This window comes from Methylobacterium oryzae (assembly GCF_021398735.1).
GTDB lineage: Bacteria > Pseudomonadota > Alphaproteobacteria > Rhizobiales > Beijerinckiaceae > Methylobacterium.
The window spans coordinates 3,361,241-3,807,310 of record NZ_CP090349.1; the positions used below are offsets into that span (position 1 = coordinate 3,361,241).

Here is a 446,070-nt window from a genome sequence, read left to right on the forward strand (position 1 = left end):
CGTCCGGCCCACCTTCGCGAGCGCCTTGTCCACCACCCCCGGGCCGACGCCGGTCAGGTACGTCAGGATGTGCGGGAAGCGGACGAAGTCGTCGAGCGAGAGCGGACCGCTCACGCCGAGCAGCCGGGGATTGAACAGGCTCAGGAAGCCGAAGCGATAGAGGGGCCGCACCTTGTGGTGGACCTGGCCCTCGGAGATCATGCCGACGGCCATGTCGATCCTGTCGGCGTCGAGGTCCCCCAGCACGCTCCCGTAATCGAGGCCGACCAGGTGCAGGCGGATGCCGGGCGCCTCGCAGGCGAGGAACGCGAGCAGGCGCGGGATGAGACGGACCTCGACGCTGCCGGGGATGGCGAGCGTGAAGGACCGCTCGACCTGCGAGGGGGCAAAGTCGTCCTCCCGGAGGACGATGCCCTGGAATTGGCGCAGGGCGGCGCGGACCGGCTCGAGGAGGGCGAGCGACCGCGGTGTCGGGCGCATGCCGTCCGGCGTGCGCGTCAGGAGCTCGTCGCCGAGGAGCCTGCGCAGGCGGGCAAGGCTGCTGCTCATGGCGGATTGCGTGATGCCGACCTTCGCGGCAGCGCGCGTGACGCTGCTCTCGGTCAGGAGTGCGTCCAGCGCCACGACCAAGTTCAGGTCGATGCCCGCGAGGTCACGGTGCTTGATCGTCATGGTCAGGTCCGCCGGTGGCTCGCGACCAGGGTCTCGGCGACCGGACAATGCGGCATCCGACCGAGCGAGACCATCAGGCTTCCGAGCCGCATCGGCCGCGCCATCGCGGCCGTCGAAAACCGAACCATCATTTACGGCGTAGATACTGGGTATCAACCGCATCTGTTTGATGAATACGCCTCCCGGCAGCATCTCCTCCTCATCGAAAGACGGGCCACCCCGTCACACCGAGAGGATCGAGAGATGACCCATCGTACCATCACCCTCACCGCCGCCCTGACGATGACCGTGGCGTCCCTCCTGCCGGCCGCCGCGTCGGAGGTGACCCTCGACACCGCCGCGCACGGCGCCTTCTCCGTCCCCGCCGTCATCGGCGCGGCCCACCATACGCCGGGTCTCGCGCTGAGCGCCGCCGACGTCCGTGCGCAGGGTGGTCACCTCGTACCGGCCCTCACGCGCTGGCAGGAGGCTCGGCCGGCCATCGCCTCCGTCGAGCCCTTCAAGGCGCCCGCCACCATCACCGTGGCCTATCGGAGCCGAGACGTCGCGACGCATGCCGCGCAGGTCCTCAAGCAGGGGGGCTTCGCGACCGCGGGCGTCGTCCGGTGGCTGCCCGACGCGCCTGTTGCGGTCGAGGCCAACACGAACACGGTCAAGCTCGGGTCGCTTGAGGCCATGAACTGAGCGAGCACTCGGACAGGCCGAGGACGAGCAGTCGAGGCCCGCCCGGCGAGCCGCCCGCTGCATGAAGTCAGGAGATCAGATCATGTCCGACCACTTCGCGTCGACCGAAATCGCGGTCGAGCACGTCACCCTTTCCTCGGCCAAGACTTTCGAGGCGGTCCGATCCGCCTTGGAGGCTTCGGTGCCCGTCATCGACCTCGATTACGCCACGCTCCTGAAGGCTGGACGAGTGGACGAGGCGCGCGACCTCCTCGAACGGCAGGCGCCGCTCTCGATCTTCGGCTCCCGAGACCATGGCGACGTGCTGCGCACCGCCGGGTTGAGCCGCAAGGCCGTCCAGTACGACATCGGCAACCCGCTGACGGCCGCGTCGATGACCCGGCACGCCGTTTCTGCCGCCTTGTACGCGCCGATCCGGGTGCTTCTGCGTGAGGATTCCGAGGGTGGCGTCGCCTTCGAGTACGACCGCCCGGTCAGCACCTTCGGCCAGTTCGAGAATCCGCAGGTCGACCGCGTCGCTGGCGAACTCGATGAACTGCTTCGGAGCACGCTCGCCGCGGCCGCCGCGTGAGGTGAGGCGCTCGAGAACGCCGCGGATCGGGGCCGAGTGTCTCCGTTCCGCGGGGCGCGCCGTGACGCGGCAGCTCTGTTCCACGCGCAGTTCCGACGCTTGTTCGGCTTCACGGCAGCTTCGGCCGCGACCAGACCGTCTCAAAGCCACCCCTCCGAGACGTTCGAGCGGTCGTTCGGTGGTGACAGAGGCTGGCTGATCGAAGGCAACCCGCTCACGGCCGAGCAGAGCAGGAGCGGACGCGCGTTTGGTAGGTCTCAGAACCGGAGGAGTCGCCGGAAGCGGGCGATGTTCACGAGCGACACGAGGGACGAGGCCACGTAGGTGAGGGCTGCGGCGCGCAAAACGGTGCGGGCGCCACGCATGTCGTCAGCGTCGAGGAAGCGGCCCGTTTCCAGGATGGGCAGAGCCCGCCGGTAGCTCGCATCGAGCTCGACGGGCAGCGTCAAGAGGTGAAACACGAGGCGAACGCTGAGGAGCGCGATGCCGAACCCGACCTGCAGGGTGAGCAGGGCGGGGGATTTGATGACGGCGAGCATGATGGGCGCGGTCATCATCACCAAGCCTGCGGCAAGCTCGAAGCCCTGCACGACCGGCGCGAAGGTCACCCGCGCCGCGAGCAGCCGGTCTCCCGCCGCGTGCTGGAGCGCGTGGGAGACCTCATGTGCCGCCACCGCGACCGCCGTGATGGAGCGGCCCTCATGGTTCTCCGGCGACAGGCGCACGACGTTCGCGACCGGATCGTAGTGGTCGGCCTGCGCGATCTCGACGGGAACATGCTCGAGCCGTGCCAGGTCGAGCAGATGGCGGGCAAGCTCGCCGCCGGTCCCGGGCAGGTCCGGCCGCTCGGTGGCGTGTTGCCGCATCACCCGGCGCACCCACCACTGGGGGCCGAACACGAGACCGAACAGCAGGGCGGCGCCGAGCGCCAGGAGGATCGGCATACCGGGTATGTAGGCGCGGGGCCGAATCCGTGGAAGCGCGGCGCTGGCTCGACCGCTGGAGCCACAGTCGTGGATCGACTGGTGGCTGAGGCGTTCGCGCTTCGGCCGTCCGGCGGGTCACCGCGGCGGTCGACGAGGTGCGCGCGGCGTCGAACGGTGGCCAGTCCGAGCTCGATCAGGGGCGCACGGCCGGCGTCTCCAGCGGCAGCGGCGCGGCGCGCGTCGCGAGGTAGAGTTCGAGCGCAACATAGTCCGGCGCGCCGTACCCGAAGGGCTCGGCGCGCATGCCGGTGAGGCAGTTGCGCAGGCGCCGTTGCAGCGAGCCGAGACCTTGCCATTCGAGGCGGTAGAGCGGGTAGCCGGTCGGGTGTCCCTGCGGGATCATCGCTGCGCCGAGGCGGTGACCCCGATGGTCGTCGTGGCAGATGGCGCAGGACAGGCCGAGCTGGCCCTGGCGCGTCTCGAACAGCGCGCGACCCGCCGCCCGCGCGGGCTCGAGCCGGGGATCGTCCGGCGGAGCGATCGGCAGCCCGCGGGACTGCACGGCGACGAAGGCCGTGAGCGCCAGCAGGTCGGGACTCTCGTAGGCGAGGGCCTCGGAGCCCTGATGCTCGCGGCGGCACGCGTTGACGCGAGACTGGAGGTCGATGGGCCTGCCCGTCCGCGCGTCCCAAGCGGGATAGCGTGCCGCGACGCCCCGCATCGTGGACGAGGCCTCGCCGTGGCAGCCGGCGCAGGCGAGTCCCCCGGAGATGGGCGCCTTCGCCCAGAGGTCCTCCCCGTCCGCGACCGCGAGCATGCCGGGATTGGCCCCGTCGTCCCGCTGCATCGCCTGGATCTCGGGGCTCATCTGGTCGAAGCCCGAGCGTCGCTCGGCCGGCGGGACTGGCTCCGACCGCGCGAGAGGGCTGGAGAGGAGCAGCGCCACGAGCGCCGTCTGCAGCGGGGAGCTCGAGCGGCGCGGCACGGCGGAGACTCAGGCCACGGTGATCGCCGCGGATTCGGTCTGATCGAAGCCGCCATCGCCGCGCCACGTGAAGCTGAAGCGGCCGCTGCGCGTCGCGACCCAGGTGAAGGTCAGGTAGGGGTTGGCCGCCGAAGCGGGAAACAGCTCGGCCCGGAAGATCTCCTCGTCCTCGAAGCGGCAGACGAAGTCCGTCACGATGTTGCGCGGCAGGATCCGGCCGTCGGCACCGGGGCGGAAGCCCGTCTCCATCGGGTGCGAGATCAGGGTCCTGATCGTGATCGTGTCGCCGGGCTCGGCGGTCTTCGGCAGGTTGATCAGCGTGCGGGCCATCGGGGTCAGCCCTCCAGGCAGGCGGCGAGGGTCACGATGGCATCGGCGCTCGCCGACCAGTAGGTCCCGTCGCTCATCTCGGCGATGGCGGTGATGCGCTGCGTGTCGGCGAGCCGGATGCGTGTCGAGACCTGCGCGCGGCCGGCGCCCGGCCGCAGGTGGACCGTCACGACGTTCGGCTGCGGGTTCCTCTCGTTGAACACCCCGATCCGGCGCACGTGCTCCTCGGGCGTCATCGCGCTCTCGACGGCGACGGTGAGCGGCACCGTGTTGCCGTTCTCCACGAGCGGCGGCAGGTCGAGGGTCACCCGGCCCGGTCGGATCGGGTTGTCACCCGCGAAGCGTCGGATGGCGGATTCCGTCGTTTCCGTGCGCGGGAGCGTCGCCGCGGCGGCGGGGCGCAGCGCGACGGCGAGCGCGGTGCCGACAGCCCCGGCGAGCACACCGCGCCGGTCCATCGAACGCGCGCTCCGACTCCTGTGCCTGCTCATCGACCTTCCTCGGGACCCGCCTCGCGCAGCGTCGCCAGGAAGGCGACGACATCCTCGATCTCGGCCGCGCTCAGGATCGGCCGCCCCTGCCACGGCCGCCCCACGCGGGTGAGCCCGGTCAGGCTATAGTACGGTGGCATGATCGTCTCCGGGTTCAAGACCCGTCCGTCCACCAGCCGCAGGCGCAGCTGACCCGAGCCCAGCCGCCCGCCGACGCCCGCGAGATCCGGGGCGAGGTTGCCCTGGAACCGCTCCTCCGGGAAGGGCCCGGTATGGCAGAGAAGGCAGAGCCCGCGGGTCCGGTCCACGACGATGGCCCGGCCGCGCGCGGCATCGCCCGGCGCGCCGGTCAGGCTCTCGGGGATGGCGTCGCCGACGATCGCGGTGGGGACCAGGCCCTCCCCGGCCTGCGCCGGCGGGGCGGCGACTGCCAGCACGAGCATGGCGGCCACGCGGCCTTCCCTCATCCGAACACGTCCCGGGTGATCGTCCGGTACCAGCTCTCGCCGTAGGCCGCCTCCTGCGCGCGCACCGCGTCGGGCGCGTCGAGGGGGCTGATACCGCCGGCTCCCGGAACGTCCGCCAGGAGTCCGTCGGTCGGGCGGAAGACGCCCGCGATCGAGATGCCGTTGCCCGGTGCGACGAGGCTCCAGCAGGTGTTGATGAGCCTCGGGCTCTCGGGCTCCCGTCCGGCCATCAGGTCGATCACCGCCTGCGCGCAGACTTTGGCCTGCGCGTTCGCCGAGAAGGCGGATTTCGGCATCGCCCCTGCGATCGCCGCGTCGCCGATGACATGGATGCCCGGCACGAGGCGCGATTCGAAGGTCACCGGATCGATCGGGCACCAGCCGCTGCGGTCGGCGCAGCCGGCCTGCGCCGCGATGGGGCCGGCGCGCTGGGGCGGGATGATGCACGCCACATCGGCCTTGTACTCGGCGAAGTCCGTGCGAACGACCATCGCGGCGGCGTCGACTTCCGTGACCGCACCGCCCGAGGCGAGCGGCACGTATTCGAGCACGTCCGGGTACAGCTTCGCCCAGGCCGCCTCGAACAGTTTCTGCTTCGAGAACGTGTCCTTGGCGTCGAGCAGGACGAGCTTCGCCTTCGGCTTCCGGGTCTTCAGGAAATGCGCGATCAGGCTCGCGCGCTCGTAGGGGCCGGGCGGGCAGCGATACGGGTTGGCGGGTGCCGAGAGGACCACCGTGCCGCCCTCCGGCATGGCCTCGAGCTGGCGGGCGAGGAGCACCGTCTGCGCCCCGGCCTTCCAGGCATGCGGCATCGCCTCGGCGGCCTTCGCGTCGTAGCCCGGCACGGCGTCGAAGCGCAGCGCGATGCCCGGCGAGAGCACCAGGCGGTCGTAGGGCAGGACTGTGCCGTCGCCGAGCGTCACCCGGCGCGCCACAGGGTCGACCGCATCCGCCGTTCCGCGCACGAAGCGGAGCCGAGCCCGGCCGAGGGCCTCGTAGCTGAAGGTCTGGGCCTCGATCCCGCGCAGGCCAACGACGACCGCGTTGCTGCCCGTGCAGGCGACATAGCGCTCGGCCGCCTCGACCAGGGTCACGTCGACGCCGCCCGCGGCGAGGCAGCGCGCCGCCGTGGCACCCCCGAACCCGGCGCCCACGACCACGACGCGCGGCGCTGTGCCACCGAGGGCCGGGCGCGCCAGCGCGGCGGCCGCGGCTCCGCCGATCAGGGCGCGGCGGGTCGGAGAAGGAGCGCGCATCACCGCGATCCCTGCGCCGCGAACCAGGCGGCGATGGCCTGGCTCTCCTGCGCGCCGAACCCCTTGGCGATGCGGTTCATGAGCGTCGCCGGGCGCGCGCCGGTCCGGAAGGCCTCGAGGGCGCCGACGATCTCGGCTTCCGGCCGCCCCGCGAGCACGCCCATCGCGGAGCCCTCGGCGTGGCATCCGGTGCAGGACGAGGCGCCGGGCGGCGGCCGCATCTCGGCGGCGCCCGCGCCCGTTCCCCCGGCGAGGGCGGCGAGCAGCGCGAGCGCCGGCGTCATCGCCCTCATGCCCGGCGGAGATCCGTGTCCTTCAGCGGAAGCTGGCGGACGCGCTTGCCGGTCGCAGCGAAGATCGCGTTGAGCACGGCCGGCGCGGCGACCGCGATCGTCGGCTCGCCGACACCGCCCCAGAAACCGCCGGACGGCATCAGGATGGCCTCGACCGCCGGCATCGCGTCCATCCGCATCACGGGATAGCTGTCGAAGTTCGTCTGCTCGATGCGCCCGTCCTTCACCGTGCAGGCGCCGTACAGCGCGGCCGAGAGACCGTAGACGAAGGAGCCCGCCACCTGCGCGTCGATCTGCTGCGGGTTGACCGCGTGGCCGGGGTCGGTCGCCGCCACGATACGGTGGATCTTCAGCTCGCCCCGGTCGGAGACCGAGACCTCGGCCGCGCCCGCGACGTAGCTCCCGAACCCCATCGTCTGGCAGATGCCGCGGTAGACCCCCTCGGGCGGCTTGCTGGCCCATCCGATCCGCTCGGCCACCGCCTGCAGCACGGCCCGGTGCTTCGGGTGGTTGTCCATCAGCTTCAGCCGGAAGGCGAGCGGGTCCTGGCCGGCGGCGTGGGCCAGCTCGTCCATGAAGCATTCGAGATAGATGGCGTTCGGGTTCAGGTTCACGCCCCGCCAGAAGCCCGGCAGGATGTGCGGGTTGCGCATCGCGTGGTCGACCAGGATGTTGGGGATCGTGTAGCCGATCGCGGCCTCCGGACCTCCGGGGTTGAGACCCTGGAAGGTGACCGGGTCGCGGCCCTCGACCATGCGCTGGGGGGCGACCGAGGCCAGGATCGACTGGCCGGAGATGCGCATGTGCAGGCCGGTCAGGTTGCCGTCCCCGTCGAGGGCGGCGCGCATCCGGCACTGCGTGACCGGGTGGTACCGGCCATGCGTCATGTCCTCCTCGCGGGTCCAGATCAGCTTGACCGGCGTGCCCGGCATCTCCCTAGCGATGAGCACCGCCTGACGCACCCAGTCGTGCGTGGCGCCGCGCCGGCCGAAGCCGCCGCCGAGATGGATCTTGTAGACCTCGCACGACGTGGCCGGCAGCCCGGCGGCGTCGGCGGTCGCGGCCAGAGCCGCCTCGCCGTTCTGCGTCGGCGTCCAGACCTCGCAGCGCTCCGGCGTCCAGAGCGCGGTGGCATTCATCGGCTCCATCGTGGCGTGATTCTGGAACGGTACGCCGTAGACGGCCTCCACCACCTTGGCGGCGCCCTTGAGGGCGCCGGCCACATCGCCGGCCTTGTTGCCGACGAAGGCCTGCTCGGCGTCGAGTCCCTCGCGCAGGGTCGCCGCGATGGTCTCGCTGGAAACCATCGCGTTCGGTCCCTCGTCCCAGGCGACCGGCAGGGCGTCGAGGGCGGTCTTGGCGCGCCAGAACGTGTCGGCCACCACCGCGACCGCGCTGTCGCCGACCTGGAGCACTCTTCGGACACCGGGCATGCCCGACACAGCCGCGGCGTCGAAGCTCCTCACGCTGCCGCCGGTCACCGGACAGTCGCGGATCGCGGCGTTGAGCAGGCCGGGCAGCTTGAGATCGATCCCGTAGACCTGGCTGCCGTCGAGCTTGGGCAGGGTGTCGAGCCGCTTCAGCGGCTTGCCGGCGATGGTCCAGTCCTTCGGATCCTTGAGCACCACGTCCTTCGGCGGCTCGATCCTGGCCGCCTCCGCGGCGACGGCGCCGTAAGTGATGCTGCGGCCGGAGGAGCCGTGGGTGATCACGCCCCGCTCGACACGGCACTCGGCGGCGGGTACGCCCCAGCCCTTCGCGGCGGCGGCAACGAGCATCGTGCGGGCGGCGGCGCCGCCTCTTCGCACGTACTCGTGAGAATCGCGCACGCCGCGGCTGCCGCCAGTCGAGTAATCACCCCAGACGCGCTTGCGGGCGAGGTTCTGGCCCGGGCTCGGATACTCGGTGGTGACCCTGGCCCAGTCGCAGTCGAGCTCCTCGGCGACGAGTTGCGCGAGGCCGGTGAGCGTGCCCTGGCCCATCTCCGAACGGGCGATGCGAATGACCACGGTCTCGTCCGGCTTCACCACGACCCAGGCATTGACCTCCGGCGCGGTGGGCGCCGCGTCGAGGGTTGCAGCCCGTGCGGGGAACGGGATGTGGAAGCCGAGGGTGAAGAGACCAGCGCCGGCGAGCAGCGTGCGGCGGCTGGGGCGGGCAGCCTTCGGGGAGGCCTTGGATTCGAGGCTCATCTGCTCGTCCCCCGTCAGCCGGACTGGCCGCGCTCGGCGGCGATCTTGATGCCGGCGAGCACACGGTTGTAGGTGCCGCAGCGGCAGATGTTGGTGATCTCCTGGCGGATCTGCTCCTCGCTCGGACGCGCGTTCTGCGCCAGCAGCGCCGCCGAAGCCATGATCATCCCGGGCTGGCAGAAGCCGCATTGCGGCACGTCGAGCTCGGCCCAGGCTTGCTGGACCGGATGGCGGGCATCCGGCGCTAGCCCCTCGATCGTGACGATCTTCTGCCCCGCCTCGATCGCCGAGAGCGGCACGGAGCAGGAGCGGACGGCCGCCCCGTCGATATGCACGGTGCAGGCGCCGCATTGGGCGATGCCGCAACCGTACTTGGTGCCGGTCAAACCGATCTGCTCGCGGATGACCCAGAGGAGCGGGGTGTCGGCCTCGGCATCGACCTCACGCACGACGCCGTTGACGTTCAGTCGTGCCATCTGACCCCTCTCCCGAACGAGATTATGTATCCAGTATCCTCAAAGCGGGGGAGGCCTCAAGGGAGGGCGTGAGCGACCGTCGGCAGCAGCCATCCGGCGCTCGGACAGGTCGACGTCTGCGACCCGAAGGCGCCAAGGCTCTTGAGGCCCAAGGCGTGACCTCTCCTGCCATCGAACCGACTTCCCGCAGATCCCGGCCGCCGTCAGCTGGATCGGAACCGAGCACCATGCTGTGCCCGCTGGCCTGACGCTGCTCTCCGAGCGGATCGACGCGCATCCTCCCAGCCACACGCCTCTGCTCGACACCTTCAACGATGCTTCGCGTACATCTGAAGACCATCATCCACCGCGAGACGATGTCCGCTTCCGGGATACCGGCGCTGATCGCCGAATGGCCGTGACGAGCGCGAAGCCGAATGCCCGTGTGTGGACGCCCCATCGGATTCAAGGGGGTGTTGGAGAGATTTGTGCGCGCAGGATCAGGTGCTGCCGTGTGTCCGGCCTGTTGATGCAGCCTTCATCACGGCTGCTGGCCTGTATGGAGAGCGCGGATCGGGTCCAAGTCGCTTTGGCGCGCTCGAGGCGCTTGGCCATTCACTGGTTTTCCCGACCCCGTCTTCTGACCGTTGCGCCATACCTCTCGACTGACCTTCCCTGCCTCCCTGACGCCTCAGGCCGTGGCGATCACGCCGTGGCCGGAGCTCTGTAGGAGCCGCCATGGGCCATCAAGGCCCAGACGATCCTCGCCATCTTGTTCGCAAGGGCGACGGTGATCAGCATGCGCGGCTTGCGCGACAGCATGCCGGCCAACCATGCCCCAGCTTTATCGGGATCACGCGCCGCGACCTTGGTCGCAGAACTCGCGCCCAGGATCAGCAACCGTCGCAGGCTGCGCTCGCCCATCTTGGTCGTTCGCCCCAGCCGCTCCTTGCCGCCGCTGGAGTGTTGCCGCGGGACGAGACCGAGCCAAGCCGCAAAGTCGCGCCCGCGGCGGAAGGTACTGGCGGCCGGTGCCAGAGCCACGAGTGCGGTCGCGATCACCGGGCCGACACCCGGTATCGTCATCAGCCGCTTGGCCACGGCATCGTCCTTCGCGCGTTGGGCGATCTCGCGGTCGAGAAGTGCGATCTGCGCCTGGAGCGCCTCCAGGCTGCCCGCAATGATGGCCAAGGCCGGCCTTGCCTCGGCCGGCACGTCAGATGTGGGGTCGCGGACGATCGCCACGAGCTGGCCTACGTGCCCGACACCTTGGCGAACGACGTACCCGAACTCCGTGAGGTGCCCGCGCAGTGCATTGATCAATTGGGTCCGCTGACGCACGAGCAGGTCGCGCGTACGGAACACCACTGCGGAGGCCTGGGCCTGCGCGCTCTTTCCCTGAACGAACCGCATTGTCGGCCGCTGCGCCGCCTCGCAGATCGCCTCAGCATCGGCCATGTCGTTCTTCTGCCGCTTCACGAACGGCTTCACGTAGGCTGGCGGGATGAGCCGCGTTTCGTGGCCTGCCAAAGCTATCTCACGGGCCCAGTAATGAGCGCTGGCGCATGCTTCCATAGCAACCACGCAACGCGGAAGTGTCGAGAAGAACGTCAGCACCTGATCACGCCGCAGCTTCTTGCGGAAAACGACGACACCGCTCGTATCCGCGCCGTGAACCTGGAAAACTGATTTCGCCAGATCGATCCCGACTGTGCTAACCTCACCCATGGACGCCTCCTGCAGTGGTGTTGCAACACCTCCACTCTGGCACATCGATGCCGTCAGGGGGCGTCCACCCCTACGGTTTTGCGAGTGACAGTTATCGGTTGAGGCGAAATCTGGCCGAAAGCCGCCGGTCCGCTTCCGGGAAGGAACGCCAGAAAAGGCGGACGGCCTTCTATCTACCCCGATCAGACACAACAGTTTACCATCCGGTGAGCCGAGAGCGGGCAACCTCTCACCGCTTCGCTCTGGTGCCGTCGTGCACGTCTCCGCAGGGCATCAGCGTGGACGTGGCCGCCCCCGTTCCACCTACCTGTTCTGCAAGTCGGATGGATCGCGGGTGGATGACCTGAAGAAGGCGTTCGGAGGAGCCTGCTGCCGGGTGGGATCGAGTACTTCCGCTTCCATGACCTGCGGCACAGCTTCGCCAGTTGGTTCGTGCAGGACGGTGGGGATCTCTACGGCCTCAGCCGGATCCTAGGCCATGCCAAGCATCAGATGACGGCGCGATGTGGTCATCTGTGGACCGAGGATTTGCACGAGGAGCTTGAGCGTGTGGCCGAACGGCTGTCACGCAAAGGGTAACAGGAACTCCGAACGGAAGCTGACGGATCGTCGGTGATAGTAGTGTAAGACTATCCGGGATGATGGGCCAAGCCGTTGATCTACAAAGGTCTAAAATAATCCGAGATAATCGGTAGGAATGGCGCGCCATTCCTCGTCACTCCGAGCTGTTCCGGACGAACAGATCCTTCTCCTTGGGTCCGTACGGTCGCCGCGCTTAACCGCTCGGGTCAACATCGGTTCCGTTCTATCTGCGCCGGCGTAACGGCCGAGGGCTCCGTCATCAGCGGGGCGCACCAGTCGTTCACCCTCCGGCTGTCAGCCCATTCCGAACTCGCGCTCAGGGCAGCGCGATCGAGGGCGCTCTGCACATATGCCGGCGATGCACCGAGCAGGATGAGACGGCATCGGCCGGGCGCAGATCGTCGGCAGAAACCTCGAAATTTGATCTGATGCGCGGTTCTATGGCGGAAAGCAGCAGTTCGGAACTGGTTGATCGAGCCATTGTTCTGTTAGGTGTCAATGAATGTGGGTTCGGGCCGGTGTGGCGCCTCGCCTGCACGCCCGCGAGGTTCGTCATGCCGGGATCGAGATTGAGGGTGGTCGTGCTCGGCGTCGCATCCTTCTGGTGCGCCACGGGCGTCCTGGCACAAGGTGCCCCCGTCCCGAACGTCAACGACTGTACCTTCATCCGCGACCCGACGGCGCTCCGCGATTGCATCGAGCTCTACGAAGGCCAGCGCCTCGCGCCCGGCCCGCGGCCGGCGGCCTTCCAGCAGTCGCCCGTGATCGACCAATCCCTGCTCGACGCGGCGGGCCCGATCCCGGCGACCGGCGTGTCCCGGCGCGGGAAGCGGCGCAAGCTTCGGCAGAGTCGCCGGCCGGCCACACCGGCCCAGGCCGTCCAGGTCGAGCAGCTGGCGCCGCCTCAGTAGACCGCCTGGACCAGACAGGTGCGTCCCTGCCCGTTCAGGACCGCACAGAGGGCCTGCTCGGATCGCGGTTGCTGCGACTGAGCCGACAGGCGCCTAGCCCCCCGCTTGGCTGACCGGTCGCTCGCAGCCGCCATGCTGCGCGTGACCGGTCGCGCCTCGAACACGGGCGAAGGGCGCGCCGTGGGATCGGCGGCCCAGCCCGCGACCGGGCCGAAACCGCGAGGGTTCGAGAAGAGCGACGGGGCGCTCAGGAAGGACCGGCCGCTCTCCGCCGCCCATTCCTCGACGGTGCGGCCGGTGATCCGGACCACGTAGTCGCGCGTCTCGGTGGGCATGCCCGAGCGACCCTCGAGCCAACTGCGCACCCGCTGCGGCCCGGCATTGTAGGCCGCCGCGGCCAATCCGAGATTGCCGAAGCGCACCCTGTGTTCCCGCAGCAGCTCGGCTGATTTCGGGATTGCCTCCAGCGGATCGAACGGGTTGCGCAGGCCGCGCTCCGCGGCGGTTCCCGGCATGAACTGGGCGATGCCGAGCGCCCCCACTGGGCTCACGGCGTTGGGATTGAGGCCGCTCTCCTGGCGCAGCAGGCGCAGGAAGAAGTCGCCGGGCAGGCCGTTGGCGGCGGCCGCGGCGATGATCAGGGCGTGCATCCCGTCCCCGGCCTGCGGGAACAGCAGGGCGGTCGCCTCGATCGGCCGGAACGCGCCGCGGCCCAGAATCATCAGGTCGGCGTTCACCGGCGCGATGATCGGTGACGCCGGTCCGTCCGCGTGCCCGTCCGGCAGTCCGAGCGGCGGCGGCGCCGCGATCGGCGCGAAGGGCGTGAGGGCGGCGACCTCCGGGACCGCCGGGCTCCGGGCCGTGCTGGAGGCTCGCGAGGCGATCACCGGCGTCAGGGCGCCGGACACGACGAGGCAGAGGGCCAGCGTGCCTCGCACGCCCCTCCGGCGGCGGCCGAACATGTGCGTCGGTGCGACGGGCAGGCTCATGGCCGATCAGGACTTCACCACCAGCGGGCCCGCCGCCACCGTCGGTCCCGGAACCTCAAGGGGCGTCGGCCGATCGCGAGCGAGATACTCGCCGACGAGACGGGTGCCGAGCACCGGGTCGCGGAAGCGCCACAGCTTCTTGCGGCTGCCCTCAATGATCGTCGCGTAGACGGCGAGGTCGATCGCCTCGCGCACTGCCATCTGGGTCGGCTCGTTCCGGGTCACGCCCGCCTCGACCTGGAGCAGCTTGGCCACCGCGACGTAGCGGTAGGCGTTGGCGTTGAGGGCGACCGAGTAGATCGTCTTCGTCACCGTGACGCTGTTGAGCACCTCGCCGCTCTGCACGGAGACGATGCGCATCGCCACCGTCACCTCGTCGCGCCGGTACTTGGTGTCGCCGCCGATACCCAGGAGGTTGGCGCCGGCGCCGCCCGTGACCGTGTTGGCGTCGTAGCCGATGATGCCGCCCTCGACGATCAGGCCCGCGAAGCGGATCGGCGGCAGCGGCTTCGCGTCCGTGCCCTCGAATTCCTGGCGGGTCGCCCGGATCAGCTGCCGCTCCTGCAGCAGGTTGGCGAGGCCGGTGCGCTCGACCACCGAGAACCATTGGCCCCGCCCGGCGCGCCGCAGCGCGTCGACCACGAAGGCGCCGCCGCCCTGGGTGACGGCGCGGGAATACTCGGCGATGTTGTCGTTCGGCTTATTCTGGCCGGTCAGGTCCGGGAAATTGTAGATCGCGATGTCGATCTTGCGGGTCGGCGGCGGCAGCGTCTCGAGATTGAGATCGGTGGGGGAAGGCGGCGTGACCACGGGCGCCTGCGCGAGCAGCTCGCGCTCCCACGGGGCGCAGGCGGCCAAGCCCGCGCAGAGCAGCGCGGCGGCGGCCAAGCTCTTCAGAATGCTACGCACGGGCCACCCCGTCTCCGTTCCGCTTCGGCGCTCCGGCCTCCCGCGCGCCCGCCGGGGCGGGCGACGAGAGGCCGGAGCCGGCTCCGCCTTCGATGCTCGACAATCATCGCTGCGCGCCGCGCTCAGGGCGCGCCCAAGAGCGGTGTCGCGCCACTCGAGCCGCCCACGGCCGCGGTCGCAGGGACGACGATGGTGGTGGTCGACTGGCCGTCGAAGATCTGGAGCTGGATATTGCCGCCCAGGCGCTGGAAGGTCACCTGCGATCCGCCGAAGCTGTAGCTACCGCTCTGCTGGGCGTTCTCGCCGAAGAGCGCCTGGGTGATCTGGTTGGCCAGCGAGCTGTAGATCTGCGTCTGCAATTGCTGGGCGAAGATCTGGCCCGGAGTCTTGGTGTTGGCGGCGCTCTGATTGGCCGAGAACAGCTGCTGGTCGCGCTGGGCCGACCGCTGCGCGTCGTTCTGGGCCGCAGCCTGGGCCTGCAGCCAGGAGCCGTTCAGCGGACTTCCTCCGAAGGACGGGTTGACCGGCTGGTAGACAAGGCTGCCCGCCTGGGCGCCCACGACGGCGAGGAGAGCGCAGCCGCAGACGAGCGGCCCGAGGAGACCGGACTGGCGCATGGGACTACCTCTGGGTGACCGAGACGCTGGGGCCGTTGCCGACCCGCGTGATGCTGATCGGCGTGGGGTTGGTCCCCTGCTGCTGCGCCGAGATGGCGTTGTTGTCGCCGCGGACCGTGATGGTCGCCGCCGCGCCGCTGCCGTCTTGCTGGGTCCCGATCGTGTTGGACTGGCCGAAGACCGATACGGCCGACTGGTTGTAGGATCCGGCCTGCTGCTGTGTCACCGTGTTGCGCGAGCCGATCACGTTCTGGACCGCCACGTTCGCGTAGCCCGACATGTCGATCGTGCCCGTATTGCCCGAACCGATCTGCAGGGCGCGGGCCTGGTTGGCCTGCGCCGACTGGGGCGGGCCGCTCGGGTTAAGCAGCAGGATGCCAGACTGATTGCCGAGGATGTAGTCGCTCTCCTGGATCGCCCGCCCGGGAGGGCCAGCGGGGCGCTGAGCGGCCGCCTGGATCTGCTCGATCGCGACGCGCTCCTGCGCCGCAGCTGAGCCGGCCGCACTCGCGACGGCGAGCGGGACGGCAACGAACAACGCTCGACCTGCAGCGCGGCTGCGACGCGTACGGCGCATTATCTGCCTCCCTAGCCCCTTTTGGGCGACCTTAAATCAATGTCCCGCACAGATGTACAGTAACAAGGCTTATCCACACGTGACTACTACTGATATGTGGTGAATTAGACACACCGCTCGAGGATGGAGACTCCATGCGGCTGTCTTCCGTATGAGGCGATGTCAATGGAGCCGCGGTCGCTCGTCCCATCAGGAAGTGACGTAGCCCGACCGACCGCTCTTCAGGGCTCGAACGGCGTGTTACAGATCCTGCGTGCTGTCGTAGGCGCAATCGATTCTGCGGCCGTCCACGTGTACGGAGGCCTCGACACTCAACTGGCCGTCCGGCCGGACGCTGATGGTCAGCTTTCCGACCTCGCGGGTGTCGCCATCGGCGAGGTCAAAGCCGCCGCCCTGCTGCATGGTGGCGGTGCCGGCTGGGTCGATCTTGCGCACGATTAGGTTGTATCGACCTGCGGTCCGGCGCGGCGTTTCGATGCGGAGGCCCAGGCGAGCCACGTCGGCGGAGCGATTCTCGACAACGCGGCAGATAACGGGGGGATCGACGGTGAAGCTGGGCATGATCGGCATCACAGCCGCGGCTGGATTTGTGTCGGTATCGAGCAGGGGGAGGGGCGCTCCTGGTAAGAGCGCCCCTCCCATGGCTCTCAGGCCGAGAGCAGGTTTGAGACCTGAGTCTTACCGTTGCGTAATGCGCGCCGTGTTGCCGTTGCCGATCTGAGCAAAGCCAGCGTTGGAATAATAGCTGCCGTACTGGGTGATTGCGCCAGTGTTGCCGTTGCCGTTCTGGTAGCCAAACGCGCCCACACCGGCCGTTCCGGCCTGGCCGATAGTCGCGTAGTTGCCGTTGCCCACCTGAAGAAGGGCAGCATAATTCGTCTGTCCGTACTGATCGATATAGCCTTCGTTACCGCTGCCGACCTGGCGAACGACCGCGTAGGCATCCTTGCTTCCATCGTGCTGATAGATGCCCGCCTTGTTGTCATTTCCGTCCTGGAAAATGCCGGCGTACGTATTCTGGACGTTGCTGTCCACGGTGATGGTGGCTTGGTTTCTATTGCCCCGCTGCTGGAACTGTGCCTGGCCATTCGTGCCGTTCTGGGTCACCGACGCGGAATTTCCATCTCCGGCGCTGAACGAGCCATTGTTCGGATTGAATGAGAAATCGTACCGATCGAGGTTGCCATTCGTGGTTACGACTTGGTTGTTCGTTCCGGCCTGTGTGATGGTAAGGCCGTTGCCGGATCCGTTCTGGAGAACAGTGCTGGCATATTGAAATTGATAATTTGCGTCGCCTTCAGTAATTTTGGAGGCCGTCAAATCGACCTGATTTGTGAGAGATCCGGCCTTAACATTCGTGCCCGTCTGGTTAACGGTCGCATTGTTGTTGTTGCCCCGCTGGAGCACGAAAGACTCGTTCGCCGTCGTGCCGTTGCCGAGAATCGGCGAGGTGCTCGACTGCGCCGAGGCACCGGTCGCGAAGGCGGTCAGGCTGGCGACAGCCACGGAAGCCAGAACAACTGATTTCAACATAGATACACTCCCTCTTGTATTTTATGTGCTCTTCTGAACACAATCTATGCCATCGCAGTCGCTCTGTCGTCGCGGCGCTTTAACGGCTTGTTAAGCGTATCCATAAGCCGAAGACGAGTGTCAAGCGCCGGCTGAGACAAAAAATACAATTGTCGGAATTTCTCATCAGATCTCGGACGACAAAGTCGCGATGTCGTCTGTTAAACGACGCGGAGAAAACTGAAATCTCTCAATGATTTAAGACGGCGCGTTAACGATCTCAGGAGTCGGTGTCCAGAACCGGATTAGGCAGTTTTCGCCGCCGAAGGACCGGGCCGCTATATGCGTGTTAAATTGGACACATCAGTCATCGCCAAAAGTGGTATTCTATTGAACAAGCAAGACCGTTCTGAATGGTCGTATGCGGCGCGATTCCTCGGGGGTGAGCCCTGCCGCTACCGAACGGCCGTCGCCCTTGCGTGAGCCGGAGGGTTCACCTGGTCGACGGAGCGGTCGATGTCCTCGCGAGGCGGAAACCGTCCGCGCCGTGTGTTGATTGGGAGGCTATGATGAGGCAGCGCGGCCCATCGCGCGTGCAGATCCTGCTCGCCGCCGCGACCGTATGGTCGGCCGGGATCCTGTCGGCGGGCGCACAATCCGCGGCGCCACCCGGGCCGCCGCAACCGGCGCCCGCACAGCCCGCACCGATGCAGGCCAACACTGCCAATCCCGGGACGGGGCAGCCCGCCCCCGCCGCTCCGGGCTGCGACGCCACCTGCGTGCGCGCCAACAACGAGCTCGCCTCGCAGATCTGCGCGCCGCGGATCGAGGCGCAGGCGCCGACGGATTTCGAGTGGGTCTCCCGGCCCTTCGCCAAGATCTTCCAGCAGGCTGAGGCGCCCGAGGGCGGCGCCACCGTGGTCCGCTACCGCGGCGACTCGATCCGCTTCCTCAGTCCCGCCAAGGAGTGGGTGCGGGTGACCTACGAGTGCGGGTTCGACGCGGCCAAGCGGTCGGTCGAGTACGTGCGGGTGCGGCTCGGCCGGCTCGACAAGGCGGACGCGCCCGCGCAGCCGGCGCAGCAGGGCCGGGCCAGCGCGCTGGCGCCGCAGCCGGTGTCGCCCCAGGCGCAGCAGCAGGCCGCCCGCACCGGGACAGCCGCCCCGCGCAAGCTGCTGCCGTCGGAGCCAAGCGAGATCGAGGTCCGACAGGTCAATCCGCGGATCCGGCAGGCGCAGCCATGAGCCCCGGGCCGCTAACGCGGGGACGCGCGGTGCGAACCGCCTTCGGCGCGCTCGCGCTCCTCGCGGCGGGCGCGACGGCGGCCCCCGCCCAGCCAAGCCCGCTCTCGGTGAACGACTGCACGCTGTTACCCGATCCCGGCGCCCTGCGGCGCTGCCTCGATCAGGCGGAGGGGCGCGTCGTCACGCCGCTGCAGCCGGTCGCGAACCCGGCCTTGATCGACCGCCCCGAACAGCCGGCGCAGTCCGTGCGCGGCGCGCCCGCCGCGAAGCCCGCGACCGCGCCGCCGGGCGATTTCCTCAGCAACCGCGGGCCATCCCTGCGCAGTGCCCAGCCGTCCTCCCGGAACGTCATCGAGCTCGAGTGAGGCGCGCTGGAGCGGTTGAGCCACATCGTCTTGCGAGCTGTTCCGGGACGACCTCGCCCGTGCCGTGCCGCGCTCGGACGAGTCGAAGGGCGGTCGCCCACCGTTCGACCTCGTGTTCATGTTCAAGGTGCTGGTCTTTCAGGCCAGCCACTCGCTGTCGGACGAGCGTGACCCAAGATCCTGATCAAGGGTCGGTTCTCGTTCATGCGCTTCCTAGGGCCTGGGCTGTCCGATCCGGTGCCGGACGCCAACACGATCTGGACCTTCCGGGAGGCGCTTACCCGGGCCGAGATCGCGGGTCGGCCTGCGATCGAGGTGCTGTTCGCGGTCTACGATACGGCCCTGCGGCAAGCCGGTGTCCTGGCGTTGGGCGGGCAGATTGTCGACGCCACGGTGGTGGCCGCTTCCAAGCAGCGCAACACTGAAGCCGAGGAGGCGGAGCTAGAGCGTTTTCGGTCTGAGCTGCATCGGGTGTGTGGGGTTCACGCGGCGGTGTGACGCTGATTCATGACGAGCTCCAGACAAGGAGCGAGACATGGGCCGACCCTCCAGCCAGGACCTCGGCGAACGCATCGTCGACGCGGCCGGGACGACGTAGCGTCGACAGGCGGCCGCGCTTCGGGGTCGGCGTGGCCACGGCGATCCGCTGGATGGCTGCACTGACGACGACCGGGACGGTGGCTCCCCGTCCCCGGGGCGGGCGCGCCGCTCCAAGCTCGACCCGCACGAGGCCTACCTGCGAGGTCTGATCCCCGAGAGGACCGACATCACCCTGGAGGAGATGCGCGCTCGCCTGAAGGACGAGCGCGACCTCACGGTCGGGCTCGGCACTCTGTGGGCCTTCCTCGATGCGCGCGGCTTGACCTACAAAAATGACAGCCCACGCCGCGGGGCAGGACAGCCTGGACGTGAAGGCGGCCCGCGAGGCGTGGGTTCGAGGGCCAGCCCGACCTCGACCCCACCCGCGTCGTGTTCCTCGACGAGACCTCGACCTCAACCAACATGGCGGGAACCCGCGGACGCTGCCCGCGCGGCGAGCGGCTGCGCTCTCCGGTGCCGCACGACCATTGGAAGACCACGACCTTCGTCGCGGGCCTGCGCCTGTCCGGGATCGCCGCGCCGTTCGTGCTGGACGGACCGATCAACCGCGACGCCTTCCAGACTTACGTCGCGCGTGTGCTCGTGCCCGAACTCGCCCTCGGAGACGTCGTCGTCATGGACAACCTCGGCAGCCACAAGAGGCCGGCCGGCCGCGAAGCGATCGAAGCGGCGGGCGTACGGCTGCTGTTCCTGCCGCCCTACTGCCGGACTTCAACCCGATCGAGATGGCCTTCTCCAAGCTCAAGGCGTTCCTGCGCAAGGCGGCTGAGCGCACGGTCGAAGGACTATGGGTCGCCATCGGCTGGCTCATCGACACCATCACGCCCGATGAATGCGCCAATTTCTTCGCTGCTATGGGATATAATTCAGATTAAATCGAAACGCTCTAGATGATACTAGGCCTTATCATCAAAATATTTGGGTCATTTGCCTTGCTTCTCCTAAATGGAGCCGAATGTCCGCTCTCACTTTTCCCAAGCCTCGAAGCGGACGACCTGTTTACGGCCAGCTTTTGCTCGACCCCGTACGTCCGCTCTTTTATTCTCTGCACCCGAAAGCGGAAGGACAGGAAACCACCCACCCTGGTCATCCGAGGTACAGACCAGTGGGGCTGGACTTGGCCGTAAGCGGAACGGCCGCTTCTGAACTCATTCGCTGGGAAATCGGACGGGCTCCTGGCGATCCAAGCCAGTCAACCTGATCGCCGAAAGCTCTTTCCTGATACGTCGATGTGGATGCCACCTGCCGGCATCGATCAGCCGGAGTGAAGATTTTGCAAGACCATTGCCGGAGGCATCCACCCCGACGCTTCCGCATGAGCAGACCGGACGAATGGCTGAGGCCTCCACGACATGCTAGCGGTGCTGCAACCGACAGCGTAGCAAGGCCATCTCTCCGGGATCGAACGGGAGTGCGATAGCGACAGCTGCATGGATACGCGGGAAGGCAGAGCCGTTCGCTACATCTTCGACGATTTCGTATTGAGCCCGTCCGAGCAGCGGCTTTGGCGAGCCGAAAAAGTCGTAAGGCTCGGGGGACGACCTTTGGAAATTCTGACCGCGCTCGTCGAACGCGCAGGTCAGGTCGTAAGCAAGGCGGATCTCCACAAGCGCGCATGGCCGCGAACGACGGTTGATGAGTCCAATTTGAAGGTCAACATCGCGGCGATCCGGCGCGCACTCGAAGGAGCGGAACCGGAGAAGCGCTTCATCGCGACGGTGAGCGGACAAGGGTACCGCTTCGTCGCGCCCGTCGACGTCATGTCCTGGCCGATTTCGGCAGCAGCGCGGCGCCATAACCTTCCGAAACCGACGGACCTGCTCGGCCGATCCGAGGATCTCGCGGTGATCGCGACGAAGGTGCTGCAGCGACCGCTGGTCACGATCACGGGTCTCGGCGGCGTCGGCAAAACCAGCCTGGCCGTGACGGTGGGGCACGCTCTCGTCGGGCAGTTCCCGGACGGGGTCTGGATGGTCGATCTGTGCGTCATCGACAGCGACCGCTATCTCGCGAGCGCGTTCGCTCAGGAAATGCGCATCGCAATCCATGCAGACGATCCACAGGCTGCACTGGCGACTGCCCTGGCGGATCGGCAGTGCCTGCTCGTCCTCGATTGTTGTGAGAACGCCCTCGATCAGGCGGCCCGGCTGGCCACCATGCTCGCGACCGCCGCGCCCGGAACTCACGTATTGGCCACGAGCCGGGAGCCGCTCCGGATGGCGCACGAGACCGTGCATCGCCTCCAACCCCTGCCGGCTCCGACAGCGTTCGGGACGCTCAACGCGAAGGATGTTCTGACTTTCCCGGCCGTGGCGCTGTTCGTCGCGCGCGCCTCGGCCGCTGCTCCAGACTTCAGCCTCGAGGACGACGATGCGTGGGCCGTCGTCGAGATCTGTCGCCGCCTCGACGGGTTGCCGCTGGCGCTGGAACTTGCCGCGACGCGGGTCGGGGCGTTTGGACTTCGCGGCCTCCTCCGTCTGCTGAACGAGCGCCTGGACCTTCTGGACGACGGCCGACGGGCAGGTCATCCCCGGCACCGTGGCCTGACCGCGACCTTGGACTGGAGCTACGGACTGCTGTCGCAGGGAGAGCAGACCCTGTTTCGACGGCTGTCCGTCTTTCACGGCGTCTTCCCGCTCGACGCCGCGCTCGCGATCGGCCGTTCTGCTGGGGAGGCCGAGCATGCGTGCATCGGCCACTTGGCCGATCTCGTCGCCAAGTCGCTGATTGTCGCTATTCCTGGGTGGTCGGCCCGGTACCAGCTTCTCGACACGACGCGGGCCTACGGATTGCAGCGCCTCGCCGAGAGTGGCGAGGATGATGCGGTCCGTCGGCGGCACGCGGAGTTTTGTGTCGCGCAATGTCGCGACGTCTCGGCGCGCAGGAGCGCGAAGGCGGCATCCGACCCGCGCGAGGAGTTGGTCGCGCTCGTCCAAAACGTCCGCGCCGCACTCGACTGGTGCCTAACCGACCGGCGCGATCCCGTCCTCGGTCGAACGCTGGCAGCCGAGGCGCTCGTGGTGTGGGACACGCTCGCGCTGCTCCAGGAACGGATCGAGGCGAGCGAGTGGGCGCTCGCGTCGGCCGCCCCCGCCGACGGTCCGGAAGACCGGTACGAGATCACGCTGCGGGCGTCGCTCGCTGCGGCCCTGCTGCAGGTCGAGGGTCCGACGGCGCGGATTGCGGAGTTGTGGAGCGGGGCGCTCGCCCGCGCCGAACGGCTGTCCGACCGCGATGGCCAGTTGCGGGCGCTCTGGGGCTTGTGCGACTTCCAGACCTGGGTTGGGGACCACGGCGCCTCGTTCGCCCTGACGGAGCGCATCAGGACGCTGGCGGCCGCCAGCGGCGATCGCGCGGCCGGCGCGGCCGTCGACAGGCCCGCCGCCACCGCGCTCCGCTATCTCGGCCGTCTCGACGAGGCTCGCGAGGCAGCGGAGCGCCTGCTGGCCCGTGCGGCCCGCCGTGACAGTCCCGGCCGGCGGCTGGAGGATCACGGCTTGATCGCGGCACGCGGCACCCTCGCGAACGTCCTGTGGCTCCAGGGACGGCCGGATCACGCCGTCGCGGCGGCGCGGCGCGCGCTCGTCGAGGCCGAAGCCAACGGCCAGGCCTTCGCCCTTACGAATGCCTTGGCGCACACGGTGATCCCGATTGCGCTCCATGGCGGCGATCTCGACGAAGCCGAGCGCGGCCTCGCCCGCCTCGGGGACCACGTCGCGCGTCACGCCATGCGCATCTGGCAGGTCATCGCCGATTGCCTCGAAGCGATCGTGAGCCTCAGCCGGGGCGATGCGGGCGGGCTGCACCGCCTCGAGGATGCCCTCGTCGAGATGGGGGAGATCGGCTTCCGGATGCGGCGTCCGGCCTATCTCGGCTCGCTGGCGTCCGGCCTCGCGGCGCATGGCCACCTTCCGGACGCGCTCGCTCGCATCGACGACGCGCTCGCCGCCTCCGAGCACGGCGGCGAACTCTGGTGCCAGCCGGAACTGCTGCGCATCAAGGGCGAGATCCTCCTCGCCTCCACCGGCGTCGCCGGCGAGGCGGACGCGGCGCGGCACTTCCTGCAAGCGATCGATCTGGCCGGCAGCCAGGGAGCGGCGATATGGCGCCTACGGGCCGCGACGAGCCTCGCCGCGCTGGATGACCGGTATGGTGGCCCGGCAGCCCTCGCCGCCGTCCTCGGCGGCTTCGACGAAGGGCTCAACACGCCCGATCTCAGGGCTGCGCGGGCGCGCCGTGCTGGTCGGGGGGGACTTGGCAGCGATGCGGGCCGGCCGGTCTCCCTGGCCTGACGCCGCCGCCCATGAGCCGATGTGCGGCGAGGGCAGCGGATCGGCGCTCAACAGGCTCTCTCCTTTATGCGTTCCCTGAAACGTCCAAGGTCGGATAATCGGTATAACCCTCGGCTCCCCCGCCATAGAACGTCGCCTGATCGGCCTCCGCGAGAGGGGCGTTGCGGCGCAGCCGCTCGACCAAATCGGGATTCCCGATGAAGGAGCGACCGAAGGCGATCATGTCGGCGTAGCCGGAGGCGATCGCCTCGATGGCGAGCTGCCGGTCGTAGCCGTTATTGGCGATGTAGGCCCCACCGAAAGCGGCGTGCAGCGCCTTGTAGTCGAACGCGGACGACCCGTTCGGCCCGCGCGTCTGCCCCTCGACGCAGTGGAGATAGGCCAGTCCCAGCTCCCCAAGCCTCCGAGCGAGATAGCCGTAGGTTGCCTGCGGGTCGCTGTCGAGCGGGGTATCACCGACAGCCCGCGTCATCGGCGAGAGCCTCAGGCCGACGCGGTCGGCACCCCACACCTCCGCGACCGCCTCTACGACCTCAACGGCAAGCCGCGTGCGGTTCTCGACCGAGCCGCCGTAGCGATCTGTCCTCCGGTTCGTGCTGTCGCGGATGAATTGATCGAGCAGGTAGCAGTTCGCGGAATGCACCTCGATCCCGTCGAAGCCCGCCTGCATGGCGAGGAACGCGGCGCGCCGATAGTCGCCGATCAGATCGGGAATCTCGTCAGTTCGGAGCGCGCGCGGCATGGATGGAGGTGCCTGCGTGCGGCTCTCGAGGAAGACGAGCTCACCGGCCTGGATGGCCGAAGCCGACACGGGCGCCTCGCCATTCTCCTGGAGGCTGACATGCGACATGCGCCCGACATGCCAGAGCTGGCAGACGATCCGGCCGCCTGCCTCGTGCACGGCCGAGGTCACACGCGACCATGCCTCGGCCTGCACCTCCGTGTAGATGCCCGGCGTGAAGGCATAGCCCCGGCCCTGCCGTGAGATGTTGGTCGCCTCGGTGATGATGAGGCCGGCCGATGCGCGCTGCCGATAGTACGCGACGGCGAGATCCGAATGGACGCCGTCCATGCCGGCACGCGAGCGCGTGAGCGGTGCCATGGCGACGCGGTTGGCGACGTCGATGGCACCGATCTTCGTTGGAGAAAACAGATCACGATCTGCGGTCGTCGGCATGTGCGGGATCTCTCCTTGCCTCACAGGTTGCAGACGCGCGCGTTGCCCGGCATTGGGAATCCGACCGCTGCGTTTGCAAGTCTCGCCTCTCACTCCGCCCGGGCGGCCGTCGCGCTCCGGTTGGCGTACATGAGCTCCGTCGAGTGCGAGTAGATCTCGATCAGGTTGCCCCAGGGATCCTCGCAGTAGACCGCCTTGAACGGCTCTCCCTCGAACAGTGTCCAGACCTTCGAGCGCTGCTTGCCGCCCATCTCGGCGATCCGCCGCGCGAGGCCCTCGACGTCGGGGTCGACCAAGCAGAAGTGGAACACGCCGGTCTTCCAGTAGCGGAAGTTGTCGTCGACGGCTTCCGACTTCGGTGTGACGAACTCGAAGAGTTCGATCCCCACCCCGTTCGCGGTGGCGAGGTGGGACACGTATCCCTCCTCGAACCGATCACCGAAGATCCCCTTGAACACCTCGCCGATATGCGAGCCGTCGTGCCTGACGTGCAGGGGCCCGATGATGTGCCGGCAGCTGAAGGCCTTGGTGTACCACTCGGTCGCTGCGCGGATGTCGGTGACGGTCAGGCCGACATGCGTCACGGGAACGGGATGATAGGCCATCTCTCTCTCCGCAGGTGAAGAATCAGGCCGCGCGCGGCAGCCGGTCGAGCAGCTTGTCGAGGGTGATGGGATAGTCGCGGACGCGGATGCCGGTGGCGTTGTAGACGGCGTTCGCCACCGCCGCGGCCGCCCCGCACAAGCCGATCTCGCCGATGCCCTTGGCCTTCATCGGGGACGAGACCGGGTCCGGATGGTCGAGGAAGACGACGTCGAGGTGCGGGATGTCGGCATGGACCGGCACCTCGTAGCCGCCGAGGTCGTGGTTGATGAAGAAGCCGTGGCGCGTGTCGACGACGAGCGCCTCCATGAGCGCCGACCCTACCCCCATCGTCATGGCGCCGATCACCTGGCTTCGCGCCGTGAGCGGATTGAGCACCCGGCCGGCATCGATGACCGCGAGCATGCGGCGGACGCGCATCTCCCCGGTGAACCGGTTCACGGCGACTTCGGCGAACTGCGCCCCGAAGGTGGCCTGGACGAACTCCTTGTCGAGGTCGCCGTAGGTGATCCGGTCCTCGGCGGTCAGTGGTCCGGTCTCAACGGCGTCGCGGAGAGGTACGCTCCGACTGCCAGCCGTGACCCTCCCGTCCGCGAACGCCACATCCTCGGCATTGAAGCCGAGCCGCGCCGCGACGCTCGCCCGCAGCGCCACGCAAGCGGCGTAGAGCCCGGACGTGGCGTTGTTCGCGCCGAACTGTCCGCCGGACCCGGCGGCTTCGGGGTAGTCCGAGTCGCCGAGCCGCACCGTCACGGCCTCGATCGGCACACCCATCATCTCGGCAGCCGTCTGGGCGAGGATGGTGTAGCTGCCGGTCCCGATATCGGTCATGTCGGTCTCGACCGACAGCCGGCCATCCTGCTCGAGCCGGACGCGGGCACCGGACGGCATCAGGAGGTTCTGGCGAAAGCCCGCCGCCATGCCCATGCCGACGAGCCAGCACCCATCGCCCACAGCGCCGGGCACCGGGTTGCGGCGCGCCCAGCCGAAGCGGTCCGCGCCGAGTTGGAGGCACTCGATCAGGTGCCGCTCCGAGAACTGCCGGTGCGGCTTGCGCGGATCGACCTGCGTGTCGTTCCGAATCCGGAAGGCGACGGGATCGATGCCTAGCTTCTCGGCCATCTCGTCCATCGCGATCTCGAGCGCCATCAGGCCCGGGGCCTCACCCGGAGCCCGCATGTCGTTGCCCTCGGCGAGATCGAGGGTCGCGAGCCTCATGGACAGCTCGCGGTTCGGGGCCGCGTAGATGAGCCGTGTCGGCGCGATCGCCGCCTCCGCGTAGGCGCCGGACAGATTTCCGTTGAGGCTGTGGTGGCCGATCGCTGTGAGCCGCCCGTCATGAGTCGCACCGAGACGGATGCGCTGGATCGTGCCGGCGCGGCGCGTGCCGTTATTCGCGATCAGCGGACGCTGCAGCGCGACCTTGCACGGGCGTCCGACGGCTCTGGCGCCGAGGGCCGAGAGGAGCGCGTCGCTCCGCATTATGAGCTTCGATCCGAACCCGCCGCCGATGAACGGCGCGTCCAGCCGCAGATCCTCCTTCGCGATGCCAAGCGCCTGCGCGAGGCTGTTGCGGTGCCAGGAAACGACCTGCGCCGAAGTCCAGATCGTCAGCTTGCCGTCGCGCCACGCGGCCGTGGTGGCGTGCGGCTCCATCATCGCATGAGTCTGGTCGGGGGTGGTGTAGATCTCGTCCAGGATCACGGGAGCGGCGGCGAGCGCTTCCTCGAACGCCCCGATCCGATCGACCACGGGGTAGTCCGGATTGTCGCGATCCGCGATCGGCTCGGCCTTGCCAGCCTCCGCCGCCAAATCGCAGCGCGCCGGCTCGGCTTCGTAGTCGACGCGGACGAGGTGGGCGGCCGCGCGCGCCTCCTCGAAGGTCTCTGCCACGACGAGCGCGACGGCTTGATGATAGTGGCGTACCTCGGCACCGCCGAACAGGTGGAGGGTCGTCCGGAACCCCGGCGGGGCGGAGTCGTGCTCGAGCGTCGTCAGGATCGCGAGGACGCCCGAAGCCCTTCGTGCGGCCGCGGCGTCGATCCGCGTCACCCGACCGCGGGCGATCGTGGCGCCGACGATCCAGCCATAGGCAGGATCGGTCGCCGCATCGTGCCGCTCGTAGGCGTAAGGCGCCGTCCCGGTGACCTTCAGGGCGCCGTCGACGCGCCGATGGGGCTGCCCGACGATGGTCTGACCGTCGATGGAGTTCTGCCCGGCAGGCGTGTCGAACCGCATGTCACACCCTCCCTTCGCTCAGCACCAGTGCGAGCGCGCGCTCGGCGAGCGGGATCTTGAAGGCGTTCCCGGCCGTGGGCGTCGCGCCCTGGAAGGCCGCCGTGACGACGGCTGCCGGTCCACCCGGCAGGAGCGCCTCCGCATCCTCCACCCGCCACGGTCGCGGTGCGACGCCGCCGAATGCGACCCGCCCCGTCCCGTCCTTGTGCAGGACGACTGCGACTGACACGATCGCGAAGGCGTAGGAGGCCCGGTCGCGGACCTTGTGATAGTGGTGCGTCCCGCCCGGCGGTCGCGGGAGCGTCACGGCGGTGACGAGCTCGCCCGGTTCGAGCGGGTGCTCGATCTCCGGCCGGTCGCCCGGCAGCAGATGAAAATCGCCGATCGCGATCCGGCGCTGCGACCCGTCGGGCCTGACGGTCTCGACGGTTGCGTCGAGGACACGCAGCGCCACGGCCATGTCGCCCGGGTTCTGAGCGATGCAATGCGGGCTCGTGCCCACGACGGCGAGCGAGCGGGTGACGCCCCCGAGGGCCGAGCAGCCCGAGCCCGGCTGGCGCTTGTTGCACGGCAGGGACGTCTCGTAGAAGTACGGGCAGCGATTGCGCTGCAGCAGGTTGCCGGCGGTCGTCGCCTTGTTGCGCAGCTGCCCCGTGGCGCCGGCCACGATCGCCCGCGCGAGGACGCCGTAATCGCGCTTCACGCGCGGGTGGGCGGCAACCTCGGTGTTGGTGGCGAGCGCACCGATGCGCAGACCGCCGTCCGGCAGATCCTCGATGGCCTTCAGGGGCAAATGCCGGATGTCGACGAGATGGGCCGGCGCCTCGATCTGGAACTTCATCAGGTCGAGCAGGTTCGTACCGCCCGCGATGAACCGAGCGCCTGGCCGGGCGGCGACGGCCGCCACGGCCGCTTCGGCGCTCGCGACGCGCTCGTAGCTGAAGGGCCGCATCAGGGCCTCCCCGCGACGTCCGCCACGGCATCGGCGATGTTGGAGTAGGCGCCGCATCGGCAGATGTTGCCGCTCATGCGCTCGCGCAGTTCGCCATTGTCCAGCGTCATCGGTGCCATGAGGTCGCCGGTGGCGTAGCTCGGCACGCCCGCCCTGATCTCGGCGAGGACAGCCACCGCGGAGCAGATCTGGCCCGGCGTGCAGTAGCCGCACTGGAAGGCGTCGTGCGCGATGAACGCCGCCTGCATGGGATGAAGCCGGTCCGGCCGGCCCAATCCCTCGATCGTCGTCACCGCGTCCCCGTCGTGCATGGCCGCGAGGCTGAGGCATGCGTTGATGCGAATCCCATTCACCAGCACCGTGCAGGCACCGCAATGGCCGTGGTCGCACCCCTTCTTGGTGCCCGTGAGGTGCAGGTGCTCGCGCAGGGCGTCGAGCAGCGTCACGCGGCTGTCGAGATCGAGACGCCGCCGTTCGCCGTTGACCGTGAGCGAGAGGGAAAGCGAACCGGATGCCTCCGGAGCGTGCTGATCGACCGCCCTTTGATCGACCTCATGTGGCCTGGGAGGACTCATCGGGTATCCCTTCCTCGTCGATCCAAACTGGCGCGATGGCCGTTCCGCACGGCCGAAGCGCCGAAATCAGGCTCTCGTCTCCCCTCTTCGGCCACCTCACCTCAGCCCCGGTTCGTCGCCGCCCGGCGCGCCTCGGCGGCGTCAGCAAACGTCTTTTTTACGGGACCGAGCACTTGGACGAATTCGAGCTGCTCGCCCTCGGGCCCCTTGCAGTAGATGATCGACCAGCCGTTCGACGGACCCTCGTGGATCTTGATCGTATTGGTATCCCTCGGCGCCGCGCGGCGCTGCTCCTCGGAGTGCACGGGTACGGTGCGGTTCGCCCTGACCTGCGTCATGCCGCGGCGGGCGCACTCGGCCTCGAGATCAGCGATGTACTTGTCGAAGTTCACGTCATCGCGGACGTAGAAGCAGATGTGCATCGAGCGCGGGTAGGCCGGGCTCATGTGGTCGCGCGGCTCGGCCCAGCTGTCGCCGCCGCCCATCGGCTGCGTGGCGTCGCGATACTGCAGGAGTTCGATGACGACGTTCTCGAACTGGACGAAGCGGACATCGAGCCGCTGGGAGCCACCCTTCAGGTCCGGGACGCCGATGGTGCGAGGATCGACGCGGCGCTCGCGGGCAACGATCTCTTGATCGGCCATCAGCGTGAAATGGACCGGCTCCCCCTTGAAATCGCCATCACGCATGACCTCGGTGCCGCCGAGTACCTCGGTGTAGAAGGCGAAAGCCCGGTCCATGTTCTGGACCGTGACGCCGAAATGCTGCACGCCTTGCAGGCGCGCGCCGAGTGGACCATCGTCACGTCCGCCCAGTCGCCCAGTCTGCGCGGAGGCAGTAGTTGCTCCGAGAAGGCCCACGGCTGCAGCGGCACCGGCAACCTGAAGGACTTCACGGCGAATGTGTCCGCCATGCCCGTCGTTGCTTTGATGGTTCATAACGATACACCGGCTCGAGGTTCTCAGCCCAGAGCTATACTAATGTCGCGAGCGATGTGCAGGTAAAAAAAGGTTAAATTCGACAAGGCGCCGGCTCTCTGATGGGGCGGCGCGCAGCACCGAAGGTCTGCTTCTTGGCTAATGACCGAGTGCAGGTTGTGGTGAAACTGGAATGCGCAAGTTGAGCTGCTATAAAGTCCGCTTCGAAGAAGCGGGCCCGGAAACGCGGACGGGCTAATACCGGCCCAGCCCGGCTGCCTGGCAACGTTCACGTCGGCCTCGAGAGCGGTCATCAGCAGCCGCGCGCTCGTATTCGGGTTTGCCCGGTGTCGTCTGGACGCGGTGATAGATCCCGGCGACGCCCTCGATATTCGTCGAGATCGGGACGCGCATCGCTCAGACTCCGAGGATATCGGCCCAGCCGGGCAGGAGATCGGTCAGGGCGTCCCGCCGGTGGCCGTCGCGGCCCGTGACCGCCTCGGCCCGCCAAAGGGCGTGGACGATCGCTTGCTCGATCCCGTCCGCGGCGGCCTCGAACAGCGGGTCGAGCTCCGCGTCGTGCAGCAGGGCGGGCGCCGGCATCGGGCGGCCGGGATCCTGCGGCACCGTGTAGGCGGTCGAGAAGGCGAGCGCGATATCGCCGCTGCCGTGGCCGAACACCGAGCCGGTCCGGGCGAGGCCTGCCCCGGCCCGCAGGGCGAGGCGGCGGAGCTGACGCGCGTCGAGGGGCGCGTCGGTGGCGACGATCATGATGATCGAGCCCTTCTCCGGCGGTTCGGTGCCGGATTCCGGCTCCCCGGCGGCCGCCCGGAGCTGAGCGGCGAGCGGCACGCCGCGGACCCGAATCTGGGACGGCTTGCCGAAATTCGACAGGACGAGCGAGCCCAGCGTGAACCGGCCCCGCGCGCGCGCGCGGACGCGCCGGGAGGCGGTGCCGATGCCGCCCTTGAGCCCGAAGCTCGACATCCCGCGCCCGGCCCCGACCGACCCTTCCGCGACGGCGGCGCCCGCCGCGTCCAGGGCGTCGCGATAATGGGACGCCTCAACCGCCATCCGCTGAAGGTCGTTGAGGTAGCCGTCGTTGCACTCGAAGACGAGCGGGTTGAGCGTCGGCAGCGCGCGCCCGATTTCCGGATTGTCGGCGATCGCGGCGCGGATCTGGGCGGCGACCACCGCCGGCACCGCGAAGGTGTTGGTCAGGGCGATCGGCGTCTCCAGCACACCGAGTTCCTCGACCTGCATCAGGCCGACGGACTTGCCGAAGCCGTTCAGCACGACGCCGGCCGCCGGAACGCGGTCCCGGTATGTATCGCCGCCGTGCGGCCGCACGACTGTAACGCCAGTCTGAACGTCGCCCTCGGCCAGCGTGCAATGGCCGACCGTCACGCCCGGGACGTCGGTGATGGCGTCGCGCGGACCCCGCGGCAGGCGGCCGACGCGGGGCGCGGGGCGCGGGGGGGCGGCCGGCGTCACAGGCGGTCGATCTTCGGGTCGAGGGCGTCCCGGAGGCCGTCCCCGAGGAGATTGAAGGCCAGCACCGTGAAGAAGATCGCGAGGCTCGGGAACAGCGCGACGTGCGGCGCCGAGACCATGTCGGCGCGGGCCTCGTTCAGCATGGCGCCCCATTCGGGCGTCGGCGGCTGCGCGCCCATGCCGAGGAAGGACAGGCTCGCGGCCGTGATGATCGAGGTGCCCAGCCGCATGGTGAAGTAGACCACGATGCCCGAGATCGTGCCCGGCAGGATGTGGCGCAGGATGATCGTCCGGTCCGGAGCGCCGATGCTCCGCGCGGCCTCGATGTAGGTGCTGTTCTTCAGGACCAGGGTCGTGCCGCGAACGAGGCGCGCGAAGGCCGGGACGCTGAAGACCGACACCGCCACCACGACGTTGACGAGCCCCGAGCCCAGGATGGCGACGACGCCGAGCGCCAGCAGGATGCCCGGGAAGGCGAACAGCACGTCGGACATGCGCATGACGATCCGGTCCCACCAGCCGCCGTAGTAGCCCGCCAGGAGACCGAGCACGGTCCCGACGAGCCCGCCGACGGCGACCGAGAGGAAGCCGGTCGCCAGGGAGATCCGCGCGCCCTCGACGATGCGGCTCAGGATGTCGCGCCCGAGGGGATCGACGCCGAGCCAGTGCGCGAGCGACGGGCCCTCGTTGATCCGGTCGTAGTCGAAGTCGTTGACCGGGTCGTAGGGCACGATCCACGGCGCCAGCACGGCGACCACGACCAGCAGGCCGATGAAGCCCAGGGCGAGGACGGCGACGCGCTGGCGCCGGAACTTGCGCCAGAATTCCGACCACGGCGTCCGGATGCCGGTGGGGACGGGCGCGACGGTGGGAGCGGCGGGGACGAGGATATCGGTCACGGCCGGCTCACCTGTAGCGGATGGTCGGGTTGATGAGGCCGTAGAGCACGTCCACGATCAGGTTGATCAGGATGAACTCCAGCGAGAACAGCAGGACCAGGGCCTGGATCACCGGGTAGTCGCGCTGGTTCACGGCATCGACGAGCAGACGGCCCATGCCGGGCCAGTTGAACACCGCCTCGACGACGATCGAGCCGCCGAGCAGGAAGCCGAACTGCAGGCCCATCATGGTCACGACCGGGATCAGAGCGTTGCGCAGGCAGTGCTTGGCGATCACGACGCGCTCCTTGAGCCCCTTGGCGCGGGCGGTGCGCACGAAATCCTCGCCGATGACCTCCACGAAGGCCGCGCGGGTGAAGCGGGCCATCACGGCGGCCACGGCCGCGCCGAGCGTCAGCGACGGCAGCACGTAGTGCCGCCACGTGTCGGCGCCGACGGTCGGCAGCCAGCCGAGCTCGACCGAGAAGATCTGCATCAGGAGGATGCCGAGTGCGAAGGCGGGGAACGAGATGCCGGACACGGCGAGCGTCATCCCGAACCGGTCGGGCCATTCGTTGCGGTAGACCGCCGAGACTATGCCGATGATCAGCCCGAAGGCGACCGCCCAGGCCATGCTGGTGAGGGTGAGCAGGAGGGTCGGCAGGAAGCGCTCGCCGATCTCGGTCGAGACCGGGCGGCGGGTGCGGATCGAGACGCCGAGATCGCCGCGGGCGAGGTTGGCGAAGTAGCGCACGAACTGTTCCGGCAGGGGCCGGTCGAGGCCGAGCTCTGTGCGTACCAGGGCCACCGTCTGGGCGTCGGCATCCTGCCCGGCCGCCAGCCGCGCCGGATCGCCGGGAAGCAGGTGGACGAACAGGAAGACGAGGACCGAGACGATCAGCAGCGTCGGCAGCAGCCCGAGGAGCCGCTTGAGCAGGAAGGTCAGCATAGGCTCGCGCCCGCGATCCGAGGTTTGCGTGAAGCGATCGCGCGGGACGTCCGCGCCGGGCCGGCCATCGTCCGGGCCGCTCGGCGCGGGGTCCGCTGGCGGCGGCTAGGGAGCGACGGCGATCTCGCCGGAATCGATGTTGCCGTCGGGCATGACGTAGACGCCGGAGAGCCGCGCGGAGGTCGCGTAGAGGTTCTGCTCGGTGACGAGCGGCGCCCAGGGGGCGTCCTTCATCACGATCTCCTGCGCCTTGGCGTAGAGCTCGGCGCGCTCCGCGTCGTTCGTCGAGACCAGCGCCTTGGCGAGAAGGGCGTCGAACTCGGCGTTGCTGTAGTAGGCGGTGTTGTTGAGCTTGGGCGGCCACGCCTCCGTCGCGAGCAGCGGCCGCAGGCCCCAGTCTGCCTCACCGGTCGAGGACGACCAGCCGGCATAGTAGAGGCGGACGCGGGCGGTCTTCGGATCGGGGGCGGTCTGCACCCACTCGGTGCGCTGGCCGGGCTCCAGCGCCAGGGTCTGCACCTTGATGCCGACCTGGCCGAGCTGCTGTTGGAGGAACTGGATCGCCTTCTGGGCGGTGGTGGTGGTGTAGGCGCTCCAGAGGGTCGCCTCGAAGCCGTTGGCGTAGCCGGCCTCCTTGAGGAGCTGGCGCGCCTTGGCCGGGTCGTAGGGCCAGGGATCCATCTTGTGGGCGTAGCGCACGCCCTGCGGGACGATGCCCTGCGCCGGGAAGGCGTAGCCCGAGAAGGCGACCTTGGCCAACGCCTCCTTGTTGATCGCGTAGTTGATCGCTTGGCGGACGCGCAGGTCGTCGAACGGCTTCTGAAGCACGTTCATGCTGAGATACCGCTCGATGATCGAGGCGTGCACCTCGATCTTCAGCTTCTTGCTGGCTTCGAGCATCTTGGCCTGCTCGTAGGGCAGCGGGAAGGCGAAATCGGCCTCGCCGGTCTGCAGCATGGCGGCGCGGGTGCCGTTCTCGGGCACCGGCTTCCACGTGATGGTGTCGACCTTCGGGAAGCCGGCCTGCCAGTAATCGGCGAACTTGGCGCCCTTGACGTAGTCGGTCTGCTTCCAGTCGACGAAGGTGAACGGCCCGGTTCCGACCGGGTGGAAGGCGATGTCCTTGCCGTACTTCTTCAGGGCCGTGGGCGAGATGATCGCCGCCGAGGCGTGGGCCAGCGAGTTGATGAACGGCCCGAAGGGCTCCTTCAGGGTGATGCGCAGGCTCGTGGGCGAGAGCACCTCGATCGTCTTGATGCGGTTGAACTGGTTGTACCGCGCGAGGTGGTTCTCAGGGTCGAGGACGCGGTCGAGGTTGGCCTTCACCGCGGCGGCGTCGAACGTCGTGCCGTCGTGGAATTTGACGCCCTCGCGCAGCTTGAACGTGTAGACGAGGCCGTCGGGCGAGGTCTCGTAGCTCTCGGCCAGGACGTTGCGGACCTTGAGATCCTTGTCGAAGCCGAAGAGGCCCTCGTAGAACGACTTGGTGACGGCGGTCGTGAGCGTCGTGTTGGTGTTGTACGGGTCGAGGGTCTCGGGTTGGCCGCTGATCGCCAGGATCGGGTCGCCCGCGGCGGCGGCGGGCGCGGCCGCCACGGCGAGCAGGCCGGCGGCGAGGAGGAAGCGCTCGAACATGGTCAGACCTCGGGGCATGGGACGATCCTGCTGGCGGGGATAGGCGGTGTCAGGCGGCAAGGCCGCCGACCGTGTGGCGGGCGACGAGGTGGCCGGGGCCGATCTCGACGAGGGGCGCGACCTGCGGCTCGTCGCCAAGCGCCCGGACCGGGCTCGGGATCTCGTCGGTCAGGAGCCGGCGGGCGCGCAGGTGCCGGCGGGCCGGGTCGGCGACCGGAACCGCCGCCATCAGCTTGCGGGTGTAGGGGTGCTGCGGGTTCTCGAAGATCGCCCGGCGCGGGCCGATCTCGACGATCTGGCCGAGATACATCACCGCGACGCGGTGGCTGATCCGCTCGACCACCGCCATGTCGTGGCTGATGAAAAGGTAGGCGAGGCCGAACTCCCGCTGGAGGTCGAGCATCAGGTTCACGATCTGCGCCTGGATCGACACGTCGAGGGCCGACACCGCCTCGTCCGCGACGATGACCTTCGGGTTCAGGGCGAGGGCCCGGGCGATGGCGATGCGCTGCCGTTGGCCGCCCGAGAACTCGTGCGGGTAGCGCTGGGCCTGGTCGGGGGTCAGCCCGACGCGCTCGAGCAGCCACGCCACCCGCGCCTCGGCCTCCCGGCGCGTCGCGATCCCGTGGACCAGCAGCGGCTCCATGATCGAGAAGCCGACGGTCAGGCGGGGATCGAGGGAGGCGTAGGGGTCCTGGAAGATGAACTGGATGTTGCGCCGCAGGCCGCGCAACTGCCTGGGGGGCAGGTCGCGGATGTTGCCGCCGTCGAACTCGATCAGGCCGCTCTGGCTCTCCACGAGGCGCAGGAGCGAGCGGCCGGTCGTCGACTTGCCGCAGCCGGATTCGCCGACGAGGGCCAGGGTCTCGCCGGGATGGAGATCGAAGCTGACGCGCTCCACCGCGTGGACGCGGCGGCGCACGCGGTTGAGCAGGCCGCCGCGGATGTCGAACCGGGTGACGAGGTCGCGCACCCGCAGGATCGGCCCGGCGCCGGTGCGCACGGTGTCGTGGGATTCGTCGACCGGGGCGGACGCACCCTGCCCCGCCGGGTGTTCCCGGGCCTCGGCCCGCAGCAGGTCGAACTTCCGCGGCAGGTCGCTGCCCGCCATGGCGCCGAGACGGGGAACGGCGGCGAGCAGCGCCCGGGTGTAGGCGTGGCGCGGCGCGGTGAAGAGCGCGGGCGCCGCCCCCTCCTCCACCTTGTCGCCGCGGTACATGACCAGCACGCGGTCGGCGATCTCGGCCACGACGCCCATGTCGTGAGTGATGAAGACGACGCCCATCTTCATCTCGGCCTGGAGGCTGCGGATCAGTTCGAGGATCTGCGCCTGGATCGTGACGTCGAGGGCCGTGGTCGGCTCATCGGCGATGAGCAACTGCGGCTTGCAGGACAGGGCCATGGCGATCATCACGCGCTGGCGCATGCCGCCGGAGAGCTGGTGCGGGTAGCGCGTGAGGACGTTGCGCGCCTCGGGGATGCGCACGAGGTCGAGCATCCGCAGGGCCTCGGCCCGGGAGGCTGAGGCGCTCTTCCCCTGGTGGACGCGGATCGATTCCGCGATCTGGTCCCCGGCGGTGAAGACCGGGTTCAGGGAGGTCATCGGCTCCTGGAAGATCATCGCGATCTCGGCGCCACGGATCGCCCGCATCTTGGCGTTCGGGGCGGCGGCGAGATCGAGCACCTCGCCCGAGCCGCGCCGGAACAGCATCTGCCCGGCCGCGATCCGGCCGCCGCCGTGCTCCACGAGGCGCATCAGGCTGAGCGAGGTCACGGACTTGCCGGACCCGGACTCGCCGACGATCGCCATGGTCTCGCCGGCGTCGACGTGGAACGCGAGGTCGCGGACCGCCTCCACGACCCGCTCGGAGTTCGCAAAGCAGATGGGGTGGATGGCTCCCGCTCCGACTGACGGCATCTCGGTGCCAAGATGTGGTCGCTGTCGAAGCAGCAGCCACGCTCATGCAGGAGCCATCCCCATGGAGATCACCACCGTCGGCATCGATCTGGCCAAAAGCATCTTTCAGGTTCACGCCGTCGATGCAGCTGGGCACGTCGTCGTTCGGAAGGCGCTGCGGCGGGCGCAGGTCACGCCGTTCTTCGCCAAGCTGCCGCGGTGCCTGATCGGCATGGAGGCGTGCGGCACAGCGCACCACTGGGCCCGGGAACTCATAAAGCTCGGCCATGACGTGCGGCTGATGCCGCCGGCTTACGTGAAGCCGTACGTCAAGCGCGGCAAGACCGATGCGAACGATGCCGCTGCCATCTGTGAGGCGGTGACGCGCCCGAGCATGCGCTTCGTGCCCGTGAAGGCGACCGAGCAGCAGGCGGCGCTGGCGCTGCACCGGACGCGCGACCTGCTGGTCAAGCAACGCACGCAGCTGGTGAACATGATCCGAGGCCTGCTCGCCGAGTTTGGGATCGAGATGGCGCGGGGCCTGCGGCACGCGCTCGAACTGGCGGCCCGGCTCTCGGCCGGAGACGCGGCCGAGGTGCCGCCGTTAGCCCAGCGCGTGGTGACCGGGTTGGCCGATCAGATCGGTGCCTTGCAGATTCAGCTCACCCGACTGGAGAAGGAGTTGCTCACCTGGCATCGAGACAGCGACCTGTCGCAGCGGCTTGCGACGATCCCGGGTGTCGGCATCGTGTCGGCAACCGCGCTGGCCGCCTCGGTGAGCGAGCCCGAGCGCTTCCGTTCCGGTCGGCAGTTCGCTGCCTCGTTGGGCCTGACACCGCTGCAGAACTGCAGTGGCGGCAAGGAGCGCCTGGGCCGGATCTCACGCATGGGCGACCGCTACCTGCGCCGGCTGCTCGTGGTCGGCATGACGTCTCTGATCCGGCGCGCGAAGACGACACCGACCTCGGTCGACCCGCGGCTGCCGGCGCTGCTGCAGCGTAAGCCAGTGCGCGTGGTGACTGTGGCGGCGGCCAATCGCACGGCGCGGGTCGCCTGGGCGATCATGACCCGCGGCGGCACCTACCGCGCACCGGCGGCCACGGCCGCCTGACAGCACGTAGAGGAGACGTTTCCAGGTTGCGAGGACGATGAGAGTTGATGGCGAACCGGTCAGACCGGGAGCCGGGACACCCCGCCGGCTGTCCAGGGCGTCATAGCCCGCAAAGCAGAGTGGGACCCAGCTCACGGATACCATCAGGGCCAGCAGTCAACATGAACGACTGCATCAACAGGCCGGACACAAGACTGCACCCGACCAACGCGTCAGAAGCTCAATTCGCCACTTGCAATGCGGGAGCCATCCACACAGGACGGTAAGGCCGGTGACGGAGACGACCCGTCCGTCGGGCAGAGCGGCAGGAGAGGCGGTCCCGGCTGCGATGGTCGGCATGGCGGATCTCAGCGCGCTGGTGCGGGGACGCGGCGGGTCTCGCCGAAGATCGCGGTGGCCGGCGCCTCGCCGGAGCGGACGAGGCCGCGATACATGCCCTCGGTGTTGAACGGCATTGCGACCCGGCCGCGCGCATCGACGGCGATCAGCCCGCCGCGGCCGCCGACAGTCGGCAGGTGCTCCTCGACAACCGCCCGGGCTGCCACCTCGAGGTCCTGGCCCCCGTAGGCCATGCGCGCGCAGACATCGTGCGCCGCCGCGACGCGGATGAAGGCCTCCCCCGTGCCGGTGCAGGAGACCGCGGCGGTCCTGTCGTCCGCGTAGGTGCCCGCGCCGATCAGCGGCGAGTCGCCGATCCGGCCGGGACGCTTGTTGGTCATGCCGCCGGTCGAGGTCAGGGCGGCGAGGTGGCCGTCCCGGTCGAGGGCGACGGCGCCCACCGTGCCGAACTTGCGGGTCTCGTCGAGGGGCCCCGACGCCGTGTCGTGGTCGAGGGCGACTTGCCCGGCGGCCAACGCCCGGCGAAGCTGGTCGCGGCGGGCCTCTGTCGAGAAAAAATCGGGCTCGACCATCTCAAGGCCGTGCCGGCGCGCGAAGGTCTCGGCGCCGGCACCAGCCATAAGGACGTGCTCGCCGGCCTCCATCAGCGCGCGGGCGGCGCGGCCAGGCCGGCGCACCCGCGAGACGCCCGCGACAGCGCCGGCCCGCAGGGTGGCGCCGTCCATGATCGCGGCGTCGAGTTCGTGGGTCTCGGCGCTGGTGAAGACGGCGCCGTGGCCGGCATTGAAGAGCGGGCACTCCTCCAGGAGGTCGACGGCGACACTCACGGCGTCGAGGGCGCTCCCGCCGTCGGCGAGGCAGGCCGCTCCGGCCGCCAGGATTCCGGCGAGGGCCGCGTGGTAGCGCGCCTCGCCGGGATCGGCCTGGCCCGACGCGATTGTCCCGGCACCGCCGTGGATCACGAGTACGGGGCGGTGGTCGCTCATGGAACGGCTCCCGGAGGCGGGGTGTCGGGCAGGTCGTCGGCTCCGCCCTGCGGCGGCCAGGCGGCGTAGTCGCGGTCGAGCCAGGGCAGCACCGCTTCCGTCACGCGCGTCGCGGCCGGGACGAGATCCTCGGTGGCGTGGGCGAAGGCGCTCGCCAGGGCCTCCACGAGGGCCGTCAGGCTGGCATCCGAGGCGGCGAAGTAGTGGCAGTCGGTCTGCGCGTAGAGCGCGACCGTAGCGGTGGCGACGAGGGGTGAGTGCGGTCCGTCAGTCAGCGCCAGGACCGCGGCGCCGTGCTTCCGTGCGATCTCGGCCAGCCGCACCGTGTCGGCGAAGTACCGCGGGGTTGCGAGCGCGATGACGAGGTCGTCGGTCGTCAGCCGGCGCAGGCTCCGGGCGGCGAAGCCGGGCCCCTCCAGTGTCGCCAGCAGATGGACGTCCTCGCGGTTGACGTCGAGGTTGCGCGCCAGGATGCCGGCCGGCCAGCTGCTGCTGCCCAGGCCCACGACGTAGACCCGTCGGGCCCGGCGGATCGCCTCGACGGCCTGCGCACAGGTCTGGCCGTCGAGCCCACGCCGCGTCGCCTCGATGTTGCGGACGATGTCGGCCAAGGCTCCGTCGAGGATGCCGGACGCGGTCGCGGGCTGATCTCGGCTGCCGCGCAGCTTCTCGACCGGTGCGAGCGCCTTCTCATAGCCGAGGACGAGGGCCGCGCGGAACTTTGCGTAGCCCTCGTAGCCCACGGCGCGGGCAAACCGATTAGCGGTGGCGACGGAGACGCCAACCAAGTCTGCAAGCTCATTCACGGGCAGAGTCGCGGCGCGCAACGGATGATCAAGGACGAAGCGGGCGACCTCTCGGTGAGCGGAGCTGAGCGCCGGAAACGCGTGCGCGATCCGTTGCGCGACAGAAAGTTCCTTGGGTTCCAACGCCACGACGCTCGAGCCGATCAAAAATTCTCACTGCCGGACAGTCTGAGAATTTTTTCGATCACCCGCAAGCGCTTCGACGCTTATTTTCGCGGCACCAGTTGCACAAATCGCTGAACTTCCCAGACAAATTGGGTGACCTCGCTCCTAGTCAGATGCGCCTCCCCGTTCACGGCAACTGCGTTGGCCGATGGCTGCAGTTGCGCTCTGCTGTGGGGGGCTCACTGCAGGTGCAATGGCGACCGGTGAGCCGATCTATGCTGATGTCTGCTTCGGAGATGCCGGCTGACGCCACCGAATGGCCGTGACGGGCGCGAAATCGTCGATCAACTTCCTAGCTCAAGGCCAAGGTCCGGCAGCAGCGCGTCCCAAACCCAGGTGACAGAACGGCGCTTTGACGCACGGCTGCGCATGTCGAGCGCGTGTCTCACCGGTCGCCATTGCACCCAACCCCACTCGACCCACGCCCGGACCTCGGACAGGGCCGCCGCCGCTCCCACGGCACCCCCGCCGCCGCCGAGCCTCGCTTGCCGTGCAGCCGGTGCCGCTCCCCCGCTTATGCCCATTCTGCGGCACTGCCGGTGCCGCGTGGTGGCGGCTGTTCATCCATCAACCCATCCCGGGAACTCCGTCTCGGCCGCGGCGACCCGCGCTTCACTGCCGATCGCACCGCCTTCGTCGTCATCCGTGGCACCGCCCCAACCGGCGCCCGTGCCATCTTCTGCATCGAAACGAAGAACAGTGGAGCCGGCCACGACCCCGCGCTGCCGCCTCATCCGCGGCACCAAGAAATCGGACGCACGACGACCGGCCTATTCATCGCCCCCGAGGGTCCCGCGCTGACCGGCCCGGCCTGCCGGCAGCTCGGCCTCGCCAGCGCAAGGATTTGAAAGTAGAGCGCCCTCGCCTCTTCGATTCCACGCACAAACGGCCTCATCCACGACCGGCGAGCTCTAGCTAAGCCCGGCCCCGACAACCGCCCCTTGCGCACCGGTGCGTTCGCCCTGCGGCATCGGGAGACGGCACCGACCCTTCGCCACTGGATCAGAAAGACAGGATCTCGGCGCGTCGCAGCTCGTCCTCCTGAGAGCTGCGCGCGGAACGCGGTCTGACAGGATCGCCCAGGCTCGTTGCATTTAATAATCAACCGGTCTATTTCTAATTCATGCAGTCCGATTCGGTCTCGGTTGTCACCGCGCGCAAGAGGGGTCGGCCACCTAGGCCTGAGCCGGCCTACGGCACGTCGCGGGCGGCCTTGATCCGGGTGGGCGTCGCGCTGCTATCGGAGAAGGGCTACTCGGCAACCGGCCTCGAAGAGGTCCTGCGCACCGCGGGTGTGCCGAAAGGTTCGTTCTATCACTATTTCGCGAGCAAGGACGTCTTCGGCGCCGAACTGATCGAGGCGTACGCAGCCTACTTCGCGCGCAAGCTCGACCGCTGGTTGCTCGATGAGAGTACGACCCCGATCGAGCGCATCAGGAACTTCGTCGCCGACGCGAAGGCCGGCATGGCACGCTACGAGTTCCGTCGCGGCTGTGTCGTCGGCAATCTCGGGCAGGAGATGAGCGCCCTGCCCGAGCTCTTTCGGGACCGTCTGCATGGCGTCCTCCTCGACTGGCAGGCGCGGACGGAGCGCTGTCTCCGGGACGCCCAGGCAGCCGGCCAGATCGCCGCGGATGCCGATTGCGCTGCGCTGGCGGCGTTTTTCTGGATCGGCTGGGAAGGCGCGGTCCTGCGCGCCAAGCTCGAGCGCAGCCCCGAGCCTCTCGACCTCTTCGCCACCCTATTCCTGACCTGTCTTACGCGCTGAGCGCCCCATGGAGTGCCCCGAATGTTCAAGGCAATCCTGATCGAGAAGGATGAGGCGGTCTACCGCGCCGGCCTACGTGAGATCGACGAGGCGCAGCTCCCCGAGGGCGACGTCACCGTGGATGTCGCCTACTCGACGTTGAACTACAAGGACGGGCTCGCGATCACCGGGAAAGGCCCGGTCGTGCGCAAATTTCCGATGGTGCCGGGCATCGACATCGCCGGCACCGTCCGCGAATCCCGGCATCACGACTACAAGGCCGGCGACCGCGTCGTCCTCAACGGCTGGGGCGTCGGCGAGACCCATTGGGGTGGGCTGGCGCAAGTCGCACGGCTCAAGGGCGACTGGCTGGTGCCATTGCCGGAGGCGCTCACGCCACGGCAGGCGATGGCGATCGGCACTGCCGGTTACACGGCGATGCTGTGCGTGATCGCCCTCGAGCGCCACGGCGTCACCCCCGACAAGGGCGAGGTCGTCGTCACCGGCGCGGCCGGTGGCGTCGGCAGCACGGCGGTCGCTCTCCTGTCGCGCCTCGGCTACACGGTCGTGGCGGTGAGCGGCCGTCCCGAGGAGGCCGATTACCTGCGCCGCCTCGGCGCAGCGGAGGTGCTGGATCGGGCGACATTCTCGGATCCGGGCAGGCCGCTCGCCCGGGAGCGCTGGGCCGGGGCCGTCGATGTGGTCGGTAGCCACACGCTGGCGAACGTCTGCGCCGCCATGAAGTACCGGGGCGTCGTAACGGCTTGCGGTCTGGCTCAGGGGATGGACCTGCCTGCGAGCGTGGCCCCCTTCATCCTGCGCGGCGTCAGCCTGCTCGGGATCGACAGCGTGATGTGCCCGCGGCCTGAGCGGATCGAGGCCTGGAACAGGCTGGTCCACGACCTCGATCCGGTCAAGCTCGAGGCGATCACGGAGGAGATCGGCCTGACAGAGGCTGTGGCCACCGCGGAACGCCTGATGTCGGGCCGGGTGCGCGGCCGCGTCGTCGTTGACGTGCATCGCTAGGCGTTCTCGCCGCCTCTCGCCGCCGTTCAACTGCGGAACAGACGGAAATCATACAGGGAAGACTTGGGTGTGATGGCTTAATACTGAACGCGGCACTGCCGCCGGACTGACAAAAACAAACACAGTCCGTTCATACCGATGGAGGAAAGACCATGAAGGGTGTATTCGCGCTGGCGATCCTGTTTGGCGGCCTGTCCGCCGTGCAGGCCGACCCGCTGCCGACCTTCCGTATCGGCGTGCTGAATGATCAGTCCGGGCTCTACGCCGACATCGCGGGGCCGGGCTCCGTCGAGGCCGCGCGCATGGCCGTCGAGGACTTCAAGCCGGACGTGAGAGGCTTCCGCGTCGAGGTTCTCTCGGCCGACCATCAGAACAAGCCCGATATCGGCGCGGCCATCGTGCGACGCTGGTTCGACGTCGACCAGGTCGACGCGATCGTCGACGTACCGACCTCTTCGGTCGCCCTGGCCGTGTCGAACATCGCGAGCGAGAAGGACAAGGCATTCCTGATCGCGAGCGCCGGGTCCTCGGATCTGACCGGGAAGAACTGCACCCGGACCAACGTCCATTGGACCTACGACACCTGGGCTCTCGGCAACAGCACGGCGCGCGCCGTGATCAAGCAGGGCGGAAAGTCCTGGTACTTCCTCACGACGGATTACGCGTTCGGTCACGCTCTGGAGCGCGACGCCACCGAGGCCGTGACGAAGGCGGGCGGCAAGTCCCTCGGACACGTCCTGGCTCCGTTCCAGAGCACCGACTTCTCCTCCTACCTGCTCCAGGCCCAGGGCAGCGGTGCGCAGGTGGTCGCGCTCGCCAATTCCGGCGGCGACACGATCAACGCCATCAAGCAGGCCTCGGAGTTCGGCCTCACCGACGGCGGCCAGAAGCTCGTCGCGCTCCTCGCCTTCATCTCGGACATCCACTCAGTCGGCCTGAAGGTCGCCCACGGCCTGACTCTGACCGAGGCGTTCTACTGGGACCTCAATGACGGCACCCGGACCTGGGCGAAGCGGTTCGCGGCACGCAACGGTGGCCGTTACCCGACGATGAACCAGGCCGGCACCTACGCGGCGATGCTCCACTGGATGAAGGCGATCGCCGCCCTCGACAAGGACAAGGCGCATCGCGGCACCGACATCGTCGCGCAGATGAAGGCGATGCCGACAAACGATCCGCTGTTCGGCCACGGCTCGATCCGCGCGGACGGGCGCACCATCCACGACCTCTACCTGTTCCAGGTCAAGGACCCGTCCGAGTCGAAGGGGCCGTACGACTACTACAAGCTCGTCGACACCATCCCCGGCGACCAGGCGTTCCGGCCCATGGCCGACGGCGGCTGCCCCCTCGTAGCCCATACGGCCGCGAAGTGAGGCAGCCTAGCCATGGCACGTCCTGACGCGGCCGACAGCGCGACCATCAGCGCAAAGCGGATGGCGATCGGGCTGCTGCTCCTGAGCGAGGTGGCGGCTATGGCGACGTGGTTCGCCACCACCGCCTCGATCGGCGCGATCCGCACGCAGTGGACGCTGAGCCCGTTCCAGGAGGCCCTGCTCACCAACAGCGTGCAGGCCGGGTTCGTCGCCGGCACCCTGGTCAGCGCGCTGCTGGGGCTGGCCGACCGGTTCGACCTGCGCCGGCTGTTCTGCGGCTGCGCCGTCGCGGCCGGTCTCGCCAACCTCCTGATGCTGGCCTTCGCGCCGACCTCGCCGATGGTGCCGCTGCTGCGCTTCGTGACGGGGGCCTGCATGGCCGGCGTCTACCCGGTCGGCATGAAGATCGCCGCGACCTGGGCGGTGGGTGACCTGGGGCTGCTGATCGGCCTTCTGGTGGGCGCGCTCACCCTCGGCTCGGCGCTGCCCCACCTCGTCGCGGCCCTCGGCCAGCTCGACTGGCATCTGCCGGTGCTCGGTGCGGCGTTGGGCGCCCTCCTCTCGGCGGCCCTGATCCGCTTCGTGCAACTCGGGCCGATCCGGTCGGAGGCCCCGCCCCTGCGCTTGGAGAACGCCCTGGAGGCGTGGCGCAATCGCGGCGTGCGCTTGGCCAATCTCGGCTATCTCGGCCACATGTGGGAGCTCTACGCGATGTGGGCCTGGATCGGTGCCTTCATGGCGGCGAGCTTCCGTGAGCGTTACGGCAACGCGCCGCCGTTCCCGCCGGAACTGGCCGCCTTCGCGGTGGTGGCGGCCGGGGCGTTCGGCGCGATGCTGGGCGGCTGGGCGGCCGATCGACTCGGGCGCACTCTGGTCACCGGCGCCTCGATGCTGGCCAGCGGCTGCTGTGCCATCGCGGTGGGTTTCCTGTTCGGCGGCCCTGCCTGGGCGGTGCTGGCGGTGGGCGTGCTCTGGGGCGTCGCGGTGATCGCCGATTCGGCGCAGTTCTCGGCGGCGGTGAGCGAGCTGAGCGACCGCAGGCTGATCGGCACGATGCTCACCGTGCAGACCTGCCTCGGCTTTCTCCTGACGCTCGTCAGTATCCAGCTCATCGCCTTCGCCGGGACATTCCTCGGCTGGCGCTTCGCCTTCGCGCTGCTGGCCGTGGGGCCGTTCCTGGGTCTCGCTTCGATGCTGCGGCTGCGGCGCCTACCCGAGGCCAAGCGGCTGGCGGGAGGACGCAAGTGACAGCGAGGAGAAAGCCACCCGTGGCCTTCAAGACGATCACCTACGAGACGCTCGCGCCGGTGGCACGCATCACCCTGAACCGCCCGGAGCGCACCAACGCGATCAGCGCGACCATGCTCGACGAACTCGCGCAGGCGATGGACGCGGCCGAGGCCGACGATGCGGTGCGCGCCGTGATCGTGCGCGGGGCCGGCACGGCCTTCTCGTCGGGCTTCGATCTCAAGGATCAGATGGCGCTGCGCCCTGAAGGCGTGAGCCAGTGGCGCCCGATCCTGCGCAAGGATTTCGATGTGCCGATGCGCTTCTGGCACTGCCCGAAGCCGACCATCGCGGCGGTGCGTGGTCCCTGCCTCGCGGGCGCCTGCGAGTTGGCGTTGGCCTGCGACGTGACCGTGGCGGCCGAGGATGCCTTCTTCGGCGAGCCGGAGCTGAAGTTCGGGGCCGGTATCGTGGTGATGATCCTGCCCTGGATCGTCGGCCCGAAGATCGCCAAGGAGATCATCCTCACGGGCGAGGACCGCATTCCGGCGCGGCGCGCCTACGAGATCGGAATGGTCAACCGAGTCGTGCCGATTGCCGAGCTCGACGCGAGCGCGCTGCGCCTTGCCCGGCACATCGCGGCGATCGACCCGAACCTCGTCAAGGAGACGAAACGGGCCCTCAACCGGTCGATCGAGGCGCGCGGCATGCTGGAGGCCCTGGAGACGGCCCTCGACATCGACCTGCTGATCGAGGGCGAAGGCTCGCCGGACAAGCGGGCCTTCATGGACATCGCCCGGTCGCAAGGCCTCAAGGCGGCACTGGCCTGGCGCGACAGCCGCTTCCCGGGAGCCGGATCGTGACCGGGGCGCTGGCGGAACTCCTGGGCGCTGGGCTCGGCCGCCCAGGCAGCCGGGTGGACGAGAGTTCCGGCCCCGGGATGACGGGGCGCGACCTCGGTGCACACGCGGATCTGGTCGCCGGTCGGCTGCGTGCGGCAGGCATGCGCCCGCACGAGCCGGTGCACCTCACCATCGGCAACCGGGCGCTCGATCTCGGGACGCTGCTCGGCCTCTGGCGGGCGGGCGCGGTCGCGGTGCCCGTTCACCGAGCCGCTGCACCGCTCACCCGCGCGGCGGTCGAGCGGGCGACGCGTGCCCGCTTCCGGGCCGACGGGCTCAGCTTGGAGAAGATCGCGGAGGATGCGCCGCCGGTGCGGCCGCTCCTGGACGGGGCCGCCCTCGTGGTCTTCACCTCGGGCAGCACCGGCGTGCCGAAGGGCGTGGTTCTCGGACACGATGCCCTGGCGCGCAAGCTCGCGATCCTCGACCGACTGCTGGGCTTTCGCCCGGACGACGTCGTCGCGGTGCCGCTCCAGCTGACCTTCATCTTCGGGATCTGGGCGAGCCTCCTGGCGATCCGCTCTGAGGCGAGACTCGTCCTCGTCCCGAAGTTCACGCCCGCGACGCTCGAGGGCCTGCTCGCCGCGGAGGGGACGGTGTTGGCCGCTGTGCCGACCATGCTGCGAGCCCTGCTGGCCGACGGTGTCCCGCCGGCCCCCCGTCTGCGGGCGGTGCTGACCGGCGGCGAGGCGCTCAGCCCGTCGCTGACGCAAGCAGTCCGCGGCGGATGGCCGAAGGCCGAGCTCGTCGACCTCTATGGCTCGACCGAGACTGGCTCCTGCGACTTCTGTCACCGACCGCGGGACGTCTCGGAGGCTGGGTCGATCGGCATGCCAACCGAGGGCGTGTCGTTCCGCATCGTCCGCGACGACGGCGCGCTCGCCGCTCTGGGCGAGACCGGCGAGCTGCGGATCCGAACTGCCTGCGGCATGCTCGGCTATCTCGACGGCGCCGAGCTCACGCGCTCCGCGCTGGAGGCGGACCACTTCCGCACAGGCGATCTCGCGCGCCTGCGCCAGGACGGTCACGTCGAGCTCGTCGGGCGCTCGAAGGAGATCATCGCGCGGGGCGGCAACAAGATCGCGCCCCTGGAGATCGAGAACGCCCTGTGCGCGCATCCGGACATCGCGGCGGCCCTGTGCGCCGGCGTGCCCGACCCGCGCCTCGGCGAGGCGGTCCACGCGGTCGTCGTGCTGAAGCCTGACCGCGCGCTGTCGGCGGACGAACTCAGGCGCTGGGCATCGGCCCATCTCGAACGTTACAAGGTGCCGGACGTGATCGTCTTCAGCGACACGCTGCCGTCGGGCGCGACCGGAAAGGCGAGCCGGGCGATGGTCAGTACGCTCACGCTGATCCACGCGGAGACGACGTCGGCCGACCTGCAGGGCGCGCCAGTGAGCTCCTAGGCTGGGACGGGGGGCCGTCCGCACGATCGTCTTGTCCGCGCTCTCAGCACCGCGGGGAGCCTATTCGCGCGAGCGCCCTTCCGGCTCGAGAGCCGGTCCGCCCTGTCCTGATCGACGTGGACCTGCCGGCGCCGGTGCGCATGCCGCCGAAGCGGATCCGGGTTCGTCGCAAAAACGCGTGGTACAACAAGGATCCAGAGCTGCCGGCTTGATGCAATCAGGTCGGAGCCGGTTCTGGCCTGGGTCGGCCGCGAACGTGCGCCACACCGAGGCGGGGCGGTGAGACGCGCTGCCGTTCGCGTAGACATGTGTCCTAGGAAGCGGCCAACAAGCTACGCAGCGCCTTGCGGTCGGTCTTGCCGACGCCGTTGACCGGCAGCACGTCAAGCCTGCGAATCTGCGCCGGCACGTAGATCCGCGCGAGGGAACCCCGTACGAAATCCTTGAGCCCCGGCTCGTCGAGGCCCTCGCCCTCCCGCAGCACCACGAAGGCCACCGGTACCTCGCCGAGATCCGCGTCGGGGGCGCCGACCACGCAACAGTCGCAGATGGCCGGATGGGCAGCGAGTTGCCGCTCGATCAACGCGGGCGAGATATTCTCGCCGCCGCGAATGATCACGTCCTTGATGCGCCCCGTGATGGCGAGGAAGCCGTCGGCGTCGAAGCGGCCGAGATCACCGGTGCGCAGCCAGCCGTCCACGATCGGCTGGTCCGCGCTGCCGAGATAGCCGGCCATCAGGGCCGGGCCGGAGATGCGGATCTCCCCTTCCCGGCCGGCCTCGACCGGGCGATCCGTGGCCGGATCGAACAGGTCCACATTCTGGCCCGCGAGCACGGTCCCGATCGTGCCGATGCGACGCCGGCCCGGCGGGTTCATGGTCGAGGTGCAGGTCGCCTCCGACAGGCCGTAGGAGACGAGGAGCGGCACGCCGAAGGCCTCCTCGATCTGCCGATGCAGGGTCGGGGTGATCGGCGCCGAGCCGCAGCGCAGGAAGCGCAGGCCCGGGAAGCGCTCCCCGGGGCGCAGCAGGGGCAGCATCCGCGCGTAGATCGTCGGCACGCCGGTCATGTAGGTGATGCCGCCAGATCGCAGGCGGTCGAGGGCGGCCTCGGCCTGGAAGCGCTCCATCAACACGATCTCGGCTCCGGCCAGGAGAGGCACGATCAACTGGTTGTTGATGCCGTTCGTGTGATGAAGTGGCATGACGTGGAGAAGCCGGTCCGCAGGCCCCGTACCGGTGTGACGGAGCACGCCCGCGGCGTTGCAGATCAGGCCTTCGTGGCGCAGCAGCACGCCCTTCGGCCGGCCGGTGCTCCCCGAGGTGAAAAGCAGCATGGCCTCATCCCGCGGGCTGACCTCGGCCGCGAAGGCCGCGCCGTCGGCGAGGCTGTCCAGTGCGCGGACGTCCAGGCCGGTCAGAGCGACGGGCGAGGCGTCGACCTGGGCGACGATGAGATGCCGCATGCCGACGAGCGCAGCCTGCTCGGCCACCACCTCCGGCGCGAGCCCCGGCTCCAGGAAGCAGACGCAGGCGCCGGCCTGCATGGCCCCGAAGTAGGCCACGATGGCCGCCGCACTCTTGGGCGCGATCAGTCCGACCCGGTCACCCTTGGCGGCACCCCAGTCCCGGACTGCGCCCGCGGCGGCGTCGATCCGCGCGCCGAGGTCGGCATAGGATACGACGTCGGAGCCCGAGAGCGCCGTGCGGCCCGTCCCCGCATGATCCGCGATGGCCGCGCGCAGCCGCGCGCTGATCGAGTCCGGCATGGCAGCGCTCATGGCGGCGATCTCCTGTCCCGTCTGTCTGCCCCGCGCCTCAGCGCAGGCGGATGCCCGCATCGGCCTCGAACCGGCCCTCCGGGTCGAGGACCGCCAGCGCCGCCCGCTCCGCCGGGGTCGGCGGAGGCGTCGAGGCGGCACCGTCCGCCGAGAACGCGAAGCCGGTGCGGTCCCGGACCTCGTCGAGGCTCGCCTCCGGATGCCAGGAGGCCAGCACGAGCCGGCCCTCGCGCTTCGTGAAGACGGCGATCGGCGTGACCACGCCGTGCATGCCGCCGGCCGCGGTGACGAAGTCGAGGGTCTCGACGAGGGTGCGGCGGGAATGTTCCGTACGCCACGTGACCGCCCGGCGGGCGGTGGGCAGCATCACGGCGCCGCCGCCGCCGCCCGGCAGCCGCACCCGCGGCGCGTGCCAGTCGCCGATGCAGGAGACGTTCGTGCGGCCCAGCCCGTCGACCTGCGCGGCGCCCAGGAAGCACAGGTCCATCAGGCCGCGGGTGCAGAGATCGTAGAAATCCTCATTGGCGAAGATCGCCCGCGAGCCCTCGGCGAGGACCGGGTCGGAGGACGAGATCGGCACCTTCGACGGGTTCGGGTCGACGCCGCCGGCGACGTTGATGTAGGTGAACGCGAAGGGATAGGCCTGCTTGGCCAGGAGGCAGGCCAGCATCGGCAGGGCCGAGTTCACGCCGCTGAAGGTGATCTCGTTCGGCCGCACGAACCGGGCGAGATTGGTGACGATGTAGGAAAAGCCCGACCAGGCCTCGATCGCGTTGGACGGCGCCTCAGACATGGGCAGCCTCCCGGGCCTCGGGGCCGGCGGCGAGGTGATCGGCGAGCACGCCCGGGGCGTCGGCCATGTAGGCCTCCACGGCCGGGTAATCGATCTCGTAATCCGGCCAGAGCGAGCCGGGCCAAGCCCCGTTCGGCACGATGCTCAACGCCTCGACGAGGAAGTGGGGCACCAGCGTCAGTTCGGGCTGGTCGCGGAAGGAGGCGTCCGGGGCGACCCGCTCGGCCACCACGAGCACGCGCTTGGCCGAGCGGCTCATGATCCGGTCCCAGTGCGAGGTCCCGAAGACGCGCACGTCCCCCGACGCGCTGACCTCGTTGGCCTGGATCACCGCGAAGTCCGGCTGGATGCGCGGGATGGCGTAGACCGCCTCGCCGCTGCCGTAGGGGTCCTCGATCGTCTTCCAGCCGTTGAGCGCCGGCAGGTCCGAGCCGTGGATGCCGCCGCAGGGCATGAACGGCACGCCGAAGGCAGCCGCCCGCAGGCCCGCCGTCAGGCTGGCGCAGGCGTGCTCCTCCAGGCGGACCTCGCCGGACTCGATCGCCCGGCGGTACCAGGGCGCGAGGCCGAAATTGCCTTCCATGGCCACGATCCCCGCCTTCGCCCGCGACAGGGCGCCGGCGCGGCAGAGAATGTCGATGTCATAGCCGGGCGACTGCTTGACGACTTCGAGGTCGCGGCGGCCCTGGCGGATCAGCTCGCGCACGAACGCGAAGGGGCCGCGGTGCAGGAAGCTGCCGCCGAGCGCCAGGGAGCTGCCGTCCGGCACGCGGGCTGCGAGGTCTGCGAGGGGGACGATCTTCTGGGTTCCGGCGCTCACGGGGCGTCCTCCGATCGGGCGTGTGTCAGGCCGCGCGGTAGGCGCGGATCCGGTCCTTCAGCCCCGGGCGCGCGGCCGAGGCGACGAGGTCGGCGAGGTCGTCCGCGCGGGTGTCGCGGGCGGCGGCGCGGTTCAGGGCCGCCCCGGCCCAGGAAGACAGCCGCGTCGCCGCTTCCGAGGCGGCCGCGACGGTGTCGAACCACGAGTCGGTCGCCGCGACGGCGGTGAGGAACCCGTCGGACAGGGCCTCCGGGGCGTCGAAGACCCGCCCCTCCTGGAGGACGAGCCGGGCCTTGGAGCCGCCGACCCGCTCGGCGTAGCGCCGCGTGCCGAGCACCAGCCCGAAGGACAGGCCCGGCATGCGGAAGGTGGCGGCCGGATCGCCGACCCGCCGGCCGCAGGCGCAGATCACGTCGACCCCGGCGCCGAAGTTCCGCCCGTGCGCGAGCGCCAGCGTGTCGAACGGCGCGTGGGCCAGCGCCTGGAGGAGCTGCTCGATCCGCACGAACCGGAGCAGCAGGTCGCCCTCCGACAGGTCCGCGTAGCCGCCGAAGTCGAACCCGGCGCTGAAGTTGCGCCCCGCGCCCTTCAGCACGAGGAGCCGTGTCCCGTCGCCGGCCGCAGCCGCGACGGCGTCGAGCAGCGCGTCGACCAGGGTGGCCGACAGGGCGTTCATCTTGTCGGGGCGGTTGAGCGTCAGGGTCAGCGTGTCGCCGCTGCGCTCTTTCAGGAGTTCGTCCATGGCGCCGCCCTCAAGCCGTGCGCGCGCGAGCCGGCGCGGCCTCGCCGAACAGTTCGGCGTTGTGCTGCCCGAGGGCGGGCGGCTCCCGGTAGATCGGGAAGCCCTCCCCTGAGAACTTCAGCGGCGACACGAAGGTGCGCGTCTCAGCGCCGGACGGCAGGGTCACCGGCTGGACCCAGCCCATATGCGCGACCTGCGGGTCGGCCAGGGCGTCGGCGTAGCCGTTGATCGGTGCGCAGGGCACGCCCGCGGCGCGGAACCGGGCCAGCAGGTCGGCGCAGGTGAGGTCGGCGAAGTCGCGCTCCAGAATCGCCAGGAGTTCGCCCTGGTTCTGCGCCCGCAGGGCGGTCGAGGCGAAGCGCGGATCCTCGGCGAGGTCGTCGCGCCCGATCGCCGCGCAGGCGGCGCGGTAGAGGGCGTCGTTGCCCGCCGCCATGGCGAAGTACCCGTCCTGGGCGCGGAAGGCCTGATAGGGGGCGTTGCGCGGATGGGCCGAGCCCAGGCGCTTCGGGTCGCGGCCGCTGCCGAAATACTCGCTGGTCTGGAGCGCCCCCATCGCCAGGGAGGCGCCGAACATCGAGGCGTCGATGTGTGCGCCGGGTCCGCCCGCCCGCACCTGGAGCAGCGCCGCCGCGATGGCGTAGGCCGCGTAGAGGCCGGTGCCGAAATCCGAGATCGGTACGCCGCACTTGACCGGGGGCGCGCCGGGCTCGCCCGTGACGCTCATCACGCCGCTCATCGCCTGGAGCGTCAGGTCGAACCCGGCCTCGGCGGAGCGCGGCCCCTCCTGGCCGAAGGCTGAGATCGAGCAATAGACCAAGCCGGGCCGCCCGGCGCTGACGCGCACGTAGTCGAGGCCGAGCCGCTTCATCACGCCGGGGCGGTTGTTCTCCAGCACCACGTCGGCAGAGCCGATCAGGTCCAGGGCGCGCGCCTTGTCGGCCGGATCCTTCAGGTCCAGCGTCACAGAGCGCTTGTTGCGGTTGAGCGAGGCGAAGTTCTCGCTGAAGCCCGCGTTGAGGGGCGGCCAGGCCCGCATCGAGTCGCCGCCCTCCGGATTCTCGACCTTGATGACGTCGGCTCCCATGTCGGCGAGCAGCATGGCGCAGAATGGCCCGGCCGCGACACTGCAGAACTCGATCACGCGGATACCGGACAGCGGTCGCATGGGCCTACTCCTCGATCAGGCAAGCGCCGCCGGCGCGCGCGGGGGCGCTGAGCCTCGGGCATGCCGCGGCGCGGCAGGGGATGAGACGGTGATGGGGTTGTAGCCGAGGGCCCGCGACAGGCTGCGCGCCGCGTCGACGACCACGTCGCTGAAGCGGCGGAGCGCCGTGGGATTCAGGCGATCGGCCGGCCCGGAGATACCGATCGCCGCGACGGGACGGCCCATGGCATCGTGGACGATCGCGGCGAGCCCGCACACGCCCTCCCGCCACTCCCCGCGATTGATCGCGAAACCCTGAATCCGGACCTGCTCGAGTTCCCGCCGCAGGAGGTCGAGGGTCGCGATCGTGCGCGGCGTGTGGACCTGGAGCGTCTCCGGCAGGTGGGCCAGCGCCTCCTCCTGATAAGCGAGCAGCGCCTTGCCGGACGCCACGCAATAGGCCGGAGCGCGGCCACCGATCGACGAATAGGCGCGAACCGGCTGGGGGCTCTCGATCTTGTGCAGGTAGATGACGTCCGCCCGGTCGAGCAGCGACAGGTGGATGGTCTCCTGGGTTTGATCGGCCAGGGTCCGCATGAAGGGCTCGGCGACCTGCCGGACGTCGATCCGCGCCACAACGGGACTGGCGAGCTCGAAGAGCTTCAAGGTGCAGGCGTAGGTGCCACCCGTCTGGGCGCGCACGTAGCCGGCGGCCACCAGTGTCTGGAGCGTGCGATGCACATTGCTCTTCGTGAGGTTGAGCGCGCGTGCCAGTTCGCTGACGCCCCGGGGCGTCTCGCTGCCGGCCAAGTGCTCGATAAGCATCAATCCCTTGAGGAGGGTGCTGTCCATCGTTCCAACATTCGAAACGCCGTTCTGGTAAAAGCTAGCGTTGCCCGTGGCGCCTCGTCAAGTGCAGTCCTCTGAACGAGTTGCAACAACAATGGCGGTTTCTCGAATACCGGCCGCGCGGTCGCGAATTCTGCAGGTTCTCCATTGACTGCAGGCCAGGGCGTTCATAGCCTATCAATTCCTGATACGTCGTTCCAAATAATAGAACAACTTGCGTCGTTCTCAGGCCGGCACAGCCTTCCGAAGAGGAGGCCGATTCATTGACGGGAGAGAAACCATGGACGCTTCGGTGCAGCGACCGCCCTCGAAGAAGGACGTCTTCCGCGTCGTGAGCGGAAACTTCCTCGAAATGTTCGATTTTATGGTCTACGGCTTCTACGCCGCTGCGGTGGCAAAGGCCGTCTTTCCCAACGACAACGAGTACGTCTCGTTGATGCTGTCGTTGGCCACCTTCGGGATCGGCTTCCTGATGCGTCCGCTCGGCGCCATCGTGCTTGGCGCCTATATCGACCGCCACGGCCGACGAGCCGGGTTGGTCATGAGCCTCGCCATCATGTCGGTGGGCGTCGCGCTCATCACGTTCACGCCGACCTACGCATCGATTGGCATCGCCGCTCCCATTCTCGTCCTGATCGGCCGACTGCTGCAGGGGTTCTCCGCCGGCGCCGAATCCGGCGGCGTCTCGGTCTATCTGTCGGAGATCGCGACGCCGGGGAATCGCGGCTTCTACGTGAGCTGGCAATCGGCGAGCCAGCAGGTCGCCGTGGTCTTCGCCGCCGTTATCGGCGTGACCCTGCGCGGCTTCCTGACGGAGGAGCAGATGCTCGCCTGGGGATGGCGCATTCCGTTCCTGATCGGCTGCCTGATCATCCCCGTCCTGTTCTGGATCCGGCGCTCGATGCAGGAGAGCGAGGATTTTGCGCAGCGGGCGAAGCATCGCCGCGTAACCCTCGGCGAGATCTACCGGTCACTTCTCCAGAACTGGGCGATCGTGCTCAAGGCGGTGCTGCTCGTCACACTGACGAGCGTCTTCTTCTACATGATCACGGCCTATACCCCGACCTACGCGCGTCAGGTTCTTGGCCTAAGTGCGCATGACAGCTTCGTGGTCACCGTCTGCGTCGGCGTGGCGAACTTCGTCTGGGTGCCCGTTATGGGGGCGGTGTCGGACCGGGTCGGGCGGCTTCCGGTGCTCCTGACCTTCTCGGTGTTGATCGGTCTCACGGCTTACCCGGTCATGGCGTGGCTCGTGACAGACCCGTCCTTCGGCCGCTTGCTGGCCGCCCTCATGTGGATGTCGTTCCTGTATGGCGGCTACCAGGGGGTGATGGTCGTCACGCTGACCGAGATCATGCCGGCCGAGGTTCGCGCCACAGGCTTCTCCCTGGCCTACAGTCTCGCACAGGCAATTTTCGGCGGCTTCACCCCGGCGATCTGTACCTATCTGATCCACGCAACGGGGAATCGAGCCATGCCAGGCCTCTGGCTCGCTTGTGCGGCCCTGTTCTCGATCGTGGGCGCTCTGACCCTCTACCGCAACGTGCACATCTCCCGACGTGGGACGACGGCTGTCACGCCGGCCTGAGCGCGGACCGGCACAAGCGCGTTGGCCGACTCGTTCAATGGCCGCCTGCGCGACGAGTGCCTGAACGCGAACTGGTTCTCGTCGTCGGCCGCCGCGAGGAGCGAGATCGATGCGTGGCGGCCGCAGGCCAGCCCGGCTGGACCACAGCCTCCGTCTCTGGGCGCCTCAAGGCGTTTCAGCTCTTCCGACGACGGACACGCGGCGCGGCCCCGTCATCGGCGTCGTCGACCCGCAGGCGGCGATCAAACGCGACATCGCCGGCCACAACCGACACGCCGAGCCCGTCATCTGGACCCGGCCGGCCACCGATATCCTCGCAGCCGTCAGCCTGGCCTACTGGTACCCTTTCGGGAACGGATCGGGCTTGATCAGCTCGGGGCTGGTGTAGACGATCTCGAACTGGCCGTCGGGCTTCGCCCGGCCGACACGGGTCTTCGACCAGAGATGGTGGTTCTCGTCGATCTTCACGTAACCTTCCGGCGCCCCCTTGAATTCCAGGCCGGGCGAGGCCGCCACGACCTTGTCGACGTCGAAGGTGCCGGCCTTCTCGCAGGCCATCTTCCACAGGAACGGGCCGAGATAGGCCGCCTGCGTCACGTCGCCGATGACCGTCTTCTCGCCCCACATCTTCTTGAACGCGGCCACGAACGCCTTATTGTTCTCGTTCTGGATCGACTCGAAGTACTTCATGCACGAGTAGGCCCCGGCGATGTTCTCGCCGCCGATGCCGTCAACCTCGTCCTCGGTCACCGACAGCGTCATCAGCACCTGCTTCGACAGGTCGATGCCCGCCGCCTTCAGCTGCTTGTAGAACGCCACGTTCGAGCCGCCCACGATCGTGGCGAAGATCACCTTCGGCTTGGTGAGCTTGATCTTGTTGATGACCGAGTTGAACTGCGTGTGGCCGAGGGGGAAGTACTCCTCGCCGACGACCTTGCCCTTGAGCACGGTCTCCACGTGCTTGCGGGCGATCTTGTTGGAGGTGCGCGGCCAGATGTAGTCGGAGCCGATGAAGTAGAAGCTGTCGCCGCCCTTCTCCTTGTGGACCCAGTCGAGGCCGGCGAGGATCTGCTGCGTGGCCTCCTGGCCGGTGTAGAAGACGTTCTTCGACTGCTCCAGGCCCTCGTAGAAGGTCGGATAGTACAGCAGGCCGTTGTACTGCTCGAAGACCGGCAGCACCGCCTTGCGCGAGGCCGAGGTGAAGCAGCCGAACACGGCGGCGCAGTGGTCGTTGACGAGGAGCTTCTTGGCCTTCTCGGCGAAGGTCGGCCAGTCGGAGGCGCCGTCCTCCTGGATGATCTTGATCTTGCGTCCGAGCACGCCGCCGGCGTCGTTGATCTGCTGGATCGCCAGCTTCTCGCCCTGGCTCGGCCCGGTCTCCGAGATCGCCATGGTGCCGGTGATCGAGTGCAGGATGCCGACCGTCACCTCGCTGTCGGTCACCGCCAGAGCGCCGGCCTCGGCGGCCGCCGCGACGCGCGGCAGCGATGCCGCGAGCGGGGCCGCCGCCAGCCCGAGCAGCAGGCGCCGGCGGAGGGTGAAGTGCGCGGGATCGTCTGTCGCCATGGGGGGCAAATCCTTCAGATCGTTCGAGAAGGTGGGCCGCCCCGTCCGCACCGGATCAGCCGTCGCGCACGGATCGTCTCCTTCGGCATATTTCTTCAAAAGAAAATAAATTTCGCAAGATGAAAACATCGGCAGCCTGCCCATATCGGCGGCGGCGATCCCGGGCGCCGGCTTCCTATTTGCGGCGGCGCGCCGGGGCGAGCCCGGTCAGCGCCGCGAAGGCGCGACCAGCGGCCGCCTCCAGCCCCGCCGCCAGGGTGCCGCCGTCGGGCGCGAGGAGCCGGAGGCCGAGCCCGGCCGCGTTCGGCAGCGGGCTGAGCCCGGCCCGGCAGCCGGTGCGGTCGGCCGCGGCCTGGACGTCCCCGGGATCCGGCAGGCACGGGGCCGGACCGAGGATGACGAGGGCGCCGTAGGCCCGCCACGGGCCGAGCGGCGAGGCCGGATCGCGGAACTCGGCGCCGGCGATGCGCGCCCGCTCGCGGACCAGGACGGCCCCCGCCGCCGTCTCGATGCCGAGGGCGAGCTCGACGTGCTCGAACGGCCTGCCGCGGCCCTCCGGGTCGTGACACGCAATGCTCTCGGAGACGACGGCACGGGCCCCGGGCTCGAGCGTGACCCGGGTCGAGGCCGAGAGGGCGGCGCCGGGGAACAGGATCAGGGGATCGGGCACGCAGTGGAGGAAGGCATCGGCGCCGACGCGGATCCGCGTGTCCTGGCGGGCCGGCTGGTCGGCGCTGCGATGGACGACCGTGGCGGCCTGGGTGGTGACGTGCGCCGCCGAGCCCGGACCCATCGTGATGTCGAGGCCGAGACGGTCGCCGCGGTAGAGGCCGCCGGAGGCCGATTGCAGGTACAGCGTGATCAGCTCCGGCCGCTGCGGATACAGGCGGAACGGCTTCGTGATGTGGAACGGGTACGGCACGTGCTGGTCGGCGAGCACGCTGGTCCCGCCGCCGCGCACGAAGCCGAGGCGGGCCGTCGCGCGGCGGCCGGTCTGGACGTCGTCGGGCACGGCTAGGGCGCGAACAGGACGGCCCGGCCGATGGCATCCGCCACCGCGTCGATGCCGAGGCCCGCGCGCGCGTTCGTGGCGAGGACCGGCCTGCCGCTCCGGACCCGCGCGGCCTCCGCGAGCATCCCGTCGAGGTCGACGCCGACATGCGGCGCGAGGTCGACCTTGTTGATCACGAGGAGGTCGCAGCGCAGCACGCCCGGGCCGCGCTTGCGCGGGATGTCGTCGCCGCCGGCCACGTCGATCACGAAGATCCACCAGTCCACGAGGTCGAGGGAGAAGGTCGAGGCGAGGTTGTCGCCGCCGGATTCGAAGACGAGCAGCTGCAGGCCCGGGAAGCGCGCCTCCAGCGCGTCGCCCGCGGCGATGTTGAGGGTCGGGTCCTCCCGGATCACCGTGTGCGGGCAGGCCCCGGCCTCCACCGCCTCGACGCGGCTCGGATCGATCAGCCCGGAGCGGCGCAGCCGCTCGGCATCCTCCTTGGTGACGAGATCGTTCGTGATCACCGCGAGATCGACGCCCCGCGCCCGCAGCACGGGGATCAGCCGCTCGATCAGCGCGGTCTTGCCGGATCCGACCGGGCCGCCGATCCCGATCCGGGCGGCGTTCGCGGGAGTCACGTCGGTCATGGGGAGCGGGGCCGTGAGAGGGGTGGCGGGGTTCGGCGCCGCTCAGCGCAGCATGTAGCGCTGGGCGAGCGGCAGAGTCCGGGCCGGCTCGCAGGTGGCGAGCACGCCGTCGACGAAGACGTCGAAGGTCTGCGGGTCGACGCGGATCTCCGGGCAGGCGTCGTTCCAGAGCATGTCGGCCTTCGTCAGCGTGCGGGTCCCGCGGGCGGGCAGGAGCGCCTTGCGCAGGCCGAGCCGGCCGCCGAGATCGGCCTCGATCGCCAGGGGGTGGACGAAGCAGGCCGAGAGCGCCTGCTTGGCGCGCCCGAAGGCGCCCCATTGCGGGCGCATCAGCACCGGCTCGCAGGTCATCAGCGAGGCGGCGGAATCGCCCATCGCGCCCCAGGCGATGAAGCCGCCCTTGATCACGAGCTCCGGCTTGATCCCGAAGAAGGCCGGCCGCCAGACCACGATGTCGGCCATCTTGCCGGGCTCCAGCGAGCCGACATGCTCCTGGATGCCGAAGGTGCGCGCCGCGTTGATCGTGTACTTGGCGATGTAGCGCCTGATCCGGGCATTGTCGCCGAAGCCCGGCCTCTCCTCGGGGAGCGGGCCGCGCTGGTCCTTCATCTTCGAGGCGAGCTGCCACGTCCGGCAGACGACCTCGTGGATCCGGCCCATGCCCTGGCTGTCGGAGCCGAGCATCGCGATCGCCCCGATGTCGTGGAGCACGTCCTCGGCGGCGATGGTCTGGGCGCGGATGCGGCTCTCCGCGAAGGCCACGTCCTCCGGCAGGGCCGGGTTGAGGTGGTGGCACACCATCGTCATGTCGAGGTGCTCGTCGAAGGTGTTGACCGTGTAGGGGTTGGTCGGGTTCGTCGACGAGGGCAGGCAGTGCGGCAGCCCGGCGACCCGGATGATGTCCGGCGCGTGGCCGCCCCCGGCCCCCTCGGTGTGGTACATGTGGATGGTGCGGCCGCCGATCGCCGCCAGCGTGTCCTCCACGAAGCCCGACTCGTTCAGCGTGTCGGTGTGGAGCTGGACCTGGAAGTCGTACGCGTCGGCGAAGCCCAGGCAGGCGTCGATCGCGGCCGGCATCGCGCCCCAGTCCTCGTGGATCTTGAGGCCGAGGACGCCGGTCTCCAGCTGCTCCTTCAGGGCGGCCGGCCGGTGGGTGTTGCCGCGCCCGAGGAAGCCGAAATTGACCGGCCAGGCCTCGGCGGCCTGGAGCATGCGGCCGGTGTTGAACGGGCCGCCGGAATCGATGCCGACGGTGATCGGCCCGAGCGAGCCGCCGAGCAGGGTCGTGACGCCGGAGGCGATCGCGTGGTCCGGCAGGCCGGCGGAATCGAAGTGCACGTGCACGTCGATGGCCCCGGGCGTCGCGATCAGACCCTCGCAGTCGCGCACCGTCGTCCCGGCCGACACGATCAGGCGCGGGTCGACGCCGTCCATGATCGCCGGGTTGCCGGCCTTGCCGAGCGCCACGATCCGCCCGTCCTTGATGCCGAGATCGCCCTTCTGGATGCCGAGGACGGGGTCGATCACCACGACGTTGCAGAGGAGGAAGTCGAGCGCGCCCTGCGCGGCGGTCACCCCGGGCGCCATCCCGATCCCGTCGCGCAGGGTCTTGCCGCCGCCGTGCAGGCACTCGTCCCCGTAGACGGCGTGGTCGTGCTCGACGACCGCCACCAGGGAGGTGTCGGCGAGCCGCACCCCGTCCCCGGTGGTCGGCCCGTAGAGGGCGGCGTAGTCGCGGCGCGGGATCGTCACCATGGCACTCTCCCTAGGCGCCCTTGAAGCCGCGGGCCTTGGCGCGGGCGAGGGCCGCCGCCCGCGCCGCGTCGTCGGGCAGGGTCCCCTGCGTCAGGTCGTTGAGCCCGGTCAGCTCCCGGGCGCCGCCGAAGCCGACCAGCGTCACGGTCTTGCGCTGCCCCGGCTCGAAGCGGATCGCCGTCCCGGCCGGGATGTCGAGGCGGTAGCCCAGGGCCGCCGCCCGGTCGAAATCGAGCGCCCGGTTCACCTCGAAGAAGTGGTAGTGCGAGCCGATCTGGACCGGGCGGTCGCCGGTGTTGACGACGTCGAGGGTGACCCGCGGGCGGCCCGCGGCCAGCTCGATCGCGCCGTCGGCCGGCAGGATCGCCCCGGGCTCCAGGGTGTCGGCGGGGGCGCCCGCCCGGGCGCGGACCGGCTCGTGGACCGTGACGAGCTTGGTGCCGTCCGGGAAGACGCCCTCGACCTGCAGGATCGGCAGCATGGCGGCGATGCCCGGCATCACGTCCTCGGTCGACAGGATCGTGGAGCCCCAGCCGATGAGGTCGGCGACGCTGCGCCCGTCGCGCGCGCCCTCCAGGATCTCGTCGGTGATGAGCGCCACCGCCTCCGGGTAGTTGAGCCTGAGGCCGCGGGCCCGGCGCTTGCGGGCGAGCTCGGCCGCGGTGAAGATCGTGAGACGTTCCAGCTCGGTGGGCGTGAGCAGCATCACCCGCTCCCTAGTTGGCGAACAGGCGCAGGTCGGCGCGCGCGTGCCGCATCGCGGCGACCTCGATCAGCGGCGTGAAGCCCGTGAGGACGATCGCGCCGTCGGGGTCCTCGGTCACGGGCCGCTCGGCGATCTCCGCGACGAGCGACAGCACCGTCTGGAGGGCCTGCTGGCCCTGGATGGCGCCCACCTGACCGAGCCGGACCGTGGCCGAGACCAGGCCGGAGACGAGCTGGTAGCCGGCGACGGCCGCCGCCTCCGCTTCTGACAGGCCCAGCCCCCGCCACAGGGCGCCCTGCACGGTGGCGAGGTGCCCCAGCATGAGCCCGGACCGGATCGCGGCGCGAATGTCCCCGGCACCGGGCGTGGCGAGCCGCGCGTGGGTGGTCAGCAGGGAGGCGCCGTTGCGCCGGCTGCCGGTGCGCATCGCCTCGACGAGGGTGGCCGCCTCCACGGCGGCGTCGATGCGGCCGAGCCGGGCCGGATCGGGGCCGGCGCGGTGGGCGAGGATCAGGGCGACGCGGTCGCTCTCCGCCCACCGGAAGCGCACGAGGGCCGTGAGCGTCCGCGTCAGGCTCACCGTGTCGAAGGCCGGGTCGCCCGCGACGAGCCCCTCGATCCCGTTGGAGAAGGCGAAGCTCCCGCTCGGGAAGGCGGCGTCGGCCTGCTGGAACGCCAGGAGCCGGCTCAGCACGGCGCCGCCTCGTCGAGGATGGTGTGGGTCACCTGCCGGTCGGTGACGAGGGCGCCGAGGCGGACGAGGTACGCGTCGGCCGGTCCGTCCAGGGCCACCAGGAGGGCGCCGTCGGCGAAGCGAACCCGCCAGTGGAGGTTGCCGGCGTGGTAGCCGAGCTCGAGGGCGGCGGCCTGGCTGTCCGGGACGAGGCGGAGCCAGCGCTCGGAGCCGACCCGGGCGACGAGGGCGCGGTCCGCCTCCAGCGCCAGCACGGCCCCGTCGAAGAGCGGCTCGTCCCGCGGCAGGGCGAGGGCGATCTCCTCGCCGGACTGGGTGGTCGCGCGGATCCGCCGCCGGGCGACGTCGGTGCTCGACACGACGAGCACGTCCACCGCGCCGTGATGCGCGAGATGGTGCAGGCGCTCGGCCATCCCGGATTCGTGCCGGCTGCCCAGGATACGATGGATCACACGCATGTCGGTCCGCGTCCCGCTCCCCGTCGCCAGGATCGAACTGGGCCTTGCAAGAGCCGGTCCGCCGTTCGGCGCGTCACCGGCAGCACCGGCTCAGACATCGAGCGTGGTCTCGCGCTCCCAGGCGGTGAAATGGGCGCAGTAGCTGTCCCACTCATTTTGCTTCAACTTGAGGTAGGCGACGGAGAACGCGCCGCCCAGATTGTCCCGCAGGGCCTCGTCGGCCTCGAAGGCCCGCAGCGCGTCCAGCAGGTTGAGCGGCAGGCGCGGCGCGCCGGTGACGGCGTGGCCGTCGCGGTACATGTCGACGTCGCTGTGCGGCCCGGGATCGGCCGCCGACGCCACACCGTCCAGGCCCGCGGCCAGGATCGCCGCCTGGAGCAGGTACGGATTGGCCGCCCCGTCGGGCAGGCGCAGCTCGAACCGGCCCGGCCCGGGCACGCGCACCATGTGGGTGCGGTTGTTGCCGGTCCAGGTCACGGCGTTCGGCGCCCAGGTCGCGCCCGAGATCGTGCGGGGCGCGTTGATGCGCTTGTAGGAATTGACCGTCGGGTTGGTGATCGCGGCGAGCGCGGGCGCGTGCCGCATGATCCCGCCGAGGAAGTGCCGGCCCCGGGTCGAGAGGCCGAACGGCATCTCGGGATCCGCGAAGGCGTTCACGGTGCCGGCCGTGTTCCACACCGAGACGTGGCAGTGGCAGCCGTTGCCGGTGAGGCCGGGGAACGGCTTCGGCATGAAGGTCGCCCGCAGGCCGTGCCGCTCGGCGACCGAGCGGACCATGAACTTGAAGAAGGCGTGCTTGTCGGCGGTGGCCAGCGCGTCGTCGTACTCCCAGTTCATCTCGAACTGGCCGTTCGCGTCCTCGTGGTCGTTCTGGTAGGGCTTCCAGCCCAGAGCCAGCATGTGGTCGCAGATCTCGGCGATCACGTCGTAGCGGCGCATCAGCGCCTGCTGGTCGTAGCAGGATTTCTCCGCCCGATCGTGGTGATCCGAGATCGCCGATCCGTCCGCGCTCAGCAGGAAGAACTCGGCCTCGACGCCGGTCTTGACCCGCAGGCCCTCGTCGGCGGCCCGCGCCACGAGCTGCTTCAGCACCACCCGGGGCGCCTGGCCGACGGGGGCGTCCGCCATGGTGCAGTCGGCCGCCACCCAGGCGACGTCTGGCTTCCAGGGCAGGCGGATCACCGAGGCGGCGTCCGGCATTGCGAACAGGTCGGGATGGGCCGGGGTCAGGTCGAGCCAGGTGGCGAAGCCCGCGAAGCCCGCGCCGTCGCGCTGCATGGCGCCGATCGCCTGCGCGGGCACCAGCTTGGCGCGCTGGCAGCCGAACAGGTCCGTGTAGGAGATCATGAAGTACTTCACGCCGTGCTCGGCGGCGTAGGCGGAAAGGTCGGTCGTCACGGCAGCCCCCTGAGCGCGGATCGGGTGGGGGCCGGCCGCGCCCCGTTCCGGCGCGACCGGCGGGGTTGAAGGGCCCTAGAAGCCCGCTTTGCCCGGGTACCAGTCGGTGCCGGCCAGCGGCACGCGGGCCATGGCGGCGGCCTCGAGCGTCAGCGCCACGAGGTCCTCGGGCTCCAGATTGTGCAGGTGGTTGTGGCCGCAGGCGCGGGCGATGGTCTGCGCCTCCAGGGTCATCACCTTCAGGTAATTGGCGAGCTTCCGGCCGGCGCGGACCGGGTCGAGGCGGGCCGCCAGCTCGGGATCCTGCGTGGTGATGCCCGCCGGGTCGCGGCCCTCGTGCCAGTCGTCGTAGGCACCCGCGGTCGAGCCGAGCTCGCGGTACTCCTCCTCGTAGGCCGGGTCGTTGTCGCCGATGGCGACGAGCGCCGCGGTGCCGATCGAGACCGCGTCCGCCCCGAGCGCGATGGCCTTGGCGACGTCCGCGCCCGAGCGGATGCCGCCCGAGATCACGAGCTGCACGCTCCGGTGCAGGCCGAGATCCTGCAGCGCCTGCACGGCGGGGCGGATGCAGGCGAGCGTCGGCTGGCCGACATGCTCGATGAACACGTCCTGAGTCGCCGCCGTGCCGCCCTGCATGCCGTCGAGGACGACGACGTCGGCCCCGGCCTTCGCGGCGAGCGCGGTGTCGTAATAGGGCCGGGCGCCGCCGACCTTCACGTAGATCGGCTTCTCCCAGTCGGTGATCTCGCGCAACTCGCCGATCTTGATCTCGAGATCGTCCGGGCCGGTCCAGTCCGGGTGCCGGCAGGCGGAGCGCTGGTCGATGCTCTTGGGCAGGTCGCGCATGGCGGCGACCCGGTCGGAGATCTTCTGGCCGAGCAGCATGCCGCCGCCACCGGGCTTCGCGCCCTGGCCGACCACCACCTCGATGGCGTCGGCGCGCCGGAGGTCGCGCGGGTTCATGCCGTAGCGGGAGGGCAGGTACTGGTAGACGAGGATGTCGGAATGGCCGCGCTCCTCGTCGGTCATGCCGCCGTCCCCCGTGGTGGTCGAGGTGCCGGCCAGCGTAGCGCCGCGGCCGAGGGCCTCCTTGGCGTTGGCGGACAGGGATCCGAAGCTCATGCCGGCGATGGTGATCGGGATCTTCAACGCGATCGGTTTCTTGGCAAATCGCGTGCCGAGGGTGACGCCGGTCCCGCAGGCCTCCCGGTAGCCCTCCAGGGGATAGCGGGACATCGAGGCGCCGAGGAACAGCAGGTCGTCGAGATGCGGGAGCTTGCGCTTCGTGCCGCCGCCGCGGATGTCGTAGATGCCGGTGGCCGCGGCCCGGCGGATCTCCGCCAGGGTGTGGTCGTCGAAGGTCGCCGACTTGCGCGGCGGCATCGGCGGGTTCTGATAGGTCATGCCCGGTCTCCCGCTTGAGCCGCTCCCGATCGGGAGCGGCTTTAAGTCCTTGATTCGACGCGCTCGCTCGCGCCGAACCGGTATCCACTCCGGCGGCGCGCTCTCAGTAGGCGTCGGCGTTGTCGATGTTGAAGCTGTAGAGTTTGCGGGCCGAGCCGTAGCGCCGGAACTCTTCCGGCCGGACGTCCGCGACCCCGGCGCGGTCCAGCAGGGCCGCGAGGTGCGCGCGGTGCTCGGGGCGCATCGGTTTCTCGATGCAGTCGGCCCCGAGGCTCTTCACGCTGCCGCGGACGAACAGCTTCGCCTCATAGAGCGAGTCGCCTAACGCCTCGCCGGCATCGCCCAGGACCACGAGGGATCCGGACTGGCCCATGAAGGCCGACATGTGCCCGATCGAGCCGTGCACGACGATGTCGATCCCCTTCATGGAGATGCCGCAGCGCGAGGCCGCGTTGCCCTTGATGACGAGGAGGCCGCCGCGCCCGGTGGCGCCGGCATATTGCGAGGCGTCGCCCTCGATCACGACCGTGCCGGACATCATGTTCTCGGCGACGCCCGGGCCCGCCGAGCCCTGCACCGTGACGGTGCCGCCGTCGTTCATGCCGGCGCAGTAGTAGCCGACCGGGCCGCGCACCGTGACGGTGACGGGCCCGTCGATCCCGACCGCGACCGCGTGCTGGCCCCGCGGGTTCAGCACCTCGAATTCGGTGTCGTTGGCGCCCGGCGCGACGCCGTGGAGGGCCTGGTTCAGGGCGCGCAGGGGCGTCGCCGCCAGATCGAAGACGGGCATGGGCGAGATCCGTGAAGGCTGCGGGGGGAGCGGCTCAGGCGGCCTGCCGCTGATCCCAGAAGTAGACGGTCGCCGGCTCGGGCTCCCAGACGCGGGCGGATTCGATCCCCGGCAGGCCGACGAGCGCCCGGTATTCCGAGCCGAAGGCGACGTAGCGCTCGGTCTCCGCCATGATCGCCGGCTTGCAGGCGATCGGGTCGCGCAGCACGCCGAAGCCGGACTTGGTGCCGACCACGAAGGTGAAGAACCCGTCGAGATCCGTGAGCGCCCCCGCGAGCGCCGCGCCGAGGTCCCGGCCACGCGCCATCGCGGTGGTGAGATAGGCCGCCGCGACCTCGGAATCGTTCTCCGTCTCGAAGGCCATGCCGGCCCGGGCGAGGCTCCGGCGCAGGTTGTTGTGGTTCGACAGCGAGCCGTTATGGACGAGGCACTGGTCGGCGCCCGTCGAGAACGGGTGCGCGCCCATCGTGGTCACGGCCGATTCCGTCGCCATCCGGGTGTGGCCGATGCCGTGGGTGCCCGACATTCCTGCGATGCCGAAGCGCGCCACCACGTCCTTCGGCAGGCCGACCTCCTTGTAGATCTCGACGCTCTCGCCCGCGCCCATCACGCGCAGATCGGGCGCGAGGCCCTTCAGGGCATCGCGCGTCGCGGCGAGGCAGTCGGACGCCACGGTGATGACCGCGTGCGAGCTCTTCACCGCCACCCGCGCCGAGCCGCCGGAGGCCTCCGCGAGGCGCTGCTCCAGGGCGGGGAAATCCGCCTCCGGGCGTGCCGACTGCACGGTGATCTTCGACAGGCCGGGGGCCGGCGGCCGGTAGATCGCGAGGCCGGCCGAGTCCGGCCCCCGATCCGTCATGGTGACGAGCATGTCGGCGAGCAGCGCGCCGAGCTGCGGCTCCAGGGCGGGGTCCTTCAGGAACAATCCGACGATGCCGCACATGGCACCACCTCCGTCGCGGGTTCGCCCGGAGCATAGGCGGCCTGCGCGGCGGAAATCAACCCTCAAGAAATAAGATTTCTTCTTGAGAACAACGCGGCCCGTCAGCCGGTGCGGCCCGACTGCGGATACGCGATCACCGAGAGGTAGCGGGCCGGCAGCACGAGCAGCTCCGCCGGCCCGTGCGGGGCATCGGCGTCGAAGAACAGGCTGTCGCCGGGCTGCATGTGGAAGTGCCGGTCCCCGTGCCGGTACAGCACCTCGCCCTCCAGCATGTAGAGGAACTCCAGGCCGGGGTGCTGGAAGGTCGGGAACACGTCCGAATCGGTCGTGAGCGTGATCAGATACGGCTCGACCGTCACGCCGCTGGTGTTCTCGTGGATGTGCCCGAGCAGGTTGTACTGGTGCCCGGCCCGCGTGCCGCGCCGCTCCAGCTCGATCCCCTCCCCGGCCTTGACGAAGACCGCGTTGCGGACCTCCTCGTAGCCGCGGAAGAAGCCGGTGATCGGCATGCCGAGCGCCTGGGCGAGCAGCTGCAGCGTCGTCAGGGACGGCGAGATGTTGCCGTTCTCGATCTTCGACAGCATGCCGGGCGACAGGCCGGTCGTCGCGGCGAGGTCCGCCGAGGTGATGCCGAGCCGCTTCCGGCGCTCGCGCACCGCGTGGCCGATCGCGCGCTCGAGGTTGTTCTCGCGCGGCTCGCGGACGGCGTGCGGATCCTGCAGCAGGACCGGCTCCCGCTCCGGCCGCGGGGCCTCCCCTGCCGTCCGGTTCGAAGCGCCTGACGGCATGGCGGATCTCCCTCCTCGGCGATCGTGGGCTCCGGCCAAGCGGGTCCTCCGCCGCCGTGCCGTGGCCCCGGACGCCTGTCAACGTCGCGATCCGCGACCCGTCGAAGAATCGCGGTTGAGGACGGATCGGCGCGCGGCGCCGACGGCCGGAGCGCGGGCGCTCGACCGCGCCGGGGGCGGCGTGGCATCGTCCCGGCCGGCGGCGCACCGCGCTCCGTGCGTGATCTCACGCCGCCGGATCCGAACCCGTCGCAGGGTTGGCCGGCGGGGCGAGCCGGTCGCCCCGCCGGCGCGAATCGAGGGTGGGCATGGCCGGGACAGGACCGAGCAGGCGCGGGATCCTCGCGGGCGGCGGCGCCGCGGCGGCCGCCGCGCTGCTGCCGCGGACGGCCCGGGCCGCGCCGCGGATCATCCTCAACGACGCGAGCGGCCTCAACCCGACCCCGGTGACGCGCCACGCCGTGCTCCCGACGGGCTCGACCGACGCCCTGATCGAGGCCGTGCGCGCCGAGATCCGGGACGCCGCCGCCGCCGGCCGGCCTGTCGCCGTCGGCGTCGCCCGCCATTCCATGGGCGCCCAGAGCCTCGCCCGCGACGGGACGGCCGTGACCCTGGAGGGCGGCCCGATCGAGCCCGACACAGCCGCCGGCCTCTACCGGGTCGGGGCCGGCGCGCGCTGGTCGCAGGTCATCCGGCAGCTCGACCGGATCGGCTACTCGCCGACGGTCATGCAGTCGAACAGCGATTTCGGGGTCGGCTCGACCTTCTGCGTCAACGCCCACGGCTGGCCCGCGCCGCACGGCCCGTTCGGCTCCACCGTCCGCGCCCTCCGCCTCGTCCTGGCCGACGGCAGCCTCGTGACCTGCTCCCGCGAGGAGAACGCCGAGCTGTTCGGGCTGGCGATGGGCGGCTACGGCCTGTTCGGCATCGTGGTCGACCTCGTGGTCGAGATGGTGCCGAACCGCCTCCTGACGCCGACCTTCGCGGTGATGCCGGCCGCGGATTTCGCGCCGGCCTTCGCGGCGGCGGTGGCGCGCGACGCCCGCCTGCGGATGGCCTACGGCCGGCTCTCGGTTGCGCAGGCCGGATTCTTCGACGAGGCGATCCTCGTCACCTACGCGGAGACCGAGCACCCGCCGCAGGTCCTGCCCGCGGCGGCCGCGCAGGGGGCGTTCTCGGCGGTCTCGCGGGAGATCTACCGGGCCCAGGTCGGCAGCGAGTTCGGCAAGCGCGCCCGCTGGATCGCCGAGACCCGGCTCAACCCGACCCTGGATCCCGGCCTCGCCACCCGCAACAGCCTGATGAACGAGCCGGTCGCCAACCTCGCCTCGCGCGACCGCAGCCGCACCGACATCCTGCACGAGTACTTCGTACCGCCCGAGCGCTTCGACGCGTTCCTCGCCGCCTGCCGCGAGACCATCCCGCGCTCGGGCTGCGACTGCCTCAACGTCACCCTGCGCTACGTGGCGGCGGACCCGGACTCGACGCTGGCCTACGCGCCGGGCCCGCGGATCGGCGCGGTGATGTCGTTCTCGCAGGGGCTCACCCCAGGCGACGAGGCCGCGATGATGCGCATGACCGAGGCCCTGATCGAGCGCGTCGTGGCGATCGGCGGGGCCTATTACCTGCCCTACCGCCTGCACGCCCGGCGCGACCAGATGGCCCGGGCCTATTCGAAGCTCGACGCCTTCGTGGCGGCCAAGCGCCGCTACGATCCGGGGCTGCTGTTCCGGAACGCCCTGTGGTCGACCTACATGGCCTGACCGCGCCCCGGCACGGATCCGCCTCGCGCGGGCCGCGCGTGCCGACTCAGGAGACGCCCATGAGACCCACGCCCCCACAGGTGGCCGCCCTCGCCTTCGCGGCCATCCTGCTGTTCGCCGCCGCCACCGACTACGTCCCGGCCTTCCGGGACGCGGAGGGCCGCGTCTTCGGCCTGTTCCGGCTCGACGTCTACAAGGACGCGCTCCACCTCGCCTCCGGCCTGTGGGCGCTCGCCGCCGGCCTGTGGTCGCGCTCCGCCGCCGTGACCTTCCTGCGGGCCTTCGGGGCGATCTACCTGCTCGACGGCGTCGTCGGCGTGCTCACCGGGTCGAGCTTCCTCGACCTGTCGCTGTTCCTGAAGGGCTTCCAGGACAGCCCGCTCCTCTCCAACGGCCCGCACCTGAGCCTCGGCCTCGCCGGCGTCGTGCTCGGCTGGTGGCCGTGGCGCGCCCGGACCGCGGCCGGGGTCGCCGCGTGAGCCCCCGGCCCCCCCGCCGCCGGCGACGGGTCGTCCGCTGGGCGGTCGCCGGCCTCGCCGTTCTGGCCCTCGCCTGCGCCCTGCCCGTCGCGGCGATCGAGGGGGGCTGCACTGTCAGGCCCGATCCCGCCGGGCCGGGGCGTTCGGCGGGCGGCTCGCGCTTCGGGATCGCCCCCGAGGGCTACAAGCGCGCGGCCGGCGACAGCTACCTCACCTTCCCCGAATGGGACATCGTCCACGCCTACGCGGACCTCGCCGGGGTGACGCGTTCCGCCTCGGAATCGGCCTTCGACTACTGGGCGGCGACGACGGGCTTCTGGACGAGCCTGTGCGGAGCGACCCGGGCGGCCGGGCGCACCGGCGACGTCACCGCGGGCCAGAAAGTCACCAACTACGTGATCGGCCTGAGCTTCACGGCCGAGATGTTGATCCAGGGCGCCTACGAGCGCACCCTCGGGGCGCTGACCGCGTGGTGGCGGGGGCCGGAGCCGACGGACGAGGACCGGTTCAACGCCCGGCTGCTCGGGGATTACGCCGCGTTCCTGCGCCAGACCCCCTGGTACCGCTACCCGTTCGACGCGGAGCTGTCGCGGCTCTGGCACGAGGTCCCGTTCACGCCGTCCCTGCGGGCGGTCGAGCGGCGCGGCGCGCTCACGCTGCAATACGGGGTGAAATGGGCCTACGCCCAGGGGATCGCGTGGCTCGCCGGGATGGACCCGGCCGGCCTGACGATCCGCAGCGTCGTGGCGGGGCTCGATGCCGGCGACGCGGCCGCCGACCCGCGCATCACCCTCCTCGGCCCCGTCCCGGCCGGCGACGGCGGCCCGGCCGCCCTGATGGAGACGCCGCGCTACCGGGCCTTCACGGAGATCGTCCGGGGCCTCGGCGCGCGGGGCCGGAACGTCCTGGAGATCGCCGGCAACCACCGGATCCTCACCACCGTCCTCCTGCCGCCGGGCCGGACGGTCACCCTCGGCGGGGCCGAGCCGCTGTTCGCGATGCCGATCCAGTCCGAGCCGGGCTGGCAGCGCGTCGGCTACGACACCGCGGTAGAGCAGCTCGTCGCGCAGATCCGCGACGTGGAGGCCGCGGGGGGCCGGTTCGAGCATGCCTACGATTACTGATCGGCGCCCCCGGCGCGGCCTGCCGGTCGGCGCCGTCGCGGCGGCGCTCGCCGGGGGGCTCGGCGTGACCGCGCTGACCGCCCTCGCGGTCCAGCCGGAGACCGTGGTGGCGCTCGGGAACCCCGCCGCCCTGGCGGCCGCCGACGACGGGGCCCTGGTCTCGGCCGGCCGCGCGTATCTGGTGCTCCGGCCCGCCGCGCCGGGCGCGGTCCGGCGCCTCTACGCGGGCGGCGCCTGGCTGGTCCTGCCGGCGCCCGGGACCGGCTGCCTCGGCGTGCGCTGAGGACAGCGCCCGCGGGGCGGCCGGAGGGCCGGCCGCGGGCCGGTGCTCAGTAGGGATCGGATCGCTCGAGGATCTCCTGCCCCATCAGCACGCAGCTCCCGGGCATCGGCGCGTAGATCAGCCGGATCCGATACGCGCCCTTGTAGATGCTGCCCTCCACCTCGATCACCTGGAAGCGCCGCGTCCCGACCAGGGACGCGACGGTGCCGACGGACCGGACGGACGCGGGATCGACCGTGGCCCGCGCGTCGCCGTCGCTGTGGAAGCGCAGCAGCTTGAGGGCCTGCCGCTCGGCGTCGGCCGCGCAGGGGGGAATGGGGGCCGCGACCGCGGCGGTCGCGGCCAGGCCCGTCACGGCGATCAGCGGCAGCGCCCGCAGGATCCGTCTCATCGGCACGCGACCCCGTACTCGTGGACCTCGGGCAGTTCGCCGTCGCCCGTCGTGGTCACCGAGAGCGTGCCGGCGGCCCCGGGCCGGCGCAGGGCCCGGATCAGGCGCGGGGGCGTGCGGTCCCATCGTCACCGGCTGCTCGGGGCGCCCGCCGGCGCGGGCGGGCTCGATCCCGGGGCCGTCCGGGCCGCCGAAACCGGGTCGGGCGGCGGATAGGCGGGGTCGGTCAGGCACGCCGAGAGCCAGGTCTCGGCATCGGCGTCCGGGGCCAGCTCGACGTCGAGGACGGGCCGAGGTCCCGCGGGTGCCGCCGCGCCGGCGACGGCCGGGGCGGCAGGCCGCGCCCAGCGGCCGTCGGCGCTGTCGGGACCCGGGCATTCCGCGTCGTCGCCCCCGCCGATCGTGCAGGTCGCGACCGTGCGCGCGGCGCCGTCGACGACCCGCGCGACCGTGCGCGTCTCGGAGGTGTGGCCGCTCGCCCAGTCGTCGGACAGCGTGCAGACCCGGTCGCCGTTCTGGTAGCGCCGGCTGCCGAAGCACCCGTAGACCCGGTCCTGCCCGACGGGCAGGAAGTCGCACGCCGTGTCGAACCCCGCGAAGGGGCCGCCGGTGAACCGCGCCGCGAAGGCCCGCTGCCGCTGCGCCGCCGCGATCCAGTGCGGTCGGGCGGGATCGCTCTTCGAGCGGCCGGACAGGTCCTCGGTCCGTGCCCGGATCGCCTTCAGCACGACGGCGCGCGCGTCGGCCGCGTCCAGGTCGCCGAGCCACGTGTCCCGGGCCGCCACCCAGCGTTTCTGGCTGGCGACCAGCATCGCGCGGATCTCGGCGTCGTCCGTGCTGTGCAGGAGGCCGGAATAGGCCGCACCCAGGGCGGCGTCCGCCTTCCGGAGCGCCGGGTCGGCGCAGATCACGCGCTCGAGTGGGCTGGCCGCCTTGCGGCAGTCGATCGCGCGGGCCGACGACGGCGCCAGGAGGGTTGCGGCGAGGAAAGCGGCGAGGGCTGCCGCGAGGGTGGCCGCCGGGAGGCGCGTCACGGCCGGCCCCGCGCTGAGCATCGCCCCGAACCTTGCCCCGAAGCTCGCACCGGACTGCGCATCGGAACCTCGCCTCTGGGCCGCGTGCCTGGAGCCGGTCGGCATCGGGGGCCTAATGCGCCGCGGCATCGACGATGCGGCACAGGTTCTGGTCGACGTCCTGGCCGATCTGGCCGGCCTGCACCATGAACAGGGCGTCGACCCGGCTGCCCGCCCCGGCCTTGCGCACGACGACCCGCAGCGTCTGCGGTCGCCCCGAACCGGATGTCTCCTGCTGGGCCGTCAGGGTGCCGAGCGCCTTCTCCACGTGCACGCCCACGAACCCCTCGGCCAGGACCGCCCGCGTCACCCGGTCGAACGCGGCCCTGGGGCTGACCGAGGGGAAGATCATCCACGTCTTGTAGGTGATGGCCTGGAGCATCGGCGTCCCCTCGCTCCGGTAATGGTCGCGGCACGTCTCCGCCGCGGCCGCCGGGAGCGGGAGCGTCGATAGGATGGCCGCGTAGATGGACGCGTTCCGCATCGATCCCATGGGGCGCCTCTCACTTCGCTCTGCTGGTGGTTCTACTGGTGGCTCTGTCGGTGACCTGCCGGACCTGTGCAGCGGGGGCCCGGTCAGGCGTGGATTCGCCGGATGAGCGAGGCCGGGCCGCACCGGCCGGCCCCGCGGGTCTCAGAGCTGCGGCGTGGCCGCTGGCCGGGGGCGCGGCGCCGGCGCCATCGCGCGTGGCGGCGGAGGCTCGGTCCGAGGCGGCGCGCCGGGCGCGTCCGCCGCGGCCGCCTCGGACTTCGGAGGCTCCGCGACCGGTGCCGGCCGCGGGGCCGCGACCGAGCCGCGGACCGTGTCGCGCAGGAAGTCGCCGGTGCTGGTGCCGGCCTCCCGGGGGGCCGGAGCCGGCGTCGCCCGGGCCGCCGGCGCGGCCTGCCCGGCGCCGCCCGCGCGCGGGACGGGCGCCTGCGACACCGCCGGGGCCCGGCGGGGCTCGCCCGGCGGCACGGTGATCCGGAACGTGTACGGCACCGTGGACCCATCCCCGAAGGTGACGTCGATCGACAGGGTGTCGAGTCCGGAGAAGTCGGGCCGTGCCGTGTAGTAGAGCGACATCGAGTCCTTCTTGGCGTCCTCGCAGCCGTCCGGCTGCCGGATCTGCGCCCCCGTCTCGTCGACCTTGCCGCTGAGGATCCGGAACTCGCGCCGCTGCTCGATGCGCCCGCCGCGCGGCGGCCTGACGAGCTCGATCGTGGCCGCGCGCGAGCGGCACCCCTGCGTGGCGAAGTAGTAGGTGAAGCCCTGGAGGAAGATCCGCTGGCCGGCGCGCGCGGTCTTGTTCTCCACCTCCGCCCGGGCCGGCAGGGCGAGGCAGAGCGGCAGGCAGAGCGGCAGGCAGAGCGCCGATCCGAGGGCGAGGACGCCGGCGCCGGCGCGCCGACGCGGTCGGGTCGGTGCCGCGGATCGGGGGGCGTTCGGGAGGCGCTGATGCACGGGACTCGTCCTCGGCTTGGCGGTGGGGGTGCGGGCGGCCGGTCCGGCCGTCCGCGCCGGAGCTGCGTCAGAGCTGCGGCGCGGCGGGCGGGCGCGGTGGTGCCAGCTGCTGCTGCGGCGGCGGTGCGGGCGTGCCGGGCACGGGCGCCGCGGCCTCGGCGGCTTTCGGGGGCGGCGCGGCCGGCGCCGGCCGGGTGGCCGAGACCGCGCCCCGGACCGCGTCGCGCAGGAAGTCGCCGGTGCTCGCCTCCCGGGGCGCCGGAGCCGGAGTCGCAGCCGGAGTCGCGGCCGGAGTCGCCCGCTCGGCGGGAGCGGCGCGCGCCGCCGGGGCCGGCCGCGCGAGGCCCGCGTCGCGGGGGGCAGGTGCCTGGGACACCGCCGGCGCCCGCCGACCCTCGCCCTCGGGCACCGTGATCCTGTAGGTGTAGGTGGCCTCCTCGCCGGTGACGAAGGTGACGATCACCGACACCGTGTCGTGGCCGGCGAAGTCGGGCCGGGCCGTGTAGTAGAGCGTCCGCGCGTCCCGCTCGACGTCCTGGCAGCCGTCCCGCGACGGGGTGCCGTCGATGTTCTGGCCGAGGACCAGGAACTCGCGCCGCTGCTCGATGCGGCCGCCGCGCGGGGGCGTGACCAGCTCGATCGCGGCCGCCGGAACGGACGGGCAGCCCGGTCGGGTCTCGTGGGTGGCGTAGCCGTCGAGGCGGACCCGCTCCCCGGGCCGCGCGGTCACGCTCGTGGATCCCGCGAGCGCCGGTCCCGCGAGGCAGAGCCCCAGGAGGCCGACGAGGATCCCGGTGCCGCCGGCCCCTCCCGTCGTCGCAACGCGTCGTGCCATGGGATCCTCCTCGGGTTCGCGGGTCGGGCGATTCCGGTCCGCGGCGAGAGCCTCACTTCGCGTCGCCGCGCGTCAGGACCGGCTTGCCGCCGTCGGTGCGGAACCGGACCGCGTAGGTGCTGTTCGCCGACTGGGCGTTGCAGGTGATGACCACCGGGCCGCCCATCGGGTTGGGCATCTCGCAGGTGCCCTTGACCTTGAAGGTCGACTGGTCGCGCTCGGCGTACATCAGCTCGTCGACGGGCTGGTGCAGGGTGCCGCCCTCGACGAAGCCCTTGGCCGAGGCCATGAACGCCATGGCCTTGCCGTCGGTGGTGCCGAAGATGAACCCGGCCTTCGGGCTGCCGACGACGGAGGTGTTCACCGCCTCCGGGGCGCAGGTCGCGGTGAGGTCCTCCCCGTCCATCATCAGGGACTCGCAGCGGCCCTTGAAGGACAGCTTCAGGAACGTGCCCGGCGGCGGATCGCGCCCCTCCGCGCCGTCGCGCGGCGGAGGCGGCGCCTGTGACGGTGGCGGCGACGGCGGCGTCTCGGGCGGGGCCGGAGCCCGGGCCTCGGCCCGCCGGTCCCAGCCGCCGCGGGGCTGGCCGGGCTGCCAGACGCAGAGACGGGCGCCGTCATTGTCCCAGCAGGGGCCGCTCGGCGACAGGGCGCCGAGGGCCTCGGCGGCGCGCAGGCCCCCGGACGACCCGTTCCAGAAGGCCGTGGCCTTCAGCGGGTTCTGCGGGTCGCGGACGAGCTGCGCCACGACGTCGAGCTTGCCCGCGGCGTAGGAGCGGATCTCGAAGCCGCGGGCACCGGTCTGCCCGGTCTCCGACCGGAACTGGCAGGCCCCGTCGAGGCGGACATCGCCCGCGACCTCGAGGTAGCAGTCGGCGGCCCGCGGGGCGCCGGCCTCGGGCGCCGCCGCGGGGGCGCCGCCGAAGCCGGGGCGGCCCTCGCCGACCTTCCAGGCGCAGATCCGGCTCCGGGACCCGGTCCAGCAGGCGCCCTCCGCGGTGACGCTGTCGGCGGGGCCGTCCTCGGGCTTGCCGCCGGGCTCCCGGTTCCAGGTCGCCGTGCCCTGGCCGGGCGCCGTCACCGACACGACCACGCCGTCGCGCAGGTAGCCGTTGGTGTAGGTGGCGAGGCGGAACCCGCCCACGCCGTAGCTGCGCGCGTCGGTCAGGAACTCGCAGACCCCGTCGATGACGGTCCTGCCGTCGGCCGCGAAGAAGCAGTCGGCCTTGCGGACCTTGATCTGCGCCTGCGCGGCGGCGGGCAGGAGGAGGCCGGCCAGCAGGCCCGCCATCAGGGCGGCGGTGCGGTGGCCGATGCGGCTTCCGGCCCTGGGGGCCGGGAACCGCGCGGGATCCTTGCGGCGGGGACCCATGATGGCCGTCTCCTATGGATTGCCGAGGAGGCGGCGCGCCGCCTGGATGGTCCGGTCGTTGCGCTGGTCGACGACGCGGCCCTGGTAGAGATTCCGGTCGGCGAGGCGCTGCTGGAGGGCGGCCCAGAAGCCGGCGCCCCACTGGTCCTGCTCGAGATTCTGCAGGATCTCGGTGGACTTGAGCTCGAGGGCGCGGATCGTCAGGTCGGCCGCCTTCGCGGGATCCCGCTGCAGGCCGGCGCCGCCGAGGTCGTACAGGAAGGCCGCCGAGGCCGCCGCGGGGGCGAAGGAGCGCTCGACCGCGAGGCGCTCGAGATAGCGGCTCGCGAGGGGGCCGTCCGGCGCGGTGACCCGCTGCTCCTTGTTGGCCGGGGACAGGTGCATCGCGGCGTAGAGGTACTGCGCCACCGGGACGCCGCTCTCCGCCAGGCCCCGGAGCTTCGCCGCGTCGGCGGCGTTGGAGACCGCGCTCTTCGACAGCGCGATGAGGTCCTCGACGCTCGGCGTCGCCGCGGGCGGTGCCGGAGGCGGCGGGCCGGCGGGCTTTCCGGCTCCGCTGTTGCCGGCTCCGGGGTTGCCCGCCCCCGCACTGCCAGCTCCCGCGTTGCCCTGCGGGCCGGCACCCCGGCCGGCCAGGGCCTGCACGGCCGCGCGCGTCTGCGGCGTCGCCGTCCCGTCGGCCGGCCCGGTGTAGAAGCCGCGCTTGGCGAGGTCGCGCTGGATCGCCGCCACGAGGTCGGGGGGCTGGCGGCCGAGCTCGTCCGTGAAGGTGGTGACCGCCCGCGGCAGCTTGGCCGCCACCGTGTTCATGTAGAGGTCGGCGGCCTTCTGCGGATCCCGCGGGACGCCGCTCCCGGCATCGGTGTAGCAGCCGGCGATCCAGTAGAGCGTCGACCAGGAATCGAGGTAGTTGTTCCGGACCGCGACCGGGTTCGCCTGGAAGGCCAGCCCGTAGCGGCAGCCCCGCTTGAGATCGTGCTGGCCGCGGGCGGGGTCGAGCAGGAGCTCGGTCATGCCGCGCTGGGCCCCGGGGAAGCCGAGGTCGGCGGGCTTCTGGTAGTAGGTCAGCGCCTTGGCGGCGTCGGGCTTGACCGGGTTCTTGGCGTAGACCGCGGCCCATTCGGGATTGTAGAGGGCGCCCATGAACGAGCGGGCGCTGACGTCGCCGGCCTCGGCGGCCGTCCGCAGCTTCTCGAAGGCGGCCCGGTCGCCGTCCTTGCCGGCCTTGTCGAGCAGGTCGAGATAGAGCTTCTCGTTCTCCTTGCTGTCGGCGGGCTTGCCCCACTCGCCCGCGGGCTTCAGCAGCGCCAGGGCGAGGCCGGCCAGGAGGGCGACCGCGGCCTGGGGCAGGACCAGCCAGGCGAGGCGGTAGCGCGCGTCCGCGTACCAGAGCGTCGCGTGCGCCCGGAGCCGGTCGGTCCCGATCGTGACGCCGCTCATGACTTGGCTTTCATGTAGGCGCGCAGGGCCGTGATGACCGCGGAATTGCGCTTGTTCTCGACCGGGAGCGTGTAGAAGCCGCGGGCGGTCAGCGCGGCCTGGATCGCGCCCCAGAACCCGTCGCTCCAGTTGCCCGCCTCCGGGAACAGCAGCCAGAAGGTGATCTGGTCGTCCTTGAGGTCGACGCCCCGCAGGGCGAGGGCGGCGGCCTTCCGGGGATCCTTGGCGACGTTGCCGTAGCCGGAATCGTACAGCACCGCCGCCTCGCCGGCCGCCATGCCGTTGCCGGCGGCCGCGGCGCGCTCGTAGGCGGCGACGGCGACCTGCGCGTCCGGCGCGAAGACGTCGCCCTTGTTCATCACCGGGTTGAACAGGCGCGCGTAGGCGGTGAGCGCGTCCGCGTCCCCGGCCTCGGCGCGGCTCTTCAGGTCGGCCATCTTCCGCCGGTCGCCGGTCCGGGCGGCGGCCTGGAGGGCCAGCACCTCCGGATCCGGGCCCTTGGGCGTCACCCGCCGCGGCTCGGGCCGCGGGGTCGCGACCGTGTTGGTGATCCCCGCCTCCACCTGGAGGGCCGTGATGATCCCGGGATTGGGCCGCCCGTCCACCGGGCCGATGTACCGGCGCTGCTCGGCCAGGTGCCGCTGGATGCCCGACACCAGGGCGGGGTTCTGCTGCCCGAGATTGTTGATGAAGGCGTCCATCGTCGGCCGGTGGCGGCGCCACAGCACCGCGGTCACCAGCCCCCCGGCCCGCACCGGGTCCTGCGGCAGGCCGCTCTCAGGCTCGACGTAGCAGGTGGCGAGCTTGACGGTCAGCCGCTCCTCGCCGGTGATCGTGCGCTCGAGCGTCTCGGGGGCGTCGATCCAAGTCTGGGCCAGGCGGCAGCCGCGCCGGAGGTCGCGGTTGGGGTTGGCCGGGTCGAGCAGCACGTCCGCGAGGCGCGTGACCGCCAGGAGATCGCCGATCGCGGCGCCCGGTCCGTAGAGGGCGGCCGCCCGGTCGAAATCGTTCGGCGCGGGCTTGTTCGGGAAGTAGGCGGCGGTCAGGGGGTCGTAGAGCGTCCCGAGCTTGGTCGCGGCGTCGATCTGGCCCTGGGTGGCCGCGGCGGTCAGCGCGTCGAACGCCTTGCGGTCGCCGTCCTTGCCGGCCCGGTCGCGCAGGGCGCTCAGCTCGGCGAGCCGCGCCTTCGAGGCGGTGGCCGGCTGACCCCAGACACCCTGCGCGGCCAGCGCCATGCACAGGCCCGCCACCGCGCAGGTCACGGCCTGCGGCAGGGCGAGCCAGGCCAGGCGGTATCGGCGATCGTCGTACCAGAGGGCCGCGTGCGCGCGCAGCCAGTCCTCGCGGGCGATGCTCATGGCTGCGACGGCTCCCGGGCCGTCACGACAGGGCGGCGGCGCGCGGGGCCCCGCCGCCGAGCGCCCGCTCGACATCCACGAGCTCGAACTGGCCGTAATCGCCCAGGGGATCGCTGGCGAGGCGCATCGCCTGGGCCTCGCGCAGGCGCTCCAGGAGCGTGCGCATCTCGCGGGCATTCGCCCAGTCGTGCCGCTGCGCGCGCTGCTCGACCCACGGGATCAGCAGGGTCTCGAAGCGCGGCGGCAGCCGGAACGATTGCCGCGACGCCATCAGGCGCAGGATCTCGACGAGGTCGTACGGGTCGTAGGCCGGGAACGCGACGGTCTTGGTGAAACGGCCGGCGAGGCCGGGATTCGTGTCGATGAACCGGGCCATGTCGCCGGTGTAGCCGGCGACGATCACGATGATCCGGTCGCGGTTGTCCTCCATGAACTTGAGGAGGGTGTCGATCGCCTCCTTGCCGAAGTCGCTGCCGCCCCCGCCGCCCTCGGCCAGCGTGTAGGCCTCGTCGATGAACAGGATGCCGTCGAGGGCCTCGCGGCAGCGCTCCAGGGTCTTGGCCGCGGTCTGGCCGACGTAGCCTGCCACCAGCCCGGCCCGGTCGACCTCGACCACGTGCCCCTTCCGCAGGACGCCGAGCGTCCGGAAGATGTCGCCCATGATGCGCGCCACCTCGGTCTTGCCGACGCCGGGGGGCCCGGTGAAGACCATGTGCTGGCTCACCGCGCCGACCTCGATGCCCTCGGCGCGGCGCCGGGCATCGACCAGCACCCGCGCCGCCACGGTCTTCACCTGCTCCTTGACCGGCGCGAGCCCGATCATCGCGTCGAGGCGGGCCATGACCTTCCGGGCCGCGTCCATGTCGACCGCGCCGCCGGCTTGGCGGCCGAGGGCCGCGGCGATGTCGGCGGGTTCGAGCCGGTTGATGTCGCCGCCGGGGCTGGCGGCGAGGCGCAGCGCCTGCGCCTGGCGGGCCTTCTCCAGGACCGTGCGCATCTCGCGGGCGTTGGCCCAGTCCTCGGCCTTCGACCGGGCCCCGACATAGGCGGCGAGGTCCTTCTCGAACCCCTCCGGCATGACGAAGCCCTGGCCCGCGGCCATGCGCTTCAGGATCTCGGCGAGCTCCGGCGGGCTGTAGGGCGGGAACTCGACGGTCTTGGTGAACCGGCTGGCGAGACCGGGATTCGCGTCGATGAACCGGCGCATGTCGTTGGTGTAGCCGGCGACGATCACGATGATCCGGTCGCGATTGTCCTCCATGAACTTGAGGAGGGTGTCGATCGCCTCCTTGCCGAACTCGCCGCCGCTCCCGCCGCCGGGAGCCAGCGCGTAGGCCTCGTCGATGAACAGGATGCCGTCGAGGGCCTCCTTGCAGCGCTCCAGGGTCTTGATCGCGGTCTGGCCGGCGTAGCCCGCCACCAGCCCGGCCCGGTCGACCTCCACGAGGTGGCCCTTGCGCAGCACTTTCAGCGCCTTGAAGACGCTGCCGAGGACCCGCGCCACCTCGGTCTTGCCGACGCCGGGGGGGCCGGTGAACACCATGTGCTGGCTCATGGCCGCCACCGGCAGGTTCTGGGCGCGGCGCTGCTGCTCCACCTGCATCCGGGCGATGACGCCCTTCACCTCCAGCTTCACGGGGTCGAGCCCGACCATGCCGTCGAGGGTCGCGAGCGCGGTGGCCAGGAGGTCCTTCTTCTCCGCGGCCGCGCCGTCGTCGACGAAGCGGATCGGGCGGATCTTGCGGCTCGCCCGGGCCCGGTCCAGGGCGCGCCGCGTCGCCTCGATCCGCGCCGGGATGTAGCTCGCCGCGAGCAGGCCGCCGACGAGGCCGCCGAGGATCAGGCCGTTGCGCAGCAGCGCCGACGGCGTCGCGGCGAGCGACCCGAGCACGTCCGGCCGCAGGGCGACCAGCAGGCCGGTGGCACCCAGCACGATGACCGCGAAGAGCGCGACCGGATGCTTGTCGAGGCGTTCCATGGACGTGGTGAACCTTGGTGCTGGCCCTGGTGATGGCCTGGGTGCTGGCCTGGGTGCTGGGCGCGCGTGGCCCCTCGGGCCGCCCTCAGGCGTCCTCGCCGGTGGCGCGGAGCAGATCGACGATCTCCAGGCGGCGCAGGTCGCCGCCCTGGAGGGCGACCCGGGCGGCCTGGGCCTCGCGGGCCTTCTCGAGGAGGGTGCGCATCTCGCGGGCGTTCGACCAGTCGTCGGCGCGGGACCGCTGCGCGAGCCAGGGGGTCAGCGCCGCCTCGAACCCCTCGGGGAGCGCGAATTGCTGCCGGGCCGCCATGCGCTTCAGGATCTCGCAGAGATCCTTCGGGCTGTAGGGCGGGAACTCGATAATCTTGGTGAACCGGCCGGCGAGGCCGGGATTCGTGTCGATGAACCGGCGCATGTCGTTGGTGTAGCCGGCGACGATCACGATGATCCGGTCGCGGTTGTCCTCCATGAACTTGAGGAGGGTGTCGATCGCCTCCTTGCCGAAGTCGCCGCCGCCCCCGCCGCCGGCGGCCAGGGTGTAGGCCTCGTCGATGAACAGGATGCCGTCGAGGGCCTCGTGGCACTTCTCGAGGGTCCTGGCCGCGGTCTGGCCGACATAACCAGCCACCAGGGCCGCGCGGTCGACCTCCACGAGATGCCCGCGGCGCAGCACCTCGAGGGACCGGTAGATCTCGCCGATCGCCCGCGCCACCTCGGTCTTGCCGACGCCGGGGGGGCCGGTGAACACCATGTGCTGGCTGATCGCCGCCACCGGCAGGCCCTCGGCGCGCCGCCGCTGCTCCAGCTCCAGCCGCGCGATCAGGGCGTTGACCTCGCGCTTGACCGGCGCGAGCCCGACCATGGCCTCGAGATTCGCGATCACGGCCTCGGGGGACCGGGCCTCCACGACCCGGCGCGGCGCCACGATCAGGCGCGGCAGGGCCAGCAGGCCGCCGGCCGGCTGCCCGAGGCCGGCCTCCGCCTTCCGCGCGGCCGTCGCGGTCGCGGCGAGGCCCAGAGCCGCCAGCAGGGCGACGGCGATCCCGATCGCCGCCTTCCAGCGCAGCTCCGGCCCGGCGGCGTTCCACCAGGCGATCGGGCCGTAATCGGTGCTCAGCAGGAGCGGGGTGAGGACCGCGACCACCAGCCCGGAGACGACGAAGGGGAGGATGGCGGATTTCGACATCCGTCAGCCTCCGCAGGGCTTGCTGGTATTCCAGATCACGGGGATCCGCTGGACGCCGCCGGTCGTGTCGATCTTCAGGCCCGGCGTCAGCTCGACGAAGACGTCCTTGGCGGCGCCCTCGATGGTGATCTCGCCCTTGCCGGTCTCGTAGGGCGCCGGGAACGGGACCGCGATGTTGATCGGGCCGTCGGCGACGTTGAAGGCGGGGGACAGGTAGTTCCCGGCCCGGATGCGCACCACGCCGCCGGCATCGGCCGCCATCTTCGACAGGCGCATCTGGCCCAGCGGGGCTCGGCAGGCCTTGGCCTCCGCGACGATCTTGTCCTTCTCGTCGGAGGGCAGGGTCTCGGCGGCCTTGTCGATCTCGCCCGCCTTGACCAGCGTCAGGGCCGGCCGCGCGGCCGTCCCGGCGGTCTCGCCGCCGCCCGAGAGCAGCACGCCCGCGACGGCGCCCGCCGCCACCAGGCCGCCCACGATCGCGATGAGGCTCGGCGAGAGGCCCGCCTTGGCGGCGGGCGGGGCGCTCGGGGCCGCGCGGGGCTCGGAAAGCCTATCCTGAGCCTGCCGCTCAGCATTCTGGTGTTCGACTTCCGACATCCAGCGGGCCCCCGAACATGGAACGACGTAATTCGTGCGTCGCGTCGGCGCGCACGACATGACCTGCAGCCTCGCTCTTTTTGGAAAGATTCGAAGAAATTAGCGGGTCGATGCCTGTCACCATGACCGGCCGACTTCTAGGCAGGCGGAAAAAACCGGTCTACTAGTGTATATGACCTATCGTCGCAGCCTTGACACGCCGGGGATTTTCCTCGGCATGGCTCCGCGCCGCGACGTCATGGGGATAGATTCCGATGCTGCGACCGGGAGTGGCATGAACGGCTCCGCGCGAGAGACCCTGATCGTTGCCGACGATCACCCGCTGTTCCGCGAGGGCATGCGGCGCATCGCGGAGCGGCTCTACCCGCAGGCCCTGGTCCGGGAGGCCGCCACCATGGAGCAGGTCCTGGCGATGGCCCGCGCCGGAGCGCCCCCGCGGGCGTTCCTCCTCGACCTCCTGTTCCCCGGCCTCGATCCCCGCCACTCCATCGGCGCGCTGCGCGTCGAGTTCGAGCGGGCCTCGATCATCGTCGTGTCGATGATCGAGGACGAGAGCCTGATCCGGACCGTCATGGCCGAGGGTGCCGACGGCTTCATCGGCAAGGCGCTGCCCGCCGCGGAGATCGCCCAGGCGATCGCGGCGATCCGCGACGGCGAGTTCGTGATCCGGCGCAGCCCGGTCTCGGGTCTCGCCGCGCCGCGCGGCCCGCTCCCGCCCCTGACGCAGCGCCAGCGCGACGTGCTGCGCCTCGTCGCCCTGGGACGCACCAACAAGGAGATCGCCCGGGAACTCGAGATCTCCCCCTTCACCGTCCGCATCCACGTCTCGGCGCTCCTGCGCGCCCTCGACGTCACCTCCCGGTCCGCCGCGGCCGCGAAGGCCGCCACGGCCGGCGTCGGGGATTGAGGAGGCGGACCGTGCTGCGGGGCCGATCGTACACCTGTCCGAATGGCCCGGTGCCGGGCTCCGTGGCAGAGCCCGGCGCATGAGACGGGCGGGACGGGGAGACGGGCGCGCGGCCCGCGGGCGTTTTCTGACGGGCCCGGCCCTGGCGGTGCTGCCGGTGCTGGCGGCCGGACTGGCGGTCGGACTGGCTGCCGGGCTCGCTGCCGCGCCCGCCGCGGCCGATCCCGACCTCGCCATGCTGCCGCGCGCCACGGTGCTGGCGGCGATCTGCGGGCGGCCCGCCGACAAGGAGGCCGAGACCTGCCGGATGAAGGACGGCCGCACGGCGGAATTCTGGACCGCCGCGATGTTCTCCACCGAGACCGGGAGCCGGTTCACCGGCTTCGTCACGATGCCGGCCCCGGGCGCGGACGCCGCGGCGCCCGACCGGCTGAGCGTCGCGGCCGCCACCTACGTCCTCAAGGATATGCGCTGGCGCCTCGAAGACGTGCAGGTCCTGTCCGGCCGGATCGGGACCGGGAACCGCAACGGCGGCGCCCCGGAGGTGGACGAGCGGCTCGGCGCCGTGTTCAGGCCGCTGAGCCGGGGCCGCCTCCTGATGGGCCTGCGCCTCACGGTCTACGGGACGGCCGGATCGCAGGGCTTCTCGTACCTCCTCCTCCAGTTCCGCGACGCGCCGGCGCACTGGACGCTCGCGGGCGAGGTCGCGGCGGGCGCCGACGAGACGGCCGGCTGCTCGGAGGATCCCTGCCGGCTGGGATCGAGCACGGGACGGCTGGAGATCCTGCCGGAGGATCCGCGCGACCCCGCCGCGTGGCCCCCGGTCCGAGTCGCCCTGAGCGGCACCGTGCTGGGCGCGGACGGGGTGCTGCGTCCGGCCACGGACCGGGATGCCCGGGTCTATCGATTCGATCCGGGCGCCGGCACCTACCGCTGACGGCGCCCGCGACCGTGCGTGCGGCCGGTCGACGAGATCAGACCTGCAGTGAAGTAAAAAATAATCTGCCGCATATTTTCCGCAGGAACGTCTCGCTGCAGCACGGGGACCATTGTAGCGGAGACTGAATAAGCGGTTCTAGCACCGAAGACTCGTCCGCGCCGCCACATCGCGGGCTCCCGCCGCGTCTGGTGGCGTCGATCACCTTCAGGTAGACTTGTCAGATCTGTCCGCGATCGGCGACGGCGGCGCGCCGTTGCCCGGATCCCGGGCGGCGACGCGGCAGGGCGACTGCACGATGAAGCGACAGCGGGAGACCGGGGCCGGCACGGCGCGATTCAGGGCGGACGCCGCGGGGTCCGCTCCGGCGGAGCGGGTGCCCGGCCTCGGTCTCGGTCTCGGCGTCGCTGCCGAGCGGGCCTGAGCCGACGATGTTCGGGTCGCGGCGCCGGCGGGACGAGACGTACGACAACGAGAAGGCGCAGGCGCTGATCCGGGCCGTCGTCATCGGCCTCGCCTGCCTGTATCTCCTGCCCCAGATCTACGGCGGGATCGCCCCGCCGGAGGCCCGGTTCGTCGCCTATCTGGTGACGTGCCACTGGGTCTTCGCCGTGGCGCTGTACGGCTGGATCAGCCGCAACCCCGGCAGCAACACGCCGCGCCGCGTCGTCACCTTCCTCCTCGACCTCGGCGGGATGACCTACACGATGGCGGTGGGCGGCGCGCCGTTCCTGCCGCTCTACGCGATCGTCATCCGGCTGATCGTCGGCAACGGCCTGCGCTACGGCGTCACCGCCCTGAAGGCGTCCACGGCGGCGGCCCTGGTCTCGATCGCGGTCACCACGTACTTCAACGCGTACTGGCGCGCGAACCCGTTCCTCGTCCTGACGCTGACGGCCATCACCGTCCTCGTGCCGACCTACATCTACAGCCTGCTGGAGCGCCTGCGCGGCGCCTACGAGCGCGAGCAGGAGGCGAGCCTGTCCAAGTCGCGCTTCCTGGCGCAGGCGAGCCACGATCTGCGCCAGCCGATCCACGCCATCAGCCTGTTCACCGCCTGCCTGCGCGGCGCCCGGCTGGGGCCGGAGGAGCTGCAGATGGTCGAGAACATCGACCGGTCGCTGCAGAGCGTCTCGCGCCTGTTCAAGTCGCTCCTGGACATCTCGACCCTCGACAGCGGACGGGTGGAGCCCCGGCCCGAGCCCGTCGCGATCAACGACATCCTCGAGGATGTCCGGCGCCAGAACTCCGAGGCCGCCCAGATCGCCGGGACGGCCCTGCGCAGCCGCGCCTGCGCGGTCGTGGTGCGCACCGACCGGGCCCTGCTCACGACCATGGTCCAGAACATCGTCAACAACGCGATCAAGTACGCGCCCGGCCGGCCGATCCTGATCGCCTGCCGCCGGCGGGGCGACCGGCTCGCCATCCAGGTCTACGATCGCGGCCCCGGGATCCCGGTCGCGCATCAGGAGCGGGTCTTCGACGAGTTCTACCAAGTCCGCCGCCGCGGCGACCGGGACGTCGAGGGGGTGGGCCTCGGCCTGCCGATCGTCCGGCGGCTCGGCGCGCTCCTGGACCTGACGGTGACGCTGCGCTCGGTGCCGGGGCGCGGGACCTGCGTGACGATCGGTGACCTGCCCCTCGCCCGGGCCCCGCAGCCCGTGGCCCTCCCCGCCCGGCTCGACCCGCCGGCGACGATCGGCGGCCTGCGCGTGCTGCTGGTGGAGGACGACGCTGCCGTGCTGCGGGCGACCGCCAGCCTGCTGGAGAAATGGGGCTGCCGCGTCCGGCCCGAGACCGGGATCCCCGACGCCGTGCCGGAGATCGACCTCCTCATCACCGATTTCGAGCTCGGGAACGGCGTCACGGGGACGGACTGCATCGCGGCGGTCCGGAGGCTCGCCGGCCGCCCGCTGCCGGCGGTGGTGATGAGCGGCCACGACGAGGCGCGCGTGCGCGAGGATCTGGGGGCGCCGGACATCCCGATCCTCTCGAAACCGGTCCGGCCGGCCGAGCTGCGCTCCGTGCTCACCGCCGCGAGCCTCCGGCTGCGCCCCCGGCCGGCGCCGGCCGCGTGAGGCGCGCGGTCGGCGCCCTACCGGGCCGGTTCGCCCGGGGCCCTGCCCGGCCCCCTGCCCGGCTCCTCGCCGGGACGCGCGGTCCCCGTCCGGCCGCCCTGCTGGTCGAGCATCGCCCGGAGCAGCGCGTCCCGCGCGAGGCCGTGCTCGGTCGCGATGCGGTCCACGATCCGGAGCGCCTGCGCGGCGGGGGAGCGGTCCGTCACCGGCAATTGCGCGAAGGCTTGGCTGAGTCGCGTTCCCGCGACGTATCCGATGACGATCCCGACGAGGACGCCGCAGGCGCCGGCCAGGATCAGGACGCCGAACTTCATCACTCACCCGCCGGCTGCCGCGAGACTGCCGGCCTTCTGACCATCCCGCGCGGGTGATCTCAAGAGGCGGGCCGCCGGCTCGGCGGCCCCGGTCGCCGCGTCAGCCCTGCTCCGCGCGGTCCGCGCCGTCGCGGGCCTCGGCCTCCCGCCGGGCCGCGCGGGCCTGGGCGATCAGGTCGACGGCCGTCAGCGGGGCATTCGCCCCCACGCCGCCGGCCAGCAGCAGGCCCGGCGGCACCGTCCGGACCTGGGCACGGCCGCCGCGGACGCCGCGGCGGCCGGCCCTTCGATCGGTCGCGTTCGTCATGACAGCGCGCCGCCCGTCAGCGCGGGCCGGCCTGCGGCCGCGGCCGCGGAACGGCGATGGTGACCAGCTCGCCGGTGATCGGATCCAGGATCGTCATGGGCCCCCCGTGGTTGTGCCCCATGGCGGACCTGAATTGTGTTTTAACATTGGCCAACCGGGGCCGTGTGCACAGATTTGGCGGTCGATGTCGGCCCCGGCCGCGCTCCGATTGTTGATTATCCGTCCCGATATCCGGATCGAAGTGCGGTATTCCCGGGCCCGGCGCCGGCGGGACGTGCGGCGGGACGTGCGGCGGGCGCGCTAGACGGACATCCAGCGGAGCACGTCGGCCTCGACCATCCCGGCCCGGGGGCCGGCCAGCACCACCTGCCCGCGATCCATCACCGCGTAGGAGTCGCAGAGGTCCCGGGCCCACTCGAAATACTGCTCGACCAGCACGATCCCCATCTCGCCCTTGCCGCGCAGGTAGGTGATCGCCCGGCCGATATCCTTGATGATCGAGGGCTGGATCCCCTCGGTGGGCTCGTCGAGCACGAGGAGCTTCGGCCGCGTCACCAGCGCCCGGCCGATGGCGAGCTGCTGCTGCTGGCCGCCCGAGAGGTCGCCGCCGCGCCGGTGCAGCATGTCCTTGAGCACCGGGAACAGGTCGTAGATCTCCCCCGGGATATGGCGGTCGCGGCGCCTGAGCGGCGCGAAGCCGGTCTCCAGGTTCTCCTTGACGGTGAGCAGCGGGAAGATCTCGCGGCCCTGGGGCACGAAGGCGATCCCGGCCCGGGCCCGGTCGTAGGGCGCGAGGCCCTGGATCGGGCGGCCGTCGAGACGGATCGCGCCGGAGCGCACCGGCTGCTGGCCGACGATCGCCCGCAGCAGCGAGGTCTTGCCGACGCCGTTGCGGCCCAGGACCGTGGTGACCCGCCCGGCCTCGGCCGTCAGCGAGACGCCGCGGAGCGCCTGCGCGGCGCCGTAATAGAGGTCGATGCCGTCGACGGAGAGCATGGTCATCGTCCCAGATACACCTCGACGACCCGCGGGTCGGCCGAGACGGCGTCGATCGAGCCCTCGGCCAGCACCGCGCCCTCGTGCAGGCAGGTGACCCGGCAGCCGAGGTCCCGGACGAAGTGCATGTCGTGCTCGACCACCAGCACGGCGTGCTCGCCGGCGATGCGGCGCAGCAGGCGGGCGGTCTCGGCGGTCTCGGCGTCGGTCATGCCGGCCACTGGCTCGTCGACCAGCAGGAGCTTGGGGTCCTGCGCGAGCAGCATGCCGATCTCCAGCCACTGCTTCTGGCCGTGGCTGAGATCGGCCGCCGGGCGGCCCCGGTGGGCCAGCAGGCCGACGGTCTCCAGCAGCGAATCGATCCGCGCGGCCTCCACCCGGTTGCGCCAGCCGAACAGGGACGCGAAGGCGGCGCGCGGACCTTTGAGGGCGAGCAGGATGTTGTCGGCGACCGTGTGGCTCTCGAACACGGTGGGCTTCTGGAACTTGCGGCCGATGCCGAGGTCGGCGATCGCCGGCTCGTCGCTCCTGAGCAGGTCGTGGGTGCCGTCGAACAGCGCGATGCCGCTGTCCGGCCGCGTCTTGCCGGTGATGCAGTCCATCATGGTGGTCTTGCCGGCGCCGTTCGGGCCGATGATCGCCCGCAACTCGCCGCGGGCCAGCGTCAGCGACAGGCCGCGCAGGGCCTTGTAGCCGTCGAAGGTCACCCGCAGGTCGTCGAGGTAGAGGAGCGCGTCCGTCTCGCGCTTCCGGTTGGCGGGGCCGCGGGCAGCGGCATCCGGCGGTTCGAGGAGGTCGGTGCTCACGAGCCCTGCCCTTCTTCGGCGAGTTTCGGGGCGATGGCGGGCTCCGGCGGCAGCTTGGCGGCGGCGCGCCGGGAGCCGAACCGCTCGATCGCGGTGCCGACGAGGCCGCGCGGCAGGAACAGCGTCACGAACACGAACAGGCCGCCGAGCGCGAACAGCCACGCGTCCGGCATCGCGCCGGTGAGCACGGTCTTGGCGTAGTTGACCAGCACGGCGCCGAGCGCCGCGCCGACCAGCGTGCCGCGACCGCCCACCGCCACCCAGATGACCGTCTCGATGGAGTTGGTGGGCGCGAACTCCCCCGGGTTGATGATGCCGACCTGCGGCACGTAGAGGGCGCCGGCGACGCCCGCCATCATGGCCGAGACCGTGAAGGCCAGCGTCTTGAAGTGCTCCGGCCGGTAGCCGAGGAAGCGCGTGCGGCTCTCGGCGTCGCGCACGGCGATCAGGATCTTGCCGTAGGCCGAGACCGTCATGACCCGGGCGATCAGGTAGCCCAGCGCCAGCGCGATTCCGGTGGCCACGAAGATGCCGACGCGGAAATTCTGTGCCTGAACCGAGAGTCCCAGGAGATCCTTGAAGTCGGTCAGCCCGTTGTTGCCGCCGAGCCCCATGTCGTTGCGGAAGAAGGCGAGCATCAGCGCGTAGGTCAGCGCCTGGGTGATGATCGACAGGTAGACGCCGGTCACCCGCGACCGGAAGGCGAGCCAGCCGAACACGAAGGCCAGCAGGCCCGGCACCAGCAGCACCATCAGGGCCGCGAAGGCGAAGTGGTCGAAGCCGTACCAGTACCAGGGCAGCGCCTTGTAGTTCAGGAACACCATGAAGTCGGGCAGGACTGGGTTGCCGTAGACGCCCCGGGCGCCGATCTGGCGCATCAGGTACATGCCCATCGCGTAGCCGCCGAGGGCGAAGAACGCCCCGTGGCCGAGCGAGAGGATGCCGCAATAGCCCCAGACGAGGTCGAGGCTGACCGCGAGCAGCGCGTAGGCGAGGTATTTTCCGAAGAGCGAGACGAGGTAGGTCGGCAGGTGCAGGCCGGAGCCCTCCGGCACCGCGAGATTCAGCACCGGCACGGCGAGGCAGAAGGCGGCCAGGACGGCGAGGAAGATCCAGCCCTTCAGGTCGATGAGGGGGGTGCGAGGCGGTATGGGGCTCACGATTCCACCGCCCGGCCCTTGAGCGCGAACAGGCCGCGCGGGCGCTTCTGGATGAACAGGATGATGAAGATCAGGAGGCCGATCTTGGCGAGCACCGCGCCGATATACGGCTCGGCGAGCTTGTTCACGACGCCGAGCGTCAGCGCCGCCACCAGCGTCCCCCAGAGGTTGCCGACGCCGCCGAACACCACCACGAGGAACGAGTCGATGATGTAGCCCTGGCCGAGATTGGGCGACACGTTGTCGATCTGCGAGAGGGCGACGCCCGCGATCCCCGCGATGCCGGAGCCGAGCCCGAAGGTCAGGGCGTCGACGTAGGGGGTGCGGATGCCCATCGCGGCGGCCATGCGGCGGTTCTGGGTGACCGCCCGGGTCTTCAGGCCGAAGGACGTCTTCCGCAGCACGAACAGGAGGCCAAGGAACACGGCGAACGCGAACACGATGATCCACATCCGGCCCCAGGTGATCGACAGGCCGTAGAAGTCGAAGGCGCCGCTCATGAAGGCGGGGGCGCCGACCTCGCGGTTGGTTGGGCCGAAGATCGAGCGCACGCCCTGCTGCAGCGCGAGGCTGACCCCGAAGGTGGCGAGCAGCGTCTCCAGCGGGCGCCCGTACAGGAAGCGGATGATGAACCGCTCGATCAGCACCCCGACGAGGCCGGCGACCAGGAACGCGCAGGGGATGCTGATCGCCAGCGACCAGCCGAACAGGACGGGCGCCTTGGTGCGGATCAGCTCCTGCACGAGGTAGGTCGTGTAGGCGCCGAGCATCACCATCTCGCCGTGGGCCATGTTGATCACGCCCATCACCCCGAAGGTGATGGCGAGCCCGATGGCGGCGAGCAGCAGGACCGAGCCGAGCGAGATGCCGTACCAGACGTTCTGGAGGGCGCCGATTATCGCGAGCCGCGTCTCGATCGCCGCGATGCCGCGGGCGGCGGCGGCGCGCACGGCCTCGCTCGGATCCGCCGCGAGACCGCGCAGGATGCCCATCGCGTCGCCATCGCCCCGGGCCTGGATGGCTGGAATCGCGGCAATCCGGTCGGGTTCCGCGGTGCCCGGCCTCGCGAGCAGCACGGCGGCGCGGGCCTCGGTGAGCGCCTGCCGGACGCCCGGACTGGTCTCGCGGGCGAGCGCCGCGTCGAGGGCCGGCAGCGCGGCCACGTCCCGCGCCTTGAACACCGCGTCGGCGGCGGCCCGGCGCCGGGCCGGGTCGGGGCTCGCGAGGTCGAGCTGCCCGCGGGCGGCCTCGATCGCCCGGCGGACGCGGTTGTTGGCCCGCACCGGCTTGAGGTCGGGGCTGTCGGCGGCCGGGGCGCCGGTCCTCGCATCCACGACGGCGCCGCCCTGCCGGATGAGCAGGGTCTTGTCCGGGCCCACCAGCAGGCGGCCGTCCGACAGGGCCGAGAGGATCGCGTCGGCGCGCGGGTCGCCAGAGGCGGCGAGGCCGGAGACGCCGGCCTCGATCTCGGCGTAGCCGTCGCCGGCGAGCTGCGCGTAGGGATCGGGCGCCTGCGCGAGCGCCGGGGCGCAGAGCAGCAGGACGAGGAGAGTCAGGAGACGAAGCATCGGGGCCGTTCTGCGAGCCGGGAGCGGTGCGCCCCACACGGGTGAGGCGCGTGTCCCCTCTCCCCGCTCGCGGGGAGAGGAGGTGCAGGGCTTACGCGCCGCCGCAGGACTTGGTCTTGGTGTTGTAGTTGCCGCACTTGAGCTTGACCCAGTCGGCCTCGAGGTCCTTCGAGCCCTCGAGCTGCTTCGACCACGCCTCGCCGGGGATCAGGCCCTCGGTCTTCCAGACCACGTCGAACTGGCCGTTCGACTCGATCTCGCCGATGAAGACCGGCTTGGTGATGTGGTGGTTCGGCAGCATCTTCGCGGTGCCGCCGGTGAGGTTCTTCTGCTCGATGCCCGGCAGCGCGTCGATCACCTTGTCGGGGTCCGTGGTGCCGGCCTTCTCGACCGCCTTCACCCACATGCTGAAGCCGATATAGTGGGCCTCCATCGGGTCGTTGGTGACGGCCTTGGGGTTCTTCTTGAACGCCTGCCACTTCTTGATGAAGGCCTCGTTCTCCGGCGTCTTGATCGACTCGAAGTAGTTCCAGGCGGCGAGGTGGCCGACCAGCGGCTTGGCGTCGATGCCGGCGAGCTCCTCCTCGCCCACCGAGAAGGCGACGACCGGGATGTCGGTGGCCTTGATACCCTGGTTGCCGAGCTCCTTGTAGAACGGCACGTTGGCGTCGCCGTTGATGGTCGAGACCACGGCGGTCTTCTTGCCGGCCGAGCCGAACGCCTTGATCTTCGACACCTCCGTCTGCCAGTCCGAGAAGCCGAACGGCGTGTAGTTGATCATGATGTCCTCGTCCTTGACCCCCTTGGACTTGAGGTAGGCTTCGAGGATCTTGTTGGTGGTGCGCGGGTAGACGTAGTCGGTCCCCTCCAGCACCCAGCGCTTCGCGCCGCCGCCATCCTCCGACATCAGGTAGTCGACCGCCGGGATCGCCTGCTGGTTCGGGGCGGCGCCGGTGTAGAACACGTTCCGCTCGCTCTCCTCGCCCTCGTACTGGACGGGGTAGAACAGGATGTTGTCGAGCTCCTTGAAGACCGGCAGCACGGACTTGCGCGACACGCTGGTCCAGCAGCCGAACACGGCCGCGACCTTGTCCTTGCTGATCAGCTCGCGAGCCTTCTCGGCGAAGAGCGGCCAGTTCGAGGCCGGGTCGACCACCACCGGCTCCAGCTTCTTGCCCAGCACGCCGCCCTTGGCGTTCTGCTCGGCGATGAGCATCAGCATCGCGTCCTTGAGGGTGGTCTCCGAGATCGCCATCGTGCCCGACAGCGAGTGCAGGATCCCGACCTTGATGGTCTCCTGCGCCCGGGCGGCGCCCGCTCCCAGCGTGCCCATCGCCAGCCCGGCGGCCAGCGCGGCGGCCGAGGCCCAAGTTCCAAATGCCTTCATGGCGGTCCCCTGCGTCGTCTTCCTCGCGACGGGCCGGGCTTCGCAAATCGTGTGCCAATTATTTAGGCATGGCGCGCCGGGAGGCTGCTCGGGGCGCGCCGGCGCCCAGAAGGACGGCGTTTCGCCCGCCGGAGCGGCAGCGCCGTGCCGCGTCCTGCGGCGTCGGGGGGCACGTCGGGGGGCGGGCGGACCAAGCGGTGGGCACCGGCGACCGCAATCTCGCCAGCACGTTGAACGGATGCGGATCGATGCCACTTACCTCAGCCCGCGGGGCGGGCGGCACCCGTCCGCCGGGGCGGGAGGGGGTCCTGGGCTGAAGGCTGTCATGGCAGAGCGCTACTATTTCCGCCTGAGGAGCGACGGCGAGACGATCGAGGACGAGACCGGCGTCCTCGCCGCGTCGGTCGCGCACGCGGAGGCGGAGGCGCTGGTGCTGATCGAGGAGTTCCGGAAGGCCGGCGAGCTGCCGGACGCTGCGGCGGGCTGGCGGATGGAGATCCACGACGCGAACGGCACAGTCCTGCGCACGCTGCCGCTCTCCTGATACGCCGACCCGGCCCCATGCCCCGACGGGCACGGCGCGGCGCGACCCCAGCGCGATCCGGTACGACCTTCGCGGCCGATGCCGGGAGGCGGCCCCGGTCCGATCGCGCCGAGAGCCGCATCCGGGCGTGGCGATCATTTGATGCGTTCGCGGAGTAAGGATAAGCCGTCACGCGTTTACGCAGAGGCGGCTCCGCGCGCGTGGCAGGATGTCCGGGAGATCCCTTGAACCCCTTCCTTCGGAAGCTGGCCCTGCGCGCGAACCTGGACGAGGGCGACGTGGCCGCCCTGGCAGCGGCCACCAGCGATGTCGCGCAGGTCGAGGCGGGCCGCGACCTGGTCTCGGAAGGCGTGCGGCCCGACGCCGCCTACGTGATCCTCGACGGGTTCGCCTGCCGCTACAAGCTGGTGCCCGACGGGGGGCGCTCGATCCTCGCCTACCTCGTGCCCGGCGACGGCTGCGACCTGCACGCGTCCCTGCTCAACCGGGCGATCCACTCCGTGGCGACGCTGACGCCCTGCACCGTCGCCTCGGTCCCCTACCGGACGATCAAGGAACTCGCCGCCCTCCGGCCCAACATCTACCGCGCCCTCTGGTGGTCGATCCTGGTCGACGAGGCCGTCCTGCAGGAATGGCTCGTCGGGGTGGGGCGCCGGTCCGCCGACAGGCAGGTCGCCCACATCATCTGCGAGCTCTTCGCGCGCCTGAACGCCGTCGGCCTCGGCCTGGAGCCCGATTACCGCCTGCCGCTGGCGCAGTCCGAACTGGCCGACACGGCGGGGCTCTCGAACGTCCACCTCTCGCGCGTCCTCTCCGATCTGCGCAGGGCCGGCCTGATCGAGAGCGGGCGCAAGAGCGTGCGCGTGCCGAATCTCGAGCGTCTGCGGGAGTTTTCCGGGTTCACGCCCGACTACCTGCTCCTGCCCGGCCCGAACCCGCCCGTGGAGGCGCTCGGCGCGCTGCCGCAGATGACCGGGCAGGTGCGGGCGGCGTCCGGCTCGTGAGGCTCACCGGCCGTCGCCGTCCCAGTCCGTCTCGGGATCCTCGGCCACGCGGCGCCCGATCTGGGCCGTGAGCGGCACGCGGATCGCGCAGCGCAGCCCGTCCGGCTCGTAGCGCTGGTCGACCGCCGCGCCGAGATCGTAGGCCAGCATCTCCGTCAGCACGTCCGTGCCGAAGCCGCGCCGTCCGGAGGCCTGCACACCGCGGCCGCCGGTCTCGGCCCAGTCGAGGCTGAGGACGGGCGGTCCGGCCTCCGCGTCCGTCACCCGCCACGCGGCGCGGATCCGGCCCTGGGGGAGCGCCAGGGATCCGTGCTCCACCGCGTTGCTGGCCAGTTCGTGCAGGGCCAGCGCGACGACCTGGGCGGCCTTGGGGCGGAGGCGCACCCGCGGGCCCGCGAGGCTGGCCTGCTCGCCCTCGCGGGCGAGGTGGAACATCAGCTCGTCCGAGATCAGCGTGTGCAGGTCCGCGTCGCCGAACGCGTCCGTGGCGGCCTGCACGCGCATGATCGCCCCGAACCGGCCGTCGAGATGCGCCACGTAGCTCTCGACATCCGCGGCGCTCTCGGCGGAGCGGTGCATGACGGTGCGCATCATCGCCATCGTGTTGCGCATGCCGTGGCGCAGGCCGTCCGGGAGCCCCGCCGCGTCGAGCAGCCGGCGCAAGCGCGCGTTGTTGGCCTCGAGGGCCGCGAGTCGCTCCGCCGGATCGCGAGGGTCTGTCATGCCGGGCCACTCCGGATGTCGTTCAACCTGGCTCAATCACCGCGGGGCGGCCAGGGTTCAGCGCGCGGCGGCGTGGCCGGCCTCGGTGAGATGGAGGTACGCGGTGTCGAAATGCGCGAGCCGGGCGAGCGCGGCCGGATCGTGGATCGTCAGGCGCCGGCTGCGCAGGGTGATCAGCCCCATGCCGCGCAGTTCCTGGAGCGTGCGGTTGATGTGCACGCTGGTCTGCCCCATCGCGTCGCCGAGATCGTTCTGCGTCATCGGCATCGCGCAGGTATTCCCGTCGTTCAGGCCGATGGCTGCCAAGCGCGCGTGCACCTCGCAGAACAGGTGGGCGAGGCGCTCGATCCCGGTGCGGCTGCCGAGGCTGACCGTCCACTCGCGCTGGATCGCCGCGGTGGCCAGGGCCTCGCGATGGAAGGCCATGTCGAGCCGCGGGCTGCGGGCGATCACGTCCCGCATCGCGGGGCCGGAGATCTGGCCGAGGAGCACGGGCGTGATCGCGCCGATCGCGTGATCCATCTCGTCGAGGAGGAAGATGTGCGGGTCGCACGGGTCGCCCGGGAGCAGGAGCGAGACGATCTGGCGGCGCCCGTTGGCGAACTGCCGGTACCGGCAGGCCCAGCCCTCGAGGATCACGTTGATCGCGCGCGGATCGTCGCCCTCGTGGATGATGTCGGTGCGCGCGGCGACCATGCGGCTCGGGCTCATGGCGTCGGCCAAGCACATCCGGTCGTCTTCGGAGAGCCCGACATAGCAATTTAGCTTGTGCACGAGCGGGTTTGGCATGGCGGCGTCTCCACGACGGCGTGGGGGCGCGAACCTACATTTTGTTTCAAGCCATGAATACTTACGCAGATTAGTTTATGCTACCGTAAGGTGTCTTTCCGCCCGCCGCACCTGGCCGAATCGCCCGGATCCGGGCCCGTCACCGTCGCGAGGCGGCAATATCTCGGCGGTTCGGGCGGCCCATCGCGAGGACTAGGGCAGTGATCCCGCGCCGGACTCTCCCGGAGGGAGAATGTTCGCGCGTCGTGTCGAAATTGAAAAGACTGTGCTTTTGACTTCGTGGGCCCGGCGGAGCCCGATTTGACGGGCGGGAGTGCCGGAATATCGGCTCGGGACACGTCGTCGTCCTGTTCCTCGCCTTCTCTCAACGGGTTCCGCCGGTTCGCGCCGCAGCGGACGGCCTATCGTGGACGGATTCCTGCCCATGCAGCCTGCGCTGCGCCTCGTCCGCCCGGTCCGGGACGGGCGACCCCCCCTCCCCCGGCCCGCCGCCCGCCCGGCGGCAGGCCCCGGCGGCGGCCCGCACCGGGACCGGGCGGACGCGGTCCTGTCGGTCGAGGGGCTGTCCCTCGCCTTCGGCGGCACCGTCGCCTTCGCGGAGATCGACCTCGCGGTCGGGGCCGGCGAGATCCACGCCGTGATCGGGCCGAACGGCGCCGGCAAATCCTCGCTGATCAACGCGATCACCGGCCTCTACGCGCCGCGGGCCGGGCGGGTGCGGCTCGGCGCGGAGAGCTTCGCCCGGGTGCCGGCCGGGCGGCTCGCCGCGCTGGGCGTCGCCCGAACCTTCCAGAACCTCGCCCTGTTCGCGGGCCTGAGCGTGCGCGACAACGTCCTCGCGGGGCTCTCAGCCGCGCGGCGCGCTGGGCCCGCGGCCCAGATCCTGGGCCTGCCCTCCGCCCGGCGGGAGGCGCGCGCCCACCGCGCCGCCGCCGAGGCGGTGATCGGACGCCTCGGCCTCGCGGCGGTGGCCGACCGCCTCGCCGGCAGCCTCCCCTACGGGCTCCAGAAGCGGGTCGAGCTCGGCCGGGCCCTGGTGGCCGGGCCGCGGCTCCTGCTCCTCGACGAGCCGATGGCCGGCATGACGGCGACCGAGAAGGCCGAGATGACCGGCTTCATCCGGGCGGCGCGGGATCGGTCCGGGGCCGCGATCGTCCTGATCGAGCACGATATCGGCGTCGTCATGCGCCTCTCCGACCGGGTGACCGTGCTCGATCACGGCCGCCGCATCGCCACCGGCACGCCCGCGGAGGTGCGGGCGGACCCGGCGGTCATCGCGGCCTATCTGGGGCTCGCGGACGGGGAGGCGGATGCCGCCGCGGATGGAGACGCGGATGGAGACGCGGCCGAAGACGGGGACGCGGCCGCCGCATGAGCCCGGATCTCGCCTTCCTGATCGAGGTTGTCGTCGGCGGCCTCCTGTCGGGCGTCATGTACGCCCTCGTGGCGATCGGCTTCGTGCTGATCTACAAGACCTCGGGCGTGCTCAACTTCGCCCAGGGCGCGATGGTGCTGTTCGCCGCCCTCACCTTCGTGAGCCTGACCGAGCGCGGCCTGCCCGTCCCGGCGGCCCTGGCCGCGACGCTCGCCGCGATGGTGGTGGTCGGTCTCGGCGTGGAGCGCCTGGTGCTGCGGCCGCTCGTCAACCAGCCGCCCATCACCCTGTTCATGGCGACGCTGGGCGTCGCCTACGTGATCGAGGGCGCGGCCCAGCTCGCCTGGGGCACCCAGGTCCACGGCCTCGACCTCGGCATCGACGAGACGCCGATCGATCTCGGCGGCGTGCTGGTCAGCCGGTTCGACCTGTTCGCCGCCGCGGTGGCGGGCCTGATGGTGGCGGTCCTCGCCGCCTTCTTCCGCTACACCCGCACCGGCCTCGCCTTCCGGGCGGTGGCGGACGATCCGCTCGCCGCCCTCAACACCGGCCTGCGCCTGCCCCGGATCTGGTCGGCGGTCTGGATCGCCGCCGGGATCGTCGCGCTGGTGGCGGGGCTGCTCTGGGGGGCGCGGCTCGGCGTGCAGTTCTCCCTGTCGCTGGTGGTGCTGAAGGCGCTGCCGGTGCTCGTGCTCGGCGGCTTCGACTCCGTCGCCGGGGCGATCGTGGCCGGGCTGCTCGTCGGCGCGGCGGAGAAGCTGTCCGAGGTCTATCTCGGGCCGGTCATCGGCGGCGGCATCGAGGGCTGGATCGCCTACGTGGCGGCCCTGGGCTTCCTGCTGGTCCGGCCGTCGGGCCTGCTCGGCCTGCGCGCCGTCGAGCGGGTCTGAGCCGCCGTGGTGGCCCTCCCCCGCGCCGTGCCGCGCCCGCACCTGCCCGCCGGGACCCTCGGCCTCGGCGCCCTGCTGGTCCTGGCCTACGGGATCCTTCCGCTCACCGGCACGAGCTACCTGTTCGAGGCGCTGCTGACGCCGTTCCTGGCCCTGGCGCTGGCCGGCCTCGGGCTCAATCTGCTCACCGGCTATGCCGGGCTGCTCTCCCTGGGCTCGGCCGCCTTCATGGCGGTCGGGGCCTACGCGGCCTTCAACCTGTCGCTGCGCCTGCCCGGCCTGCCGCTCCCGGCGTCGCTCCTGCTCGCCGGCCTCGTGGCGGCGCTCGCCGGGCTGGTGGCGGGGCTGCCGGCCCTGCGCCTGCGGGGCTTCTACCTCGCGGTCTCGACGCTCGCCGTGCAGTTCTTCGTGGCCTGGGCGCTGAACCGGATCGGCTGGATCTCCGACGACAGCCCCTCGGGCATCGTCACCGCCCCCCGGCTGGCGGTGGCCGGCCTGTCCTTCGACGACCCGCGCGGCCGCTACCTGGTCACGCTCACGGTGGTCACGCTGCTGACCTTCGTCGCGTGGAGGCTCGTGACCTCGCCCACGGGGCGGAACCTCGTGGCGATCCGCGACAACGAGACCGCCGCCCGCCTCGTCGGCGTGCGGGTCGCCCGGACCAAGCTCCTGGCCTTCGCGGCCTCGTCCTTCGTGATCGGGATCGCCGGGGCGCTCTGGGCCTTCGCGTATCTGCGCACCGTCGAGCCGGCGGGGTTCAACCTCGACCGCTCCTTCCAGATCCTGTTCATCGTGATCATCGGCGGCCTCGGCACCCTGCGCGGCGCCTTCCTGGGCGCGGGCTTCATCGTGGTGCTGCCCCTGCTCCTGTCGCGCCTCGGCGCGGCGCTGCTCGGCGACGGGTTCGATTCCGGCACCCTGGAGATGGTCCAGCGCGTCGTGCTCGGCGCCCTGATCGTCGCCGTGCTGATCCGCGAGCCCGCCGGCCTCGCCGCCCTCCTCGACCGGGCGGGCCGCCGCCTCGGCCGCCGCGCGGCCTGATCCCCTCCCCGCCCGACCAACCCCAGGACGACCATGCCCCTGACGACCCGTCTCCGCGCCGCGCTCCTCGCCGGCACCGTCGCGCTCGCCGGCGCGGCCCCCCGGGCCGCTTGGGCCGACGAGCAGTATTTCCCGCTCCAGAGCTACCGGGTCGGCCCCTACGCGGCCGGCGGGACCGGCTTCTTCGGCGGCTTCATCGACTATCTCAACCTGATCAACGCCCGCGACGGCGGGGTGAACGGCGTCAAGCTCACCTGGAGCGAGGGCGAGACCCAGTACGAGGTCGAGCGCGGCGTCGAGGTCTACGAGCGGCTGAAGTCCCGGCCCGGCATCGCCGCCTGGAACCCGCTCTCGGTGGGCATCGCCTACGCGATGATCGACCGCATCACCGCCGACAAGGTGCCGCTGATCACGATCAACCACGGCCGCACCGACTCCACCGACGGGCGCGTCTTCCCCTACGTGTTCCCGCTGCTGCTCAACCCCTACAGCGAGACGAGCGGCATCATCCAGTATCTCGGCACCCGCGCGGGCGGCCTCGACAAGCTGAAGGGCAAGACCGTCGCGGTGCTCTACCACGGCTCGCCCTACGGTAAGGAGACGATCCCGATCTACGCGCGGCTCGCCGAGCGCTACGGCTTCACCGTCGCGCAGATCGAGGTGCCCCATCCCGGCAACGAGCAGCAGTCGCAGTGGCTCACGATCCGGCGCCTGAGGCCCGACTTCGTGGTGCTGCGCGGCTGGGGCGTGATGAATCCGGTGGCCCTGAAGACCGCCCAGAAGACCGGCTTCCCGGCCGACCGCATCGTCGGCAATGTCTGGTCGAACTCGGAGGAGGACGTGATCCCGGCCGGTGACGCCGCCAAGGGCTACGTCGCCATCACGACCCAGGCCTCGGGCACCGCCTACCCGGTGATCCAGGAGGTCGTCGGCAGGGTCTACGGGGCCGGCAACGGCAACCTCGCCGACCGGAAGCGGATCGGCAGCGTCTACCACAATCTCGGGGTGCTGAACGGCATCCTCAACGTCGAGGCGGTGCGCATCGCGCAAGCGCGGTTCGGCCAGCGGACGCTCACCGGCGACGAGGTGCGCTGGGGCTTCGAGCACCTGCGCCTCGACGAGGCCCGGGTGGCGGCGCTCGGCGCCAAGGGCCTGTTCCACTCGATCAACGTCACCTGCGCCAACCACGAGGGCGAGGGCCGCGTCACCTTCCAGCAATGGGACGGGGCGAAGTGGACCGTGGTGTCCGACTGGATCGCCCCCGACTGGGCGAGCCTGCGCCCGATCATCGAGGCGTCCGCGACCGCCTACGCCAAGGAGCGCGGCATCACCCCGCGCGACTGCGCCGCCGAGGAGGCCGCGGACGCGGCCGGCAAGCAGGCCGCCGCGGCGGCCCGGTGAGCGCCCGGTGAGCACCGCGCTGCCCCTCCTGCAGGTCGAGGCCCTGGAGGTCGTCTACGGCGGGGCGGTGCACGCCCTGCACGGCGTCGACCTCGCGGTCCGGGCGGGGGAGATCGTCGCCCTGGTCGGCGCCAACGGCGCCGGCAAGACGACCCTGCTGCGGGCGGTGTCGAACCTGCTGCCGGCCCTGCGCGGCCGGGTCACGGCCGGGCGCCTCGCCTATGACGGGCGCGACGTGACGCGGACCCGGACCGACGTCCTCGTCCGCGCCGGGCTCGTCGGCGTGCTGGAGGGGCGCCACTGCTTCCGGAGCCTGAGCGTCCAGGAAAACCTCGTGGCGGGCGGGCTCGGGCGCGGTACGGGCCGCGGCGGCGTGCGCGCCGATCTGGACCGGGTCTACGGCCTGTTCCCGCGGCTCGCCGCGAAGCGGGGCGTCGCCGCCGGCCTGCTCTCGGGCGGCGAGCAGCAGATGGCGGCGATCGGCCGGGCGCTGATGGGGCGGCCCCGGCTGCTCGTCCTCGACGAGCCGTCCATGGGGCTCGCTCCCCGCGTGGTCGAGGAGATCTACCGGGTGCTCGCCGGCCTGAACCGCGCCGAGGGTCTGACCCTGCTGGTGGCCGAGCAGAACGTCCACCTCGCCCTGCGCCACGCCCACCATGCCGTGGTGCTGGAGAACGGGCGCAGCGCGCTGGCCGGCACCGCCGCGTCCCTGCGGGCGCGGGACGACGTCCGGTCCCTGTATCTCGGGGGCGCCGACGATGCCGGGGCCGCCGCGCTGCCGGAGACGGGCCGCCGCGCATCGGGCTGACGGTGCCGGCCCGCGTCAGACCTCGCATCAGGCCTCGCGTCAGGATTCCCGGTCGGCCCGGCGCAGGGACCAGAGCAGGGTACCGTGGGCGTCGACCAGCCACAGGGCGTTCACCGCGTCGTCCTCGATCGTCAGCGAGCGGCTGTTGGCGAGGCGCACCGCCTCCTTCGCGTCCGCGGCCGTGAGCACCTCGTCGACGCGCGGCGCGCCGATCTCACCATCCTCGCCACGGACCGCCCCGCGCAGGCGATAATCCGGCATCCGTCGAACCCCCATCTCCCCGCGGCCGGCGCCCGTCCGGGGCGTGCCGCGGGTGCGAAGATAGGCGCCGGCGCGGCGTGTCGAGGGTCGGCGGGCCGCTACGGCCCGTCGCGGCTCGCCAGGATCCGCTGCGGCTCCGTGAGGAACACGGCCCGCAGCGCGGCGGCCGATTCGCGGGCCGCAAGGTCGAGGGCCCGCCGCGTCGCGGCGATCCGGGCGGCGCAGTCGCCCGAGGGGGCCGCCGCTGCGGCCATCGACCGCGCGGTGCCCGGATCCGCGGCGGGCGCGGCCGCCCCGTCCGGCCGCGCGGCCCGTGTCCGGGCGAGGAGCGGGGCGAGCCCGTGCGACGCGGGCCGCTCGGCCCGCAGCCGCGCGTCGAGCGCCACGAGGTCGCCGGCCGCGAGGAGGCCGCAGGCCGCCGCGTCCCCCGCGCCGGCCCGCTCCAGCGTCGCCAGGATCCGCTGGCCCAGGGCGCGGACGACGGCGTCGTCGGCCGACCGGAAGCGCCGCTGCAGGTAGCCGGCGGCCATCCACCTCAACCCCGCGGCGGCCTCCGCCTCCGGCCGGCCGGCGGCGTAGCCGTCCCGGTACCACCGGGCGATCGGGTCGAGCCCCGCCGCCTCGGCTTGGCGCAGGATCGGCAGGTTCCGCAGGATCGCGGCCCGCGCCCCGGCCGCGCTCGGATCCGCGTCCAGGGTGGAATCGGGGAAGCGGTCCGGTCCGACGACCTCGGTGACGATGCCGGCCGCGCGCAGGTCCCCGTCCGTCGGGATCCAGATCCCGGCCGGGGGCACCGCCAGCGCCCGCGTCACGAAGGCCGCCGGCAGGCCGGCGGCCCGGTAGGCCGCCCGCTCCGGCGCGGAATCCACCGGGTGCATCCGGCCCCGCGCCCCGATCTCGTAGGGGGCGTGGAAGCCGAGCCGGCCGCCGGTCGCGAGGTAGCGCGTCCGGCCGCGGATGAAGATCAGCGTGCAGGCCGAGGCGCAGGCGTCGGGGACGTAGGTGGCGAGGCCGCGGGCCGCCACGAGCGCCCCGATCGCCGCCCCCTCCTCTACGAGGCCGCCGTCGCTCGTGAGATGGATCCGGGCGATCCGCGGGTGCGCGGCGAGGATGGCCCGGACCCGCGCGGCGACCCCGGCCGCGAGATCGCCCGCGAGCCTCAGGTCCCGTCCGCCCGGCCCGACCGTGAGCCGGGCCGGGACGTCCGGCACGCCGGCCGCGCCGCGGCCCTTCGGCGGGTTTCCGGCCGCGGCCGGGCCGGCGGCACCGAGCGCCAGGGCGGGCGCCAGGGCGAGCGCGCAGGCGGCCGTCCCCGTCCAGCGCCTCCACCCGCGGGGGAAGACCGACATGGCAGGTTTCCATCGTTCGTGGTCGGAGAGGCCGGCGCGGCCGGCAGCGACGCGCCTACTGGAGGTAGGCGACGAACATCTCGGACACGGCCCGGGACGCGTAGGCTTCCGGGCTCTCGCCCCAGCGGATCGGGAAGGCCTCGGCCACCGGGCGGCCGGCGAGGATCTGCGCGACCTCGTCGGGCATCAGGCCGTCGTCGAGGGCGCTCGCGAGGGCGGCGCGTTCGTGGGAGGGATGGGAGCGGACGCTCCGGGACAGGGCCCGGCCGAGGGCGGCGGCCGGTTCGGGGCTCAGGTCGGGACGGGTGTTCCGGGTCGTGTCATAGGTCAGCATCGGTGGTCGCCTCGCGTGTCTGATGTCGTGCGCTCTCCTCCTCTTGGACGCGGCAACACGGCAGACACGGCGCAGTCATCCGGGCGAACCGTTCCTTGCTGGTGATCACGGCAAACCTCCGTTGGGCTCCGCATCAACTGTATGTCGACGCCGTCAATGTAGACGCCAGGCCCGAGAATGTGCTGCCAAATTGGCGAGGACTTGCAGCGCAGGTTGTTCGTCGAAGCCGCGAGCCGGAGCAGAAGCACGGGGTCGGCGGAGATATGCCCGGATCGCGGCCGCGATCGATCGCCGGTGCCGGTCGGCGACGGCCGGCTCCCGGGACTTGCCAAAGCCGGCGCGATGCCTGAATATCATTTTGTAACAACAACTTAGCGAAACAATGCTCCGGCAACGCGCTCGTGCGGTCGAAACCTTCTCCGCCGGGCCGGGGCATCCGGAAGAGACTTCTCGCCGGCGCCGCCGGCGGCGGAATCGGGCCGCTACCGCGACCGGTTCGAGGGAGACGACACCATGGCCCCGGGGACGATGATGCGGGGCGACGCCCCGGCCAATGTGGGCGTGACGGTCCAGGGGCACGACGCCCTGGAGCGCGGCCGGCCCGGCCCGTTCCGCCCCCTGCCGTGATCGGCGACGACCGATGCATCACGCTGCCCTGCCCGCCGCGGGCGCCACGATGGCCGTGGTCCAGCCGCCCCTGCGCATCACGAGCCGCAGCACCGCGGAGGCCGAAGTCTGGGCCGCCCTGCGCGCCGAGGCCGAGGCGGCCCTGATCGAGGAGCCCCTCTATGCGGGGATCATCCAGGCGACGATCCTCGACCAGCGCTCGCTGGCCCAGGCCCTCGCCTACCGCCTCGCCCACCGGCTCGGGGACGGCGACCTCGCTCGCCTGTCGATGCGCGACCTGTGCCTCTCGGCCTTCGAGGCCGACCCGCAGGCCGGCGCCCACGCGGTGCGCGACCTCGTGGCGATCCGTGAGCGCGACCCGACCTGCCGCCGCTACCTCGACCCGTTCCTGTTCTACAAGGGACTCGCCGCGCTCGAGGCGTACCGGGTCGGCCACTGGCTCTGGCACCGGGGCCGGGCGACCCTGGCGCTGCACGTCCAGAGCCGGATCTCCGAGGTGTTCGGCTGCGACATCCACCCGGCGGCCCGGATCGGTTCGGGGGTGTTCATCGACCACGCCACCGGCGTGGTGATCGGCGAGACCACGGTGATCGCCGACGACGTCTCGATCCTCCAGTCGGTGACGCTCGGGGGCAACGGCAAGGAGAGCGGCGACCGGCATCCCAAGATCGAGCGCGGGGTGCTGCTCAGCGTCGGCGCCAAGGTGCTGGGCAACATCCGCGTCGGGGCGGGCGCCAAGGTCGCGGCCGCCGCGGTGGTGCTGCAGGACGTGCCGCCCCACACGACTGTGGCGGGCGTGCCGGCCCGGGTCGTCTCGCGCCTGCCCGTCGACGAGGAGCCGGCGCTCAGCATGGACCAGTCCTTCGGCTACGGGGACGGCATCTGAGACGCGCGAAAGATTTTTCCTGACAACAAAGTCGTCCGGGCGCCGCCGCCGGGCGCGACTCCGTAGAATTAAGTTCTCTGACATGCCTGTCTGAGGACGGTCGTGTCCTGTTCGTCGTGCATACCACGGGATCCATTTCTACGAATCGATGAAAAATAGGGACATCATTCCGTTGACCCTTGGGCGAATCAGACTTTATCCAGACATCGCCGGAACAACGATGAAGTCGGCCCGGCCGAGCGTTCGACGATGGCTGTCGGACTGCTAGAGAATACATGATTTGATTGACGGTGCGGCCGCTCAAGTAGCGATCGTCGTCGCGTTCTGATCGGAACGACTTGCGTCCGCCCCGCACAGGCTGCGGGGCGCACCGCCGCCGCGCGGATCGGCGCGGCGCGCCTGAAATCCTGGATGGAGTGAGGACGAACGATGAGTGGACCGGGTCTGAGCGTGAGCGCCACGGCGGCACGCAATCTTGCGACGGCGACCGTCACCTCGGTCCAGAACGCGGCCAACACGCCGCGCTGGCTGCTCCGGCTCCTGCCCTTCGTGGACGTGGCGGGCGGGGTCTACCGCGTCAACCGCCGCGCCGTCGTGCTGGCCCGCCCCGGCCGGATCGATCTCGTCGCCGAGGACAAGGGGGACGGCAAGGTGATCCGTCCCGCCTCCCTGCGGGCCGTGCCGCTGTTCAGCCGGCTGGGCGATGCCGAGCTGGCGGCGCTGGCGGCCAAGTTCACCGAGAGCCGGCACAAGGCCGGAACGGTGATCCACGAGGAGGGCTCCGCCGGCCGCAGCCTCACGGTGGTGGCCGACGGCACCGTCGAGCTGACCCTGTCGGGCCCCTACAAGGGTCGCCTGCGCCAGGGGCTCGCCACGAAGGGCGACTATTTCGGCGATGCGGGCCTCGCCGGTGAGCGCGCGCCCGCCCCGGCCGTGAAGGCCCTGTCGGCCGTGACCCTCCTGACCCTCGACGCCGCCGCGGTGGAGAGCGAGGAGATCCGCGCCAAGATCGCGCAGTACCGCGAGGAGCGCGACCGCCTCAAAGGTCACACCAACTCCTACGGCGAGCAGGGGATCGAGCTGCTGGCGGTCCATACCGGCGAGCCGCGCCTGCCGACGACCTTCGTGGACTACGAGGTCGATCCGCGCGAGTACCACCTCTCGACCATCCAGACGATCCTCAACACCCATACCCGCGTCACCGATCTCTACTCCAACGAGATCGACCAGCTCCGCGAGCAGATCCGCCTCACGGTCGACGCCGTGAAGGAGCGCGAGGAGTGGGAGCTCCTGAACAACGCGCAGTTCGGCCTTCTCGGCGAGGTCGGCCCGCGCCAGCGCATCCCCACCCGCGGCGGCCCGCCCACCCCGGACGACCTCGACGAGCTGCTGACCCTGGTCTGGAAGAAGCCCGCCTTCTTCGTGGCCCATCCCCGCGCCATCGCGGCCTTCGGCCGGGAGGCGACCCGCCGCGGCGTGCCGCCGGTCGTCGTCCACCTGTTCGGCGCGCCGTTCATCACGTGGCGCGGCGTGCCGCTGGTGCCGAGCGACAAGCTGCCGATCGACCTCGACCCGGTGACCGGGGCCGAGACCACCTCGATCCTGCTGCTGCGCGTCGGCGAGGGCGAGCAGGGCGTGGTCGGCCTGCAGAAATCGGGCGTGACCGGCGAGATCGAGCCCGGCCTGTCGGTGCGCTACATGGGCACCAACGACCACTCGATCGCCTCGCACCTCGTGACCCGCTACTTCTCGGCCGCCGTGCTGGTCGAGGACGCGATCGCCCGCCTCGATAACGTGCTGCTGGGCAACTACCATGACTACGCCTGAGGCTGTCGCCCTCGGGCTGCCCGGGGCGAGCCCGGGCGAGCTGGCCCACGCGGATCTCGTCGGACGCCTCGCCCGGGAGATCTACGGGCAGGGTCAGGCCGCGAGCCGGCCCTTCGCGCCGGCGCTCCCCGCCGGCCCCCAGGTCCCGCAGGCCCTCGAGAGCCTGCCCCAGGGCCCGGGCGGCGCGCCGCTGCCGAGTGCGCCCCTGGGCGTCCCTTCCGCCCCAGCGGGCGGCCAGCCCGCCGGCCTGCCGCCCGACGCCTCCGCGCTGGCGGCGCGCTCCTTCGGGGCGCCGCCGGTCGGCCTGCCGGGCCTCTCCGGCCCGACCGTGCCGAACCTCGCACCCGCGAGCCCGGCCCTCGCCGATGTCGGGGCGATCCCGCCGGTCCACCCGGCGAGCCCGCGCCCCGTGCTGCCCGATTTCTCCTTCGCCAGCGCCCCGGCGCTGGCGGCCGCCCTGCCCGGCGGTCCGGAGCTGCACCGGCAGATCGCCGCGGACCATCCCCGCGCCAACGCCTTCGCGCACGCCCTCGCGCCGACTCTCGTGCCGGCCGACCCGTCGAAGGCCGGCCGCGATGCGGCGCAGGAGCGCTTCGCCCGGACCGGCCATCTGTCCCGGGTGCCCGAGGCGTCGGCCGGCGACTACTACTTCCTGAACCTCGGCCCCGGCCCGGCCCGCAGGGCGCCGGCGAGCCCCCGGGTGGAACCGGCCCGCGACCCGGGCCCGGCGCCGCGCCTGGCCGCGCAGGGGGCGAGCCCGGTGGCGGCGCCCTTCGACGTGGAGCATGTCCGCCGGGACTTCCCGGCCCTGCACCAGAGCGTCAACGGCCACCCGCTGGTCTGGCTCGACAACGCCGCCACCACCCACAAGCCGCAAGGGGTGATCGACGCGACCTCGGAGTTCTACGCTCGGCACAACTCGAACATCCACCGGGCCGCCCACACTCTGGCGGCGCGCGCCACCGACCTGTTCGAGGGCGGCCGCGCGGCGGTGCGCCGCTTCCTCAACGCGCCCACGAAGGACGACATCGTCTTCCTGCGGGGCACCACGGAGGCGATCAACCTCGTGGCGAACTCGTACGGCCGGGCCAATGTCGGCCCGGGCGACGAGATCATCGTCTCGACCATCGAGCACCACGCCAACATCGTGCCCTGGCAGCTGCTGGCGCAGCAGACCGGGGCGACGCTCCGGGTGATCCCGGTCAACGATCGGGGCGAGATCATCTTCGAGCAATACGCGGCGTTGCTCTCCGGCCGGACCAAGATCGTCTCGGTGACGCAGGTGGCCAACGCGCTCGGCACCGTGAACCCGGTGCGGGAGATCATCCAGCTCGCCCACGCCTACGGGGTGCCGGTGCTGGTCGACGCGGCGCAATCCGCGCCGCACATGCCGCTGGACGTGCAGTCCCTCGACGCGGACTTCCTGGTCTTTTCCGGCCACAAGGTGTTCGGGCCGACGGGCATCGGCGCGCTCTACGGCAAGACCCACCTGCTGGAGGCGATGCCGCCCTGGCAGGGCGGCGGCCACATGATCGAGGACGTCACCTTCGCGAAGACCGTCTACAAGGGCGCGCCCGAGAAGTTCGAGGCGGGCACACCCGACATCGCCGGGGCGGTCGGTCTCGGAGCGGCGCTCGACTACCTCGCGGCTATCGGCATGCCGGCGATCGCCGCCTACGAGCACGACCTCCTGGGCTACGCGCAGGGCGGGCTCGCCGACGTGAAGGGCCTGCGCCTGATCGGCACGGCCTGGGAGAAGGCGAGCGTGATGTCCTTCGTGATCGAGGGGCAGACGAACGAGGCGGTGGCCCACCACCTCGACGGTCACGGCATCGCGGTGCGCTCGGGCCACCACTGCGCCCTGCCGGCCCTGCGCCGGTTCGGAGTCGACCAGTCGGTGCGGGCCTCGCTCGCCTTCTACAACACCCGCGCGGAGGTCGACGCCTTCCTGCGAGCGCTGCACACCCTGCCGCGACCGTGACCGGCGCGTCGCCGGCCGGCGGGCGCGGGGGCGTCGTGTCCGCGCCGAACCCTGCCCTGCGGGCGTGAGGATCCGCGCGACCCGTCGCCGACGTCCGGCGCGGCGCGCGGATCCTCACGCCGCCGGCCGGAGATGCCGCGTCCGCACCGTGCCGTCGATGGCCCGCAGCGCGCGGAGCACCGCGTCCGCCTCGCCCGGCGGCACGGACGCGTCCACCACGACGTAGCCGAACTCGCCGTCCGTCTGCAGGTACTGCGCGTCGATGTTGAGCGACCGGCCCGAGAAGATCGCGTTGATCTGCCCGAGCACGCCGGGCACGTTCCGGTGCACGTGGAGGAACCGCGCACCCGACAGGCGCGGCGGCAGCTGGACCTGCGGGAAGTTCACGGCGCCGAGCGTCGAGCCGGTCTGGACGTAGTCGACCAGCTTGCGGGCCACCTCCGCGCCGATGCGGTCCTGGGCCTCCTCGGTCGAGCCGCCGACATGGGGGGTGAGGATCACGTTCGGCAGCCCCTGCAGGGGCGAGACGAAGCGCTCGGCGTTGGAGGTCGGCTCCACCGGGAAGACGTCGATCGCGGCCCCGGCGAGGTGACCGTCGCGCAGAGCCACCGCCAGGGCGTCCAGGTCCACGACCGTGCCGCGGCTGTTGTTAATCAGGTAGGCGCCCGGCTTCATCGCGCGGATCCGCTCCGCGCCCATCAGCCCGTGAGTCAGCGGCGTCTCCGGGACGTGCAGGCTGACCACGTCGCTCACGGCGAGCAGGGCCTCGAAGCTCTCGGCCGGCTCGGTGTTCCCGTGGCGCAGCTTGTCGGTGAGGTCGTAGAAGATGACGCGCATGCCCATCGCCTCGGCGAGGTTCGAGAGCTGCGCGCCGATATTGCCGTAACCGACGATGCCGAGCGTCTTGCCGCGCACCTCGAAGGCGCCGGTGGCCGACTTGTCCCAGCCGCCTTCATGGGCCGCGACCGAGCGCGGCACGATGCGCCGGAGCAGCATCACGATCTCGCCGATCGTCAGTTCGGCGACGCTGCGCGTGTTCGAGAACGGCGCGTTGAACACGGGCAGGCCGCGGGCGCGCGCCGTCTCGAGGTCGACCTGGTTGGTCCCGACGCTGAAGCAGCCGATGGCGGCGAGGTCGGGCAGGGCGTCGAGAAGCGCGGCGGTGACCTGCGTGCGCGAGCGGATGCCGAGGACGGTGACGTCGGCCAGTTCGCCGGCGTCCCCGGGGCTGACCGCGCGCGACAGCTGCCGGATGGCGCCGATCCCGGCCTGGGTGAAGATCCTGGACGCTGTCGGCGCTATGCTTTCGGTCAGAACGACGCGCTCGGTCGACACGGTCTGTCCTCCCTCTACGGACGGGATGGGATCCGCGACCTTGGCGCCGGCGCGGCGCAGCGGCAAGGGCGGCGCGGGCGGGACGGGGTTGCGGGCGCGCGGCGCGGGCCGCCCTCCCCGCCCCGCGGCGGACGGCCCGGCCCCGTCGTCTCGACGGCGCGCGCCGGGCCTGCCAGTGTCCGCCTCCCGGCGGCCGAGGCCGCGGAGCGACAGGTGCACCATGACCGGATCGACAGCCCGGGCCGTGATCGTCCAGCCCGGCGGCGGCTTCGACGCGGTGACCTTCGGCGAGCGGCCCGTGCCGGAGCCCGGGCCCGGCGCGATCACCGTCCGCCTGCGGGCGAGCTCCCTCAACTACCACGACTACGCGGTGGTCAGCGGGATGTGGGGCCCGAGCGAGCCGCGCATCCCGATGTCCGACGGGGCCGGAGAGGTCGAGGCCGTGGGGCCGGGCGTGACCGAGTTCGCCGTGGGCGACCGGGTGGTCAGCACGTTCTTCCCGACCTGGCTGGAGGGCACGCCGCGCGTCGAGGGCTTCGCCACCGTGCCGGGCGACGGGGTCGACGGCTACGCCCGCGGGGGCGTAACCGCGCCCGCCACCGCCTTCACCCGCGCCCCGCGGGGCTGGGACCACGCCGAGGCGGCGACGCTGACCACCGCCGCGCTCACCGCGTGGCGGGCGCTGCACGCCGATGCCGGCCTGAAGAGCGGCGACGTGGTGCTGGTGCAGGGCACCGGCGGCGTGTCGCTGTTCGGCCTGCAATTCGCCAAGGCGGCGGGGGCCACGGTGATCGCCACCTCCTCCAGCGACGCCAAGCTGGAGCGCCTGCGCGGTCTCGGCGCCGACCACGTCATCAACTACCGCACCGACCCGGCCTGGGGCGAGACCGCCCGGCGCCTGACCGACGGGCGCGGCGTCGACCACGTCCTCGACGTCGGCGGCCCGGCGACGCTGGAGCAGTCCATGGCCGCCGCGCGGGTCGCCGGCCACGTCTCGGTGATCGGAATCCTCTCGGGGGTCGCGGGCGAGCTGCCGCTGGTGCCGGCGCTCCTGAAGCAGATCCGGCTGCAGGGCGTGCTGGTCGGCAGCCGGCGCCACCAGATCGAGATGATCCGCGGCATCGACGCCTGCGGGCTGCGGCCGGTCATCGACCGCCGCTTCCCCCTCGACGACCTCGTCGCGGCGTTCCGCCACCAGGAGAGCAACCGTCACTTCGGCAAGATCTGCGTCGAGATCTGAGCGGTCCGGCCGGACCCGAGGCGGTGCAGCGGGCGGTGCGGCGGGCGTTCAGCGGAAGGCGATCCCGAGCCCACCGGGTATCATCAGGGCCCGGGGCGTCTCGGCCTGGCTCGGCGGCGGCGGCACGTGCGCGCAGCCGTTCTCGCAGAACGTGCGGAGTGCGCGCCGGTCGAGGCCGATGTCGCTCAGCATCTCGTCGTCGAGGGCCGAGAGAATGCGAAGATTTCGCGCCGCGATGCGGCTCTTCCGGGCAGATTTCAGGAACGAGAGGATCATGATCCAGCCTCCGTTGCGCCGAAAGATCCGTGGTTTGTCCACGATCGGCCGGATCAGCGTCGCTTTAATGCGGACTATGCGCATCCTCCGTTCGGATTAAGGGTGGCGCGCGGCGCGAATATTTTTGCCGGAGTGCGCTAGGCGTCCGCGATCGGCTGCGGGCAGAGCAGGAGCAGGCGCACCAGCTCGGCCTGGCGGCGCGTCCCCGTCTTCTCGAACAGGTGGCGCAGGTGCACGCGCGCCGTGTTCCGGGTGATCCGGCGGCGCGTCGCGCTCGCCGCGAGGTCGTTCCCGGCCAGGATGTCGACGGCCAGGGCCGCCTCCGCGGGCGTGAAGCCGAACTGGTCCTGGAGAATGCCGGGATCCGGCAGGCGCGGGGTCCCGGGGTCGGTGAGACGCAGGAGAACCGCGCCCTCGCCGATCGGGCCGAGCGTCCCAGGAATCGCCGAGGCGGCGACCAGGAGCGTCCCGCCCGCGCCCTCCAATCGCACCGAGCCGCCGCGATGGCCCGCGGCGCAGCGGGCGATGACCCGGCGCAGCGCCGCGCTGTCCTCGGGCGTCGCGCCGCGCAGGCCGCCGTGCTCCAGGCACAGGAGGCCGCGCGTGACGAAGGCCTGCGCCGCGCGGTTCAGGAAATGGGCCCGCCCGTACCGGTCGGTCACCGCCAGCCCCTGCTCGAGATGCTCCGCCAGGAGATGGAGCGCCGCCTCCACGAGGGTCGGGTCCGGGAAGGCCGGGGTGCCGCCGGCCTGAACCCGCCGCTCCTGGGCGGAGCCGATCCCGGATATCGTTTCGGCTCTGCGGGTGTGCAGGTGGGATTGACTGATCACGCTGGGATCCTCGCCGGATCGACATCACGATATCAGTAATAACCCGAAACTGGCGTCCCTTATTCCCGCCTTATCCCGGCGGGCCCCCGGTCCGGGACTGAAACAGGTCGGCGAAGGCGCGCAGGTCGCGCCGGTTGAGGTCCGAGACCGCCCAGTAGGTGAGGTCGCCGAGGTGCCAGCGCTCGATCGTGGACCCGTCGCGCCGCTCCTCGCCGGCGCCGGGGCCGTCGGCGGCGGGGACCACCGTGACGCTGATGACGTGCCTGTCGCGGCGATAGACCAGGGTCGGCACGGGGGTTCCGCCGACGATGTCGACCCGGCCGCCGACCAGCGGGAAGCCCTTGTCGGACAGGTCGGGGGCCTCGGGCGCGAGGGTGGTCCGGCCGTTGAACCAGGGCTTCACCACGTGCCGGTCCGAGGAGGCGACGTCGAAGGGCTGGGGCGCCGCGAGGCCGCGGAGATGGCCGGCGAGCACGGCCGCGCCGGTATCCGGGGCGCCGTCGGGGCGGTCGAGATAGACGATCCCGCTGCCGAGCGCGGCCCCGCCGACGAGGCCGACGAGCAGCGTCGCGGCCAGCGCCTGCCGGGATCTGCGCCAGGATTCGAGCCAGGCCTCGACCCAGGTCCCGACCCAGGACCCGAGCCGGGTCCCGAGCGGGCCTCCGAGGCGGCCGCGCGACGGGGGCGGGTCGGTGAAGCCGATCTGCTCGATCACGCGCGCCCGCAGGGATTCCGGGGCGGGCGGCCCCGCGAGGGGCCCGCGCAGGGTGGCCGAGAGGTCGCGGAGGCGTTCCGCCAGGGCCCACGCGTCGGGATCCGCCGCGAGACGGCGCTCCATGGCCAGGACTTCGCCGGGCGACAGCTCGCCGTCCGCGTAGGCGCTGAGGAGCAGGAGGGTCTCGTCGTCGGTCATCGCCCGTCCTTCGCGAGCCGTGCAAGCAGGTGCTGCCGCGCGCGGCCGAGGCGCGACATCACGGTCCCGATCGGGACCCCCGTCACCGTGGCGATCTCCCGGTAGCTGAGGCCGTGGTACTCGCGCAGGACCAGCGCCTCGCGGAAGGCCACCGGCAGGGCCTCGACCGCCCGGGCGAGCTGCCCCGCGTCGTCGCGGGCGATGAGGGTCGCCTCGGGCGTCTCCGGGACCTCGGTCAGGGCGCCCCCGATCTCCAGCTCGGCGCGGGCCTCGGGGGCGAGGTCGTCGGCGAAGACCACCGCCCGCGGCCGGTGCCGCTGCAGCCAGGAATAGCCGGTGTTGCGGACAATGGTCAGGAACCACGCCCGGGCATTGCCCTCGGCGAACCCCTCGATCGCCCGGTAGGCGCGCAGACACGCCTCCTGCATCACGTCCTCGGCGTCGGTGGCGTTGCCGGTGAGCCAGTGCGCGAGCCGGTAGCCCTCGTCCAAGCGCGGGAGAACGAGCTGGCTGAAGCGCGCGCGCGCCAGGGTCGTCATGTCGGCGGCTGGGCCGGGCCCGCCCCGTCGAGAGCCTGCGAAGCCATGGGGTCCCTGCCCTCGCGCTCCTGCCTGCAGCCTTGTGCCACACAATCGGGAACCGGGCGGCGGCGGGCTTTATTCCCGCGTCCGGGCACGCGAATGTTCGGGGCGCTACTCGGGGCGCTACTCGGGAAGCCTCTCGGGCCGGTGGCGCGTCGCGACCGGCCGCCCCGGAGGCGCCCGGCGGTCCGGCGCCGCGGCCTCGCTCCGGCGGGCCTGTCCGGACGGCGATCACCGGTCGGGTGCCGGTTCCGGGCAGCCGTCCGGACCGAGGCGCTTGCGGGCGACGCGCTCGGCCGCCGCCCGTTCCGCCGCCGAGGGGTTCGCGCCGCCGCTCTGATCCTGGGCCATGGCCATGTCCAACCGGAGCGGGACCGTCCGCGGTCCCGGTCGTGGCATCCCCGGCGCTGCCGGCCCGCATCACCGCCAACGGGAAGGGGCAGGCCCCGCCTCCTCGGAGACGGGACCTGCCCCTGGATCAACCCGCGGGTCGGGTCACGGTTCGGCGCCGGACCCGCGCGTCGGGATGCGTGCCTGCGCGACCTTAGCGGCAGACGCGCCGCGGTCCCCACGGGGTCGGACGGAAGAAGCAGCGCGGGCCGTAGAAGCGCGGCCGCCGGTAGATCGGCCGGCAGCGCCCGTACGGGCCGGGCGCCCAGCCGGGGCCGCAGCCGAAGGCGACGGTGCTGACCGCGGCGGGGCCGGTGAGCGTATCGGCGCCGGCGGGCGCCAGGGGCGCCGCGCCGGCGGAGGCCAGGCCGAGGCCGCCGACGACAGCCGCGGCGGCCGCGATCATCTTCACGTGCATCATCATCAGACCTTCTGTTCGGCTCCGCGCCAGTTCGGCCCGGCGCAAGACCCGGTCAGAATGGTCATCGGGCCTGAATGTCGGCTGACCTCCGCCATCATCGTCTAGAAACAAACATTCCGGCCGGCGCCCGCGCGGGGGCGGGCGCCGCGGCGGGGCTCTAGCGGCGGTCGGCGCGGCCCAGCAGCGAGGCCGCGGCCGCGGTGGCCCCCGCCAGCAGGATCCCGGTCAGGACCGGGTTGATCGAGGCCCGGGTGTAGGCGCTGCGCATGACGTGATGGGGCGAGCCGCCCCGCACGGCCCCGTCGCGGCCGGCCGCGTGGAGGGCGCCGTCCCGCCGCTTGCCGGCCGCGCCCGCCGTCTGGCTCCGCGACATCACCTGGGCGCCCATCCAGTCGGTCGCCGCGGGGACCCGCTTGCGCAGCGCGCTCATCAGCTTGCCGCCGCCGCCGACGTAGAGGTCGCGGGGCCCGTGCTCCGCGGCGTACAGGATCGCGTCGGCGACGTCGGCAGGGTCGTAGACCGGCGGCGGCAGCTTGGGCGCCTGCGCCATGTAGTTCCGGGCATGCTCCGGGAACGGCGTGTCGATCGAGGCCGGCTTGATGAGCGTCACCGAGACCGGGGCGCCCTCCTCTTGGAGCTCCATCCGGAGCGCGTCCGTGAAGCCTTTGATCGCGTGCTTGGAGGCGGAGTACATGCCCTGGATCGGCAAGGCGAGGTCGGAGGCGACGGAGCCCAGGTTGATCAGCGCGCCGCCGGTCCGCTTCAGGTGCTGCAGCGCCACCGTCGAGCCGTAGACGATCCCCCAGAAATTGACGTCGAACAGCCGGCGATGGTCTTCGTCCGAAACCTCCTCGAGGCGGCCGAAGATCGAGAGACCGGCATTGTTGACCCAGGTGTCGAAGCCGCCGTAGGCGCGCACGGTCTCTGCGGCCAGCGCCTCGACATCCTCGCGGCGGGACACGTCGGTCACGACGGCCCGGGCCTCGCCGCCGCGCTCCTGGATGTCGCGGACGATGTCGTCGAGGGCGGCGCCGTTCCGGGCCGCCAGCACGACGCGGGCGCCGCAGCGGGCGGCCGCCCGGGCCGTGGCGAGGCCGATCCCGCTGGAGGCGCCGGTGATGACGATCATCTGCTCGCGCAGGGGCTTGTGCCGGATCTGCATGCTGCGTCTTCCTCTCTCGCGTGCTGTCTCGATGGCGGTGCTCAGCCCCGGCCTCCGCCCGGCCGGTCGCGCTCCGCGCCGAGGCTGGTCCCGCCCTGGCGCGCCTCCTCCTTCTCGGTGCCGGCCCGCTCCATCGGGCCGTCCTGCGGCCTGACCGTGCCGGTTGCGGTGTCGCGGGGGCTGTCGGCCAGGCCCGCGCGCTCCGGCTCGCCGTGCGGCATCCGCTCGGCCTGGGTGTCGTCCGGCGTGTCCGCCATGCTGCATCCCTCGCGATGGGCCTGATCCCCTGAGGGCCAACCCGTCAGGCGGCCGGCGTATCCGGCGGCCCCGGCCACGACGGCGGACGCTGCGCGGGTGGAGATGCGGGAGGGTGCGGGTCGGGCGAACGCGCCGCAGGAACACGGCCGCAGGGCCCGTGTTGTCTGCCAAATCTTTTTCACGAGGCGCCGATGTCAGGAACCGCCAAGAAGACCGACCCGAAACTGTGGGACAAGGTCAAGACGCAGGTCACGAAGTCCGAGAAGGGCGGGAAGCCCGGCCAGTGGTCGGCGCGCAAGGCGCAGGTCGCGACCGCCGAATACAAGAAGGAAGGCGGCGGCTACGCCGGCAAGAAGTCGGCCGACAACCATCTCCAGCAATGGACCGACGAGGAGTGGGGCACGAAGTCTGGCAAAGAGAGCGGCAAGACCGGCGAGCGCTACCTGCCCAAGAAGGCCCGCGAGAGCCTGACCGACACGGAATACGCCGCCAGCACGGCCAAGAAGCGCGCCGATACCCGGAAGGGCAAGCAGTTCTCGAAGCAGCCGAAGGCCGCCGCCGAGAAGGCCGCCGCGGCGCGCGAGGACGGCAAGTCCACCAAGGCGTCCGGAGAAGGCAAGACGTCCGGCAAGACGACCGGCAAGTCTGCCGCCAAGGCGTCCGGCAAGGTGGAAACGACCAAGGCCGCGCTGATGCGCAAGGCCCGGGCGCAGAACGTGCCCGGCCGGTCGCGGATGTCGAAGGCGCAGCTGGAGCACGCGGTCCACGCCTGAGGCGCGCCGCGGCGGGCCCTCGCCCCCGACGCAAGACGTCCCGGGAATGGCTCCCGGGACGCTCCTCGGCTCAAGCGGCCAGTTTGATCGGGCTGGGGATGCTCAGGTCGAGAGGGGATGCGGCCTGTCCAGAGGCCCGCGCGCCGTGCCGGTGGTCGGGACGGCGCGCGGGTGGATCTTAGTACGAGCCGAACTTGTAGTTCAGGCCGGCGCGGATGACGGCGAACTCGTCGTCGCGGCGGCCGATGTTGTTGTACACCACCGGGAAGTTGTTGGCGGCGTTGATGACGAACGCACCCTGGTTGCGGGTGTTGCGGTCGAGGTTGACGTACAGGCCTTCGACCTTGAGCGTCACGGCGTTCGAGCGGAAGAAGTTCAGGAACGAGTCGGTGGGCAGGGCGTACTCGATGCCGCCGCCGACCGCGTAGCCGGTGCGGAAGCTGTCGTTGCCGGCATAGCCGCCGAAGGAGCGGTCGGCGCTGCCCGAGCCGTAGGCGAAGCCGCCGGTGCCGTACACGAGGACGCGGTCGAAGGCGTAGCCGATGCGGCCGCGGACGGTGCCGAAGAAGTCGAGGCTGGAGAGGCCGCGCGGGTCGGTGACGTAGTAGCCGGGGGCCAGCGGACCGACGAGGAAGGCGTTGTTCCGGCTGCGGCCGAAGTCGAGGTACTGGGCGTCGGCCTCGACACCGACGACGATGCCGGAGCCCGGGGTGAACTGGAAGTTGTAGCCAACTTGGCCACCGCCGGTGAAGCCTTCCTGGTTGCGCTGGCTGAAGAAGGCGGTGGTGCCGTTGCCGTAGGGGGCGGGCACGCCGAAGCTGTTGGTGTTGTTGCTGCTGGCGTCGAAGGCGTAGCCGGCGTTGATACCGAAGTAGGCGCCGGTCCAGGTGAAGACCGGGACGGGGGTGAACACCGGCGGCGGGGCGGCGCGGCGCGGCAGGTCGGCGGCCGAGGCGGCGCCGGTCAGGAGAGCCGTGGCGGCGCTCGCGAGCAGAAGCTTCTTGATCATCTGGTCCTCTGTCTCCCGTTGGGCGGGATGTGTGCGGGGCGGACAGAACGCCAGGACATGCCGGGGCGATAGTGCATCGCTGCAACAGCTCGGAATCGGGTCTTTGACCCCGAAACAGCCGGGTGCGCTGGAGCACATCGCGAAATCGACTGGTCTAGCCCGAGAAGAACTTCGGTATCCGAATGTTTCCAGAAACAAAATGCCCCGTCGCGCTCGAGCGGACGGGGCTTCAGTTTGTCGGTGAACGTTCCCAGGACCAACCAGGAAGCTTCGAGGTTTAATAAATCCTACCGGTCGGCGGCCCGCAAGCCCGATCGCGATCCCGCGAGCGGTTAACATTAATTTACGGGTGGTGCCCGCGCATCCCCGGGCGCGCGGGTGCGGGCGGCGCCGCAGATCTCGCGCGATCCCGTCCCGTATTGCGGGGCTTTCGGACGCCATCGCGCCTCTGTGCGGGCACCACTCGCGCGTCTGGCCACGGATCTGCACAGATGAAACCGGCCGCCCGACTGGCCCGAGTCTTGATCGCGCATCCCCGGGTCTTGGCGCGCCGCCGGGGCCGGATCGATCTCCTCGGAACCGGCAGATCTCGCGGGGGATCGGCGGCGGCGCGGCGCCGGTCTCCCGGCCTGTGGAGAAGGCGCCGCCGCGCCGGGGCGGCGCGGCGGCCGCGGCTTTTCCGGCGCGCCGCAGGCCCTATCTGCCGGCCTCGTCGTCGGTGGAGATTTCAGGAGACGCGCATGCACCCCGTCGCGCTGCCTTCGATGCCGGCCCTCCGGGCCCGGACCGGGATCGGGGATGCCGGCCCCGCGCCGGCCGGGAGGCCTCGATGACCGACACGCCGGCCCCGTATCTCGCGGTGGCGTTCCTCTCGGCGCTGTGCCTGCTCGTGGCCGGGCTGCAGGCGGAGGGCCTCCTGTGGTGATCCGCCCGGTCCGGAGCCGCGCAGCCGTCCGTCCCGGCGGCCGGCGGAGGCGGGGCGCGGCGCGTCCGCCCGCGTAGCCCGCCGATGTTCGGCTTCTCCCTCAGCGCGACCGAGCCCGACAGCATCGCCCACATCATCCAGGTGGCGCTCGCGCCCGCCTTCCTGCTGTCGGCGCTGGCGACGCTGCTCAACGTGTTCTCGACCCGCCTCGGCCGGATCTCCGACAAGGTCGACAGCCTCTCGGCGGAGGCCGCCCGGGCGACGGAAGCCGAGGCCGGTCGCCTCGCCCGCCGGCTGACCTTCCTGCGGCGGCGCTCCTTCGTGCTGGACGTGGCGGTGGTCCTGGCCTCGCTGGCGGGCGGCCTGATCGGTCTTGCCGTGCTCACGCTGTTCGTCGGCGCGCTGCGCGACGCGGCGACCGCGTCCGTCCTGTTCGCCTGCTTCGGAGCGGCGCTGGTCTGCACCGTGGCGGCGATCGCGGCGTTCATGACCGAGATCCTCATGGCCGGCCGCGGCGTCCGCGACGCGGTCGACCGGCAGCAGGATCAGGTTTCGACGCCGCGGTGAGGCCCGTCCCGGATCGCCCGGACGCGCTCCGCGACCGGGGGCGGCCTCCCGGTCTTCCGGAGATCGCGGGGCGAGCCCGTGCCGCGCGCTGCGGCCGCGCCCGCCGTGCGGGCTGGGCGATCCGGCGCGAACGGGCGGCGATTTCGGTTGCGGCGTGCGCGAGCCGGGCCTTAGTCTCGCCGTGGCCCGACTCCGCCGCCGGCGACGCCCGAGTGTTCCGTCATGAGCATCGCGATCCTGATTGCCTTCGTCGCCGGCGCGCTCTGCCTCGGGATCCTGTCCGCGGTCATCCCGTTCGGGCGGCGCGAGGCCGAGGAGCTGGACGAGGCGCTCCCGTACGAGGACGAGTTCTTCGACGTGGGCGGCCCCGTGATCGATCTGGAGCCGCGCCACCTCACCTGACGGCGCGTCGGTCCGAAGCCTACCGGCCTGCCGATCCCCCGGTGCCGGGCGTCGCGGCGTCCTGCCGGGCCGACCAGACCACCCGCCCGGCGGAATCCCGCAGGGCCGCCGAGCCCGCGCGGCCGGCGCGCAGCTCCGCGAAGCGGGCCTTGGCGGCGGCGACCGCCGCCTCCACGAGGGGCCCGGGAATCTGCTCGTCGTGGATGATGATGCCGCCGGCGCTTTCCCGGTGGATCATGCACTGCAGCCGGTAGGGCGCCTGGGTCTCGGGCGTGGCCATGTGGCGATCTCCCGTCCGATCACGGGACCCGCGCGCCGCCGGAACGGGCGTGGCGCAAGCATCCCGGGCGCCGGCCTCTCTCGGTACGACGCGTCGAGCGCGATCCATACCAGATCGGTCCGGCCCGCGGGCGATCCCGCGCGGTGCCTCTCGCGCTCGCCCCCAACATCCCGCGCGGACGGGCATCGCCCGGTGGTCGGACGCCGTCCTGGCTCCGTCAGGCCGCCTCGCCCACCGCGTCGTCGGCGTCCGGGATCGTCTCCGGATCGCCCACGAGGGCGTCGCGCCGGTCGGCCGTCGCGACGCCCTCGCGGTGTGGTCGGCCACCTCACCGCGCTCAACCGCGCCTGCGGGTGTAGCGCTCGACCACGCGCTGCCGGTGCGACGGGAGCTCCGGCAGGCGGGAGGGGCCCGCCAGGGCACGGTCCCGGGCCGCGGGGGGCCGGGGCGCGGGCAGCAGCTCCGGCGGGAACCGGGGCGTCTCGACGACGACCGCCTCCAGCACGATGGGCCGCATCCGCGGCGCGGAACGCACCGGTCGGCCAGGCCGTGCCGCGAGGGTGCCGAGGGCCCAGAGCCCGAGGCAGAACAGGCCGATCAGGATCCCGTCCCAGGACGGCTCGGTCCGGCACATCAGGATCCCGGTGCCGGTGAGGGCGGCCGCGGCCGCGAACAGGCGCGGTGTCGGATCGGCGGAACGCATGCACCACCGTCGGTGCGGAGCCCTAGGGACGCGTGAACGGGATCGCTTGAATTGTCGGCGCCGCCGGATTCTCCCCAGGCTATTCCCAGGTTCTCTCCAAGTTCTCCTCAGGTTCTCCCGGTACGCACCGGCCCCGGCGGCCGGGACGGGCACCGCGGCCCGGCGGACGCGCCTCAGTCCGCCAGGCTGGACGGGGCCTGCCACGCGACGCCGGCATGCTCGCGGATGTCCCCGGCCCGGGATCCGGTATCGGCGTCGCTCGTCCAGTCGCCGGGCTCGGCGACGTGGGCGATCTCGGCGTCCGGATAGGCGGCCGCCAGGAACAGGCGCGCCTCGCCCTCGGCCTCGGCCCGGACCGTCACGAGCGGCCGCTCGCCGCCCGCGTCGCGCACCTGCGCGATGAACAGCTTGGTCATGGTCTCCCTCTGGACTCGTCCGCCGGCGCGGCGGGATCAGGCCTGCAGTTCCTCGACGTGGAGGCCGCCGGCCCGCAGATGGTTCGGGATCCGCGTGCGGTCGCGGAAGCCGGCGGCGCGCGCCATCGCGTCGAGGGCGGCCATCGGATCGAGCGCCGCACCGCTCCAGAGAATCGCGCCCGTCGCCGCCTGCATGATCCGGAACACCTTCACGCCACGCTCCCGGTCTCGACCCTCGGACAAGCTCGCGGGATTCGCGGGTGTTCCCGACGCGCGGCCGCGGGCGGCTGCGGCCGATTCGCGCCGGCCCGGCCCCGGCGGGAACGGGCGCCGCCGGGGTGCGGTTCTCCAGCCGACGCCGGCACAAGCCGGCACGGCGACGACCCGCGTCGAGACCCCGCTCGGGATCCAAGGAGAGCCATGACCAGCCGCACCGTTCAGTCCGCCCTGCTCGCCCTCGCCCTCGTTGCCGGCAGCGCCGGGATGGCCGCCGCGCAGAGCACGCCCAACGGCAACACCTCGTCTCCCGGCGCCCCCGCGGGCGACAACAGCACCGGCAACGGCGCCACCGGCAGCGGCGCGGCCCCGAGCGGCCGGTAACCGCCGGTTAACCATAAGGGTCGAAGCCCTCGATCCTCACAACCGTGCAACTCACCGTCCCGCGGCCACCCGGCCTGCGGGACGTTCTGTTTCACGGCCCCTTGCCGGCCCCTTGCCGGCCTCTCGCCGACCGCGCCGGGACGGGGCACGGCGCGGAGTCCGGTGATTGGAACGGAGTGCCACTTTTCTGGGCAGACAGAATCGCCATATTGTCGGCGTGACCGGGCCGCGCCCGGTCAGGACTAACACGGGCGATGCGACCGAAACCGATCCTGCAGCTCAGGGGCGAGAGCCCGGGTCATCGTCAGGCCGACGACTGGCGCGACGCCGTCGCGCCGTTCTGGGATTTCACGATCCGCCGGGAGGACCTACCCGATTTCCGCGGGCAGTCCCGGGTCCGTCACCTCGGCACCGCGATCGTCTGCAGCGCCCGCGCCTCCGGGCTCCGGTTCGTGCGCGCGCGGGCCCTGACCGCCCGGATGGGCGTCGACCACATCGTCGCCCACATGCGCGTCTCCGGGCAGTCCCGGGTCACGATCGGCGGCCGGGAGCGGGACTGCGCCCCCGGCGACATCTGCCTGTTCGACCTGTCGCAGCCGCTCTCCGCCGCCTCCACGGACTACGAAGCCATCACGGTGGTGCTGCCGCGCCCGCTCTTCGGATCCCGGCAGAGCGGCCTCGACGCCCTGCACGGCTCGGTGATCCGGGGCGCGACCCCGTTCGGCCGGATGCTCAGCGACCACCTGCACTCCCTGAGCGCGCACGCGACCGGGTTCTCGGAGCCGGAGGCCGCGGCGGCGGCCGAGGCCACCGCCGCGCTGCTCGGCGCGGCGACCCTGGGCCTGCCGGAGGACGGAGGGGGCACGCAGCCGCCCGAGCGGGCGCCTCTGCTCGTCGCGATCCGGCGCTTCATCGAGGCCGAGCTGGCCTCCGCGGACCTGTCCGCCGAGACGATCGGGCGGCGGTTCGGCGTCTCGCGGAGCGCCCTCTACCGGCTGTTCGTCCCCCTCGGGGGGGTCTCCGGCTACGTCCGGCAGCGCCGGCTCGCCCGCGCCTACCGCGACCTCGCCACCGGCGACGGGCGCTTCGCCCGCATCTCCGAGGTGGCGTATCGCTGGCGCTTCGAGAGCCCCGCGCATTTCACCCAGGCCTTCCGCGCGGAGTTCGGCTGCGCCCCCCGGGACGTCCGCGACCGGGCCGCGGCCGAGCCCGACCGGTCCCCGGCCGCGGAGCCGCCGGCCCAGGCCGAGACCTGGGCCGACTTCTACCAGTGGGTCCTCAAGCTGGCGGCCTGAGGGGTCCGGGGCCGGCACCCCGGACCTTGTGCCCCCGGCCTCGGATGGATCATAAGGGCCGCGATGACCTTCGGGGTTCGGCATAGGCGCCCGGCCGGGGCGCGGGGCTGGTGGGCGCTCGCCGCCCGCGCGCTCGCGCTCGTCCTGGCGCTGACCGTCGCCGCTCCGGGCGTCGGCCTCGCGGCGGATCTCGCCTTCCACGCGGGCGGCCACCACGACCGGGGCCAGGGCCCGGCCCTCGACGCGCCGGCGGCGCCCGCGACCGTCGATCCCGGCCTCTCGGAGCACCTCCATTGCGGCTGCCATCAGGCGGCCCGCCTGGAGGCCACCGAGATCGCGCCCCCGGCCGCCCCGGGCCGGGTGCTGCCGGGCGCCCTCGCCCAGGGCCGTCCCTCCGTCAGTCCCGACCGCCTGCCGCGGCCTCCGCGCGCGTGAGCTGACGCCGCCCGCGGGCGGCGCTCCGCCCGGATGCCGAACCGGCTCCGGGTTCACCCCCACGCGACACCTGAACGGGACCCTCCGGGACCGCCGCGCGCGGCACCCCGCCCTCCCGGCCGAGCAGCTTTCCCATGCGCATCATCCTGTCCGTGGCCGCCGCCGCGGCACTCCTGGCCGCCGGCTTCGCCCTCGGCGCCGCCGCCCCCGGCGCCCCGACCCTGCCCGACCGTCTCCGGCAGACCCTCGCGTCCGTCGGGCTCGCCCGAGCCCCGGCCGACGACCACGATCAGCGCTACGCGGCGGCCGCACCGGACCGGCCCAAAGCCGCGCCCGACCCGCACGCGGGCGACGATCACGCCGGCCACGACCACAACCACGCGCACGGCAACGAGCACGGCGACGAGCACGGCGACGAGCACGGCGCCGACGAGCCTCACGAGGCGGGCACGATCCGGATGCGGCCCGATCAGGTCGCCGGCCAGGACATCGTCACGCGCAGAGTGGAGGGCGGCACGCTGGCGCGCCACCTCCTCGTCCCCGGCACGATCACGCCCGACACCGACCGGATTGCCCGGGTCCCGGCCCGGGTGGTCGGGACCGTGGCGGAGATGCGCAAGCGCCTCGGCGACGCCGTGCAGGCGAACGAGGTCGTCGCCATCCTCGACAGCCGCGAGGTCGCCGACGCCAAGAGCGAGTACCTCACCGCCCAGGTCCAGGCCGAGCTGCAGACGATCAACTTCGAGCGCCAGCAGAAGCTGCTCGCCTCGCGCAGCGCCTCCGAGGCCGCGTTCGAGACCGCCCGGGCCGCCTATCTGGAGAACCGGCTCCGGGTCGACCTCGCCCGCCAGAAGCTGTCGGCGCTCGGCCTCGACGCCGCCGAGGTGGCGGCCGCCCAGAAGCGCGACGAGGCCACCCCGAACCAGTCGACGCTACGCCGCTACCCCCTGCGGTCGCCCCTCGCCGGCCGCATCGTCGAGCGCAAGGTCGATGTCGGCACGGCGGTCGGCAAGGAGGGCGATCCGGCCGACCTCTACACGGTGGCGGACCTCTCCACGGTCTGGATCGAGCTGTCGGTGCCGACCGTCGACCTCGCCCAGGTGCGGGAAGGCGCCCGCGTGACGGTCACGCCCGGCCGGACGGGCGAGACGGAGCGCCGGGCGGAGGGCCGGGTGATCTTCGTCAGCCCCTTCCTCAACCCCGACACGCGCTCGGCCCGGGTGGTGGTCGCCCTGCCGAACCCCGACTTCGCGTGGCGGCCGGGCACCTTCGTGACCGCCGAGGTCGAGATCGCGCAGGATTCGGTCCCGGTCCGGATCCCCAAGGCGGCGGTCCAGACCGTCGAGGGCCGGAGCGTCATCTTCGCGCGCACGGCCGAGGGGTTCGAGAAGCGGCCGGTCACCCTCGGCCGCTCCGACGACGAGGCCTTCGAGGTCACCGCCGGGCTCGAGCCCGGTGCCGAGATCGCGGTCGGCAACGCGTTCCTGCTGAAGGCCGAGCTCGGCAAGGCCGACGCCGGCCACGCCCACTGAGGAGACGGACGATGATCAGCCGCATCCTCGCCGTCTCGGTCCGCCAGCGCTGGCTGGTGCTGCTCCTCGTGCTGCTGGCCTCGGCCTTCGGCGCCGCCGCGCTCACGCGGCTGCCCATCGACGCCGTGCCCGACATCACCAACAACCAGGTCCAGATCAACACCCTGGCCCCGTCCCTGTCGCCGGCCGACGTCGAGCGGCAGGTCACCTACCCGGTCGAGACGGCGCTCGCCGGTATCAAGGGCCTCGAGTACACCCGCTCGCTCTCGCGCAACGGCTTCTCGCAGATCACCGCGGTCTTCGCCGAGTCCCTCGACATCTACTTCGCCCGCCAGCAGGTCGCCGAGCGTATCGCCCAGGTGCGGGAGGAGCTGCCCTCCGGGGTCGAGCCGCGGATGGGCCCGATCTCCACGGGGCTCGGCGAGATCTACATGTGGTCGGTCCAGTACGCGCCGCTGCCTGAGCGCGCGGCCGTGCCGGCGGGCCGGCCGGGCTGGCAGCCGGACGGGAGCTACCGGACCCCGGAGGGGCAGGCGCTCAGGACGGAACTGGAGCAGGTCGCCTACCTGCGCACGGTGCAGGACTGGATCGTGCGGCCGCAGATCAAGTCCGTCCCCGGCGTCGCCGGCGTCGACGGGATCGGCGGCTTCGAGAAGCAGTACCACGTCCAGCCGGACCCCACGAAGCTCACCGCCCTCGACCTGTCCTTCGCGGACGTCGCCCGGGCGCTCCAGGCCAACAACGCGAACCAGGGCGCCCGCTACCTGGAGGATAACGGCGAGAGCTACGTGGTGCGCGCGGCCGGCCGCCTGGAGAGTCCGGAGGCGATCGCCGACGTCGTCGTGGCGAGCCGCGGCGGCGTGCCGGTGCGGATCCGCGACGTCGCCACGGTGCGGATCGGGCGCGACCTGCGCACCGGCTCGGCGAGCGAGAATGGGCAGGAGACCGTCATCGGCACCGCCCTGATGCGGATCGGCGAGAACAGCCGTACGGTGGCGGCCGCCGTCGACGCCCGCATGGACCAGATCCGGCGGGCCCTGCCCCCCGGCATCGTCGTCCAGACCGTCCTCGACCGGACGCAGCTCGTCGAGGCCACGATCCGCACGGTGGGCAGGAACCTCGCCGAGGGCGCGGCCCTCGTGATCGTCGTCCTGTTCCTGCTGCTCGGCAACATCCGGGCGGCGCTGATCGCCGCGCTGGTCATCCCGGCCGCCATGCTGATGACCGTGACCGGCATGGTCGAGGGGAGGATCTCGGCGAACCTGATGAGCCTCGGGGCGCTGGATTTCGGGCTCATCGTCGACGGGGCGGTGATCATCACCGAGAACGCGCTGCGCCACCTCGCCGAGCGGCAGCACGCCCTCGGGCGGCCGCTCGTGCTGGAGGAGCGCCTGGAGACGGTGCGGGACTCGGCCGAGGAGATGATCGCGCCGTCCCTCTACGGGCAGGCGATCATCATGCTGGTCTACGTCCCGCTCCTGACCTTCACGGGGGTCGAGGGCAAGATGTTCCAGCCGATGGCGCTGACCGTCATCCTCGCCCTGGCGGCGGCCTTCGTGCTGTCGCTGACCTTCGTGCCGGCCCTGATCGCCATCGCGCTGACCGGCCGGGTCACCGAGGCCGAGAACCCCCTCGTCCGGGGCCTGAAGGCGCTCTACCGGCCCGTCCTCGCGGCGGCGATCCGGGCGCCCGCCCCGTTCGTCGGGACGGCGCTGCTCCTCCTCGCGGGCGCAGGGCTGCTCGCCACCCGGCTCGGGACCGAGTTCATCCCGCAGCTCGACGAGAAGAGCATCGCCCTCAACGCCACACGGATCCCGTCCACCTCCCTCACCCAGTCGCAGGCGATGCAGCTCAAGGTGGAGCGGGCGATCGCCAAGTTCCCGCAGGTCGCCTACGTGTTCTCGAAGACCGGTACCGCCGAGGTCGCCACCGACCCGATGCCGCCGAATTCCTCCGACACCTTCGTGATGCTCAAGCCGCAGGCGGACTGGCCCGACCCGGGCCTGTCGAAGGCCGAACTGCAGGAGCGGATCGAGGCGTCCTTGAGCGAGCTCGCCGGCAACGTCTACGAGTTCTCCCAGCCGATCCAGCTGCGCTTCAACGAACTGCTCGCCGGGACACGGGGCGACCTCGCCGTGAAGGTGTTCGGCGACGCCTTCGAGCCGATGCTGGAGACCGCCAACAGGATCGCCGCGATCCTGCGCGGGATCCCGGGCGCCGACGACGTGAAGGTCGAGCAGATCACCGGCCTGCCGGTCTTCGAGATCAAGATCGACCGGACCGAGGCGGCCCGGCTCGGCCTCAGCACCGGGGCGATCCAGGACGTGATCGGCGCCGCCATGGGCGGTCGGGACGCCGGGGTCGTGTTCGAGGGCGACCGGCGCGTGCCGATCGTCGTGCGCCTGACCGATCAGGTCCGCGAGGACCGGGAGGCCCTGGAGAACCTGCCGGTCCCCCTGCCCCCGGGCGCGAACGGCAAGGCCGCCTCCGTGCTCCTGCGGCAGGTGGCGCAGTTCTCGGTGAGCGAGGGGCCGAATCAGATCAGCCGCGAGAACGGCCGGCGCCGCGTCGTGGTCACCGCCAATGTCCGCGGGCGCGACATCGGCTCGCTGGTGGCGGAGGCGCAGGCGAAGGTCGCCGCGCAGGTGACCCTGCCGGCGGGCTCGTACGTCACCTGGGGCGGCCAGTTCGAGAACCTCGCCTCGGCTCAGGCGCGGCTCACCGTGGTGGTGCCGGTGTGCTTCTTCCTGATCTTCCTGCTGCTCACCTCGGCGCTCGGCAGCGCGCGGGACGCGCTCCTGGTGTTCAGCGCGGTGCCGCTGGCGCTCACCGGCGGCATCGCGGCCCTGTGGCTGCGGGGGATGCCGCTGTCGGTGCCGGCCGCGGTCGGGTTCATCGCGCTCTCGGGGGTGGCGGTGCTCAACGGCCTCGTGATGCTGACCTTCATCAAGCAGCTCGTCGCCGCGGGCCGGCCGCTGCGGGCGGCGATCCGCGAGGGCGCCCTCACCCGGCTGCGGCCGGTGGCGATGACCGCGCTGGTCGCCTCCCTGGGTTTCGTGCCGATGGCGCTCGCCACCGGCACCGGGGCCGAGGTGCAGCGGCCGCTCGCCACCGTGGTGATCGGCGGCCTGATCAGCGCGACCCTGCTGACCCTGGTGGTGCTGCCGGCGCTCTACGCGCGGTTCGGGCGCGCCGGACCGGCCGACCGCGTCGCGCGCGCGGCGGAGCCGGTGGCGGATCGCGCCGCCTGACGGCGCCCGCGCCGCGGCCGCGCCCGTCGCCGGGCGGGACGGTCGTCAGGCGGGGAGGATGTGCAGCATCCCGCCGACCATGCCGAGGGCGCCGATGCCGATCAGCCCCACGGCGATGTAGAGCCGCATCCGGCTCTCGTCGGCGGCCGACGGCGGCTGGGGGTCTTCGGGCAGGTCGAACCAATCCATCGGGTGAGCGCAGCCGGTCGGGTGGGCGGGAGGCGCCGCCCTAGGCCGGCCGGATGACGACGGGATGACAACGGGATGACGGCGGTATGCCGGCCGCGCAGGCCGCTACGGCTTCACCAGCAGCACGTTCACCGCCTTGGCGAGCACGTGGACGGTGTCGCCTTCCTTGAGGCCCAGCTCCTCCAGCGAGTCGACCGTCATGACCGAGGCCATGCGGTAGGCGGTGCCGACTAGTTCCACCTCGACCTGGGCCATCACGTCCCCGCGCTTGATCGCCGTCACCGTGGCGGGGATGTCGTTGCGCGCGCCGTGTTTCATGGGAGCTTCCGGGTTGCGCGGCCCGTCCGGCCGCCGTCCAGGCCTATCGCGGCCGGGGCCTCGGCATCAATCACGACGCCGGGTCCCCGGCCTGGAGACCGCCGGGCAGCGGCCCCGGGCAGGGCCGGATCAGCGACGGCCGGAGGCTCCGGCCGAGCCGCCATCGCTGCCGCCGGGCTGGAATCCGGCCGCGTTCGGCGGCCCCTTCATCCGGCCGTCCTGCTTCGGCATCTCCGAGCCCGGAGATCCGGCCGTCGTGCCCGTCGTCTCGCCTTTGCCCGTCGCGCCCTGGCCCGCCGCGCCCTGGCCCGTGTAGCCGGCCGCGTTGGGCGAACCCTGCATGCGGGTCCCGGTATTCTCCGCGGCCGTGGCGGCCGCGCCTGTCGCCAGGAGGCCGGCGACGGTCAGGCTGATCAGCGTCTTCATGTGCGAATCCTCAAGCGCTTCCCCAGGCCGCCTCTCCGGACGTACCGGGGCAACGCGGCCGGACGGATCCCGTTCACGCCGCCGCGACCGAACCGGCGCGGGCGCCGGGGTTGCGGGACAATACTTGCTGCGATGCGATATTTCTGCATCGAAGACGGGGCGCGAGCCCGTTCCGCGAGGCAAAGTATTGATTTATGTACGGAGTTGAGCCGCCGGGCACAATTGCAATCCGCGGCAGAATCTGTTTGAATATTCGGACGCGTTGCATTCCATCGTGGTGACTGAATTCGCTTGCGGCCTATCGGGCTCCGCGAGGAGGTCGAACATGTACGCTTTGGCCAAGACCAGAGAGAGAACCGACTGGGAGCTGGTCGTCGTCTTCGGCAGCTGGATCGTCTTCGAGATCGCGATCCTGATGCTGTGCTTGGTGTCGATGTAGGCTTTCTTCGGGACTACGCCCGATCCGTCGCGCCCCGGGCGGTGCCGGATCCCCGGCCCGGTGGCCGATGCTTGGAGATGCGCGGAGACGCTTGAGAAACCCGCGCGTGCCGGGGCATGCTCTGCCGATCGCAGGAGTCGCCGACAGGGTCGGCGCGACGGCAGGGGACGGGTGCATGGCGAAGGCGGTGCGGGCGGGCGGTGATCGCGAGGCGCGTCAGAGACCCCCGGCCGAGGACGTCCACGCCGCGGAACTCGCGCGCCTGCGCGCCGAGGATCCGGCGCCGCGGCCGCCGGGCTGGCAGCTCTCGCTCCAGGCCGTCCGGCGCTTCATCTGCGGCGACGGCGCGACGCCCGCCAAGGTGGTCTGCGCCCCGGCGCTCGTGGAGCGGGCCATGGTCACCCTGGCGACCTCCCGCGCCCTGCTGCTGATCGGCGAGCCCGGGACCGCCAAGAGCCTGCTCTCGGAGCTCCTCGCCGCCGCGATCAGCGGGCGCTCGACCCTGACGATCCAGGGCGGCGCGTCGCTGACCGAGGACCAGATCCGCTACGGCTGGAACTACGCGCTGCTCGTCGCCGAGGGGCCGAGCCCGCGCGCCCTGGTGCCGGGCGCCCTCCATACCGGCCTCAGCGAGGGGCGGATAGTCCGCTTCGAGGAGCTGACCCGCTGCCCGCTGGAGGTGCAGGACAGCCTGCTCTCGGTCCTGTCCGACCGGGTGCTCGCGGTGCCCGAACTCACTGGCGCGGACGGGATGGTCTACGCCCGGGAGGGGTTCAACCTGATCGCCACGGCCAATACCCGCGACCGGGGCGTCAACGAGATGTCGGCGGCCCTCAAGCGCCGGTTCGGCTTCGAGACCATCTTCCCGATCGCCGATCTCGACGCCGAGCTCGCCCTGGTGCAGCGCGAGGCCACCGCCCTGCTGGCCCGCTCCGGCGTGCCCCGCGCCCCGGATCCGGAGGTGCTCGAACTCCTCGTGACCTGCTTCCGGGAGCTGCGCGAGGCCGTGGACACCGAGGGCACCGGCATGGAGCGGCTCTCGTCCGTGATGAGCACCGCGGAGGCGGTCAGCGTCGCCCACGCCATCGGCGTGAAGGGCCATTTCCTGCGCGGCGATGCCGGCCGGCCGGAGGACATCGTCGCCTGCCTCGCCGGCACCGCCGCCAAGGACGACGCCGAGGACCTCGCCCGCCTGCGCCGCTACCTCGACCAGCGCGTCAGCCGCCGCTCCGGCGCGGCGTGGCGGGAGTTCTACGCGGCGCGGCACCTCCTCACCCCGCAATGAACCCCGCAACGAGCGGTCCCGCGCCGGATCCCGGCCGCCTGACCGTCATCGGCGTGCGCCACCATTCCCCGGCCTGCGCCGGGCTCGTCCGGCGCACGATCGCGGCGCTGCGGCCGGCCTGCGTGCTGATCGAGGGGCCGGTCGACTTCAACCCGCACCTGCCCGACCTCGCCCTCGGCCACGACCTGCCGGTGGCGATCTTCTCGTTCCGGGCCGACGCGGCGGGCAGCGCCGCCTCCTACACGCCGTTCTGCGCCTTCTCGCCGGAATGGCAGGCCCTGGAGGCGGGCCGGGCGGTCGGTGCCGAGACGCTGTTCTGCGACCTGCCGGCCTGGGATCCGGCCTTCGGACGCCGCGCCAACCGCTACGCCGACCCGCACGGGGCGCGCGCCGAGGCGGCCGAGCGGGCGCTGGCCGCCGCCCTCGGCGTCGCCGACCAGGACGCCCTCTGGGACGTCCTCGCCGAGGCGGCGCCCGAGGCGGAGCTGCCGGCCCGGCTCGACCGCTACTTCGCCCTGCTGCGCCCGCCCGGCACGGACGATCCCGCCGAGGAGGCCCGCGAGCGCTTCATGGGCGCCTACGCGGCCCACGCCCTGCGGGCGGCCGGCGGCCGGCCGGTCGTCCTCGTCTGCGGCGGCTGGCACGCGGACGCCGTCCGGCGCCACGCCGCGCGCGCGGACGGGACCCGGCCCGAGCCGGCGCCGCCGGAGCCGGACCTGCGCACCGGCAGCTACGTGGTGCCCTACGCCTATCCCCGGCTCGACCGGTTCTCGGGCTACGCGGCCGGCATGCCTGCGCCGGGCTACTACGAGCGCGTGGCCGAGTCGGGCCTCGCCCCCGCGGCCGACTGGGCGATGACGGCGATCACCGCGGCCCTGCGCGAGGCCGGGCAGGTCGTCTCCACCGCCGACCGCGTCGCCTGGCGGGTCCACGCCGAGGCCCTTGCCCGGCTGCGCGCCCATCCCGCGATCCTGCGCGCCGACCTGATCGACGCGGCCCTCGCGGCCCTGGTGAAGGACGCCCTCGACCGCCCGCCCGCCTGGGCGGCCGGCCGCGCCGCGCCCGGCCACCCGGCGCTCGCCGCGATGCTGCGGGCGCTCACCGGCCCGCGCGAGGGACGCCTCGCCCCCGGCACCCGGCAGCCGCCCCTCGTGGCCGACGTCGCCGAGCGCCTGCGCGCCGCCGACCTGGAGCCGGGGCCGGCCCGCCGCGGCGTCGACCTCGACTGGGCCGAGCCCGGTGACCGGGCGCGGGCGCACCTGCTCCACCGGCTGGTTCTGCTCGGGTTGCCGGGGATCGCCCGCGAGGGCCCGGACCGCGCCGGGCCCGGCCTGCCGCGGGAGCGCTTCACACTCGTGCGCCACCCGCACTGGCTCGGCGCCCTGATCGAGGCTTCGCTCTGGGGCGGGACCCTGGAGATGGCCGCCTCCGCCCGGATCACCGCCCGGGTCGAGGCGGCGCCCGATTCCCTCGAAATCCTCGCCGGGGCCCTGTCCGACGCGCTGTTCGCCGGCCTCACCCTGGAGGGCGAACTGCTCGCCCGCCTGAGCGCGGGCATCGCGGCGGCGCACGACGCCGCCGCCCTGGGCGCCGCCGGGGCCGGGATCGTGCGGCTGTACCGGTTCGGCGACGCCTTCGCGCCGGCGCGGCCGGCCCTGGCCCGCCTCTGCGCCGTCCTGGCGGCCCGGGCGCTCTTCGTCGTCGAGGCCGTCCGGGACCCCCGCGCGGGGCTCGGCGCGATCCCGCTGGTCCTCGCCTGCCGCGACCTGTTCCGCGAGGTCGGCGCGGAGATCCCGGGCCTCGACGACCTGCGCGCCCCGTTCTCCGCCATGCTCGGCCGCCGCCTCGCCGATCCGGCGACGCCGCCGGCCCTCGCGGGGGCGGCGCTCGGCTTCCGGGTCGCCTGCGGCGCGGCCGGATCGGACCCGGAGGCCGCCCTGGCCTGGCTGCGCCGCTTCGGCCTGCCCGCGACGCTCGGCGACTTCCTCGCCGGCCTGTTCGCCCTCGCCCGCGAGGAGATCGCCGCCGACGCGACCCTCGCCTCCGTCGAGGGTCTGGTGGCCGCCTGGGGCGACGACGACTTCCTGCGCGCGCTGCCGTCCCTGCGGATGGCCTTCGCGTGGTTCCCGCCCCGGGAGCGCGAGCGCATCGCCGTCGCGATCCTGCGCCGGAGCGGCCTCGGCGAGGCCCGGGCCGAGGTCGAGGCCCTGGCCTGGATGCGCCAGCGCGCCCGCCCGGCCGATCAGGCCGAGGCCCTGGCCCGCGAGGCGCGGGTCGCCGCGCGGCTCGCCCGCCACGGGTTGACCTGAGCCGCGACAAGGAAAATTTTACCGCCGCGCCACGGGGAGAGGACTGCATGCAGCGTTACGAGCTGACGGCGGGAACATCCGCGAAGTTCTGGGAGGCCGGAGCCGAGGACCGCGTTCTCATCGTGAGATTCGGCCGGATCGGCACGCAGGGGCAGTCCAAGACGAAGAGCTTTCCGAGCGCGCAGGCGGCCCAGGTCGAACTCGACCGGCTGGTGCGGGAGAAGACCGGCAAGGGCTATCGCCCGGCGGGTGAGGCCGCGCCGGCCGGACCGGATCCGGCCTCCGGAGCGGGCGCCGCGGCGACGGGCAACGCCGCCGCATCCCCGGCGGCCGAAGCTCAGGTCGCCGAGGCCCGGTCCGCCGAGGTCCGGTCCGCCGAGACCGGGGCCGCCGGGACGTCGCCCGCCCCCGCCGCCGCCGCGGAGGCGCGCCGCGTCCCGATCTTCACCGGTACGCCCCTGCCCACCCGCAGCCGGCCCGGCGCGCCCCTCGACGCCGCCGCCGACTGGGCCGCCTTCGCGGCGCGGATCCGCCCGCTGCTGGCGGCCGCCCCGGACGAGGCGCGCGCGCCGGCCGAGGCCCTCGCCGCCCGGCTCGACAGCGCGCCGCCGGCCCTCGACCCGGACGAGGTCCGCGCTTGGCTGGAGCAACTCGAGGCGGCCTGCCCGGCGCTGAGCCAGCGCCCCTGGGGCGCCAAGCCCGGACCGCAGGGGCCGGCGGCCCGGGCGGCGTTCACGCATCTCGCCCGCTGGCTCGTGGCCCGCTCCGGCACCGGGGGGACGCTCGTGGCCCTGCTCGACCGGCTGCGGCCCCGTCCCTCCGGCCGCTACGGCTCGCTCCCGGTCTCGGCCTGGGACATCCCCACCACCTTGGGTCTCCGGGCGGCCCTGGTCGCCGCCCCCGAGGCGGCGTACGCGGAGGCCCTGGACGCGGCCCTCCGGCTCGCCGCTTCGGACCCGGAGCCCACCCTCGCCCGCTGGCTCGCGGTGATCTTCGCGGACGACCGGCCCGGCGCCGACCACGCCCTCTCCGCCCGCGCGGTGCTGGCGCGCTGCGACCCGCCCGATCCCAAGGCCTACGGCAATTCCCACGTCGCCCTGCCGCTGATCGTCGACCTGCCGCCCGCGCAGGCCGCGCCCTGGTACGCCGCTCCGTATCACCGAGCGACGCTGGCGACCTGCGATGTCGGGGCCGAGGAGGCCGCCGCGACGGTGATCGCCGTCGCCGACGCGGCCGGCGAGCCGGCCACCCCCGGCCTCGTCTGGCTCCTGGAGGGGGCGGTCGGCCCCGAGCGCACGATCGTCGCCCGGGCCCTGCTGGAGACCCGCGCCGCCGACGCCCTCGACGCGCTCCTGCCCTTCGTGGGCACCAAGCTGGTCCGCGACGCCCTCGACGCCGCCGACGCGGCCTTCCCCGACTGGATGCTGCGGGCCTATCTGCGCGCGCTCCAGGGCAAGGGGGAGCCCGCCTACGGCCCCAGGGCCGTGACCCTCGCCGCGCGCCACGGGCACGAGACCGCCCGCGCCTGGGCGGCGGCCGAGGGCGGCCGGGGCGCGGGGCGCCTGGACCGGCTGCTCGCCGCCGGCAGCGCGCCGCAGGCGGCCCCCGAGGCCCTGCCGTCCGTGCTCCGGGATCCGCCCTGGCGGCGGCGCGGGGCCGCGCGCGCCCGGTCGGAACGGGCGGTGGCGCCGATCCCGACGTCCTTCGCGCACGGCTTCGACCCCGACGAGGCCCTCGACCGCAGCACCTTCTACTTCGAGGCCGGGACGCTGGTGGAGTCCATGACGGACCTCGCGGCGCGGATCCGCGCCACCGAGGCGGAGGCCCTCTACGACATGCCGATCCCGCCGCCGGCCGAGCCCGTGCCCGCCGCCGACGCGGATCCGGCCATCGCCCTGGCCTGGCTCGACCGCCGGCTCGACCTGGACCGCGACGCGTTCACCGGCTTCTTCTACTTCAACTACGGGCCCTGGTTCCGGATGGTCGCGTGGCAGCCCGAGCCCCTGGCGCTGATGCTGTGGGAGAAGACCGGGCCGCAGCGCGCCCACTACGTCGCGTGGCGGCGCACCATCGCGGTGATGCTGTCGCGCTTCGGCGCGCGGGCCGTGCCCGGCCTCGTCCGCCTCGTCGCGGCGGACCCGGCGCTGCTCCTGCCGGAGGTCGAGCCGGTGGACGCCGCCGACCTCGCCCCGGTCGCCGCCCGGGCCTTCCACCGCACCCGCAAGCTGCGGCCGGCCGCGGCCGCGTGGCTGCGCGCCCATCCCCGCACCGCCGCGCTGCGGCTCCTGCCCGAGACCCTCGGGGCCGCCGGCCCGGACCGCGACGCGGCCGACGCGGCCCTGCGCTTCCTCGCCGCCGAACCCGCGGGGCGCGCCGCCCTCGACGCCGCCGTCGCGGCCTACGCGGAGCGGGATCCCGGCGTGCCCGAAGCGGTGGCCGCCGGCGTCGACAGCGACCCGCTGGAGCAGGTGCCGTCCAAGCCGCCGAAGCTCCCCGACTGGGTGGTCCCCGCCGCCCTGCCCCGCCCGGTCCTGCGGAGCGGCGGCGCCCTGCCCGACGCCGCCGTCACCGCCCTGTGCGAGATGCTCGCCTTCTCCGACCCGCTCGCGCCCTACGCGGGCGTCGCGCAGGTCCGCGCCGCCTGCACGCCGGAGAGCCTCGACGCCTTCGCGGTCGCGCTGTTCCAGTCCTGGATCGCCGCCGGCGCCAAGGCGACGGGAGAGTGGGCGATGCAGGCGCTCGCCCTGATCGGGGGCGACCACGCTGCCCGCGACCTCACCCGGCAGATCCGCGCCTGGGGGCAGGCCGGCCTCAAGCCGCGCGGCAAGGCCGGCATCGCCGTGCTCGCCGGGATCGGCACCGACGTGGCGCTGATGAACCTCAGCGCCATCGCCGAGAAGAGCCCGCTGCTGCAGCTGCGCGAGGCCGCCCGCGCCGCCATCGTCGACGCCGCCGAGGCCCGCGGCCTCGACGAGGTCGACCTCGCCGACCGGCTCTCCCCCGATCTCGGCCTCGACGCGCGCGGCGGGCTCGACCTGTCCTTCGGGGAGCGCCGGTTCCGGGTCGGCTTCGACGAGACCCTGAAGCCCGTCCTGCGCGACGCCGAGGGCCGGCGGCTCGCCGCCCTGCCCCGCCCGACCAAGGCGGACGATCCCGAATCCGCCAAGGCGGCGTCCCGGCACTGGGCGGCCCTGCGCAAGGACGCGGAGGCCGCGGCCGGCCTGCAGATCACCCGGCTCGAGGCCATGCTGGCGTCCCAGCGCCGCGTCGCCCCGGGGGTGTTCTGGCCGTTCTTCGCCGCCCACCCGCTGATCCGCCACCTCGCCGGGCGGCTCGTCTGGGGCCTCTACCCGGACGCCGCGCCCGCGACGCCGCCGGGGCACGTCTTCCGCCTCGCGGAGGATCTCTCGCCGACCGACGCCGCGGACGACGCCCTCGCCCTCGACGTCGCGGCGGCCGAGGGCGTGGTCGGCCTCGTCCACCCCCTCCACCTCGACCCGGAGGAACGGACCGCCTGGAGCGGCCTGTTCGCCGATTACGAGATCGCCCAGCCGTTCCCGCAGATCGCCCGCGAGACCTTCGCGTTCACCGAGGCCGAGCGGGGCGCCGCCGAGACCCACCGCTTCGACGGGGTCCGGGTGGGCGGCCGCCGCCTGCGGGGGCTGCGGCCCCAAGGCTGGTCGACCGACACGGGGAGCGAGCACGTCCATGCGGTGCAGCGTCCGGTCGCGCTGCCCGACGGCACCCGCCTCGTCGCGGTCCTCCGATTCGAGGACGGGTTCTGGCACCGGCCCGGCCCGGAGGGCGACGGGATCCAGACGCTGCGGACCCTGACCCTGTCCGACACCGGCTGGCGCGCCGCGGCGGCCCACCGGTTCGGCGACCTCGACCCGGTGACCGCGAGCGAGGTCCTGCGGACGCCGAGCCTGCTCGCCGCCGCCGGCGACGCGTGAGAGGGAGACAGGCCATGGAACGCTACGAGCTGGTCGAGGGCAGCGCGGCCAAGTTCTGGGAGGTCGGCGTCTCCGGCCCGACGCTCACCGTCCGCTTCGGGCGCCTCGGCACCCAGGGCCAGAGCAAGGACAAGACCTGCGCCGACGCGGCCGCGGCCGTGAAGGAGAAGGACAAGCTCGTCCGCGAGAAGACCGCCAAGGGCTACGTCCGCGCCGACGGCGCGGCTCCCGCCCCGGCGCCGGCCGCGGCCCCCACCCCGGCACCGACCGCCGCCACCTCGAAGCCCGCCCCTGCGCAGGCGTCCGGGCCGGTCGGCGAGACGGTTGTCGAGCCCGCCGCGGAGCCGGCGGCCGCCCCGCCGCCGGCCGAGGCCCCGCCGGAGCACGTCCCGCCCCCCGCCCCGGCCGCGGTCTTCGCGGCGGTGCCGCTGCCGACCCGCCTGCGCCCCGGTCCGCGCCCGGACGCGGCGGAGGCCTGGCGGGCGATCGCGGCGCCGCTGGCGGCCGCGCTCGGTGATGCCGAGGCCGCGCGCCTCGCCGGAGCGCCGCCGGACCGGGACGGCCTCGCCGCTTGGCTGGACGCGATCGTCGACGCCGCGGAGGCGCGCCGACAGGGGAATCCGGCTCGTGTCGCCACCGGCGACGCTGTCCTGCGGCGGGCGCTGGAGGCGATCCTGCACTACGCCGTGGCCGAGGACGGGACAGGGACCGTCGCCCGGCTGGCCGACCGGCGCCGCCCGAACCCGAAGACGCCGCGCGCCTACCAGCGCCTGTCCTGGGCCGAGCCGCTCCACCTCGCCCTGCGGGCCGCCCTGGTGCACGCCCCGGAGTCCGATTACGACGCGGCCGTCGCGTTCCTGAACGCGCGGATCGCCGAGGACCACGACTGGCCGGCGGCCTGCGCCTTCGCGTTCATCCTGGCCGACGACCGGGCCGCCCCGCACCCGCTCCAGCCCGTCGCGGTGGTCGAGGCCGCCGCGTCGGCGGGGATCGACGTCACGGCCGATACGGCCTACCTGCCGCTGCTGGCCGACGCGCCGCCGGAAGCGATCGCGCGCTGGCGCGCCAAGCGCAGCTACCACCTCTACTTCGTCTACTGCGCCCTCGACGCGGCCGAGGCGGCCGCGACCCTGCTGGCGGTGGCCCGCGCCGCCGGGCAGCCGGCCCTGCCGGCCCTCGACTGGCTGCTGCACTACGCCCTCGACGAGCAGCGTCGCACGGTCGCCCTGGCGATCCTGTCGACGGGCGCGGCCGGGGCGCTCCCGGCCCTGCTGCCCCACCTCCACGAGAAGCCCGTCGCGGCCGCCCTCGACGCGGCGCTGGAGGCCGATCCCGCCGCGATCCTGCCCCGCTGCCTCGCGGCCCTCGCGGGCGGCCGGTCCGAGCCCGCCCTGCGCGCCCGGGTGAACCGGGCGCTCGACGCCCACGGGCTCGACCGGGTCCGCGGCTGGCTCGCGGCGTCGGGCGGGCGCGGGGCCGGCATCCTCGACGCCCTGGCGGAAGCCCGCGCGGTGCCCCTCGCGGAGCCCGCCGCCTGGCCGCGGGTGCTGCGCGACCCGCCCTGGCGGGCCAAGGCCCGGACCCGGGACGACCTCGTCCTCGCCCTCGCGCCGCTGCCGACGCCGTTCGCCCACGCAGTGCCCGAGGTCGCGCCGAGCTACTGGCGCGCGCGGAACGCCGTCACCCTCGACGGCCCGGAGGCGCTGCGGGCCTTCGTGGCGGCCGCCGAGCTTTCCCATCCGACGCAGGGCTGGAGCCGGATCCCGCCCCCGCTCTCCGAGCCGCCGCGCGACGATCCGCCGGCCCTGATCGCCTGGGTCGCCGGCCGCGTCGCCCAGATCGACGAGGCCTGCCATTACTGGGCGAACTCGCCCTATCGCCAGCTGGTCGGCAGCCTGGAGCGGCAGCCCGAGCCTCTGGCGCTCGCCCTCTGGGCCCAGTCGCGCGTCGTCGCGGGATGCTTCCACGTCTCGCAGTGGCCGGAGATCGTGTGGGCGATGCTGTCGCGGTTCGGCGAGCGGGCGATGCCGGGCCTCGTCGGGCTGGTCGAGGCCGATCCGGTCGGGCTCCTGCCGGCGGTCCTGGCGGTGGACGATGCCCGCCTCGCCGGGCCCGCCGCCCGCGCCCTCACGAAGCTCAAGAAGGCCCGCGAGCCGGCCCTGGCCTGGCTGCGCCGCCATCCCGAGACCGCCCTCACCCGCCTCTTGCCCGACGCCGTGGGCCGGCCCGGGGCGCTGCGCGACGCCGGCGAGCACGCCCTGCGCGTGCTGGCGCAGGACCGGGCGGACGGCCGCGCCATCATCGCTTCCGTGGTCGCGCGCTACGCGGACCAGGCACCGGACGTGACCGAGGCGGTCGCGCAGGTGCTCGACCGCGATCCCCTCGCCCGCGTCCCCGCCAAGGTCGGCAAGCCGCCCGCCTGGGTCGTGCCGGCGATGCTGACCCGCCCGCGTCTGCGGGACGGGACCGCCCTGCCGGACGCCGCGATCCTGACCCTCTGCGAGATGCTGTCCTTCACCAACCCGGACGCCGTCTATGCCGGCGTGCCGATGGTCCGCGAGGCCTGCACCGAGGCGAGTCTCGCGGCCTTCGCGTGGGACCTGTTCTCCGCCTGGATCGCCGCCGGGACGCCCTCCAAGGACGGCTGGGCCCTGCGCGCGCTGGGCTGGTTCGGCACCGACGCCACGGCCCGCGACCTGACCCGGTTGATCCGCCGCTGGCCCGGCGAGGCCGCCCATGCTCGCGCGGTCACCGGTCTCGACGTGCTGGTCGATATCGGCACCGACGTGGCGCTGATGAACCTCAACGGCATCGCCGAGAAGCTGAAGTTCAAGGGGCTCCAGGAGAAGGCCCGGCAGAAGATCGCCCAGCTCGCCGAGGCCCGCGGCCTCACCCCCGAGGAGCTCGCCGACCGGCTCGCCCCCGACCTCGACCTCGACGAGCGCGGCGGCCTCGACCTCGATTTCGGTCCCCGCGGGTTCCGGGTCGGGTTCGACGAGACCCTCAAGCCCTGGGTCCGGGACGCCGCCGGCCAGAGGCTCAAGGATCTGCCCAAGCCCGCCAAGGCCGACGAGGCCGGCAAAGCCGCGGCGGCGGTGGCCCGCTGGGGCGCCCTGAAGAAGGACGCGCGGGCCGTGGCGAGCCTGCAGGTGGCCCGCCTGGAGGCGATGCTCGCCGGCGCCCGCCGGGTCCAGCCGACGGTGTTCGGCCCCTGCTTCGCCGCGCACCCGCTCGTGCGCCACCTCGCCCAGCGCCTCGTCTGGGCCACCTTCGCGGATGCCGACCCGCGGACCGGTCCGGGCCTGACCTTCCGGGTGGCCGAGGACCTGACCTTCACGGATGCCGACGACGCGCCGCTCGACCTCGACCTGACCGGGGCGGCCCCGGGCCTGATCGGCCTCGTCCATCCCCTGCAACTCGACGCCGGGGCGCTGGCGGCCTGGGGGGCGCTGTTCGGCGACTACGAGATCGTCCAGCCCTTCCCGCAGCTCGCCCGCGAGACCTACGCCTTCACGGAGGCCGAGGCCGCCGCATCGACCACGAGCCGCTTCGCCGGGACCGTCGTGGAGGCCAACCGCCTGCGCGGCATGGCCGCCCGGGGCTGGCCCCTCGGGGCGCCCCAGGATGCCGGGGTGGTGTGGTGGATCGAGCGCGCCGTGACCTTCCCGGGCGGCGCGGCCGGCCAGGCGTCGCTGACCTTCTCGGAGGGCCTGTTCACCGGCGCGGTGGAGTTCGAGGACCGGGAGCAGACCCTCGGCGACCTGACCCTCGGCTCGCCCTGGAGCAGCCGGTCGGATCCGGGCCAGCGCACCTTCGGCGAGCTCGCGCCGGTGACGGCGAGCGAGCTCCTGCGCGGGCCGAGCCTCCTCGCCGGGACGCGGCTGCGGTGAGCCTCGACCCGGTCACGCGCTGGCGGCTCATCCTGGGCGAGGCGGCGGATTCCGCCTGCGCGGGGGCCGGCTGCGCCCTCGCGGGCGATGCGGCCGCCATGGATCAGGCGCTCGACTGGCTCTACGGCCGCGACGCCGAGGGCGCGGCGCGGGGGGAGCGCCGCCAGGGCGGCCGCGAGGGCTCGACCCTGACGGTGCCGGGCTGGATCAACGCGGTCCACACGCTCTTCCCCCGCGAGACGATCGAGCGGCTGGAGCGCGACGCGATCGAACTCTACGCCATCGACGACGTGGTCACGAACCCCGAGGTGCTGTCCCGGGTCGAGCCGAACGAGACGCTGCTGAAGGCGGTCCTGCGCACCAAGCACCTGATGGCGCCCGACGTGCTGGTGATGGCCCGCAAGCTCGTGCAGGAGGTGGTGCGGCAGCTGATGGAGCGGCTGGCGCGGGACCTCGCGGTGGCGTTCTCGGGGGTGCTCGACCGGCGGCGCCACACCCGCCTGCCCGGCGCCCGCGACCTCGACCTGAACCGGACGATCCGCGACAACCTGCGCCACTACGATCCCGAGAGCCGGCGGATCACCGTCGAGCGGCTGCACTTCTTCGCCCGGAACCGGCGCCAGATGCGGCCCTGGCAGGTGATCCTGCTCGTCGACCAGAGCGGGTCGATGCTCGATTCGGTGATCCACGCCTCGGTGATGGCCGCCTGCCTGTGGAAGCTCCCCGGCATCCGCACCCACTTGGTCGCCTTCGACACGGCGGTGGTGGACCTGACCCGCGACTGCGACGACGCCTGCGAGATGCTCATAAAGGTCCAGCTCGGCGGCGGCACCGATATCGGGGGCGCCGTGCGCTACGCGGCCGGCCTGATCACCGCGCCGGAGCGGGCGATCGTGGTCCTGGTCTCCGACTTCTACGAGGGCGCGAGCGAGGCCGCCCTGGTCGAGCAGGTGCGGGCGCTCTCCGGCCAGCGGACCCGCGTGCTGGGCCTCGCGGCCCTCGATTCGGAGGCGCGGCCCGCCTACGACCGGGCGATGGCCCAGCGGCTCGTGGCGGCCGGCGCCGAGATCGGCGCGATGACGCCCGGCGAGCTCGCCGGCTGGCTCGCCGCCGCGATCCGGGCCTGAGCGGCGCCGATGGCCCGCCCCGACCTCCGCGCCCTCACGGATGACGGCCTGATCCAGCTCGCCAATGCCGGGCTGGTGAAGCGGGCGCTGCGCGAGGTGGCCGCCGGCCAGGGGCCGGACCTCGCGGAGGCCGGGGACGGCACCGTCGAGGCGCGCTTCGCCGACGGCACGGTCACGCGGCTCGGCCCCGGCCGGCCTCCCGGCGAGGCCAGCTGCACCTGCCCGGCGAGCGGGATGTGCCGGCACCGGGTCGCCCTCGTCGTCGCCTACCGGGCCGCCGCGGTCGCGGACGGGCCGGCCGACGGGACCGGCGATGGGGCCGGCGATGGAGATCCCGAGGGTGCGGCGGTGCCGGCCGCGGCGCCGGTCGCCTGGGATCCCGGCACCCTCGACGGCGCGGCCCTCGAGGCGGGGCTCGGCGGCGCCGCGGCGGCGGAGCTGCGGCGCCTCCTGGCGGGTGGGATCACGGTCGGGCTGGAGCGGGGCGCAATCCCGGCCGCGCGGCTCCCGACCGCGACCGTGCGCTTCCTCGTGCCCGATGCCGTCGGCTACGCCCGCTGCGACTGCGCGGCCGGGGGCGGCTGCGCCCACGTCGCCCTGGCGATCCGCGCCTTCCGGGATTCCGCGGGCGCCCCCGAGATCCGCCTCGGCGGCGCGGCCCCGGCCGGAGCGGAGGCGAAGCCGGCGGAGACGGACCTCGCGGAGGCCGCCGACCGGGTGGTCGCCGGCCTGCTGGAGGCCGGGGTCGTGTCCGGGCCGGAGGCGCACGACGCGGCCCTCGTCCGGCTCCGGCGGGCGGCCGAGAAGCGGGGCGCCACGCAGCTCCTGCTGGCGGAGGCGGATCTCGACGGGCAGGTCGCGGCCTATGCCGGGCGCCACCCCGCCTACGACGCGGCCGTCGTCCTGGCTCTCGCCACGGAGCTCCTCGGCCGCGTCCGGGGCGGGGAGGCCGCCCTCGGCCTCGGCCAGCCCTACGAGACCGCCATGGGCAAGACCCGCCTCGTCTCCCTGGGTGCCCGGCTCCTCGCACGCGGGCGCGGCGCCACCGCCCGGGTGGCGCTGGCCGACACCGATACCGGCGCGCTCCTGGCGCTGGAGCGCGCGTTCGCGCCGGGCGAGGCCGAGGCGGATATCGCGGCCGGCCTGCCCGGGCGCCTCCTGAGCCCGGGCCTGTCCGTCTCGGGCACCGGCCAGGGCCAGATCCTGACCAGCGTCGCGCGGCGCCGGGCCGACGGGCTCCTCGCCCTCGGCCAGGGCGCGCGGGGCCGCACGGCGCTGCTGCCGCGGGACGCCCTGGTGGCCCTGCCGTCCCCCCTGGCGGCGCGGGACGTCCCGTCGATCCTGCGCCGCCTCGCCGACCGGCCGCCCGTCTTCCTGCGCCCGCGCGACCGGCTGGAGGCCTTCCACGTCTTCCCCGTCGAGGCGGTCCTGGGACAGGCCTGGGCGCCCGGCGCCCAGACGTGGCAGGCCGCCGTCGCGCTGCCGGGGGCGGGCGGCACGCTGCATCTCGCCCGCGCCTACGACCCCGCCGCGCCGCACGCCCTGGACGCCCTCGCGGGCGCCTGCGCGGGGCGCTGGGGACCCGTGCGGCAGGTCGCCGGCCCGGTGCGGATCGCGGACGGCACCCTGGTCTGCGATCCCTGGTCGGTGTCGGTCGACCGGCTCGTCGTGCCCGACCTCGCCGTCCCCGACGGCGCCGGCCACCCGATCCCGCCGGCGCCGGACCTGGGGCCGGCCACGCTCCTCGACGAGGCGGCCGCGCTCCTGGCGAACGCCCTCCATGCGGGGCGGCGGGCCTTCGCGGCCAGCGCCCGCGCCGGCGGCGCCGACTTGGTCGCACGCCTCGCCGCGGCGGGGCACCCGGCCACCGCCGCGCGGCTCTCCGCCTTCCTCTCCGCCACCCTGGCGGCCCCGGGCGCGCAGTCCGAGCCCTTCGCCCGGGCCGCCCTCTGGGTCGCCGCCATGCGCGACGATCCCGGGCCGGAAGAGGCCTGATGAGGCCCGATCACGGAATCGTGCGCGCGCGGTTGCCCCCTCGGTCCCGCTGGGGCAGGTTGCCGCGGCTTCGGGCGCCGCGATTCGCCGGCCGGCCCGTCCCGGTCGTTTCGCGAGGAGCCCGGATGCGAGGACCCGTCGACCGTCGCGCGCGCGCGACGCATCCCTGCCCGGCCGCGCGGGCCGGCGCGGTGGCATGAGGGTCATCCGCGCGGCGCGCCTCCACCTGCGGGACGCCACCTCCGACAAGGTCTACGACGTCGACCTGATCGAGAACGAGGCCCTCGGGACGCCCGAGCGCTACTTCGTCAACACGCGCTACGGCCGGCGCGGCGCGACCCTGCGCGAGGGCTCCAAGACGCCCCAGCCCGTGACCGCCGAGGCGGCCGCCCGGGTGTTCGACAGCGTGGTCGTCTCCAAGATCAACGGCGGTTACCGGCGGGTCGACGGCCCGGAGACCGCCGCACCCGAGGCGACGCCCGACGGGCGCGATGGCGTGCTGCGGGCGCGGCTCTCCGCCTGCCTGCGCGAGAGCTGGGCCGAGCGTGACCGCGACCGCCTGCTCTGGCGCATCGGCGAGCTGCGGCTGGCCGCGACCGCCCCGGACCTGATCGCCCTCGCGCGGGGCCTCGGCCCGGCGCGGGCGAGCTACGCCCTGGTCTGGGCGCTCGCCCGGGCGGCGGGCGCACAGGCCGGTCCGGCGCTCGCGGCGATCGCCGCCGAGGCGCCCGGCAGCGTGGTCCGCGACCTCGCCCGCTTCGCGCTCACCGCCCCGCTCACCGGGCCCTACCGGCCGCCGGAGGCCGAGCCGGACCTGCCCGGCATGGTCGCCCGGCCGGCCGAGGCGGGCGACGTCGACGGGTTGTGCGGGGCGCTGGACGGCCTTGCCCGGCACGATCCGGGCCGGGTCGGGCCGGCCCTGGTGGCGCTCGGCCGCCGGGCGCAGGCGGCGCCCGGCCTGCACGCGACGCTCTGCGCCGCCCTGCTCCGGCTGCCGGCGCGGCCGCCCTACCTGATCGGCCTGCGGCGCCTCTTCAAGCACGCCGAGATGGCCGACGATGCCGCCCTGTTCGGCGCCACCGCCCAGCGCTTCGAGACCGCGCAGGCGATGTATCAGGCCGGCCGGAGCCACGCCTACGTCCCCGACCTCCGGCGTTACGTCGCGGTGGACGCGGCGCGCCAGGGGCCGGAGGCGCGACTCGGCCTGTCCACCGCCACCCGCGCCTACATGAAGCGGCGGATCTGGCGCGCCCTGCGCAAGCGCGGCGCCATCGGGGACCCGGCCTTCGCGGCGCTGGCGGCGGGCTTCCTGCTGGCGCTCGGGCCGGAGGATCTCGATCCCCCGACCCGCTGGACCGCCTGGGGGCGGAAGCCGGACGGGACCTGGGGCCGGCAGGCGCGGGCGCGGGGACCGCTCGGCCGCAACTGGACGGCGAGCCAGCTCCTGTACCGTCACGCCCCGGAGGCCCGGCCGCGGACGGGTTCGCTGACTTTCCTGGAGACCGGCGCCGTCGATCCCGACCGGCGCGACGAGGCCTTCCCCGACCTCTGGAGCGCCCGCCCGGACCTGGCGCTCCGCCTCGCCGCGGAGGGGCGGATCGAGCCGGTGGCGCGGCTGGGCCTGCGGGTGCTGCGCGCGGACCCGCGGGCCTGCGCGGCCCTGACGGCCAGCGAGATCGGGCGCCTGCTGGCCGCCCCGCACGACGCCGTGCGGACCTTCGCGTTCCGGACCGCCCAGGCGCGTCTCGCCGCCGGGATCGCCGAGCCTGCCGAACTCGCCGCCCTGGTGGCGGCGCTGCTCGCGAGCCCGGAGCCGGAGGCGCGGGCGCTGGCCCTGCGGCGCCTCGAGGCGGAGGCGCCGATCGTCTGGTCGGATCCCGACCTCGCCGCCGCGCTGCTCACGAGCCCGGAGCCGGACGTCCAGGCGGCCCTCCCCGGCCTCGCCGGGGCGCGGGCGCTGCCCACCGGGCTCGCGGCGCCCCTGGTGGCGCGGCTGGTGGCGTGGCTGCGGGCGATGCCGCCGGAGTCCGACGCGGCCGCGACGGCCGCGATCCGGGGTCTGCGCGCCGCCCTGCCCTTCCTGTGGCCGGACCGCGACCTGCCGGTCACGTCCGAGACCGCCGCCGCCCTGATCGCCCACCCGTCCGCCGCGGTCCGGTCCGCCGGCCTCGCCCTCCTGGCGCAGTCCGAGGCCGGGGCCGCCGGCCTGCCGCCGGAGAGCTGGGACGTGCTGATCGGCGCGGAATCCGAGGACATCCGGATCGTCGCCCTCGTCCTGCTGGCGCGCCTCGACGACGCGCGGCTCGGGCCCTACGCGGACCGGATCGTCGCCTTCGCCAGCGGGCCCGACGGCGCCGTCCGGCGGGCTGCCCGGCCCCTTGTGGCGCGCCTCGCGGCGGCGGATCCGGGCCTCGCTCCCCGCCTCGCCCGGGAGCTGATCGGCAGCCTGTTCCGCGCGGCGCCCGACGACGCCTACGCGGCCGACACCGTGGCCCTGCTGCGCGAGGCTCTGCCGGGGGAATGCGCCGCCCTCGACGACGGCACCCTGTGGCGCCTGCTGCAGGCGCGGGCCGACGGCGCCCGCCGCCTCGGCGCCGCCCTCCTGTCCGACCGGCGCCCCGAGGCCCTCAGCGTCCGCCAGATCGCCCGGCTCGGCGGCCACCCGTACCGGGCGGTGCGGGACTGGGCGACGGCGGCCTTCGCGGCCGACCCGGCCCGGTTCCAGGCCGCGGCGGCCGAGGCCGTCCTCCTCGTGGAGAGCGACTGGCCCGACACCCTCGCCTTCGCCCGCGGCCTGTTCGACGCGTGGCCGGAGACCGCCTGGACGCCCGAGGCGCTCGCCGTCGTCACCGACAGCGTCAAGCCGGAGGTCCTGGCCCTCGCCCGCCACCTCCTGCGCAGCCGGCTCCGGCCCGAGGACGCGGAGGCGCAGGTCCTGCGCCTCCTGGAGCACCCCGCCCCGTCGATGCACCTCCTGCTCACCGAGTTGCTCACCGAGCAGGCCGTGGCGAGCGAGGCGGCCTTCGCGCGGCTGATCCCCCTCGCCCGCATCGTGATGCTGCAGGTGCTGCGCGGCCGGGTCGCCAAGGACCGGATGGCCGCCTTCCTCCGGGCCGAGGCCCTGCGCAGCCGCGCCCGCGCCGAGGCGCTGCTGCCGCTCTTCGCCGACCTGACCCTGAGTGGCACGGCCCGGGACCGCAGCGCCGCGATCCTGGCCCTGCGCGACGTCGCCGACGCGCATCCCGATCTCGCCGTGCCCCTCGTCCGGCGCCCGCCGGAGGCGCGGGGACCCGTCTCCGTCTCGGAAGAGGCCCGATGAACTTCGTCCATCGCTACCTCGGCGAGAGCCGGGCCGTCTCGGACGCGGACGCGACCCGGCTCGGCTTCGTTCCCGACACCCTGCGCGAGCCGACCTACTTCGCCGGGACGGTGGCGCGGCACCTGCCGCTCCGGGAGGCGATCTCCGCCCTGCACCACGTCGTCGTGTCGGACCTGCGCTTCAAGCCGAAGGACCGCACCGCCTACTTCGCGTGGCTCCAGGCCCACGAGCAGGAGCTCCTGGCCGAGGCCCTCGCCGAGAAGGACAGCCTGCGCGCCGAGATCGAGGCGCTGCGCGCCGAGTCCCGGGACATCGCGGCCCGCTCCGACGCGGTGATGCGGTCGTTCTACGACGCGCGGAAGCGGTACTTCGACTATCTCTACCGGGAGAACCTCGACGCCTGGATCGTGCTCGACCCGGTCATCACCGTCCACCCGGACGAGATCTTTTTCGAGGCCTTCAGCCTCGACGAGTCGAGCTACGGGCGCCTGTCCTGCGACCACGACACGTTCGCGCGGATCGGCGACATGGCCTGCGGCACGACCAACATCGACTACAGCCACGCCCTCTACGACGAGTTCCAGAAGATCCGCAGCTACCGCGACACCGAGCTGGCGATCGACCCGACCGGCTTCGCGGTCCAGACCTCCGGCGAGGCCGCCTACCGCGAGGACAAGATCGACCTGCCCGATTCCTGGATGCGGGGCTTCCTGCAGGTGTCGAGCGCCATGGCGCAGCCCGCCCACGTGGTGGACCTGCACCCGATCGACATGCACGCGATCCTGACCCGCCTCGCCGCGCGCCGGGAGCGCCACGGCCCGCGCTCCCTGCGGTTCCTGCTCGAGCCCGGCCGGCCGGTCAGCGTGCTGATCGAGCCCTGGAACGAGCGGCTGACCTTCCGGCGCTCGATCTACCGCGGGGGCGAGACCGCGGAGATCCGCCTGTGGGGCCGGCGGCGCCTCGCGATCCTGGCCCGGACCCTGCCGCTCGCCCGGTCGGTGCGGCTGCACCTCCTCGGCACCGGTCTGCCGAGCTTCGCGGTGGTGGATTTCGGCGGCCTGCGCTTCACGCTCGGCCTGTCGGGCTGGACCGCCAACGACTGGTCCCGGGCCGGGCAGTTCGACCTGCTCGCGCCCCGGGCCGACGTCGACGCCGACACCGCCGCCCGGGTTTTCGCGGCGCTCCGGCGCCATCACGCCGCCGACACCGGGCAACTCGCCGCCGAGACGGGCCTCGACCGGTCGACCGTGGAGGCGGCGCTCGGCGGCTACGTGCAGGCGGGCCGCGCCATGTTCGACCTCGACAAGCGGGTCTACCGCCTGCGGGAGCTGACCCGGGAGCCGCTGGCGCCGGGCGCCCTGCGCTTCGCCTCCGAGCAGGAGGCCAAGGCCGACCGGTTCCTGGCGGCCGGACTGGTCACCCTCGGGCCCGTCGAGCAGGCCGGCGACAGGCGGCGCCTGAGCGGGACCGTGCTGGACGACGGCCGGAGCCTGACGCCCGCGGTGGAGCTCGATTCCGACGACCGCATGGTCGGCGGCAGCTGCCAGTGCGGCTTCTACACCCACAACCGGCTGACCCGGGGCCCCTGCGAGCACATGCTGGCCGTGCGCCGCCTCGTCCACGCCCAGGTCGAGGGCAAGCCGGTGCGGTGGCAGGCGTGAGACGGACCCGATTGATGCGGCCGCGCGCCTGGCCTATCCTCCCCGCGACGAGGGGCGTCGGCCGGGGCGGACCTTGCATTTCGGGCGGCGATTCGCCGTCCCTGCACCCTGCCCGGCAAAGCGTCACTGGCCCGCTCTTCACTGGGCCGGCACTGACCACCGGTGCGCGTTCGCGGTTTGGGTTCGCTGAACCCAAACGCGCACCGGTGGTCGTGCCGGCGTCGAGTGGACCGGGCCAGTCCCGAGACTTGACGAAGGCATCCCGGCCGACGTCCCCCGTCACGCCTCCTGCCCGCGCCGGAGGCCGCCGATGAGCCAGCAGCCCGGCAGCCTGACCCGCCAGCAGCTCTACGACCGGATCCGCGAGAGCTCGAAGGACGAGGTCATCCTCGAGGAGATGATCCGGCTCGGCTTCTGGCCGGACGGGGAAGCGCAGCCCAACCCGCCGGACGACCTGATCCGCCGCCGCGGCGAGATCGCCCGCGCCCTCGCCGACCTGCACCGGCGGGAGGCGGCGTGGCGCGACCCGGAGGCCGCCCTCAAGGAGATGCATCGCCGCCGCAAGAAGGCGGCGCTGGAGCGGCGGCGCGAGACGCGGCTGCGTAACGCCCGCGACCGCCACGCCCGGGCGCAGGCATGGCACGCGCGCCGGGAGGCGGAGATCCTCCATCTCGGCGACGGCGTCTCGGCCGGCCTCGCGCACGCGGACGCTCCGGGGCGGGGGCCCGCCCCCGGTCTCCCGCCCCTGGCGAGCCCGAAGGCGCTGGCCGAGGCCATGGGGATCGGCCTCGGCGAGCTGCGCTTCCTCGCCTACGACCGGGCGCTCAGCGCGGTGAGCCATTACCGGCGCTTCACCATCCCCAAGAAGGCGGGCGGCCTGCGCCGCATCTCGGCGCCGATGCCGCGCCTGAAGCGGACGCAGTACTGGATCCTCGACGCGCTCCTCGCCCACGTCCCCGTGCACGCGGCGGCCCACGGCTTCGTGCCCGGCCGCTCGATCGTCACCAACGCCGCCGCCCATGTCGGGCGGGACGTCGTGGTCAATCTCGACCTCAAGGATTTCTTCCCGAGCCTCGATTACCGGCGGATCAAGGGGAAGTTCCGGGGCCTGGGCTACGCCGAGCCGGTGGCGACCGTGCTGGCGCTGCTCTGCACCGAGCCGGACGTGGACGCGGTCGAGATCGACGGCGCCCGCCTCTACGCCGCCCGGGGACCCCGCCGGCTGCCGCAGGGCGCGCCGACGAGCCCCGCGCTCACCAACCTCGTCTGCACCCGGCTCGACGCCCGGCTCGCCGGCCTCGCCGGCAGCCTCGGTTTCACCTACACGCGCTACGCCGACGACCTGACCTTCTCGGCCTCCGGCGAGGCCGCCGGGAAGGTCGGCGCGCTGCTCAAGTACGTCCACGCCATCGTTGGCGGGGAGGGCTTCACCGTCCATCCGGACAAGACCCGCGTGATGCGCCGCGGCCGGCACCAGGAGGTGACCGGGCTCACCGTCAACGAGCGGGTCGGCGTGCCCCGCGAGACCCTGCGCCGCTTCCGTGCCCTCCTGCACGGGCTCGAGCGGCACGGGCCGGCCGGGCGCCGCTGGGGCGCGGCCGGCGAGGCGGGCGTGCTCCGCGCCGCGGTCGGCTTCGCCCAGTTCGTCCGGATGGTCACACCGGAGACCGGCGCGCCGCTTGTCGCGCAGGCCCGCGCCCTCGCGGACCGCCATTCGGCCCCGGCGACGTCGCCCCGGCAGCCGGACTTCCGCGCCCGGTCCGCGCGGGGCGAGGTGCCCCTCGCCCGCTGGTGGGTACCGGCCCCCCGCCCCGCGCCCGAGCCGGACCCGATCCTGGCCGAGGCCGAGGCGGCCGCGGCCAGGGCTGCGGCCGCGCCGGTTCCGGGCCGCAGCGGCGTGCCGGCCTCCGGGCGACCGCGTCTCGGCGCGCCGGAACCGGCCGCCCGCGCGGAGGCCGCGCCGGACGCGGGCGCCGAGCCCGACGACACCCCGATGAAGCCCTGGAAGGTCGTCCTGGGGATCTTCGTCCTGTTCCAGGCGGCCGCCCTGCTGCACCCGGCGCTCGGGCTGCTCGTCCTCGCGGTCGCCCTGCTCCTCGGCCTGCGACGCCTGCTGCACCGCTGGCGCCGGCGCCGATGAGCCTGGCCCGGAGCCTCCCGGCCGGGCACCTCCGGACCAGCCTCGCCGCGCTCTTCGCCCTGGCCCCGGTCCTCTCGCTCGGACCGGGGGCGTCCCGGGCCGACGAGGCGCCTGCCGCACCCGTCTTCAACAAGGCCGAGGCCGCGGAGATCGCGGCGCCGCTGCGGCAGGACCCGGCCTTGCTGCGCAGCTTCGGCACCTGCCCGGCCGACACCTTCGCGCGGGAGCGCCCGTTCTGGCGGTGGGCGTTCGCGCCCCGCCGGCCCACCGAGCGCCGCTGCGCGCGCGAGCCCGCTTCCTGCTACGCGCTCTGCACCCGGTGGTCGAACGCGCCGGCCTGCTTCGACCTCGCCCTCGCCCTGGAACACCACTCCCTCGACGTCGCCGACATCCTCGACAAGGAGCGGCTCTACGCCCTCGCCTGCGCGGGCGGGTTCCCGGCGGGCTGCACCAACCGGGCGGCCGGGATCCGGAACGGCGGCTACGCGGAGGATCCCTTCCGCGACGCGCCGCGCGCCGACACGGATGCCTGCCTCGCCCGGAGCTTCCGTCTCGATTGCGACCGGCGCGGCGCCTGGGGCTGCGCCATGCTCGGCCAGGCCTATCGCCTCGGCGAGGGCGTCGCCGCCGAGGCGTCCCGGGCCCGGGCGGCGTTCGACATAGCCTGTGCGATCAACCCGGACTTCGCGGCCTGCACCTTCGCCAAACGGCAGCTGGCCGAGATGGGCGCGCCGTGAGCGCCGGCGACGCCGGACCGGCTTCCGACGCCCTGCGGGCCCTCTACGGGCGGGTCGACCCAATGCCCGAGGGGCCGCCGGCCCCGGGCCACGCCCGCGCCTCCCTGTGCGTGGACGTGGGCGACGGGGACGACGTCGCCGCCGCCGAGCGCTGGATGCTAGCCCATGCCAGCCGGCTCACCCGCGTGCGCAGCACCGGCTGCGGCTGCTGCGTGATCGGCTGGGACATCGAGGGGCCGGCGGCGCTCGTCGCCACCCTGCCGGCGGCGCTCGGGGCAACCTCCGACTGGGCCGGCCCGGCCGCGACCCCGCGGCGCGCGGCGAGCGCGCGGGGCCGGCGCTTCTGGGCGCACGGGTGGGAGCGCTGGTGGGAGCGCTGGGTCCGCCGCCGCTGAGACGCGACCGACATGCGGCCCCTACGGGGAGCCTAGCGCGGTTCCGCGACGGCCTCGGCGCGGTCCAGCACCGGCGGCGCCGGCCTCTGCTCCGGGATCAGCCGGTCCGGCGCCGCGCCGCGCTCGAGAGTGGCGACCGCCAGGGGCGCGCCGCGGCCGCGCAGGGCGTGCGTCCCCAGCGGGCGAGCGCGGACGCCGTCGGGCATCCGGTCCAGCCGGTCGAGGAGATCCTGCGAGATCAGGATGTCGACGCCCAGCGGGCGGCACAGGGCCTCGATCCGCGCCGTCACGTTCACAGCGTCGCCGAAATACGCGATCTTGTGGCGGTCGACCCCGACTTCGGCCGTGACCACCGGACCGCCGTGCAGCGCCGCCCGCAGCCGCGGGACCGTCCCGAACCGGGCTTGCCAGGCCGCGGCGTCGGCCTCGATCCGGTCGAGCACCGCGAACACGCAGGTGACGCAGCGCGCGTCCTTGAGGCCGCGCTTCATCGGCCACGTGATCATCGCGAGGTCGCCGATGAAGTCGTCCGTGGAGCCGGCGTTGCGCCGCACCGGCTCGGCGAGCGTCGCGAACACGGCGCTGAGATATTCCTGCGCGCGCAGGTCGCCGTGGGTCTCCGCGAAGGCCGTCGAGCCGACCACGTCGAGGAACAGGAAGATCCGCTCCTCCTGCACCGGCTTGTGGTAGCGGCCGATCATGAAGTTCACGAACACCTCGCCGCCGATCAGGTCGCGCATGCGCATGACGAAGACCAGCAGGGCCGACACGGCCAGCGAGTAGGCGAGGAACCGCGGCGTGATCCGCACCGCCGTGGACAGGCTGTCGGCGGTGAGGCTGAAGGTCCAGACGACCAAGCCGCCGAGCGCGCAGCCGAGCGTGATCAGCACCACGTAGAGCAGTTCGGCAGCCAGCATGTAGACCAGCGCCGGCAGGCGGCGCAGCCGCGTCTGGACGCCCGACAGGGCCAGGCCGGGCACGAAGGCCAGCACCGTCCCGCCCACCGCCAGGGCGTAGACCAGGCCGGCGAGCATCGAGGCCCCGCCGACGAAGAGCAGGTTGTAGAGGAGGCCCGCCCCGCCGGAGGCGAGGAGGAGGGTCAGGGCCCAGAGCCAGCGGTACTGTGGGAGCATGGGCGGTCGGCGGGGTCGAGCGTGGCGGTGAGCACGGTTGGACCTACGCGATGGCGGGGGGCGAAGGCGAGAGGGGGGCGCCGCGACGGGTGGATCGGGCTGGCCGGTCGCCCGTGACCGATCCGGAGCGATTCGCGCCGTCCACCCGACGTCGTCGGCCGGTGTCGCCGCGCGGCCACAGGTGGGGGCGCGTTCGATCCGGGAGGTTGGGACCTGCCCCCCGGCGGATCCCGCGAGGCTGGTGGTCCCGGCAGGACTCGAACCTGCAACCCAAAAAGGCTATTTCCGCCAGCAGCCTAACGAACGTCTACGGGTAATGGTTAGCACTTTGTGCGAGGACTGCAAGACGTAGCGCTGGCAGTTTCGTTTGAAGGTGACCGCAGCGCGGCCGGTCCTTCATCCAAACTCTTGGTATTGCTGGCTGCGTGATCATGTCTCTTCAATCAGAGCTGAACTGCAGCGCGCTCGCACGTTTCATCAAGAGGCAGCTCTCAAGATTGCAATCGAGCAGCGGAATAACACGGTCTGGCCAAAAGAATCTGGACCTACTCCGAGATCGTTGGCCGGATAGGCAGGCAATCCGCCTCCCGACACACTGATGAGAGTTACGAAAGTCTGCCGCGATTGCAGAGGCGGTTCATTTCCAGCTTATCTATTTAGGCTTAAAATCTCCAAAGAACGAAGTCGGAATGAAAATCTTATTAAATTTCATGTCGGGATTGCGCTCATCAGCCGATAGTCATGCGCGGGTAGGATCGGTTGACTGGCTATACGGACGCAGCCTCAGTTCGCATATTAGGCTCCATGTTTCTCGGCTTGAGGTGGCCATCCACGAAGGTGCCGGCCTCCGAGAGAGCTGCGCGCCCCTCCGCAAGGTTCGGGAAGAACAGATGCCAAGCGTGGATCATCGCGGGCCAGATCCGAAGCGTGACGTTCATGCCCGCGCTGCCGGCCGCGCCGGCCAGACACACCGCATCATCGAGGAGCGTCTCGTCCGAGCCGACTTGGATCAGCGTCGGGGGCAAGCCCTTTAAATCGGCGTAGAGGGGTGAGGCCAAAGGGTTCTGAGGATCCGCGCCGCTCAGGTAGGCCGCCGCAAGTTCGGAGAGGTAGAGGCGCTGGATCATGGGATCCACCGCTGCCTTCGTCCTGAAGCTGTTGCCGCGCAAGGCCAAGTCGATCCAGGGTGAAGAGAGCCAGAGACATCCGGGCAGCGGGTCGCCCGCCTCTCGCAGGCGCAGCGCGGCGGCGACGGCGAGGCCACCGCCCGCGCTCTCGCCGCACAAGGCGATCTGTTCGGGCGAGATCCCCTGCTCCAGCACGAACCTATAGCCCGCCACCGCGTCGTCGAGGGCGGCGGGGAAAGGGTGCTCAGGGGCGAGCCGGTAGGCGAGTGCGAGGGTGCGGACGCCGGCGTCCTGCCCCGCGCGCGCAACGACGTGGCGATGGCTGTCGAGGGATCCAGCCATGTACCCGCCGCCGTGGAGGAAAATGAGGACGCGCTCGGAATCGCCACCAGGGCAGAGGGTCCACTCACCCGGCACGCCGCCGGCATCGACAGGGGTGACGCGGGTGCCGGGCGGAAGCGCGTCGCGGCGGCCGAAGCTGTCGAGCCGGGCGCGCCGTGCGACGAGATCCGCCGGCCGCGGCTGCGCCTGGAGGAAGGCCCGGATCGCGTCGATCTCGCTGCGCATCGCGTTTCCACCCGCTACAGCATGAATCGATCGAAGAAGGCCGCGAGTTCGGCATGGGCGTCCAGGGGCAGCACATGCGCGACGTGCTGGTCCGGCCGCACGACGACGATGCAACCGTCCGCCCGCCAAATGCCGCGCAGTGCGAAGATATCGCCGGCCTTCGGGTCCGGGCAGAAGACCTTCTCGCAGTCGACGAGGTTATAACGCCCCTTCGGCGGTCGCAGCAGCGGTGGCATCGCTCCTAGAACGAACTGCCGGTGGCCCTGCTGCAGGATCGCCCGCACGTCGATGACGGAGTCGATGTCGGCGCCCGCGGGTGTGAACCGCCGGATGGGCGCGTCGTCCGCTTCGGCCAGGTACGTGCACACGGCGCGCAATCGCGAGGATCGCGCGTCGGGCGACTCCGGATCCGCGAACAGGAACAAGCGCCAGCGGCCATCTGCCTTGACGGTGTGGCCGAGCTGAAGTGGCTTAGCATCGGCCAGCCGGATCACCGGCGCCGAATGAAAGCGTGTCCCGATCCTGAAGCCCTCGGCGAGGTTCTGATGCGTGGACTGGCCGGTGATGAGGGACGGCGGATAGCAGGTCTCGGTACCGGCGGTGAAGCGGCCATGCTTGACGAAGTACCGCTCGAACTCGGCCGGATCGACGCCGTCGCCGCCCGTCACGTCGGATGGCCTGGGCGGGGCGCTGAACATGCGGGCGAACGCACGGTCGAAGTCGATGAGTTCCTGGGCGACGGCGCGACGCTCCATCGAGTAGGTCTGGAGAATCTGCGGTGTACACTGCCCGCGGACCACGGCGGCGAGTTTCCAGCCGAGGTTGAAGGCGTCCTGCATCGAGACATTCATGCCCTGGCCCGCTTTCGGGCTGTGCGTGTGGCAGGCATCGCCAGCGATGAAGATCCGGGGCGAACGATGTTCACGGTGCGCAAGGCCGCCATCATCGAAGGCTTCGCAGAGCCTCTGCCCAATCTCGTAGACCGACCACCATGGGACTTCCTTCATCTCCAGCGTGTAGGGGTGCAGGATACGCCGCGCCGCCGCGATCAGGTGATCGATAGTCACCGCGTCCCTTGCCAGGCGCCGATTCGCGTCGAGCTTGTCGAGTTCGATGTACATGCGCACGAGGTATGGACTTGCTACGGTCTAATGGAGAGCGGTTTGGTGGGTGAAGCCCCTCTCGAACTGGATAGGGCTGGTGTAGCCCAGCGCCGAGTGACGGCGGCGGGGATTGTAGAAGCCATCGATGTAACGGGCCAGCGCGATGGTGGCCTCGGCTCGTGTCTGGAACGCGGTGCGCCAGACCAACTCGCTCTTCAGCGTCTTGAAGAACGTCTCGACCATCGCGTTATCATAACAATTTCCCTTGCCGGACATCGAGATCACGATGCCATGTCCTCGTAGTTCCGCCTGATACTCATTCGAACAGTACTGACTGCCGCGGTCTGAATGATGCAATAAACTTGGTCCGGTCCGTCGGACGACAAGGGCACGTCGCAGCGCGGTCAGCGCGAGTTCCTTGTGAAGACGGTCGCTCGCCGCCCAGCCCACGACCCGTCGAGAGTACAGGTCGAGGACCACCGCCAGGTACAGCCAACCCTCCCGCGTCCAGATGTAGGAGATGTCGCTTCCCCACTTGCGATCGGGCCCGGCCGCCGTGAAGTCCTGGTCGAGGTGGTTGGGCGCGATCGGGAAGGCGTGGCCGCTGTCCGTCGTGCGCCGGAAGCGCCGCGGCTGGCGAGCCTTGAGCCCGTTCTCCCGCATCAGCCGGGCCACGCGTCTTCGGCCTGCCGCCAAACCCTGCTCGCGCAGCTCGTGGGTCATGCGCGGGCTGCCATACGTCTCGTGCGAGAGCGTGAAGGCGGAGCGGACGTGGGCAAGCAGCACGAGATCCTCGCGCTGCCGCGTCGAGGCCGGGCGGTTTTTCCAGGCGAAATAGCCGCTCGGACTGACGTCGAGGACCTTGCACAGGCGCGCGACCGGGAAGTCCTTCTTCGCCGCGTCGATGAGGCGGAACCTCATCGACTTCCCTCCTTGGCGAAAAAAGCCGTGGCCCGCTTCAGGATCTCCCGCTCCTGGCGTAGCACCTCGTTCTCGCGGCGCAGGCGCTTGAGCTCGGCGGCCATGTCCTCCTGCCGATCGGCTGGCGGATGGTCCATCTCCCGCTCGCGCCGGCCGTCGATCCAGTTGCGCAGCGTCGAGAGCCCGACGCCGAGATCGGCGGCGACCTCGCGGCGGGACCGCCCGCTCGTCTGCGCCAATCGCACCGCCTCTGCGCGAAACTCAGGGGTAAAGGTTTGCTTCCGGTCTGCCATCGGAACCCTCCTCCTCCAGGAAAAGAGCTCTCCACTTTTGCGGAGCAAGTCCACCAGCGCATTGCCCCCGAAAGTGCAGATCTCATTGCCCAGCCGATGATCGCACTGCAGGGAAGCTTGAGCTTGGCCTCGCAATTCACGACCGGCCTTCCCGTCTTCCTGATGAGTACGACGGCGCTGAACCCGCTCGATGTTGCGAGCCTCGGCGGCGACGTCTCCGGGCCTGGCGGCCTGATTAAGGTTGGGCTCGGCACCCTCGAACTTGCCGGCACCAACACCTATGCCGGCGGCACCACCATCCTCGGCGGCACCCTGGCCGTTTCCCGCGACGCTAATCTCGGCGCCGCCGGCACCGGCCTGACCCTCGGCGGTGGCACCCTCGAGGTCCTCGCCGACGGCTTCGCCACCGCCCGCCCGATCACGCTCGCCGGCCCCGGCACCCTGCAGATCGACGTCGGCACCGCCACCTTCGCGGGGCCGATTGCCGACGGCAGCCAGCCGGGCGTGCTGATCAAGTCCGGCTCCGGGACCGCCGTGCTGTCAGCCGCCAACACATTTACCGGCGGCGCTGTCATCAGCGCCGGCACTCTCGCCCTGACTGCCACCGGCAGCCTCTCCGCACCGGTCCTCGTCGGTGCAGGTGCGAGCTTTCTCAATGCCGGCCTCGTCGCCGGCAGCGTCGGCAACTTCGGCGTGCTCGCCAACAGCGGTACCATTAATGGCGCGATCGCCAATGCCGGTATGGCCGTCAACGCCGGTACCATCGCCGGCGGCACGACCAACAGCGGCAGCCTGGTCAACACCGGCACCCTCGCGGGCGGTCTGACCAACACCGGCACCGCCCTCAACACCGGCGCGATCGCCGGCGGCGTCATCAGCAGCGGCAGCCTGAGCAACGCCGGCACCATCGGCGGCGGCGTCGCCAACACCGGCCTCCTCGCCACCAGCGGCACGATCAGCGGTGGCCTGACCAATGCCGGCACCGTGCTCGCCAGCGCTGGCCGCATCGACGGGCCCATCGCCAACAATGCCGGCCTGCTCGCCGTCGCCGGATCCGTCGCCGGCACCGGCCCCTTCGCCAACGCCGCCGGCGCGACGCTCGCCGTCACCACGGGCGGCAGCTACAGCCTTGCCGGCCCCCTCGCCAATGCCGGCCTCGTCGCCGTTGCCCAGAGCGCCAGCCTCACCGCCTCCGGCGGCCTCAGCAACGCCGGCCTCGTCGCCAGCGACGGCACCCTCACCGCCGACCTGACCAACACCGGCATCGCCCGCCTGTCCGGGCAGTTCAACGGCACGCTCACCAACACCGGCCTCGTGCAGATCACCGGCCCGCTCGCCGGGCTGACCAGCCTGACCAACACCGGCGCCCTCGACCTCGGCGGCACCGCCCTCACGCTCACCGACCTCGCCGGCCCGGCCTCCGCCGTCCTGGGCAACGGCGCCCTCACGGTCTCCAATGCGGCCGCCTCCACCTACGCCGGCGCCATCCTGGAGACCGCGAGCCCGACCAGCCTGACCAAGGCCGGCCCCGGCACGCTCCTGCTCACCGGCTCCGGCCTCTTCTCCGGCCCGACCACAATCCAGGCCGGCACGCTCTCCCTCAACGGGCTCTGGACCTCGCCGGTCACGGTCGCGGCCAATGGCACCCTGCGCGGCATCGGCACCGTCGCGGCCCCGGTCACGGTCGCCGGCGCCCTGCGGCCGGGCAACTCCCCCGGCACGCTCACCGTGCTCGGCCCGGTGGCGTTCGCCCCCGGCAGCAGCCTCGGCCTCGACATCGACGGACCGGGCACCGGCACCGGCGCGGGCAGCTACGCCCGCCTCCTGGCGCTCGGCCCGACCGGCACGGTCTCGGCCAACGGCACCCTGGTGCCGGAGCTGCGCGGCATCACCGGCAACGCGGGCAACAGCTTCACCCCCGCGCTCGGCCAGCGCTTCGGCGTGCTCACCGCGCAGGCCGGGCTGTCGGGCTCGTTCAGCGGGCTCGCCCAGCCGGCGGCGGGCCTGCCGGCCGGCACGCGCTTCGACGCGCTCTACGCCGCCACCGGCCTCGACCTCGTGGTCACGCCCGCCGCCTACGGCAACCTCGCCGGCCTCGGCCTCGCCCAGACCGGCAACGCCCGGGCCGTGGGCGCAGCGCTCGACCTCGCCCGCCCGGCCGCCGGCACGCGGCCGGACGCGGCGCGGGCGCGGGTGTTCGACCCGCTCTACGCGGCTGGCCCGGCGACGCTGCCGGGCGGCCTGGCGAGCCTGTCGGGCCAGAGCTACGGCGACGCGGTGATGACCGACCTCGCCGCGCGCCGGCTGCTGGCCGACACGATCGACCGGCACCAGCGCGGGCTGGGCGGCGGCGCGAGCGCGTTCAGCGCGGGCGATCCGGGCCCGGGCCCGAACCGCACGGCGCTGCAGGTGCGCGGCGGCGCCGGGGCGGCGGCGCCGCCGCTGGCGGTGGGCGAGGGCCGGGTCTGGGCCGACGCGCTGTACGGGTTCGGCGCGCGCGCCGGCGACCGGGCGGCGGCGGGCGCCGGGTTCGACGCGGGCGGGCTGCTGATGGGCGTCGACCGCCAGGTCGGGGCGGACACGCAGGTGGGCGGTGCGTTCAGCTACCTGCGTGAGGGCGGCACGTCGCGGGGCGCGGGGCTGGGTCGGTTCACCACCGACAGCTACGGCGGGACGCTGTACGCGAGCACGCGGCTGGGCGCGGTGGTGCTGCGGGGCACGGCGGGCGTGTCGTACGCGGACGGGCGGGTGGACCGGACGGTGGCGCTGGGCGCGGCGGTGTCGCAGGCGTCCGGGCTGTCGTCGGGCTGGAACGGCGGGGTGTCGGGCTTTGCCGGGTACGCGCTGGCGACCGGCCTGCCGGTCGAGGTCGTGCCGGAGGTGGGCTTCAGCTACGACCGGCTGACGCGGGGCCGTGTGTCCGAGCGGGGCGGTCTGGTCGGGCAGGGCTTCGGCGGGCAGGGCTTCGCGGTGGCCGATCTCGACGCGGCGCGCAGCCTGGTCGGCGGGCGGGTGACGAGCTGGGCGGTGGCGGGCATGCCGGACCTGCGCCTGGAGGGCCGGGCGTACTGGGCGCACGAACTGGCCGACACGGCGGCGGTGGTTCGCTCGAGCCTATTCGGGGCGGGGTTCGCGGGCCGGACGAGCGCGCTGGGCCGGGACGGCGCGGTTCTGGGGGTGAGCCTGACGGGGGCGGTCGCCGAGGGCGTGCGGCTGTCAGTGGGCTACACCGGCGATGTCCGCCCCGGCGCCACCGCCCAGGTGTTCACCGCTGGCCTTCAGGCCGCGTGGTAGAGCATCGACGGACCTTCGAGCGTTCCTAGCTAGCCTTACGATCGGCGGATGCATGTCGTCGCCCGCCGATCGTTTACGTGGCCTTTTCCCCCCGCATTCGGCCGGCATAGCCTCCGACGCATCATCCGATCGTGTCACTCTCCAGGTCGGCCTCCTCGTCGACCATGCGGCCGGGGCTCACGTTCGGCAGGTACCGATCGCGCTCCACGGTGAGGGCGGCGTTTCGAGTTTGCGGCCGCCTCCAGCACTCGCCCGTCGTCGGCATCCAGGCGTGCGGGCGACCTGCTACTTCGACACCCACGCATCTTCGACCCAGATCTGCCCGTGCAGATCAGAAGCCAATGCCGCAGCTATCGCCTGCTGTGCTGCCGCCGTGTCGAGATCGGAGGCGACGACGGCGTCCTCCCCCTCGGACTCGGCGGGCCCTACCGAGAAGACCTTCTCCTTGCCGGTATCGACAAGTCTCGCATCGACACCCCGGAGCTGGACGTAGGAGACGGACTTGTCCTGAGGATCCTGCCACGCGGTAGCCCGGAGCGAGATCGCTTCCTGAGCTCCCATCGGATCCAGGTAGGACACCTTGCGGGTGAGGGCCATCTGGATCTCGCCTCGCCCGGCGTCCTTGCCCGACGAGACGATCGTCGCATCGGGGATGGCCTTCGGCAATGCGCGACCGAGGGCGGCGATCAGATCGGCGTCGCCCGGCTTCGCCTTGAGCTTGACGAGCTGGGACTTGTCGGCGACCTGCCCGTATTCCGCAGTCGCCACTCCCGGGAGCTTCTTCACCTTCTCGAGGAGCGCGGGAGCTCTCTCCGGATCGACGTCGATCGAGATCGACGAGGTGCCGCCTCTCTGGTCGGCGCAGTTCGGGACCAGACCGGCGGGATCCATCCGGGCACCTTCAGTGCGGACCAGCTTCACCAGATCGACGACGTTCGGAAGCTTCGTCGTCACCGAGAGGGTTCCGGGATCGGGTACGGGCTTGTCGCTCACGTCTTCAGTCTCGTCCTCTGCCGTCGAACCGGAGGGCAGCGCGGTCGGATCCTCCTCCGAGAACGTCAGGCCGGCGGCTGCGATGGCGACGCTATGGTCCGGAAGCTTCAGAGAGCCGTTCAGCTGCTGCTCGTCCTTCGAGCCGCTCCGCTTGATCGACACGGCGACCCGATCCCCCGCCGAGCTTGCTCCGGCTCCGGAGAAGTTCGCGCCGTCGGCCTTCAGCGGGATCACCAGACGGTCGACGCGCCGCGACAGGGTGCTTGTCGGGTAGCAGACGTCGATGCTCGCGTCGGTGATCTGGCTGCCCTGCGAGGTCAACTTCAGGACGCCGTCGATCAGATACGTCGCCGAACCGTCCAGGGACCCTTCCGAAAAGCTGAGGTAGCGGGTCGACGGCTGCTGAGGTTGCGGCTTCTTCGATTTGCCCTGGGCATTCGCCTGACCGCACAGTCCGATCAGAACAATCGTCGCCACCAGGAACCGCATGTGACCTCCCCAGGTCCGCCGATCATGTGCAGGGCATCATGCCCGACGTTGCGGTGCACGGCCACCCGATCGCGGGCCACGCATGTCGGGACAGCTTGATCGGCGACCGACGTCGGTCGTCGGTCGTCGGATCGTCCCGGATCCTGGCTGTCGGTGCCGAGAACCTCGGCCGGGGAGCGATCCGATCGAACGCCGCCTCCAGGCGCATCTCGCCGATCGTCCGGCTGTAGCCGCATCGGCCGAATGCTGGAGATGTCATGATTTGTGATGGCTCCGACCGCGGATATCTATGAATGTTGGACGTCGCCGCGAGACATCAGTTCTCAATCAAAAGACTTCCCATTCCAACGAACGTAGCCTCCACCTCCGCCATGGGCATCCATATGGACCTTCGGGATGCGCTCGCGGCCTACCTTGACGTTGGCACCCAGCATATCGTGGGCCTTCTGGAGCAATGATCCGCGACGCAGATAGAACAGTACGGAGCAAACCTGCATGCCGCAATGACTGCTCCGTGACATTTTACCGGCACATCGGATCGCCTCGTGGGATATAATCAAGTCGGGCATGCCGTCACCATCGAGATCCCGCTCGATCAGGCCGGCGGGATCGATGCGCCCTTGACGACCATCGCACCCGTCATTGATCTCCTGCTTTGCCAAGTAGGCCGCCGCTCTTGATTCCGCCACAGCCGGCGCTGCAAAGAGCGAACCCATCAGGATCACGAAAGTCAGTCTTACCATAAACATCGTACGTCTCCCGATAGTCGTCCCAAGCAGCCCGGAGTCAGCCTTTGCATTGACGCGACAGGCTTGACTTCGCCGATGCATAGCCGTCAGTCCTTACGGGCCACTTGGTGCGTTCGTCGAAGACGATGGCCGCTTTACCGCCCGAGCTCAGTAATTCATCTATGTCCGGTCGCAACGGCCAGCTGTACAGCTCGTTGTTGGTCCTCGGCGGTACGGTCAGCTTGATCTGTCGTCCGGCAGCGGAGAGGGATAGCGTATCTCCAGCGCTTAGACCGTTCTCGACGGAGTAGATCTCGAAGGACCTTTCGCCACCGCGCCGGCACGAGACGAATATGCACAGATTGGAGGAGACGCAGGAGGTGAACGCAGGATACGGAGTTCCTTTTGCCGGCTTCCACCCCGAGTTCGCGACCTGGACGCAACACAGCATGAATAGGAGGGCGACCGCACCCGATCTGGTTGACATGATATGGTCCCTACTCTGTTGAGATTGCGTCCATTTTCACGATTTTTCCCGCTGCGCCGCAGAACAGAGCCTTGATCGTCACGGTGCGGCCGTTGCGGATCAATGTGGAATATCCATCTTGAGTAATCGCTTTCTGGCGTGGATCGGGAAAATCGTACAAAGCGGGTACGTTGATGTGCTGCTCGCCGCCTTTTTGGTTAAGTGTGAATCCGCGTACCGTTCCCTGCTCGAATGTTAGATCGCTGATGCGGCCGCGCAAGGCCATCGAAGAACAGTCCTTCGCCGGCGACAGGTTAGACATCGAGACAATTTTGCCGTCGACGGAACGATTCACCCTCATATCCGCGAAAACGACGCTGGATCCGGCGGTATATAGCAGAAATGAACCTAGATATTTTCCTATGCAACAATTTGCGGCTGGCATCGAAATCTCCGTAGACGCGTATTCAAAGCAAGATTTTCGATCGCGATCCGCAGCGCAAGCCGTAAATTAGCGCAGGACTGATAATCATTTGGCTTAGAGGCTTCGGGTCGGAGCCGGCGTCACGAGTGCGGCTGGGCTCGCCGCATGCGGTCTAGTTGGACTTGGCGGAGGTCTTCTGCTTCTCTACAGGTCTATGGAGACTGTCCTAGTCAAAGACTCGCGCGATTGGCTTACAAAACTGACCTCCGGCCTCTGACCGCCTGGATCGTCGAGGATATGTCCGCTCGAGTGCCCGCGTGGCGCAGAAGCAGACCGGCAGCATTCCACCCCGAGCAGCCATACGGCTTCCGACCCAACCCAGCCGCCAGTTGCGGCTAGCACCATTCCCGAAAGCGGACCTCTGATTTGGTCCCGCAATCACGCTACCCGAAGCCCGTTCCGCTGGAGCTTCGCGCAGGTAGATGTCGATCTATCGAGGGACAAAAAAGCCCGGCCGCGAGGCCGGGCTCAGTGGGGTCCCTTTGCACGGGGACATCAAGACCAGGAAGCTTTGGAGAACAACCGGTCTCGATCGGGTGATTAGAAGTCGCGCTGGACGCGGAAGCGGAACGTGGAGACGCCGTCCGACGTCGTGGTCCGCGGTACGAAAGTGCCGTTGTTGATGCCGGCGACGTTGGAGTAGGCCGTCGGGCTCTTATCGCGGTCGATCACGCGGCCGCTCTTAAGGCCGATTTGAGTGTAGAGGCCTTCGACGCCGATATCGAGGTCCTTCACCGGCGACCAGATGATGCTGCCGCCGGCCACGAACTGGTAGGTGTCGCGCAGCGCCTCGCTGAGCTGGAAGAACCGGGTGCCCGGCACGCCGACGGCGTTCACGCCGAAGGAGTTGGCACCGGCCGGGTTGGCGAGCGCGAAGGCCGCGCCCTGAGCCAGACGGGCACCGGTGCGGTAGTCAATCTCACCGTACGACCCAAAGATGGCCGAGCGCCACTCCGGCGACCAGTAGTGGAGGTACGAGACCGTCGCGGTGAAGCTCGTAGTCTGCTCCATCTGACCCGTAAACGGGTTGATTGTCGCATCAACGAAGTACTGCGCGAACTTTTGGCCCTGGATGGTGGCCGGATTCTGCGCATAGCAGCCGCTGAAGGCGCAAAGGCCGGTGTACATCTGGGAGCCGGAGCCGTAAGCGCCCTGCAGGTAGAGGGCGTCGCCCGGCGCGATGAACGGCGTGTTGATCTTCAGGCCGCCCTGCACCGCCCAGCCGTACGAGTTGCTGGTGTGCGGGATGCTGATGTTCGAGCCGGTGCCGGTGCCGGCGCCGCTCTGCACGTTGCCGACGTTCAGCTCGTGGACGGCGGCCGAGACCTGAGCCGAACCCCAGGCCTGGTCGAGGCGCAGGGCGCCGACGATGTCGGGCATGCGCGAGCGCTGGATCGCATCGACGAAGCTGTACCGAGTCGGCACGCCGCCGGTGTAGCCGATGAACACCTCGGCCGGCGCGCTTGTCTGAGCGAAGTTCTGGATGACGCCGTTGACCGTAGCTCCAGTGGGGTTGTTGGTCGGTGAAAAGATCGGCGTGCGGCGGAAGACCGGATCTTCGGCCGAGATCGTGGCGGACAGGCCGTTGCCGAGCGTGGCCGTGTAGGCGAGCAGGTTGGTCGAGGCGACATCCGAGCCGAGCGTGTTGCCCATGATTTCGAAGTCGTGGGCGTAGAAGTCGAAGAACGATGAGGCGCGACCGGCGGTCATGCCGGCGAACTGGATGAATGCCTTGTCGACGTTCACGAACTGCTGGGCGCGGCCGAACTGGTCGATGCCGAGAGCCGGGAAAGCTTGGCCGATGCGCTGCTGTGTGCCCGACTGGCCGACGCCGGAATAGCCGGTGCGGGATCCGGCATCGAGGCGGACGAAGGCGCGCAGCGTGCCGTAGGCGGTTTGGGTGCGGGCATCGAGGTTGATGCGCATCCGGCCCTGGTAGCCCGACGTGTCGCCGCTTGTGCCCTGCCGCGAGTAGCTGGTCATGTAGCCGCCCTCGAACCGGGCGCGGCCGGAGAGACGCAGGCAGGTGTCGGTGCCGGGGATGTAGAAGAAGCCTGCACCGTAGGCGCCGCAGACGCGGACGTACTCGATCGGGACCGCCTTCTTGACCGGAAGGTCGGCGGCGTGAGCTGCTCCTACTGCCGCGAATGCGGCGGCCGAGCTTAGCAAAGAGCTTTTCAGAAATCTCATCGATATCCCCAAAACTTCGAGACCCATCTCGCGGCGACGTCCGGTTCCCGGATCACGCCTGTTCATCTTTGTTGATTGGGCCTGCGTCTTGGCGGCCGGCTCCGGCAAGCGCTCACCATGAGGAGGCTCGCTTCTGTGCGATCATGCCGGAAAGGTTTCGGACAGCAATCGCATTTAATCCCGCAACATGTCACTTTCCGCGCCAGCGCCATTTTCGCAACACTAGGTTTGCCGGCTCCACCGCAGGTATGCCCGCTAGCGTGGTCGGCCGCGCGCCGTCGAAGATATGAAAAATCAACTACTTATGAGATACTTGGTGCTTCTGTAACGAGACGTGCCGACCCCTACCCAATCCATATTTCGATAAGGCAACGTGAATAAGAATGTTTCTGAGCAGAAACACAGTTGGCCTGAATGGGGGCGATTGGTGAGGCTTGTCGTACCTCCCCATATCGATCGAGCTCGGCCATAGCCGCCTCTCATTGGCACACATCAGCTATAGTGAGTCGCAGAAGGCTTGGCGAGGCGCGGATCGATGGCACCTCGACCCGCCCGGAACGGCGGGTTCCACCGGCCTATCGAGCATGTCGAAGCAAACAGTTCCTGCTCGGTGAACCGTGTGTGTTCGTGCCCGTTGAAGGAATTCGATAGCGCGGCGCAGGCCGTCCGCTTCAACGCTATTTCGGTCGAAAGCGGAACGTCGCGAAACCACCCATTTTGGACGTTCAGATGGGCGCGTCGTGGTGGCAGATGCTGGCCGAAAGCGGAACAATCGCTTCGGAAAAGGCCGACCAGAGATGCGGACGGCCTTCAATCGATCCGGATCGGAAAGGAACGGAGCGAAACGCGTCACTCATAAGCAGATGTCCCGGCCTTGACCGAGAGCCTCCGGTTCCATCCCGGCGGCTCGAGCGGCCAACCGGCATAGGCAAGCGTTAACCCTTAAGACAGATGTGGCGGACCATGCCTCAGGTCACTGTCGCGGTGTCTTGCCAGGCTGCGCCAAGGACCCTTCGCGCGCTTGCATAAGCCACCTGCAATCTCCAGCGTGGGCGCAATAGAATGGCCGAGATGTCCGTCGATGAAGCTCTCGATCGAGCCAACGCCGATATCCAAGCGGGACGGCACCAAGAAGCCAGAAATCTTCTGGAGGCGATACTCAAGGTAGAAGACAAAAACCCTCGAGCCTTGATCGGACTTTCGGTCGTCAGCTTCCAACAAGGCGACCTGCCGAACGCGGTCAACTACATCTCGGCAATAGTCCTAGAGAATCCATTCGACAGCGACCTCCTCGGCACGTGCTCGGCCCTACTGCGGAGCTTTTCCGTCGAGGAATTCGCCGATCGTGTCGAAGCGATAAGTGATGACGCCAAGAAGGATGCGCGGACAATAACGGCGTGCCTCGACGGTTTTCTCAACATGGCGGATTTCGGATCTTCGGGCGAGGCGATCGTGCGCGTCCCATCCGAGATCGCTAGCGCGATCCACTTCATATCGCTCGACGCTCTGTCTGTAGGCTCCAACAGATCGAAGTTCGGTCGGTACTCGCCTATCAACTGTGTCATCGCTCCTACCGCGGGAGACTATGAATTCCGCGAGAAGCACTTCATCTACGCGTCCTCACTGCTGGAGGACAAGCAGGAGATCCTCGAGGCGTTCGGCCTCCGGGATCTGGCACGGGTCAAAGCGGTTCACAAGGTCAAAGCCAAGCGCATGTCGGATGCCCTCGATGAAATCGGGGTCTCAGGTCTCGACTATTTCAAGAGCGATCTGGAGGGCATAGACGGCTTGGTCCTGCGCGACGCCCGGCAGCACATCGCCGGGGCCGCCGTCGTACAGGCCGAGCTCCGTTTCATGCCGGCCTACGAGGGGGAGCCGCACTTCGACGAGACCGTCGCCTACATGCGCGGACAAGATTTCGAGGTGCTGCATCTGACCAATGAGAATTGGCGGTACGCGACCCGGCACAGGGATCACATGGCCAGAGGTCGGACGGTGTTTGCGGATACCGTGTTCGTGAAGAATATCGACACGTATCTATCGCTTCAAGGACGCTCGACCGAGGCCGTGGTTCGATATTGCCTCGCCTGCGGCGTGTCCGGCAACGCAAACTATGCCGAATTCATACTCGAGAAGCACAAGGAACTCGTCCCTTGTGATCTCGTCGCCGCTCTCGTCAACTACCTGATACCGAAGGCCCGCTTCGGTCAGCCTCAGTTCGCCAAGACCCGGCTCGGTCATGTCGCCATGTCGTGACCGGAGTTTCCAGCCTCACGCCCTGGAAGGCTGCGGCGGCGGGCCATCCAGGGCGATCAGATCGACGTTCCGCGCCTTGAGGACGCTGAACAGGCCTTCCAGTTCTCTATCGCAGGGATCGTCCACGATCGCGGCTTCCGGCGTGTCCTCCTCCAGCCACGCCTCCGCATCCCTGTTGGAGGAGAACCCGAGCGGGTCGTAGCCGAGTCTCTCGAGCATTCGGCACGCCCGTCGCCGCCGTGCGGCGCTACGGGAGAGGGCCAGGGCCGGAGGCCGGAGCGGACGAGCGGCCATCACGCGGCCTTCCGCGACTTCGAGGACGTCGCCTTGCCCGCGCCGCGGTTCGAATTTAGCCGCGACCGCTTCGAACCCGCCTTCTTCCGGGCAGCGGCCGGCTGAGCGGAGGATCCACGCTTCTCGGAGTCGATGCTGCGCCTGAGGGCCTCCATCAGGTTCACGACGTTGCTGGAGCTCGGTGCCGCCACCTTCGATCGACCCTTGCCCTTCTCGGGCTTCTTCGCCTTGCCCTTGACCAGCGCGATCAGCGCTTCCTCGTAGCGGTCCTCGAACTTCGACGGATCGAACTTCCTCGTCGACCGGGCGATCAGCTCCTCAGCCAGGGACCGCATCTCGTCGGTCGGATTGCCGTCCGGCATGTCCTCGAAGTAGGCGGTGGGCGACCGGATCTCGTCCTGGTACCGCAGCAGGGTCGCCAGCAGGCCTTTGCCGTAGGGCTCGATCAGGACGATGCGCTCCCGCTTGTAGATGACGATCCGGCCCAGGCCCGCCATCCCCTTCTTCCTCATCGCATCCCGGATGACGGCGAACGCCTCGCGCGAGACCTTGTCCTCGGCCGCGAGGTAGTAGGGCTTGTAGAGGTAGCGCTCGTCGACCTCCTCGCGCTTGCAGAACGCCTCGATGTTGATCGTATGCGTGCTTTCCAGCGCGATCTCGCTGAGCTCCTCGTCCTCGACGGGGACGAGCTCGTCCTTGGCGACCTCGCAGCCCTTCACCTGGTCGTCGCGGTCGACGCTCTCGCCGGTCACCGAGTCGACCAGCAGCTGCTTCACGCGGTTGCCGGTCTCGCGGTTGATCGTGTGGCACTTCAGGTCTCTCGACGAGCTGATCGCCGGATACAGCCCGACGGAGCATGAGACGAGCGAAAGTCTCAGTTGCCCCTTCCAATTGGCGCGCGATGCCACCGCAGCCTCCAGAATTCGCACAAGTATTCGTTGCCGGCGATGAGTCGATGCGGTGCCGATCACGAATTCGGCGACTCAACGAGAGTCGCTCTCGACTCGTTCCTGCACAGTTCGCCCTGTGGATAACTTGCGAGATCTTGCCTGCCTCCGCGGTCGGAGCGGCATCCCGGAACCGGCGATCGGCCGCGCGGTTTGCCGAAAGCCATGTCCGAGCTCCTCAAGCCGTACCGCGAGAAGCGGGATTTCGAGGCCTCGTCCGAGCCGCGGGGACGCCGCGGGCGGAAGACCGCCAAGGCGCGCTTCGTCGTCCAGAAGCACGACGCCCGACGCCTGCACTACGACCTGCGGCTTGAGATGGACGGAGTACTCAAGAGCTGGGCCGTCACCCGCGGGCCGAGCCTGTCGCCGTCCGAGAAGCGGCTCTCCGTCCGGACCGAGGACCATCCCCTCGACTACCTGCGCTGGGAAGGGGCGATCCCCAAGGGCCAGTACGGCGGCGGGACCATGATCGTCTGGGACATCGGGTCCTGGGAGCCGGTCGGCGATGCGGCCGCCGGTCTCGAGAAAGGCCACCTCGAGTTCGTCCTGCACGGAGAGCGGCTCGGCGGCCGTTGGCATCTCGTGCGCATGAAGGGTCGCGGCGGCGAGAAGAAGCAGCCATGGCTGCTGATGAAGGCCGAGGACGAGCATGCGCGCCGCGAGGGCGACATCCTCGGCGAGCACAACGCGTCGGTCCTGTCGGGCCGGACCAATCGCGACCTCGCCGCCGGCGGCGAGGTAAGACCCGACCATGCGGCACGCGCGAAGGTCGCCTCGGTGCGCGTGACGAAGCCCGCCTCGGCTAAGTCCCCGCGCGCCCGCAAGGCCGTGCTGCCGCCCTTCGTCGAGCCTGCCTTGGCGACCCTCGTCGACGCGGCGCCGACCGGAGAGGGCTGGCTGTACGAGATCAAGCACGACGGCTACCGCATGCAGGCGCGCATCGACGGCGGCACCGTGAAGCTGTCGACGCGCTCCGGCCTCGACTGGACGTCGAAGTTCGAGCCGATCGCGAAGGCCCTGCAGAAGCTGAAGCTGCCCTCCGCTCTGATCGACGGCGAGATCGTCGTCGAGAACGCGAGCGGCATCTCAAGCTTCTCCGCGCTCCAGCAGGCCCTGGCCGACGGCGACACGGGAGCGACGAACTTCTACGCCTTCGACCTGCTCTACCTCGACGGCAAGGACATCCGCGCCCTCCCCCTGACCGATCGCAAGGCTCTGCTGCTGCAGAGCCTGGACGATGCGGGGTCCGCCGGCCGGATCCGGTTCAGCGAGCATCTTGTCGACGACGGCGCGGCCATGGCCCGCCATGCCTGCCGCCTCGGGCTCGAAGGCATCGTCGCCAAGCGGGCCGACGCGGCCTACCGCTCCGGACGAAGCGATCTCTGGCGCAAGGTGAAATGCACCGGCTCCCAGGATTTCGTCGTCGCGGGCTTCATGCCCTCAGGCACGGCCCCTAAATCCGTCGGCTCGTTGATCCTGGGAACACACCAGGATGGCACCCTCGTCCACGTGGGACGGGTGGGTACGGGGTTAGGCGACGCGGTCGCGCGCGAGCTCTGGGTGAAGCTGGAGTCCCTGCGGATCCCAGCGCCGCCGTTCGACGCCGAACTGCCGCCCCTGGCGCGCCGCAATGCACGATGGGTGGAGCCTCGTCTCGTCTGCGAGGTGACGTTCCGCGGATGGACCGCCGACGGTCAACTGCGGCATGCGTCTTTCAAGACCATCCGGACCGGCGTGGCGCCCGACGAGGTCGTCCGGAAGGCGGCGCCGGCGCGCTCACGGGCGCCGAAGCGGAGAACCGCGGAGTCGACCGTGACGCTCACGCATCCAGATCGCGTGCTCTGGCCGGACGTCGGCCTGACGAAGGAGGGCTTGGCCGGGTACTATGCCCAGATCGCCGACCGCATCCTGCCGCACGTGATCGACCGGCCTCTGTCGCTCGTCCGGTGCCCGGCTGGCCTCGGCTCGTGCTTCTACCAGAAGCACGGCTGGTCCGGGATCGACGAACGCCTTCTCCGCGTCCTCGAAGGCGGGACCGGGAAGGCGGTCGTGATCGGCGACCCGGATGGCCTGCGCGCCCTGGTCCAGGCGAGCGTCCTGGAGATCCATCCCTGGGGCGCGACGGCCGCGGACCCGGATCGGCCGGACCGCTTGGTCTTCGATCTGGATCCCGGGGACGGCGTGGGCTGGACCGACCTCGTCGCCGGCGCGCTCGAGGTCCGCGAGCGTCTGCGGATCTCGGGGTTCGGCGCCTTCGTCAAGACGACCGGAGGTAAGGGACTGCACGTCGTCGTCCCGGTCGAACCGAAGGCTGGGTGGGATGAGGCGAAGGCGTTCTCGAAGGGGCTCGCCTCCGAGATGGCCAAGAACGCGCCCGACCGCTACGTCGCGACCGTGTCCAAGAAGTCCAGGGACGGCCGCATCTATATCGACTATCTGCGCAACCAGCGTGGTGCGACCGCGGTCGCGACCTTCTCGACCCGCGCCCGCGCGAGAGCGCCGGTCTCGGTGCCGGTCGGCTGGGACGAACTCCCGTTCCTCGGTTCCGGATCGCGCTTCGACGTCGCCACCCTGCCCGGTCGCTTGGCGGCGCTCGGCAAAGATCCCTGGGCCGGCTTCGAGCGTGCCGCGCGGCCTCTGGAGGCAGCCGGCAAGCGCGGGCGTCGACGAATCTGACTGGCCTGTCTGTATGGACTTGCCGTCGGCTCGTGCAAGGTCAGCGTGGGCCGGGCAGGCGAAGAGCGAGATAGCGGACGGTCTTGGCCCCGCCGTGAATGGTGGCTGCGCCGACCTCCTCGAAACCGAGCCGGGCGTGGAAGGCGTCCGAGCTCGGGTTGGGCGGCATCGAGTTGACTTCGCACACGATCAGGTCGTGACCGGCCTCGCGGGCCTTCCGGAAGAGATCCTCGTAGAGCCGCCGCGCATGGCCGAGGCCGCGGGCAATGCCGGCGACCACGACCCGGTCGACGTACACGAAGCGCGGGTAGCGACTGCGGAACCATAGATAGTTCGGGCTCGCATAGGTCGGATGCCGCTCATCGAGGGCGATAAGGAAAGCGTCATTGCGGCCAATCCGGCGTACGTGGAAGCTCCCCGCCACGAGCTCGGAGAGACCTTCCTCGTCGAGCAGGGAGAGCTCGGCCGCGTGCGCGTTGTTGAGGGCCAGTATCGGACTGGTGTCGGTCGATGAGATCTGCAGCAGCGATGTCATGCACTCTCGCGTGTCGTCGGCCGAGCGTTGTACGCCATCCCGACTGCAAACTGGATCGAGGCAGCCGTTGTGGTCCCAGCGCGGATCGCAAGCTAGGTGGCCGGGACTCGGGAGTTGCACCTCTCGCCCTGGCATGCATTATACCAGTGACCTGACGCATGGGTCGTCCTCAACGCACCTCGCGCCCTCGTCAGAAACGTCGGGGGCGTTTTTTCTTGGGAGCGGTACGGCCGGCAGCTTCGGATGGAAGCTCGACGAGGTCTGCGGCGGTCCTTCGGCCAGGAACGCGCGATGGACGCTCTCGGTCGCCGGCGACACGATGATCGCGTCGATCGCACGCGGCTTCAAGGCCGGCGAGCCGTTCACCCTGAAGCGCTGCGCCACGAGGTAGCCGGGAAGCCGAGCCTGAGGCCCGGCCGGCTATCGCTTCCCGCCGTTCGGGTCCATCCATGGGCGGGCACGCCCCTCCCCCTGGGTGCGAAGGAGCTGCGATGAGCCCGCACGACTACACGTGGCTCCTGTTTGCGACGCCCACGGCCGTCGCCCTGCTCGGCGCCTTCGTCTATGTCGCGACTGGTCTTCAGGACCGGATCGACGGCCGCTGCGACCGGTAGACCGGGCCGCTGGCCCTGCCCACGAATGGTGCGCCTGTGCCGGGCGCATGGGGCGGCATCCCCGGGCGGAACCTGAGGTTCCGGATCCTGTTGTGGGATCGGCGAGCGCAGATGCCACTTGGCCCATCGGACGCCCGCCCTTCGGAAGGATCCAGATCGGGCACCTCGGCACCATGAAAGCAATCGTCTGTCTGTCCGCCGTCGTCGTCGCATCGACGCCCTTCGTCGGCACGCCCGCCAGGGCCGACGATGCCGAGGCGGCGCGCCTGTGCCGAGGAGACGCATTCAAGCTCTGCCTGAGCGAGATCCCGGACCGTGACCGGATCACGGCCTGCATGGTCCGGAACAGGGCGCGCCTGAGTCCGGGCTGCCAGACGGTGTTCAACAAGCCGTCCCGGCCAGCCACCGTCGAGGCCGCCAGCCACACGATCCGCTGAGCAGATGACGGTGGAGGGTATCCTCCGAAGGTCAGCACCTGCGGCCGTAGGATCGTGACGCCCGCCTCCCCGCCCATCCCATGGCTGGATCGAAGCTGGAACTGTCGATTACCGAAGCGCGCCGCATCGCGCTGACCGCCCAGGGCCTCGGCATGCGCCCGCTGTCGGACGGGATCGCCGTCTCGCGGATGCGTCGGCAGATAGGCCGCCTGGGCCTGCTCCAGATCGACAGCGTGAACGTCCTCGTCCGCGCCCACTACATGCCGCTGTTCTCGCGCCTGGGGCCCTACGACCGCGGCGCCCTCGACGCCCTGGCTGTCGCAGGCTCGAAGCGCTTCTTCGAGTACTGGGGTCACGAGGCGTCCCTCCTGCCGATCGATCTCCAGCCTCTGCTGCGCTGGCGCATGGACCGCGCCCGCCAGGGCCACGGCGTATGGAACCAGCTCAAGGCGTTCGCGGGCGAGCGGCGCGCGGAGGCGGACGCCATGCTCGCCCGGATCGGGCAGGAGGGCCCGCTGGCTGCCTCCGACGTCTCGGGCCCGAAGGCGTCCAAGGGCATGTGGGTCTGGAGCGATGCCAAGCACGCGCTCGAATGGCTCTTTTGGGCGGGACTCGTGGCGTCGACGCATCGGAGGGGCAGCTTCGAGCGCGTGTACGACCTGCCCGAACGGGTGCTGCCCCGCTCCGTCCTCGCCCGACCGACCCCGGCTCCGGTGGACGCCCGGCGCGAACTCGTCGCGCGATCCGCGGAGGCGCTCGGCGTGGCGACCGCGAACGACCTGCGCGACTACTACCGCCTTTCGCCGACCGAGGCGCGCCTGCCCATCGAGCAGCTCGTCGAGGAGGGCGTGCTCATTCCCGTGACCGTCCGCGGATGGCAGCAGCAGGCGTACCTGAACAGGGATGCCCGGCCCGGCCGCCGTCACCGCGGCGCGGCCCTCCTGTCGCCGTTCGACCCGCTCGTCTGGCACCGGCCACGGACGGAGCGCCTCTTCGGATTCCGGTACCGCCTCGAGATCTACACGCCCGCCCACAAGCGCGAGCACGGCTACTACGTGCTGCCGTTCCTCATGGACGGCGCGCTGGTAGCCAGGGTCGACCTGAAGGCGGATCGACGGGCCGGGGCGCTGATCGTCCTGCGCGCGCATCAAGAGCCAGGTGCGCCGGCGGCTACGATGGAGCGGATACTCGCGGAGTTGCGATTGATGGCCTCGTGGCTCGGCCTGTCCGACGTCGTGATTTCGTCGACAGCCGGGCTGGAGAGCCGCGATCACCGGGTCAGTTCCCGGATGAGCGACCGGGCGGCGATGGAATAGCCGGCGGACCCCAGGCTACGCGTTGCGCCGGGCCGCGGACACCGCCTCGGCCAATGCCGGGAAGCCGCCGCGCAGATCAGCCGCCGTCATCCAGTACCCGGACCGCCCGAAGACCCGATTCAGTTTGGCCCTGCGGCGCGCCCCCTTCGTCCAGGACAGATGCGCGTCGGCCGTCGGGTCGATCTCCAGCACCAGCATGCGCTGCCGCTGGATTTGCATCGGGGTCACGCTACGGATCGTCTCCCAGGGGATCCAGTCGGTCGACAGCCTGCGATCGTAGATCCCACGCGGCCCGACGGACACCACCGGTTTCGACTGGAACAGCTTGGGGAAGATCAGCACCGTGCAGAGGCCGAAGAACGCGACGCCGGCATAGGCCTCGAACTCGGCGAAGCTTCCGGGCGTTACGGCCGTGCGCCCGATTGTCGGGTGCGCATAGATCAGCCAGCCGGCGAAGGCCGCGAAACCGACGGAGGCCAGGAAGAGGCCGATGGTCCGCCACGGCGAGCGATGGATCTCGACGACATCCACGTAGGCGAACTCCGCAATGCGATGGGCTGACCTGCGCCAAGTCGCTCCTCGGGAGAGCGACTATCGCGCGCCCGAAGGCGATACCGTAGCCGATGTTGGGCGACCTCCTGCATGACGCGGGCCCAGAACGCCTCGGCGCGGACGCGTTCGAGTTGATTCTCCACCTTGTTCAGGCAGGCCCGAATGAAGACGCATCCGCCGTGACGGCCTCAGCGCGGATCAGCGGGGCGGCATTCCTGGCCTGGATCTTCTCGACAATCGAGAGCAGGTGCGCGCGATCCACCGTCTTACGCGTGGCGCTGCCGGAGCGTCCGCTTCGGAGAACACGGCGGTGTACCCCGAATGGCCGGGTTGAGCGCGAAGCGAAACGGTCGGTCCTACGCGCCCCGACGATCCGGCGAGACGTAGTCTGGCCGTAAGCGGCCGATTTGCTTCAGAGCATGCCCGCTGTGGAACTGGACACTAGCGACAGGAGCGATGTCACGACCGCGTGCCGAAGTCGCAGCCCGTGTTTATTGGCTTTGATGACAGAGGTCTTTCAACCAAACGCGGGTTGCGGAGGGAGAGAATAGCCATTCCGCCGGTGGCAAGGACGAAAGCGACGAGACCCGTCGAGACGGCGAGACCGCCCGTCAGGCTCGTGAAAAATCCGAACGCGATTGGCGCCGCCAGGCTTCCGACCTGCCCCATGCTGCTGATGAAGGCGAGACTTCCCACGGCTTCGGCTTCGGTCAGGAAGCGCACCGGTATGGTCCAGAACAGGGCGGTCGCCGACAGATAGCCGATGGCGAGCAGGGCCAGGCAGGCGATGGCCGCCGCAACGTTCTGCGCGACGAGGGAGATGGCGAGGGCGGCCGTCGCGGCCAGGAAGGCGGATAGGGCGAAATGCCACCGCCGCTCGAGCCGCCGGTCCGAACTACGGCACAGCAGGAGCATGCCGACGGCACCCACGGAATAGGGGATCGCCGACAAGAGCCCGACGCTGAACACGTCGGCTACGCCCGATCGCTGGATAATCGTCGGCGCCCAGAAGTTCAGAACGGTCCCCGCCCAGGTGATGGAGAAATATCCGAAGGTCGCGATCCACAGCTTCGGATTTCGCAGGGCCGACAGGAAGGCCCTCGCGGGCGCGTGTCCCTGTTCGAAGGTCCCGGATGAGAGATCGGCCGCCACGATCGCCTTCTCCCGTGGCGTCAGCCAGGCGGCATCCGCGGGTCGGTCACTCAGCACAAAGAACGCGCCGACTCCGACGAGTACCGGCAGCGCCCCCTCTACGAGAAACAGCCATTGCCAGCCCTTGAAGCCGGCCGCGCCAGCGAGGTGCTGGATGATCCAACCGGAGGCTGGTCCGCCTACGATGCCCGACACCGCAATGGCGAGGACGAACAGCGACATCACCCGCCCGCGCAGGCGATGGGGGAACCAGAAGGTGAGGTAGAGGACGATGCCCGGGAAGAAGCCAGCTTCGGCCGCACCGAGTAGGATCCTGGCCAGGTAGAAGGTCGCCGGGCTCGTCACAAACGCCATCGAGCAGGACACGAGGCCCCACAGACACATGATACGTGTCAGCGTCTTCCGCGCGCCAATGCGGCCAAGGAGAAGATTGCTCGGCACCTCGAAGAGGATGTACCCGACGTAGAAGATGCCGACGCCGAAGCCGTAACTCGCGTCCGACAGGCCGATGTCACTCTGGAACGTCAACTTGGCGAAGCTGACGTTTACACGGTCGATGTAGTTCAGGACATAGCATAGGAAAATCATCGGGATCAGCCGGAGGCTGATCTTCCGATAGATCCTGGCTCGTTCGTTCTCAGACGCTTGCTCGATAGCAACGCGCGTCTTGGACGCATCGGCCATTCCAAATCCCCCATCGCGAGCTTGGCTTCCGCGGCGCGATCCTGTTCGAATAATTCGCGCCGTCCCGACCGAGCCAAGTCTCGCTACGAAGCATAGCAGGCCATTTTGCAGTGTTGCGATGATATATTTTCATCGTTTCAATCGATGCCATCGATCGATGATGCCGGTAGATCTGTCGCACGCCCTGCGAGGGTGTGCCGATCAATCGGCCATGAAGTCCGGAGACATCGACACAGTCCGTCCCGCTTCGGTCAAAATCACCGACCTCGGAATCGCCTGCTCGAAGGTCGCTCCAAGATCTGTCAGACGTTGAAGCAGCTCAGGCAACCGGACGAGGCATCCAGCCTCGATGTCATGAATGACCATGACACTCCAGTCCTGCTCCCGCACCTGGGCCATCGCGGTCTCGACCCAGCCGTCCGCGTCCTTCCAGTCACCGGGGACGCTGTTCCAGGTGATCGTCGTGTAGCGTTCGGCGAGGAGGTGATCGAGCGCCGCCCGACTCAACAGATGCCGGCCGATCAGTCCGTCGTTCCCGTAGGGGCGGAAGAGCTTCTCCGGTCGCGTCAGCGAACCGATCCTTTGCTGCGTCTCCTCGATCTCTCGGAGCGCATAGTCCCGGTCCGTCCGGTCCCCGAGTGCCACCGAATGCGTAAAGGTGTGATTTCCGATCCAATGCCCCGCTGTATGAGCAGCCCGCATGAGATCGGCTGCAGCGGGGTCGTCGAGCCTCTGCCCGATCACGAAGAAGGTGGTCTTGATTCCGGCCCGGTCTAGGATCCCCAGGATCTGATCCGTCACATGTGGTGTGGGGCCGTTGTCGAAGGTGAGGGTGACCTGCTTGGCTGCCATATCTGACTCCAATTCGGGCTCGTTCGCCGTAGTGGTCGTGGACACACTGGCGAGCTCCCGCGACGACATCCCCGCTACAACCGACGCGTCGAATGAGAAGTCTTATCGCAGGCTCGTCGGAGCGTGTGCAGGAAGGATGCGACGTGCGGAGGCAGGACCTCGTTCCGGCGCAATAGCACGCCAGGGCTCCGCATGGGCGTGGGAGTTTCGAGAGGAACCGACAAAAGCGTCCCATCCTCTGGGACGGCCTGTCTCGACAGGATCGCGACGATGTTCATACGCCGAACGAGGCCGAGGATGGGACCGATCGTGTTCATCTCTGCGACGAGGTGCGGGACGGCGCCGCATTGCCGGAAGCAGTCATCCAGCAGCCTGCGGGTGGTGAATTCCGGTGAGAGCAACACGACCGGCTGATGGTGGAGTTCCGCCATGCGGACCCATTTCCGGGCTGCCCACCGGTGTTCAGGCGAAAGCACGAGATCCAGAGGCTCGTCATAGAGGGGTTCGAAGGCGAGATCCTGCTGGTGGTCCGGCCTGTAGGAGATACCGAGATCGAGGGCACCGGCCAGGAGCCGCTCCTCGATCACGCTAGCGGCGAGTTCCTCCACGACGACGCGCATCGAAGGATTGCGGGTGAGGAACTCGGTCAGGCAGGCGGGGACGAGATTGACGTTAAAGGTGTGCGTCGCGGCGATCCTAAGCCAACCGGTCAGGACCTGATCCTGGGGGGACAGCGCCCGAAGGCCCTCGTCCAGTTCGCCGAGGGCCCGTAGGACACGGGGCAGCAGGTTCTGCCCGGCTTCAGTGAGGAACACGCGCTTGCCGACGCGGTCGAACAGGCGTTGCCCGACCTGATCCTCCAGTTGCCGGATCTGGTGAGACAGGGTCGATTGGGTGATGTGCGTCTGCCGCGCGGCCCGGGTGAAGCTCAGGTGCTCAGCCAGAGCCACGAAGTAACGCAGGTGACGGAGTTCCATCGGTCTGCCCGTTCGATCGACGGCATCGATCAATTGAATGCATCGATATCATTATATCGATGCAACCCGGCGCGCTATACGATGCTGACGCTGGGCTGACGGCTTCTACCTTCACGGTCCGCCACTCCGCGCAAACGCCCTGATTGGGAGCTCGAAGTGCCGAGGATTGGGAACGCGAGCCGGGCCAGCGTCGGACCAGATCACCAGGGATTGTTCGACCGCCTGGAAGCGCTGCGGGGAAAGCCGGTCGAGAACGTCTTTCTCGCCGTCGCCAACGCGCCTGCGCTGTGTGACGGGGTTCTCGCGATGGCGATGTCGCTGCGCCAGAGCACTCTGCTCGACCGGCAACTTCGCGAACTAGCCGTCCTGACGGTCGGGCTTGAGACGCGGGCTGACTACGAGGTCGCGCATCACTGGAACTCGGCGGTGAAGGCCGGGCTGTCCCAAGCCAAGCTGGAGCAGCTTGCGCAGTTCGAGACGGATGACCGGTTCACCGCTTCCGAACGCGCCGTCATGCGCTTCGCTCGCGACGTGACGCGGACCGGCCGTGTCGATGACGGCCTCTGGGCCGAATTGTGCGGGTTCCTGGACGAGCAGGAGCGACTAGAACTGGTCCTGACGACGGCTTGGTACAACTGCGTCGTTCGCATCCTCCTCCCCCTCAATATCGAACTTGAGGACTGGTTCTCACGTCTCTGATGGCGAGCGCGAGAGAACTTGCGCCCGGCGTGCCTTCGAACCGGACGGAAGTTCCGGAACAGAATAGGGAGATCATGAAAATGGACGTGACGCCCGGAGGTGATCCGCCCGTGCTTGGCCGACCGTCGGCTAAGTCATTCGAGACGGATGATGTGGATAGCGCCGCACTCTATCGAAAATTGCAGTGGCGGCTGCTGCCGTTCCTCTTCGCATGCTACGTGGCTGCCTATCTCGACCGGGTGAATATCGGCTACGCGCAGTTGCACATGCGCGCGGAGCTGGGCTTCAACGACGCGGTTTACGGCCTCGCCGCCGGACTATTTTTCGTCAGTTACTTTCTGTGCGAAGTCCCGAGCAACTTCGTCCTTCAGCGCGTCGGCGCCCGGCGAACGCTGGCGCGCATCCTAATCCTGTGGGGGCTCGCCTCCTCGGCAACGATGTTCATCACCGGGCCCCATTCGTTCTACGCGCTGAGGCTGATCCTGGGAGCGTTCGAGGCGGGCCTCGCCCCCGGGGTGATGTACTATCTGACGCTCTGGTATCCGAACCGCCGCCGGGCGGAAATGACTGCAATTTTTCTGAGCGGCAGCATGCTCGCCGGTGTGATCGGTGCACCTGTCTCAGGCTTCATCCTCGAAGGCATGCAGGGCGTCCTCGGCCTCAGGGGCTGGCAGTGGATGTTCCTTCTGGAGGGCATGCCGGCCGTGCTTCTCGGGCTCGTCGCGCTCCGGATCCTCGTCGACAAGCCTCAAGATGCTCCCTGGCTGACATCATCCGAGAAGATGCTCCTTTTGGCAGAGATCAACCGGGACGCGAACTTGGCTGCCGGCGGCCATGCATTCGGTGCGGCGTTCCGCGACCCACGAATCTACGTCCTCGCGCTGGCGTACTTCACCCTCGTCTGCGGGCTCTATGCGATCACCTTCTGGATGCCCGTGATGATGCAGGCCGCCGGTGTCCAGGGAGCCGCCGCAATTGGCCTATGGTCCGTAATCCCCTATGCGATCGGCGGCATCGGCATGGTGTGGCTGTCCCGACGCTCTGACCGACGGCAAGAGCGGCGGTGGCACTACGCCGTCTGTGTCGGTGTCGGTGCCTGCGCGCTGATTGGGGCGTCCCTCGCCGGCGCGAACCTTCCAGTCGTCCTGGCACTGCTCTCCGTCGCGACCGCGACGCTCTTCGGCGCGATGCCGATCTTCTACGGCATCCCGATGGCCTATCTCCCCGAGCGTTCGGCCGCGGGCGGCTTGGCGCTGATCAACTGCCTTGGCCTCACGGGTGGCTTCGTGAGCCCCTTCCTGCTGGGCTGGATCCGGAACGCGACGGGGAGCCTGACGCCCGGCCTGTGGTTCATGACGGGCCTGATGCTGACGGGCATCGTGGTGCTACTCCTGGCGACACGCCGCCCGTTCACGCGAGTCACGCCCCACCCCGCCAACTCCGGGCTCAGTTTCGGGTCGGAGGCAGGCCGGTGAGCCTCGATAGCTTGGCCCACCGCTGGTATGCGTCGGAAGGGAGCCGATCGCCGCTCCTCCTGCTGCACGGCACCGGAGGTGACGAAGACGAGCTTGTGCCCTTTGCCCAGGCAGCGGCCCCCGGCGCGCCGATGCTGGCCGTCCGCGGAGCCGTATCGGAAGGTGGCAAGCTGCGCCACTTCGCTCGCCATCCGGACGGTCGTTTCGATTCATCCGAGGTCGTCCGCCGAGCCGATGAGCTGGCGGCCTTCGTCGCGGCCGCCCGCGACCGTTACGGTTTCGGGCCCCCGCTTGCCCTCGGCTTCTCGAACGGAGCCAACATCGCGGCCGCACTCATGCTTCTGCATCCTGCTCTTCTGACGGGCGCGATCCTGTTGCGCGCCGTTCCACCGCTGACTGGTACCGCGGCCGCTGCCCTTGTCGGGCAGCGCGCCGTCGTTGTCTCGGGCGAGACGGATACGATCGCGCCGCCGGCACTCGGGGCCGATCTGGCACTTTGCCTGACCGAGCTGGGCGCCGAAGCGACCCACCATGTCCTACCCTGCGGCCACGACCTGACACCGGCCGATGTGCCCCTCGCCCGCGACTGGCTCAGCTCTCTCGCCGAAGGGGCACCCGCTGGACCGGCTTCCTCCCACTTGATTCGCCCTTGATCCGGAGATGATCGATGAAGCTCTGTCGTTACGGTGAGGTTGGGTCCGAGCGGCCTGCTCTGGTCGATGCTGCAGGCGTCCTCCGCGACCTCTCGTCGATGTGCCGTGATCTTGGTCCGTCCGAACTCGCGCCCGACGGTCTCGCCAGGATCGCACAGACGGATCCGACGCGGCTGCCCCGGGTAGAAGGAAGCCCCCGCCTCGGCGTTCCCTTCACAGGCCTCTCGAAGTTCATCTGCATCGGGCTCAACTACTCGGACCACGCGGCCGAGGCCGGCATGGCCATCCCGAGCGAGCCAATCATCTTCCTCAAGGCTCCGAGCGCCGTCTGCGGGCCGAACGACGACACGATCCAGCCCCGCGACTCAACCAAGCTCGACTGGGAAGTGGAACTCGGCGTCGTGATCGGATCGACGGCGCAGTACGTCACCGAGGAGCACGCCCTCGATCATGTTGCCGGATACTGCGTCGTGAACGACGTCTCGGAGCGGGCCTTCCAGCTTCAGTCCAGCCAATGGGACAAGGGCAAGGGATGCGATACGTTCGGTCCAATTGGACCCTGGCTCGTGACAAAGGACGAGATCCACGATCCGCAGCAGCTCGACATGTGGCTCGACGTGAATGGAACCCGCCGTCAGACGGGCAATTCGCGCACGATGATCTTCGGCGTTCGCGAGATCATCGCGTACTGCAGTCGGTACATGACGCTCCTGCCGGGCGACATCATCGCGACGGGCACGCCGCCGGGCGTCGGCATGGGGATCAAGCCCAAGCCCGTCTGGTTGCAGCCGGGCGACACGGTCTCGCTAGGGATAGAGGGCCTCGGGCAGCAAAGCCAGCGCATCCGGCGGACCGATCACGGCTAGGGCGCCTGTCGGCCGGCTCAGGGTCGGGAGGGCGACCCGCCATCCAATCCGGGCTGAGCCGGCGGCCTGCTCGGATCATGCATTTCGCAGGATCGCGATCTTAGGCTCGTAGGTCCGCTTCAATGTGCGGCAGGTGCAGAACTTTGCAACGGCATTGCACGTGCTGACCACGAACGCAGTGAAATGCGGAGCACTACGGGCTGTGTTGGCCAATTCGCCGTGACGCGGGAGGTAGTGGCCGAAGATGGCGTGGCATAGCAGCATGATCTAGGCCTCACACCTGAACGAACAAATGGCGCTCACCTCAAGCAGGCCAATGCCTGGCTTCCCTCGGGAGTATGCATGTGGCCGACGTTCGCTTTCATGCCTTGCTGGCCGAAATTCGATAGACAGAAAACCACTCATCGAGGACGTTCACAGAAGTGCTTCGTGATGGAAAATGCTGGCCGGAAGCGGAAAGGCGATTTGCGGAAGTGCGGGACATATAGCAGACGTGGCGTTTCGGCCTCTCGCAGAATCGCGAACTGAAGATGTGCTTCTGTTGTCGGAGACAGATCCGTCATTCATCATGGCGCCGTCAGGATTGTGTAGATCCTTAGCCTGGTTCGTCTTTCAGGACATACTCGACGAAAGCCGAGATGAGAGCGACCGTGTCCGCGAAAGCTTCGCGATGTGGTTCATGACCGACACCCGGCATCTCACGGACTGTGAGCAGGCTGGGTGGACATGATCTGCGGGCTGCAGCGATCTGGGCTTGCGTCCCGTAGGCGTCCTCGGTTCCCTGTATAAGTGTCACGGGGACGGTCAGGCGTGTCAGCGCAGCCTCGATCGTCCATCCGCGTCGGGCCGGATCCAGCCATGCGTCGTTCCAGCCACGGAAGGCCCCTTCGACATCGGTGTGCCAGCGGCCGAGGCGGGTCCTCAAGAGCCCCCGCTCGTAGGCGGCTCGGGTTCGCCGGATCGCGGACAGCGTGACCTCCTCCACGAAGAAATGCGGTGCCATCAGCACACCGCCCCGCAGGCGGGCATCACCTTCCGCCAAGGCGAGAGCGGCGATCGAGGCGCCGTCGGAGTGGCCGATCATCACGCCGCTCCTGAAATCTGCGGCGTCGAGTAACCGCGGGAGGACTGTGCGGGCCTCGTGCTCGAGATAATCGGCCGGGCGAGGCAAGGGCACCGGGCTCGACGCGCCATATCCCTGGCGGGAGACGGCCAGGACACCGCACTCTGTCGTTTGGGCGAGGGTCTCGGGCAGGGCGCCCCATTGCATCGCCGAACCGAGGCCTTCGTGGAGCAACACAAGCGTGGGGGCCACCTCCGGCTGTCGACCGACGAAATGATATTCCAGTCGACCATCGCCGAGATCGAAGAAGCCGGAGGATTGCAGACGAGCCATTTCATCGCTCCCACCGAGATTCGACCAGCACGTATCGTCCTTCCCTCGGAATAGGGAAGGACGGACTGGTCAAGGGCGTGCAGGCGGAGGACCAGCAGAACGCTCGCCCTGGGAGGTGGCTCCGCCTGCATGGGGGGCCGTCACGCCCGGTCGAGGTTGCCCTGCGTCTCCGGAGTGATAACGGCGCCAACGAGATAGACTAGCGTGACGCATGTCATCACGACCGTCAGCACCATCGGGATCTGCGTCGGCCCATCGGCGATGAGGGAGACGAACGTCGGCAGCATGCCGCCCAGCGCGAAGCCGATATTCCAGGTCAGGCCCGTCCCCGTGGCCCGTACCGCCGTCGGGAATTTTTCATTGAGGAAGATCAACAGCGGCGCGTAGCTGGCGTTGGCGATGAGCGAGAGAAGGAAGGCACAGGCCGCGACCCCCATGAGGCTCGTCGTGTTCGCCATGGTCAGGAAGAGAACGGGAAAGGCGAACAGGCGGATGACTCCCATCAGCAAGAACGACCGCTTGCGCCCGATATGCTGGCTCAGTTCGCCCATGCCGCAGGCGCCGATCGCCGCCGCCACGTTGGCGCCGATCAGGATCATCGAGGCGGTGGCGTTCGGTACGCCGTTCACGAGCTTGAGGAGGGTCGGCAGGTAGCCGGACGTGAGGTAGTAGGCCGCGCCGCCGCCGAAGGAGATGAGCGTCGCGACCGCGAAGCTTCCCCGGTTGGACGGCGAGAACAGCGAGCGGATCGGCGAGGCCTTCGTCGGAGCACCCTCCCGGAGCGCGGCCTTGCGGGCCTGCAGCTCCTTGAAGATCGGGGATTCCTCGAGGTTGCGGAAGAGGATCAGGCCGATCACCGAGGTCAGTAGGCCCGAGAAGAACATCACCCGCCAGCCCCAGTCGGCGAAGGCCTCGCCCGGCGCCATGAGCGAGACGAGATAGAAGACCAGGGAGGCCAGGAGGCCGCCGATGGCCGAGCCCCCGCTGCCGACCGCCCCGGACATCAGCCCCCGCCACCGCTCCGGCACAGATTCCGTACCGATCGTGTGGGATGCCGCAACGACACCGCCGACGAAGACGCCCTGGACGAGGCGGAAGAATAGGAAGATCGCGGTGGCGAGCCATCCGATCTGGCCAACCGTCGGCAGGAGGCCGAAGACCGCCGTCGACAGGCCGACGCCGATCACCGCCACCATGAGGGCGCGGCGGCGGCCGAAGCGGTCCGCATAGGAGCCGAACAGGGCGGAGCCGAGGGGTCGGATCAGCAGCGTGACCGCGAAGGAGGCATAGGCTCCGGCCAGCGACAGCATCGGCTTGTCCGCCGGGAAGAACAAGGTGCCGACGACCGGCGCCACGTAGAGCAGAATGAACAGGTCGAAGAGATCGAGCCCCCAGCCGAACAGCGAGGCCATGGCGGCCGTCGCCGTCTGCCGACCAGTGGGCCTGGCGAGGGCGGGGGGATCGGATGCGAAGGTGGCGGCGGTCTGCATGGGGTTCCTCCGGGGGATGCGGTCGTTGCCGCGGTGGGGCCGGTTCGGGCTCTGGGTCTGGATGGGAGCCATTCGGGCGCGCGCCGTCGTTTCCCGCCTGGGCGGGATCGAAGCGATGCGGTGAAGGTCACGGGATGGGGGGAGCCGCTATGCAGCCCCCCGGCGCGGCCGGGCTATGAGCCGGTGAAGCGCGGCGCGCGCTTGGCGTGGAACGCTTCGACGCCCTCGCGGAAGTCATCGGCCTGCCGCAGGCGGCTGTAGCAATGCCCTTCGAGCTCGATGGCGATGGAGAGGCTCGCATCCTCGGTGTCGTTGAGGAGCTTCTTGGCGGTGCGCTGGGCGATGGGGGAGAAGGCGCGCAATTCGTCGACCAGCGCGTCGGTGGCCTTCTCCAGGTCCGCGTCGGCCACGCATTCGGTGGCGATGCCCCAGTCGAGGGCCTGCCGTCCGGGGATGCGCTTGGAGCGCATCACGATGTCCTTGGTCCGGGTGATGCCAACGATCTTCTGGAGACGGGCCGAGCCGCCGGAGCCGGGAATCTGCCCGAGCTTCTGCTCGGGCAGGGCGTAACGGCAGGTCTCGGAGACGATGCGGAAGTCGCAGGCCAGCGAGATCTCGAAGCCGACGCCGAACGTATAGCCCCGGTTGGCGGCGATGACGGGCTTCGAGCAGCGGGCCGGCGCCGCCATGTTCCAGGCGAGCTTCGAGACGTGCTCGGGCGAGGCGTCGAGGAAGCCCTTGATGTAGCCCCCCGACGAGAAGTGTTCGCCCTCCGCCCGCAGGACGATGACCCGCACGCGGGGATCCTCGTCCAGCGCCTCGAACACCTTACGGATCTCGTCGCGCTGGGGCATCGCAATGACGTTCATGGGCGGCCGCGCCAGGATCACGTCGGCGCGCTCGCGCTCCGAGTCGATCTCGACGCGGAACCCGTCGAGGTTCGTCAGGCGCGGGTCGATGGTGTGGGTGTCGCTCGTCATGGGTTTGGTCTCTCGCTTGTGATTCGGAGTGGGGGCGGGACCGTCAGGCAGCCTCGTGACCTTCGGCATGGGGCTCGGCCCCGCCTTCCAGGACGTACTCGCCGGCCACGAGTTGGCGGCGCAGCAGCTTGCCGACCGGCGATTTCGGGATCTCGTCCACGAAGACGTAGCGGCGCGGCAGCTTGTGACTCGGCAGGCCGCCGGCCCGGCAATGGGCGTCGAGCGCCGCCGCGTCGGTGCTGCCGCTCCGCTTGATGAAGGCCGCGACGATCCGGCCCCAGCGCTCGTCGGGCAGGCCGACGACGGCGACTTCGGACACCGCCGGATGCAGGGACAGGCGGCTCTCGATCTCGACGGGCGAGACGTTCTCGCCTCCGGTGATGATCATGTCGTCCACCCGCCCGGTGACGTAGAGGTCGCCGTCGGCGTCGGCGAAGCCGGTGTCGCCGGTGAAGTACCAGCCGTCGCGGAAGGCCTTGGCGTCGGCCTCGGGGCGATGCCAGTAGCCCTCGAAGGCTTCGTCGCCCTTGGCGATGACGGCGATCTCGCCCTCCTCGCCCGGCGCGGCGGTCCGGCTAGGATCGCCCCCCAGGGACACGACACGTACCATGGTGTTGAGGCCCGCCCGCCCGGCCGAGCCGGGCTTAACCGCCGCCTCGTGGTTGATCGTGAAGGTGTAGACCTCCGACGAGCCGTAATGATTGACGAAGAGGTCCGGCCGGAACGCCTCGGTCAGGCGGGCGAGCAGGCCGTCCGTCATCGGTGCCCCGGCGAAGCCGAGCTTGCGCACGGAGGTCGTGTTCGTCGCCTGGAAATCCCGGTGGTGCACGAGGTCGTGGTAGAGGGTCGGCACGAGGTAGAGGTTGGTGATCCGCTCGGCCGCGATCAGCCGCAGCGCCCCCGCCACATCGAACCGGGGAAGGCAGACGAAGGTCCCGCCGATCAGCGACATGGCGAGGAGCGAGCGCACCCCCATCGTGTGGTAGAGTGGCATCACGCCGAGCGTGCGCTCGCCGCGCCCGTAGAGGTTTTGCGCTACATGGGCCACGGCCGCCGCGCGCTCCGCCCGGTGTCGCCGTGGGACCCCCTTGGGCTTGGCGGTGGTGCCGGAGGTGTAGAGCATCAGCGAGATCGCCTCCGCGTCGGCCCGGGGCGTCGCCGACGGCTCCTCGGTGGCGGCGAGGTCGGCGAAGGCCGTCTCGCCGGGGCCGGGTGGCGTGCCGACGGCGATGCGCGGGATCAGCTGCGATGCCGCGCTCTCACGCAGGCTCGCGGCCGAGACCGGTTCGTAGGCGATGGCGCGGGCTTCCGCGTTCTCGATCGCGAAATCGATCTCCTCGGCCTTGGCCCGCCAGTTGATTGGCGTGATCACGACTCCCGAGAATTGGCAGGCCCAGTGCAGGGTCGCCGCCTCGTGCCGGTTCTGAAGGACCGTGACGAGGTGGTCGCCGGGCTTCAGCCCGAGCCGGTCGAGCCCGGCCACGGTCGCGGAAATGACCCCGAACCACTCCGCGTAGGTCAGCCGGGTCTCCCCGTCGACGAGGGCCAGGGCCCAGGGATCGCGGGAGACGCTCGCGAGGAAGCTGGTGCCGAGATCAAGCATGGGTGGCCTCCGGGGATGACGGGGCCGGGATGTCGCCCCTGAGTTCCGCAGCCGCCTCCAGGGCGGCCTCGATGATCGGCGCGTAGCCGGTACAGCGGCAGAGATGGCCCCCGATCACTTCCGTGATCTCTCGTCGTGACGGGTTCGGCCGGAGCGCGAGATAGGCGTCGAGTGACATCAGGATGCCGGCGGTGCAGAAGCCGCATTGCAGGGCGTGCCGCCGCCGGAAGGCCACCTGCAGCACCCCGAGGCGGCCAGGCTCCGGGGCCAGACCCTCGACGGTCCGCACGGCACAGCCCTCGACCCCCACCGCGAGGGTCAGGCAGGCCCGGGCGGGAACCCCGTCGATGGACACCGTACAGGCGCCGCAGACGCCGTGCTCGCAGCCGACATGCGTGCCCGTGGCCCCAAGCCCGTGGCGCAGGGCGTCGGTCAGCAGGGTGCGGGTCTCGACTTCGACCGCGGTCTCGCGCCCGTTGAGGGTGAAGGCGACCGTGTGACGGTCCTGCGCGTCTAGCTGTGGCATGGCACGGCCTCCTGATGGGTGTCGCCGCGGGCGACCTTGGCGGCTTGTTCCAGCACCCGGCGGCCGAGGCTGCGCACGAGGTCGCGGCGGTAGCGGGCGGTGGCGTGGAGGTCGTCCCCCGCGCCGAGGTCCCAGGCGAAGGCGTTGAGGGCATCGTCGAGCGCCGAGCCGTCGAGGTGGGGGAAGTCGCGGGCTGTGGGCCGGTCGGCGACGCCGCCGACAGCGAGCCGCATCCGGGTGCCGTCCACCACGGCGGCGCAGGCGACGATCGCGTAGTCGCCGTGTCGCCGCCCGATCTCAGCGAAGGCCGTGCCGGTGCCCTCCCGCCGCAGCGGATAGGCGATGGCCTCGATCATCTCGTCGTCGGCCCGGTCAGTGGCCATCATGCCAGCGAAGAAGGTCTCCGCCGCGACGCGCCGGACCTTTCGCCGGTTGCGCAGATGCACCTCGCCCTGGAGCGCCACGAGGCAGAGGGGAATCTCTGCGCTCGGGTCGGCATGGGCGACGGAGCCACACAGTGTCCCCCGTGCCCGGGTCTGGATGTGCCCGACCCACGGCAGGGCGGCGGCCAGCAGCGGCAAGTCCCGGGCGAGCCCCGGCCGGTCGAGCAGGATCGCCTGCCGCACGCCCGCCGGGATAACGAGGGCCCCCTTGTCGAGGCGAGGCTCCTTGAGAGCGGGGATGCGCATCACGTCGACGAGCACGGCGGGCTTCGTCAGCCGCATGTTGAGCATCGGCATCAGGGACTGGCCGCCCGCGATGATCCGGGCCTCGGGGCCGTGCTGGCGCAGGGCTTCGAGGGCGTCGTCCACGGACGTGGCGCGCAGATAGGCGAAGGGCGCGGGTTTCATGCGGACACCCCCAGACGCGCGAGGAGCCATCGCAGGGCGGCCGGGAGGCGGAGCCCGCGCTTGCCGGACCCGCCGGCTCGCCGGGCGAGGGCCGTGAAGAACCCACCGATGATCACCCGCGCGGCCCCGTCGAGGAGGCGTCCGCCCACCGCCGCGACCTTGCCGCCCACCGCCGCCTCGTAGACGTAGGCGATCCGCGTGCCCCCCGAGCCGTCGGGCTCCAGGGTCAAACGGCCGGTGCCGCCGCCGCTGCCGAGGCCGCCCGTCACCGTGCCGGTGAGCGTCACCGCCCGGGGCTCATCGAGATCGGAGAGGATCACCTCGGCCTTGTAGCGACCCTTCACCGGACCGACGCCGAGGGTGACGTCGGCCCGGAACCTTGTGTCGGAGAGCTTCCGCACCCCATGCGAACCGGGAATGACGGAGGCGAGCACGTCCGGGTCGAGGAGCATCGCCCAGATCGTCTCCGGCGGGGCAGTGACGGTGGCCGCGCCGTCGCCGCGCAGGGTCCGGTCGCCCGCCTTCGCGGCGGCCTTCGCGGCTCGACCGGCCGGCGGCGCCGGCTCGTCGCCCCCTGCCGCGAGGGCGGCGAGCTTGGCAGGCGTCAGGGGCAGGTCGATGGCCTCGAGGTCGAGGGCGTCGGCCACCGCGTTGGCGAGGCAGACCGGCGTCGACATGCAGTTTCCCTCACCGACCCCCTTCGCGCCGAGCGGCGTGAAGGGAGACGGGCTCTCGACGTGCAGGATGCGCAGGTCCGGCACCTCGGTCGCGGTGGGCAGGAGGTAATCGGCGAAGGTGCCGGACAGGAAGGCGCCGTCGTCGCCGTAGGCGAGTTCCTCGTAGACTGCCGCGCCGAGCGCCTGCGCGAAGCCGCCGCGCACCTGGCCTTCGACCATGCCCGGGTGCAGTACGCGCCCGCAATCGTGCATCGAGACGTAGCGGTCGATGGCGATTTTCCCCGTGACCCGGTCGATCTCCAGGCCGCAGATGTCGAAGATGAAGCCGTGGCAGAGGGAGGAATTGATATGGTCCTCCGCGTCCGGAGCGGTCAGCTCCGAGGGCGTCCAGAACACCGTCTCGCGGATCACCGCGCCGAGATCCTCGGGCACGAGGCCCGGCGACCAGTGGCTCGTGGCGGCCACCCGCGCGAAGGGCAGGCCTGCATCCGGGTTCAATCGCGAGACGATGCGCCCACCCGCGAAGAGCAGGTCCTCGGGACGTAGGTTCAGCTGCGCCGCCGCGATCCGCGCGAGCCTGTCGCGCAGGCGGGTGGCGGCGAGGTGCGCGACCCCCGCCACGGCGGCGGCGAAGCGGCTCGCATAGTTGCCGGAGGCAATGGACCATGCGTCCTTGGCGGTGTCGAGGTCGGCCGTGACCCGGACCTGCTCCATCGGGAGGCCGAGGACGTCGGCCACCACCTGGGCCAGCACTGTCCGGTGCCCTTGGCCCTGCGGCACCGAAGCGACCTGCACCGTCACCGAGCCGACCGGATCGAGGGTGATGGTGGCGGTCGATTGCGCGCCGTTCTTCGGCCCGGCCTTGGTGCGCTCCTCCGCCGTCAGGACGGTGGTGATGTAGCCCATGTTGGAGACGCTGGGCTCGACCGCCGCCGTCAGGCCGATCCCATAGAGGCGGCCCTCGGCGCGGGCGGCGTCCCGTCGCCGCTTCAACTCGACGAGCCCGCCATCCCGGGCGGCTTCGTCGAGGGCGCGCTGGTAATTGCCGGAATCGTAGAGAGCGCCTGTCGCGGTGCGGTAGGGAAAGGCGTCGGCCGGGATTAGGTTTGCCCGGATCACCGCGAAGGGATCGAGGCCCAGCGTCACGGCGATGCGCTGCATCAGCCGTTCGAGCGGATAGTAGACCTGCGGCCCGCCAAAGCCGCGCACGAGGCCGGTCGGGGTCTTGTTGGTGAGCACCACCCGGTTGCGTACGGCGACGTTGCGGATGGCGTAGGCGCCGGTGAGGTTGCCGTGCATCCGGTAGAGCGTGGCGGGTTCGGGCGCCCGCAGGTAGGCGCCGCAATCCTCGACCTGATCCCAATCGAGAGCGGTGACGCGCCCGTCCGCCTCGAAGGCGGCCCGGAGGGTCGTGACCCGGTTCGTGGCGGAGACGGAGGCCGAGAGGTGCTCCAGCCGGTCCTCGATCCACTTCACCGGCCGTCCCACGAGGCGGGCCGTGGCAGCGATCAGGACCGCGTAGGGGGCGACGCCCTGTTTCACCCCAAAGCTGCCGCCGGAATCCGGGGGCGTGCGCAGGCGCAGGCGGTTGCCCGGCACCTTGAGCGCCCGGGCAACGACCGCGTGAATGCTGAACGGCCCCTGGAAGTTCGCGAGCACGTCGTAGGAGTCGTCGGTGGGGTCGTAGGAAGCGACGACGCCGTAGGTCTCCATCGGCGAGCCGGTGTTGCGCGGGTAGCGCACGGTCACGGACAGGCTGTGCGGGCTATCTGCGAAGGCGACCTCGGGGTCACCGTAGCGGAAACGCCGGTCGCTCACGAGATTCGCGCCGACACCCTCGTGCAGGATCTCGCTGTCGGGGGCGAGGGCCGCCAGCGGGTCGACCACCGCCGGGCGGACTCGGTACTGAACCTCGATCAGGTCGCAGCCGTCCTCCGCGAGGTAGCGGTCGCGGGCGACGACGATAGCCACCGGCTCGCCGACATAGCGCACCCGGTCCACCGCGATGGCGCGGGCATCGACGGCCGCCCGCAGGGCCGGGACGAGACCGGTGGTGACGGCATCAAGGTCGCGGCCCGTGATCACGGCGATGACGCCGGGCAGCGCCTTGGCCGCCTGGACGTCGATGGCGAGGATGTCCGCATGGGCGTGGGGCGAGCGCAGGATCGACGCGTGCAGCGTGCCGGGCCGCGTGCCGAGATCGTCGATGTAGCGGCCGAGCCCGGAGAGCAGGGCGGCGTCCTCAACGCGCTCTACGGACCGTCCGACATAGCTCGTTGACACGATGCCCAAGCCGCTTCCTCCACCGGACCTCTCGATGGGGTCCTTGTCGCGGGCAGAGTGACGGATCCGGGCGGGCGCCACGATGCCGAGGCATCTCGCGACTTACCCAAACGTCTCATTTTCGACGTGGCGGAGGGCCTTTGGCTTCACACGGCGGGTTGGCCGCTTCGCCGGACAATGCTGCGGAATACGCTTGGGGGCACGCTGACATGATCCCGGAAGAAGCGCGAGAAATGGGCAGGCGCGGCGAAGCCGAGGCGCGTGCCGATCGCCGCCAAGGATTCCTCGCTGCCCACGATCGACTCGACGGCCTGCTCGATGCGGATCGCGTTGAGGAAGACGTGGGGCGGAGCTCCGGTGGATTGCTCGAACAGGCGATAGAATTGCGCTCGGGAAAGGCCCGCCTCACGGGCCAGGGCCTCGATCCCCAACGTGACACCGGGCTCGGCGCGCACTCGCGCGATAGTCCGCCGGATGCGCCAATCGCTGGCGTTGCGCCTGGCGGCGGCGCGGAGCGCCTCGGCCTCCTCACGCCACGCGGTGAACCGCTCGATTACCGCGATCATCAGGCCCGACAGCAACTGATCCTGAATGTGCGAGGAGTGCGGCGCGTAGACCATCTCCGCAGCGAGGTCGTGCGCGAAGCGGCGGATCGTCGGGGTCACGCCGCCCAAGGGCTTTCCAAAGAAGCCAGGCGCCCCGCTCGCCGCCCAATTGCGCCGGAAGGCCCCCAGCCAGTCCGGCTCGATATAGAGGGCCAGGATCATCGCCTTGGCGCGGCGCGGATCATGGAGATAAGCGTGCGTTTCCCAGGCATTGACGAGCACGGCCTGTTCGTCGGTCAGCGCAACGACACGGTCCCCAACGAGGAACTCGGTGTCGTCCCCTTCGACCTTCAGAAGAACGTGGCAGTGCGGATGCGCGTGCCGAACAAGGCTCCGGTCCATGTCGAGGAGCGCCACGCGACCAAAGGTGCCATGAGCAATCTCGAGAGCCTCAGACATGCCTGCAAGTAGCATGATTCCGGCGGCACAACCAGTTTCTGGCCGGCCGGCTGATCGCATAAAATACGCCGTGTCATCGCTCCGACGATCTTACGGGATAGCTGATTTCCGTTCCGAGCCTACCCATCAGTGCTATGGCACCATCGACTTTCAGGACATGCAATGTTCTCCGGCGCCAGTATCGATCGCTTCATTGCGGCAAACGACAGTTCCAGTTGATGCCGACACTGTCTGCTTGCCGCGAGGCAGGCAGCGCGCTCCAGCGGCGGGTATGGGCGCCAAGCCGAATGTCTGGTTTTACCCGCGATTGCGATCCAGCGTGTCGTAGTCTGGCCGATAATGGAACGGCTGCTTTGGAGATGGGGGGCAGAGAAAGCAGATGGGGTGGATGGCTCCCGCTCCGACTGACGGCATCTCGGTGCCAAGATGTGGTCGCTGTCGAAGCAGCAGCCACGCTCATGCAGGAGCCATCCCCATGGAGATCACCACCGTCGGCATCGATCTGGCCAAAAGCATCTTTCAGGTTCACGCCGTCGATGCAGCTGGGCACGTCGTCGTTCGGAAGGCGCTGCGGCGGGCGCAGGTCACGCCGTTCTTCGCCAAGCTGCCGCGGTGCCTGATCGGCATGGAGGCGTGCGGCACGGCGCATCACTGGGCCCGGGAACTCATAAAGCTCGGCCATGACGTGCGGCTGATGCCGCCGGCTTACGTGAAGCCGTACGTCAAGCGCGGCAAGACCGATGCGAACGATGCCGCTGCCATCTGTGAGGCGGTGACGCGCCCGAGCATGCGCTTCGTGCCCGTGAAGGCGACCGAGCAGCAGGCGGCGCTGGCGCTGCACCGGACGCGCGACCTGCTGGTCAAGCAACGCACGCAGCTGGTGAACATGATCCGAGGCCTGCTCGCCGAGTTTGGGATCGAGATGGCGCGGGGCCTGCGGCACGCGCTCGAACTGGCGGCCCGGCTCTCGGCCGGAGACGCGGCCGAGGTGCCGCCGTTAGCCCAGCGCGTGGTGACCGGGTTGGCCGATCAGATCGGTGCCTTGCAGATTCAGCTCACCCGACTAGAGAAGGAGTTGCTCACCTGGCATCGAGACAGCGACCTGTCGCAGCGGCTTGCGACGATCCCGGGTGTCGGCATCGTGTCGGCAACCGCGCTGGCCGCGTCGGTGAGCGAGCCCGAGCGCTTCCGTTCCGGTCGGCAGTTCGCGGCCTCGTTGGGCCTGACACCTCTGCAGAACTGCAGTGGCGGCAAGGAGCGCCTGGGCCGGATCTCGCGCATGGGCGACCGCTACCTGCGCCGGCTGCTCGTAGTCGGCATGACGTCTCTGATCCGGCGCGCGAAGACGACACCGACCTCGGTCGACCCGCGGCTGCCGGCGCTGCTGCAGCGTAAGCCAGTGCGCGTGGTGACTGTGGCGGCGGCCAATCGCACGGCGCGGGTCGCCTGGGCGATCATGACCCGCGGCGGCACCTACCGCGCACCGGCGGCCAGGGCTGCCTGACAGCACGCAGAGGAGACGTTTCCAGGTTGCGAGGACGATGAGAGTTGATGGCGAACCGGTCAGACCGGGAGCCGGGACACCCCGCCGGCTGTCCAGGGCGTCAGAGCCCGCAAAGCAGAGTGGGACCCAGCTCACGGATACCATCAGGGCCAGCGGTCAACATGAACGACTGCATCAACAGGCCGGACACAAGACTGCACCCGACCAACGCGTCAGAAGCTCAATTCGCCACTTGCAATGCGGGAGCCATCCACACAGGACGGCCGCCGACGCGACGAGTGCCTGAACGCGAACTGCGTCCCTGTCGCTGGCCGACATGAGGAACAAGATCGAGACGAGGCGGCGGCACTACAACGAGAGCGGTCCTCAGACCGCCCTGGGGTGGCCAACGGCCCAGGAATGGCCCTGGAAACGGCCTTGCAAGCCGCCCAATGAGACTTGGAAGCTCACCTTCCGGCCGGATCAAGATCTGGGCGACCCTCAGGAACGTCGTCGCCCATGTTAGGCAATTTGTGATGCATCCCGGCCCGATTGCAAGCGAGATGGTCGACGATCTTTAAGCGTTTGCAGCGCCTTAGCTAATTGGTGGTGGGCCCGGCAGGACTCGAACCTGCAACCAGACCGTTATGAGCGGCCGGCTCTAACCATTGAGCTACGGGCCCGGGAGGCGCCGACGGATAGCCGATCTCCGGCCGGCCGTCACCCGGATTTCGCCGTGCCGCGGGGGCGCCGGGCCCAGGGCGCCGGTTCCGTTCGGGTCGGCAGGTCCGCCGGTAGGTCCGCCGGTGCGGGCGCCGTGTCCTTGATCCGCCACAGGTAGCGGGCCAGGATCGAGCGGTACGGCGCGAAGGCGGCCGCCACCGCGGCGGTGTCGGCCTGCGCGGTGAGGCGGCGCAGGCAGCCCACCGCCGCCACGTCGCCCGCGGGCCAGATGTCCGGGTCGTGGAAGTGGAAGATGCCGACCATGTCGGCCGTCCAGGGGCCGACGCCGCGGATGCCGCACAGGATCGCCGCCCGCTCGGGATGCGGCAGGGCGGCGAGGCCCGGCCCGAGGAGGCCCGCCGTCTCGGCCGCCACGATCGCCTGGAGCGCCCGCACCTTGTTGCCCGAGAGGCCGCAGGCCCGCAGCAGCGCCGCGTCCCCGGCCTCGAACAGGCCCCTCGGGCTCGCGCCCGCCGCCGCGGCCGCGGCCTCGATCCGGGCCCAGATCGCCGCCGCCGCCCGGACGGAGAGCTGCTGGTTGACCACCTCGACGAACAGGCGGTCGGCGACGCACGGATGCGCCGGCGGCTCGACCCGGATCGGACCGGCCCGCTCCAGGGCGGCCCGCAGCGGCGGATGGGCGCGCGCCGCGTCCAGGAGATGGGCGTAGATGGCGGGATCCAGCATCGCCGCAGCCTTACCGGCCCGTGGGGCTTCCCGGAAGCGGGCCCGAGTCGGGCTGGAAGCGGGCCCGAAGCGGCGGTGCGGCCGCGCGCCCCGCGCCGGCCGGCCTGGACGGGACGCGCACGCGGCCCAGGTCTCGACACCATGGCGATCTTCTTCACCGCGGACACGCATTTCGGCGACCCGCACATCCTCCGCCACCGCGGTGCTCGGTTCGGCAGCGTCGAGGCCCACGACGAGGCCCTGGTCGCCGGCTGGAACGCCGTGGTCGGCCCGGAGGACGTCGTCTGGCACCTCGGGGACTTCGCCGCCCATGCCAGCCGGGCGCATTGCGCGGCGATCTTCGCGCGGCTGAACGGCGCCAAGCGCCTCGTCCGGGGCAACCACGATTCGAACCGTGTCCTGGACCTGCCCTGGGCCGAGCCGCCGGTGGAGAGCGCCCGCCTCTCCGTCGCGGACGCGCGCGGGCAGCCGCACCGCCTGTTCCTGTCGCACTACGCGCACCGGGCCTGGCCGGGCCTGTGGCGGGAGACGCGCCACCTCTACGGGCACAGCCACGGCTGGCTCGCCGACACCACGCGCTCCTGCGATGTCGGCGTGGATGCCTGGGACGACCGCCCGGTCACCCTCGAGGCGATCCTGGTGCGCCAGGACGCGGCCGCTTGCGTGCCGGAGGAACTCGCGGCCCACGGCCTGCGCTGATGGGCGGGGACCGGCGCGCTATATCGTGCGCCGGAGCATCGACAGCCCGGCAGGAGGCCGCATCGCCATGACCGACATCCCCGCCCCGCCGCCGGGCCCGGCCGACGCCGCGACCCGGGCCGCGACTCAGGCCGCCACCGAAGCCGCCACCGAACTCGGCCTCGGGACCGACTGGGCCGCCCTCGGCGCGCCGGACTGGGACCGGGTCTGCCGCCGGGCCGGCGCGATCCTCGCCGGGCAGGGCCAGGCGCCGGCGCCCGGCTGGGACGGGGCCCTGGCGCGGGCCCTCGGCCGCCCCGATCCCGCGGCCGCGCGGGACGAGCTGGCCCGCGACGCGGCCAACACCGTGCTGGCCGAGAAGGGCGAGGTCTTCGCCCCGGAGGACGATGCCTGAGGCGGACGACGAGACGCCGCCGGTCGTGCCGCCGGTCGTGCCGCCGGGCGTGCCATCGGGCGTGCCATCGGGCGGACCGGTGGTTGCCGCGGCGGGGGTGCGGGCCGATGTAGGAGGCATGCCTTATCCCGAACACCGGCCTGAACCGCGGCCCGAGCACCGGCGTGCCGCCCCGAGACCGACCGAGCGCTACGCCCCCGGCGCGGCACCCGCCGCCCTGCGGGTGATCCCCATCGCGGGCGGCCCGACCCTCGACGCGCAGACGCGCGTGCGGCTCGGCCACCAGATGCGGGCGATGTATGATCCGGTGATCGACGAGGCGTTGGATCCCCGGCTGGCGGAGCTGCTGCAGCAGCTCGATGCGGATCGGGGCGGCTCGACCTGAGATCGGGGGCGGGGGTGTCCGGCCCGCGCATCCGCTGCGGCTTCCGGTGAAGAGGCTCCCATCGGTGGATCGGGGGGGTGTCACACCGATGGGAGCCCGGCCGAGTCGACGGATCGACCCAACCCGCCCCATATCGCCCAGGCGGCGGCCCGGGCGCTTTCACCTAAGTCAATTTGCTTGCGAATACGGCCGTCGAAGTGTCGAATTGGCGTATTCGATCGTGAGAATCGTCGCGATCAGGCCGAGGTGCCGGTCACCGAGAGCATGACCCCGTCGCTGCCGATCTCGTCGCCGCCGTAGCCGAGCATGCGCGCGAGTTGCTCGCGGGCGCGCCAGACCCGGCTCTTCACGGTGCCGATCCGGCAGTTCATCACGACGGCGGCCTCCTCGTAGCTCAGGTTCTCGATCGCCACGAGGACCAGCGCCTCCCGCATCACCGGCGCGAGCCGATCCAGGGCCGCGCGCACGTCCTGCAGGTCGAGATGGCCCCCCTGCTCGGGGATGCTGGTCAGCCGGTCGGCGTAGCTGCCGTCGGTGTCGGCGACCTCGCGGCCCTGCTTGCGGTGCTGGCTGTAGAAGACGTTGCGGAGGATCGTGAACAGCCACGCCTCCAGGTTGGTCCCGGGGGTGAATCCGCCGCGGCCGCGCCAGCCGCGCAGCAGGGTGTCCTGCACGAGATCGTCCGCCGCGGCCGGGTCGCGCGTCAACGAGACCGCGAACCGGTGCAGCGCCGGCACCACCTGCAGCAGGCCCGCGCGGAACGTTCTGTCGCGCTCGCCCTCGGCCTGCGCGAGGGCGGTCTCCAGGCGCGCGAGCAGGTCGGCGAAGGGGTTCGCATCCCTGTCCGAGTCGAGGTCGATCCGGTCGTAGGCGCGACCGAGGAGCGTGCCGAGATGGGCGCGCACGGCCTCCGGCAGGCCGAAGCGGGTCTCGTCCCCGGCCTCCTCTGCGACATCCGCGATGGGATCGAGGAGCGATGGGCCTTCGGTGTCGGGCATTCGGTCCGGTCGTCGGCGGGCGGGCCGGTCAAGCCCAGAGGACCGGTTGTGGCGCGCCCCGGCCGCCCATGCCGCAACATGGGTTAACGCCTGTCCCGAACAGGGCTCAGCCGCGGGCGCCGAACCGCCGCGCCGCCGCGAGACCGGCGAGGACGGCCGCGCAGGCCCCTGCGGCGGCGAGCCCCGTGCCGAGGGCCGTACTCAGGGTTCCGGCATCGGGGACGCCCTTGCGCGCGCGCCAGCCGCCGTCGGCCCGCGTGCCCTCCAGCGTCGGCGCGCGCAGGGCCCCGTGCGTGCGCGGCCCGGGTTCGGCCCGGTCGAGGGCCCACCGGAACCCGGCACCCATCAGGTGCTCGGTCGGGTACGGAGCCAGCGCGTAGCCGACCTGCGCGAGGCGGGCCGGCCAGCCGACCGCGACCTCGTCGCGCGGGTGGCGCGCGAGGCGGAGATAGGTCTCCGCCACGGCCTCGGGGGCGTAGTACAGGTGCCCGGGATTGAGCCGCCGGCCGCTGACATTGGCGCCGTGCTCCAGGCCCGGCGTGTCGACGATGGCGGGAAATACGGCGCAGACGCGGATGTGGCGGTGCCGGGCGAGTTCCTGGCGCAGGCTCGCCGAGAAGCCGCGCAGGCCGAACTTGCTGGCCGTGTAGGCGGCGGCGAAGGGCGTCGGCGCCCAGCCGCCCATCGAGACCGTGTTGATCAGCGTCCCCCGGCCGCGGTCGAGGAAATGCGGCAGCACCGCGTAGGCCCCGTGCACGGCGCCCAGCAGGTTCACCGCGATCGTCTGCCGGTGCAGGTCCAGGGGAGCGTCCAGCAGGGGGCCGAACACCCCCACCCCGGCATTGTTGATCCAGACGTCGATGCCGCCGAAGGCCCGGAGTGCCGCCCGGGACAGGGCGTCCACCGCCTCGGGCTCTGTGACGTCGGTGGGGACCGCGACGGCCTCGGCGCCCGACGCGCGCAGGTCGCGGGCGATTCCGTCGAGCACGTCGGCCCGCCGCGCCGCCAGCACCACCCGGGCGCCCCGCGCCGCGAAGGCCTCGGCCGCCGCCCGGCCGATGCCGCTCGAGGCCCCGGTGATGACCACCGTCCCGCCGTCCAGGCGTGCCATGCCGGTTCTCCGCGTCGTGTGTCGTCGAGTTGCAACTGCACGGCGAACCCTTCCCCGCGCCGCGGCGTTCCCCCTCGCAGCTGCGGCCATTCGGACGCGCCCGGGACGGCGCGTCCGAATGGCCGCCGCGACGCGCGGCCCCGAAGGCCCGCCCCCGTCTGCCCGAACCCTGCCGAGGTCGCCGATGCCTGCCCCCGATCCAGCCCCCGCCAGGGCCGCCGCGCCCGAGGGAGGCGCCTCGACGGTCTGGACGCTCGCCCTCGCCACCGCGCTGATCGGCCTCGTCGCCCTTCCCCGCCGGTCGGCGCGCGGCGCGGTCGGTGCCTCGGTCGACCGTGCGCCCGGCCGGTCCGCCGACCGGGACGGGGCGCGCCGGACGTCGCCCGCGCATGCGGGACGGGAGGCCCACGCCGTGGCCCGGGCCGAGGCCGATCGCGGGCGGCAGGCCTCGACGCCGACCGAGATCCCCGCCAAGGGCTGGAAGGACATCGCGCTGCGCGCCTATCACGACATCGGCGAGAACCGCCTGTCGCTCATCGCGGCCGGCGTCACCTTCTTCACGCTCCTGGCGATCTTCCCGGCGGTGGCGGCCCTGGTCTCCTGCTACGGCCTCGTGGCCGACGCCTCGACCATCAACGACCAGCTCGCCAGCCTCCAGGGCATCCTGCCCCAGGGCGCTCTGGAGATCGTCGGCGACCAGGTGAAGCGGCTGAACGAGCAGGGCAACACCACCCTCGGGTTCAGCCTGCTCATCAGCATCGCCCTGTCCGTGTGGAGCGCCAATGGCGGCGTGAAGCACGTCTTCGACGCCCTCAACCTCGTCTACAACGAGCGCGAGAAGCGCAACTTCCTCGTCCTCAATCTCGTCTCCCTCGCCTTCACGGCGGGGGCGCTCCTGTTCCTCCTCCTGGCGCTGGCCGCGGTGGTGGTGGTGCCGGTGGTGCTGGAATTCGTCGGGCTCGGCGCGGACGCGTGGTGGCTGGCGCTGCTGCGGTGGCCGGTCCTGCTCCTGGCGGTGCTGCTCGGCCTCGCCCTGCTCTACCGCTACGGGCCGAGCCGGGACGCGCCGCGCTGGCGCTGGGTCACGCCCGGGGGCGCCCTCGCGGCCGTGTTGTGGATCGTCGCGTCGCTGCTGTTCTCCTGGTACGTCGGCCATTTCGGCAGCTACAACAAGACCTACGGCTCGCTCGGCGCGGCGATCGGCTTCATGACCTGGATCTGGCTCTCGACCATGATCGTGCTGGCCGGCGCCCAGGTGAACGCCGAGATGGAGCATCAGACCGCCGAGGACACGACCGTCGGCGAACCGCAGCCCCTGGGCACGCGCCGGGCGCGCATGGCCGATACGGTGGGCGCCGCCGCGGAGTAGCGCGGCGCCCGGCCCTCACCGGGGGGCACGGCCTTCTGAGCGAGGGGGGCTCGCGGAGGGCGTCGCCGGCGAGAACGCCGACTTAACACAGGTTGGCGCGCGTTTTTCTGCTGCAGGCACAAGCCGATCAAGAAGATCCGGACTTCGATGTTCGGGCGACGGTTTGGCCCCCTGCCGATAGAAATATCCGTGCCTCATTATTTGACCGATACCCTTGGCGGCGCCATCGTTCGGGACGCTTCGGATGGGCGCGACGTCGCCCGATCCCCCGTGGCCCTCCGCTTCGGCGACCTCCCCGGCGCCTGCTCCGGCGCCTGTCCCGGCGACTGCCCGGCCGCCGGCACGCCGGCGCCGCGGTGATCTGACCGGAGGCGGACGTGGACAACCCGTTCGTACGGAAGATGGAGCGGCATGTCCGGCTCGCGCCCGAGGACCGCGCGATCCTCGACGGGTTGGGGCGCCTGCATGTCCGCCACGTCGCGGCCCGGCAGGATATCGAGGGGCAGCAGAGCGACCCGTACCACACGCACCTGATCCTCGACGGCTGGGCCTGCCGGTACAAGCAGTTCCCGGACGGGCGGCGGGCGATCGTCGCGCTGCTCCTGCCGGGCGACCTGTGCGACCCGTTCGTGTTCCGCCGGGCACGCATGGACCACGCCATCGGCGCGCTGACGCCCGTCACCGTCGCGCGGATCGCCCCGGAGCAGATCGGCGACGCGGTCCGCGGCCGGCCCGCCGTCGAGGAGTGTCTGTGGCGGGAGCTGCTCGCCGCCACGGCGATCCACCGCGAGTGGATCGCCAGCGTCGGCCGGCGCTCGGCGATCGAGCGGCTGGCGCACCTGTTCTGCGAGCTGCACCTGCGGTTGACGCGCGTCGGCCTCGCGGACGGGACGACGCTGCCGATGCCGGTGACCCAGCCCGACCTCGCCGACGCCCTCGGCCAGACGAGCGTGCATATCAACCGCACCCTGAAGGAGCTGCGCACCGGCGGCCTCGTCGCCCTGCGCAGCCGCCGCCTGACGATCCGCGACCTCGACGGGCTGCGGGAGCGCGGGCTGTTCGATCCGGCCTACCTGCAGCTCTCCTGAGCGGCGCGGGCGATACGCCGCGGCACCGGAGGCCGCGTGCGCCTTGCCGCGGGGCGGCCGCGGCCGATCTGAGGTGGACCCGTCACCCGCCACCGGCGCCCGCGCGACACACGATGCACATCCACCTCGACGCCCTCGGCGGCGTCGCCGGCGACATGTTCGCCGCCGCCCTGCTGGACGCCTTCCCCGAGCATCGGGCCGGCGTGTCCGCCAGCGTCCGGGCGGTCGACGCGCGCATCGCCTGCGCGGTCAGCGCGCACAACGATGGGATCCTCAGCGGCGCGCGCTTCACCGTGTCGGCGCCCGGGGCGGAGCCCGGGCCCGCGCCGCACCGGCACGCGCATACCGGGCAGCACGACCATCCGCATGCTCACGGCCACGATCACGGCCACGATCACGGCCACGATCATGCCCACGACCACGGCCACCGTCCCTGGTCGGAGATCCGCGCCGCGCTGGAGGCGGCGGATCTCGCGCCGGCGGTGCGGGCGCACGCGCTCGGCATCTTCGGGCATCTGGCCGCGGCGGAAGCCCGCGTCCACGGCATCGCGGTCGACGCGGTGGCGTTCCACGAGGTCGGCGCCACCGACTCGATCGCCGACATCGTCGCCGCCGCCCACCTGATCGCCGCCTTGGAGGCGCGCAGCTGGAGCGTCTCGGCCCTGCCACTGGGCTCCGGCCGGGTGCGGACCCAGCACGGTCCCCTCCCCGTCCCGGCCCCCGCCACGACGCTGCTGCTGGCGGGCTTCGCGACCCTCGACGACGGGATCCCCGGCGAGCGCGTCACCCCCACCGGCGCGGCGATCCTGCGCCACCTCTGCGGCGACGATCCCGGGCGGGGTCGCCCCCGGGGGATCCTCGGGCGCACCGGCATCGGCTTCGGCACGAAGGTCCTGCCGGGCCTGAGCAACTGCCTGCGCGCCCTCGTGCTGGAGGACGGCGCCGCGTCCCGCCCGGGCCGGCGGGATCTCGCGGTGATCGCCTTCGAGGTCGACGACCAGTCCGGCGAGGATCTCGCCACGGGCCTCGACCGGCTGCGCGCCGAGCCCGGCATCGTGGACGTCGTGCAGATGCCGGTCATCGGCAAGAAGGGCCGGATGATGGCCCGGATCCAGGTCCTGGTCCGTCCGGAGAGTCTGGAGGCGGCGGTCGCGGCCTCCTTCCGGGAGACCACGACCATCGGCCTGCGTTACCACCCCGTGGAGGGCGCGGTGCTCGCGCGCGCCGCCCGCACGGTCGAGCACGACGGCCGGTCGGTTCGCGTGAAGATCGTGGCGCGGCCGGGCGGGCGCACCGCCAAGGCCGAGGCCGACGACGCCCGTGACCGAGCGGGCCACGCGGCCCGGGCCGCCCTACGCCGCGAGGCCGAGCGCCTCGCCCTGGAACAGGAGCAGGAGGAGCGGTGACGCGCCAGCATCTGGAATCCGTCCTCGCCGGGCTCGGCCCCGTCGCGGTGGCGGTGAGCGGCGGGGTCGACAGCCTGACGCTCGCCACCCTCGCCCACCGGCTGGCGCCGGGGGCGGCTCTCATGGTCCACGCGGTCTCGCCCGCGGTGCCGGAGGAAGCGACCGCGCGCGTGCGCGCCGAGGGCGCCCGCGAGGGCTGGTCCTTACGGGTGATCGAGGCCGGCGAGTTCGCCGACCCGGCCTATCGGGCAAACCCAGTCAACCGCTGCTTCTTCTGCAAGACCAACCTCTACGGCGCGGTCCGGCGCGTCACCGACCGCCAGATCCTGTCGGGCGCGAACCGCGACGACCTCGGCGAGTACCGCCCCGGCCTCGACGCCGCCCGGGCGCACGGCGTGCGCCACCCCTACGTGGAGGCCGGGTTCGACAAGGCGTCGGTCCGGGCGCTCGCCCGCGACCTCGGCCTCGGGGCCGTGGCGGAATTGCCGGCCGCGCCCTGCCTGTCGAGCCGGGTCGAGACCGGCATCGCCATCGAGCCGGAGACCCTGACCTTCATTCACGCGGTCGAGCGGCTGGTCGGCGGAGCGCTGGCGACCGACGGCGCCGGACGGGCCGTCCGCTGTCGGGTCCGCGCCGAGGGCGTGGTGGTGGAACTCGATCCGGCGAGCCTCGCCGCCCTCGACGCCGAGGGTCGCGAGACGCTCGGGGCGGGCATCCGGGACATGGCGCCGGCCCGTCTCGCCGGCCCGGTCCGCTTCGCCCCCTACCGGGTCGGCAGCGCCTTCCTGGTCGAGCCGCGGGAGGCCCGGGCGTGAGCATCTCCGAAGAGTTCACCCTCGATTTCGCCCGGCCCGAGCGGATCGGGCTGGAGGAGGCGATCTTCTGCGCCGGCAAGAGCCCGGAGCAGATCGACGCGATCCTGGACGCCGCCCGGGCGCGCGGAGCCTCGCTGCTCCTCACCCGCCTCGACCCGGAGAAGTGCGACCGGCTCCGGGACGCCGCGCGGCTCGATTACTGCCCGGTCTCGCGCACGGCGGTGTTCGGCGAGGCCCCCCGGATCACCGGCCCGGCCCGGGTCGCGGTGGTGGCGGCCGGCACCTCGGACGTACCCGTCGCCCGCGAGGCGCTGCGGGTGCTGGCCTATGCCGGACGGGCGGCCTCGCTCTTCGCCGATGTCGGCGTCGCCGGCCTGTGGCGGCTGACGTCGCGGATCGAGGAGATCCGGGCGCACCCGGTGGTCATCGTCGCCGCCGGCATGGACGCGGCTTTGCCCAGCGTCGTCGGCGGCCTCGTGGCCGGCGCGGTGATCGCGGTCCCGACCTCCGTGGGCTACGGTGTCGCCGCGGGCGGGCGCGCCGCCCTCGACGCCGTGCTGGCGAGCTGCGCGCCGGGCATCACGGTGGTCAACATCGACAACGGCTACGGCGCCGCCTGCGCCGCCCTGCGCCTGCTCCACGCGGCGGGACGCCTCGCCACGGGGACCGAACGATGACGCGGCCCGACGCATTACCTCCCCTCACCAGGACATCCTCGAACGGAGACAGCCGATGGAACGCCGCAGCTTCCTCCAGGGCGCCGTGCTCGGCGCGGGCCTCGCTGGCGCCGGCAGCGCGGGTGCGGCCGTGAACGCCCCCGTTCTCCCGGGCAGCCGCCCGCAGGACCCGGCGGACCTGCCCTTCGTCACCGATCCCGGCGAGCGCCGGGGCGAGATGCTCTACCGGTCGTTCGGGAAGAGCTCCGAAAAGATCTCCGCGATCGGCATGGGCGGGTTCCATCTCGGCAAGAGCGCCGTGACGGACGACGAGGCGACGCGGCTGATCCATGCCGGGATCGACCGCGGCATCACCTTCATGGACAATTGCTGGGACTACAACGACGGTCGCTCCGAGCTGCGCATGGGCGCGGCCCTGGCCCAGGGCGGCTACCGCGACAAGGTCTTCCTGATGTCCAAGATGGACGGGCGGACCAAGGAGGAGGCGCTCAAGCAGATCGACCAGTCGCTCCTGCGCCTGCGCACGGACCGGATCGACCTCGTCCAGCACCACGAGATCCTGCGCTACGACGACCCGGACCGGGTCTTCGCCGAGGGCGGCGCCATGGAGGGCTTCCTGGAGGCGAAGAAGCAGGGCAAGCTGCGCTACATCGGCTTCACCGGCCACAAGGACCCGCGCATCCACCTGCAGATGCTGGAGGTCGCCGCCGAGCGCGGCTTCCACTTCGATGCCGTGCAGATGCCGGTCAACGTGATGGACGCGCATTTCCGCTCGTTCAGCCACCTCGTCCTGCCCTACCTCGTGCAGAACGGCATCGCGCCGCTCGCCATGAAGACCTTCGGCGACGGGGTGATCCTGAAGGCGGACGCGCCGATCAAGCCGCTCGAGTACCTGCACTTCTCGCTGAACCTGCCGGTCTCGGTGGTGATCACCGGCATCCAGAACCAGCGCGACCTCGACCAGGCCTTCGAGGCGGTGAAGACCTTCAAGCCGATGGACAAGGCCACGGTGGCCGAGCTGCTGTCGCGCTCGAAGCCCTACGCGCTGGAGGGCAAGTACGAGCTGTTCAAGACGAGCGCGACCTTCGACGGCACCGCCAAGAACGCGGCGTGGCTCGGCGAGGACGTGGCGAGCGTGAAGAAGCTCGCGCCGACGATGGAGTAGTCGGCGGGCAAGCGCGTCCGATATTCCCCTCCCCCTTGCGGGGAGGGGTTAGGGGTGGGGATGGTTCAGAAGGAACCGCCGAGCCCTTTCCGGCCCCACCCCAACGCGGGATCTGCGATCCCCAAACTCCTCCCCGCAAGGGGGAGGAGAGTCAGCCCCTCACGCCACGTCCTCCAGCCGGATCGGCAGGCTGCGGATCCGGCGGCCGGTGGCGTGGTGGATCGCGTTGGCGATGGCCGCGTTCACCCCGATGATCCCGAGCTCGCCCAGGCCCTTCAGGCCCAGCGCATCGACCTGATCGTCAGGATCGGGCACCAGCAGCGCCTCCACCTCCGGCGCGTCGGCCGCCGTGGGGACGAGGTACTCGGCGAGATCCGGGTTGCGGTAGGCGGCGCCGTCCACCACCGTCTCTTCGAGCAGCGCCGAGCCGAGGCCCCAGATCATCCCGCCCGTGAGCTGGCTCCGCGCGGTCAGCGGGTTGAGGATGCGCCCCGCCGCGAAGGCGCCGGTGAGCCGGGCGACGCGGATTTCCCCGGTCTCGGCGTGGACGTGGACCTCGGCGAACTGCGCGCCGAAGCCCCAGGAGACGGCCTTCCCGCCCCCACCGAGGGTGAGCCCGATATGGCCCTGCCGCAGGCCCGCGAGCGCCTTCTCCCGGTCGCCGCCCTCGGGCACGAACTCCGCGACCGTCTCGACGCCTTCCGGGCCGACGGCCTCGCCGAGCGCGATCCCGGCCCCGTCCGGCGCCGCGAGCCGGTCGCCCGCGAGGCGCAGGCTGCCCGGATCGCGGCCGGCGAGGCGCCCGCCCTGCCCGGTCGCGGCCTGCGCCAGGCTCTCGCGGATCTGGCGGCAGCCGAGCGCCAGGGCGCTCATCAGGCTGGTAGTCGTGCTCGACCCGCCCGAGATCCCCGCCGCCGGCAGGTCGGTGTCGCCGAGCCGGACGGTGACCCGCTCCACCGGCACGCCGAGACCGTCCGCCGCGCCCATCGCCAGCAGCGTGGTGATGCCGTTGCCGATCTCGTGGTGCGCGCAGGCGACCTCCGCGGCGCCGTCCGGGCCGAGCCGGACCCGCAGGGTCGCGGCCGCGATCTTGGTGGGCCGCACCGAAGTCGCGCAGCCGAGACCCACCCGCCAGGGCCCGTCGCGCATCGCGCCCGGGCGCGGCACCCGGCGCGACCAGCCGAAGGCCTTCGCGCCGGCGTCGAAGCAGGCCATCAGCGGCCGGGTCGAGAACGGTTTTCCGGAGACCGGATCGACCGCCGTGTCGTTGAGGCGGCGCAGCGCGATCGGGTCCATGCCGAGCGCGACCGCCATCTCGTCGACGGCGCTCTCCAGGGCGAACAGGAACGGCACCTCCGGGGGCGCCCGCATCGGCCCCGGCGTGTTGCGATCGACCCGCACGGCCCGCTCCTCGGTGCGGATGTTCGGGCAGGCGTAGAGGCTCGCCGTCACCTCCGCGCCCTCCATGACGAAGGGATCGAAGCGCGACGTCACGGTCTCGGCCTCGTGGACCAGGGCGGTGAACCGGCCCGTCCGGTCGGCGCCGAGTCGGATGCGGTGGCGCGATTCCGGCCGATAATTGGCGATGGTGAAGCACTGTCGCCGGCTGGGCACCAGCGAGACCGGCCGGCCGAGGTGCCGCGCCGCGAGCGCGACCAGCGCGGTGTGCTGCGACAGGGCGAATTTCGAGCCGAAATGGCCGCCGATCAGCCCCGCCACCACCCGCACCTGCGCGGGATCGAGCCCGAACTGCGCCGCGAGCCCGTGCTGCACGGCGCCGACGTAGCGGGTCGGCTCGTGGACGGTGAGCCTTTCGCCGTCCCAGGCGGCCCGGGTGGTGAACAGCTCGATCGGGTTGTGGTGCTGGACCGGAGTCGCGTAGCGCGCTTCGACCCGGACGGTGGCCTCCCGCAGACCCGCCTCGGCGTCGCCCCGGGCGATGTCCGCGTGGTGGGGCTTCAGGTCGGCGAGGCGCACGGTCTCGGCCCCGGGGGCGTCGAAGCCGCCGGCGGCGGGCTCCTCCGCGTAGGCGACCTTCACCGCACCGGCCGCCGCTTCGGCGGCCGCCTGACTCTCGGCGACCACGAGGGCCACGATCTGACCGGCATAGGCGACGGCGTCGGAATCGAGCGGACGGTGCGAGCTGTTGGCGTACCCGCCGGCCATCAGGTGCTTCACCGGCGCCACCGCGCCCGCGAAGTCCCGGTGGGTGAAGATCCGGAGGAGTCCCGGCACCCGCTCGGCCGCCGCGAGGTCGAACCCGGTGACGCGGCCCCGGGCGATGGTGCTGGTCACCAGGGCCGCGTGGGCCGTGTCGCGGTCCGGGCCGGTGAGGTCGGAGCTGTAGAGGGCCCGGCCGGTGACCTTGTCGGCTCCTTCGACACGGGTGTGGGGGCGGCCGAGATGGCCGTCGGTGTCCTGCGCGCCGGCGTCCATGCCGCCCTCCCCGTTCGCGGCCCCTCGGGCCGCATCGCAAGGGGGAAGCGCCGTGAGGGCTTCACGGCTCCCCGGACGGTGGAGCGACAGGATGCAGCAACCGAACGGGCCCAGGCGTCATCGCGAGCGGAGCGAAGCGACCCAGGGCAGCGCGCCCTGGATAAGCGTGGCGCCGCCCCGATTGCTTCGCTCCGCTCGCAAGGACGGAGCGGGCTGCGGCAGCCTTCACCGCCGCAGCCCTAGATCTCAGTTCAGGACCTTGCCGTCCGGTCCGACCTTGACCTCCTGCTCCTTGTCGGCGCCGGCGACCTTGATCTCGTACTGGACCGAGGAGCCGTCCTTCTCGACCTCGGCCTCGTAGGCCTTGCCGCCGCCGGCCTTCTGCTCGGCGATGGCCAGCGCGTCCTTCAGCGAGGTCTTGGCGTTCTGGAAGTCGGAGGCCTTCAGCCGGGTGAAGTAGCGCTCGAACGGCTGGTTCTCGGTCTTGTAGAGGGCGCCGGTATCGGCGTTGATGCCGTACTCGACGAGCTTGCCGCTCGGGTAGACGACCTTGATCGCGTAGTGGGCCGGATCCTTGCTGCCGGCCTTCTCGAAGTCGGCGTCGATGGCGCGGCCGCCCTTCTCGTCGCCCTGCGACTCGGCGGTGGCCAGCGCCTGGGCGAGGCCGACCTTGGCGACCTTGGCGACCTGCCACTCCTTCATGTTGCTGTCGGCCTTCGTGGCCGGCTCGGCGGGCGTCGCGGTGGGCGTCTGGGCCAGGGCGAGGCCGGTGGAGAGGGCCAGGAGGCCGGCTGCGGCGGTGAGACGGGTGATCATGGCGGTGTGTCCCTTCGCGGGTTCGTTCACGGATGCGTGAAACGTCGGGTCCGGAAATCCGGTTGCCCACGATCGGGAAAAAATTCGGGTCCCGTCGCCCGGGCGGGGCCGGGTCGGCGCCTGGGGCCGCGCGGGGTCGACGCCCGGCGAGACGGACGGCCGGCGCCCCTGTATGACACGCGGGCGATCCGGCGCGCCCCTCGGGGACGGCGGACGTCCCCCCGATGGAGCAGGCCATGACCGCGCACGAGCCCGAGCCGCTGGACGAGTTCACCCGCCTGCACGCCAAGCTGTCCGCCCTGGAGATCGTGCTCGGCGTCCTGATCGGGCGGCTCTCCGAGGAAAACCCGGAGATCCGCGAGGACGTGAAGCGCGACGTGGCGGCGATCCTGTCGGACCTGCCGATCGACGGCCCGAGCGAGGAGATGATCGCCGCCGAGGTCCGCCGCGCCGCCGAGGTGCTGACCAGCGTGTCGATCGGCTGAGCCGTCAGCGCGGCGGCATCCGCAGCGCCCCGTCGAGCCGGATCGTCTCGCCGTTCAGCATCGGGTTCTCGCAGATGTGGCGGACGAGGTCCGCGTATTCCGACGGGCGGCCGAGGCGCGGCGGAAACGGCACGCTCTGGCCGAGCGTGTCCTGCACGTCCTGGGGCAGGCCCGCCATCATCGGGGTCTCGAAGATGCCGGGCGCGATAGTGACCACCCGGATGCCGTGCCGGGCGAGCTCCCGGGCGATCGGCAGGGTCATGGATACCACCCCGCCCTTCGAGGCCGCGTAGGCGGCCTGCCCGATCTGGCCGTCGAAGGCCGCGATCGAGGCGGTGTTCACGATCACGCCCCGGGCGCCGGCCGCGTCCGGCGCCTCGCGGGCGATGGCGTCGGCGGCCAGCCGGATCATGTTGAACGTGCCCACGAGGTTGACCGAGACCGCCCGCGCGAAGGTCTCGAGCCGGTGCGGCCCGTCGCGGCCGACCACCTTCTCCCCCGGCGCGATGCCGGCGCAGTTCACCAGCCCGTGGAGGTGCCCGAACGCGTCGAGCGCCGTCCGGACCGCCGCCGCGCCGTCCGCCTCGCGGGTGACGTCCGTCTCGGCGAACCGGGCCTGCGCCCCGAGATCCGCCGCCACCTGGGCGCCGGCCTCCGGGGCGATGTCGGCCACGACCACCCGCGCCCCCGCCGCCGCGAGGCCCCGCGCCGCCGCCTCCCCGAGGCCCGAGCCCGCGCCCGTGACGATGAAGACCCGGTCCCTGATCATCGCGCTCGCCATCCTGGCTCCCCGCCGCTCCCGGGCAGCCTACGGCGCCCCGCGAGTCCCGAGGTAGCGCGGCGCCGCGGCCGCCGGAAGGTGTCCGGCCCGGCACATGCGCCCGATCGCGCCCGCGCCGCGATTGACGTGTGATTTTTTCCCACATATACGTGGTGAGGGTGATCCAGTGTACTGGATCATATCAACGCGAGTATCTGCGAAGTTTATCCGGCGATCCGTCGCGCGGCGGCAAGTCGTTCGGCTGCGCGTATCCTGTCGTCTCCTGTATCCGGGCTGCGGACCGGCCCGCGTCCGTCATCCTCCGGTCCCGGCCGTCCGGGAGCGGCCGCTCCCTCACGCCTGATCAGGACAGCCATGGGCGCCCACTGGATCGAGAATGCGGCCCGGCACTGGCGGCACGGGCGGATCGTCGGGCACCGCTTCGCCGAGCGGCGTCCCGGCATCCGCGCGGCCCTCCGGGCGGCCGCGCCCGGCAGCGTGCTCCTCGCCGGCAATTCCCACGCGGAGCTCGTCGGCGCGCCGGATCTCGGCGGCCGGCCCTGCATCAACGTCGCGGTCGGCGGCAGCACCGCGGCCGATTGCGGCCGCCAGCTCGCGGCGCTGCGCGTCCCGGTCCGCTGCGCGGCCGCGGTGCTGATCATCGGCACCAACGACATACAGCGCTGGCGCCATCCCGAGCGGGCCCGGGTGGTCGACCGGTTCGAGGCCGATGTCCGGGACATCCTGCGCCGCCTGGAGGCCTGGGCCGCGCAGGTCTTCGTCGCCGCGATCCCGCCGATCGGTGCCGGGGCGACCGGGCGCGATCCCGCCGCCGTCGCGGTCTTCTCGGATCGCCTCGCGGCACTCTGCGCCGCGGGGGGCCGCACCTTCTTCGACCCGTTCGCGCCGTGGCGATCCGGCACCGGCGGCCTCGCCGGTCCGGGCCTCCACCGGGACGGCGTGCATCTGGCCGACTACGCGCCCCTGGCCGCGGCGCTCGCCAGCGCGGTGGTGCTCGATGCGCTCCCGCTCGCGCCCGTCCGGAGGCCCGTGCCGGCCGCGCCCCTGCGGATCCTGCGCGCCGCCTGGATCGGCCGGCCGTGAGGCTCCGCACGCGCCTCGCCGCGGCCCTGCGGCCGCCCGCGCGCGCCGGCGTGCAGCACCTGCCCCAGCGGCTCTGGCCCAGCGAGGAGGCGGCCTGGCGCGACGAGAACGGCGTCCGCCACCCGCGGGCGGTGCGCCGTGCCCTCGCGGCGCTGGCCGCCCTCGAACCCCGCGGTCGCTACGGCGCCCGGATCGAGGGACGGGGCAAGGTCGTGACCGGCCCGGCCAGCGCGCTCGTCCTGCGCGACGCGGATGCGGAGATCGGGTTCGTCCTCGGCCTCACGCCCGACGGGTACGGCGCGGAGCCGTTCTGAGCGGGTCCGGATCAGGGCGGGGTCGTGCACAGCAGGGTCGGCGCGCAGGCCGTCCGGAAGCCTGCCCGCGCGTAGAGGGCCTCGGTCCTGCCGTCGGCCGGGCATTGCAGGAAGACCTGAACCGCCCCCCGCGCCCGGGCCTCGCGCAGGGCCGCGACCGTCACGGCGGTGCCGAGGCCGCGGCGCTGCCGGTCGGCCCGCGTGCTGACATTGTACAGGCCCGCCGTCTCGCCGCGCAGGTAGAGGCTGGCGCAGGCCGCTGGGCCGGCGGCATCGCGCAGGACGAGGTGCAGGGTCACGAGGCCGTGCCGGCCCCGGGCCGCGCGCAGCGCCGGGATGTAGTAGCGGCGCAGATGCGTCCGCACGCCCGGCGCGTCGGACAGGTGGGCGAAGACCCGCTCGAAATCCGGCCCCGGCGCGGGCGTCGCCTGCACGGTGACGGCGCTGCCGGCCGGGGCCGGCGCCGGAAGCTCCCGCGCCACCATCCAGCAAGCCGGGTAGAGGATCGCGGGCTCGAACAGGGCGCGCAGCAGCGCGATCTCGCCGTCGTCCCGGGCCAGGAAGGCCGGCGCCCGGGCTCGCCCGAGGGCGGCCGCGCCCGCCCAGGCGAACTGGTCGGGATGGTGCACGCCGAAGGCGAAGTTCACGGTCGGGTCCGGGATGCTGCGCGACCAGACGTAGCCGGCGCCCCCGGGGCCGTGCTCGACGCCGTCGATCAGGGAGCCGGTGAGCGCCGCCACATGGGCGTCGCGCAGGGTCTCGAAGGTCGGTTCGGGCGCCTGCATGTCAGGCGGCCGTCCGAGCGGAGGCTCGCGCGGGGGACGGCGCCCGGGCCTCGGCGGTGTCCCCGGCCGTGCCCGGACCTGCCTCCGCAGCCGTGTCCGCGCCCGCCTCCTGGCCGTGCCTGTCCATCCGCTCGCTCCTGCGCCGCTCGGGCTTCGACGGAGTGACGGTTGAGGCGGGGCGCCGTTCATGCTGTCGCACCCGGCGCCGGCGGATGGCGCCCGCACGAAACCTCTGAACGCCGGACGGGCCCATCCGTCAGGGAGGTGCCGGCGACGCGGAGGTGCCGGCGACGCGCGGAGGACGGATGACGGACGCTTCGAGCCAGCGGATGCGCGACGCGGGGGCGCATCCCCCGAAGCCGCGCGATGACGGGGCGCGGGAAACCGCGCGGGACGCCGCCCCGGTGTCCCTCACCCTGGAGGGGACCCGCGAAGTGCCGGTGATCCGCCTCGCCGAGCCGGTCGCGCCGGCGGCGGCCGCGGAGGCGATCCTGGCGCGCGCCGAGGCGCTGACCGCCCAGGACATGCAGGTCCTGCGCATCGTCGTCGCGGCCGATCCGGCGACGTCCGGGCGGCTGCTCGACCTCGGCGCGGCCCGGCCCCTCGGTGACGGCGACGGGGTCGAGATCCTGCCGGGGCTCCTCTGGCAATGCGCCGCCCGCTGGCTCCCGCGAGCCCGGCCGCCCTTCCCCGAGCTGTTCACCGCCACGGCCGGCCGCCGCCACCCGCTGCGGCCCCGGACGCCCGCCGGAACGGTCTACGCGCGGGCGATCCCGTGGCTCGACCGGCGTCTGAGCTTCCGCACGATGACGGAGCCCGGCGACGTCGCCCTGTTCTCGACCTGGATGAACGACCCCCGGATCGCCGCGATCTGGCAGGAGACCGGTACCCTGGAGGCGCACGCCGCCTACATCGCCGGGCTCCAGGCCGACCCCGCGACCCTGCCGCTGTTCGGCTGCCTCGACGGCAGGCCGTTCGGCTATTTCGAGCTGTACTGGGCGCGGGAGAGCCGCCTCGGGCCGCTCTACGAGGCCGGCCCCTACGACCGCGGCTGGCACGTCGCGATCGGCGACGCGTCCGTGCGCGGGCGGCCCGCGCTCTCGGCCTGGCTGCCGTCGCTGATGCACTACCTGTTCCTCGACGAGCCGCGCACGCAGCGCGTCGTCGGCGAGCCGCGGGCCGATCACGCCCAGCAGATCCGGAACCTCCACGGCTCCGGCTTCGCGACGATCGCGACCGTCGACTTCCCCCACAAGCGCGCGGCCCTGGTCGCGCTGTCGCGCGAGCACTTCGTGCGCGACCGGCTCTGGGTGCCGGGGGCGGCCGCCGCCGACGCCGCGCCGCGGCCTCCCGCGGTGCCCGCCTAGACCGCCTTCCGCGAACAGGGGGGCGCGTCCGGTGACGCCGCTCGCCGCCGCCCTCGCCTACGGGCCCGTCGCCGGCGGGCTGATGATCGCCTGCGCCGGGCCGCGGCCGAGGTCCTGGCCGACGGGCGCGGTCCGGCGCCGCTGCCGGCCTGGGGCCTCGGTGCGCGCTGGGCAGGCGGCGCAGCGCCGGTCGAGGGCCGCGAGGCAGTGCAGGTGGCCGCGGCGCACGAGGCCGCACACCAGGGCGCGCGAGACCCCGAGCCGGGCCGCGATCTCGATCTGCGGCACGCCCTCGACCCGGTGGAGCTGGAAGGCCGTGCGCACCGGCTCCGGCAGCTCGGCCACCGCGGCCTCCACCTGCCGCAGGGATTCCCGCGACGCCGCGGCCGCCTCGGGGGTGCCGGTGCCGGGATCGGCCGCGTCCGGGGCGGCGTCGAGGCCGGTGAACAGGCGCCGCTCGAGGCCCTGCCGCCGCGCCCGGTCCAGGGCGAGGTTGCGCACCATCCGCCCGACATAGGCGGCCTGGATCGCGGTCTGGGCCGGGGGCGGATCGGCGATCAGCCGGAGCAGCACGTCTTGGACCACGTCCTCCGCCTGGGCCGGGCAGCCGAGGATGCGGCGCGCCCGCGCCAGATAGGCGGCGCGATGGCGCTCGAACGCCGCGAGGTTCCATGATCCGCTGGGCGGAGGGCGGCCGGGCCGGCCCGGCGGGACCGCGGCGATCCCGTGGCCGGAGGGACCGGCGTCGCAGTTCCAGGTCGCCACTGTTCCGCTCACAAGCTCCCATCGGCACGGCGCGTGCGGGTGGGACGCGTAACACGCGGCTGTTCTGTGTAACAACGTCTATCTTCGTGGATTGGAATTATTAAAACTCGACAGATTGCCGGATGCCTGAGTGAATAGAGGAAACATCTGGTGGAGCGTCCGGGAGCAGGGCGAGAAGTCATTCCGGATCCTGAATCCTACGGTGCCACGCCCGGGATCGGGCCGGCGGCCGCGCCGGATTTCCGCTCGCGCCAGGGTCCGTCGGCGCGTGTATGCTGGCGCTTCCTCGATTCGGAGCGCGGTGCGCGCGGCCGAACCCGTCCCCGCAGGATCGCGGCAGGAGAGCCAGCGCCGCGATGCCGTCCGTCGATACGCTCGTCCCGGTGGGTGCCTTCGCGCTGCTGGTCCTGGCGTTCGCCGTGAAGCACCTCGCGGCGGACTTCTTCTTTCAGACCAACTGGATGGCGCAGGGCAAGCAGCGGTCGTCCGCCTGGCTCGCCCCCCTCTGCGCCCATACCGGCCTGCACGGCCTCGGCACGCTGCTGATCGCGCTGGCGGTGAAGCCGGCCCTGTGGTGGCTGGCGCTCGTCGATTTCGCGATCCACACGGGGATCGATCGCGGCAAGGTGCTGGTCGGTCGGCGGACGAGCCTGCCACCCACGGACGCCCGGTTCTGGTGGCTGATCGGCATCGACCAGTTCCTGCACCAGGTCACCCATCTGGGGCTCGCCGTGGTGCTGGCGGCGGCCTGACCCCTGACCGGGAGAGCCGGCGCCGCCGGGCGCCTCACTGCATCTCGGCCTCGAGCAGCCGGTTCGTGTCGGAGACCTTGCCGGCCAGTTCCAGGATCAGGAAGCGCTGGAAGGCGAGCGCGAGGTCCGGGCGCTCCCGCTCCATCCGCGCGAGGGCGGCGCGGTCGATGACGACCACCCGGCAGGGGCTCTCGGCGACGGCGGTGGCGGTGCGCCGGCCGCCCTGGACCAGCGCGATCTCGCCGATCACCGTGCCGGCCGTGGTGGTGCGCAGGCGCAGGTTGCCGCGGCCGGGGACCTCCATCTCGATGGAGACGAGGCCCTGCTCCAGGAAGTAGAGGGCATCGGCCGCCTCCCCCTGGCGCATCAGCGCCGCGCCCGCCGCGAGCTCGCGGACCGTCAGGTAGGGCGCGAAGTCGTCCGGGCCGAACGTGCTGCCGAGCCGGTCGGCCATGTGCCGGGCGAAGACGGCGACCTCCCCCGGGCCGGCGCCGCCGGCCTCCGCCAGGAGCGTCGCCTCGGCGGCGCGCAGGGCCTCGTCCAGCGTGTCGAGGATCCGGACACGCGGGTCGGCGGTGAGGCCGTTGCGGGTGATCAGCAGGCGCGCGACCGGATCCACGTGGACCAGCAGCACCTCGAAGCGCCGCTGCTCGGCGAGCTGGCCGACCTTGCGGAACGCGATCAGCGCCGAGCTGTCGAGCCCCACGGTCTCGCGGAAATCCAGGATCAGGACGCGCAGATCCCCGGCCTCCGCGGCGGCCCGGCGGAAGATCGCCTGCGCGTTGAGGAAGAACAGGTAGCCCTGCAGGGTGTAGATCCGGGTCCGGCCGCCGGCCGCCTCGAGCCGCGCGGCGGCGTCGGGGCCGCGGATCACACTGCTGCGCCGGTCCGCCCCGGAGAGCGACCGGCGGATCGCGCCGATCTGCCCGTACTGGACCCCGAAGATCAGGATCGCCAGCAGGACGCCGACGAGGAAGCCCGTGGTGGCCCCGAAATACGCGGTGGCGGTGCACACGACCAGCGCGATGGCCGTCTCCCAGCCCGGCAGGGTCCGGCTGGCGACGCCGAGGTTGAACAGGAGCCCGATGCCGATGGCGATCAGGGCGCCGCCGGCCAGCGGGCGGGGCAGCAGCGCCAGGGGGCTCGCGCCGACGATGAGGAGCGCCGCCATGACCGCGAGGGTCAGCCACCAGCCGAGCCAGTGGCCGCCGCCGATGTTGTGCAGCAGCAGCGTCGAGGTCCGGCCGAAGCCCATCGCGGAGCTGCCGAACACGCTGCCGACCAGGTTGGTGGCGCCCGAGGCGACGAACATCCGGTCGATGTCGAGGTCGCGCCGGATCTCCAGCTCGACGCTCACCACGTAGAGGATCTGGATGATCACCGCCACGACGACCAGGGTGGCGATCTTGGGCCAGATCGGCAGGAGCAGGTGCGGATCGAAGGCCGTCAGGCTGCCGATGGCGGGCGGCCGCAGCAGCGTGCCCGTCGGCAGCGGCTCGATCAGCCATCCCGATGCCTGCCCAGCCGCGACGCTGGTGCCCGTCCAGGCCAGCCCGAGATGGACCACCGCGAGGCTCGACAGGATCACCGTCGGGTAGGTCCCCCAGTGCCGGACGATCCGGGGGAGGTAGAAGGCGCAGAACCCGATCACGAGGGTCAGGGCGATGCGCGCGAGCGCCCCGGCATCGATCCGGCCCGGATCGAGGTTCGCCGGATCGACGGCGTGGAGCAGGGCCGCGAGCGGGTCGTCGACATGGCCGCCGATCTGCACGCCGCTGCGCAGGAACAGCAGGCCGACGCCGCCGAGGAAGCCGGCGAGCACCGGGTAGGGCAGGAGCTGCACCAGCAGGGAGGCCCGCAGGGTGCCGAGCAGCGCGAAGATCACGCCGGTAGCGAAGGTCGAGACGCCGCAGGCGACGAGCACGAGCTGGCCGACCGTCTCCGGATCGGTGACGCCCGCGGCCTCGAGCTGCCCGGCGACCGCCGCGGCGATCGCCGCCTGCACGATCGCGGCCGCGCCGATGAAGGACAGCGAGATCCGCGCGGTGCGGCGGAGCGCGATGAAGACGAGGCTGCCCAGCACGTAGGCCGCGAGCAGCGCCGACAGGCCGGCCGCGCGGCTCTCCACCAGCGGCCCCGAGAAGATGAGCTGGGAGTAGCTGATGAGGTCGAGGAGCAGGACCATCACGGTGACGGCCGCCGCCGCTCCGATGCGGGCCCCGCGCAGGATCGCCGCGCGGCCGCCGGCCGGGGATGCGGTCCCGGCGGACGTCAGGTCGGTTGTCGTCATCGGCACGGTACCCGCGTCTCGAAATCCCGATGGGCGCGGAGATCGCAGATCCCGGTGCAGATCCCGTGCGATCACGTGCACGGATCGTCGCCGAATCGCAGGACCTGACCTTGGCCACGCCAGTTCTCAACCGATGGCAGGCGCCGGCTTAAATTATCGTGCAGGCCGCTTCCGCGCGGCAGCATTGTGGGATCGCCGCGCCGTCGGGGGCTCCCGGGTCGCGGCCGCCGCGACGGGCGTTCGGCCCTCAGCGCGCCTCGCTGACGCGCTTGGTCGCCCGCTGCTCCTTCTTGTAGGCGGTGATCGCCGCCGAGCAGTTCGGGGAGAGCTTCTTGAGGTTGGCCTTGAAGCAGGCCTCGACCTCCGGGCCGCCCGGCGCGTAGGCGCTGCAGAAATCCATGTAGTCGCCGGTGCAGTACTGCTTGAGGGCTTCCCGGGCCGGGGATTGCTCCGCGAAGGCCGCGGCGGGGCCGAGGCACAGACCGATGGCCAGGAGGGCCGTCTTGGTCGAAGTCATCGAAATCCTACGCTCGTCCAGGCCGCGCGAGCGGGTCGCGCGGCGATGGGCGGTGCGGATGGGCGCCAAGGATGGCATGACCATGACGCCCGGGCTGCCCGAACGCAGATCAGCCATGCCCCGTGCCGGCGGGGCCGCCGGTCAGTGCGCGCTGACGCGGCGGGTCGGCACGAGGTCGTTGGCGATGATCTCGCCGAACGGGCCGTCGTTGCGGGCATTGCCGGCCGGCCGCCCGGTCGTGGCGCGCAGCGGCAGCTTCGGGAAGACCAGCTCAGCGAACCGGTAGGCCTCCTCCAGGTGCGGGTAGCCCGAGAGGATGAAGCGGTCGATCCCGAGATCGATGTACTCCTTCATCCGGTCGGCGACCTGGTCGGCCGAGCCGACCAGCGCCGTCCCGGCGCCGCCGCGGACGAGGCCGACGCCGGCCCAGAGGTTCGGCGCCACCACGAGCTTGTCGCGGCTGCCGCCGTGGAGCGCCATCATGCGGCTCTGGCCGACGGAATCCTGCCGCTTCAGGGTCTCCTGCGCCTTGGCGATAGTGGCGTCGTCGAGCTTCGAGATCAGCTGCTCGGCGGCCTCCCAGGCCGCGGCCTCGGTCTCGCGGGCGATGACGTGCAGGCGGATGCCGTACGAGAAGGTCTTGCCCTTCGCCTCGGCGGCCTCCCGGGCGGCGGCGATCTTCTCGGCGACCTGCGCCGGGGGCTCGCCCCAGGTGAGGTAGACGTCGCAATGCTCGGCCGCGACCGCCATGCCGGCCGCCGACGAGCCGCCGAAATAGAGCGGCGGGTAGGGCTTCTGCACCGGCGGGAAGATCAGCCGGCCGTTCTCGGTGCGCAGGTGATCGCCCCGGAAGGTCACGGTCTCGCCCGCGAGCAGGCCGCGCCAGATCGTCAGGAACTCGTCGGTGACGGCGTAGCGTTCGTCGTGGGACAGGAACACGCCGTCGCCGGCGAGTTCCACCGGGTCGCCGCCGGTGACGACGTTGATCAGGAGGCGCCCGTCCGAGATCCGGTCGAGGGTCGCGGTCATGCGGGCCGCCGCGGAGGGCTCCATCAGGCCCGGCCGCACCGCCACGAGGAAGCGCAGCTGCTTGGTCAGCGGCGCCAGCGCCGAGGCGACGATCCAGGAATCCTCGCAGGAGCGTCCGGTGGGCAGCAGCACGCCGTAATAGCCGAGCTCGTCCGCCCCCTGCGCGATCTGCCGGAGATAGCTGAGCGAGACGTCCCGGGCCCCCTCCCGCGCGCCGAGATAGCGGCCGTCGCCGTGGGTCGGCAGGAACCAGAGGACGTCGGCGCGTCCGTCATTGGCTGCTGTCATCGGAATCTCCTGTGCGGCCCGGTGGCCGGATGCGGAAAAGCCGGACCCGACTGCGCGGATCCGGTGATCGTCGAGAGCTAGGGCGGGCCGCCGCTTCCGGGAAACGGCGGCCCGCGTTCAGGCGGTTGGCTGCGATCCGAGCAGGTGATCGAGGATGCGGCCCTCGAGGCGGGCGAGGTCCGGATCCCCGCGCCGGCGCGGCCGCGGCACGTCGACCCGCAGGTCGAGGGCGATCCGGCCGGCCTCGACCACGAGGATGCGGTCGGCCAGCGCCACGGCCTCGGCGACGTCGTGCGTGACGAGGAGCGCGGTGAACCCCTGCCCCCGCCAGATCCGCTCGATCAGGTCCTGCATGCCGATCCGGGTCAGGGCGTCGAGGGCGCCCAGCGGCTCGTCGAGGGCGAGCAGGCCCGGCCGGCTCACCAGCGCCCGGGCCAGGGCCACGCGCTGGCGCTGGCCGCCCGACAGGGTGGCGGGCCACTGCCCGGCCTTGTCGGCGAGGCCGACCTCGGCGAGCGCCGCGAGCGCCCGCTCCCGGCGCTCGGCCCGGGAGCCGTGCCCCGACAGGCCGACCGCCACGTTGTCGACGACCCGCGCCCAGGGCAGCAGCCGCGGCTCCTGGAACATGATCCGCTTCGGCGGCTCGGACCGGCGCGGGGAGCGTTCCGGCCCCTCCAGGTCGATCCGCCCGCCCGTGGGCGTGTCGAGCCCGAGGATGAGGCGCAGCAGGGTGCTCTTGCCGCAGCCGGAGCGGCCGACCACCGCGGTGAACCCGCCGGCCGGCAGGAACAGGTTCAGGCCCTCGATGACGGCGGTGCCGTCGAAGCTCTTGTCCAGGTCGCGGACGGTGACGGCGATCCCTCGGGCCGGCGGCGAGGGAGGCGAATCCGCGGGCAGATCCGTGGGCAGATCCGCTTGCCTGTGCCCCGGGGCGGGGCCGGGCGCCGGGCGCGGGTCCGTGCCCGGGTCGGGAAGCGCCTCGCGGCGGACGGCGTCGAGCAGCATCAGGCGCTCCTGTAGGCGGGGTTCCAGGCGAGGCAGGCGCGCTCGAGCTGGCGGGTCAGGGCGTCGGCGAACTTGCCGAGGGCGGCGTAGATCAGGATCGCCAGCACGACGACGTCGACCAGCATGAACTCCCGGGCCTGCATGGCCATGTAGCCGAGCCCCGACGAGGCCGAGATCGTCTCGGCGACGATCAGCGTCAGCCACATGATGCCCAGCGCGTAGCGCAGGCCCACGAAGATCGACGGCAGGGCGCCCGGCAGCACCACGCGGGTGAACAGCTCGGTGCGGGACATGCCGTAGACCCGGCCCATCTCCACGAGGCCCGGATCCACCGAGCGGATGCCGTGCAGGGTGTTGGCGTAGATCGGGAAGAACACGCCGAGCGCCACGAGGAACAGCTTGGCCTCCTCGCCGATGCCGAACCACAGGATCACCAGCGGGATCAGCGACAGGTGGGGCACGTTGCGCACCATCTGCACCGAGGTGTCGGTGAGCCGCTCCGACAGGCGCGACAGGCCGTTGGCGAGGCCGAGCCCGAAGCCGATGCCGCCGCCGATCACGAAGCCCGCCAGCGCCCGCAGGGTGCTGACGCCGAGATTGGTCCAGAGCTCCCCGGTCCGCCCGGCCTCCCAGCCGGCCCGGACGACGTCGAGGGGCGCCGGCATGAAGCGGTTCGAGACGAGGCCGGCCGAGACCGCGGCCTGCCAGCCGAGCAGGATGGCGGCCGGCAGCAGCCAGGGCACCGCGGAGTCGCGCAGGCGAACGAGCTTCGAGGGGCGCATCAGCGGTTCTCCGTCCGCTTCTCGGACTTGAGGGCGTCCGCGGGCCGGGGGGGCGTCCAGACCGCGTCGGCGACCCGGACGGGCTTCGGCAGGAGCCCGAGACGGTGGAAGCTGTCGGCGACCTTCTGCTGGTCGGCGATCGCGGCCGCGTCGAGGGGCGCGACGCCGTAGGACAGGCGGCCGAGCGCCACGGCGAGGACCGGCGCGGGGATGCCCACCGAGGGCGCCAGTTCCGCCGCCACGGCGTCGGCATGGCCCTCGGCCCAGGCGTCGATCTCCCCGATCGCCTGCAGCACGGCCGAGACGATCGCGGGGCTGGTGTCGGTGAAGCCGCGCCAGGACAGGTAGAACTGGCGGTTGGGGGCGAGCGCGTGCCCGTCGACCCCGCGCCCGTCGACCAGGACCCGGGCGCCCGTGGCGCGCTCGGCGGCGGCCTGGAACGGGTCCCAGATCACCCAGGCATCGACGGAGCCGCGCACGAAGGCGGCGTTGGCGTCGGCCGGCGCCAGATAGGCGAGCGTCACCGCGTCGTAGGGGACGCCCGCCTGCTCCAGGGCGCGCACCAGCAGGTAGTGGACGTTCGATCCCTTGTTGAGGGCGACGGTCTTGCCGCGCAGGTCGGCGACGCTGCGGATCGGGCTGTCCTTGGGCACGAGGATCGCCTCGCCCCGCGGCGCCGGCGGCTCGGCGGCCACGTAGCGCAGCTCCGGGCTCGCGGCCTGGGCGAAGATCGGCGGCGCCTCGCCGGCCGAGCCGAGATCGATCGCCCCGGCATTCAGCGCCTCCAGGAGCGGCGGGCCGGACGGGAACTCGGACCACGCCACCGCGGTGCCGAAGGGCTGGAGGGCCTTCTCCAAGGTGCCGCGGGCCTTCAGCAGCACGAGGGACCCGTATTTCTGGTAGCCGATCCGGATGCTGCCGGCCGCGCGGGCCGGCCGCAGCAGCGCGGCCGCCGCGAGGCCGAGGCCGGCGGACAGGAGGAGGCGGCGGTTCGGGGCGCCGTCGGATGACAGGGACAGCGCGCGGGGCGATCGGTCGGTCATGGCTCTCTGCGGTCGGTCTCAACCGTTGCGGGCGGGGGGCGTCCAGACCGCGTCGGCGATGCGGATCGGCTTGGGGATCAGCTTCAGGGCGTGGAAGCGGTCGGCGACCCGCTGCTGCTCGGCGGCGACGCGGTCGGTCATCGGTCCGATCACGTAGTCGGTCCGGTCCACCGCCCGCCGCGTCGCGGCCAGCGGCACGCCGGTGCCCTGCGACAGGAGGTCCGCCACCGCGCCGCGATTCTGCGTGCACCAGGCCGCCACCTCGCCCAGGGCGTCGATCGCCGCGGTGAGGACCGGGGCCCGGCTCTCCGCGAAGGGCCGGCTCGCCAGGAAGAAGTTGTTCTGCGGGGTGACGTCGGTGGCGCGCACCAGCACGCGCACGCCCTCCCCCTGCTCGGCGATGGCGAAGTACGGGTCCCAGATCGTCCAGGCGTCGATGCTGCCCCGGGCGAAGGCGGCCGCGGCGTCCGCGGGCGCCAGCGTCACCGGCTCGATGTCGGCGTAGCTCAGGCCGGCCTTCTCCAGCGCCGCGATGGTCAGGTTATGGGAGCTCGACGCCTTGGCGAAGGCGACGCGCTTGCCCTTGAGCTCGGCGAGGCTGCGGATCTCCGAGCCCTTCGGCAGCAAGATCCCGGCGCCGGAGCCGCCGGCCTCCTGGGCGGCCGCGTAGACGAGGTTGGAGCGCGCGGCCTGGGCGAAGATCGGCGGGGCGTCGCCGGTCTGGCCGAGATCGATCCCGTCCAGCGACAGGGCCTCCAGCAGCGGCGGCCCGAAGGAGAACTCGACCCAGCGCACCGCGTATCCGAGGGGCTCCAGGCGCTTCTCGATGATCTTCTGCTGCTTGGCGACGACCAGGATGCCGTTCTTCTGGTAGCCGATCCGCAGCACGCCGGGCTCGGCCGCCCGGGCGCCCGGGACGAGGGCCGACGCGAGGGCTGGTGCTAGGGGCAGGGCCGCGAGGGCGGCCAGCAGGGCGCGACGGTCGAGCATCGGCCGGCTCACTCGGCGGCGGCGAGGGTGAGCGGCGCCGCGGCCGCCCGGTGCACGAGCAGCGCGGCGAGCTGCCCGCCGGCCTCGCGGGCGCGGGCGCGCACTCCGGCCTCGGTCAGCGCGCCGTCGCTAAAATCTGGATCGGAGGCGTAGACCGCGGTCGGGATCTGGAGCGCCCCGAAGAAGCCGAAGAGCGGCCGGAACGCGTGCTCGACCACGAGGGCGTGGCGCGCGCCGCCGCCCGTGGCCACGATCGCCACGGGCTTCCCGGCGAGCGCCCCCGGATCGACCAGGTCGAACAGGTGCTTGAACAGGCCGGTATAGGCGCCCTTGTAGACCGGCGAGCCGACGACCAGCCCGTCCGCCTCCTCGATGGCCGCGAGCACGCCGCGCGCGGCCGGCGCGAGCTGGTCGCGGGTCCAGGCGGCGCCGAGGCCGGTCCCGGCATCGACGAAATCGAGGATCTCCGCGTCGAGGGCAGCCTGGGCGCTGGCCTCGCGGAGCACGGCATCCACCAGCGTGCGGGTCTTCGAGGGCCGCTGCACGTTGGCGCTCAGCCCGACGAGTCTCGGTCGTGTCATTCCGGATGCCTTGCTGTGAGACAGGATGACGGACCGCCCCGTCTCCGAAGAGCGGAGGTTGCGCGGCCGGACATCCGAACAGGCCGCTAGAATTGATGGCTGCGACTTCCGCCGTCAATGAAACGACGTTCCCAATTGCCCGGTGAAGGAAAAATGTTCTCCCCGAAATCGGGCGTCCAATATGGACTTTCATCTCGACCGTCGCGCGGGATGGGCGCGAGATCTTGCGTGCCGGCGGTTCATTCGCGCGAGAGGCGGGGTTTTATTCTCTCGGCGCGCCCGGCGGGAGAAGCGTGTTCTCGGTACGTGGGCGGACCTGGAACCGAATCGCCAAGCCCGGGATCCGGGGCGGCGGGGAGTCCGGCGCGACCGGAACGCCGCCCGCGCCGACACCCTCGCGGTCGTCAGCGTCGTCGTCGCAGCCGTCATCGCCGCCGCCCTCGACGACGCGCCCGGGCGGCTCCGGATCGGAAGGCGGTGCCTACTTGCGGACGAGGAGGTGCTGCACGGTGCCGTCGTCGCCGTACTTGGTCCACATCTGCGCGCAGGCCTCCTCGGGACGCTCGCGGAGCTGCGCCAGCTCCGCGTCGAGGTCGTGCTGCAGGGCGACCGAGCGCTTCTTCGTGAAGAAGTCCGCGTGGTTCAGATGGTTCTCGCGCGAGAACTGACGGAAGCGCTCCGTGTCGATCCGGACGGCCGGACAGTGTCTCGCGGCCAGATCGGCCTCGATCCCCGGGCGGAGCGCCGGAATGTCCTTCTGCAAGGACGAGCGACGGGCTTCGGCCCAGGTGCCGAACACGGCCCAGGCCAGTGCGGCCGCCACGAGAGGAGCAAATCTATTCATCGCAAGACGTATCGCTGTGCTGCGACATCCTAAATCTCGCACCTGCGATAAGTTCGATCAGGACCGCAGAAGGCAAGACACTTCTGTGTGAAAGCGCACACCCCGCGACAGGCGCGGCGTCGGGTTCGGAACCCTGACCGCCTCAGTACGCCGGGACGACGCGCGTCTCGGGCAGCGGCGCCCGCATGGTGAAGTGCAGCCCGGCCGGCTGGAAATCGAAGGCGATGTCCGCCTGGCACTGGACCTTCAGGACACGCTGCAGCAGCGTCGAGCCGAAGCCCTTCCGCGTCGGCACCGCCGTGGCCGGACCACCCCGCTCGGTCCAGTCGAGGTGCAGCATGCGGGCGGCCGGCGTCTGCTCGATATCCCACCGGATCGCGATCCGGCCCTCCGGGACCGACAGGGCGCCGTGCTTGGCCGCGTTGGTCGTCAGCTCGTGGATGGCCATGCCGGTCGGGACCGCGAGGTCGCCCATCAGGTCGATCGCGGGGCCGTCCAGCTGGATGCGGGCGCCCTCGATGTCGTTGTAGGGCCCGAGCTCGTTCATCAGCATCTCGCGTAGGGGCGCCTGCTGCCAGTAATCCTCGGTCAGGAGATTGTGGGTCTTGGCCAGCGAGATCACCCGCGCCGAGAACGACGCGTAGAACGCGTCGACGCTGGTCGCGGACCGGGCCGAGGCCCCGAGCAGCGCCTGCACGGTGGCCAGCGTGTTCTTCACCCGGTGATGCAGCTCGCGGATCAGGAGCGCCTGCCGCTCGGTCGTGCGCTCGCGCTCCTCGAGATGGGCGCGCGCCTCGAGCTGCCGGCGCTTGGCGCGATGGGCGGAGCGGGCCGCCATGACCAGCGTCGCTGGGTGGAACGGGCGTTCCAGCACGCTGACGTTGCCGAGCATGTCGGTCAGCTGCGCGTTGGGCTCGGCGCCCCGCAGCCGCAGGAGGATGAACGGGAAATCGGACCAGGGCGGCTGCGCGGCGATCCAGTCCGCCAGGGCCTGGCGGTTCGAGGACAGCAGCGCCTCCTCGGTGAGCACCGCGCAGGCGGCCGCGTCGAGCCGGGAGACCACGTCCGCGAGGCTGGCGCACACCTGTGCCGCGATCCGCGCCTCGCCGAGGATCGCCGCGGCGACGGCGGCGTCGCGGCCACCCGGCGCGAAGATGAGAACCGGCAGTTCAGCCTCGGTCATCAGCCGCGCGGGTCGGCAGGAGCGACGACCGCTCACCCTCGAATGTCGGAACGCCGGTCATGATACCTCGGAACGCGCTGAGCGGTTCGCCAACGCGGATCCCGCCGGAGTCGATCCGCAATTCGCGGATCGTGTCCTCGTGGCTGCCGGTCCGCTTCTTCACGACCGAGATCGCGCGCCGAAGCCGCCCGTCGGCCTCGAAGGTGCGGAACAGCAGGATCGTGTCGCTGAGGTAGGTGAGGTCGACAGTCGCGCCCATCGCCCCGATCATGCCGTGCTGGGCCAGGACGAGGAGCGAGAGCACGCCCTGCTGGTTCAGGTAGGTCAGCATCTCGTGCATCTGCAGGAGCAGGTAATTCTCCTCCGGCATGGCGTTGTGATAGCCGGTCAGGGAGTCGATCACGACCGTCGTCACGCCCCGGTGCTCGACCGCGTTCTGGACGATGTCGGCGAGTTCGCCGGGCGAGACCTCGGCCGGGTCGATCTGCTCGACGATGAGCGATCCGGCGGCGATCGCGTCGTCGACCGGCATGGCGAGACCGCGGGCCCGGCGACTGAGGACGCCGGTGGTCTCGTCGAAGCTGAGGATCAGCGCGCGCTCGCCGCGGGCGATCGCCGCGGTGACGCAGGTGAGCGCCACCGTGGACTTGCCGACGCCGGACGGTCCGATCAGCATCGTGCTGGTGCCTCGGTCGAGGCCGCCGCCGAGCAGCTGGTCCAGTTCGGGGCTGCCCGTGCCGCACCGGTCGTCGGGGAAGGTGCCGAGATGCTCGGCCGCGACGAGGCGCGGGAACACCGTGAGCCCGCCGCGCCGGATGACGTAGTCGTGGAAACCGCCCCGGAACGGCGTGCCGCGCATCTTGATCACGCGCAGGCGCCGCCGCTCGCCGCCGTACAGGGGCGCGAGCTGCTCCAGCCGGATCACGGCGTGGCTGAGGCTGTGCAGGTTCAGGTCGTCCGTCTCGGCGGTGAGATCGTCGAGGAGCAGCGCCGTGGTGTTCTGGATGAGCAGGAAGCTGCGCAGGGCGTGGACCTGCCTGCGGTAGCGCAGCGATCCCTGCGAGAGCAGCCGGATCTCCGAGAGGCTGTCGAACACCACGCGCTGCGGCTTGAGCCGCTCGATCTCGGCGATCGCCATCCGGACGGTCTCGCCGAGCTCGAGGTCGGACGAGTGGACGAGGCTCTGCTGCTGCCCGGGGTCGAGGCTGAGTTCCGGCGCGACGAGCTCGCAGATCTCGATGCCGTCGAGGGACCAGCCGTGGCGCTCCGCGACGTTCAGGAGCTCGCGCCGGCTCTCCGAGAGCGTGATGTACAGGCAGCGCTCGCCCCGGCGCACGCCGTCGAGGAGGAACTGCATCGCCAGCGTCGTCTTGCCGGATCCGGGCCGCCCCTCGATGAGGTGCGAGCGCTGGGACGCGTAGCCGCCGGCCAGGATGTAGTCGAGGCCGGTCACCCCGGTGGAGACCGGTGCCGCGTCGTGATCGGTCACTGCCATGTCGAGGTCTCTGCCGTCGTCCCACGGGCGGGCGGCCCGTCGACCGCGCGACGGAACGCGGAGCCCGGTCTCGTACACGATGGCGCGCGCGGCGCGAAACGCCGCCGCGCGGCCGGCCCGGCGCGCCTGCCCGACGGGCGCGCGGCGAGGCGCTGCCCCCCGCAGGTCCGGGAACCGGCGCGCACGGGCCTCGCGGCCGCGGGACGGCCCCTCCCCCGGTCAGGTCGGAAGGCCCGGCACCCGCAGGGGGCGGGCGCCGGGGCGGTCAGGGCGTCACTGGCTGCCCGGGCCCTTCGCGAGGCCGGCCAGGGTGAACAGGTCCACCGACAGCTTCGCGCCGATCACGAAGGCGTCCGGGATCGGCTTCGGGCGGAACGGGAAGCGGGTCTGGTCCGGGTCGATCACGTATTGCAGGTTCGGCATCAGCCGCACCGCCGGGGTCAGCTGGATGCCGTAGCTCAGCTCCAGGATGGTCTGCAGGGACTCGACGGTCCGGGTGCCGAGCCCCAGTGACGCGCGCGCCGCCCGGATGTTGGCCGTGCCCAGCGGCGAGAGCTTCTCCATGGCGAAGACGAGGCCGAGGGTGTCGTAGGGCCGACCCGGGAAGGTGCCGGTCAGCACGGCGCCGCCCTCCAGGAAGTAATCCTGGGTCTGCCGGCCGCCGGTGCCGCCGATCACGACGCCGAACACCGACAGGCCCTGGACGCCGCTCGGGTCCGGCCGCCAGACCATCTGGTCGAAGCGCGCGTAGACCGCCGAGCGCCCGAACCGGGTCAGCGGATCGAGACCGCTGAAGACCTGAGCCCCGCCCCGCTGGTCGAGCACGGGATCCTTGTAGTCCGACCGGTCGAAGACGGCGCCGATGCTGTAGTTGCGCGGCAGCGGATCGTTGCCGAAATTGGTCGCGTAGCCGACCTCCACCGGCACCAGGAATCCAGCGGCGCCGCTGGTCGACCAGTCGATGCCGTTCCGGGTCGGCAGCTGGTCGCGCGGGTTCACCTCGTAGATGCCGGCGTGCAGGAACACCTTGTCGTTGACCCAGGCCTTGGCGTGGCCGCCCCAGGTGGCGATCGGCCAGTAGGTGAAGTTCGTCAGCTTGAAGATGGACTTGGGCGCGCCGCAGGTCGCGTTGTTCTGGAAGTTGCAGTAGAGCGGCGAGGCCAGGAAGTTGGGGTTGGCGAGCAGGCGGCCCACCTCGATGTCGAGGCGGTTGTCGAACAGCTTCTGCTCGTAGGACAGCAGCGTCAGATGGGCGGTCTGGCCGCCGCCGTAGATCTCCTGCACGCTGCCGTTGAAGCCGATGTCATCCTGGGCCAGGCTCCGGCCGTGGCGCTGGGTGACGATCGTGTGGACCGAGCCGCCGTCGATGCCGGCGAGGCGGGCGAGATCGGCGTCGAGGCCGAACGCGATCTGGCCCGCATAGGCCGATCCCTGCCGGATGCCGCCGGACGGGTTGGCGGCGAACTCGCCCGTGTAGTTCAGGACCATGCTGATCCCGTTGCCGAGATCGAGGGTGCCCGGCGGCAGGCTGGGCGGCGTCGCGCTGCTGCCCTGCACGTCGAGGCTGGCGGCGGCGCTGCTGGCGCCCGAGAAGCTCCGCGCCTCCCGGATGACCCGCCGCCGGGCGCGGTTCGCCCGATACCGGGCCTTCTGCGCCGGGCTCGCCTTCGGTCCCGGATTCACCGGGGCCGGTCCCCCGTCCGGTGCCGTCGCCTCGACCTGCGCGATCGCCGGGCCCGCGCCCGCCGTGATCGACGCGGCGCAGAACGCCAGCGCGGCCCATCGCCAATGCTTTGCCCGATGCTTGCCCCGATGCTTTCCCATGTGTGACTCCCCCTTAACCGCGCGGCCTTGCCTGGCTCTGTCGCGTTCGTGTCCCGCAGGGGGGCCTCCCGGTCAGTCCGTGAAGGCCTCCACCGCGCGGCGCTCGCCGCGCATGAAGGCGTCGGCGGCGTGGATCAGCGGATTCAGGTCGACGTCGCTGGTGCCGGTACGGACCAGGGCGGCGAAGCGGTCGTAGAGGCCGCGGTACTCCGCCTCGGGCGGGAGCGGCTGGTCGCGGCCGGCGATCGACAGGGCGGCCCCGCCCCGCGACAGGACCAGGGGGCCGTCGTCGGTCTCGACGCGGATGTCCCAGGTCTGCGGCCCGGTCTGGCGCCAGTCGAACCGGGCGCGGATCGGGGTGCCGGCGGCGTCCGCGAAGTGCAGGTCGGCGGCGATCGGCGCCTGCCGGTTCGCCGGCACCGACAGGGTCGCACCGGTGAGGAAGAACGGCGGCAGGATGTGGGTGGCGATCGACAGGGCGTTGATCCCCGGATCGAACACGCCCATCCCGCCCGCCTCCCAGATCCAGTCCTGGCCCGGGTGCCAGTGCCGGACATCCTCCAGCCAGGCGATCGCCGCCGACCGGATCCTGCGGCCCGATAGCCACCGGCGGGCGGGCTCCACCCCCGGCGCGCAGCGGGAGTGCCAGCTCGCGAACAGGCTCACGCCCCGGTCCCGCGCGGCCGCGACCAGGAGCCCGACCTCGGCCAGCGTCGCGCCCGGGGGCTTCTCGAGGAAGACGTGGCGGCCGGCCGCGATCGCCGCCAGGGCCGCCGCGCACCGCGCCTGCGGCGGCTGGCACAGGGCGACGGCGTCGAGGTCGCCGTGCGCCGCCAGCATCGCCTCCAGGGTGGCGTAGCTCGGCACCCCGTCGAGGCCGCCGTGCCGGCTCGCCACCGCCACGAGCGCGTAGTCCGGCGAGGCGGCGATGGCCGGCAGGTGCTGGTCGCGGGCGATCTTGCCGACGCCCGCGAGGCCGATGCGGATCGGGGCCGCCATGTCAGAGCACCCGCACGGACGGCGCGTCCGCCGGCGCGATCGCCAGCGGGTTGCGCAGGGGCCGCGTGAACGGCGCCGCCGCGATCTCGAACACGTCGCCCGGCCGGGTCGCGACGCCGTCGCTGAACGACAGGGTCGCGGTCCCGAAGAAGTGGACGTGCACGTCGCCGGGGCGCCGGAACGGCGCGTACTTGAAGTGGTGCCGCTCCAGATTGGCGATGCTGTGGGACATGTTGGCCTCCCCGGACAGGAACGGCTTCTCCCAGAGCACGGCTCCGTCGCGCAGGATGCGGCTCGTGCCGCGCACGTCCGGCGGCAGGGCCCCGAGCAAGAGCTCCGGGCCGAGGGCGGCCGGGCGGAGCTTGGAATGCGCCAGCCACAGGTAGTTGCCGCGCTCGGTCACGTGGTCGGAGAACTCGTTCGCCAGGGCGAAGCCGAGGCGCACCGGCGTTCCGTCGGCGTCGATCAGGTAGATCCCGGCGATCTCCGGCTCCTCGCCGCCGTCGCGGGCGAAGGCCGGCGAGACCAGCGGCTCGCCGCAGGCGACCAGGCTGGAGCCGTCGCCCTTGTAGAACCACTCGGGCTGCGCGCCGGCCTCGCCCGGCGCCGGTTTGCCGCCCTCGACGCCCATCCGGAACATGCGCATCGAATCGGTCGGCGCCGGGTCGGCCGCGTCCGCGCGGTGCATCGCGTCGCGGCCCTCGGCGGAGCCGAGATGCGTCAGGCCGGTGCCGCTCAGCAGGAGGTGCGCGGGATCGGCGTGATCGACGGGCGGCAGGAGCCGGACCGCGTCGAGATCGACGGGCGCGCCGAACCCCGCGCGCTCCGCCGTCGCGGCCAGATCGTCCCCCGCGGCGAGGGCCCTCCGCGCCAGGGCGAGCACGCTGTCGACGCCGAGCACCCGCCGCGCTTGGCCGTCGGCGAGCAGCGCGACGGCCCGCTGCCCGTCGGCGGCGCGAAATTGTAAGAGTGATCGTCCCATCTGTGTCCTCCCGGGGATGCCCGCTTCGGGGCGTCCTGAACGCGCGGCCGTCGAGGGTCGCGCGGCGGCCCGTCAGTGGCCGGGTTGCGGGGCGCGAGCGCCGTCGATCCGGCGCGCGCGGTGCCGGGGATTGTCCGGGCGCAGGGGCGGCTGCGCGTCGGGCAGGTCCTGGGGGCGGACCGGGCGCAGGAAGCGCTCGATCGCCGGCGGTCCGACCGCGCTGCTGCGGCCGTCCGAGGTCGCCGGGAACGGGCCGCCCTGCACCATCGCGGGGGCGACCTCCGCGCCGGTCGGCCAGCCCTTCGCCAGGACCCGGCCGGACCTGCGGGCGGAGCGGACCGGATCCGCGAACAGGCGCGGCTGCCCGACCGCGCGGGCGCGCTCGCCCTCGACCCGCGCGCGCGGCTGGCCCGTCTCGGCCATCGCCCGCTCGATCGGCGGCGCACCGAGTTCGGCGATGCCGTCGGCGACAGCCTCGCGACAGCGCGCGCGTGTTTCCAGGGGCGCCCCGGAGACGTGCGGGAACGCCGCCTCCGCCGGGGCGCAGGCGGCCTCGACCTCCGCGGGGCCGGCGGCCCGGAAGACCGCGCCCGTGGCCGATTCGGCGGCGCCGCTCGGGACGCCGCCGCGCACCGAGACGGGCCCTGGCGGTTCACTACTCATACAAATAAGCTAGAGCAGTTCGCTCCCGGCCGCAAGCGTGGCCGCGGTCCCGGTGCGGCGGGCGTTCCTCTTTGCGCTCCTACAACTTCAGGATACGATCACGCCGTTCCTGCCCCGACCCGGTGGCCCGGACCGGAGGTGGATGCGGTGAGGCAGGAGCGGGGCTCGGAGAACGTGACGCTGCCCCTCGCCTCGGGGTCGCGCCGCATCCACGGCTCGGTCGCCCGCGATCTGGGCGCGGCGATCCTCGGCGGCCGCTACGCGCCCGGGGACGTGCTGCCCGGCGAGATCGAATTCTCTGAGAAATTGAACGTCTCGCGCACCGCCTATCGCGAGGCGATCCGCATCCTGAGCGCGAAGGGGCTCGTCGAGAGCCGCCCGCGCACCGGCACCCGCGTCAGCCAGCGCAGCCGCTGGAACCTGCTCGATCCCGACATCCTCGCCTGGGCCTTCGAGTCGGAGCCGAGCGAGTCCTTCATCCGCGACCTGTTCGAGCTGCGGATGATCGTCGAGCCGGCCGCGGCCGCGCTCGCAGCCGAGCGGCGCTCCGGCCTCGACATCGCCCGGATGGGACACGCCCTGGAGGAGATGGGCCGCCACGGCCTCGCCACCGAGGCCGGGCGGGCCGCCGACCAGGCCTTCCACAACACGATCCTGGAAGCGGCCCGCAACGGCGCGCTGATCGCCCTGTCGAGCTCCATCGCCGCCGCGGTCACGTGGACGACGATCTTCAAGCACCGCCGCCAGGGCCTGCCCCGGGACCCGATGCCGGATCACCGCGCCCTCTACGACGCGATCGTGGCGGGCGACCCGGACGCCGCCCGCGCGACGATGACCGAGCTGGTCCGCCTCGCCCTCGCCGACACCGAGCTGGCGATGCGGCCCTGACGGTGCCGGCGGCGGGGCGCCGCCGGCCCGGACATTGCCCGAGTGGCCCGAGTGGCCTCAGTGGTTGTCGCGCGGCACGCCCCGCGTCTGCGCGATGCGCTGGAACGCCTCGGCGCCCTCGAGGATGGCCCCGGTGTGCATCTGCCCCACCGCGGCGCGCTGCATCGCCTGCCAGGGGGTCTGCGAGGCCGGATAGGCGTAGCCGCCGGCCGCCTCCAGGGCCGCGCGCCGCCGCGCGATCTCGTCGGCGTCGACCAGCATGTCGGCGGTGCCGCGGCGCAGGTCGATCCGCACCCGGTCGCCGGTGCGCAGGAGGGCGAGGCCGCCGCCGGCCGCCGCCTCGGGCGAGGCGTTGAGGATCGACGGCGAACCGGAGGTGCCGGACTGGCGCCCGTCGCCGAGGCAGGGCAGCGCGTGCACGCCGGCCCGGATCAGCTGCGCGGGCGGGCGCATGTTCACCACCTCGGCCGCCCCCGGATAGCCCACGGGCCCGGCCCCGCGCATGACCAGCAGGGTCTCCTCGGTGATGCCGAGGCTCGGGTCGTCGATCCGGGCGTGGTAATCCTCCGGCCCGTCGAACACCACGACGGGGCCCTCGAAGGCGTCCGGATCCTCCGGGTTCGACAGGTAGCGGCTGCGGAACTCCGCGCCGATGACGCTGGTCTTCATCACCGCGGCGTCGAACAGGTTGCCGCGCAGGACCAGGAAGCCGGCCGCCTCCTTGAGCGGCCGGTCGATCGGCCGGATCACGTCCTCGTCCTCGATCGCGGCGCCGCGGCAATTGTCGCCGAGGGTCCGCCCGTTCACGGTGAGGGCGCCCTCGCGGATCAGGCCGCGGCGCATGAGCTGCGCCACCACCGCGGGCAAGCTGCCGGCGCGGTAGTAATCCTCGCCGAGATAGGCGCCCGCCGGCTGCAGATTGACGAGGAGCGGCACGTCGAGGCCGTGGGTCTGCCAGTCCGCGATGTCGAGCGCGACCCCCATGTGGCGGGCGATCGCCGCGAGGTGGATCGGCGCGTTGGTCGAGCCGCCGATCGCGGAATTGACCGCGATGGCGTTGAGGAAGGCGTCGCGGGTCAGGATGTCGGAGGGCTTCAGGTCCTCGGCCACCATGGCGACGACGCGCTTGCCCGTCAGGTAGGCGGCCTCCTGCCGGTCGCGGTAGGGCGCCGGGATCGCGGCCGAGCCGGGCAGCATCATGCCGAGCGCCTCGGCCAGCGTGTTCATCGTGGTGGCGGTGCCCATCGTGTTGCAGAAGCCGGTCGAGGGCGCCGACGAGGTCACCAGCTTGATGAAGCCGTCGTGGTCGATCTCGCCGGCCGCCAGCATCTCGCGGGCCTTCCAGACGATCGTGCCGGATCCGGTGCGCTGGCCCTTGAACCAGCCGTTGAGCATCGGCCCCACCGACAGGGCGATGGCCGGGATGTTCACGGTGGCGGCCGCCATCAGGCAGGCCGGGGTGGTCTTGTCGCAGCCCGTGGTCAGCACGACCCCGTCGAGGGGGTAGCCGTAGAGCAGCTCCACGAGCCCGAGATAGGCGAGGTTGCGATCGAGGCCCGCGGTCGGCCGCTTGCCGGTCTCCTGGATCGGGTGGACGGGAAACTCCAGGACGATCCCGCCCGCCTCGCGGATGCCCTCGCGGATCCGCTCCGCGAGGACGAGGTGGTGGCGATTGCACGGGGACAGGTCCGAGCCGGTCTGGGCGATGCCGATGATCGGTTTGCCCGAGCGCAGCTCCTCCAGGCTGAGGCCGAAGTTCAGGTAGCGCTCCAGGTAGAGCGCCGTCATGTCGATATTGTCGGGGTTGTCGAACCACGCGCGCGAGCGCAGGGGCCGTGCAATCGGTCGGTCGGTCATTTCTGGGTCCGGGGGGCGGGGCTGGTCGAGAAGCGGTAGGTGATCACGTTCCGGTAGGTCTTGCCGGGATCGAGCCGGGCCGAGCCGAAGGCCGCCTGGTTCGGCGTGTCGGGGAAGAGCTCCGGCTCCAGCGCCAGGGCGTCCGACTGGCGGTAGGCGAGGCCGGACTTACCGACCGCGGTCCCGTTGAGGAAGTTGCCGGCGTAGAACTGGAGGTCGGGCTGGTTGCTCGCCACGTCGAGGACGCGGCCCGATCCCGGATCCTCGACCCGCGCCACCGGGTGCGGCTCGGCCGTGGGCGCGTCGGTCACGACCCAGTTGTGGTCGTAGCCGCGCCCGCGCACGATCTGCGCGTCCCGCCCGTCGCGGATCCGCGCGCCGATCACCGTGGGCTCGCGGAAGTCGAAGGGCGTGCCGGCCACCGGCAGGTGTTCCCCGGTCGGGATCAGGGTGGCGTCGACCGGCGTGAAGCGCTCCGCCGGGATGGTCAGAATCTGGTCGAGGATCGAGCGTCCCGAGCCCTCGCCCGCGAGGTTGAAGAAGCTGTGGTTGGTCAGGTTGACGATCGTCGGCTTGTCGGTCGTCGCCTCGTAGGTGACCGTGAGGGTGTTCGTGTCGTCCAGCGCGTAGGTGGCGGTCGCCGTCAGCGTGCCGGGATAGCCCTCCTCGCCGTCCGGGCTGACGTAGCGCAGGGTGACCGAGGGGGCCGCGCCGCCCTTGACCGCGGTGATCGTCCAGAGCCGCTTGTCGAAGCCGGACGCGCCGCCGTGCAGGGCGTTCGGGCCGTCGTTGGTGGCCAGCGTGTAGGTCCGGCCGTCGAGGGTGAAGCGCCCGGCGCGGATGCGGTTGGCGTAGCGCCCGACGCTCGCGCCGAAATAGTTGCCCTTGGCCAGGTAGGAGGCGAGGTCATTGTAGCCGAGCACGACGTCCGCGGCCTTGCCGGAGCGGTCCGGCACGTCGAGCCTCCGCAGGAGCGCCCCCCACGACAGGATCCGCGCCGTGACGCCCTTGCTGTTCGTCAGCGTCACCTCCTCCACCGTCCGGCCGTCCGGCAGCGTGCCGAACACCGCCCGGGTCGGCTCGGCCGCCCGGGCCGGTGCCGGCGTCAGGCCCGGCAGGGCCGCACAGGCGCACAGCGCCAGGGATCCCACTCCACGCATCGCGCTCTCCCCCTTCGTGATTCCGCCCGCCGCGCCGGTCCTGCGCCGGACCGCGACGGGACTCGCGGTTGACGTCCGCGAACCCGGTATATACTCAGACAAATAAAAGGAACAACACGGGACCCCGACAAGGTGGCCCGAGAGGCAGAGGACGACGCCGGATGGCAGGACCGATCGCGACCGCGGGGACCGCGGCGCCCCGGACGGGGGCGGAGGCCGCGCGCGACCGGGGCGGCTACCGCCCGGCCCTGTCGCTGCTGGCGAGCCTGTTCTTCATGTGGGGCTTCATCACGGTCATCAACAACACGCTGCTGCCGCACCTGCGCAGCGTGTTCGACCTCGACTACACGCAGACCACGCTGATCGAGTCCGTCTGGTTCATCGCCTACTTCGTCGCCTCGATCCCGGCGGCCAAGCTGATCGAGCGCGTCGGCTACCAGCGCGCCCTGGTGACGGGACTGGGCATCATGGCGCTCGGCACGCTCGGGATGATCCTGGCCGCCCACCGGGTCTCCTACGCGATCACGCTCACGGCGCTGTTCGTGATCGCCAGCGGCATCACCCTCCTGCAGGTCGCCGCGAACCCCTACGTGGCGGTGGTCGGCCCGGCCGAGAGCGCCCCGGCGCGGCTCAACCTCGTGCAGGCGTTCAACTCCCTCGGGACGACCCTGGCGCCGCTGTTCGGCGGCTACCTGATCCTCGGCCGCTCGGCCTCGGGCAACGCCGCCGCCGGGGCCACCCTGACCCCGGCCGAGCGCCTGGCCGACGCGCAGTCGGTGCAGCTGCCCTACCTGATCGTGGCGGTGGTGCTCGTCGTCCTCGCCGCGGTCATCGCCCGCTTCCCGCTGCCCGCCATCAGCGGTTCCGGCGGCACCACCGCCCGGGCCGCCAGGGCCGAGCGCGCCGGCCTGTCGCTCTGGCGCCACCGCAACCTCGTGCTCGGCGTGCCGGCGATCTTCATCTACCTGATCGCCGAGATCGGGGTGTCGAACCTGTTCATCAACTTCGTGTCGCAGCCCGAGATCGGCGACCTGACCCACGCCCAGGCCTCGCGCTACCTGTTCCTGCTCTGGGGCGGCATGATGGTCGGCCGCTTCGTCGGCAGCTACCTGATGCAGCGGCGCCCGGCCGAGACCGTGCTGGCCGGCGCGGCGATCGGCGCCTGCGCGGTGATGCTGGTGGCGACCTTCGCGACCGGCCACCTCGCCCTGTGGGCGCTGATCTCGGTCGGCCTGTTCCACGCGATCATGTTCCCGACGATCTTCACCCTGGGCATCCGCGGCCTCGGACCGCTCACCGAGGAGGGCGCCGGGCTGCTGATCATGGCGATCGCGGGCGGCTCCCTGGTCGTGGTGCAGGGCTGGGCGGCGGACCGGTACGGGCTGCAGCGCTCCTTCCTGATCACCGCCGCCTGCGAGCTCTACGTCCTGTTCTACGCGCTCTGGGGCTGCAGGACCGGCGCCGCAGCGCGGCCGGCCGGCGCCTGAGCGTCGGCCAGATCGGGGAGCCCGCCATGGACCCGCGGATCCGCATCCTCGACCGGCCCCGGCGCGACCGGCTCGGCGAGGGCCCGGTCTGGGTTCCGGAGCGGGGCGTGCTGTTCTGGGTCGATATCGAGGCGCCGGCCCTGAACTGGCTGGACCTCGCCGACGGCGCCGTGGGCACGCGCCCGTTCCCGGAACCGCTCGGCTGGATCATCCCCCGCGCGGGCCGGCGCGACTTCGTCGTCGGGCTGAAGAGCGGCTTCGCGACCTACGACCTGGAGGCCGACCGCCTCGCGCCGATCGGCGACCCCGAGCCCGACGATCCCGACAACCGCCTGAACGACGCCAAGGTCGATTGCGCCGGCCGGATCTGGGCCGGGAGCATGCACCAGGCCGAGACCGCGGTGTCGGGCGCCCTGCACCGGCTCGACCCGGACCTGACGTGGCGGCGGATGGATACCAGCTACGGCGTCGCCAACGGGCCGACCTTCAGCCGCGACGGCCGGATCCTCTATCACAGCGACAGCGCCGCCCGGACGGTCTACGCCTTCGACCTCGCCGCCGACGGGGCGCTGACGGGCAAGCGGCCCTTCCTCCGCTTCCCCGACGATTGGGGCTGGCCCGACGGCATGACCACGGACGAAGAGGGCTGCCTGTGGATCGCCCACTGGGGCGGCGGCCGGCTCAGCCGCTTCGATCCCGCGGGGCGCCTGCTGCGCGCGATCCCCCTGCCCGCCCCCAACATCACGAGCTGCGCCTTCGCGGGTCCCGGCCTCGACCGGCTGTTCGTCACCTCGGCGGCGCGGGGGGCGGAGCACGTGCCGGAGGCCGGCGCGCTGTTCGAGCTCGACGTTGGCGTCGCCGGCCTGCCGCCCCGCGCCTTCGCGGGCTGACCGACCCGGCGCCGAGGACGTTGAGTCCCCTGCGCAGATCTTTCCTCCAGCGGGGCGGGCCCTCCGGCGGCCGGGCTGCCGCGGCGGGCGGTCGCGGGTCGGCAGTCGCGGGCAGGCGGTCGCGGGATCGTGCGTCGGCGTCCTCCGGATGGGGGATGCGGTCGCCCTGTGGCGGGTCTACGGTCGGGCCTTCTCCGAGACGAGATCACCTTCAAGCCCGCCCGGCTAGGCCGTGGCGGGCTTCTTGTCGGGCGCTACCGCCGGATCGGCAGCCGGTGGCGGGCGTACCCGGCGGCGTCGCGCACGACCAAGCTCCAGGACCGGTCGGGATCGGCGGCGCAGACCTCGTCGGCCATCTCGGCGATGACGCTGCGCGCCTCGGCCATGGCCTCGGCCAGGCTGCCGACCTCCACGCCGTCGTCGTCCCGGATCGTCTCCTCGCCGCTCTCGAGGTCGAAGTAGAAGCGCTCGGACACCGACCTCCCCCCTGCTGCAGCCCCGCGGCGATCGTCCGGATATCTCTACGTAGTGCGATGCACGACTGGGAAAGGTCTTCGGTCGGATAAACCTTAATGCATCTAAAACATGGAGTTTGCTCGGATCTGCGCCGTCCGCCCGAGATTCCGCTCACGTTATCAAGTACAAGAATCCCCAGCGTCCCCCCGCCGTCGTCCGACGGCCCGGAGCGGTGGCGCGCCTGAGCCGGGGCCCCTTGACATGTCGACCTCCGCCAACCCGCCCGACCCGTGCGCCGAGACGGCCGCGCTCCGCAAGGACAAGCTGCGCGCGCACATCAGGAGCGTGCTGTCGACAATCCGGTCCCATCATACGGGCCGCGGGGCGCCGTCGATCCGGGCCACGGGCTACGTCCTTGGAGGGTGGTTCTGCGGCTCGGCCGCGGCAACGATCCCGCTTTTTACGTAGCAACGGTCCGTCCAAGGGATGTGTTTCTCGAGGCGCCGCGATCCGGCGCTTCGAACGGCGTCCCATGGCAGAGAACACCCAGCTTCGATCCCATATCCGCGGCGTGCTGCTCAGATTGGTGCGGCGCCTGCGCGATCGGGCCGGCTGACGGGGTCCTGTTCGAGGCCGGTGGGACAATTGCGAGACAACTACGAGACAACCGCGAGGAGGCCGGTGCGCCGCGCCGCGCACCGACCCCGTCGTCCGGCCGCTCACCCCGGCTGAGCGCCCATCATCGCCTGCATCCGATCGAGCCGGGCGATGTGCAGGTTGATCAGCGGCAGGGCGCCGCGGGCGATCGCGCGCAGGCCGGGATCCTCGCCCGACCGGGCGTAGGCGCCATGGATGCCCAGCGCCTCCCGATGGCCCTGGAGCGAGGCGTTCACGAAGGTGGCGTCGTATTGCGGCCCCGGCGGCATGGCGCTGAGCTGCGCCAGGATCTGCGCCTTCTGCGCGTCGGTGGTCATGCCCTGGGCCGGAGCCGGTCCGCCGAGCACGCCGCCGACGACACCGCCGGCGACACCGCCCGCCGCATTCACGGCCGTGCCGGCCACCGCCACCGGCGCCGCGACGAGGCCGCCGATCAGGCCACCCGGGCCCGCCGCGGCCGGGCCCGGGATCGGGGCGCCGCCCGTGTAGGCGCTGATCTTGCGGGCGAGGTTCACCTGTTCGACCACCTCCGCGCGGGCGAACTTCTTGACGGCGGGATTGGTGGTCTTCGCGTGGGCGTCGCGGGCCGTGTTCTCCAGGAACAGGCCGCCGCCGGTGGCCATCTGGAGATAGGCGCCGGTCGGAATCGCGCCGGCCGGCGTGACCTGCGCGAGGGCTGTGCGGGTGACCGCCAGGGCCGCGGTGGCGCCCAGCATCGTGGTGAGGAGAGCGCGTCTGTGCATGCGACGGTGCATCATGGGAGTGGCATCCGGATTGGGTGAGGCACCCGACGCCCCGATCATCGCTTGAGGTGCTGCCCGGCGAACCGCACAGGGGGGACAAGGTTCCTGCCCGGCGGGCCGTCCGAACGGCGGGATCGGGGCACCGAGAAACCGCAGGATGGATCGGATTTCGCGCGCGAATGACCGGTCCTGCGCAGCCTTTGCGCGGGAATACGCCGTCTTCGCCGCCCGGCCCGCGGCTTTATCTCCGATCGATACAGATCTAGATTGGCGCACCGAACGAGGCAGCGCCGCGCGGGGGGCGCGGCCATCCGGACCGGCTCTCGAGGTGACGATGGGCCAGACGACGATCAAGGACGTCGCCCGACGGGCCGGCGTGAGCTTCCAGACGGTCTCGCTGGTCCTGAACCACCCGCAGAAGGTCGCCCGGACCACGCGCGAGACCATCGAGACGGCCATGCGCGACCTGGACTTCGTGCCCAGCCTCGCCGCCCGGTCCCTGCGCAAGAAGCCCAGTCGCAGCATCGCCTGCGTGTTCGCTCCGGCGCCGGAGCCCGCCGCCGACGGGGGCCGCCCGGGGGAGACGGCCGATCACGGCCACGTCCTCCGGACCTTCGGCACCGTCACCGACCGGCAGGGCTACACCCTGGTCCACCGCTGCCGCCGCGCCGACGACCCGGACGGCCCGGGCCGGATCGCCGGCCTCGTCAGCGAGGCCCGGGTCGACGGCCTCGTGGTCTTCGCCGAGGATCGGGACGACCCGCTGATCGGCCTGCTCCAGGCCAAGCGATGCCCGTTCGTGGTGTTCGGCCTGGAGGTGCCCGGCACGCACTACGTCGCGCTGGCGGAGCGCGACGCGGTCCACGGGGCCGTCCGCCACCTGATCGCGGCGGGGAGCCGGTCGATCTGCCTGCTCGCGGGCGACGCGCGCCGGCCCGCCGCCGCCACCGAGCGGTTCCGCGGCTACCGGGATGCCCTCGCGGAGGCGGGGCTGCCCCTGCGCGACGCCCTCGTGGTCTCCTGCGACGGGACCGCCGCGGGCGGCTACCGGGCCGCGCGGGCTCTCCTGGAGGCCGGACCCGGCGCCCGGCCGGACGCCGTCGTGGCCGCCAGCGACCGGGTGGCGTTCGGCGTACTGCGGGCGCTGCACGAGGGCGGCGTGCGGGTCCCCGCGGAGATCCGCGTCGTCGGCTTCGACAACCTCAGCCAGGGGGCCTACGCGATCCCGAGCCTGACCTCGGTCGATGTCCCGGTGCTCGACATGGTCCGGTCCGCCTTCGCGACGCTGGTCGAACTGATCGAGGGGACACGGGCGCCGGACGACCTCGCCCAGACGCTGTTCCCCGCGCGCCTCGTCGTGCGCGAGTCGAGCGCGCCGGCGGCACCCTAGCGAGGCCGGCTCTCACTCCGCCGCGAGGACGCCCGCGCCGGCTTCGCCGCGCCCGAACTGCGCCGCGTGCAGGCGGCTGTAGGGGCCGCCGGCGGCGAGCAGAGCCGCGTGCCGGCCCTCCTCGACGACCCCGCCCTCCCCCAGGACCACGATGCGGTCGGCGTCCCGGATGGTGGCGAGGCGGTGGGCGATCACCAGGGTCGTGCGCCCGCGGGCGAGCTCGGCGAGCGCCCGCTGGATCTCCCGCTCGGTCTCGGTGTCGAGCGCCGAGGTCGCCTCGTCGAGGATCAGGATCGGAGGGTTCTTGAGGAAGACCCGCGCGATGGCGATGCGCTGCTTCTGGCCGCCCGACAGGCGCACGCCGCGCTCGCCCACCACGGTGTCGAGGCCCTCCGGCAGGCTGTCGATCAGCCCGCCGAGACGGGCGCGCCGCGCGGCGGCGTCGATCTCGGCCTCGGCGGCGTCGAGGCGGCCGTAGGCGATGTTCTCCCGGATCGTGCCGGCGAACAGGAACACGTCCTGCTGGACGATGCCGATCTGGCGGCGCAGGCTCGCCAGGGTGATGTCGCGGATGTCGATCCCGTCGACGGTGATGCGGCCCGCCTCGACCTCGTAGAAGCGCGGCAGCAGGGCGCAGAGGGTGGTCTTGCCGACCCCCGAGGGACCCACGAACGCCACCGTCTCGCCGGCCGCCACCGCGAGGTCGAGGCCGGCGAAGACCGGGCGGCCGGGCCCGTAGCCGAAGCCCACCCCCTCGAAACGAATGTCGCCGCGCAGGGCGCCGACCGCGCGGGCGCCGGGCCGGTCGGTGATGTCGGGCTCGGTGGCCAGCAGTTCCTGGTAGCGGCGGAAGCCCGCGACCCCCTTCGGGTACGTCTCGACCACGGCGCCGATCTTCTCCAGCGGCCGGTAGAACACGCCCACCAGCAGCAGGAAGCCCACGAAGCCCCCGGGCGTCAGGTCGCCCCGGACCACGAAGGCGGCGCCGCCGAGCAGCACCGCGATCTGGACGAGGCGCAGGCCCAGGTAGTTGATCGACAGGCCGGCCGCCATCAGCCGGTAGGCCTCGAGCTTGGTGTCCCGGTAGCGGGCGTTGTCGAGGGCGAAGAGGGCGCGCTCGTGGGGCTCGTTGGCGAAGGCCTGCACGACCCGCATCCCGCCGACATTCTCCTCGATCCGCGCGTTGAAGGCGCCGACCCGGCCGTACTGGGCCTGCCAGTTGCGGGTCATGCGGCCGCCGTAGCGGATCGACACGAAGGCGATCAGCGGCAGGATCGCCGCGGTGATCAGCGCCAGCGGCGCGTGGACGTAGAGCATCAGCGCGAAGGCGCCGAACAGCGTCATCACGGCGATGAACAGGTCCTCGGGCCCGTGATGGGCGACCTCGCCGATCTCCTCCAGGTCCTTGGTCACCCGGGCCACGAGGTGGCCGGTCTTCTGGCCGTCGTAGAAGCGGAAGGAGAGCTTCTGCAGGTGGTCGAAGGCCCGCGCCCGCATCGTGGTCTCGATGTTGATGCCGAGCACGTGGCCCCAGTAGGTGACCACCACCATCAGGCCGGCATTGGCAACGTAGACCAGCGCCAGCGCGGCCGCGGCGAGCAGGATCAGGCCCCAGTCCTGCCGGGGCAGCAGGCTGTCGATGAAGCCCTTCACGGCGATGGGGAAGCCGAGCTCCAGCAGACCCGACAGAACCGCGCAGCCGAAATCGACCAGGAACAGCGTCCGGTACGGCCGGTAATAGGCGAGGAAGGCCTTCAGCATCGCGCGGCTCGGATCAACGTTGGGCGGCGCACTCGACGGGGCAGAGCGCGCCGCAGGACGGCACCCCCGGCAGGCGGTGGCGCAGGCAGCAGACGCGCCGCCGCCGGCAGCCCGAAGGTCCCGGGCAGAGCGCCTGCGCAAGAGGACTCTCGAGCGGGCTCCTAGCGCAGCCGGGGCCGGCGCGCCATCCGAGGCAGGCCGCGACGTCGTCACAGGCGGCGGCGCGGGCGGTAGGGCAGGTGGTGGAACAGGCGCTCGCGCAGGTGGTGCCGGCCCCCTCCCCGTCCCCAGCCAGCCCGGCGAGCGGGTCCCCGAGTTCCCGGGCGACGTAGTCGAGGATCACCGCGGCGTTGCCCCAGAGGACCCGGGGGGCGATCCCGCACCGGACGTGGCAGAGCTCGACGAACGGGCGCAGATGCGCCTCCACCAGCCCGGTCAGGCCGGGCGCCGGGCGGGCCGCGCGGGCCGGCCCGTCCGCGGGCAGGCGGAAGCGGCGCGGCCGGCCGGCCGCGTCGAGCTCGAGGCTGACCGCGTCGAAGGCGAGCGGCAGCGGCCGGCCGAGGCGCACCAGGGCGGTCAGCGCCGGCGTCGCCAGGGCCGCGAGGTAGAACTGGCTCCAGTACGAGACCCGGACCCGCGGGTCCGCGGTCCGGAACGCCGCGCCGAACCCGGCCCCGAAGGCGGCCAGCGTCGCGTCGAACACGGCCCCGTCCCGCAGGGCGCCGAGGGGCAGCGCGTCCGGGCCGCCTGGGCCCTCGGCGACCCCGTCCCGGTAGGCCGCGAGCGTGTCGGGAACCTGGGCGGCGACCTCGGCGATCATCGCGCCGCCCCGTCGTCGCGCAGGGTCCGGTCCACCGCGACGGCGAGCCACGCCACCGCGGCGGCGTAGAGCGGCAGGGTGGCGGCGAAGTAGCCCGGCCAGCCGATCCAGCCGGCGAGCGCCGGGGCCGCCACCCGCAGCGGCATCGCGGCGAAGAAGGCGGCGCCGAACAGGAGCGCGTAGTCGGTGGCGGGCTTCGGCCCCTGGGCCCAGCGGTAGATCATGTTGAAGACCGGCACGCCCAGGAACCCGCCCGCGACGAAGCCCAGCACGGCGGCGGTGATGCCGAGATCCGGCACCCGGCCCGCGCAGGCGACGACCATCAGGCCCCCGGAGGCCAGGACGCCGAGGGCCCCCACGGCGATCAGCCGGACCGTGCCGAACCGCGCGGCCAGCCATCCGGCCGCCAGCGCCATGACGAGGTTCACGGCCGGGAGCACGGTGCCGGTGAGCGTGCCGACCTGCCCGAGCGGGACGCCGAGATCGAGGAGCGCCAGGGTGTTGGGCCCGCCCACGAGGTAGGAGGCGGCGAAGTAGGCGCCGAGCACCAGCACGCGACCGCCCAGGCGGCGCAGCCGCGCCAGGGAGCCCGACCAGCGTTCCGGGCCCGCACCGGCCGCGGTGCCGGCACCGGCGCTCCGGGTCTCGCGCAGGCGCGACTCCCGGTAGCCCAGGATCGGCAGCAGGCAGAGGGCGTCGAGGGCCGCGCAGGCCAGGACCGCCCCGCGCCAGCCCAGGCTGTCGTAGGAGCCGACCAGCACGCCGACCCCCAGGATCCCGCCGAGGGAGGCGCCGCACAGCTTGGCCGAGGCCACGAAGGCGCGCCGCTCCGCCGGCACGGTCTCGACCACCAGGGCCTCGAGGGCGATGTCCATGGTCGCCACGCAGGCGCAGGCGGCGATCGCCAGGGCGAGCAGCGCCGGGAGCGGCCAAGCCTCGCCGAGGCTCAGGACCACCAGCAGGAGCACCGAGGCGGCCTGCGCGGCCGCGATCCAGCCGATCCGGTGGCCGAGGATCGGCAGGCGGAGCCGGTCGAGCAGGGGCGCCCACAGGAAGGTGAGCCCGACCGGCAGGTTGATGAGCTGCAGCAGCCCGACCTCGGCCAGCTCCACGCCCCGCGCCCGCAGGATCAGCGGCGCCCCGCCGGACAGGAAGCCGAGCGTCGCCCCGAAGGTCACGTACAGGCAGAAGAACGGCGCCAGCGGCCGCAGGGCCGCCAGGATGTCGACGACCCGGGTGCCGATGGCGGGTCCGGCGGAACCGGTCATCGCCCCCCGCACGCCGTACCTCGACCGGTGCCGCGATCCGGGCCGGTCCGGAGACCGCAGTTTATAATCACACTAATCTATTGATTTACCTCGGTTTTCGCTGTTTAGAGAGGCCTGTGCCGGGGATCAAGCCGGCGGGTATTCGCGGCGCGCCGCCCCGCCGGATCCGGCGTTAACCTTTCGTCAACCATGCCCCCGACAGAGTCCCCGGTGGAGGGCTGAGCCATGACCCGACGCCGGGATTTCGACGCGCTGAGCGAGGCGCAGATCGCCGCGGACCGCACGCAGGGACGCTGGGTCGAGCCGAGGGCGGGCTTCCGGCCGGCCGGGCCGCGGGCCGTGTCCGATCTGCTCGACACGATCCAGCACGTGGCCGAGGCCGCGACCGGCGAGCGCAGCTTCCTGCACCTGCGTCCGGAGGCCGGCCGGCCCCGCGGGCGCTGAGGCGAGCCGGCCCACGCTCCCGCCGCCCCGACCGCGCGGCGCACTGGCAAGGGCCGACCGGTTCTGCAACAACGCCGACATGAGACGGCGTCCGGCCCTCGAATCCGCCCCCGCGCGCGCCGATCGCATCCGCCCGATCCGGCGGCGCCCCATGGGCGCGGACGCGGCGGCCGGGCCGCTGGTCGGCCATGTCGGCCTGCCCGGCGGCCGCGACGGCCGGATCCGAGGGGCCTGCGCGTCGCCGGCTCCGCCGAGAACGCGACTTTCGCCACCTGCGGACTCGAATCGGGGATTCGGATGATCACCGAGCCGTGCTCCGTGGAGACCCTGGCCGCGCGGGCGCCCGCGCCGATCGCCGGTCGCGACTGACCGCCGATGCCACTGTCGCTGACGACCCGCATCCTGCTGCTCGTCCTGCTCGCCCTCGCCCCGGCGCTGGCGATCCAGGGCTACAACGAGGTCGCCCTGCGGGCGAGCCGCGACGCGGCCGTGCGGGCCGACGCCCGCGCCACCGCGCGGGACGTCGCGGAGGATTTCGCCCAGATCTCCGAGCGGATGCAGCAGGCCCTCGACCTGATCTCCGAGGATGCCACCGTGCAGGTGCGGGAGCCGGCGGCCTGCACCGCCTACCTGCGGCGGGCTGCCGCGCGGCTGCCGCACGTGCTGCTGATCGCCCTCACCGACCCCGACGGGGCCGTGATCTGCGACAGCGCCGGCGCGCCCGCGGGCTCCTACTCGAGCCGCGGCCGGGCCTATCACCGCCGCGCCCTGGAGCGGGGCGGCTACGCGATGGGCGGCTACGCGGTCGGCTTCCAGACGAAGCGGCCGTCGATCCACTTCGCCCGGGCCGTCCATGTCGGCGAGTCGGCGGGGGCCCCGGCGGGCGTCCTGCTCGCCGCCGTCGACCTCGACTGGCTCTCCGATCACCTGGAGCAGGCGCTCCATCAGCCGGAGACGGCGATCACCGTGACGGACCGGGACGGCCTGATCATCGCCCGCCGCCCGGACGAGGCGGCCTGGATCGGCAGGCCGATCCCGCCCGACCGGGCCGCCATGCTGGAGGCCCAGGGCAGCGACGTCCGCGTCGCCGCCGGCCTCGACGGCCGGAAGCGGATCATCGCCACCGCGATGCCGGACGGCCCGCTGGCCGGGGTGCGCGTCGTCGTCGGGCGCGACTACGCCACCGCCTTCGCGGATATCGACGCCGCCACCCGCCGCGGGCTGATCCTGATCGCCCTGGGGGCGGCGCTGGCGCTCGCCGCCGCCCTCGTGGCCGGGCGGGTGTTCATCCGGCGCCCGGTCGACCGGCTCCTGCGCACCGCGGCGGCATGGCAGGCCGGCGACCTCGCCGCCCGCACCGGCCTGCGCGGGGCCGCGGAGTTCGACAGGCTCGGCAGCAAGCTCGACGCCATGGCCGGCTCCCTCCAGCGCAGCACCGCCGAGCTGCGCGCGGAGATCCAGCGCGGGCGCGCCCTGCAGGCGCAGCAGGGCACGATGCTGCACGAGCTGAACCACCGGGTGAAGAATACCCTGGCCACCGTCCAGGCCCTCGCCCGCCAGTCCCGCGGCTCCGCGGAGGTCCTGGAGGCGCGGATCCTGGCCCTGTCGAAGACCCACGACCTCCTGACCCGCGAGGACTGGAGCGGGGCCCCCCTGCGCGAGGTGCTGGAGAGCGAGCTCGGACCCTACCGGACCGGCGACGACCAGATCCGCCTGGACGGGCCGGACGTGTCGCTGAGCCCCCGCGAGGTGCTGGCCCTCGGCATGACGGTCCACGAGCTGACCACCAACGCGGCCAAGTACGGCGCCCTCTCGGTCCGCGAGGGCCGCGTCCGGGTGGCGTGGTCGCTCGCCGCCGGCGCGGCCGGGGAGCGGCGCCTGCGGCTCAGCTGGGAGGAGCGCGGCGGCCCGCCGGTGCGGGCGCCGACCCGGGTGGGCTTCGGGACGCGGCTGATCGCCGGCGGCGTGCGGCGCGAACTCGCCGGCACCGTCGACCTCGCCTTCGAGGCCGAGGGCCTGCGCTGCCGCCTCGACGTCCCGCTCGATCCGGGTCTCGGCACCATGCTGGCGCCGACGGGCTAGGTGCAGACCGGCTCGGGCGGATTCAGTCGTCAGAGCAGAGCTTTGAGCACGGATCCTGGCAGATCGGTTGAACGCGCTCCTCCGCACGCCGCGCGTCGCGCGCGGTCGACTCGCGCTTAGAGTGCGCGCGAGCATTCCTCTGCAATACGTTGATACATTTGGGTTTTCCGGTCCCGGTATCACGCGCCGGCGCGCGTCACCTCCCGGACGTCGCGCTTCACCTGCCGCCACGTCCGCCAGGGCTCGAGGTTCGAGAGCGCCATCCGGCGAGCGCCCATCCAGCCGAGGCCGAGCGCGATGACGAGGAACGGCGCGGCGACGATCAGCGCGGCCGGCGCCTCGGCACCGAACGGCACGGCCAGCAGCTTCACCACGGCGTCGAGGCCGAGGAAGAAGGTGACGATCAGCAGCACCGGGATCGTGCCGACGATGGCGATCAGCGACACGATCGCCCGGAAATTGCCGTCGACCTCCGTCCGCGCCAGCGTGAGCAGCGCCTCGACATGCGCCGTGCCCTCGCGCAGGGCCGCGATCAGCAGGGCGAGTGTTCCGTCCGGGGTCTGACGCATGGATACGAGAATCCTCGGGGCCGTCACCGGCCGGCTCTCGCCAACGGGGCCGCGGCCCGAAGCGTTCCGCGCCGGTGGCTCACAGCATCAGGAGCAGGGCGCCGAGGATCAGTACGGTCGCCAGGCCTGCCAGGAGGACGGCCCGGCCGGCATCGGCGCCGTCGTCCGGGACCGGCTCCGGGGCGGCCGGCGCGGCGGATGCGGGCGGCGCGAAGGCCGCGCCCTGCCCCGCCTCCGCGGCCCGGACCGGCGGCGTGCCGGGCCGCGGCGCCGGAAGCGCGACCGAGACCGGGATCGCTCGGTCCGTCGGGGGGCCGAAGGCCTCCGGCTCGACGCTCACGCCCGCCGCCTCCAGCTCCAGCATCACGAGGACCAGGGCGTCGACGTCCATGCGCTCGACGGGCAGCGCGGCGCGCAGATCGTCGGCGGTGAGGAGGCCCCGGTCGCGGCCGAGGGCGACCAGCCGGTCGAGCGTCGCGCGATCCAGAGCCTGCGTCATGTCCCGCCTCCGCGGCCGCGTCCCGATGGTCCATCGAGAACGCGCCGGGGTGGCGCCGGTTACCGGCGGCCGCGGGTGTTCCGGCGCTAGGCCCCGAGGGCGGGCGCGGCCGCCGGGATCGCGCCGGGCTCCGGCCGCGCGCCGCCCGGTCCCGGCCGGAACCGGAGCATCGGCCGCTCGATCAGGTACCAGCTCAGCAGGCCGAGCGGGATGGCGGCCGCGAGGGCGAGGGCGGCGACCGTCCAGGGCGAGATGCCGGGGATCCGCGCGACCAGCAGGTTCTGCACCGGCCACGCGTAGAGGTAGAGCCCGTAGGACGGGTCGACCTGGGCGGTGGCGCGGCTGAGGGCGGTGGGGCGCACCGCGAAGGCGAACCAGAAGATCAGGTAGCCGCCGAGGATCGCGAAGGCCGGCTCGGCCAGCGGTCGGCTGAACATCAGCGGCAGGAGCAGCAGGGCGGCGCGGGTCGCGCCGCGCCGCGTGTAGGCGATCCGGTCGGCGAACAGCCGGAAGGCGCCGCCGCAGCAGAACACGAAGGTGAGGCGGATCATCTCCGACAGGGATCCGAGGGTGTCGCCCGGATGCCCGACGGGCAGGAAGAGCCAGCGCAGGGCGAGGAGGCTGCCGAGCCCCCCGAGCAGGCCGAGATAGCGCCCGCGGCGGCGCAGGGCGCGGGCGGTGCCCACAAGGCCGAGCAGCAGGTAGCAGCCGAACTCGCACGGAATGGTCCACATCGAGCCGTTGAGCAGCGGGTAGGGCAGCTCGGCGAAGGCGCCCGGGACCACCGGCATCAGCAGCAGCGACAGCCGCAGCAGCGTCTCGAGTGGCGAGGCGGCCGCGAGGTTGCCGCCGCCGAGGGGCGCGACGACGGCGATGCAGAGCAGGGACGCGACCACGAAGGCCGGGTAGATCCGCAGCGCCCGCCGCGCGAGATAGTCGCCGAAGGAGCGCTTGGCGCGGTAGCTCGCGGTGATCAGGTAGCCGCTCACGAGGAAGAAGCCGTCGACGGCGATCTCCCCCAGGGACAGGGTTCCGAAGACCTGCGTCAGCAACTCCCGGGACCGGTTCCCGTCCACGAGTTCGGGGGCGTGCGCAAGGATCACGAGGCCCGCGAACAGGAGGCGCAGGGACCCGAAATTGTTCGCCCGCGGATCCCGGCCGCCCGTCGTCTCCGCCACCCCTGCCCGCTCCGCGACGCCTCTGCCCGCCGCCCAGGGGCCGGGAAACGGCGCGCGAAGGCAAGGACGCCGGGGCAACACGCGCCGGAGATCTGGCCGCGTCGCCCGCGTCCGCACGCGACGGTGCGGGCGCCGTTGCGCTCCCGGCGCGGTTGGGCTAGGGAATGGCCACGGCCAGCACCCGTAGCTCAGCTGGATAGAGCGTTGCCCTCCGAAGGCAAAGGTCACACGTTCGAATCGTGTCGGGTGCGCCAATCTTCTCAATGACCTAGGGGGCTAAGCCCTGCGGTTGAGAGATTGCCGCGGAAGCGCTGCGGAAGCATCGTGCGTTCTTCCGAGCCGGTGCTGTCCCAAATCGCGTTACCGCAAATGTGATCGCTAGGCGGCTGAACGGCCCTTAGCCTTCCTCGTCGGCCGAGACCGCTCTTTCGAGGCGGCGAGTATCCGAGCGACACCCTCCGCGGCTGCTCGATCCGAAAGCGTAGGCTGCCGCGACGCCCCGATCGCGCGAGCTGCACGCTCCTCTGGGCTCGGATCCTCAACCGACCATCTCGGGTTCTCAGGGGCCGAGGATGGCGTCCACGGTCGCCAGCGCACGCAGTTGGGCGAGATGCGTATCGGCGGCGGCAGGAGGCCCCGTCGGACGTAATCGTCCACGGTGCTCTCGCTCATCATGAGTTCGGCGGCGAGCGCGCGGCGCGAGGTAGGTGGCGGTCGGCATACGGCCGTTCTAGGGTAGATGCTCCGGCGGCAAGCCGTTGTCGCGGCCCGAGGCCGCGTGTGAGGCCGGAACGTCACCCGGTGGCACTCCGCGGCGGCAGCTCCCGCTTCTGCACGATCCGAGCCCGATCCCGCAGGGTGACCTCGTTCGTCGGCCATTCCAGGCAGGCGGCCTCGAATGCGGCGATCGCCGCGGTCAGCGGGTAGATCGTGGCGAGGTGCAACTCGAGCTTGCCGCCGATCCGGTCCCAGATCTCGATCGTGTAGGGGGTGCTCGGCGGCACCGGCGGGATTTGCTTGAGCGCTGGCGGCAGCGTGATCGCCGCGAGGCACAGGTGCTCGTACTTACGCGCGGGCGGCGCCCCGGGCGCGCGCTGGTAGCGGCACGAGGCTGTCAGGTGCCGGAGCAGGTCGAGCGTCGAGGTGTCGGCCCCATAGCGGTCAATCAGGCTGGCGACGGTGTAGCGGCCCGAGCGCTTGCAGGCCGCGCAGTCGACGAAGACCCGACCGGGACCCGCATCCCCCAGGCGCCTCATTCTGGTGGCCCTCCGCTCGCGAACGAATACGGAACAAGCCTGAGGCGGCGATGCGCTTCAACCGACGGCGGCCGCGGCGCGAGGAATCGTGGTGGAGCGGTGTGGACGACGTTCGGAAAGCAAAGACCGGTCAGGGGTTTCGGCTGACCCGTGCGGCGCCCGAGACCGGTGGGCTATTCTCGTGCAGCCAGCGATCGAGCGAAAGCCAGGAGGCGACGGCGAGCGGAAGATCGATTGCGGGGCTTGCTGACATACCGGCGGGTAACGGGGCGAGATAAGAGCAAGGCGCCCTATCGTACTATCAACAAGGGGCACGCACAGGAAAAGCGCCTGCTGGTGATCCCAGCGGGCGCCTGATGCATTGAGCAATTAGTATCTGCGTACTAATTCGGCTTCACTCGCCTCTTAAGACGGTATTCATGAAAATTTAACCACGCCTCGATAGCTTCGAAATTTTCATGACTAAACTCTTCTGGGAAGCTGAGCGTGACGACACCTTCAGGAATGTTGCAGGTATCAGCTCGAGAGCGTCAGAGGCTGTTCAAAAGCGGCGCACGAAATCTCCGAGCTCGAGGCTCATCCCAGCTTGGAAACCGATGTGCCAGGCCCGGACTTCAGCGGGCAGCATGCCGGCTTTCAGATGCTCCTGGGCCACGATGATGCCGACCTCCTCGACCCGGCGCACGAGGCCCTGAACGCTACCTGTCTGCGGGCTCAGCGTCTTGATCATCTCGCTCGCTGCGAGCCGGCCAGCTTTTTCGCCTCGGGTGGTGGGAGCGAGCGGCTCGCTATGCGGCGGCATGGGATACGATTGCCTCACCTGCGGGAGCCGATACGCAACGCGGCCCGGCGACAGAATGGTCGGCCTTGGTTTCTGTGTCGTGCGGATGCCGGCGGGCGAGCCGTCCCGCGCCAGGATTCCAGGCACGAAAAAGCCCGCGCCGGCGGACCGGGCGGGCTTCTTAGGCTCGGCACCGACAAGGGAGTAATCCCGCCAAACCTGAAACTGAGAGTGGGTTAGGAGCAGGGAAAGACAAGCCCCCCAACGGTAGTGACGCTGGAAGCGAGGACCCGACGCCCGCCCAGGCAAATCGAACTACCCATCTTTGAAAGCGTTCACGCCCCGCAACAACGGAGAGCACGACATGAAGGTGATCTCAGCGACCGTCCTTGGCCTGGCGCTAGTCAGCGGAACCGCTCCGGCCTTCGCACAGCCATACGGCGGGCGCGACTACGGCTACGATCGCGGCGACTACGGACCCCGCGACCGAGGCTACGGAGATCGGGGCTACGGCGATCGTGACCGCCGCGACTACGATCGGGACTATGACCGAGGCTCGCGGGGCGGGCGTGGCGACTACGCGTTCAACGAGGAGGAGTATCTGCGCTGCAATCCGGATGTGCGCCGGGCGGTCATAGGCCGGGCGATCAAGTCCGGTCTGGAACACTACCGCAAGGTCGGGATGGCCGAGGGCCGGAAGTTGACCTGCAATTAGAGCGCATCTGAAGAGCAGAGCAGAGTGCGAAATAGCCCCGCGCGGCGGTGCCGGCGGGGCCGAAGGTGGTGAGTCTCGGTAACGGGATAGCAGCGTAGCGGGCGCCGTGACATCACCCGTTCGGGGGAGGCTGCCGACACGAAAAAGCCGCCGCGGCCGGAGCCGGGCGGTTCGAGGTCATCGCATCGGGGATGCTGGGTAGACCCGCGCGCGGGCTGGCGGCTTCCCACCGCTCTCGCGCTAGGCAGATTCACTCCGCGGCGACAGCAGCCTTCTTCGCCTTGCGAGCGCGGACAGGCTTCTCGGCCGGCGCGACCGCAGGCTCGGCCGCCTTCTTCCGTCCCCGGGCCTTGGGCGCCTCCGCAACTTTCTCGTCGGTGACGGCAGCCTTCGGGGCTGCGTTCCTGCGCAGGTTTCCGAGGCCGGTGTTCTTCGCCAGGGCCGAGCGCATCTCGGAGTAGCCCGGGGCGGTCATGGGGTAGTCGACCGGAAGGCCCCACTTCGCCCGATATTCGTTCGGGGTAAGGCCCACTCCTTTGAGGTGCCGCTTCAGAGTCTTGTACGACTTTCCATCCTCGAAGCTGATCAGCGCGTCGTTGCTGATCGACTTCCGGATCTGGCTCGGAGTGGCGCGGTCGACCTTAGCCTCGGCCGGAGCGGCGGGGTTGTTCAAGCCGTTGAGCGCGCCGTGGATCGCGGACAGAAGCGCCGGCATTTCGGACGTAGGCACAGAGTTTTTCGAGACGTAAGCGGACACGATATCGGCCGTGAGCTCGATTAGGTTGCTCTGATCCAGAGCCGATGTTGATGTAATGTCGTCCATTGAAGCCTCCTGCGTATGTGGCTGAGACTCACGCAGCAACAACGACGCCTAGTCAAGGCGTATCTATGCTGGGACGGCGGAGAACGTTGGATATATGGCGGCTTCCAGGATAGTTGCTGAACATGTCTGCGAGAGATCGAGGCCCTCAGGTCCAGTGGCTCATGTCTTCCTTGGCGCCAGGCTCAGTCACCCCCAAGTCGGCACTCAGGCCGCCACAGGCCTTGATCCTCATGGAAGTGGCTCGCAGGCCCGCCTGCCGCAGCCCCGTCACCTCGATCTGAGCGTGGAAGCCGGACTGGCCCAAGCGCTCGATGTGCCGGCCCAACTCGGCCACGTGCTCACGGAGTTCGGACATTCCGCGGCCGCCACCGCCACCGATCCCACCAGCTGACGCCGCCGGGACGATTGACCGGATCGACCCGTCCGGCATCTTCATCGTGCCGTCGCCGAGATCGAGGCCTTCCTTGCCGTCCAGGCCTTTGACCAGCTTCGGCTCGAGCGCCGTCGCGTCCTTGGCCACACCGGCGCCCAATCGCCACGCGCCAGGGCACGACGCAGCGCCGGATTGAATGGAGCCCAATCCTGGGGCCACCCCTGCACCGCAGGAGCGCCAGCGCGACGCGCGTCTGCTCCTCCATGCGAGCCGGCTTCGAGCGGATCTGGAAGCGAATTTCGTCACCCATGTCTCAGAGCCTCGTCCTCAGGGCTTCAGCGGCGGTGGCGAGCAGGTCGGCCTCGCTGTCGCGGCGGCCAGTCTCGGCGACGTCGCCCAAGCGATCGATGCAGCGGTCCATGAGGGCCGTGCACAGGCCGAGCTGCCAGTGAGCGAGCCGACCGGATGCGTTGGGCGTCTCGGTACCGTCGGGACCGTTCGTGATGCTGCAGGGTCGGCATGTCATTGCTGCGGCGCCCGAGTTCCCGGTCACCATCTGATCGCTCAGGCTTGGCCGGTCTCACTCATCGCTCCCGCAACCTGCATGGAGCCCCGCCGCGTGGCGCGCTCCTCCGCCGGATCCTCGCCCTTCGCCACTTGGCCCAGCAGCCCCTTCGCCTCACGGCGGGCTTCGTCAGCCGTCAGGGCGCCGTGCAGCCCTATCGTGAAGCGCCTCGACCGCCCGCTGGCGCGGTACTACGCGAGGTAGCTGCGCCGGCCGGATGCGAAGATGCGCACCCCGAAGCCCGGGAGCTCATCGCACCAGAAGAAGTAGTCCCGGCCTTGCGACTCGGCCGCCTCGACCACGCGCTTGCTGAGCTTGGGCATGCCCTCCCCTCCGGTTCTGCCGAAGCACTGCGGAAGCACGCGGAAGCAAACCGAGCCCATCCGGCGGAGACGAGAGAAATGCCCGGCGCGCCAATTTCACAAGGGGCAGCAGCGGTTTGGCAATAACGAGTAAACTCTAGCAATCACGGGAAAACATGTTAGGCTAATCCTCCGAAGGCAAAGGTCACACGTTCGAATCGTGTCGGGTGCGCCAATATTATCAATGGCTTAACAGGCGTCAGCGCTGATCTTGGAATGGTCGGTATCACCAAGGTATCACCAAGGTGTCACCGCTGCGATCCCAAAGCGCGTCACTTCTCTGCTCACTTCTGCTCCTCTCGCCGGTATGACGATAGCTAGCCCCGTGCAGGATGCCTCCGTGAAAGCGGAACTCGCTCCGACCGGTATGCTCCGAGTCGGTCTCGTTGAGGCGCCGTCCGCTGGCCTAATCTTCGTCAGCCGTGTCGCCGACGGAGCGCTCGACGGCGTGACAGCCGATCTGAGCGCGGATCTCGCCCGGCAGGTCGGCCTGCCGCTGGCCGTCACGCTGTTCCCGAACTCGGGCGCCGCGGCCGCCGCCCTCGAGGCCGCGGCGATCGATGTCAGCTTCATGCCGGTCGACGTGGCCCGGCGGCAGGTGATCGATTTCGGGCCGGGCTACTACGACCTGGAGAGCACCTATCTGGTCAGCGTCGGGTCGGGCATCACCGACGTGGCGCAGGTGGATCGGCCGGGTCTCCGGGTCGTGGCGATCGACGGCACGACGACGTTCCGCGCCTCCGCCCGCACGCTGACCCGGACGCAACCCCTCCCCGTCCCGTCCGTGGCCGAGGCGGTCGCGCGCATGCGCGCCGGGCAGGCGGACGCCATTGCCCTCTCGCGCGACACGCTGCGGCCGGTGGTCCTGCAGGTTCCAGGTTCCCGGATCGTCGCGGGCGGCTTCCAGCAGACGCAGGTCGCCGTCGCCGTGCCTAAGGGGCGCCCCGCCGCCCTCGCCTGCGTTACGGCGTGGCTGGACGAGGCGAAGCGCACCGGTATCGTCCGGCAGATCTTCGACGCCCGCGGCTTCCGCGACGACGCGGTCGCGCATTAACTGGTGCTCCGGTCGCGTCGCGTGTGGTAGCGCGACGTTCGAGAGGGAGCGAATTGAGGATTGCCGTATGGCAGACAACCACAGCAAAGAGCGTATTCAGGCTGAGGCAGCTTTTGCGAAGATGCAGGACCGGTTTGGCAGCAAGGCCTTTGATGAGCCGGCAGTCAGTGCGGCGGACCAGAACACCGCACGCCTGAAGGCCGCGCGCCTTGAACGGGACGCCGCCAAAGCTGAGGCAAAAAAGCCGTGATGCACGACGCCATAGGCGAATCCCTTACCGAGCACCTGAAGGCGAAGGGCTACCTGAAGTGAGCGACACTGACGCCCAGCCCGATGAGATCCAAGAAATCCTTCGGCTCGCGACGGCGCTGGCAGAGCAGTTCCTGCAGTCTGAGGCGGAGGAGTCCGCCCGTCCGGAGAGGCTTAAGGCCCTCATCAGCGCCGCCCAATTTCTCCACGACCATGATGTGGCTTGGCCGACCGCCTTGCGTGAGGCCGTGGGCAAGGCCGTAGAGCGAATGGAAGCGGTCAGTGGACGATGAGGACCGAGAATTCGAGCACTCTCCGCTGTCGGGCTCTTTCAGTCGCGATGGTGCGATCGTCGACGTCGAGATCTACCGCTACGCCGACACGCAGGACCCCTGGCAGTTAGTGGTGATCGATCTGTCGTCTGGCGGCTGCACCGCTTGGCAGGAGACCTTCACGACGGATCGTGAGGCTTACGAGGCCTTCACCGCGACGGTCGAAGCGGACGGCATGGCATCTTTCGCGGGCGTCGTGCCGACCGTGCGGCACTGACCCCATCCCTGCTTCGTGGCAGCGGCCCGAGTTGCGCATGCTAAGCCGCAACGGCTATCCGGGCCTAAGGGGGCTGTAGCTCAATGGTTAGAGCCGACCGCTCATAACGGTCTGGTTGCAGGTTCGAGTCCTGCCGGGCCCACCACGTCAGAGCAGCTGGCGTGACCTTCATTAAGGAGATCGGCGAGGGGCCCGGATTGCGGCTCCGGAAGGCGACATCCACCGCAACCGAGAGCCTTTCGGCTACTGACGTAGGCGAAACGCGCCCTAGGTTTTTCGCCTGTAGGTTGAGAGGAGCGTCGATGTCCGAGAATCCCAGCCACGTTCAAGGCTATCGGGAGACGAAGGCGGCGAAGGCTGCAGAGAGGCACAACCAAGCCAACGAGGTCTGGGCGGAGGTTGAGGTAGAGCGACAAGCGTTCGACGAGCAAACGGCAAAGCTGCGAGCGATGCGGCTCGCCCCAGAGAACGCCGAATCTTGATGTCGAAGGGCCACCTGAGATGAGGCGCCTACTCCTCGCCGGCCTCTTCGCAGCCGTCACCGGAGCGAGCGGTGCATATGCGCAGCCGACGCTGAGCGTTATCGACACCGCGCCGAACGACGTGCTGAACGTCCGCGAGTTTCCAACCTCGGACGCGCGGATCGTAGGCGTGATTCCACCCGACGGGCGCGGCATCGTCCCGACTGGCGAGCGCAATGGCAACTGGGTGGTCGTCCGTTACCGGAGGGTCGAGGGCTGGGTTTCGCGGCGGTTCGTGTATCTCGGGGCGCCGCCGGTCCGGCGAGGCGGGAGCCTGGATCCGGACGTCAGCGAATAGCAACGCGGGGCTTCCGAGTACCTGAGCTCATTCCAGCCGCTCTCGGCCGGCTGTTCACGCCCATAGCGCAGCACGCGACCCGTCAGCAACGGGCAGAGCAGGTCCGACAGGAGCTCGACGCCGAGTAGGCGAGTTTGAGGAGCTGACGGCCTCGCGGTCAGCGAGCTACACCGGAACGTCACCCGGTGGCGCTCCGCGATAGAAGCCTTAATTTAGTTTACACGTCATTAAGCATGTCGACCGATGGTGCCGTGACGTCGGAAGGACTTGCGATGAGCCGGGGCGAGCCCCTGCGGGAGCCGAAGGCTTTGGTGGGACCCATTCTCAATATGGCCACCGCCCATCATGCCGCCGGGCGCCTGCACGAAGCCGATCAGCATTACAGACGATGCCTTGATCTCGATCCGGGACACGCAGCGGCGCATTACAATCTTGGCCTCATCGCCACGCTCTTGAGCGATCATGCCCGTGCGGTCCTTCATCACACCGCGGCGCTTCGCTCGGCACCTGAGCAGGCCTCTCGCTGGGTGGCACTAATCGGGGCGCTCCTCGCCTGCGACCGGGTGACAGACGCCCGTAGCATCCTCGATCACTTTCTGGTGCACGGCTTCTCACCCCAGATCGTGTCCGAGCACTGCCAGCCGCTGGTTAAGGTGCTCGGCGCGAACGCTCGCCTCGCCTTCGCCGCTGGGCGGCTCGAGGACGCCGAATGCCTCCTCGAACTCTTAATCTCTATCGACAAAGATAATGGTGACGCGGTGCATCTTGCCGGGCTCACCGCCTTGCGCACCGGGCGTGCACAGCACGCCATCGATTTGATCACCATCGCGATCTACCGCGACAGCGGCAACGCCACGTACTTCGCCGATCTCGGTCTCGCCTTCCAGGCAATCGGCAACCTGGTCGCTGCTGGCTCGGCCTTCGAGAAGGCGCTCGAACTCGACCCTGCCTTGGATGACACCCGCGCCAATCTCGCCATCGTGTATCAGGACACTGAACGCCAGCAGGACGCCGCTGACTGTTGGCGCGATCTGATCGCTCGGGTTCCCGGCTCGGCCGAGTTTCACAACAATCTCGGCGCGGTGCTACACCGCCTTGGGCGCACCGAAGAGGCGATCGCCAATTTGGAGAAGGCGCTAGAAATCAATCCCGCCGCCGCTTTCGCGCTTTGCAACCTTGCACATGCGCAGCTCTTTGCCGAGCATAGTTCGGTGGAAAGCTTCTCGGAGAAGGCTAAGACCTACGGCCGCTGCCATGCTGACGCACTGCTGCGCATCCGGCCCTTCGCCAATGATCGCAATCTGGATCGGCGCCTGCGCATTGGCTTCGTCTCGGCGGATTTTCGCGATCACCCGGTGGTGCGGTTCCTCGAACCCTTCCTCCACTATGCCGATCGGGAACGCTTTGACCTCCTCGCTTATAGCAACACCAGTCGCGAAGACGCGGTGACGGAGACGCTGAAGGCCCGTTTCGACTCTTGGCGCCGAATCGATGTTCTCGACGACGAGGCCGTGGCGAACCTCATCGAGGCCGATCGCACCGACATCCTCATAGACCTAGCCGGCCATAGCGGCGGCAACCGCTTAATGGTTTTCGCGCGCAAGCCTGCGCCAGTTCAGGTGACTTGGATCGGACTGCCAGTCACCACGGGGCTGGCCGCCATAGACTACCGCCTTACCGACGCTGTCTATGATCCGATCGGCGAGACCGAGCACCTGCATTCCGAGGTTCTCTGGCGGATGCCTGGCACTGGCACCTGCTACCGGCCGTTCCTGCCGGCGCCGGATGTCGCCGAGACAGCGCCCGTCACAAGAAACCGGCACGTCACCTTCGGCTGCTTCAACCGCTTCGAGAAGATGACCGACGCCGCAATCAAGGCCTGGGCCGCGATCCTAGCAGCGGTGCCCAACGCCCGGCTGAAGCTGATCGTAACCGATATCGACGATCCAAGGACGCGCGGGCCAGTGGAAGCACGTCTCGCGACCTGCGGCCTGCCACTCGACCGCGTCGACTTCGCGCCCCGCAATGCTGCCAATCGCTATGCGATGCACGGCAGTGTCGACATCGCGCTGGATGCGTTCCCCTTCAACGGCAACGTCACGACATTCGACACTCTTTACATGGGCGTCCCTGTAGTGACGCTTGCCGGACCCCAGACAATCTCGCGGGTGGGCGCCGCCATTCTCGGGATCCTAGGGCTGCCGGATCTCATCGCCCGCGATGTCGACAGCTATGTCGCCATCGCCTGCCGTCTCGCCAGCGATCCGGACGAACTTCTCAAATTGCGCAGCGGCCTGCGCGAGCGCTTGGTCGCCAGCCCCCACATGGATCACGCCGGCCATGCCAGGGAGGTTGGTCTGGCCCTTAGCGAGATGTGGCGGCTTTGGTGCGCCGAGACAGCGCCCAGCGCGGTGGCCTCTCCCGCCTCACGATGACCCGCGCGCGGTCCCGAAGGGTGACCTCGTGCGTCGGCCATTCCAGGCAGGCTGCATCGAACGCCGCCTCGGCCATCGACAGCGGGTAGATCGTCGCGAGGTGCAGCTCGACATTGCCGCTGGTCTCTCGCCAGATCTCGACCGTGTAGGGCACACCCGGCGGCACGGGCGGGATCTGCTTGGCGGCCGGCGGCAGCGTGATCGCGGCCAGACACAGGTGCTCGTACTTCCGCGTAAGCGGCGCCCCGGGCGCGCGCTGATAGCGGCACGCGGCCGTCAGGTGCCGGAGCAGGTCGAGCGTCGAGATGTCGGCCCCGTAGCGACCGATCAGGCTGACCACGGTATAGCGGCCCGAGCGCTTGCAGGTGGCGCGGTCGACGTACACCCGACTAGGCCCTGCATCCCCCAGGTGCCCCATTCTGGTGGCCCCCCCGCTCGCGAACGAAAACGGAACAAGCTCAGGCGCCCGCGCGCTTCGACCAGCCGCCGAGCCGCGCGCGATCGTAGTGGAGCAGTGTGGACGACGTTCGGAAAGCCGAGACCCGTCAGGCGATTCGGCTGACCCAAGCCGCGAACTCCCAGACCGGCGGCCCCCCAGACTTGTGCGTCTCTGACTACAAAGAATCAGAGGAAGGATGAATCAGGCCGAACGCTTCAGCTCAGTTTGATCATCGTTCGTAACACTAGTAGCAGGTTGCTGTTGCGGTTTGAGGCTCTGCATAGAGGTGACAGAAGATGTGCGGCTGCTCGATGATGATGAGCGCCGCAGAGCGAACAACAAGGCAGCGCTTACAACACATGCTACGGCTGCCCCGACCGGCGCCACAAAGATCGAAATCGCTCCCAGCGACGGCCATATAGCCACAATCGAAAGTCCTGCGCCTACGAAGGCCGATAGAACGAGGAAGATGAGGTTCACGAGCGCACCTTTCCGCGATAGGCGGCCCGACGTGTCGCCCTCGGGTTCGAAGAACGGGGAGGTTGTATGACGATCTCAATGGCCGATATGCGGCAACTTCTGAGCGAAAACCGGTAACGGTCAGCCGGCGCGCCAAGCGTGCTCACGGCGGCATCAGCTGGGGGAGTGACTCAGCGAAGGTACGACGGCGGCAGGCAATCTCACAGCTGTAGAAGCGTCGGACGCGTAGGAGCAGCGTCATGGGCTGCCCGATGCTCGGCAGATCGGCCGGACGGCGTTCATAGCGGCTGTGAACGACAGAGCTGGTCGTATCACAGGTTGGACACTGCCCGTGCGCACGCCGCACTTGGGCGAAGACGACCGTCGGTCCGGATGACGCGCCCGATGGTACAGCCCGGCAGGGATGAGGACAGGATCAAACGCTTGGTGAACCAGCCCGTGCCATCCTCGTCACCGCGACCGTTCCACGCAAAGTGCGGGAGAACCGCAAAGCCGAAGGAAGATCATACAGTACCGAGCCAGCCATGCACTTCGAAATCCGCGTGGCCGGCCGCCACCTCTAGACTTGGGTGCTGCTCGACGCCTCCCACATGACGGTGAACGAATCGGACTGGACCTTCCCGTCCGAGGCGCAGGCTTTAGCTGCCGCGCTGGCCTTCTCGAAGCAGATGAACCGCGCCTGGAAGACGCTGACCGCGCCGATGTCGGACGGCCTGCTATGATGTGCTGCCGCGGATCCGCGATAGCGCCGCTCAGCCTAATCCCGGCTGCGCGCCATTCCTCGGCGGCGATTAGAAGGTCGCGGTAGGCAACGGCCCGTGGTCTGACAGGCTTGATTTGATCTGGACAACAATTGAAGACATGGAAAACAATAATTAACAATCATTTAAAAGTTTTTGAGCTTGATATAGATAGACTTCATGACGGTGTGCAGTCGCTCCGTCGCTGGGCGTCGACTTAGCCACATCAGTCAAAATTTTCTTGAATTTAGATCGATTGAGTCCGCGCCAGGTAATGCTGGAGACCAGTGTCGATATGACGATTTCTAACGCATGTGACCGCTCTGTCTCGTTAGCCAATTGACGTTCAAGCAACTGTTCCCTCTGGCGCGCCGCAGCCAAAATAATTTCGATTTGGTTCCAGGCGTCCATATCCCTCTCGCACGATCTAAGATCACGTAGGATCGGTGATGTTGCCGAACTTTGGCTTTTTCGGCGAGCTGTGACTTCAGCAAAAGCGAACATGGCAGAAACAAGGTCGGGATTGGCGGTCCAAAAATCTGAATTGATGTACGAGTACGCTCGCTCCCGTAAAGCAAACAATTTGCCGCCAGTGAAACCCTCGATCCGATCTCCCCACCGAGCTATTAAGGTGCTCTCTATGCTAAGAAATTCCTCTATATCATAACCTATAGTCATATTTTCCATGAATCTATCTGCTCTTTCCGCCACTAACGTGCGTAAGAATTTAGATTCTTGTGCCTGGATTGCATCTATGCCAACGAAACCAAATGCATTCCACAGGCGGATCATCTCACATTCGATGTATTCGAAAGATTTGTTGTTGTCTGTTAGCTCGCCAGGGGGACTCGTCAAGCCGAGTAAATCGGAGGCGAACTGTTGTGTCACATCAGGAATTTGATCGTACAAGAAAATCTTAATCGCGTTTCTTCCAAAAACAGATGCCCAGTTACTCAACAATAAATCTGGAACCAGTAGATGTAGGCTGCCAGGAAGCGCAATTGCATCTTGAATAAACCTAGTAAAATCTTCGACCCCGCCATGTTTAATTAATTCTTGCCACCATGAAGGGAGAAGAGACAAGATATTCCTCTGGTAATAAACAATAGTAAATTCGGAAGATGGAAGAGCCGCGCGAATCTTTTGCAACGAGGCGACTGGAAGAAAGCTAAGCTCTTCACTCGAGAGAACACAGGTTTTCTCAAGGCCCGAAAGAATCTCCAGCAGGCCGCCAAGTTTGGAATGATCAGGGTCAGACGCTGTCCGAGCAAACTCGTGCTGCCCCGTCTGATTGGCATGAGCGAAGGGGTAAACAAAACTTGCGCCACTCTGCAAAGAGCGTGCGTAGAGCATGTTTTGGATCGATGTGGTTCCCGTTTTATGCGGGCCGATGTGTATTATAAAATTTTGAGTCATAGTTAGATATTGCGCATTAGCTCCGGATTTTTAGGCAAAATTTGATCATAAAGTGGCTGTTCTGATACTGCGCTCAGCTGTAAGAGCATGTCGATTAATGGCCGTGCTGTATCGGCAATGGACTGACCCACGGTGGCGAGCGTTAAGTCAGGCTTCGTCGGCTCTTCATAGGGCGCTGTGATGCCGGTAAAATTCGGGATTGTGCCGGCGCGCGCTCGAAAATATAATCCCTTTGGATCTCGTTCCTCACAAATTGGTAGAGGCGTATCTATAAAAACTTCAATAAATGCGACGTCTCCAGCGATAGCCCTTGCGGCCTTCCGTTCCGCTGAGAAGGGGGATATAAGCGAGACAATTGTTACAAGACCAGCATCAGCTACCAGTTTTGCTGTTTCGGCCACACGGCGGACGTTCTCAGCTCTGTCGCGGTCGGTAAATCCCAAGTCACTATTCAATCCATGACGTAGATTATCGCCGTCCAGCACCATTGTTGCGCGTCCTGAAGCGGTCAGGGCTTGATCCACGACGTTTGCGATCGTTGATTTCCCTGCGCCTGAAAGGCCAGTAAGCCAAGCAATGACTGGTCGCTGACCAAGAGCCTTCCATCGTTGCTCCCGTGGCTGCAGGTGCTGCCAAGTCAGGTTCCGATCCGACGTTGGGCCTCGTGATCGGTTCATGCTTCGCTCCTAAGTTGTCCCCCAGGTATGGATACACAAAAACGTGATCGGTTGTGTTGCTACAACGTCACGTTGATGCGCTTCGTAGCGGCGGAGGGTAATTACCCAGGCCTTTGATGGCAGGGGTCAGGCGCCGACGGTTTTGAGGATGAAGCCGAATGGATTGGCACCGCTCAGGCGCGCGGTGTCGACAACGGTGCGGATGGCGGCCTCGCCCTCAGCTGGCCACATGTCGCGATAGCCGTTGGTCGCTTTCCGCTGGACGACAGCCGGACGCAGGAGCCGCTCGGAGCTGTTGTTAGTCGGCTCGACCTTTCCGGGATAGGCGAGGAAGACGAGGGGCTGATCGCGGGAGCGGCTGAGCTTGGCCTGCAACTCGCGGGTCAGGTCACGGACGCAACACGGGTGCAATGCGCTTCATATACGGCCTTCCGTCATTCGCATGAGGAAAGCGATAATCCTTAGCGCTAGAACGCGCTCGGATGTCTGGGTGGAGGCCTTCTCCGATGAGGCTTAATCTCGATTTTCCCGGTAGCTGGATCGTTAATCCCGGGTATTTGGCGCAGCGTATCGGCGTGAGCGCAACGACGCTGAAGCGTTCCGTCATCGAGGGAAACGCCAGGGTCTTGATCGTCCCCGGAAGCTGGGCGGACGCGAGGGGCGCGCGCGTCACTGTTCATCACTACGACGGTGGGTGGCAGGGCACGTTCGATCAGAGCGGACAGCTCGTGGCTGAGCATGTCTGGTAACTGCGGCCGCACCAACCGGAGGCACGGCGAGTTGTATCTCCTACTGGCAGGAGACGCCCATGAGCGCGCACACCTATCCGGACGTGAACACCAGTTCTGCAAGCGGAGCGGCTGCCAACAAGTTGACTCACCGACTTGGCGTAGACGTCAACAGCGGCGATCAGCTTCCCAGCCCATACCTGCTCGGCATCGCGCTTTCGGGTGCAGCCGTGGCGTGCCTGCTGATCCGGCTAGTGATCGGGTGAGCGGCACAACCTGCCCATGAGGCACACCCTCGGCCAGCAAGGCGACTGGGTCGTCGATCCGTGTGAGTTGGCCCCACGCCTCGGTGTGGATGCCGATTACCTGAAGCGCATGGAGCGGCAGGGACACGTCGATGCCCGGATCAAGATCGACGATGACAGCGGCACGGGCCAGACACGTGTGACCGTCCGCCTGCTGAACCGAGGCTGGAGAGGCACCTTCCATGGAGGCGGCCCCCTCATTTACGAAGAGATGTGGTAAGGCCTTGCAGTTGCAGCCGGCCCTTCGGCACTGCATAGCTCGGCCATGACAGCTGACGTACCGCACCCCTACTCGGTGACCATCGAGCCCCTGAAAAAACCGGAGGGTCATTTCGGTTGGGCATTGCGCCGAAGTGGTAAACTAATCGAGCGCTCGGACAGGGCGTTCACCACCGAGGTTAAGGCTTTCGAGAACGCTTTGAGGGCGATTGAGATAGACACGAAGCCGAGCAGTGGCGGCCGCCGCTAGGTGAGCGGACGCGCCGGATATTCCGGACAAGCGTCTCGTTTGTCCGGCGTCCGGTCGCGGTACTCATCCTGGCAACTCGATCAGCCAGAGGTGGTTGACGCCGTTGAGAGCGACCGGGACAATCAGGCTGCGGCCGAGGCGTGCTTCGACGGCTCGCTTAAACACCTTGCTGGCGGCCTCCGTCCGCTTGGCCTCATCGTCGCCGTCGGCCAGGTAGATGACGAAGAATGCCGTCCTGGCGGCCTGCAGCGGGACGGCACGAACCTTGGAGCCCTCATTGCCGAACGGCCACGCGCAGATGCCATCGTCGGTGACGCTCGTCCGAAGTGCTTGTCGGAACACCTCTGACGATGTCGGCCAGCGCTCCTTGCTGGCCGCGACGGCTACCGCGGAGGTGCCGTCCGTCTGCCACTTCACGACACAGGTAGTGATCGGCTCGCGGTCGTAGATCTCGCCGACTGTGACGACCTCCAGATCAAAAGAGATCTCGTACCCGCAACGGGTGCCCCGCACCTTCCGGATTGCCACGCGCGTGTTGTTGATGGCGCCGCCCTTATAGCGATCGGCGAGAACGGCGAGAGCCTCATCAGCCAATCAATCGGTCGTCGCCCGTTTGTTGTGAGGAGAGAATTTTTAAGCCGCAGATTAGAAGCGGCGCAGGCCTTCCCGACTCAGACGGTGATGTCCACCACACGCTCCTGCGATGCGAGAAGTTTCGGGTCATTCTTTTGCCTTTGGATGCCTGCGTCGTCCGGCGGGGGCGCCGGCATTGAGACGGTATGCAGCCCCGCTTTGTGCTCGATCGCAGCTTCCGCCCTTGCCGACTGGATCATCTCCGTCGCCTTCACCAGTCCGATGGCATTTATAGTGGTGGTGATTGTCATGGCTCTGATCTCCTTATTGGGGATCAAAGCACGTATTCGGTATTTGAATTACTTTTCTAATGTGTTCAATTTGCCGTTCTATCAGCGGTCCATTCTAAGCAGCCCTCATCCTTCTGTCTTGTCGGGCTAGTCCTGCTTGGCACCTCCGTTGATGCCTGTGCTATGCTCACCGCTGACGGAGCCGCTGCCGTGCCCCTGCGGGTTGAGGCGAGGACGATCCGACGTGAGATCTTCGGGCTTCGTCCCTTTGGTTTGGTCGGATATGAGGTTCCTTCTTACCGACGAACCTAAGACACGAGAAGAGTTCGCTCGTACCAGTGTGCGGGCTATGCGCCATCGGGCACGGCCAACTGCGCTGGAGCGTTCCAGATGTCTGGATGCAAGTTTTCCGAGGACGCGCGGGTTCGCCTCTCCTCAGCGGTCCGGCCGACTACGTCCGATCGCTTCCGCCAATGCAGGGAAGCCGCCGATGAGTTCGGCACCGCTGATCCAGTAGCAATGCCCGAACATGATGTTCAGCCAAGATGTAAAGCGAGCCCGTCTCGTCCAATGAATCCGCGCAGCAGCTTCGGGATCAATCTCCAGCCGGTAGTAGCTGCTCATCCAGAATTGCAGAGGCTTGATGGCGCGGATCGTCTTCCACGGGATCCAATCCGTCGAGAGGCGTCGGTCATAAATCCCTTGAGGACCAATGGAGACGACCACGTCGGGCTGGAACAGCTTCAGGCCCCACACAAGTGCGCCAAGGCCGAAGATCACTACGCCAACGCGCATCTCATAATCCCGGAAGCTTCCAGGAATTATGGTATCAGTGCCGACATTAGGCTGAGTCAGAGCCAGCCAAAGGGCCACTGCGACGAACATACACGATCCCATAAAGCGCGTAAAAATGCGCGAATTGGATCGGTAGAGATCGATTGTGCTCATTGGAATACTCCCTCACTTGAGTATTCGGCCTACGCCTCGCTACGGGCTTCCGAGGTGCGGCGGAGCACTGATGCGACCGCTGCAAGCGGTGCCAGTCACTCCGTCCACCAACTCAGTTGCGCAGGCTTGCATTGTGGAGGTTGACGATGACCTCAGATCCCGGCCGCACCGCCTACTACGCGCGCTTCGCATACGCCCGGCCACGCGAGTTCGACTCGTGGGACAGCCTGACACCGGAGGTGCGTGCCATCTGGGCACAGGTAGAGGTCGCGGTCCTCACCGGCGCTAGCTCTGGCATTCACCCCGGCCAAGCTCGGGAGGTCGCCGACGATCCGGATCGGCCCTCCACCATCTCAACGGCGGCCATAGTCCCGTCCGTGGTGGCTGGTGAGACCTTCGTGGTTATCCAAGACGAGCACGTGCAACTGCTTCAGCGCATTGACCGCGGCCCGTTCTTCGTGCCGCTCCTCGAGCTCGCATACGTGAAGCTCATCCCATGGAACGGTGACACGCTCATCCCGCGTCTGGTGAGCTGCGGCTGGGCTGAGATGGCGCCGCGCGAGTCGCGCGCAGTCCGAATCACCGACGCTGGCCGGCAGGCATTGGCCGATCTCGACGAAGCTAGGCTGAAGGAGCAGGGAGGGGGCAGTGCCGCGTGAGCAGTTGGCCAGCGCCGCCGACTTGGTGCGCGTATTCGGCTTCACCGAACGGCACTGAATCCGCCAGGCTGCGGCCGGGCGAAACGCTGATGCTCGACAGCCGTTCGGCGCGCAGTCATCGTAGGTGTTCGACCAACGTGCCGTGCGTCAGTGGTGGGATGCTTCGACGAGGACGGTGCCGGAATGACCGACACCTACCTCCGCGGTAAGACGTGGTGGGTCCAAGTCCACGCTAGGACACGGGAAACGAGCGCGACCACGCCGAGATCGTTGCCCCAGGAATTCGCCTTGGCTGCGCCTGAATGGGGCGCCGAATGAGGCTTAGAGGTTCACCTTTCTGCCCACCTGAGATCCGGGGGACCTCCACCGAGGCTGCGTGAAAGGGCCCCGACTTGGCTCAGGCCAGCGTCGGAACCGGGCCGGTGAAGCCCGTGGCCGGCTTGTCGGCGTCGAAGTGATTGGCCAGCGCCACCACGAAGGCGAAGTTGGCGATGGCGGCGAAGGGGAGAAGGGCAACAGCGGTGAGGAGGGTCATCGGCGGCGTCCTTTTGTGCGGTGCGTGAGAAGGTATATCGCACTGCACGCGACTTCTTGGTATGCCACATGCCTCACGCCAGATATGCGGCGCATGCATGAAGGTGTCGGGAATAAGATCGACCCTTGCAACGATCGGGCTGTAGATCCTCGGCCCGCAGTCGAGCGGAGTGCGGGTCGTCGACGTGCGCGCCGCCGCCTGTTCGAGATGCCGAGTTCTCATCCTCTGCATCGAACCCCAACGCGCGGCAGTTGAGCCGCCGCACAATCGCAGCTGAGACATTCGGGCATTTCAACTGCGCTCTCCGAGAGCCGAATGTGCCGGATGGCCGACGAATGGCCACGTTGCGGCCGCAACGCCTCGGACACGTCGCGCTGTTCGCCGGATTGACTCTGGAGAGACGGGGCGCGGGCCGATCCAGTCCGGCACGCGGACTGCTCGCCGCAAGCCGAAAGGGAGGCCGTGTGGACGGATCCGGGGAAGTGGAAAAGCGCGACCTCAAAGCCCCTGGTGATCGCGCTCGTCGTCGTGGAACGCGTCTCCGCGGGTCCATCGCGGGCAACTGGATCTGGCAGGCCGGCAGCCGGCCGCATACTGCCCCGCAGCAGAGCGACGGATCGGCGACGGCTCTCCCGACGTGAGCGGGTGATCCGGGCCGCAGGTCCGGCGGACACTGTCGTCTTGGTCGAGGCGGAATCTTGGGCGGGTAGAGCGCCAGTATCGAGGCAGCGCTTAAAGAAAAGCTCCAGCGATGCGGGCAATCGAGACGGTCCGTGACACCCGGCCTTCAGCCGGGATCAGGTATTCGAGCGGTGCCGACGGAGATCGGCTCAGCCAAGACCTGGAGATCGGTTGATGCTCAAGTCCCTCGCCGCCGCGGCACTGCTCGCCGTCGGCATCGCCGCGCCGGCCTCGGCGCTGCCCGTCGCGGGTTCTCCGCTCCCCGCCGCGCAGGACGGGCTGATCCAGCACGTCTACGGCGGCTGCGGGCCCTATGGCCATCGCGGCCCTTATGGCGGGTGCCGCGCCGGCGGCCAGTGGGGCGGCTATGTCGGTCGGGCCTGTCCGCGCGGCTTCCACCTCGGTCGCGGCGGGCGGCGCTGCTGGCCGAACCGGTACTGGTAGCGGCGCTCCCGCTGTTCGGGGCGATCGGCTGACCGCCGTGGCGCACCGTGACGGAACGCAGGAACACCCTGGGAGCGTGCGCTCCCAGGGTGTTGCCGACCTCGCGGCCAGTTTGATCGGGCTGGGGATGCGAAGGCCAACCGGAAGGCTGCTCTTCGGCGGCGGAGGGCGATGAGGCGGACCTGCCCCCCTCGCCCGCCGCCGCGTCTCCCGGCACGGAGGCCGGGAGCGGCGCGACCCGATCTCAGTAGGAGCCGAACTTGTAGTTCAGGCCGGCGCGGACGACGGCGAACTCGGTCTTGGCGGCGGCGCCGTTGAGGTAGGCGGTGCCGTTCGGGGGCAGGAGGTTGCCGTAGAACACGCCGCCGGCCGAGTTCTTCTGGCGGTCGAGGCTGACGTAGAGGCCTTCGACCTTCAGCGTGACGGCCGAGGAGCGGAAGAAGTTCAGGAACGAGTCGGTGGGCAGGGCGTACTCGACGCCGCCGCCGGCGGCCCAGCCGGTGCGGAAGCTGTCGCGGAAGCGGTTGCCGGAGAAGTTCTGGTCGTCCTGGCCCGAGCCGTAGGCGAAGCCGCCGGTGCCGTACACGAGGGTGCGGTCGAAGGCGTAGCCGAGGCGGCCGCGCACGGTGCCGAAGTAGTCCAGGCCGTTGCCGCTGGTGGCGACGAAGGCCGGCGGGTTGGAGAAGGCGACGCCGGGGAAGCCGAGGAAGCTGTAGTTCTGGGTGGCGTTGGCGCGACGGGCGAAGTCGACGTACTGGGCGTCGGCCTCGAAGCCGATCACGACGCCGGAGCCCGGGGTGAACTGATAGTTGTAACCGATCTGGGCGCCGCCCGAGAAGCCGTCGTTGTTGTTGCGGTTGTTGACGCTGACGACGCCGGCGGTGCCGGGGGAGTTGATCAGCGAGCCGCCGGGCAGGGCGTAGCTGGTGGTGTTGCGGCTGTTGGCGTCGAAGCCGTAGCCGGCGTTCACACCGATGTAGAAGCCGGTCCAGGTGAACACCGGCACCGGCGTGAACACCGGCGGCGGCGCGGCGCGGCGCGGAAGGTCGGCGGCGGACGCCGCGGCGGTCAGCGCAGTGAAGGCGGTCAGGGAGGCGAGGAGCTTGGTCATCAGGGTGATCCGGGTTTCGATCTGGTGATAAGACTACCAAGCTCTGAGCAGAATAGCTGTAGTTTTACGGACACACAGGCTCGCGACGTCGGAGAAAACATAGTAAACGGCCGATTAACTCCGGGCGGAGCTGTTAAATACTGTTGAAGTTCTGGCGGTATGCTCGGGGCCTGCGCCCGAGGCGCGTGCATCGGTCCGCGGCGAGGCCGCGCGGGCGGCCAGGGGGCGACGCGCCGACAGTCCTGCGGGCGGCGCTGCCGGCCGCCTGAGCGGGGAGGGTTCGTCATCACTGTGGGTGCGCCGCGGACGACCCTGGCGCCGCCCGCGCCGGATCCGTCCGGCGGTAACATGGGATCGAGAGCCGGCGCTTCGGCGCCGGCGGGGTGACACTGAGCCGGCGGACGGCGCGCGGGGACCTGTCCGGTGGTCCCCGCGTCCGCGGCCGCGCTAACCCGTCCGGTCGCGCCGGGTGATGTGCTTGACCAGTTCGGCCAGCTTCTCCTCGGCCTTCTTCAGCGCCACGCGCGAACTGTGTCCGGGCGGCGTTCCTTCGGCAGCCTCGCGAAGCTTCGCGATGGTGTCCTGGGTATCCTCTACCTCGGTATCGAGCGCGGCACGCTCACCGGATCTATCGATGGCCATATCGATCCTCCAGGTGTTCTGCCCCTGGCGGCCGCCAGGGCGCCACGCCCTGAGGTAAGGCGGCATCCCGACCGTGGCGAGCTTCGCGGGCCTCGCCGGAGGCCGTTTCCGACACGGATCCGGGTTCGGCGACCCCGTCGCCGCCTGTGCGCCACGGCACGCCGCAGCGTGATCCCGGCGCCCGCGGACGGCGTTCTACCGTCACACACACCGGAGACCGCCGCCATGCTGATCCTCAATCCCCTCACCGGCCAGACGGTCGACGTGCGCGTGCCCCGCCCGCAACCCGGGAAGGCGTGAGGAACGGCGTGAGCCCGCCCCCGTGCGGGCTCACGCCGATGCGCCCCGGGGCCCGAGTGCGCCCTCCCCGGTCGCGCCCGCCCGCAGGTTCGGCGCGCCGGGTGCTGCGAGCGCTCACAGGGAACGCGGGGGCCGGCGCGCCAAGCGCTCGGCCTCCGCCTGCCACGCGTCGCGCTCGGCCTGAAGCGCCTCGATGCGGGCGTGGAGATGGCCGGCGTCGATGGCGGTCTCCATCAGCATGTCCTGCGCGGTGGCGAGCTGCTGGCGCAGCTCGGCGTTCTCGGTCGCGAGCGCGAGGAGCAGGGCCGCCACGTCATCGCTCATCCGGGCCCCTGCGCCGCCACCGAGCCGGCGCGTTTAGCCCCGGCACGACCGGGCCACAACCGCCCCGCGGGCACCCCGCGGCCACCCCGGACCGATCGCCGCCCCGGGCCGCGCGCGTCAGGCGGCCTCGTCGGACAGGAGGCGCCCGACGTAGTGGCGCCCGACCGACTCGATGACGGGCGCGAACAGGCTGGCCATCCAGGGCACCAGCGCCTCGACCTCCAGCGCGTCATCCGCCACCTGGATGGCGACGTGCGCCGACTGCCCGTAGCCGCTACCCGAGAAGGAGCGGCGATTACCCAGCCAGTCCTCGGCCTCGACGCAGATCTTCTCCGCCTCCAGGCGGCGGAAAGCCCAGTCCATGTGCAGGTCGATGCGCCGGCGAACCTCGGCTGTCCCGAGGTCGTGCGGGACGGTGATTGTCAGGCGCTTCGGCATCGGCATCTCCTCGCGAGCGGGCCCCGTGAGGTGCGGCCGGAAGGTTAACGCCCGGTGATCGGCGCCACCCGATCGACGCGCCGGGCGAACCGCCGGCGGTCAGTACCGGACCGTGCGGACGCCGCCGGCCCCGCCGCTCACGACGCTCCGGATGACCTCCTTGGTCGACGGGCTGATCCCACCGTCACCGCGCAGCCGGCGCCCGTCCGCCCGGTCGAGGCGCGCGACGTCGTCGGAGCATCGGTCCAGGGCGCGGCGGACCTTGGACGACAGCGGCCCGCCGCGTTCCGCTGGGGCGCCGGCCATCTCGAACCGCAGGCAGGACGCCAGATAGCCTTTCAGGTCGTCGAAGGCGGCGGCCTGGGCCCCCGACGTCAGGACGATGAAGATCAGGGCGGATCGGGCGAGCATCACGCGCTCCAGGGAAAGCGGTCCGCGCGGACAACGCGCGAGCGGGGCGTTGGTCCCGGAGGCCGCGCCCTCGCGGCCGCCGCACTCAGCCGCTGCGGCGGGGCGCCTGGGCCGCGTCGCGCCGCTGGTCCTGGGTTCCCCGACACTGCACGTATTCCGGCGTTCCCGGCTCGGCGCCGTAGCCCCGGCAGATCGCGTCGTCCTTCGCGGCGACGTCGGCCTCGCTCATGAAGAGCTCGCCGCGGCCGGGCCGGTTCGCCGCGTTGCAGGCCGTCAGGGCCGTGGCCGCGATGGCCAGAACGATGATGTGCTTCATGGGACCCCTCGCCGCCGATCAGCACCACAGCGGCAGGACGCTGTCGATGACGCTGTCGACGACGCTGCCGCGGCGTCCACAAGCCGGCGGTCGACATGGTTATCCAAGGATGGCCGGACCTTCGGCGCCACGCCGCGGTCCCGGCCGTCCACCGCACGGGGCGGGGCCTGCTCGGCATGCAAGCCTGACGCCGCCGTGACCGGCGGTCCCTGCGGGGCCGACATGTCGTGTCGCCGGTGCAGCGGCGGCGCAACGCCGGCTAAGTATCTGCCTCTGCATCCTCCCAAGGCAGACCCACCTTCGGCCCCGCCGGCAGCGCCGCGCGGGGCCTTTTCGTGCGCCGATCCGGAGGGTTGGCGCGCCGCTCCCGGGCGAGACCCTGCGCGCCGGGCGCGGCCGGGCACGACGATCGGCGGCGCACGACGACGGCGGGTGTCGGAAACCGTGTCCGCGCTCCCGCGTTCGGGCACGGAGGCCCGTGCGTGAGGCACAGTCGGGCCGAGATGCCAAGGAGCACATGATGCGTCATGCCCTCTTCGCCATCTTCGCGCTGGTCGCGGCGTCGCCCGGTTCGGCGCAGACCAGCACCGGTCCCGCACCGATCCGGCAGCCCGGACCCGCGCAGCCGGTGACGCCGGGCACCCCGGCCGGGACCGTCGTCGTTCCCGGCGGCAGCCAGAACAGCGGTCCGGGCAGCACCGCCGTCGTCGCGCCCACTGGGACGGGGGCGACGACCATCACGACGGATTCGGCCGCCGGCGGGAATGCCGGTCAGCCGGAGCGCGGCGTACCCCAGGTCGGCAAGGGGAGCGGGGATGGCAGCGGCGGCAGCTGATCGCCGGCCCCCGTCCTGAGGATCCGCCCCGTGCCGGATCGGGGTGGGACAGGTGGACCGTCCCACCGCCGGTATCGCAACGCGGCGGGCGGCGGCGCGCGGGCGCTGGACCATCACACCGTTGACCCGCAGCCCGGGACCGCCCGTCGCCGGGGAGGGATGATCTCGCGCCGCGTTCAATGCAGATGCCGAGCAAGTCTGTTGCGGGCCATCGAATTTTGATCGCTGTGTCTAACTCAGGTTCTGCTGCCAATCTTAGATAATGATCGGCTGCCAAATAATTGGTATCAATGTACCGGAAAAATTTATTTCCGATTCATCGATGCGGTGTTCGCACTCTCACGTTATAAAGATACTGTAGATTTAAAGCGACGCCGCCGCGCGTCCGTCGGAGATTGATTTGGCGGATCCGGAATTCGAGGGTGGAAAGTTCGGGCCGAACGGCAAGAGATCGATGCTCCGGCAGATCGCGCACGCCCTCGGCGTGCCCGAAGACGCTTTCCTCGACGAATCCGAGGCGCTCGCCACGATCGACATGACGGGGGATTTGCTGCGCGTCTGGCACGCGCTCACCCTGTCGGACCGCCGCTTGCTGCTGCAGATGGCGCGCGGGATGATCTCCCGCGGCTAGAACGGCCACGGCTCCTCCTGCGGCCCCGGCGCCGTCCGCTCGCCCGGCGCCACGAGGTCCACGATCTCGTCGAGCGGCTGCGTCACCCGGATCGTTCGCCCCGCGGCGGTGATGAACGTCTCGTTGCGCATCAGGTCCGTGTCGCTCAGCGCCTGGACGCTCGTCACGCGCAGCAGGTGCCGGCAGCCGTCGCCGTCCTGCACCTGGAGGAAGTTCCCGACCCGCCGAACCGCCGACATGGCGCTCTCCCGCCCCGCTGGTGATCTGTGGCCTAGGCGCCCTGCAGGCTCTCGGCGAAGTCGTCGGGGATCTCGCCCCACTGGCCGAGGATCGTGACGCCCTCCAGTTCGCCGGTCTCGTCGTCGGCCACCACCTTCAGCGCCGCCGCGCCCGGCATCCGCCTAGCCATGTTCTCGGCCTTCTTCACCGCCCCGCTCTCGGTCTGCGCAGGCTCCTGCCGGGCCGGCCGCAGCCGCTTCCGGTGCAGCTCGAAGGGCTGCACCACGAACGCCGTCCTCATCGCCATCGTCGTCCTGCACCCCGGTTCGTCACAGGTTCTCCACAGATCGCACGGGCCGCCCAAGAGCGCGCCACGACAGGGGTTTTCGAGCCGTATCCACACGCGTCCACGGGGCTGGAAGAAAAGTCTCGCCCGCAGATTGTGCCCGGCCCGCCCGTATGATCTGTTCCGCTTTCGTTCTAGCATGGCGAGGCCGCGGGTGCACCTCTCCCGGATCGACGCGCGGCGAATCTCGAGCGCCGACGCCGTCAGCGCGCCGGCGCCGCACCGGCCTCCCCGCGCCTGTCCGACAGGCGTTGGGCAAGGCGGCCGGGTCATGCCACCGGGTCATACCAAGGTATGGCGCCGCCCCGCATCCGTATAAATGTAAGCCTCCGTCGCGATCGCTACACTTTCCGTCATTCAGCAGCACAGACGGAGATTTGTCATGACGGAACGTACCAAGGGAACTGCTCTGATCACCGGCGCTTCGGGCGGGATCGGCGCGATCTATGCCGAACAGCTCGCCGCGCGCGGCCACGATCTCATCCTGACCGCCCGGAACGCGGATCGCCTGGAGGCGGTCGCCGAGACGGTGCGCGGGGCCTCGGGCCGCACCGTCGAGGCGCTCGCGGCGGACGTCAACGACCGTGCCGGTCTCCGGCGCGTCGAGGACCGGCTGCGGAGCGACCCGGCGATCACCCTCCTGGTCAACAACGCCGGCTTCGGCTCCGCGGCCCCGCTGCTACAGGCGGATCCGGACGAGATGGAGCGCATGATCGGCGTGAACGTCACGGCCGTGACGCGCCTCGCCTACGCGGCGGCGCCGGCCTTCGTCGCGCGGGGGCACGGGGCGATCATCAACGTCGCCTCGACCGTCGCCCTCAATCCCGAACTGCTCAACGGCGTCTACGGGGCGAGCAAGGCCTACGTTCTCGCCTTCACGCAGGCGTTGCAGCACGAACTCGCCCCCAGGGGCGTCCGGATCCAGGCGGTCCTGCCCGGCGCGACGGCCACCGAGTTCTGGACCGTGGCCGGCGTCGGCGGCCACCGGAACCTCCCGGCCAGCATCGTCATGACGCCGTCCGACCTGGTCGCGGCCGCGCTCGCGGGGTTCGATGCCGGCGAGGTCGTCACGATCCCGCCCCTGGAGAACGGTGCGGCCTGGTCCGCGCTGGACGCCGCGCGCCTCGAACTCGCCGCCCAGCTCGGCGCGGCGACGCCGGCGAGCCGGTACCGGACCGCGCGCGCCGTCGCCGCCTGAGGCCCTCGCGGGGCGTCCCGGCCGGGGCGCCCCTGCCCGCTTCCCGCGGCCGCCCGGTCAGGACTGGGCGAGCGGAAGGCACACCGAGAAGCGGGCGCCCGGCGCTCTGTCGCGGGGGCTCGCGTCGATCGAGCCGCCATGGGCCGCCACGATGGTCCGGCAGATCCGGAGACCGAGGCCGAGCCCCTCGGCCCGCGTCGTGAAGAAGCCGTCGAACAGCCGGTCGAGGGTGCCGGGATCGAGGCCCGGCCCGTTATCGACGACGTCGACCGTGATTGACCCGTCCCGGCAGACGGTCTCGACCGCGATCTCGGGCCCGGGGGTCCGCGCCTGCCGATGGATCTGGATGGCGTTCATCAGCAGGTTGACGAAGACCTGTTGCAGCTGGATCCGGTCCGCGATGACCTGCGCGGCCGCGTCCGCCGGGGCGACGGTGAGCCTGATCTCGGTGCGGTTCAGATCGTGCGCCACGAACCGCGCGGCCTCGGCCAGGACCTCCGCCACGGAGACGGGCGCGCGGACGCTGTCCCGCTTGGCGGCCATGCGGCGTGTGCGATCGATGATGTCCCCGGCCCGCGTGACCTGATCGACGATGCGCTGGCATTGCCGCCGGAGCAGGTCGCGGTCGAGATCCGCGCGATCGAGCAGGCGCAGCATCGCCCCGGCGGTCATGCCGATCGACGATAGGGGCTGCCCGAGTTCATGCGCGATCGACGCCGAGAGCTCGCCCAGCGTCGAGATCCGGGAGACGTGGGCGAGCTCGTCGCGCAGCACCTCCAGCGACATCTGCCGCGCGACGTGCTCGGTGATGTCCACGAAGGAGGCGAGCCACAGGCCGGAGGTGGCGCCGTCCGCCCGCGGGACCACGCAGAACAGCGTCTCGAAGCGCGATCCGTCGAGCCGGACGCTGTGCGCCTGCTGCTGGAACGAGGTCGCGCCCGCCGCGAAGGCCCGGGCGGAATTGACCTGGGCGGTGCAGAGCGGGTCGAAGAAGCGCTGCGTGCGCTGCCCGATCATGTCCGCGCGGCCGCCCGCGCCGAACATCCGCACCGCCGCCTCGTTGACGTCGAGGATGACCATCCCGTGCCGCAGGCGGTCGGCCACGTCCGGATGGGCGTCGAGGTGGGCGGCGATGTCGGTGATTCCGGCCGCCCGCAGGGCGTCCAGGGTGGCGACCCGCTCGCGGGCATCGACGACGACGAAGCCGATCGTCGAGACCTTCATGCAGACGAGGTACCACGCGTCGTTCCAGTCGGCCTCGCTGGCCACGATGATCCGGTCGGCCGTCGGCGTCAGACCGTTGCTCATGTCGGCGGTTCCCGGGGGCGGCCCCGATTCAGGCCCGCCGCGCCCCCGCTATACGGCATCCGAAAATCCCGCTTCCAGTCGGGACGCGGGACTTTCGCGGGCGGGCCCGGGGGCGCCGCCCCGGGTTGTCGCCCGGGGTCATCGATCGGCGTCAGGTTCCCGAGAGGGTCTCCTTGGCCAGGGGCAGGCTGCGCAGGCGTCGGCCGGTCAGCGCCGCGACCGCGTTGACCACCGCCGGCGGCACGCCCGGCAGGCCGGGCTCGCCGATGCCGCCCATCGGCGCCCCGCTCTCGACGATCGCCACGTGAACCCGCGGCATCCGCTCCCGGTCGAGGATCGGGTAGGCGTCGAAGTTCCGCGCCTGCCGCTCCCCGTTCTCGTAGACGACCTGCTCCAACAGCGTCGACGAGAGGCCGAGCGCCGCCGCGCTCTCGACCTGGCGCTTCACGATCGCCGGGTTGACCACGCGGCCCGGATCGATGGCGATCCAGAGATCGTGCACCCGGGCCTCGCCGTTCTCGAGCGACACCTCGGCGATCGTCGCCGTCTCCGACCCGAACGGCGAGGCCATCGACACGCCCCGCGCCCGCCGCGTGCCGTCCTGTGCCCGGAACGGCCCGCGCGTCCAGCCGCCCGCGAGGTCGGCCACCGCCTGCAGCAGGGTGCGGTGGCGGGCGCTGTCCCTCAGGAGCGTCATCCGGAGGGCGAACGGGTCCTGGCCGCCGGCCTGCGCGATCTCGTCGAGGAAGCTCTCGTAGAAGTAATCGTTCATCGAGTGCCCGACCGAGCGCCAGAACGCGATCGTCACCGGGTGCGGCACCTTCACGTAGGTGAGCCGCCGGTTCGGGATCGCGTAGGGCTTCCGGTCGAGGCCCTCCACCACCGAGGAATCCACCGGACCCTTGAACAGCGCGCCGAACCAGCGCCCGATCGGGCCCTCCCCCACCGCGGTGGTCTCCAGCGCCACCGGCATCCCGTCCGGCCCGAGCGCCGCCCTGAACCGGGCGAAGCTCAGGGGGCGGACGGCGTCCATGCCGAACTCCTCCTCCCGCGACCACAGAACCCGCACCGGCTTGCCCGCCGCCTTGGCGAGCAGGATCGCCTGCGGGAACGGGCTCGCCGGCCCGTAGTGGAAGTGGCGCCCGAAGAAGCCGCCGAGCATCGGCGAGTGGATCCGGACTTGATCCGGCTGCAGCCCGGCCGTCTTGGCGGCGACCTGCTGGAACAGCTCCGGCATCTGGTTCGGCACCCAGAGGTCGAGGCTGCCGTCGGGGGCGAAGCGCGCCACCGCCGAGGGCGGCTCGAGCTGCGCGTGGGCGAGGTAGGGGGCGTCGTACGCCGCCTCCACCACCTTGGCCGCGCCCGCGAAGGCGGCCGCCGGGTCGCCGGCCTGCTCGGCCGGAACGCCGGGTCCGCCCGCGTCCCGGAGGGCGGCCAGCATCGCCGCCGAGGAGAAGCCCGCCGAGACGGTCGCGACGCCGTCGGGCGCCGGCCGGGTCCAGGTCACCTGCAGGGCCTCGACGGCCCTGCGGGCCCGCCACCACGTGTCGGCCACCACCGCCACCGCGCCCGGCAGGCGCTCGACCGCCTGGACGCCCGGCATCGCGCGGACCTCCGCGGCGTTGGCGATCGCCTCCGGCTCGGTGCCGAGATGGGGCGCGTGCCGGATCGCGGCGTGGACCATGCCGTCGAGCCGGATATCGATGCTGTAGACGGCCCGGCCGGTGGACTTGTCGCGCATGTCGAGGCGCGCCACCGGCTTGCCGATCCAGCGGAAATCTTTGGGATCCTTCAGGGCGACGTCGTCCCGCGGCTGCAGCGCCAGCGCCGCGGCGGCCAGGGCGCCGTAGCCGAGGCTCCGGCCGGAGGCGGCGTGGATGACGCGCCCGTTCTCGGTGGTCAGACTGGCCTGCGGCACGGCGAGCTCGGCGGCCGCCGCCCGCAGGAGCATCTCGCGGGCGGTGGCGCCGAGGCGGCGCATGGCCTCGAAGCTGGAGCGTGTCGAGAACGACCCGCCGGTCATCCGCAGGCCGTTGACGACCGCGTAGTCGGGGCCGGGCGGGGCGCATTCCACCGCGAAGCGCACCGGGTCGAGGTCGAGCTCCTCGCCGATCGTCTGGGCGAGGCCGGTGTTGATGCCCTGGCCGCCCTCCACGAAGGGGCTGAGCAGGCGCACGGTGTCGTCGGGGCGGATCTCCAGGAAGGCCGTCACGCGGGTCCCGGGTTTCGGCGCGACGGCCGCCGGGCCTTCGGCGCGGGTCTGGGCGGCGGCCGGCGCGAGCCGGAGGCCGACCCCGAGGAACAGCGCGCCCGAGGCGGCCCCCAGGAAGCCGCGGCGGGAGAGGTTGCGCACCGGTTCGCGACGGTCGGCGCGGCGGAGGGGCGTGAGGTCGGTCATCGTGCGCCTCCTCAGGCCGCGGCCTGCCGCACGGCGGCGGCGATGGCGTTGTAGGTTCCGCACCGGCACAGGTTGGTCATCGCGCCGGCGATGTCGGCCTCGGTCGGCTTCGGGGTCTGCTTGAGCAGGCTCGTGGCGGCCATGACCTGCCCGGACTGGCAGTAGCCGCACTGGGGCACCTCGATGCCGACCCAGGCGGCCACGACCCGGGCACCGACCGGGTCCTGCTCGATCGCCTCGATCGTCGTGATGGCTTGGTCGCCGACGCTCTCCAGGGGGATCTGGCAGGAGCGGGTCGCCGCGCCGTCGAGCAGCACCGTGCAGGCGCCGCACTGCCCGATGCCGCAGCCGTACTTCGTGCCGGTCAGCCCGAGGCTGTCGCGCAGGACGAACAGCAGCGGCGTGTCCGGTTCCGCGTCCACCGTGTAGCGACGCGCATTGATCGTGAGCTGGACCATCGTTCGACCTCGTGGGATGGGGACGCCGCGACGTGTCTCGGCGTGCGAATCGGCCGGGCGACGTGTCTTCGGGGACGGCCGAAGGCGCGGTCCGGATCGTGTGCCGTGTCACGAGAGGTACCGCCGCCCCCGGCCGCGCGGAATCATACGAAGGTTAGGGGTCGTCACCCGAAACGGTGCCCCTCCGCGGCCCGCCCCCGGGATCAGGGCCGGCCGAGGACAGTCCATCGCCCCGGGTCTCGGCTCTGAAAGCTTCGCGCGGCGCTCGGGCGGCCGGTCACGCTCCCGGGCCGCGGCCGCCGCGAACCCGCGTATTCTGGGATCCTGAGCCTTCGAAGCGGAGGGCACGGGATCGCGGCAGGCCGGTCTGCAGAGGCGCCGACCGGAACGGGCGATCGCCCGTCGGCGATGGACGGAGCTGCGGTGATGGGCCGATCCGGCTCGGTCAGGCCGAGGTTTCGGTCGGATCATCCGAGACTCGATGCGCACGAAACCTGCACGCCGGACGGTCGGGACCGGTCTATCATACCGACGCATGATATCCGTCCGGTCGTGAGGCCTCTACGTTTTCCGCAGATCTCGGGATCGCGGAGGAAATACCATGGACGACCACTACGATGCCCTCGTGATCGGCAGCGGCGAGGGCGGCAAGTTCCTGGCGTGGCACCTCGCCAAGGCCGGCCAGAGGGTCGCGGTGATCGAGCGCCGCTGGATCGGGGGCTCCTGCCCCAACACCAACTGCCTGCCGAGCAAGAACGAGATCTGGAGCGCCGAGATCGCCCACCGCGCCCGGCAGGCAGACCGGTACGGCATCGAGACCGGACCGGTCGCGGTGGATATGGGCCGGGTGGTCGCGCGCAAGCGGGCGATGGTTCGCGACCTCATCGACATGCACCTCGACCGCTACCGCGAGAGCGGCGCGGAACTCGTCATGGGAACGGCCCGCTTCACGGGCCCCAGAGCGCTCACGGTCGCGCTGAACGCGGGCGGCTCGCGCGCGCTGACGGCCGAGCAGATCTTCCTGAATCTCGGCACCCGCGCGACCATCCCGGACGTCCCGGGCCTGCGCGAGGCCGGGCCGCTCACCCATATCGAGGCGCTCGAACTCGACGCCGTGCCAGCCCACCTCGTCGTCCTCGGCGGCGGCTACGTGGGCCTCGAACTGGCCCAGGCCTACCGCCGGTTCGGCAGCGCGGTGACGGTGATCGAGCACGGGCCCCGGATCGCGGGCCGCGAGGATCCGGACGTGGCGTCCGCCCTCGCGCAACTCCTCGAGGCCGAGGGGCTGGCGATCCGCACCGGCACGGAGGTTGTGCGCGTGCGCGGCCGCTCGGGCGAGGCCGTGGAGATCACGGTGCGCGGCGGCGCCGGTGAGGCGGTCGTCGCCGCGAGCCACATCCTCGTCGCGGCGGGGCGCGCGCCGAACACCGACGGCATCGGTCTCGACCGCGCGGGCGTGGCGCTCACCGAGCGGGGCGTCATCGAGGTCGACGATCACCTCCGGACGAGCGCGCCGGGCGTCTGGGCCATCGGCGAGTGCGCGGGCAGCCCGGCCTTCACCCACGCCTCCGCGGACGATTTCCGCGTGATCCGCGACACGCTGGCGGGGATCCCGCGCTCGACCGCGGGCCGGCTGATGCCGTCCTGCCTGTTCACCGACCCGCCGCTTGCGCGGGTCGGGTCGACCGAGACGGAGGCGCGGGCCGACGGTCACGCCGTCCGGGTGGCGCGGCTGCCGATGGCGGCCGTGCTGCGCACGCGGACGACCGGGCAGACCGAGGGCTTCATGAAGGCCGTCATCGGTCCGGACGACCGCATCCTCGGCTTCACGATGCTCGGCGCGGAGGCCGGCGAGGTCATGGCCGCGGTCCAGGTCGCCATGCTCGCCAACCTGCCCTACACGGCGTTGCGCGACGCGATCCTCGCCCATCCGACCACCGCGGAGGGGCTGAACAGCCTGTTCGCGGCCGTCCCCGCCCGCTGAGGCTCAGCCGGCGGCGCCGGCGACGGCGGCGGGCTCGGCTGCGGCGCCTCCCGCCGCGTCCGGCTCGGCCGCCGGCAGCTCGACCGCGAAGGTCGCGCCCGGCCCGTCGTTGTTCCCGCCGGTCAGCGTGCCGCCATGGGACTCGACGATGGTCCGGCAGATCGCGAGGCCGATGCCCATCCCGTCGCGCTTCGTGGTGAAGAACGGGCTGAACAGCCTGGGCAGCTGCTCCGGATCGATGCCGGTGCCGCTGTCGACGACCGCGATCCGCAGCCGGCCCGGCGCGGGGGCGGTCAGCGCGATCCGCAACTCGCGGCGGGGCTCGGGCAGGTCGCGCACGGCGTGCAGGCCGTTCGTCACGAGGTTGACCACGACCTGCTGCAGCTCGACGCGGTCGGCCAGGACGCGCGCTTCGGTCGCGGCGATCACCGTCCGCACCGTCGCCCCGGCCGCCAGGATCTCCCGGTCGAGGAGGGCCGCGACCTCCGCCAGGAGGGAGCCCAGGTCGAGGATCTCGGGCTGGCTGCGGTCGCGGCGGAGCTGCTCGCGCGTCCGCTGCACGATCCGGCTCGCCCGCATGCCGTCGCGGACGGCGCGCTCGGCCGCCCGCGCGGCCGCCTCGAGGTCCGGCGTCTCGCGCCGCAGCCAGCGCAGGCAGGCCTCGGCGCTCATCACCATGGCGCCGATCGGCTGGTTGACCTCGTGGGCGATGGAGGCGGAGATCGCCCCGACGGTCGAGACCCGGCCCGCGCGGGCGAGCTCGGCCTGGGCCGCGAGCAGGGCCTCCTTGGCGCGCTCCCGCTCGGTCACGTCGATCATCGCGCAGGCGACCCGGTCGAGGGCCGCCTCGTCGTCCGGCAGCGCCACGACGAGGATCGCGGTCACCTCCCGCCCGTCGGCGCGGATCAGGCGGCCCTGGGCCTCGAAGCGGCCGCCCGCCCGGTCGATCCGCTGCAGGAGCGGCAGGACGAGGTCGTTGCCCGGCGGGAGGAAGCGGCTCATCGAGCCGAGCACCGCCTCGCGGGAGCCGCAGCCGAGGAGCCGCACCGTCGCGTCGTTGACGTCGACCAGCGCGATCCGCCGGGCGCAGGCGGCGACGAGCGCGGCGTCGGCCTGCCCGCGGAGGTCGGGCCCGAGGGCGCCGGCGGCCCGCGCCTCGGCGAGGTGGGCCTGCGCCTCGGAGAGATCGACCTCGCACAGCGCGACGTGGCTCGGCTCGAACAGCGCGCGGTAGCGGCGCTCGCTCCGGGCGAGCGCGTCCAGCGCCCGCCGCCGGGCGCTCGTGTCGAAGGCGATGAGGCTGATCCCGCCGGTCAGCGCGAGGTAGAAGCCGACCGCGGTCAGGCCGCTCTGCGCGGCCAGCGCCTGGGCGATCATCGGCGAGAAGGCGCCGCCGATGATGCCGCCGACGTTGAACGCCACGGAAGTCCCCGTGTAGCGCACCTGCGGCGGGAACAGGCTCGGCAGCCACGCGCCGAGCGGCCCGTTGACGAAGCCCATCACCCACAGGGCGAAGGCCAGGAAGGCGAAGATGGTCGCGAGGGAGCCGCTGCCGAGCATCGGCGCCAGCAGGATCCCCGACACGATGGTCCCGGCGCAGCCGACGATCAGCACCCGGGCCGGGTCGAGCCGGTCCGACAGCCAGCTCGCGACGACGATGGCGGCGGCCATGAACAGGATCGCGCCGAGCTCGACCGTCAGGAACGAGGCCCGGGAGTAGCCGAGCGTCGTTGTGCCGTAGCCGAGCGCGAAGGCGGTGGCGGTCCAGAACAGGGAGAAGCACGCGACGACGCCGAACATCCCGGCGACGACCTGCCCGGCATGGTCGCGCATCAGCGCGACGAGGGGGACGCGCGGGGGCTGCGCGTCCTTCACGGCGGCGGCGAACTCCTCGGTCTCGCCGAGATTCGTGCGGACCCAGAGCCCGAGCCAGACCAGGGGCACGCTGAGCAGGAAGGGCACCCGCCAGCCCCAGTCCGCGAACTGCTCCGCGCTGAGGGTCAGGGTCAGGACGAGGAACAGGCCGTTGGCCACGAAGAAGCCGAGGGGCGCCCCGAGCGGCGCGAACATCGCGTAGCGCGCGCGCCAGCCCGGCGGGGCGTTCTCCAGAGCCAGCAGGGCGGCGCCGCTCCACTCGCCGCCGAGCGCCAAGCCCTGCCCGAACCGGAGGAGGCAGAGCAGGACGGGCGCGAGCCAGCCGGCCAGCGCGAAGGTGGGCAGCAGTCCGATGGCCGAGGTCGTGAGCCCCATCAGCAGGAGCGAGGCGACCAGCGTCGCCTTGCGCCCGATCCGGTCGCCGAAATGCCCGAAGACCGCGCCGCCGATCGGCCGGGCCACGAAGGCGAGGCCGAAGCTCGCGTAGGCGCTGATCAGCTCCGCCGATTGCAGCGCCGCCGGGAAGAACAGCGGCCCGAAGATCAGGCTCGCCGCCGTGGCGTAGATGTAGAAATCGTAGAACTCGACCGTCGTGCCGATCAGGCTCGCGAGGAGGACCCGCGCCGTCGTCTGCCTGGGACGCGCGTCGCCCACCGCACTCATCTCCGCGCCTCGCTGCACAGCCTGTCGGACGGGCGCGCGGCCGGAGGAGGCGGGCGGCCGCGAATCCTGGGCCGGGAGGCGCTGACCTCGCCGGAGGTTGAGCCAGTCCCGGGGACAGTGCAACCGCTCATAGCCACAAGCTTGGCCGCGAGTCGATAGGCGGGTCGGGAGCGGTCCGGCGAGCGGCCATTCGGGGCGATCCGTGCCGGCGGTCCGCGCCGTCCACAAAAGGGTCGGCTTGATCGGGCGCGGATACAACCTGTAAGCACTGCCCGTGCGGGCAGCCTGTCAGAGGCGCGCGGGGACTCGTCGATCACGATGTCAGGCAACGTCCGGGGTGGCGCGGCGAAGCCCGGCGCCGACACGGCCTCACCGCTGGTGGTCATCGTCGAGGATGACGAGGGCGTCCGCGAAGGTCTGCAGGACCTCCTGCACTCCGTCGGGCTCGACACCCTCGCCTACGGCGCGACGCGCGACCTCCTCGCGGCGACGCTGCCGGACCGCCCGGGCTGCCTGATCCTCGATGTGCGGCTGCCGGGATCCAGCGGCCTCGACCTGCAGGCGAAGCTCGCCGCGATGGGCAACCGCATGCCGATCATCTTCATGACCGGCCACGGCGACATCCCCATGACCGTCCAGGCCATGAAGGCGGGCGCGCTCGATTTCCTGACCAAGCCATTCCGCGATCAGGACATGCTCGACGCCATCGCGGTCGCGATCGAGCGAGACAGGACCCGGCGGGCGTCGAGCGCGGGGGTCGCCGAGCTCGAGGCGCTGGCCGCGACCCTGACGGCGCGGGAGGCCGAGGTGATGGCACAGGTCGTCAAGGGGCTGCTCAACAAGCAGATCGCCCACGCCCTCGGCATCAGCGAGATCACGGTCAAGATCCACCGGGGCAACGTCATGCGGAAGATGGCGGCCGGCTCCGTGGCCGACCTCGTGCGCAAGACCGAGCTGCTCAAGGCCCGGGCGGCCGTCTGAGCCGGACCATCGCCCCGTCTCTCCCGCAGACCCGTCCCGAGCCGATCGGCGCGGAACGATGCCGGACATCGCCGCGTTGGCACCCGCACTGGCCAGATTCGTCGCGGCGATCGGATCGGAGATCGGCGAAGAAGTCCTGCCTCAACTTGTGAAATCCATGTCTACCGGGTCGCGTCGCGACGCCCCAGGTCCTGCGTTGCTGTGGCAGGACTCGGTTCATCGGGATGTGAGTCCGTCGCGCGCATCAAACCATCGTATAATTTCGTCGGAGCCGCCGCCGGCCCACAGAGGTGGGATCGATGCGCCTTCGAGAGGCTCTGGAGGGAGATTCGTGCCGGTCGGGAAGAAAGCGGTCGCGGTCGTGGACGACGACGAGGCGGTTCTGGACGCGACGTCCAGCTTCCTCGAGGCGTTGGGCTACGACGCGCGGGCCTTCAACTCGGGCGAGGCCTTCCTGGCCGCGATGGCCGGCAGCGACGTGTCGTGCCTGCTGACGGACGTGAACATGCCAGGGATCAGCGGCATCGAATTGCAGGACCGCGTCCGGGAGCAGCGCCCTGCCATGCCGGTCATCATGATGACTGCTCTGACCGACGACGCACTCCGGCGCCGGGCCCTCGCCGGGGGCGCCCGCGATCTCTTGCGCAAGCCGCTCGTGGCCGACGAGCTGATCCGCTGCCTGGAAGAGACGATCGGGGCCTGACGCCAGGGCCTGACGCCAGGGCCTGACTCCAGTGCCTGACTCCAGGGCCTTTCCATCCGTGACGGGATCGCCGGCCGGCTCCGGACCGGCATCGCGCGCGTGCGCCGCTGGCAAGCCGATCCGAGGCCGGTCCGGTTAGGACATCAAACCTCCGTATGATTCCGGCGCGAACGGCCACGGTCCAAGGTCGCGCCATGGAAGCGGCGCGCCGTCGGCGGGCCGGACGAGGAGGCGGGGATGGGACTGACGATGGCGAGCCCGGGTGCGGCGCCCGACGAGGCCCTGCTGCGCGCGGAGACCGCCCGCAGCGCCATGGCCCGGCTGCTCGCCGTGGCCGGACACGATCTGAAGCAACCCCTGCAGGTGGCCCTCATGGCCATCGACCGCGCGGTCTCGGACGGCGTCGGTCCCCGGGCCGCGGCCCGGCTCGGCCTCGCCAGCGACGCGCTGGTGCGGCTCGGCCGCGAGCTCGACGACCTGGCCCGCTCCTCCCAGGCCGGCAGCGTGGCGCCCCGGCTCGGTCCCGTCGCGGTCGCCCCGCTCCTGGAGGCGGTGGCGGCCGAATGGGCACCCTACGCCGACGCGGTCGGGGTGCGTGTCCGGGTCTGCGCCACGGCGCTGACGGTCACGAGCGAGGTCGCCATGCTGACGACCATCCTGCGCAACCTCGTCGGGAACGCCGTGAAGTATGCGGGCCCGGGCGGCCGCGTCGTCGTCGGATGCCGCCGCCGGCAGGGGCGCGTGGCGATCGAAGTGCACGACGGCGGTCCCGGCATCGCGCCCGAACGGCTGGCGGGCATCTTCGACGCCTTCGACCGCGCCGGACGCCGGGACGGGGCCGGTCTCGGGCTCGGCCTTCATATCGTCCGGCAAACCGCCGCGGCGCTCGATCACCCGGTCGCCGTGCGATCCCGGCGCGACCGGGGCTCGGTCTTCGGCGTGACCGCGCCCCGCCACCGTCCGGCATCCGCGTAGACGCCCTGGGACGATCCCGACGGCACCGCCGCCGCGGAGCAGGTCCGCCGTCCCGGTACCGCAGGCCGCGAAACGCCCGGACCGCGCGCGCAGGCCGCCGAAATCGGCGGCGTCCACGGCTACGCAGGCGAGCCGCGGCCACACGGCTTGCTCGCCAGGGTTGCTTGTGGAACCGTGTCGGCCTGAGACCCCGAAGAGGCGACGGATGCTCCGCACCGTGCTTTCGCAGACGGAGCGCGACCTGACATGACGGCTGGTGATCCGCCCAACAAGATGGCCGAAGTTGCCGGCCTTGCGGCCGCGATCGCCGATCACATCCTCGCGCAGCACGAGGCCGGGACCACGATCCCGCCGGACCAGTTCCGGATGCTGGTAAGCGCCGCCCGGATGCTCCTGGAAAACGGCGTGGCTTGGCCGCCGTCGGTGACCTACCTCGTCATGGAAGTCGTCCGACGGGTCGAGGAGGCCGAGCCGCCGCCCAAGGGCGACGAGGTCGTGACGCACCTGGAGCAGGCGCTTGACGCGGCGAAACCCACCTGAGACACCTGAGACCGACCGTCACGCGGCGGGCGCGCCGACTTCCCGCGGGATCGGCGCCCTATATGGGCCCTATGCCCACACTCGGTCTCAAGCTCCCGCTCCGGATCTGCGTCCTCGAGAACGCCGCCTGCGTCGAGGATGCCGGCGGCCGGCGCACCGGCTACGTCTACTGGGACGAGGGCCGTTCGGGAGGTGGTGACAGGCCCTTCACTCGCGCCGAGGCCATCGAGCAGGTCCGGATCATCGCGGGCGCCTGGGCCGGCGCCCTGGTCCACAGCGGCACCCTCGACACCGGCCCGGCGCCCGAGCCGGGTGCCGCCGCCGCCGAGCCCTCTCCGGAAGGCTGACCGCGCCCGGCCGAGCGGGATCCGCTACAGGCCGGTGCCGCTCACGTACGAGACCGGCGCGCCCGGACCCGAACTCGTCGCGGAGGCCGCGACGGTGGCGGCGATCCAGTCGCCGTCGCTGGTCCCGGATGCCCGGCACTCCCGCGCCATGGCCCGCACTCGGCGGCGCCAGAGCCAGAGGCGGAGGGTGTGGATGAGGTCGTACATGGTCGGCCCCGCGCTGTCGCTCCCGTCCATGTGGTGCGCGCAGGCGGACCGCTCAAGCCTGTGGCGCCCGACCGGTCGAGCTCGGAAGCCCCGCCTCAAGCGGAGCGGTGCTTCATCACGAAGTGGAAGCCGAGCTCGGGATTCTTGCTGAAATCGGCGTCGTAGAACGCGTTCTCGTTGCCGGAGCCTCGGCAGAAATCCTTGAACTGAAACATGGTCATCGGGACAAATTCCAGCCCGTGCTGCCGGACAAGCTCGCGCCACCACGTCTCCGGCTTGACCGTCGGGTGGTAGCTCACGCCGTTGGCGACATCGTCGTATGTCGCGGCGGAGCCCACGAAAAGACCGCCGTCCGCCAAGTGGGATTTCACGTTCGCGAACAGCTGAGGAAGCAGCGATTCCTCGATGTGCTCGAGGACCTCCCACATCGTGATGACGTCAAATTTCGCTTTCGTCCCTGACCTCTGATCCATCAGAGAGAAGGGCTTGGTGATATCGCAGGTCTTCAGAAAGTCCGGGATGATGGACCACTCGGCGCGCTGCGCGCGAAGGGAGTAATCGCTCCCCTCGATCCCGAAAGCCGCGTTGCCTCGGATGAGGAAATCGAAGACGAGGCCGCCCCCTGCGCAGCCGAGGTCCAGGGCCCTGACCTTTCGGCCGAAATGGCTCTCGATCGCGTGGCAGAACCGCTGATTGCGCGTATTGTCATCCTTTGTTCCGCGCGGAACCGTGTGATCGTTGCTCTCGTAGGCGATCGGATGATCCGTCACGAGGCAGAAATCGTTCTTCGGCGCGAGCTGAACCACGGCGAGGCGTCGGACATCTTGCATCTGCGCCAGCTGCTGCGCGTGAGCCGTCATGATCTTGCTGTCGAGGGCGGCATAGAGCTGGCGGCCGACGTCGAGGATCTGCTGCGTGATAAATTGCTTGTCCTGGTCGTCCATCACAAATTCCCGACGAGCGATCTCGAGCTGACGCGGTGTGGCCAGCGCCGAATTTATCCGAGATCCTGTATCAAATCTTTACGCGGCGACCCGAATTCGGATCGTGGCGCGTCGGCGCGCTGCCCGACCGCGCGACGCCGTCCCGGATCTGCCGCCAGCCCGATCCGGCGAGCCGGCAGGACGCCTCACGCCCCTCCCCCGGGCAGGCCCGCCCAGGCCTCGCGGACGAGCGCGAGGCGCCGCTCGGCCCGGGCCGCGTCGGCGTCCGCGACTTGGTTGAGCACGGCCTCCAGCGCCTCGGATCCGCCGAGCGCGGCGGCCGCCTCGCCCTGGCGGCGCATGGCGGAGCGATGCGCCCGCATCGCCGGCCCGGCCTTCTGCCCGGCCTCGATCGCCTCCAGGGTGGCGATCAGGGCGGCCGCGAACGGGGCGACGTCGCGCCACGAGGCCGCCGCGGGCGCCGGCTCGGGCGGGTGGGCACGCTCCGGCGGCGGTGCGGAGAAGTTGGTGGTGAGTGGGCGCTTCATGACGAACCTCCACGGGCGCGGTATCAGGGGGCCATCGGCCGGAGCGGAGCTGTACGAGGAGCGCATGGCCGAAAGGCGGAAGGGCACCGGGTCCGGCGAGGATAGCCTGTCGCGCCACATCCTCCCCAATGCCGGCACGATGGTCGGCGTCTGCACCACGCTGATCGGCCTCGTGAAGATCGCCGAGGGCTGGATCGGGCCGAGCCACGTCGACGAGGCCGCCGCCCTGACGGCGATCCTGTTCCTGGTCAGCGCGATCGCGTCCTACCTGTCGATCCGCCTGGACGACGGCGGCGATCTCTCGGTCACCCTGGAGCGCTGCGCCGACATCTGCTTCGTCATCGGGCTGATCGGCCTGACGCTGATCTCGGTCCTGTTCGCCTACGAGACGATCTGACGACGCGCGGCGCGGAGCCGGTCGGGCAGGGCCTCGCGGTCGGTCAGCGCCGCCGCCAGGACCGCGAACAGGCCGAGATGCAGGCCGAGCGCCGCCAGCCCGGGATCGCGCAGGGACCACAGGCCGGCCGCCCCGAGCGCCATGAGCGGCGGTCCGGCCACGTAGACGGCGCTCCGCCAGCCGGCGGGCCGACCGAGACGCCAGAAGCAGCCGGCCAGCGCCGCCAGGGCGAAGCCGCCCTTGAGCAGCGCCATGAAGCGGATCACCCGCACGAGGTCGGGATCGACGGGCGCCGCGGTGACCCGCGCGGCCGCGACGAAGGCCAGCGGAAGCGCGAGGATCGTCAGCGCGGCGAGCAGCAGGCGCGCCCGTGGGGCGCCGCGCGTCGCGGGCCCGGCCGCGGCCGGGATCGTCATCGCCTGAACCCGCATCGGCTACCTCCTGCGCGCGCCGCGATCGGGGGCGAGTCTAGGCTCTCCGGAGGCTCCGGTCACCTCTTGGGGGAGGGCTGCGGCCGGACCGCGCCGTCGCGGGCCGGGTCCGAGGGCGGCGCGTGCGGCTCAGCAGCCGCGGAACAGCGCCACCCCGAAGGCGGTGAACTTCAGCGGCAGGTGGCAGTGGCGGTCGGGGTCGTCGAGCCGGAAGCGGATCGCGGTCTCCTCCAGGAACCCCTCCCCCGCGGCCCCGACGAAGTCCCCGATGACGAACACGACCTCGTAGAGGCCGGCGGCGAGCCGCGTCCGCACGACCGGATGGTCGAGGGTCCCGTCCGCCCCGAGGCGGCCCTCGGCGATCACCCGCCGCCTTCCCCCGGCGCGCAGGACGCGCACGCGCATCCCCTCGGCCGGCCGGCCCGTGGCGGCGTCGACGGCGTGGAGCGACAAGCCGGTCACGGGGCCGCGTCCTCCCAGACCATCCGCCAGGGATGGGCCGCCTCGTAGGCGGCCGCCATCGCGACCAGGGCCTCGTCGCCGCCCCAGGGCGCCACGAGCTGGAACCCGATCGGCAGCCCGGCGCCCGAGGGTCGGCAGGGGATCGAGATCCCCGGGCAGCCGGCGGCGTTGACGAAGCCCGTGAAGGTCGCCGAGCCGCGGGGGCCCACCGGCACCCCGGCGATGCGCGGCGGATGGGTGTCCTCCGCCGGCCATGGCAGCGCCGCGGCCGCGGGGGTCATCAGCAGGTCGTGGTCGGCGAACAGGGCGGCGAGGTCCCGGCGCAGCGCCAGTGCCATCCGCTGCACGGCGAACAGGTCGGCCGCCGACAGGGCCGCCCCGGCCTCCGCCAGGGCGCGGATGTCGGGGCCGAGCGCGTCGAGTCCGCCCGGATGCGCGCGCATCAGCCACGCGATGCCCGCTTGGCCGAGGACCGGCCACGCCTCGGTGATGGCCGTCGCCGCGTCGAAGCGGCCGGTCTCGACCCGGTGGCCGAGGCCGGCGAGGCACCCAGCCGCTTCGGCGACGCTGTCGGCGATCTCGGGATCGACCGGGGCCGTCCCGAAGGCCGGGACGTGCAGGATCCGCAGCGGGCGTTCCGGCACCGCGGCGCTCCCGAACGGGCCGAAGCCGTGCGGCGCGACGGAATCCGGGTCGGCCGCCCCGAGGACCCGCATCGCCGCCGCGAGATCCTCGACGGTGCGCGCCATCGGCCCGACCACCTCGAGGTCGAGCATGATGGGCGGCAGCCCGCCGGTCCGCGGCACCCGGCTGGCGGTGGGTTTCAGGCCGACGAGGCCGGTATGGGAGGCGGGGCGGCGGATCGAGCCGCCCGCGTCGGTTCCGAGTGCCAGGGGGCCGATCCCGGAGGCCACCGCCGCCACGGCGCCGCCGCTGGAGCCCCCCGGCGTCAGCGCCGGATCCCACGGGTTCCGGGTGACGCCGTGAACCGGGTTGCCGGTGTAGCCCTGGACGGTCAGCTCGGGGACGTTGGTCTTGCCCAGGATCACCGCCCCGGCCGCGCGCAGGCGCGCCACCGGCGTCTCGTCGCGGTCGACGGCCTGCCCGGCCCCCTCCCCCGCGTAGAGCCGGCTGCCCCAGCCGGTCGCGAACCCGGCGACGTTCAGGCTGTCCTTGACGGTCAGCGGCACGCCGTCGAGGGGCCCGAGCGGCCGCCCCGCCCGCCACCGCGCGGCGCTCGCCGCGGCGGCGCGCTCCGCGCCCTCGGGATCGACGGCGACGAGGGCGTTGAGCGTCGGATTCACGGCCTCGGCCCGCTCCAGGCAGGCGCGGGCGGCCGCGACCGGGCTCGCCGTCCCGGCCGCGTAGCGGCGGCCCAGGGCGGCGGCCGAGAGGGTCCAGAGCGGGCCGTCCGCGTCGATCCGGGTCATGACTCCTCCTCGCGATGGGCGATCCAGCGGGCGAGCGGCCCGGCGAGGCCCGTGGCCGGCTTCGCGGGCGGCCGGGCGAAGCGGCCGGCCCGCGGCGGGCGCGTCCCGAGCCGCACCAGGGCCTGCGCCTGACCCAGGGCGGCCGCCAGCGGGTCGACGAGCGGCACCGGCACCGCGTCCCGCAGGACCGTGGCGAGGCCGGCGAGCGGCGCGCCGGCCAGGATCACGACGTCGGCCCCCTCCCCCACCGCCCGCTCGGCCAGGGCCAGGATCTCGGGCCGCAACTCGTCCTGCACGTCCGTCACGGCCTGGAACGGCCGGCGCACCGCGTGGAGGCCGGCGCAGCGCGCCGACAGCCCGGCCAGCGCCACCGCGTCCTCGTACCAGGGCAGCAGGGCCGGCGCGAAGGTGACGACCGCGAACCGCGCCCCGAGCTGGCAGGCGGTCAGCATCGCGGCCTCGGCCATGCCGACGACCGGCAGGTCGAACAGCTCCCGCGCGGCGACCAGCCCGGGATCGCCATAGGCGGCGATCACCGCGGCGTCGTGGCCGGAATGGTGAGCGGCGAGCGTCTCCAGCACCGCCGCCCCGGCGAGCTGCGCCTCGGCCCGGCTCGCGATGTAGGGCAGGCCGGACGTGGCGGTGAGCGCGGTGATGTGCGCGTCGGGGGCGAGCGCCGCCTCGGCGGCCCGCGCCATGCGCGCGGTCATCGCCGCCGAGGTGTTGGGGTTGAGGAGCAGGATCCGCATGCGAGGGCTCCGGGCGCTTCAGCCCGCCATCCGGCGGGACAGGCCTGCGGCGCGCTCCATCACGGCGGCGAGCACCACGGTCACGAGGATCAGCAGGCTGGAGGCCGCCGCCACCGTGACGTCGAGGCGGCCCTCCAGGTCCTGCCACATGCGGATCGGCAGCATGTCGGTGGCGGCGTCGCGCAGGAACAGCGAGACCGGGACGTTGTCGAAGCTCGCCATGAAGGCGATGAAGCCGCCGGCCAGGATCCCGGGCCGGATCAGCGGCAGGGTCACCCGGCGGAACGTGTAGAGGCGCGAGGCGCCGAGCGAGGTCGAGCTCTCGAGGAGCACCGGGTCCATCTGCGACAGGGCCGCCACGGTGGTGCGGACCACGTAGGGCACGCAGACCACGGTGTGGCCGAGCACGAGGGTCAGCGGCGAGACCGGAATGCCGGCGAGGCTGAACAGCATCAGGGCGGCGAGCCCGAAGGCCAGGGCCGGCAGGACGAGGGGCGACAGGAACAGGCTGTCGAGGAGCCGCGCGGAGAGCCGCGGCGACCGGGCGATGGCGAGCGCCGCCGCGGTGCCCAGCACCACCGACAGCAGGGTCGTCCACCCCGCCACCACGAGGCTGTTCCAGGCGGCGGCCCGGAGCTGCTCGGCCTCCGCGAGCGCCGCGTACCAGCGCAGGGCGTAGCCCGGCGGCGGGAAGCGCAGGGAGAAGCCGCTGGTGAACGACACCACCACGACGATCACGGTGGGTGCCGCCAGCAGGACGAGGCAGAGCCCGGCCAGCAGCAGCACCGCGCCGTGGAAGCTGAACCAGTCGAAATCGCGCCGCAGGCTCGTCCGCATGGTGACCTCCCGGAGACCGCCCGTTGACCTCAGGCGCGCGCGCGGCCGCCCGACAGGCGGCCCGCGAGGTTGAGGAGCGTGACGCAGGCGAGCACCGCCACGAGGAAGACGATCGCGATCGCCGCCGCGAACGGCCAGTTGTTGAGCGAGGACGCCTGCTGGTACAGGTACATGGGCATGAACAGCATCTGCCCGCCGCCGATCAGCGACTGGGTGATGAAGGCGGTGATCGCCGCCGCGAAGGTCAGCAGGCAGCCCGCCACGATGCCGGGCAGGCAGAGCGGCAGCGTCACCCGGAGGAAGGTGCGCCACGCCCCCGCCCCGAGCGCCGCCGAGGCGTCGGCGAGGTTCGGGTCGATCCGCGACAGGGCGGTGACCAGGGGCAGGACCATCAGCGGCAGCTGCACCTGCGCCAGCGCCAGGACGAGGCCGCCCTCGGTGTAGAGCAGCTTCAGGGGCGCGTCGGTGAGGCCGAGGCCGAGGAGCGCGGCGTTGACGATGCCCTGGCGCCCCAGGATCACGATCCACGCGAAGGTCCGCACCACCACGCTCGTGAGCAGCGGCAGCAGCACGATCAGGGTCAGCAGGCCGCGCAGCCGGCCGGGCGCCCAGGTCAGGAGCAGCGCCAGCGGCAGGCCGAGCAGGAGGGTCAGCGCCGTGACCTCGACGCCGAGCCACAGGGTCGCGCCGAGCACCCGCAGGGAGAACGGGTCGAGCAGGAACCGGGCGTACTGGTCGAGGCCGAACCGGGTCATGGCCGGATCGGCGTAGAAGCTCACGAGCAGCAGCAGCGCCAGCGGCGCCAGGAAGAAGACGAGGAAGAAGGCCCCGAGCGGCAACGCGAGGCGGATGTCGTAGGCCGCCGTCCAGGCGCGGCCCGGGCGGAGGGGCGCCGCGACCGGGCCCGCCGTGGCCGGGCCGGCGCTCACACCCGGATCTCGCGGTTGAAGCGCTCGATCCAGGCCGGCCGGCCGCGGTTGATCGCGGCCCAGTCCTGAAACACCGACTTGCGCTTCAGCTCGTCCGCGTCCTTCGCCAGGACCTTCGCGACCTCGCCCTCGATGGCGACCTTCCGGTTGGTCGGCACGATCAGGTAGGGGCTCTGCATCAGCTTGGCCTGCACCTCCGGCGACAGCGCGGCCTCGATCAGCTTGAAGGCCAGCTCCTTCGACGGCGTGTTCTTGACGATGTGGATCGTCGTCTTGAAGGCGATGATGCCCTCCTTCGGTGCGGCGAACTCCACCGGCACGCCCCGGGCCTTCAGGATCTGGATCGCGTTGAAATTGCCCGGCCCGATGTCGACCTGCTCCTGCTGGTAGAGGGCCGCCAGGGCGCCCGGGTTGGCCGCGACGGCGGCGAGGTTCGGCTTGAGCGCCTCCAGCGCCTTGAAGCCCGGCTCGACGTCGGTCTCAGAGCCGCCGTGCATGCGGGCGATCTCCACGAGGAAACCGGTGCCCAGCGTCGAGTTCAGGTTGGTGATGCCGACCCGGCCCCTGTACTCGGGCTTCCACAGGTCGGCCCAGGAGGTCGGCGGCGTCTTCACCTTCTCGGGATTGTAGGTCAGGCCGACGATCTGGAAGAACGGCGCCGGGCCCATCGATTCCTGCGCGTCCGCGATCAGGTCGCCGTAATGGGCCGACTGGGCCACCGGGTATGGCTCGACGAGGTCCTGGGCGATGGCCGTGAGGGCCGGCCCCGGATCGTGCAGCATCACGTCGATCGGCGGGTTGGCGCGGGCCGCCTGGACCTTGGCGATCTGGTCGACCGAGAGCATCGGATCGAGGATCACGTCGCCGCCCGAACTCTTGCGGAAGGCCGGCACGAGCACGGCCCTGTGCGCCTCCTCCCAGCTGCCCGTGAAGGTCGCGAAGACGAGCTTGCGCGCCTGCGCGTGGGACAGGCCCGGGAAGGCCTGCGCGGCGCCGAGGGTCAGGGCGCCGGCGAGGAGGCTTCGGCGGTGCAGGGGCATGGTCGGTTCTCCTGGCTCGGTGTCGGGCGGCTCGGCCTCAGTGTCGGGGATCGGGAAAGACGCCGACCCGCTCGGGTGCTGTCGGGCGCAGGCGCACGCGGGTGCCGGGCAACCGGGGCCGGGCGCCCGCCGCGCGTGGCTCGGCGGTCTTGAGGCGGGCGCCGCCGTCGAGGCGGATCTCGTGGACCAGGGTGGCGCCCAGCGGCAGGCCGACCTCGACCGCGCCGTCGAGGCCATCCACGGCCCCCGCCCCGGCCCCCGGTCCCTCCTCCGCGAAGGCGACGTGCTCGGGCCGCAGGCAGGCGGCAACCCGGGTCCCGTCCGGCAGGGACGTGGCGGCGGGGAGCAGGCCGCCCGCCTCCAGGGCCACCACGCGGGCGCCGCCCGCCTCCGTCGCGAGCCGCCCGTGCAGGACGTTGGCCGTGCCCACGAAGGTGTTGACGAACAGCGTCTCGGGGCGGTCGTAGACGTCGGTCGGGGGGGCGAACTGCTCCAGGCGGCCGGCGTTGAGCACGGCGACCCGGTCGGCCATCGACAGCGCCTCCTCCTGGTCGTGCGTGACGATCAGTGTGGTGGTGCCGGCGCTGCGCTGGATGCGCTTGATCTCGATCTGCATGTCGAGGCGCAGGTTCTTGTCGAGGGCCGCGAACGGCTCGTCGAGGAGCAGGATCGAGGGGCGCACGGCGAGCGCCCGGGCCAGCGCCACCCGCTGCTGTTGGCCGCCCGACATCTCCCGCGGGAAGCGCGCGGCGAGGTGCTCGAGGCGCACCAGCGCCAGCATCTCGGCGACCCGCGCCCTCTGCTCGGCCCGCCCGACGCCCCGGGCTGCGAGGCCGTAGGCGACGTTGTCGGCGACGCTCATGTGTGGGAACAGGGCGTAGTTCTGGAACACGATGCCGACGGTGCGCCGGTTCGGCGGCAGGTGGTCGACCGCCTGATCGCCGATGATGACGCGCCCCTCCGTGGGCTTCAGGAAGCCCGCCACCGCGCGCAACAGGGTGGTCTTTCCGCAGCCCGAGGGCCCGAGCAGCGCGACGAGCTCCCCGCCCCTGATGTCGAGGGTCACGGTGTCGACCGCGAGCGCCGTCCCGTAGCGCTGGGTGATCCCGTCGAGGATCAGGGTGGTCCCGGCGCTCACGGGCGGCCCTCCCCGCCCGCCGCGAAGGCGCGGCCGTGCGCGGCGAGATGCGCCGTCGGGCAGCCCGCCAGCTCCAGGCCCTTCCACAGGGTGACGGCCACCGAATCGATCACCGGCACGCCGAGTTCCGCCTCCAGGGCCGGGGCGAGCGCGGCGCCCGCGAGGTTCGTGCACACGATCGCCACCGCGTCGACGCCCTCGGCCGCCACCGCCCGGACCATGCCGGCGATGGCCTCCGGGCCGGTCTCGGCGAAGGCGAAGTTCTCCGACAGGCCGAGGTGGCGCTCGGCGGCGCAGTCGAAGCCGGCCGCGGCCCAGTTGTCCCGGATCCGGCGCTGCACGTCGCCGGTATAGGGCGTGACGAGGCCGATCCGCCGGAAATCCCGGGCGCGGAACAGGTCGCGGAAGGCGAGTGCGGCGGTGGAGGCCGGGCACCCGGTCCGGTCGGTGATCGCGGCGCTCAGGCGCTCGTCCGCGTCGAAGCCGAGCCAAGCGCCGGAGGTGCCGTTCCACAGGATCGCGGCGACGCGGGCATCGCCGAGCAGTTCGGCCGCCGCCAGGATCGGCTCGGGGTCGAACTGGTCCAGCGCCGCTGCCGACAGGCCGATCTCCGTCACGCGGAAGCGGGCGAAGTGGGCGCTCACGCCCGCGAGCCCGGCCAGCAGATGCGCCGTGGCCGGCTCCAGGACGCTGTTCGACGAAGGCGTCAGCATGCCCAGACGCGTCGTGCGGTTCGCTCGTTCCATCGCATCCATCCCCGATCCGTGAAGCATCCGACAGGCCCGGGCGGGCGACAAGACATTTTCTGCATGCTGCATGCAATTTGCGCAAATGCATGATATGGCAGCGCAAGCGGCCGAAAAATGGGTCATCGATCGGGCGGCCGGACGCGCTAGGCTGGCGCGGGAGAACGGGAGGATCGATGGACGTCGTCGCACGCCGCCGGGGCCGACCCCGCAAGGCCCCGGTCGTCCCGGCCGCGCAGGTGCCGCGGACCGGGCTGCACGAGCAGGCGGCGGGCCGGCTCAGGGACATGATCGTGCGCGGCGTGCTGCCGGCCGGCGCGTCCCTCGTGGAGACGGACCTCTCCGTCGCCCTCGGGGTCAGCCGCACACCGTTGCGGGAAGCGCTCAAGCTCCTGGCCGCGGAGGGCCTGGTCGAGCTGCACCAGAACCGCAGCGCCCGCGTCCCGGACTGGACGCCGGAGGAAATCCTCGAACTGTTCGAGGCGCTCGCCGGGATCGAGCGGCTGACCGCGGAACTCGCGGCGCCGCGGATCTCCGAAGTTCAGATGGACGCGCTGCGCGGCAAGCAGGCGCAGCTCGACCGGATGCACCGGGACCAAGTGCTCGACGCCTATTTCGCCCTGAACCAGGAGATCCACCGGACGATCGTCGAGGCCGCCCGGAACCGCCCGCTGGCGGAGGCCCACGCGGCGCTCCAGGCCCGGGCCCAGTGGGCGCGCCTGCGCGCGCTCTCCAGCGGCAGCCGCTGGGAGGAATCGGCCCGCGAGCACCGGGACCTGTTCGCGGCGCTCGCCGCGCGGGATGCCGCCGCGGCCGGGACCGTCGCCCACCGCCACGTGCTGCGGACCGGCGTGGTGATCGCCGAGACGCTCCAGGCCCGGCGCGCGGACCCCGCGGCGCGGTAACGAAGCGTTAACCCGGTCGTCGCATCGGTGGGTCACCAGCCGGACGCTGGCCTTCCACGCCCATCCGATCCGCCCCTCAACACGGGTGGGCGTGGAAGCCTCGGCCGCCGCCCGTCAGGCGTCGCCGAACGCGACCCCGAGCTCGGTCTCCTGGCGCCACGTGACCCGCGCCGGCCGGCGCTGACCGCCGACCCCGTAGGCCAGCACGAACGCGTCGGGCACGCCGATCACGCTCACGACCCTCAGGCGAGCGCCCCCGTCCGACATGTTGCGGATCGTGCAGTCGATCACGCCGCCGCCGGCGAGTTCGATATGGCCCTCGAGCAGGGTCCGTCTGCGGGGCGCGGCGCGTCTGTCGTCCATCCTCGTTACCCTATAGTTGCGGGCCGGATCCCTCCGGATCCGCGCGCGCTCCGCCGGCCCGGGGCACGGATGATCGATCCTGCCCGCCCCGTCCCGACGCGACGCCGTCGGGCCCAGTCCGGGCCGTCCGCCATCGCGCCCATGAGACCACGGCGTTCGTGTCGATTCCGTCAAAGCGCTCCGCGAAAGCGCGGCAGCGCGCCGGTCAGGACGTCCGCACGAGCTGCAGGGCGCCTCGCGAGGCCGGCGGCGAGACGCTGCGGGTCTGGTTGCGGCCGCCGTTCTTGGCCTCGTACAGGGCGCCGTCCGCCAGCCTGTAAGGGTCCGGCAACGGCGCGCTCCGGTCGGCGCCCGGCCGGACGGCCGCGAGCCCGATGCTCACCGTCACGGCGCCGGCCCCGATCCCGGCCGACGGGACGGTCAGCTTGGCAACCTCGGCGTGGACCGTGTCGGCGACGCGCAGGGCGCCGGCCTCGTCCGTCTCGGGCAGGAGCAGGGTGAACTCCTCGCCGCCGATGCGGCTGACGAGATCCTGGGGGCGGTGCACGCTCGCCGCGAGGCAGCGGGCGAGGCCCCGCAGGATCTGGTCGCCCACCGGGTGTCCGTAGCGGTCGTTGAAGCGCTTGAAATGGTCCGCGTCGACGATGAGCAGCGACAGGGGGTGGCCGTCGCGCCGGGCCGCGTCCAGGTTCCGCCGGAGGGCGTCCTCGAAGCAGCGGCGGTTCGGCAGGCCGGTCAGGGCGTCGGTGCGCGACAGCGCCGCCATCTCGGCCCGCAGCGCCTCGCGGCGGCGCAGCTCCCGCCCGAACAGGAGCGACAGCGCGATCGTGAGTCCGCACAGCGCCAGCACGATGCCGCCGATGATCGTCGCCTTCGCAGCCCACTCCGCCTCCACGTCCTTGGTGGACAGGGCGACGTTCAGGATCAGCGGCAGATTTCCGATCCGCGTGAACGTGTAGTTCCGCTCGACGCCGTCGCGCACGGAGGTGCTGACGAAGTTGCCGCGTCCCTCGCGCAGGAACCGTTTGAAGATCGCGGTCTTCCCGATATTCGCCCCGAGATCCGCCTCCACGTAGGGGTAGCGCATCAGGCGGGTGCCGTCGGTCAGGTACAGGTTGATGGCCCCGCCCGGTCCGAGATCGATCTCGCTGAACAGGTGCGTGAAGTAGGACAGTTTCACGGTGCCCAGGACCACGCCGCCGAAGCTGCCGTCGGGCCGGTCGATGCGGCGGCTGAACGGGAGCATCCGCTCCCCGTTGAGCCGCGACACGATCGGGCGCCCGACATGGAGGCCGAGCCCGGTGCTCGCCCGGTGGACCTGGAAGTACTCGCGGTCCGCGTAGTTGCCGGGGCGCGGCGGCACGGCCGCGATGTCGCCGATGGCGTCGCCCCGCTCGTCCAGGATCAGCATCACGCCCATGTCGCGGGCGGTCGCGGCGCGGTCGAACAGGATGAGCTGGCGCAGGTGCGGGTCGGCCTCGGCCAAGCCCGGCACCTTGAGGTTGTCGACCGCCGCGTGGATCGAGAGATCGTACATCTCGATGTTGCGCGCGATATCGCGCTCGAGGACCTGCAGGAGGTTCCAGGAGGTCTGCTCCGCGCTGGTCCAGGCGTCGCGGCGCAGGTCGGCCAGCATGAGACCGGACGTCACGACCATGCCCAGCGGGGCCAGGATCCCGAAGACAATCCAGGTGCGGGCCGAGCCGAGCCACGGGGCGACGCGTCGCCAGACGTTCATCGGCCCCCCGCGGACGGCGCTTCGTTGCCATGCTCTGGCACGTCGAGCCTTAACCGCCGCTTTCGCGGCGGTCGGGCCGGTCTTACATCCCGGGGTCTCTGTCCACGATCCGAGAGACCCCGTTGATCGCGCCGCGCGGCCTTCAGAGTTCGCCGCCGTCCGGGGGGAAATGCTGCGTCTCGGGCGCGCCGGGAATGTCGGCGATCGCCGCCAGGAGACTCAAGCCATGGCCGGCGGTCCGGCGCGCGGCCTCCGCGCGACCGACGCGGCGGAAGACCTCGCTGCACTTCCCCGGCGTCAACCCGGCGCTGACTCGGCGCAGCGAGCCGTTCTCGGTTCCGACGGCGATCGGTTTCATAACGCCCTTCGGCACCGCGATCCTGAACGGCGTCGTGCCCGCGAGCTACCTCCGCGATCTGGAGGCGACCGGCTCCGGCGTCCGGGAGGCCGCCACCTACGCCGCCGCGATACCGCTGCGACCCGTGATCTTGACGGCTCACCTTACGGCACTGAACTTCCGGCTATGGCGTTCTCGACCAGCGCCCGCGCGGAGGTGCGGCGGCCGCTCGCCACCGCGGTGATCGGGGTCCTGATCGCCGCGACCCCGCTCACCCTGGTGGTGCTGCCGGCGGTCGATCCCACCGTCGCCGGCCTTCGCCGCCCTTCGAGTGGTCCCGGCCCCCTCCCGGCTACGGTTCTAAAGCGCGGCGGTGCGCGGCGACCGACCCGTGAACGCGACAAAGTATCCGCAATCGGTATGTGGATACGCAATTCTGTGCTGATGCCGGGACGATGCTCAGGCGACTATGTTGAGCTGACACGGAGCGGGAGTCCGGCATGTTGGACGGCGACGCCTTTGCCCACGAGATCGCGGCGCTCCTGATCGCCGACATCAAGACCTCCGGTGCGCGCACGCGCGGCGAGCTCGAGGAGGCCTGCCGGATCTCCCTCGAGAGCCTGCTCGGCGGCATCGCGGTGCCGCCGCAGATCGCCGTGCTGATGCCGATCGGCCTGGAGCGGTGGCCGCGGGTGGTCGTGAAGGGACGGCCCCTGCCGGACGTGTAGGCCGGCGCCGCTCGCCCCTCTCAGCGGCCGATGACGCCGGTGCCCCCGGTCGGGCCGATGGCGTTCGGCCCGGTGTTCGGAGCGGGCGTCGCGGCTTGGTTCCTCTGGATGTCCATCCGGAGCGTATTGCTCTGGGTCGTCTGCTCCTGTCGCAGAGCGCGGGCCTGACCGCTGGTCTCCATGGATTGGTTGGCGGCGTTCGGATTGTTCTGCTGCACCTGGGCCAGGGCGGGTGTCACGGCGGCCGCGGCCAGACCGAGGCTCGCGGCGGTGAGCGTGGCGATGAGGGGGCGCATTAAAAAGCTCTCGCGCTGAGGGATCCTGCGGAGTTGACACGCCGACCGCCCGCCAAGTTCCATCCCGGTCGCGTCAGGGGGTCGTCCTCGCCGTTTGGCGGGGTGGTTAGCCAATTCCTGCCGACCGACGGCGTTCTTCACGCCTTATTAACGCATCGGGGCAAGGCTGTCGGTGGCGTCGGGTGCGGGACGTTGAGAGGGGCGTGATGCGGGCCTTGTCGGCGGAGGATGAACAGGCTGTCGATCGGCTCACGCTGCGGCTTCTTCACGACGCCTATTGCGACCTCGCGGCGGTCCTGCGCGGTGCCCAGCCCCAGGCGGCCGCCGCGATCCTCGGCGTCATGGAGCAGCGCGTGACCGACGTCCTGACCCGGATCTGCCGGCAGGGTTCGGAAGGGGCGGCCTCGGTGGAGATCGCCGTCGCCGTCGGCGAGCGGATCGGGGAGATCATGGATCAGGCTCACGGACGGGACGTCGCCGGGACGCGAGCCGCTTGATTTGAAGAGATCACGAACACCGGCACAACCAGCGTGTTCGACGCCTTGCGCATGCTCTATCATTCGAGGCTCAGGTAAAATTGCGGGCCACACAGAATTAGTTTCGACCTAAATGATTCTATATTATATATTCCGAATATGCGACCTCATAATCTCCATCTCGCCCATCTTTTGCACGAACTATCTTAGACAAAATGCTTGGCTGCTGCAAAAATATTCCCATAACTATATCGGCTCGGGTCGAAAGGCCGGCTTATGGCTTTGTGGACCAATCAAGGCGTGTTCGAAGTTCTTATGTTTCTTGACGACATGATTTTTATAGGTGCTTAAGCCAGTTCCAGATCCTTCGCGGCGCGTCTAATTTGTATTTCGACTGTATCTCTCAAAGTATGAGAATTTTTGCTTCCTTGTTTTGTCTTGTCACGGGCGTGGCGCCATTTGATGGCGTGGAATCTCATTGTGGCGCGCTGGTCTTGGGTAGCGAGCCGAGGCATGCCAGGAATATTTCCCGATCCCGTCTCGACACGCCTCGGGCGTCGAGAAATGCTGGGATGCGTGAGGTGGCTTCATGAACCTCATCGAGAATGGAGCTGGCTTCGGCAGCGGAGAGGCCAAATTTTGTATAGGCCGCGAATGCGGTGCTTGGGTTGCATTCACGGCTAATACCGGGAGCCGGGGCGCAGACATGCTTGGTGCCCGACGGATGCGGGACAACATCGAACACCGGTGAAAGCTTCCAGCCGGTTCCATCGTTGATGAAGGCGTGGTTGCGCAAATGATCGTCGGTGTTCCGGAGATAGGCATTGACCAGGAGCCTGCGAAACATCTCGCGTTCCGGCTCGTGCACACCGATGCGGCGCGCGGCTGCCGCGATGTCCAAATAGGTCTTGCTTGTCGCATAACCATAAGCTGGCTCGCCCAGCAAAGTGCCGGCGCTGAGGTAGGACAAATACGCTCCAGCCGAGGATCGGTCAAAACGTGATACCAAGAGAACCGGCCTGTCGTTTACGACACGAAGCTCACGCTCCGGGACTCGAAGGCCTGCTGCCTCAGCGAAATCGAGGCAAACCGCTTCAGCCCTGGGATTGTCGAACCTGTCGTCCCACGCGGAAAATTTGGCTATCCATTCTTTTTCTGAAATCCGAACACGCGCCTTTGGTCGAGCGCCCCCAATATCCGAACTGTGGATGAGTAGCTGCGCGAGTTGGCGCGCCGACACTTCGCCTTCCTCGTATTTCTCTGCTGCCATGAGCGCATCTTCGAGATCGTCCTCACTTTGAGCGCGCTCAAGCGCTGCTTCCATCCTGGGTGTCCACCTCTCGGGAGCCTCTGGCGTTGAGCCGAAGGCCAGATCGCCAGTGCGCGACAGGCCGCCCAGAGCCAGAAATTCCGGCATGCCGAGTTCCAGTTCTGGGAATACCTGTGTCAAGATTCCTTTACCCCAGCCGTCGGGGCCTGCATCGTGAAAGGCCAGATGGACCTCTCCCACAGTCACAGGCCGCCACTTGTTTCCGAGTGGCAGGCCGATGGGGTCAATCGGCTTGCGTCCTTCCGAAATTAGATAGTCAGAGCTATAGGCAAAACGACCGAGCCGCCGTGAAGAGCCACCTTCAAAGACCAAGAGGCCGATGGGCATATAGCCGCTCGGCCCTGACCGGAACACGTGCATTTCCTCGATGCGGTTGTACTTAGAGGTTCGCCACATACCAACTCACAAAAATCCCGCGGCGATCCAGCACGGCATCCCCTGTGTCTCTAATGTGCACGCACAGGCAAATGTCGCCACGTTGATCTGTGCGGATCTGTGAGATCAGCGCACTTAGCACGAATCTGCTGGCGACAACCGGCCGCCCGGCCGTCAGGCGATCATGGGATGTGATGCACTCACCCGCAACAACAAAAAGGGCGCCAGGCTTCCGTTAACGATCGCGACAGGAAGGACTTCCTCAAGATCATATTGCCGCATCTGCGGCCTTCTCAAAGGTGCCGATCCACGCCAAGTTCGTTCCTGGCAGACCACCCGCACACGCCGCGCCGCTCTTTAGCAGGGGGCGGCCAGCACCGGTGTTAGCAGCACCGAGTGCCGGCCTGACCACGATCCGTATCGTAGGGGATACCGAGACCATGGCTGCGACCTTAACTACCGGCCTTATCGCGCCGACGAAACTGTCCCGATGCATGAAATCCGGGCAGTCCCACTTCCTGTCCCGGCCACGAGCCTGATCGCCTGAAGGTGCGCTGGCACGCGATACGCCGTGCCTCAGCGTCCCCTCGCTATCCCGCAATCCTGACGCCCTCGTCACCGCAGGCCTGAGGCTGCGAAAAACGAGCCCGTTCGTCGCTCAGCCATTCGGTGAGGCGCGCGCGGGTCGGCGTCGCCTGGACGGAAACCATCCATGACCATCGTCGTCCCCCACCCCGCCGCCCAGCGCGGCGGCCGACAGCGGTTATCTGCACGTGGGCAGCCTGGATCCGCGACCAGCAGCCGGATCACCGTCCCGCTCGGGAGCGCTGCGGCCCTCGGCTGCGGCCACGTCCAGCCCGCGATCCCGCAGATCTGCGCACCCGAACTGATGGCTGCAGCCCAGGCCGCGCTCGACGGCGCGTTCCGGGCGACCTTCGTGCCCGATCCCCTGCTCGGACCAGGCTTGTCGCAACTCGGATCCGTGCTGGCCTCCATGGTCAAGAGGCATGGGTCGCTCATCGAGGCGGCCATCACGGACGTCCTGGAGCGAAGCGGGCGCTACTTGGTGCTCCGCAACGTCGCGATGCCGATCACCGTTCCGACCCAGGAACTCGTGCGCGCCAGCAGCGTCGCCCAGCTCAACCAGACCTCGATCGAACTCGCGGGCGCCGTCGCGCAGTCGGTATTTCTCGACCTGATCGTCGTCGACCGGAAAGAGAGCCGAGCCATCATCGCGGAGGTCAAAAGAGGCTCCGGAAAAAATGAGGCTAGGAAAATACACCAAGTCGAATGGGTGCTGCGGTGCGCGCAGGTCCAGGGCCGCTCGTTTCTGGCTTCACTCGGCTACGAGGTCGCGCAAATCCGCGCGGTGCTGATCGACGTCTATGGACGGGCCGGGTACGGCGATGAACTTACGGTGAGCGGACCGGCCATAGATCAGCTGTTCGCGACTCCAGTCTTGGCAGCACTCGAGACTGTGACGGCGGCGCTTCAAGCCCGATTGCGCGCGGCTGTGCCCGACCTTCTGACGATGGCGTTGGCGAGCCTCGCCGTTCCTGAGAACGTCAAACGACCGCGCTCGCCCGGGCCGCTCGCGCCCTGACCGCACCACGCTGGCATCGGGTCGCGGCCGCGACCTGATGCGTCCATCTCGCTCTCCATCAATCCCGCACCGTGCGCCTGCGCGCCGTCGCGCTCTCCAGGTCTGTCTCAATGACACTCGCTCGTGACCCCGATGCCCATCTCTCCGGCACAACTGACGCGGCCAAACTCTCGCTGCCGCTGTCCTGGTGGCGCGTCCTCGCCCCTGAGGCGCTCGATATGGCGGCGCAGTGCCGACTGTCCGCTGCCCTGAATGCCACGCAGCCCCTGCCGTCCCCCGACTGGTCCGCTGCTTGCCGAGGCGATTCGGCGGCTGCGATCCATATCGCACTCAACGTCCTCGCCGAGGCCATCGCCTTTCCTGGGCGCCTCGATCCGGCGATGTCGGCGATCTGCCTGTGCGCAGCGCGGGGTGACGGCTCTTGCATTGACCTGCTCGTGCACGTGCTCGGGCGGCGCGCTCGACGCCGGGCTGATCTCGAGGTGCTCTGCCTCGCCCACGCTTGGTGCTCCGCTCCGCGCCGCGGTGCCGACCGCGTCTGCGTCGCCCGCTGAAAGGGAGGAAGCCGATGGCGATCTCTTCGACACCCCCTGCCCTGCAGATCGACCCCGAGGCGGCACGTCGCCTGCTCGAGCCGATGCTTCCGCGCCGCCTGCGCGCCTGCCTCGCTCAGGATCTGCGCGTGGCTTCTGCTTGCTCCGAACTCGCCCTCGAGATCACCACCCTCGCCCCGGATGCCGAGGCGCTGGTCTCCGCCTGGATCGGGGCGGCCTCTTCGGAAGGCGGTTTGTGGCGTGACCGTCGATGGATAGCCCGACGATCCGCTCTGATCCGGTTCCTCGACGTGTGGGCAGTGGAGCACGATCAGCCTGTGGCGCGGGCGTTGGCCGATGTCGCGATGCTGTTGTCCTGCGCCGGCGATGATCGCAGAGCTGCAGCGCGCTTGGCCCAGCCCCTGTGGCTGGAACGCGAAGCGGTTCTCGACCTCCGGCAAGGGGTTGCAGCGCTGGCCGAGGCGCAGACGCGCCTCACTATCGGACGCGTCGCTGGGCAGGGTGACGATTCGGACGTTGCCGGCGCGACCGATCTCGCTGTCGCGCTGCAGGCAGCTTGGCACGACGCGCTCACGGACGCGCTTCTGACGTTCTCCGAGAAGACGAGCAGCGCCATCGCCGCTGCTGCCACCTTGGCCTGTGGCGCCGATGATGCCTTCGCCAGCGACGTGGCACTCGTCCACGCGCTCGTGCCCGTTGGGGAGGTCTTGACACGACCCGTCGCAGACAGCGCGGCGACGCGGGAGCGGCGCAGATGGAAGAAGATCGAGGCTCAGCTCGTCAAAAAAAGCGAGGCGCGCCGGCGCGAGAAGGCGGCGACCATCGACACCACGCCACAGCTGCCGGATGCCGTTGCCCCACCCGCGGAAGTGCCCAAAGGCCACGTCCTCGTCGTTCCGGCGATCCAGGAGACCGGGAGTGACCGCGGCAAATCCATTGCCCGCGGTTATGAGCACATCATCGGCAAGCCGCTCCCGCTTGTCGCCGTGCCTGATCTCGCAGCCGCGCGCACGCGGCTCGTCTTCGAATTTCCTTACGCTCAGGTTACGATCGACAGGCTTCTGGCCGACCTGATCGGACGTGAGTACACCACGTTCCGGCCGACCCTGCTGATCGGCCCGCCGGGAGCCGGCAAGACTCGCCTCATCGCCAGGATTGCCTTCCATCTCGGGCTGGGGTTGTGGCGAGTCGATGCGACGCGCGACGCCGGCGCATCGCTGGGTGGCCTCGACCGCCGTTGGGCGACATCGGAACCGGCGCATCCGATCATGGCGGTAGCTCGGACCGGTAGTGCTAACCCCCTGATGCAGATCGATGAATTGGAGAAATCCGCGACTCGTTCGGATCACGGTAGGCTCTGGGATGCCCTGCTTTCGATGCTCGAACCGGAGACCGCCCGAACCTACCAAGACCCTTGTTTCCAGACGGAGACTGATATCAGCCGTGTCTCGTGGCTGGCCACTGGCAATGAGATCGGCAACTTGCCCGCCCCTCTGCTTGATCGCCTGCGCGTGTTGGAAATGCCCGCCCCGAGCCACGCAGATCTCGATGCTCTGCTCGAACCGGTCCTGGCAGGAATCGCGGCCGACCACGAGCTCGCTCCCGCCTTCATTGCGCCGCTCGACGGCGAGGAGATCGCGTTGCTTCGACGGTCCTGGCGAGGCGGCTCGGTCAGGCGACTGATTCGCTTGGTCGAGGCTGTTGTCAATGCGCGTGAAACTCTCGCTGTGCGACAATAGACTGACATGATTGATTGCTGGATAGGGTATATCGCTGTCCGGTTCTATTCTTGCACCCGTATGAGCCGTGACTCTGCAATGATCGTGCATTCTGTCGTGCTGAATAGGTTGAGAATAGCTTACACAATCATCGAATTTGTAGCTTTTAGATATTTCTGATGAATTTTCGTCAACATTAATGATTGCAACTGATATCGATATTTCTTCTTCAGATTCGTTTGAGCTCTCTCGGGTCTTCCCTTGAGACACTTTGTCCCTGACGTCGCCAGCCTGCCAAACTGCGCTGCCGGAAACACCGACCTTTACAGAAGTCTCACGCCACAAGGGATCGAATGCTCGGCGCGCACGGAACTGTTGATCCTCAGGTTCGAGCATGACTACGACGATAGGTTCTGGCCCATCACGGTGGAGGATCGCCGCACGGGCGGCTTCCCCGTGCTGTGCCAGGATCGAGGCGCGAATCGTGGATGGCGACAGTTCGCCTCCCGTGCTGGCGTCGAGCGCCGGGCCGATATCGACAGTTGCGACCTTCATGTGGGCCGGCAATCGCTTGACGACGCCACTCATGGTCACGGTCCGAGCCTCATGAACCCGTGCGTCGAGATCAGCGGCATATCCAATGGTGTCGCCAAGGATGGTGATCGAAGCTCGAGCGCCCTCTCCGCGTGGCCTCAGAATCCGGGAAGCCTCCTGCAACGCCGCTGCCTTCGCAACGAAGTAGCGCTTCAAATTGAAGGTTCCGGCAGCCATGGTTGGGACCTCGCGGTATGCCGGGAGGATAGGCGCTGACGGCGATGAAAATCGGAAGCGAAAAATTTAGATCGGCGTGACCTCGGCCATGGCGCTCACTAGGTCCCCTAGTGGGTCCTGAACCTATCCCCGAACCCGCTCGGGATTGGGATAAAATTTTTCCGCTTCGCATCGGACGGGAGATGTTGCCCAGGAGCGATCCCTCCAAGCATGAGGTGCTCATAAACGAGGTCCGACGCTGACCCTTGAGGTTACGACTCATCAGGGACCATCGCGATTTTCGTCGCACCTGGCCAAGCTAGAGAAACGAACAGGCCAGGGGGCGCGAACCATGACACATTTCACATGTGTCCGTGTCGAACGTATCCGAGACCGCAGTGAGCTAGCCCGCATCGCGTCGCACGGTCTGCGGCTTGATCCCAGCAGCAAGGCGCGTGTGGACCCGGCTCGAACGCCGCTCAACCGCTCGGGATCGGACTATGCGGAGAACCCGCTGGATCTCTCGAAGGCGCTCGAAGGCTTCCTCAAAGCAAACGGTGCCCGACTATACGGACGCGCGCCGATCGGCCTCCACGTCCTCGTGAGCGTCAGCCCCGGCTGGATCACTGAGGTCGGCGAATTGCACGATCCCCAAAATACGCGGAACGTTCAGTTGGCTCAACAAGCTGTGGACTGGGTCCAGCGAGCACTTGGCGGAGGGAGGCCCTGCATCGTGGCCTGGCGGCAGGATCTCGATGAGAAGGGCGGCGGGGTCGTGGACATCGTGGCCGCGCCGACCCGCGCTGCAAAGCTAAATCGGTTCAAAGATGATGTCACCATCGTGTCGGTGACGGCCGCACTCGAAGCGCACCGTGCTCTACATCCAAAGGACCCAACCGCGTTCGGCGCGCTTCAGACTTCATGGGCAGCTCACGCCGCCAAGACTCTGGATCGCACGCTTCATCGCGGCACGCGCAAGGTCGATCAGCCCGCCGAGCACCTCGATCCAGAGCGTTACGGCCGGCTGGTAGATGCGGCTCGCGACGAGGCCAAGGCCATAGCGGCGCGAAATCTCGCCGAAGAGCGGGCAGTTCTGGATGCCCGCGAGCGACGGCTGGAAATCGCGGAGGAGAAGATCACTCGGTTCGTTGCTGAGATGGCAGCCGAAAGAGAAGGGATCGTCGCGGAGGCCCGAGCTAAGGTTGATGACGCCCTCAACGCTATCGCGATCGGGATCGATGCGCTGACCGATGGTAGGATCGTCGCCGTTGAGCATTGTGCAGAGAGCGGTGAGCTTCGCCTCTTTCCCGACATGAATCTTGATGCCGCCGAAAGATCCGCGTTGTGGGAGGCAATCACTCCGGGCCTGCCCGCTGGACTAATGACAGTCCTTGGATACATCCAAGCTGAGGCGGCTCGATCAGGAGAGGCCAGAAATGGCTACCACGCTAGGCATCCTTCCCCGAGCCAATTCTGAGTTTGATTTCAAAATCTATGTGGAATGCGCTTCGATAATGGGTCTGGCCACGCAAGATATGCGGCTGTTGCGGCGGGAGAAAACCCGGATGGTTGCGGCCAGATCGTCCTGGCTGTGATGAACTGCAATGCTTGCAGCTTCGCGTTAGGCCGAAGCTCAAGCACTCGCTCGGGCAAGCCATGGACTATGCGTTGGAAGATGCATTGTAGTCGGCGAGCGATGCTGCACTATTAAGATTCGATTGCATCGTCATCGCGCGTGCTGAGATTTGCGCAGGTGATGCACATAGTTCTGGTCGGACCATGACCAAAAATTGCTCCGCGTCGGTCGGCAACCTCGCGGCGCCGTATTTGGTGACAGAGAGGACTAATTTTTCAACTGCTCTGCCGCGAGCCCAAGCGCAAGCCTGCCTGCTCCGCCGAATAGTCCGCCAGCCAGGCAGCGTTCCCAGCCACCGAGCTGATGTCAATTTAATTAATGATTTAATATTGACTACGTTCTGCCCACGCACCAAAGATAGCCATGCAATTTTGATCGATAGGGCGCAAAAATCTGGAATACTTACAATTAACGATCAATTTGCCGAAATTGTCTGCGCCAAAATATTTCATATTGATAGACCTTCGTTAATTTGGGCGCGCCTTTATATTTTTATGCCGGCTCGCGCTAAACGTATTTTCTCATCCTAACTTCGCCGGCTTTGATCGACTTACGACCGATCTCAATTTTCGATTTAAATTACAAGTTTAGACATGCTGAGCTAACGGAATTTGTTGCTCAAGATGTGCGCGTAGGATCGAGTAGCATTTGACAACCTCCTCGAGTCTCTCGGCGTTGAGTCGCCGCATATGCTCGGACCCGTTGGGCTGCCTGTAGGTCGTGGCATAATAGGCAGCTTGAGCCTTTAGCTTGGCGGCGACAAAATCCAAATCGCCCGACCAAGTCGCTTCAGCGCGTACACGGTGAAGGCGCTGGGCGATTTCTAGCCAGTGCAAGTCGAGTGCGATCCCGCTGCCCATCTGCTTGAAAAGGTCGAACATCGAGTCGAGGATCTCGATCGCGGTCTGTGCTGCCATGCCGGCTCCGTTAGGTCGATGCTGCGACCAGATCAGGTCGGACGTACCAATCATCGAACAAAGAGAGTTGCCGGAATCGTCGGCGATAGCCGAGTCCGGTCAGAAGGCCATATATCTTGTCGCGGCTGTCGGAAAAGTTGTGTTCGACGCTTATTAGCGCGATGTCGTAGCTTGTAAAATCGAAGTTCTCCAGGACGTCAAACTCTCCGCCCTCCACATCGATGCTCATGTAGTCGATCTGCTTCGGAGCCCGCGCCTCCGAGAGAAAACGGTCCAGCGAGATTGTTTGGACTGGGTATTGTCGCCCATCTTGACGAAATTGGGAATGAAAGTCGCCTGCTGCGAATTCATCCATCCCGGACAGCTCGCCGATATTAACCTCATTGAACAAGACTTCGACGCCATTGGTCTTGTGAACGCACTTGTCAGTGATGTAGCAGTTTCGGTTATCATACAATGCCGCATGCCAAGCGCGGGCAGGCTCGGCGAGAGCGCCCTGCCAGCCATAGGCCTTCTCGAGAAGAAGCGTGTTGCTCAGGCTTATACCATCGCAGGCACCAAATTCGACGAAATATCCGTTCCGCTTCTCATTCAATTCGTACAGCGCCCAAAGATCCTGTAGAAGCTGCGCGTTGGAAAGGGGTGCTCTCTTCGCCGCAAATGACAGGAAATCGAGCTCCGAGCTTACGATATGCGGCGGCGCTTCCAGATTATCCCTGAGATTGACCAGTGCATTGAACACCGTCAGGAGCTCGACATCCATGGCTCTCTGCTCAACCTGTTACTTGGGATCGATGGGGCGGGTCTGGAACGGGCGGATCGAGGCGCCGTGCCGCGTCTGTAGGATCCGATTTGAGCCGTCGAACAGGACCGTGTGCTGAACCGAATCAACGCCGTGGTCGGGGATGGTCTGGGCCGCCTTACGAATAGCGGACAGGAACCCTTTACGGCTGAACCCGTAGGGACGAAGGCTCTTCAACAAGGCGTCGATTAGCTTCGTATGGCCTTCGGACCGCGCCTGGGCCAGATCGCGGTCGCGCACGGCGCTGTCGCGTTCGGCCCGCAGCAGCGACAGTTCGATCTGTTGCTGCTGGATCTGACGAATGAACTTCGTGTCAACGTCGTGAGCGAGATTCTTCGGCATTCGGTAGCTCAACAGGCCCGGGAGGGGACGGGTTCGGAACGCGGTTGGTGACACCTCGGCGTCAAGGGGAAGCGGCCTTCCGTGATCACGCCACCGAGGTGGACCGGTTACTGAGATGGCACGGCAATCCCTGTTCTCTAGATCGCTTCGGCCATGGCGGTGGCGGCTGCCGCGAGGCCCCATCGCACGAGATCCTGAGCCTCGGTCCCCGACTTGGCCTCAACGTAGCAGCGCAACTCCGGCGCGTTGCCGGAAGCCCGGAAGTGGATCGTCCGCCCGCCGTCCAGCTCGATCCGGATCCCATCCTGCTCGTCGATGGATTCCGGCGCTCCGATCGGTCGGAGGAACGACACCCGGAAGGCCTCCTCGCGCAAGCGGCCCAGGAAGGCGCTGCTTCGTTCGGACGGTGTGTTGGGGAGCCGGTCGCTCGCCATCTCCCCCGCATCGAGGGAGGTCACGAGGTCGGCCAGCGAGGTGCCGGCCGCGCGCGTCGCGGCCAGTGTCGCCAGGATCGGCAGCATGGCATCGCGCGTCGGCAGGGCTGGAAGGGGCCTGCCGTCGCGTGCGATGTCCGAGCCGAGCAGGAAGCCGCCATTCGCCTCGAAGCCCGCCACGATGGCCGCACCGGAGCGCCGCGCCTGTTCCATGCCGGCGATGACGTAGGGCGAGCCCACTCTCGTGCGCAGGACCTGCCTGAAGCCGCCGGAACGCTCCAGCGCCGAACCGGCCGTCACGGGCACCACGACCGCGTCGGCCCCGAGGAAGCGTGCCGTAATCAGGCCGAGCACGTCGCCACGCACGATCCGGCCCACCTCATCGGCGATGAGAGGACGGTCGGCGTCGCCATCGGTGGTCACGAGCGCGTCGAAATCGCCCGAGGCCATCGCGTCGCGAATGAACGCGATATCCTCGGGCCGATGTGCCTCGGTGTCGATGGGCACGAAAGTCTCGGACCGGCCGATCGTCGTGACCTGTGCGCCGAAGCCGGTGAGCAGATCGGCCAGGAGATCGCGGGCGACGGAACTCTGCTGGTAGACCGCGATGCGCAGGCAAGCCAGCATCTCGGACGGGAATGCGTCGATATAACGGTGCTGGTAGCGGGCCAGGGCGCGGGGTTCGGGTGTGGCAGGGGTCCGTTCCGCCGACACGCCGGCGTGTGCGCCGCGGTCCAGAGCGGCCAAGATTGCCGCCTCGTCCGCCTTCGTGATCTCTCCGTCGGGCCGGTAGAATTTGAGTCCGTTGCGATCCTCCGGGATGTGGCTGCCCGTGATCATGACTGCCCAGGCGCCGCGCCGCATCGCCTCGAGGGCGAGGGCCGGTGTCGGGAGGGCGCCGCATTCGATCGCCGTGAAGCCCGTTGCCGCAGCGGCATCCGCCACCGTCGCGGCGATGCTCGGGCTACTGTCGCGCAGGTCCCGCCCGATCACGACTGCCCGGGGGGCTTCGCCCGACATGGAGCGGAAGAACGCGCTGGCATAGGCGTAGGCCGGCCCTCCGACGAGGTCCGTCACCAGACCCCTCAAGCCACTCGTACCGAATCTCAGGCTGCTCACGGCGGTTCCGTCAGTGTCGATTGAGTTGGGATCGATCACTGATGCCGCGAAACGCCGTGCATCACAACATCCCGCGACGGGAGCCGGGCTCGCGCACGGGGTCCTTCACGAAGGCGCCGCACGCGCCTCTGCGCAATACCGTTTACCCTCTCTTAACCATGACTCCAGCATTGAGTCCTACGAGCTCACCTCCAAGTTTCGGCTGTGGTCAGGATGCATTCGCAAGGTCTCGATCTCTCGAACGTGGTCAGTTTGACGATTGCCTTGTCGGAGCGTGTCGCCGAAACGCGGCGACTGGGGCACCTCGTGGCGGTCGATGAGATCGAGGCGATCGGGAACGTGGCCTCCTTTCTGCGCCAGAACCTCGACGAGTGGCCCCCTGAATTAAGCCGCGCGATCTGCGACGTGATCACAAGCTCGCCGCGCGGGCGAGGCCGTTCGCTGCTGCTTGTCGAGTACATCCAATCCGGTGCCTTCGATCAGCAGCAATCGGGGAAGCATACCATGCCGTTCGTGATGGATCTGTACCGTATCGTTCTGGGACGGGACGCGGAGGACGATGCGCTGCGGCATTGGTCTGCTCAGCTGAATGCGGGAAAGATCTCCCGGAGGCAACTTCTAGGGACCATCATCAGTTCAGAAGAATTCCGTGCGTCGCTGAATTAATCCAGAGCTGCCTATATTTGTTGTATGTAGGTCAATACATATGATCAAAATATTCGCGGCAATATGAGACCTTGCGAGGCTGTATTCGACAGAGCGCTAAAATATGTCACCCGCGCACAAGAATGTGTTGATAGAGTCGAGATATGGATCGATAGATCGAGCGCTGTCGCCTTTCGCGTGGGGGCTGTGCGTCTGAGATCTGCCTGGGCGGATAGGAGCGGCGGAATACCTTCATGCTGACCGTGACTCGGACGCCGCTTCGAATAAGCTTGTTCGGCGGCGGCACAGATTACCCGGAATATTTTGAGCGGGCGCCCGGAGCGGTCGTCGGTGCCGCTATTGATAAGTACATCATCATAGCTGCGCTGGATCTGATAGGGTGTCAGGATTATAATTATAGATTAAGCTACTCCCGCGTCGAGCACTGCGGGCACATCGACGAGATCGAGCATCCGGTGGTGCGAGAGGTGCTCAAATATTTCGACGTCAATCGACGGCTCGATATGAGCATCATCTCCGATTTGCCTGCGGCAGGTAGCGGTCTCGGTTCGTCCTCAGCGTTCACCGTGGGATTTCTGAGAACGATATACGCGATTCAAAATCAGAAACCTACGAAGATCGAACTCGCCAAGAAGGCGATACACGTCGAGCGCGAGATCCTGCGCGAGAACGTCGGCGTGCAGGACCAGCTCCACGCCGCCTTCGGCGGGATCAACCGGTTCGATTTCAGCGGCTCCGCCATACGGATCTCGCCCGTTCAGATGAGTTCTGCCGCCATTCAGCAACTCAACGCGTCGATGGTGCTGGTCCATACGGGCATCGCGCGGCGCGCGACGACGACGGTCGCCGCGCAGATCGCCGTGACGCGCGCGCGCGCGATCGACAAGGAATTGTCCGAACTCTACCGCCTCGTCGAGGAATGCGTCTCTCTGCTCGAAGCGGGGACGAGCGGCTGGCTCGCGCAGCTCGGCGAGATGCTCTCCGCCTCGTGGCTCATCAAGCGGACCCTGTCGCGTGAGGTCTCGAACGCGGTGCTCGACGATCTGTTCGAAGCGATCACCGCGTCGGGGGCTTACGGGGCGAAGCTATGCGGCGCGGGCGGGGGCGGTTTCTTCCTCGCTCTGATCGATCCCGATCGGCTTCCGGCCCTGATCGAGCGGGTCGCGCCGCTGTCCGTCGTTCCGATCGGCATCGACGTCGATGGGTCCACCCTGATCTATCGCCAGACACGCTGAGCGGCGTCCTCACAAGCCGCAGCCCGGCCGCAGCCGAGCCGCGGACCTATCGCGATGAGAGGCAACGATGCGAATTCTGATCACCGGCGGCGCGGGCTACATCGGGACGATCCTGGTGCCGATGCTTCTGGAGCGCGGGCATCACGTGACGGTGCTCGACACGTTCAAGTCCGGCGCCCCGGACCTGTTCTCGGCCTGCCAGTACGATACGTTCGAGCCGATCAAGGGTGACGCGCGCGACACGCGCATCCTGGACGAGCTGATCCCGAAGCACGACGTGCTCATCCCCCTCGCGGCCCTGGTCGGCGCGCCCCTGTGTAAGGAGGACGCGATCGGCGCCACGACGCTCAACCGCGACGCCGTGCTGGCGCTGGCGCAGCGCGCGGGCGGCGAGCAGAGGATCGTCTACCCGACGACCAACTCGGGCTACGGCGTCGGCGAGGCCGGCAAGTTCTGCACCGAGGACTCGCCCCTGCGGCCGATCTCTCTCTACGGCACCACCAAGGTGGAGGCCGAGAAGGCCGTGCTGGACAGCGGGCGCGGCGTCAGCCTGCGTCTCGCGACGGTGTTCGGCATGGCGCCGCGCATGCGGCTCGACCTCCTCGTCAACGACTTCACCCACCGCGCCGTGACCGACCGGGCGCTCCTGGTCTTCGAGGGCCACTTCAAGCGCAACTACATCCACATCCGCGACGTCGCCAAAGGCTTCATCCACGCGATGGACAATTTCGACCGGATGCGCGGCGAGGCGTACAATCTCGGCCTGTCGAGCGCCAACCTGTCGAAGCTGGAGCTCTGCGAGCGCATCAAGGCGCACGTTCCGAACTTCGTCTACGTCGAGGCCCCGATCGGCGAGGACCCGGACAAGCGCGACTACATCGTGTCCAACGAGAAGCTGGAGGCGACCGGCTGGTTCCCCGATTTCGACCTCGACCGGGGCATCAAGGAGCTGATCAAGGGCTTCCGGATGATCCGCAACTCGCGGTTCGCCAACGTTTGATCAGGATGGGCGGCCTGCAGCGAACGCGCCGCCGGTCCGCCCGACACGGCGGCCGACGCGGGAACGGACCGAGGTGATCATGAGCGCGATCGTCGATTTTCTCACGCGGACCCGTGACACCTTCCAGGCCGCCCTCGACGATTCCCGCTTCCACGCGACCCTCGCCGAGACCGCCGATCTCGTGACCGCGTCCCTGCGCGGCGGCGGCAAGCTCCTGACGATCGGCAACGGCGGCAGCGCCGCCGACGCGCAGCACATCGCGGGCGAGTTCGTCTCGCGGCTCTACTACGACCGGGCGCCGGCCGCGGCCGTGGCGCTGACCACCGACACCTCGGTGATCACCGCGATCGGCAACGATTACGGCTACGAGCACGTGTTCGAGCGGCAGGTTCTGGCCCTCGGGCGGCCGGGCGATGTCCTGCTCGCGCTCTCCACGTCGGGGCGGTCGCCGAGCGTGCTGAAGGCGATGGACGCGGCCCGCGGCCTGGGTCTGCGGGTCGTCGCCTTCACGGGCGCGACGGGCGGGGCGATGCCCGAGCGGGCGGATGTCTGCCTGCACGCGCCGTCGGACGCCACGCCGCTGATCCAGCAGATCCACATCACTGCCGCGCACATCGTCTGCGGCCTCGTCGAGGAAAGCCTGTTCCCGCGCGGGACGGCAGCGTGAGGGACGGCCTGTGACCGAGCCAGAGTGGAAGGGTGGAGGCCCCGTCCGGCAAGCCATGATCCTGTGCGGCGGCTTCGGCACGCGCCTCGGCGCGCTGACCTCGGCCATGCCCAAGCCGCTGCTGCCGGTATCGGGTGAGCCGTTCCTGGACGTGCTGCTGTTCGAACTCGGCCGCCACGGCATCACCGAGATCGTGCTGCTGGCCTCGTTCCACAGCGAGAAGATCCGCGCCTACGCCGCCGACAACCTGGTCGCGCGACGCTTCGGCATGACGCTGCGGGTCTCGGTCGAGCCGGAGCAGGCCGGGACCGGGGGCGCCGTCATGCACGCCCTTCCCGAGGCCCACGCGACCTTTCTCCTGCTGAACGGCGACTCGTGGTTCGACGTGAACCTGCTGTCCTTGGCCGCCATGGCGGCGCGTCACCCCGATGCGGCGATGGTCCTGTCGCTCCGCCGGGTGGCGGACGCCGCGCGCTACGGCGTCGCGCTCCTCGACGGCGTCCGGATCACAGCCTTCCTCGAGCGGCCGCCTGAGCCGGGACCCGGTCTCGTCAACGCCGGCGTCTATTTGGTGCGCCGCGATGCACTCACCGACCTGCCACCGGCCTGCTCACTGGAACGGGACGTCCTGCCCGCGCTGGTCGCCGAGGGCCGCGTGGTCGGCGAGGCCCATGACGGCTACTTCCTCGATATCGGCGTGCCCGAGAGCTACGCCCGGGCCCAGGAAGAGATCCCGGCCCGTCGGAGGAGACCGGCCGCCTTCCTCGATCGCGACGGCGTTCTCAATCACGACCACGGGCATGTCGGTTCCGTGGACCGGTTCCAGTGGATGGCGGGCGCGCGCGATGCCGTCCGCGCGCTGAATGATGCCGGCTACTTCGTGTTCGTCGTCACGAACCAGGCGGGGGTCGCCCGTGGCTTCTACACCGAGGCCGACGTCGCCCGTCTGACCGCCTGGATGCGGGACGACCTGCGCGAGGCCGGCGCGCATATCGATGATCTCCGCTACTGCCCCTATCATCCGGACGGGACGGTCGAGGCCTACAGGGCGGTCCACGGATGGCGAAAGCCCGAGCCCGGCATGATCCTCGACCTGATGGCCCATTGGGACATCGACCGTGTGCGCAGCTTCCTGGTCGGCGATCAGGAAACGGATCTCGCCGCCGGCCGTGCGGCGGGGCTCGCCGTGCATCACTTCAGGTCGCACGACCTGCTTGCCTTCCTGCGGGAGGTCGCGCTGACGGGGTAGGAAGGGGCCCAGGAGGTGTGGGTCCTCGCCGGGGCGCTTCGCCGTCCGGCACGCTCAGTCGTGCGACTGGATCGAGAGTTCCGCTTCCGCGGCCTCGCGCATGGCGCGATCCCAGTCGAGCTTGCGCTTGGGCGGAGTCTCGCGCTCCGCGTCCGTCGCTTTCCGATCTCGCGGAGCGACGATCTTGATGTCGTACTCGGGCACGCTTCGATCCGCTCTTTAACCGACGATTAATCGTATTGGCGGAACGCGCGGGTCTTGTCAGCGGTTCAATGCGTCGATCCACAATCCGGTGACGGCGCTCATCCGGTGCCGGACAGGCCGATCAGGATCATGGCGGCGTGCACGGCTCCGACGATGGCGCCCGACTGGGCGAGCTTTAAGGCCTCGGCCCGCGGTACGCGCACGACGGCGATGTCCTCGCCGGGATCCGGCTGCGCCGGCCCGGCCGCTGTCACGCGCGCGCGGACGAGATGCATGCGGTTGGCGTAGCGGGCCGGATCCGCATTCAGGGTGACCACGTGCTCGGCATCCGCGAAGATGTAGCCGGTCTCCTCGCGCATCTCGCGCTCGGCGGCCGCGAGGATATCGGGGTCGGCGGGGTCGATGGCCCCGCCCGGAAGCTCCAGGCTCGGGCCTCCATGAGCGTGGCGGTACTGGCGTACGAGGATGACCTGATCGGCCGCGTCGATGCCCAGCACGAGCGCGATGTGCGGCGTCTCGAGCACGTAATAGGGATCGACGATGTGACCCGACGGCGTCACGCAGTCGTCGGCACGGAGACCGAGCCAGCGATCCTTCATGACGTGGTGGGATTTGCGGACTGTCCAACTCGGTGTCGAGATCATTGCTTTCTGCGGACCCGGGGTTTGTGCTTACGGATATCCCCCACGGTCATTGTGGATCTTCGCCGCTGAAGGACATGCGCGATGGCAAAACTGTCTCGTCTTTCGGCTCTGACTTCGATCGAGCTGCGACCGCGCGTTGCGCTGCCCTCGCCCAGCCGATAAGCCTCGCGGGGTCGTAGAGCCTCGCGCCGCGGATGTCACAGGTCGTAGGATGACGGGAACGAAACTCGCCATGGCATGCCGCGTCTGCGACGGACGCGATGTCGAGCTGTTCCTCGACCTGACCGATCAGCCGCACTGCAACCGCCTGATCCCGCCGGACCTCGCGGACCGCCGCGAGCCGCATTTTCCCCTGCGCGCCGGCTTCTGCCACGACTGCACGCTCGTCCAGATCGATCACACGATCCCGAAGGAGAGCATGTTCAGCGACTACCCCTACGTCTCGGGCACGACGAAGACGCTGGTGGAGCATTTCCGCCAGACGGCGGCCCGGCTCGTGGAGCGGTACGACCTCGGACCGCAGGACCTCGTCGTCGACATCGGTAGCAACGACGGCACGTGGCTGCGGCAGTACGAGCCCTTCGGCCTGCGCCGCTGCGGCGTCGAGCCCGCCTCGAACGTGGTGGAACTGGCCCGCGCCGCCGGCGTGCCGACGCTGAACCGCTTCTTCAACGCGGAGACCGCCGAGATCGTCCGCGCGCAGGACGGGCCGGCGAGCCTGATCACCGCCGCCGGCGTCTTCTTCCACCTGGAGGAACTGCACAGCGTCGTGAAAGGCATCGTCACGCTGCTCAAGCCGGACGGCGTCTTCGTCGTGCAGGCGATCTACCTGGGCGGCATGATCGAGAACACCGCCTTCGATCAGATCTACCACGAGCACCTGTGCTACTACACGCTCCGCTCGCTGGAGCAGCTGTTCGCGCGCCACGGCCTGGAGGTCTTCGACGTCAGCGTCGTCCCGGTCCACGGCGGCTCCCTCGAGGCGCATGTCGGCTTCCCCGGCGCCCACCCGGTCAGCGACGCGGTGAAGCGCATGCGCGCCGACGAGGAGGCCCGCGGCTACGGCAAGTTTGAGACCTATGTCGGCTTCGCCGAGAACGTCCGGCGCCTGCAGGCGGCGCTGCTCGACCTGCTGGAGCGCATGCACGCCGAGGGGAAGACGGTCCACGCCTACGGTGCCCCGGCCAAGGGCGCGACGCTGCTCAACGCCTTCGGCATCGGCCCGCGTCTGGTCCAGTACGCGGCCGAGAAGAATCCGCTGAAGTTCGGCCGGCTGATCCCCGGCGCCCGCATCCCGATCGTCGAGGAGGGCAGCGTGCCCGCGCCCGACGCCTATCTGGTGCTCGCCTGGAACTTCATCGACGAGTTCCTGGCGCGCGAGCGCCGCTACCTCGAGAACGGCGGCGCCTTCATCGTTCCGGTGCCGGAACTCAAGGTGATCACCGCCGCCGACTTGCCGAAGGCGGTCTGAGCGTGGCTGCCGTCTCCCGATCCTCCTTGCCCGAGACCGTCGTCGTCGTCGGTGCGACCGGGTTCGTCGGCCGCAACCTCGTCGCGCATCTCGCCGACCGCGTGCCGCGGCTGATCGCGGTCAGCCCCTCCGGCCGCGCGGTGCCGGGGGCGCATGAGGCCGCGCGCTTCGATGCCCTGGAGGCGCTGTCGGTCCCCGCCGACGCGATCGTCGTCAACGTCGCCGCGCAGCGCTACGACGCCGACAAGTTCGAGACGGCGCAGAGCGACCTGCTGACCGGCAATGCCGAGATCGCCAACCGCCTCTACCGGTTCTGCCTGACGAAGGGCATCCGCGAGGTGCGCGCGGCCTCGAGCGTCGCGGTCTACCCGGCGGCCCTCGATCCCCTCGACGACGCGCAGGCTGTCGACCTCAACGCGCCGCCCAACCGGAACGAGGCCTTCTACGCGTGGTCGAAGCGCTGGTCGGAGGTGATCGCCGACCTCCACGCCGAGCGCTACGGGATCCACACGATCAGCTTCCGCCTGAGCAACCCCTACGGCCCCCACGACTCGACGGATCCGCGCAAGGCGCACGTCCTGCCGGCCTTCGTGATGCGCGCGCTCGCACCGGGGGAGCGCTTCGAGATCAAGGGCAACCCGCTGGTCGAGCGCGACTTCATCTACGTCGGCGACGTCGTCGACGTGTTCGCCCGCTCCCTCGAGATGCGGGAGACGAGCGACGCGCTCAACCTCTGCCGCGGCGAGACCATGACCCTGCTCGACCTTGCCCGCACCATCCTGGAGGTGGCGGGCGAGAATCGGCCGGTGCACGCCCCCGACACGGCGACCCACGGTGTGCTCGCCCGCCGCTCGACCAACCAGCGGCTGCGTGAGCGATTCGGGATGTCGAGCTTCACGGGACTCGCGGACGGGCTGCGGCCGACGATCGCGTGGTACCGCGAGGCCTATCGCGACGGAGCTCAGCATGCCGGGGCCTGAGCGCGACATCGTCATCGGGGCGGACGGCTTCCTCGGGCGCAACCTCGTCCCGCGGCTCCGGGCCGAGGGCCGCGAGGTCGTCGAGATCGGTCGGGCGGCGGGTGACCTCTCCGAGTGGGCGAATGTCGAGCGGGCGCTGCGCGCGGCGCCGCCGGCCGGCCGGATCTTCCACGTGGTGACCCGCCAGCGGACCGGCGCGGTGCAGTACGACATCCAGGGCGAACTCCTGGCAATCAACGCCCGGGTCCACCTAAACGTCCTCGAGGCGTGGCGCCTGTTCCAGCCGCAGGCCAAGCTCGTCTCCACGGGCTCGTCCTGCACCTATCCGGAATCGCCGGAGCCGCTCCCCGAGGCCCGGTTCGGGCAGGGACCCACGCACCCCTCGGTGATCGGCTACGGGCTCGCCAAGCAGGTCCTGGCAACAGGCTCGGCGGCCTACGCGCACCAGTACGGCCTGAGCTTCCTGCACTGCGTGCTGGCGACCCTGTACGGGCCGCACGACAACAAGGCCTCCGACCGCAGCCACTTCGTCGGCGCCCTGCTCGACAGGGCCGTGCGGGAGAAGGCGGCGGGCGCATTACAATTTGAAGTATGGGGCAACCCGCGGACTGTCCGCGAAATACTCCACGTTGAAGACCAGATAAAAGCGATCCTGGCGGCAGAACGGCAGTTCAATAATGAAATACTAAACTGCGCCGCGAACAAGCCCATCACTGTTGGAGAGGTAGCACGGACGGCGCTGGCTGCTTTGAAGTGGAAAGTCCCAATAAAGACTTCGCTTGATAGTTTCCAGGGGGCGGCCACTAAGGTGATAGATTCATCCCGCTTTTTGAACAAAACGGGATGGCGACCGAAAATCGATCTGAAATCTGGACTTCGACAACTGTTAGCGAGGGAGTATCAAATATGACGGATTATGACCGTTGGGAAAACCCCTATAATAGTAGCTAATCGAGTTCCAAGAACTAAAATAATGAGCTTGATCGTCACCGAAGACTGGTACTATTAAAAGACTTGGCAGCTCCCATCGACGAAAATGTACGCGGACAGCGATCCCGCCTCAACGGACGCGGTTGCAACAACCCCGGAAAAATGCCACCTCGTCGCACCCGAATCCTATGGCAAAGCGTGGGCGAGGTCAGACGTCCCAATGTCCGCCCATTGAGTTAGTATTTACGACTTCACACAGCTTAGTCAATTATCAAGAAGCGCGAGCGAGCAGATGCAAGACATCACTATGGTAGAAACGGATTTCGACCGCGACGAGCCTGCTGCGCTATTCGAATGGACGGTAGTAGAACCGTTGTTTCAATTGCCTCATAGTTTGGTCCCGACAGCTTGGGCCGGTCATATACCATTTTTATTTTCGCTAATCAAGATCGACCGTCCAAGGACATTCGTCGAGCTCGGCGTCTTTAATGGCGCTAGCATGATTGCAGCATGCAGTGCGGCCGGGAACTACAATACCGACACGGTTTGTTATGGCATTGATACATGGCAGGGGGATGAGCATGCCGGCCTATACGAGGGAGATAAAATCTATGCCGACCTAACAAAGACTTTGGCGGAGATTTATCCACCCGCGCGCTTGCTCCGCGGCACCTTTGAAAGCCAATTAGGTCGGTTCAAAGATGGAACAATCGACCTTTTACATATTGACGGGCTGCATACGTATAGCGCGGTAAAACAAGATTTTGATAGCTGGCTGCCTAAAATGTCAGACCGGGGGATTGTACTATTCCACGACACATGCGTGCGTGAGCGCGAGTTTGGGGTTTGGAAATTATGGGAAGAATTGAGCGTCCAATATCCCTCAATGGAATTTTATCATAGTTTTGGACTAGGTGTTCTTTTTGTTGGAAATAAACTCAGTCAAACCACGAAAAGATTGGTTGATTTGTGGACTAATAACGATTCTTTTCGAGAGTTTTTTCGATGCACCTGTGAGCATGTCGGGGCAATACTGCCAAACCGAGTGCAGGATCGCGTAAATACCGAATTGTTACATGAAGCCAGGGCGCAGATCGCTCGCGAGCAAGCTCATCAAATATGGCTGAACCGCAACTGGCTGCATGCTCAGGAAGAAGCCGAGTGTGAACGGAACAACTCCAAGAAGGAAATTGAACGCATAAATAGTCACGCCTACGACAATCAAATTTCTCTTTGGCGTGAGATCAGGAAAACACGCCAAGTCAACGCCAGAAGAGCAATTGCTGTCGCAAATAAAAACAGCCCCTTCCTCATAAATCTACCAAGAAGGCGGCAGTCAAAGCACTCGGATGCCCCCCTTATTGTAAGTCAAACAGGTCTTTTTGACGAAAGTTTTTACAAAAATGAATACTCGGATGTACGCGACAGCGGCGTCAACGCACTCGAGCACTTCATTCAACATGGCGTCAGGGAAGGCAGGTGGCCGAACGAATTTTTCGATACAATATGGTACATCTCAGAATACATGAATTATGACAACGTCGGAATGAATCCATTAATTCATTACTGCAACGAATGGAAGGGAATGAATGTCAATCCGAATCCATACTTCTCAGTGCGTTCGTATCTCGAATGGAATCCTGACGTCGCAGCCTCGGGTGAAGAGCCGTGCCAACATTTTCTGCGGCTGGGAGGTCGAGAAGGACGCATGACGGATTTCTCGACACCTTTCTATACCATAAGGCCAGAAGCCTTGGATCAAATGAACAAAGTTGAAGCGCTTCGTCATGCGCTAAAGGTGGACCGAAATATCGATAGGACGATCGAAAATAAGATAAGCAGGAGCTGACGTTGATCGTGCCGAAGCCTTTCCCAAGCGCCAGTAAGGCGCGAAAGCCAAAAGTGGCTTGTCTTGGGCATGACATCTATTTTGAGAATCACTACTGCGAAAAGTCGACTGAGAAATACGATGTCGGGTGGTTTTCTTTTGATCACTTTTCCGGTAGTTATTATAAAGAACTCACGAAGTTTCGCCCAGATGTTACACTCGTATTTAGGCCAGAGCTACATGATGGAGTTGATGTCAAATCAATTCCGGGTCTGAAAATAGGATTCTCCACAGAGCCTATGCCTAAAATAGCTAACGGAGCTATACAGCGATCGTCAGAAACCGACAGACGGATGCGGATGCTTGAGCACCTTAACTTTCAAGCATTCGACGCGGTATATCATTACGACCAGAATAGCTCATCATTCGCCCAAAGCTTGGGCCTGAGATTTTCAGGATTTCATCGAATACCTATCAACACAGATTTATTTCACCCTTTTAATAAGCCACCGGCGAACTGGGATGTGGTCTTTGTTGGAAAGGCGACCCCAAGAAGAATCGAGATACTCCAAATCTTAAAGAGTTACAATCTAACATTTTTATGGATAGAGCACGGCATTTCTGGCAAATCACTAGCAGAGGTGTTTAGACGTTCGAAGTGCATATTAAATATACATGCAGACGATATTACAGCGCTCGAGCCTCGTGTCTATCTTGCGGCAGCCTGTGGGGTCCCTGTTTTATCTGATCCATACGGCAACGAAACATTCCCGATGGACGACTACGTTCGGGTCATGAACATGACTGATCTATCCGTGTCGGCAATCCAGTCCACGATTTCAGAGATTGGTGCGGCAACAAAGAATCAGTCGCCGACGCGATTATCACATAAGCTGCGTATGATGAGCACGGAGCACTTTGTAGGCCGTCTCATCAACAAATTCACTTAAGGCGGGGATGCAACATGCAAAACTCGGATTTATTTTTGCCTTCTTGGTATGAGCGTCGAGTTGCCGTCGATTATTACGACGACCGGATTGGCGAAAATCTTTTACTTAGACATCAGCCTGAAATCTACGGATTTGCGGAGTATCTCTCACGCAAGGACGGTAGATCTACTATAATCGACCTTGGCTGCGGGACAGGTAATAAGATTAAATCCAATGTTTATTCGAAGATTATAGGCGTAGATCAAGGAGTCAATTTGGATGCATTCAAAAGGAGACATAAAACTGCAAGGGCCGTCGAAGGCGATTTAGAGGTCTGTGACTTTCCATGGCCGGCTGATTTGGCATGGAATGAAGTGGTCGTTGTGTGCGCCGATGTTATCGAGCATTTGATCGACCCCACCTGTTTGCTCGCCGAACTTGCGAAGCTGACAAATGCCGGGGCCGTAGTTTTACTTTCCTCCCCTGATCGCGACAGAGTCTACGGAGGGCAAAATGTGTCTCCCCCTGCAAATCCTTGTCACGTACAGGAATGGACATTAAAAGAACTTTGCCAGCTCATAAAATCGAGCGACGTGCCAGTTTCATTTAGTGGCTATACGATTTCTGATAATATGATTAGAAGAAAAGCAACAAGTCTAATCATATCCGACGGTAGAGCGGTGCCGGAAGCCTTCGGCCCTGAAACTGTAGGCCAGGAACGGCCAGTCGCAATAATTGCGGCTTATAACGACGAGGATGTCATATACCAAGTCTGTCAACACTATATTAAGAATGACGTTGATCTACATCTCATCGATAATTGGTCAGAAGACGACACGTATGTATTGATGAGAAATATACTAAAGCAATATCCCGGCCGAGTGAAACTAGAACGGTTTCCTGTCGAAGGACCCGCCGAAGAATATCGATGGGTTGAAATCCTTAATCGAAAGGCGGCAATCGCAGCTGCTTATGAGGGGCGCTGGGTTCTGCATATCGACAGCGATGAAATCCGCGTATCGCCTTGGCACGATCTTTCACTGAGAGCTGCACTCGAATACATCGAAAGTCATGGTTTTAATTGTATCGATCACTGTGTGATCAACTTTAAGCCTACTAAGAACGGTTTTGATCAGCACAAAAACTTAAATTTGCATTTCCGTCATTTCGAATTCGGGCGACATCCTGCGCATTTCCTGCAGCGGCGGGGGTGGATCCAACCTAAAGACATTATAAATTTATCGAATTCCGGCGGGCATTTCGCCGATTTTGATGGAGCAAGACAATATCCGTATAGATTCCCTCTCTTTCACTATCCAATCCGATCACAAAAACATGGGGAGCAGAAAATTTTCAGGGATAGGCAGCTCAGGTACTCGCGATCCGAACAGGCAGAGCGCGGGTGGCACAACCACTACGACTCGATTCTTCGAAGCGAGGTATTTATAGCTCTTCCGGAGCTGCTGGAAAAATTTACCGAAGAAGGATTTTATGAAAATTTTATCGTTGAGATTTTATCAGACGTTGTTCTGCAGCGTCGAAACGGCTCCCTCGTCGCCGCAGACTGATGGAGTGTTCATAATATAGCAGGCCGAATTGTACAAAAATGCACCTCCGCGCCTCAATACTAATGTCTTCTTCAAGGGTGTCTGTGCTCAAGATACCAATGATGACCTCCAATGCGATACCGCTTGCGATTTACGGCCAGCACACCATTGATCTGATCGCCTGGTTTTATCTGGGCTTTGAGGACGGTTCAAAGACGGGACCAAGTTGTATATTGATTTTGACTAGCGACACTGAAGTAGACAGACGAGTTGGATCGAAGCTAATCTTTAAGACGCATATTTGCAATTTCGAAGTTCTCATCGAGGCCAGCATGAATGTATTAACGTTTGATGAAGGCAACGCTATTGCCACAGCTTTGATCACGGCCGTTTCGAGATTCAATAGCGATAGCCTTATGCCTATTTTCGCCGAGCTTACTTCCTCATTCGACTCGATCATTGGCGACAGTGCGCTGCGCGTCCGCTCAATAATTGCCGGCAATCAATTAACTTTTCTAGATTGGATCAATTTCGTTCCGCAATTTGTCGTAGCGCGAACGTTGAATGGTTATCAATGTTTTGCAGTCAAGAAAATCACCTTTGAAATGAGAAAAATGATCTCGAACGCCGAAATTCAACTGAATATGTCAGATGTCATGCTACATCAAGGTTTTATTGTTGTAGGCGGCGGTACATTTATCGCCGCAATTCCGTTAAGGAGTACGTAAATCTATGGAGACGTGCGGCCGTCCTGTCGTTTTAGTATTGGCACCTATGCCTGCTGCACCGGTTAACGCCGGAAATCGCCGCCGCCTGCTCGGAATTTGCGAGAGCTTAACTCGAGGCGGATATGACGTCGATTTCGCCTACTACGAGCACGAAGACCAAATATACCGAAGATTCGGACAGGAGCCCCCGACCGACGCGATCGAGATGGCGAAGCTGTTCCGGAAAACTTTTTCTATTCCGTCACCGACACTCATTCATCTGAAGACTTGGTCTGGCGCATTTTCCATTGACGAATGGTGTCCGGACGAGGTTGTGAATTTTGTAGAATGGTACTTCCGAACGCATCCAAACACTTGTGCTATAATTGTCAACTATGTATTCCTGTCGCGATCACTCGAAGTGGTTCCCGAGGGGGTGACGCGAGTAATCGACACTCACGATCGCTTTGCTGATCGCAATCGCCAATATTGGCCATTCAAAAGTGAGCCAAATTTTTTCTATACAAGTCGTCAGTGCGAGGCCGTTGGGCTGTCCCGAGCAGATATCGTTCTCGCAATCCAGTCCGAAGAAGCTGATTATTTTCGTTCGATTTCTGATAGACATGTCGTGCTCTTACCACCGCGATTTCCGGAAGCCCGTCAATTCCAAGACTGCGAGCAAATCAGAACAATCGGTTTCCTGGGGCACGGCAACGACCCTAATCTATTCTCGATAAGCAAATTTGCGCATGCGTGGGCAGAAAAGTGGCAAAATGGGTTTCCGCAATTGATCATTGCAGGCGAGATCTGTAAAAGTTTGAATGGTTTTGAATCACCTGGTGTACATCTTCTGGGATACGTCGAGGACATAGCTTCATTTTACGATAAAGTTGACGTTGTAGTTGCCCCGATCCTGATGGGAAGTGGCCTTAAAATGAAGGTAGCTGAGGCTCTCGCCATGGGTCGGCCAGTGATCGGGACTCGGATCGCCTTCGCAGGATTTGACGCAGTCCATTCTGCTCATCGACTCAACGGAACGAGTGATGCGGTTGCAGCCGTAAAAGAGTTGTCCCACGACAGTAACAAACTGCGTACGTTAGTAGAAGCAAGTTCGCAGTTGCTATCAAGGTATAACGTGATTGCAGCTAAGTGTGAAACTGCGTTTATATCTCTTATGCCACGCGTGCCGTCCCCCAGTTCCTCCGGGACGGATTCCGATCTGGCCCAGTTTCGTCAAGAATGGTATGACTTGAAATACAGTACCGTCATAGAAGCAGATTCTCTTCGCGCGCGGCAATCTATAGGTAGCGGAAAGGATGTACTTATAGCTACTGAGAAAGTTTCATCCGAAGCGGCGCTGATTTCTGGATATCGTCCAAATCGGCGCCGATGGTACGCGGCTTCCCCACGGCGGACATCTGTGCGGGATCGGGCGGTTCCATCACTCGATATCGCCGGCGGCTCCTCGGTAAATTTTTCTCCAGAATGGGTCCGAGATCGAATTTTGTCACGCCAGGCTCGCGAGGAAATTATCGGCTATTTTAGTAATGTTAAGTCAGATTGGCGCTCTCAGGCGCGATTGGTTGGAATTGGCGGCGTTCAGTTTACCGTTCTTGCCCTTGCTCCAAGCTTCCTAGTGGGACTTCAAAGTCCGACTTCCGCCTTCCTCGTTCGAGCAACCAATTCTGTGCGAGAAATTCGCCTGTCAAATGTTATCTCAACGGCTCGTCCCCTGCCGGTCGACTATAAGGTAGAGCGGCCAGATCTTCGGTTGATTCCCGTCGGATTGACTTTTTTGACGTCAACTTCAGACACAGCAGGCGATCTTTATATTCCTGACGAGGACCGAGTTCTTGAAGTTGGAGGATCTTCAATAATGTTACTTAGTGACTATCTGATCGGACGACTCACCATTGCCAATTGACGTATCTTCATCGGTTCGGACATCATGGAAACTCTTCAAACTGTTGATCCTCATTATGGCCGCCTCTCTGCCGTCGTTGATGCACGATTGATAAAAGATGGGCTTTTGCGGAATCATATTCGCATCGCCTTCGACCGCCCCGCGAATCCGGTTGTTTCAATTATTATAGTATCTTTTAACGCGCCCGATCTGCTTATTCTGACACTTTACAGGTTGGCTAGCCATTATAAGTTGGCGGGGGCGGTATTTGAGGTCATCATCGTTGATAATGCTTCTGGAAACGAGACAAAGACAATTCTCAATATTCTTGACGGAGTCGAAATTATATATTGCGAGACTAATATTGGTTTTGGTCCGGCATGTAATTTAGGTGCCAGATCAGCAAATGGGCGCTACCTGCTCTTTCTCAATCCTGACGTTGAGCTTATCCCGGGCGCTATCGGTGCGCTAATTGAGCCGTTTTCTGATGATACTGTTGGAATCGTGGGTGCTCGTCTTGTATTTCCAGGAGGCTATCTGCAAGAGTGCGGCGCGTTCTTCCAGGATGACTCACAGCTTACTCATCCCTACGGTCGCGGCAATAAAAACCCTTTTACCGCTGAGGGCGCTTTCCGAAGAGATGTCGGATATGTGTCTGGAGCAGTAATGGCCGTCGATCGGACGTTATTTAATAGTCTAGGCGGCTTTGATGATTTGTTCGCCCCGGCGTATTTTGAGGATACCGATCTTTGTGTGCGATGTCATCAATCTGGGCGACGGGTTGTTTATCAACCGAAGGCGACAGCCATCCATTTCGAAAACGCTACTTCTCCCAGTCGACAGGACGTGGACTCATTAATAGATCGTAACCGGCAAAGATTTTTGGACCGCCATCGATCGTGGCTCTTTCAACGTCATGAGGCGCCTCCGCTGTTTGCCGACCGGACGTATGACAGCTGGGCTCTCAAAGTCTTGTTTATAGATGATGCAGTACCGCACCTAGATCTTGGTGCTGGTATGCCTCGTTCCAACCTTATCGTTACACTGATGGCTCAGCTCGGATACCATGTAACGATATATCCAGTTTATCGATCTGATGTTGACACGCTAGATCGATATCGGGACTTGCCCGATACGATTGAGATTCTTGATTCGGACGGCGAAGCCGGGCTCAGCGCGCTCCTTGATGGCCGTTGCAACCATTATGATGTTGTTTGGGTGAGCCGACCACATAATATAAACCTGTTGTGTGAGCTGATTCAAAGCCGTGATATTGATCTTCGGGTATTAGCTCGACGTAGGGTTATATTTGATTCGGAGGCCCTATTCTGTGTTCGAGACTTCTTGGAATCAACGCTCAAGAGAGGTGTGGGATTCGGTGCAGCTTTTGGTAGGAATGCTGCGGCGGAGATTCGCAATTTTTCCCAGGCAGATCATGTTATATGTGTCTCCGAAAGTGAGGCGCGTTTGTTGAAAAACTTTGGCTTAAGTAATGTTTCGGTTCTTGGGCATGCATTTGAGCCGCCTCCCCGTGATATTCCAAACTTCGGGGACCGAGATGGCTTTGCATTTATTGGGTCGTTGTCTGAAACGTCATCTCCAAATACAGACTCGTTGCTTTGGTTTTTCAAAACTATATGGCCTCATATTCGGAGCCAAGCTGGCGATGTTAAATTTCGAGTTATCGGGGAGGTCTCCTCAGAGGTTTCTGAAATGTTGTCGTATCCGGGCGTTAGTTTCGAGGGGCGTGTTATGGACCCAGCGCCTCTTTATGATCAGTCGCGCGTTTTCGTAGCGCCTACTCGGTTTGCGGCTGGTGTTCCCCACAAAGTTCACGGAGCAATAGCGCAAGGATTGCCCTGTATAGTTACCCCGATTCTGGCCGAACAAGTCGGGTGGCCAGATGGGTCTGGTTTCCGCTGCCATGATTGGCGAACTCCGGACGATTTTGCTTCTGGATTGCTTCGATTGTACAGCGACGAGTCTATTTGGCGGGCTGTTCAGAAGAAAGGCTTCGAATATATTGCGCAGGATTGTTCTCTTTCAATATTTAGGACGACACTGCGCTGCCTCTGTGAGGCCTCGGTAGTAGCATGATTTACGCTTTTTTGCGGCCCTCCGGTGCAGCGATCGTTTCTACCCTCTATAGGCGAATATTCCTTGGACGCGTTCCTAAGATATTTGACGCTACTTTTTATTTGAAATCAAATCCTGATGTCGCCGCTTCCGGCTTAGATCCGTACTTCCATTACGTTTATTATGGTTCTTCTCAGGGCCTGGACCCAGCTGAAGATTTCCATACTTTGTTTTATCGAAACCAATCCGGCCCCACAAAGTTGGATCCCGTTCGACATTATATTCGCTATGGTGTTAAGCTTGGTATTGATCCAAATCCAAACTTTAGCAGTTCGTCTTATCTCGCTCGTTACCCTGATGTAGCCGAACGCGCGATAAATCCGCTTCTTCACTACCGTACCAATGGAAAATTGGAGGGTCGGCTAGCTAGTGCGTCTGCTTCGAAAACTGGGGATATAACGGCTCTTGTTTCGGTGCCGTCGCGGTTTATTTTCCGACTTCCATCAGAGTCGGCTCGCCAATTTACGTTTTCTTTTTTTGCTGCTTCGGAGAAGGGGCTGAATTATCAGCCCGCAGCGCGTATTTGCTATTTTCTGCAATTGTCGCACAGAGAGATTGAATTGCTTGTCGATGCATTGTCGGTCATTCAAGCTAATAGTGTTGAGGAGGTTGAGTTCCGGTTCGACTTACGCAACTTATCTCATTCGATCGAGCGTGGTAATCAGGAATTTGTTGCTGACGTGAAGCCTAAAATCGATACGGTGCTGATCGTTTTTGAAGGTTGCTATTTTCATGAGCATGGCTCTTGTATGAAGATAAATTTTTTAGAGTCAAGGATTTGGGATCTTCGCGGCCCGAATGCGCGGGTTGCTGAAGTTTTTTCGGCAGGTTCGGTTCGGGTTGATACCGATAATGCAATAGCGCCGAATGGATAAACGATCTGCTATAGGCTGATACCCGATTTTTATTTAGTCGTTATGATTTGGAAGCGTTTGAAACCTAGACGGTTGCGGCGCGTCGTCGTTGTTTGGCGTCTGTGGCCGACGCACATGGCTCCAGCAGTAGGCCAGCCGCACCGCGCCGCCCTTGGCCAAGCTCTCGTAGGCCGCGTAGCCGTCGACCTGCAGCACGCCTACAAACCCGCAGAGATGCGCGATCGGTCTCCGGCTGTGCGGTCGGGCGCGTACACGTAGGCGACGCCGGGCGGATCCGTCCCGCCCCAAGGCCGGTCGTCGCGCGCATACGCCCAGAGCTGGCCGGTCTTGGTGCGGCCGCGGCCCGGCTCGAGCACCGGTGCCGTGGTCTCGTCGGCAAACAGCTTGCCCGTGCACGAGCGTCTCCAGGAGTCGCTCGTGCACGGGCCGGAGGAGGAAGGCGGCGTGCCCGACCCAGTCGGCCAGCGTCGAGCGGTCGAGGCTGACGCCCTGGCGGGCAAAGATCTGCGCCTGCCGGTAGAGCGGCAGGCGGTCGGCGTATTTGGAGACGAGCACCTGCGCGATGAGAGCGTCGGTGGGTAGGCCGCTCTCGATCAGCCGCGCTAGCATGGGTGCTTGCACAATTGCGTCCCCGCAGGCGCGGCAAGCGTAGCGCGGGCGCCGGATCACCAGCATCCGGAACTGCGCCGGCACCACGTCGAGGCGCTCGGATACATCCTCGCCGATCCGATGCAGGGCACCCGAGCAGCATGGACAGGCGGTGCTGTCGATATCGACGAGGCACTCGACCCGCGGCAGGTGGGCGGGCAGCGCCCCACGGTTCGTGCGCCGCTGACCCTCCGGGCCTCCTTCTTGGCGGGCTCGCTCTCCTCGGCGGCAAAGCCCGCAGCCTCGACCTACTCGGCCTCCTCCAGCCCGAGCAGGAGTTGATCCTCAGGCAGGCTCTCGGCGCGGCGGCCAAACCGGTGGCGCTGCATCGCCAGGATGATCTGGCGCAACCGCTCGTTCTCGGCGCGCTCCTCGGCGAGCAGCGCCTTGAGCATCTCGGGATCGTCGAACGCGGGCGAAGCAGGCGCGGCCAGGAAGCAGATTAGATCAGATCTGTCAGCGGATTACCATCGCGATGAAGCCCGCTAGCCAGCCTTTTTGCTCAGCCGGCAACCGCCGGCACGCCCACGGCACGCGCCGTATGGACGCGCTTCCAGTCCAAGCCTTCGACGAGCGCCGCGAGCTGCGCCGCGCTCAGCCGGACCACGCCGTCCTCGATCTTCGGCCAACAGAACTGACCCGCCTCCAGACGCTTGGTCGCGAGGACCAGGCCGCTTCCATCCCAGACCAGGAGCTTCACCCGGTCGGCGCGCTTCGAGCGGAACACGTGACCGTGCCCGAGAACGGATCTCCACCCATCGCGTCCCGGACCAGAGCGGCCAGCCCGTCCATGCCCTTGCGGAAGTCCAGAGGTCAGCGACGATCCCGTCCCCTGGCGCCTGCAACTCTGGCTACAGAGCGTGTTCGCCCTGGCCGAGCGCGTCACGCACTTGGCTGCCGCGACGCTCTCGGCCAAGCGCCGGAGCCTGGATCGGCAACTCGGCGCCATCCTGGCTTCGCCGAGCCGCTGTGACCTGACCCGCGAGCTCCAGGCCAAGATCAGCCGCGCGCGCGATCAGCTCCTGGTGTTCCTCACCTATCCTGGAAAGGTCGAGCCGACCAATAACGGCTCCGAGCGGCTGCTGCGTCCGGCCGTCGTGCAGCGGAAGGTGACCAACGGCTACCGCGCCATGTGGGCGGCTGAGGGCGAGGCCTCCATCCGCACCGTCGTCGATACCGCCCGCCTGACCGGCGCCAATTCATTCGGCACCATCCTCAAAACCATCGGCGCCTGAACCCCGCTATCACAGGCCTGGGCAATTACATCTGCAAGGCCTGGTCCGCTGAGCCCGGCCGCTTCAGGTCAGACCCACTCTACCAAATGCCGGCACCAAACATCTAGCGCGCGGGCAGTTGCTGCTCCAGATGGGCGCGGAGCAGGGAATAGTGGCGGACGACCTCGTCGAGGTGGCGGGCCATGGCCGCATCGATCGGTTCCGGCCCGCTCGGACGCAGGTACGTGCCCGCGTAGAAGGCGGCATGCGCTTTCAGCTTCACGGCGATGAAGTCGAGGTCGGCCGACCACGCGGCTTCCGCCCGGACCCGTTGGAGCCGCTTCGCGATCTCGAGCCATTGCAGATCGAGATCGATCCCGCTGCCCATCGCCTTGAACAGGTCGAACGTCGAGTCGAGGATCTCGATGGCGGTCTCTGCGGACATGGTCTGAAACCGTCAGGCCTGTGCCGCCGCGAGATCGGGGCGCACATACCAGTCATCGAACATCGAGAGCTGCTGGAACCGGCGGCGGTATCCCAGGCCCGTCAGGAGATCGAAAATCTTCTCCCGCGTGTCGGCGAAATTGTGCTCGACGCTGATCAGCGCGATATCGTGACGCGAGAAATCGAAACTCTGGAGGACATCGAACTCGCCGCCTTCGACATCGATGCTCATGTAGTCGATGCGCCGGGGCGCGCAGGCTTCGGACAGGAATCGATTCAGGGAGATCGTCTTCACCGGGTACTGGACGCCCTGCTGGCGGAAACCGGCGTGGAAGTCGCCGTCGGCGAAGTCCTTGATGGCCGACAACTCCCCGATCTCGGTCTCGTTGAAAAGCACCTCGACGCCATCTGTCCTATAGACGCATTGATCGCTGATGTAGCAGCTGCGATTGTTGTACAGGGCAGCGTGCCACGCGCGCGCGGGCTCCGCGAGGGCGCCCTGCCAGCCGAACGTCTTCTCCAGCAGCAGCGTGTTGCTGAGGCTCACGCCGTCGCAGGCGCCGAACTCGACGAAATACCCGTTCCGCTTCTCCTTCAGCTCGTACAGGACCCAGAGATCCTGAAGGAGCTGGGAATTGGAGAAGAGGGCCATCCTAGTGGCGAACGACAGGAACTCGATCTCCGCGCTGACGATATGGGGCTTCGCAGCCAGATTGTCCCGCAAATTGGTCAGCGCGTTGAACCCAGTCAGGAGTTCGACCGCCATCGCTCTCGGTTCCGCGTCTGTGATGTGAAGAGGAGGATACGGGAAAGCTGCGCGAAGCCTCGGATCAGCCGCGCTGCCGCTCGGAGGCGCCGCCTTTCAGGATCCGGTTCGACCCGTCGAACAGCACGGCGTGCTGGAGCGCGGCCGGCCCGTGATCCGGAACGGCGGCGGCGATCCCCCGAACGGCGAACAGGAACTGCTTGCGCCGAAACCCGTAGGGTCTCAGGCTCGTCAGCAATGCGTCGAAGAGTTTGTTCGTCGCCTCGGCGCGCGCCTCGGCCGCGGCGCGCGCCTGCACCGCTCTGTCGAGTTCGGCCCGCATGACGGCCAGCTGAATGTTCTGCTGCTGGATCTAGCGGATGTACTTCGTATCAATGTCGTGAACGAGGTTCTTCGTCATGCGGCGGCCTTGGATCCTGACGCTGGGTGGGGCTGGTGACGCCGGCGGCGAACGGAGCGGAGCGCTGCGGGGCCCCGTTCCCGCTATGCCCCATGCCGGGCGCGGCGTCATCGGTCGGCCGCCGGCCGGGAGACCCTGCAGGATCGGCCCCGGGCGCGGACGACCGCCGATCCGATGCGCCGAGACCGCCGGCACGCCGGCCTCACATCTGGATCTTGCTGACGACGTGCTTCACGAGGAACAGGCCGATGCTGGCCGAGGTGAGACCGAACATCAGGACGTAGAGCTGGTCGATCTGCAGTCCCGCGTAGGGGTAATAGGCCGAGCGCACCCATTCCGCCAGCTGAAGGGCCGGGTTGAATTTCATCCAGTAGTAGATCTTGTCCGGCATATAGCTCGGCAGGAACATCACGCCGCTGGAGATGTAGAGGATGATGCTGAAGAGCGCGTAGCCGATCAGCCAGCCCGGGAAGAAGCCGATGATCGCGACGTTGATCGTTCCGATGCCGATGCCCAGCACGATCGCCGCCAGATAGCCGCACATCGCCGTGAACGGGTCGGCCGGGATCGGATTGGTCCCGATGGCCACGAGGACGGAGGAGACCACGAGCAGGGCCAGAAAGCCGGTGACGATCTCGACGAGGATGCGGGCCAGGATCACGTCGAACAGTTTCACCTGCGGGTAATAGGTCAGAGGGCGGTTCATGATCACCGCCTTCATGACTTCGCGGGAGATGTACTGAAAGACCAGAACCGGCACCGCGCCCGTGGCGAAGAAGAGCGGCCGGCTGTCGCCGAGGGGGGCCGCCAGTTTCTGGAAGGTGTAGATCGCGATCAGCACGAACACGTGCACGCAGGGCCAGAGCACGACCACGCCGTAGCCCCAGATCGAGGCACCGAAGCGGGTGCGCATGTCGCGCAGCATCAGCGCGTGCAGCACGTGCAGGTAGGATTCGACCGGGCCCTTCTGCGATTCGGGCTTCGGGAGGGCGGGCATCGACATGACCTCTGCGTTGCGGCGCCTGTCTCGACGAGAAAATGGGCCAAAGTGCGTTGACCCGGCCCACCCCCGGGCGCGTCAGACCGCCAGGCCGTAGTAGGCCCGCATGAGGTCGGCGGGGGCGGCGTCCGGGATCGGTTGCGCCCCCCGCCCGGATTCCGAGACGTCGATCGCCATGAGTCGGTCGTTGCAGGCGGCCGGATCGGTCATGAGCGCGCGGGGCAGGAGATGGCCGTTCGGCACGCCGCGCAGCCGCTCAGCCGGCGCGCCGAGGTCGAAGGCCGTCACCGGCAGGCCGGTGCGCAGGGCCAGGGTGAGCGCGTACGCGTAGGTCTCGGGCCAGATCGACGGCAGCAGCACGAGGTCGGCCGAGACCTGCGTGACGAGATCGAGGGTCTCGTCGTCCTCCCAGTGGCGGCCGGTCTCGGCGATCTGGAGGGCCGCCCGGGCGACCCGGTCGAGGGTCGGATCGTCGGTGGAGTACCGCCCCGTCTCGGTCACGCCGGCGCGCGCGAGGCCGCCCGTCAGGGCCGGGTCCGAGTGGCCCACGATCGTGAATGTGAGCGGCAGGTCCCGCTCGCGCGCGTCCGAGGCCAGGGCCTGCAGCAGCAATCCGCCCTCGGGGAGACTGATGCCGCCGAGCACGGCGACGCGGCGGATTCGGCCGGGCCGCTGGAGGGCGGTCGAGCGCACCGACCGCTCCGGCTCGACGTGCGGCCGCACCGTGACCGACAGATCCGGGTACACCGTCCGGATCCGGCCCGCCGTGTCGGAGGACGGCGCGAACACCCGCGCGGCGCCCGCCAGGAACGCCCCGAACGCCGCCCGCCGCTCGCCCGGGTCCGGCTCCTCGAACCCGTCCGCGTCCACCGCCAGGCACGACCGGCACTCCGCCACCGGCGCCAAGCCGCAGTAGCGCCCGTCCGGCTGCACCAGGTGGTTGCGGTGGCACACCGGCGAGTAGTCGTGCAGCGTCCACGCGTAGGGACGCCCCGCGCCCGCCACCACCTCCATCAGCGCCCGCGCCGCGCCCCAGCGCAGCCCCGCCAGCGAGTGCACGTGGATCAGAACCGGCGCCAGCTGCCCGACGAAGTCGGCGAGCTCGGCCGCGTCGCGCGGCAGGTACAGGCTGTCGAGGTTGGGCAGGTACAGGAACTCGGGGCCGCGATACGAGACGTGGACCTCGAGGTTGCGGGTCCGGTCGATCTGCAGCAGCACCACGCTCAGGCCCTCGGCCCGGGCCTGCGCGACCGTGTCGTCGATGTGCCGCTGGATGCCTCCGCCCCAGCTGTGCGTCACGTAGAGCAGCGCCCGGCCGGCGAAGTGCCGGGCGAGCCGCGCCCGGTCGAGCCGCGCCCGCCCGCGCCGGCCGGGATCGGCCTGGACGAACTGCCCGACCCGGGCCGGGTAGTCGGGATGCTTGGCGAGCAGCGCCGCCTGGCCCTGGTCGTACTCGCCGCCCGCGTCGAGGCCGAACGAGATCTGGCCGGCGTGGTGGACGAACACGTCCTCGGCGAGCAGGTTGACGAAGCCGGCCTTGATGGCGCGCAGGCACCAGTCGTTCTCCTCGCCGTAGCCCTTGCCGAAGGCCTCGGCGTCGAGGTCGCCGACGGCGTCGAGGGCGGCGGCGGTCATGTACATGCAGAAGCCGACGCCGGTGGGCACGGGCACGGCGCGGCCGCGATTGACCTGCGCGGCGAGGCGGTCGAGGTCGGGCCGGGCGATCTCCAGCGGCATGGTGTTGTTGGCGTTGAAGCGCGGGTAGGAGCAGATCGTGGCGTTGTTGGACAGGGGCGTGACGCTGCCCACGGGCAGCCCCGCGCCCATTCCCGCCTCTGCGCCTGCCTCCCCGCCGGACCCGGCCTGAGGTTCGGCGTTGTGTTCGGCGTGGGCGACGAGGCGGTCGAGCCAGTCGCCGAAGACCTGAGCGTCGGAGTTGAGCAGGACGACGGCGCGGCCCTGGCGCAGGCCGAGGGCGCGGTTGACCGAGCGGACGAAGCCGAGGTTGTGCTCGTTCTCGACGAGGTGGAACAGGCCGCGGCCGGCGAGGGCGGCGAGGTCTGCGGACAGCTGCGGGTCGGGGGAGCGGTCGTTGACGGCGAGCAGGGTGAAGGGGGTGGCCTGGGGCGCGGACAGGCAGGCGTGGAGGGCGCGCAGGGTCTCGCCGCGGCCCTTGTAGACCGGGACGATGACGACGACGCGGGCCTGCGCGATGGGCAGGGCCCGGGGCAGGCGGTCCCACGCGTCGGCGGGCGGGGCCTCCATGGGCGGGTAGGTGCCGAGATCCTCGGGGCAGCCCATCAGCCCGGCGGCCCGGCCCGCGCGCACGTAGTGCAGGAACGGCGACTCCCCCGCGCCCAGGAGATGCCCGTAGGCCCGGCGGTAGAAGCGGGTCGAGAAGGTCTTGCTCGGGTCGCGGTCCTCCTCCTGGCCGTGGGACAGGAAGTGGATCGCCGGCCCGTTCTCGAAGCCGCCGGTGTCCGGGTAGCGCTTGAGGTACCAGGGCGCGTCGAAGAGCGGCTCGATCAGGCGGGCCTGCTCGAACAGGTCGGCGTCCTCCTCGGCCGGCGGCGCGCCGTAGCGCGGATCGAAGGCGTCGCCCGCGAGGTCGTCGCCGCGCAGAAGGGCCCGGGCGAGGTGATGGACGAAGGGCGCGAGGCCCGTCGCCTCCGCGGAGGGATGGTGCGCGCGGTAGGCCCAGCCGTTGAAATCGGGCCTGGGATTGCGGCCCTTGCGCCAGCCGGTGTCGCAGTAGTCGCGCACTGCGTCCTCCGCCTCGGACAGCCCGTAGCGCGCCCGGTAGAAGCCGTGGTCGAAATGCCCCGCCACCAGACGCGCCTGCAGGTCCAGGAACGCGTCCCGGTCGAGGATCTCCCGCCCGATCGCCCCCAGCCAGGCCGTGTCCTCGACCGGCGCCCGCGCCGGCCGCAGCCCGCAGACCCGCAGCAGCGCCGCCAGCGTCGAGCGCCCCGGGCCGGGATCGCGCAGCTCCCGCCAGCCCGCCTCGGCGAAGTGCAGGAACGGCTCGCGCCCGCCCACGTCCGGATAGGTCGCCCGGTACCACGCCGCGTCCACCGCCGGCAGGTTCAGCCGGTGCGGCTCCGCGAACGGCTCGGCCCCCGTCAGCCGCGCCTCGGCCACGTAGCGGAAGAACGGGTCGTCCGCGACCGCCCGGCTGCCGGCCCGCGCCTGCACGTAGCCGGCGGGGTCGAAGTCCGGTCGCGGGCCGATCCGCGCCCGCCAGCCCTCCGCCACGTAGTGGCGCAGCAGCGCCGCGTCCGGGGCCCCGGCCAGCGCCTCGGCCTGCGGTCCGGGCAGGCGCTGCCGGTAATGGGCGGCGTCGAAGTAGGGGGCGAGGGTCTCGACCCGCAGCGCGCGCGCGGCGTCCGGGTCGGGGCGGGCCGGTCCGCCGTGGAGGACGTAGTGGACCAGCGGGTTCTGGGTCGTGAAGGTGATCCCGCGGCTGAGGCAGTAGGCCAGGGTGTCGAATTGCGGCGCCGGCTCGCGGCCCTCGCGCCAGCCGGAGGCCATGTAGTGGTCGACCGGGTCGACGCCGGCGGCGGCGAGGTCGGGGTTGCCGGCGAGGTAGAAGGCGCCGTCGACGAGGCGGCGGGCGAGGCGGTGGGCCTCGGCCGTGTCGGGCTTGGGCAGGGCGGCCGCCTCCCCCTCCCCTTCACGTCCGGCGCGGCGGCGCGCGAGGGCGTGCAGGAGCGGGTTGATGCCGGCGCGGGCGAGGTGGGGATGGGCGGCGAGGTAGGCGGCGGAGTCGAAGTCGGGGCGCGGGTCGCGGCCCGCGCGCCAGCCGTGGACGAGGTAGTCGCGCACCGGGTCGGCCGCGATCCCGTACCAGCTCGCGTAGAACGCTTTGTCAAAGTGCAGGGCCAGGACGGCGATCTGCGCGTCCGCTGTGACGAGATCGTCCGCCGCCGGCAGGCCGCGGCGGGCCGCCAGCCGGATCAGCGGGTTGCCGCTCGCGCGGACCGGGCCGGAGCGCGCCCAGCGATGGTACAGGCCGCGGATCTGCTTCAACGCGCGGCGCCCGTTCTGTCGCGCGACGGCCGCCGATCGCCGTCGGAGGGCGTCTCGGAATCGGCGCTGGGTTCGAGGCCTGGAGCTCGGGTGAGCATGTGTTCGCGCGGGCTAAATCGAAGGCGTCTCGGCGCGCCGGGCAGGGTGCCGCGCCGCCGGCCCATCGCCCTAACGGAACGCGCGCGCGGGGTAAACAACCGCACGCCCTGCCCCACGTCCCGCGCGACCCGCTGGCGCGGTCAGATCAGGTCGGACCGCCACGTCACGTTCTCACGCACGATCCGCGCGGGATTGCCGGCGGCCACGCAGTGGGGCGGCACCGTCCCGGTGACGACGGCGTGCGCGCCGACGATCGCGTTGTCGCCGATGACCGTGCCCTTGAGCAGGGTGGCCTGATTGGCGATCCAGACGTGGTTGCCGACCCACACGGGCTTGGCCGGGTTCAGCCGCGCGCCGGTGTCCCGGGTGACGATGGAGTGGAAGTCGCTCGTCGTCATCCAGACGCCCGACGCGATCGAGCAGTCCGTGCCGATCTCGATCGCCTTTCCCTCGACGGGGTTGAGATGGACGAGCCCGGTGAAGCCGGTCCGGTCGCCGATGCGCAGCACCGAGCCGGGGCCGATATAGATGTTGGCCATCGACAGCCGCACGTCCTCGCCGACATCGAATCGGCAGTTCGACTCGATGACGATGTGCATGTCCTTGTCGGACACGCAGCCCCTGCCTATGCGGATGTAGTTGTTGTCGCCGTTGACGTAGATTTTTCCCGCTTGGCTGTGCTGATCCCGCGAATCAATGTCGATGACATTATTCTCCCCTTTGTCGAAGATATTCAAAGACATAATTCGCTCTGCGGGATCTATGAACGCCCCTGGGTGCGGCGCGGCCGGCGTCCCGGAGCGGACGGCCGCACATCGAACCCGCGGAGGGAAGCTCGCCTTCTGACATGACGATTACGGTATCGGCGTGCCGAGATCGGGATTCGTCGACATTCGGCGGTTGTGCCGATGCCTCCGAGCCGGCAGCGGCGTTTCAGGAATGTCTCTAAGCCATCGGGCGCCGTCCTCACAACTCGCGCGGGGATCGGGCGCCCGTGGCCGGGCGCGGTCGGCGCGCCTCTCCGCGGCTGTTGACGCCGGGAGGCACCTGTGAGGTATGCCGTCAGCCAGCGAAAACATGGGATGAGGCCGTCCGGTGGCTGAGGACAACACCCTGACGAAGGCCCTGGTGGATGTTCGGGCGCGCAGGGCCGCGCTGCAGAGCGACTACGACAGGATCGCGGCCGAGCTGACCAAGCTCCGGGCGGCGGAGGCGGCGCTGACCTCCATCGTCGAGGGGATCCCGCTGGACGCCTCCGGTCTCCACGCGCCCGAGGGACCGCGGGCCGCCGCGGGGGACCGCGCCGCGCCCGCCTCCGGCGGACGGCGGGGCGCCCGCGGTCCCCGGGCCAACTCGGCCAAGGGGCGGCTGAAGGCGCTGCTCGGCTCGGCCGGCCCGCAGGGCCTGTCGCACGCCGAGATCGCGGAGCGGCTGCCCGACGTCGCGCCCAACACCCTCAACACCTATCTCAGCATGCTGGTGACCGGCGGCGAGGCGATCCGGAACGGCGACTTCTTCACCGCCGCCGCGGCGCCCGACGGGACCGAGGACGGTGACGCCGAGGCCGATCCGGAGGCGGACGAAGAGGTCCGGCACGACGCCGCCGCGGAGTGATCCCGGCACCCGGCTCGGACAGGGCCGCCCGATACGGTCCCGTGCCCGCCACGCCTCCGGGTCAGGCGGCCGCCGACATCCGCCGGATGATCGGCAGCATCAGCGCGCTCGGCGCGGCGGCCGGCACGGGGAAGATCGTGGCCGTCTGGTCGGTCTTCACCCGGGGCAGCCGCTCGATCACCGTCCGCAGGTTCGGGAGCGTCCGCGCCAGGGTCGCGGCCAGCGTCTCGCCCGCGATCTTGGCCATGACGTACTCCAGCGTGTCGCGGGGCGCCTCGTCGATGGCGCTGGTCGACGGGTAGAAGGCCGCCACGGCGTCGCCGCGCTCCAGGCAGAGCTGGCTCAGCTCGTAGAAGGCGGTGTTGTAGACGCGCATCATCTCGTCCAGGCAGGCCGGCTCGAAGGGCGCGCGCTTCTGGCGGAAGATGCGGGGCGTCGCGAAATGGTAGAGCTGCGACGGGCGCATCGCTAGCGCCGCCAGCTGTGGGGCGGCCGGCTCGGCGGCGTCGTAGCGGAGGACTTGGCAGCGCCCGCCGGCGTCGCGGATCTCCCGGGCGATCGACTCCGCCTCGTCGGCGCCGGACGCGTAGGTGATGCAGACCGCCCCGCCCCCGGCGGCGATCAGCTTGGCGGTCGCGGCGCCGAGTCCCCGCGACCCGCCGACGATCAGCGCGGACACCGCCGCGAAGGCGCCGGGCTCCACCAGCGCCGCGAGGTCCCGCAGGCTCTCCTGCTCCACCGGCCGCGGGCGGACGAAGCCCTCGACCCGGGCGACGAGGCCGGGGCCGACCGCGTCCAGCGTCACCGATTGCAGCATCGGCTGGAACCGCTTCACCGCGTAGCCGAGGCTCGAGCCGGTGCCTCCCTCGGTGACGGTCACGTCGATCTTCGAGAGGATCGAGTGGAGGCCGGGCACGAACATGCCGACGAGGGTCGAGAGGCCGCCCAGGGCCGCGACCCGGCCGGGGCCGAGGGCGCGGGCGAGGCGCGGCGCCAGCGCGGCGATCGCCGCCGGGTCCGGCAGCGCGAAGGCCCCGGCGAGACCCGTCAGCGCCGACGGATCGCGGGCGACCGGCTCCGCGGGGATCGCGGTCGGCGCCGCCTCGACCGGCCGGGCCGGCGCCCGCTCCGCCGCGAAGGTCGCCTGGATCGTCAGGCTGCGGACGCCGTCCACCGCCACGGACAGGCGCAGCTGCCGCGCGTCCGCCTCGTGGACCGTCAGGACGGTGCGGTCCCCGACCAGCACGAACCGCTCGAACCGCATCTGCAGGGTCGCGAGCCGGTCGAGCGGGTGAGCATCCGCGCAGGCATCGAGGGCCCAGAGGGCGGCGTGGACGCCGTGAACGGCGCGCTCGCCGGCCAGCGTCCGCCGGGCCATCCGCGCGTCCATGTGCATCGGGTTCACGTCGCCGGTCGCCCGCGCGAAGGCGGCCTGATGGGCCTCGGTCCAGGTCCGCGTCGTCGCGGCGGCCTCGTCCGAACCGGATCCGTTCATCGCGCAGCTCCTCCTCGGCCGGTCCCCGCCCCGGTCGGGCTGACGGGCCGCCGGATGCCCGGCCCCTTGCTTTATGGCACGCGATCTCGCAAGAGGGCGGCGCTCGCACGCACGGAAAGGGGCCGGTCGATCGCCGGAGGGCAGGCATCCGCAGGGTGTCGCAGGGACCGGTATCGAGGATGACCACGGCTCGCGCCCTGTCGATCGGTTTCGTCGGAAACGTCGTCACCAACCCGTTCGGGAAGGTGGCGGGCCGCCTCGCGGATCTCGCCACGGTCTCGTGCGAGCATCTCCCCATCGGACAGATCGAGCAGGTGCTGGCGGGACCCGCCGCCGCCGACGTCCTGATCGTGCATCTCGACCACCGCTGGTTCTTCGACGTCGCCCCGGACGAGGCGGCCGTCGCCCGCGCGCGCGGCCTCGCCGAGCTGGTCTCGGCGCGGCTCGCCCGGGCGCCGGGGACGATCATCCTCAACACCGTGCCGTTCGTGCCGGTCTCCTCCGTCGAGAGCGACCTCCACGACCAGCTGGAGGCGCTGGCGCGGGTGAACGCGGTGCTGTTCGACCTCGCCCGGGCGCAGGAGCGGGTCAGCGTCGTCGACGCCGCCGGCGCCCTGGCGCTGCTCGGCTTCGCCAACGCCTTCCGCGAGCGCAACCGGTACATGTACCAGATGCCCTACGCCCCGGCCGCCGTGGACGCGCTCAACGAGCGCTACGCCGACGCCGTCGCGGCGCGGCTGCGGGCGCGGCGCAAGGTGGTGGTGGTCGACGCCGACAACACCCTCTGGGGCGGCGTCGTCGGCGAGGACGGGGTGGAGAACCTGGAGGTCGACAGCGACTATCCGGGGATCGTCCACACCCAGCTCCAGCGCCAGCTCCTGCGCCTGAAGGGCCTTGGCATCCTGCTCTGCACGGTGACGAAGAACAACGAGGAGGATTTCCGCGCGGTCTTCGCCCAGCGCGCGATGCCGCTCCGCCTCGACGATTTCGTGGCCTACCGCAGCAACTGGACGGAGAAGAGCGAGAACATCCGCGACCTCGCGGCGACCCTGAACCTCGGCCTCGACAGCTTCATCTTCCTCGACGACAACCCGTTCGAGATCGAGGAGGTCCGCGCCCGGCTCCCCGGGGTCGAGTGCCACCTGTTCGACCGGACGCGCCCCGAGCAGGCGCTCAGCCTGCTCGACGGGATCGCGTCGCTGCGCGCCCGGAACGTCACCGCCGAGGATCTGGCCAAGACCGAGCAGTACCGCGGCGAGGCCCAGCGCCAGGAACTGCAGCGCTCCGCCGCCTCGATGGACGACTACCTCGCCTCCCTCGAGATCCGGGTGCACGTCGCCCGCAACAACCCGGGCTCCCTGCGGCGGGTCACCCAGCTGATCAACAAGACCAATCAGTTCAACCTGACGACCCGGCGCTACACCGAGGACGAGGTCGCCACCGCCATGCGGGAGGGCGGCGTCTACGCCGCCCGGGTGGTCGACCGGTTCGGCGACATGGGCATCGTCGGGGTCGCCATCGTCCGGGGCGGCGAGCTCGAGACGTTCCTGATGAGCTGCCGGGCCCTCGGACGCCGCATCGAGGCCCAAATTCTGCGCCACGTCTGCCAGCAGGAGGGTGATCGGGACCTCAAGGCCCAGTATCGCCCGAGCGCGAAGAACCGGATGGTCGAGACCTTCCTCGACGACAACGGCTTCGAACCCCTCAGCGCTGGCCCCGAGGGCAAGACGTACCGACTGACACGAGGACCGGATGACACCCCCTACATCCACATCGTCGCGGAGTGACCGCGGCGCCGTCGAGGCGGCTGCCCGCGCCACCTTCGCGCGGCTCGTCGAGACCTGGGGGCGCCCGGACCTAGAGAATCTCGGGCCCGAGGACGACGTCTACGAGCGGCTCGATTCCTTCGCGGTGGTCGAGCTCCTCCTCGAGACAGAGTCCGAGATCGAGCGGACGGTCGGCCGCTACGTGCCGCTCGCCAACGAGAGCATCCTCGACAGCACGAAGTCGCCGCTCCGCCGCTTCCAGGGCTGGCTCGACTACGTCGCCGAGACGGTCGAGCATGGCTGACCTGCGGTTCTCGCGCGCGACCCTCGCGGGGCTCGTCACCACGGTCGGCGCGCGCGTCCAGGCCTTCGACGACGAGGCGGCCGCCCTCGGGCTCGCCCCCGAGGAGGCGGAGCGCCTCAAGCGGGCCATGGGCTTCTCGACCCGCCACGTCGTCGCCGATCCCGGCACCACGACGGCGGATCTCTGCCTCCACTCGGCGCGCCAGCTCCTGCGCGGCCTCGACCTGCAGCCCGACGCCGTCGACGGGCTGATCCTGGTCACCCAGACGCCGGATTACAGCTCGCCCTCCACGTCGATTGGGATGCAGCACCGACTCGGCATGCGGACCGACACGCTCTGCTTCGACATCCGTCTCGGCTGCAGTGGCTTCGTCTACGGCCTGTCGGTCGCCTACAGTCTTGTCGAATCCGGCCTCAACCGCGTTCTCCTCTGCGTCGGCGACGTCGCGAGCCGCATGGTCGCGACCGGGGACCGGTCGATCACGCCGATCATGGGCGATGCCGGCGCCGCGGTGCTGATCGAGCGGCGTGCGAGCGAGAGCTTCTTCCAGCTCCACAGCGACGGCTCGGGCGAGAAGGCCCTGTTCATCCCGCATAGCGGCCTGCGGGCCGATGCCGAGGATGCGGACAAGCCCGGCACCATGCACATGGACGGGGCGCAGGTCTTCAACTTCACCCTCAAGCGCGTCCCGCCGCTGATCGAGGGCATCCTGGCCTTCTCGGACACGCGCGCCGCGGACGTCGACTTCCTGGTCCTGCACCAGCCGAACAAGTACATCCTCAAGAACCTCCAGCGCCGCCTGGGGCTCGACGACAGCAAGCTCCCGACCGGCACCCAGTCGGTCTACGGCAACCAGAACTCGGCCTCGATCCCCGGCACGATCTCGGGCTTCCTCGCGGAGGCCTATGCGGGGCGGCAGGTGCGCTCGCTGCTCGCCGGCTTCGGGGTCGGCCTGAGCTGGGGAGCCTGCACGATCACCACCGACCGGATCTACGCGCCCCCGGTCATGACCTACGAGGAGACCACCCGATGACCGAGGGCGCATTCCTGGACGAGCTCGGCACGATCCTCGATCAGCCAGGGCCGCTCACCCGCGGGCAGAGCCTCGGGGCGATCGAGACCTTCGACTCGCTGGGCATCCTCAACATCATGGCGCTCTACGACACGCTGGGGCTCGAGGTGGATCCGCAGCGGATCGCCGGGGCGGCGACCACCGACGACCTGATCGCGCTGGCCGGCGCGAAGCTGCAGGCCTGAGCCGATGTCGGAGCCGATCGCGGAGTCGGGTGGGCACGTCCTGGTCGTCGGGGCCAGCAGCGGCATCGGCCGCGCCGTCGCCGAGCGCCTCCGCGCGGGCGGGGCGCGGATCACCGCCCTGGCCCGGCGGGTGGACCGGCTCGCGGAGCTGGAGGCGCTCGGCTGCGCCGCGGTCGCGGCCGACGTCACCGACCTCTCGGCGATCGGCGGCGTGATGCAGGGGGCGGTGGCCGAGCGCGGCCTCCTGACCGGGCTCGTGTACTGCGCGGGCGTCCAGGTCATCAAGCCGATGCGCAGCCTCGGCGTGGAGGAGGTCGAGCGCCTCTACCGCACCAACCTCGTCGCGCCGACCCTGTTCGCCGCCGCCTTCGGCAGCGCCCGCGTCTCGACCCGGGACGCGGTGTTCTGCGCGGTCTCGTCCATCGCGGCGCAGCGGCCCGAGCCGGCGATCGTGCCCTACGCCGCCTCCAAGGCGGGCCTCGACGCCCTGATCAAGGGCCTCGCCCGGGAACTCGCCCCCCGGCGCGCCGTCGGCGTCGCCCCCGGCTGGCTCGACACCGAGATGACCCAGGCCCATGCCCGCCTGTACGGCGCGGAGTTCAAGGAGGCGCTGGAGAAGCGCAGCCCCGCGGGCGCCGCGACCGTCGAATCCGTGGTCGACGCCATCGCGTTCCTGATGTCGTCCCAGGCCCGGCACGTCACCGGCGAGATCCTGCGGGTCGACGGCGGGGCCGTGCTGTGACCGGGACGGCGCAGCGGCTCGCGCTGATCGGCGGCGGCGGCTTCTCCAAGGAGATCGCAGAGATCGCCCGTGCCCTCGGCCACACGGTCGAGGATACCTATTCCACCGCTCCGGAGGTCCAGGTCGGCCGTTACCGCGGCTATCTCGACGCGCTGCTCGCCGACCGGGCGGAGTATGACGGCGTCGTCCTGGCGGTCGGCGGCGTGAGCCGGCGCGCGATCCGGGCGCGGGCCGAGCTGATCGCGTGGCTCGACCGGCACGCCCTCCCCTGCCCCGCCCTCGTCTCGCCCCGCGCGATCGTGAGCCCGGACGTCGCGGTCGGCGTCGGCGCCTTCGTGGCGCACGGGGTGATCGTCAACGCCGATGCCCGGCTCGGGCGCTTCTGCGTGCTGAACTCGGCGGCCATCGTCGGCCACGACACGGTCGTCGGCGACAATACCACGATTTCGCCGGGCGCTTTCGTCGGCGGCCGCTGCACGATCGGCGCCGACAGCCTCGTCGGGCCGCTCGCCAAGGTTCTTCAGGGCCTCACCCTGGGTCAGAGCGTCACGGTCGGCATGGGTTGCAACGTCCTGCGCGCCCTGCCCGACAACGCCACGATCTGGCCCCGGGCGGACATCGTCGCCCCGGCGCCGAAACCGGCCTAATCGGCCTCAGCTCCGCCCGATTGCTGCGTCAGTTCAGTCTTTCCAAGTTCGATGTGTCCAGATGGTCGGCCTCGCGTCCGAACATCGCGAGGAGGTTCCATGAGCGCTGAGCCGCGATCGTTCGAGCAGCCGATCTACGTGACCCGTCCGATGCTGCCCGAACTCGCGGTCTTCACGAAGCATCTGGAGGCGATCTGGCAGTGTGCCGTTCTCTCGAACGGCGGGCCGCAGCACGTGGAGCTGGAGAAGCGGCTCCACGCGCACCTGGGCGACGGTCACATCGCGCTGTTCAACAACGGCACCAACGCCTTGATGACGGCGGTCAAGGCCCTCGACCTCTCGGGCGAGGTCATCACCACCCCCTTCACGTTCGCGGCGACGCCGCACGTGCTCGCCTGGCACGGCATCCGGCCGGTCTTCGCCGACATCGAGGAGCATTCGATGACTCTCGATCCGGCCCGGATCGAGGCGGCGATCACGGAGCGCACCACCGGCATCCTCGCGGTTCACGTCTACGGCAATCCGTGCGACGTCGAGGCGATCGAGCGGATCGCGCGCAAGCATCGCCTCAAGGTGCTGTACGACGGCGCCCACGCCTTCGGGACGCGGGTCAACGGCCGGCCCGTCGCGAGCTACGGCGACGCGACCATGTTCAGCTTCCACGCCACGAAGCTCTTCCACACCGCGGAGGGCGGGGCCGTGGTCACGAACGACGGCGACGTGAAGCGGCGGATGGAGCTGCTCAAGAATTTCGGGATCGCCGACGAGGTGACCGTCAAGGCTGTCGGCATCAACAGCAAGATGAACGAGATCCAGGCCGCCATGGGTCTGTGCCTGGTCGATGCGGTCGCGGCCGAGAAGGCGAAGCGGTTGGACCTCGCGCATGTGTACCGGGATCACCTCGGCGGTGTGCCCGGCATCACCGTCTCACGACCGCTGCACCTCGATACCGACAGCCTGCAATATTACTGCCTTCGGATCGACCGGGCCGTCGCCGGCGTGAGCCGTGACGAGGTCTACGACCGACTCAAACACTACAATGTCTTCGCGCGTCGCTATTTCTATCCGCTATGCAGCCAGTACGAGCCGTACCGCCACTTTCCGGATAGTGCGATCGACAATTTGCCGGTCGCCAACAGAGTCGGCGACCAAGTCCTCTGCCTGCCCTTCTACGGCGAGCTCGGGACCGCCAACGCGGAGCGGATCTGCCAGATCCTCCGTCACATCGTGATGGCCGGGGCCGTCGGCGCCGTGCACGCAGCCTGAGATCGGCCGGCGTCCGGACAATGAGTGTTTCTGGATCCGGCCCTTGAGCGCCCGATGCCCGGAGGGGTTGGTATGAGTGCCGTCCTCATCTCCAGTTTGCGCGCACGCGTCAGCCTGTTTCTCGCGCGGAAGCTGGTCGATGCCGAGTATTATCTCAACCGCTATCCTGACGTCCGCGCGGCCGGTGTCGACCCGGTCCGACACTTCGCCGAATGCGGTTATGCCGTGCCCATCCGCGCGGCGAACCCGTCCATGGAGCGGGCCATCATCAGGCTCTCACCCTTCCTGGCGCTGGCGGTCGTGCTCCTGCCGATCCGGCGCGACGACTGGGTCCAATGTTTCGTCGCCCATTATCAAGAGCTCTGGTGCGGCGACCTGGGTTTGGAATTCCGCTTCGCCCGCTGGGTTGCGCGTCTCCTGGCGGCCCGGGCCACGGGTTCCGGGCCCGACGCTGCGAGTCTGGAGCGGATCGTCGGCACCACGCTCCCGATCGCCCGGATCGGCGACGAGCATCCCTGGCTCACTCTGCGGAAGATGGACCCGCCAGAGACGCACCGATTCAGCTCCCCCCGGGTGTGGGAAGGGCGCGGCGCGCTCGTCGCGCGCGAGGTCACGCTACCCCCGCTCTGGTGCGCGACCGTCCAGAACGCCAGCGTCTTCGGAGCCATGCAGGTCGCGGCGAGCGGCCACTTCGTGAGCTACGAGCCCGCCGCCGATCCGAGTCTGTCCTTCGCGGCCGGCCAGTTCCGGCACGTCATCGCCTGCTACGCGCCGCAGGACAACAAGATCGTGGCGCGCCTGCCCGACGCCGCGACGACCCGCCTCGACGAGGCGATCCTGCTGGGCGGCCGGTGCAGCAACAACCATTTCCATTTCCTCATCGAGTATCTCTCCCGAGGCTATCTGATCGATCGCCTGGATATCCCCGACGAGATTCCGCTGGTCATCTCGGACAATCTGTTTCCATCGCAGATGGAGGCCCTAAGATTATTCTTTCCGAGTCGGAAGTTCGTCGGGGTGTCCAGCCAGCAGCGGCTCGACATCGGGCGGCTCCACATTCCGTCTGTCATGACGTATCTCCCGGACGCGCTTGAGGTCACCGACTGGAAGAAGGAAGGACTCCGCCTCGCGAGCCTGGAATGGCTGCGGAGCCGTGCCTACGAGGCCCTGAGCTCCGAAGACGACGTACCGTCCCGACCGTCCCGGGTCTTTCTAGCCCGGCGGCGCGGCAGGAACATCGTGAACGCCGACGAGGTCGAGGCTGTCTTCGCGCGGCACGGCTTCTCGATCGTGGATCCGAGCGCTCTGTCCTTCATCGAGCAGGTGAGACTGTTCGCGTCCGCAACCCATGTCGCCGGTCCTCTGGGCGCAGCGTTCTCGAACACGATCTTCTGCAGGCCCGGGACATCCGTGCTGGGTCTCGGATCACGCTACGCCGTCACCTCGTCGCTGTTCCAAAATCTAGCGGAATTGATGGGCTGTAACTGCATCCACCTCTTGAGCGACAAGAGAAAGCGTGACTTTATTCGCCTGAGTGCGAACAAGATCTCGCTCCGACAAGGAAGCTATGCCATCAACACGCGGCGCCTCGACGGCTTACTGAAGACGTGGCTCAAGGCGGCCTAGGGCGCCCGGTCTTTGCGGAGGCCCGGCGGTAGTCCAGGCCGTTCTGTGCTGGGATGCGTGACCCTCGTCCGCGTCTGACCGACTGACTGACGCCGCGTCGGCTCCGCTGCAGGCCGTCCTCGGAGCGTCGCGTGACAACGGTCTCCTCGCATGGCAGGACTTGCCGAGATCCGTGAGTTCGTCGCGTTCCAGCCACAGAAACGTATACACCCCGTATGCACATGCCCATCGACCGGATTCGTGAAACGCGTCCGCTGGACAGCCGAAGGCGCTCGCATCTGCGGCTGGCTGAGCCGAGCGACGCGGCTCTGATCTACCGTTTGCGCTCCGACAACCGTCTCAGCCGTTTCCTCAACGCGCCACCCACCACGGTCGAAGAGCAGGCGGCGTGGCTCACACGATACAAGAGCGACGAGACCGCAGGTAGACAGTACTATTTCATCATCGTTTCCGATGGTCAGGATCGCGGCACGGTCCGGATGTACGATTTTCGGATCATCAACGGATTGAAATCGTTCTGTTGGGGCAGCTGGATCATCGCGCCTCCTCCCGTCGTCGGCCTCGCAGGTTACTCCGCGCTCGCGATCTACGAACTGGGATTTGAGCACCTCGGATTCGAGCATTGTCATTTCGACGTGCGTCGTGAAAATGAGAGCGTGATCAATTTCCACCTCCGTTCAGGCGCGAAAATCGTCGACGAGGGCGAGCAAGATTATTTTTTTCACTTCAGTCGCGAAGCTTATGACGCGTTCAGGGCGGCGCATGTGTCGATCCTTGAGCGCCACTCCGCTTTGTTGCAGGCCTCCTGATCGGAGCGGTGACGAGCGACGGTGCTGGGCACCCGATCTCGGCTGCACGATGCGCCGTTCGACGTCGAGGATAGAAATCTCAGCGATGTTGGAGTGGTTTGCCTTACGGGTCGCGCGCCGGATCGTCGACAGTGACTACTATCTGACGCGAAATGCCGATGTGGCGGCGGCGGGCGTCGATCCGGTCGCCCATTTCGCCCGACACTGGTCCGCGGCGCCGTTGCGCGCGCCCAACGCGCGCATGGAGGCGCGGATCTACGCGTGGTCGCCCGTGCTCGTCGCCGTTCTGGCGATGCTCGGGCAGAGCCGCCAGGACATCACGGACTGCTTCCGCTACCGCATCAACCAACTCGCGACCCAGCGCGGCTTCGGCCTGCAGCTTCGGCTCGCCCTCGCGCTCGCGCGCTTCCTCGCCGTACGGTCCGCATCGCCCGCACGTCCGAGCGGCGGAGCGGACACCGGTCTCGGTTCAATCTACCCGGTGGTGCGGATCGGGCAGGATGCGGTGCCCTGGATCGACTGCCGCGGCATCGCGGAAGCCGGCATATTCGACTTCGCGGATCCAGAGATCGCCCTATCCGCGCAGCCGCCGACCGCCCGTCGACTGCGCAGGCCGGAACTCTGGTGCGCGACGATCCGGGACGCGTCGATCTTCGGCTTCGCTCAGGTCGTCTCCCATTCCGCCTTCGTGGTCTACGAGCCGGAGGCGGACCCGGCGTTCCGCTACACGAGCCGCCAGTGCGAGTTCGTCATCACCTGTTTCGGCCCCAAGGGCGACCGGGTCCTGGCCCGCGTCCCGCAGGAGGCCGATCGGGCGATCGATGCGGGCATCCTTCTGATCGGGCGATGCGGTGCGAACTATTTCCACTTCCTGATCGAGTACGCCACGAAGGGCTACATCGTCGACAACGCGTCGATACCGCAGGATGTGCCGCTCATCCTGAGCGACGATCTGTTTCCGCAGGAAATGGACGCCCTGAAGCTGCTCTTCCCGGGGCGCCCATTCACGGTCCGGAAGCACGGTCAGCGGCTGGACGTGAAGACGCTCTACGTTCCGTCCTTGATGACCTTCATTCCGGACACGCCCGATGTCGAGTTCTGGACGGTCGCCGCTGTCAATCACGCGAGCCTTTCCTGGCTGCGCGGGCGGGTGCTTGAGGCCGTGCCTGCGCCCCGTACCGCGCCGGACCGGAAGCTCTATCTCGGTCGATCCGCGGGGCGTAACATCATGAACGCCGCCGAGGTGGAGGCAGTGTTTCGCCGGCACGGCTTCGAGATCGTGAACCCGGGGCAGCTCAGCTTCGCGGAACAGGTCGAGGCTTTCAGGACTGCGCGCTGCATCGCCGGGCCGATCGGCGCCGCCTTCGCCAATCTGGTTTTCGCATCCCCGGCCACCCTCGTCCTGGGACTCGTGTCGCCGTTCGCCGTGCAGTTCTCGACGTTCGCGAGTCTCGCGACGTTTGCCGGGTGTCGTTACTTGGCCGTCCCCGGTGAGCACGGGGCCTATCGCCCCGGCGCCGAGACGCGGCGCCGCTCGCTCGAGCTGACGCACGGCAATTACCGCATCGATCTCGATTACCTTGATACGGTGCTGCGGACCTATGTCTGAAACCTGGCTGTTCCGGTGCACGTCGTCGCGATCTGATCGACAGGGATGACAGCATGAAGACGCCATGGACCGATCTTGGCCTGCGGTTCGCCGCGCCGGGCTCGGGTCTGCTCCGGACGCACGCCATGCTGCCCACGCCGATCGTGCTGGCGGACCGCGTCCGGGTATACTTCTCGTCCTGCGATGCCGATCTGCGCGGGCGCATCTTCTGCGTCGACCTGAGTTTGGACCATCCGCACCCGGTCATCCATTTCGATCCCACCCCCGTTCTCGATCTTGGAGCCGCGGGGTGTTTCGACGCCGACGGCGTCAATCCCTGTCATCTTGAACGCGTCGATGATGTTTGGCGGCTGTATTACGTCGGCTGGCAGAGACTGTCGGAGGACGTTCCATACACCCTCCTGGCCGGGCTCGCGGTGAGCGAAGATCGCGGCAAAACCTTCAGGCGGTGGAAGACGGAGCCCGTCCTTCCGGCGACGCCCGATGAGGGCTACTTCCGGACCGCTCCGTTTGTCCGGCGGGTGGGTGACGGTTTCCAGATCCTCTATATCGGCGGCAACCGCTTCGTCCGGAGTCCCTCCGGGAAGATGCTCCCGCGATACGGCATCCGCCGGTCGAGATCCGCGGACGGAATCCACTGGTCGGCCTCGGCGGAGGATGTGCTGCTGCCGGATGAGGCGCGCGGCGAGATCGGCTTCGGCCGGCCGCGCGTCGAGACGCTCCCCGGGCAGGACCCTGTCCTGATGGTCTCGGTTCGGACCGAACAGACCTACAGGCTGATGACGTGCCCGTGGGACGAAGGCTCGGTCGATCCGTCCGGCCTCGTCCCGGTCATCGACACCGCAGTAGAGGCATGGGCGTCCGAGATGACGTGCTTCGGCGCGACCTGCCAAGTCGGAGAGCGGACGCTGCTCGTCTACAACGGCAACGGCTTCGGACGAACCGGGTTTGGTCTGGCCTACCGGGATCTGACCGCGGCCGGTGACAGGTTCCGAACAGTGTGAGACCGGCCGCGCCGGGACAGGCGCTGCCGCGACCTGATCGACAGCGGCTCCGGGAGCCGTGCGAGGGATCGACCCGGACGGCCGGCCCGTGCGCGTCGGCGGGGCGATCACCGCCTCCGCGGGGCTCGGGCCGGCCAAGACCTCGGACAGGCCGCGCCGCTACAATGCGATTGCGTAGGTGTCCTGCATCACGGCACTGCCGCCGAACTCCTCCTTCTGGGTCAGAAGGCCCTGATTGAGGACGCGGCCGCCTTCCTCGGTCGAGATGCCGAAGTCGAAATAGCGCTTCGTCGGCTGATAGGTCGTGATGAGGGTGCTGAAGAGGAGATCCAGAGCGCCCACGTCGCGTCCCTGCCTGTTGGAGGCGATGTATTGGGCATGCGCGACGTCCTGTGTCTCGAAGATCACGACGCCGGCCACCGTCGCACCCGCCTGCTCAGCCGTGAAGAGCTTGATGTTCTCTGGAAAGCGGGCGGCCAGCATCTCGATTTCCGAGAGGGTATGAACCGGCGCGACCCCGTGGCGCTCCTGGAGCGTCTGCGCGAGGATGTCCCAGAACTCTGGCCAGCGGCTGTCGGTGCGGACGGTGAGACCGGATTTCTGCGCCTTGCCGACACCGCGGCGGCGGCGGGACGAGAGTTCACCGGGCAGCCGGTAGTCGATCGTGGTGGTGACATCTCTCCGGATCAGCTGGGCACCGACGCGAAACAAGCAGTAGAGATCAGCCTCCGCGGGCCGGCGATGATAGATGGTCGGCACCGGCTTGTAGATCAGCTTCCGTGCGCCGGTCTCTCTGTAATGATTGAGGCAATCTTCGAACAGGGTCAGAGTCGCGTCCGTCGACAGGCGGCCGGTCAGGAGGCCGCCGAATGTCAGCCCCTGATGGGAGTAGATCGTATCGCCGTCGATGTTCGCGGGAAGCGCTGCCAGCAGCGTGCCGTCTCGGGTGATGAGCAGCGAGGCATCCGTGAAGCGGTCGGCATGGTAATCCATGAAGCCGCGGTCGAACAGGAAGTGTCCGTTCAGCGCTGTCCGATTGTGTGCATTCCAGGCCGAAATTTCATCCTGGGTGAACCGCCGGATCGACACGGTCATCGCTAGCGCGCTCGGCAGAAGCGCGTGGCGGAAATCTTGCGCGGCTCCGCCGGATTGCCCTGGTAGATCTTATCCGGTTCCGTGGATTGCGCGAGGCTCGAGGCCATGCTGATGAAATTGTCGGGCGCGATCGTGACGCCGTGCCCAATGGCGGCATTGACGCCGAGGAAACTGTAGGTCCCGATCCGACAGAACCCGGATATGACGACGTGAGAACTCACGAAGACATGATCCTCGATGACCGAGCGATGGCCGATATGGTTGCCGCTCCAAAGCGTGACGTTGTTGCCGATCTCAACGAAAGGTTGGATGACGTTGTGCTCCAGGATGAAGCAGTTCTCGCCGATCGTGACATTGTGCCAGACGAAGGCTTTCGTGCTGACGTACGACGTCAACCTGTAGCCCATGGCCTTGACCTGCGCGCAGAGATCAGCCCGAACCCGATTCAACTTCGAATCGCCTATGGCGACGAAGGCGTCGTACGCGTCCGGCGGATAGGCTTGCTGAACCTGGGCAAGTGGAACCACGGGCAGATCGTGATGGTGCGCTTGCGTGATGTACTCCTCCCCGATCGAGAAGGCTTTCACCTCATGGCCGCTGTCATGAGTAAAGTATTCATAGGCCATGCTGGCGATTTCGCCGTTCCCGAATATGATCAGCGGTTTCATCGATCAAGCCTTCATGATGAGAAGATCTTCGCGCCGGTTGGCCATGGGAAGGTCCGGCGCCTGAGGCATGAGGTAGGCATCCGCGCCTGCGGCCTGCGCCCGCTGGATGAGTCCCATGAGCACGGCGTCGTCGATCTTGCCGGGATTCGGCTCGTTGTACTGGACGTCCGGCTCGGTCTCGGTCCGGGTGAAGGCCTTATGGAAACGTCGACCCGTCTCGCTCGCGAAGAAGCGGCGGCGCTTCGAGATGTTCGGGATATCGCCGATCAGGGCACGGCCGCCATCGGCGAGGAGCTCGACGATGCTGTCGAGGAAGGTAAAGGGGTTACCCTCCACGTACACGTAGTGGAAGACGCTGTAGCAGAGGACGACATCGGCTCGGCCGACGGTATCTCGGATCGAATCCCGGATGGCCGGGAACGCGCCGGGGATCTTCACGGTCACGTCGGCGACATCGGGCAACTGCGCGAGCATCTCCGCGCTGTCCACGAGGAACAGGCGATGATTCCGCTCGCGACACAGGTCGATGAGCCGATGCGGCAGCCCGGCACATCCGGGGCCGATATCCACGATCGTTGCGTTCGTCCCGAGCAGCGCCGGAAGCTTGGCGGCGATATCGCGAAGGATCGCCTCCTCGAAACCGTTGCGGTACGTCTCCGGGAAGCCGATCCGCTCGTTGGCGGTGAGGTGCGGATTCTGCGCGAGGGCGCGAAACCCCTCGAACGTGAGATCGACCTTGGCCAGATCAACGTCGCGCTCGGTCCGGAGGCGCTCCAAGGAGCCCGATTGGCTCGCGGAAGGATCATCGCCGGCAGCGTTCAAGGAAGACGATGACACGGGCAGTCTCCTTTTGCGTTTGAGATTGGCGCGCGGAGCCTGTGAGGTTCCGGCTCGCCGCGCTTCGGTTGCCCAGATGTGAGCGGCGGTCGGCCTAGCCGTGGACTTCAGGATCGCTGACGGAGCCGGGCCCGGCAGTCCGGTGCGACGAACCTCACGCCGGACCAGTGCGATAGTCCGGGTTCGCGGCCGTTTGGCAAGCGCGCACAACGTGCCGGATTTCCTCGTCCTGGAGATGGGGACCGATCGGCAGGCTCAGGATCTCTCGGCCGAGCGTGCGGCCCAGATGGCTTTCCCCGGAGATCGGTGTCTCCGCGTAGGCTTCGGCGTCTGCTGGTGCGATCGGGTAGTGAATCTGGGTGCCGACGCCCGCATGGTCGAGCGCCGCCGCCAACGCGTCGCGCTGCGCGGACCGGACGACGAACAGGTGCCAGACGGGATCCGCGCGCGGATCGACCTGCGGTCGGACGAGATCGCTCTGGGCGAGGCCGGCCAGGTAGGCGGCCGCGACCGAGCGGCGACGGGTGTTCCAGTCGTCGAGGTGGCGCAGCTTGATGCGAAGGAGCGCGGCCTGCAGCTCGTCGAGCCGCGAATTCACGCCCTGCTGCCGATGCACATACTTCTCGCGCGACCCGTAATTGGCAAGTTCGCGGATCCGGCGCGCGACCGCGGTGTCGGACGTGGTCACGGCCCCGCCATCGCCAAGTGCGCCCAGGTTCTTGCCCGGATAGAAGCTGAACGCGGCGGCATCGCCGAGGCTGCCGGTTCGCCGGCCGGCGAAGGTCGCGCCGTGAGCCTGCGCGGCATCCTCGATGCAGACGAGACTGTGTCGGCGCGCCAGGGCGCGGAACGCCTCCATGTCGGCGGGCTGGCCGTAGAGGTGGACCGGCATGATGGCCTTCGTCCGGCTGGTCACGGCCCGCGCGGCTCCGGCCGGGTCCATGTTGTAGGTCGACGGATCGGGATCGACGGAGACCGGCTTCGCGCCGACTTGGCTCACCGCCAGCCAGGTCGCGATGAATGTGTTCGAGGGTACGAGAACCTCGTCGCCGGGGCCGACCCCGTAGGCGCGCAGAATCAGTATCAGGGCGTCGAGACCGTTGGCGACGCCGACCGCGTGCTCGGCTTCGCAATACGCGGCAAACTCGGATTCGAAGGCTTCGACCTCCTCACCCAGGACGTACCGGGATCGGTCGAGGACGCGGTGCCATGCGGCGTCGAGTTCGGCGCGGATGGTGTCGTGGGTGCGGCCGAGATCGAGAAACGGAACCTTCATCGCGGGCCTCCTCTACCGGCGTCCCACGGCGCGCAGGAACGTGTCGTAATCCCTGTAATAGTCGCTCTCCTCGTAATGCTGCGAGGCGAGGGAGAGACACACCGCTCCACCTGAGAACTCGTCGATATCCCGCCACACCATTCTCGGGACATAGAGGCCGATGTTGGGCCGATTAAGGAGAAAGGTCTGGCGGTTTTGGCCGTCATTCAGGTGAACTTTGAAGCTGCCGGAGATCGCGATCAGGACCTGCTGCAGTTCCTTGTGGCTGTGCCCCGCGCGGACGGCACCGTGCGAAACATCGTAGATGAAATAGATGCGCCGGATGGCGAAGGGCACGTCCTTCTCGGCCTCAACAGGGGTCAGAGCTCCCCTGTGATCGAGGATGTGGCGAAACTCGATCAGGTGTGGCTGAGTCATCGTTTCCATGCCGAAATCCCGGCTCCCTGACGTCGGCTCATGATCGCAGCACGACCCTGGACCGCGATCGAGGGCCCCTCCGCGTTCGGTGCGCGGTCCGATGTCGCGAAGCCCTCTAAGCGCAAGTTGGCCGATCCGCAATGCCCGTTTCTACCTAAGCGAGCTTTGCGAAATAAGTGCGACTACAGGTTTATTGTCCGCCGGGCTGCCGCGCGAAGGGCAGAGCGCCGAGTAACCGTCCGACGATCGATCGCGCAACGTGTGGCTGTAGAGGCGGTGGGACCGATGTCGGTCGCTGCAGATGTTCCAGAGCCGCAACCACCGCGCTCGGCGCGACGCGGTAGCTGGCGTGGAAGGCGTGACCGTCCTCGTTCGTGGTCGCGCCGCGCAGGAACGTGATCTGCGCGCCGCCGGCCTCGATGAAACTCGTATAGCCCCGGAAATTGAAGCTCAGGTTGGCGTGGATCAGGCCGAGGATCCGGCATTCCGGGCGGCAGAACAGCCCGTTGGTGAGCGCCGAACTTGACGAACCGACGATGATGTCGGCGGCGTGGAACGCGTCGACCTGTTCGAGGAACGTCATCGTCTCCGGGGTGATGACCTCGAAACCGTGCGACCGGAGCGCCTCGGCGATCTCGACCTCGTTGACGAGCTGGCGCTGCGCGAAGGCCTTGCGCGAGATGAACAGTCGGCGGCCGGTGCGGCCGCTCAGCGCCCCGCGCGCGCGGGCGCTGTCGAGGATGCGGGTGCGCAGATCCACCAGGATGTCGGAGGGCCAGATCGTGTCGTAGACCCGCTGTCCCGGCCGCATCTCGAACGGGAAGAAGGCGGGCACCGGCGCGAGGCCGAGCCGGCCGAACGCCACCGGCCGGGGCGGCAGCTTGATGATCGGGCGGTCGCGCGTGTCGACGAGCCGGACCACCTCCTCGTGCGTCGCCGGCATGTGGTCGTCGATGCAAAGCGGGATGCCGTCCGGGCAGCGCGGGTCGTTGTACGCCAGCATGCGCGGCACGAACTCGCAGAACCAGTGGCCGTAATTCCGGCTCTGGAGCCCGAACATCGACAGGCCGACCTCGATCGATAGGCTGTCCTCCGGCACCTCGACGAGGGCCCGCCTCTCCCCGAAGGCCGCCATCACGATCTGGTCCGGGTTGACCCCGTCCTGGAGCAGCACGTCCCGCCGGCGGGGATGGGCGGCGAGGTCGTAGATCAGGTGGCCGTCCTTCACGACGAGGTTGCTGCGCGGGAAGGCGCGGCAGCCGTCGACGAACGCGAGGTACTGGCTCGGCGCCTCCAGGTCCCCCGGCTCCGAGGTGAGGGGCGGCGGCGGTTCGGTGAACTTGAGCTCCGGTGCCAGGATCGGCCTGGGCGGCCGAAGCTCGGCGTAGTCGATGCCCGGCCGGCCGGCCAGGGACGCGGCGGCGACCATGTTGTAGCCGGCCAGGGGGCCGGCGCCGATCAGCCGGCGGGTCGTCTCGTGCAGGGCGACGGCCTCGTCGAAGGCACCGGCCGCGATCAGCGCGTCGAGCTGGAGCCGGCGCAGGTTCTTGATCTTCTTGGCGAGTGGGTCCCCGTCCCGCGAGACGAGGCCGGGGGCGCCGCCGTTGAGGTCCAGGGCGAGGCGGTAGCACTGGACGCTCGCCTCGGCCTCGCCGCGCAGCTCCAGCAGCCACGCCCGGTCGATCAGGTCCTCCATGAGCCGCGGTCGTAGCCGGTTCGCGTCCGCGGCGCGCAGCCGCGCGACGACCGGATCCGCCTCGGCGAAGCGTCCGCGGGCGCAGAGGTCGCGCAGGCGCGCCTCCGCGGCGGCCAGGGTCCAGCGGCCGCCGTCGCGGCCCGCCAGGGCGGCCGCGAGGTCGTAGGCCTGGGCCGCGAGATCGGGCGCGCCGCCCCCGTCCAGCCGGAACGCCAGGGCGTCGAGATGGCGGATCATCGCGCCGGGACTGATTCCCGCCGCCTCGGGGTCGGCAGCGAGCGCGCCGAGCCGCGCGATCAGGTCGCCCGGGCCGCCGCGATGATCTCTGATCAGGTCCAGGAAGTGTGACATGTTCCGCGCGCTCGACCGGCCCGTTCCCGGCCTCGACGTGGTGCCAACCTCGGACGGCCGCCGGCAGGAGCGGGGCCGCGCATCGGGCGTCGTGGCAGGAGCCCACCCTTAGCGTCCCGCCGCGGAACTGGTAAATCCCCGCGCCGAACCGGTCGGCCGGGGCGTCGGGCACTGGCCGGGGCCCGCGGCGATGGGTCGGTGCGCGGGCGCGAGAGAGGACAGCCTTCGGATGCCGGAATCGGGGAGCCTTGAGATCGATCGTGACCGGATCGCGGCGGTCCGGACGCTGGCGGCCGGCCGGCAGGCGGGGCGCGACGGGGCGCTGTGCGCCATGGAAGCGGTCGCCCATCTCGCCGGCGAGCCGCTCTCGGACCGGCCGGCCTGCGCGTCGCCCGTGATCGCCGCCTTCGTCCGCACCTGGAGCGACGGCCTCCCCCAGGAGGTGCGGGACGGCCTCATCCTCCCGCTGCTTCCCCGCGTCGTCGGGACGCGCGGCCCGGAATCCGTCGAGCGACGCCGGGCCGGGATGGTGGCCGACTGGCTCGTCCGCGTTCACCTGCCGGCGTGGTTCCACCTCGCCAAGCTGAATGTCGAGGCCGACGTGCTGGCCGGCCTGCCCGAGATCCGCGATCTCGGCGACCTCGCCGGGCTGTGCGACGATCTCCGACGCGCCCGCAAGCGGGCGGCGATCGCCAACCTCACCCTGCGCCAGACCGGCCCCTATGTGCGGGCGGCGGCCTGGGACGCCGCTCAGCGGGCGGCCTGGACGGCGATCCGCGACGATCTGGAGGCGGCCGGCGGGCCGATCCTCGCCGCCGCCTGGGACGCCGCCTACGCGGCGGCCTACGCGGCGGCCCGCGCCTCCGGCAAGGCGCCCCTGGAGCCGACCCGGCGCGCCCTGGAGCACACGGCCCGGACGCTGCTCGAGCGCCTGATCGCGGCGGGCGAGGCCGGGTCCGAAGGGGCCCTCCCCGTCGATCCGCGGCCATGAGCGGCGACGCCGCCGGCGGACCGCCGGCAGGGCTCGCGGGCGCCCGCTGCCTCGTGCTGGGCGGCGGCGGGTTCCTCGGGCTGAACCTGTGCAACCGCCTCGCGGCGGCGGGGGCCGAGGTCACGTGCTTCAGCCGCAGCCACCCGCAGGCCGAGGTCCTGGACCGGCGCGTCGCCCGGGTGTCTGGCCAGTTCTCCGACCGCCTCGCCCTCGCCAACGCGGTGGAGCGCCAGGACGTCGTCTTCCACCTGATCGCCGGCTCGATTCCCGAGAGCTCCAACCGCGACCCGTCGGCGGAACTCTCGGCCGCGCCGATCGCCACTTTGCATCTCCTGGAGATCTGCCGCTCGGCGCGGATCGGCAAGCTCGTGTTCGCGTCCTCCGGCGGCGCGATCTACGGGATCCCGGGCGCCATCCCGATCCCCGAGCGGGCGCCGACCGACCCGATCTCGGCCTACGGCATCAGCAAGCTGATGATCGAGAAGTCGCTGTACCTCTACCGGCACCTGCACGGGATCGACTACCAGATCCTGCGGATCGCCAACCCGTACGGACGCTTCCAGCTCGGCACCAAGCACCAGGGCCTGATCGGCAGCTACATCCACCGCGTCCTCACCGACCAGCCGCTGGAGGTCTGGGGGACCGGCGCGGTGGTGCGCGACTTCCTCCACATCGACGACGTGAGCGACGCCTTCCTGGGGGCCGTGGCCTATCGGGGGCCGCACAAGGTGCTGAATGTCGGCAGCGGCCGGGGCCTGAGCGTCAACCAGGTCATCGCCGAGCTGAGGGCGGCCTTCGGGCGGGACCACCTCCCCTGTGTGCACCGGCCGAGCCGCGCCGCCGACGTGCCGGCCAACGTGCTCGACACCGCGCTGATTCGCTCGGAATTCGGCTGGCAGCCGCGCGTCCCTCTGCAGGCGGGCCTCACCGGCACCATCGCGTGGATGCGCGCCCATCTGGCGCCGTCGCTGGTGGCGGCCGCGCCCTCCGGCGCCGGCTGACCGGCCGGATCTTCAATCCGCCCCGGAGCGGCCACGTTTGTCGGCGAAAGCGCGCGGCATCGATCCGCGAGGAGACCCCATGTCCTTCCTGCACGATCTGCCGATCGCCGACCTGATCGCGCATTACGGATACCTGGCGATCTTCGTCATCATCACCCTGGAGAGCGCCGGGCTGCCCCTACCCGGCGAGACGGTGCTGCTGACCTCGGCGGCCTACGCGGGCAGTACCGGCAACATCAACATCGCCGTCGTCGTGGCGATCGCCGCGACCGCCGCCATCCTGGGCGACAATGCCGGCTACTGGGTCGGCCGCCGCTGGGGCCTGCCCCTGCTCCTGCGCAAGGGGCACCTGATCGGGCTCGACCACGGCCGGCTCAAGCTCGGCCAGTACCTGTTCCGCCGGCACGGCGGGAAGATCGTGTTCTTCGGTCGCTTCACCGCGATGCTCCGGGCCTACGCGGCCGTCCTGGCCGGCGTGAACAAGCTCGACGCGCGCCGCTTCATGGCCTTCAACGCCCTCGGCGGCGTGGCCTGGGCCTCGATCATGGGGTTCGGCGCCTACCTGTGCGGCCGGTCGATCGAGAACGTGATGGGGCCGGTCGGCCTCGGGCTGCTGGCCTTCGTCCTCCTCGGCGCCGTCGCGCTGTGGCTGTTCATGCGCCGGCACGAGGCGCGCCTGATGGTCGCCGCCGAGGCCGCGATCCCCGGCCCGCTCGGCGGGGGATTGGGCGAGGCGCGGCCGCGGGCCGGGCCGGTCCCGGGGCACGGCGGCGTGGACCCGAGCAGCCCCGTCCAGGCGGATTTCCGGAATCAGATCGAGGCGCTCCTCGCGCAGCGGGAGCGCGGGGCGGCGCAGGCCTCCGCGCGCGCGGCCGTCCGGACCCGGCGCGCGCCCTGGCCCCTGTGGTTCAAGATCCCGGTGCTCCTCGTCGCCGCCGGCGCCGGCATGGCGGTGCTCTCCTGGCACGACGGCGTCACCGGCGGCCTCTACGGACGGCTCATCGGGCATATCGGGATCCTCGGGGTCGCCCTGATCCTCGTCGTCCCCGCCCTCCTCCTTCTGGTGGTCGGCCGGCGGCTCCCGCGTCCGGAGGACGAGCCCGACGCGGAGTCCGAGGAGACCGTCGGGCTGGCGGCCTGACCGGTCGGCCGGTCGGCGCCGCGCTCCGGGAGCAGGGTTGACCGGTCCCGGAGCCGATCGTACAGCCGGCCTCGACCCGACAGGGGCGTCCCGTCGCGCCGGCCTCCGGCCGGTCCCGCCGGCGGCCGCGTGCCCGAGACCCGTCGGGCCCCGCGACTGAGACGGAGCCGACCTTGGGCGAGGACGTAGAGGCGCTGCGGGCGGAACTCGCCGAGACCCAGGCGCGGCTCAAGGAAGCGCAGGGCGAGCTGGCCCGGCTGGTGCGCCTCGCCGAGGCGGATCTCCAGCGCCGGCGTCCCGGCGAGCAGTCGAGCGTCGTCGCCTCGTCGGTGCGCCGCCCCGCCGCCAAGGAGGTCGCGGCCCGGATCGCCCGCTTCGCCCACCTCTACCGGGAAGCCGCCGAGGCCACTCCGGACCGCGCCCCGGTCGTCCCCGAGCAGACGATGCTCGCCTGGCTCGAGACATCCGGCCTGTTCGACCGCCAGTTCTACCTCGCGTGCAACGACGACGTCGCCAATGCCGGGGCCGATCCGATGATGCACTACTACAATCATGGGTCGGAGGAGGCGCGCCTGCCCTCGACGCTGTGAGGCCGATCGGCGGCGCGGGCGCGGCGGGTTGACGGATCTCGGAAGTCTTTGCCAGCTCTGCAATCGATCGTGCCAAGTATAAAGTCAGAAGCAAAGCCGATAGACTTCGCAATCGTCTCTATCGGTCGCGTTGACCCTCCCCCTGCCGTGATCTAGGGAGCGGCCGGACGGGGCGCGTGCGAGGGATCAGACCGATGCAGGACGGTGCAGGCGCGAGCGCGCCGGGCTCGACCACGGCTTCGCCCGCGCTCGAGCCGTGGCAGGACGACTTCGCCACGATCTACGCCAGCGGCCTGTTCGATCATATCGGCTACGCGACGCGCTATCCCGATGTCGGCCTGACCGACCTGTCACCCCTGGAGCACTACGTGAAGTACGGCGCCCGGCTCGGGCGCCGGCCCCGGGCCGATTTCACCGCGCCGCCGGACGAGACCTTCGACGGCAGCTTCGTCAATCCCTTCGCGGCCTGGCTCCGCGCGCGGGCCGAGACCGAGCCGGCGCCGGCCTGGAACCGGCCGGTCGTCTCGGTCCTGTGCATCAGCTACAACCAAGCGGCCTTCATCCGGCAGACCCTGGAGAGCATCCTCGGCCAAGCCACCGACTTCCCCTTCGAGCTGCTGGTCGGCGACGACCGCTCCACGGACGGGACCGCCGAGATCATCGCCGAGTACGCCGCGCGCCACCCCAACCTCGTGGCGGTCCTGCGCAGCGAGAATCTCGGGCCGAACCGGAACTTCGCCGACCTCACGGCACGCGCCCGCGGCGAGTTCGTGGCGATCTGCGAGGGTGACGATTACTGGACCGACCCGCGCAAACTCCAGCGGCAGGTCGACTTCCTGCGGGCGCGCCCGGAATTCACCCTCTGCTTCCACCGGGTGCGCGTCGTCTACGAGGACATGCCGGGGGTCGACGAGCTGTACCCGAAGCAGTGCAGCCCGCAGCCGTCGCTGTCGGACCTCGTGGCGCACAACTTCGTCCAGACCAACAGCGTGCTCTACCGCTGGCGCTACCACGGCGAGGAGGCGTTCGTGTTCGACGAGGGCATCGCCCCCGGCGACTGGTACGTCCACCTGATGCACGCCGAGGTCGGGCGCGTCGGCTTCCTGCCGGAGGTGATGGCGGTCTACCGAAAGCACGCCGCCGGGATGTGGGCGACCTACGCCACCGAACTCGCCCGCCACAAGAAGCTCGGCAACTCCGAGATCGCGTTCTTCCGCAAGCTGCGCGGCCATTTCGGCGGCCGCTACGCGGCGGGCTACGAGGCCGCGCAGAAGTCGATCTTCCGGCGGCTGGCCGAGGCCTATCTCGACGAGGAGGACGTGCCGAGCCTCGGGCGCCTGATCGAGGCCAACCCCGACATCGCCCGGGACGCCTTGAGCGACATGGGTCTCGACGCGCCGGATGACCTTTCAGGAGAGCCGGAGGCCCTGCGCGCGTGGCTGCTGGAGCAACTCACTGTCAGCGTCATCGTCACGGCCTACAACCACGCCGCCGATATCGGCCGCTGCCTCGACGCGGTGCTGGGCCAGCGTGGCCTGTTCCGGATGCAGGTCGTGATCGGCGACGACCAGTCCACCGACGGCACTGCCGCGATCGTCGAGCGCTACCGGGCACGCGACCCGGAGCGGATCTCGGTGCGGCCCCGGCCGCAGAACCTCGGCATGCTGCGCAACATGCAGGACTGCCTCGCCGCCTGCACGGGCCGGTACATCGCCTTCTGCGAGGCGGACGATTACTGGCTGTCGGACCGCAAGATCGCTATGCAGATGCGGATGCTGCGCAACGACCGCAAGCTGGGCATGTGCTTTAACTGGGTGCTGCTCCACTACCCGGCGACCGGCTCCTACGTCCCGCACGACGAGCAGGGCCGCTATCCCACCGGCCCGATCAGCTTCCCGGTCCTGGCCAACTCGCCGCTCACCGCCAACTTCTCCTGCTGTTTCTACCGCGCCGAGGCTCTGCGCCGGGTTCCGGAGGCCTACTACGCGAACGCCTCGGCGGCCGACTGGCTGATGAACCTCTACGTCGCCGACAAGGGCCGGATCGCGTTCCTGCGGGAGCTGCTCTCGGTCTACACGGTCCAGGAGAAGGGCCAATGGTCGGGCCTGCCGGAGGACATCAAGAACGCCCGGATCGCCCAGTACCAGAAGGAGTTCGCCGGCATCTTCGGGGAGGGGCGCGGCTTCGAGAAGTACGAGGTGGGCTGCACGGTCGCCGAACTCGACGGCGAGCTGCCGGATTCCTTCGCCCGCGCGAACCTGGAGGTCCCCCAGGACCGGGTCTGGGCCGAGATCCAGGACGGGCAGGTGGTGCTGGCGGGCTGGGTCGTCTCGGCGAGCCGCGCCAAGGCGACGCTGATCGTGGCGGCCGACGGCGAGGTCCAGCGCATCCCCGCGGACGTTCACCGGCCGGATGTGATCGCCGCGGTGCTGGGCGACATGCCCACCACGATGGAGGAGGCCCGCTGCGGCTTCCGCTTCACCCTCCCCTACGCGCTCCACCTCGAGGTGCTGCTCTCCATCGAGGTCGAGCACGAGGTCGTGCCCTGGCTCTCGGTGATCTTCACCCACCGGGTGAAGCGGGGGCCCCAGCAGGGCTGACTTTCGGCATTGGACGGGGCGAAGCGACTCCGTGCAGCGCGACGTACCCCCTCTCCCGAACGGGAGAGGGAACCCGCGCCAATCGCGGCGCCGCGACCCCGGTGCGACGCCCTTGGCTGGGCTCTATCGCCGCCGACCGCCGAGGAGGTGCCGTAGACGCGCCAGTGGCGTGCGGGCGCGGGCCCGGTCCAGGGCGCCGCGGATCTCCGCGGCCAGCCGGGTCGCGACGATCTCGCGGGCGGGATCGTCGTAGTGGACGATGTCGTAGAAGGTCCCCTCCTCCCGGTCGCGGAAGATGCCGCTGAGGTCGAGGGCCGTGAAGGTGCGCCGGTACGGGCGCCGCGCCGCGAGCTGCGCGGTGAACGCCTCCAGCTTGGCGTATTGCCGGTCGAGATAGGCCAGGAACGCCCCCGAGGCGACGCCGCTTTCCACCTCGGTGAGGTGGCTTTTGCGCAGGATCGTCGGCTGCAGCACGCTGACGATCGGCACCCGGTGGTCGTGGGACAGCTTGGTCAGCCGGTGCGCCGCCAGCGCGTAGTGGTGGATGATCGCCTCCTCCCAGCCCGGGCTCTGCCAGCCCACCTCCGCGCGCAGCCGCTTCAGCTCCTCGTAGATCAGCGTGATGAGCGCCTCGTAGGACAGGCCGTCCTCGCGGGACCGGGGATCGTGCGTGTCGAAGAAGTGGTCGTAAAGCCGCTGGGTGATGAAGGCGTTGTAGGGGTGGCCCGGCCGGGGATCGTAGGTCCAGGGCTGGAACAGGTCGGTGCTGCCGCTGAGCACGAGGATCGCGTCGGGGCTATAGGTTACCAGACGCGACCAGATCAGGTGGGTCATCTGCGTGAGGCAGCTCGACATCACCCCGAAATTGTAGACCTTCGCGCTGTCGAGGCCGTCCGCCCGCAGGATCCGCTCGATGCGGCCCGGCAGGGTGTTGGCGATGTCGCCGCCGTCGATCGTGGTCGAGTCGCCGACGACCAGAATCCGGGTCTCGCCCTCCGGCTTGCGCGCGACGATCGGGACGGCGTTCAGGAAGCCGTCCGCGTCGAACGGGACGCCGTAATGGCTCGCCCCCGGCTTGCCGGCGAACTGGATGAACGGGCTCGGATAACGGGTGTTCGAGTCGAGATAGCCGAAATGGTGCAGGAACTTGCGCCGCCGCGCGGCGTCCTCGCTCTCCGGTGGGGCCCAGATCTGCTCGACGCCCGGGGCGGTCAGAGCCGCCATCATCGCGCCCCTGAGCGCCGCGTAGCCGGCGGCGTTCAGCCGGACGCCGTCGTCGCTGAGAGCGGGCCTGAGCGCGCCCGTCCCGGTCGCCAGGACGGTGTCGTAATCGATGAACTCCGCGCCGTATGCCTGCACGTGATCGCGCAGCCACGCGTTGACCTGCCCGATGAGCGGGACGGGTAAGCCGGCCGCGGCCGGCGCGGCCGGATCCACCGGCGGTATCGAGCCGACCCAGGTCCGCACGTAGAGGTCGCGCGCGTCCCGCAGCATCGCGGCGAAGTCGGACACGATGCTGTCCAGCGACGGCGCGGCCTTGCCGCTGAGGATGTCGTCGCGGCCGCCGATGAGGTGCAGGCCGCGGGCTCCGTAGAGGGCTATGTCGGAGCGAAGCCGGCGTCCCATGTCCCGGGTCGACTGCCCGGCAATTCCGCGCGCGACCGTCTGGGGGCCGGAGAAGAGCGGCGGTGTCTCGGCCACCAGCTCCGCCGTGACCGAATCGCCGAAGAAGAGGATCGGCCCGAACGGGAACAGCGGCTTGTCCTGCATCGGCGTGCTCATGCCGTCGCGATCCGGGGCGGCGTCAGCGCGCCGCGAAGATCTCGATCCCGTCGAGATGCAGGTGCTGCTCCTCGTCGAGATCGATCTTGAGGTAGCGGAACCGCGCGTTGTCGAACCGCAGGTGGAGGGGCAGGCCGGGATGGCAGTGGGCGTCCACGGCGTCGAAGACGAGGCGGAAGTCGCCCTCGGTCTCCCCCAGCCAGACCCGCATCAGCTGCGCCCGCTCGCTGAGCTGCCCCCAGCGATTGTAGATCCGGATCTCCGAGACCCGCTCGACCGCGCCGAGATCGAGGACGAACCAGGGGTTCCGGTCGAGCCCGGTGTGGAAGAAGAAGGACGGGTCGCCGGTGGTGCGCGCGCCGTAGGTGCCGGTCGTGCCCGACCAGGGCGAGGCGGAGCTCGCCGTCCAGGTCTTGCCCAGCGCGATGTTCTCGGAGGGGCGCATCGCCACCAGCGTGTCCATCTCCAGCTCGTCGATCAGCGTCCGGATCTGCTTGGACGGCTGCCGCAGCGGCGGGATTTCCAGCTCGAGCTTGTAGATCAGGTTCGACAGGATGCTCTGGTCGAAGCGGTGGTCGATGAAGCCCTCGAGATCCGGCAGGCCCATCTGGTTCGGGATGTCGGTGACGACCCGCGGATCGCCGGCGTAGCGCAGCCACTCGGCCACGAGCCGGCGGGTGGCGGGGCTGACCATGAAGGCGATCCAGGAGGCCTGGATCTGGTCGGCGTCCCAGTAGCGCGCCGCGTCGCAGTCCATCAGCACGAAGCAGTCGCGCTTGGTCCAGGCCCGCTGCGGCTTGCCGTGCAGCACGCCCACCGCGACCCGGCGCTCCGAGCCGTCGAGCCAGGTGAGCAGCGGCGCCACCGGCGGCAGCGGGTCGTCGCCGACCGCCTGCATGCCGGTGTCGCTGAAGACGATGAAGTCGCCGTCGCGGCGCTTCTCCAGCGCCTCGGCGATGATGTAGGGCTTCCAGGCCCAGTTGCCGGCGCCCCGGGACCGGTCGAGGATCTCCCGGTGCGCGCGGTAGAACGGCGTCTCGCGCAGCCGGTCGGGGGACCAGCTCTCGATCGTGTCGAAATCGCCCGTGGCGGCGGCCGAGGCCACCAGCCGGCGCTGGCTCTCGACGTAGTGGTACTTGGCGGCGAAGCTGACCAGGGTGGTGTGGCGCGGCCGGAGCCGGCGCCGCAGCCGCATCAGCACCTCGGCCCGGTGCATGTCGAAGGCGTTGACGCGCAGGGCCTCCGGGGATGGGTCAGCGCTGGCCAAGTCTGTCCTCCGGCGGTGGCTCGAGGGCTTGTCACCGGTTTTGCCGGCTTCGGCAAGGCGGCCGCGGCGGGGCCGGGTTCAGGCGTCGTCGAACGCGAGCTTCTCGGCCGGATACGCGAGCATCAGCGCGCGGCGCTCGGGCGAGTTGTCCCACTCGCCGACCTTCGTGTAGTCGCCGGCGACGTCCAGCACCTCGACGACCCGCCCGATGGTCGGGATGCTCTTGAAATGCTGCGGCCAGCCGGAGGCGAAGTAGAAGACCTCCTCGACGTGCTCGGAGAGCTGGCAGACCCCCGGCCCGAATGTGCCGAGCCCGAAGACGAGGTAGCGCCCGTTCATCAGCGCCGCGACGTCGTCGATGAGGGTGCCGCTCTGGGTCGTCAGCGGCACGCCGATCTCGGCGATCCACGCTTCCAGCACCGGGATCACCGGGTTCAGCCGGTTCTCGAACACCATCTTGATCCGGGCGATGCGGCTCTCCGCCAGGAGCCGCCGGATCACCATCTGGTAGAAGGCGAGCGGCGGCTGCGGGTAGGTCGGCGCCACCCAGGTGCTGAAGATGTCCCCCGAGCGGATGTGGATCAGCAGCTCGTCGTCGGGCTTGGCGGGGATCTCCGCCGGCAGCCGGTTGAACAGCGGTCGGATGCAGGTCCGCACGATGTCCCGGGTCTCGTCGGGGCCGAGGGTGCCGGCGAGCTGCTGGATCCCGAGGTCGAAATACATCCCCGACAGGAAGGCGCCCGCCTCCGGCAGCGGCTCCGAGCCGGGGATGAAGGTGAGGCCTCCGCAGGTCAGCGGGCCGGTCAGGCCGATCACCTCGCTCCGGTCGGCGGCCGGGAGTTTGATGTATTTCAGGTTCAGGTTGCGGGCGATGCCGATGGCGAGCAGCAGCTGGATCAGGCAGTTGCCGAAGGCGCCGCACTCGTAGAGCGCGAGCCCGACCAGGGCGCGGGAGCGCGGCCGCTCGGCGCTGACGAGGCGGTAGGAGACGTAAACGTTCGCGCCGGGCCGCTCGTCGGCCATGTCGAAGGGCACGTCGAGCACGCGCCGCAGGGCGATGAGGTCGAAATCCGCCCGGTCGCACAGCACCCGCACTGCAGGCGGCTCGCCTCCGGCGGGCTCGTCCGGGATGACGCGGACGTGGCGTGCCCAGGCACCCTCCCCGGGCACCAGCACCAGGGCCTCGGCCCCGCCCCGGGCCGCGTCGAGGTCGGCCGCGCGCCAGGCCTGCCCGTCGTCGGAGAGGGCGAGGCGCGGCGGCGCCGCGCAGGCCGCCGCGAGCTCGACCCGGCGGACCGGGCAGCGGAAGCCGAGATCGACCTGGAAGCTCGGGGGGCCCGCCGGGCGGTCGGTCTCGCCGGCCGCGGGTGCCGCGCCGAGCCAGGGCCGGCCGAACGCCGCATCGATCAGGTCGCCGTTCATCGCGTCTCGCGCTGCGCAGGGAGCGGTCCGGGGCCCGCGCCCCGAGCCCCTCTCTTCGCCGTCCGACCCCCCTCTGTCGAGGCGGGCGTGAGGGTCCCGCCGCCGCGTCCTGCGGTGACGGGCGCGGCGCCCGTGCGGCTAGCCGTCGAGCCCGAGCATCAGCCCGAGATTCTGCACGGCCGCCCCGGAGGCACCCTTGCCGAGATTGTCGAGGCGCGCGACCAGCACCGCCTGCCCGTGCTCGGCCGAGCCGAACACCCGCAGCTCCAGCCGGTCGGTGTCGTTGAGGTCCTCCGGCTCGATCTTCTCGCGGTGCGCGCCGGTGGCGGCGCCCGGCACGACCTGCACCAGGGGCTGGCCGGCGTACCAGTCGCGCAGGGCCGCCTCGAGGTCGGAGGCCGTGGGCCGGCCCGGCAGCGTCTCGAGGTGGAGCGGCACGCTCACCAGCATCCCCTGCCGGAAATTGCCCACCGACGGCACGAAGATCGGCCGCCGGGTCAGCCCGCTGTAGCGCTGCAATTCCGGCAGGTGCTTGTGGGCGAAGCCGAGGCCGTAGAGCTGGAACGGCGGCGCCGCGCCCTGCTCGTAGGCCTCGATCATGCTCTTGCCGCCGCCGCTGTAGCCGCTGACCGCGTTGACGCTGATCGGGTGGTCGGCCGGGATCAGGCCGCCCTCCACCAGCGGGCGCAGGAGCGCGACGCCGCCGGTCGGGTAGCAGCCCGGATTGGCGACCCGCCGGGCGCGGGCCACCGCCGCGCCCTGCTCCCGGGTCAGCTCCGGGAAGCCGTAGGTCCAGCCCTCCGCGACCCGGTGGGCGGTGCTGGCGTCGAGGACGCGGGGGCCGCCGCCGGGCAGGCTGTCGGCCAGCGCCACGGTCTCCTTGGCGGCCGCGTCCGGCAGGCAGAGCACGACGAGGTCGACCTCGGCGAGGAGCGCGCGCTTCGCCGCCGGGTCCTTGCGGTGCTCGGGCGCGATGCTGCGCAGGGCGACCCGCCCGTCGCGCTCCAGGCGCTCGCGGATGCCGAGACCGGTCGTGCCGGCCTCGCCGTCGATGAACACGGTGGGCTTCGTCGCGCCTGCGCCAGACATCGCTCGTCTCGCTCTCTCGAATATGCCTTGCCGCCCGAGTCGGGCACCGCGGCCGGGGATCAGGTGCGCGCGGTGCTGCAGCCTGTCAACGACCGTGCCGCGGCCTGAAAACGCGAAAGGGCGGCTCCCGCAGGAACCGCCCTCTCCGTGACACCGGTGTGACCGGGTATCAGCGCTTCGAGAACTGGAAGCTGCGGCGGGCCTTCTTGCGGCCGTACTTCTTACGCTCGACCACGCGGGCGTCGCGGGTGAGGAAGCCCTCGCGCTTCAGCGGGGCGCGCAGCTCCGGCTCGTAGTAGGTCAGGGCCTTCGACAGGCCGTGGCGCACCGCGCCGGCCTGGCCGGAGAGGCCGCCGCCCGCCACCGTGACGGTGATGTCGTACTGGTCGACGCGGCCGGCGATCTCCAGCGGCTGGCGCAGGATCATGCGCAGCACCGGGCGGGCGAAGTAGGTCTCCACCGGGCGCTTGTTGATCGTGACCGTGCCGTTGCCGGGCTTGATCCAGACGCGGGCGACCGCGTCCTTGCGCTTGCCGGTGGCGTAGGCGCGGCCCTGCGCGTCCAGCTTCTGGACGTGGACGGGGGCCTCGTTGGCGGGGTCGACCGCGCCGGTGTTCGACCGGTTGAGGTCGGCGAGGGACTGCAGGGTCGCCATGATCAAGCGCTCACGTTCTTGCGGTTGAGGGCGCCGACGTCGAGCGCCTGCGGCTGCTGGGCCTCATGCGGGTGCTCGGTGCCCTTGTAGACGCGGAGATTGCCGAGGATCTGGCGGAAGAGCGGGCCGCGGGGCAGCATGCGCTCGACCGCCTTCTCCACCACGCGCTCGGGGAACCGGCCCTCGAGGATGAACTTGGCAGTCCGCTCCTTGATGCCGCCCGGGTAGCCGGTGTGGTAGAAATAGCTCTTCTGATTGTACTTGCGCCCGGTGAACTTCACCTTCTCGGCGTTGATGACGATGACGTTGTCGCCGCAATCGACGTGGGGCGTGTAGGCGGCCTTGTGCTTGCCGCGCAGGCGCATCGCCACGATCGACGCGAGGCGGCCGACGACGAGGCCCTCCGCGTCGATCACGATCCACTTCTTGTCGACCTCGGCGGGCTTCAGCGAGGTGGTCTTCATAGCCAAATCCCAGGGGTTCCGACGGACCGGACCCCGACGCGTCGGGATCCGCGGACATCGGGGTGCCGAAAAACGAGCCGCCGCGTGGGGCACACGCGGCGGCGGTGCCGGGTGCATAGACGGCCCCAGACGCTGGGTCAACAGGGAAGTTTAAGATCCCGGAAAAGCTATTTTGTTCAGTAGGTTGGCGGTTAAGGTATCAGAGTACCGCTACCCGTCGGAGCGCCGGCCCCGCTCCGCGATGGTCAGCTTCTGGACGCCCCTGGCCGCCAGGACCGGCTTCCGGGCGCTGAGGATCCGGGAGTTCACGCCGGTCCAGCCGATCTCGCCGGAGAGCCGGCCGTACTCGATCTTGGGGCAGCGGTTCATGATCACCGTCACTCCGCGCGCCTCGGCCCGGGCAGCGGCCGCGTCGTCGCGCACGCCGAGCTGCATCCAGATCATCTTCGGCGGCGGCGTCAGCGCCAGCGCCTCGTCGACCAGCGGTCCCGCGGCGGCGGAGTTGCGGAAGATCTCGACCATGTCGATCGGCTGGTCGCCCAGCCCGGCCTGGACCTCGGCCAGGGAGGCGGCCACCCGGCGCCCGAGCAGGTCCTGTCCGGCGAGACCGGGATTGACCGGCGTCACCGCGTAGCCCCGGTCGAGCAGGTATTTCAGGACGATCCAGCTCGGGCGCGCCGGGTTCGCCGAGGCCCCCACCAGCGCGATCGTGCGCGTGCCGTTCAGGATCGTGCGGATCTGCGCGTCCGGGTAGCGGGCGTGCCGCTCCGCGAGCGCCGCCGCCTCGCTGGGCGCGGGCGGCCGGTTGTCGTGGCCCGTCTCGTCCATAGCGTGTTCCCTCGTCGTCCGGATGATCGCGGGTCGCGTCGCGGTTCCTGCCGCGTTCCGTGCCGCGCTTCTTGCCGCGTTTATGGCCGCGCGTCTCGCCGCGGTCCCGGCCTCGGCGCGGCCGCCATCACAGCCGCCAGACCTCGTAGCCCAGCCGCGCGAACGGCGCCTTCTCGAAGAGCGCCCTCACGTCCACGATCAGGCCGCCGGGCTTCACCCGGGCCGCGATCGCCTCCGGGCCGAGGCCGGCATAGTCTCGGTGCGGGACCGCGATCACGGCCGCGTCCGCGTCGGCGGGCAGGTCGGTCCAGTCGACGAGGGCGATGCCGTACTCGGCCCGAGCCTCCGCCGCGGCGGCGCGGGGATCGTGGACTGACACGGCGCAGCCGAATTCCTCCAGCTCCCGCACGAGGTCGGCGACCTTCGAGTTGCGCAGGTCCGCGCAGTTCTCCTTGAAGGTCAGGCCGAGGACGATGACCCGCGCCCGCCCGGTCCCGCCGCCGCGCCGGACGATCCGCTTTACCGTACCGCGGGCGACGTGGGCCGCCATGCTGTCGTTGATCCGCCGCCCGGCCAGGATCACCTGGGGGTGGTAGCCGATCATCGCGGCCTTGTGGGTGAGGTAGTACGGGTCGACGCCGATGCAGTGGCCGCCGACCAGCCCGGGGCGGAACGGCAGGAAGTTCCACTTGGTGCCCGCCGCCGCGAGGACCTCCTGTGTGTCGAGGCCGAGCTTGTCGAAGATCAGCGACAGCTCGTTCATGAGCGCGATGTTCAGGTCACGCTGGGTGTTCTCGATGACCTTGGCGGCCTCCGCCACCCGGATGGACGAGGCGGCGTGGAGCCCCGCCTCGATGATCGACCCGTAGAGGGCCTTCAGCCGCTCCAGGGTCTCGGGCGTGTCGCCGGCGACGATCTTCACCACCTTGGCGAGGCTGTGCTCCCGGTCGCCCGGATTGATCCGCTCCGGCGAGTAGCCGACGAAGAAATCGGTCTTCCAGCGCAGGCCCGAGGCGCGCTCCAGGACCGGGATGCAGACCTCCTCGGTGGCGCCGGGATAGACGGTGGATTCGAACACCACGGTCGCGCCCGGCCGCATGTGCCGCCCGACGAGGTCCGAGGCGCGGATCAGCAGGTCGAAATCGGGGCACTGGGCCGCGTCGACCGGGGTCGGGACCGTGACGACGATCACGTCCGCCGCGCCCAGCGCGGTCGGGTCGTCGGTGATCGCGAGCTGCGCGGCGGCCCGGAACGCCTCCGGGTCGATCTCCCCGGCCGGGTCGTGCCCGGCCCGGTAGGCCGCCACCTTGTCGGCGGCGCGCTCGTAGCCGATCGTGCTCCGCTCCCGGCCGAACGCCAGGGCGAGCGGGAGCCCGACATAGCCCAGGCCGACGATCGCCACGCTGTTCGACGAACTGCCCGCCGCGCCGTCTGCCGCCCCGTCCGCCACGTCGAATCCCTCTGCGGGCTCGGAGGGTGCCGATGACGATCCGGCCGCCCGGCGCGTATAGGGTCGGTCCGCGCCGGCGTCGACTCGCCTCGGCCCGCGCGGAGCGCTGCCCCGGACCGCGCGGGGCGAGACCATGGGGCGTGACGATGCCTGATCTCCGCTGGACCGAGGGGCCGGTCCACTGCACCGACCTCGTCGACGGGACCGGCAAGGTCTTCGGCTATGTCGGCCCCTGCGCCGCGGGCACGCGCGGCTACGTCGTCCAGTCCGGTTCGGAATGGCCGCCGCGCCCGGCCGCCTTCACCGATCACCCTGCGGCCGAGGCGGCCCGCGCCTGGGTCGAGGCCGCGGTGGCCGCGCGCGCCTTCCGGCCGGTCCGCATCCTCCGGGAGGACATTGCGCCAAGCGACTGATTGCCCGGCGCGGTTCAGGAACTCGTCAGGTTCGCTCGGCTTTGTTGTGGCGTGGAGTGGAGGCGCCCGATGGCCGAAATCTGCATCACGGAAGATCAGAACGGACGGTGGACCGTCTACACCGCCGGACTGGTGGTGACGGACCTGACGCGCGAGGCCGCCGAGGCCTTCGCGGCGAGCTACCGCCGCGTCACGGCCGGCTGAGCCCGGGGCCTTTTCCGGCGCGCGGGGTGGGCCTCCGGACCGCCCGCGCGTTCGGGCTCCGGGGCGCGCCGTGCTATGAGGCGCGATGAGCCCCGATCGCCCTGTCGCGGGCAATGAGGTCGATCATCATGCGCCTGTTCCTGCTCGCCGCCGCCCTGCTGGCGCTGCCCGCCCCTGCCTCGGCGCTGTGCCGCTGCACGTGCATCCGGGGCGAGATGAAGGCGATCTGCCAGGAGACCGACCTCACGATCCCGATCTGCCAGGGGCTCTGCGAGACCACGATCCGGCAGGAGCGGGTCATCGTGCCGCTGGCCGGCGGCCGGCAGGCCTTCGAGCCGGCCCAGTCGACGAACCCCTCGCCCGGTGGCCTCGCGACGCAGGATCCCAACCTGGACACCAACCCGAACGGCACCGTGCTCGGCACGCCGAGCCAGCTCTCCGGGAGCGTCGGGTCGAGCCTGTCCTCCGGCAGCGGGCGCTGAGCCACGAAAAAGCCCCGCGCGGCGGGTGCCGGCGGGGCTGAAGGTTGAGGACGCCCGGTGCGTTACGCCGGGCGACTGCGCGTAGAGTAGCACCATCCCGCGCGATGGGAAGCTCTCGTGGCAAGAAAACGAGACTATTTTTCCGCAATACTTGAGAAAAACGCGGAATTCCCCGCTCGGACGGGCCGGGCGGGGTTGATCGCGGCGCGCGCGCGGCGAGGGGCCGCGCGGTTGCTGGGTCCGAGACGCGGACGACTTAGGACTGGGTCTTCAGATAGGCGATCACGTCGTTGATCTTCTTGTCGTCCGCGATGCCCTGGAAGATCATCTTGTTGCCCGGCACCTTCGCCTTCGGGTTCTTCAGCCACTCGTGCAGGTTGGCCTCGTCCCAGGTGATGCCCGAGTTCTTCAGCGCGGCCGAGTAGTTGTAGCCCTCGTAGGTGCCCGCCTTGCGGCCGACGACGCCCTTCAGGTCGGGACCGACGCCGTTCTTCTGGAAGTTGTGGCACGCCTTGCAGGGGGCGAACGCCTTCTCGCCGGCGGCGGCGTCGCCGGCCTCCTGGGCCTGCGCCGCGAGCGGCATGACGACGGCGAGGACGGCGCCGATTGCAAGCATACGCATGTATAAACCCCAATCCTAAAGATAAGCTTCGCGGTTTTGACAGAAAAACTGCGCGATGCAAGCGAAAAAATCTGTGCCTGGGCGCAGATTATATTGGTCGCTGCATCACATCATGTCGAAGTCCTTGCCGGCCGCGGTGGCGGGCCTTCGCGGCCGGCGCGCAGCGCCGTGGCGCGCTGCCGCCCGCGCGTGGCGCGGCACGCCCACAGAGGGGAGAGGCGGCGGACCTGAGAATGCTTCCAACCTTGGCATGTCGGGATGTTGACGTGCGCCGCGGTGCGATAATCCGTCCGGATCCGGAAAATCCGTCTCGCTCCGGGATCCGAGGGCGGCGCGCACGGGAAAGGGCCCGCCGCGGCGAGCCCTGCGGGGTGCCGGGGACGGGCGCGGTCGGTGCTAGGCGGCGAGCGGCAGCCGGACCGTCGGCGGGCGGCGCTCCGGCGCCGCTGCGGCCCGGGCCATCGCCGCGCCCGTATCCCAGGCCGCCGGCGCCGCGACCCGCGCGACGAGGATCGTCGTCTCCAGCATGCGGGGTGCCGCCGTCAGCGGGCGGGGCATCGTCGGTCGGTGGCAGGTCATGGCGGCTCCGCGGCTTCTCCCGCGGGCCTTGCGCCCGAATGGTTACCGCCGTGTCTCCGCCGGGCCGGCGCGCGCAGATGTGATGCGCCGGCCTTCACAGTGGTGGCGTTCGTCGATCGAGTGCCGGTACAGTTCAGCGGCGGCCCGTTTCGGCTGCCGTCCCTCGCAGCATCTCGAGGCGCGTGCGGCGCAGTCGTCCGCCCTGCGTCGGCAAGCTGTTCTCGTGACTCGACGGAAACGCGTCTTCGCTGATCGCGGTGGAAGAGGGAGCATCCGCTCAGCAACTGTCCGCCGTGATCGGGCCACCGCCCAATGCCGTCTGCCACGCCCCACCGGCATCTTCACGCCCGACTGCCGCTGTCGAGGCGAGATGGAGCCCGGCGCGTTACTCGTCGTTTCGCCTACTTCGACCGAGGGGCGGTTGGTCGGATCGAGCAGGTGACGGCACCCATCCGGAAATGTTCTGCCCAATTCATCGGGCGACTAAGAAATTGCCGCATCCAGACATCTGCTGAGGCTCGGAATGTTTACCTTGAGGTCGAAGCTCGTCCAGACAAAATAAGGATTTGTCCTGATCGTCCCAGATCCCATCGAGACCCAACAACGCTGGCCAATGGCGGCTGCGATCGCGGTGAAGGTTTCGAAATGGTGGGGGCCGGAGGTCATGATTACAACGCGCGTGGATGAAGGGCAGAATATCAAATTGGTGAGCGCAGCCCCTGCGGGAGCTACTACAAGCTCGACGTCCTTGAAGAACTCGATCTGCTCAGTCAGCGACATGCGTCCGGTATCGACCGGCGCGATGGAGTAACGCGAGAGCAATCGCACCAGCGCTTTCTCGTTTTGGTTCTGCCGAGATCCGGCGCTTCTCCGACTAAGATAGACCCGCTTGCCCGGCCTGGGTGCCGGGAGATGTCGAGATAGCGCCGACCGCATCATCAACACTGAAGTTGGCCGCGGGACCATAAGTATCGAACTGTTTTGTACATGATGCACGCGCTCGAACCAGTAGTTTCTGACATCATGGTCAAGCACGGAAATCTTGTCGTCCGATGGTAGGGCGAGGCGCAGGCTGTCGGACTGAAATGGCTGAAGCGCTGATTCGAGGTATATGGTCGCTTCGGCCGTTGCCGGGCTGGACTTCAGCATCATAAGGGCTGGTAGCGTTTCCAGTAACCAATGATAATAGTTGAATGTTGCTCCGATGAGCAGGATCGCCTCGCCAGTAACGGCATGCTCGGCGGGCCAAAGGCCTACGACGGCCGTATCGTCGGCGACAGCATATAGATCGGGCGAGAACAGCTTCCGATGTAGACCGGGGAGCCCTTTGCCGTCAGTGATGAGGAAACGGTCGTCGGCGATCAGAATGCCATGCTTGAGGGAGCGAGCGTTCGCGAAGGAGCTCGCCCAGATATCGGGAAAGTGAAGAGATGTCTGAACAACTTCTGGCCCATGGCTGTCAGCCACGTAGGTTCCTGACAGGACAGTGGCCGGGTATTTGAGTTCGGCGGTCTCACAGAGCAAGTCTGCAGCTTCCCGAGTGCTGGCGATTTCGATGTGGCGCATCCGAGCCGATCGATCGGGGAAGCATTCCAGGTCGCTGAACGATTCTTTTGCTTCATCGGGAGATATAGCATTATTGGCGACTGCGTTCGCGTAAAAAGCCGCATGGCGAGCAAGTCGACTATCGGCGGTTATGCGTGAGAGTTGCAAAATTCCCGCCTCGACATTTCCTGCGTCTATGAGCGCCCGTCCCAACGCGCGTTGGGCCATCAAATTGTTTGGTCTTGCCGCCACTGCCTTCTCGTACCAAGCGATCGCCAGTGCGAACTTCTCATCTGCGGCTACTTCTGATATTTGAAAATCGCGCGGCGATACTGCCTTGCCCGGACGGTAAAAGCCGCCGTCGCGGTATCCCCGCATCTCCTTTGACCAATTTGCGTGCAGATGCTCGACATCCGCCAAACCGAAGCATCCCTCAAATGTGTGCCCGAGCTTGGTCATCCTCAGGTAGACGGAACGCGCCTCTGTGAACCGTCCCACATGCTTGAGGTATCCTGCGAAGAGAATGCCGACGAGAAGCGCCGGTGTCTCCGATATGCGCTCCGAAATGTTGGCAAAATCTTCTTGTATTCCATCGCGAAGATGGTGTTCGTGGTGGACCGGCCACGGCACGACAATTGGATCAGAAATCGGGATAAGGAGTGCCCTTAAAGGATTTCCATAGGCTGATACCATTTGGCGGCCGCATACATTCTGCATGTCAGAAATATCTTTATGCAGTCTCGTAAGTGACCTTCCCCTCAGCCAGCCAATATGGCCGTATACGCATATATCTCGAATTATGTGATCCATATCTGCGGATTTTTTGGCAGATATTATTGCGTCCGACAAGTAAAATAGACGATCAGAGATGAATCTATTAAGCATCTATTTTCCGATATATTATTGGGCTTCCATGCGATCGCTCTGTCTATGCGGCGACGGCGAGCCCAAAAGTAATCGCACTGTCGGTCAATCGTGCCTCTACGGCACCCATCTTGCGACGCCGACGCCCGTGCTGCCGTAATCATTGCCGTTGTAGAACATGAAGCGTCCATGCTCGTTCTCGACGATCGAAGCGAAGCCGATCATCTCGGAATCCCAACCCGACGCAGAGGCGTTTATACCAACTTCATCGTCTCGTCGGGTCCAGTGAATACCGTCGGGCGAGGTCCCATAGCCGATCCGGTAGATCTTGGAATGTGTGCGAATGGAGTACCACATCCGATACTCATCACCGGCTCTCTCAACATGCGGGCGCCCGAACCCGTACTCATCCGGCGCTTCGGGCATGAGGGCCGGCCTCCCACGCGTCGGCCACGTGATGCCGTCCGCGGACTCGGCGTAGGCAACGTAGTAGGTCGGGACCGCCTTGCCATCTGCCGTGATGATAGAAGAGCCAGCCGCGTACCACGCCTTCCAGAGATCGCCATCCTTGATGATGGCGGCGCCGGAGCGCACTAAGAGCTCCTCTGAGCTGCGTTCTAGGACAGGGGTGAGCTGATGGCGGGTGAACGTCTCGCCGTTATCGTCGCTGAAAGCGAGCCCGGTCAGTAACAGGTAGCGGGCGCGCGGCGTCAGCTGCCAGCCCGCATAATACATCCTCAGCCGGTTCCCATCGCGCACGACGGAAAGCGGAGACACGCCGTTGTCGTCGAAGGCGCCGGGTACGCCAATGTCGAGCGACGGCCGTTCCGAGATCCGGATCACCCGGCGAGGGTCGGAAGCGGCGACGTCCACGAAACCGAGGCGTCCGACGTTCTCCGTATCTCGAAAAGCGAGGAAAATCCGAATGGTGTCACGATCTATCTGTATGGCGGTCGGCAGGTAGGGATGCGAATGCATCCAGTCCCGGCTGCCGTCTGTGTTATATATAACGCCGAGCTTCTCCCAGATCATGCGGCATTCCTCGTCTTTTTGCCCTGCGTTCCGTTGGATTGACCTGGATCAGCGAATTTTGCAACCAGTGGACGTGCCTCTCTTGATTTGTCTGTAACTGGCTGCTTGCTTGGCAGTGCAGCGATTGTTCGGTAACATTCCATTCGCGTGCTCGATTTCCCCTCCACGGTCTTCTCTCGCCGTGACTGGGCCGGGCGCCCGTGCGCGCGCCTCGTGCGCCGGTATTGGCCTCCGGCGAAGCGGGAGGCGATAGGGCAGCACGCGCTGATTGTCATCGATCAATTCGGCGCCGAGGCGTACCGGCAGGGTGGGGCGGCCGAGAAGCGGGTGTGCCCCTCCGATCGGCGCGGTTCGGCGAGGCCTGCGATGCCTCGACAGCCGAGAGCCTTGACCCTGAGCCTGTTGAGGGGCTTCCCCACCCTCGAATGCGAGATGATCGCCTGTCGGCGCGTCCGCTCGCAGGCCGAAACCGCAATGGTATGGCTCAGCGGTATCGAGGGCTTCTACATCCCGCTGTGCCGCCACGCGGCGATCGCTTATCGCTACCTTCGTCTGCGAGCGGGAGACCGGAGCCAAACCCTCGTTGATCTCTGCCCAGCCAGATCCGCCCACAATCCACGAAAGTGCGGCAATCAACCTCTACCCTCGCTGGTGACCTCATCGGCCTCGTCCAATGCAACGACGGCCAAATCTGAAGCCATCATCCCCTCGGTCGGTCGGGCGGATGATGGGGTGGAGGGTAAGGCCTCAGAGACACATCTGCAAAATCAACATAAGTTGGCGGAGGGAGCGGGATTCGAACCCGCGATACCGTTTCCGGTATACACACTTTCCAGGCGTGCGCCTTCAACCACTCGGCCACCCCTCCGTCCGCGAACCGGGCACCCGGGCGCGCACGCGGCGCGGCGGGCGCGGCCAGGGCCGCGCGGTGCCGTGCTGTTAGCTGGGTGCGCCGTCCGGCGCAAGGCGCAGACGGCCGGGCGACGCGAAAACCGCCCGGCCGCGCCGCTCACCCCTCCGCGTCGTCGAGGTGGAAGCGGACATGCTCCACGTTCGCGCGCTCGAAGGCCTGCATCACGTGCTGGTAGGAGCGCTCCATGGCGTTGTCCTCGACCCCCGGGCTGTCCTCGGGCTTCAGGACGAACATCAGGAGCGAGCGCCCGGTCACGTCGTAGCCGGAGCCGAACTTGAAGCTCTCCACGTCCTGGCTGTCGGGCAGGTTGGTGTCGAGGAGCCGCGTCCAGGCCACGCCGCCGACCGATTCCGGCAGCGTGAACGTCACGAGGTCGTGGTAGGCGTTGAACATGATCAGCAGGGTCGCGTCGCCGCCGCGGCGGTGCAGGCCGGTGGCCTGGGCGCGCCCGTCGAGCTGGACCGCGAAGGCCCGGGCCTCGCCGTCCGACCAGTTCTCGCCCGCCATCTCGCTGCCGTCCGGCCGCAGCCACGTCACGTCCTTGACGCCGAACTCCTCGTCGTACTGGCCGGTCAGAAACCGCCCGCGGCTCAGGATCGGCAAGGCGTTGCGCAGGATGATCACGCGCTGGGTGAACTCGGCCAGATCCCGCTGCTCGTCGCCGATCGCCCCCCAGTCGAGCCAGGAGACCTCGTTGTCCTGGCAATAGGCGTTGTTGTTGCCCTTCTGGGTCCGGGCGAACTCGTCGCCCGCGAGCAGCATCGGCGTGCCGCGGGACAGGAACAGGGTCGCCAGCATGTTGCGCATCTGGCGCAGGCGCACCGCCCGGATCTCCGGATCGTCCGTGGGGCCCTCCACCCCGTAATTGTACGAGAGGTTGTGCGAGTGGCCGTCGCGGTTGCCCTCGCCGTTCGCCTCGTTGTGCTTGTCGTTGTACGAGACCGTGTCGTGCAACGTGAAGCCGTCATGGGCGGTGAGGAAGTTCACCGAGGCCCAGGGCTTGCGCCCGCGCTTGTTGAACTTGTCGGCCGAGCCGGTGATGCGCGCCGCCAGATCCGGCAAGAGCCCGCCGTCGCCCTTCCAGTAGGCGCGGACGTCGTCGCGGAACCGGTCGTTCCACTCGGCCCAGCCCGGCGGGAAGCCGCCGACCTGGTAGCCGCCCGGGCCGCAATCCCACGGCTCGGCGATCAGCTTGACGTTGTTGAGAACCGGGTCCTGCCGGCAGGTGTCGAGGAAGCCGCCGCCCTCGTCGAAGCCGTAGGGCTCGCGGCCCAGGATCGTGGCGAGGTCGAAGCGGAACCCGTCCACCTGCATCTCCTGCGCCCAGTAGCGCAGGGAGTCGGTGACGAGCTGCAGCACCCGCGGATGCGACAGGTTGAAGGTGTTCCCGGTGCCGGTGTCGTTGATGTAGTAGCGCGGATCGTTCGGCAGCAGCCGGTAGTAGGAGGCGTTGTCGACGCCCTTGAACGACAGGGTCGGACCCTTCTCGTTGCCCTCGGCGGTGTGGTTGTAGACCACGTCGAGGATCACCTCGAGGCCGGCGCCGTGGAAGCGCGAGACCATCTCCTTGAACTCGGAGAAGGCGAAGTCCGGCACCGCGGCGTAGCGGCGCGCGGGCGTGAAGAACGAGATCGTGTTGTAGCCCCAGTAATTCACCAGGTCCTTCTGCTGCAGGTAGTCGTCCTGCACGAAGGCGTGGACCGGCAGCAGCTCCACCGAGGTGACGCCGAGGCTCTTGATGTAGTCGAGCACATCCCGGGTGCCGAGGCCGGCATAGGTGCCGCGCAGCTTCTCCGGCACCCGCGGGTCGAGCTTGGTCATGCCCTTGACGTGGGTCTCGTAGACGATCGTCTTCTCCCACGGGACCAGCGGCTTCTGGTGCCGCCCCCAGGTGAAGGCCGGGTCGATGACGCGGGAGCGGCGCGTGTAGGGGGCGCTGTCGCGCTCGTCGAAGGTCAGGTCGTCGCCCGTCTCCATCTGGTAGCCGAACAGCGCCGGGTTCCAGGTGATCGAGCCGACGAGCCCCTTCGCGTAAGGGTCGATCAGCAGCTTGTTGGGGTTGAAGCGGTGGCCGGCCTTCGGCTCGTAGGGGCCGTGGACGCGGTAGCCGTAGATCGTGCCGGGGCGCGCGTCGGGCAGGTAGCCGTGCCAGATCTCGTCCGTGTACTCGGGCAGCTCGATGCGCTCGATCTCCTGCTCGCCCTGGTCGTCGAACAGGCAGAGCTCGACCTTGGTGGCGTGGGCCGAGAACAGCGCGAAATTGACCCCGAGCCCGTCCCAGGTGGCACCGAGGGGATAGGGTTGGCCTTCCTGGATGCGCGAGCGGGTCGCGCGGGCCTGCGATGCGGGACGACGGGAATCGGACATGGACACTCCGGAACGCGACCCGCCCGGCCACGTGCCGCTGCGGGGAGCCCCTGGTGAACGTGCCGGAAACAGCGAAGCTCCCGCAGTGCCGCAAAAATCGCGGGGCGTGACGACCGTGTCCCGCTCAGTTCGAGGCCGCTTCCGTGAAGCTCCGGTCCACGGCCCGGCCGACGTCGAGCGTCTTCGACAGGATGCCGTACCGCGTCGCCCGGTCCGAGGCGTCCTGGACCTCCTTCACGACGCCCTCGTCGAGCGCGATCGGGCGCGTCCGCTGCGCCGTGTAGGCCGCGCGCAGGACGTCCTCCGGCATCTTCGTCAGCGCGGCCGTGTTCCGGGCGTAGGCGTCCAGATGGTCCAGCGACCAGAGCCGCGCCCGGTTCAGGCGGCTCAGGAAGTCCTGCAGCGCCGCCCGCTTGGTGGCGATGGCGCTGTCCGAGGCGACGATGAAGGTGATGGTCGGCGTAAGGCCCGCGCCGTCCGCGATCGGCCGGGCCTTGTCCTTGAGCGTCGCGAACGCGACGTAGGGCTCCCAGACCGCCCAGGCATCCACCGAGCCGGCCATCAGCGCGACCTTCGCGTCGACTGGGTTGAGTGGCGCGAAGGTGGCCTCGGACGGCGCGATCCCGGCCTTCTCCAGCGTCGCGCTGATCAGGAACTGGCCCCAGCCGCCGCGGGTGCCGGCGAGCCGCTTGCCCTTCAGATCCGCGGCCGAGCGGATCGGCGAATCTGCGCGGACCAGGATCGTCTGCGTCCGGGGATCGGACTTGGTGCCGCCGATCGCCTTGATCGGTGCCCCGGCCGCAACGACGGTGAGGAAGGAGAGATCGCCGGTGTAGCCGACATCGAGGGCGCCGGCGTTGAGCGCCTCCAGGATCGGCGCGGCGGCGGGGAATTCCGACCACGCAATCCGGTAGGGCACATCCTTCGCGTAGCCGGCGATCTCGAGGAGCGACCGGTTCCCGCCCTTCTGGTCGCCGACCCGCAGGACAATCTCCTCCGCGCGGGCGGCCAACGCCGCCAGCGTCACGGTGGCCAGCGTCATCGTGGCCAGCGTCAGTGCGGTCGCGAGCCGCGCCCCGGCGAGCCGGCGGCCACCGGGCCGCAAGTGAGATCGGATGAACATGGGGCCTGCCGGGATACGCGGCCCGCGTTGCGCGGGCCTGTTCGGTAGAAGGCCGAGTTTATGCTTGTCTCGAGGGCGGTCAATGAAACGGAAATCTGTATTGCCCGCGGTCGGCAGACAAGACGACATCCGGCTGACCTCCGCGGGGAGACGAATGTCTTTCCCCGCGCGCCGCGCCGGTCAACGGGCGGGCGGGAACGTGTCCGCCAGGTAGGCCCGCACGAAGCCCGGCATCCGCGCGGGATCGATGTCCTCACGCCCCCGCACCACGTGCATCCCGGCGAGCTCCGGCTCGGCCTCGGCGCCGAGATGGTCGGCGATCCGCGCCACGATCCTCGCGGCCGGCTCGGGGAAGCGCACCGGCCGCAGGAAGGCGAGCTGGCCCTCCCCCTCAAGAAGCACCCAGTCCGTCTCAGCCCCGGCCGGCAGCGCGAGGCCGGTCTCCTCGGCGAGTTCCCGGGCGGCGCTGCCGGTGAGATCGACCCGCGCGCCGCGCACGTCGTCCGGATCCGGGGTGCCGCAGGGGAAGTAGAGCTGGCCGGCATTGGCCGTGTGGGCGCCCATCTCGCCGAGCAAGACGGCGCCGTCCGCCGTCCAGGGCACGATCGCCGCGAAGGCGTTGGCGATGCGCGGCTCGGGGTGGGGCCTGTCCCGGTAGTAGGTGAAGGTCGCGTAGCGCGTCGCGAACAGGTCGAGCCGGGCGACCCCGTCGGCGACCGCGTGGTCGCAGCACAGCAGGACGGTCCCGTCGAACATGCCGGGGCTGCGGCGCAGCCGGGTCTGCCAGTGGGCCGCGATGGCGGCTTCGTGCACGCGCGGGAAGGCCCAGTCGTGGTCTACGAACCGCGCCGCCACCTCCGCGACGCGGGTGATCCGGAAGCCGTCGGAGACGCCGTCGGAGGAGCCTTCAGACATGCAGGCTGCCGTCCGACAGGATCACGGCGGCGCCGCCGATCTCGACGCCCTGCAGGGCGCCGGCCGCGATCGTGAGCTGGAGCGCGATGTCGCTCGGCCGCCCCATCGCCTCGCCCTGGCGGATCGCCACGTCGTGGGTGCCGTCGCCCAGCGCCTCGAACTGCATCAGCACCCCCGCGAAGGCGGAGGCCGCCGAGCCGGTGGCGGGATCCTCCGGCACGCCGACATTCGGCGCGAACATGCGGACGCGCCAGCGCTGACCGGTGCCCTCGGGATCCGGGGCGTAGAGGTAGAGCCCGTCGGCCGGATCGGGCGCCTGGGCCGTCCGGGCGGCGTCGAGGGCGGCGACCGACGCCACCGGCACGCAGGTGAAGGTCGGCCCCACGCCGTGGCGGCTCGGCGCGTGCCGGCCGGTGCCGATGTCGCCGGGCTCGAGGCCCAGGAGCCGCGCCAGCGCGGCGGGATCGGGGCCGGGACCGAGGTAGTCCGGCAGGACCGGGAGGCGGAACCGGGCCCGTCCGCCGGTCCCGTCCGCCAGGGTCTCGACCACGCAGGGGACGATCCCGATCCCCTCCTCCAGGCCGAAGGCCCGGGCGTCGCCCCGGGTCGGGTCCTGCAGCGCCAGCAGCACGGCCGTGCCCACCGTCGGGTGCCCGGCGAAGGGCAGCTCCCGGGCGGGGGTGAAGATGCGCAGCGACGCCCTGTGCCGGGCCTCCGCGGGCGGGAAGACGAAGACCGTCTCCGACAGGTTGAACTCCCGCGCGATGGCCTGCATGGCCGCGGTGTCGAGCCCCTCCGCGTCGAGCACCACGGCGAGTGGATTGCCGGCGAGCCTCCGCTCGGTGAACACATCGAGGGTGACGAAGCGGCGCGCCATCGTGTCGATCCTTCCTGCTCTCTGCGGACTTGGGCGGAGCGGTTTGCCGGGGGCGCCTCAGACCGCCTCGACCGGAAACCGCGCGCTCGGGTTCACGTACTCCTCCTGCGCGGCGACCGTCAGGATCTCCCGCGATCCCGCCTCGGCGGTGCGCTTGAGCAGCCCGTAGATCGAGGCCGCCGCCGCGCCCAGCGCCGCCTCGGCCGAGCCGGTCCGGGCGTAATGCACCAGGAACAGCGCCGCGATGCAGTCGCCGGCCCCGTTCACCGCGATGGCGAGCCGCGGCGTCCGGACCCGGAACACCCGCCCCTCCGCGCCCGCGAGCAGGTCGATGCTGTCGGCGGGCGTGTCGGCGCAGAGCGCCGAGGTGACCAGGACCACCCGCGGCCCGCGCGCCCGGAGCGCCGCGATCGCGGACCCGGCCTCCGCCAGGGTGCCGCTCGGCAGGCCGGTGAGCAGGCCGAGCTCGAACTGGTTGGGGGTAAGGATGTCGGCGGCCGGGACAGCGCGCTCGCGCAGGAACGCCTCGATGCCGGGCCGCACGTAGACGCCCTCCTCGACGTCGCCGATCACCGGGTCGCAGCAGTAGAGCGCCCGCGGGTTCGCCGCGCGCACGGCGTCCACCGCCTCCAGAATCGCGGCGCCTATCTCCGCCGAGCCCATGTAGCCCGACAGGACCGCGTCGCAGCGGCCCAGGACGCCGCGCTCGCCGATGCCGCGCACCACCTCGCGGATCATCGCCGCGTCGAAGACGGGGCCGCGCCACGCGCCGTAGCCGGTGTGGTTTGAGAACTGAACCGTGTGGACCGGCCAGACCTCGACCCCGAGCCGCTGCATCGGGAACACCGCCGAGGCGTTGCCGACATGGCCGTAGGCGACGTGGGACTGGATCGACAGGACGTTCAACGCGGGACTCGCTCGTTGTCCCGCTACGGTTAGCCGGTTCCCGCGCCGGCCGCACCCCTGTCCCTTGCCGCCCTCCCCCGCGCGCCTCAGATGGGACCGACCCTTCTCCCATCCCCCGAGCCCCGTTCGGAGCCCCATGGACATCGAAGCCCTGCGCACCTCGACCCTCGCCTTCGTGGAGGCGCACAAGGCCTGGACGCCGGTCATCGCGGGCGGCCTCGCCTTCTGCGAATCGATCGCGATCCTGTCGCTGTTCGTCCCGGCAACCGTGATCCTGGTCGGCATCGGGGCCCTCGTCGGCGGCGCCGACATCCCGTTCTGGCCGGTGGTGATCGCCGCGGCGCTCGGGGCCGCCCTCGGCGACTGGATCTCCTACGAGGCCGGGCGCTGGCTCGGGCCGGGGGCAAAGACCAAGTGGCCGCTGCGGCGCTATCCCGAGCTCATGGCCAAGGCCGAGGCCTTCATCGGCCGGTGGGGCATCGCCGCGGTGGCCCTGGGGCGCTTCTTCGGGCCGGCCCGCGCTCTGGTCCCGCTCTTCGCCGGGATCCTCGGCCTGGCGCGGCTGCCGTTCCAGCTGGCCAACGTCGCCTCCGCGCTGGTCTGGGCCTTCGTCCTTCTGGCCCCCGGGGCCGGGCTGCTCACGTGGCTCGACCGATAATCCGGCTCGACCGCTGATGCGCCGCTTCCCGCCCGAGCGGATCGTCTGCCTCACCGAGGAGACGGTCGAGACCCTGTACCTCCTGGGCGCGGAGGACAGGATCGTCGGCGTCTCGGGCTACGCGGTGCGCCCGCCCCGGGTCCGCCGGGAGAAGCCGCGCGTCTCGGCCTTCACCAGTGCGGACATCCCGAAGATCCTGGCGCTGGCGCCGGACCTCGTCCTGGCCTTCTCGGACCTCCAGGCCGGCATCGTCGCCGACCTCGCCCGCGCGGGCGTGGCGGTCCACCTGTTCAACCAGCGTGACGTGGCGGGCTGCCTCGCGATGGTGCGCACGCTCGGCGCCCTCGTGGGCCTGCCGGAGCGGGCCGAGACCCTGGCGGCGGGCCTCGAGGCGCGGCTGGCCGCGGCCGCCGCCTCGGTCCGGGAGCGGCCGCCCCCGCGCGTCTACTTCGAGGAGTGGGACGCGCCGATGATCTCCGGCATCGGCTGGGTCTCGGACCTGATCGGCCTCGCCGGCGGCCGGGACGTCTTCCCGGAGCTGAGCCGCCAGCCGGCCGCGAAGGACCGGATCGTCACCGCCGAGCAGGTGATCGCGGCCGCGCCCGACGTGATCCTCGCCTCGTGGTGCGGCAAGCGGGTCAATGTCGAGCGCATCCGGTCCCGGCCCGGCTGGGCGGCGATCCCGGCGGTGCGCGACGGGCGCATCCACGAGATCAAGTCGCCGCTGATCCTGCAGCCCGGCCCGGCCGCCCTCACCGACGGGTTCGACGCGATTCGGGCCTGCCTCGGGTGATCGCCTCAGGGTGATGCGTGGGGCGATGCCGCGCCGCAGGTGACGGACCGGGCGCGACTTGGCAGGATGTCCCGATTCGGTACAGACGCACCCGCAGACGCATCCCCCGAGCTCGATGTCCGCTTCCCTCGGCCTTCCCGATTCCGCGCCCCCAGCCGTCGAGGCGCTGCTGCCGCCCGACCGGCGGCAATCGCCCACAGCCCTGCGCATCCAGCGCGGCGTGCGCCGGTTGTTCTCCGAGATGGGCTGCGTCACCCTGCCGGAATTCTCCCTCGTCAACGGCCGCCGCGCCGACGTGATCGCGCTCTGCGGCGCCGGCAAGCTCACCATCGTGGAGATCAAGTCGAGCGTGGCCGATTTCCGCGCCGACCGGAAATGGCCGGATTACCGCGACTTCTGCGACCGGTTTTTCTTCGCCATCCCCGAGGACGTGCCCGAGTCGCTGATCCCGGAAGAGTGCGGCCTGATCGTCGCCGACGCCTACGGGGCCGGGATCCTGCGGGAGCCGCCCGAGCACCCGCTGAGCGGCGCCCGCCGCAAGGCCGTGACGCTGCGCTTCGCCCACAGCGCCGCGCGCATCCTGCACGCGCTGGCCGACCCGGGCGCCGTGCGGGAAGGGGCTCTCTAGGGCGCGGCCCGCACCGCGACCCTCGGCGAACCTTCGGCCGACGCGGTATTCATCCGACCGGGAAACGTCCTAGAACGGCCGCGCTTGCCGGGCCTCCGGCGCCGGGCCCGATCCACCGATGACATCCGTCGCCCTGTTCGAGCTGATCCTCGGTCTCCTCGGCGCGGCCCTGCTGCTGTCGCTGGCGGCCGGGCGCCTCGGTTTCCCGCCGGCCGCCGCCCTCGTCGTCGGCGGCATGGCGCTGGCGGTGGTGCCGGGCCTGCCGGCCTTCGATCTCGATCCGGACCTGATCATGGTCCTGTTCCTGCCGCCGCTCCTGCTCGAATCCGCCTACTTCACCGTCTGGCGCGACTTCCGGGCGAGCCTCGGCCCGATCCTGTCCCTGTCCCTCGGCGCGGTCCTGTTCACGACCCTCGTGGTCGGGCTCGTCGCCCACGCGGTGGTGCCGTCCCTGCCCTGGGCCGCCTGCTTCGCCCTCGGCGCCATCGTCTCGCCGCCGGACGCGGTGGCCGCCAAGGCGGTGCTGGCCCGCGTCGCCCTGCCCCGCCGGATGATCACGGTCCTGGAGGGCGAGAGCCTCGTGAACGACGCCTCGGGCCTCGTGCTCTACCGCTTCGCGGTGGCGGCGGCGCTCACCGGCACCTTCAGCGCCTGGGCGGCGGCCGGCAGCTTCGCGTGGCTCGCGGTGGCGGGTGTCGCGGTCGGGATCGCGTGCGGGGTGGCGGTGACCCTGGTGATACGCCGGATGCACGACGCCAACGCCATCACGGTGCTGAGCTTCCTCGCCGCCTACGTCGCCTACCTCGCGGCCGAGGAGATCCACGCCTCCGGTGTCCTGGCCGTGGTCGCTTGCGGCCTGATGATGGGCGGCCGGGAGCACGAGACCTTCGACGCGCATGCCCGCCGCCATTCCGTGGCGGTGTGGGAGTTCGTGGTCTTCGTGCTGGAGGCCCTGGTCTTCGTGCTGATCGGCTTGGCGCTCCGCGGCGTGCTCGCCCGGACCGGCGGCCAGATGGGCGCGCTCGAGGCGGAGTTGCCGCTGGCGCTCGCCGTCACGGCGACCTGCGTCGTCGCCCGTCTGCTCTGGGTGTTCCCGGCCGTCTACCTGCGGCGGCTCCTGTCGCCGCGGGTCCGCGCGCAGGAGCCCGCCCCGAACCCGGCCGTGCCGCTGATCGTCGGGTGGGCCGGCATGCGCGGGGTCGTGACCCTGGCGGCCGCCCTGGCTCTGCCGGTGGATTTCCCCGGCCGCGACGCGATCCTGGTCGCGGCCTTCGCGGTGATCCTGTTCACCGTGCTCGTGCAGGGCACGACCCTGGGGCCGCTGATCCGCAGCCTCCGCCTCGACCCCGCGGCGCATCTCCCCGAGGGCCACCTCGACGCGCCGATGGCCCGCGTCGTCGTGAACGAGGCCGGGCTCGCCGCCCTACAGGGCTTGGTGTTCGCCGAGACCGGGGCGCTGAAGCACCCGCGCCTCGTGGAGGAGTACCGCCGCCGGGTGCGGGCGGCCTCGCGGGACCGCGACGAGCGGGCGGCGCTGGAGGCCGAGAAGACCGAGCACTTCGCCGCCGCCCTGCTCGCCGTGCGCTCAGGCCGGTCGGCCCTGATCGACCTGCACCGGCAGAACCGGATCCACAGCTCGGTGCTGCGGCAGCTCGAGACGGAGATCGACTTGGAGGAACTCCATCTCAAGCGTCTGGCCGGGACCGCACCGGCCCACGGCTGAGTCGGGGCGCTGGCGTCAGTGGGCCGCGCACCCGTCCGCCGACTGGCCGTAGCCGCTGTAGACCACCCGGACCTTGCGTAGGCAGCTTCCCTCAGCCTTCGGCGCGGCCGCCACGGGGGCGACCTCTACCGGCTCGACCCGCAGGGTGGCGGCCACCGGCTGGTCTTCGGAAGTGGCGAGCGCACGGCTGGCGCTCATCACGAAGGGCGTGGCGGCCAGCGACGAGATGGCGAGCGCGGCGAAGACGGCGATGTTCTTGCGGCCGAAGCTGGTGCGGATGCGAGCATTGTACATGACGGGTCGTCCGACGTTCTGTATTCGGCAGCGCTGAGGTGCCGAGATCCCCTGTTGCGCTGATAACTTGGCCGTCAGCTCGGCGGTTCCGGTTTATTGCCCAAAAACCGCCACGCTTGGGTGTCCCGGCGCACGTCGGGCGCCGGCGCTCAGAAGATCCTGCGGTACTGAACGAAGCCCGACTTCTCGGCGATCCGGTCGTAGAGCTGCATCGCGTCCGCGTTGGTCTCGTGCGTCAGCCAGTGGACGCGCGAGCAGCCGGCGGCCTGCGCGGCCGCGTAGACGTGCTCGATCAGCCGACGGCCGATCCCGAGCCCGCGCGTGCCGTCCGCCACGAACAGGTCCTGGAGGTAGCAGTAGTCGCCGATCGTCCAGGCCGAGCGGTGGCGGATGTGGTGGACGAGGCCGACCGCCTCGGCACCGCGCCACGCCAGGGCACCGTCCACCGGCTCGGCCGGATCGTTGAGGCGCTGCCAGGTCGTGTCGGTGACAACGTCCGACAGGTCGACCTTGTAGAAGGACTGGTAGCCCCGCCAGAGCGGCAGCCAAGCGTCCCGGTCGCCGGGGCCGATCGGGCGGATCGCGAGGTCAGGATCCATGATTCTCTCCGTGCTTGCGCAGCGAGCGGACCATCATCGGGACCGCATAGGCAACCCGGGCTGCCGGCGCCGCGCCCCCTCGGTCGACACCCTTTGCCTTGCACCCCTCGCCGCCCGCACCTAAACCGGCCCGCCGGCGGCCCCAGCCGCCGCGCGATCCCGAGCCGCCGAGACCGATGTCCGAGAAAAAATCCTTCCAGGGTCTGATCCTGACGCTTCAGGAATTCTGGGCGGCGCAGGGCTGCGTGATCCTCCAGCCCTACGACATGGAGGTCGGTGCCGGCACGTTCCATCCGGCCACGACCCTGCGGGCGCTCGGCCCGAAGCCCTGGAAGGCGGCCTACGTTCAGCCGTCGCGCCGGCCCAAGGACGGCCGCTACGGCGAGAACCCCAACCGGCTCCAGCACTATTACCAATTCCAGGTGATCCTGAAGCCGAACCCGCCGAACCTGCAGGAGCTCTACCTCGCCTCGCTCGCCGCCATCGGCGTCGACCTGAAGCTTCACGACATCCGCTTCGTCGAGGACGACTGGGAGAGCCCGACCCTGGGCGCCTGGGGCCTCGGCTGGGAGTGCTGGTGCGACGGGATGGAGGTCAGCCAGTTCACCTATTTCCAGCAGGTGGCGGGCTTCGAGTGCGCGCCGGTGGCGGGCGAGCTGACCTACGGGCTGGAGCGGCTCGCCATGTACGTCCAGGGCGTTGAGAACGTCTACGACCTGGACTTCAACGGCGCCGAAGGCGCCGACCGGATCACCTACGGGGACGTGTTCCTGCAGGCCGAGCAGGAGTACTCCCGCCACAACTTCGAGGCGGCCGACACCGCGATGCTGTTCCGCCAGTTCACCGACGCGGAGGCCGCCTGCCGATCCTACCTCGCGGCCGGCGCGCCGGACGCGGAGGGTGAACGCCACCGCATGGCGCAGCCGGCCTACGACCAGTGCATCAAGGCGAGCCACGTGTTCAACCTGCTCGACGCGCGCGGCGTGATCTCGGTGACGGAGCGCCAGAGTTACATCCTCCGCGTGCGCGAACTGGCCAAGGCCTGCGGCGCGGCGTGGTTAAGGACCGCCGCCGGCGGGGCGTGAGGTCGGCGCTGGCGCTCGACCAGATGGCTGCGGACGACGCAGTCCGGAGTGCCCAGATGCGCCGCCGTCTTTGCGAGCGCAGCGAAGCAATCCAGGGTCGCGCCTCGCTGCCAGACGTCCCGACGCCCTGGGTCGCTTCGCTGCGCCCGCGATGACGGAGGGGTGCCCCATCGCGGAGCCCCTTGCCCCCTCGCGCGTTGCAACCCCCGCCAACCGGCGCGCCTCGGCGCGTCCGCAGACGCGGGACATGCCCAATGAAGAAGACGATCCTCGCCCTCAGCCTCCTCGGATTCGGCCTCGCCCCCGCGCTGGCGGCCGATCCCGGGCCTGAGGCCACGGTGAAGAAGCTCTACGCCGAGCCGCACCCGAATCACTCCTCCGTGTACTCGAAGCGCCTGCAGGGCCTGTTCGACGCCGACGCGAAGCAGGCCAACGGCGCCACCGGCAACCTCGATTTCGACTACCGCCTGAACGGCGAGCCCCTGAAGCCCGACACGGTGAAGAACCTGACCTTCAAGGAGGCTACCGAGGGCAAGGACCAGGCGAAGGTCACGGTTGAGCGCAAGGGCGGCAACGGCGCCAACGTCATCGTGTACGACCTCGTGCGCGAGGACGGCGGCTGGAAGGTCTCCGACGCCCACGCGATCGGCGACCGGAAGTGGCAGCTCTCGACCATCCTCAAGGGCGAGTCGCGCTGAGCCCCGCGCGCCGACCCTCGACAGGGGTGCGGCGCGGCGATATGGCCGCCCCATGCCCGACCTCCTGCTCGAACTCCGCTCGGAAGAGATCCCCGCCCGCATGCAGCGGCGCGCGGCGGAGGATCTGAAGAAGCTCGTCACCGACGCCCTCGTGGCGCGCGGCTTCCTGTACGAGGGCGTCCGGGCGTTCTCGACGCCGCGCCGCTTGGCGCTCCACATCGCCGGCCTTCCCGCCCGGGGCGAGGCCGTGCGCGAGGAGCGCCGCGGCCCGCGGGTCGGCGCGCCCGAGGCGGCCGTCCAGGGCTTCCTGAAGGGCGCGGGTCTGACGAGCCTCGATCAGGCCACGACCGTCACCGACCCGAAGAAGGGCGAGTTCTACCTCGCGGTGATCGAGCGGCCCGGCCGCGAGACGCTGGACGTCCTGGCCGAACTCCTGCCCGAGATCGTCAAGAGCTTCCCCTGGCCGAAATCCATGCGCTGGGGCGCAGCCTCGGCCGAGCCGGGCTCGCTGCGCTGGGTGCGTCCCCTGCAGTCGATCGTCGCGACCTTCGGGCCCGAGACGGAGACGCCGGAGGTGGTCCCCGTCTCGGTCGCCGGGATCGCGGCCAGCACCGTGACCTACGGCCACCGCTTCCTCGCCCCCGAGGCGATCGAGGTGCGCCGGTTCGACGACTACATCCAGGCGCTGGAGCGCGCGAAGGTCATCCTCGACGCCGACCGGCGCAAGGACGTGATCCTGCACGACGCCCGCGACCTCGCCTTCGCCCGCGGCCTCGACCTCGTGGAGGACGAGGGCCTGCTGGAGGAGGTGTCGGGCCTCGTGGAATGGCCGGTGGTGCTGATGGGCTCGTTCGACGCGTCGTTCCTCGACATCCCCGCCGAGGCGATCCGCGCGACCATCCGGGCGAATCAGAAATGCTTCGTTCTGCGCAAGGGCGGCTCGGAGGACCTGGCGCCGGCCTTCATCCTGGTCTCGAACCTCGTCGCCACCGACGGTGGCCAAGCGATCACCGCCGGCAACGAGCGGGTGGTCCGGGCGCGCCTGTCCGACGCGAAGTTCTTCTGGGAGACCGACAAGGCGACCCGCCTGGAGGACCGGCTGCCCAAGCTCGACGCCATCGTCTTCCACGAGAAGCTCGGGACGCAGGGCGAGCGCATCGCCCGCATCGCGGCCCTGGCGAAGGACCTCGCGCCGCTCGTGGGGGCCGACCCGGCGCTCGCCGAGCGCGCCGCGCGCCTCGCCAAGGCCGACCTCGTCACCGAGATGGTCGGCGAGTTCCCCGAGCTCCAGGGCCTGATGGGCCGGAAATACGCGGCGCTCCAGGGCGAGCACGACAGCGTCTGCGCGGCCATCGAGGAGCACTACAAGCCGCTCGGCCCCTCCGACCGGGTGCCGAGCGATCCGGTCTCGATCGCGGTGGCGCTCGCCGACAAGCTCGACACGCTCGCGGGCTTCTGGGCGATCGACGAGAAGCCCACGGGCAGCAAGGATCCGTTCGCCCTGCGCCGGGCGGCGCTGGGCGTGATCCGACTGATCCTCGACCGCGGCCTGCGCCTGCGGCTGCTGGAGCAGGTCGGCGCTGCGGATCGCGGCCTCGCCGGGCGGGCCGGTGCCGACGCGCGGGATCTCCTCGGCTTCCTCGCCGACCGCCTGAAGGTCTATCTCCGCGACCAGGGCGCCCGCCACGACCTGATCGACGCCGTCTTCGCCCTCCCCGGCCAGGACGACCTGCTGATGGTCGTGCGCCGCGTCGAGGCGCTCGGCCAGTTCCTCGACACCGAGGACGGCAAGAACCTGCTCGCGGGCTACAAGCGCGCGGCCAACATCCTGCGGATCGAGGAGAAGAAGGACGGCCGCGCCTACGATTCCGCGCCCGACGCCGCCCTCGCGGAAGCGGGCGAGCCGGCCGAGCGGGCGCTCGCCGAGGCGCTGGCGAAGGCGCGGGAGACCGCCTCGGCGGCCGTGGCGCGGGAGGATTTTTCCGGCGCCATGCAGGCGCTCTCGACGCTGCGCGCGCCGGTCGACGCGTTCTTTCAGGACGTGACCGTCAACGCCCCCGATCCGAAGCTCCGCGAGAACCGCTTGGCTCTGCTCAACGCGCTCCGCGCCGCGACGCGGGAGGTGGCGGATTTCTCGAAGATCGAGGGGTGAGGCGCACGACGTCCTCAATCCCACTCGCGCCCTCATCCTGAGGTGCCGGAGCGTAGCGGAGGCCTCGAAGGAGACCTCCAGCCAGCCGTGCGATCCCTGGAGCCCTCCTTCGAGGCTCGCTGCGCTCGCACCTCAGGATGAGGTGGTCTGTGGGAGAGCGGACCCACCGCCCTCACCCGTGATCGTGCCCGGCATGGTCGTCCGGCTCCGGCAGGGTCAGGCCGAAATGGCTCACCAGATCCGCCACCTGCCCGGGGCTCAGCTGCCGCGGGTTGAGGTTGCGCAGGAGCAGGTAGAGCTTGGCGGTCTCCTCCAGCTCCTCGGTGGCGAAGACCGCGCCCTCCAGGCTGTCGCCCGCCACCACCGGTCCGTGATTGGCGAGCAGCACCGAGCTGTACTTCCCCGCCAGGCCCCGGATCGCGTCCGCCACGGCCGGGTCGCCCGGGCGATAGTAGGGCACGAGCGCCGTGCCGCCGGTCCGCATCAGGTAGTAGGGCGTCAGCGGCGGCAGCACCTGTCGCGGGTCGACCTCCGGCAGCATCGAGACCGCCACCGCGTGGGTCGAGTGCAGGTGGACGATGGCCTTCGCCTCGTTCCGGCTCTCGTAGAGTGCGCTGTGCAGCGGGATCTCCTTGGTGGGCTTGTCGCCGGAGACCAGCCGCCCCGCATCGTCCAACCGCGAGATCCGCGCCGGGTCGAGGAACCCGAGCGACGCGTTGGTCGGCGTCACCAGCCAGCCCCCGTCGGGCAGGCGCAGCGAGATGTTGCCGGACGAGCCCGGCGTCAGGCCGCGCTCGAACAGCGAGCGGCCGTAGCGGCAGATCTCCTCGCGCAGCCGGCTCTCGTCGCTCATGCGGTCGCTCCCTCGATCAGCTCGAATCCGAGATCGATTTTCCTCGGGCCTGCGCCGGTCAGGCAGGCGGCGGCCTGCCGGCCGATCTCCAGGCGCGGCGTGCGCACCGTCGACAAGGGCTGCGGCATCGCCGCCGCGAAGTCGAGCCCGTTGAAGCCGAACAGCGCGATCCGTCCCGGCACCGCCAGCCCCGTCGACAGGCAGGCGAAGTAGCCGCCGAGCGCCATGTCGTCGTTGGAGAAGTAGACCGCGTCGAGATCGGGCACGCGCGCCAGCAGCGCCTCCAGCCCGGCCCGGCCCGAGGCCGGCGAGGACGGCCCCGTCCGGATCTCCTTGCCGTGGAGCGCCAAACCCGCCTGCCCGAGCGCGGCCTCGAACCCGGCGAGCCGCTTGCCCGCGCGCAGGTCGACCGCGAGGTCGTGGCCGAGATAGCCGATCCGCCGGTACCCGCGCGCCACGAGGTGGCGCGCGCTCGCCGCCCCCACGGCCCGGTTGGAGAAGCCGACCACGGCGTCGATCCCCTCCCCATCCGTGTCGATCATCTCGACCACGCGCACGCCCCCGGCCTTCGCCAGGGCCACCGTCCCGGGATTGTGCTCCAGCCCGGTGAGCAGCAGCGCCGCCGGCCGCCAGGAGAGGAGCGCGGCGGCCAGCGCCTCCTCCCGGTCCGGGTCGTAGTCGCTCACCCCGATCACGCAGGGGATGCCGTCGGCGTCGAGGGCGGCGGTGAGGCCGCGCAGCAGGTCAGGGAAGACCACGTTGGCGAGCGACGGGATGACGACCCCCACAAGCCGCGCGCTCGCCCCCTGGCCGGCGAGGCTGCCGGCGAGGCGATTCGGAACGTAGCCGAGCCGGGCGACCGCCTCCGCCACCCGCTCGCCGGCGCGCTTGGAGTAGGAGCCGTGGTTGCGCAGGACCCGCGAGACCGTGCTCTCGCCGACCCCGGCCTCGCGGGCGACGTCGGTGAGGGTGACGAGCCGCCCCTGCGGCTGGATGTCGTCCATGGCCCCGCTCTCCCGGCGCGGTTTTTTTTCACGACGCCCGTCGAACCTCCCGGCGTCCTTCCCTCATCCTGAGACGACCGCGAAGCGGACCCCGAAGGAGGCCTCCACCACGCTGCAGCGCCTCGGCATAAGGCAGGAATGGGAAGACCGTCCGCGTCGATCCACGACTGACATAGCGGCCTGCATTATCTCGCACAACCGGATTGGCAGCGCTGCCAAAAGGCGATATGGCACCGCCCCAGCGCCGCCCGACGAGCGGTGAAGAGCGATGTCCGGCAGCCGTGCGGCCCGGACCAGGGAGTACGCCATGTCGGTTCAAGCCGCCCCGCTGGGGGGCGCCACCGCACCCGCGGACGAGAAGTCCTTCGCCGACCGCACCTACGCGAAGGTGTTCTGGCGCCTCGTGCCGTTCCTGATGCTCTGCTACGTCGTGGCATATCTCGACCGGGTGAATGTCGGCTTCGCCAAGCTCCAGATGTCCCAGGAGCTGAAGTTCTCCGAGACGGTCTACGGCCTCGGCGCCGGCATCTTCTTCCTCGGCTACTTCCTGTTCGAGGTGCCCTCGAACGTGATCCTGCACCGGGTCGGCGCCCGGGTGTGGATCGCCCGGATCATGATCACCTGGGGGGTGATCTCCGGGGCGTTCCTGTTCGTGAACTCCGAGTGGAGCTTCTACGGGATGCGCTTCCTCCTCGGTCTCGCCGAGGCCGGGTTCTACCCGGGCGTCATCCTCTACACGACCTCGTGGTTCCCGGCCCATCGCCGGGCCCGGGTGATCGCCGTGTTCATGGCGGCGATCCCGATCTCCGGCATCTTCGGCAACCCGCTCTCCGGCTGGATCATGGACGCGTTCAACGGCGCCCACGGCCTGTCCGGCTGGCAGTGGATGTTCCTGATCGAGGCGGTGCCGGCGGTGCTGATCGGCCTCGCGGTGTTCTTCTACCTCGACAACCGCCCCGCCGAGGCCAAGTGGCTGACCGACGCCGAGAAGCAGCTCCTCGAGCGCGACATCGCGGCCGACAACCAGGGCAAGGAATCGAGCCCGCACTCCATCGCCACCGTGTTCCGCAACGGCCGCGTGTGGTTCATGAGCCTGATCTACTTCGCCTTCGTCACCGGCCAGTACGGGCTGACCTTCTGGATGCCGACGATCGTCAAGGCGTCGGGCGTGCAGGGCAACTTCAACATCGGCCTGATCAGCGCGATCCCGTTCGTCTGCGCGGCGATCGTGATGATTCTGCTCGGCCGCTCCGCCGACCGGATGCGCGAGCGCCGCTGGCACCTGATCATCCCGGCGCTGATCGGCGCGGTCGCCTTCGTGGTCTCGGCCAATGCCGGCTCGACGACGCTCGCCATCGCGGCGCTGTCGGTGGCGGCGGCCGGCGTGCTGACCTGCTCGCCCCTGTTCTGGTCGCTGCCCACGGCGTTCCTCAGCGGCGCGGGCGCGGCGGCCGGCATCGCGCTGATCAACTCGGTTGGGAACCTCGCGGGCTTCGTCAGCCCCTACGTGATCGGCGCCCTGCGGGATGCCACCGGCAGCACCGCCACGGGCCTCTACGCGCTCGCCGCCATGCTGGTGGTCGGCGCGGTCTGCGTGTTCGTGACGCCCGCCCGGATGGTCAACCGCTGACCTCTGATCCGGGCGCGACTTGGCCCCTCTCCCGCACGGGAGAGGGGACCCGCGCTTCGAGCGGCGACGCCGAGGCGCCCTTTCCCAGCTTCAGGAGCCGTCCCCGATGACCAACGCAACACCCCGCGCCGCGGTGATCGGCCTGGGCTCCATGGGCTCCGGGATGGCCGGCTCGCTCCTGCGGGCGGGCTTCGCGGTCTCCGCCTGCGACGTGAACCCGGAGGCGGTGGCGCGCTTCGCGACCGCCGGCGGCCGGGGCGCCGCGAACCCCGCCGAAGCGGCGCGGGACGCCGACGTGGTGGTGAGCGTGGTGGTCAACGCCGCCCAGACCGAGGCGGTCCTGTTCGGCGAGGACGGCGCCGCCGCCGCGATGCCGGAGGGCGCGGTGTTCGTCTCCTCCGCCACCATGGATCCGGCCGTCGCCCGGGCGCTGGCGGCGCGGTTGGAGGCCACCGGCCGCCACTACCTCGACGCCCCGATGAGTGGCGGCGCCGCCCGCGCGGCCGAGGGCGGCCTGACCTTCCTGGCCTCGGGCTCGGCGGCGGCCTTCGCGAAGGCGCGGCCCGCTCTCGATGCCATGGCGGGCACGCTCTACGAGCTCGGCGACGCCGCCGGCCAGGGCGCGGCCTTCAAGATGATCAACCAGCTGCTCGCGGGCGTGCACATCGCCGCCGCCTCGGAGGCGATGGCCTTCGCGGCCAAGCAGGGACTCGACCTCCGGCGCGTCTACGAGGTGATCACCAAGTCGGCCGGCAATTCTTGGATGTTCGAGAACCGGGTGCCGCACATCCTCGACGCCGACTACAGCCCGAAGAGCGCGGTCGACATCTTCGTCAAGGACCTCGGCATCGTGCAGGACATGGCCCGGGCCGAGAAGTACCCGGTTCCGGTGGCGGCGGCGGCCCTGCAGATGTTCCTGATGGCGTCGGGCGCCGGCATGGGTCGGGACGACGACGCCTCGGTGGCGCGGCTCTACGCCCAGGTCTCGGGGGCGAAGCTGCCCGAGAAAGCTTGAGGGGACAGAACCATGCCGCGTTTCGCCGCCAACCTGAGCCTCATGTTCAACGAGGTGCCGTTCCTCGACCGGTTCGAGGCCGCGGCCCGGGCCGGGTTCGACGCCGTCGAGTTCCTGTTCCCCTACGAGCACGCGCCGGACGACATCGGCGCGCGGCTCCGGGCGAACGGCCTGACCCAGGCCCTGTTCAACCTGCCGCCGGGCGACTTCGCCCAGGGCGAGCGCGGGATCGCGGCCTTTCCCGAGCGTTTCGACGAGTTGAAGGCGGGGGTCGACACGGCGCTCCGCTACGCCGAGGCGACCGGCGTCGGCCGGCTCCACCTCATGGCGGGCCTCGCCCCGTGGGACGATCCCAGGGCGGTCGAATCCTACCGCCGGGCCGTGACCTGGACGGCGGAGCGGCTGGCGCCGGCCGGCCTCGACCTCGTCCTGGAGCCGATCAACGGCCGCAACATGCCGGGCTATTTCCTCAACGATTTCGGCCGCGCGGCCGACCTGATCCGCGACCTCGCCCTGCCGAACCTGAAGCTCCAGTTCGACCTCTACCACTGCCAGATCCTGCACGGCGACGTGACCGTGCGGCTGCGCGCCCTGATGCCGCTCATCGGTCACGTCCAGACCGCGAGCGTGCCCGAGCGGCATGAGCCCGGGACCGGCGAGATGGCCGACTTCTTCCTGTTCGACGAGCTGGACCGGCTCGGCTACCGCGGCTTCGTCGGCTGCGAGTACATTCCGGCCGCCGACACCGTCGCGGGCCTCGGCTGGCTCGCCGCCTACAAGAGGAGCGCCCGATGAGCCTCGCGCTGGGATGCGTCGCCGACGACTACACGGGCGCCTCGGACCTCGCCAACACGCTGACCAAGGCGGGTCTGCGCACGATCCAGACCATCGGCGTGCCTGAGGACGGCCGGTCGCTGCCGGAGGCCGACGCTGTGGTGGTGGCCCTCAAGAGCCGCTCGATCCCCGCCGATCAGGCCGTGGCGCGCTCCCGCGAGGCGGAAGCCTGGCTGCGGGCCCGGGGCGCGGCCCACGTGATGTTCAAGGTCTGCTCGACCTTCGACTCCACCGATGTGGGCAATATCGGTCCCGTGATGGACGCCCTGCGGGCCGAGGCCGGCGAGACCGTCGCCCTCGTCACCCCGGCTTTCCCCGAGACGGGGCGGAGCGTCTACCAGGGCAACCTGTTCGTCGGTTCGGTGCCGCTGAACGAGAGCCCGCTCAAGGACCACCCGCTCAACCCGATGCGCGACGCCAACCTCGTGCGCGTGCTCGGGCGCCAGAGCGGCAGTCCCGTCGGCCTGATCGACACCGCCACGGTGGCGAGGGGCGCGGAGGCCGTGGCCGCCCGCCTCGACGCCCTCGCGCAGGAGGGCAAGGGCGCCGCCATCGCGGACGCGATCTTCGACAGCGACCTCGAGGTGCTCGGCCGGGCGATCGTCGGCCGCAAGTTCTCGGTGGGCGCGTCCGGCCTCGGCCTCGGCCTCGCCCGGGCGCTCGCGGCCGACGGGCGGGGAACCAAGGACGCCGCCGGCGCGGCCGTGGGCGAGCCGGTGGGCGGCGCCTCCGCCTGCCTCGCCGGCAGCTGCTCGCAGGCGACCCTCCAGCAGGTCGCCGCCGCGGAAACGATCATGCCGGTGCTGCGCCTCGACCCGGCGCGGCTGCTCGCGGGCGACGACGTGGTCGCTGAGGCCCTGGCCTTCGCGGACAAGCACTTGGCCTCGGGCCCGGTGCTGATCGCCACCTCGGCCCCGCCGGAGGCGGTGCGCGCGCTCCAGGCCGCCCACGGCGTCGACGCGGCCGGCCACGCCATCGAGGCGGCGCTGGCAGCGATCGCCGAGGGCCTCGTCGCCCGCGGGGTGCGCCGGCTCGTGGTCGCCGGCGGCGAGACCTCCGGCGCGGTGGTCGACCGGCTGGGCCTCACGGCCTTCCTGCTCGGCCCCGAGATCGCCGCGGGTGTGCCGGTGCTGCGCACGGCGGGCCGGCCCGAGCCGATGCTGCTCGCCCTCAAATCCGGCAATTTCGGCGGCGCCGATTTCTTCGGCCGCGCCCTCGACATGATGGCCTGACGCCACAACCCGACGGGAGGTTTTCCATGCACGCCCTGATTCTCGGCGCCGCCGGCATGATCGGCCGCCGCCTCGTGGACGCCCTGGTGGGGGATGGCCGGGTCGGCGGACAGCCGCTCACCGCCCTCACGCTCCTCGACGTGGTGCCGCCGTCGGCGCCCGAGGGCTTCTCCGGCCCGGTGCGGGCCGAGGCCGCCGACCTCACGGCGCCCGGCGCCGCCGAGGCCGCCATCGCCGAGCGGCCGGGGGTCATCTTCCACCTCGCCGCCGTGGTCTCCGGCGAGGCCGAGGCGAACCTCGAGCTGGGCTACCGGGTCAACCTCGACGGCACCCGCCTGCTCCTCGACGCGATCCGGGCGGCCAGCGCGGCGGACGGATACCGGCCGAAGCTGGTCTTTACCTCCTCGCTCGCGGTGTTCGGGCCGCCCTTCCCCAAGGTCATCCCGGACGACTACATCCTGCGCCCGGCCTCCTCCTACGGGGTCCAGAAGGCCATGGGCGAGCTGATGCTCGCCGACTACGCGCGCCGCGGCTTCCTCGACGGGATCGGCCTGCGGCTACCGACGATCTGCGTGCGGCCGGGCAAGCCCAACAAGGCGGCCTCGGGCTTCTTCTCGGGCATCATCCGCGAGCCGCTCGCCGGCCAGGAGGCGATCCTGCCGGTGCCCGACACGGTCCGGCACTGGTTCGCCAGCCCCGCGGCGGCGGTGGGCTTCCTCACCCACGCGGCCGGACTCGATCTCGCGGCGATCGGCCCGCGGATCAGCCTGACCATGCCGGGCGTCTCGGCGACGGTGGCGGAGGAGATCGAGGCCCTGCGGCGCGCGGCGGGCGACAAGGCCGTGGCGCTGATCCGGCGCGAACCCGACGCCACCATCGCGCGGATCGTCGGCTCCTGGCCGGAGGCGTTCGAGCCGGAGGCCGCCCTGGCCCTGGGCTTCCAGGCGGATGAATCCTTCGACGCGATCGTGGCCCAGCACGTGGCCGAGTTCCACGGGGGCTGAAGCCTCAGGCGAGGGCGGAGTGGATGTCGGTCTGCGGGAAATCGTCGCCGACATAGAGCAGCGGCACGCCGTGCACCTGTGCGCAGGCATAGGCGAAGCAGTCGCCGAGGTTCAGGCGCGCCGGGTGGCGGCCCTTGCCGTAGCGGGCATGGGCCGCAACGGCGATGCGGATTTCGGCAAGGCCGAGGGAGGCCATCCCGATACCGACCGTCTCGCGGAAGCTGTTCACGAGTCTCTCGGCGGTCTCAGGCGGCAGCGACCGAATGCGAGCCACCGCCATGACAGCCTCGAACTGGGCGAGGGCGCTGGTCAGACGATGCGGAGCTTGGCGGAGACAATCTGCCACCCGTTCATATCCCTGCTCCTGGCACAGGATCGCCACCAGCGCCGAGGCATCGATGAACATCAGTCCTCATAGAGGCTGTCGTAGAAGGTCTTGTCGGCCTTGAGGCCGGTCTTCGGGTAGGCGGCAAGGGCCTCCTGTATCGGGCGGATCTTCTCCAGAAATTCAGTCAGCGACTCTTCCCGCCGATCCAGCTCGTTCTGAAGCGCGATCCGCACCGCCTCGGTCTTGCTCACGCCGGCCCGCGATGCCAGCTTCTCGGCCAGCTGATTCACCACTTCGCTGCGGATGTTGAGCGGCACGATCGCCTCCGTGTAGACAGCTGAGGCTAGTGTCTACACATCCGCGCCGCAAGCCCGGTGCAGACACCCGATCAAGGATCCCGATGACCCGCCTCGACGAGGCCCGCGCCGCGCTGAAGAAGACGTTCGGCTACGAGGATTTCCGCCCCGGCCAGGACGAGGTGATCGGCGCGGTGCTCGACGGGACCGACGTGTTCGCCGTGATGCCCACGGGCTCGGGCAAGTCGATGACCTACCAGCTCCCGGCGCTGGTCGATCCGGGGCTCACCGTGGTGGTCTCGCCGCTGATCGCGCTGATGCACGATCAGGTCCAGCAGATGCGCAGCGTCGGCATCCGCGCCGCGACCCTGAACTCGACGGTCGGGGAATCCGAGTCCCGCGAGACGTGGCGCGCCCTGCGCTCCGGCGACCTGCGACTGCTGTTCGTCTCCCCCGAGCGCCTGCTGATGGACGGCTGCATGGACGCCCTGCGCGGCGCCGGCGTCCGGCGGCTGGCCGTCGACGAGGCCCACTGCGTCTCGCAGTGGGGGCACGATTTCCGGCCCGAGTACCGGGAGATCGCTCGCGCCCGGACGGCGCTGGGCAACGTCCAGACCCTGGCGCTCACCGCCACCGCCGACGCCGCGACCCGCGCCGAGATCGCCGAGCGCCTGTTCCCGCAGGACCGGCCCCCGAAGATCTTCGTCCACTCCTTCGACCGGCCGAACATCCGGCTGACCTTCCAGCCCAAGGACAACCCGGCCCGGCAGATCGAGCGGTTCCTGAAGCACCGGCGCGCGGAGAGTGGGATCATCTACTGCTCGTCGCGCAAGCGCACCGAGCAGCTGGCCGAGACCCTCCGGAAGGACGGGTTCGACGCCCTGCCCTATCATGCCGGTCTCGACCAGGCGACGCGGATGGCGAACCAGGACCGGTTTCTGCAGGAAGACGGGGTGGTGATGACCGCCACCGTCGCCTTCGGCATGGGCATCAACAAGCCGGACGTGCGCTTCGTCTGCCACGCCGACATGCCCAACAACGTCGAGGGCTACTATCAGGAGATTGGCCGCGCCGGCCGCGACGGGCTGCCCGCCGACACCCTGACCCTCTACGGCCTCGACGACATGGCGCTCCGCCGCCGCCAGATCGACGAGAAGGAGATCTCCGACGACCGCCGCCGGGTCGAGCGGCGCAAGCTCGAGGCGATGATCACCCTGTGCGAGGGCGCCACCTGCCGCCGCCAGTCGCTGCTCGCCTATTTCGGCGAGTCGAGCGGTGCTTGCGGCCGCTGCGACCTGTGCCGCGGCGGCGTCACCCTCGTGGACGGGACAGTCCCGGCCCAGAAGATCCTGTCGGCGATCGTGCGCACCGGCCAGCGCTTCGGCGCGGCCTATATCTGCGACGTGGTCCACGGGAAGGAGAGCGACCAGATCCGCCGCAACGGCCACGCGAGCCTCAAGACCTTCGGGGTCGGGGCGGACAAGCCGGTGGCGGCGTGGCGGGCGATCCTGCGCCAGCTCTTCGCCGCCGGGGCGATCGCCGAGAACGCCGACGGCTACGGCGGCCTTTCCATGACCGAGAAGGGCGAGGCGATCCTGTTCGGCCGGGAGCCGGTCCAGCTCCGCCCCGATCCGGAGCCGAAGACCGAGTCCCGCGAGCGCCGCCGGGCCGCCGCCCGCGAGGACGGCGAGATCGCCCTCTCGGAGACCGACGAGGCGCTGTTCCAGCACCTGCGCGGCCTGCGCGCCACGCTCGCCCGGGCCGAGGGCATCGCGGCCTTCATGGTCTTCCCGGACCGGACCCTCATCGAGATGGCCCGCCAGAAGCCCGTCGATCTCTGGGCGCTGCGCACCGTCCACGGGGTCGGCGAGCGCAAGCGCGAGGCCTACGGCGACAGGTTCGTGGCCGCGATCGCCGATTTTCTGGCCCATCCGCCCGCGGCGTGACCGGCACCCATACACGGCGAGCCGTGCCGGCGTATTGCAACGCGGTGGCGGAACGCACTAATCCGTCACCGTCGCCGCGCGCGGCCCGGTTCGGGTCGCGCATCGGGTCGAGGGCCCTGCCGGGGCTCCCGGACCGCCCTCGTCGAGACCGCCCATGTTCCGCAACGACGTTCCGATCACCCCCGAGCTCGTGGCCCAGCACGGCCTGACGCCGGACGAGTACGAGCGCTTCCGCGGCCTGATCGGGCGCGACCCGACGCTGACCGAGCTCGGCATCGTCTCGGCGATGTGGAACGAGCACTGTTCCTACAAGTCCTCCCGCAAGCACCTGCGCGGGCTGCCGACCTCGGCGCCGTGGGTGATCCAGGGGCCGGGCGAGAATGCGGGCGTCATCGACATCGGCGATGGCCACGCCTGCGTCTTCAAGATGGAGAGCCACAACCACCCGAGCTACATCGAGCCCTACCAGGGCGCGGCGACCGGGGTCGGCGGCATCCTGCGCGACGTCTTCACCATGGGCGCGCGGCCGATCGCGGCGCTCAACGCCCTGCGCTTCGGCTCCCCCGACCATCCGCGCACGCGCGCCCTCGTCTCGGGCGTGGTCGCGGGCGTCGGCGGCTACGGCAACTCCTTCGGCGTGCCGACGGTCGGCGGCCTGACCGGCTTCCACAAGCGCTACGACGGCAACATCCTGGTCAACGCCATGGCTGTGGGCCTCGCCCGCACCGACGGGATCTTCTACGCGGCCGCCGCCGGCGTCGGGAACCCGATCGTCTATCTCGGCTCCAAGACCGGCCGCGACGGTATCCACGGCGCCACCATGGCGTCGGCCGAGTTCGACGAGGAATCCGAGTCGAAGCGCCCGACCGTGCAGGTCGGCGATCCCTTCGCCGAAAAGCTGCTGCTGGAGGCCTGCCTGGAGCTGATGGCCTCCGGCGCGGTCATCGCCATCCAGGACATGGGCGCGGCGGGCCTCACCTGCTCGGCGGTGGAGATGGGCGCCAAGGGCGACCTCGGCGTCGAGCTCGACATCGACAAGGTGCCGGCCCGCGAGGAGGGCATGACGCCCTACGAGATGATGCTCTCGGAGAGCCAGGAGCGCATGCTCATGGTGCTCAAGCCCGGCATGGAGGCCGAGGCCGAAGCCATCTTCGTGAAGTGGGGACTCGACTTCGCGGTGATCGGCCGGACCACCGACACGCTGCGCTTCGTGATCAAATGGCACGGTGAGACCGTGGCCGACCTGCCGATCAAGGAGCTCGGCGACGAGGCCCCGCTCTACGACCGGCCGCATCTGGCCAACACGCACCAGCCGGTGATCGCGGCCGCCGATGTGGCGGCCCCGGCCTCGCTCACCGACGCGCTGAAGCGCCTCGTCGGCTCCCCCGACCTCGCCTCGAAGCGCTGGGTCTTCGAGCAGTACGACCACTTCATCCTCGGCAACACCGTCCAGAAGCCCGGCGGCGACGCCGCCATCGTGCGGGTCGAGGACGGGCCGAAGGGCCTCGCGCTCACCTGCGACGTGACCCCGCGCTACTGCGAGGCCGACCCGGTCGAGGGCGGCCGGCAGGCCGTGGCCGAGGCGTGGCGCAACATCACGGCGGTCGGCGCCAAGCCGCTCGCCATCACCGACAACCTGAACTTCGGCAACCCGGAAAAACCCGAGGTCATGGGCCAGCTCGTCGGCTGCCTCCAGGGCATCGGCGAGGCCTGCCGGGCGCTGGACTTCCCGGTCGTGTCGGGCAACGTCTCGCTCTACAACGAGACCAACGGCGTCGGCATCCTGCCGACCCCGACCATCGGCGGTGTCGGCGTGCTGGACGACGTGGCGCGCCACGCGACCATCGCCCTGAAGCGCGAAGGCGACGTGCTGGTGCTGATCGGGGACAGCGAGGGCTGGCTCGGCCAGTCGGCCTACCTGTCGGTGATCGAGGGTCGCGAGGAGGGGGCGCCGCCGCCCGTCGACCTCGCCCTGGAACGCCGCAACGGCGACTTCGTCCGCGGCCTGATCCAGGCCGGCACCGTCGACACGGTCCACGACCTCGCGGATGGCGGCCTCGCCGTCGCGCTCGCCGAGATGGCCATGGCGGGCCGGATCGGCGCGGCGCTCTCCGACGTGCCGGTGGACCTGCCGGCCCACGCCTACCTCTTCGGCGAGGACCAGGGCCGCTACCTGCTGGCGGTGCGGCCGGAAACGGCCACCGATCTCCTAGCGGCCGCCGCGGCCCAGGGCGTGGCCGCGGCCTCGGTCGGCGTCGCCGGCTCCGACCGTTTGACCCTGCCGGGCGGCGAGACCATATCGCTCGCCGACCTGAATGCGGCGCACGAGGGCTGGCTGCCCGACTACATGGCGAGCCAACCGGCCGCGCCGGCCGCCTGAGCCCCGTTCTGACGAGGAGTTTCCCGATGCCGATGGATGCGGGCGAGATCGAGCGCATGATCCGCGAGGCCCTGCCGGACGCGCAGGTGGAGATCCGCGACCTCGCGGGCGACGGCGACCACTACGCCGCCACCGTCCTGTCGGCGGCCTTCAAGGGCAAGACCCGGGTGGCGCAGCACCAGATGGTCTACGGCGCCCTCCAGGGCCGGATGGGCGGCGTGCTCCACGCCCTTGCGCTGACCACGGGCGTCCCGCAGGATTGAGCCTTCTCGCGGGAGCGCTCCCGATGGACCGACCGAGTCTCTACGACGACGACATCGTGACCTGGGCCGAGGAGCAGGCGGCGGCCCTGCGCGCGCTGGCCGAACGGCCTGAGCTGTCGAACGCGGTCGATTGGGAGAACGTTGCCGAGGAGATCGAGAGCGTTGGTCGTTCGCATCTGCGGGCCGTCGAAGGTCTGCTGATCCAGACGCTCGCCCACCTCCTCAAGCGCGCATCCGCCCCGCTCGCGCCGGCCAGCCTGCACTGGCGGGAGGAGATCGCGACCTTCCAGATCACCGCCCGGAACACCTACGAAGCGTCGATGCGGCAAAGGCTGAACTGGAACAGGATCTGGAAATCGGCCGTCACGGCGGCCGAGGCTGGTCTTAGCGCCTATGGGAACGCGCTGCTCCCGGGGCTGCCGGAGGCCTGCCCGTTCCGTCCTGAGGATCTGCTGACCGAGACTTTCGATATTGAGCGCGCCCTTCGCACGATCGCTACATCGGTTGCGCGCCGCTGACTCAGACCTCACATACGACCGACGAACAAGGACAGAGCGATGACCGACGTCAACACGACCATCCAGAACGAGATCGCCTCCCAGGACGTGGTGGTGTTCATGAAGGGTACGCCGCAGATGCCGCAATGCGGCTTCTCGGGGCAGGTGGTGCAAATCCTCAACTACCTCGGCGTGCCGTTCAAGGGCGTGAATGTCCTGGCCGATCAGGAGATCCGGGAGGGCATCAAGGCCTTCTCGAACTGGCCGACCATCCCGCAGATCTACGTGAAGGGCGAGTTCGTCGGCGGCTGCGACATCACCCGCGAGATGTTCCAGTCGGGCGAGCTGCAGACTTTCCTGTCCGAGAAGGGCGTGCCGGTGAAGACCGCCGCCGCCTGACTCTTTCGAGACTCGGCACATTGGATGAGGGCGCCCGCGGGCGCCCTTTTTCGTGCCCGTCTTTGCGAGCGGAGCGAAGCAATCCAGGGCAGCGCGAGCTCGGCGGGCGTGGCGCCGCTGGATTGCTTCGCTGCGCTCGCAAAGACGGCGAATGGATCAGCGCGGCTCCCGCGCGACGAACAGCGCCACGCAGCCGACGACCGTGATCTCGACCGACCTGAAGCGCCGGTCCAGCGCCGCGCGCAGGTCCGGCAGGGTGTCGGCGGCGTTCGAGAACACCCCCTTGCGGTTGTAGACCCGCATCAGCGCCCGCGCCGCGCCCGTGGTCGGGACGCCGGCCGCGAGGATCGTGGCGCCGAACACCACGCCGTCATCGGCCAGGCACGGTCGCACCGTGTCGAAGGCCCTCGCCTTCGCGGCGATGTCGCCCGGCAGGCAGTGCAGCAGGTAGGTCATCCCGATCGAGTCGAACGGCGCGATGCCGGTGGCCGGGGCGACGAGCACGTCGACCCGGTAGGTCTCGGGCCGGTAGCGCGCGATCCGGTCGGCCGCGAAGGTGAGGCTGTCGGCGTTGAGGTCCATCAGGCCGACCCGCGGCGCGGGCGCCGGGAACCGGCATCGGTCGAGGTACCAGCCGGTCCCGACCCCGACGTCGAGATGCGCGAGGCCTGCGTGCCGGTCGTAGAGATCGAGGATCCGCGCCGTGGGGCAGCGCCAGATCAGCGGGTTCGACAGGCGCAGCACGACAAGGTTGTAGATCTGCAGCGTCCGCGGATTGTAGATCGCCTGCCCGGCTCGGGTGTCGGTCGCCATGGCTCTCCGTCAGGGCCCCTGTGGGCGGCACGCATTCGCCTTCGCCGCCGCGATCGCCTATATCAGACCCTTTCCAACGTATGGATCGTTTGAACGCCATGGCGACGCCGTCGCTCGACAGCGCCCGCGCGGCCGATGCCGCGATCGAGAAGGCGCCGGATCTCCTCCCCGAGGCGCTGCCCGGCCGCCGCCCCTCGCTGGTCGGCCTGACCCGCGACGCCCTCAAGGCACAGCTCATCGGCATGGGCGTGCCCGAGCGCGAGAGCCGGATGCGCGCCGGCCAGGTCTGGCACTGGGTCAATTTCCGCGGGGCGTCCGACTTCGCCGAGATGACCAACGTCGGCAAGGCGCTGAAGGCGCAGCTCGCCGAGCACTTCACCCTAGAGCGGCCGGAGGTGGCGAGCCGGCAGGTCTCGCGCGACGGCACCCGCAAGTGGCTCCTGCGCATGGCGCCGACCAACCGGCAGGAGCACAACCGCGGCGCCGAGATCGAGTGCGTCTACATTCCGGGGCCCGACCGCGGCACGCTTTGCGTGTCCTCCCAGGTCGGCTGCACGCTGACCTGCTCGTTCTGCCACACCGGCACGCAGCGCCTCGTGCGCAACCTCTCGGCGGCCGAGATCGTGCAGCAGCTCGTCACCGCCCGGGACGAGCTCGGCGACTGGCCCGGCCAGATGCCAAGCCGCGACGCCGGCGGCTCCGGCGAGGTCGGCCGGCTCGTGACCAACATCGTGTTCATGGGCATGGGCGAGCCCCTCTACAACCTCGACGCCGTGGTCGACGCTGTCGGGGTGATGTCGGACCAGGAGGGGCTCGCCCTGTCCCGCCGCCGGATCACGGTCTCGACGTCGGGGGTCGTGCCGCAGATCCCGCGGCTCGGCGAGCAGGCCAACGCCATGCTGGCGATCTCGCTCCACGCCGTGCGCGACGACCTGCGCGACGACCTGGTGCCGCTCAACCGGAAATACCCGATCGCCGAGCTGCTCGCGGCCTGCCGGGCCTATCCGGGCCTGAGCAACGCCCGCCGGATCACCTTCGAGTACGTGATGCTGAAGGGCGTCAACGATTCGGACGCGGACGCGCGGGAGCTGGTCCGCCTGCTCAAGGGCATCCCGGCCAAGATCAACCTGATCCCGTTCAACCCCTGGCCGGGCAGCCGCTACGAGTGCTCGGACTGGGACCGGATCGAGCGCTTCTCCGAGATCGTGTTCAACGCCGGCTACGCCTCGCCGGTCCGCACGCCCCGGGGCCGGGACATCCTGGCGGCCTGCGGACAGCTCAAGAGCGAGACCGAGAAGCTGCGCGCTCGCGCCCGGCTGATGCAGGAGGAAGGCATCGGCGTGGAGAGTTTTTACGCCGGCGCCGACGACTGACACCCGTCTTTGCGAGCGCAGCGAAGCAATCCAGAGAAGCGCCACGCGCACAGATGGCGCGCAGCCCTGGGTCGCTTCGCTGCGCTCGCGATGACGAGGTGGCTCACGCCGCAAACCGCCGCTCCTCCGCACGGCGAAGCGGCATCTCCGCGGCCCCGACCCATTCCGTGCGGTGCCGCGGCAGGGCCTCGGGGTGCTCGGCCTGGAGCCACGTGATCATCGCCTCGCGGACCACGCAGCGCAGGTCCCAGGCCTGGGGCGCGTTGCGGGCGCTGACCAGCATCCGGATCTCGATCGTCGCTTCCTTCGCGTCCGAGACCTGAAGGTTGACCACCTTGCCGTCCCACAGGGGCGTGGCCCCGGCGATCTCGGCGAGCTTCTCGCGCATCGCCGCGACCGGCGCCCGGTGGTCGACGTAGACGAACACGCTGCCGATCAGCGAGGCGCCGTCGCGGGTCCAGTTCTGGAACGGCTTCTGGATGAAGTAGGTCAGCGGCAGGACCAGCCGGCGCCAGTCCCAGAGGCGGACCACCACGTAGGTCGCGGTGATCTCCTCGACCCAGCCCCACTCGTTCTCGACGATGATCGCGTCCTCGATCCGGATCGGCTGGGTGATGGCGATCTGGATACCGGCCACGAGGTTCGACAGGACCGGCTGCATGGCGAGACCGAGGACGAGGCCCGCCGCGCCCGCCGAGGCGAGCAGGCTGACGCCGTACTGGCGCACCGGCTCGAAGGTCATCAGCGCCACAGACAGGGTGACGAGCGCCACCAGCGTCACGCCGGCCCGCTCCAGGATGCGCATCTGCGTGAAGTGCTTGCGCGCCAGGAGGTTGTCCTCGGCGTCGAGCTTGAACCGCCGCAGGTAGATCACCGTGGCGATGTGCAGCGCCGTGGCGCAGCACCAGCCGGTCAGCGTCACGAAGGCCACCAGCAGGATCTGGTTGAGGGCGATCCGCACCTCCCAGGACAGGTGCACGGTGGTCGAGGCGAGGCTGATCGCCACCACGATCAGGCCGAGGCGGCTCGGCCCGCGGGTACGCGACACCAGCGAGCGCCAGAACAGGCTCTTGGTCGCGACCGCCCGCTTCATCGCCCGGTAGACGATCCCGTGCAGGGGCATCACCACGGCGCAGCAGGCGACGATGAGGATCAGGCTCTCGGCCCACCACGGCAGGTAGGCCAGCGCGCGGGCTGCGGAGCCGGCGAGCGCGTCGAGGTCCGGCATCGGGCATCGCTCCACGGGTTCCGAACGGGACCTGTGGGAATGGGTGGGCGCTCGCGGCGGTTCCGCAGCGCACCATGTGCCCGCCGCAACGCAGCAGCCCGGCCCGGCGGGTTGCGCCGTGACGTCCTAGTCGGATCCGGACGACGGCCTCCGCACCACCGTCGTTGCGAGCGCAGCGAAGCAATCCAGGGTAGCGCCACGCTCACCGATGGCGCGCTGTCCTGGGTCGCTTCGCTGCGCTCGCGATGACGGGCGGGAGCACCGATCGAAGCGTCCGAACGCCCGCCCTACTTCGCCGCCCCGACCGTCACGCTGCCCGAGGCGGTCCGGCCGAACCGCGCCGGCCGGTACATGTCCTCCACGGTGGCGCCCGGATGGACGTAGGTGCCGGGCGAGACCGCCCGCACCGTGTAGGCCACCGTGAAGAAGGCCGACTGGCTCGGGTCGCGGTCGTAGGCGGCTACGAAGCGGTCGTCCCGGAACTCGGTGTGGACCGGCTGCACGTCGGACTTGGCGAAGGCGAGCCCCTGGAGGGCGTCGGCGTCGAGGAGCTTCGGATTGTCGATCTCCAGCCCCGCCGGCAGCGGGTCGACCAAGAGGAGCCGCGCCGCCTCCGCCTTGGCCTCGGTGACCTTGAGCACCACCACCAGCCTGTCGTTCTGGCGCAGGCCGCTCGCCGGATCGACGACGCTGCCGTCGAGGCGGCGGAAGCTGCGCTCGATCGTGTAGCCCTGCTGCGCCGCCGGCTCCGGCACCAGGGGGCTGCCGTTGACGGTCACGGCCACCTGCACAGGCGCGCGGCCGGTATTGGTGAGCTGAACGCCCCGGTCGGCCAGGGCCGCCTCCCGATAGACCCGGGCCAGCAGGCCGGTCTGCGGGGCGCCGTCCAGTGTGAACGAGAGGGCGCCCGCCTCGTTCGACAGGCTCTCGGCGGCGAGCACCAGCCAAGCATTCTCCTGCGTGCTCGTCGAGCGCTCGGATTGCTGCTCCTCGCCGAGCACGGAAGCCGCAGGGCCCAGCGCCCCCTGCGCCAGCCCGCTCTCGGCGGCGAGCGTGATCAGCCCGGCCCCGTCGCGCAGGCGGGAGCCGTAATCGGCGCGGTAGACACCCTTGTCGCGCTCGGCGCGCAGGACCGTGAGCGCCGCTTCCATGGTCTTGGCGGCCCGGCCGCGGTCGCCGAGCAGGGCCAGGGCGGCGGCGAGCTGCGCGCGCCCGAGGGCGGAGGAGAAGTCCCCGATCTTGGTGTCGGCGAGGTAGCGCAGGTCGCCCATCACCGGCCGGCCGTTCCGGGCGAGCACGTAGGCCGCGTAGGCGAGGTCGGCGCCGCCGTTGCGCACCTCGGTGGCGTTGGCCACCGCGTTGCGCAGGTAGTCGAGGGCCTGGGTGAAGGCCTTCTGCGGCACCGCGAAGCCGCGCTCGCGGGCGCGGGTCAGGAAGTCGGTCACGTAGGCGTCGAGCCAGAGGTCGCTCGACCCCTGCGCCGACCACAGGCCGAAATCGCCGCTCGAATCCTGGCGGGCGAGCAGGCGCTCGATCGATTCGCGCACCCTTTCGTCCGCGCCCGCGTCGATGGCGAGCTTCTCCAGGGCCGCGAGCTTGTTGACATAGAGCAGCGGCATCGCCCGGCTCACCACCTGCTCGGAGCAGCCGTAGGGATAGCGGTCGAGCGCCCGGAGCAGGGCCGCCACGTCGACCCCCGGCAGGGCCGTGGCCGAGAGCGAGACGCTGCCGGTGCCCGGCTGCAGGTCGGCGAGGAGGTCCGACGTCAGCGTCAGGTTCGCCCCCGGGTCGAGGCTGCGCACCGAGCGGCGCAGCAGGGCGCCGGTCCCCGGCGAGATCCCCAGTGCGAAGCTCTGGTTCAGGGCGGCCGGAAGGCCGGGCCCCGACAGGGCGAGGTCGAGGCGGGCCGTGCCCGGTCCGGCGGCGGTGAGCGGGATCGCGAACTGTCCCTTGGCGCCGGCCTCCAGCCGCAGCGTCTGGCGCAACGCGCTCGCGCCGACCACCACAGGGCCGGTCGGGCTCAGGTCAACCGTGTACTCGCCCGCCTGCCCCTCGACGTTGTCGAGGGCCACGAACAGGCGCGAGCGGTCGCCGGTGTCGAGGAAGCGCGGGAGCGTGGCGCTGAGCACGACCGGATCGCGGATGATCACGTCGGCCTGGGCCTGCCCGACCCGGTCGCCGCTCCAGGCGGTGACCATGACGCGGCCGGTGCCGTTGAAGGCCGGGATCGGGAAGGTGACGCTGGCCGCGCCGTCCGACCCCACGGTCACCACGCCGGAGTAGAGCGCCAGCGGCGCCTGGGTCGGCGGGGAATCGGCCAGTTCGCCGCCGCCCGCGTCGCCGCCGGAGCGGATCGCCCCGGCCGAGCCCTGCATGCCGTCGATCAGGTAGCCGTAGAGGTCGCGGACCTCCGGCCCGAGCGCCCGCTGGCCGAGGAAGTACTGGGTCGGGTCCGGCGCCGCGTAGCGGGTCAGGTTGAGGATGCCGACATCGATCAGCGCCACGGTGATCCGCGCCGGCTCGCCGGCCTTCAGCCCGGTGAGTTGGACCGGCAGGGTCAGGTCCTGGCGCGGGCGCGCCCGCTCCGGCGCCTTCAGGGCGACCCCGAGGCTGCGCCGCTCCCGGTCGACCGAGAACCACGCCAGGCCCAGCGCCCGGCCGGGCAGGCGCTTGGCCGCTTGGTCGAGGGGCCGGTAGGCGGTGGCCACCAGGTAGGCGCCGGCGCCCCACTCGGCCTTCACCGGAATGCTGACTGTTGTGCCGCCCTCCGGCACGCTGACTTCCAGGGTCTGGTGCACGCGGTCGCTGACGACCATCAGGCTGGCCTGACCCTTGAACTTCGGGCTGAGCTTGGCCCGCAGCGTGTCGCCGGCCGCGTAGGCGGCCTTATCGAGGGTCAGGTCGAGGAGGTCCGGCGCCTCTGCGGTCTCGGAGCCGCCCCAGCCCACCTCGAAGCCGAGGCTCGCACCCGCCTCCGGGGCGCCCGCGGTCGAGACCTCCAGCCGGTAGCGGCCGAGGCCGACCGGCGCCTCGATCCGGCTCGGGCCGGCGGCCGTGAGGTCGACGGTGCCGCTGGCGACGCGCCGCGCGGACTTGACCGCCTCGAACGACCAGCGCCCGTCCGCCCGGTACCACTGGTAGGAGGAGTCGATCCGCGACAGGGTCCAGCTCACGCCCGGCCGGGCCAGGAGCGCCCCGTCGGGGCGCGCGAACACCACGTCGAAGCCCGCGATCCCGCCCTCCTTGAGGTCGGTGAAGCCCTTGCGCAGGGCGAGGACCGGGCTCGCCGGGAGGATCGGCAGGGTCAGGCTGCGCGACAGCGCCCGGCCGCCGGGCTCGCCGACCGCCAGCGTGATCTTCGCCTCCAGCGCCCGCGGCGCCGCGACCTGGGGCACCGGCACCGTGACGGTGGCACCGCCCTGCGCGTTCGTGGTGGCGTGGTCTTGCAACTCCTGGGTCGTCGGCTCCACGGCCTCGTCGTCGAGACCGATGGAATAAGTCTCCAGTCCCTTGATGCCGCTGGTGGCCGCCGCCTGCACGGTCACGCTGCCCGACACGTCGAGATCGGAGCCCGGGGCGCCGTAGAGGTAGCGGGCGGCGACGTCGACCTGGGCGGCCTCACCCCGGTTCAGGGCCACCTGCCGGGCCTTGAGGGTCACCTCCAGCCGCTCGGGGACGTAATCCTCCACGAGGAAGCTGGTCTCGCCGATCGCGGGCGCCTTCGGGTCCGTGTAGGCGGAGACCCGCCACGTGCCGTGCATCGCCCCCGACAGGAGCGGCAGCGGCAGGGCCCGGCCGCCAAGCCCCTGGTCGGGCACCGAGACGCGCCGGTACTCGACGCCGTCCGGCCGCTTGACCACCAGGGTCAGCGGCAGGTCCGGCACGGCGGCGCCGCGGGGGTCGCGCAGCAGGGCGGTGAGCTGGACGGTCTCGCCCGTGCGGTAGACCCCGCGCTCCGGGAACAGGTAGGCGTCGAGGCCGCCGGTCTCGGGCCGTCCCTTCACGCCGCGGTCGGTGAGGTCGAAGGCGCCGAGGTTGAGGTCGAGGAAGCCGTAATCGCCGCCCGCCTGGGCGACCACGAGGCTCGGCGCCAGGCCGCCCTCCCCGCGGGCGAGCCCGGGATCGAAGGCGACGTGGCCCTGCGCGTCCGTGGTCCGGGTGCCCAGCACCTCGTTGTTGCGGGCAACCAGCCGGATCTCGGCGCCCGGCATCACCTGCGCGGAGGCGAGCGAGCGCAGGACCACGGTGACCCCGTCCCGGCCCTTGGTGGCGGTGAGCCCCAGGTCGGAGACCACGAACCACTGGGTCGCCTGGGTGTCGTACTCCTCGTCGGCGGCGGCCGTGCCGGAGGGGCGGGCCAGCATCACGTAGAGGCCGGGCTCGAGCTTGCCCACGGCCTGGAGGACCGGGAAGGCGGTGACGGCCTCCTGGTTCAGCTCGGCCTTGGCGGTGTCGAGGGTGCCCTTCCAGACGCGCTGACCCTTCTCGGACGCGATCGTCCGGGCGGTGGACCCGCTGAGCTGGCCCAGGAAATCCTCCGACCGCAGGGTCGGCAGCAGGCCGCGATCGCCGATCCGCAGCACCTCGACGTCGAGCTTGGGCGCGTTCACCGAGACCAGGGGCACGCCCGCCTGGCCGGTCCGGGGCAGGACGTAGTTGCGCCCGGTGAAGCGCACCTGCGGGGCGCGGTCGCGGACGTAGATCTCGTAATCGGCGGCCTTGAGCAGGCTCTCGCCGACCGCGGAGGGCAGGCCCTGGCGGACCACGATGGCGTAGCGGCCGCCGTGCTTGAGCCCGTCGACGCAGACCTGGGAGCCCTCCCCGGTCACGGCGGCCGCGCTGCTGCCGGAGACGGCCACGAAGGGGGCGTAGTCGGTCTTGGGGCGGATCGCCTCCGAGAAGGTGAAGCAGGCCCGGGGAGCGGCCGCGTCGGAATCGACCTTGTAGTCGAGGATGCGGAAGCCGTGCTGCGCCCGCACGGTCTCGTAGGTCTCCCGGACCGAACCGGTCTCGGCCAGGGCGAGGCTCGCCGCGTAGGCGTCGAGCGCCGGGCGCCAGGATTCCTGCTCGGCCTCGGCGGCGCCGAGCGCCGCCAGCGCGGCCGCGGCGTCGGCCGCCGTGCCGGCGCGCTCGTAGGCGCGGTAGGCGGCGGCCGTCACCCGCCCGCGCAGGCGCGACCGGCCCTGGTAGTCGTTGTCCTCGAGGGCACCCAGGGCCGCCGCGGCCCCCCGGGCATAGGCCTGCCAGTTGCGCGCGTCGGCGGGATCGGCCGCCACCGCGGCGGTCAAAGGCGCCAGCGCCTCGTCGGGCTTGTCGGCGGCGAGCAGGGCCAGCCCGGCCGCGCGGGACTGGCCGGCGGGCCGCAGCGGGCCCCCGGCCTCCGCCTTCAGCGCGGTCTCCAGGCGGACCGCCGCGCTGGCGAGGTCGGCCCGGACGAAGGTCCTGGTGAACGGCGCGGCGACGGCCGTCGCCGGGCGGGGCGCGGTGCGGGCCGCAGGTGGGGACAGGGCTGGCGCGGTCTGGGCGAGGGCCGGATTGCTGGTGATCCCTCCGAGGAGCGCCAGGGCACCCGCGAGCCGTCCGAGCCGCGCCATCAGCCTGTTCCCCACCCGCAATCCCGATGATTCGTCCCGGGTCCCGTCGCGCCGGAGCCTAGCACCGGCGGTCGGGCTCGCAACGCTTCGGATCGCTGTAGGCCCTGCCCGGCCTCGCGCCGAGGCTCAGAACGCCTTCAGCACCTGCTCGGCATGCTCGACGGCGACGGGGCCGGCGAAGCAGTGGGAGACCAGGGCGCGGTAATCCTGCCAGGGCTGCGAGCCGGTGAAGTCCTTGGTGTGGGCCTCCAGCGTGTCCCAGTGGATCAGCAGGCGGTAGCGCTGCGGATGCTCGATCGAGCGCCGGACCTCGAAGTGCCGGCAGCCCTTGGCCTGCTTGAAGATCGCCGAGGCCTCGGCGATGCCCTTCTCGAACTCGGCCTCGAGGCCGGGCTTGATCTCGATCTGCGCGATTTCGAGGATCATCGGTGCGGTTCCTGTCTCAGGTGCTAAGGGCGCGGCCGAGCTTGGCCGCGAGGATGCGCTGCGGGCTTAAGGTGGGGTCGGCCTGGGCGGCGACCGGCAGGTAGGCGGTCTGCTCCAGCATGTAGCGGCCGCCCATGGCGCCGTGCATCACGAGGTCCGAGAGGGTCCCGGGTGAAGGCGGGGTGGCGGATCAGCAGCCGGCGCAGGAACTCCTGCACCTCCGGCGTGCCGGCCGCGCCGCGCAGCTCGGCGGCCGCGCCGCGGATGCTGACGTTCTCGGCCCTGCCGTCCGCGAAGGGTCGCTCGGTGAACCGGCGCTCGAACGCGCTGAACGGGAAGGGCAGATCGGGGAACAGCAGCACCGCCGCGGCCCCCAGCCCCCGCGCCCGGGAGCCGGACGCCTCGCCGGGGACAATTCTGCGGATCGGGGTGATCATCGTCTGCGCGCCCGCGGCCGTCACGGTCCGGCTCCCTCTAGCGGAGCCGCCGGGGGGAGGCCAGGGACGCGCATTTCCGGTGGACGGCGGGTGTCATCCACCGGCGCGGCGGAGGGCACCCGCCGGATCGGCTTGCGCAACCGCTTCGTTCCCGGCACGTTCCCCGGCCAGCACCCGGCCCGAGAGCCCGGCGGAGGATGGCGCCGATGGCGACCCTGAAGGAATTCGAGGAGGCCCTGCGCGAGCACGGCATGAACATGGCGCTGGCGCTGCTGGAGCGCCTGCGCGAACGCGACCGCGCCACCCGGACGGTGAAGCCCGCCCGGCGGCTGACCGGACAGAAGATGACCCCGGAACTCGCCCGGGCGATCCTGGACCTGCACGCCACGACGGGCATGACCCAGCAGGAGATCGCCTTCAAGGTCGGGGTCAACCAGGGCCGCGTGAACGAGGTGATCAAGCGCGGCAAGTGGCTGAGCGACGACCCGAACGCCCCGGAGGCCGTGGCCCGCGACAAGGCGGTGGCCCGGATGCGCGGCGACCCGAAGCCCAGGAAGGCGGCCGCCGCGCGCCCCGCCTCCGGGCGGGCCAAGGAGCGCAAGGCCGCGCCGCCGAAGGCGCGCAACCAGGGTCAGCTGGCTCTGGGGGATCTCTGAGGGGCTGCCGCGCCGTCGTCCTCGCGCGGAGCGAGGCAACCCAGGGCAGCGCGATTCTGCGAAAAGCGGCGACGCTGGATCGCTCCGCTCCGCTCGCGAGGACGGTGCGGGCTCCCGCCTCGGATGCCCCGCGCTCTCACCCGGCCGGCGCGAAATGTCCCCGGTAGCGCGCCCCGATCACCTCGACCGGCAGCGCGACGAACACGTCCGTCGTTCCGAACTGGCGGTCGATCACCGCGCCGTCGCCGAAGGTGGCGCCGAGGCGCAGGTAGCCCTTGATCAGGGGCGGCAGCGCCTGCAGGGCCGCCTTGGCGTCCACCGCCTCGCGCGGCATCCGGTCCATCGCCACCGCCCGCTCCGGCAGCGCCCGGGCCCGCCAGCCCTCCGGCGCGCGGGCGTGGTGGTGCAGGAAGGCGAGCGGCAAGGCCAGCCGGTCCGGGTCGGTGCCCTCCAGGCTCGCGCAGCCGATCAGCGCGTCGATCCGGTGGTGCAGGACGTAGGCGTAGATCCCCTGCCACAGCAGCTCGACGGTCCGCTTGCTCCGGTAGGGCTTGAGCACGCAGGAGCGGCCGAGCTCGAGGAGCCGCCGATGCCCCTGCGCGGCGAGAAGCGGCGCGAGGTCGTACTCGCTCTCCGAGTAGAAGCCGGTATGCCGCTCGGCCACCTCGCCGCGCAGCAGCCGGTAGGTGCCGACGACCTTCGGGCGCGGCTCGACGAAGGGCTTCTTCCGCCGCGGCGCCGCGTGGTCGAGGACGAGGAGGTGGTCGCAGACCGCGTCGTAGCCGTCGACGTCGCGCCGGGACAGGACGGCGAGCCCGGAGGGCACCGCCGACATCTCCTCGTAGAAGACCTTGTAGCGCAGCCGCTGGGCCCGCCGGATCTCCGATTTCCGCGTCGCCAGCCGGACCTCGAGGCTGCCGATGCGGCCGAGGCTGCGGCCCTCGAACGGCTCGGGCAGGCGGATCGCCCGCTCGGCCGAGAGCACGTCGTCGATTCCGCCCACGCCCTCGACGCCCGGCAGCGGGACCGACCGGCGGCGCAGCTTGGCGATCGGCGCGCCGACGCCCCACTGCACGCCCCTGTGCCAGCCGGCTCCGAGCGCGCTGTAGGCTCCGCGGGCGAGATTGGCGACCATCGTCGGGTTCACTCCGGGTGCGCGTCCGTGCACCGTCGAATCCGACAGAGAGCACGACGGCCACACGCCATTATGACAGCCGCCACGAGAAAGCGCCCCGGCCGGGGGCCGGGGCGCTCCAACAACCTGATCGGTACCTGATGTGGACCCGACGGTTCCCGCGCGGGCGGGGTCAGGCGGCCTGCTGGACCGCGTCCTTGCGGACGGCGCCCTCGATCACCGGGGCGCTGGGGCGCGCCGCCGAGGCGATCTCGATGCGACGGGGCTTCTTCGCCTCCGGAACCTCGCGGACGAGGTCGATGTGGAGGAGGCCGTTCTCGAGCGCCGCACCCGTCACCTGGACGTGGTCGGCGAGCTGGAACCGCCGCTCGAAGGCGCGGGCCGCGATGCCCTGGTGCAGGAACTCCGCCCTGCCCTCGGCCTTGCGCTCGCCCTTCAGCGTGAGAGCGTTCTCCCGCACCTCGATCGACAGGTCGGACTCGGTGAAGCCGGCGACCGCGACGGTGATGCGGTAGGCGTTCTCGCCGGTCCGCTCGATGTTGTAGGGCGGGTAGGTCGGGGCCGCCTCGGCGCTCGCGAACTGGTCGAGGGCGGAGAACAGGCGGTCGAAGCCGACGGTGGAGCGGTACAGGGGAGCGAGATCGAACTGACGCATGACATATCCTCGTCTGAGCAACATGCAATTCCGGTCCGCCCGATGGGCCGGACCCGTCTCTCGTGCCGCCTGACGGCCGGCACAGACGAGATATCGGAGGGGGAAAATCGCGCTTCAAGACCCCCGGCGAGGGTCGGAAACGAGATTTTTTCGCTACGGTCGCAGAGTGCATCCGGGCGTGTATCGGACGATGCGCGGAGGCGCTGAGGTGAGGCCAGTGAGACGCTTCGACGGTGACACCGGGCGCGAGCCGCCGCTCCTGACGCTGCGCAGCACGCCCGACAACCCGGTCCCGCCGGGCGGCACGCTGATCGCCGTCGGCACGCGCGACGACTGCACCCTGCGGGCGGCCTACTGGCAGACCACGGCGCGCACCTGCCGGGGCACCGTCTGCCTGCTCCAGGGCCGGGCCGAGTTCATCGAGAAGTACTACGAGACGATCCACGAGCTGCGCGCCCGGGGCTTCGCCGTCGTGGCGTTCGACTGGCGCGGCCAGGGCGAATCGGACCGCCGGGTCGACGACCCCCACAAGGGCCACGTCGCCCGGTTCGACGATTACCGGCTCGACCTGCGGGCGGTGGCCGAGACGATCTTGGTGCCGCTGATGCCCGAGCCCCATGTCGGCCTCGCGCATTCCATGGGCGGATGCGTCGCGCTCCTCGCGGCCCTCGACGGCGCGCTGCCGTTCCGGCGGCTGGTGACCCTGGCGCCGATGCTTTCGATCCGGATGGTCCGCTGGCCGGCCGGCGCCGCGATCCTGTCGCGGGGCCTGCAGCGGCTCGGCCTCGGGAGCCGCTACATCCCGTTCGGCAAGCCGGTCTCGATCGCCACCAACCCGTACGCCGGCAACCGCCTGTCGCGCGATCCCATCCGCTACGCCCGCAACGCCGCGGCGGCGCGGCAGGTCGGCGCCGGCGCGGTCGGCGACCCGACGATCGCGTGGCTCGCCGAGGCGTTCCGCGCGATGGCGCGGCTGCGCGACCCGCGGGCGGCGCCGCGGATCGGGCTGCCGACCCTGATCGTCGCGGCGGGCGCCGACCCGGTCTGCGGCACGGCGGAGACCGAGCGCTTCGCCGCCCGGCTGAAGGCCGGCCATATCCTGGTCCTGCCGGATTCCCGGCACGAGATCCTGACCGAGCGCGACGCGATCCGGCAGGATTTCTGGGCGGCCTTCGAAGCCTTCGTGCCGGGCTCGCCCCTGCCGACCCACGCGGAGGTCGAGGCGCACGCCGTCGCGGTGCCGGTCGCCTGAGGCGTCAGCCGCCGAGATCCGGGTCGATGTCCCGCGGGCGCACGTACCGGTCGAGGTGCCCGCGGTCCGGCGCGATCTCCGCCCAGCGGTCGCCGTCGAAGTCGATCACCACGAAGGCCGCGGTCGGGAATTCCAGGGCCAGCCGGTCCCGGGCCGCCCGCGGTCCCGAGCCCGCGAGGATTGCGGCGAGGTCGCCGAGGCCCGGATTGTGGCCGACGACGATCAGCGTGGCGGCCGCGTCGGGCGCCTGCCGGATCACCCCGAGGATCCGGTCCGCCGGCGCCTCGTAGATCTCGGAATGCCAGCGCGTCTCGGGGCTGCCGAGGGCCGCCTCCATCGCGGCCCAGGTCTCGCGGGTCCGCGCGGCGGTGGAGACCAGGGCGAGGTCCGGGCACAGGCCCTCCCGCGCGAGGTGGGCGCCCACCGCCGGGGCGGCCCGTGTCCCGCGCGCGTTGAGCGGGCGCTCGTGGTCCGCCACGCCCGGCGGACGGTCGGACTTGGCGTGCCGCAGCAGGATCAGCCTGCGCATGAGCGAACCTCTGACGCGTCTCGTGGGCCGGTCTCGGGGCTGCCGGTCCGGGCGCGCGCGACCGGACCGGGCGGTGCCCGCTCCCGCCCGGTTAGCCGAAAGCGCCGCGTGCGGGAACCTCGGCTTTGCCCGCACCGTTCCGACCGGGAGCCGTCCGCAGCACGGCCCGCGGCCCGATCCGCGGCGCGACGGTCTCTGGCCAGGAGGCTGCCCGATGGACCGATCCGCCCGCGTCACCGAGATCCTGTCGTGGTACGGGGCCGACAGCCCCGGGACCCTCACCAACCTCGCCCGGATGCTGGAGCACGGCAAGCTCGGCGGCACCGGCAAGATGCTGATCCTGCCCGTCGACCAGGGCTTCGAGCACGGGCCCGCCCGCAGCTTCGGCCCGAACCCGCCGGCCTACGACCCGCACTACCATTTCGAGCTGGCCCTGGCGGCGGGGTGCAACGCCTACGCGGCGCCGCTCGGCTTCCTGGAGGCGGGCGCGCGCGACTATGCCGGGCGCATCCCGCTGATCCTGAAGCTCAACGATCACGACCTCCTGGCCGACGAGGAGGATCCCGAGCAGGCGATCACCGGCTCGGTGGCCGACGCCCTGCGGCTCGGCGCCTGCGCCATCGGCTTCACGATCTACCCGGGCTCCGCACACCGCAACGCCATGTACGGGCAGATCCGCGCGATCGCCGAGGAGGCCAAGAGCGTCGGCCTCGCCGTGGTGATCTGGTCCTACGCCCGCGGCTCGGCCCTGTCGAAGGAGGGCGAGACCGCCATCGACGTGATCGGCTACGCGGCCCAGATCGCCGCGCAGCTCGGCGCCCACATCATCAAGGTGAAGCTGCCCTCGGCCCATATCGAGCAGCCGGCGGCGAAGAAGGTCTACGAATCGACCGGCATCCCGATCGGCACGGCGGCCGAGCGCGTCCGCCACGTGGTGCAGTGCGCGTTCAATGGCCGGCGGATCGTGATCTTCTCCGGCGGCGCCCAGGCCGAGGAGGCCAGCTTCCTCGACGAGATCCGCGCCATCCAGGCGGGGGGCGGCTTCGGCTCGATCGTGGGCCGCAACGCGTTCCAGCGCTCGAAGGCGGACGCCCTGTCGCTGCTCGGCAAGATCACTGACATCTACGCGGGCCGCTGAGGCAGCCCCGCGTTCAGCCGCCGTCGCGGGCCAGCCGGGCGAGCCCGTCGCGGGTCGGCCCGGCCGGCCGCCAGCCGAGGGACGCGAGCCCGTCGGCGCGGGCGACGAGACCCTCGGCGACGCGGGCGAACTGCGCGTCCCGGCCGGTCAGCCGGCAGGCCAGCCGGAGGAGCCCGGCCGGGACCGGGACGAGGCCCGGGCCGCGGCCGAGGCCCTGGCGGAGGGACGCGATCATCTCGGGCAGGCTGAGCGGGTCCGGGTCGGCCGCGACGAGGGCGCGGTTCAGGGGGGCGGGCGCCGCCAGCACCGCGTCCACGGCACCCGACAGGCTCTCCAGTGAGATCAGCGAGCGCCGCGCCGCGAGGCCGCCCAGGGGCAGCGGGTAGGGACTCCGCGCCAGCCGCAGGAGCGCGGCCATGTTGCCCTTCACGCCGGTGCCGTAGACGAGGACCGGGCGCAGCGCGACCCAGTCCAGGCCGGTCTCGGCGAGCGCCGCCTCGGCCTCGAGCTTGGAGCGGCCGTAGGCGTCGGTGGGCCGGGGCGGATCGCCTTCCCCGACCACGCCCGGCGCGCTCGCCCCGACCTGCGCGCGGATCGACGACAGGAACACGAAGCGGCGCACCTTCGCGCGCGCCGCGGCTTCCGCCAGCCGGCGCGTCGCCTCGGTGTTGAGCGTGCGGTAGTCGTCCTCCGGTGCCCCCGACATAGCATGGGCGAGGCCGGCCGAGTGCACCACCGCGTCGACGCCGCTGAGGGCCGCCGCCATGTTGATCGGGCGGGTCAGGTCGCCGACGACCGCGCTCGCCGCGCCCTCCGGCACGGTCGTGGGCCGGCGCAGCAGCACGCGGACCCGGTAGCCGCGCGCGGTGAGGTCGGCGAGCAGGTGGCGGCCGATGAACCCGGTCGCCCCGGTGAGCGCGATGAGTCCGGTCACGGCTGGGCGGCCTCTGTCACGGCTGGGCGGCACCTTCGGCTGGGGCCGGCGCCGGGGCGCGGGCGAAGCGGCGGAGCAGGGCGGCGACCAGGGCGAGCCCGGCGACCGATGCGGCGAGCGTGACCGGCCAGGACGGCCAAAGCAAGGTCGCGGCGGCGAGCGCCGCCAGGGCGAGATTGGCCGCGAACACCCGTCCGACCACGCCGGGCACGGTGAGCCCGTTGACGGTGGCCCGCTGGTAATAGTGCCCGCGATGGGCCTCCCAGACCCGCTCGCCCCGCGCCGCCCGCGCGGCGAGGGTCAGGCTGGCATCGGCGAGGTAGACGAGCGGCAGCAGCAGCGCGGCGGCGAGCCCGCCCGCCAGGGCGAGCTGGCACAGCAGCCACGCGGTGACGAGCCCGACCGGCAGCGAGCCGACATCCCCGAGGAAGAGCCGCGCGACCGGCCGGTTGAACGGCGCGAAGCCCAGCACCGCGCCGAGCAGGCTCGCCGCCACCAGGGTCGGCAGCGGCGGCAGGTGCCCGGCGAGGCCGATGAGCAGGAGCGCGCCCGCCACCGGGACGATCTCCGCCACCGTCATCCAGTCGAGCCCGTCCATGAAGTTCGTCAGGTTGACGAACCACAGGCCCGCCAGCAGCGCCAGGCCGCGCTCCAGCCAGAGCGGCAGGCCGGGCAGCAGGCGCCCGTCCAGGTGCCAGACCAGCAGGCCGACCACGACGGCCTGCACGGCGAGCCGCAGGGCGGCCGGCAGCGGCCGGACGTCGTCCACGGCGCCGAGGACCGCCAGGGCCAGGGCGCCGCCGGCGACCCAGATCCAGTCCGGCCGGCCGCCGATCTCCGGCGCCGCGATCAGCAGGCCCGAGATCGTGACCAGCGCCGTCACCACGGCGATCCCGCCCCCCTGCGGGGTCGGCACGGTGTGGCTGGAGCGGGCGTTCGGCCGGGCCAGGGCGTAGCGCTGCAGCAGCGGGCGCAGGCGCAGGATCAGGCCCGCCGAGAGCGCGGCGGCGAGGGGCACCGCCAGGAGCAGGATCGCGGTCAGGGCGGACGGCAGGGCGGACAGGGCGGGCGGCGCGTCGGGCGGCAAATCGGGCGGCATGGCGCCGTCCTACGCGATCCGCCGCCCGACCGTGAGAGGGGCTACGCCGCCCGCACCGTGGCGAGGAAGCGCGCGACCTCGGCCCCGAGATGCTCGGACTGACGCGACATCTCGCTCGCGGCCCCGAGCACCTGGGCGGCGGCGGCGCCGGTCTCCTCGGCGGACTGGGCGAGGCTCGCGATGGTGCCGGTGACCGCGCCGGTGCCGGCGGCCGCCTCGGCGACGTTGCGGACGATCTCCTGCGTGGCCGCGCCCTGCTGCTCCACGGCGGCCGCGATGCTGGAGGCCACACCGTCGATCTCGCGGATGCGCCGGCCGATCCCGTCGATCGCCGACGCCGCCTGCCCGGTGGAGGACTGGATCCGGCCGATCTGGCCGGTGATCTCCTCGGTGGCCCGGGCGGTCTGCTCTGCGAGCGCCTTGACCTCCGTGGCCACCACCGCGAAGCCGCGGCCCGCGGCGCCGGCGCGCGCCGCCTCGATCGTGGCGTTGAGCGCCAGCAGGTTGGTCTGGGCGGCGATCCCGGAGATCAGCGCCACCACGTCGCCGACCTTCGCGGCCGCGCCGCTCAGGTCCTGGACCAGCGCCACCGTGTTGGTCGCCTCGGCGACCGCGACCCGCGCGAGCTCCGCCGAGCTGCTGACCTGCCGGCCGATCTCCTGCACCGAGGAGCCGAGCTCCTCGGCGGCGGCCGCGACGGTGTTGACGTTGGCGGCGGCGTCGCTCGCGGCGCCCGCGACGGTGCCGGACTGCCCGGCGGCCTCGGTCGCGCTGCCGGTCAGGGTCCGGGCGGTGGCCTCCAGCTCGGTCGCGGCCGCCGACACCCCGCCGACGATGCCGCCCACCGCCTGCTCGAAGGCGTCGGCCATGGCCCGGGTCGCGGCCCGGCGCTGCGTCTCGGCATCGGCGCGGGCCAGCGCCGTCTCGGCCTCCAGGGCGCGCGCGCGGACGAGGTTGTCGCGGAACACCACCACGGAGCCCGCGAGCGCCCCGATCTCGTCGCGGCGCTCCTGCCCGGAGATCGCCACCTCGGCGTCGCCCGCCGCGAGGCGCTGCGTGACGGCGGCGATCTTGCGGAGCGGCCCGCTGACGCCGCGGGTCACCAGCACGAAGGCCCCGAGGGCCACCAGCAGGGCGAGGCCGGCGAGCGCCAGCACGTTCCGCTTGGCGGCGTCGTAGGTCTGCGCGATCAGCGTGCCGCTCGCCTGCGAGCCGTCGCCGTTCAGGGCGACGAGCTTCTCCCAGTCGGCCATGATGGCGCGGATGCTATCCGACATCACCGTGTTGTAGATCCGCTGGCCGCCGGCGACGTCGCCCGCCTCGGCCTTGGCCACCGCCTCCCGCTGCTGCTCGGCGTAGGTGGCCACGTGCTGGCGGAACACCGCGTAGGCCTCGCGCTCGGGCTGGGTCAGCGGCAGGGCCTCGTACCGGGCGTACTGGGCCGCGAGCAGCGCGTCACGCTTGGCGATCTGGTCGGCGACCTCGGCGCGCAGCGCGGGCGTGTCGGCGGTGATCAGGCGGACGGCGTTGACCCGCTGCCGCATGAAGTTGATGCCGATCCGGCCGAGGGCGTCGGTGGCCGGGATGCGCGTGTCGCGCAGCTGCGCGGCGGCGGACTCGATGCGGCCGAGCTCGGCCAGCGAGAGGCCGCTCGTCGCGGCGATCAGCAGCACCAGGGCCGCGAGACACAGGCCGAGCTTGGCCGCGATGGAGATACCGGCGCGCATAGGATTCGTCCCCGGTCCCGCACGTGGGACCGGGGCCTATGCTTGTCTGAGAAATATTAAGGTTGTTTGGTCCTGCCCGGACCGCGCGCGGTCCAGGCAGTCTCGGTCCGCTAGTAGACCTGGGCCTCGGCGCGCGGCGGATCCGCCGGGCCGTCCCGTCGATCCAGACCCTTCTCCACGACCTTGGCGAGCCCGACCATGATCTGGTCGATGGCGTAGTCCTTCGGCGTGTAGACGGCGCGCACGCCCATGTTCTTGAGGACCAGCTCGTCCTCCGGGGAGATGATGCCGCCGACCACCACCGGGATGTGGTCGAGCCCGGCCTCGCGCATCTTGGCGCGGACCTCCCGCACCAGCGGCACGTGGGAGCCGGACAGGATCGACAGGCCGACCACGTGGGCGCCGGTCTCCTTGGCCTTCGCGACGATCTCGGCCGGCGTCTGGCGGATGCCGTCGTAGGTGACGTCGAAGCCGACGTCGCGGGCGCGGAGCGCGATCTGCTCGGCGCCGTTGGAGTGGCCGTCGAGGCCGGGCTTGCCGACCACGAGCTTCGGCGTCTCGCCCAGCCGCTCGCCGAGATCGGCGATCAGGAGCTTGGCCTCCTCGGCCGCGCCGCTGGAGACGGTCTCCACGGTGACGCCGGTGGGCGCCCGGTACTCGCCGAACACCGCGCGCAGGCGCGCGCCCCACTCGCCGGTCGTGACGCCGGCCCTGGCGGCCTCGATCGAGGGCGGCATGATGTTGGCGCCGGAGCGCGCCGCCTGCTCCAGGGCGTCGAGGGCTTGGCCCACGGCGTTCTCGTCGCGGCGGCCGCGCCACTCGCGGATCCGGCTCTGCGCCTCCATCTCGACGGTCTCGGAGACGGAGAAGATCGCCCCCTCCCCGGCCGTGAGCGGCGACGGCTCGCCCTGCTGCCACTTGTTGACGCCGACCACGATCTGATCGCCGGCCTCGATCGCCGAGATCCGGCGCGCGTTCGACTCCACCAGCGCGCGCTTGAGCGCCCCGGTTTCCACCGCCGCGACCGCGCCGCCGATGCCGCCGATCCGCTCCAGCTCGGCGCGGGTCTGCGCCTTCAGCTCCTCGACCTTGGCCTCGATCACGTGGCTGCCGTCGAAGATGTCGTCGTACTCGAGGAGGTCGGTCTCGAAGGCCAGGATCTGCTGCATGCGCATGGACCATTGCTGGTCCCAGGGCCGCGGCAGGCCGAGCGCCTCGTTCCAGGCCGGGAGCTGCACCGCGCGGGCGCGGGCGCGCTTGGACAGCGTCACCGCCAGCATCTCGATCAGGATGCGGTGGACGTTGTTCTCGGGCTGCTGCTCGGTGAGTCCCAGGGAGTTCACCTGCACGCCGTACCGGAAGATGCGCTTCTTCGGGTCGTCGATGCCGTAGCGCTCGCGGGCGATCTCGTCCCAGAGCTCCGAGAACGCCCGCATCTTGCAGATCTCGGTGACGAACCGCAGGCCCGCGTTCACGAAGAACGAGATCCGGCCGAAGACGTCGGAGAAGCTCTCGGCGTCGAACTCGGGGTCCTCGCGCACGGTGTCGAGCACCGCGATGGCGATGGCGAGCGCGTAGGAGAGCTCCTGGACCGGCGTCGCCCCCGCCTCCTGCAGGTGGTAGGAGCAGACGTTCATCGGGTTCCACTTAGGCACGTTCTTGGTCGTGAACAGGATCACGTCCTTGGTGAGCCGGAGGGACGGCGCGGGCGGGAACACGTAGGTGCCGCGCGACAGGTACTCCTTGATGATGTCGTTCTGGGTCGTGCCCTGGAGGGCGGCGATCGGCGCGCCCTGCTCCTCGGCCACCGCGAGGTAGAGCGCCAGCAGCCACGGGGCCGTGGCGTTGATCGTCATCGAGGTGTTCATCTGGGCGAGCGGGATGTCCTGGAACAGGGTCCGCATGTCGCCGAGATGCGCGATCGAGACGCCGACCTTGCCGACCTCGCCGCGGGACAGCTCGTGGTCGGGGTCGTAGCCGGTCTGGGTCGGCAGGTCGAAGGCAACCGACAGGCCGGTCTGGCCCTTGGCGAGGTTGCCCCGATAGAGCTTGTTGGACTCCGCCGCGGTCGAGTGCCCCGCGTAGGTGCGGATGATCCAGGGCTTGTCGCGGCTCGACTTGTCGCTCCTGGTCTCGGCGACGCTCGCGCCCATTCCTCGCCTCCGTGTGATCTTTGTATCCGCGCGGGGCGCGGCCTTGCGGTCACCGTAGCGAAGGCTTGAGCACGCGTCATCCGGGACGGAAGTGCAAGACGCCCGCGCGGGCATCCGCGGCTCATGAAAAAACTTGCCCGCCGGAACAGCGGGATTTGAAGGCGCCGCGGCGCGCCGCCGCCCGCGCGCCGCCCGCACCCGCGGTCCGGACGGTGCCGCGCGACGGTCCCGATCCGCTTTATCAGTGCTGGTATAATGTCCACCTGAACTGTTCTTCGCGGGACTTGCCGTTGTTCAGGCGCGAGAGAGCAAGTCGAACCAATGACTTAGAGGTGCATGTGCTCGCCGGACGGCCCGGGGCAGCTCGGGCGCGCGGCGGTGGAGTCGGGCAAGGTCTCGGGGCCGGGGCGACCGAGGCCGGCGCCGAATAATACTTGGTCTGCCGGAAAGCCGATTTTGAATACGTGGTCGCGCGCCCTGTGCTCGCGCTTTTTTCATGTCGGAAACCGTCGGCTTTCGACTTTCGGCCCACTTGGACGCCTCCGGCATCGCCGGTATAGCGCGATGGAGAACCGCGGCCGTGAGAAACACGCGGGACGAGAGGAGAGCGAGATGGCGGCGAGCGCTGCGATCAGTCCGACGGGCGGGGAGGTCAAGGACCTCTACGAGATGGGTGAGATCCCGCCGCTGGGTCATGTGCCGGCCAAGATGTATGCCTGGGCGATCCGGCGCGAGCGGCACGGACCCCCGGAACAGTCCCACCAGCTCGAGGTGCTGCCGGTCTGGGAGATCGGCGACGACGAGGTGCTGGTCTACGTCATGGCGGCGGGCGTCAACTACAACGGCGTCTGGGCCGGCCTCGGCGAGCCGATCTCGCCCTTCGACGTCCACAAGGGCGAGTACCACATCGCGGGCTCCGACGCCTCCGGCATCGTCTGGAAGGTCGGCTCCAAGGTGAAGCGCTGGAAGGTCGGCGACGAGGTCATCGTCCACTGCAACCGCGACGACGGCGACGACGAGGAGTGCAACGGCGGCGACCCGATGTTCTCGCCCTCGCAGCGGATCTGGGGCTACGAGACCGGCGACGGCTCGTTCGCGCAGTTCTGCCGGGTGCAGTCCCGCCAGCTCATGGTCCGGCCGAAGCACCTCACCTGGGAGGAGGCCGCCTGCTACACGCTGACGCTCGCCACCGCCTACCGCATGCTGTTCGGCCACGCCCCGCACACGGTGAAGCCGGGCCAGAACGTGCTGATCTGGGGTGCCTCCGGCGGCCTCGGCGTGTTCGGCGTGCAGCTCTGCGCGGCCTCGGGCGCCAACGCCATCGCGGTGATCTCGGACGAGTCGAAGCGCGACTACGTGATGAGCCTCGGCGCCAAGGGCGTCATCAACCGCAAGGACTTCGACTGCTGGGGCCAGCTCCCCAAGGTCAACAGCCCCGAGTTCCACGCCTGGACCAAGGAGGCGCGCAAGTTCGGCAAGGCGATCTGGGACATCACCGGCAAGCAGGACGTCGACATCGTGTTCGAGCATCCGGGCGAGGCGACCTTCCCGGTCTCGGCGCTGGTGGTGAAGCGCGGCGGCATGGTGGTGTTCTGCGCCGGCACGACCGGCTTCAACATCACCTTCGACGCCCGCTACGTCTGGATGCGGCAGAAGCGCATCCAGGGCTCGCACTTCGCCCACCTCAAGCAGGCCTCGTCGGCGAACCAGTTCGTGCTCGACCGGCGGATCGACCCGTGCATGAGCGAGGTCTTCCCCTGGGACAAGATCCCCCAGGCCCACACCAAGATGTGGAAGAACCAGCACCCGCCGGGCAACATGGCCTGCCTCGTCAACTCCCCGCGCGCCGGCCTGCGCACGGTCGAGGACGTGATCGAGGCCGGTCCGCTGAAGCGGTAAGGCGCTCCGTCGGGCCGGTTCCCGCTCTCGCGCGGGGCCGGCCCGATCGGCTAGGCTCGCGGCGTCCCGCGCCGACTCGGCGACCGATTCGGTGTGCCGGGGCGCTGATGACGGGCCCACGCGATCCTCACAGGACCCGGCCCCGATCCGGACAGGGGGCACGGTTTTGAGCGGCGACGACGAGGCTTACGTCTACGACGAGGCGACGGGCGAGTGGCTCCCGCCCGGGTCCGCGGCCGCACCCGCCGAGACGAGAGCCGTCCGCGACGCGGCCGGCAACGTCCTGGCCGACGGCGATTCGGTCACGCTGATCAAGGACCTCAAGGTCAAGGGCGCGAACCAGACCCTGAAGCAGGGTACGGTCATCCGGTCGATCCGGCTCACGGACGATCCGGAGGAGATCGACTGCCGCCACGACACCATCAAGGGCCTCGTGCTGCGCACCGAGTTCGTGCGCAAGCGCTGAGGCCGATGCGGGGCGGCGCTTCTCCCGGCCGCGCTACCGCCGCCGCGTCTCGTCCTGCGGCAGGTGGCGGCCGTAGGCCTCCTGCTTCTCGGCGCGCTCCTGGATCAGGTCGGCGTAGGCCTGCTGCATCTCCGGCGAGACGCTGATGCTCTTGCCCTTGGCGGCCTTGCGCTTGGGCGCCTTCTTGAAGGTGTTGTTCGTGTCGCTCATGCCGGGCTCCGCGTCGAACCGTGGCGGCATCGCGTGGCCGGACGACCGATCCGGGATCCGGCCGCCGCCCAGGGCCGGACATCCGCCCTGTAGCGCATCGCGGCGCCGGACGCACGGCTGCCGGGACCGGGCCGACACCGGCCCGGCACCGGATTGATCTGGCCTGTCGCTGCGGCCTCTGCCAGGATCGGGACGACGCGGTGCAGAGAGGGTCGGGGGCGGGCATGGATTCGGGTGACGCGTCGCGGTGTCGGAACCCGGATACCCTGCGCGGCCGCGCCCGGCGCGCGACGGCCCTCGCGATCCTGATCGCCCTCGGCACCGGGCCTGTCGGGGCCCAGGACCGGCCGGCGCCCGCCCGGGCCGCCCCCAGACCCGCGCCGGCGGCCGGCGCGCCGGCCGACCCCGTCTTCGAGGCGATGCGGGCGGGCTTCGAGGCCCTGCCGGAGGCCGACCGAAAGGCCGTCCAGGACGCCCTGGTCTGGACCGGCGATTTCAACGCCGTCGTGTCGGGGGCCTTCGGGCGCCGGACCTTCGAGGCGCTCACCGCCTACGGCGCCCGGACCGGCGGGGCCGACCCCCTCGATCCGCGCGGCCGGGCGGCGCTGCTGGCCGCCGGCGCGGCGGCGCGGAACGCGGCGCGCTTCCGCGTCGCGGTCGATCCCGGGACCGGCGCCGTGATGGGCGTGCCCGAGAGACTCCTGGCGAAACGGACCGCCCTGCCCTCCGGAACCCGCTGGCAGAGCCAGGACGGCCGCGTCACCCTGGAATCCCGCGCCTTCCCGCCGGGGGCCGAGAGCCTCGACGCGCTGTTCGAGAAGGCGACCGCGCCGCTCCCCGGCCGTAAGGTGACCTACAAGCTGCGGCGGCCGGACACCGTGGTGGTCACCGCCGAGACCGGGCCGGGACTGTCCTACATCCGCTACGCGTCCGGACCGGAGGGCGTGCGGGGGTTCCTGCTCGGCTACGATCGCGCCCTGGCGCCGGAGGTCGACCGGCTCGTGATCGCCGTGGCGAACGCCTTCGTGCCGTTTCCCGATCCCGCCGCGGCGCCGGCCGCGCAGCTACCCTCGAGCCCGGGTCCGGCACCGGCGGCCCGCGTCGCCGCCCACCCGGCGCCCCAGCCGCAGGCCGCGCCGCTGAGGCCGGCGAGCCTCTCCCCCGCGCCGGCCTCGGGCGCGGGTCTCGCGGTGGCACCGGGACGCGTGCTGACCGCCGTCGCCGTGCTGGAGGGCTGCGCCCAGCCCAGGATCGGCCCGGTATCGGCGCGGGTGCTCGCCACCGATCCCGCCGGCCTCGCCCTCCTCGATGTGCCCGGCGCCCCCGCCCCGCTCCGGCCCGCGCTCCGGACCGAGCCCGTCGGTGCCGAGGAGAGCGTGATCGCCCTGGCGCCGGGTGCGGACGGGATCCAGGCCGCTCCCGGTGAGGCGCGGGGCGGCGACGTGATCGCGGCGCTCCAGCCGGGTTCCGGCGGCGCGCCGGTGCTGGACCGGTCGGGGGCCCTCGTCGGTCTCGTCGCCCGCTATCCCGCGGCGCCGCGCCGGGTCGCCGGGGTGGTGCCGCCGGCGCGACTGCCGGTCGTGCCGGCGCGGGCGATCTCCGCCTTCCTCGCCGCCCAGGGCATCGCCGCGGCGGCGCCGCATTCGGGTGGCGGGCCCGGCGCGGTCGCGCCTGCCGTGGTGGGGATCACCTGCCGCTGAGATGCGGGTCGCGCGGCGGATCCCCTGTCGCTCGCGCGGGATCCGCCGGCGTTCACGAGCCTGGGCGGACGAGCCGTCCGCCCAGGCGACGGGCCGCCGCTCAGAGCCGCCCGGTGACCAGGAGCACGATCAGCACGATGAGCAGGATGCCGCCCAGGCCGAAGCCGGGGCCGCGATACGCGCCGCCGCCGAGGAAGCCGCCGCCGCCGAAGGCCAGGATGATCAGGATGATGAGCAGGATGGTGACGAGGGACATCGGTCGCGTTCTCCGGACGGTCGCGCTGGTGCGAGCGTGACCGTTCAAACGCTGCGACATTCCGTTCCGTTCAACGCCAAGCCACGCTTTTGTGAGGAAAATTCCGGATGAGACCCCGGCCTCAGGCGTGCCAGTCCGGCAGAGGCTCCGCGGGCGCGTCGAGCCAGCCTGGAATCGGCAGGCCGCGCTCGGTGAGGAAGGCCGGGTTGAACAGCTTCGAGGCGTAGCGGGCCGCCCCGTCGCAGAGAATCGTCACGATCGTGTGACCGGGCCCGAGGTCCCGGGCCAGCCGGATCGCCCCGGCGACGTTGATGCCCGACGAGCCGCCCAGCGACAGCCCCTCCTCCCGCATCAGCCCGAAGACGATGTCGAGAGCCTCGCGGTCCGGGATCCGGAAGGCGCGGTCGGGGGTGAAGCCCTCGAGGTTCCGGGTGATCCGCCCCTGGCCGATCCCCTCGGTGATCGAGGAGCCCTCGGCCTTCAGGGTGCCGGTCGTGTAGTGGGCGTAGAGGGCCGAGCCCTCCGGATCCGACAGCGCGATCCGCACCTGCGGGTTGCGGGCGCGCAGGGCCTCGGCGGTGCCGGCTAGCGTGCCGCCGGTGCCGGCCGCGCAGACGAAGCCGTCGACCCGGCCGCCGGTCTGCGCCCAGATCTCCGGGCCGGTGCCGTCGACATGGGCCCGCCGGTTGGCGACGTTGTCGAACTGGTCGGCGAAGAAGGCGCCCGCCGGCTCGGTGGCGGCGAGCTTCTCCGCGAGCCGCCGGGCCACGTGGACGTAGTTGTTCGGGTTGGCGAAGGGCACCGCCGGCACTTCCACCAGCCGGGCGCCCGCGAGCCGCAGGGTCTGCTTCTTCTCCTCGGACTGGGTGACCGGGATGACGATCAGCGTCCGGTAGCCGCGCACCGAGGCCACCAGGGCGAGGCCGATGCCGGTGTTGCCGGCGGTGCCCTCGACGATCGTGCCGCCCGGGCGGATCAGGCCCCGCGTCTCCGCGTCCCGCACGATCGAGAGCGCCGCCCGGTCCTTCACCGACAGGCCGGGATTCAGGAACTCCGCCTTGCCGTAGATGGTGCAGCCGGTCTCCTCGGAGGCGCGGCGCAGGCGGATCAGCGGCGTCCGGCCGATGGCGGCCAGGACGTCGGAGGCGGGTTCGCGACTCGGTACGGTCATGGTCGGGAGCCTAGGGTGCCGCGCGGCCGCTGGCGAGCCTCACCCGAACACGTGCCCGCCGTTGATCCGCAGGCCGACCGGGTGGCCGGCCGGGTAGCGCACGCCGTCGAAGTCCTCCACGGCGAGGACGCGCCCCTCAGCGTCGGCCACCTCGATCCGCTGGCGCCCCTGCGTCCGGTACGAGCTGCGCACGGTGCCAGATAGGTGCGCGGCCTCGGGCTCGGCGAGCTGCAGCTGCCAGGGCCGGACGTAGAGCTTGACCGGGCCGAACAGGCTGGCGGGCGCGGCGACCGGCGTCTCCCGGCCCCGGACCAGCACCCGGCCGCCCTCGGCGATCGCCTCCACCTCGACGGAATCGCCCAGGAACTTCATCACGGTGGCGGAGGCCGGGTTCTCCTGCACCTCGTCGGGCGTGCCGACCTGCTCCAGGCGGCCGCGATCGAGCACGGCCACGCGGTCGGACAGCTCCAGCGCCTCGTCCTGGTCGTGGGTCACGAAGATCGTGGTCTGGCCGGTGCGGTCGTGGATCTCGCGCAGCCAGCGGCGCAGGTCCTTGCGGACCTGGGCGTCCAGAGCGCCGAAGGGCTCGTCCAGCAGGAGAACCCGCGGCTCGACCGCGAGGGCCCGGGCGAGCGCCACCCGCTGCCGCTGGCCGCCGGAGAGCTGCGACGGGTAGCGGTCGCCGAACCCGGAGAGGCGGATCAGGTCGAGCAGGTCGCCGACCCGGCGCTTGATCTCGGCCTTGGCCGGCCGGTCGGCGCGGCGCCGCGCGTTCAGCCCGTAGGCGATGTTGTCGGCCACGCTCATGTGCTTGAACAGGGCGTAGTGCTGGAACACGAAGCCCACGGCCCGCTCCTGCACCGGCAGGCCGGTGGCGTCGTCGCCGCCGAACAGGATCCGGCCCCGGTCCGGCGCGTCGAGCCCGGCGATGATCCGCAGCAGCGTCGTCTTGCCCGAGCCCGACGGGCCGAGGAGCCCGATCAGCTCGCCCGCCCGCACGTCCAGCGACAGGTCGTGCAGCACCGCCGCCGTGTCGAACGTCTTCGAGACGTTCTCGACCCGGATCGCCGTGGAGGGGCGATCAGTGTGCCCGGCCGTGCGCGAGCTCACCCGCGAAGCGCCATTCGAGGACGGATTTGAGGACGAGGGTGATGAGGGCAAGGACGGCGAGGAGCGAAGCGACGGCGAATGCGGCGACGAAGTTGTACTCATTGTAGAGGATCTCCACGTGGAGTGGGATGGTGTTGGTCAGGCCGCGGATGTGGCCCGACACCACCGACACCGCTCCGAATTCGCCCATCGCCCGGGCATTGCAGAGGAGCACGCTGTAGAGCAGGCCCCAGCGGATATTGGGCAGCGTCACCGTCCGGAACGCGTGCAGGCCCGAGGCGCCGAGCGTCAGCGCCGCCTCCTCCTCGGCGGTGCCCTGCTCCTGCATCAGCGGGATCAGCTCGCGGGCGACGAACGGGAAGGTCACGAACACCGTCGCCAGGACGATCCCCGGCAGGGCGAACAGGATCTGGACGCCGTGGTTGAGGAGCCAGGAGCCGAACAGGCCCTGGGACCCGAACAGCAGCACGTAGATCAGGCCGGAGACCACCGGAGAGACCGAGAACGGCAGGTCGATCAGGGTGATCAGCAGCGCCTTGCCGGGAAACTCGAACTTGGCGATCGCCCAGGAGGCGGCCAGCCCGAACACGACGTTGAACGGCACCGCGATCGCCGCCACGGTCAGCGTCAGGCGGATCGCGCTCCAGGCGTCGGGCTCCCGGAACGCGTCTAGGAATGCCCCGAGCCCCTTCGAGAAGGCCTGGAGGAAGACCGCGAACAGCGGCAGCACCAGGAACAGCGCCAGGAACGCCACGGCGATCCCGATCAGGACCGCGCGGACGCCGACCCCTTCCGAGGCGACCGGGGCCGGCTTGGCGGCCGGCACGAAGGCGGGGGAGAAGATCTCAGACATAGCCGAACCGCCGCCGTGACCAGGCCTGGATGAGGTTGATGGCGAGCAGCGTCAGGAACGAGATCCCGAGCATGATCGTCGCGATGGCCGCCGCGCCGCCGTAGTCGAACTCGGAGAGCTTGATGACGATGAGCAGCGGCGCGATCTCCGACACGTAGGGCAGGTTGCCGGCGATGAAGATGATCGAGCCGTACTCGCCGACACCCCGGGCGAAGGCGAGCGCGAAGCCGGTGAGCACCGCCGGGATCAGGGGCGGCAGCACCACCCGGGTGAGGGTGACGAGGCGCGTCGCCCCGAGGGTGGCCGAGGCCTCCTCGATCTCCTTGTCGATCTCGGCGATCAGCGGCTGCACGGTCCGCACCGCGAAGGGCAGGCCGATGAACACCATGGCGATGAAGATGCCGACCGGCGTGTAGGCCGCCTGGATTCCGAGGCGCGCGAGCGGCGCGCCGAGCAGCCCGTCCGGCGCGTAGAGCGAGGCGAGCGCGATGCCGGCGACCGCGGTGGGCAGCGCGAAGGGCAGGTCGACGGCGGCGTCGACCAGCTTGCGCCCCGGGAAGCGGTAGCGGGTCAGCACCCAGGCCACCAGGAAGCCGAAGACCGAGGCGACGAGCGCCGCGATCGCCGAGACGCCGAAGCTGATCCGCAGGGCGCTCGCGACCCGCGGATCGGTGGCGACCTCCCAGATGCCCGACAGGCCGAGTCCCGAGGCCTTCACCACCAGTCCGGCCAGCGGCAGCAGGACGATCAGGCCGAGGCAGGTCAGCGTGTAGCCGAAGCTGATCCCGAAGCCCGGGATCACGCTCGGCCGTCGGAATGTCCGACGGGGACGGGGCGTCTGGACCATGATCTGATGCCTCAGCGGCCGGCCCGGCTCAGACGGTCGAACAGGCCGCCGGCGTCGAAGTTCCGCTTCTGGATCTCGTCCCAGGATCCCTGGAGGTCCTCGATCTTGAACAGCTTGATCTCGGGCAGCTGGGCGAGGTCCGCCGGGGCGGCCGCCTCCCGGCGGATCGGCCGGTAATGGTGCTTGGCGAAGATCGCCTGGGCGCGGTCGCCGTAGAGGAAGTCGAGATAGGCCTGGGCCGCCTTGGTGGTGCCCTTCCGCTCGGCATTGACCGCCACCAGGGCCACAGGCGGCTCGGCGTAGATCGAGGTCGGCGGCGAGACGATGTCGAACTTGTCGGCGCCGAATTCCTGGAGCACGAGGAAGGCCTCGTTCTCCCAGGTCGGCAGGACGTCGCCGAGGCCGCGCTGCGCGAAGGTCACCGTCGAGCCGCGGGCGCCGGTGTCGAGCACCGGCACGTTCTTGTAGACCTGCCCGACGAAGGCGTCGGCCTTCGCGGCGTCCTTATCCTTCCCGTAGGCGTAGCCCCAGGCGGCGAGGAAGTTCCAGCGCCCCCCCGCCGAGGTCTTCGGATTCGGGGTGATCACCTTCACGTCGGGCTTGACCAGGTCGTCCCAGTCCTTGACGCCCTTCGGGTTGCCCTTGCGGACGAGGAACACCACCGTCGAGGTGTAGGGCGTCCCCTGGTTCGGCAGCTTGCTGCGCCAATCCTCGGGGATCTTGTGGGTGAGCTTGGCGATCGCGTCGATGTCGGACGGGATGCCGAGGGTGACCACGTCGGCGTCCACCCCGTCGATCACCGTGCGCGCCTGCGCGCCCGAGCCGCCGTGCGAGGCCCGCACCGTGATGGCCTCGCCGGTCTTGGCCTTCCACTCTTCCGCGAAGGCGGCGTTGATCTCGCGGTAGAGCTCGCGGGTCGGGTCGTACGAGACGTTGAGGAGCGCGGTCTCGGCCGCGGCCGGCAGCGCGCAGGTCAGCAGGCCGGCTCCGGCCAGAAGGGTCAGCCCGATCGCCCGAGCCATCCGGCCCAGACCTGAAGCGTTCGTCATCACGTCCGATCCCCCAGCCATCCGCGGTTGCGACGCAGGGGACAGGCGTCCCCGGGAGGCGCGAAATCGTTCTTTTTACCGAACGAAGTCAAGCCTCGGGTGTGG

At 70.1% G+C, this 446,070-nt stretch carries 420 protein-coding genes, 4 tRNA genes and 14 pseudogenes (1 of these 438 running past the window's edge); 183 read left to right on the top strand and 255 right to left on the bottom strand.

Going from position 1 to position 446,070, the window contains the following annotated elements; genetic code table 11:
- Positions 1-672: the 5' portion of a LysR family transcriptional regulator gene (locus LXM90_RS15980; protein WP_020095595.1), read on the bottom strand. 273 nt of this gene lie to the left of the window's left edge; only the first 672 of its 945 coding nucleotides appear in the window; it begins with the start codon at positions 670-672; the stop codon falls past the left edge of the window.
- A 243-nt stretch (positions 673-915) separates the two neighbouring features.
- Between LXM90_RS15980 and LXM90_RS15985 the strand changes: the two genes are divergently transcribed.
- Together LXM90_RS15985 and LXM90_RS15990 are read left to right on the top strand one after the other, a co-directional pair.
- A complete protein-coding gene (locus LXM90_RS15985) occupies positions 916-1,356 on the top strand; it encodes a hypothetical protein (protein ID WP_020095597.1) in 441 nt (146 codons plus the stop codon).
- Positions 1,357-1,438: 82 nt separating this feature from the next.
- Positions 1,439-1,927, top strand: a complete 489-nt coding sequence (locus LXM90_RS15990) for a DUF302 domain-containing protein (protein WP_020095598.1) — start codon at positions 1,439-1,441, stop codon at positions 1,925-1,927.
- Positions 1,928-2,184: 257 nt separating this feature from the next.
- Here LXM90_RS15990 and LXM90_RS15995 read toward each other — a convergent pair whose 3' ends face one another.
- The 10 genes from LXM90_RS15995 to LXM90_RS16040 form a co-directional block, all read right to left on the bottom strand.
- Positions 2,185-2,871, bottom strand: coding sequence for a zinc metallopeptidase (locus LXM90_RS15995; RefSeq protein ID WP_020095599.1), 687 nt, complete (start codon positions 2,869-2,871; stop codon positions 2,185-2,187).
- Positions 2,872-3,046: 175 nt separating this feature from the next.
- Positions 3,047-3,838: a sulfur oxidation c-type cytochrome SoxA gene (gene soxA, locus LXM90_RS16000; RefSeq protein ID WP_020095600.1), complete on the bottom strand. Its 792-nt coding sequence runs from the start codon at positions 3,836-3,838 to the stop codon at positions 3,047-3,049.
- 9 nt (positions 3,839-3,847) lie between these two features.
- A complete protein-coding gene (locus tag LXM90_RS16005; protein WP_020095601.1) occupies positions 3,848-4,168 on the bottom strand; it encodes a thiosulfate oxidation carrier complex protein SoxZ in 321 nt (106 codons plus the stop codon).
- Between the two features lie 5 nt (positions 4,169-4,173).
- Positions 4,174-4,626: a SoxY-related AACIE arm protein gene (locus LXM90_RS16010; protein WP_020095602.1), complete on the bottom strand. Its 453-nt coding sequence runs from the start codon at positions 4,624-4,626 to the stop codon at positions 4,174-4,176.
- Positions 4,627-4,655: 29 nt separating this feature from the next.
- A complete protein-coding gene (gene soxX / locus LXM90_RS16015; protein ID WP_234083010.1) occupies positions 4,656-5,102 on the bottom strand; it encodes a sulfur oxidation c-type cytochrome SoxX in 447 nt (148 codons plus the stop codon).
- 20 nt (positions 5,103-5,122) lie between these two features.
- Entirely contained in the window at positions 5,123-6,382 is a 1,260-nt protein-coding gene (locus LXM90_RS16020) for an NAD(P)/FAD-dependent oxidoreductase (RefSeq protein ID WP_234080781.1), read from the bottom strand.
- On the bottom strand, positions 6,382-6,666 hold the full coding sequence (locus tag LXM90_RS16025) for a c-type cytochrome (RefSeq protein ID WP_020095605.1): 285 nt from the start codon (positions 6,664-6,666) through the stop codon (positions 6,382-6,384). The genes LXM90_RS16020 and LXM90_RS16025 overlap by 1 nt, the downstream gene beginning before the upstream one ends.
- Positions 6,667-6,671: 5 nt before the next feature.
- Positions 6,672-8,867, bottom strand: coding sequence for a xanthine dehydrogenase family protein molybdopterin-binding subunit (locus LXM90_RS16030; protein ID WP_020095606.1), 2,196 nt, complete (start codon positions 8,865-8,867; stop codon positions 6,672-6,674).
- Positions 8,868-8,881: 14 nt separating this feature from the next.
- Positions 8,882-9,343 carry a (2Fe-2S)-binding protein gene (locus LXM90_RS16035; RefSeq protein WP_020095607.1) on the bottom strand — a complete coding sequence of 154 codons (462 nt, stop codon included), beginning with the start codon at positions 9,341-9,343 and terminating at the stop codon, positions 8,882-8,884.
- A 684-nt stretch (positions 9,344-10,027) separates the two neighbouring features.
- On the bottom strand, positions 10,028-11,050 hold the full coding sequence (locus LXM90_RS16040) for an IS110 family transposase (protein WP_020096599.1): 1,023 nt from the start codon (positions 11,048-11,050) through the stop codon (positions 10,028-10,030).
- Between the two features lie 432 nt (positions 11,051-11,482).
- Here LXM90_RS16040 and LXM90_RS16045 point away from each other — a divergent pair, with 432 nt between their 5' ends.
- On the top strand, positions 11,483-11,629 hold the full coding sequence (locus LXM90_RS16045; protein WP_234080782.1) for a hypothetical protein: 147 nt from the start codon (positions 11,483-11,485) through the stop codon (positions 11,627-11,629).
- Positions 11,630-12,186: 557 nt separating this feature from the next.
- The gene (locus LXM90_RS16050) at positions 12,187-12,543 is read left to right on the top strand and encodes a hypothetical protein (protein ID WP_043713697.1); all 357 of its coding nucleotides are present in this window, start codon (positions 12,187-12,189) and stop codon (positions 12,541-12,543) included.
- Here LXM90_RS16050 and LXM90_RS16055 read toward each other — a convergent pair.
- From LXM90_RS16055 to LXM90_RS16080, 6 genes are all read right to left on the bottom strand, one after another.
- Positions 12,537-13,532, bottom strand: a complete 996-nt coding sequence (locus LXM90_RS16055) for a lytic transglycosylase domain-containing protein (RefSeq protein ID WP_020096494.1) — start codon at positions 13,530-13,532, stop codon at positions 12,537-12,539. The genes LXM90_RS16050 and LXM90_RS16055 overlap by 7 nt on opposite strands.
- A gap of 6 nt (positions 13,533-13,538) precedes the next feature.
- On the bottom strand, positions 13,539-14,441 hold the full coding sequence (locus LXM90_RS16060; RefSeq protein WP_026605477.1) for a CsgG/HfaB family protein: 903 nt from the start codon (positions 14,439-14,441) through the stop codon (positions 13,539-13,541).
- Positions 14,442-14,563: 122 nt separating this feature from the next.
- The gene (locus tag LXM90_RS16065; RefSeq protein ID WP_020096496.1) at positions 14,564-15,058 is read right to left on the bottom strand and encodes a curli assembly protein CsgF; all 495 of its coding nucleotides are present in this window, start codon (positions 15,056-15,058) and stop codon (positions 14,564-14,566) included.
- Positions 15,059-15,062: 4 nt separating this feature from the next.
- The gene (locus LXM90_RS16070) at positions 15,063-15,596 is read right to left on the bottom strand and encodes a hypothetical protein (protein WP_020096497.1); all 534 of its coding nucleotides are present in this window, start codon (positions 15,594-15,596) and stop codon (positions 15,063-15,065) included.
- A 279-nt stretch (positions 15,597-15,875) separates the two neighbouring features.
- Positions 15,876-16,196, bottom strand: coding sequence for a curli-like amyloid fiber formation chaperone CsgH (gene csgH, locus LXM90_RS16075; protein WP_139257071.1), 321 nt, complete (start codon positions 16,194-16,196; stop codon positions 15,876-15,878).
- Positions 16,197-16,313: 117 nt separating this feature from the next.
- A complete protein-coding gene (locus LXM90_RS16080; RefSeq protein ID WP_081636610.1) occupies positions 16,314-17,168 on the bottom strand; it encodes a hypothetical protein in 855 nt (284 codons plus the stop codon).
- Between the two features lie 686 nt (positions 17,169-17,854).
- Here LXM90_RS16080 and LXM90_RS16085 point away from each other — a divergent pair.
- From LXM90_RS16085 to LXM90_RS16105, 5 genes and pseudogenes are all read left to right on the top strand, one after another.
- The gene (locus LXM90_RS16085) at positions 17,855-18,391 is read left to right on the top strand and encodes a hypothetical protein (protein WP_234080783.1); all 537 of its coding nucleotides are present in this window, start codon (positions 17,855-17,857) and stop codon (positions 18,389-18,391) included.
- Positions 18,392-18,420: 29 nt separating this feature from the next.
- Complete coding sequence (locus tag LXM90_RS16090) at positions 18,421-18,756, top strand: hypothetical protein (RefSeq protein ID WP_020096501.1); 336 nt, start codon at positions 18,421-18,423, stop codon at positions 18,754-18,756.
- A gap of 3 nt (positions 18,757-18,759) precedes the next feature.
- A pseudogene (locus tag LXM90_RS16095) lies at positions 18,760-19,203 on the top strand (transposase); the annotation flags it as partial.
- A gap of 88 nt (positions 19,204-19,291) precedes the next feature.
- Positions 19,292-20,231: pseudogene (locus LXM90_RS16100) on the top strand (IS630 family transposase).
- 555 nt (positions 20,232-20,786) lie between these two features.
- Positions 20,787-23,648 (top strand): ATP-binding protein, encoded by a 2,862-nt coding sequence (locus LXM90_RS16105; protein ID WP_081636574.1) that lies wholly within the window; start codon positions 20,787-20,789, stop codon positions 23,646-23,648.
- Positions 23,649-23,712: 64 nt separating this feature from the next.
- Here LXM90_RS16105 and LXM90_RS16110 read toward each other — a convergent pair whose 3' ends face one another.
- The 12 genes from LXM90_RS16110 to LXM90_RS16165 all read right to left on the bottom strand — a co-directional run bounded on the left by LXM90_RS16110 (position 23,713) and on the right by LXM90_RS16165 (position 36,984).
- Entirely contained in the window at positions 23,713-24,825 is a 1,113-nt protein-coding gene (locus LXM90_RS16110; RefSeq protein ID WP_020096134.1) for an alkene reductase, read from the bottom strand.
- Between the two features lie 89 nt (positions 24,826-24,914).
- Entirely contained in the window at positions 24,915-25,430 is a 516-nt protein-coding gene (locus LXM90_RS16115; protein WP_020096133.1) for a VOC family protein, read from the bottom strand.
- Positions 25,431-25,452: 22 nt separating this feature from the next.
- A complete protein-coding gene (paoC, locus tag LXM90_RS16120) occupies positions 25,453-27,666 on the bottom strand; it encodes an aldehyde oxidoreductase molybdenum-binding subunit PaoC (RefSeq protein ID WP_020096132.1) in 2,214 nt (737 codons plus the stop codon).
- A gap of 1 nt (position 27,667) precedes the next feature.
- Positions 27,668-28,618 (bottom strand): FAD binding domain-containing protein, encoded by a 951-nt coding sequence (locus tag LXM90_RS16125; protein ID WP_020096131.1) that lies wholly within the window; start codon positions 28,616-28,618, stop codon positions 27,668-27,670.
- A complete protein-coding gene (gene paoA, locus LXM90_RS16130; RefSeq protein ID WP_043713390.1) occupies positions 28,618-29,193 on the bottom strand; it encodes an aldehyde dehydrogenase iron-sulfur subunit PaoA in 576 nt (191 codons plus the stop codon). The genes LXM90_RS16125 and paoA overlap by 1 nt, the downstream gene beginning before the upstream one ends.
- Positions 29,194-29,294: 101 nt before the next feature.
- On the bottom strand, positions 29,295-30,131 hold the full coding sequence (locus LXM90_RS16135; protein WP_051123801.1) for a VOC family protein: 837 nt from the start codon (positions 30,129-30,131) through the stop codon (positions 29,295-29,297).
- Positions 30,132-30,365: 234 nt separating this feature from the next.
- Positions 30,366-30,524 carry a M55 family metallopeptidase gene (locus tag LXM90_RS16140; protein ID WP_234080784.1) on the bottom strand — a complete coding sequence of 53 codons (159 nt, stop codon included), beginning with the start codon at positions 30,522-30,524 and terminating at the stop codon, positions 30,366-30,368.
- Positions 30,525-30,527: 3 nt separating this feature from the next.
- Positions 30,528-31,604, bottom strand: coding sequence for a P1 family peptidase (locus LXM90_RS16145; protein ID WP_020096128.1), 1,077 nt, complete (start codon positions 31,602-31,604; stop codon positions 30,528-30,530).
- Positions 31,601-32,503, bottom strand: a complete 903-nt coding sequence (gsiD, locus tag LXM90_RS16150; protein ID WP_020096127.1) for a glutathione ABC transporter permease GsiD — start codon at positions 32,501-32,503, stop codon at positions 31,601-31,603. Before gsiD ends, LXM90_RS16145 begins: the two co-directional genes overlap by 4 nt.
- A gap of 7 nt (positions 32,504-32,510) precedes the next feature.
- Positions 32,511-33,431 (bottom strand): glutathione ABC transporter permease GsiC, encoded by a 921-nt coding sequence (gsiC, locus tag LXM90_RS16155; protein WP_020096126.1) that lies wholly within the window; start codon positions 33,429-33,431, stop codon positions 32,511-32,513.
- A 105-nt stretch (positions 33,432-33,536) separates the two neighbouring features.
- Positions 33,537-35,084 carry a glutathione ABC transporter substrate-binding protein GsiB gene (gsiB, locus tag LXM90_RS16160; protein WP_234080785.1) on the bottom strand — a complete coding sequence of 516 codons (1,548 nt, stop codon included), beginning with the start codon at positions 35,082-35,084 and terminating at the stop codon, positions 33,537-33,539.
- Positions 35,085-35,115: 31 nt separating this feature from the next.
- Positions 35,116-36,984 carry a dipeptide ABC transporter ATP-binding protein gene (locus LXM90_RS16165; RefSeq protein ID WP_234080786.1) on the bottom strand — a complete coding sequence of 623 codons (1,869 nt, stop codon included), beginning with the start codon at positions 36,982-36,984 and terminating at the stop codon, positions 35,116-35,118.
- Positions 36,985-37,045: 61 nt separating this feature from the next.
- On the opposite strand from LXM90_RS16165, the gene LXM90_RS16170 reads away from it, so the two are divergent.
- Entirely contained in the window at positions 37,046-38,074 is a 1,029-nt protein-coding gene (locus tag LXM90_RS16170) for an IS110 family transposase (RefSeq protein WP_091980604.1), read from the top strand.
- Positions 38,075-38,421: 347 nt separating this feature from the next.
- Here the strand turns inward: LXM90_RS16170 and LXM90_RS16175 are convergent, their stop codons facing one another.
- Together LXM90_RS16175 and LXM90_RS16180 are read right to left on the bottom strand one after the other, a co-directional pair.
- Positions 38,422-39,399: an isoaspartyl peptidase/L-asparaginase family protein gene (locus tag LXM90_RS16175; RefSeq protein ID WP_020096123.1), complete on the bottom strand. Its 978-nt coding sequence runs from the start codon at positions 39,397-39,399 to the stop codon at positions 38,422-38,424.
- A complete protein-coding gene (locus LXM90_RS16180) occupies positions 39,396-40,334 on the bottom strand; it encodes a MurR/RpiR family transcriptional regulator (protein WP_026605401.1) in 939 nt (312 codons plus the stop codon). The genes LXM90_RS16175 and LXM90_RS16180 overlap by 4 nt, the downstream gene beginning before the upstream one ends.
- Between LXM90_RS16180 and LXM90_RS16185 the strand changes: the two genes are divergently transcribed.
- From LXM90_RS16185 to LXM90_RS16215, 8 genes are all read left to right on the top strand, one after another.
- Positions 40,230-40,445 (top strand): hypothetical protein, encoded by a 216-nt coding sequence (locus LXM90_RS16185; RefSeq protein ID WP_170868042.1) that lies wholly within the window; start codon positions 40,230-40,232, stop codon positions 40,443-40,445. The genes LXM90_RS16180 and LXM90_RS16185 overlap by 105 nt on opposite strands.
- A 464-nt stretch (positions 40,446-40,909) precedes the next feature.
- Positions 40,910-41,218 carry a hypothetical protein gene (locus tag LXM90_RS32050; RefSeq protein WP_326491888.1) on the top strand — a complete coding sequence of 103 codons (309 nt, stop codon included), beginning with the start codon at positions 40,910-40,912 and terminating at the stop codon, positions 41,216-41,218.
- A 275-nt stretch (positions 41,219-41,493) separates the two neighbouring features.
- Positions 41,494-42,138 (top strand): TetR/AcrR family transcriptional regulator, encoded by a 645-nt coding sequence (locus LXM90_RS16190; RefSeq protein ID WP_026605400.1) that lies wholly within the window; start codon positions 41,494-41,496, stop codon positions 42,136-42,138.
- 21 nt (positions 42,139-42,159) lie between these two features.
- Complete coding sequence (locus tag LXM90_RS16195) at positions 42,160-43,143, top strand: MDR family oxidoreductase (RefSeq protein ID WP_020096120.1); 984 nt, start codon at positions 42,160-42,162, stop codon at positions 43,141-43,143.
- A gap of 152 nt (positions 43,144-43,295) precedes the next feature.
- Positions 43,296-44,516, top strand: coding sequence for an ABC transporter substrate-binding protein (locus tag LXM90_RS16200; protein ID WP_020096119.1), 1,221 nt, complete (start codon positions 43,296-43,298; stop codon positions 44,514-44,516).
- A 12-nt stretch (positions 44,517-44,528) separates the two neighbouring features.
- Entirely contained in the window at positions 44,529-45,764 is a 1,236-nt protein-coding gene (locus tag LXM90_RS16205; RefSeq protein WP_103985789.1) for an MFS transporter, read from the top strand.
- A gap of 20 nt (positions 45,765-45,784) precedes the next feature.
- Complete coding sequence (locus LXM90_RS16210) at positions 45,785-46,606, top strand: enoyl-CoA hydratase-related protein (RefSeq protein ID WP_020096117.1); 822 nt, start codon at positions 45,785-45,787, stop codon at positions 46,604-46,606.
- The gene (locus LXM90_RS16215; RefSeq protein WP_051123800.1) at positions 46,603-48,051 is read left to right on the top strand and encodes a class I adenylate-forming enzyme family protein; all 1,449 of its coding nucleotides are present in this window, start codon (positions 46,603-46,605) and stop codon (positions 48,049-48,051) included. The genes LXM90_RS16210 and LXM90_RS16215 overlap by 4 nt, the downstream gene beginning before the upstream one ends.
- A 313-nt stretch (positions 48,052-48,364) precedes the next feature.
- Here LXM90_RS16215 and LXM90_RS16220 read toward each other — a convergent pair whose 3' ends face one another.
- From LXM90_RS16220 to LXM90_RS16245, 6 genes are read right to left on the bottom strand one after another with little or no spacing between them, the layout of a single operon-like run.
- Positions 48,365-49,831, bottom strand: a complete 1,467-nt coding sequence (locus LXM90_RS16220; RefSeq protein WP_234080787.1) for a class I adenylate-forming enzyme family protein — start codon at positions 49,829-49,831, stop codon at positions 48,365-48,367.
- Positions 49,832-49,868: 37 nt separating this feature from the next.
- Positions 49,869-50,624, bottom strand: a complete 756-nt coding sequence (locus LXM90_RS16225) for a CoA-transferase subunit beta (RefSeq protein ID WP_020096114.1) — start codon at positions 50,622-50,624, stop codon at positions 49,869-49,871.
- Positions 50,617-51,444, bottom strand: coding sequence for a CoA transferase subunit A (locus tag LXM90_RS16230; protein ID WP_020096113.1), 828 nt, complete (start codon positions 51,442-51,444; stop codon positions 50,617-50,619). The genes LXM90_RS16225 and LXM90_RS16230 overlap by 8 nt, the downstream gene beginning before the upstream one ends.
- Positions 51,445-51,469: 25 nt before the next feature.
- Complete coding sequence (locus LXM90_RS16235; protein ID WP_020096112.1) at positions 51,470-52,186, bottom strand: enoyl-CoA hydratase/isomerase family protein; 717 nt, start codon at positions 52,184-52,186, stop codon at positions 51,470-51,472.
- Positions 52,187-52,196: 10 nt separating this feature from the next.
- Entirely contained in the window at positions 52,197-53,354 is a 1,158-nt protein-coding gene (locus tag LXM90_RS16240) for a CaiB/BaiF CoA transferase family protein (RefSeq protein ID WP_020096111.1), read from the bottom strand.
- 15 nt (positions 53,355-53,369) lie between these two features.
- Complete coding sequence (locus tag LXM90_RS16245) at positions 53,370-54,185, bottom strand: IclR family transcriptional regulator (RefSeq protein ID WP_234080788.1); 816 nt, start codon at positions 54,183-54,185, stop codon at positions 53,370-53,372.
- A 277-nt stretch (positions 54,186-54,462) separates the two neighbouring features.
- Between LXM90_RS16245 and LXM90_RS16250 the strand changes: the two genes are divergently transcribed.
- Together LXM90_RS16250 and LXM90_RS16255 are read left to right on the top strand one after the other, a co-directional pair.
- Entirely contained in the window at positions 54,463-55,770 is a 1,308-nt protein-coding gene (locus tag LXM90_RS16250) for an MFS transporter (protein WP_020096109.1), read from the top strand.
- Positions 55,771-55,785: 15 nt separating this feature from the next.
- Positions 55,786-55,890: pseudogene (locus LXM90_RS16255) on the top strand (integrase core domain-containing protein); the annotation flags it as partial.
- Positions 55,891-56,103: 213 nt separating this feature from the next.
- On the opposite strand, the gene urtA (LXM90_RS16260) reads toward LXM90_RS16255, so the two are convergent.
- From urtA (LXM90_RS16260) to LXM90_RS16315, 12 genes are all read right to left on the bottom strand, one after another.
- A complete protein-coding gene (gene urtA / locus LXM90_RS16260) occupies positions 56,104-57,336 on the bottom strand; it encodes an urea ABC transporter substrate-binding protein (RefSeq protein WP_205833573.1) in 1,233 nt (410 codons plus the stop codon).
- Positions 57,337-57,511: 175 nt separating this feature from the next.
- Positions 57,512-58,348 carry an urease accessory protein UreD gene (locus LXM90_RS16265; protein WP_020095177.1) on the bottom strand — a complete coding sequence of 279 codons (837 nt, stop codon included), beginning with the start codon at positions 58,346-58,348 and terminating at the stop codon, positions 57,512-57,514.
- A 2-nt stretch (positions 58,349-58,350) separates the two neighbouring features.
- Positions 58,351-58,977 carry an urease accessory protein UreG gene (gene ureG, locus LXM90_RS16270; RefSeq protein ID WP_020095176.1) on the bottom strand — a complete coding sequence of 209 codons (627 nt, stop codon included), beginning with the start codon at positions 58,975-58,977 and terminating at the stop codon, positions 58,351-58,353.
- 42 nt (positions 58,978-59,019) lie between these two features.
- On the bottom strand, positions 59,020-60,732 hold the full coding sequence (gene ureC / locus LXM90_RS16275; RefSeq protein ID WP_020095175.1) for an urease subunit alpha: 1,713 nt from the start codon (positions 60,730-60,732) through the stop codon (positions 59,020-59,022).
- Between the two features lie 10 nt (positions 60,733-60,742).
- Positions 60,743-61,438 carry an urease subunit beta gene (locus LXM90_RS16280; RefSeq protein WP_020095174.1) on the bottom strand — a complete coding sequence of 232 codons (696 nt, stop codon included), beginning with the start codon at positions 61,436-61,438 and terminating at the stop codon, positions 60,743-60,745.
- A gap of 10 nt (positions 61,439-61,448) precedes the next feature.
- Positions 61,449-62,132 carry an urease accessory protein UreF gene (locus LXM90_RS16285; protein WP_020095173.1) on the bottom strand — a complete coding sequence of 228 codons (684 nt, stop codon included), beginning with the start codon at positions 62,130-62,132 and terminating at the stop codon, positions 61,449-61,451.
- On the bottom strand, positions 62,126-62,590 hold the full coding sequence (gene ureE, locus LXM90_RS16290) for an urease accessory protein UreE (RefSeq protein ID WP_026605247.1): 465 nt from the start codon (positions 62,588-62,590) through the stop codon (positions 62,126-62,128). Before ureE ends, LXM90_RS16285 begins: the two co-directional genes overlap by 7 nt.
- 90 nt (positions 62,591-62,680) lie before the next feature.
- Positions 62,681-63,988, bottom strand: a complete 1,308-nt coding sequence (glnT, locus tag LXM90_RS16295; protein WP_020095171.1) for a type III glutamate--ammonia ligase — start codon at positions 63,986-63,988, stop codon at positions 62,681-62,683.
- Positions 63,989-64,063: 75 nt separating this feature from the next.
- Entirely contained in the window at positions 64,064-65,392 is a 1,329-nt protein-coding gene (locus LXM90_RS16300; protein ID WP_020095170.1) for an FMN-binding glutamate synthase family protein, read from the bottom strand.
- A 103-nt stretch (positions 65,393-65,495) separates the two neighbouring features.
- Positions 65,496-66,182 (bottom strand): GXGXG domain-containing protein, encoded by a 687-nt coding sequence (locus LXM90_RS16305; RefSeq protein ID WP_020095169.1) that lies wholly within the window; start codon positions 66,180-66,182, stop codon positions 65,496-65,498.
- 34 nt (positions 66,183-66,216) lie between these two features.
- Positions 66,217-67,125, bottom strand: coding sequence for a class II glutamine amidotransferase (locus LXM90_RS16310; protein ID WP_234080789.1), 909 nt, complete (start codon positions 67,123-67,125; stop codon positions 66,217-66,219).
- Positions 67,126-67,226: 101 nt separating this feature from the next.
- Positions 67,227-67,913 (bottom strand): helix-turn-helix domain-containing protein, encoded by a 687-nt coding sequence (locus LXM90_RS16315; RefSeq protein WP_020095167.1) that lies wholly within the window; start codon positions 67,911-67,913, stop codon positions 67,227-67,229.
- Between the two features lie 308 nt (positions 67,914-68,221).
- Between LXM90_RS16315 and LXM90_RS16320 the strand changes: the two genes are divergently transcribed.
- From LXM90_RS16320 to LXM90_RS16335, 4 genes are read left to right on the top strand one after another with little or no spacing between them, the layout of a single operon-like run.
- Complete coding sequence (locus LXM90_RS16320) at positions 68,222-69,676, top strand: FAD-binding oxidoreductase (RefSeq protein WP_234080790.1); 1,455 nt, start codon at positions 68,222-68,224, stop codon at positions 69,674-69,676.
- Between the two features lie 59 nt (positions 69,677-69,735).
- Positions 69,736-70,155, top strand: a complete 420-nt coding sequence (locus LXM90_RS16325; protein ID WP_026605246.1) for a DUF4383 domain-containing protein — start codon at positions 69,736-69,738, stop codon at positions 70,153-70,155.
- Entirely contained in the window at positions 70,152-71,279 is a 1,128-nt protein-coding gene (locus LXM90_RS16330) for a hypothetical protein (protein ID WP_043713076.1), read from the top strand. Before LXM90_RS16325 ends, LXM90_RS16330 begins: the two co-directional genes overlap by 4 nt.
- Positions 71,263-71,562 carry a hypothetical protein gene (locus LXM90_RS16335; protein WP_020095163.1) on the top strand — a complete coding sequence of 100 codons (300 nt, stop codon included), beginning with the start codon at positions 71,263-71,265 and terminating at the stop codon, positions 71,560-71,562. The genes LXM90_RS16330 and LXM90_RS16335 overlap by 17 nt, the downstream gene beginning before the upstream one ends.
- Before the next feature lie 46 nt (positions 71,563-71,608).
- On the opposite strand, the gene LXM90_RS16340 is transcribed toward LXM90_RS16335, so the two are convergent.
- The 11 genes from LXM90_RS16340 to LXM90_RS16390 form a co-directional block, all read right to left on the bottom strand.
- Positions 71,609-71,953, bottom strand: a complete 345-nt coding sequence (locus LXM90_RS16340) for a hypothetical protein (RefSeq protein ID WP_020095162.1) — start codon at positions 71,951-71,953, stop codon at positions 71,609-71,611.
- A 128-nt stretch (positions 71,954-72,081) separates the two neighbouring features.
- Positions 72,082-72,987, bottom strand: a complete 906-nt coding sequence (locus LXM90_RS16345) for a lysozyme inhibitor LprI family protein (RefSeq protein WP_234080791.1) — start codon at positions 72,985-72,987, stop codon at positions 72,082-72,084.
- A gap of 112 nt (positions 72,988-73,099) precedes the next feature.
- Entirely contained in the window at positions 73,100-73,519 is a 420-nt protein-coding gene (locus LXM90_RS16350) for a hypothetical protein (RefSeq protein ID WP_020095160.1), read from the bottom strand.
- 141 nt (positions 73,520-73,660) lie between these two features.
- On the bottom strand, positions 73,661-74,470 hold the full coding sequence (locus LXM90_RS16355) for a hypothetical protein (protein ID WP_026605244.1): 810 nt from the start codon (positions 74,468-74,470) through the stop codon (positions 73,661-73,663).
- 67 nt (positions 74,471-74,537) lie between these two features.
- Positions 74,538-75,305, bottom strand: a complete 768-nt coding sequence (locus LXM90_RS16360; protein ID WP_020095159.1) for a hypothetical protein — start codon at positions 75,303-75,305, stop codon at positions 74,538-74,540.
- A gap of 52 nt (positions 75,306-75,357) precedes the next feature.
- Positions 75,358-76,677 (bottom strand): hypothetical protein, encoded by a 1,320-nt coding sequence (locus LXM90_RS16365; RefSeq protein WP_234080792.1) that lies wholly within the window; start codon positions 76,675-76,677, stop codon positions 75,358-75,360.
- Positions 76,678-76,689: 12 nt separating this feature from the next.
- Positions 76,690-78,117 carry a peptidoglycan-binding protein gene (locus LXM90_RS16370; RefSeq protein ID WP_020095157.1) on the bottom strand — a complete coding sequence of 476 codons (1,428 nt, stop codon included), beginning with the start codon at positions 78,115-78,117 and terminating at the stop codon, positions 76,690-76,692.
- Positions 78,114-79,475: a hypothetical protein gene (locus LXM90_RS16375; RefSeq protein WP_026605243.1), complete on the bottom strand. Its 1,362-nt coding sequence runs from the start codon at positions 79,473-79,475 to the stop codon at positions 78,114-78,116. The genes LXM90_RS16370 and LXM90_RS16375 overlap by 4 nt, the downstream gene beginning before the upstream one ends.
- Positions 79,476-79,497: 22 nt before the next feature.
- Positions 79,498-81,453 carry an AAA family ATPase gene (locus LXM90_RS16380; protein WP_026605242.1) on the bottom strand — a complete coding sequence of 652 codons (1,956 nt, stop codon included), beginning with the start codon at positions 81,451-81,453 and terminating at the stop codon, positions 79,498-79,500.
- Between the two features lie 85 nt (positions 81,454-81,538).
- A complete protein-coding gene (locus LXM90_RS16385; RefSeq protein ID WP_020095155.1) occupies positions 81,539-82,639 on the bottom strand; it encodes an AAA family ATPase in 1,101 nt (366 codons plus the stop codon).
- A gap of 3 nt (positions 82,640-82,642) precedes the next feature.
- On the bottom strand, positions 82,643-83,236 hold the full coding sequence (locus LXM90_RS16390) for a hypothetical protein (RefSeq protein ID WP_020095154.1): 594 nt from the start codon (positions 83,234-83,236) through the stop codon (positions 82,643-82,645).
- Positions 83,237-83,510: 274 nt separating this feature from the next.
- Here LXM90_RS16390 and LXM90_RS16395 point away from each other — a divergent pair, with 274 nt between their 5' ends.
- From LXM90_RS16395 to LXM90_RS16405, 3 genes are all read left to right on the top strand, one after another.
- The gene (locus LXM90_RS16395; RefSeq protein WP_020095153.1) at positions 83,511-84,143 is read left to right on the top strand and encodes a LuxR C-terminal-related transcriptional regulator; all 633 of its coding nucleotides are present in this window, start codon (positions 83,511-83,513) and stop codon (positions 84,141-84,143) included.
- A 79-nt stretch (positions 84,144-84,222) separates the two neighbouring features.
- A complete protein-coding gene (locus tag LXM90_RS16400) occupies positions 84,223-85,080 on the top strand; it encodes a hypothetical protein (protein ID WP_106735945.1) in 858 nt (285 codons plus the stop codon).
- Between the two features lie 431 nt (positions 85,081-85,511).
- Positions 85,512-87,158, top strand: a complete 1,647-nt coding sequence (locus tag LXM90_RS16405) for a hybrid sensor histidine kinase/response regulator (RefSeq protein WP_020095150.1) — start codon at positions 85,512-85,514, stop codon at positions 87,156-87,158.
- Between the two features lie 17 nt (positions 87,159-87,175).
- On the opposite strand, the gene LXM90_RS16410 is transcribed toward LXM90_RS16405, so the two are convergent.
- The 7 genes from LXM90_RS16410 to urtA (LXM90_RS16440) form a co-directional block, all read right to left on the bottom strand.
- Positions 87,176-87,472, bottom strand: coding sequence for a hypothetical protein (locus tag LXM90_RS16410; RefSeq protein WP_020095149.1), 297 nt, complete (start codon positions 87,470-87,472; stop codon positions 87,176-87,178).
- 100 nt (positions 87,473-87,572) lie between these two features.
- Complete coding sequence (locus LXM90_RS16415) at positions 87,573-87,779, bottom strand: hypothetical protein (protein ID WP_020095148.1); 207 nt, start codon at positions 87,777-87,779, stop codon at positions 87,573-87,575.
- Between the two features lie 300 nt (positions 87,780-88,079).
- On the bottom strand, positions 88,080-88,775 hold the full coding sequence (urtE, locus tag LXM90_RS16420; protein WP_020095147.1) for an urea ABC transporter ATP-binding subunit UrtE: 696 nt from the start codon (positions 88,773-88,775) through the stop codon (positions 88,080-88,082).
- 2 nt (positions 88,776-88,777) lie between these two features.
- On the bottom strand, positions 88,778-89,581 hold the full coding sequence (gene urtD / locus LXM90_RS16425; protein WP_020095146.1) for an urea ABC transporter ATP-binding protein UrtD: 804 nt from the start codon (positions 89,579-89,581) through the stop codon (positions 88,778-88,780).
- Complete coding sequence (gene urtC / locus LXM90_RS16430) at positions 89,578-90,732, bottom strand: urea ABC transporter permease subunit UrtC (protein ID WP_026605241.1); 1,155 nt, start codon at positions 90,730-90,732, stop codon at positions 89,578-89,580. The genes urtD and urtC overlap by 4 nt, the downstream gene beginning before the upstream one ends.
- A gap of 5 nt (positions 90,733-90,737) precedes the next feature.
- Positions 90,738-92,309 (bottom strand): urea ABC transporter permease subunit UrtB, encoded by a 1,572-nt coding sequence (gene urtB / locus LXM90_RS16435; protein ID WP_205833568.1) that lies wholly within the window; start codon positions 92,307-92,309, stop codon positions 90,738-90,740.
- Positions 92,310-92,400: 91 nt separating this feature from the next.
- On the bottom strand, positions 92,401-93,696 hold the full coding sequence (gene urtA, locus LXM90_RS16440) for an urea ABC transporter substrate-binding protein (RefSeq protein WP_234080793.1): 1,296 nt from the start codon (positions 93,694-93,696) through the stop codon (positions 92,401-92,403).
- A 325-nt stretch (positions 93,697-94,021) separates the two neighbouring features.
- Here urtA (LXM90_RS16440) and LXM90_RS16445 point away from each other — a divergent pair, with 325 nt between their 5' ends.
- Together LXM90_RS16445 and LXM90_RS16450 are read left to right on the top strand one after the other, a co-directional pair.
- Positions 94,022-94,240 carry a DUF6894 family protein gene (locus tag LXM90_RS16445; RefSeq protein ID WP_020095142.1) on the top strand — a complete coding sequence of 73 codons (219 nt, stop codon included), beginning with the start codon at positions 94,022-94,024 and terminating at the stop codon, positions 94,238-94,240.
- Positions 94,241-94,464: 224 nt separating this feature from the next.
- The gene (locus tag LXM90_RS16450; protein ID WP_020095141.1) at positions 94,465-95,244 is read left to right on the top strand and encodes a Crp/Fnr family transcriptional regulator; all 780 of its coding nucleotides are present in this window, start codon (positions 94,465-94,467) and stop codon (positions 95,242-95,244) included.
- A 3-nt stretch (positions 95,245-95,247) separates the two neighbouring features.
- On the opposite strand, the gene LXM90_RS16455 is transcribed toward LXM90_RS16450, so the two are convergent.
- Together LXM90_RS16455 and LXM90_RS16460 are read right to left on the bottom strand one after the other, a co-directional pair.
- Positions 95,248-95,967 (bottom strand): HWE histidine kinase domain-containing protein, encoded by a 720-nt coding sequence (locus LXM90_RS16455; RefSeq protein ID WP_020095140.1) that lies wholly within the window; start codon positions 95,965-95,967, stop codon positions 95,248-95,250.
- A 57-nt stretch (positions 95,968-96,024) separates the two neighbouring features.
- Positions 96,025-96,756, bottom strand: a complete 732-nt coding sequence (locus tag LXM90_RS16460) for a Crp/Fnr family transcriptional regulator (RefSeq protein WP_205833567.1) — start codon at positions 96,754-96,756, stop codon at positions 96,025-96,027.
- Positions 96,757-97,180: 424 nt separating this feature from the next.
- Here LXM90_RS16460 and LXM90_RS16465 point away from each other — a divergent pair, with 424 nt between their 5' ends.
- The 5 genes from LXM90_RS16465 to LXM90_RS16485 are packed head-to-tail and all read left to right on the top strand — an operon-like array spanning position 97,181 to position 102,271.
- Positions 97,181-98,131 carry an ABC transporter ATP-binding protein gene (locus LXM90_RS16465; RefSeq protein ID WP_020095138.1) on the top strand — a complete coding sequence of 317 codons (951 nt, stop codon included), beginning with the start codon at positions 97,181-97,183 and terminating at the stop codon, positions 98,129-98,131.
- The gene (locus tag LXM90_RS16470) at positions 98,128-99,021 is read left to right on the top strand and encodes a branched-chain amino acid ABC transporter permease (protein ID WP_234080794.1); all 894 of its coding nucleotides are present in this window, start codon (positions 98,128-98,130) and stop codon (positions 99,019-99,021) included. The genes LXM90_RS16465 and LXM90_RS16470 overlap by 4 nt, the downstream gene beginning before the upstream one ends.
- A gap of 6 nt (positions 99,022-99,027) precedes the next feature.
- Positions 99,028-100,062, top strand: coding sequence for a branched-chain amino acid ABC transporter permease (locus tag LXM90_RS16475; protein ID WP_020095136.1), 1,035 nt, complete (start codon positions 99,028-99,030; stop codon positions 100,060-100,062).
- A gap of 33 nt (positions 100,063-100,095) precedes the next feature.
- Complete coding sequence (locus LXM90_RS16480) at positions 100,096-101,463, top strand: ABC transporter substrate-binding protein (RefSeq protein ID WP_205833566.1); 1,368 nt, start codon at positions 100,096-100,098, stop codon at positions 101,461-101,463.
- A gap of 7 nt (positions 101,464-101,470) precedes the next feature.
- Positions 101,471-102,271, top strand: a complete 801-nt coding sequence (locus tag LXM90_RS16485; RefSeq protein ID WP_020095134.1) for an ABC transporter ATP-binding protein — start codon at positions 101,471-101,473, stop codon at positions 102,269-102,271.
- 39 nt (positions 102,272-102,310) lie between these two features.
- On the opposite strand, the gene LXM90_RS16490 is transcribed toward LXM90_RS16485, so the two are convergent.
- The 3 genes from LXM90_RS16490 to LXM90_RS16500 all read right to left on the bottom strand — a co-directional run bounded on the left by LXM90_RS16490 (position 102,311) and on the right by LXM90_RS16500 (position 104,215).
- A complete protein-coding gene (locus tag LXM90_RS16490; RefSeq protein ID WP_020095133.1) occupies positions 102,311-102,532 on the bottom strand; it encodes a hypothetical protein in 222 nt (73 codons plus the stop codon).
- 98 nt (positions 102,533-102,630) lie between these two features.
- Positions 102,631-103,881, bottom strand: a complete 1,251-nt coding sequence (locus LXM90_RS16495; protein WP_234080795.1) for a hypothetical protein — start codon at positions 103,879-103,881, stop codon at positions 102,631-102,633.
- Positions 103,882-103,936: 55 nt separating this feature from the next.
- Positions 103,937-104,215, bottom strand: a complete 279-nt coding sequence (locus LXM90_RS16500; protein WP_020095131.1) for a hypothetical protein — start codon at positions 104,213-104,215, stop codon at positions 103,937-103,939.
- Between the two features lie 640 nt (positions 104,216-104,855).
- Here LXM90_RS16500 and cysE point away from each other — a divergent pair.
- The 3 genes from cysE (at position 104,856) to LXM90_RS16520 (ending at position 109,536) form a co-directional block, all read left to right on the top strand.
- Entirely contained in the window at positions 104,856-105,728 is an 873-nt protein-coding gene (gene cysE, locus LXM90_RS16505) for a serine O-acetyltransferase (RefSeq protein WP_020095129.1), read from the top strand.
- A 429-nt stretch (positions 105,729-106,157) separates the two neighbouring features.
- Positions 106,158-107,555, top strand: coding sequence for a family 2B encapsulin nanocompartment shell protein (locus LXM90_RS31915; protein ID WP_026605239.1), 1,398 nt, complete (start codon positions 106,158-106,160; stop codon positions 107,553-107,555).
- The gene (locus LXM90_RS16520) at positions 107,542-109,536 is read left to right on the top strand and encodes a family 2A encapsulin nanocompartment cargo protein cysteine desulfurase (RefSeq protein WP_020095127.1); all 1,995 of its coding nucleotides are present in this window, start codon (positions 107,542-107,544) and stop codon (positions 109,534-109,536) included. The genes LXM90_RS31915 and LXM90_RS16520 overlap by 14 nt, the downstream gene beginning before the upstream one ends.
- A 114-nt stretch (positions 109,537-109,650) precedes the next feature.
- On the opposite strand, the gene serA is transcribed toward LXM90_RS16520, so the two are convergent.
- Positions 109,651-110,871, bottom strand: coding sequence for a phosphoglycerate dehydrogenase (serA, locus tag LXM90_RS16525; protein ID WP_020095126.1), 1,221 nt, complete (start codon positions 110,869-110,871; stop codon positions 109,651-109,653).
- Between the two features lie 220 nt (positions 110,872-111,091).
- Between serA and LXM90_RS16530 the strand changes: the two genes are divergently transcribed.
- Positions 111,092-112,111 carry a zinc-dependent alcohol dehydrogenase family protein gene (locus tag LXM90_RS16530; RefSeq protein ID WP_020095125.1) on the top strand — a complete coding sequence of 340 codons (1,020 nt, stop codon included), beginning with the start codon at positions 111,092-111,094 and terminating at the stop codon, positions 112,109-112,111.
- 48 nt (positions 112,112-112,159) lie between these two features.
- Here LXM90_RS16530 and LXM90_RS16535 read toward each other — a convergent pair whose 3' ends face one another.
- From LXM90_RS16535 to LXM90_RS16565, 7 genes are all read right to left on the bottom strand, one after another.
- Complete coding sequence (locus LXM90_RS16535) at positions 112,160-112,387, bottom strand: DUF1127 domain-containing protein (protein WP_234080796.1); 228 nt, start codon at positions 112,385-112,387, stop codon at positions 112,160-112,162.
- A gap of 137 nt (positions 112,388-112,524) precedes the next feature.
- Positions 112,525-113,217, bottom strand: coding sequence for a helix-turn-helix transcriptional regulator (locus LXM90_RS16540; protein ID WP_020095122.1), 693 nt, complete (start codon positions 113,215-113,217; stop codon positions 112,525-112,527).
- A gap of 70 nt (positions 113,218-113,287) precedes the next feature.
- Entirely contained in the window at positions 113,288-114,130 is an 843-nt protein-coding gene (locus LXM90_RS16545) for an anti-sigma factor family protein (RefSeq protein WP_020095121.1), read from the bottom strand.
- The gene (locus LXM90_RS16550) at positions 114,127-114,669 is read right to left on the bottom strand and encodes a sigma-70 family RNA polymerase sigma factor (protein ID WP_020095120.1); all 543 of its coding nucleotides are present in this window, start codon (positions 114,667-114,669) and stop codon (positions 114,127-114,129) included. Before LXM90_RS16550 ends, LXM90_RS16545 begins: the two co-directional genes overlap by 4 nt.
- A 586-nt stretch (positions 114,670-115,255) precedes the next feature.
- Positions 115,256-115,522 (bottom strand): GCG_CRPN prefix-to-repeats domain-containing protein, encoded by a 267-nt coding sequence (locus tag LXM90_RS16555; RefSeq protein ID WP_026605238.1) that lies wholly within the window; start codon positions 115,520-115,522, stop codon positions 115,256-115,258.
- A gap of 157 nt (positions 115,523-115,679) precedes the next feature.
- Positions 115,680-116,684: an SDR family oxidoreductase gene (locus LXM90_RS16560; protein ID WP_234080797.1), complete on the bottom strand. Its 1,005-nt coding sequence runs from the start codon at positions 116,682-116,684 to the stop codon at positions 115,680-115,682.
- Between the two features lie 41 nt (positions 116,685-116,725).
- Positions 116,726-116,941 (bottom strand): hypothetical protein, encoded by a 216-nt coding sequence (locus tag LXM90_RS16565; protein WP_020095116.1) that lies wholly within the window; start codon positions 116,939-116,941, stop codon positions 116,726-116,728.
- Positions 116,942-117,133: 192 nt separating this feature from the next.
- On the opposite strand from LXM90_RS16565, the gene LXM90_RS16570 reads away from it, so the two are divergent.
- Positions 117,134-117,715 (top strand): hypothetical protein, encoded by a 582-nt coding sequence (locus LXM90_RS16570; protein ID WP_234080798.1) that lies wholly within the window; start codon positions 117,134-117,136, stop codon positions 117,713-117,715.
- A 178-nt stretch (positions 117,716-117,893) separates the two neighbouring features.
- On the opposite strand, the gene LXM90_RS16575 is transcribed toward LXM90_RS16570, so the two are convergent.
- Positions 117,894-118,724, bottom strand: coding sequence for an outer membrane protein (locus tag LXM90_RS16575; protein WP_234080799.1), 831 nt, complete (start codon positions 118,722-118,724; stop codon positions 117,894-117,896).
- Between the two features lie 1,009 nt (positions 118,725-119,733).
- Here LXM90_RS16575 and LXM90_RS16580 point away from each other — a divergent pair.
- On the top strand, positions 119,734-120,216 hold the full coding sequence (locus tag LXM90_RS16580; RefSeq protein WP_020095112.1) for a DUF2721 domain-containing protein: 483 nt from the start codon (positions 119,734-119,736) through the stop codon (positions 120,214-120,216).
- 222 nt (positions 120,217-120,438) lie between these two features.
- Positions 120,439-120,618 (top strand): hypothetical protein, encoded by a 180-nt coding sequence (locus tag LXM90_RS16585; RefSeq protein ID WP_020095111.1) that lies wholly within the window; start codon positions 120,439-120,441, stop codon positions 120,616-120,618.
- 19 nt (positions 120,619-120,637) lie between these two features.
- On the opposite strand, the gene LXM90_RS16590 is transcribed toward LXM90_RS16585, so the two are convergent.
- The 4 genes from LXM90_RS16590 to LXM90_RS16605 form a co-directional block, all read right to left on the bottom strand.
- Entirely contained in the window at positions 120,638-120,898 is a 261-nt protein-coding gene (locus LXM90_RS16590) for a hypothetical protein (protein ID WP_056530699.1), read from the bottom strand.
- A gap of 337 nt (positions 120,899-121,235) precedes the next feature.
- Complete coding sequence (locus tag LXM90_RS16595) at positions 121,236-121,601, bottom strand: hypothetical protein (protein WP_020095109.1); 366 nt, start codon at positions 121,599-121,601, stop codon at positions 121,236-121,238.
- Between the two features lie 173 nt (positions 121,602-121,774).
- Positions 121,775-122,017 (bottom strand): hypothetical protein, encoded by a 243-nt coding sequence (locus LXM90_RS16600; RefSeq protein ID WP_020095108.1) that lies wholly within the window; start codon positions 122,015-122,017, stop codon positions 121,775-121,777.
- A gap of 36 nt (positions 122,018-122,053) precedes the next feature.
- Positions 122,054-122,230, bottom strand: coding sequence for a hypothetical protein (locus LXM90_RS16605; RefSeq protein WP_020095107.1), 177 nt, complete (start codon positions 122,228-122,230; stop codon positions 122,054-122,056).
- Positions 122,231-122,437: 207 nt separating this feature from the next.
- Between LXM90_RS16605 and LXM90_RS16610 the strand changes: the two genes are divergently transcribed.
- From LXM90_RS16610 to LXM90_RS16630, 5 genes are all read left to right on the top strand, one after another.
- Entirely contained in the window at positions 122,438-122,617 is a 180-nt protein-coding gene (locus LXM90_RS16610) for a hypothetical protein (RefSeq protein WP_020095106.1), read from the top strand.
- A 254-nt stretch (positions 122,618-122,871) separates the two neighbouring features.
- Positions 122,872-123,912 (top strand): helix-turn-helix domain-containing protein, encoded by a 1,041-nt coding sequence (locus LXM90_RS16615; protein ID WP_020095105.1) that lies wholly within the window; start codon positions 122,872-122,874, stop codon positions 123,910-123,912.
- A gap of 63 nt (positions 123,913-123,975) precedes the next feature.
- Positions 123,976-124,347: a hypothetical protein gene (locus LXM90_RS16620; RefSeq protein ID WP_020095104.1), complete on the top strand. Its 372-nt coding sequence runs from the start codon at positions 123,976-123,978 to the stop codon at positions 124,345-124,347.
- Between the two features lie 134 nt (positions 124,348-124,481).
- On the top strand, positions 124,482-125,879 hold the full coding sequence (locus LXM90_RS16625) for an efflux RND transporter periplasmic adaptor subunit (RefSeq protein ID WP_234080800.1): 1,398 nt from the start codon (positions 124,482-124,484) through the stop codon (positions 125,877-125,879).
- An 11-nt stretch (positions 125,880-125,890) separates the two neighbouring features.
- Complete coding sequence (locus LXM90_RS16630; RefSeq protein ID WP_234080801.1) at positions 125,891-129,130, top strand: efflux RND transporter permease subunit; 3,240 nt, start codon at positions 125,891-125,893, stop codon at positions 129,128-129,130.
- 45 nt (positions 129,131-129,175) lie between these two features.
- On the opposite strand, the gene LXM90_RS16635 is transcribed toward LXM90_RS16630, so the two are convergent.
- The 3 genes from LXM90_RS16635 to LXM90_RS16645 form a co-directional block, all read right to left on the bottom strand.
- Positions 129,176-129,319, bottom strand: coding sequence for a hypothetical protein (locus LXM90_RS16635; protein ID WP_020095101.1), 144 nt, complete (start codon positions 129,317-129,319; stop codon positions 129,176-129,178).
- A 105-nt stretch (positions 129,320-129,424) separates the two neighbouring features.
- Positions 129,425-129,637 (bottom strand): TOBE domain-containing protein, encoded by a 213-nt coding sequence (locus tag LXM90_RS16640; RefSeq protein ID WP_020095100.1) that lies wholly within the window; start codon positions 129,635-129,637, stop codon positions 129,425-129,427.
- A 129-nt stretch (positions 129,638-129,766) separates the two neighbouring features.
- Positions 129,767-130,063 carry a hypothetical protein gene (locus tag LXM90_RS16645; protein ID WP_234080802.1) on the bottom strand — a complete coding sequence of 99 codons (297 nt, stop codon included), beginning with the start codon at positions 130,061-130,063 and terminating at the stop codon, positions 129,767-129,769.
- Between the two features lie 614 nt (positions 130,064-130,677).
- Here LXM90_RS16645 and LXM90_RS16650 point away from each other — a divergent pair.
- The 11 genes from LXM90_RS16650 (at position 130,678) to LXM90_RS16700 (ending at position 153,313) form a co-directional block, all read left to right on the top strand.
- The gene (locus tag LXM90_RS16650; protein ID WP_234080803.1) at positions 130,678-131,787 is read left to right on the top strand and encodes an ATP-binding protein; all 1,110 of its coding nucleotides are present in this window, start codon (positions 130,678-130,680) and stop codon (positions 131,785-131,787) included.
- A complete protein-coding gene (locus LXM90_RS16655; protein ID WP_234080804.1) occupies positions 131,784-134,096 on the top strand; it encodes a DUF5682 family protein in 2,313 nt (770 codons plus the stop codon). The genes LXM90_RS16650 and LXM90_RS16655 overlap by 4 nt, the downstream gene beginning before the upstream one ends.
- Positions 134,097-134,143: 47 nt before the next feature.
- Complete coding sequence (locus tag LXM90_RS16660) at positions 134,144-138,049, top strand: DUF4132 domain-containing protein (protein WP_234080805.1); 3,906 nt, start codon at positions 134,144-134,146, stop codon at positions 138,047-138,049.
- A gap of 14 nt (positions 138,050-138,063) precedes the next feature.
- Positions 138,064-141,939, top strand: a complete 3,876-nt coding sequence (locus LXM90_RS16665; protein WP_234080806.1) for a DUF4132 domain-containing protein — start codon at positions 138,064-138,066, stop codon at positions 141,937-141,939.
- Entirely contained in the window at positions 141,936-143,066 is a 1,131-nt protein-coding gene (locus LXM90_RS16670) for a VWA domain-containing protein (RefSeq protein WP_234080807.1), read from the top strand. The genes LXM90_RS16665 and LXM90_RS16670 overlap by 4 nt, the downstream gene beginning before the upstream one ends.
- A 9-nt stretch (positions 143,067-143,075) precedes the next feature.
- On the top strand, positions 143,076-145,061 hold the full coding sequence (locus LXM90_RS16675; RefSeq protein ID WP_234080808.1) for an SWIM zinc finger family protein: 1,986 nt from the start codon (positions 143,076-143,078) through the stop codon (positions 145,059-145,061).
- Positions 145,062-145,257: 196 nt separating this feature from the next.
- Complete coding sequence (locus LXM90_RS16680) at positions 145,258-148,380, top strand: hypothetical protein (protein ID WP_234080809.1); 3,123 nt, start codon at positions 145,258-145,260, stop codon at positions 148,378-148,380.
- Positions 148,377-150,041: a DIP1984 family protein gene (locus tag LXM90_RS16685; protein WP_234080810.1), complete on the top strand. Its 1,665-nt coding sequence runs from the start codon at positions 148,377-148,379 to the stop codon at positions 150,039-150,041. The genes LXM90_RS16680 and LXM90_RS16685 overlap by 4 nt, the downstream gene beginning before the upstream one ends.
- A gap of 310 nt (positions 150,042-150,351) precedes the next feature.
- Complete coding sequence (locus tag LXM90_RS16690; RefSeq protein WP_042670728.1) at positions 150,352-152,181, top strand: reverse transcriptase family protein; 1,830 nt, start codon at positions 150,352-150,354, stop codon at positions 152,179-152,181.
- Entirely contained in the window at positions 152,178-152,918 is a 741-nt protein-coding gene (locus LXM90_RS16695; RefSeq protein WP_234080811.1) for a hypothetical protein, read from the top strand. Before LXM90_RS16690 ends, LXM90_RS16695 begins: the two co-directional genes overlap by 4 nt.
- Complete coding sequence (locus LXM90_RS16700) at positions 152,915-153,313, top strand: hypothetical protein (protein WP_100252637.1); 399 nt, start codon at positions 152,915-152,917, stop codon at positions 153,311-153,313. Before LXM90_RS16695 ends, LXM90_RS16700 begins: the two co-directional genes overlap by 4 nt.
- A gap of 32 nt (positions 153,314-153,345) precedes the next feature.
- On the opposite strand, the gene LXM90_RS16705 is transcribed toward LXM90_RS16700, so the two are convergent.
- From LXM90_RS16705 to LXM90_RS16720, 4 genes and pseudogenes are all read right to left on the bottom strand, one after another.
- Complete coding sequence (locus LXM90_RS16705) at positions 153,346-154,446, bottom strand: adenylate/guanylate cyclase domain-containing protein (RefSeq protein ID WP_234080812.1); 1,101 nt, start codon at positions 154,444-154,446, stop codon at positions 153,346-153,348.
- A gap of 767 nt (positions 154,447-155,213) precedes the next feature.
- Positions 155,214-156,140, bottom strand: coding sequence for an alpha/beta hydrolase (locus LXM90_RS16710; protein WP_234080813.1), 927 nt, complete (start codon positions 156,138-156,140; stop codon positions 155,214-155,216).
- 14 nt (positions 156,141-156,154) lie between these two features.
- Positions 156,155-157,273, bottom strand: a pseudogene (locus tag LXM90_RS16715) (FAD-dependent monooxygenase); the annotation flags it as partial.
- Positions 157,274-157,288: 15 nt separating this feature from the next.
- Positions 157,289-158,457 (bottom strand): IS3 family transposase gene (locus LXM90_RS16720; protein ID WP_234080814.1). Its coding sequence is split into 2 segments (ribosomal slippage): positions 157,289-158,190 and positions 158,190-158,457, totalling 1,170 coding nucleotides; the frame shifts between segments, so codons are not numbered across the junction.
- Between the two features lie 123 nt (positions 158,458-158,580).
- Between LXM90_RS16720 and LXM90_RS16725 the strand changes: the two genes are divergently transcribed.
- Positions 158,581-161,751: an autotransporter outer membrane beta-barrel domain-containing protein gene (locus LXM90_RS16725; RefSeq protein WP_234080815.1), complete on the top strand. Its 3,171-nt coding sequence runs from the start codon at positions 158,581-158,583 to the stop codon at positions 161,749-161,751.
- 285 nt (positions 161,752-162,036) lie between these two features.
- Here LXM90_RS16725 and LXM90_RS16730 read toward each other — a convergent pair whose 3' ends face one another.
- From LXM90_RS16730 to LXM90_RS16745, 4 genes are all read right to left on the bottom strand, one after another.
- On the bottom strand, positions 162,037-163,233 hold the full coding sequence (locus LXM90_RS16730) for a hypothetical protein (protein WP_234080816.1): 1,197 nt from the start codon (positions 163,231-163,233) through the stop codon (positions 162,037-162,039).
- A gap of 323 nt (positions 163,234-163,556) precedes the next feature.
- On the bottom strand, positions 163,557-163,982 hold the full coding sequence (locus LXM90_RS16735) for a hypothetical protein (protein ID WP_132367865.1): 426 nt from the start codon (positions 163,980-163,982) through the stop codon (positions 163,557-163,559).
- Between the two features lie 476 nt (positions 163,983-164,458).
- Positions 164,459-164,782 carry a hypothetical protein gene (locus tag LXM90_RS16740; RefSeq protein WP_234080817.1) on the bottom strand — a complete coding sequence of 108 codons (324 nt, stop codon included), beginning with the start codon at positions 164,780-164,782 and terminating at the stop codon, positions 164,459-164,461.
- Between the two features lie 669 nt (positions 164,783-165,451).
- Positions 165,452-167,101 carry a porin gene (locus LXM90_RS16745; RefSeq protein ID WP_234083014.1) on the bottom strand — a complete coding sequence of 550 codons (1,650 nt, stop codon included), beginning with the start codon at positions 167,099-167,101 and terminating at the stop codon, positions 165,452-165,454.
- Positions 167,102-168,163: 1,062 nt separating this feature from the next.
- Between LXM90_RS16745 and LXM90_RS16750 the strand changes: the two genes are divergently transcribed.
- Positions 168,164-169,357: a tetratricopeptide repeat protein gene (locus LXM90_RS16750; protein WP_081636586.1), complete on the top strand. Its 1,194-nt coding sequence runs from the start codon at positions 168,164-168,166 to the stop codon at positions 169,355-169,357.
- Between the two features lie 15 nt (positions 169,358-169,372).
- Here LXM90_RS16750 and LXM90_RS16755 read toward each other — a convergent pair whose 3' ends face one another.
- On the bottom strand, positions 169,373-169,576 hold the full coding sequence (locus LXM90_RS16755) for a hypothetical protein (RefSeq protein ID WP_234080818.1): 204 nt from the start codon (positions 169,574-169,576) through the stop codon (positions 169,373-169,375).
- A 74-nt stretch (positions 169,577-169,650) separates the two neighbouring features.
- Positions 169,651-170,580, bottom strand: a complete 930-nt coding sequence (locus LXM90_RS16760; RefSeq protein WP_326491889.1) for a Ku protein — start codon at positions 170,578-170,580, stop codon at positions 169,651-169,653.
- 183 nt (positions 170,581-170,763) lie between these two features.
- Here LXM90_RS16760 and ligD point away from each other — a divergent pair, with 183 nt between their 5' ends.
- Positions 170,764-173,274, top strand: coding sequence for a DNA ligase D (ligD, locus tag LXM90_RS16765; RefSeq protein ID WP_234080820.1), 2,511 nt, complete (start codon positions 170,764-170,766; stop codon positions 173,272-173,274).
- 40 nt (positions 173,275-173,314) lie between these two features.
- Here the strand turns inward: ligD and LXM90_RS16770 are convergent, their stop codons facing one another.
- On the bottom strand, positions 173,315-173,809 hold the full coding sequence (locus LXM90_RS16770; protein ID WP_020096265.1) for a GNAT family N-acetyltransferase: 495 nt from the start codon (positions 173,807-173,809) through the stop codon (positions 173,315-173,317).
- A gap of 491 nt (positions 173,810-174,300) precedes the next feature.
- On the opposite strand from LXM90_RS16770, the gene LXM90_RS31920 reads away from it, so the two are divergent.
- The 3 genes from LXM90_RS31920 (at position 174,301) to LXM90_RS16780 (ending at position 176,176) form a co-directional block, all read left to right on the top strand.
- Entirely contained in the window at positions 174,301-174,423 is a 123-nt protein-coding gene (locus LXM90_RS31920; protein ID WP_020096263.1) for a hypothetical protein, read from the top strand.
- 173 nt (positions 174,424-174,596) lie between these two features.
- Positions 174,597-174,860: a hypothetical protein gene (locus LXM90_RS16775; protein WP_020096262.1), complete on the top strand. Its 264-nt coding sequence runs from the start codon at positions 174,597-174,599 to the stop codon at positions 174,858-174,860.
- Positions 174,861-174,940: 80 nt separating this feature from the next.
- A complete protein-coding gene (locus tag LXM90_RS16780; RefSeq protein ID WP_234080821.1) occupies positions 174,941-176,176 on the top strand; it encodes a winged helix-turn-helix domain-containing protein in 1,236 nt (411 codons plus the stop codon).
- Positions 176,177-176,191: 15 nt separating this feature from the next.
- Here LXM90_RS16780 and LXM90_RS16785 read toward each other — a convergent pair whose 3' ends face one another.
- From LXM90_RS16785 to LXM90_RS16800, 4 genes are all read right to left on the bottom strand, one after another.
- Complete coding sequence (locus LXM90_RS16785; protein WP_020096260.1) at positions 176,192-176,707, bottom strand: STM3941 family protein; 516 nt, start codon at positions 176,705-176,707, stop codon at positions 176,192-176,194.
- Between the two features lie 480 nt (positions 176,708-177,187).
- Positions 177,188-178,564 (bottom strand): MFS transporter, encoded by a 1,377-nt coding sequence (locus tag LXM90_RS16790; RefSeq protein ID WP_020096259.1) that lies wholly within the window; start codon positions 178,562-178,564, stop codon positions 177,188-177,190.
- A 201-nt stretch (positions 178,565-178,765) separates the two neighbouring features.
- Positions 178,766-179,416, bottom strand: a complete 651-nt coding sequence (locus tag LXM90_RS16795) for a polysaccharide deacetylase family protein (protein ID WP_029359437.1) — start codon at positions 179,414-179,416, stop codon at positions 178,766-178,768.
- A 74-nt stretch (positions 179,417-179,490) separates the two neighbouring features.
- Complete coding sequence (locus LXM90_RS16800) at positions 179,491-180,426, bottom strand: LysR substrate-binding domain-containing protein (protein WP_128083379.1); 936 nt, start codon at positions 180,424-180,426, stop codon at positions 179,491-179,493.
- A gap of 177 nt (positions 180,427-180,603) precedes the next feature.
- Here LXM90_RS16800 and LXM90_RS16805 point away from each other — a divergent pair, with 177 nt between their 5' ends.
- The 4 genes from LXM90_RS16805 (at position 180,604) to LXM90_RS16820 (ending at position 184,086) form a co-directional block, all read left to right on the top strand.
- Positions 180,604-181,092, top strand: a complete 489-nt coding sequence (locus tag LXM90_RS16805; protein ID WP_020096256.1) for a carboxymuconolactone decarboxylase family protein — start codon at positions 180,604-180,606, stop codon at positions 181,090-181,092.
- Positions 181,093-181,172: 80 nt separating this feature from the next.
- Positions 181,173-182,567 carry an MFS transporter gene (locus LXM90_RS16810; RefSeq protein ID WP_234080822.1) on the top strand — a complete coding sequence of 465 codons (1,395 nt, stop codon included), beginning with the start codon at positions 181,173-181,175 and terminating at the stop codon, positions 182,565-182,567.
- Entirely contained in the window at positions 182,564-183,220 is a 657-nt protein-coding gene (locus tag LXM90_RS16815) for an alpha/beta hydrolase (protein WP_056531139.1), read from the top strand. The genes LXM90_RS16810 and LXM90_RS16815 overlap by 4 nt, the downstream gene beginning before the upstream one ends.
- A 14-nt stretch (positions 183,221-183,234) precedes the next feature.
- Positions 183,235-184,086, top strand: coding sequence for a fumarylacetoacetate hydrolase family protein (locus tag LXM90_RS16820; RefSeq protein ID WP_205833530.1), 852 nt, complete (start codon positions 183,235-183,237; stop codon positions 184,084-184,086).
- A 595-nt stretch (positions 184,087-184,681) separates the two neighbouring features.
- Here LXM90_RS16820 and LXM90_RS16825 read toward each other — a convergent pair.
- The 8 genes from LXM90_RS16825 to LXM90_RS16860 form a co-directional block, all read right to left on the bottom strand.
- Positions 184,682-185,482 (bottom strand): alpha/beta fold hydrolase, encoded by an 801-nt coding sequence (locus tag LXM90_RS16825; RefSeq protein WP_100253854.1) that lies wholly within the window; start codon positions 185,480-185,482, stop codon positions 184,682-184,684.
- 140 nt (positions 185,483-185,622) lie between these two features.
- Positions 185,623-186,972: an MFS transporter gene (locus LXM90_RS16830; RefSeq protein WP_020096251.1), complete on the bottom strand. Its 1,350-nt coding sequence runs from the start codon at positions 186,970-186,972 to the stop codon at positions 185,623-185,625.
- A 173-nt stretch (positions 186,973-187,145) separates the two neighbouring features.
- On the bottom strand, positions 187,146-187,952 hold the full coding sequence (locus LXM90_RS16835) for an enoyl-CoA hydratase/isomerase family protein (RefSeq protein WP_020096249.1): 807 nt from the start codon (positions 187,950-187,952) through the stop codon (positions 187,146-187,148).
- Positions 187,953-187,995: 43 nt separating this feature from the next.
- Complete coding sequence (locus tag LXM90_RS16840; protein ID WP_020096248.1) at positions 187,996-189,555, bottom strand: AMP-binding protein; 1,560 nt, start codon at positions 189,553-189,555, stop codon at positions 187,996-187,998.
- Positions 189,548-190,081 (bottom strand): (2Fe-2S)-binding protein, encoded by a 534-nt coding sequence (locus LXM90_RS16845; RefSeq protein ID WP_234080823.1) that lies wholly within the window; start codon positions 190,079-190,081, stop codon positions 189,548-189,550. Before LXM90_RS16845 ends, LXM90_RS16840 begins: the two co-directional genes overlap by 8 nt.
- Positions 190,069-190,932, bottom strand: a complete 864-nt coding sequence (locus LXM90_RS16850) for an FAD binding domain-containing protein (RefSeq protein ID WP_042669572.1) — start codon at positions 190,930-190,932, stop codon at positions 190,069-190,071. The genes LXM90_RS16845 and LXM90_RS16850 overlap by 13 nt, the downstream gene beginning before the upstream one ends.
- Positions 190,929-193,901: a xanthine dehydrogenase family protein molybdopterin-binding subunit gene (locus LXM90_RS16855; RefSeq protein ID WP_234080824.1), complete on the bottom strand. Its 2,973-nt coding sequence runs from the start codon at positions 193,899-193,901 to the stop codon at positions 190,929-190,931. The genes LXM90_RS16850 and LXM90_RS16855 overlap by 4 nt, the downstream gene beginning before the upstream one ends.
- Before the next feature lie 137 nt (positions 193,902-194,038).
- On the bottom strand, positions 194,039-194,896 hold the full coding sequence (locus LXM90_RS16860) for a helix-turn-helix transcriptional regulator (RefSeq protein WP_234080825.1): 858 nt from the start codon (positions 194,894-194,896) through the stop codon (positions 194,039-194,041).
- Between the two features lie 475 nt (positions 194,897-195,371).
- On the opposite strand from LXM90_RS16860, the gene LXM90_RS16865 reads away from it, so the two are divergent.
- Together LXM90_RS16865 and LXM90_RS32100 are read left to right on the top strand one after the other, a co-directional pair.
- Positions 195,372-196,400, top strand: a complete 1,029-nt coding sequence (locus tag LXM90_RS16865; protein WP_234080826.1) for an IS110 family transposase — start codon at positions 195,372-195,374, stop codon at positions 196,398-196,400.
- Positions 196,401-196,580: 180 nt separating this feature from the next.
- Positions 196,581-196,835 (top strand): annotated as a pseudogene (locus tag LXM90_RS32100) (integrase core domain-containing protein); the annotation flags it as partial.
- 151 nt (positions 196,836-196,986) lie between these two features.
- Here LXM90_RS32100 and LXM90_RS16870 read toward each other — a convergent pair.
- Positions 196,987-197,062, bottom strand: a tRNA-Ile gene (locus LXM90_RS16870).
- Between the two features lie 37 nt (positions 197,063-197,099).
- Positions 197,100-197,789, bottom strand: a complete 690-nt coding sequence (locus LXM90_RS16875; RefSeq protein WP_234080827.1) for a DNA-3-methyladenine glycosylase family protein — start codon at positions 197,787-197,789, stop codon at positions 197,100-197,102.
- A 141-nt stretch (positions 197,790-197,930) separates the two neighbouring features.
- Here LXM90_RS16875 and LXM90_RS16880 point away from each other — a divergent pair, with 141 nt between their 5' ends.
- From LXM90_RS16880 to LXM90_RS16890, 3 genes are all read left to right on the top strand, one after another.
- The gene (locus tag LXM90_RS16880) at positions 197,931-198,488 is read left to right on the top strand and encodes a metallophosphoesterase (protein WP_234080828.1); all 558 of its coding nucleotides are present in this window, start codon (positions 197,931-197,933) and stop codon (positions 198,486-198,488) included.
- Positions 198,489-198,555: 67 nt separating this feature from the next.
- Positions 198,556-198,882 carry a hypothetical protein gene (locus LXM90_RS16885; protein WP_020094807.1) on the top strand — a complete coding sequence of 109 codons (327 nt, stop codon included), beginning with the start codon at positions 198,556-198,558 and terminating at the stop codon, positions 198,880-198,882.
- A complete protein-coding gene (locus LXM90_RS16890) occupies positions 198,875-199,267 on the top strand; it encodes a hypothetical protein (protein WP_234080829.1) in 393 nt (130 codons plus the stop codon). The genes LXM90_RS16885 and LXM90_RS16890 overlap by 8 nt, the downstream gene beginning before the upstream one ends.
- Positions 199,268-199,503: 236 nt before the next feature.
- On the opposite strand, the gene LXM90_RS16895 is transcribed toward LXM90_RS16890, so the two are convergent.
- Positions 199,504-200,265 carry a sigma-70 family RNA polymerase sigma factor gene (locus tag LXM90_RS16895; protein ID WP_020094805.1) on the bottom strand — a complete coding sequence of 254 codons (762 nt, stop codon included), beginning with the start codon at positions 200,263-200,265 and terminating at the stop codon, positions 199,504-199,506.
- Between the two features lie 106 nt (positions 200,266-200,371).
- Positions 200,372-201,376, bottom strand: coding sequence for an SDR family oxidoreductase (locus LXM90_RS16900; protein ID WP_234080830.1), 1,005 nt, complete (start codon positions 201,374-201,376; stop codon positions 200,372-200,374).
- A 184-nt stretch (positions 201,377-201,560) separates the two neighbouring features.
- On the opposite strand from LXM90_RS16900, the gene LXM90_RS16905 reads away from it, so the two are divergent.
- From LXM90_RS16905 to LXM90_RS16930, 6 genes are all read left to right on the top strand, one after another.
- A complete protein-coding gene (locus LXM90_RS16905) occupies positions 201,561-202,745 on the top strand; it encodes a YihY/virulence factor BrkB family protein (RefSeq protein WP_056527178.1) in 1,185 nt (394 codons plus the stop codon).
- 377 nt (positions 202,746-203,122) lie between these two features.
- Positions 203,123-203,833: a Crp/Fnr family transcriptional regulator gene (locus LXM90_RS16910; protein ID WP_042672072.1), complete on the top strand. Its 711-nt coding sequence runs from the start codon at positions 203,123-203,125 to the stop codon at positions 203,831-203,833.
- Between the two features lie 113 nt (positions 203,834-203,946).
- Positions 203,947-205,239: a LarC family nickel insertion protein gene (locus tag LXM90_RS16915; RefSeq protein ID WP_234080831.1), complete on the top strand. Its 1,293-nt coding sequence runs from the start codon at positions 203,947-203,949 to the stop codon at positions 205,237-205,239.
- Positions 205,236-206,054 carry an adenine nucleotide alpha hydrolase gene (locus LXM90_RS16920; RefSeq protein ID WP_234080832.1) on the top strand — a complete coding sequence of 273 codons (819 nt, stop codon included), beginning with the start codon at positions 205,236-205,238 and terminating at the stop codon, positions 206,052-206,054. The genes LXM90_RS16915 and LXM90_RS16920 overlap by 4 nt, the downstream gene beginning before the upstream one ends.
- Complete coding sequence (gene larB / locus LXM90_RS16925; protein ID WP_234080833.1) at positions 206,051-206,731, top strand: nickel pincer cofactor biosynthesis protein LarB; 681 nt, start codon at positions 206,051-206,053, stop codon at positions 206,729-206,731. Before LXM90_RS16920 ends, larB begins: the two co-directional genes overlap by 4 nt.
- A gap of 55 nt (positions 206,732-206,786) precedes the next feature.
- On the top strand, positions 206,787-207,896 hold the full coding sequence (locus tag LXM90_RS16930) for an aldo/keto reductase (RefSeq protein WP_234080834.1): 1,110 nt from the start codon (positions 206,787-206,789) through the stop codon (positions 207,894-207,896).
- A gap of 159 nt (positions 207,897-208,055) precedes the next feature.
- On the opposite strand, the gene LXM90_RS16935 is transcribed toward LXM90_RS16930, so the two are convergent.
- Entirely contained in the window at positions 208,056-210,332 is a 2,277-nt protein-coding gene (locus LXM90_RS16935) for a xanthine dehydrogenase family protein molybdopterin-binding subunit (protein WP_234080835.1), read from the bottom strand.
- A 246-nt stretch (positions 210,333-210,578) separates the two neighbouring features.
- Positions 210,579-211,148, bottom strand: a complete 570-nt coding sequence (locus tag LXM90_RS16940; RefSeq protein ID WP_020094795.1) for a PepSY domain-containing protein — start codon at positions 211,146-211,148, stop codon at positions 210,579-210,581.
- Between the two features lie 236 nt (positions 211,149-211,384).
- Here LXM90_RS16940 and LXM90_RS16945 point away from each other — a divergent pair, with 236 nt between their 5' ends.
- The gene (locus LXM90_RS16945; protein WP_026605197.1) at positions 211,385-211,633 is read left to right on the top strand and encodes a hypothetical protein; all 249 of its coding nucleotides are present in this window, start codon (positions 211,385-211,387) and stop codon (positions 211,631-211,633) included.
- A 4-nt stretch (positions 211,634-211,637) separates the two neighbouring features.
- Here LXM90_RS16945 and LXM90_RS16950 read toward each other — a convergent pair whose 3' ends face one another.
- Complete coding sequence (locus LXM90_RS16950; RefSeq protein WP_234080836.1) at positions 211,638-212,414, bottom strand: 3-hydroxyacyl-CoA dehydrogenase; 777 nt, start codon at positions 212,412-212,414, stop codon at positions 211,638-211,640.
- 354 nt (positions 212,415-212,768) lie between these two features.
- Between LXM90_RS16950 and LXM90_RS16955 the strand changes: the two genes are divergently transcribed.
- Together LXM90_RS16955 and LXM90_RS16960 are read left to right on the top strand one after the other, a co-directional pair.
- Positions 212,769-213,497: an SGNH/GDSL hydrolase family protein gene (locus LXM90_RS16955; protein WP_132367846.1), complete on the top strand. Its 729-nt coding sequence runs from the start codon at positions 212,769-212,771 to the stop codon at positions 213,495-213,497.
- Positions 213,494-213,811 carry a hypothetical protein gene (locus tag LXM90_RS16960; RefSeq protein WP_234080837.1) on the top strand — a complete coding sequence of 106 codons (318 nt, stop codon included), beginning with the start codon at positions 213,494-213,496 and terminating at the stop codon, positions 213,809-213,811. The genes LXM90_RS16955 and LXM90_RS16960 overlap by 4 nt, the downstream gene beginning before the upstream one ends.
- 11 nt (positions 213,812-213,822) lie before the next feature.
- On the opposite strand, the gene LXM90_RS16965 is transcribed toward LXM90_RS16960, so the two are convergent.
- A complete protein-coding gene (locus LXM90_RS16965; RefSeq protein WP_234080838.1) occupies positions 213,823-214,596 on the bottom strand; it encodes a GNAT family N-acetyltransferase in 774 nt (257 codons plus the stop codon).
- Positions 214,597-214,901: 305 nt separating this feature from the next.
- Between LXM90_RS16965 and LXM90_RS16970 the strand changes: the two genes are divergently transcribed.
- Complete coding sequence (locus LXM90_RS16970) at positions 214,902-215,963, top strand: GNAT family N-acetyltransferase (RefSeq protein ID WP_234080839.1); 1,062 nt, start codon at positions 214,902-214,904, stop codon at positions 215,961-215,963.
- Between the two features lie 57 nt (positions 215,964-216,020).
- On the opposite strand, the gene LXM90_RS16975 is transcribed toward LXM90_RS16970, so the two are convergent.
- Entirely contained in the window at positions 216,021-216,740 is a 720-nt protein-coding gene (locus tag LXM90_RS16975; RefSeq protein WP_234080840.1) for a sigma-70 family RNA polymerase sigma factor, read from the bottom strand.
- A 344-nt stretch (positions 216,741-217,084) separates the two neighbouring features.
- Between LXM90_RS16975 and LXM90_RS16980 the strand changes: the two genes are divergently transcribed.
- Entirely contained in the window at positions 217,085-217,480 is a 396-nt protein-coding gene (locus LXM90_RS16980; protein ID WP_020094786.1) for a DUF3307 domain-containing protein, read from the top strand.
- A 34-nt stretch (positions 217,481-217,514) separates the two neighbouring features.
- Here LXM90_RS16980 and LXM90_RS16985 read toward each other — a convergent pair whose 3' ends face one another.
- From LXM90_RS16985 to LXM90_RS17060, 16 genes and pseudogenes are all read right to left on the bottom strand, one after another.
- Entirely contained in the window at positions 217,515-219,770 is a 2,256-nt protein-coding gene (locus tag LXM90_RS16985; protein WP_234080841.1) for a cyclic nucleotide-binding domain-containing protein, read from the bottom strand.
- Between the two features lie 247 nt (positions 219,771-220,017).
- Positions 220,018-220,287, bottom strand: a complete 270-nt coding sequence (locus LXM90_RS16990) for a hypothetical protein (protein ID WP_012318328.1) — start codon at positions 220,285-220,287, stop codon at positions 220,018-220,020.
- 141 nt (positions 220,288-220,428) lie between these two features.
- The gene (gene ssuD, locus LXM90_RS16995; RefSeq protein ID WP_020094784.1) at positions 220,429-221,604 is read right to left on the bottom strand and encodes an FMNH2-dependent alkanesulfonate monooxygenase; all 1,176 of its coding nucleotides are present in this window, start codon (positions 221,602-221,604) and stop codon (positions 220,429-220,431) included.
- Between the two features lie 117 nt (positions 221,605-221,721).
- Entirely contained in the window at positions 221,722-222,609 is an 888-nt protein-coding gene (locus tag LXM90_RS17000; RefSeq protein WP_234080842.1) for an ABC transporter ATP-binding protein, read from the bottom strand.
- Entirely contained in the window at positions 222,609-223,391 is a 783-nt protein-coding gene (gene ssuC / locus LXM90_RS17005) for an aliphatic sulfonate ABC transporter permease SsuC (protein ID WP_056527222.1), read from the bottom strand. Before ssuC ends, LXM90_RS17000 begins: the two co-directional genes overlap by 1 nt.
- A complete protein-coding gene (locus tag LXM90_RS17010) occupies positions 223,391-224,434 on the bottom strand; it encodes a sulfonate ABC transporter substrate-binding protein (RefSeq protein WP_234080843.1) in 1,044 nt (347 codons plus the stop codon). Before LXM90_RS17010 ends, ssuC begins: the two co-directional genes overlap by 1 nt.
- An 18-nt stretch (positions 224,435-224,452) precedes the next feature.
- Entirely contained in the window at positions 224,453-225,424 is a 972-nt protein-coding gene (locus tag LXM90_RS17015) for an aliphatic sulfonate ABC transporter substrate-binding protein (RefSeq protein WP_234080844.1), read from the bottom strand.
- Positions 225,425-225,432: 8 nt separating this feature from the next.
- Positions 225,433-226,005, bottom strand: a complete 573-nt coding sequence (msuE, locus tag LXM90_RS17020; RefSeq protein WP_234080845.1) for an FMN reductase — start codon at positions 226,003-226,005, stop codon at positions 225,433-225,435.
- A 481-nt stretch (positions 226,006-226,486) separates the two neighbouring features.
- Positions 226,487-226,849 carry a hypothetical protein gene (locus LXM90_RS17025; RefSeq protein WP_056527232.1) on the bottom strand — a complete coding sequence of 121 codons (363 nt, stop codon included), beginning with the start codon at positions 226,847-226,849 and terminating at the stop codon, positions 226,487-226,489.
- Between the two features lie 142 nt (positions 226,850-226,991).
- Positions 226,992-228,032: a sensor histidine kinase gene (locus tag LXM90_RS17030; protein ID WP_234080846.1), complete on the bottom strand. Its 1,041-nt coding sequence runs from the start codon at positions 228,030-228,032 to the stop codon at positions 226,992-226,994.
- On the bottom strand, positions 228,019-229,527 hold the full coding sequence (locus LXM90_RS17035) for an ATPase domain-containing protein (protein WP_234080847.1): 1,509 nt from the start codon (positions 229,525-229,527) through the stop codon (positions 228,019-228,021). The genes LXM90_RS17030 and LXM90_RS17035 overlap by 14 nt, the downstream gene beginning before the upstream one ends.
- 273 nt (positions 229,528-229,800) lie before the next feature.
- Positions 229,801-231,351, bottom strand: coding sequence for a carbohydrate porin (locus LXM90_RS17040; RefSeq protein ID WP_234080848.1), 1,551 nt, complete (start codon positions 231,349-231,351; stop codon positions 229,801-229,803).
- A 72-nt stretch (positions 231,352-231,423) separates the two neighbouring features.
- Complete coding sequence (locus tag LXM90_RS17045; protein ID WP_234080849.1) at positions 231,424-232,350, bottom strand: Gfo/Idh/MocA family protein; 927 nt, start codon at positions 232,348-232,350, stop codon at positions 231,424-231,426.
- A gap of 1 nt (position 232,351) precedes the next feature.
- A complete protein-coding gene (araD1, locus tag LXM90_RS17050; RefSeq protein WP_234080850.1) occupies positions 232,352-233,332 on the bottom strand; it encodes an AraD1 family protein in 981 nt (326 codons plus the stop codon).
- 72 nt (positions 233,333-233,404) lie between these two features.
- A pseudogene (locus LXM90_RS17055) lies at positions 233,405-233,656 on the bottom strand (aldehyde dehydrogenase (NADP(+))); the annotation flags it as partial.
- An 18-nt stretch (positions 233,657-233,674) separates the two neighbouring features.
- Positions 233,675-233,995, bottom strand: a pseudogene (locus tag LXM90_RS17060) (aldehyde dehydrogenase family protein); the annotation flags it as partial.
- Positions 233,996-234,142: 147 nt separating this feature from the next.
- Between LXM90_RS17060 and LXM90_RS17065 the strand changes: the two are divergent.
- A complete protein-coding gene (locus tag LXM90_RS17065) occupies positions 234,143-234,883 on the top strand; it encodes a FadR/GntR family transcriptional regulator (RefSeq protein ID WP_205833513.1) in 741 nt (246 codons plus the stop codon).
- Between the two features lie 57 nt (positions 234,884-234,940).
- Here LXM90_RS17065 and LXM90_RS17070 read toward each other — a convergent pair whose 3' ends face one another.
- Both LXM90_RS17070 and LXM90_RS17075 read right to left on the bottom strand, forming a co-directional pair.
- Positions 234,941-236,740 (bottom strand): IlvD/Edd family dehydratase, encoded by a 1,800-nt coding sequence (locus tag LXM90_RS17070; RefSeq protein WP_020094770.1) that lies wholly within the window; start codon positions 236,738-236,740, stop codon positions 234,941-234,943.
- Complete coding sequence (locus LXM90_RS17075; RefSeq protein WP_234080851.1) at positions 236,737-237,900, bottom strand: aldose epimerase family protein; 1,164 nt, start codon at positions 237,898-237,900, stop codon at positions 236,737-236,739. Before LXM90_RS17075 ends, LXM90_RS17070 begins: the two co-directional genes overlap by 4 nt.
- A gap of 161 nt (positions 237,901-238,061) precedes the next feature.
- On the opposite strand from LXM90_RS17075, the gene LXM90_RS17080 reads away from it, so the two are divergent.
- The gene (locus LXM90_RS17080; RefSeq protein WP_234080852.1) at positions 238,062-239,387 is read left to right on the top strand and encodes a sugar MFS transporter; all 1,326 of its coding nucleotides are present in this window, start codon (positions 238,062-238,064) and stop codon (positions 239,385-239,387) included.
- Positions 239,388-239,413: 26 nt separating this feature from the next.
- Positions 239,414-240,277: an SMP-30/gluconolactonase/LRE family protein gene (locus LXM90_RS17085; RefSeq protein WP_234080853.1), complete on the top strand. Its 864-nt coding sequence runs from the start codon at positions 239,414-239,416 to the stop codon at positions 240,275-240,277.
- Between the two features lie 254 nt (positions 240,278-240,531).
- Here the strand turns inward: LXM90_RS17085 and LXM90_RS17090 are convergent, their stop codons facing one another.
- Both LXM90_RS17090 and LXM90_RS17095 read right to left on the bottom strand, forming a co-directional pair.
- A complete protein-coding gene (locus LXM90_RS17090; protein WP_056527261.1) occupies positions 240,532-240,753 on the bottom strand; it encodes a DUF6894 family protein in 222 nt (73 codons plus the stop codon).
- A 699-nt stretch (positions 240,754-241,452) separates the two neighbouring features.
- Positions 241,453-242,133, bottom strand: coding sequence for a DUF4142 domain-containing protein (locus LXM90_RS17095; RefSeq protein ID WP_234080854.1), 681 nt, complete (start codon positions 242,131-242,133; stop codon positions 241,453-241,455).
- A 334-nt stretch (positions 242,134-242,467) separates the two neighbouring features.
- Here LXM90_RS17095 and LXM90_RS17100 point away from each other — a divergent pair, with 334 nt between their 5' ends.
- A complete protein-coding gene (locus LXM90_RS17100) occupies positions 242,468-243,523 on the top strand; it encodes a LacI family DNA-binding transcriptional regulator (protein ID WP_234080855.1) in 1,056 nt (351 codons plus the stop codon).
- Positions 243,524-243,535: 12 nt separating this feature from the next.
- Here LXM90_RS17100 and LXM90_RS17105 read toward each other — a convergent pair whose 3' ends face one another.
- The 3 genes from LXM90_RS17105 to LXM90_RS17115 are packed head-to-tail and all read right to left on the bottom strand — an operon-like array spanning position 243,536 to position 247,372.
- Complete coding sequence (locus LXM90_RS17105; RefSeq protein WP_042675783.1) at positions 243,536-245,284, bottom strand: ABC transporter ATP-binding protein; 1,749 nt, start codon at positions 245,282-245,284, stop codon at positions 243,536-243,538.
- Positions 245,285-245,297: 13 nt separating this feature from the next.
- Positions 245,298-246,104 carry a siderophore-iron reductase FhuF gene (fhuF, locus tag LXM90_RS17110; protein ID WP_234080856.1) on the bottom strand — a complete coding sequence of 269 codons (807 nt, stop codon included), beginning with the start codon at positions 246,102-246,104 and terminating at the stop codon, positions 245,298-245,300.
- Positions 246,101-247,372, bottom strand: a complete 1,272-nt coding sequence (locus LXM90_RS17115; protein ID WP_234080857.1) for an MFS transporter — start codon at positions 247,370-247,372, stop codon at positions 246,101-246,103. Before LXM90_RS17115 ends, fhuF begins: the two co-directional genes overlap by 4 nt.
- A gap of 225 nt (positions 247,373-247,597) precedes the next feature.
- On the opposite strand from LXM90_RS17115, the gene LXM90_RS17120 reads away from it, so the two are divergent.
- Positions 247,598-247,816, top strand: a complete 219-nt coding sequence (locus LXM90_RS17120; RefSeq protein WP_020094759.1) for a hypothetical protein — start codon at positions 247,598-247,600, stop codon at positions 247,814-247,816.
- Between the two features lie 375 nt (positions 247,817-248,191).
- Positions 248,192-249,898: a sensor histidine kinase gene (locus LXM90_RS17125; protein WP_234080858.1), complete on the top strand. Its 1,707-nt coding sequence runs from the start codon at positions 248,192-248,194 to the stop codon at positions 249,896-249,898.
- Between the two features lie 179 nt (positions 249,899-250,077).
- On the opposite strand, the gene LXM90_RS17130 is transcribed toward LXM90_RS17125, so the two are convergent.
- The 3 genes from LXM90_RS17130 to LXM90_RS17140 all read right to left on the bottom strand — a co-directional run bounded on the left by LXM90_RS17130 (position 250,078) and on the right by LXM90_RS17140 (position 252,144).
- Complete coding sequence (locus LXM90_RS17130; RefSeq protein ID WP_012318288.1) at positions 250,078-250,467, bottom strand: phage holin family protein; 390 nt, start codon at positions 250,465-250,467, stop codon at positions 250,078-250,080.
- Between the two features lie 79 nt (positions 250,468-250,546).
- A complete protein-coding gene (locus LXM90_RS17135; RefSeq protein ID WP_234080859.1) occupies positions 250,547-250,966 on the bottom strand; it encodes an RNA polymerase sigma factor region1.1 domain-containing protein in 420 nt (139 codons plus the stop codon).
- 86 nt (positions 250,967-251,052) lie between these two features.
- Positions 251,053-252,144, bottom strand: coding sequence for an acyltransferase family protein (locus LXM90_RS17140; protein ID WP_234080860.1), 1,092 nt, complete (start codon positions 252,142-252,144; stop codon positions 251,053-251,055).
- 177 nt (positions 252,145-252,321) lie between these two features.
- Between LXM90_RS17140 and LXM90_RS17145 the strand changes: the two genes are divergently transcribed.
- Positions 252,322-252,398: transfer RNA gene (locus tag LXM90_RS17145), tRNA-Arg, on the top strand.
- A 540-nt stretch (positions 252,399-252,938) separates the two neighbouring features.
- On the opposite strand, the gene LXM90_RS17150 is transcribed toward LXM90_RS17145, so the two are convergent.
- The gene (locus tag LXM90_RS17150) at positions 252,939-253,400 is read right to left on the bottom strand and encodes a hypothetical protein (RefSeq protein WP_234080861.1); all 462 of its coding nucleotides are present in this window, start codon (positions 253,398-253,400) and stop codon (positions 252,939-252,941) included.
- A 541-nt stretch (positions 253,401-253,941) separates the two neighbouring features.
- Complete coding sequence (locus LXM90_RS17155) at positions 253,942-254,130, bottom strand: hypothetical protein (RefSeq protein ID WP_020094754.1); 189 nt, start codon at positions 254,128-254,130, stop codon at positions 253,942-253,944.
- Positions 254,131-254,545: 415 nt separating this feature from the next.
- On the opposite strand from LXM90_RS17155, the gene LXM90_RS17160 reads away from it, so the two are divergent.
- Positions 254,546-254,896 (top strand): hypothetical protein, encoded by a 351-nt coding sequence (locus LXM90_RS17160; protein ID WP_020094753.1) that lies wholly within the window; start codon positions 254,546-254,548, stop codon positions 254,894-254,896.
- 250 nt (positions 254,897-255,146) lie between these two features.
- Here LXM90_RS17160 and LXM90_RS17165 read toward each other — a convergent pair whose 3' ends face one another.
- From LXM90_RS17165 to LXM90_RS17180, 4 genes and pseudogenes are all read right to left on the bottom strand, one after another.
- Positions 255,147-255,719 carry a MucR family transcriptional regulator gene (locus tag LXM90_RS17165; RefSeq protein WP_234080862.1) on the bottom strand — a complete coding sequence of 191 codons (573 nt, stop codon included), beginning with the start codon at positions 255,717-255,719 and terminating at the stop codon, positions 255,147-255,149.
- A 145-nt stretch (positions 255,720-255,864) separates the two neighbouring features.
- Entirely contained in the window at positions 255,865-256,239 is a 375-nt protein-coding gene (locus LXM90_RS17170) for a hypothetical protein (RefSeq protein ID WP_234080863.1), read from the bottom strand.
- 166 nt (positions 256,240-256,405) lie between these two features.
- A complete protein-coding gene (locus LXM90_RS17175; protein ID WP_234080864.1) occupies positions 256,406-256,648 on the bottom strand; it encodes a hypothetical protein in 243 nt (80 codons plus the stop codon).
- Between the two features lie 68 nt (positions 256,649-256,716).
- Positions 256,717-256,980, bottom strand: a pseudogene (locus LXM90_RS17180) (Arm DNA-binding domain-containing protein); the annotation flags it as partial.
- Positions 256,981-257,386: 406 nt separating this feature from the next.
- Here LXM90_RS17180 and LXM90_RS17185 point away from each other — a divergent pair.
- From LXM90_RS17185 to LXM90_RS17220, 8 genes are all read left to right on the top strand, one after another.
- Complete coding sequence (locus tag LXM90_RS17185; RefSeq protein WP_267965801.1) at positions 257,387-258,073, top strand: transporter substrate-binding domain-containing protein; 687 nt, start codon at positions 257,387-257,389, stop codon at positions 258,071-258,073.
- A 67-nt stretch (positions 258,074-258,140) separates the two neighbouring features.
- Positions 258,141-258,323: a hypothetical protein gene (locus LXM90_RS17190; RefSeq protein ID WP_100253048.1), complete on the top strand. Its 183-nt coding sequence runs from the start codon at positions 258,141-258,143 to the stop codon at positions 258,321-258,323.
- 58 nt (positions 258,324-258,381) lie between these two features.
- A complete protein-coding gene (locus LXM90_RS17195; RefSeq protein ID WP_091928755.1) occupies positions 258,382-258,615 on the top strand; it encodes a hypothetical protein in 234 nt (77 codons plus the stop codon).
- Entirely contained in the window at positions 258,605-258,871 is a 267-nt protein-coding gene (locus LXM90_RS17200; RefSeq protein ID WP_020094746.1) for a hypothetical protein, read from the top strand. The genes LXM90_RS17195 and LXM90_RS17200 overlap by 11 nt, the downstream gene beginning before the upstream one ends.
- A gap of 69 nt (positions 258,872-258,940) precedes the next feature.
- Positions 258,941-259,016: transfer RNA gene (locus LXM90_RS17205), tRNA-Ile, on the top strand.
- Positions 259,017-259,173: 157 nt separating this feature from the next.
- On the top strand, positions 259,174-259,353 hold the full coding sequence (locus tag LXM90_RS17210; protein WP_128083251.1) for a hypothetical protein: 180 nt from the start codon (positions 259,174-259,176) through the stop codon (positions 259,351-259,353).
- A gap of 19 nt (positions 259,354-259,372) precedes the next feature.
- The gene (locus LXM90_RS17215; RefSeq protein WP_042669451.1) at positions 259,373-259,690 is read left to right on the top strand and encodes an SH3 domain-containing protein; all 318 of its coding nucleotides are present in this window, start codon (positions 259,373-259,375) and stop codon (positions 259,688-259,690) included.
- A 233-nt stretch (positions 259,691-259,923) separates the two neighbouring features.
- Positions 259,924-262,125, top strand: coding sequence for a tetratricopeptide repeat protein (locus LXM90_RS17220; RefSeq protein ID WP_083916023.1), 2,202 nt, complete (start codon positions 259,924-259,926; stop codon positions 262,123-262,125).
- Here LXM90_RS17220 and LXM90_RS17225 read toward each other — a convergent pair.
- Complete coding sequence (locus LXM90_RS17225) at positions 262,055-262,510, bottom strand: hypothetical protein (protein WP_083916025.1); 456 nt, start codon at positions 262,508-262,510, stop codon at positions 262,055-262,057. The two genes, LXM90_RS17220 and LXM90_RS17225, sit on opposite strands and share 71 nt — an antisense overlap.
- A 679-nt stretch (positions 262,511-263,189) precedes the next feature.
- A pseudogene (locus LXM90_RS17230) lies at positions 263,190-263,457 on the bottom strand (transposase family protein); the annotation flags it as partial.
- Positions 263,458-263,613: 156 nt separating this feature from the next.
- Here LXM90_RS17230 and LXM90_RS17235 point away from each other — a divergent pair.
- Entirely contained in the window at positions 263,614-263,766 is a 153-nt protein-coding gene (locus LXM90_RS17235; RefSeq protein ID WP_234080866.1) for a hypothetical protein, read from the top strand.
- A 153-nt stretch (positions 263,767-263,919) separates the two neighbouring features.
- Here the strand turns inward: LXM90_RS17235 and LXM90_RS17240 are convergent, their stop codons facing one another.
- The 3 genes and pseudogenes from LXM90_RS17240 to LXM90_RS17250 all read right to left on the bottom strand — a co-directional run.
- The gene (locus LXM90_RS17240) at positions 263,920-265,137 is read right to left on the bottom strand and encodes a hypothetical protein (RefSeq protein ID WP_205833499.1); all 1,218 of its coding nucleotides are present in this window, start codon (positions 265,135-265,137) and stop codon (positions 263,920-263,922) included.
- Positions 265,138-265,202: 65 nt separating this feature from the next.
- Positions 265,203-265,877 carry an adenylyl-sulfate kinase gene (gene cysC, locus LXM90_RS17245; protein ID WP_083916029.1) on the bottom strand — a complete coding sequence of 225 codons (675 nt, stop codon included), beginning with the start codon at positions 265,875-265,877 and terminating at the stop codon, positions 265,203-265,205.
- A 126-nt stretch (positions 265,878-266,003) separates the two neighbouring features.
- Positions 266,004-266,267: pseudogene (locus LXM90_RS17250) on the bottom strand (IS66 family transposase); the annotation flags it as partial.
- Between the two features lie 116 nt (positions 266,268-266,383).
- Here LXM90_RS17250 and LXM90_RS17255 point away from each other — a divergent pair.
- The 3 genes from LXM90_RS17255 to LXM90_RS17265 are packed head-to-tail and all read left to right on the top strand — an operon-like array spanning position 266,384 to position 267,130.
- Complete coding sequence (locus LXM90_RS17255) at positions 266,384-266,626, top strand: hypothetical protein (RefSeq protein WP_234080867.1); 243 nt, start codon at positions 266,384-266,386, stop codon at positions 266,624-266,626.
- A 59-nt stretch (positions 266,627-266,685) separates the two neighbouring features.
- Positions 266,686-266,871 carry a hypothetical protein gene (locus tag LXM90_RS17260; RefSeq protein ID WP_081636512.1) on the top strand — a complete coding sequence of 62 codons (186 nt, stop codon included), beginning with the start codon at positions 266,686-266,688 and terminating at the stop codon, positions 266,869-266,871.
- 16 nt (positions 266,872-266,887) lie between these two features.
- Entirely contained in the window at positions 266,888-267,130 is a 243-nt protein-coding gene (locus LXM90_RS17265) for a DUF6522 family protein (protein ID WP_042669454.1), read from the top strand.
- A 312-nt stretch (positions 267,131-267,442) separates the two neighbouring features.
- On the opposite strand, the gene LXM90_RS17275 is transcribed toward LXM90_RS17265, so the two are convergent.
- The 3 genes from LXM90_RS17275 to LXM90_RS17285 all read right to left on the bottom strand — a co-directional run bounded on the left by LXM90_RS17275 (position 267,443) and on the right by LXM90_RS17285 (position 269,190).
- Complete coding sequence (locus tag LXM90_RS17275) at positions 267,443-267,973, bottom strand: hypothetical protein (protein WP_020094737.1); 531 nt, start codon at positions 267,971-267,973, stop codon at positions 267,443-267,445.
- 77 nt (positions 267,974-268,050) lie between these two features.
- Entirely contained in the window at positions 268,051-268,263 is a 213-nt protein-coding gene (locus tag LXM90_RS17280) for a hypothetical protein (protein ID WP_020094736.1), read from the bottom strand.
- A 414-nt stretch (positions 268,264-268,677) separates the two neighbouring features.
- Entirely contained in the window at positions 268,678-269,190 is a 513-nt protein-coding gene (locus LXM90_RS17285) for a hypothetical protein (RefSeq protein ID WP_234080868.1), read from the bottom strand.
- Positions 269,191-269,336: 146 nt separating this feature from the next.
- On the opposite strand from LXM90_RS17285, the gene LXM90_RS17290 reads away from it, so the two are divergent.
- Positions 269,337-269,849, top strand: a complete 513-nt coding sequence (locus tag LXM90_RS17290) for a hypothetical protein (RefSeq protein ID WP_020094734.1) — start codon at positions 269,337-269,339, stop codon at positions 269,847-269,849.
- A gap of 397 nt (positions 269,850-270,246) precedes the next feature.
- Here LXM90_RS17290 and LXM90_RS17295 read toward each other — a convergent pair whose 3' ends face one another.
- Positions 270,247-270,384: a hypothetical protein gene (locus LXM90_RS17295; RefSeq protein WP_020094733.1), complete on the bottom strand. Its 138-nt coding sequence runs from the start codon at positions 270,382-270,384 to the stop codon at positions 270,247-270,249.
- Positions 270,385-271,239: 855 nt separating this feature from the next.
- On the opposite strand from LXM90_RS17295, the gene LXM90_RS17300 reads away from it, so the two are divergent.
- Positions 271,240-271,509, top strand: a complete 270-nt coding sequence (locus LXM90_RS17300; protein WP_020094732.1) for a GCG_CRPN prefix-to-repeats domain-containing protein — start codon at positions 271,240-271,242, stop codon at positions 271,507-271,509.
- 244 nt (positions 271,510-271,753) lie between these two features.
- Here the strand turns inward: LXM90_RS17300 and LXM90_RS17305 are convergent, their stop codons facing one another.
- From LXM90_RS17305 to LXM90_RS17330, 6 genes are all read right to left on the bottom strand, one after another.
- On the bottom strand, positions 271,754-272,620 hold the full coding sequence (locus LXM90_RS17305; RefSeq protein ID WP_103986269.1) for an outer membrane protein: 867 nt from the start codon (positions 272,618-272,620) through the stop codon (positions 271,754-271,756).
- A 447-nt stretch (positions 272,621-273,067) separates the two neighbouring features.
- Positions 273,068-273,262, bottom strand: a complete 195-nt coding sequence (locus tag LXM90_RS17310; RefSeq protein ID WP_234080869.1) for a hypothetical protein — start codon at positions 273,260-273,262, stop codon at positions 273,068-273,070.
- A 414-nt stretch (positions 273,263-273,676) separates the two neighbouring features.
- Positions 273,677-273,886 carry a hypothetical protein gene (locus LXM90_RS17315; protein ID WP_026605187.1) on the bottom strand — a complete coding sequence of 70 codons (210 nt, stop codon included), beginning with the start codon at positions 273,884-273,886 and terminating at the stop codon, positions 273,677-273,679.
- Between the two features lie 117 nt (positions 273,887-274,003).
- Positions 274,004-274,324, bottom strand: coding sequence for a polyhydroxyalkanoic acid system family protein (locus LXM90_RS17320; RefSeq protein WP_234080870.1), 321 nt, complete (start codon positions 274,322-274,324; stop codon positions 274,004-274,006).
- 99 nt (positions 274,325-274,423) lie between these two features.
- Complete coding sequence (locus tag LXM90_RS17325; RefSeq protein WP_020094728.1) at positions 274,424-274,735, bottom strand: hypothetical protein; 312 nt, start codon at positions 274,733-274,735, stop codon at positions 274,424-274,426.
- An 85-nt stretch (positions 274,736-274,820) separates the two neighbouring features.
- The gene (locus LXM90_RS17330) at positions 274,821-275,051 is read right to left on the bottom strand and encodes a hypothetical protein (RefSeq protein WP_020094727.1); all 231 of its coding nucleotides are present in this window, start codon (positions 275,049-275,051) and stop codon (positions 274,821-274,823) included.
- 517 nt (positions 275,052-275,568) lie between these two features.
- Between LXM90_RS17330 and LXM90_RS17335 the strand changes: the two genes are divergently transcribed.
- Together LXM90_RS17335 and LXM90_RS17340 are read left to right on the top strand one after the other, a co-directional pair.
- A complete protein-coding gene (locus LXM90_RS17335; RefSeq protein ID WP_091928387.1) occupies positions 275,569-275,886 on the top strand; it encodes a hypothetical protein in 318 nt (105 codons plus the stop codon).
- A 454-nt stretch (positions 275,887-276,340) separates the two neighbouring features.
- A complete protein-coding gene (locus LXM90_RS17340) occupies positions 276,341-276,517 on the top strand; it encodes a hypothetical protein (RefSeq protein ID WP_170855280.1) in 177 nt (58 codons plus the stop codon).
- Here the strand turns inward: LXM90_RS17340 and LXM90_RS17345 are convergent.
- Positions 276,514-276,756 (bottom strand): hypothetical protein, encoded by a 243-nt coding sequence (locus LXM90_RS17345; protein ID WP_020094724.1) that lies wholly within the window; start codon positions 276,754-276,756, stop codon positions 276,514-276,516. The two genes, LXM90_RS17340 and LXM90_RS17345, sit on opposite strands and share 4 nt — an antisense overlap.
- Before the next feature lie 32 nt (positions 276,757-276,788).
- Positions 276,789-277,043 (bottom strand): hypothetical protein, encoded by a 255-nt coding sequence (locus LXM90_RS17350; protein ID WP_020094723.1) that lies wholly within the window; start codon positions 277,041-277,043, stop codon positions 276,789-276,791.
- Between the two features lie 421 nt (positions 277,044-277,464).
- Between LXM90_RS17350 and LXM90_RS17355 the strand changes: the two genes are divergently transcribed.
- Positions 277,465-278,280, top strand: a complete 816-nt coding sequence (locus LXM90_RS17355; protein ID WP_020094722.1) for an SDR family NAD(P)-dependent oxidoreductase — start codon at positions 277,465-277,467, stop codon at positions 278,278-278,280.
- A 57-nt stretch (positions 278,281-278,337) separates the two neighbouring features.
- Here the strand turns inward: LXM90_RS17355 and LXM90_RS17360 are convergent, their stop codons facing one another.
- The 3 genes from LXM90_RS17360 to LXM90_RS17370 all read right to left on the bottom strand — a co-directional run bounded on the left by LXM90_RS17360 (position 278,338) and on the right by LXM90_RS17370 (position 282,444).
- Positions 278,338-279,588, bottom strand: coding sequence for a sensor histidine kinase (locus LXM90_RS17360; RefSeq protein ID WP_234080871.1), 1,251 nt, complete (start codon positions 279,586-279,588; stop codon positions 278,338-278,340).
- A 151-nt stretch (positions 279,589-279,739) separates the two neighbouring features.
- On the bottom strand, positions 279,740-281,986 hold the full coding sequence (locus LXM90_RS17365; protein WP_234080872.1) for a xanthine dehydrogenase family protein molybdopterin-binding subunit: 2,247 nt from the start codon (positions 281,984-281,986) through the stop codon (positions 279,740-279,742).
- Positions 281,987-281,997: 11 nt separating this feature from the next.
- Positions 281,998-282,444, bottom strand: coding sequence for a (2Fe-2S)-binding protein (locus LXM90_RS17370; protein WP_020094719.1), 447 nt, complete (start codon positions 282,442-282,444; stop codon positions 281,998-282,000).
- A 601-nt stretch (positions 282,445-283,045) separates the two neighbouring features.
- Here LXM90_RS17370 and LXM90_RS17375 point away from each other — a divergent pair.
- Positions 283,046-284,428 carry a mercuric reductase gene (locus tag LXM90_RS17375; RefSeq protein WP_234080873.1) on the top strand — a complete coding sequence of 461 codons (1,383 nt, stop codon included), beginning with the start codon at positions 283,046-283,048 and terminating at the stop codon, positions 284,426-284,428.
- A gap of 3 nt (positions 284,429-284,431) precedes the next feature.
- On the opposite strand, the gene LXM90_RS17380 is transcribed toward LXM90_RS17375, so the two are convergent.
- Positions 284,432-286,966 (bottom strand): MFS transporter, encoded by a 2,535-nt coding sequence (locus LXM90_RS17380; RefSeq protein ID WP_234080874.1) that lies wholly within the window; start codon positions 286,964-286,966, stop codon positions 284,432-284,434.
- A 318-nt stretch (positions 286,967-287,284) separates the two neighbouring features.
- Here LXM90_RS17380 and LXM90_RS17385 point away from each other — a divergent pair, with 318 nt between their 5' ends.
- From LXM90_RS17385 to LXM90_RS17405, 5 genes are all read left to right on the top strand, one after another.
- Positions 287,285-287,947 carry a response regulator transcription factor gene (locus tag LXM90_RS17385; RefSeq protein ID WP_056526642.1) on the top strand — a complete coding sequence of 221 codons (663 nt, stop codon included), beginning with the start codon at positions 287,285-287,287 and terminating at the stop codon, positions 287,945-287,947.
- 331 nt (positions 287,948-288,278) lie between these two features.
- Positions 288,279-288,650 (top strand): response regulator transcription factor, encoded by a 372-nt coding sequence (locus LXM90_RS17390; RefSeq protein WP_205833493.1) that lies wholly within the window; start codon positions 288,279-288,281, stop codon positions 288,648-288,650.
- A 237-nt stretch (positions 288,651-288,887) separates the two neighbouring features.
- A complete protein-coding gene (locus LXM90_RS17395; protein WP_103986262.1) occupies positions 288,888-289,625 on the top strand; it encodes a sensor histidine kinase in 738 nt (245 codons plus the stop codon).
- A gap of 246 nt (positions 289,626-289,871) precedes the next feature.
- Positions 289,872-290,165 (top strand): hypothetical protein, encoded by a 294-nt coding sequence (locus LXM90_RS17400; RefSeq protein WP_234080875.1) that lies wholly within the window; start codon positions 289,872-289,874, stop codon positions 290,163-290,165.
- Between the two features lie 71 nt (positions 290,166-290,236).
- Positions 290,237-290,512, top strand: coding sequence for a hypothetical protein (locus tag LXM90_RS17405; protein WP_053621787.1), 276 nt, complete (start codon positions 290,237-290,239; stop codon positions 290,510-290,512).
- A gap of 24 nt (positions 290,513-290,536) precedes the next feature.
- Here LXM90_RS17405 and LXM90_RS17410 read toward each other — a convergent pair whose 3' ends face one another.
- The 3 genes from LXM90_RS17410 to LXM90_RS17420 form a co-directional block, all read right to left on the bottom strand.
- Positions 290,537-290,719 (bottom strand): hypothetical protein, encoded by a 183-nt coding sequence (locus tag LXM90_RS17410; protein WP_234080876.1) that lies wholly within the window; start codon positions 290,717-290,719, stop codon positions 290,537-290,539.
- 95 nt (positions 290,720-290,814) lie between these two features.
- A complete protein-coding gene (locus tag LXM90_RS17415; protein WP_234080877.1) occupies positions 290,815-291,663 on the bottom strand; it encodes a methyltransferase domain-containing protein in 849 nt (282 codons plus the stop codon).
- A gap of 185 nt (positions 291,664-291,848) precedes the next feature.
- Entirely contained in the window at positions 291,849-292,190 is a 342-nt protein-coding gene (locus tag LXM90_RS17420) for a hypothetical protein (protein WP_234080878.1), read from the bottom strand.
- A gap of 64 nt (positions 292,191-292,254) precedes the next feature.
- On the opposite strand from LXM90_RS17420, the gene LXM90_RS17425 reads away from it, so the two are divergent.
- Complete coding sequence (locus LXM90_RS17425; RefSeq protein WP_056526737.1) at positions 292,255-292,587, top strand: hypothetical protein; 333 nt, start codon at positions 292,255-292,257, stop codon at positions 292,585-292,587.
- On the opposite strand, the gene LXM90_RS17430 is transcribed toward LXM90_RS17425, so the two are convergent.
- The 9 genes from LXM90_RS17430 to LXM90_RS17470 all read right to left on the bottom strand — a co-directional run bounded on the left by LXM90_RS17430 (position 292,572) and on the right by LXM90_RS17470 (position 300,358).
- Positions 292,572-293,018: a hypothetical protein gene (locus tag LXM90_RS17430; protein WP_234080879.1), complete on the bottom strand. Its 447-nt coding sequence runs from the start codon at positions 293,016-293,018 to the stop codon at positions 292,572-292,574. The genes LXM90_RS17425 and LXM90_RS17430 overlap by 16 nt on opposite strands.
- Before the next feature lie 129 nt (positions 293,019-293,147).
- On the bottom strand, positions 293,148-293,480 hold the full coding sequence (locus tag LXM90_RS17435) for a hydroxyisourate hydrolase (protein WP_234080880.1): 333 nt from the start codon (positions 293,478-293,480) through the stop codon (positions 293,148-293,150).
- Positions 293,477-294,910: an amidase gene (locus LXM90_RS17440; protein WP_234080881.1), complete on the bottom strand. Its 1,434-nt coding sequence runs from the start codon at positions 294,908-294,910 to the stop codon at positions 293,477-293,479. The genes LXM90_RS17435 and LXM90_RS17440 overlap by 4 nt, the downstream gene beginning before the upstream one ends.
- Entirely contained in the window at positions 294,907-295,659 is a 753-nt protein-coding gene (locus LXM90_RS17445; protein ID WP_234080882.1) for an aspartate/glutamate racemase family protein, read from the bottom strand. The genes LXM90_RS17440 and LXM90_RS17445 overlap by 4 nt, the downstream gene beginning before the upstream one ends.
- An 18-nt stretch (positions 295,660-295,677) precedes the next feature.
- Positions 295,678-296,496 carry an ABC transporter permease gene (locus LXM90_RS17450; protein WP_234080883.1) on the bottom strand — a complete coding sequence of 273 codons (819 nt, stop codon included), beginning with the start codon at positions 296,494-296,496 and terminating at the stop codon, positions 295,678-295,680.
- 29 nt (positions 296,497-296,525) lie between these two features.
- The gene (locus LXM90_RS17455; RefSeq protein WP_234080884.1) at positions 296,526-297,425 is read right to left on the bottom strand and encodes an ABC transporter permease; all 900 of its coding nucleotides are present in this window, start codon (positions 297,423-297,425) and stop codon (positions 296,526-296,528) included.
- A complete protein-coding gene (locus LXM90_RS17460; RefSeq protein ID WP_234080885.1) occupies positions 297,422-298,465 on the bottom strand; it encodes an ABC transporter substrate-binding protein in 1,044 nt (347 codons plus the stop codon). Before LXM90_RS17460 ends, LXM90_RS17455 begins: the two co-directional genes overlap by 4 nt.
- Positions 298,466-298,502: 37 nt before the next feature.
- Complete coding sequence (locus tag LXM90_RS17465; protein WP_234080886.1) at positions 298,503-299,603, bottom strand: ABC transporter ATP-binding protein; 1,101 nt, start codon at positions 299,601-299,603, stop codon at positions 298,503-298,505.
- Positions 299,600-300,358 (bottom strand): aspartate/glutamate racemase family protein, encoded by a 759-nt coding sequence (locus LXM90_RS17470; RefSeq protein ID WP_234080887.1) that lies wholly within the window; start codon positions 300,356-300,358, stop codon positions 299,600-299,602. Before LXM90_RS17470 ends, LXM90_RS17465 begins: the two co-directional genes overlap by 4 nt.
- A 167-nt stretch (positions 300,359-300,525) precedes the next feature.
- Here LXM90_RS17470 and LXM90_RS17475 point away from each other — a divergent pair, with 167 nt between their 5' ends.
- On the top strand, positions 300,526-301,254 hold the full coding sequence (locus LXM90_RS17475; RefSeq protein ID WP_234080888.1) for a GntR family transcriptional regulator: 729 nt from the start codon (positions 300,526-300,528) through the stop codon (positions 301,252-301,254).
- A 114-nt stretch (positions 301,255-301,368) separates the two neighbouring features.
- Here LXM90_RS17475 and LXM90_RS17480 read toward each other — a convergent pair whose 3' ends face one another.
- From LXM90_RS17480 to LXM90_RS17490, 3 genes are all read right to left on the bottom strand, one after another.
- Positions 301,369-301,617 carry a PilZ domain-containing protein gene (locus LXM90_RS17480; protein ID WP_234080889.1) on the bottom strand — a complete coding sequence of 83 codons (249 nt, stop codon included), beginning with the start codon at positions 301,615-301,617 and terminating at the stop codon, positions 301,369-301,371.
- 205 nt (positions 301,618-301,822) lie between these two features.
- Entirely contained in the window at positions 301,823-303,355 is a 1,533-nt protein-coding gene (locus tag LXM90_RS17485) for a sensor domain-containing diguanylate cyclase (RefSeq protein WP_234080890.1), read from the bottom strand.
- Between the two features lie 142 nt (positions 303,356-303,497).
- Complete coding sequence (locus LXM90_RS17490) at positions 303,498-303,713, bottom strand: hypothetical protein (protein WP_234083104.1); 216 nt, start codon at positions 303,711-303,713, stop codon at positions 303,498-303,500.
- Between LXM90_RS17490 and LXM90_RS17495 the strand changes: the two genes are divergently transcribed.
- Both LXM90_RS17495 and LXM90_RS17500 read left to right on the top strand, forming a co-directional pair.
- A complete protein-coding gene (locus LXM90_RS17495) occupies positions 303,712-303,936 on the top strand; it encodes a hypothetical protein (RefSeq protein ID WP_234083016.1) in 225 nt (74 codons plus the stop codon). The genes LXM90_RS17490 and LXM90_RS17495 overlap by 2 nt on opposite strands.
- A gap of 256 nt (positions 303,937-304,192) precedes the next feature.
- Positions 304,193-304,420, top strand: a complete 228-nt coding sequence (locus tag LXM90_RS17500) for a hypothetical protein (RefSeq protein WP_234080891.1) — start codon at positions 304,193-304,195, stop codon at positions 304,418-304,420.
- Between the two features lie 20 nt (positions 304,421-304,440).
- Here the strand turns inward: LXM90_RS17500 and LXM90_RS17505 are convergent, their stop codons facing one another.
- A complete protein-coding gene (locus tag LXM90_RS17505; protein ID WP_234080892.1) occupies positions 304,441-304,716 on the bottom strand; it encodes a hypothetical protein in 276 nt (91 codons plus the stop codon).
- 206 nt (positions 304,717-304,922) lie between these two features.
- Here LXM90_RS17505 and LXM90_RS17510 point away from each other — a divergent pair, with 206 nt between their 5' ends.
- Positions 304,923-305,213 (top strand): hypothetical protein, encoded by a 291-nt coding sequence (locus LXM90_RS17510; protein WP_234080893.1) that lies wholly within the window; start codon positions 304,923-304,925, stop codon positions 305,211-305,213.
- A gap of 454 nt (positions 305,214-305,667) precedes the next feature.
- Here the strand turns inward: LXM90_RS17510 and LXM90_RS17515 are convergent, their stop codons facing one another.
- Positions 305,668-306,849, bottom strand: a complete 1,182-nt coding sequence (locus LXM90_RS17515) for a type II toxin-antitoxin system HipA family toxin (protein WP_234080894.1) — start codon at positions 306,847-306,849, stop codon at positions 305,668-305,670.
- A 760-nt stretch (positions 306,850-307,609) separates the two neighbouring features.
- Between LXM90_RS17515 and LXM90_RS17520 the strand changes: the two genes are divergently transcribed.
- From LXM90_RS17520 to LXM90_RS17535, 4 genes are all read left to right on the top strand, one after another.
- Positions 307,610-308,500, top strand: a complete 891-nt coding sequence (locus tag LXM90_RS17520) for a hypothetical protein (RefSeq protein WP_234080895.1) — start codon at positions 307,610-307,612, stop codon at positions 308,498-308,500.
- A 110-nt stretch (positions 308,501-308,610) separates the two neighbouring features.
- A complete protein-coding gene (locus tag LXM90_RS17525; protein WP_234080896.1) occupies positions 308,611-309,054 on the top strand; it encodes a hypothetical protein in 444 nt (147 codons plus the stop codon).
- Between the two features lie 14 nt (positions 309,055-309,068).
- Positions 309,069-310,793, top strand: a complete 1,725-nt coding sequence (locus LXM90_RS17530) for an AAA family ATPase (RefSeq protein ID WP_234080897.1) — start codon at positions 309,069-309,071, stop codon at positions 310,791-310,793.
- A 1,081-nt stretch (positions 310,794-311,874) separates the two neighbouring features.
- Positions 311,875-312,999, top strand: coding sequence for a plasmid recombination protein (locus LXM90_RS17535; protein ID WP_234080898.1), 1,125 nt, complete (start codon positions 311,875-311,877; stop codon positions 312,997-312,999).
- A gap of 746 nt (positions 313,000-313,745) precedes the next feature.
- Here LXM90_RS17535 and LXM90_RS17540 read toward each other — a convergent pair.
- From LXM90_RS17540 to LXM90_RS17555, 4 genes are all read right to left on the bottom strand, one after another.
- Positions 313,746-314,075 carry a hypothetical protein gene (locus tag LXM90_RS17540; protein WP_234080899.1) on the bottom strand — a complete coding sequence of 110 codons (330 nt, stop codon included), beginning with the start codon at positions 314,073-314,075 and terminating at the stop codon, positions 313,746-313,748.
- A gap of 10 nt (positions 314,076-314,085) precedes the next feature.
- Positions 314,086-314,838: an FkbM family methyltransferase gene (locus LXM90_RS17545; protein ID WP_234080900.1), complete on the bottom strand. Its 753-nt coding sequence runs from the start codon at positions 314,836-314,838 to the stop codon at positions 314,086-314,088.
- 18 nt (positions 314,839-314,856) lie between these two features.
- Complete coding sequence (locus LXM90_RS17550; RefSeq protein ID WP_234080901.1) at positions 314,857-315,219, bottom strand: hypothetical protein; 363 nt, start codon at positions 315,217-315,219, stop codon at positions 314,857-314,859.
- Between the two features lie 137 nt (positions 315,220-315,356).
- Entirely contained in the window at positions 315,357-316,772 is a 1,416-nt protein-coding gene (locus LXM90_RS17555) for a phosphomannomutase (protein WP_234080902.1), read from the bottom strand.
- Between the two features lie 243 nt (positions 316,773-317,015).
- Here LXM90_RS17555 and LXM90_RS17560 point away from each other — a divergent pair, with 243 nt between their 5' ends.
- From LXM90_RS17560 to LXM90_RS17580, 5 genes are all read left to right on the top strand, one after another.
- Complete coding sequence (locus LXM90_RS17560; RefSeq protein WP_234080903.1) at positions 317,016-317,438, top strand: DUF4214 domain-containing protein; 423 nt, start codon at positions 317,016-317,018, stop codon at positions 317,436-317,438.
- 233 nt (positions 317,439-317,671) lie between these two features.
- On the top strand, positions 317,672-318,673 hold the full coding sequence (locus tag LXM90_RS17565) for a GHMP kinase (protein ID WP_234080904.1): 1,002 nt from the start codon (positions 317,672-317,674) through the stop codon (positions 318,671-318,673).
- A gap of 67 nt (positions 318,674-318,740) precedes the next feature.
- Positions 318,741-319,673, top strand: coding sequence for an NAD-dependent epimerase/dehydratase family protein (locus tag LXM90_RS17570; protein ID WP_234080905.1), 933 nt, complete (start codon positions 318,741-318,743; stop codon positions 319,671-319,673).
- Between the two features lie 79 nt (positions 319,674-319,752).
- A complete protein-coding gene (locus tag LXM90_RS17575) occupies positions 319,753-320,340 on the top strand; it encodes a D-sedoheptulose 7-phosphate isomerase (protein ID WP_234080906.1) in 588 nt (195 codons plus the stop codon).
- A 10-nt stretch (positions 320,341-320,350) separates the two neighbouring features.
- A complete protein-coding gene (locus LXM90_RS17580) occupies positions 320,351-321,589 on the top strand; it encodes an HAD-IIIA family hydrolase (protein WP_234080907.1) in 1,239 nt (412 codons plus the stop codon).
- Between the two features lie 54 nt (positions 321,590-321,643).
- Here LXM90_RS17580 and LXM90_RS17585 read toward each other — a convergent pair whose 3' ends face one another.
- A complete protein-coding gene (locus LXM90_RS17585; RefSeq protein ID WP_234080908.1) occupies positions 321,644-321,793 on the bottom strand; it encodes a hypothetical protein in 150 nt (49 codons plus the stop codon).
- A gap of 98 nt (positions 321,794-321,891) precedes the next feature.
- Positions 321,892-322,392 carry an NUDIX hydrolase gene (locus LXM90_RS17590; RefSeq protein ID WP_234080909.1) on the bottom strand — a complete coding sequence of 167 codons (501 nt, stop codon included), beginning with the start codon at positions 322,390-322,392 and terminating at the stop codon, positions 321,892-321,894.
- Between the two features lie 277 nt (positions 322,393-322,669).
- On the opposite strand from LXM90_RS17590, the gene LXM90_RS17595 reads away from it, so the two are divergent.
- From LXM90_RS17595 to LXM90_RS17640, 10 genes are all read left to right on the top strand, one after another.
- Entirely contained in the window at positions 322,670-323,908 is a 1,239-nt protein-coding gene (locus tag LXM90_RS17595; RefSeq protein ID WP_234080910.1) for a class I SAM-dependent methyltransferase, read from the top strand.
- Positions 323,909-323,934: 26 nt separating this feature from the next.
- On the top strand, positions 323,935-324,888 hold the full coding sequence (locus tag LXM90_RS17600; RefSeq protein ID WP_234080911.1) for an NAD-dependent epimerase/dehydratase family protein: 954 nt from the start codon (positions 323,935-323,937) through the stop codon (positions 324,886-324,888).
- On the top strand, positions 324,875-325,798 hold the full coding sequence (locus tag LXM90_RS17605) for an NAD-dependent epimerase/dehydratase family protein (protein ID WP_234080912.1): 924 nt from the start codon (positions 324,875-324,877) through the stop codon (positions 325,796-325,798). The genes LXM90_RS17600 and LXM90_RS17605 overlap by 14 nt, the downstream gene beginning before the upstream one ends.
- A 312-nt stretch (positions 325,799-326,110) precedes the next feature.
- The gene (locus tag LXM90_RS17610) at positions 326,111-327,667 is read left to right on the top strand and encodes a class I SAM-dependent methyltransferase (protein WP_234080913.1); all 1,557 of its coding nucleotides are present in this window, start codon (positions 326,111-326,113) and stop codon (positions 327,665-327,667) included.
- An 8-nt stretch (positions 327,668-327,675) separates the two neighbouring features.
- Complete coding sequence (locus LXM90_RS17615; RefSeq protein WP_419149868.1) at positions 327,676-328,596, top strand: glycosyltransferase family protein; 921 nt, start codon at positions 327,676-327,678, stop codon at positions 328,594-328,596.
- A 14-nt stretch (positions 328,597-328,610) separates the two neighbouring features.
- Positions 328,611-330,143 (top strand): methyltransferase domain-containing protein, encoded by a 1,533-nt coding sequence (locus tag LXM90_RS17620; RefSeq protein WP_234080915.1) that lies wholly within the window; start codon positions 328,611-328,613, stop codon positions 330,141-330,143.
- 98 nt (positions 330,144-330,241) lie between these two features.
- Complete coding sequence (locus tag LXM90_RS17625) at positions 330,242-330,850, top strand: hypothetical protein (protein ID WP_234080916.1); 609 nt, start codon at positions 330,242-330,244, stop codon at positions 330,848-330,850.
- A gap of 205 nt (positions 330,851-331,055) precedes the next feature.
- Positions 331,056-332,753 carry a glycosyltransferase gene (locus LXM90_RS17630; protein ID WP_234080917.1) on the top strand — a complete coding sequence of 566 codons (1,698 nt, stop codon included), beginning with the start codon at positions 331,056-331,058 and terminating at the stop codon, positions 332,751-332,753.
- 24 nt (positions 332,754-332,777) lie between these two features.
- Positions 332,778-334,829, top strand: a complete 2,052-nt coding sequence (locus LXM90_RS17635) for a glycosyltransferase (RefSeq protein ID WP_234080918.1) — start codon at positions 332,778-332,780, stop codon at positions 334,827-334,829.
- Positions 334,826-335,743, top strand: coding sequence for a hypothetical protein (locus tag LXM90_RS17640; protein ID WP_234080919.1), 918 nt, complete (start codon positions 334,826-334,828; stop codon positions 335,741-335,743). Before LXM90_RS17635 ends, LXM90_RS17640 begins: the two co-directional genes overlap by 4 nt.
- A gap of 33 nt (positions 335,744-335,776) precedes the next feature.
- Here LXM90_RS17640 and tnpC read toward each other — a convergent pair whose 3' ends face one another.
- From tnpC to tnpB, 3 genes and pseudogenes are all read right to left on the bottom strand, one after another.
- Complete coding sequence (tnpC, locus tag LXM90_RS17645; RefSeq protein ID WP_326491909.1) at positions 335,777-336,553, bottom strand: IS66 family transposase; 777 nt, start codon at positions 336,551-336,553, stop codon at positions 335,777-335,779.
- 86 nt (positions 336,554-336,639) lie between these two features.
- On the bottom strand, positions 336,640-336,786 hold the full coding sequence (locus tag LXM90_RS17650) for a hypothetical protein (protein ID WP_234080920.1): 147 nt from the start codon (positions 336,784-336,786) through the stop codon (positions 336,640-336,642).
- 107 nt (positions 336,787-336,893) lie between these two features.
- Positions 336,894-337,201, bottom strand: a pseudogene (tnpB, locus tag LXM90_RS17655) (IS66 family insertion sequence element accessory protein TnpB).
- On the opposite strand from tnpB, the pseudogene LXM90_RS17660 reads away from it, so the two are divergent.
- Positions 337,201-337,626 (top strand): annotated as a pseudogene (locus LXM90_RS17660) (IS66 family transposase); the annotation flags it as partial. The pseudogenes tnpB and LXM90_RS17660 sit on opposite strands and share 1 nt — an antisense overlap.
- Positions 337,627-337,729: 103 nt before the next feature.
- Here LXM90_RS17660 and LXM90_RS17665 read toward each other — a convergent pair.
- The 6 genes from LXM90_RS17665 to LXM90_RS17690 form a co-directional block, all read right to left on the bottom strand.
- Positions 337,730-338,050 (bottom strand): hypothetical protein, encoded by a 321-nt coding sequence (locus LXM90_RS17665; RefSeq protein WP_234080921.1) that lies wholly within the window; start codon positions 338,048-338,050, stop codon positions 337,730-337,732.
- A gap of 12 nt (positions 338,051-338,062) precedes the next feature.
- Complete coding sequence (locus LXM90_RS17670; RefSeq protein ID WP_234080922.1) at positions 338,063-338,815, bottom strand: FkbM family methyltransferase; 753 nt, start codon at positions 338,813-338,815, stop codon at positions 338,063-338,065.
- Between the two features lie 64 nt (positions 338,816-338,879).
- Entirely contained in the window at positions 338,880-339,137 is a 258-nt protein-coding gene (locus LXM90_RS17675) for a hypothetical protein (RefSeq protein WP_234080923.1), read from the bottom strand.
- Between the two features lie 280 nt (positions 339,138-339,417).
- Positions 339,418-340,212 (bottom strand): ABC transporter permease, encoded by a 795-nt coding sequence (locus LXM90_RS17680; protein WP_234080924.1) that lies wholly within the window; start codon positions 340,210-340,212, stop codon positions 339,418-339,420.
- A gap of 81 nt (positions 340,213-340,293) precedes the next feature.
- The gene (locus LXM90_RS17685) at positions 340,294-344,244 is read right to left on the bottom strand and encodes a glycosyltransferase (protein ID WP_234080925.1); all 3,951 of its coding nucleotides are present in this window, start codon (positions 344,242-344,244) and stop codon (positions 340,294-340,296) included.
- Positions 344,245-344,483: 239 nt separating this feature from the next.
- Positions 344,484-344,957, bottom strand: coding sequence for an acyltransferase (locus LXM90_RS17690; protein ID WP_234080926.1), 474 nt, complete (start codon positions 344,955-344,957; stop codon positions 344,484-344,486).
- 481 nt (positions 344,958-345,438) lie between these two features.
- On the opposite strand from LXM90_RS17690, the gene LXM90_RS17695 reads away from it, so the two are divergent.
- Complete coding sequence (locus tag LXM90_RS17695; protein WP_234080927.1) at positions 345,439-345,957, top strand: hypothetical protein; 519 nt, start codon at positions 345,439-345,441, stop codon at positions 345,955-345,957.
- 61 nt (positions 345,958-346,018) lie between these two features.
- On the opposite strand, the gene LXM90_RS17700 is transcribed toward LXM90_RS17695, so the two are convergent.
- Positions 346,019-347,452 (bottom strand): SDR family NAD(P)-dependent oxidoreductase, encoded by a 1,434-nt coding sequence (locus tag LXM90_RS17700; protein WP_234080928.1) that lies wholly within the window; start codon positions 347,450-347,452, stop codon positions 346,019-346,021.
- A gap of 179 nt (positions 347,453-347,631) precedes the next feature.
- On the opposite strand from LXM90_RS17700, the gene LXM90_RS17705 reads away from it, so the two are divergent.
- From LXM90_RS17705 to LXM90_RS17755, 11 genes are all read left to right on the top strand, one after another.
- On the top strand, positions 347,632-349,239 hold the full coding sequence (locus LXM90_RS17705) for an HAD-IIIC family phosphatase (protein WP_234080929.1): 1,608 nt from the start codon (positions 347,632-347,634) through the stop codon (positions 349,237-349,239).
- Positions 349,205-349,522 carry a hypothetical protein gene (locus LXM90_RS17710; RefSeq protein ID WP_234080930.1) on the top strand — a complete coding sequence of 106 codons (318 nt, stop codon included), beginning with the start codon at positions 349,205-349,207 and terminating at the stop codon, positions 349,520-349,522. Before LXM90_RS17705 ends, LXM90_RS17710 begins: the two co-directional genes overlap by 35 nt.
- Positions 349,515-350,555 (top strand): ketoacyl-ACP synthase III, encoded by a 1,041-nt coding sequence (locus LXM90_RS17715; RefSeq protein WP_234080931.1) that lies wholly within the window; start codon positions 349,515-349,517, stop codon positions 350,553-350,555. The genes LXM90_RS17710 and LXM90_RS17715 overlap by 8 nt, the downstream gene beginning before the upstream one ends.
- Complete coding sequence (locus tag LXM90_RS17720) at positions 350,552-350,779, top strand: hypothetical protein (RefSeq protein ID WP_234080932.1); 228 nt, start codon at positions 350,552-350,554, stop codon at positions 350,777-350,779. The genes LXM90_RS17715 and LXM90_RS17720 overlap by 4 nt, the downstream gene beginning before the upstream one ends.
- Positions 350,780-350,783: 4 nt before the next feature.
- Entirely contained in the window at positions 350,784-351,521 is a 738-nt protein-coding gene (locus LXM90_RS17725; RefSeq protein WP_234080933.1) for an SDR family NAD(P)-dependent oxidoreductase, read from the top strand.
- A complete protein-coding gene (locus LXM90_RS17730) occupies positions 351,518-352,168 on the top strand; it encodes an acetyltransferase (protein ID WP_234080934.1) in 651 nt (216 codons plus the stop codon). The genes LXM90_RS17725 and LXM90_RS17730 overlap by 4 nt, the downstream gene beginning before the upstream one ends.
- 99 nt (positions 352,169-352,267) lie before the next feature.
- Entirely contained in the window at positions 352,268-353,434 is a 1,167-nt protein-coding gene (locus LXM90_RS17735; protein ID WP_234080935.1) for a DegT/DnrJ/EryC1/StrS family aminotransferase, read from the top strand.
- Between the two features lie 72 nt (positions 353,435-353,506).
- Positions 353,507-355,060 (top strand): glycosyltransferase family 61 protein, encoded by a 1,554-nt coding sequence (locus LXM90_RS17740; protein WP_234080936.1) that lies wholly within the window; start codon positions 353,507-353,509, stop codon positions 355,058-355,060.
- Between the two features lie 215 nt (positions 355,061-355,275).
- Positions 355,276-355,869 (top strand): GNAT family N-acetyltransferase, encoded by a 594-nt coding sequence (locus tag LXM90_RS17745; protein ID WP_234080937.1) that lies wholly within the window; start codon positions 355,276-355,278, stop codon positions 355,867-355,869.
- A gap of 85 nt (positions 355,870-355,954) precedes the next feature.
- On the top strand, positions 355,955-357,478 hold the full coding sequence (locus LXM90_RS17750; protein ID WP_234080938.1) for a glycosyltransferase family 61 protein: 1,524 nt from the start codon (positions 355,955-355,957) through the stop codon (positions 357,476-357,478).
- Between the two features lie 53 nt (positions 357,479-357,531).
- On the top strand, positions 357,532-358,482 hold the full coding sequence (locus LXM90_RS17755) for a hypothetical protein (RefSeq protein WP_234080939.1): 951 nt from the start codon (positions 357,532-357,534) through the stop codon (positions 358,480-358,482).
- A 159-nt stretch (positions 358,483-358,641) separates the two neighbouring features.
- Here the strand turns inward: LXM90_RS17755 and LXM90_RS17760 are convergent, their stop codons facing one another.
- The 6 genes from LXM90_RS17760 to LXM90_RS17785 form a co-directional block, all read right to left on the bottom strand.
- Positions 358,642-359,577, bottom strand: a complete 936-nt coding sequence (locus LXM90_RS17760; protein ID WP_234080940.1) for a GNAT family N-acetyltransferase — start codon at positions 359,575-359,577, stop codon at positions 358,642-358,644.
- Positions 359,578-359,579: 2 nt separating this feature from the next.
- Positions 359,580-360,245, bottom strand: a complete 666-nt coding sequence (locus LXM90_RS17765) for an acetyltransferase (protein WP_234080941.1) — start codon at positions 360,243-360,245, stop codon at positions 359,580-359,582.
- A gap of 3 nt (positions 360,246-360,248) precedes the next feature.
- Positions 360,249-361,082 carry a class I SAM-dependent methyltransferase gene (locus tag LXM90_RS17770; protein ID WP_234080942.1) on the bottom strand — a complete coding sequence of 278 codons (834 nt, stop codon included), beginning with the start codon at positions 361,080-361,082 and terminating at the stop codon, positions 360,249-360,251.
- 154 nt (positions 361,083-361,236) lie between these two features.
- Entirely contained in the window at positions 361,237-362,358 is a 1,122-nt protein-coding gene (locus tag LXM90_RS17775) for a DegT/DnrJ/EryC1/StrS family aminotransferase (protein WP_234080943.1), read from the bottom strand.
- A gap of 12 nt (positions 362,359-362,370) precedes the next feature.
- Positions 362,371-362,784, bottom strand: coding sequence for a sugar 3,4-ketoisomerase (locus tag LXM90_RS17780; protein WP_234080944.1), 414 nt, complete (start codon positions 362,782-362,784; stop codon positions 362,371-362,373).
- A gap of 181 nt (positions 362,785-362,965) precedes the next feature.
- Positions 362,966-364,822: a glycosyltransferase family 61 protein gene (locus tag LXM90_RS17785; RefSeq protein WP_234080945.1), complete on the bottom strand. Its 1,857-nt coding sequence runs from the start codon at positions 364,820-364,822 to the stop codon at positions 362,966-362,968.
- Positions 364,823-365,051: 229 nt separating this feature from the next.
- On the opposite strand from LXM90_RS17785, the gene LXM90_RS17790 reads away from it, so the two are divergent.
- From LXM90_RS17790 to LXM90_RS17810, 5 genes and pseudogenes are all read left to right on the top strand, one after another.
- On the top strand, positions 365,052-365,813 hold the full coding sequence (locus tag LXM90_RS17790) for a hypothetical protein (protein WP_234080946.1): 762 nt from the start codon (positions 365,052-365,054) through the stop codon (positions 365,811-365,813).
- On the top strand, positions 365,810-366,814 hold the full coding sequence (locus LXM90_RS17795) for an NAD-dependent epimerase/dehydratase family protein (protein ID WP_234080947.1): 1,005 nt from the start codon (positions 365,810-365,812) through the stop codon (positions 366,812-366,814). Before LXM90_RS17790 ends, LXM90_RS17795 begins: the two co-directional genes overlap by 4 nt.
- A 79-nt stretch (positions 366,815-366,893) precedes the next feature.
- Positions 366,894-367,529 (top strand): annotated as a pseudogene (locus LXM90_RS32055) (DedA family protein); the annotation flags it as partial.
- Between the two features lie 599 nt (positions 367,530-368,128).
- Positions 368,129-368,545, top strand: coding sequence for a hypothetical protein (locus tag LXM90_RS17805; protein WP_010685040.1), 417 nt, complete (start codon positions 368,129-368,131; stop codon positions 368,543-368,545).
- Between the two features lie 194 nt (positions 368,546-368,739).
- The gene (locus LXM90_RS17810) at positions 368,740-371,145 is read left to right on the top strand and encodes a glycosyltransferase family 2 protein (RefSeq protein ID WP_234080949.1); all 2,406 of its coding nucleotides are present in this window, start codon (positions 368,740-368,742) and stop codon (positions 371,143-371,145) included.
- 123 nt (positions 371,146-371,268) lie between these two features.
- Here the strand turns inward: LXM90_RS17810 and LXM90_RS17815 are convergent, their stop codons facing one another.
- From LXM90_RS17815 to LXM90_RS17850, 8 genes are all read right to left on the bottom strand, one after another.
- Positions 371,269-372,927: a GDSL-type esterase/lipase family protein gene (locus tag LXM90_RS17815; protein ID WP_234080950.1), complete on the bottom strand. Its 1,659-nt coding sequence runs from the start codon at positions 372,925-372,927 to the stop codon at positions 371,269-371,271.
- 22 nt (positions 372,928-372,949) lie between these two features.
- Positions 372,950-374,194, bottom strand: coding sequence for a discoidin domain-containing protein (locus LXM90_RS17820; protein WP_234080951.1), 1,245 nt, complete (start codon positions 374,192-374,194; stop codon positions 372,950-372,952).
- Between the two features lie 78 nt (positions 374,195-374,272).
- Positions 374,273-375,616 carry a coagulation factor 5 8 type domain-containing protein gene (locus LXM90_RS17825; RefSeq protein WP_234080952.1) on the bottom strand — a complete coding sequence of 448 codons (1,344 nt, stop codon included), beginning with the start codon at positions 375,614-375,616 and terminating at the stop codon, positions 374,273-374,275.
- 138 nt (positions 375,617-375,754) lie between these two features.
- Positions 375,755-376,705, bottom strand: a complete 951-nt coding sequence (gene argC / locus LXM90_RS17830; protein WP_234080953.1) for an N-acetyl-gamma-glutamyl-phosphate reductase — start codon at positions 376,703-376,705, stop codon at positions 375,755-375,757.
- A 169-nt stretch (positions 376,706-376,874) separates the two neighbouring features.
- The gene (gene rpsI, locus LXM90_RS17835; RefSeq protein WP_012318176.1) at positions 376,875-377,360 is read right to left on the bottom strand and encodes a 30S ribosomal protein S9; all 486 of its coding nucleotides are present in this window, start codon (positions 377,358-377,360) and stop codon (positions 376,875-376,877) included.
- A 2-nt stretch (positions 377,361-377,362) separates the two neighbouring features.
- Entirely contained in the window at positions 377,363-377,824 is a 462-nt protein-coding gene (gene rplM, locus LXM90_RS17840) for a 50S ribosomal protein L13 (RefSeq protein WP_012318175.1), read from the bottom strand.
- Between the two features lie 210 nt (positions 377,825-378,034).
- Positions 378,035-378,652 (bottom strand): CoA-binding protein, encoded by a 618-nt coding sequence (locus LXM90_RS17845; RefSeq protein WP_234080954.1) that lies wholly within the window; start codon positions 378,650-378,652, stop codon positions 378,035-378,037.
- Between the two features lie 127 nt (positions 378,653-378,779).
- Entirely contained in the window at positions 378,780-380,102 is a 1,323-nt protein-coding gene (locus LXM90_RS17850) for a nucleotide sugar dehydrogenase (protein ID WP_234080955.1), read from the bottom strand.
- 146 nt (positions 380,103-380,248) lie between these two features.
- On the opposite strand from LXM90_RS17850, the gene LXM90_RS17855 reads away from it, so the two are divergent.
- From LXM90_RS17855 to LXM90_RS17860, 3 genes are all read left to right on the top strand, one after another.
- Entirely contained in the window at positions 380,249-380,515 is a 267-nt protein-coding gene (locus LXM90_RS17855; protein ID WP_234083019.1) for a hypothetical protein, read from the top strand.
- A gap of 69 nt (positions 380,516-380,584) precedes the next feature.
- Complete coding sequence (locus LXM90_RS31925; protein ID WP_020096204.1) at positions 380,585-380,719, top strand: hypothetical protein; 135 nt, start codon at positions 380,585-380,587, stop codon at positions 380,717-380,719.
- A 128-nt stretch (positions 380,720-380,847) separates the two neighbouring features.
- Positions 380,848-381,201, top strand: coding sequence for a hypothetical protein (locus LXM90_RS17860; RefSeq protein ID WP_234080956.1), 354 nt, complete (start codon positions 380,848-380,850; stop codon positions 381,199-381,201).
- Positions 381,202-381,457: 256 nt separating this feature from the next.
- Here LXM90_RS17860 and LXM90_RS17865 read toward each other — a convergent pair whose 3' ends face one another.
- The 10 genes from LXM90_RS17865 to pdxY all read right to left on the bottom strand — a co-directional run bounded on the left by LXM90_RS17865 (position 381,458) and on the right by pdxY (position 392,944).
- A complete protein-coding gene (locus LXM90_RS17865; RefSeq protein ID WP_234080957.1) occupies positions 381,458-381,823 on the bottom strand; it encodes a c-type cytochrome in 366 nt (121 codons plus the stop codon).
- A gap of 396 nt (positions 381,824-382,219) precedes the next feature.
- Positions 382,220-382,381: a hypothetical protein gene (locus tag LXM90_RS17870; RefSeq protein WP_234080958.1), complete on the bottom strand. Its 162-nt coding sequence runs from the start codon at positions 382,379-382,381 to the stop codon at positions 382,220-382,222.
- Between the two features lie 504 nt (positions 382,382-382,885).
- A complete protein-coding gene (locus tag LXM90_RS17875; RefSeq protein WP_234080959.1) occupies positions 382,886-384,832 on the bottom strand; it encodes a glycosyltransferase 61 family protein in 1,947 nt (648 codons plus the stop codon).
- A 96-nt stretch (positions 384,833-384,928) separates the two neighbouring features.
- Positions 384,929-385,843: a glucosyl hydrolase gene (locus LXM90_RS17880; RefSeq protein WP_234080960.1), complete on the bottom strand. Its 915-nt coding sequence runs from the start codon at positions 385,841-385,843 to the stop codon at positions 384,929-384,931.
- A gap of 778 nt (positions 385,844-386,621) precedes the next feature.
- Positions 386,622-386,711: transfer RNA gene (locus LXM90_RS17885), tRNA-Ser, on the bottom strand.
- 141 nt (positions 386,712-386,852) lie between these two features.
- Complete coding sequence (glgX, locus tag LXM90_RS17890; protein ID WP_234080961.1) at positions 386,853-389,123, bottom strand: glycogen debranching protein GlgX; 2,271 nt, start codon at positions 389,121-389,123, stop codon at positions 386,853-386,855.
- A 124-nt stretch (positions 389,124-389,247) separates the two neighbouring features.
- Positions 389,248-390,246 carry an ABC transporter substrate-binding protein gene (locus tag LXM90_RS17895; protein WP_234080962.1) on the bottom strand — a complete coding sequence of 333 codons (999 nt, stop codon included), beginning with the start codon at positions 390,244-390,246 and terminating at the stop codon, positions 389,248-389,250.
- A gap of 180 nt (positions 390,247-390,426) precedes the next feature.
- On the bottom strand, positions 390,427-391,161 hold the full coding sequence (locus LXM90_RS17900) for an NUDIX hydrolase (RefSeq protein ID WP_234080963.1): 735 nt from the start codon (positions 391,159-391,161) through the stop codon (positions 390,427-390,429).
- A complete protein-coding gene (locus LXM90_RS17905; protein ID WP_234080964.1) occupies positions 391,154-392,038 on the bottom strand; it encodes a PhzF family phenazine biosynthesis protein in 885 nt (294 codons plus the stop codon). Before LXM90_RS17905 ends, LXM90_RS17900 begins: the two co-directional genes overlap by 8 nt.
- A gap of 57 nt (positions 392,039-392,095) precedes the next feature.
- A complete protein-coding gene (pdxY, locus tag LXM90_RS17910) occupies positions 392,096-392,944 on the bottom strand; it encodes a pyridoxal kinase PdxY (RefSeq protein WP_234080965.1) in 849 nt (282 codons plus the stop codon).
- Between the two features lie 136 nt (positions 392,945-393,080).
- Here pdxY and LXM90_RS17915 point away from each other — a divergent pair, with 136 nt between their 5' ends.
- The 4 genes from LXM90_RS17915 (at position 393,081) to LXM90_RS17930 (ending at position 396,746) form a co-directional block, all read left to right on the top strand.
- Positions 393,081-393,602 (top strand): DedA family protein, encoded by a 522-nt coding sequence (locus LXM90_RS17915; RefSeq protein ID WP_056523547.1) that lies wholly within the window; start codon positions 393,081-393,083, stop codon positions 393,600-393,602.
- 16 nt (positions 393,603-393,618) lie between these two features.
- Positions 393,619-394,395, top strand: coding sequence for a cobalamin-binding protein (locus LXM90_RS17920; RefSeq protein WP_234080966.1), 777 nt, complete (start codon positions 393,619-393,621; stop codon positions 394,393-394,395).
- A gap of 115 nt (positions 394,396-394,510) precedes the next feature.
- Positions 394,511-395,023, top strand: a complete 513-nt coding sequence (locus tag LXM90_RS17925) for an MmcB family DNA repair protein (RefSeq protein ID WP_056523543.1) — start codon at positions 394,511-394,513, stop codon at positions 395,021-395,023.
- Positions 395,024-395,141: 118 nt separating this feature from the next.
- The gene (locus LXM90_RS17930; RefSeq protein ID WP_234080967.1) at positions 395,142-396,746 is read left to right on the top strand and encodes a Na+/H+ antiporter; all 1,605 of its coding nucleotides are present in this window, start codon (positions 395,142-395,144) and stop codon (positions 396,744-396,746) included.
- Between the two features lie 15 nt (positions 396,747-396,761).
- Here LXM90_RS17930 and LXM90_RS17935 read toward each other — a convergent pair whose 3' ends face one another.
- The gene (locus tag LXM90_RS17935) at positions 396,762-397,040 is read right to left on the bottom strand and encodes a hypothetical protein (protein WP_020092471.1); all 279 of its coding nucleotides are present in this window, start codon (positions 397,038-397,040) and stop codon (positions 396,762-396,764) included.
- Positions 397,041-397,189: 149 nt separating this feature from the next.
- Positions 397,190-397,639 carry a GNAT family N-acetyltransferase gene (locus LXM90_RS17940; protein ID WP_234080968.1) on the bottom strand — a complete coding sequence of 150 codons (450 nt, stop codon included), beginning with the start codon at positions 397,637-397,639 and terminating at the stop codon, positions 397,190-397,192.
- Between the two features lie 176 nt (positions 397,640-397,815).
- Between LXM90_RS17940 and LXM90_RS17945 the strand changes: the two genes are divergently transcribed.
- From LXM90_RS17945 to glyS, 3 genes are all read left to right on the top strand, one after another.
- Entirely contained in the window at positions 397,816-398,724 is a 909-nt protein-coding gene (locus tag LXM90_RS17945; protein WP_042671539.1) for a glycine--tRNA ligase subunit alpha, read from the top strand.
- Positions 398,725-398,978: 254 nt separating this feature from the next.
- Positions 398,979-399,422 carry a DUF3828 domain-containing protein gene (locus LXM90_RS17950; RefSeq protein ID WP_042671538.1) on the top strand — a complete coding sequence of 148 codons (444 nt, stop codon included), beginning with the start codon at positions 398,979-398,981 and terminating at the stop codon, positions 399,420-399,422.
- A gap of 52 nt (positions 399,423-399,474) precedes the next feature.
- Positions 399,475-401,574: a glycine--tRNA ligase subunit beta gene (gene glyS / locus LXM90_RS17955; RefSeq protein WP_234080969.1), complete on the top strand. Its 2,100-nt coding sequence runs from the start codon at positions 399,475-399,477 to the stop codon at positions 401,572-401,574.
- A 172-nt stretch (positions 401,575-401,746) separates the two neighbouring features.
- On the opposite strand, the gene LXM90_RS17960 is transcribed toward glyS, so the two are convergent.
- Positions 401,747-402,427 (bottom strand): aldolase, encoded by a 681-nt coding sequence (locus LXM90_RS17960; RefSeq protein WP_091927287.1) that lies wholly within the window; start codon positions 402,425-402,427, stop codon positions 401,747-401,749.
- Positions 402,424-403,431: a LacI family DNA-binding transcriptional regulator gene (locus LXM90_RS17965; RefSeq protein ID WP_234080970.1), complete on the bottom strand. Its 1,008-nt coding sequence runs from the start codon at positions 403,429-403,431 to the stop codon at positions 402,424-402,426. The genes LXM90_RS17960 and LXM90_RS17965 overlap by 4 nt, the downstream gene beginning before the upstream one ends.
- 307 nt (positions 403,432-403,738) lie before the next feature.
- Between LXM90_RS17965 and LXM90_RS17970 the strand changes: the two genes are divergently transcribed.
- From LXM90_RS17970 to denD, 5 genes are all read left to right on the top strand, one after another.
- Positions 403,739-405,061 (top strand): MFS transporter, encoded by a 1,323-nt coding sequence (locus tag LXM90_RS17970; RefSeq protein ID WP_091682313.1) that lies wholly within the window; start codon positions 403,739-403,741, stop codon positions 405,059-405,061.
- Between the two features lie 106 nt (positions 405,062-405,167).
- Positions 405,168-406,076 carry an L-threonate dehydrogenase gene (ltnD, locus tag LXM90_RS17975; RefSeq protein WP_020092463.1) on the top strand — a complete coding sequence of 303 codons (909 nt, stop codon included), beginning with the start codon at positions 405,168-405,170 and terminating at the stop codon, positions 406,074-406,076.
- Between the two features lie 12 nt (positions 406,077-406,088).
- A complete protein-coding gene (gene otnI, locus LXM90_RS17980) occupies positions 406,089-406,871 on the top strand; it encodes a 2-oxo-tetronate isomerase (protein WP_234080971.1) in 783 nt (260 codons plus the stop codon).
- Positions 406,868-408,142 carry a 3-oxo-tetronate kinase gene (otnK, locus tag LXM90_RS17985; RefSeq protein ID WP_234080972.1) on the top strand — a complete coding sequence of 425 codons (1,275 nt, stop codon included), beginning with the start codon at positions 406,868-406,870 and terminating at the stop codon, positions 408,140-408,142. The genes otnI and otnK overlap by 4 nt, the downstream gene beginning before the upstream one ends.
- A gap of 26 nt (positions 408,143-408,168) precedes the next feature.
- Entirely contained in the window at positions 408,169-409,146 is a 978-nt protein-coding gene (gene denD, locus LXM90_RS17990; protein ID WP_234080973.1) for a D-erythronate dehydrogenase, read from the top strand.
- A 4-nt stretch (positions 409,147-409,150) separates the two neighbouring features.
- Here denD and LXM90_RS17995 read toward each other — a convergent pair whose 3' ends face one another.
- Positions 409,151-409,552, bottom strand: coding sequence for a type II toxin-antitoxin system VapC family toxin (locus LXM90_RS17995; protein WP_234080974.1), 402 nt, complete (start codon positions 409,550-409,552; stop codon positions 409,151-409,153).
- Complete coding sequence (locus LXM90_RS18000) at positions 409,552-409,791, bottom strand: type II toxin-antitoxin system VapB family antitoxin (protein ID WP_056523518.1); 240 nt, start codon at positions 409,789-409,791, stop codon at positions 409,552-409,554. The genes LXM90_RS17995 and LXM90_RS18000 overlap by 1 nt, the downstream gene beginning before the upstream one ends.
- Before the next feature lie 83 nt (positions 409,792-409,874).
- On the opposite strand from LXM90_RS18000, the gene recQ reads away from it, so the two are divergent.
- The 5 genes from recQ to grxD all read left to right on the top strand — a co-directional run bounded on the left by recQ (position 409,875) and on the right by grxD (position 415,255).
- On the top strand, positions 409,875-411,716 hold the full coding sequence (recQ, locus tag LXM90_RS18005; protein ID WP_091927279.1) for a DNA helicase RecQ: 1,842 nt from the start codon (positions 409,875-409,877) through the stop codon (positions 411,714-411,716).
- Positions 411,717-411,870: 154 nt separating this feature from the next.
- Positions 411,871-414,096: a phosphoribosylformylglycinamidine synthase subunit PurL gene (gene purL, locus LXM90_RS18010; protein ID WP_234080975.1), complete on the top strand. Its 2,226-nt coding sequence runs from the start codon at positions 411,871-411,873 to the stop codon at positions 414,094-414,096.
- A gap of 26 nt (positions 414,097-414,122) precedes the next feature.
- Positions 414,123-414,359 carry a BolA family protein gene (locus LXM90_RS18015; protein WP_007568343.1) on the top strand — a complete coding sequence of 79 codons (237 nt, stop codon included), beginning with the start codon at positions 414,123-414,125 and terminating at the stop codon, positions 414,357-414,359.
- A 23-nt stretch (positions 414,360-414,382) separates the two neighbouring features.
- Positions 414,383-414,877 (top strand): DUF29 domain-containing protein, encoded by a 495-nt coding sequence (locus LXM90_RS18020; protein WP_234080976.1) that lies wholly within the window; start codon positions 414,383-414,385, stop codon positions 414,875-414,877.
- Between the two features lie 39 nt (positions 414,878-414,916).
- Positions 414,917-415,255, top strand: a complete 339-nt coding sequence (grxD, locus tag LXM90_RS18025) for a Grx4 family monothiol glutaredoxin (RefSeq protein ID WP_012318124.1) — start codon at positions 414,917-414,919, stop codon at positions 415,253-415,255.
- A 156-nt stretch (positions 415,256-415,411) separates the two neighbouring features.
- Here grxD and LXM90_RS18030 read toward each other — a convergent pair whose 3' ends face one another.
- Positions 415,412-416,068: a class I SAM-dependent methyltransferase gene (locus tag LXM90_RS18030; protein WP_234080977.1), complete on the bottom strand. Its 657-nt coding sequence runs from the start codon at positions 416,066-416,068 to the stop codon at positions 415,412-415,414.
- A gap of 98 nt (positions 416,069-416,166) precedes the next feature.
- Here LXM90_RS18030 and rlmN point away from each other — a divergent pair, with 98 nt between their 5' ends.
- Positions 416,167-417,441 carry a 23S rRNA (adenine(2503)-C(2))-methyltransferase RlmN gene (gene rlmN, locus LXM90_RS18035; RefSeq protein WP_234080978.1) on the top strand — a complete coding sequence of 425 codons (1,275 nt, stop codon included), beginning with the start codon at positions 416,167-416,169 and terminating at the stop codon, positions 417,439-417,441.
- A 103-nt stretch (positions 417,442-417,544) separates the two neighbouring features.
- Here the strand turns inward: rlmN and LXM90_RS18040 are convergent, their stop codons facing one another.
- The 4 genes and pseudogenes from LXM90_RS18040 to LXM90_RS18055 form a co-directional block, all read right to left on the bottom strand.
- Positions 417,545-418,669, bottom strand: a complete 1,125-nt coding sequence (locus LXM90_RS18040) for a mechanosensitive ion channel family protein (RefSeq protein WP_234080979.1) — start codon at positions 418,667-418,669, stop codon at positions 417,545-417,547.
- A 287-nt stretch (positions 418,670-418,956) separates the two neighbouring features.
- Positions 418,957-424,263, bottom strand: coding sequence for an alpha-2-macroglobulin family protein (locus LXM90_RS18045; protein WP_234080980.1), 5,307 nt, complete (start codon positions 424,261-424,263; stop codon positions 418,957-418,959).
- Between the two features lie 126 nt (positions 424,264-424,389).
- A complete protein-coding gene (locus LXM90_RS18050; protein WP_042673072.1) occupies positions 424,390-424,689 on the bottom strand; it encodes an antibiotic biosynthesis monooxygenase family protein in 300 nt (99 codons plus the stop codon).
- 16 nt (positions 424,690-424,705) lie between these two features.
- Positions 424,706-425,126 (bottom strand): annotated as a pseudogene (locus LXM90_RS18055) (Kdo hydroxylase family protein).
- Between the two features lie 206 nt (positions 425,127-425,332).
- Here LXM90_RS18055 and LXM90_RS18060 point away from each other — a divergent pair.
- Positions 425,333-425,782 carry a DNA-directed RNA polymerase sigma-70 factor gene (locus tag LXM90_RS18060; RefSeq protein WP_026604809.1) on the top strand — a complete coding sequence of 150 codons (450 nt, stop codon included), beginning with the start codon at positions 425,333-425,335 and terminating at the stop codon, positions 425,780-425,782.
- A gap of 136 nt (positions 425,783-425,918) precedes the next feature.
- Here LXM90_RS18060 and LXM90_RS18065 read toward each other — a convergent pair whose 3' ends face one another.
- Both LXM90_RS18065 and LXM90_RS18070 read right to left on the bottom strand, forming a co-directional pair.
- Positions 425,919-426,917, bottom strand: coding sequence for a GNAT family N-acetyltransferase (locus tag LXM90_RS18065; RefSeq protein ID WP_234080981.1), 999 nt, complete (start codon positions 426,915-426,917; stop codon positions 425,919-425,921).
- Between the two features lie 172 nt (positions 426,918-427,089).
- Positions 427,090-427,572, bottom strand: coding sequence for an Hsp20 family protein (locus tag LXM90_RS18070; RefSeq protein WP_234080982.1), 483 nt, complete (start codon positions 427,570-427,572; stop codon positions 427,090-427,092).
- A gap of 217 nt (positions 427,573-427,789) precedes the next feature.
- Here LXM90_RS18070 and LXM90_RS18075 point away from each other — a divergent pair, with 217 nt between their 5' ends.
- Positions 427,790-428,824, top strand: coding sequence for an alpha/beta fold hydrolase (locus tag LXM90_RS18075; protein WP_056523499.1), 1,035 nt, complete (start codon positions 427,790-427,792; stop codon positions 428,822-428,824).
- A 4-nt stretch (positions 428,825-428,828) separates the two neighbouring features.
- On the opposite strand, the gene LXM90_RS18080 is transcribed toward LXM90_RS18075, so the two are convergent.
- The gene (locus tag LXM90_RS18080) at positions 428,829-429,353 is read right to left on the bottom strand and encodes a SixA phosphatase family protein (protein ID WP_132368666.1); all 525 of its coding nucleotides are present in this window, start codon (positions 429,351-429,353) and stop codon (positions 428,829-428,831) included.
- 214 nt (positions 429,354-429,567) lie between these two features.
- On the opposite strand from LXM90_RS18080, the gene LXM90_RS18085 reads away from it, so the two are divergent.
- On the top strand, positions 429,568-430,491 hold the full coding sequence (locus LXM90_RS18085; RefSeq protein ID WP_020092444.1) for a class I fructose-bisphosphate aldolase: 924 nt from the start codon (positions 429,568-429,570) through the stop codon (positions 430,489-430,491).
- Positions 430,492-430,504: 13 nt separating this feature from the next.
- On the opposite strand, the gene LXM90_RS18090 is transcribed toward LXM90_RS18085, so the two are convergent.
- From LXM90_RS18090 to LXM90_RS18105, 4 genes are all read right to left on the bottom strand, one after another.
- The gene (locus tag LXM90_RS18090; protein WP_234080983.1) at positions 430,505-431,425 is read right to left on the bottom strand and encodes an NAD-dependent epimerase/dehydratase family protein; all 921 of its coding nucleotides are present in this window, start codon (positions 431,423-431,425) and stop codon (positions 430,505-430,507) included.
- 16 nt (positions 431,426-431,441) lie between these two features.
- Positions 431,442-432,524 (bottom strand): MraY family glycosyltransferase, encoded by a 1,083-nt coding sequence (locus tag LXM90_RS18095; protein WP_234080984.1) that lies wholly within the window; start codon positions 432,522-432,524, stop codon positions 431,442-431,444.
- Between the two features lie 41 nt (positions 432,525-432,565).
- Positions 432,566-434,251 (bottom strand): methyl-accepting chemotaxis protein, encoded by a 1,686-nt coding sequence (locus tag LXM90_RS18100; RefSeq protein WP_234080985.1) that lies wholly within the window; start codon positions 434,249-434,251, stop codon positions 432,566-432,568.
- Positions 434,252-434,361: 110 nt separating this feature from the next.
- Positions 434,362-436,404: a protein meaA gene (locus tag LXM90_RS18105; RefSeq protein ID WP_091979820.1), complete on the bottom strand. Its 2,043-nt coding sequence runs from the start codon at positions 436,402-436,404 to the stop codon at positions 434,362-434,364.
- A gap of 612 nt (positions 436,405-437,016) precedes the next feature.
- Here LXM90_RS18105 and ccrA point away from each other — a divergent pair.
- Both ccrA and LXM90_RS18115 read left to right on the top strand, forming a co-directional pair.
- Entirely contained in the window at positions 437,017-438,303 is a 1,287-nt protein-coding gene (gene ccrA, locus LXM90_RS18110) for a crotonyl-CoA carboxylase/reductase (protein ID WP_042672037.1), read from the top strand.
- A 166-nt stretch (positions 438,304-438,469) separates the two neighbouring features.
- Positions 438,470-438,769 carry an alkylphosphonate utilization protein gene (locus LXM90_RS18115; protein ID WP_091927268.1) on the top strand — a complete coding sequence of 100 codons (300 nt, stop codon included), beginning with the start codon at positions 438,470-438,472 and terminating at the stop codon, positions 438,767-438,769.
- Positions 438,770-438,802: 33 nt separating this feature from the next.
- On the opposite strand, the gene LXM90_RS18120 is transcribed toward LXM90_RS18115, so the two are convergent.
- Positions 438,803-438,979, bottom strand: coding sequence for a hypothetical protein (locus LXM90_RS18120; RefSeq protein ID WP_234080986.1), 177 nt, complete (start codon positions 438,977-438,979; stop codon positions 438,803-438,805).
- A gap of 224 nt (positions 438,980-439,203) precedes the next feature.
- On the opposite strand from LXM90_RS18120, the gene LXM90_RS18125 reads away from it, so the two are divergent.
- Positions 439,204-440,679 carry a serine protease gene (locus LXM90_RS18125; RefSeq protein ID WP_234080987.1) on the top strand — a complete coding sequence of 492 codons (1,476 nt, stop codon included), beginning with the start codon at positions 439,204-439,206 and terminating at the stop codon, positions 440,677-440,679.
- A 100-nt stretch (positions 440,680-440,779) separates the two neighbouring features.
- On the opposite strand, the gene LXM90_RS18130 is transcribed toward LXM90_RS18125, so the two are convergent.
- The 6 genes from LXM90_RS18130 to LXM90_RS18155 form a co-directional block, all read right to left on the bottom strand.
- Positions 440,780-440,935 (bottom strand): hypothetical protein, encoded by a 156-nt coding sequence (locus LXM90_RS18130; protein ID WP_007563230.1) that lies wholly within the window; start codon positions 440,933-440,935, stop codon positions 440,780-440,782.
- Between the two features lie 121 nt (positions 440,936-441,056).
- Positions 441,057-442,106: a cysteine synthase A gene (locus LXM90_RS18135; RefSeq protein ID WP_103985480.1), complete on the bottom strand. Its 1,050-nt coding sequence runs from the start codon at positions 442,104-442,106 to the stop codon at positions 441,057-441,059.
- A 39-nt stretch (positions 442,107-442,145) separates the two neighbouring features.
- Entirely contained in the window at positions 442,146-443,216 is a 1,071-nt protein-coding gene (locus tag LXM90_RS18140; protein WP_234080988.1) for a sulfate/molybdate ABC transporter ATP-binding protein, read from the bottom strand.
- Positions 443,188-444,069, bottom strand: a complete 882-nt coding sequence (gene cysW / locus LXM90_RS18145) for a sulfate ABC transporter permease subunit CysW (protein ID WP_091682273.1) — start codon at positions 444,067-444,069, stop codon at positions 443,188-443,190. Before cysW ends, LXM90_RS18140 begins: the two co-directional genes overlap by 29 nt.
- A complete protein-coding gene (gene cysT / locus LXM90_RS18150) occupies positions 444,062-444,916 on the bottom strand; it encodes a sulfate ABC transporter permease subunit CysT (RefSeq protein WP_103985479.1) in 855 nt (284 codons plus the stop codon). The genes cysW and cysT overlap by 8 nt, the downstream gene beginning before the upstream one ends.
- A gap of 11 nt (positions 444,917-444,927) precedes the next feature.
- Positions 444,928-445,938: a sulfate ABC transporter substrate-binding protein gene (locus tag LXM90_RS18155; protein ID WP_234083021.1), complete on the bottom strand. Its 1,011-nt coding sequence runs from the start codon at positions 445,936-445,938 to the stop codon at positions 444,928-444,930.
- Positions 445,939-446,070 lie beyond the last annotated feature (132 nt).

Bases quoted from the DNA above. Each gene is read 5' to 3' on its own strand.
- LXM90_RS15985 (WP_020095597.1), top strand. From the start codon at position 916: ATGACCCATCGTACCATCACCCTCACCGCCGCCCTGACGATGACCGTG.
- LXM90_RS15990 (WP_020095598.1), top strand. From the start codon at position 1,439: ATGTCCGACCACTTCGCGTCGACCGAAATCGCGGTCGAGCACGTCACC.
- LXM90_RS15995 (WP_020095599.1), bottom strand. From the start codon at position 2,871: ATGCCGATCCTCCTGGCGCTCGGCGCCGCCCTGCTGTTCGGTCTCGTG.
- LXM90_RS16005 (WP_020095601.1), bottom strand. From the start codon at position 4,168: ATGGCCCGCACGCTGATCAACCTGCCGAAGACCGCCGAGCCCGGCGAC.
- LXM90_RS16010 (WP_020095602.1), bottom strand. From the start codon at position 4,626: ATGGACCGGCGCGGTGTGCTCGCCGGGGCTGTCGGCACCGCGCTCGCC.
- soxX (WP_234083010.1), bottom strand. From the start codon at position 5,102: ATGCTCGTGCTGGCAGTCGCCGCCCCGCCGGCGCAGGCCGGGGAGGGC.
- LXM90_RS16020 (WP_234080781.1), bottom strand. From the start codon at position 6,382: ATGCGCGCTCCTTCTCCGACCCGCCGCGCCCTGATCGGCGGAGCCGCG.
- LXM90_RS16025 (WP_020095605.1), bottom strand. From the start codon at position 6,666: ATGACGCCGGCGCTCGCGCTGCTCGCCGCCCTCGCCGGGGGAACGGGC.
- LXM90_RS16030 (WP_020095606.1), bottom strand. From the start codon at position 8,867: ATGAGCCTCGAATCCAAGGCCTCCCCGAAGGCTGCCCGCCCCAGCCGC.
- LXM90_RS16035 (WP_020095607.1), bottom strand. From the start codon at position 9,343: ATGGCACGACTGAACGTCAACGGCGTCGTGCGTGAGGTCGATGCCGAG.
- LXM90_RS16040 (WP_020096599.1), bottom strand. From the start codon at position 11,050: ATGGGTGAGGTTAGCACAGTCGGGATCGATCTGGCGAAATCAGTTTTC.
- LXM90_RS16050 (WP_043713697.1), top strand. From the start codon at position 12,187: ATGCCGGGATCGAGATTGAGGGTGGTCGTGCTCGGCGTCGCATCCTTC.
- LXM90_RS16055 (WP_020096494.1), bottom strand. From the start codon at position 13,532: ATGAGCCTGCCCGTCGCACCGACGCACATGTTCGGCCGCCGCCGGAGG.
- LXM90_RS16065 (WP_020096496.1), bottom strand. From the start codon at position 15,058: ATGCGCCAGTCCGGTCTCCTCGGGCCGCTCGTCTGCGGCTGCGCTCTC.
- csgH (WP_139257071.1), bottom strand. From the start codon at position 16,196: ATGCCCAGCTTCACCGTCGATCCCCCCGTTATCTGCCGCGTTGTCGAG.
- LXM90_RS16080 (WP_081636610.1), bottom strand. From the start codon at position 17,168: ATGTTGAAATCAGTTGTTCTGGCTTCCGTGGCTGTCGCCAGCCTGACC.
- LXM90_RS16085 (WP_234080783.1), top strand. From the start codon at position 17,855: ATGCAGGCCAACACTGCCAATCCCGGGACGGGGCAGCCCGCCCCCGCC.
- LXM90_RS16105 (WP_081636574.1), top strand. From the start codon at position 20,787: ATGGATACGCGGGAAGGCAGAGCCGTTCGCTACATCTTCGACGATTTC.
- LXM90_RS16110 (WP_020096134.1), bottom strand. From the start codon at position 24,825: ATGCCGACGACCGCAGATCGTGATCTGTTTTCTCCAACGAAGATCGGT.
- LXM90_RS16115 (WP_020096133.1), bottom strand. From the start codon at position 25,430: ATGGCCTATCATCCCGTTCCCGTGACGCATGTCGGCCTGACCGTCACC.
- paoC (WP_020096132.1), bottom strand. From the start codon at position 27,666: ATGCGGTTCGACACGCCTGCCGGGCAGAACTCCATCGACGGTCAGACC.
- LXM90_RS16125 (WP_020096131.1), bottom strand. From the start codon at position 28,618: ATGCGGCCCTTCAGCTACGAGCGCGTCGCGAGCGCCGAAGCGGCCGTG.
- paoA (WP_043713390.1), bottom strand. From the start codon at position 29,193: ATGAGTCCTCCCAGGCCACATGAGGTCGATCAAAGGGCGGTCGATCAG.
- LXM90_RS16135 (WP_051123801.1), bottom strand. From the start codon at position 30,131: ATGAACCATCAAAGCAACGACGGGCATGGCGGACACATTCGCCGTGAA.
- LXM90_RS16140 (WP_234080784.1), bottom strand. From the start codon at position 30,524: ATGCGCGTCCCGATCTCGACGAATATCGAGGGCGTCGCCGGGATCTAT.
- gsiC (WP_020096126.1), bottom strand. From the start codon at position 33,431: ATGCTGACCTTCCTGCTCAAGCGGCTCCTCGGGCTGCTGCCGACGCTG.
- gsiB (WP_234080785.1), bottom strand. From the start codon at position 35,084: ATGCCCCGAGGTCTGACCATGTTCGAGCGCTTCCTCCTCGCCGCCGGC.
- LXM90_RS16165 (WP_234080786.1), bottom strand. From the start codon at position 36,984: ATGCCGTCAGTCGGAGCGGGAGCCATCCACCCCATCTGCTTTGCGAAC.
- LXM90_RS16170 (WP_091980604.1), top strand. From the start codon at position 37,046: ATGGAGATCACCACCGTCGGCATCGATCTGGCCAAAAGCATCTTTCAG.
- LXM90_RS16175 (WP_020096123.1), bottom strand. From the start codon at position 39,399: ATGAGCGACCACCGCCCCGTACTCGTGATCCACGGCGGTGCCGGGACA.
- LXM90_RS16185 (WP_170868042.1), top strand. From the start codon at position 40,230: ATGATCAAGGACGAAGCGGGCGACCTCTCGGTGAGCGGAGCTGAGCGC.
- LXM90_RS16190 (WP_026605400.1), top strand. From the start codon at position 41,494: ATGCAGTCCGATTCGGTCTCGGTTGTCACCGCGCGCAAGAGGGGTCGG.
- LXM90_RS16195 (WP_020096120.1), top strand. From the start codon at position 42,160: ATGTTCAAGGCAATCCTGATCGAGAAGGATGAGGCGGTCTACCGCGCC.
- LXM90_RS16200 (WP_020096119.1), top strand. From the start codon at position 43,296: ATGAAGGGTGTATTCGCGCTGGCGATCCTGTTTGGCGGCCTGTCCGCC.
- LXM90_RS16205 (WP_103985789.1), top strand. From the start codon at position 44,529: ATGGCACGTCCTGACGCGGCCGACAGCGCGACCATCAGCGCAAAGCGG.
- LXM90_RS16220 (WP_234080787.1), bottom strand. From the start codon at position 49,831: ATGAGCGCTGCCATGCCGGACTCGATCAGCGCGCGGCTGCGCGCGGCC.
- LXM90_RS16225 (WP_020096114.1), bottom strand. From the start codon at position 50,624: ATGTCTGAGGCGCCGTCCAACGCGATCGAGGCCTGGTCGGGCTTTTCC.
- LXM90_RS16235 (WP_020096112.1), bottom strand. From the start codon at position 52,186: ATGGACGAACTCCTGAAAGAGCGCAGCGGCGACACGCTGACCCTGACG.
- LXM90_RS16240 (WP_020096111.1), bottom strand. From the start codon at position 53,354: ATGCGACCGCTGTCCGGTATCCGCGTGATCGAGTTCTGCAGTGTCGCG.
- LXM90_RS16245 (WP_234080788.1), bottom strand. From the start codon at position 54,185: ATGGACAGCACCCTCCTCAAGGGATTGATGCTTATCGAGCACTTGGCC.
- LXM90_RS16250 (WP_020096109.1), top strand. From the start codon at position 54,463: ATGGACGCTTCGGTGCAGCGACCGCCCTCGAAGAAGGACGTCTTCCGC.
- urtA (WP_205833573.1), bottom strand. From the start codon at position 57,336: ATGGCGACAGACGATCCCGCGCACTTCACCCTCCGCCGGCGCCTGCTG.
- ureG (WP_020095176.1), bottom strand. From the start codon at position 58,977: ATGACCGACGTGACTCCCGCGAACGCCGCCCGGATCGGGATCGGCGGC.
- ureC (WP_020095175.1), bottom strand. From the start codon at position 60,732: ATGGTGACGATCCCGCGCCGCGACTACGCCGCCCTCTACGGGCCGACC.
- LXM90_RS16280 (WP_020095174.1), bottom strand. From the start codon at position 61,438: ATGCTGCTCACGCCCACCGAGCTGGAACGTCTCACGATCTTCACCGCG.
- ureE (WP_026605247.1), bottom strand. From the start codon at position 62,590: ATGCGTGTGATCCATCGTATCCTGGGCAGCCGGCACGAATCCGGGATG.
- LXM90_RS16300 (WP_020095170.1), bottom strand. From the start codon at position 65,392: ATGACCTATCAGAACCCGCCGATGCCGCCGCGCAAGTCGGCGACCTTC.
- LXM90_RS16305 (WP_020095169.1), bottom strand. From the start codon at position 66,182: ATGCCCGTCTTCGATCTGGCGGCGACGCCCCTGCGCGCCCTGAACCAG.
- LXM90_RS16310 (WP_234080789.1), bottom strand. From the start codon at position 67,125: ATGTGCGGCATCGTCGGATTGTTCCTGAAGGACCCCGCCCTGGAGCCG.
- LXM90_RS16315 (WP_020095167.1), bottom strand. From the start codon at position 67,913: ATGCCGTCAGGCGCTTCGAACCGGACGGCAGGGGAGGCCCCGCGGCCG.
- LXM90_RS16320 (WP_234080790.1), top strand. From the start codon at position 68,222: ATGGCCGGGACAGGACCGAGCAGGCGCGGGATCCTCGCGGGCGGCGGC.
- LXM90_RS16325 (WP_026605246.1), top strand. From the start codon at position 69,736: ATGAGACCCACGCCCCCACAGGTGGCCGCCCTCGCCTTCGCGGCCATC.
- LXM90_RS16335 (WP_020095163.1), top strand. From the start codon at position 71,263: ATGCCTACGATTACTGATCGGCGCCCCCGGCGCGGCCTGCCGGTCGGC.
- LXM90_RS16340 (WP_020095162.1), bottom strand. From the start codon at position 71,953: ATGAGACGGATCCTGCGGGCGCTGCCGCTGATCGCCGTGACGGGCCTG.
- LXM90_RS16350 (WP_020095160.1), bottom strand. From the start codon at position 73,519: ATGGGATCGATGCGGAACGCGTCCATCTACGCGGCCATCCTATCGACG.
- LXM90_RS16360 (WP_020095159.1), bottom strand. From the start codon at position 75,305: ATGGCACGACGCGTTGCGACGACGGGAGGGGCCGGCGGCACCGGGATC.
- LXM90_RS16365 (WP_234080792.1), bottom strand. From the start codon at position 76,677: ATGGGTCCCCGCCGCAAGGATCCCGCGCGGTTCCCGGCCCCCAGGGCC.
- LXM90_RS16370 (WP_020095157.1), bottom strand. From the start codon at position 78,117: ATGAGCGGCGTCACGATCGGGACCGACCGGCTCCGGGCGCACGCGACG.
- LXM90_RS16375 (WP_026605243.1), bottom strand. From the start codon at position 79,475: ATGAGCATCGCCCGCGAGGACTGGCTGCGCGCGCACGCGGCCCTCTGG.
- LXM90_RS16380 (WP_026605242.1), bottom strand. From the start codon at position 81,453: ATGGAACGCCTCGACAAGCATCCGGTCGCGCTCTTCGCGGTCATCGTG.
- LXM90_RS16385 (WP_020095155.1), bottom strand. From the start codon at position 82,639: ATGTCGAAATCCGCCATCCTCCCCTTCGTCGTCTCCGGGCTGGTGGTC.
- LXM90_RS16390 (WP_020095154.1), bottom strand. From the start codon at position 83,236: ATGTCGGAAGTCGAACACCAGAATGCTGAGCGGCAGGCTCAGGATAGG.
- LXM90_RS16395 (WP_020095153.1), top strand. From the start codon at position 83,511: ATGAACGGCTCCGCGCGAGAGACCCTGATCGTTGCCGACGATCACCCG.
- LXM90_RS16400 (WP_106735945.1), top strand. From the start codon at position 84,223: ATGAGACGGGCGGGACGGGGAGACGGGCGCGCGGCCCGCGGGCGTTTT.
- LXM90_RS16405 (WP_020095150.1), top strand. From the start codon at position 85,512: ATGTTCGGGTCGCGGCGCCGGCGGGACGAGACGTACGACAACGAGAAG.
- LXM90_RS16410 (WP_020095149.1), bottom strand. From the start codon at position 87,472: ATGAAGTTCGGCGTCCTGATCCTGGCCGGCGCCTGCGGCGTCCTCGTC.
- LXM90_RS16415 (WP_020095148.1), bottom strand. From the start codon at position 87,779: ATGACGAACGCGACCGATCGAAGGGCCGGCCGCCGCGGCGTCCGCGGC.
- urtE (WP_020095147.1), bottom strand. From the start codon at position 88,775: ATGCTCTCCGTCGACGGCATCGACCTCTATTACGGCGCCGCGCAGGCG.
- urtB (WP_205833568.1), bottom strand. From the start codon at position 92,309: ATGCTTCGTCTCCTGACTCTCCTCGTCCTGCTGCTCTGCGCCCCGGCG.
- urtA (WP_234080793.1), bottom strand. From the start codon at position 93,696: ATGAAGGCATTTGGAACTTGGGCCTCGGCCGCCGCGCTGGCCGCCGGG.
- LXM90_RS16445 (WP_020095142.1), top strand. From the start codon at position 94,022: ATGGCAGAGCGCTACTATTTCCGCCTGAGGAGCGACGGCGAGACGATC.
- LXM90_RS16455 (WP_020095140.1), bottom strand. From the start codon at position 95,967: ATGACAGACCCTCGCGATCCGGCGGAGCGACTCGCGGCCCTCGAGGCC.
- LXM90_RS16460 (WP_205833567.1), bottom strand. From the start codon at position 96,756: ATGCCAAACCCGCTCGTGCACAAGCTAAATTGCTATGTCGGGCTCTCC.
- LXM90_RS16465 (WP_020095138.1), top strand. From the start codon at position 97,181: ATGCAGCCTGCGCTGCGCCTCGTCCGCCCGGTCCGGGACGGGCGACCC.
- LXM90_RS16470 (WP_234080794.1), top strand. From the start codon at position 98,128: ATGAGCCCGGATCTCGCCTTCCTGATCGAGGTTGTCGTCGGCGGCCTC.
- LXM90_RS16480 (WP_205833566.1), top strand. From the start codon at position 100,096: ATGCCCCTGACGACCCGTCTCCGCGCCGCGCTCCTCGCCGGCACCGTC.
- LXM90_RS16490 (WP_020095133.1), bottom strand. From the start codon at position 102,532: ATGCCGGATTATCGCCTGCGCGGGGCGGTCCGTGGCGAGGATGGTGAG.
- LXM90_RS16495 (WP_234080795.1), bottom strand. From the start codon at position 103,881: ATGTCGGTCTTCCCCCGCGGGTGGAGGCGCTGGACGGGGACGGCCGCC.
- LXM90_RS16500 (WP_020095131.1), bottom strand. From the start codon at position 104,215: ATGCTGACCTATGACACGACCCGGAACACCCGTCCCGACCTGAGCCCC.
- cysE (WP_020095129.1), top strand. From the start codon at position 104,856: ATGCATCACGCTGCCCTGCCCGCCGCGGGCGCCACGATGGCCGTGGTC.
- LXM90_RS31915 (WP_026605239.1), top strand. From the start codon at position 106,158: ATGAGTGGACCGGGTCTGAGCGTGAGCGCCACGGCGGCACGCAATCTT.
- LXM90_RS16520 (WP_020095127.1), top strand. From the start codon at position 107,542: ATGACTACGCCTGAGGCTGTCGCCCTCGGGCTGCCCGGGGCGAGCCCG.
- LXM90_RS16530 (WP_020095125.1), top strand. From the start codon at position 111,092: ATGACCGGATCGACAGCCCGGGCCGTGATCGTCCAGCCCGGCGGCGGC.
- LXM90_RS16535 (WP_234080796.1), bottom strand. From the start codon at position 112,387: ATGATCCTCTCGTTCCTGAAATCTGCCCGGAAGAGCCGCATCGCGGCG.
- LXM90_RS16545 (WP_020095121.1), bottom strand. From the start codon at position 114,130: ATGACCGACGACGAGACCCTCCTGCTCCTCAGCGCCTACGCGGACGGC.
- LXM90_RS16550 (WP_020095120.1), bottom strand. From the start codon at position 114,669: ATGACGACCCTGGCGCGCGCGCGCTTCAGCCAGCTCGTTCTCCCGCGC.
- LXM90_RS16555 (WP_026605238.1), bottom strand. From the start codon at position 115,522: ATGATGCACGTGAAGATGATCGCGGCCGCCGCGGCTGTCGTCGGCGGC.
- LXM90_RS16560 (WP_234080797.1), bottom strand. From the start codon at position 116,684: ATGCAGATCCGGCACAAGCCCCTGCGCGAGCAGATGATCGTCATCACC.
- LXM90_RS16565 (WP_020095116.1), bottom strand. From the start codon at position 116,941: ATGGCGGACACGCCGGACGACACCCAGGCCGAGCGGATGCCGCACGGC.
- LXM90_RS16570 (WP_234080798.1), top strand. From the start codon at position 117,134: ATGTCAGGAACCGCCAAGAAGACCGACCCGAAACTGTGGGACAAGGTC.
- LXM90_RS16575 (WP_234080799.1), bottom strand. From the start codon at position 118,724: ATGATCAAGAAGCTTCTGCTCGCGAGCGCCGCCACGGCTCTCCTGACC.
- LXM90_RS16580 (WP_020095112.1), top strand. From the start codon at position 119,734: ATGTTCGGCTTCTCCCTCAGCGCGACCGAGCCCGACAGCATCGCCCAC.
- LXM90_RS16585 (WP_020095111.1), top strand. From the start codon at position 120,439: ATGAGCATCGCGATCCTGATTGCCTTCGTCGCCGGCGCGCTCTGCCTC.
- LXM90_RS16590 (WP_056530699.1), bottom strand. From the start codon at position 120,898: ATGGCCACGCCCGAGACCCAGGCGCCCTACCGGCTGCAGTGCATGATC.
- LXM90_RS16595 (WP_020095109.1), bottom strand. From the start codon at position 121,601: ATGCGTTCCGCCGATCCGACACCGCGCCTGTTCGCGGCCGCGGCCGCC.
- LXM90_RS16600 (WP_020095108.1), bottom strand. From the start codon at position 122,017: ATGACCAAGCTGTTCATCGCGCAGGTGCGCGACGCGGGCGGCGAGCGG.
- LXM90_RS16610 (WP_020095106.1), top strand. From the start codon at position 122,438: ATGACCAGCCGCACCGTTCAGTCCGCCCTGCTCGCCCTCGCCCTCGTT.
- LXM90_RS16615 (WP_020095105.1), top strand. From the start codon at position 122,872: ATGCGACCGAAACCGATCCTGCAGCTCAGGGGCGAGAGCCCGGGTCAT.
- LXM90_RS16620 (WP_020095104.1), top strand. From the start codon at position 123,976: ATGACCTTCGGGGTTCGGCATAGGCGCCCGGCCGGGGCGCGGGGCTGG.
- LXM90_RS16625 (WP_234080800.1), top strand. From the start codon at position 124,482: ATGCGCATCATCCTGTCCGTGGCCGCCGCCGCGGCACTCCTGGCCGCC.
- LXM90_RS16630 (WP_234080801.1), top strand. From the start codon at position 125,891: ATGATCAGCCGCATCCTCGCCGTCTCGGTCCGCCAGCGCTGGCTGGTG.
- LXM90_RS16635 (WP_020095101.1), bottom strand. From the start codon at position 129,319: ATGGATTGGTTCGACCTGCCCGAAGACCCCCAGCCGCCGTCGGCCGCC.
- LXM90_RS16640 (WP_020095100.1), bottom strand. From the start codon at position 129,637: ATGAAACACGGCGCGCGCAACGACATCCCCGCCACGGTGACGGCGATC.
- LXM90_RS16645 (WP_234080802.1), bottom strand. From the start codon at position 130,063: ATGAAGACGCTGATCAGCCTGACCGTCGCCGGCCTCCTGGCGACAGGC.
- LXM90_RS16650 (WP_234080803.1), top strand. From the start codon at position 130,678: ATGGCGAAGGCGGTGCGGGCGGGCGGTGATCGCGAGGCGCGTCAGAGA.
- LXM90_RS16655 (WP_234080804.1), top strand. From the start codon at position 131,784: ATGAACCCCGCAACGAGCGGTCCCGCGCCGGATCCCGGCCGCCTGACC.
- LXM90_RS16660 (WP_234080805.1), top strand. From the start codon at position 134,144: ATGCAGCGTTACGAGCTGACGGCGGGAACATCCGCGAAGTTCTGGGAG.
- LXM90_RS16665 (WP_234080806.1), top strand. From the start codon at position 138,064: ATGGAACGCTACGAGCTGGTCGAGGGCAGCGCGGCCAAGTTCTGGGAG.
- LXM90_RS16675 (WP_234080808.1), top strand. From the start codon at position 143,076: ATGGCCCGCCCCGACCTCCGCGCCCTCACGGATGACGGCCTGATCCAG.
- LXM90_RS16680 (WP_234080809.1), top strand. From the start codon at position 145,258: ATGAGGGTCATCCGCGCGGCGCGCCTCCACCTGCGGGACGCCACCTCC.
- LXM90_RS16685 (WP_234080810.1), top strand. From the start codon at position 148,377: ATGAACTTCGTCCATCGCTACCTCGGCGAGAGCCGGGCCGTCTCGGAC.
- LXM90_RS16690 (WP_042670728.1), top strand. From the start codon at position 150,352: ATGAGCCAGCAGCCCGGCAGCCTGACCCGCCAGCAGCTCTACGACCGG.
- LXM90_RS16695 (WP_234080811.1), top strand. From the start codon at position 152,178: ATGAGCCTGGCCCGGAGCCTCCCGGCCGGGCACCTCCGGACCAGCCTC.
- LXM90_RS16705 (WP_234080812.1), bottom strand. From the start codon at position 154,446: ATGCTCCCACAGTACCGCTGGCTCTGGGCCCTGACCCTCCTCCTCGCC.
- LXM90_RS16710 (WP_234080813.1), bottom strand. From the start codon at position 156,140: ATGCGCAGCGAGATCGACGCGATCCGGGCCTTCCTCCAGGCGCAGCCG.
- LXM90_RS16730 (WP_234080816.1), bottom strand. From the start codon at position 163,233: ATGCGGTTCCTGGTGGCGACGATTGTTCTGATCGGACTGTGCGGTCAG.
- LXM90_RS16735 (WP_132367865.1), bottom strand. From the start codon at position 163,982: ATGTTTATGGTAAGACTGACTTTCGTGATCCTGATGGGTTCGCTCTTT.
- LXM90_RS16745 (WP_234083014.1), bottom strand. From the start codon at position 167,101: ATGAGATTTCTGAAAAGCTCTTTGCTAAGCTCGGCCGCCGCATTCGCG.
- LXM90_RS16750 (WP_081636586.1), top strand. From the start codon at position 168,164: ATGGCCGAGATGTCCGTCGATGAAGCTCTCGATCGAGCCAACGCCGAT.
- LXM90_RS16755 (WP_234080818.1), bottom strand. From the start codon at position 169,576: ATGCTCGAGAGACTCGGCTACGACCCGCTCGGGTTCTCCTCCAACAGG.
- ligD (WP_234080820.1), top strand. From the start codon at position 170,764: ATGTCCGAGCTCCTCAAGCCGTACCGCGAGAAGCGGGATTTCGAGGCC.
- LXM90_RS16770 (WP_020096265.1), bottom strand. From the start codon at position 173,809: ATGACATCGCTGCTGCAGATCTCATCGACCGACACCAGTCCGATACTG.
- LXM90_RS31920 (WP_020096263.1), top strand. From the start codon at position 174,301: ATGAGCCCGCACGACTACACGTGGCTCCTGTTTGCGACGCCCACGGCC.
- LXM90_RS16775 (WP_020096262.1), top strand. From the start codon at position 174,597: ATGAAAGCAATCGTCTGTCTGTCCGCCGTCGTCGTCGCATCGACGCCC.
- LXM90_RS16780 (WP_234080821.1), top strand. From the start codon at position 174,941: ATGGCTGGATCGAAGCTGGAACTGTCGATTACCGAAGCGCGCCGCATC.
- LXM90_RS16790 (WP_020096259.1), bottom strand. From the start codon at position 178,564: ATGGCCGATGCGTCCAAGACGCGCGTTGCTATCGAGCAAGCGTCTGAG.
- LXM90_RS16795 (WP_029359437.1), bottom strand. From the start codon at position 179,416: ATGGCAGCCAAGCAGGTCACCCTCACCTTCGACAACGGCCCCACACCA.
- LXM90_RS16810 (WP_234080822.1), top strand. From the start codon at position 181,173: ATGGACGTGACGCCCGGAGGTGATCCGCCCGTGCTTGGCCGACCGTCG.
- LXM90_RS16820 (WP_205833530.1), top strand. From the start codon at position 183,235: ATGAAGCTCTGTCGTTACGGTGAGGTTGGGTCCGAGCGGCCTGCTCTG.
- LXM90_RS16825 (WP_100253854.1), bottom strand. From the start codon at position 185,482: ATGGCTCGTCTGCAATCCTCCGGCTTCTTCGATCTCGGCGATGGTCGA.
- LXM90_RS16830 (WP_020096251.1), bottom strand. From the start codon at position 186,972: ATGCAGACCGCCGCCACCTTCGCATCCGATCCCCCCGCCCTCGCCAGG.
- LXM90_RS16835 (WP_020096249.1), bottom strand. From the start codon at position 187,952: ATGACGAGCGACACCCACACCATCGACCCGCGCCTGACGAACCTCGAC.
- LXM90_RS16840 (WP_020096248.1), bottom strand. From the start codon at position 189,555: ATGCTTGATCTCGGCACCAGCTTCCTCGCGAGCGTCTCCCGCGATCCC.
- LXM90_RS16845 (WP_234080823.1), bottom strand. From the start codon at position 190,081: ATGCCACAGCTAGACGCGCAGGACCGTCACACGGTCGCCTTCACCCTC.
- LXM90_RS16850 (WP_042669572.1), bottom strand. From the start codon at position 190,932: ATGAAACCCGCGCCCTTCGCCTATCTGCGCGCCACGTCCGTGGACGAC.
- LXM90_RS16860 (WP_234080825.1), bottom strand. From the start codon at position 194,896: ATGTCTGAGGCTCTCGAGATTGCTCATGGCACCTTTGGTCGCGTGGCG.
- LXM90_RS16865 (WP_234080826.1), top strand. From the start codon at position 195,372: ATGGAGATCACCACCGTCGGCATCGATCTGGCCAAAAGCATCTTTCAG.
- LXM90_RS16875 (WP_234080827.1), bottom strand. From the start codon at position 197,789: ATGCTGGATCCCGCCATCTACGCCCATCTCCTGGACGCGGCGCGCGCC.
- LXM90_RS16880 (WP_234080828.1), top strand. From the start codon at position 197,931: ATGGCGATCTTCTTCACCGCGGACACGCATTTCGGCGACCCGCACATC.
- LXM90_RS16885 (WP_020094807.1), top strand. From the start codon at position 198,556: ATGACCGACATCCCCGCCCCGCCGCCGGGCCCGGCCGACGCCGCGACC.
- LXM90_RS16890 (WP_234080829.1), top strand. From the start codon at position 198,875: ATGCCTGAGGCGGACGACGAGACGCCGCCGGTCGTGCCGCCGGTCGTG.
- LXM90_RS16895 (WP_020094805.1), bottom strand. From the start codon at position 200,265: ATGCCCGACACCGAAGGCCCATCGCTCCTCGATCCCATCGCGGATGTC.
- LXM90_RS16900 (WP_234080830.1), bottom strand. From the start codon at position 201,376: ATGGCACGCCTGGACGGCGGGACGGTGGTCATCACCGGGGCCTCGAGC.
- LXM90_RS16905 (WP_056527178.1), top strand. From the start codon at position 201,561: ATGCCTGCCCCCGATCCAGCCCCCGCCAGGGCCGCCGCGCCCGAGGGA.
- LXM90_RS16915 (WP_234080831.1), top strand. From the start codon at position 203,947: ATGCACATCCACCTCGACGCCCTCGGCGGCGTCGCCGGCGACATGTTC.
- LXM90_RS16930 (WP_234080834.1), top strand. From the start codon at position 206,787: ATGGAACGCCGCAGCTTCCTCCAGGGCGCCGTGCTCGGCGCGGGCCTC.
- LXM90_RS16935 (WP_234080835.1), bottom strand. From the start codon at position 210,332: ATGGACGCCGGCGCGCAGGACACCGACGGCCATCTCGGCCGCCCCCAC.
- LXM90_RS16940 (WP_020094795.1), bottom strand. From the start codon at position 211,148: ATGATCACCCGTCTCACCGCCGCAGCCGGCCTCCTGGCCCTCTCCACC.
- LXM90_RS16945 (WP_026605197.1), top strand. From the start codon at position 211,385: ATGACCGCGCACGAGCCCGAGCCGCTGGACGAGTTCACCCGCCTGCAC.
- LXM90_RS16950 (WP_234080836.1), bottom strand. From the start codon at position 212,414: ATGGCGAGCGCGATGATCAGGGACCGGGTCTTCATCGTCACGGGCGCG.
- LXM90_RS16955 (WP_132367846.1), top strand. From the start codon at position 212,769: ATGGGCGCCCACTGGATCGAGAATGCGGCCCGGCACTGGCGGCACGGG.
- LXM90_RS16965 (WP_234080838.1), bottom strand. From the start codon at position 214,596: ATGCAGGCGCCCGAACCGACCTTCGAGACCCTGCGCGACGCCCATGTG.
- LXM90_RS16970 (WP_234080839.1), top strand. From the start codon at position 214,902: ATGACGGACGCTTCGAGCCAGCGGATGCGCGACGCGGGGGCGCATCCC.
- LXM90_RS16980 (WP_020094786.1), top strand. From the start codon at position 217,085: ATGCCGTCCGTCGATACGCTCGTCCCGGTGGGTGCCTTCGCGCTGCTG.
- LXM90_RS16985 (WP_234080841.1), bottom strand. From the start codon at position 219,770: ATGACGACAACCGACCTGACGTCCGCCGGGACCGCATCCCCGGCCGGC.
- LXM90_RS16990 (WP_012318328.1), bottom strand. From the start codon at position 220,287: ATGACTTCGACCAAGACGGCCCTCCTGGCCATCGGTCTGTGCCTCGGC.
- ssuD (WP_020094784.1), bottom strand. From the start codon at position 221,604: ATGACAGCAGCCAATGACGGACGCGCCGACGTCCTCTGGTTCCTGCCG.
- LXM90_RS17000 (WP_234080842.1), bottom strand. From the start codon at position 222,609: ATGCTGCTCGACGCCGTCCGCCGCGAGGCGCTTCCCGACCCGGGCACG.
- ssuC (WP_056527222.1), bottom strand. From the start codon at position 223,391: ATGCGCCCCTCGAAGCTCGTTCGCCTGCGCGACTCCGCGGTGCCCTGG.
- LXM90_RS17010 (WP_234080843.1), bottom strand. From the start codon at position 224,434: ATGACCGACCGATCGCCCCGCGCGCTGTCCCTGTCATCCGACGGCGCC.
- LXM90_RS17015 (WP_234080844.1), bottom strand. From the start codon at position 225,424: ATGCTCGACCGTCGCGCCCTGCTGGCCGCCCTCGCGGCCCTGCCCCTA.
- msuE (WP_234080845.1), bottom strand. From the start codon at position 226,005: ATGACACGACCGAGACTCGTCGGGCTGAGCGCCAACGTGCAGCGGCCC.
- LXM90_RS17025 (WP_056527232.1), bottom strand. From the start codon at position 226,849: ATGAATAGATTTGCTCCTCTCGTGGCGGCCGCACTGGCCTGGGCCGTG.
- LXM90_RS17030 (WP_234080846.1), bottom strand. From the start codon at position 228,032: ATGACCGAGGCTGAACTGCCGGTTCTCATCTTCGCGCCGGGTGGCCGC.
- LXM90_RS17035 (WP_234080847.1), bottom strand. From the start codon at position 229,527: ATGGCAGTGACCGATCACGACGCGGCACCGGTCTCCACCGGGGTGACC.
- LXM90_RS17040 (WP_234080848.1), bottom strand. From the start codon at position 231,351: ATGGGAAAGCATCGGGGCAAGCATCGGGCAAAGCATTGGCGATGGGCC.
- LXM90_RS17045 (WP_234080849.1), bottom strand. From the start codon at position 232,350: ATGGCGGCCCCGATCCGCATCGGCCTCGCGGGCGTCGGCAAGATCGCC.
- araD1 (WP_234080850.1), bottom strand. From the start codon at position 233,332: ATGGGACGATCACTCTTACAATTTCGCGCCGCCGACGGGCAGCGGGCC.
- LXM90_RS17070 (WP_020094770.1), bottom strand. From the start codon at position 236,740: ATGACCGACCGACCGATTGCACGGCCCCTGCGCTCGCGCGCGTGGTTC.
- LXM90_RS17075 (WP_234080851.1), bottom strand. From the start codon at position 237,900: ATGCGTGGAGTGGGATCCCTGGCGCTGTGCGCCTGTGCGGCCCTGCCG.
- LXM90_RS17080 (WP_234080852.1), top strand. From the start codon at position 238,062: ATGGCAGGACCGATCGCGACCGCGGGGACCGCGGCGCCCCGGACGGGG.
- LXM90_RS17085 (WP_234080853.1), top strand. From the start codon at position 239,414: ATGGACCCGCGGATCCGCATCCTCGACCGGCCCCGGCGCGACCGGCTC.
- LXM90_RS17095 (WP_234080854.1), bottom strand. From the start codon at position 242,133: ATGCACAGACGCGCTCTCCTCACCACGATGCTGGGCGCCACCGCGGCC.
- LXM90_RS17100 (WP_234080855.1), top strand. From the start codon at position 242,468: ATGGGCCAGACGACGATCAAGGACGTCGCCCGACGGGCCGGCGTGAGC.
- LXM90_RS17105 (WP_042675783.1), bottom strand. From the start codon at position 245,284: ATGCTGAAGGCCTTCCTCGCCTATTACCGGCCGTACCGGACGCTGTTC.
- fhuF (WP_234080856.1), bottom strand. From the start codon at position 246,104: ATGATCGCCGAGGTCGCCGCCCAGGTTCCCGACACGCTCGCGGCCTAC.
- LXM90_RS17115 (WP_234080857.1), bottom strand. From the start codon at position 247,372: ATGACCGGTTCCGCCGGACCCGCCATCGGCACCCGGGTCGTCGACATC.
- LXM90_RS17120 (WP_020094759.1), top strand. From the start codon at position 247,598: ATGACCCGACGCCGGGATTTCGACGCGCTGAGCGAGGCGCAGATCGCC.
- LXM90_RS17125 (WP_234080858.1), top strand. From the start codon at position 248,192: ATGCCACTGTCGCTGACGACCCGCATCCTGCTGCTCGTCCTGCTCGCC.
- LXM90_RS17130 (WP_012318288.1), bottom strand. From the start codon at position 250,467: ATGCGTCAGACCCCGGACGGAACACTCGCCCTGCTGATCGCGGCCCTG.
- LXM90_RS17135 (WP_234080859.1), bottom strand. From the start codon at position 250,966: ATGACGCAGGCTCTGGATCGCGCGACGCTCGACCGGCTGGTCGCCCTC.
- LXM90_RS17150 (WP_234080861.1), bottom strand. From the start codon at position 253,400: ATGAGGCGCCTGGGGGATGCGGGTCCCGGTCGGGTCTTCGTCGACTGC.
- LXM90_RS17155 (WP_020094754.1), bottom strand. From the start codon at position 254,130: ATGATCAAGACGCTGAGCCCGCAGACAGGTAGCGTTCAGGGCCTCGTG.
- LXM90_RS17160 (WP_020094753.1), top strand. From the start codon at position 254,546: ATGAAGGTGATCTCAGCGACCGTCCTTGGCCTGGCGCTAGTCAGCGGA.
- LXM90_RS17165 (WP_234080862.1), bottom strand. From the start codon at position 255,719: ATGGACGACATTACATCAACATCGGCTCTGGATCAGAGCAACCTAATC.
- LXM90_RS17175 (WP_234080864.1), bottom strand. From the start codon at position 256,648: ATGGTGACCGGGAACTCGGGCGCCGCAGCAATGACATGCCGACCCTGC.
- LXM90_RS17185 (WP_267965801.1), top strand. From the start codon at position 257,387: ATGCTCCGAGTCGGTCTCGTTGAGGCGCCGTCCGCTGGCCTAATCTTC.
- LXM90_RS17190 (WP_100253048.1), top strand. From the start codon at position 258,141: ATGGCAGACAACCACAGCAAAGAGCGTATTCAGGCTGAGGCAGCTTTT.
- LXM90_RS17210 (WP_128083251.1), top strand. From the start codon at position 259,174: ATGTCCGAGAATCCCAGCCACGTTCAAGGCTATCGGGAGACGAAGGCG.
- LXM90_RS17215 (WP_042669451.1), top strand. From the start codon at position 259,373: ATGAGGCGCCTACTCCTCGCCGGCCTCTTCGCAGCCGTCACCGGAGCG.
- LXM90_RS17220 (WP_083916023.1), top strand. From the start codon at position 259,924: ATGTCGACCGATGGTGCCGTGACGTCGGAAGGACTTGCGATGAGCCGG.
- LXM90_RS17240 (WP_205833499.1), bottom strand. From the start codon at position 265,137: ATGCTCTACGCACGCTCTTTGCAGAGTGGCGCAAGTTTTGTTTACCCC.
- cysC (WP_083916029.1), bottom strand. From the start codon at position 265,877: ATGAACCGATCACGAGGCCCAACGTCGGATCGGAACCTGACTTGGCAG.
- LXM90_RS17255 (WP_234080867.1), top strand. From the start codon at position 266,384: ATGAGGCTTAATCTCGATTTTCCCGGTAGCTGGATCGTTAATCCCGGG.
- LXM90_RS17260 (WP_081636512.1), top strand. From the start codon at position 266,686: ATGAGCGCGCACACCTATCCGGACGTGAACACCAGTTCTGCAAGCGGA.
- LXM90_RS17265 (WP_042669454.1), top strand. From the start codon at position 266,888: ATGAGGCACACCCTCGGCCAGCAAGGCGACTGGGTCGTCGATCCGTGT.
- LXM90_RS17280 (WP_020094736.1), bottom strand. From the start codon at position 268,263: ATGACAATCACCACCACTATAAATGCCATCGGACTGGTGAAGGCGACG.
- LXM90_RS17285 (WP_234080868.1), bottom strand. From the start codon at position 269,190: ATGAGCACAATCGATCTCTACCGATCCAATTCGCGCATTTTTACGCGC.
- LXM90_RS17290 (WP_020094734.1), top strand. From the start codon at position 269,337: ATGACCTCAGATCCCGGCCGCACCGCCTACTACGCGCGCTTCGCATAC.
- LXM90_RS17295 (WP_020094733.1), bottom strand. From the start codon at position 270,384: ATGACCCTCCTCACCGCTGTTGCCCTTCTCCCCTTCGCCGCCATCGCC.
- LXM90_RS17300 (WP_020094732.1), top strand. From the start codon at position 271,240: ATGCTCAAGTCCCTCGCCGCCGCGGCACTGCTCGCCGTCGGCATCGCC.
- LXM90_RS17305 (WP_103986269.1), bottom strand. From the start codon at position 272,620: ATGACCAAGCTCCTCGCCTCCCTGACCGCCTTCACTGCGCTGACCGCC.
- LXM90_RS17310 (WP_234080869.1), bottom strand. From the start codon at position 273,262: ATGGCCATCGATAGATCCGGTGAGCGTGCCGCGCTCGATACCGAGGTA.
- LXM90_RS17315 (WP_026605187.1), bottom strand. From the start codon at position 273,886: ATGAGCGATGACGTGGCGGCCCTGCTCCTCGCGCTCGCGACCGAGAAC.
- LXM90_RS17320 (WP_234080870.1), bottom strand. From the start codon at position 274,324: ATGCCGAAGCGCCTGACAATCACCGTCCCGCACGACCTCGGGACAGCC.
- LXM90_RS17325 (WP_020094728.1), bottom strand. From the start codon at position 274,735: ATGCTCGCCCGATCCGCCCTGATCTTCATCGTCCTGACGTCGGGGGCC.
- LXM90_RS17330 (WP_020094727.1), bottom strand. From the start codon at position 275,051: ATGAAGCACATCATCGTTCTGGCCATCGCGGCCACGGCCCTGACGGCC.
- LXM90_RS17335 (WP_091928387.1), top strand. From the start codon at position 275,569: ATGATGCGTCATGCCCTCTTCGCCATCTTCGCGCTGGTCGCGGCGTCG.
- LXM90_RS17340 (WP_170855280.1), top strand. From the start codon at position 276,341: ATGCTCCGGCAGATCGCGCACGCCCTCGGCGTGCCCGAAGACGCTTTC.
- LXM90_RS17345 (WP_020094724.1), bottom strand. From the start codon at position 276,756: ATGTCGGCGGTTCGGCGGGTCGGGAACTTCCTCCAGGTGCAGGACGGC.
- LXM90_RS17350 (WP_020094723.1), bottom strand. From the start codon at position 277,043: ATGGCGATGAGGACGGCGTTCGTGGTGCAGCCCTTCGAGCTGCACCGG.
- LXM90_RS17355 (WP_020094722.1), top strand. From the start codon at position 277,465: ATGACGGAACGTACCAAGGGAACTGCTCTGATCACCGGCGCTTCGGGC.
- LXM90_RS17360 (WP_234080871.1), bottom strand. From the start codon at position 279,588: ATGAGCAACGGTCTGACGCCGACGGCCGACCGGATCATCGTGGCCAGC.
- LXM90_RS17365 (WP_234080872.1), bottom strand. From the start codon at position 281,986: ATGACCGACCTCACGCCCCTCCGCCGCGCCGACCGTCGCGAACCGGTG.
- LXM90_RS17370 (WP_020094719.1), bottom strand. From the start codon at position 282,444: ATGGTCCAGCTCACGATCAATGCGCGTCGCTACACGGTGGACGCGGAA.
- LXM90_RS17375 (WP_234080873.1), top strand. From the start codon at position 283,046: ATGGACGACCACTACGATGCCCTCGTGATCGGCAGCGGCGAGGGCGGC.
- LXM90_RS17380 (WP_234080874.1), bottom strand. From the start codon at position 286,966: ATGAGTGCGGTGGGCGACGCGCGTCCCAGGCAGACGACGGCGCGGGTC.
- LXM90_RS17385 (WP_056526642.1), top strand. From the start codon at position 287,285: ATGTCAGGCAACGTCCGGGGTGGCGCGGCGAAGCCCGGCGCCGACACG.
- LXM90_RS17395 (WP_103986262.1), top strand. From the start codon at position 288,888: ATGGGACTGACGATGGCGAGCCCGGGTGCGGCGCCCGACGAGGCCCTG.
- LXM90_RS17400 (WP_234080875.1), top strand. From the start codon at position 289,872: ATGACGGCTGGTGATCCGCCCAACAAGATGGCCGAAGTTGCCGGCCTT.
- LXM90_RS17405 (WP_053621787.1), top strand. From the start codon at position 290,237: ATGCCCACACTCGGTCTCAAGCTCCCGCTCCGGATCTGCGTCCTCGAG.
- LXM90_RS17410 (WP_234080876.1), bottom strand. From the start codon at position 290,719: ATGTACGACCTCATCCACACCCTCCGCCTCTGGCTCTGGCGCCGCCGA.
- LXM90_RS17415 (WP_234080877.1), bottom strand. From the start codon at position 291,663: ATGGACGACCAGGACAAGCAATTTATCACGCAGCAGATCCTCGACGTC.
- LXM90_RS17420 (WP_234080878.1), bottom strand. From the start codon at position 292,190: ATGAAGCGCCCACTCACCACCAACTTCTCCGCACCGCCGCCGGAGCGT.
- LXM90_RS17425 (WP_056526737.1), top strand. From the start codon at position 292,255: ATGGCCGAAAGGCGGAAGGGCACCGGGTCCGGCGAGGATAGCCTGTCG.
- LXM90_RS17430 (WP_234080879.1), bottom strand. From the start codon at position 293,018: ATGCGGGTTCAGGCGATGACGATCCCGGCCGCGGCCGGGCCCGCGACG.
- LXM90_RS17440 (WP_234080881.1), bottom strand. From the start codon at position 294,910: ATGACCCGGATCGACGCGGACGGCCCGCTCTGGACCCTCTCGGCCGCC.
- LXM90_RS17445 (WP_234080882.1), bottom strand. From the start codon at position 295,659: ATGCGGATCCTGCTCCTCAACCCCAACACCTCGGCGGCGATGACCGCG.
- LXM90_RS17450 (WP_234080883.1), bottom strand. From the start codon at position 296,496: ATGCGGACGAGCCTGCGGCGCGATTTCGACTGGTTCAGCTTCCACGGC.
- LXM90_RS17460 (WP_234080885.1), bottom strand. From the start codon at position 298,465: ATGCCCCTGCACCGCCGAAGCCTCCTCGCCGGCGCCCTGACCCTCGGC.
- LXM90_RS17470 (WP_234080887.1), bottom strand. From the start codon at position 300,358: ATGGATGCGATGGAACGAGCGAACCGCACGACGCGTCTGGGCATGCTG.
- LXM90_RS17475 (WP_234080888.1), top strand. From the start codon at position 300,526: ATGGACGTCGTCGCACGCCGCCGGGGCCGACCCCGCAAGGCCCCGGTC.
- LXM90_RS17480 (WP_234080889.1), bottom strand. From the start codon at position 301,617: ATGGACGACAGACGCGCCGCGCCCCGCAGACGGACCCTGCTCGAGGGC.
- LXM90_RS17485 (WP_234080890.1), bottom strand. From the start codon at position 303,355: ATGAACGTCTGGCGACGCGTCGCCCCGTGGCTCGGCTCGGCCCGCACC.
- LXM90_RS17490 (WP_234083104.1), bottom strand. From the start codon at position 303,713: ATGAAACCGATCGCCGTCGGAACCGAGAACGGCTCGCTGCGCCGAGTC.
- LXM90_RS17500 (WP_234080891.1), top strand. From the start codon at position 304,193: ATGTTGGACGGCGACGCCTTTGCCCACGAGATCGCGGCGCTCCTGATC.
- LXM90_RS17505 (WP_234080892.1), bottom strand. From the start codon at position 304,716: ATGCGCCCCCTCATCGCCACGCTCACCGCCGCGAGCCTCGGTCTGGCC.
- LXM90_RS17510 (WP_234080893.1), top strand. From the start codon at position 304,923: ATGCGGGCCTTGTCGGCGGAGGATGAACAGGCTGTCGATCGGCTCACG.
- LXM90_RS17515 (WP_234080894.1), bottom strand. From the start codon at position 306,849: ATGCCCATCGGCCTCTTGGTCTTTGAAGGTGGCTCTTCACGGCGGCTC.
- LXM90_RS17520 (WP_234080895.1), top strand. From the start codon at position 307,610: ATGACCATCGTCGTCCCCCACCCCGCCGCCCAGCGCGGCGGCCGACAG.
- LXM90_RS17525 (WP_234080896.1), top strand. From the start codon at position 308,611: ATGACACTCGCTCGTGACCCCGATGCCCATCTCTCCGGCACAACTGAC.
- LXM90_RS17530 (WP_234080897.1), top strand. From the start codon at position 309,069: ATGGCGATCTCTTCGACACCCCCTGCCCTGCAGATCGACCCCGAGGCG.
- LXM90_RS17535 (WP_234080898.1), top strand. From the start codon at position 311,875: ATGACACATTTCACATGTGTCCGTGTCGAACGTATCCGAGACCGCAGT.
- LXM90_RS17540 (WP_234080899.1), bottom strand. From the start codon at position 314,075: ATGGCAGCACAGACCGCGATCGAGATCCTCGACTCGATGTTCGACCTT.
- LXM90_RS17545 (WP_234080900.1), bottom strand. From the start codon at position 314,838: ATGGATGTCGAGCTCCTGACGGTGTTCAATGCACTGGTCAATCTCAGG.
- LXM90_RS17550 (WP_234080901.1), bottom strand. From the start codon at position 315,219: ATGCCGAAGAATCTCGCTCACGACGTTGACACGAAGTTCATTCGTCAG.
- LXM90_RS17565 (WP_234080904.1), top strand. From the start codon at position 317,672: ATGCTGACCGTGACTCGGACGCCGCTTCGAATAAGCTTGTTCGGCGGC.
- LXM90_RS17570 (WP_234080905.1), top strand. From the start codon at position 318,741: ATGCGAATTCTGATCACCGGCGGCGCGGGCTACATCGGGACGATCCTG.
- LXM90_RS17575 (WP_234080906.1), top strand. From the start codon at position 319,753: ATGAGCGCGATCGTCGATTTTCTCACGCGGACCCGTGACACCTTCCAG.
- LXM90_RS17590 (WP_234080909.1), bottom strand. From the start codon at position 322,392: ATGAAGGATCGCTGGCTCGGTCTCCGTGCCGACGACTGCGTGACGCCG.
- LXM90_RS17595 (WP_234080910.1), top strand. From the start codon at position 322,670: ATGGCATGCCGCGTCTGCGACGGACGCGATGTCGAGCTGTTCCTCGAC.
- LXM90_RS17605 (WP_234080912.1), top strand. From the start codon at position 324,875: ATGCCGGGGCCTGAGCGCGACATCGTCATCGGGGCGGACGGCTTCCTC.
- LXM90_RS17610 (WP_234080913.1), top strand. From the start codon at position 326,111: ATGCAAGACATCACTATGGTAGAAACGGATTTCGACCGCGACGAGCCT.
- LXM90_RS17620 (WP_234080915.1), top strand. From the start codon at position 328,611: ATGCAAAACTCGGATTTATTTTTGCCTTCTTGGTATGAGCGTCGAGTT.
- LXM90_RS17625 (WP_234080916.1), top strand. From the start codon at position 330,242: ATGATGACCTCCAATGCGATACCGCTTGCGATTTACGGCCAGCACACC.
- LXM90_RS17630 (WP_234080917.1), top strand. From the start codon at position 331,056: ATGGCGAAGCTGTTCCGGAAAACTTTTTCTATTCCGTCACCGACACTC.
- LXM90_RS17635 (WP_234080918.1), top strand. From the start codon at position 332,778: ATGGAAACTCTTCAAACTGTTGATCCTCATTATGGCCGCCTCTCTGCC.
- LXM90_RS17640 (WP_234080919.1), top strand. From the start codon at position 334,826: ATGATTTACGCTTTTTTGCGGCCCTCCGGTGCAGCGATCGTTTCTACC.
- LXM90_RS17650 (WP_234080920.1), bottom strand. From the start codon at position 336,786: ATGCTCAAGGCGCTGCTCGCCGAGGAGCGCGCCGAGAACGAGCGGTTG.
- LXM90_RS17665 (WP_234080921.1), bottom strand. From the start codon at position 338,050: ATGTCCGCAGAGACCGCCATCGAGATCCTCGACTCGACGTTCGACCTG.
- LXM90_RS17670 (WP_234080922.1), bottom strand. From the start codon at position 338,815: ATGGCGGTCGAACTCCTGACTGGGTTCAACGCGCTGACCAATTTGCGG.
- LXM90_RS17675 (WP_234080923.1), bottom strand. From the start codon at position 339,137: ATGCGGGCCGAACTCGACAGAGCGGTGCAGGCGCGCGCCGCGGCCGAG.
- LXM90_RS17680 (WP_234080924.1), bottom strand. From the start codon at position 340,212: ATGCCCGCCCTCCCGAAGCCCGAATCGCAGAAGGGCCCGGTCGAATCC.
- LXM90_RS17700 (WP_234080928.1), bottom strand. From the start codon at position 347,452: ATGAACGGATCCGGTTCGGACGAGGCCGCCGCGACGACGCGGACCTGG.
- LXM90_RS17705 (WP_234080929.1), top strand. From the start codon at position 347,632: ATGACCACGGCTCGCGCCCTGTCGATCGGTTTCGTCGGAAACGTCGTC.
- LXM90_RS17710 (WP_234080930.1), top strand. From the start codon at position 349,205: ATGACACCCCCTACATCCACATCGTCGCGGAGTGACCGCGGCGCCGTC.
- LXM90_RS17715 (WP_234080931.1), top strand. From the start codon at position 349,515: ATGGCTGACCTGCGGTTCTCGCGCGCGACCCTCGCGGGGCTCGTCACC.
- LXM90_RS17720 (WP_234080932.1), top strand. From the start codon at position 350,552: ATGACCGAGGGCGCATTCCTGGACGAGCTCGGCACGATCCTCGATCAG.
- LXM90_RS17725 (WP_234080933.1), top strand. From the start codon at position 350,784: ATGTCGGAGCCGATCGCGGAGTCGGGTGGGCACGTCCTGGTCGTCGGG.
- LXM90_RS17735 (WP_234080935.1), top strand. From the start codon at position 352,268: ATGAGCGCTGAGCCGCGATCGTTCGAGCAGCCGATCTACGTGACCCGT.
- LXM90_RS17740 (WP_234080936.1), top strand. From the start codon at position 353,507: ATGAGTGCCGTCCTCATCTCCAGTTTGCGCGCACGCGTCAGCCTGTTT.
- LXM90_RS17745 (WP_234080937.1), top strand. From the start codon at position 355,276: ATGCACATGCCCATCGACCGGATTCGTGAAACGCGTCCGCTGGACAGC.
- LXM90_RS17750 (WP_234080938.1), top strand. From the start codon at position 355,955: ATGTTGGAGTGGTTTGCCTTACGGGTCGCGCGCCGGATCGTCGACAGT.
- LXM90_RS17755 (WP_234080939.1), top strand. From the start codon at position 357,532: ATGAAGACGCCATGGACCGATCTTGGCCTGCGGTTCGCCGCGCCGGGC.
- LXM90_RS17760 (WP_234080940.1), bottom strand. From the start codon at position 359,577: ATGACCGTGTCGATCCGGCGGTTCACCCAGGATGAAATTTCGGCCTGG.
- LXM90_RS17765 (WP_234080941.1), bottom strand. From the start codon at position 360,245: ATGAAACCGCTGATCATATTCGGGAACGGCGAAATCGCCAGCATGGCC.
- LXM90_RS17775 (WP_234080943.1), bottom strand. From the start codon at position 362,358: ATGAAGGTTCCGTTTCTCGATCTCGGCCGCACCCACGACACCATCCGC.
- LXM90_RS17780 (WP_234080944.1), bottom strand. From the start codon at position 362,784: ATGGAAACGATGACTCAGCCACACCTGATCGAGTTTCGCCACATCCTC.
- LXM90_RS17785 (WP_234080945.1), bottom strand. From the start codon at position 364,822: ATGTCACACTTCCTGGACCTGATCAGAGATCATCGCGGCGGCCCGGGC.
- LXM90_RS17790 (WP_234080946.1), top strand. From the start codon at position 365,052: ATGCCGGAATCGGGGAGCCTTGAGATCGATCGTGACCGGATCGCGGCG.
- LXM90_RS17795 (WP_234080947.1), top strand. From the start codon at position 365,810: ATGAGCGGCGACGCCGCCGGCGGACCGCCGGCAGGGCTCGCGGGCGCC.
- LXM90_RS17810 (WP_234080949.1), top strand. From the start codon at position 368,740: ATGCAGGACGGTGCAGGCGCGAGCGCGCCGGGCTCGACCACGGCTTCG.
- LXM90_RS17815 (WP_234080950.1), bottom strand. From the start codon at position 372,927: ATGAGCACGCCGATGCAGGACAAGCCGCTGTTCCCGTTCGGGCCGATC.
- LXM90_RS17825 (WP_234080952.1), bottom strand. From the start codon at position 375,616: ATGAACGGCGACCTGATCGATGCGGCGTTCGGCCGGCCCTGGCTCGGC.
- argC (WP_234080953.1), bottom strand. From the start codon at position 376,705: ATGTCTGGCGCAGGCGCGACGAAGCCCACCGTGTTCATCGACGGCGAG.
- rpsI (WP_012318176.1), bottom strand. From the start codon at position 377,360: ATGGCGACCCTGCAGTCCCTCGCCGACCTCAACCGGTCGAACACCGGC.
- rplM (WP_012318175.1), bottom strand. From the start codon at position 377,824: ATGAAGACCACCTCGCTGAAGCCCGCCGAGGTCGACAAGAAGTGGATC.
- LXM90_RS17845 (WP_234080954.1), bottom strand. From the start codon at position 378,652: ATGGACGAGACGGGCCACGACAACCGGCCGCCCGCGCCCAGCGAGGCG.
- LXM90_RS17855 (WP_234083019.1), top strand. From the start codon at position 380,249: ATGCCTGATCTCCGCTGGACCGAGGGGCCGGTCCACTGCACCGACCTC.
- LXM90_RS31925 (WP_020096204.1), top strand. From the start codon at position 380,585: ATGGCCGAAATCTGCATCACGGAAGATCAGAACGGACGGTGGACCGTC.
- LXM90_RS17860 (WP_234080956.1), top strand. From the start codon at position 380,848: ATGCGCCTGTTCCTGCTCGCCGCCGCCCTGCTGGCGCTGCCCGCCCCT.
- LXM90_RS17865 (WP_234080957.1), bottom strand. From the start codon at position 381,823: ATGCGTATGCTTGCAATCGGCGCCGTCCTCGCCGTCGTCATGCCGCTC.
- LXM90_RS17870 (WP_234080958.1), bottom strand. From the start codon at position 382,381: ATGCCCCGCCCGCTGACGGCGGCACCCCGCATGCTGGAGACGACGATC.
- LXM90_RS17875 (WP_234080959.1), bottom strand. From the start codon at position 384,832: ATGCTTAATAGATTCATCTCTGATCGTCTATTTTACTTGTCGGACGCA.
- LXM90_RS17880 (WP_234080960.1), bottom strand. From the start codon at position 385,843: ATGATCTGGGAGAAGCTCGGCGTTATATATAACACAGACGGCAGCCGG.
- glgX (WP_234080961.1), bottom strand. From the start codon at position 389,123: ATGTCCGATTCCCGTCGTCCCGCATCGCAGGCCCGCGCGACCCGCTCG.
- LXM90_RS17895 (WP_234080962.1), bottom strand. From the start codon at position 390,246: ATGTTCATCCGATCTCACTTGCGGCCCGGTGGCCGCCGGCTCGCCGGG.
- LXM90_RS17900 (WP_234080963.1), bottom strand. From the start codon at position 391,161: ATGTCTGAAGGCTCCTCCGACGGCGTCTCCGACGGCTTCCGGATCACC.
- LXM90_RS17905 (WP_234080964.1), bottom strand. From the start codon at position 392,038: ATGGCGCGCCGCTTCGTCACCCTCGATGTGTTCACCGAGCGGAGGCTC.
- LXM90_RS17915 (WP_056523547.1), top strand. From the start codon at position 393,081: ATGGACATCGAAGCCCTGCGCACCTCGACCCTCGCCTTCGTGGAGGCG.
- LXM90_RS17920 (WP_234080966.1), top strand. From the start codon at position 393,619: ATGCGCCGCTTCCCGCCCGAGCGGATCGTCTGCCTCACCGAGGAGACG.
- LXM90_RS17925 (WP_056523543.1), top strand. From the start codon at position 394,511: ATGTCCGCTTCCCTCGGCCTTCCCGATTCCGCGCCCCCAGCCGTCGAG.
- LXM90_RS17930 (WP_234080967.1), top strand. From the start codon at position 395,142: ATGACATCCGTCGCCCTGTTCGAGCTGATCCTCGGTCTCCTCGGCGCG.
- LXM90_RS17935 (WP_020092471.1), bottom strand. From the start codon at position 397,040: ATGTACAATGCTCGCATCCGCACCAGCTTCGGCCGCAAGAACATCGCC.
- LXM90_RS17940 (WP_234080968.1), bottom strand. From the start codon at position 397,639: ATGGATCCTGACCTCGCGATCCGCCCGATCGGCCCCGGCGACCGGGAC.
- LXM90_RS17945 (WP_042671539.1), top strand. From the start codon at position 397,816: ATGTCCGAGAAAAAATCCTTCCAGGGTCTGATCCTGACGCTTCAGGAA.
- LXM90_RS17950 (WP_042671538.1), top strand. From the start codon at position 398,979: ATGAAGAAGACGATCCTCGCCCTCAGCCTCCTCGGATTCGGCCTCGCC.
- glyS (WP_234080969.1), top strand. From the start codon at position 399,475: ATGCCCGACCTCCTGCTCGAACTCCGCTCGGAAGAGATCCCCGCCCGC.
- LXM90_RS17960 (WP_091927287.1), bottom strand. From the start codon at position 402,427: ATGAGCGACGAGAGCCGGCTGCGCGAGGAGATCTGCCGCTACGGCCGC.
- LXM90_RS17965 (WP_234080970.1), bottom strand. From the start codon at position 403,431: ATGGACGACATCCAGCCGCAGGGGCGGCTCGTCACCCTCACCGACGTC.
- LXM90_RS17970 (WP_091682313.1), top strand. From the start codon at position 403,739: ATGTCGGTTCAAGCCGCCCCGCTGGGGGGCGCCACCGCACCCGCGGAC.
- ltnD (WP_020092463.1), top strand. From the start codon at position 405,168: ATGACCAACGCAACACCCCGCGCCGCGGTGATCGGCCTGGGCTCCATG.
- otnI (WP_234080971.1), top strand. From the start codon at position 406,089: ATGCCGCGTTTCGCCGCCAACCTGAGCCTCATGTTCAACGAGGTGCCG.
- otnK (WP_234080972.1), top strand. From the start codon at position 406,868: ATGAGCCTCGCGCTGGGATGCGTCGCCGACGACTACACGGGCGCCTCG.
- denD (WP_234080973.1), top strand. From the start codon at position 408,169: ATGCACGCCCTGATTCTCGGCGCCGCCGGCATGATCGGCCGCCGCCTC.
- LXM90_RS17995 (WP_234080974.1), bottom strand. From the start codon at position 409,552: ATGTTCATCGATGCCTCGGCGCTGGTGGCGATCCTGTGCCAGGAGCAG.
- recQ (WP_091927279.1), top strand. From the start codon at position 409,875: ATGACCCGCCTCGACGAGGCCCGCGCCGCGCTGAAGAAGACGTTCGGC.
- purL (WP_234080975.1), top strand. From the start codon at position 411,871: ATGTTCCGCAACGACGTTCCGATCACCCCCGAGCTCGTGGCCCAGCAC.
- LXM90_RS18015 (WP_007568343.1), top strand. From the start codon at position 414,123: ATGCCGATGGATGCGGGCGAGATCGAGCGCATGATCCGCGAGGCCCTG.
- LXM90_RS18020 (WP_234080976.1), top strand. From the start codon at position 414,383: ATGGACCGACCGAGTCTCTACGACGACGACATCGTGACCTGGGCCGAG.
- grxD (WP_012318124.1), top strand. From the start codon at position 414,917: ATGACCGACGTCAACACGACCATCCAGAACGAGATCGCCTCCCAGGAC.
- LXM90_RS18030 (WP_234080977.1), bottom strand. From the start codon at position 416,068: ATGGCGACCGACACCCGAGCCGGGCAGGCGATCTACAATCCGCGGACG.
- rlmN (WP_234080978.1), top strand. From the start codon at position 416,167: ATGGCGACGCCGTCGCTCGACAGCGCCCGCGCGGCCGATGCCGCGATC.
- LXM90_RS18040 (WP_234080979.1), bottom strand. From the start codon at position 418,669: ATGCCGGACCTCGACGCGCTCGCCGGCTCCGCAGCCCGCGCGCTGGCC.
- LXM90_RS18045 (WP_234080980.1), bottom strand. From the start codon at position 424,263: ATGGCGCGGCTCGGACGGCTCGCGGGTGCCCTGGCGCTCCTCGGAGGG.
- LXM90_RS18050 (WP_042673072.1), bottom strand. From the start codon at position 424,689: ATGATCCTCGAAATCGCGCAGATCGAGATCAAGCCCGGCCTCGAGGCC.
- LXM90_RS18060 (WP_026604809.1), top strand. From the start codon at position 425,333: ATGGCGACCCTGAAGGAATTCGAGGAGGCCCTGCGCGAGCACGGCATG.
- LXM90_RS18065 (WP_234080981.1), bottom strand. From the start codon at position 426,917: ATGGTCGCCAATCTCGCCCGCGGAGCCTACAGCGCGCTCGGAGCCGGC.
- LXM90_RS18070 (WP_234080982.1), bottom strand. From the start codon at position 427,572: ATGCGTCAGTTCGATCTCGCTCCCCTGTACCGCTCCACCGTCGGCTTC.
- LXM90_RS18080 (WP_132368666.1), bottom strand. From the start codon at position 429,353: ATGCGCAGGCTGATCCTGCTGCGGCACGCCAAGTCCGACCGTCCGCCG.
- LXM90_RS18085 (WP_020092444.1), top strand. From the start codon at position 429,568: ATGGACCGATCCGCCCGCGTCACCGAGATCCTGTCGTGGTACGGGGCC.
- LXM90_RS18095 (WP_234080984.1), bottom strand. From the start codon at position 432,524: ATGCCGCCCGATTTGCCGCCCGACGCGCCGCCCGCCCTGTCCGCCCTG.
- LXM90_RS18100 (WP_234080985.1), bottom strand. From the start codon at position 434,251: ATGCGCGCCGGTATCTCCATCGCGGCCAAGCTCGGCCTGTGTCTCGCG.
- LXM90_RS18105 (WP_091979820.1), bottom strand. From the start codon at position 436,404: ATGGGCGCGAGCGTCGCCGAGACCAGGAGCGACAAGTCGAGCCGCGAC.
- ccrA (WP_042672037.1), top strand. From the start codon at position 437,017: ATGGCGGCGAGCGCTGCGATCAGTCCGACGGGCGGGGAGGTCAAGGAC.
- LXM90_RS18120 (WP_234080986.1), bottom strand. From the start codon at position 438,979: ATGAGCGACACGAACAACACCTTCAAGAAGGCGCCCAAGCGCAAGGCC.
- LXM90_RS18125 (WP_234080987.1), top strand. From the start codon at position 439,204: ATGGATTCGGGTGACGCGTCGCGGTGTCGGAACCCGGATACCCTGCGC.
- LXM90_RS18130 (WP_007563230.1), bottom strand. From the start codon at position 440,935: ATGTCCCTCGTCACCATCCTGCTCATCATCCTGATCATCCTGGCCTTC.
- LXM90_RS18135 (WP_103985480.1), bottom strand. From the start codon at position 442,106: ATGACCGTACCGAGTCGCGAACCCGCCTCCGACGTCCTGGCCGCCATC.
- cysW (WP_091682273.1), bottom strand. From the start codon at position 444,069: ATGTCTGAGATCTTCTCCCCCGCCTTCGTGCCGGCCGCCAAGCCGGCC.
- cysT (WP_103985479.1), bottom strand. From the start codon at position 444,916: ATGGTCCAGACGCCCCGTCCCCGTCGGACATTCCGACGGCCGAGCGTG.
- LXM90_RS18155 (WP_234083021.1), bottom strand. From the start codon at position 445,938: ATGGCTCGGGCGATCGGGCTGACCCTTCTGGCCGGAGCCGGCCTGCTG.